This is a genomic window from Thalassospira australica (assembly GCF_044790785.1).
Taxonomy (GTDB): Bacteria; Pseudomonadota; Alphaproteobacteria; order Rhodospirillales; family Thalassospiraceae; genus Thalassospira; species Thalassospira australica_A.
The window spans coordinates 2,056,967-2,427,500 of record NZ_CP085258.1; the positions used below are offsets into that span (position 1 = coordinate 2,056,967).

Genomic DNA, 370,534 nt, shown 5'->3' on the forward strand with positions numbered 1-370,534 from the left:
AATTTGGCGAGAAGAATGAAAACGTGACATTGCGCATGCAGGGCACGCATCAGTTTGAAAAGGGGCAGGAACTGTCGCTCGCGACAAGTGCCAATCTTGTGCATTTGTTCGACAAGGAAAGCGGCAAGCGCCTTTGATCTCAAGGTATCGCTGTATCCCTGGTCCGTCGCAAGACGGTCTGCAGCAGCCCCGGCGCATTCATTGTGCCGGGGTTGTTTTATGACTGCAGGAATGCGTAATCGGGTTAATTTTGTCCTTGTTTCAGCACAGCCAAGCGGGTAGTTCCTTGGCCATACAACGCAGGAGCATCACGTGAACGCCGAACAGAAACAGGCCCTTTATCAGGAAGCCGAAAAAGAACTGATCAGCATTACCGAGGGGGAAACCAATGTCACCGCATTGATGGCGACAGTCAGCTGTATTCTTGCACAAAAGTTCGACTATTATTTCTGGACAGGCTTCTATATCGTTGATCCAGCGAAAGAAAGTGAACTGGTTATCGGGCCTTATCAGGGGACTTTGGGTTGCCTGCGCATTCCGTTTGGCCGTGGTGTTTGCGGCACAGCTGCTGCGACGCTCAAAACCCAGGTCGTTGCAGATGTTCATGCTTTTCCTGGGCATATCGCCTGCGACAGCCGATCGAACTCCGAAATCGTCGTACCGGTTTTGAATGCGCAAGGACAGTTGATTGCGGTGCTCGACGTCGATAGTGTCGAGACCGGTTCGTTCGACGATACTGATCGCATCGCACTTGAAACTTTAATACAGCGCATTTTTGCGCAATGATAACTCACCAGTTTCGTACATACGAAACGGCGGACAACACAAACTTTGGAAGATAACCCATGGCTGGCAGTGTCAATAAAGTCATTCTCGTCGGGAACCTCGGCCGCGATCCTGAAATCCGCTTCACCCAGGCTGGCAAAAAGATTGCCAATTTCAGTATCGCGACGTCGGAACAATGGCGTGACCGCCAGTCGGGCGAGCGCCGCGAGCGCACCGAATGGCATCGCATCGTCGTTTTCAACGAAGGTCTGGCCGAGGTTGTCGAGCGCTTTGTGAAAAAAGGCAGCAAGCTTTACATCGAAGGTGTGCTTCGTACCCGCAAATGGCAGGGGCAGGACGGCAAGGATAACTACACCACCGAGATTGTGCTGGAAGGTTTTAACTCGAACCTGACCATGCTCGATAATCGCGGTGAAGGTGGCAGCGCTGGTTCTGGCGGCTACAGTGGCTCGGACAGTGGTGGAGGATACGGCGGCGGTTCTTCTGATCCGGGTTGGGGTAATAGCGGCTCGTCAGGCGGCGGCTCTGCTCCGGCAGGTGCACCGGACCTTGATGACGAAATTCCGTTCTAAAACAATATATTTGGTTGCAATATCCATCTTTGCCCCCGCACATGCTTTTGTCCGGGGGCATTTTTGTTTATGCGTAAAGGTGAAAGGCAGAGCACCCGGTCCTGCGATGTGAGTTCAGCTTCCTCCCCCTGATCAAGGCCCGGTTCTATTCGATTACCGATTACGATCTTTACGGCAGTCTGGCCGAAAAATACTGGAAGGGTCAGGTTTATCCAAACCTGCATTTGCCTGAACTTGCTACCATGTTCCCCATTTTGTTCGTTTCTGTGGATGGAAAACTTCAGGTGCATGCAAATTATCAGACCATCCTGTACCGGAATATGCAGTTCGATTTTACGCTGGCAGAAAAATTCCTGACCAAGGGAAAATTCCATGATCGGGTCTTGCTCGAGCCATATGTCAATCGACTGGTGTCAGAGTTTGGTGCCCTTGAAACACCGGCATCAAAGGATGACTTGAAAAGGCACTTTGACATGGCACGCCAAAGTGAATTGCGTCTGGATGGCTATCGGTGTCAATTGCTGCTTGATCAGGCACAGGCAATTTGAAATTGTTGCAACTTCAAACATCTGATTTGTTCATTCGAACATCCGCGCAGGATCGAAATCCAGGAATAGAAATTTGGTCGGACCGATCTTTGGCAACCCTGACATGGGTAAGAACTATATTGTGCAGGACTGTGTCTATGCCGTCATTCTGAATGGTGACGGCGAGGTTGCCGTTGCACGCACACCAAAAGGAATTGTGCTGATCGGGGGCGGGGTAGAGCGTGGGGAAAGTGAACGTGATGCACTGCATCGCGAAGCTTACGAAGAATCCGGTTACAGGATCGATATCCGCAACAGGGTTGGCATTGCATCCCAGTATGTGAATAATTTTGCCAAGGGGCGGTTTCGGCTCAAACGTGGTGTATTCTTCCTGTGCGAGTTCACGGAACGTTTGGGGCCACCGCTTGAACCCGATCATGAACTAATTTGGCTGGCCTATGATGATGCCCGTCAACAACTGATCCGGCCATTCCATCGTTGGGCACTTGAAGTCGGCTATGTGTCCGAAAAGGGATCCTCCTAGCCACAGCATTTTTTGTGTTTTTTACCTGAACCACAAGGGCAGGGGGCATTGCTGCCAACATTTGCGAAATTGCCCTTCCCGGTGCGGGGATCCGCTTCGGGAAATTCACCGTCTATATAAAGCCAGCGTCCGTTGCGACGCTCAAACCGGGATATTTCATGCAGGACGTGTTCGCGGCCATTATCACGAAACCGGGCGACAAATTCGACCGTTCCGGTCTGATCGAAAATGCCACCTTTATTGGTTGCGATGATTTCCAGCTCCAACCATTCACAGCAATCCGCACGAACCTGATCGGCATCAAAGCCGGATGATTTTTCGGAGGCCAGAGTCGACAGCAGGTAATCCGCATCTCGATATACGAATGCACAATAGCGTGAACGCATCAATTGCTCCGCCGTCGCGGCCTTTCGGGTTCCAGCCAACAATGGCGCGCAGCAGATGCCAAAGTTTTTGCCACTCCCGCAGGGGCAAAGGGTCAAGGCTTTGGGGTTGGGCATTTATTATCCATAGCTGTCCGTTGGTCATATAATTAATTGTCGATTTATCCGGGTGATCATACGGATACGATGCCGTTTTTATAACAGTCCGTATGCAGGAACACACCAGGCTTGTTTGCTTGAATCTAATGCCCTGCAAGACTGCATAAAACAAAGCGGTTTGCCTTTTTTTTGCCGCATATCGATCCTAGCGTGAGATTGTCAGCATTGATAATGTCCGACTGGGTTTATCGGGTAATTTATGTAAAATGCTGATATTGAAAGTTAAATATAGCTGAAATCCAGTCAGGTTTATCTTGACGAAATTAGTCGGGTTTAGATATATTAACTTTTGCGGGTGGGGGCCCAATGGCACCGCCGGATAATGTTCCGGCCTAATGGCGGACATGTAATTGTCGATTTGCTTCGAGGAAGGAAGAGACACGATGAATATGACTTATCTCTGCGTCTGCTGTCCTCTCCCATAGGGGCTATGGGATGAAATTGCGACCGGACGGAATTTTTCCAAATAAAGTTGCCGGTCGTCCACGTGATTAAGTTCACAACTGACAGTGTTTGCGCGTCATCTGAAATCTGCTTGAATTCGTAGGAAGAAATATCAGGCGTCGATGCGTAAACCTCTCTGGAGGACATGATATGAGCACCATTAAATTACCTGCTGTTCCGCAGGATGACGGCTTCTCTGGCTACCTGAGACAAGTCTGGAAATTCCCGATGCTCAGTGTAGACGAGGAATATATGCTTGCACGCCGCTATCATGAGCATGATGACACCGATGCAGCCCACAAGCTGGTCACAAGTCACTTGCGTCTTGTCGCGAAAATCGCCTTCGGATATCGGGGCTATGGCCTACCGATGGCTGATCTGGTGGCAGAAGGCAATACCGGCCTAATGCGGGCAGTTCAGAAATTCGACCCGGAGCGCGGTTTCCGACTTTCGACATACGCGATGTGGTGGATTAAGGCGGCTGTGACCGAATATATCCTGCACAGCTGGTCGATGGTCAAACTTGGCACCATGGCAGCACAGAAAAAGCTGTTCTTCAGCCTGCGTAAAGCCAAAAAACAGCTTAACATCTATGACAATGGCGAACTGTCACCCGAACAGGCAGATGCTGTTGCCGAAAAACTTGGTGTTACCGGTAAAGAAGCGCTGGAAATGAACCGTCGCCTTGCGGCACGTGATTTCTCGCTGAATACACCGATGCCGAAAGACGAAGGTATGGAGTATCTCGATACTCTGTCGTCTGATGCACCAAGCCCGGAAAGTATCGTTGCAGATGCCGAGGAACGTGTTTTACATAACGACATGCTGAAAAGCGCGATGGGTGAGTTGCCGGAGCGCGAGCGTGAGATTATCGAAGCCCGTTTCCTGAGTGATGATCCGATTACGCTAGAAAAACTTGGCGAACGCTTTGGCGTAAGTCGTGAACGTGTCCGTCAGCTTGAGGCGCGCGCGTTCAAGAAAATTCAGGAATCTGTTCTGACGCAGCATGCTGCGGCGTGATCAGAATTCGACTGATTGATCAAAAGGCGGCATCACCAGATGTCGCCTTTTTTCGTTGAACGATATTCATATGGTTTGAGTGAAATTAACGACGCAAGGTGCGTGACCTGATGATCATATCGCGGGTTTTATCCCAAAGCCTGTAATCGTCAAGCCGGACTAACGATACCCACCTGGCATCGTCGGCATCGCCACCTGCGTGCAGGTCACTTTCCAACGCCTCGGCGACAAAATCGATCAGGGTATAGTGATATTGAACCTGACCGTTGCTGTCAGGTGTTATCAAATCGACCGTGTCGATCAGCATCGGTTCGGATATGGTAATTCCGGATTCTTCAAAAACCTCCCGGCGGACGGCTTCACGCAACGTTTCACCAAGCTCCTGCGCGCCGCCAGGCAAGCTCCAGCTACCTTTGTTCGGGGACTTTCCCCGCCGTATAAGCAAAACATCATCGCCGTTCCAGACAACAGCGCCAACTCCGATTATCGGGCGAGCAAGGTAATCGCGCTTGTCAGTATCAGGCATCATCGTCTTCTATATCATCATCCGGATCGGGAAGGTTACGGGCCATCTGGCCGGTCATTTCGCGCGCCCGAATAGTCGGACGGCCCAGAAACTGGTCTTCGGATTCAGGGCGTAGCGACATCACGAAATCGGCAGCAGGTGCATCGCCCAGCGCAAATTGCCGGGCGGTTTCGTAATCAGGGGCCGTGACCTTGGCAGTACGGATACCGACAGAGGCGTCATCATCGTATATGTATTCAACGATCCAGACCTGCAAAACATCTCCTTTGCGATGTCGGTTTGGCGCCGCCCTGTTTGTTTGGTTGCACCACAAACTTGAATGCTGCTATCAATCTACTAACGAGGGATTTTCCCAATCAAATAATCGCAGCATTGCCATATTTGTACTGACAAATGATGAATGCAAACATGTATTGCAGGCAGAGCCGTGCAATACAACGTATCCTCACAGGTGATCAATGACCGCCAATCGTGACGACCAAAATGATATGGACAGTGACAGTTCGGGTCATACCTTGCCAACTCCGGGGCTCTTTGCCCGTGTGCGTGCCTATTTTCTGACCGGTGTTCTTGTCAGTGCACCGCTTGTCATTACATTCGGCCTGGCATGGTGGTTTATCGAGTTTGTCGACAGCAAGGTAATGCCGCTAATTCCGGGACATTACAATCCGGTCTATTACCTGCCCGAAGGTTATCAGGAATACGGTATCCCGGGATTTGGTTTGTTGGTGATCCTGATTTTCATTACGGTTGTCGGTTGGTTCACCACCAACTTTGCCGGTCGGGCTCTGATCAAGCTTTATGAACGCATTCTTGCCCGTATTCCGGCGGTTCGCAGCATTTATGGTGCGGTAAAGCAGATTCTTGAAACGGTTCTGGCAAATCAGTCGAATGCGTTTCGTCAGGCTGTTTTGCTGGAATATCCACGTCGCGGCATGTGGGCGATCGGTTTCATCACCGGGGAAACCAAGGGTGAGGTGCAGAACCTGACCGAAGATACCGTGATCAATATCTTCTTGCCGACAACACCGAACCCGACATCGGGGTTCCTTCTGTTTGTGCCGCGCAAGGATATTGTCATTCTTGATATGACGGTCGAGGAAGCCATCAAGATGGTGATGTCAGGCGGGATTGTGACACCACCTGATCGTCGTTCAGCCGAAGCCAAAGCCGAGCCACGTGTTGCCGCCAAGACCTATGAAGATATTGATGTCTTGCGTGAAAAGGAAAACGCACCGGTACTGGTTTCCAAACATCCCGGGCCGGGACACAAAAACGCCGATGACAAAAGCCGCGAAGACGCCTAGCGCTGTTTGAGGTCGATCAAAAGAGAAGGGCGCTGCAACCATGCAAGCGCCCTTGTTTTTTAACCTGACCGGAAATAACGGACGGCTTCGTCGCGCTCAAACAGATACAGTAATAATCGCAAGGCTTCGCCGCGCGGCTTTTGAAGGTCCGGATCCAGTTCGACAATCAGTCGCGCGTCGTCGCGGGCAATCGCCAGCAGATCACCGTGCATTTCAAGGCTGGCAAGACGATATGCTTGCAGACCGCTTTGTCGGGTGCCCAGAACTTCGCCGGCACCGCGCAGACGAAGGTCCTCTTCGGCAATCACAAAGCCGTCTTCAGTCTCGCGCATGATTTTAAGTCGCGCCTTGGAAATTTCACCCAATGGCGAACCATATAGCAGCAGACAGGTTGATGCGGCATCTCCACGGCCGATACGCCCACGAAGCTGATGAAGTTGTGCCAAGCCGAACCGTTCGGCGTGTTCGATAACCATGATTGTCGCATCGGGGACGTTGACACCAACTTCGATGACGGTCGTGGCGACAAGAATGGACAGGTCACCATGGGTAAAGCGTTCCATGACGGCGTCCTTGTCTTTAGCTTTCATTTTGCCATGAACAAGCCCTACACGGCTTTCGCCAAACAATTTGACCAGAATGCGGTATCGTTCTTCGGCTGCCTGTAAATCGAGAATTTCGGAATCCTCGACCAAGGGACAAACCCAATAAATCTTGGTTCCGGTGCGCATGGCACGCCCGATACCCGATATGACGTCCTCAACCTTATCTGCAGGTAAAACACGCGTATCAACCGGTTTTCGTCCCGGCGGTTTTTCATCCAGTCGCGAGACTTCCATGTCTCCAAATGCTGTAAGGGTAAGGGTTCTCGGGATCGGCGTTGCCGTCATGACAAGAACATCGACAGCCTGACCTTTGCCAGCCAGCATCAAGCGTTGGTGGACACCGAAACGATGTTGTTCGTCGACAACGGCGAAGGCTAGATCACGGAACTGCACATCTTCCTGAAACAGCGCGTGGGTGCCAACCGCAATCTGAAATTCGCCGTTGGCAAAACCTTCCAGCGCGTTTTTGCGACTTTTTCCCTTATCACGCCCCGTCAGGATCGCGCAGGTCACACCGATCTTTTCAAGAAGTGGTGCGATGGTTTCAAAATGTTGGCGGGCAAGGATTTCTGTCGGTGCCATTAATGCGGCCTGACGACCGGTTTCGATTGCGTTCAACATGGCCATCAAGGCGACCACGGTTTTGCCGGATCCGACATCGCCTTGAAGCAGGCGCAGCATACGGCCGTTGCCCCCCATATCTTCGTAAATGTCTTTTAGGGCGCGTTGCTGTGCACCGGTCATGGCGAAGGGCAACTCGGCCTCAAGCGCCTTGCGCAGATGACCATCACCCTTTGTAGCCCGGCCGCCGAGTTTGCGCATCTTGGCCCGAATGAGGGCAAGTGCAAGCTGGTTTGCCAGCAATTCGTCATAGGCAAGTCGTTTGCGCGCTGGATGATCGGGCGAGAGATCCCCGTCGTTTTCAGGATTGTGAACCTGATGGAGGGCGGATTTCAGGTCCAGCCATTTGTGTCGAGCCTGCAAGGCAGGATCATGCCATTCCGGCAGTTCTGGCACCATTGCAAGTGCAGCTCGGGTTGATTTGGTCAGTGTTTTACCTGTAACACCGGCAGACATCGGGTACACAGGCTCCACGGTTTGAATTTCATCACGCTCTGCCTCGGTACCAATTCGGTCAGGATGGGTGATCTGGTATTCACCGCGATAATGATCAATTTTGCCCGAGACGATACGCTTTTCACCAACCGGCAGAACTTCGTTCAGATATTTGGCTCTGGCATTGAAAAACGCCAAAACCAGAGGGCCACTTTGAGTTTTGCAAATGACCCGATACGGGCGACGCCGGTTTGGCGAGGCATCATGGCGTTCGATCCAGACATCCAGCGTAACAATCGATCCATCAATTGTTTCTGTAAGAGGCGGAGAAAAACGTCGATCAATCAGCCCGGATGGCAGATGCCACAGCAAATCGACCACATGTTCGCCACCGATCAACCGCGCAAGCAAAGGCTTCAGGCGCGGACCAATGCCGGGCAGGCTGTCGATTTCAGCAAAAAGCGGGAACAATATTTCCGGGCGCATGACGGTTTTCGTTGTGTTTTCGGATAAGAACGTTAATAGAACAAATCGGTTTAGGTGCTGGGTATACAACAAAATTATCGTGCGACAACCGACAAGTCACGAGCCAATGCAAATTGGATGGATGACAGCATGGACCAATTGGCGAATTTACCGTACAAACCATGCCACAAAAGACAAACTGTGCCTTTGGTTTTATGCCGATGCACAGTGATCAGAAAAGACAGGAGATCGAACGTGAGTATCGACAGCAAAGAACTTGAAGTACGACGCAAGAAGTTGCTGTTTCGCGGCGGCCATCGCGGTACCAAGGAAAACGATATCCTGATCGGTCGTTTCATGGAGGCGCACCTTGCCACCCTGTCAGAAGAACAGCTCGAACGTTTTGAAATCCTGATGAATGATGTCCCCGATGCCGATTTCTTTAAGTGGGCAACGGGCAAAGAGCAGGCACCGGAGGAATATGATACCGACGTGCTGCACATGATTCAGGAACTGAGCAACGCCAGATAAAACATTGAAGAAATTAAAAGAAATCATTTCAACAAAAGGTCGCAAGCGGCTGTGCGGTGTTCCCGAGGGTGCCGACGCTTTATTGTTGCGCGAATTGCTGGATGCATCGGCAAACAACGCCACAATCCTGCATATCGTGCGCGATGACAAACGCATGGCCCAGCTTGCCGAGGCACTTGCTTTCTTTGCGGGCGAGGTCGAAGTCTTGACCCTGCCTGCATGGGATTGCTTGCCTTATGACCGGGTTTCACCGATTGCCGAAGTTACGGCACGCAGGGTTGAAACATTGACGACACTGGCTGAGGATATCAAACCGGCCAGCGGACAGGGACGTATTGTTCTGGCAACAGCAGCGGCGATCATGCAGCGCGTTCCACGGGTAGATGTTATGCGCGGTGGCAAACTGACCTTTAAATCAGGACAGGAGCATTCGCGCGCCGATCTGACCGGCTATTTTGATCGTATGGGCTATAACCGTGCCGAACAGGTTATGGAGCCCGGTGATTACGCGGTTCGTGGTGATATTGTTGATATATTTGCGCCGGGCATGAAAGAGCCTGTGCGACTTGACTTCTTTGGGGACGAGATCGAGAGCATTCGCCGGTTTGACGTTGAAACCCAGCGTACTGTCGGTCGGATCAACGAAATTGCCCTTCTGCCCGTTGGCGAAGTGTTCCTTGATCAGGAAAGCATTTCCCGGTTCCGTAGCGGATATCGCGAACTTTTTGGCGTCGTATCGCAAACCGATCCACTTTATGAATCGATCAGTAACGGCTTGAAATACGGTGGTATGGAGCATTGGCTACCGTTGTTCCACGACGGTATGGACACTGTATTTGCCTATCTTCCAAGTGTAATGGTCAGCCTTGATCATCAATATGGCGAGGTCATCGAAAACCGCCTTGAGATGATTGACGATTATTATCAGGCGCGTCTGAATATCAAGGGTGGCGGACTTTCGGGTGACAATGTTTACAAACCTGTTCCGCCCGAACGGCTTTATCTGGATCAAGCCGAATTTGACCGGATGCTGAATGATCGCACGGTTCTGGAACTTTCCCCCTATTACGAGGAAGAAAGTGCAGAGCGTGCCGTTTTTGACATGGGTGCACGACCGGGGCGTGATTTTGGCGATGTGCGGGCACGAGCCGATACCAACCTTTATGACGAATTACGTGATTTCATTACCGCCCAGCGCGGGAAAAACCAGCAGGTTGTGATTGCCGCTTATTCCGATGGATCTCGTGACCGCATGGTTTCGGTTCTGCGTGAACATGGTGTTGCCAAGGTCGTAACCGCGGAATGCTGGGAAGACATCACCGATGATCTGACACCGGAACAGCTTGCCGTTGTTATTTTGGATATCGAGCACGGTTTCCGCCGCGAAGGCCTTTGGATTCTTTCCGAGCAAGATATTCTGGGCGACCGCATGAGCCGCCCGGGTGGGCGTCGTCGCAAGGCAGAAAACTTCCTGCGGGAGGCCTCGGAAATTTCCGAAGGCGACCTTGTCGTCCATCTTGATCACGGGATTGGTCGTTATCTTGGTCTGCGAACCGTCACGGCGGGTGGTGCGCCACATGACTGCCTGGAACTGGAATATGATGGCGGGGACAAGCTTTTTGTTCCGGTGGAGAATATCGAAGTTCTGTCGCGCTATGGCTCGGACGAGGGGCTGTCGATCCTTGATAAACTTGGCGGCGTTGCCTGGCAGGCGCGCAAGGCCAAATTGCGCGAACGCATTCGCGATATGGCCGGAAAGCTGATAAAGGTTGCCGCCGAACGCCATCTGCGCAAAGGGGCGGCCCTGACCGCCCCGGAAGGCAGTTATGACGAGTTCTGCGCAAGCTTTCCGTTTGCCGAAACCGAAGATCAGGCGCGTGCCATTCGCGATACGCTTGACGATCTGGCTGCCGGTAAACCGATGGATCGTCTTGTGTGCGGCGATGTCGGGTTTGGCAAAACAGAGGTTGCGCTACGTGCAGCCTTTGCTGCTGTTATGTCGGGCAAACAGGTTGCGATTGTCGCCCCGACCACATTGTTATGCCGTCAGCATTACCTGACCTTCAAGCAGCGGTTTGACGGGCTCCCGGTCCGGGTTGAGCAACTATCGCGTCTGGTAACAGGCAAGAACGCCAAACTGGTCAAAGACAACCTTGAAAGCGGGCATGTCGACATTGTGTGTGGTACGCACGCGCTTTTGGGGAATGGTGTAAAGTTCAAAGACCTTGGGCTTCTGATCATCGATGAAGAGCAGCATTTTGGCGTAAAGCACAAGGAACGCCTGAAAGAGCTCAAAACCGATGTTCATGTGCTGACATTAACGGCAACGCCGATACCGCGGACATTGCAACTTGCGCTAACCGGGGTAAAGGAACTTTCAATTATTGCGACACCGCCGGTCGACCGTCTTGCAGTTCGGACCTATATCACGCCATATGATCCGGTTGTCGTGCGCGAAGCAATCTTGCGCGAACGTCACCGTGGGGGGCAAATCTTCTATGTCTGCCCGCGGGTCAATGAACTTGGGCGGGTTGCCAAGGAACTTGAAACACTGGTGCCTGAAATCAAGTTCGACACTGCTCATGGCCAGATGGGGGCACGTGATCTTGAACAGGTGATGACTGATTTTACAGATCGCAAGTTCGATTTATTGCTGGCGACCAATATTATTGAGTCTGGCATCGACGTTCCGAACGCCAATACCATGATCATCCATCGCGCCGATATGTTTGGTTTGGCACAACTTTATCAGTTGCGCGGGCGTATCGGTCGATCAAAACAGCGCGCTTATGCCTATCTGACCTTGCCGAATGGCAAGAAACTGACAGCAACGGCGCTGAAGCGTCTTGAGGTGATGCAGACGCTTGACAGTCTTGGTGCCGGTTTCAACCTTGCCAGCCATGACCTTGATATACGCGGGGCAGGGAACCTGCTTGGCGAGGAACAATCCGGTCATATCAAGGAAGTCGGGATCGAACTTTATCAGCAGATGATCGAAGAAGCCGTGGCCGAGGCCAAGGGCGAAATCGAGGCAGATGATGCGGCATCCTTCGTTCCGCAGATCAATGTCGGAATGCCGGTGCTGATACCGGATCGTTATGTGCCCGATCTTGGCGTGCGGCTTGGCCTGTATCGTCGTATTTCGGAACTGCGTTCCCGTGAGGAAGTCGATCAGTTTGCCGCCGAGATGATCGACCGGTTTGGCAAGCTGCCAAAAGAGGTCGAAAACCTTTTGGATGTGGTTACGATCAAACAATGGTGCCGTACATCCAATGTTGAAAAACTTGATGCCGGCCCCAAAGGTGCGCTTATCACGCTTCGGAATAATGAATTTCCTAACCCGGCCGGTCTGGTTGGTTTTATCCAGCAACAGGTTGGCGTGGCCCGTTTGCGCCCGGACCACAAGATCGTCTATGCTGCGGGGTGGGATGGTCCGACAGATCGATTGGAAGGTTTAAAGCGCCTGATGCGTCGCTTGGCCGACATTGCTGCAAAAGCATAACGAAAAAGGCAGGTATCCGTTCAGGACCTGCCTTTTTTATTCCCTGACGGGATACATGTCAGACAGGTGTTTCTTCCTGACGTGCCAAACGGATCATGCGTTGCAGAATATCGGGTTCCTGTGCGCCCGAAAGCGCATGTCGGCCATTAAACAGGAAACAAGGCACACCGGTTACCCCCATTTGATGGGCAACACGGTTTTCCTGCGATACGAACTCGCGATCCATGTCACCCCCAAGGTAATCGAGGATTTCGTTTCTGTCCTCGCCATGAGTGACAGCGATCTCAACCAGCACATCAATATCACCAATGTCGCGACCATAAAGGAAGTAAGCCGTAAACAGATCCTCAACCAGATCATTCCCGACAGCGGGGCGTTCGGCGCAGACTTTGTAGATCAGGCGATGGGAATCTGTTGAATCAGGTGTCAGGCGAATGGCATCGAAATTGAAATCGATCCCGACAGCAGCACCAGCAGCCTCGATCGCCTTGTAAACACGGGCTGCACTTTCAGTACCGCCAAATTTGGCAGACAGGTATAATTTCCGGTCGATTCCGCCAGTTGGCATATCGGGGTTCAACAAGAATGGACGCCAAGTAATTGGCATGTGGTCCAGTTTTTCCCGGACAAGCGCCTTTTCCAAGCGTTTTTTGCCGATATAGCACCACGGACACACCGTATCGATGATCGCCTCGATACGGACTGGCATCATCGGTGTTTCGTTATGTGCGGGTTGCCAGTTCATGTTTCATCCATTCAGAAACGATGTGCCCGCCGCAAGCGGTGCGATACCAAGGTGATCGGCAATCGTTTGGCCAATATCGGCGAAACTGTCACGCAAACCAATCGGCCCGGGTTGAATGGCTGGACCGAATGCCATGATCGGCACGAATTCACGCGTGTGATCATTACCGCGCCATGTCGGGTCGCAACCGTGATCCGCGGTAATGATCACAAGGTCGCGCGGTTTTAAAACCGCGCGCAGCTCAGGGATGCGGGCATCAAACTCCTCAAGCGCGTTTGCATAGCCTGACACATCACGACGATGACCGAATTCCATATCGAAATCGACCAGATTGGTGAAAACGATGCTGTTATCAGGTGCCTGATCAATTTCAGTCATCATGGCATCAAAAAGGGCCATATTTCCCGATGCCTTTACCTTTTTTGAAATGCCACGCTGTGCATAGATATCGGCAATTTTACCCACCGAGATAACCGTGCCGCCAGCCTCGCTAAATTTGTCGAGCAGGGTTGGTTTATGTGGCGGAATAGCAATATCGCGGCGGTTTGCCGTGCGCTTGAAATCAGCCGGACTGCTGCCGACAAAGGGCCGGGCAATGACGCGACCAATATTATACGGCTCAACCAGTTTAAAGGCGATCTCGCAAACCTCGTACAACCGATCCAGACCGAAATGTTCTTCGTGGGCGGCAATCTGAAACACGCTGTCGGCCGAGGTATAGCAAATCGGCATGCCGGTTTTGATGTGCTCTTCACCCAGTTCGGCAATGATCGTTGTGCCGGATGCGTGACAGTTACCAAGGATACCCGACAATTTCGCCTGTTTGATCAGGGCATCAGTCAATTCCTTGGGGAAGGTGGGAACTTCAAGCGGGAAATACCCCCAATCAAAATCAACGGGTACGCCCGCGATTTCCCAATGGCCACTTGGTGTATCCTTGCCGCGCGACAATTCCTTGGCATGTCCATAGGCACCGATGATGGCGCCACCATGCTCAAGCCCCGGCGGTACACAACCGGTTGCATCTCTAGCGGCTTCACCAAGACCGAGTGCCGTCATGTTCGGAATATTCAAGGGGCCTTTACGGATATCATTGTCAGCCAGCCCTTTGGCGCAGTTTTCTGCAATATGGCCCAAGGTGTCCGATCCCTGATCACCAAACTTGGCCGCATCCGGCGCTGCGCCGATACCGAAACTGTCTGCAACAATGATGATGGCGCGGGCCATTCCGTCTTCCTTCAGCTGTGTCTGCCATTTGGGTTGATTGGCAGATAGTCATAATTCTCAGTAGTTGCCAGTCGTCTTGGGTGCTGATGACTGATCAATACCACAAGTTTCCAACAAGGCTGTCAGGACGCCGCTGGCGCCAAACCGGAACGTGTCAGGTTCCGCCCAGCCTTCACCCATGATCTCGTCAGCAATGGCAAGAAAGAGTGCTGCGTCATCGGTCGTTTTGACACCGCCTGATGCCTTGAAACCACAGGCAAGGCCATCTTCCTCGCGGGCGTCGCGAATGGCAGTGATCATTGCCACCGCAGCCTCCGGCGTCGCGCCGACCGGAACCTTTCCGGTCGATGTTTTGACGAAATTCGCACCATGTTTGATGGCAAGGCGGGCGGCCTCATAGACCTTTGACAGGTCGTCAAACTCGCCACTTTCAAGGATGACCTTCATCGTCGTCATAGGGCCACAAGCCGTCCGGGTTGCTTCAATAACATCAATGACAGTCTGAATATCCCCGGCCAGAAAAGCCTTGTAAGGTAAAACCAGATCAACTTCGTCCGTACCCTTGGCAACAGCATCAGCGGTTTCATCGCCCACACGCTGGGCATTGGTGCCTCCAGCCGGGAAATTGACCACAGTTGCGGTTTTGACACCGCTTTGTCCCAATGCACGCCACGCAGTTTCGACAAAAGGTGCGTATACACAAACGGCGGCTGTATTCCCTGCCGGGCTTTGTGCGCGATCACACAGTGCTTCGATCTTTTCGACCGTGTCGTCGTCATTCAGGCTGGTCAGATCAAGAACGGAAATGGCCAGACGTGCGGTATCCGCATCGCTTTTTGCCGCAGCTTTGGCCGCGGCAATGACTTCTGAAACAGAATTCGGGTCGAACATGTCGGTATCCTTAAAACGCGCAGGACGCGAAGTATAGAGATCGGCAGGAATTATACCGAACTCTTGCTATCGCGTCCTGTAAAGAAGGTCAACGGGCGGTCAACAGAAGTCCTTCACGCCCTGGTAGAACGTCTGCCCCGGCCACCGAGCACAGCAAACCACCCGGCACCACAAGGCGCCCACCAACGCGGGCATACATGAAGCCATCCGTGCGGCTGGAAAACGGTGTTTTGTCACCTGTTTCGCAATCAAGAACATAGCCCAGTTCCTGACCTGCCTTTACGTGTACTCCGGCATCAACGGAAAATACGATCATACCGCCATGTGTTGCCGTCACACGGTCAACACCTGCAAGCGGTGAGGCCGTGCATTTTGCCGGGGGCAGAGGGCCGGGATCACCTGCGATAACGCCGCGACGTTGCAGGAATGCAAACAGGTTCTTTGCATCCTGACAAGCAAGGTGATCATAAACGTCCTGTTCACCACGCAGTTCTATCGTGGTCGAAAGCGTTGCCATCGGGATCGGAAACTTGTCGCCATAAACGCGACGCAATTCGACCCAAGGGCGGCTGAAAGCTTCGTCGAACGGGTTGGCACCGCTTTCTTCGGCGATCAGGCAGGCTTCGGCACCAATCTGTGCTGACAGATCCGCTGCATCCGGCCAGCTGGAATCGCTGGTGTAAAGGTGCATGGCAGCTTCCCAATCGCAATGCAGATCAAGAACATAATCGGCATCAATAGCCAGTTCAGCCAGTGTCAGACGCAGATCCTGAAGGTCAGTCAGTGGTCCGGCATTGATGCGATGCTCTTTGATCAGGCGGCGCAATTCTGTGCGAATGACCTCTACATTGGTTTCCGCATTCCGCGCAAGTTTTCCATCGACGGCTGTGATCAGTTCCTGGCACAGGTCCGGATAATGCCGGTTAAAGTTCTGCCCCGTGCGCATTTCAAAACGCCCAAGCGGTTTCATATCGACATACTGGGTAAGACCAATTGGATTGGCAAAGGGCACAATAACGATTTCACCCTTGATCTCGCCATTGTCTTCGGCAGCTTGCAAAAGCTTTTCCAGATGATGCAGGGCGATGACACCGGGCAGTTCGTCGGCATGAAGGGCCGCCTGCAGGTAGGCTTTGGGGCCCTTTCCGGGGTTACCGTAACGGCGAACTGTCAGGGCACGGGCAGTACCCATTTGGGGGCGAAGCAGTTCAATGCGTTCCTGTTGCATGATATTCCTGTGGGAGAGGGTGACGGCGTAATAAGTGTCTCGGGCAAACCATGCGCCAGTTACCCGACAGGAGGGGCTCGACGTCCTGAATGGAAGATGGTTGGCGACTGGACCGTTCGGTGGCTTAAAAGAAAATCAAACGTGACCACCAGCTTTTGCGACACCGGTTTTCGCTTCCTTCCGGTGTTCGCTCCGACGCAGATATTTTTCAATCCCCTTGAAACCGAATGTCAGAACATAAACGATGATCAGGTAAATCACGCCTGCCGAGATAAAGGCTTCATAAGGCAAGGCTGTACGCGCAACGATTTTGCGGGCTGCCCCCGTCAGTTCCATCATGGTGACTGTCGACGCCAGTGATGTGGCCTTTAGGGTAAAGATCACATCGTTGGTATATGCAGGCCAGATGATTTGCCACATGCGCGGGAAGATCACCCGTCGATAGGTGGTAAAGGGTGTCATGCCGCAGGCGCGTGCAGCTTCAATCTCGCCATTCGGGACATTCTGGATGCCACCACGCATGATTTCAGCCATATAGGCGGCTGTGTTCAGAACAAAGGTCAGCAAACAATACCAGTATGGGTCGCGCAAATAGGTCCAGGACCAGTGATCCTGAATACCATCAATGCTCGCGATCAGTTGTCCGCAGCCATAATACATCATGAATAGTTGCGCGATCAGCGGTGTACCGCGAAATACATAGATGAAAGCAAAGGGTATGACCTGAACCCAGACTAGTTTCGAAACTCGTGCCACCGCAAGCGGGATCGCAATCAGAGTACCAAAAACAACCGATACCGCCAGCAGCTGCAAGGTTAGAAGGAACCCCTGCCAAAGCCAGGTGTCGTATTTGGTAAGGACGTATATCAGATCTTCAAACATTGATTACGCCCTCGCAATGCCGCGGGAAGCCCGCTTTTCAAGCCGGTTGAAGACGAACAGCGAGACTGTCGTAAAGGCCAGAAACATCGCCATTGCAACCAGATAGAAGGTAAAAGGCGCTTTTTCCGTCCCGGCACCAACCGCAGCCTTGCGCAAGATTTCCTCGACACCAACGACGGAAATCAGGGCTGTATCCTTGATCAGAACCTGAAACAGATTATTCAGGCCGGGTAGGGCGAACCGCCAGAGTTGCGGTAATTTTATACGAAGAAAAATTTGTGTCGGTGTCATGCCACATGCCGTCGCGGCTTCGATCTGACCAATGGGAATCGACTGCATGGCTGCCCGGAAAACTTCGGATGCAAATGCTCCCTGAACCAGAGCAAGGGCGGCAACACCCGACCAAAATGCCGGGATGTCAACACGAACAGCTTCGCCACCAATAAGTTCTGCAAAGTTCTGAACGGCAATTGTGCCGCCAAAATAGATCAACAAAATAACGAGAAGCTCGGGAATACCGCGAATAATAACGGTATAACTTTCCCCGATCACCCTCAGGGTTCTGTAACGTGACAATTTTGCCGACGCACCCAGCAAACCCAGAATAATCATGAATGGCAAAACGGTCAGGCAAAGTTGAACTGTGACCAGTCCCCCTTCAAGCATTTGCCAACCGCGGCCGTATAAATCAAACATGGTATCTCCTGCAAACCTTCATGCCACGTCCGTATCGGGCAATAAGGGAAGGGCGGCACACTGATGCCGCCCTAAACTGCTTTCCGATCAATTCGGGTGCAGGTTGATTTCTTCGAAGTATTTTTTGTTGATTTCCTGATACGAACCATTGGCGAGCATTTCCGCCAGTGCCTTGTTCAGTATCTCTTTCAGGTCCTGATCTTCTTTGCGGATACCGATGCCGGCACCTTCACCAAAGAATTCAACCGGTGCAAAGGTATCGGAAACGAACGTGTAACCTTTGCCTTCGTCAGATTTGACCCATTCGACGAGAACGCCCGAATCTGCGAGTGTTGCATCAATACGACCAGCCGTCAGGTCAAGCAACGCGTTGTCCTGCGTGTCATACATGCGAATTTCCGCATTCGGAAAATTATCTTCAAGGAAGGCAGAGTGCGTGGTCGACCGCTGAACACCAATCACAAGGTCGTCAAGAGCGTCTTCGACAACGGCCTCATCTTTCCATGCCGTAATCGACATGCCTTCCTTGCCAACAAACACAGCCGGTGTGGTGCTGTAATAGTTAGTGAAATCGATCGAACGTTTGCGCTCTTCGGTGATCGACATCTGGGCTATGATTGCATCATATTTTTTTGCCAGCAGCCCAGGAATGATCCCATCCCAATCCTGAGCAACGATCTCGCATTCGATACCAGCGGTTTCGCAAAGTTTTACAGCGAAATCGACATCAAATCCCTGCAGGTTGCCGTCCTTGTCGACATAGTTGAACGGGGGATATGCACCTTCGGTTGCGATGACGACTTTCTCCCAGGCTGCACTTGCTGCCGATGCACTCAGTGCGACACCTACGGCTGCGGCGGTTGCAACCTTGATCCAGTTTTTCATTCATAGTCTCCCTTGTTGTTGAGAACAGGTCGTATCGACACTGTTCTTGTCGGTCGGTTCTTTCTTGGAACCAGCCCTTCCAGATCAGAAATCACGCTGAAGGAATTGCTTCATGCGTTCTGATTTTGGATTTTCGAATACCTCTTTCGGGTTTCCAAACTCTTCGACCAGCCCCTGATGGAGGAACATGACGTGGCTTGATACCCCTTTGGCGAAGCTCATCTCGTGGGTTACGACCAGCATGGTGCGGCCTTCTTCGGCAAGATCGGTCATAACGCGCAGAACTTCCCCTACAAGTTCAGGGTCAAGGGCGGATGTCGGTTCATCAAACAGTAGAACTTCCGGTTCGATTGCCAAGGCACGGGCAATCGCAGCACGTTGCTGCTGCCCGCCGGAAATGTGGCCGGGATAATAGTCACGGCGTTCATACATACCCACTTTGTGAAGCAGCGCATCGGCCCGTTCGATGGCTTCTTTTTTCGGAATGCCAAGAACATGCACCGGTGCTTCGATCACATTTTCCAGAATGGTCAGGTGGCTCCAAAGATTGAAGCTTTGAAAGACCATGGCCAACTTGGTGCGAATGCGTTGGAGCTGTTTTTTGTCGGCCGGTTCCTGACTTCCATCTTTTAGTGCGCGCATTCTTATCAATTCTCCATGCACATGCACGGCACCGGCATTCGGTGTTTCAAGAAGGTTGATGCAACGCAAAAAGGTACTTTTGCCAGAACCGGACGATCCGATGATTGAAATCACGTCTCCGGTATTCGCAGTCAGATCAATACCTTTGAGGACTTCATGCTCCCCAAAGCTTTTGAACATCCCTTCGACCTTTAAGGCGGGTATGTTTGTGCTCATATCGAGATTACAGAGTCCCCTGTTTAAAGTTCTTGTTGTTTTGGACTGTCCGATCCGCATCAGACCGATGCTTCACCCCTTTGGACGATCCGAATCACATTCTTCCCCTGAATAATTGCCTGTCCGGGCACCGTAATTCTACTGATTTTTTGCAGTTATATGAAGAAAACGGTTGTCTCCGCATTATATTTGGACGGGGCTTGGAAAGCTTGGCAAATATACTGCTGCGCTAAGTGTTTTTACGCAATAAAAAATCCTGATACCCCAGAAAGCAACGAATCATTCAGCAATTTGCTGAATGATTCTGCACTTTTCGAGGCTACCCGGAACATCGAGCATTTATGTGGCAGATAAAAACCGAATTAATTGTCGCGAACAGTTTTCAGGAACCCAATCACTTCCTGACGCAGTTTTCCGGCAAGGGCCTGCATTTCATTTGACGATTGTAAAAGAGCCCGTGCCTCGTCACTGACCATGGTCGATGCATCAGAAACAGCCGATACATTGCGGGAAACATCCTGTGTACCGGATGCGGCACGTTGAACGCTGTCGGCTATTTCTTGTGTCGCAGCCCCCTGTTGCTCGACAGCAGCAGCGATCGCGTTGCAGAATTCGTTAATCCGCCCGATTGTTGTGGTAATGTCCCTGATCTCGGTTACAGAGCGGGCAGAAGAAGATTGAATGCCGTCGACTTGGGTTTGGATATCACCGGTAGCCTTGTCTGTCTGATTGGCAAGTGACTTGACTTCTCCTGCGACAACGGCAAATCCTTTGCCCGCATCGCCGGCTCTCGCGGCCTCGATGGTAGCGTTCAGGGCCAGCAGGTTAGTCTGGCCTGCAATATCCTGGATCAGGCCGACCACCTTACCGATCCGTTCTGCTGCATCGGCAAGTTCCGTGACTGTCTGACTGGTGTTGTTAACCCCATCCACAGCCATGCCTGCAACCTGGATTGACTGGGTAACCTGTGCGCCAATCTCGCGAATTGCTGCCGAAAGTTCTTCGGTTGCAGCCGCTACGGTTTGCACGCTTTCAGTCGTTTGTGCAGCAGCCTCGGATACCGCAGCAGCACGTGCATTGGATTCTTCGGCGCTGGCGGTAAGTTGCTTCGCAACATGCTGGGTTTGTTCCGACGCATGGGCAACCGTTTCAACAATTGAAAGAACATTTTGCTCAAAGCTGTCAGCCATCTGATTCAGAGCACGTCTGCGCTCTTTCGCCACTTGCTTTGCCGATTCCTCGTTTTCTCGGGCGAGGCGCTCCATCTCTACCGCGTTGTTCTTGAACACCAGCACTGCTGCTGCCATCGAACCGATTTCATCCTTGAGCTCGCTCCCCGGAACCTCCACCTGACGGTCTCCGCTCGCAAGGCGCGTCATTGCATCTGTCATGCTCAGAACCGGGCCAGAAACCCATTGACGCACCAAAATCCCCATCAAACTCATAATGGCAAGAACCGCGATGATGGCTGTGATGATTGCTGTCTGACGGAAATTACCAAGCGAGGCATAGGCAATATCACGATCAATGGCAAAACCGAGATACCAGTTTACTGCAGGCAGGCCTTCGACCTTGAAAAAGGTGAATATCAGGTCACCGTTGCCATTAAGGATATCATCCATCCCGACGCGAACGGTCGGTGTGCTCTCGGGAAAGGCTTCTGCCATCGGTTGCAGTGTAAAGTTCGCATCTGGATGGATCAGAACGGTACCCTGCTCATTAACCAGAAAACCATAGCCGATGCCGCCAAGATCGACACTGCGTACAAGTTCACCCAAAGTGGTGATGTCAATATCGCCACCAACAACACCAAGAATTTTACCCGCATCGGACACCGGTGCAGTTGCCGTTACGATCAGTTTGCCGGTTGATGCATCGGTATATGGTTCGGTAAGAGTGCTGCCGCCCGTAGCAACCGCATCCGAATACCACGGCCGTTTGCGCGGGTCATAGTCGTCGGGCAATTCATCTGACGGGAACATCAGCATTTCGCCCGATGCGCTGCCGAAATATGAGAACATGAATGTATTGGCAAGGGCAGGGCGACTGACCAGCCCCTTCACGCTGTCGCTATCATTGTTTTGGGCAATATTTTGACCAAGGCTTTCAACCAGTAGCTTGCGACCGTCGAGCCAGTTGGCAATCCCCGCAGTCGCCAGCGATCCGGTTTCGGCCAGTTTTGATTGTAGTGATTCCTGAATTGCAGTTCGTTGCTGGAAATCGAAATACAGGATGAATGCAACGAATGTCGTCACAACAATCAACGCCGCAGCCAGTAGAATACGGCTGCCAATGTTCAGCGACATCAGGTTTTCTCCGGTGATACTATGATCCCTGACTTTATCAGTTTGGTATCATGTAATCCGGTTACAAGTGGCCGTAAGCATCTGATGAAATGGGAAAATACGTGTATTGACCACGGCTCATGCAGCCTGTGATTGAACGCCGTCAAATGATTGCGAGCGCATACAAATATTGCGGATGTCGCGACTATTCAAACACTGATTATAAAAGGGAAAATGGCGGAGAGACAGGGATTCGAACCCTGGGTACCCGTAAAGGCACGCCGGTTTTCAAGACCGGTGCATTCAACCACTCTGCCATCTCTCCGCATTGTGGTGGCGTTTATCGCCGTGCGCGCCCTCAATAAATTGCCATCGAGAAGCTGTCAATATGTCAGTTTCCTCTCGGCCAAAATTCTGCTGCCAACAGATATAAAAGCCCGATGGAGAGTAGACATTTAACAAGTCTTAACGTGTCAGGCGGTATCAGCAATATGTGCAGGCCCTAAGGGGGGCGGCCAAAGTGAATGGTTTCAGCAAACAAGCAGCCCTGAAACTTCAAGTCAAATCGGGACGAGGCGAGCAAAATGAAATTTCGGACCATCGGAACTGTAGCGTCAATTATCGGCATGCTGGTAACCGTTTCACCGGCTGCGGCCCAGACCAACACCGATGACTTGCCTGCGTTCACGACAGACGGCTTCGATACGTGGCTGGTTGATTTCAAAGAAGATGCGGCGTCGCAAGGCATTTCCCAGAAGACACTGGATATTGCTTTTGCCAATACGCAACCAATCCCGAAAGTGATTGAGTATGATCGCAGCCAGCCGGAATTTAAACTGACCTTCGAGCAATACCTCCAGCGCGTAGTGCCACAATCCCGTATTGACGAGGGGCGACGCAAATATGTGGAAAACCGTGCGATTATTGATGCCGCAGCAAAAGAATACGGTGTCCCGGGCCATTACCTGACTGCATTCTGGGGTATTGAAACCGGTTTTGGGCGTCATACCGGCGGATATTCCGTAATTGATTCGCTTGCAACCCTTGCATTTGAAGGGCGTCGCGCGGAATATTTCCGGACCGAGCTGATCAATGCACTTAAAATCATCGATGCTGGCCACATTGCTGCTGACAATATGGAAGGGTCGTGGGCCGGGGCCATGGGGCAGGCGCAATTTATGCCTTCCACCTTCCTGAACTATGCCCGTGACGGGAACAACGACGGAAAGATCGATCTTTGGGGGGCCAAGGAAGACGTATTTGCATCCGCTGCAAACTATCTTTCAACGGTCGGCTGGAAAACTGATGAACGCTGGGGACGCAAAGTCAGTATTCCCGACGATCTGGATAAATCAGTTACCGGACGCGAAATTCGCAAGCCGATTAGTGAGTGGCAGAAACTTGGTGTTCGCATGCCTGACGGTTCCAGCCTTCCGGCAGCCGACATGGATGCTTCAATTGTCATTGTAAATGACGGTGCCGGACCAGCTTATATGGTTTATAACAATTTCCACACCATCATGCATTGGAACCGGTCGACCTATTTCGCAATTGCTGTTGGTACACTTGCCGATGCGATTGCTGGTCGTTAACTGATTTGCCTGATCAAATGCGGATAAATATCTGGACGAGGACAACTGAATGCCGAGAAACGCGCGCAAGGCGCTGATGCAGGGCTGGAACAAAGGGCGTTGGGCTGCTGGTGCACTTGCCATTACCGTTTTATTGGCCGGTTGTGCTGAAACGCAGCTTGCGGTCCATGGGGTCAAACGTATTGGCGGTGCGCAGCAGCAACCTGTACAAATTGGTTCCTATAAAGTGGGGAACCCATACGAGATTGCGGGGCAGTGGTATTACCCGGCGGCCGACTATGAGTACAAGGAAACCGGGATTGCTTCCTGGTATGGTCCCAAATTTCATGGCAAGAAAACCGCGAACGGCGAGATATTTGATCAGTACGAAGTATCCGCTGCGCATCGTACGCTTCCGATGCCAAGTGTGGTGCGCGTAACCAATCTGGAAAATGGTCGTTCCCTGAAGGTTCGGATTAACGATCGCGGACCATTTGCGCATAGCCGTATCATTGATATGTCGCGGCGTGCCGCCCAGTTGCTTGGGTTCGAGCAAAAAGGAACAGCCAAGGTTCTGGTTGAAGTCATCGAAGATGAAAGCCGTCAGATGGCAGCCATCGCCCAGGGCAAGGCCGCACCAGCCGTAACCGTTGCCGAACAGCAAACCGTTTCCGCAGCACCGCGGGATACGGTCGAAACCGTTCGTCTGGATAATGACGGGCCGATCACCGACAGTGGAGAGCCCACAAAATCAACCATCAAAAGGACACCGCCAACTGAAGCTGGCGCCTCAACACAGGCTGTAACGCAGTCCCCCCTTGATGGCACAGTCGAAGAAACTGCGGTTGTTCAGATGGAACCGGTTTCACCTTCTTCTATCTATGTGCAGGCCGGCGCATTTTCGGTTTACGACAATGCACTTAACCTTCGGAACCGGCTATATGACATGGCCCCAAGCAAGATAGAACCGGTTGATGTTAAAGGGACAACCTTTTATCGCGTTCGGCTTGGACCGTTGAACACCGTTCCCGAAGCGGACATTCTGCTCGAACGGGTGATTGCGACCGGCCAGAATGGTGCGAAAGTCGTTGTAGAGTGTGCTGACGGAGCTTTGCAAAACAGCGTTTCCGGTTGCTAAGATTTGTATCCGGTTCTGATAATTCGGAATTTGGAGAAAAGTCGTAGCGATTGCACAATTTTGCCGGATTTGCGACATAGAGACCGATCTTCATCCGCCTGTGCAACGGGCGGCAGGACAGTTAATTTAAAGAACAAGGTTAGGACGTTATGAGTTTGATGCCGCCAATTCCGTTCAAGAGCAAACTGAACCGGTTAGTGGCCGGGGCCGCGATATTCGGCTCTGTCATGACGATATCCCTGACCAGCGCATTAGCGCTCGAAACAACCGCGCGCGAAGCCTATCTGATGGATTTCGATACTGGCGCAGTATTGTTGAGCAAGAATGGCGATGCTTTGACAGAACCGGCTTCCATGACCAAGATGATGACAGTTCATTTGCTGTTTGACCGGATTAAGGATGGCAGCCTTTCCCTTGAGGATACATTCCACGTTAGTGAGAAGGCCTGGCGCAAGGGTGGATCGAAAATGTTTGTCGAGGTAAATTCCGACGTTTCGGTCGATGACCTGCTGCATGGGATTATTGTTCAATCAGGTAACGATGCCGCGATCGTCGTCGCCGAAGGTCTGGCCGGTACAGAAGAAGCCTTTGCCGATGAAATGACTGCAGAGGCACGTGAAATCGGAATGACCAAATCGGTATTCAAAAATGCAACGGGTTGGCCTGCTGAAGGCCACGTGGTTACGGCTCACGATCTGGCAATTCTTGCACGCGACACCATCCGGAAGTTTCCCGAGCTTTATAAACTCTATGCGGTGAAAGAATTCACCTATAACGGCATTCGCCAACCGAACCGTAACCCGCTTCTGGGCACCAGTGCCGGCGTTGATGGCATGAAAACCGGTCATACCGAAACGGCAGGATATGGTTTGACGGCAACCGCCGAGCGCGATGGGCGTCGTCTTATTCTTGTTGTTAATGGTCTTGGCTCTGTAAGGGAACGTCGTACGGAATCCCAGAAACTTCTGGATTGGGGTTTTCGCGAATTTGATAACTATGACCTGTTTGACGCCGATGAAGTCGTAAGCAGCGCGAATGTCTGGCTGGGGTCTGAGGCGAAAGTCGATCTGGTAACCAATCAGGATATCCTTTTGACTCTGCCGCGTACCAATCGCGACGATATGAAGGTCTCTGTAGTTTATGAAGGCCCGATTCCTGCACCCGTTACCGCAGGTCAGCAGGTTGCAACCCTCAAAGTAGAAATCCCCGATAATGAGCCACGTGAATTCCCGCTTTATGCTGCATCCGAAGTCGGGCGCCTTGGCTTTATCGGGCGTATCGGTGCTGCAATCAAATATCTGCTGTGGGGAGCAAACGGTTGAACGCGATGCCTGGTTTATTCATCAGCTTTGAAGGCGGTGAAGGCAGCGGCAAAACAACCCAGATACGCCGACTTAAAGAGTGGTTTGGCCTCCGTGGGCACGATGTTGTCGTCACACGAGAACCCGGTGGGTCACCGGGAGCCGAAGAAATCAGGAATCTGTTGCTGACCGGTGATCCGGGACGCTGGGATGCCGTGACAGAAGCGCTTTTGATGTTTGCATCGCGTCGCGATCACGTCGAACGAACCATTCGTCCGGCACTTGCGGCTGGAAAAGTCGTCTTGTGTGATCGATTCGCGGACTCTTCTGTTGCCTATCAGGGCTTTGGTCATGGTCTGGGGCCGGATTACATCCGCAATCTCTGGCAAATTGCGATTGGTGACTTCAAACCGGACCTGACGCTGATTTTCGATCTTCCTGTTGAAGTGGGTTTGAAACGGGCAGGGGCGCGTTTTGCCAATGTCAGTGCCGCCGAGGATCGTTTTGAGCGTATGGGAACAGATTTTCATCAGCGTCTTCGCGACGGCTTTCTCGAGATCGCCAGACATAATCCTGAACGCTGCAAAATCATTGATGCGGATGGTGAAATCGACGTGATTTTCAAACGCGTGATTGCAGCTGTTTCCGACCGATTATTCGCGCAGGGGGCCTGAGCCATGGCCGTCGACAATCTCGAAGAAGACGGGGCATTCCCGACACCTCGCCGCAACGATCATTTCGTGGGTCACGAAGAAGCAGAAAAGACCATTCTGGATGCATGGAACAGTAAACGCATGCATCATGCATGGCTGCTGTGTGGACCTCGCGGGGTTGGCAAGGCGACACTCGCCTATCGTATGGCACGTTTCGTTCTTTCTGGCGGTAATGAGCAGGGCGGCGGGTTGTTTGGTGATGCACCTGAAGGATTGCATGTTGATCCTGAAAACCCCGTATTTCGTCGAATTGCCGGGGGCGGGCACGGAGACCTCAAGGTCATTGAACGCCAGTATGACGAAAAGAAAAAACGCCTTCAGGGTGAAATTACCGTTGATAGCGTTCGTACGGTTGGCAATTTCATGTCAAAAACCGCTGCCGAAGGCGGCTGGCGGATTGTCATCGTGGATGCTGCCGACGAATTGAACCGGAACGCGGCCAACGCGATCCTAAAGGTTCTTGAAGAACCGCCTGCGAACGCGATGATGATCCTGGTTGCGCATCAACCCGGCAAACTTTTGCCGACAATCCGGTCGCGGTGCCGTCGCCTTAACTTGGGTGTCCTTGAGGACCATCAGGTGGTCGAGCTTCTGGGGCGTTATTGCCCGGAGCTTGATCTTGATGATCGTGATGCATTGTCCGGCCTTGCAGAAGGCAGTATTGGCCGGGCGTTGCAACTGTACGATGTTGGCGGGCTTGAATTTTATACCGAAATGGTCCGTCTGCTTGCGGCATTGCCGGATGCTGACGTGCTGGCACAGCATAAATTTGCCGAACGGTTTTCCCCGGCGGATCGCGACGCCGCCTTTGCTACGGTGACGGATCTTCTGCACTGGTGGCTTGGGCGTCTGATCCGCTTTGCAGCAACAGGGCAGGTGCCACGTGAAGTGATTGAGGGGGAATTGCCCGCAATGCAGCGCATGGCCGCTGCGCAACCGCTTGATCAATGGATTGAGGTGTGGGAAAAGATCAGCGAACTGATGAGTGCCACGCGTGGTTTGCATCTTGATCGCAAACAGGCTTTGCTCAATGCATTCTTCATGCTTGAAGAAACCATGCGAAACTGAAAAAAGCACCAATCAACCGGAATTATGACCATAACGGCCCATTTCGGGCCGTTTTGTTTCACGACTTGCGCGAAGGATTTGCGATCATGACCGGGCACAAACAGCCCTATTACATCACAACACCGATCTATTACGTCAATGACAAGCCACATATAGGTCATGCCTATACTACGCTTGCCTGCGATGTGCTGGCCCGCTTCAAGCGCCTGGACGGTTATGATGTGATGTTCCTGACCGGCACCGATGAACACGGTCAGAAGGTCGATAAATCGGCCACGGCCAAAGGCATCGATCCGCAAACCTTTACCGATCAGGTTTCGCAGAATTTCCGCGATCTTGCCGTGCATATGAATTACTCGAATGACGATTTCATTCGCACGACCGAAGAACGTCATAAGAAAGCCTGTCAGGCACTTTGGGATACACTGTTTAAAAAGGGCGAGATTTATCTTGGCTCTTACGACGGTTGGTATTCTGTTCGCGATGAAGCGTTTTACGGCGAAAAGGAACTGATTGAAAAGGATGGGGAAAAGGTTGCACCAACCGGTGCCCCCGTCGAGTGGGTTTCCGAGCCAAGCTATTTCTTCAAGCTGTCGGCCTGGGGGGATCGTCTGTTGAAATTCTATGACGACAACCCCGATTTCATCGCCCCGCAGTCTCGCCGCAATGAAGTGATCAGCTTTGTAAAGGGTGGCATGCATGATTTGTCGGTATCGCGTACCAGTTTCAAGTGGGGCGTGCCGGTACCGGGCGACGAAGATCATGTCATGTATGTCTGGCTTGATGCGCTGACCAACTATCTGACCGCTATCGGTTATCCCGATGGCGATCCGGCCAAGCTCGAAAAGTTCTGGCCTGCAGATCTGCATATGGTTGGAAAGGATATCCTTCGTTTCCACGCTGTTTATTGGCCAGCATTCCTTTTGGCAGCCGGTATTACACCGCCGAAAAGAGTCTTTGCACATGGCTGGTGGACCAATGAGGGGCAGAAAATCTCGAAATCGCTAGGCAATGTGATTGATCCCTACGATCTGACCGATCAATACGGTCTGGATCAGACCCGTTATTTCCTGCTGCGCGAAGTTCCGTTTGGCAATGATGGTGATTTTTCGCACCGTTCGATGGTCAACCGGATGAACAGCGAACTGGCCAACGACCTTGGCAATATGTGCCAGCGCGTTCTGTCCATGATCCACAAGAACTGCGATGCTGTCGTGCCGTCGGCCGGTAAATTTACCGATGCCGATCAGGTCATTCTAGGCAAGGCGCATGGCATGCTGGATACCATACGTCCGCTATTTGACGCGCAGGCGTTCCACAAGGGGATCGAGGCGATCTGGGAACTGGTTGGGGATGCGAACCGTTATGTCGATGAAATGGCACCTTGGGGCCTGAAAAAGACCGATCCGGCACGTATGGAAACGGTTCTTTATGTTCTGGCAGAGGTCATTCGTCATGTCGGCATTCTCGTACAACCGTTAATGCCTGCGTCCGCTGCAAAAATCCTTGATCAACTGGTTTTGCCCGAAGATCAGCGCGGCTTTGAGAAACTCGGACCGGATCACGCTTTGGTCGCCGGTACCAAACTGCCGAAACCCGAAGGAGTTTTCCCGCGTTATGTCGAGGCCGCAGACGAAGGAGATAAGGCATGAATGTCGCTCTTGTCGACAGCCACTGCCATCTGGATTATCCCCAGTTTTCCGATGATCTATCGGGCACGATTGCGCGTGCCCGAAATGCAGGTGTCGGCATGATGGTCAGTATTGGCGTAAAGCTCTCGACATTTGAAAATGTCCGCGCTGTTGCTGCCAAAGCAGATCATATTTATTGCACAGTCGGTGTTCATCCGCATGAGGCCGGCGAGGAGGGGCTTTCATCGCCTGATCGCCTGATTGAAATGGCGTCTGATCCGAAGATTATCGGCATCGGTGAAAGCGGTTTGGACTATTACTATGATAATGCCCCACGAGAAGCGCAGCGTGAAAGCTTTCGCGCGCATATTGCGGCCTGCCGGGAAACCGGTCTGCCATTGATCGTGCATACGCGCGATGCAGATGACGACACGATGGATATCCTTGAGGACGAATATGAAAAGGGGCCGTTTACCGGTGTAATTCACTGTTTCTCGAGCTCGGCAGCACTGGCACAGCGGGCACTTAAGATCGGTTTCTATATTTCCTGCTCGGGCATTATCACATTCAACTCGGCCAAGGAAATTCAGGCGGCCGTTGCCGACGTGCCGCTTGATCGTTTGCTGGTGGAAACCGATGCACCTTATCTGGCTCCAGTCCCGAAACGCGGTAAACCGAACGAGCCAGGTTATGTTGCCCATACTGCCGCAAAACTGGCGCAAATCAAGGATGTCAGCCCGAATGAAATAGCCCGTGCGACCACGGATAATTTCTTTGCCCTGTTTACCAAGGCGGATCGGAATCATCTTCTGTCGCCGGAGGCAGGGGTATAGTGACGAAAATCACCATTCTGGGCTGCGGATCATCAAACGGTGTCCCATCTGTTGGCTTGGGATGGGGAAAATGCAATCCGGAAAACCCCAGGAATCGGCGCCTGAGAAGCTCGATCCTGATTGAGCAGAATGGTAAGAAGATATTGGTCGATGTGACGCCAGATTTTCGGGAGCAGGCACTGCGTCATGATATCAACCATATTGATGCTGTCCTGTTTACCCATGCGCATGCAGATCATGTGCATGGCATAGACGAACTTCGCTGGATCAATGTTGCGATGCATCGTCCGCTTGATATCTATGCGGCACCTGAAACCATTTCGGACATCGACCATCGCTTTGCCTATGTGTTTGAGCCATTGGCCGACGGCATTGATTTTTACTACAAGCCCGTCCTGGTCCCGCATGTCATATCCGGGCCATTCGATGCAGCAGGGGTCCCGATAACCGTTTTTCGTCAGGATCACGGCTATGGCGAGACGCTGGGCTTCAAGGTGGGCAATTTTGCCTATTCAACGGATGTTGTCGATTTCCCTGAAGAATCCCGTGAACATCTGTACGGGCTGGATGTCTGGGTCGTTGACTGTCTGCGCCACAAACCGCATGCCACACACGCACATCTTGAAAAGGCGTTGGAATGGGTTGCGGAGTTCAAACCCAAACAGACTTACTTTACCCATATGAGCATTCTGTTTGATTATGACGAGGCAATGGCCGATACGCCAGATCACGTCGCGCCAGCTTATGATGGTCTCGTCATAAATCTGGACTAAGGAGCGGATGAGTTAACTGCGCAGGGTGCAGCGTTCTACACATGAAAAAGTTCTATAATATATATTATGACAAATAATTTGATGTTTGATTTTAATGCATTACCCGAAACTCGGGTTGCGGGCACTCCAACCCTTTGGAAACATCAGATCATACCACTGAAATGATGTCTAATTTTTTGATATTTCATCACCTTACATCGGCTTCATAAAGTGCTTGATGATTAATGTGCCGATCTGGGTGGCTCGCCACCACCCTTCTCTACAATCACTTCATGATCCAGCAAGGGGGCCACATCGTAGTCGCTGGCATCCATCATCCCGGAAACACGTTGCAGCGCCGCGATCAGAAAGCTTTGCTCCCACTCGTCCAGTGCCTTGAATTTATCGGAAAACCGGTCATGCAGCGCCATAGGCGCACGATCAAGGATACTTCTGCCGTGATCGGTCAGCTGAACGAATACCTTGCGCTTGTCCGAGTTGCCACGTGCGCGCATCACCAAATTCATGGCCTGAAGCCTATCAACAAGCGCGGTAGCCGATGCTTGGGCAAGATTGACCTTGCCTGCAATTTCACCGACGGTCATCTCCCCAAATTCTTCAAGGGATTGCAGGACAATCAGTTGGGATGTCTTAAGCCCCGTGACCTTGCCAAGCTTTTTGGCGTGGATATCACTGGCCCGCAAGATTCGCCGAATTGAAATAAGTGCTTCATGCAACTTGTCCATGCTGCAATTCCGGAATTTGTTGTTCTGACTTCGTAAAGTAATAGCCTTCTACCTGACTGACTGCAATGTTTTCCGCACTATTTCCATAGATATTCGAAGCATAATTCAATCGAATATCGTTAGATCAAAGATCGATTTTTATTTAATCAATGGATTAAAATTGGAAACGCGGATCGAACTTTAATTGATTTAAATCAAATAGATAAAACATTTCACGATTTCGTCACGTCGGCCATGTTGACCTTTTTATATCGATGTTCTATATATTTGTCGCGACATGAAAGATCGCGTATCGAAATAATGAGGCAGATAGACCGATGAAAATTGCCACCACAAGCGGCAATCGCGGCCACAAAGCCAATCTTACGATCCGAAAACCAAAGGCCGTAGACGGTGCCGCAGTCAATGAGCTGATTGCTGAATGCAAACCGCTGGATGAAAATTCCGTTTATTGCAATCTTCTGCAGTGTTCGCATTTTGCTGATACCTGCGTGATTGCAGAACTTGATGGTCAACCTGCCGGTTTCGTTTCCGGCTACATTGTTCCCGAAAACCCTGAACGCCTGTTCATCTGGCAGGTTGCCGTGTCTCCTAAGGCACGCGGCTTGAAGCTGGCGAAATCCATGATCCTCGAAATTCTGGACCGTCCGATCTGCCATAATGTGACCGAGCTGCAGACGACGATTACGTCGTCAAATGCGCCGTCACAGGGAGTTTTCCGTTCTGTTGCACGCGAACTCGAAACAGAGGTCAAGCGCAAGGTTCTGTTCGAACGCGAAACACACTTCGACGGTGCCGCCGCCAGTGAAATACTCTGGCAGATAGGTCCATTCGAACGTGCCGATGTGGCACGCGTCGCTGCCTGATTGCCTGACCAACATTTTCCTGCATCCTGATACCATTTAACTGGAACAACCGGCCCGTCCGGACGTTTGGCATGGCAGGACCATTTTTTATTTTCCCAATCAAAAGAGGGAATTATGACTGTATTTGATCGTCTTGAGTCGGAAGTCCAGAGCTATGCCCGCTCCTTCCCCGTTACCTTTGAAAAGGCTGACGGTGCTTGGCTGACCGATACTGACGGTAAACGCTATCTCGACTTCCTTGCCGGCGCCGGCAGCTTGAACTATGGCCATAACCATCCAGTACTGCAGGAAAAACTGATTGATTATATCAAGTCGAACGGCATTACCCATGGCCTCGACATGCACACCAAGGCCAAGGCAGCTTTCCTTGAAGCCATGGAAAGCAAAGTCCTCAAACCGCGTAATATGGATTACAAAATCCAGTTCACCGGCCCGACAGGCACAAACGCCGTTGAAGCAGCGCTTAAACTTGCACGCCGCGTTAAAGGCCGTGAAACCGTGATTTCATTCACTAACGGCTTCCACGGTGTGACGCTTGGCGCGCTTGCCATCACGGGTAACGAACATCACCGTGGTGCAGCGGGTGTATCGCTTGATAACGCGGTCGCCGTACCGTTCGACGGTTACATGGGAGACGGTGCCGACACGACCGAGTATCTGGACCGCGTCCTTGGTGACAATTCGAGCGGCATTGCCCTGCCCGCCGCCGTTATTGTCGAAACCGTTCAGGGCGAAGGTGGCCTGAATGCTGCTGATTTCGGTTGGTTGCAGAAACTTGAACAGGTTTGCCGCAAGCATGACATCCTGCTGATCGTTGATGACATTCAGGCAGGTTGCGGTCGTACCGGGACTTTCTTCAGCTTTGAACCGGCCGGTATCAAGCCTGACATGGTGACTCTGTCGAAATCGCTGTCGGCTTATGGCTTGCCACTGGCTGTTGTTCTGATAAAGCCTGAATATGATGTCTGGCATCCGGGTGAACATAACGGGACGTTCCGTGGCAATAACCATGCTTTCGTAACTGCTACTGCTGCACTTGATCATTTCTGGTCGGACGAGAAGTTCGTGACAGAAGTCCATGATAAAGCTGATTTCCTGGGCAAGCGTCTTGAACAGATTGCCGAGCGTTATGGCGACGGAAAAATCTATCGTAAAGGCCGCGGCCTGATGCAGGGCATTTGCTTTGAAAGCGGTGAAGTCGCATCCAAAGTTACGAAGGAATGTTTCGTGCACAATCTGGTTATCGAAACCAGCGGCCCGGAAGACGAAGTCGTCAAATGCCTTGTGCCCTTAATCATTTCCAAGGACGATCTGGCCCACGGCCTTGATATTCTGGAAATGGCTACCGCCAAGGCAATGGGTAAGGAAATTGTCGCGCCAAAGGCTGCTGCTGAATGATTTTATCGGGGCGACATCACGATGTCGCCCTGCCCCACAGTTCAAATTAAATCAAAGAGTTATGCATGATTGTTCGTACACTGAAAGAATGTGAAGCATCCGGTCGCCGTATCGTCGCCGAAAACTGGGAAAGCACCCGTCTGTCGCTTGCCGATGATGGCATGGGATTCTCGTTCCACATCACCACGATCTATGCCGGCACCGAGACCGAGATTTGCTACGCTAACCATTTCGAGACCGTCTATTGCATTTCTGGTAATGGCGAAGTCGAAACCATAGCGGACGGCAAGAAATACAAGATCGTGCCTGGCACCGTTTACATCCTGAATAAGCATGATCGCCATTATCTGCGTGGCGGCACCGAGGATATGGTGGTTGCATGCGCCTTCAATCCGCCGCTTAACGGGCGTGAAACCCACGATGAAAACGGTGTTTATCCGCTAAATGGTGATGCACTCGCCAGCTAGGGCTTTTGCTTTTTTGGGGCGGCCATCACGGTCCGCCCCAAACTTTAAATACACAGACTTTTCAAGGAAACGCCCCCAAAGGAGGCACCATGCTTTCAGCCCAGAAAAAGACTGTCGCAAAAACGGACGCTGGGCATAGCGTTCACAAGATCGGCGGAACATCGATGTCGCAGGTCGCAGCCGTAATGGATAACATCCTGGTCGGCAACCGCAGCGATCACGAACTTTATAACCGCGTTTTTGTGGTTTCGGCCTATGGCGGTTTTACCGACATGTTGCTGGAAAACAAGAAAACCGGTGAAGCTGGCGTTTATCAGCTTTATGCCGGCTCGGAAACCGATTGGGCCTGGGGTGATGCCCTGACCAAGGTCTCTGAAAAGATGTGTGCGATTAACGAAGAAATCTTTGGTGATGCGCCTGAACTCAAGCTAGCCAATGCATTTGTTCAAGAACGTATAGAGGGAACACGCAGCTGCCTGATGGACCTGCACCGGCTGTGCAGTTTCGGGCATTTCAAACTTGAAAAGCACCTGCTGACTGTTCGCGAAATGCTAAGCGCAATCGGCGAATCACACAGCGCACACAACACGATGCTGTTGCTGCGTGCCAAGGGTGTGAATGCGGTTTTTGCCGACCTGTCGGGCTGGCGCGAGCCGGAAGCATCGACACTCGACGGACGTATCGAAAAGGTATTTTCCGATATCGATATTCCAAGCCAGTTGCCGATTGCAACGGGGTACGCCCAGTGCAGCGAAGGCTTGATGAGCATTTATGGCCGAGGTTACAGCGAAGTGACATTTTCGCGTATCGCTTGCCTGACGAAGGCACGTGAAGCGATCATTCACAAGGAATTCCACCTTTCGAGTGCTGATCCGCGCATTGTTGGCAAAGATGCCGTGCGTCCGATCGGTCGCACCAGCTATGACGTGGCCGATCAATTGTCGAACATGGGGATGGAAGCCATTCACCCACGTGCGGCCAAGGGGCTGCGTCAGAATGACATTCCGCTTCGGATAGCCAATACGTTTGAACCCGAACATCCAGGTACGGTCATCGACGATCATTGGGATCCGGATGACAGCCGTGTTGAAATTGTTACCGGTGTACCGACGGCATTCGAAATTGAGGTATTCAATCAGGATATGGTTGGCGTTGCGGGTGGCGAAGAGACCATTCTCAGCGTTTTGAAACGCTTCAAGGTGCCAACCGTAACCAAGAACCTGAACGCCAATACGATCACGCATTATGTCTCGGCCCCGCTTAAGCAGATCCGTCGTTGCGTTGACGAGATTGAAGCCGCGCAACCCGAAGCCAGCGTAAAAACGCGCAAGGTCGCGATTGTGTCTGTGATCGGCGCCAATATCGATCAACCGGGCCTGTTTGCCCGCGCGGTTGGTATTCTGGATGCAGACGGCATCGAACTGGTCGCAAGCCACTATCCCAGCCGCCGTGTTGATCTTCAGTTCGTGGTTGCCGAAGGCGACTTCAACAAGGCAATCAAGGCGCTGCATCGTGGATTGATCGAAGGCAAAAGCGCCAAATCCGACGATAAAGGCGAAGACAAGCAGTCAGAGCTTGCAGCAGCCTGATCATAATCGGCGAAGACTGATATCCAAAACCCGCTTGCATGATGCTGGCGGGTTTTCTTTTGTCTGATTCCACAGCTTGCCACACGAGACGCGCCGCGTTACGACAGAACAAACAAGTCACACGAAAATGCGGGACGATCCAAACATGACTGACCATAACAGCAAGGCGATCAACGAATTACTGGATGTCATGGCCAAACTACGTGATCCGGATAGTGGCTGTCCCTGGGATCTGGAACAAAATTTTGAGACCATTGCCCCCTACACGATCGAGGAGGCTTATGAAGTTGCCGATGCTATCGCCCAAGGCGATATGAAAGAACTGCGCGAGGAACTCGGCGATTTATTGTTGCAGGTTGTTTTTCATTCGCAAATGGCAGCAGAAAAAGGTCATTTCACCTTTGAAGATGTTGCGAACAGCATTGTATCAAAGATGACTGAACGTCATCCGCATGTCTTTGGTGATGGCGATGCCAAAACCACGGAGGGCGTCAACCAGACATGGGAAAAAATCAAGGCTGCGGAGCGGGCTCAAAAGGCAGAAACAAAAGGTAACGAGCGCCACAGTGCCCTTGACGGAGTAGCAAGCGCCCTGCCCGCGTTGATGCGAGCCGAAAAATTGACAAAGCGTGCTGCCCGTGTGGGCTTTGACTGGCCTTCCATGAACGAGGTTTTTGATAAACTGCATGAAGAAATCGGCGAGTTGCAGGCCGAGCTGACTGAAAACCCCGATCAGGATCGGATTGAGGACGAACTTGGTGACATGTTGTTCGTCATGGCCAATCTGTCGCGGAAGCTGGGAGTCGACCCGGAGGTCGCGCTGCGTCGCGCGAACGTGAAATTCACACGACGTTTTCATTTTATCGAAAACGAGCTGGCCCGCGATGGACGAAGTGCAAGCCAATCTGATCTGGAAGAAATGGACATGCTATGGAATGAAGCGAAAAAGGCCGAGCATAATACCGGTTAAATGGCAAAAAACCAGAAACTAGCCGAATAGAGGCAGCAAAAGCTCGTTCATTTCCGCCCAAAGTTCCGGCGAAGATGCACACAGCAACCCGGGCGCATTACCACTAGCGTGATATTCATCTGATCCGGCGGCAGTGATATATCTGGCAACACCGCCTGCTTCACGCACCAGCAAAGTTCCCGGAGCATGGTCCCAGGGCTTTAGATTTCGATAGGCACAGAAGTCGAACAAGCCCTGTGCAATCTCCTGATATTCTGCCCCGCAACAAGAATAGTGGGCAATTCCATCAAAGAAATCGAGATGGCCGTAATATTTTCGAATGCGATCCCGTGCAAACGAGATCAGGAAACCTTTTGCGTCTTTTGCAGCCAGAATGTTTGACCGAACACGAACAGGGGAACCGTTATGATATGTTCCCGCCCCTTTTTCAGCCACAGTTGAGAAACCTTCAAGCGGATCAATAATCCATGCCGCAACCGTTTCGCCACCATGATAAAGCGCAACCATGCATCGAAACGGTTGGCGATGATGAGCAAAATTCTTGGTGCCATCGACAGGGTCGATGATCCAGATCGGCGCATCATCGCCAAACACACGTTCCGGCAACTTTGGATCGGCATGTGCTGCCTCTTCACCAAGAGCAACACTACCGGGCAAGAGGTCGCAAAACCGCTTTGTAAGAACGCGTTCTGCCTCGGTATCGGCAATCGTTACCAAATCCATTGCATGGGTTTTGGTATCGATATCGTCTTTCCCCAACTGGCCAAACCGCGGTGCGATCTCCTCGGCCGATACTTCACGGATAATCTCCGTAACCTTATCCATATCGACGCTGAGCACACTTTGTTCCTTTCCAGTCTGGGGTCGTCCAAGAGACATCTTAGATCAAATGCGGATCAAACCCGGATTTTGCGCACCAATCCTCGAAACGTCCGACGCGGCTGTCATCAATACGGACCTGTATTGATATACCATCATCACCTTCCAGACGCTTGAGCACTTCCCCCTGCTCATACAGGCGTGCCAATGCCTTGCCATCCGAATAGGGAACAAGCAGTTCGAAAACGGGCATGTCCTCTGTGAGACGATCCTCGATCAGTGCGAGCAACGCATCACAGTTCGTGCCCTTCATCGCCGAAATCGCAATCGTATTGGCATTACGTGCCGAATATTCCTGCACTGCGATCAGTTCTTCGCCTCCAAGCTGATCGCATTTGTTCAGCGCCTCGACAAGTTCTTCACCGTCGATTGCCTTCTGAAGACCAAGTGCCTTCAAAACTTCAAGCACGTCCAGCTTCTGTGCTTCGGCCTCATGCGAAGATGCATCACGCACATGCACAATCAAATCGGCTTCCAGCACTTCTTCAAGCGTCGCCCTGAACGCTGCAACCAGATCGTGCGGCAAATCCGAAACGAACCCGACAGTATCAGACAGAATCACTTTTCGACCGCTTGGCAGTTCAAGGCCACGCATGGTCGGGTCCAAGGTCGCAAACAGCATGTCCTCGGCAAACACATCAGAAACGGTCAACTGGTTGAACAATGTTGACTTGCCTGCGTTGGTATAACCAACAAGTGCAACAATCGGATAAGGAACCCGACGACGTGCTTCGCGGTGAAGTTCACGCGTCCGTTTGACTTCTTCAAGTTCGCGACGCAGTTTGGCCAGCTTATCACCGATCAAACGACGGTCGATCTCGATCTGACGTTCACCCGGACCGGCAAGGAAGCCACGACCGCCACGCTGGCGTTCAAGGTGAGTCCATGTCCGAACCAGGCGAGACTTCTGATAGCTTAGCAAAGCCAGCTGAACCTGCAGGCGCCCTTCACGAGTGCGCGCACGATCAGCAAATATTTCGAGAATAAGGCCCGTCCGGTCAATGACCTTGCATTTCCATTCCCGTTCCAGATTACGTTGCTGGATCGGGGATAGCTGGCCATTGATCATGACAATGTCGGCTTCTTCGGCTTTGATCCGATCGCCAAGGCGTTCAACGACACCTGTCCCGAACAGAGTGGCCGGGCGTGTTTTTGCAATGGGCACAACATCTGCGCCCACTACTTCAAAATCCAGTGCGCCGGTCAGGCTGACGGCTTCTTCCAGTCGCGACGATGCGTCGCGCCAGGATCCAGCTTGATCCGCACGTTTCAGTTCCGGATGGAAAACGAGGACCCGGGGGCTGTCATCGTCGCCGTTAGCCCCCGCAGTCAAAGATTCGTTAGCTATTTTCTTCGTCCGTTGCAGGCTGGCTCGGATCAAACAGTTTAATCGGCGTCGTCGGCATTACCGTCGAAATCGCATGTTTGTATACGAGCTGGGTGTGAGCATCGCGCCGCAGCAAAACAGAGAAATTGTCAAACCAGGTAATGATGCCCTGCAATTTGACTCCGTTGACCAGAAACACGGTAACCGGCGTTTTGTTTTTACGGCAATAATTCAGGAATACGTCCTGAACATTTTGTGATTTTTCCGCCATTGGTTAGACCTAGCCTTCTTTTATGAGCGTTTTTATCGTTTCGGGCGGTCAAGGAAAAATGCAGAACCGACGACTTTTCGGTCTGTTACGGCTCCGGCCCCATTTTTATGACCTGATTGAACTATAAGACTTTCGCAAAGCTTTTTACAAGCCTTACGAGCGCATCGCAATCGGGGAAATGCCAATCCGGGCTAAGAGTCGCGGAATTCGTGGCATCGCCATGACCGGTAATTTCATCACCAATCAGTATCGCAGTCGCGCCAACATTGCGCGCGCACTGAATATCGACCACGCTATCCCCTACAAACCACAGATTCTCATATTGCGCCGCAGCAGAGTCGCCCATTGCCAAATGGACCGGATCAGCTGCCGGTTTGTCATTTTCGGCATCGGTGGCACCTACGACACCACCAAAAAAATGCCCCCAATCAAGATGGGTAACTTCCGAACGCAAAAAATCCCCGTTCTTGTTGCTGACCACACCAAGATAGGCACCACTATCGCGAAGTGCGCACAAAAGATCATGAGCACCCGCCAATGGTGTAAGCGTTTCCAGATGAATTGCCTTGAAATGGGCATAGAACCGATCCTTGGCCTCTTCCCAGCGGTCTTCGCCAAACAGGGTCGGGAAACTGTCACGTAACGAACGTGCTACGCGCGTTTTCGTCTCGACCAAGTCCCAACGATCCTTGCCAAAATCATCAAATGTCAGATTGAGCGCGGCCTGAATGGTTTCCCAGCTATCAACCAGCGTATTGTCCCAATCAAAAATGACGGCCTTGGGCGGTAATGGCATTTTGTCTGTCATGATAATATCCGGGTGACGCGATCAAATTAATTTGTATGAGAAATGTTGTAAGGAATTGGTTTTCTAGAAATATTCCAGCCGAACTGCGAACATTTTCTCTACCTTCTTGATCTGTTCGGACCCGGCAAAAACCACGATACGATCATTTGCTTCGATCACGGTATTTGCGCGCGGCATCACGACTTCGCCGTCTCGCAGAATCGCTCCGAAAACCACCCCGGCCGGCATGGCGATATCCTTGATCGCCTTGCCAACAATCGGTGCGGTTTCGAGCGCTTCGGCTTCCAGAACCTCGCCAAATCCTTCCGAAAGACTATGCACTGCACGAATTCGACCTCGGCGCACATGATGCAGTATGGTCGAAACCGTCGTCATACGTGGGCTGATGACAACATCAATGCCAAGTTCGGACACAAGCGACGTATAGGTACTTTTGTTAATCAGGGTCAGTGCCCGCGGACAGCCATAACGTTTCGCCAGAAGCGATGACAGGATATTGGTTTCGTCATCATTGGTAAGTGCAACAACGGCCTCAGCATTGCCGACATTGGCCTCTTCGAGCAATTCCGGATCAAGCACATCCCCGCGCAGAACCACGCTTTTTTTGGGGAGCTTCTGCGCAACGAAACGGGCACGTTCCGGATCAGCCTCAATCAGACGAGTGGTGACACCGGGGAAGTTCTGGTTGATTTCCTCGGCGAGAAACAGGGCGATGTTACCGCCACCGAATATCACAATCCGTCTTGCTTCCGGATCTTCGTGGCCAAAGGCCGACATGGCGCGATCTACCTGATCGCTTGATACAGCCAGATAAACCAGATCCCCCGCCAGCATCTGATCATCGCCCTTGGGATAAACCGGTTTATCATTACGTATCATACCCAGGATCGAAATATTCAGATCCGGGAAAAGCTGATGCAATTGCCGAAGTGGCGTGTTGATCACCGGACAATCTTCGTTGCATCGCAAACCAAGGATTTTAACCTTATCATCTGCAAACGGGATCATATCAAAAGCTCCCGGTGCGCGCAGTCGGCGCGCAACGGCCCGGGCAACTTCCATTTCCGGGGAAATGACAACGTCGATGGGTAGCTTTTCCCGGCCAAACAGGCTGGCCCATTCCGGTTGCAGATAGGTCTGGCTACGAATACGGGCGATTTTTGTCGGCACATTGAAAAGCGAATGCGCAACCTGACAGGCCGTCATATTGACTTCGTCGGCAAAGGTCACAGCGATCAGCATGTCGGCCTCGTCTGCCCCAGCCTGTTGCAATACATCAGGATGCGACCCGAAACCGATGATACCTTTGACCTCCAGCGTATCGGAAATCTTGCGAACAAGCTCTTCCGACTGGTCGATAACCGTCACATCATTGTTTTCGGCAGCAAGATATTTGGCAATATGGAACCCCACCTGCCCGGCGCCGCAAATGATGACCTTCATTGTTTCGTCTCCCGTTCAAAAGTTCCGAATCGTTTGGGGCGGATTAATCCGCACGCTCCCCGTTTACGCCCAGACTTTTGAGTTTACGATGCAAGGCCGAACGCTCCATACCTACAAAACTCGCGGTTTTGGAAATATTCCCGCCAAAACGTTCGACCTGCGTTTGCAGATATTCCTTTTCAAACATCTCGCGGGCTTCACGTAACGGTAAAGCCATGATTTCGCTGGTTTTATCAAAATTCAGAGATACCGGCACATCTTCAAACAACTCGGATGGAAGCATTTTCCCGCTGATAATATCCGTACTGTCATCTGGCGCCATAATCATCAGGCGCTCGATCACATTTCGTAGTTGGCGGACGTTGCCCGGCCAGTCATAGGAATGCAATGCGGCCAATGCTTCGCCCGACAGCTTGCGTTTTGGCAAACCGGTTGCCTCGGCATAGCGGACAAGAAACCATTCAGCCAGATCCGGGATGTCATCCCGACGCTGCTGCAATGACGGAACCTGCAAAGGCACAACATTCAGGCGGTAATATAAATCCTGACGAAAACGCTGTTCGGCAATGCGTTCTTCGAGATCACGCGCAGTCGTGGCAACAACACGGACATCCACGCTAACCGGAACGGAACCACCCACACGTTCAAAGGTCTGCTCCTGCAAGACACGAACAATTTTCCCCTGTGTTTCCAAAGGCATATCAGCCACTTCATCAAGTAGCAGAGTACCGCCATGTGCAAGTTCAAGCACACCCGTCCGGGCTTCGCGATTGGCTGCGGCAACCGCACCAAAAAGGGATTCTTCCATTGTTTCGGGCGAAATATTTGCGCAATTCAGAACAACAAACGGCGCATCGGCACGTGCGGAGTTTTTGTGAATTAACCGTGCAACCACTTCCTTACCCGATCCGGCCGGACCTGAAATCAGGATACGGCTACCGGTACGCGCAACCCGGTCAATCGCCTGACGCAACCCGTTGATGACTGTCGAACTGCCGACAAGTTCAGTATCGCCCCCTGCCCGCATCGTCAGTTCGCGGTTTTCACGGCGCAGGCGCGCATCATCAATGGCCCGTTCGACCACCAGCAAAAGACGGTCCGTGTTGAACGGCTTTTCGATAAAATCATACGCACCGTTTCGCGATGCTTCGAGTGCGGTTTCGATATTTCCGTGCCCGGAAATCATGACAACCGGTACTTCGCTGTGTTCGCGCTTGATCAGCTTCAGCGTTTCGATGCCGTCGTGATCGCTTTCATCCATCCAGATATCAAGGATCACAAGACTCGGCCGACGAGCCGCAACCTCGGACAAAGCTTCCTGGCTCGAGCCTGCCTGTCGGGTTTTGTGTCCTTCGTCTTCCAGAATTCCGGCGATCAAAGCCCGGATATCTTCTTCATCATCGACGATCAGAATATCGTGCGCCATGTCGTGACCAATATGCCCGTATCTAAATATTGCTGATGAAACAACAGGATCAGTTGTTCAGGGAATTGCTGTCTGCAGTTTCTTCTGCAGTTATGTGCTTGCGAGAGGACGGAAATGCGAGCGTAACCGTTGCTCCGCTTTCGACACCGTCGGCGAGTATAAGCTCTCCGCCGTGGTCTTCCATGATTTTCTTGACGATTGCAAGGCCCAGACCAGTCCCTTTTGATCGTGTGGTCACATAAGGTTCCGTCAATCTTTCGCGATTTTCAACCGGCAACCCTTTACCATTATCCGAAACTGTGATGTAGACGCGTTGATTTTCAACAGAACGTGTTACAGAAATTTCAATATGACCCGCCGGAAGGTTAGCTGCATCTCCTTCGCGACCCTCAATTGCTTCTGCGGCGTTTTTAAGTGTATTGGTCAGGCATTGATTAACCTGACGCGCGTCGCACGAAACTTCGATGTCGCGGCCCGTTTTGGCGTCGAAATCATAAGTGATCTTGGTGTAGGCCTGTTTCTGTAGAAATACCGCATTTTTTACAAGATCAACAATCTTTTCAGATTTCATCTTGGGGGTAGGCATTCGGGCAAAGCTTGAAAACTCGTCCACCATGCGACCGATATCCCCGACCTGACGAATGATCGTATCCGTACAGGTTTTAAAGACTTCGGTATCGCTTTGAATTTCCTTAAGGTATCGACGCTTAAGACGTTCCGCAGAAAGCTGTATCGGTGTCAGCGGATTCTTGATTTCATGTGCAATGCGGCGCGCGACATCTGCCCATGCGGCCATACGCTGAGCAGTTTGAAGCTCCGTGACATCGTCAAAAGTCACGACATACCCAAAAATCGATCGGTCTTCCGCACGTTCAACCGTCACACGAGCCAAAAGCATGAGATTCAAGCCATCCCGCCGGATTTCGATCTGCCGAGATTTGCTTCGATCTCCCTCCTTGCTCAAATCCTCGAACAGTTCCGAAAATTCCGGGATAACCTCACAGATCGACCGTCCGATACATCCGTCAAGATCAATCCCCATCAGGTCAGATGCGCTTCGGTTTGGAAGATTAATACGACACTCGGCATCCAGCCCGATCACGCCGGCCGTAACACCGCCCAAAATAGCTTCGGTAAAACGTCGACGTTCATCATTCAGCCGATTGGCTGCAACCAGTTCGGTACGCTGAGTATCGAGCTGCGATGTCATACGGTTAAAAGCACGGCTTAACGCTTCAAGCTCGTCTTCCTGCCCGGCGAGGGGAACACGGAAGGTCAGATCACCGTCACGTACTTTTTCGGCACCAAGAATCAATTGGGAGATTGGCTCGACCAGTCGTGTTGCTACCATAAGCCCCAACGTGACCGCAGCGAGAAGCAGAACAACGGCAATCAGTACGAATATCATCACAAAAGTGATAACAATTCCCGATCGTTCGCCTTCCAGATTTTCATAGGCTGTTACAGCCTTCCGGGCCTTGTCTATACGCTCCAGGACATTGGGGTCGACAAACCGGCCAACCAGAAGATAACCGTCAATAAAACTATCGAGATGCGCCATTGCCCGAATTCGATTGTCGGTATTGCCAAGAAGCAACACGACATCGTTGTTTCGTGCACGATCATAGACTTCCGGTGGAATTGGCGACAAAACCGGATCGTAGGAAAAACTGTAATCGGACTGCGCGAGCACAGCACCGCTTCCGTCAATAATAACTGCCTCCGGCAAACCGCGCGCATCAGCCTGTGCGGTCAAAATCCTGTTGATCCGTTCCCGGTCGGTGGCAAAGTTAACGCCAAGACGCTGCAGGTCATTCGCGGTCGCGAGCACATCGGCGCGGATCAGTTCCTGATGCTCCTTAAGATAAGCCTCGGCAATGACCATGCTTTCTTCAACCGCCGTTCTGATACGGTCGCTAAACCAGCCCTGGATACCGAAATGCAGGAACAAGGCTGAAAAGATTGCAACAATAATTGCCGGCGTTACTGCGACAAGCGAGAACAGCAAGACCATTCTGGTATGCAGTTTGGCACCCGCAGTGCCACGCTTGCGTTCAACCCAGATTTCCACAAGCTTGCGCGCAACCAGTGTTGCAAGAGCCAGAACAAGAATAAGGTCAATGTTCAGTAGCAGGATGATCAGACGTGGATCGGGGCGCAAAGGAGCTGTTCCCGTCATCGCCAGATAAGTGGCGATCACCGATATAAGGCCAGCCACGACCAAGCCAATCGCGAATTTGCGCGATTGGCTAAGCCGAACCAGAAATCTGATAAACCAAGACTGCATCAGACGACTGGTGGTAGGTCGTCCGGCTTCGGTCATTTTGCGCCCCTGACGACTTCCAGTCCGAGGTCACGGATTTTTTTGCGCAAGGTGTTACGGTTAAGGCCTAACACTTCGGCAGCCTTGACCTGATTCCCACGCGTCGCTTCCAGCGTGACGGTCAGAAGCGGACGCTCCATTTCACGCAAAATGCGGTCATAAAGTCCGCTCGCTGGCAAATCCTCGTCATGGGCATCATAGTATTCACGAACGTGACGTTCTATCGATTCCGCAAGCGATTGCGACTCCCCAATCGGGGCGGCTTCGCTAATATTGTTTTCGGAAAACTCGGTTTCGATAACATCAACGCCGATCACGTCATGGGAATAAAGGGCCGTTAAACGGCGCACCATGTTTTCCAGTTCGCGGATGTTGCCAGGCCACCTATGTGCTTTCAAACGTGCCATGGCTTCCGATGACAACGTTTTGCGCGGAAGCCCCTCTTCGCTGGCCTGCATCAGAAAATGATTGACCAGTTCGGGAATATCTTCGAGCCGTTCACGCAGGGACGGTAGACGGATCGGTACAACATTCAAACGATAAAACAAATCTTCGCGGAATGTTCCTTCTCGGATCAGCTTGCGCAGATCACGGTGGGTTGCTGCGACAATACGCACGTTCACACGGATCGGCGTACGCCCACCCACGCGGGTATATTCTCCTTCCTGAAGGACGCGAAGCAACCTAGTTTGCGCTTCAAGTGGCATGTCACCGATTTCGTCCAGAAACAGCGTGCCGCCCTCGGCTTGCTCAAACCGGCCGACCTTGCGTTCATTGGCCCCGGTGAAAGCCCCCTTCTCATGGCCAAAAAGCTCGCTTTCGATCAGTTCTCGCGGAATTGCCGCCATATTTATGGCAACAAACGGCCCATGACGACGGCCACCATATTCATGAAGCGCACGAGCAACCAGTTCCTTGCCGGTACCGCTTTCACCCGTGACCATGACCGTCAGATCGGTATTCATTAGTCGGGCAAGGGCACGATAGATTTCCTGCATCGCGGACGAACGACCGATCAGCGGCAGGCGATCATCTCCTTCATCATCTGGCGACTTGGCATTATCAGTTGCCTGTGGCGCTTCAAGTGCACGATCAACAATGCTGATCAATTCATTCAGATCAAACGGTTTTGGTAGATATTCAAAAGCACCCCGCTGGGCGGCCTTAACCGCAGTCAGCAGAGTATTTTGCGCACTCATGACAATCACACGCAGGTCCGGACGAAGTTTGCGGATACGCGGCACCATATCAAGCCCATTTTCATCGGGCATCATGACATCCGTGATCACCAGATCGCCATCCCCATCGGCGATCCAGTCCCACAAGGTTCTTCCGTGACCGGTACTGCGCACCTCGTGACCCTGACGCGACAGAGCCTGCGTCAGTACGGTACGGATCGCGCGGTCATCATCAGCAACAAGAATTCTGGCCGGGCTCGGGCTCATACGGTTTCTTCCTTGTTCTTCATTATATTGCCCGCACTGACATCTTCGGCCAGCGTGCGGTTATAGATCGGCAGCATGATCTGAAATTCGGCACCGCCCCCCGGTGCGTCTTTCACTTCAATTACACCACCATGGTCATTGATAATCTTCGCTACCAACGCCAACCCCAGTCCGGAACCGGTTGGTTTGGTGGTCACAAACGGATCAAACAGGCTTTCACGCATATCAGGCGAAATACCTGGTCCATTGTCGCGTACCGATACGACCAAAGGCAAATGCACCCGCGCGTCCCCACCGGCAACGGCCAAACGAATGCCATGCTGATACCGCGTCGAGATAACAATATGGCCACCGTCATGGTCGACGGCCTCGCCAGCATTTTTAAGAAGATTCAGAAAGACCTGTATCAATTGATCCCGGTTGCCGAAAACCGGTGGCAATGATGGGTCGTAGATTTCTTCGAATGCCAGATGCTTGCCAAAGCCGTTTTCGGCGAGCCTTCGAACATGTTCAAGTACGGTATGAATGTTGACCGCACCGCGTTCCATCGGTTTATCGGAAAAGATTTCCATCCGATCAACGAGATCAACAATCCGGTCCGCCTCATCACAGATCAGGTGGGTCAGCACGCGGTCGTCTTCGTTCGATGTTTGCTCAAGCAATTGGGCCGCACCGCGAATACCCGATAGAGGGTTTTTGATCTCGTGCGCAAGGATCGCCGCCATAGCACTCACCGAACGTGCCGAGTTCCGGCTTAGCAGCTGATTATCAATCTTTTGGGCGATCGAACGCCGCTCAAACGTCAAGACAGCACAATCAGGTTCATCGGGCATCGAGCCGACAGTCAGATTGACGGTATGCTTACCAATCTTGGGGCTTTCAATCAGCAGGTTGTGATCGGCAACCAGTGTAGCCTCGTCGATGGCTTGACTGATAAGCGAGAAAACCGGGCTGTCGCCGGGAATGAAGTCCTTGAGGTTACTACGGCACAAGACGGAAGCGCTGGTATTGAACAGCTGTTCCGCCGCCTGATTGACAAAGCGGATCTTGCCATCCCTGTCAGAAACGACGACCGCGCTGGCAATTGCGTTAAGCACGCCAGTCGGATCTACCCCGTTCCCTTTGCCAAATCCAAGTCTCATTCAAAATTTCCCCGATAATTTGTCGATCTGATTATTGTTTTTCTCAGGCGGCAGCCTGTTTATCTACGGCTTCGATTAAAGGCTCATAGAACGACCTGATCTGATCCTTGACTTCGAAAGGATCGCTTAGTTCATTGATAACGCGCCGAAATTCTGTCGCATTGCGTAAACTGTTGCAGTACCAGGCCAGATGCTTTCTAGCGATCCGTACACCTTGCAGCCCATGATGATCGATCATCGCATCATAGTGACGCAGAATGGTTTCAAGCTGCACATCAAGAGATGGGGCCGCCAGTTTTTGCCCGGTTTTCAGATAATGCGACACTTGCGCCAGAAACCATGGACGCCCCTGTGCACCGCGTCCGACCATAACCCCGTCAGCACCGGAACGCTTTAGAAGTTCTGCCGCGTCTTCCTCGCAATGAACGTCACCATTGCCAATCACCGGAACAGCTACTGCCTGTTTAACCAGCGCAATCGCATCCCAATCCGCATCGCCCTTGTAAAACTGACAACGCGTGCGCCCGTGAATGGTCAACATTGCGATGCCGAGTTCCTCGGCAATTTTTGCCAATCTTGGCGCGTTAAGATTGTCATCATCCCACCCCAGACGCATCTTGAGCGTCACAGGTACCGAAACAGCGTTGACGGTTGCCTCGATAATATCGGCGGCAAGTTTCTCATCACGCATCAGGGCAGAACCGGCATACCCCTTTGTTACTTTCTTAGCGGGGCAGCCCATATTGATATCGATGATCATGGCACCACGATCTTCATTCATCTTTGCGGCAAGCGCCATTTCATCGGGCTCGGTCCCTGCAAGCTGAACGGAAAGCGGGCTTTCGGCTGCACAATCGCCGTGCATCTTGCGGACTTCCTTCTGATGACGCTGGATACGTGTCATCGCATCAGACGCAATCATTTCGGACACAACAAGATGTCCGCCAAACTGGCGTACCTGTTGACGAAAAGGAAGGTCAGTCACACCTGACATTGGTGCCAAAATTACATTCTCTGGCACATTTACAGAACCAATCTGCAAAGACATGAAGGAAATCCGATTGCCTAAAACTTGGGCAGATTAATGAAACTGGCGCGGTGTTGCAACAACTCTAAGCGAATTGTCAAATATAAGCCGTCTGGCAAGACAAACAGAAGGCAGGATAGACTGCTAATCAGCCGACCAGATATCCCGAAACGAACCGCACTCCCGGAAATGCCAGTGTCAGCAAAAGCCATGCGCCGAGGACAAAACGTACAGCCATACGGCCCCGCAAAGTCGATTTCTCATGAATGAATATCAGGATACAAATCACGGCAAAACCCAGCAATGTCAGAAGCATTTTGTGATCGATATAAAACAGCGACTGATCTTCGACTTGCCGCAAGGCAAAACCGGTAAAAATCCCGATGACCAATACCCATGCCGACCATTTCAGAAACCCGACCAGCATATATTCACTGTCGCGCAATGGCGGTAAACGACGGCTCCAGCGGGTTGGACGCCGGTTTTTAAGTGCGTGTTCCTGCACGACATAAGCCATGGCGGCAATGGCTGCCAATGTCACAAGTGCATAAGTCACAAGGGATGTGCCGATATGTACCCAAAGCCAGCCGGAATAAAGAACCGGTTCTGACACCGATGGTCCGGAAACTGGTTCAAAGACATTGAATGCCGCGGCAACCCCGCCAAACAGCAAAAGATATGCCCCGATATAACCGGCGAGCCGCCAAATCTGTTTGGGGCCCTTGCAAATGACAAGCCCACCAAAAATCAGAATTACGGACAGCTCGGACCAATGCAGGGCTGCTGTAAATCCGCGCGATTGCACCTCTTCGCCGGTTAAACCCAAAACAACTACCGTTCCGGCCGCCGCAATACAGATTGACGCGAACAGCCATATGTCACGTTGAGGATCGCGCCGCATGATTTGCGCGGTCAACGGCAGCAAACATAAAATATGTAGGGTGGCAGCTAGCATGTTCGGATCCGGCCTGAAGGCGTTTACATCACAAGAACGGGTAAATGGCGACTTGGCAAAGTCATCGCAGAAAGATAGCCTGCGGCGCAATTCAGACAAGTCACGGCATCACGTTTATGACCAAAAAAATCGCAGTTGTCATCGTTGCTGCAGGAAGCGGTAGCAGATTTGGCGACACGACACCAAAACAATATCATCTGCTTGGCGGAAAGACATTGTTGCGTCACTGCGTCGAGAGCTTTGCCCGACATGCGCCCACCGAACTGATCAGGATAGTTTACAATCCCGATCATCAGGAATGGTACGATAGCGCTGTCAAAGGATTATCGTTACGCCCCCCAATACCCGGAGGGTCAACAAGGCAACAATCCGTTCTGAACGGATTGCGTGCGCTGGAAAGTAAAAACCCGGACTATATCCTTATTCATGATGCCGCACGACCAGGCGTTTCTGGCGATGTTATTACACGTGTCATTGCCGCTCTGTCGGAGCATCAGGGAGCCATCCCGACCCTGCCCGTTCTGGATACTATCAAGCAAACCGGAAGCGGCGGAAAAATCGAACAGACCATTCCACGTGAACAGCTTCATCGCGCCCAGACGCCGCAGGGCTTTAGATTCAAAACAATCCTTGATGCGCATCGGCTGTTTGAAGGAAGAGAATTTACCGATGATGCTGCCCTTCTCGAACAGCTTGGCCATGACGTGGTCTGTGTAGAGGGCGCGGCAGAAAACGACAAGATTACGCGGCCCGACGATATGGGACGTGCTCGTGACTGGCTTAAAACTGATCCGGCGTTAGAGGAAGACACAAACATGATCCGTGAAGAATTCCGGACAGGCACGGGTTTTGACGTTCACCGTTTTGCCCCGGGTGATCATTGCATTCTGTGCGGCGTAAAAATCCCCCATTCGGCACGCCTTGACGGGCATTCCGATGCTGATGTAGGCCTGCACACCCTGACGGATGCATTGCTAGGCGCGATTGGTGCCGGGGATATCGGACAGCACTTTCCGCCATCAGATATGAAGTGGAAAGATGCGGCATCAGATCAGTTTGTGCATCATGCAGTTGATCTCATCCATGAATGCGGCGGTCGGATCGTCAATGCTGACATCACCCTGATTTGTGAACACCCCAAGATCGGACCTCATACCAGATCCATGCGCGAAAAGGTTGCTGAAATCCTTGGCATCGAGGTTGATCGGGTCAATGTTAAAGCAACAACGACAGAGCGCCTTGGCTTTACCGGACGCGAAGAAGGCATTGCCGCACAAGCCGCAGTCAGTATTGCCTTGCCTGTAAAATAGCAAGTTTCCGAGCTTGGAGCGGCAAAAATGGGCAGGGTTTTTATCCCGCCCACTTTGCTTGATGGATCAAGCGGCTGAAGAACCGCCCTCTTCTTCCGGCAACTGGTGCTTCATCAGGATCGGAACCTGCGCCATACCAAATAACATCGTCAATGGCATTATGCCCCACACCTTGAAGGCAACCCAGGTATCGGTCGAAAAATTACGCCAGACGATTTCATTGACCACGGCAAGAACAATAAAAAAGATGCTCCAACGCCAGGTCAGAATACGCCATCCCTCATCCGTCGCTTTGAAAGCACTTTCCAGAACCAGTTTCAGAAACAGCTTCCCCGCCATCAGACCGCCAAACAGGATAGAGGCAAACAGCATATTGACGATCGTCGGCTTGATTTTGATGAACAAATCATTGTCAAGGTACAGCGTTAACCCGCCAAACACGATGACGAAAACGCCTCCGATCAACGGCATTACCGGAATGGTTCGGGCGATCACGTAAGAGACCGCCAGCGAGACAACCGTTGCCGTCACGAAAACAGCTGTTGCCGTCATCAGATTGGTTGTCGCATTCACCGCGAAGAACAGGATCAGAGGGCCCATTTCAAGGGCAAGTTTTGTAAGCTGGTTCATTGGTCACTTCGTGAAATGTAAATTTCGGCCATCCTAGGGGCCAAGCACCGCCGATGCAATCAATTCGCGGCCGTTGTACCGCCAACCTGAGAACACAGCCAGTCGACATAGGGACCATTACCCCTTCCCAGTGGGATTTCAAGAATGCAGGGAACGTCGTATGGATGATGCTCGGTGATCCAACCGGCAAGCTGGGGCGCCGTATCCGATGTCGTTTTCAGAATAACGATTAACTCGTTTTCCTCTTCGATATCACCGTCCCATTCATAGATCGCCGTCATCTGCGGAAAGATGTTTGCACAAGCAGCCAGTCTCTCACGCACAGCTCCACCACCGATCAAACGCGCGATTTCCATGTCCGGTACTGTCACGTATAGAAATACCATGTCACTGCGATCAAAGGGCTTCGACGTCATCGTGATTGCTCCCCGGTTGATTATCCGTCACACTTGACTGCAATATATAGCTTGATCATCAGATAGTGCCACACAGGAACCTATTCAAATAATCCGGGGCGTTAAGACGGGGAAAAGCAGGTGAAACCGACACAAGTGCAACTCGATTGGTTACGCCGCGGCCTAAGCCAGCCAGGGGGCAAGCTTCCGCTCTTTGATACCAATGGCAAGCAAATCAGTGAGAAAACAGTTAAAAGCTGTATTGATCACGGGTGGGCAGCACCGTGGTTTGACAACCCGATAAAGCCGGACTGGCTGATCTGCAAACTGACAGACGAAGGTCGTCGGGTTGTTACCTCTGCTGCCGACAGGAAGACATGAGGTATAACCTTAGCCTGAACCGTTCAAACTGATCTGATCAGCATATCCAAGGGTATCAAGGTTTAGAACCCTTTGCCAATAGCGGTACTGGATCATGTGTTCATTTATCAGAAATACGACCGTATTCGTCGCCCTTATCTACATTTTGGCGCCTCACAGCGCCAAGGCATCTGATGCAAATCCCTGGGAAATATGGAGTCAGCCCGGTGTGCACGCGATGATGCGCCATGCCATTGCGCCAGGCACCGGCGATCCGGCAAACTTCGTCATTGGTGACTGCGAAACACAAAGAAATCTTGACGATACCGGTCGGAATCAAGCGCGTGCAACAGGCGAACGTATGCGTGAGATGGGCATTTCATTGGATTTCATTCTCAGCAGTCAATGGTGTCGCTGTTTGGAAACTGCCAATTTACTCGGACTTGGCCCCGTGACCGGGGAACCCGCATTGAATTCGTTTTTCCGTGATAGCAGCACCAAGAAAATACAGACAGATCAAATTATTGACCGACTTGGCGCCCTTCCCGAAGACAGCAATGTCCTGTTGATCACCCATCAGGTGAACATTACCGCATTAACCGGTGTTTATCCGAGATCAGGTGAAATAATCCTGATCCGCCTTGATGACAATGATGTCGTGAAAGTGCTTGCCCGACTGATGCCGTAGACACACACTAGAACAACTGAGTTCAAACCGAATTTTGAGGGAGAATAAATTGGTCGGAGCGAGAGGATTCGAACCTCCGACCCCCTGCACCCCATGCAGGTGCGCTACCAGGCTGCGCCACGCTCCGACCGTAAAAATGCGCTGTTTGGCGCGGCTCGATAAATAGCCGCGCAAGCCCAAAGACGCAAATGGTTTTTACGGATTTTTTTCAGCCTGCTGAAGGGCCGACCTGAGGATGCCTTGCAGTTCTTCCAATTCATCCAAAAGGTTTGTCAACACAGTTTTGTCTGCGATGCCCCCGATATTTTTTGCCGCGGCAGTATTCGGCATTTCAGCCGATGATAAATCTGTCGTTTCGGCAAGTGACGCAACTGCAACCTCGGATGGCAATTTGCCTTTGTGCTGATCAAGCAGCTTTTGTACGCCCTTGATCGTGTATCCCTGATCATGGAGCAGCGAACGAATATCAGCCAGCAGCACCAGATCTTCGGGACGATAATAACGACGTCCGCCTGCACGTTTCATCGGTTTGATTTGAGGAAACTTGGATTCCCAAAAACGCAGGACATGCTGTTGCAGGCCCAGTTCTTTTGCTGCTTCGCTAATAGTACGAAACGCAGAGTCAGACTTTGCTGTGCGGCGGTTATCCGCCACAGCCCCCAAGTTATTTTTCATGAGTTCAGTTCTTAAGCGTTAATGCGTGCTTTCAGCACTTGCGACGGCCGGAACACAAGAACCTTGCGCGGCAAGATCGGCACTTCTTCACCCGTCTTGGGATTGCGACCAATACGCTGTCCCTTCTGACGGACAGAAAAACTGCCAAACGAAGAAATCTTGACGACTTCGTCCTTGATCAAAGCAGAAGAAATTTCGTCGAGTACCGTTTCCAGCAACTGGGCGGACTCGTTACGCGACAAACCGACTTCCTGATAAACGGCTTCGGCGAGATCCGCGCGGGTAATCGTAGCTTCCGACATAACAGGCCGCCTCCTTAAAACGGGACTTTATACACAAGGCTATATCTGGTGGCGAAATCAGTCAATATCAACAGGATACATCGCTTTAAGGCAGAATGTTGTGTTTTTTAAGCAAATGCTTTGTTTTTGTCTGATATTGCACAGAAATTTCAGTTACCAGCGAAGCAGCGCAGCCCCCCATGTGAACCCGCCGCCCATCGCCTCCAGAATGACAATATCACCGCGCTTGATCCGGCCATCATGAACGGCTTCGGCCAGCGCCAAAGGAATCGACGCTGCGGACGTATTTGCGTGACGATCAACTGTAATGACGACCTTGTCCTCGGAAATACCGAATTTTCTGGCTGTACTGTCCAGAATACGGCGATTGGCCTGATGCGGCACCAACCAGTCGATGTCAGAGGCTTCCAGTCCGGTCTCAGCAAGAACCTCGCGGATAACACCGGCAAGGTTTGTCACCGCATGACGGAAGACTTCCTTTCCTTCCATCTGAAGATGCCCGACCGTCTGTGTTGATGACGGGCCACCATCAACATAAAGAAGTTCATATTTGCTGCCATCCGAATGCAGCCGACTTGCGAGAATCCCCTGATCCTCGACCGTGCCTTTGCCTTCAACGGCCTGAACAATAACGGCACCCGCTCCGTCCCCGAACAGAACGCATGTACGGCGGTCTTCCCAATCGAGAATGCGCGAAAATGTTTCGGCTCCGATCACGAGGACTGTCTTGGCCTGACCGTTGCGGATATACATATCCGCAGTAGTCAGGGCATAAACGAACCCGGAGCAAACGGCCTGCACATCAAAGGCAAATCCGACAACGCCAAGACGGTGCTGAACCTTGGTTGCCGTCGCGGGAAATGTATTATCGGGTGTCGCCGTTGCAACAATAATCATGTCGATATCTGCTGCGGTTACGCCTGCATGTTCCATCGCACGCGTCGCGGCAGCAAAAGCCAGATCGCTCGTGGTTTCACCTTCGGCAGCGATGTGACGCTGGCGAATACCGGTTCTTGCCACGATCCATTCATCAGACGTATCGACGCGCTTTGACAGCTCATCATTGGTTACGACAGTCGAAGGAAGATAGGAACCGCAACCAATAATGCGAGAACGAACAGTCATGATTTAAGAACCGCCAGTTTTAGTGGGAATGGTTGGGACAGTATCAGTCGGCCTGGCCAGCTGCGATGGCGATGGCTTCTTCATCAATCGGAGCCTTCGAAATAGCTTCTTCAAATGCCGCAAGTTCACTTTTGATGGTGTCGTTCAGCCGGTTGGCAATCAGGTCATGGCAAACGCCGATCGCATTGGAAAAGCCCAGTGCATCCGTACCACCGTGACTTTTGACAGCAATCCCATTCAGGCCAAGCAGCATCGCCCCATTATATCGGCGCGGGTCCATCCGTTCGCGGAATCGTTGCAATGAACGACGAGCAAGCAAATAGCCAACCTTTGCCCAGAATGAGCTTTTGAAAGTCTCGCGCAGAAAATGCACCAGCAGGCGTGCGGTACCTTCTGCGGTTTTCAGCGCGACATTACCGGTAAAACCGTCTGTGACAATCACATCGACCGTCCCTTTGGCAAGGTCATCGCCTTCAACAAACCCTTCGAAACGGATTGGAAGATCAATTTCCCGCAAAATTGCGGCCGCCTTTTTGACAGACTCGTTTCCTTTTAGTTCCTCAATTCCGACATTGAGCAAACCAACAGACGGCTTTTCAATGCCAAAAAGTATACGTGCGAAAACTTCCCCCATCAGTGCAAACTGCACGAGGTTGTTTTCATCACATTCAATATTGGCCCCCAGATCCAGCATGACTGTCTCGCCTCGCTGGGTTGGCATATAGGTCGCGATTGCCGGACGGTCGATGCCGCGAACCGTCTTGAGAACAAATTTTGCCATCGCCATCAGTGCGCCAGTATTCCCGGCGGATACGACCCCTTGAGCATCGCCTTCTTTCACGGCATTGATAGCAAGACGCATGCTGGAATCGCGCCGCTGCCGCAAGGCGACGGACGGCTTGTCATCCATCGTCACCTCCTGCGAGGCATGACGAACTTCACTGACAGCTTCAAGCCCCGGATATTTGGCGAGCAGCGGTTTAATCCGCGCTTCATCCCCAAACATCAAAAATTTAAGATGAGGCAACCGTTTCAGGGCAATTTCCGCACCCGCCACGACCATCTCGGGCGCGTGGTCTCCTCCCATCGCGTCAAGTGATATGCAGACCTGTTCAGGCAATGTATTCTCTTATGGTTGTTCTAAAACATCTGAACCGGAATTTACCAGCAGGCTTGCCAATCGGCGAAACTTGTCTTCGGCATGCCGGAACGCCCGTAATTACCGGAATTCTCAGCCAGATACAAGGTAAAGCCGATATGCAATCCAAAAGCCACTCTCGTCCGGCTTTCGGTCTGTATTTTCGGTCAAAAGCGTGAAATGCCGCTAAAGACCGGCATTTCTGCGACATCTTACATGACGAAACATGCAACCAGAATGGTTATCTAGTTTTTCTTCTCAAGTTGTTCCTTGAGGCCCGCCAGTTTTGCGAACGGATTTGGCCGCTCTTCTTCATCCCCTGCCGTAATCACCTCTGGCAGTTCGGCTCCATCTTTACGCGGATAAGGGTTCATGGCGACTGCAAGAAACTGCGAAACGACTTCACCAACGTCGATTTTTCCATCGACCAGTGGTTCGGGTTGATCAAGAAGTGCCATCAGTTCCTCTTCGGACAGATCATCAAGCTCATCAGGATCGGACGGTAAGTCATCTTCGGACACATGGGGTGAAAACAGAACTTCAACCTCATCATCGACGATCTCCGGAACCGGCTCCAAAGTTGCAACGCAGCGCTGAACGATATCGGCATGCATCGGGCCACGCAGCGTAACCTCGCCATTGCCCGCCGTCGTAATGGTCAGGTTTGCCTGCAAATTGTTGATTGCAATCAGCTCGAACCGTTTTGCAAGTGCAGCGCACTCTTTTTCGGTGGCTGCTATTTCAATCTTATTTTTTTTCCCGACCTGTTCCTCGATATTGACGATACGGGAAAATTCGGGCGTAATTTTATGCGCCATTGAGGGCCTCTTTCTATTCGGTTTTAACAACGGCGATTTCTGGAACTTCCGGAAAATCGACAACACCGCTGTGTAATTCGTGGGTTTGCTGACGATCAAGGCTTGCAAGCGCATCATTGATATAGCCAACCATGGCCATCAATTGCGCGTCACTAACCTCTGTATCGGCATAAAGATTGCGGTTGAGTGCTGCTGCCAGTTCTATTGCGCCCGACTGAACACCTTCTTCATAGGCGACAATGCGACCGTGGTATGATTCCGACATCTTACGTATCCGTTTCAGGATACCTACATCACCAATACCCATCTCGCGCATGTTTTGATCAAGATCAGAAAACATCACATCAAATATCTTCTGGGCGAGATCGCGACTGTCATTATCTTTTTTCAGACGGCGAAACAGAATAAAGGCATGCACCAGAATCAGGTCAAAACGGCCTTCCATTGTATCGGCAACACCAAGCCGTGCGTAGAACGCGGGTTCTCGCGCCTGCCCGACCATCTTGGCATAAAGCGCAAAGGCAGCACTTTGTTTGTGGTCCTTTTTCTTCAACCAGCCGAACAACAGCTACACTCCTTCGTTGACATTCCAGCCATGGCACGCAGAATGCCGTAAATTTCCCGGGGCGATACCGCCCCACCATTGCCCGGCAATATCATGCGCCCAGCGCTGAAACTCAAGGCAATTCCTTACTGATTTCAACTAGCGGATCGCTCTGGTGAGTTCCATGCATAAAAGAACAACACGCATTTCCCTTCTGATGCTGGCCGGACTGGCACTGGCAGTCGTCTCTGCCTGCAGCCCACGCATTGCTACACGTGGCAATGCTCCCGAACCGGAAGCGCTCGAACAAATCGTTGTCGGGGAATCGACAAAGGGCGATGTTACCGACCTCTTGGGATCGCCTTCAAGCGTTGCCGCATTTGATGAAAATGTCTGGCTTTATATTTCGCGCCGGACAGAAACAATTGCCTTCCTCAAACCCAAAATCGTCGAACAGAAGGTCGTTCTGATCAGTTTTGATGCAGCAAACCGGGTTGATATCCTTAGCGAATATGACCTTGAAGACGGCAAGCCCGTTATTCCGACTGACCGTATTACGCCAACCGCTGGCAAGGAAATCACCATCCTTCAACAGCTGTTTGGCAACCTTGGCCGCTTCAGCGAAACGCAATAGTCCTTAATATTTCTACAGCTCAGTATCAGAAATGGTCGAACCCGCCCTTTGCGAGTTCGGCTATTTTTTTATCTGCGCCGATCAAATCGACCTGTTCGACTTGATCGGTAACTTCACCTATGATTGTTACGTCGTCACCCAATGCCTTGATATCGGCGTGATCGGCACAAATCAGAAGTTCGTAGTCGTCGCCGCCGCCAAGGACTGATGCCCACAATGCAGGATCACCCTGTACCGCATTCATAGCTGCCTGTGACAACGGAATTCGTTCCTGATCAAAGATCATGCCAACACCGGATGCTGAACAAATTTTTCGGCAATCCCCAGCCAATCCGTCGGAAATATCCATGGCCGCGTAGCGCCCTGTGCCGACTGCGCACTTTATGCCGGTTTTCAAACGCGGTTGTGGCAACCAGTATCGCGAAGAAAGATAAGCACTATCCTCCTCGGTCAAACCGCCCAAACTGTCCTGTAAGACTTTTAAACCAAGAGCACCATCGCCTAAAGTGCCGGTAACGGCGATCACATCACCGGGCTTTGCCGCATCACGGCGCATGGCTCGGCCTGCAGGCACCGCACCGATTGCCGTTAGACTGAAGAATGTAGGGCCCGGAGTGCCGACGGTGTCTCCCCCCAGAAGCGGAGCATCAAAGGCTTCACAATCCTGGCCCAAACCATCTGCAAAAGTGGCAATCCAGTCTTCGGACAAATCACGGTTATAACCAGACGTCAACAAAACCCCCAAAGGGTGAGCACCCATGGCGGCAAGGTCCGAGAGATTGACACGCATAACTTTACGCGCAATATCGCCCGGATCATCCTGACTTCTGAAATGAACGTTGGATACCAAGGCATCGACCGTGATAACGATCTCGTGGCCCTCGGGCGGAGATAAAAGAGCCGCATCGTCCAAAAGGGACAATGCGGCTTTTGACTTTTGCGCGATAGGCGCAAAATGACGGGCGATCAGATCGAATTCTCCCGATCGCGTTGCCATATTATTTCTGCCCGGCTTCACCTGCGCGAAGCGTTTTGCCGATCCGATCAAGAACAGCATTCACAAGCTTCGGCTCGGTTTCGTCAAAGAACGAATGGGCCGCATCGACATATTCGGTGATCACAACACGCATAGGAACATCCTCGCGCATCATCAGCTCATAGGTCCCTGCCCGCAAAATACTGCGAAGAACGGTTTCCAAACGCTTGGATGTCCAGCCTTTTTCCAAGGCGGAGTCGATCAACCCGTCAAGATCGGCCGTACGCGCGGTAACCCCCTGAACCAGATCGGCAAAAAAGCCGCGATCCGGATCAATCAGGTTGTCATTCGGCTCGTCAAGATCGCGGATACCGTCGCCATCGAGGCGGAAGTCAGAGTATTCGCGCACGACGTCACCCGCCGAAAGCTGTGAAAGTTCGGCCTGATAAAGCGCCTGAATGGCGGCAAAACGCGCGGCACTGCGTCGTTGGGCGGCTGATGCCTTGGGTTTATCGGTCATTACTTGTGATGTATTCCAAAATGGTTTTGAACTTCGATCATACGCAGAACAGCACGGGCAGCCTCGCCCCCCTTGTTCTTCTGATCGGCCTTCGCACGTGCAAGTGCCTGGGCTTCATTTTCAACAGTCAGGATGCCGTTGCCGATCGCCAGACGGTAATCAAGGCAAAGCTGCATCAAAGCACGGTTGGCTTCTTCGCAGATGTGATCGTAATGCGTGGTTTCACCGCGGATAACACATCCAAGAGCAAGATAACCATCATAACGCGGGCCCGTTGCAAGGTCAGCCATTGACTGTACGGCATAGCGGATTGCTATCGGAACTTCGAAGGCACCGGAAACAGAAAGCCGGTCCCAGGTCGCACCACCAGCCTCCAGAGTCGATGCAGCCCCTTTGACCAGATCTTCGACGATATGGGTGTAGTATGGCGCATCAACGATCAGGATGTGCGGACCGTTACTCATGTTTTATTCCTCCGAGACGACAAGCGGACGCTGATCAACCAGATTTAGACCGAACCCGTCAAGTCCTACGATGTGTCTTTTGGTGTTTGACAGCAAAATCATGTCGCGAATGCCCAAATCCAGCAAAATTTGTGCCCCCACACCATAATCGCGTAAATCAGAGTCGCCAGCGGTTTTTGCGATTTCCTGACGAAGTGCCTCGCCATCGCCGCCATGCCGTTCGATCAGTTTCGCAATCGAGGACGAAAGCGTATTGGGTCGCGGTTCGCGAATTAAAACAATCACGCCGCGCCCCTCTTTGCCAATCTGCCTCATGGCGGCCTGCAATTCGCCACCGTGGCTTCCCTGACGGTCGCCAAGTACATCTTCAAGAACATTTAGGGCATGTACACGTGTAAGAACCGGTGCGCCGTCGGAAATATCACCTTTCACAAGCGCGATATGTTCCGCATAGGTAATATTGTTGACATAAAGATTAAGCTCAAACTCGCCACCATGCAGCGAATTGATTCTGGTCGTCGCCTTGCGCTGAACGACTTTTTCGTGCTTCCGACGATAGCGGATCAAATCAGCAATCTGCGCGATTTTCAAATTATGCTTTTTGGCAAATTCGACAAGTTCCGGCAAACGCGCCATTTCACCGCTTTCGCTCATGATCTCGCAGATCACACCGGACGGGTTAAGCCCTGCCAGCCGGGAAATATCAACCGATGCCTCGGTATGCCCGGCACGGACCAGAACACCACCCGGACGCGCACGAAGCGGAAAGATGTGTCCGGGGGTCACGATATCATCCGCAGTTGATTTTGTATCAATCGCCACAGAAATCGTTCTGGCTCTGTCCGGGGCTGAAATCCCGGTCGTGACGCCGGTTGCGGCCTCTATCGAAACCGTAAATGCCGTTTCATGCCGTGTACCGTTTCGCGCACTCATCAAAGGCAGGCCAAGATGATCGCAACGTTCGGATTCCAGCGTCAGACAAATAAGTCCGCGCCCATGGGTTGCCATGAAGTTCACGGCATCAGGGGTCGCCATCTGCGCAGGAATAACCAGATCGCCCTCGTTCTCTCGATCCTCGTCGTCGACAAGGATGAACATCCGGCCGTTACGGGCTTCTTCTATAACGTCTTCAATCGGCGAAAGGTGACGATGTGGCATGACTTTTCAATCCTTCCCCAGCATGCGCGCGACATAACGCGCCAGCATATCTATCTCGAAATTGATCCGATCGCCCGGATGCTTCGATCCCAGCGTCGTATGCGTCTGGGTATGGGGTATCAGATTGATACCAAAAGTGTTTCCGTCAACCTCATTAACCGTCAAAGAAACACCTTCGAGCGTGACCGAGCCCTTTGACGCAATATATTTCGCAAAATCCCCGGGTACTTCGAATGTCAGACGCAGGGAATCCCCTTCCGAAAGGCGCTTCGTGAGAATTGCAACACCGTCGACATGACCTGAAACAATGTGGCCGCCCAACTCGTCACCAACCCGGGTTGCCTGTTCCAGATTGACCTGTGACCCAACATCAAGATCGCCCATCGTCGTTTTACTCAGACTTTCGGCAGATGCTTCGATGGCAAACCAGTCTGCCCCAGTTTCAATCACGGTCATGCAGGCGCCATTGCAGGAAATCGACGCACCCAGAACTATTTTGGAAGTATCGAAGCCTGTCGTGAATTCAAACCGTGTATCGCCGCGCTTTTCAATTTTGCGAACGGTACCGATATCTGTGATGATGCCTGTGAACATTCAATTAATCCGTTATTTTCTCGTAGGTTGTCACGATATCCTCGCCCACCTCGCGAACAGAAACACGCCGGAACCGCGATATAACTGACAGGCGATCAAAACCAAGATCCGCAATCATTGCCTTTCCATCCGCCCCTATAATGGACGGTGCGCTGAAATGGACAATGTGATCAACCAGATTATCCCGTACCAGACTGGCGGCAAGAATACCGCCACTTTCGACCAGCACCCGGGTCACCCCCTGTTTGCCCAAACATTTCATCACGTCATTTAGGTCGAAATGATCATTCTCGCATCTGGCAGAAACTACTTTCACACCGGTTTCTGCAAATTTTTCAGAAACTTCGCGCAACAGTGCGTCTGTTGTCACCACCCAGGTGGGAACATTATTGGCACTTGTTACCATATTCGCGGACAGGGGCACCTCACCTTTGCGATCCAGAATGATACGAACAGGTGATTGTTCAAATCGACCGGCGATACGGCATGTCAGGGTTGGGTTATCCGCCAAGACGGTACTCGCACCGACAAGGATCGCGTCATGATTGGCACGCAGGAGATGACCGTGCTCGCGTGCAAGTCTGCCGGTGATCCATTTGCTTTCTCCGGATTGTGTCGCTGATCGGCCATCCATGGTCGATGCAAGTTTCAGCGTTACCATCGGACGCCCGAATAAAATGCGCGACAGAAAACCGGAATTGATGCGACTTGCTTCGTCGCTATAAAGCCCAACATCGACAATAATGCCTGCATCACGCAACATATCATGGCCGCGTCCCGAGACACGATCATCCGGGTCTTCAAGGGCACTGACAACGCGTTTAACACCGGCTTCGATCAGGCCCACGGCACAAGGTGGCGATACGCCGAAATGACTACAGGGTTCGAGGGTGACATAAGCTGTTGCATTGCGCGCTTTATCGCCAGCCTCATCCAGTGCAACACGTTCCGCGTGGGGGCGTCCACCCGGTTTGGTGAAACCACGCCCCACAATCGTTCCCTGGGGCGAAATCAGGACGCACCCAACAGACGGGTTGGGCCAGACATTTCCCAGACCGCGTTTTGACAGGCTTAGAGCGACCCGCATGAAATGCCGGTCATCATCTGAAAACGCGGGGGTTGTCATTACTCTGCGTCCGCCTCTTCTTCCCCATCATGCATGTTTTCCACGAACTGTTCGAAGTCGCGGGCTTCACGGAAGTTTTTATACACCGAAGCATAACGGACATAAGCAACCTGATCGAGTGCGATCAACGCCCCCATCACCATTTCACCGATTGTGTCGGTTGAAATGTCGCTTTCGCCACTGCTTTCGAGGCGACGCTGAATACCGTTTAGCGCCTTCTCTACGCGTTCATCCTCAATCGGACGTTTGCGGCAAGCCAGAAAGATTGATCGCGCCAGCTTGTCACGATCAAACAATTCGCGTTGCCCGTCCTTTTTCACCACCATCAATTCACGGAGCTGAACACGTTCAAACGTCGTGAAACGCGATCCGCAGGCCGGGCAAAACCGGCGCCGGCGAATGGCGTGATGTTCCTCGGTCGGACGGGAGTCCTTGACCTGGGTGTCGGTATGGCCACAGAACGGGCAACGCATTGTTTCTACTCGCTCCTAAAGCGATCAGGCGTAGATCGGGAAGCGTTTGCACAGGTCCTCGACCTTGGTGCGAACAGCGTTTTCAACCTGGGTATTGCCATCAGGATTGTCGACAAGCGCATCAAGCACGTCACCGATCAATTCACCGATCTGTCTGAATTCCTCAACTCCGAAACCACGCGTAGTGCCTGCTGGCGTGCCCAACCGAACGCCGGAGGTAATGGTCGGTTTTTCGGTATCAAAGGGGATGCCATTCTTGTTGCAGGTGATCCCTGCACGCTCAAGTGCGACTTCCGCGTTGTTGCCTTTAAGCCCCTTGGGACGCAGGTCGACCAGCATCAGGTGCGTATCGGTGCCGCCAGTTACGATATCGAAACCGCGCTTTACCAGAACTTCGGCCAAGGCCTTGGCATTGTCGACAACCTGCTGCGCATATTCCTTGAATTCCGGACGCAATGCTTCGCCAAAAGCAACTGCCTTGGCCGCGATGACATGCATCAACGGGCCGCCCTGCAGGCCCGGGAAAACCGCCGAATTGATCTTTTTGCCGATTTCAACATTGTTCGACAGGATCATGCCGCCGCGCGGACCGCGAAGGGTTTTATGCGTGGTGGTGGTGACAACATCTGCATAAGGAAGCGGGCTTGGGTGGACGCCACCGGCAACCAGACCGGCAAAATGCGCCATATCAACCATAAGCAACGCACCAACCTTGTCGGCAATTGCACGGAAACGCTTGAAATCGATCTGGCGCGGAATGGCCGAGCCGCCAGCAATAATCAGGGCCGGTTTGTGTTCGATAGCCAATGCCTCGACCTGATCGTAGTCAAGGGTCAGATCATCTTCGCGCACACCATACTGAATGGCATTGAACCATTTCCCCGAAAGCGCCGGACGTGCGCCATGGGTCAGGTGCCCACCCGCATCCAGCGACATACCAAGGATGGTATCACCCGGTTTGCAAAGGGCGAGCATAACAGCACCATTTGCCTGTGCGCCGGAATGCGGTTGCACGTTGACAAATTCACATCCAAACAGTTCTTTTGCACGATTAATCGCCAGTTCTTCGGCGACGTCAACAAACTCGCAGCCACCATAATAACGGCGCGACGGGTACCCTTCTGCGTACTTGTTGGTCAGAACTGTTCCCTGTGCCTCGATAACAGCCTTGGAAACAATGTTCTCAGAGGCAATCATTTCGATCTGGTTCTGCTGACGATCCAGTTCATCGGTCACCGATTTGAACAGTGCCGGATCAGCTTCTGACAAGCTGGTAGAGAAAAAGCCTTTAAACGACATTATGGGGCCTCTCGATACAATGTGGCGGGACCGAACGCTGCAAAGTTCGAAACCCGTACCGGGTTATTGCCAGGTGGCGAAAGAAATCAATCAGGAAGTGATGACAGTTTTTCGACGCGCCGTTCGTGGCGGCCGCCTTCAAATTCAGTCGTTACGAACGCATCGACGCAATCAAGTGCCGTCGCATCGCCAAGCAGGCGTGCGCCAAGACACAAAACATTGGCATTGTTATGCTGACGGCAAAGTTCCGCCGACAGGCGATCATGCACCAAAGCGGCACGAATTTCACTGAAACGGTTGGCGGCAATACTCATGCCGATACCTGACCCGCAGACAAGAATGCCGCGCTCGGCCTTGCCATTGATAATCGATTTGGCAACGGCTTGCGCATAATCCGGATAATCGACGGATTCTGATCCATCGGCACCAAGATCCATTACTTCCCAGCCATTCTCGGCAAGCGATTTGATGATTTTGGATTTGAGTTCGACACCACCGTGATCGGCAGCGACGGCTATGATCTTGGCGGTCATGTGCGAGCCCTTGATAAATACGCCAAACAGTAATTTGGAGCGCCTTTTAGCACATAGCATCGGAACTGCCAACGCACAGCAGTCGATGATCTTAAAGTTTTACCGGGACAACTTTAAAGTGTTCATCGTGCCATATTCTTATACTTAAAGAATGATATTCGCGCTCATTACGTTAGAAGTTGATAAAATAAACTCAAATAATAGACCATATACTTTGATATATACCGCTCACGGGCTCCCGCTCCAATCTGACAGAACTTAGTATCAGACCTAAATATCAATTGAACCTGAAAAAACACCTTCTGGTTACAGAATTGATTGATCGAATTTTCTGTAGCATATTATCTTGATTTGAACATATAAATAGAATTGATATATTGAATAACAGTCTTGTTTGACTATATCTGTAAAATAATGCAAAAAGCATTGTCTATTCGTAATGGCGAAGGAAATATTTTAATATGACTGATGCTGAAAACAGCGTTCTGGACCGCGACGAACTGCTACAGATGACCGTTGATATCGTTTCTGCTTATGTCAGTAACAACGCAATTGCATCCGCACAGATTCCGGAATTGATTTCGACAATTTTCAATTCACTTGACGATCTGCGTGAAGTTGAAGCCGTAGTAGAAGAAGAACCGCTGAAACCGGCTGTTCCGATCCGCAAGTCGATTGGCGATGATTACATCATTTGCCTTGAAGACGGCAAGAAACTCAAAATGCTCAAGCGTCATCTTCGGACGACCTATAATTTAACCCCGGAAGAATACCGGGCGAAATGGGGCCTGCCGTCAGATTACCCGATGGTTGCGCCGAACTATGCCAAACAGCGTTCGCAGTTTGCCAAGAAAATCGGTTTGGGTCGCAAGGCAAAGTAACCGCCGCCCCCTTTGATCTTAAAGAAAAAGCGTCTTCGGCAATTTCTGAAGACGCTTTTCTTTTATCCAGTGGAAACAAAAAAGCCCGGCATTCATGCCGGGCTTTCTGCTGATCAGAATGTCTGATTAGTTGGCGTAGTCGTAGCCGCCGTCTTTCCATTCATAGAAGACGTAACCCGGTGCAGCAACATCGCCCTTGGCATCGAAGGAAATCGAACCAAGAACAGTGTCGAATGCATCACCGCTGTGCAGCGCTTCGATAACAGCTTCAGAGTCGGTGGTACCGGCTTTTTCAACAGCCTGTGCCCAAGCCTGGACTGCACCATAGGTGTAAAGGGTGTAACCTTCCGGCTTGTAGCCCTGACCTTCGAAGTATTTTACGAGTTCGGCGTTGCGCGGATCTTTTTCAAGCGCCGGACCGGCGGTGAAAAGCGTGCCCGCTCCGGCATCGCCAGTGATCGACCAATATTCGAGCGAGTTAAGAGCATCCCCCGAAATTGCAACGGTCTCAAGACCCTGGCTGCGCATCTGACGAACGATCAGACCGAGTTCGGTGTGGTAACCGCCGTAATACAGGACGTCAACGCCTTCGGATTTCAGCTTGGTCACCAGAGCCGAGTAATCTTTCTCGCCCGGAGTAATGGCTTCGTACATGACTTCTTCAACGCCAGCAGCGTTCAGGTTTTTCTTGGTCTCATCAGCGAGACCTTTGGAATAAGCCTGTTTGTCATGAACGATGGCGATTTTCTTGTCGCCATAGTTTTCAGCAAGATATTTACCCGCAACTTCGCCCTGCTGGTCATCACGACCGCAAACACGGAAAACGTTATCCATGTCACGTTCGGTCAACTGCGGGTTGGTCGACGCCGGAGAAATCTGAACGATGCCTTCTTCGAAGTAAACTTCAGAAGCCGGGATCGAGGAACCCGAGCAGAAGTGACCGGCAACAAGAGCAACGCCCTTGCTGACGAGCTGGTTTGCAACAGCAACAGCCTGTTTCGGATCACAAGCGTCATCGCCGATTTCGAGAACGACTTGTTCGCCGTTAACACCACCGGCAGCATTGAGGTCTGCAACCGCTTTCTGGGCACCCTGGGTCATCTGCTCGCCAAAGGCGGCATACGGGCCGGTCATCGGACCAACGGTCGCGATAACGATGTCTGCTTTTGCTGCACCCATCGAGAGGACAAGCGCGGAAGCAGTTGCCAGAAGGCCGAGCTTGGTTTTCGACATAAGAGAAGTCTCCCTGTTCCAAAGGTTGGTTCCATCACCATGACAGAACCATCTTTTTCGGACCCTAAACCGGCTCGTTTTTTTGTCGATTACCGGTTTTGGCTCCCTGTACTTTAGCACTCCAGAATTGGTGTGCAATAGTACTAAACACTGCATTGCCAGCAATTTAACAATGCGGTGGTGACGGCGAGCCGTCACCACCAAAAAGTTCAGACGTCCGCCCCTTCACGTGCGCGAAAACCGAACGGCCCCATACGCTCATAAAGCCATGGATACTGTGACAGCATCTTGTTGACCCGGGTGATACGAAACGCCGCAGCCATGATTGCAAACAGGATAACCGTATCGAAGATGTATCCCGTAAGCGACAGCAACTCGCCTTCGAACAAAGCGAAGATCATGAAGCGGTCAGTTGCCCCCAGCAATAACGCATAGGGATAGAGCTGATAGAACGGTCGCCAGGTATTGGCGATCGCCTGTCCCGTCATGAACGCACAGAACCCCATCAGGATAACGGTCATTCCGATTGTGACACCAACGCTGGTACCTGTAATCGATTCCATATCCGTCCTCCTAGTGACCACCCTCGAGATAGGCCGCCCGAACTTCCGGATTAGCCAGAAGTTCTGCACCAGTACCCGAGAGAGTAATATTGCCGTTAACCATCACATAACCGCGATGGGCGAGTTTCAGCGCGTGGAAGGCGTTCTGCTCGACAAGAAAGACCGTTACCTTCTTTTCGCGATTGATCTTCTTGATCGTCTCGAAAATCTGTTTCACGACAAGCGGAGCAATCCCGAGAGAAGGCTCATCAAGCAACAGCAAACGGGGACGCCCCATAAGAGCACGACCAATCGCCAGCATCTGTTGCTCGCCACCGGACATTGTCCCTGCGCGCTGGTTAATGCGTTCCTTCAGGCGCGGGAACAATTCGAACACCATTTCAAGATCTTCGTCAAAGTACTTCGGATCCTGGGTGCTTGCTCCCATCTGCAGGTTTTCAAAAACCGACATTCGCGGAAAGATACGACGCCCTTCGGGCGACTGCTGAATACCAAGACGGCAAATCTCATGCGTTGGCATGCGACTGATATCCTGACCTTCAAACATAATGCGCCCTTTTGACGCCTGCGGTGATCCGCAACATGTCATCAGCAAGGTCGTCTTGCCAGCACCATTGGCACCGATCAATGTGACGATCTCGCCTTCGTTGACTTCCATATCAATGCCCTTGAGGGCTTCGATATTGCCATAGAAGGTGTGAACACCTTCAATCTTCAGCATGGACATATCGATCTGCTCCCTCGCTACGCATTCGGATCAAGATTAAGGTCGGCAGCGACTTCCGGCGGCAGCTCATCGTCTTCTTCCTCACCGAGGTAAGCACGAATGACTGCCGGATCGTTTTTGACTTCGTCAGGATTGCCGTCGGCAATCTTTTTACCGTAATCAAGCACGATCACATGGTCGGAAATCTTCATGACGACGCTCATGTCATGTTCGATCAGCAGAAGACCGATCCCCTGATCATCTCGGATGCTTTGCAACAGAACGTTGAGCTCCGCAGACTCACGAGGGTTAAGGCCGGCTGCCGGCTCGTCGAGACACAGCAAGGAAGGATTGACGCACATTGCACGCGCAATCTCGAGACGACGCTGAGAACCATAAGGCAGGTTACCGGCATTCCAGTCAGCCTGTTCATAAAGACCAACCTTGTTCAGCCAGAATTTGGCGGTTTCAAGCGCCTCTTTCTCGGCACTGGTATAGCGGCCGAGCTTGAACAGACCTGCCAGCGAGAAAGCAGATGCCTCCATAAGCTGGTTATGCTGTGCAACAATCAGGTTTTCCAGAACCGTCATACCTGTAAACAGACGAATGTTCTGGAAAGTACGCGCCACACCATTGTTGCGCGGAATGCGAAAGCCTTCCATACGTTCCAGCAAACGAGGCCCGTCATTGGCATAAAGCGTCAGGCGTCCCTCGGTCGGTACATAGAACCCGGTAAGACAGTTGAAAACAGTAGTCTTCCCTGCCCCGTTCGGGCCGATGATTGCCGTGATCTCGCGCTTTCTTGCCGTAAAGGAAAGATCGTCAATGGCGACCAAGCCACCAAAGCGCATGGTCAGATGTTCGACTTCAAGCTGTATGTTGTCGGTCATTTGACTTCTCCGGCAACTTTTTCTTTCTTGCTCATATTCAGCAGGATGGTCGGCTCACGGAAAGACAGCAATCCGCGCGGACGCCACAACATGATGGCAACCATACCAGCCCCGAAAATCAACATGCGATATTCAGCAAGTTCGCGGAACATTTCAGGGAAACCGATCATCACAATCGCGGCAAGAACCACCCCGATCTGACTGCCCATACCACCAAGAACAACGATGGCAAGGATCACGGCAGATTCAAGGAAGGTGAAGCTTTCCGGACTGATGAAGCCCTGACGTGTCGCAAAGAATGCACCGGCAAAACCGCCAAACATTGCACCGATGGCAAATGCCGACAGTTTGGTGTTTGTCGGATTGATACCCAGCGAACGACATGCAATTTCATCTTCACGCAACGCTTCCCATGCACGACCTATTGGCAGTTTACGAAGGCGTACGGTGACAAAAGCCGTCACCAGTGCGAGCAGAAGGATCAGGTAGTACAGGAAGATCAGGCGATGCATCGATGAATATTCGAGGCCGAACAGCTCGTTGAAACCCAACATACCTTCAGGAACACGACGGCTGAAATCGGCAAAACCGAAGAAGCTTGGACGCTCAATTGAAGAAATCCCGTCCGGCCCCCCGGTCAAATCATACCAGTTGATAAGAACCACACGAATGATTTCACCAAATCCCAGGGTCACAATCGCAAGATAATCCCCGCGCAGTCGCAGCACCGGGAATCCCAGTATAATTCCGAAACTTGCGGCAAAGATACCGGCCAGCGGCAAGCACAACCAGAAGCTCAGATCGAAATGCTGCGACAACAATGCATAGGAATAGGCACCAACCGCGTAAAAGGCGACATAGCCAAGATCAAGCAAACCAGCAAGACCGACCACAATGTTCAGCCCCCAACCCAGCATGATGTAGATCATGACCAGGGTTGCAAGGTCGATAGCGGAACGGTTTTCACCAAACAGGAACGGGAAGATAATGAAGAATACAATCCCCAATGCCCCGATCTTTTTGGTGTTGGTCCGATATGCGAGTTGAATTTTTGACGAAAGCTTGGAACCGCTTTCTTCCTCGTCGGCTTTTGGCTTTTTCATACTGAAATAGGCAATTGCAAAAACGATAGTGATGAAGGCAACAGCCACAATCACACTCGTTACACTGCTAAATGCCATATCCAGGAAGACCGGAGAAGCCCAACGATCATCCATGTCGCGGAAGCGGACAAACATCTCGAAGACCGCCACTGCCGCGACGGTAATCAGCACAGCCTGCCCCACACGCGATATGTGTTCGCGGCGGAAAATCAATGCCAATCGGCCAATGATTGTCGAGATAATGGCGGTAACGACAAGATCCCAACGAACCGCCAGTTCAAGCCCGGTCGGACGGTCAACGGTCTCGACACCAAGGATCATGACCGACATCAACAGTGCAATTACAGCAAAGAACGCGAGTTCCTTGACAATTTCGGCACCGGAAACCCGTGAAGAAGTGATAAGAGAAGACATCAGACTTTCTCCACCTCCGGCTTACCAAGCAGCCCCCATGGACGGAAGATCAGCACAAGAACCAGAATACCGAACGTCGCAACGTCCTTGTATTCGATCGTGAGATAGCCCGACCAGAATGCTTCGATCAAACCGATCAGCAGACCGCCAAGCATCGCCCCCGGAAGTGAACCGATCCCGCCCAAAACGGCAGCGGTGAACGCCTTAACACCGGCAAGGAAGCCGATATAGAAGTCGATCACACCGTAATACAGGGTAACCATCATGCCAGCGACTGCAGCAAGGGCAGCGCCCATGACAAAGGTCGTGGAGATCGTGCGGTCAACGTTGACACCAAGCAGGCCAGCCATCGTGCGATCCTGTTCACAGGCGCGCTGGGCGCGACCCAATGAGGTTTTCGCAATCAGCGTCGAGAACACAGCCATAAGGACAAATGTCAGAAGAATGATGACAATCTGCATATAGCTGAGCTGGACGTTGAAATTCGGGCTTTCCATCAGGGTGATGCCGCCCTCGATCAACGGCTGCATCGGCTTCACGCGGGCACCCTGCGAAATCTGAACAAAGTTCTGCAGGAAAATGGACATGCCGATGGCCGAAATCAGCGCGGCTAGACGGAACGATCCGCGTAGAGGCCTGTATGCAATTCGTTCAACGCCCCACCCGTAGATAGAAGTGAGCACCATTGACACGAACAGCATCAAAAGAAGTGTAAGCGGAAGGATGCCGCTAATCCCTGCTGCCTGACAGATCAGGAAGGTAATCAGGGAATGAAACGCGCCCAGCATATAGATTTCGCCGTGCGCGAAGTTAATCATGCCGATGATGCCGTACACCATCGTGTAGCCGATGGCGATCAAGCCGTAGATGGCTCCCAGCGTCAGACCGTTGATTAATTGTTGTAAGAAATAAGCCCAATCCATTGCACAACCTTAGATTTGGCGCAGACAAACGAGGTCTTCGACCGACTGGCTGAAGGTGCAAAACAAGATACAGTTGTATTGATTGGATGAGACCAAGTCTCCCCATTGCCCCCTAGCAAACCTCCGAAGCCTCCGTCTTTTTGTTATCGGGTTTTCCCCGGTTCTAGCTTTTGGGCACGACCATTCTTATTGTGGTTCATTATCCAAAAGCGCGATTAGAGCACAAACCTTAGACACATGAGGTCGAAGGCTGCAAGCGGCTTTGATAAATTGGTCAAAAACACCAAATCGCATTTCATTCTTAGAATAAAACACCAAGCTACCAAATGCATCGCTCTTTATATTGTATATTTTATCCCTTATTAAGGACATATTCAAGCTTTTGTACCGCGACGCGCTTGAGTTGCTCCGGATTCCTTGAGACCGGACCAGCCACGGTCACCTCGATTCCCGTTTTACCGTCAATTGCCGTACAACGCAGATAGTTCCCAACCTGTCGCAATTCGAAATAGATCTCGCGCGGTGCATTGTTTTTTGTCGTCATTCATCAATCCGGGAATTTCTGTTCGCCGCTTTTCCAGTTAGCGAAGGTAAATCTACCACTAATGCCGGCTATGGTATTCATAAAAAAACAGGCCCGGCAAATACCGGGCCTGCATGATACACTTCAAGATGCCGTAGCGTTATTTGTCGCCATCCAGCATTTTGACAATCGCTGAGAAATCCATCCCGCCATTGCCCCCATTCGAATAAAGCGCGTACAGGCTTTCAGCCAACGCCCCCATCGGGGTTGTCGCCCCGGCCGATGCCGCCGCCTGCTGCGCCAGCTTCAAGTCTTTCAGCATCATGTCGACAGCAAATCCCGGCTGATAGTCGCGGTTTGCAGGAGATGTCGGAACCGGTCCCGGTACGGGGCAATAACTGGTCAGGGACCAGCACTGACCGGACGCCTTCGATGAAATATCAAACAGCTTCTGCGCATCAAGGCCCAAACGCTTTGCAAGCATAAACGCCTCGGATACGGCAATCATGCTGACGCCAAGCACCATGTTGTTGCAAATCTTTGCCGCCTGCCCGGCACCACTGGTGCCTGCATGAATGATATTGCTGCCCATTCCCTCAAGAACCGGTTTCGCGCGATCAAAATCACCATCATCGCCGCCGACCATGAATGTCAGTGTTCCGGCGGTCGCCCCTGCAACCCCACCAGAGATCGGCGCGTCAACGGCACCAAGACCTTTGGCCTTCGCCTGTTCAGCAGCTTTGCGCGCAGCATCAACTTCGATGGTGGAGCTATCAATCAAAAGAGTGCCCGCCTTGGCATTGGCAATCACGCCGTCTGGTCCGTCATAAACCGACAGAACGTGCTTTCCAGCAGGGAGAACCGTGACAACGAACTCGACATCCTTTGCCGCGTCGGCAACTGTCGTGGCCTTGGTTGCGCCTGCTTCAACCGCCTTGCCAACCGCAGCTTCGGACAAATCAAAAACCTTCAGCGCGTGACCGGCCTTGATAAGGTTGGCCGCCATCGGGCCCCCCATATTTCCCAGACCGATGAAACCGATTTTCGCCATTTGGAGTCTCCTCTGATCTCTCGATTATCGAGATTCTGCTTTAATTTCCGGAAGTTACTGAGCCAGTCAGAACTGTAACTTCAACTCTTTATCTTCAGGTAAAAGGTCAAAATATGTCGCAACATCGCGTGGATCTACCTGACCAATATCGGCGTGTTGCCATTTCGGACTGTGATCCTTGTCAACAATCACCGCACGGACCCCCTCAAACAGATCGGGCATACGAACGGTGCGCTGTGACAAACGGAATTCCATTGCAAGATCCTGCGCCAGCGTCATGTTGCGCCCCTGGCGTATCTGCTCGAACGTCACGCAAACAGCAATTGGCGACTTGCTACGCAATATCTTGACCGTTTCTTTGGCAAAATCAGTCGAAGACGCATCAAGTGCGGCAAAAATATCTGCCACCGTATCAGCACCAAACAGTTTGTCGATCTCGGTGCGCAGGGGTTTCAGGGCAGCCTCATCACCTTTTACATGGTGATCATCCAGAACCTTCTTTACCGCAGCAAAAGGATCACTCCCACCCTTTATGGCCGACAGATCCGACTTCAGCGCGGCAATATTTTCGCTATTCACATTATGGGTTGCCAAGTCGGCATAAAGGCAATCGGCGGCCTTGATCCGGGCACCCGTCAAACCAAGATACAGTCCGATCTGGCCTGGGCAACGGGACAGAAAATATCCGCCCCCGACATCGGGGAAAAAGCCGATTCCGGTTTCCGGCATGGCAAATAATGTGCGTTCCGTCACCACCCGGAAATGTCCGTGCACCGAAACCCCGACGCCCCCGCCCATCGTAATGCCGTTCATCAAGGCGACGTAAGGCTTGGGATATGTGGCAATATAATTGTTCAGGCAGTATTCCCGCCGATAGAATGCATCAAGGAGAACATCGTCATTACGTTTTCGCGCATCATAAAGTCCGCGAATGTCGCCACCTGCACAAAAGGCCTTTTCACCCGCCCCTTCGATCACGATCGCAACAACCGTGGCATCGTTTTCCCATTCACGAAGTTTGACTGTGATTGCATCAACCATCGTCAGGTCAAGAGCATTCAATGCCTTGGGCCTGTTTAGCAGGATATGGCCGATTGCCCCGCTTTTAGAGAAAACGACGGATGCCTCATTGCCTGGCGGCGAACTTGTCGCGTTTTCGCTGCTCATAAATCAATCCTTTAACGCGGCACGAGAGATGATCAGGCGCATGATTTCGTTCGTGCCCTCGAGAATCTGGTGAACCCGAAGATCACGCAGAAGTCTCTCTATCGGATATTCGCGGATATAACCATATCCGCCATGAAGCTGTAACGCTTCATTGCAGACCCTGAACCCGATATCCGTACCGAAACGTTTTGCCATTGCGCAGAACTGTGTTGCATCCGGCGCCTTGTTATCCAGTTTCCAGGCCGCTTTGTGCAACATCAACCGTGCCGCTTCGAGCTCTGTCACCATGTCGGCATATTTGAACTGCAATGCCTGAAACTGATCTAGCGTTTTGCCAAACTGTTTGCGGACCTTCATGTGATCGCGCGCATGATCCATTGCGGCACGCGCACCACCGATTGAACAGGCCGAGATATTAAGCCGCCCACCGTCAAGCCCCATCATGGCAAACCGGAAACCCTCGCCCTCTTCTCCCAACCGGTTCTCGACCGGAATTTTGCAGTTGCTGAAAATCACGGCGGATGTCGGCTGGCTGTTCCATCCCATTTTTTCTTCAAGCTTGCCAAATGACAGGCCTTCGGCATCTTTCGGGATGATAAAGGTCGAAATGCCCCTGGGGCTGTCATCGCCAGTTCGAGCCATGACGATATAAACATCACTGCGTGACCCGCCCGAGATGAATGCCTTCTCGCCATTCAGGATATAGTGATCACCTTCCCGAACGGCACGGGTACGAAGTGCCCCTGCATCCGACCCTGCCCCCGGCTCTGTCAGGCAGTAGCTTGCGAAATGTTCCATGGTCACAAGTTTCGGAAGATATTTTTGACGCTGATCTTCGTTGCCGAAACGGTCAATCATCCAGCACGCCATGTTGTGGATCGAGATATAGGCTGCCGTTGACGGGCATGCGCTTGCCAGTTCTTCGAAAATCACCGCGGCATCCAGACGGCCAAGACCCGATCCCCCGACATCTTCGCGTGTGTATATGGCGGCAAAGCCAAGTTCGGCTGCCTTGCGCAAAGTTTCTTCGGGAAAAATGTGTTTTGCATCCCACTCGCCCGCATACGGTGCCATTTCGTTTTGTGCGAAATCGCGGGCTGCCTGTGCAAATGCCTGCTGGTCTTCAGACAGGTTGAATTCCATTGGATCGCTGCCTCTGAATGTTTTGGTATTTTCCCTTTACGTAAACGTGAATTCGGACCTTTGTCAATTCATTCGGTATAACAGTACCGAATTATGTGAATGTATTCTGGTCGGGCTTTCTCATTCCGTCATTTGCGGATTTTTCATCCATCTTCTTGTCGCCATGGCGCGAATATGCGTTACTTCCGCAAAATCAATACAACCTATAATCAGGGGAAACGACATGACAGGATCATCCAAACCCGAAACCATCGTTTTGCATGCAGGATACCGTGCCGACCCGGCTACCGGCTCGGTCGCGGTACCGCTATATCAGACAACCAGTTACCAGTTCCGCGACACTCAACACGCAGCCGACCTTTTTGCCCTCAAAGAGCTTGGCAATATTTACACCCGCCTGATGAACCCGACCAATGATGTACTGGAGCAGCGCATTACAGCCCTTGAGGGCGGTGCTGCTGCGGTTGCCGTCGGCTCCGGTCAGGCAGCCTCAACTTTCGCCGTTCTGAATATCGCACAGGCTGGCGACAATATCGTCAGTTCGACGGATTTGTATGGCGGCACATGGAACCTGTTTGCCAATACGTTCAAACAGATGGGAATCGAAGTACGCTTTGCTGATCCATCCGATCCGGAAAACTTCCGACGCCTGACGGATGACAAAACGCGCGCCTATTACGCCGAAACCCTGCCGAATCCCAAGCTTCATGTTTTCCCCATCCGGGAGGTCGCCAATATTGGCGATGAGCTTGGCATTCCATTGATTATGGACAACACTGCCGCACCGGTGCTGTGCCGTCCCATCGATCATGGCGCAACCATTGTCATGTATTCGACCACCAAATTTATCGCTGGCCACGGTACGTCGGTTGGCGGGATTGTCGTCGATTCCGGCAAGTTTGATTGGGAAAAGCATGCCAAACGCTTCCCGTTGCTGAACGAACCGGACCCCAGCTATCACGGGGCGGTCTGGACGCAGGCCGTCAAACCGATCGGCCCGGTTGCCTATGCAATCAAGCTGCGTTGCACATTGCTGCGCGATGTTGGGGCGGCCGCCTCGCCTTTCAACTCGTTCCAGACCATTCAGGGCATGGAAACGCTGCCGCTGCGCATGGAACGCCATTGCGAAAACAGCGCCAAGGTTGCCGACTTCCTGTCGTCCCATCCCAAGGTTTCCAAGGTGATCTATCCCGGCAAACAGGATGGTGAAAGCCGCCGCCGTGCCGATACTTATCTTAAGGGCGGGTATGGATCACTTATGGGGTTTGAGCTTGCGGGCGGCAAAGCAGCTGGTGAGAAATTCATCAACAGCCTTGGCCTGTTTTATCATGTCGCCAATATCGGCGACACCAGATCGCTTGCCATTCATCCGGCCACGACAACGCACAGCCAGCTTTCCGAACAGGATCGTATTTCGTCTGGCGTAACGGACGGTTATGTCCGCCTGTCGATTGGCATCGAACATATCGATGACATTCTTGCCGATCTAAAACAGGCACTCGATAAAGCCTGAGCGATCATATCGTTGAATATGAAACCGGCCCTGTTTGTACGGGGCCGGTTTTTTTATTGACCATCTTCCCAATCAAAGGTAAACGCGCATTATCGGCAAAACATGCAAAACAGGCAAATCGATGTCGAGTGTCAATTCGCGCCAGCGTGAAATCGAAAAACTCCTTCACAGCCAGGGCACAGTTCATATTCATGACCTGTCTGCACTTTTTCATGCGTCCCTTGATACCATTCGGCGCGACCTGCGCCAGATGGAAGATGCCGGAAGCCTCAGGCGTATTCATGGCGGCGCCACCTTGCCAAGCACAGCCCGCGAAGGATTTCATGACCGGGCACAGGATTTAAAGCCGGAACGATCCGAAATCGCCCGCAAGGTCGCCCATGACCTTGTTCCGGATCATGGTGTGATCTTTTTTGATAGTGGTACAACCATCTATGAAGTCGCCCGGCATTTAAAACCGTCATTTTCCGGCACCGTGATCACGGTCAATCCCCTGATTGCCGTTGAACTGGCCAATCATCCGAATGCGAATATCATCATGATTGGCGGCACGGTTCTGAAACGTGACCTGGCGATCTGCGGACCGACAGCCATTGATGAAATACGCAACTATAATGCCGATCTTGTGCTGCTGGGTACCTGTGCCCTTCATCCCGAACTGGGGTTGACCACCAGCACGACTGAGGAACGCGCCACCAAGGCAGCCATGCTTGCACAGTCTGCTGAGGCCATTGCTGTCACAACCGCTGACAAACTTGAAACCAGTTTGCCGTTCAGGGTCTGTGACCTTGACGCGATTTCCCATCTGGTAACCGGCAGGAAGCTGTCGAGCGGATATCTGAACAATTATACCAACCGCGGGATCAATGTGATCCTTGCCTGACGAAGGCGGAGCCCCGAATGCCTATCTCCAACCAGATTGCCCATAACAGAATCCGTGCCATTTTCTTTCTGCATGGTGCGGCCTTTTCAAGCTGGGTCCCGCATATTCCGCTGGTGCAGGAGCGCCTTGGATTTGGTCACGATGATCTTGGTGCCATATTGCTGGCTGCCGCAGTTGGCGTTCTTGCCGTCATGCCGGTTGCCGGTCGTCTCTCGGATAAATTTGGCAGCGAACGTGTCGCACGCTATTCCGGGGTGGCCTATTTCATTTCCGTTGGCATTCCGGTCTTCATGCCAAGTTTCATGTCGATTGCGATTGCCATGTTCGCACTCGGCTTTTTTGGCGCATTCCTTGATATATCGATGAATGCCAATGGCCTGAATGTTGAGCGGGCCAAAAAACGCAGCGTCATGTCGGGCTTGCACGGGTTCTGGAGCCTTGGCGGTTTTGCCGGTGCCGGAACGACGGCGGCATGGTTTGCCCTGCCCCTGCCGGTTGAATGGCATCTTCCGGTCATGCTGACCCTTTTCCTGATTTTGCATCTGGTCCTTCAACGCCAGTTGATGCCTGATGCCGCAGTTCCCCATCCTGCTCAGACACCGGAAGGCGCATCCGCCAAACAACGCGCGATGTTTCTGACCCTGCTGCCATTTGGTGCCTGCGCCTTCATCGGCCAGTTTGGCGAGGGGGTCATTACCGACTGGGCAACGGTTCTGATGAATACGGAACTCAATTCCGGCCCGACAATGGCGGCCGTCGGTTTTGCCTGCTATTCGGCAACCATGGCGATCACCCGACTGTCGGGCGACTGGCTGGTTACGAAATTTGGCCGCCCGCAAATCCTGCTATCCAGTTCGGCATGCGCATCCTTTGGCCTGTTTGTTCTGGCTCTTGCGCCGCATTATGTCGTTGCCTGGATCGGGTGTGCTATCGCCGGGGTTGGACTGGCTGTCATCCTGCCGCTTCTGATTTCTGCCGCCGCACAGGCAAGTGGCAGAAGCGGCGGTGCGGTCGTATCGACCATTGCAGCAACCGGTTATACGGCCTTGATGGCCGGGCCACCGGTGATCGGTGCTATTGGCGAAGAAGTCGGATTGGTTACCGCTTTTGTGCTGACGGCCAGTTTTCTGGCTTTGATAATACCGGTTTACCTTTTGACCATGCGCAAACGTCTTTACGCTACCAGCAACAGTTGATCCGCCGTCAATTCTGCCCCATAAATTGGTCACCTCGTTTCTGAATTCAGAATGCCGCCCCACTGACAAGAGAACAGATCATGGCCAAAACAGTCACTTATGGCACTTTCCCGCGCACACGCCTTCGCCGGACCCGCATGAGCGACTGGTCGCGTCGCATGGTGGCGGAAACCCGATTGACGGCGCATGATCTGATCCTGCCGGTATTTGTGATTGACGGTAAAAACGAACGGACACCGATCCCGTCAATGCCCGGTGTCGAACGACAAAGCGTTGACGTGCTTGTTGAAACGGCAAAACACGCTGAAAAGCTTGGCATCCCTGCCCTTGCGCTTTTCCCCTATATCGATGCCAGCCTCAAGACCAAGGATGCGCGCGAAGCATATAATCCCGACAATGTGGTTTGCCGTGCGACAAAGGCGATCAAAGACGCCTGCCCCAACCTTGGTGTCATCACCGATGTTGCGCTTGATCCATTCAATGCGGATGGTCAGGACGGAATCGTGATTAACGGTGAAATCCTTAATGACGAAACGACCGAGGCCCTTGTGCGCCAGGCACTGGTCCAGGCGCAGGCAGGATGCGATGTTGTCGCCCCGTCCGACATGATGGATGGCCGTATCGGTGCCATTCGCGACATCCTTGAATCCGAGGGGCTTAAAAAGGTCCAGATCATGGCCTATGCGGCAAAATACGCATCGTCCTTCTATGGTCCGTTCCGGGATGCAATCGGATCGGCCTCTGCCCTGGGCAAGGCGGACAAGAAAACCTACCAGCTTGACCCCGCCAACAGCAGCGAAGCGATGCGCGAAGTCGCCTACGACCTTGAGGAAGGTGCCGACTCTGTCATCGTCAAACCGGGCCTTCCGTATCTTGACGTTCTGTATCGGGTTCGCGAGGAATTCGGGGTTCCTGTTTTCGCCTATCAGGTATCAGGCGAATACGCGATGTTGCGTGCTGCGGCCCAGAATGGCTGGCTTGATTATCTTGGTTGCGCTATTGAAACGCTGTCCTGTTTCAAGCGTGCCGGCGCATCAGGCATCCTGACATACAGTGCAATTGACGTTGCCGAGGCAATTTAACAAGGGAACTTTTTTCGGTTTTTTGGAAAAAGTTCTTGATTTGTTCTTTTGGTTATGGCATAAGAGCAAAATCAACGGGATAAATGGGCCCGAAGACAAAACCCGCAAAGCGTGATTCGCTTTTGCGGGTTTTTTGCGTTTCGGGCAGCAAAAACAGGAATGAGACGATGACGCGACAGCGATCTGACTTGATGAAATGGAAGCGGCGATATCGCCGAAGGGACGTTCATTGCGCATGGAAAAGCCATTACGGCGGTGGTGTGTTTGTGCCGTAAGGCCGTGGAAATCATGCGAAAAACTGTTGTTTATCATGACGGGAGAAATGTGCCCTTTGGGTAAGGGCGTTTGTTCGGGGCAGCGAGTGCCGGGGCGAGGCGAAGTTCGTCCGGTCCGGTTCAGTCCAGCCCGGTCGATGAAGCCTGAAAATGCCGAGAATCAGCGGGCCTGAATTGCGTCTGGACTGGATCGGCACTGGATCGGCTGACGGGATTGGTTGCCAGCGGGTCGATGATGCGTTCGGAGATGCCGAAAGGCTGGTCATCAATGGCAGGATTTGTGCCTGCCCTGCGACAACGCCTTCGTCCTTGGGGCGAGGTGCGCTTGCAGTGTCCATCGAAAGCCCGCGGCGTTTGTTCGGGGCAGCAGGGACTGGGGCGTGTGGTCGGTCTGGTGCAATCCAGTTCTGTCCAGCCTACCCGGTCGGTGGCGTTTGGCGATGCAAAGAGCAGCGGGGTTGGCTTGGCTGGATTGGTTTGTCGGTTGATCAAAATCGTCATTCCGGGCGAAGCGCAGCACAGACCCGGAATCCATACCCTGTTGGAAGAGACTGGATTCCCGCTTTTGCGGGAATGACGATCAGGTCGGGAGTACCTTGTCAGCGGTCCGAGGCCCGTTTGACGGGCCGTTCTTACCGGGGCGTTTTATCCATTATCAGGCACAGCAGGCTTCGCTTTTGGCACCTGATACGTCAATGCCATGACCGATGGCGCGCGCACAAAAATGCGGACGCAGACCCGACTTTTCAAACAGGCTTTCGATGTCGTCCTGACCATCGAGGAATCCCCCCTGATGCACCAGAAGCGTCTGAATGCCGGCTGCCAGTCCGCCCAGTACATCGGTATGGATCGTATCACCAACCATCAGGACCCGGTTCCGGCTGATATCGGGATGACGACGCAGGACTTCATCAAACACGTGACCATAGGGCTTGCCAACGCAATCAGGTATCACGTTGCAACGATCAGCCGCCTTATGGGCAAAATATCCGGACTCAACCGACAGGAATGCCCCCATCGGCGCACAGATATCGGGATTGCCGACCAGAATGGGGCGCGGATTGGCCGCAAGGCTTTCTTCCAGATGATTCTGCTGGATATCGGACCAGTTTTCAGAATCAATAAGAACAAACCCGTCAACCGCATCATAAAGAGCACGATCTGCGCCAAGGGGTTCCACCCTGCCCGGCAGGATATCAAATGGCCAGTGAACCGGTGCCATTGCCCCCCAATGGGACAGATCCCTGTAGGTTTCCATCATCGGGGCCACGAATTGCTGGCTGCTGATCAGGTTTGTCGTATTGAAATCAAACCCGCGACCGCGATGCCGTGCGAGGATCGCCTCGGCCGAACTCGATGCATCATTGGTGACAACGGCAAGTTTTTTGCCTGATTTCTGAAGGGCGGCCACGGTTTCCACCGCGCCGGGTATGGCTTGCGCCCCGCTGTTGAGCACACCGAAAGCATCGAACACGATCAGATCAAATTGATCCGCGATTTCCAGAAGGTTTCCAACATATTGCGTTTTTGCAGGAACAGAGGCCGGATCAACCTGCGGCAAACGCGGTGCATATTGCAGATAAGCGGCGATTGCCTGCTCAAAACTGAGCTGCGGGCGGTTGATACCCATCTGTTCGTGTCTCCTGTCGAATAGAAATCCATTGAAAATCGTGATTGCTGTTGTAACTGGTCCGCTCTCAATTGGAAAGCGATTGGTAATTTAATTAGCTATGCGCTGAAAACATAGCAATAAACAACGAACCAATTCTGTATTATGACGTTATTTGAGCGTTTTCGTTGCAAAAACATGACTTTCTGCGCTTTCCAGTCGCCAGCCATGCAAAAAATGCATTGGATTTCACAATCAACCGGGCGTAGTTTGCATTCACGAGTTAAAAACGATGTATCGACTGGCAAATGCAGAAATATGCAGATGATCATTCGGTACATATCAAGCAGACCGACACGTCAAACCAGTTAACTATTCCTTCATGGAATATCTTCGGTGAGCACATGCCGGTTATCTGAATGACAGCGCCAATTTGAAATTGGCCGGTTTGAAATAGGTGATGAAATGATCGTAACCAAGATTTTTGCTTTCCTGCGCGCCCTTCGCGTTCAGTACCAGACCCAGAATGCGCTCCGTAAACTTGATGCACGTGAGCTGGCAGATATCGGCCTGAACCGTGACATGATTGACGATGTTGCACATCGCGTTGCTTTCGGTCAGTAAGCCAAGACCGTAGCCGTCCAAAGAAAAGCCCCGGCATTGATTGCCGGGGCTTTTCTTGTTTCGGGATAACGCACTGACTAAGGTCAGCAGCACGACAATCCGTTCTAGCTGGCAAATACGGCTTTGTAATCCTCGCGCAGGATATTCTTCTGTACTTTTCCCATCGCATTGCGCGGAAGTTCGGGCACAAAGAAAACACGCTTGGGCACTTTGAAATTGGCAAGCTGCCCCTTGATCGCATTCATCACATCGTCTTCGGATAGTTTATCGCTGCTGCGGACAATAACGGCGACAACCGCTTCGCCGAAATCCGGATGCGCGACACCGATCACGGCACTTTCGACAACACCATCCATCTTGTCGATGACCGTTTCGATTTCCTTGGGGTAAACGTTAAACCCGCCGGAAATCACAAGATCCTTGGCGCGGCCAACGATATGGACATATCCCTTCGCATCGATTTTCGCGATGTCCCCGGTAATGAAAAACCCGTCGTCGCGGAATTCCTCGGCCGTTTTTTCCGGCATTTGCCAGTATCCGGCAAAAACGTTCGGGCCTCGCGCCTCCAGAACGCCGATCTCGTCGGTTCCTAGCACATTCCCCTTATCGTCACAGATCCGGACTTCCACATCCGGCAGGGCCGGCCCGACCGTATGGACGATCCGCTCGCCATTGAGCGGGTTGGATGTTGCCATCCCCATTTCAGTCATGCCGTAACGTTCCAGCAACGCCTTGCCGGTCCGTTCTTCGAAGGCCACAAATGTTTCGGGCAGCAAGGGAGCCGATCCGGAAATGAACAGCCGCATACCCGATGTCACATCGGCATTGAAATCGTCACCGGATAACAGCCGGACATAGAATGTCGGCACGCCCATCATGACGGTACTGCGCGGAAGCAGCGCCATGACCTGATCGCGATCGAATTTCGGCAGGAAGAACATTTTCGATCCCGACAGCATCACGCAATGACATGCAATGAAAAGCCCGTGCGTATGGAAAATCGGCAGCGCGTGCAAAAGAACATCGTCCGGGCCAAAGCCCCACAGCTTTTCCAGGGTCGCCGCATTTGACCATAGATTGGTCTGGGTCATCATGGCGCCCTTTGGCTTGCCCGTCGTCCCGGATGTGTAAAGAATGGCGGCAAGTTCATCGTCAGCACAGGCAACCGGGGTAAATTCGGCAGGAAAATCCGCCGCCTGATTGATCAACGCCCCCCCGCCCGATGTGCCAAGTGTTAAAACCTTTTCAACGCCCTGTGCGTCGGCAATTGCCGTTACTTCATCTTCGCGGTGAGGCTGACAGACAAAAATAACCGGTGCCGCATTCCCCATGAAATAGGCAAGCTCCCCCGCCTGATATGCGGTATTAAGCGGCAGATAGACCAGACCTGCACGGATACAGCCCAGATAAAGGAACAGGGCTTCGGGGGACTTGTCGACCTGAACCGCGACACGATCCCCTTTTTTGGCACCAAGGGCTGTCAACAGCCCCGCAATGCGCGCAGAGGCCGCATCGGCATCGCCGTAACTGTATGTTGTGCCTTCTGCCGTTTCGATCAGGACCTTGGACAGGTCGGATGGAAAGCGGCTTCGTATGCGCATGAAAAGGCTGTTGGTCACGGCGTATCTTCCCTGTTTCAGATCTTGTGCCGGGCATTCATGCCGCCCGGTGTCATACCGGGCAGCATAGTGCACACAAGAATATCCGCAAACAAGTACTGTTTTACCGCTATGGCCGGTTTGGGTCAGCCAACCTGTGGAAATTCACCATCAATAAACGGGAATGTTTCGCCAACCGTCACCAGCAATTCCGGATAAAAACCGTTGAAATGGGTGGCCAGCGCGTTGCTGTAGGCACCGATATGACCAAATTCGATCCAGTCCCCTTCGCGGATGTCGGCGGGCAAGGTCACGGTTGCCGGAAGCACATCCATATTGTCGCAGGTCGGGCCATAGATCGTGAAATCGAGGGTATCATCTTCGTTGAAATCGCCGCCAATTCGCATTGGCCGGACCGGGAAACGCAACTGCCCGGTCACAGCTTCGGAAAGGCTGCCATAAACACCGTCATTGATGAAGAGCTGGTCTTCCTTGCGCAGGTGTACCTGCGTGATCAGCGACACGCCACTCGACACCAGTGCCCGGCCCGGTTCGCACATAAAGGTGGTATCGGGCAGACCAAGCCAGCGGATGCAATCCTTGATTTCCTCCATGAAGACCTCAAGCCCCGGTGCGCGCTGGTTCATATACTGGCCGGGGAACCCGCCGCCAACATCAATATAACGGACTTTAACCCCTGAAAAATCAACAACCTGCCGGATCAGTTCGATGGCAATGCGATACCCGTTGGGCGTTGTGCATTGTGACCCGACATGGAAACAAAGCCCGGCGCTATAGCCATAGCCATCAACCTTTTTCAAAAGTTCCGATGCCGTCATCGGACGTGCGCCGAATTTTGCCGAAAGGTTATAGGCCGCCCCTGCCGGCGGGGTTGCCAGGCGGACATGAATGACCAGATCGGTTTCGCCGTCGGTTTCGGCGCGGACTTTTTCAAGTTCGTCCTCGGTATCGATCACGTAATGCTTTACGCCGAAAACACGGTGCGCACTGCGAATGGCATCCCGGCTTTTGACGGGATGCATGAAATAGACGTTCATGCCCGGAAACTGGCGACGGACAAGTGCAATTTCCTCGGGCGAGGCGGTATCGAAATGGCGAACACCGCCCTCATGCAGGTAGCGCATGATTTCCGGGTGCGGATTGCATTTGACCGCATAAAGGACATTGCCGGGAAACATATCGACAAACCGTTTAGCCGATTCACGCAGGATGTCGGGACGAAGGCAATAAACCGGATAAGAAGGCTTAAGTTCACGAACAACATCAAACGTCGTGTCGAAATGGCGCGGCATGGGTATCCCCTTGTCCTTACGGAATTGTATCTGTGGCGCATTCACAATCAAGAATGCAGCCCGCGTTTATTTAGGGTCAGTACCCTAACCCTATCAACCCTGCCCCTGACTGTCATGCCTAACATGGTGAAAGGACCTTGCCTTTCCGGTATCGGATCGATAAATTGGTAAACCAATACCGAATAACCGTTTATTTTGCGATGCAGCCGGAAAACGGGCGCGCAGCTATATGACAGGGAGCCTGAAATGTCTATCGAACCCGTGCTTGATCCCCACAAACTGGTCAAGGAACTTGATGGCCGTCACCTGATCGACGGGGAACTGGTACCGGCCAGGAATGGCAGAAATTTTGACGTATTGAACCCGGCAACCGGCAAGGTCATCGCGCAGGCTGCCGATGGTGACGCCGATGACGTCGATTTCGCGGTTTCGGTGGCAAAGAAGGCCCAAAGGGATTGGGCGAACCGCCCTGCCCGCGAACGCGGCAAGCTGGTGGCGGAATGCGGACGTGTCCTGACCGGGCATGTCGAGGAACTCGGCCGGATGGTGGCCCTTGAGTCCGGCAAGGCGTTGCGGACGGAAAGCCGGGTCGAGGCATCGGTCCTTGCCGACATGTTCACCTTCTTTGGTGGCCTTGCCTCGGAACTGAAGGGGGAAACCATTCCGTTCAACCCGAACATGATGACCCTGACGACGCGTGAACCGGTTGGCGTTGTCGGTGCGATCATTCCGTGGAACGTGCCGCTGCTCCTGATGGCGATCAAGGTCGCCCCGGCGTTGGTGGCGGGCAATACCGTTGTCGTCAAATCGGCAGAAGACACCCCCTTCACCGTCCTTCGCGTCTGTCAGATCATGCAGCAGATTCTGCCAAAGGGTGTTCTGAATATCCTTTCCGGTTTTGGTCCGGGATGCGGCGGCCCGCTGGTGGCGCACAAGGATGTCAAAAAGGTATCGTTTACCGGATCGGTCGAAACCGGTCGCACGGTTTACCGGGCAGCAGCGGAAAAACTGATCCCGGTCACGCTGGAACTGGGTGGCAAATCGCCGATGATCGTGATGGGTGATGCCGATCTGGACAAGGCCATCGCAGGCGCAATTGGCGGCATGCGCTTTACCCGTCAGGGCCAGAGCTGCACGGCGTCGTCGCGCATTCTGGTGCATGAAAGCCTGCATGACGCGTTTGTCAGCCGTCTTCTCGAAAAGGTCAACACCCTTAAAATGGGTGATCCGCTGGACGAGGAAACCGATATCGGCACCATCATCAATCGCAAACAGCGCGACAAGGTGTGCGGTTATATCGAGATCGGCGAACAGGAAGGTGCCACCAAAAACGAGCTCAGCGCCCTTCCGACCGATCCGGCACTTACGGACGGCATGTTTGTCCGCCCGGTCGTGTTTACCAATGTCAAACCCGATGCCCGGATTGCCCGCGAAGAAATCTTTGGCCCTGTTGCCTGCGTGTTCAGGTTCAAAACCTTTGACGAGGCAATCGAACTGGCCAATGACAGCGACTTTGGCCTTGCCGCAACCGTCTGGACCAAGGACCTTAAAACCGCACTGAACGCAACCAAACGGCTCGAAGCGGGCTTTGTTCAGGTCAACCAGAACCTTGTCGTGCAGCCAAACCTGTCATATGGCGGCGTCAAGCTTTCGGGTCTTGGCAAGGAAGCATCGCTTGAAAGCATGCTTGAACATTTCACGCACAAGAAAACCATCATCATGAATATGGAATAAGCCTGCCTGCGATCCAAAACCGGCCGGGTTGCAAATGTTGCAACCCGGCTTTTTTGTTTGCAAACTTGACCTTGCGCGCCTAATCCGCAAAGCTGCGTCACGATTAACGATCCATAACCCGAAAGAATATGGCTATGTCTGCTTGCTTTGACATCCTCGCATCGCATCCCCGCCCGACGCTTCGTGCCGGTGCGATGGCCATGATTATCGGGATTTCCGACCTGCGAATGTGATCCCTGTCATCCGCGGATGACAGGCTTGGTTAAACATCCGAATTTTGCCCACACATGATAAAATGCCAGCACGCCAAACATAAGGGCGACTGGCCGCAGGAGTATGGAAATGACCGTTTCCTATCACGACATCGTACGCGCATCCGGCTTGCTTGAAGGTATCGTCAGCAAAACGCCATTGGTAAAATCGCAAACACTTTCAAGAATTTGCGAGGCGGAAGTTCATCTGAAACTTGAAAACCTGCAATATACGGCATCCTTCAAGGAACGCGGTGCCTATGTCAAACTTGCCAGCCTGACGCCCGAAGAACGCGTAAAGGGCGTCATCGCCGTATCGGCGGGCAACCATGCACAGGGTGTCGCCTATAACGCCAAACGCCTTGGCATTCCGGCAACGATTGTCATGCCGAAAAACACCCCCTTTACCAAGGTGCATCACACCCGTTCACACGGGGCGGAAGTTGTCCTTAAAGGCAATGTGTTCGCCGAAAGCCTTGAAGCGGCATCGAAAATTCAGGAAGAACGCGGCCTGACCTTTGTTCACCCGTTTGATGATCCGCACATTATTGCCGGCCAGGGAACTGTTGGACTGGAAATCCTTAATGATGGTGTGGATATTGATACCATTATCGTGCCGATTGGCGGCGGCGGCCTTGCGGCCGGTATTGTTACGGCCATCAAGGCCCGACGCCCCGATATCGAGGTGATCGGTGTCGAAACCAAGCTTTATCCTTCCATGTATGAAGGCATCAAAGGCTTGCCGCTTTCCGGTGGTGGCGTGACGATTGCCGAAGGCATTGCGGTCAAGCAACCCGGTGGCCTGACCCTCGAAATCTGCAAGGAAAAGCTTGATGATGTTCTGCTGGTCGAGGAAAGTTCGATCGAGCGCGCCATCCAGATGCTGATCGAGATCGAGAAAACCGTTGTCGAAGGTGCCGGTGCGGCCCCTCTTGCGGCCCTGCTTGACCATCATGACCGCTTCAAGGGCACGAAGGTCTGCATGATCGTCAGTGGCGGCAACATCGATACCCGCCTTCTGGCGCAGGTTCTGATGCGTGGCATGGCGCGTGAAGGTCGCCTTGTCCGCGTGCGTATCGAAATCCCGGATGTGCCGGGCGCACTTGCAACCATCAGTGCGCTGATCGGTGACGCCGAAGCCAACATCATCGAAGTGTATCATCAGCGCCATTTCTATGACGTTCCGGCCAAACAGACCGATGTCGATATGGTGTTGGAAGTGCGTGATACCGCCCACGCAGAACAGGTGATCACGAAATTGAAAGGGGCCGGATTTGGCAGCCGCCTTCTGGGCAACACATCACTTGACTAAAAGCATTGAGGCCAGCGACCGTGTAGCGCGTCGTTGGCCCTTCGTTCATTTCCCAAGGGAGTGATAGCGGCCACCATAATAAAGAAGCGGATTACCGGTATTGCCCATCGCGATATCCTGCACATGACCAACAATGATGCTGTGGTCTCCGCCATCGTGAATTGCATGTCGCTTGCAGGAGAATGTCGCAAGATTACCGATCAGTTTTGGTACACCATGACAGTCATCCTCGAAAACAAGGTCTTCCCAGCGGTCCTGAACCGGGGATGAAAACAGGTCAGACAGGTCGCGCTGATCCCGATTAAGGATATTGATGCAGAAACGGTCACATTCACCTGCAAACAAGGAATGCGTGGCTGCGCGCTGGTCCACCGAAAAAAGAACCAGGGCAGGATCCAGCGACACCGAAGCAAACGAGTTGATTGTGATCCCAGCTTTTGCGCCATTCTTCGCCCGTGCCGTCACAACTGCAACACCGGTTGCAAATTGTCCCAGACAGTCCCGAAAATCGCGCGATGAAAATGACATATTGAAGAATGCTCTTGCTGATAAAACCTATTAGACATGCCCTGCGTACAGGATGAGGGAAAATGGCGGGAAAAACTTGCGCTGTCAAATTCCAGGCAGCAGCGTTTTAAACGCTATCTTAATAAGATTAAAAGTTAATATGGATCATATAGTTGCAGGTATAGTATCCCAAAATCAGCCTATACGGAATGCGCTGGGCCGTTTCAGGGTGAGTCGCTTGTGATAGTTTATGGGGTAACGGGGAATACATAATGTTTCTGATTATTGGTTACGTTGTCGTAATCGGTGCCGTTCTGGGTGGTTATCTTCCGCATGGTGAATTCGGCGTGCTGGTTCAGCCGCTTGAAATTCTGATCATCTTTGGTGCGGCTTTCGGCACGTTTCTGATTGCCAACCCCTTGAGCATCCTGAAACGATCCATTTCTTACACGATCCGCGCCCTCAAGGGCCCCAAGAAAAAAGCGGCATATCTTGAACTGCTGATCTGTCTTTATGCGATTTTCCGGCTTGCGAAATCAAAGGGGGACCTCGCCCTTGAAAGTCATGTCGAGAACCCGGAAAGTTCAAGCCTGTTCGGTAATTTCCCGGGTGTCACACATGACCATCATGCGCTTGAATTCCTGTGCGACTATTTGCGCCTGCTAACACTTGGCACGACCAATGCCTATGAGCTTGAGGCCGTCATTGATCAGGAACTTGAAGCACACCACGAAGAAGAACACATGGTTCCCGATGCAATCCAGACCGTGGGCGATGCCCTTCCGGGTCTTGGCATCGTTGCGGCTGTGCTTGGGGTGATTGTCACCATGGGATCGGTGACCGAACCGCCGGAGGTTTTGGGGGGCCTTATCGGTGCAGCCCTTGTCGGGACATTTCTTGGTATTCTGGCGTCATACGGTTTTGTTGGCCCAACATCGGCCATCATCAAAAAGACACTCGATCAGGACGCAAAATTCTATAGCTGCATGAAAGCCGCCCTGATTGGTCATATGCAGGGATATGCGCCGCAGGTTTCCGTCGAATTTGCCCGTAAAACACTACCTCATGACATACGCCCAAGCTTCAAGGAGCTTGACGATGCCCTGCAAAATGCCCCAACAGCCTGATAGAAAAAGAATTTCAAGCATCACTCAATAACCGGGATCCGCGCATAGAATGCCTGATATCGTCATAAAGAAAATCAAAAAAGGCGGACATGGCGGCCATCACGGCGGTTCATGGAAGGTGGCCTATGCCGATTTCGTGACAGCGATGATGGCGTTCTTCCTGTTGCTTTGGCTGCTTAGCAGCGCGACCGAGGAACAGCTTCAGGGCATATCAAACTATTTCACCCCTGAAACCATTTCACAAAGCGAGTCAGGCTCCGGCGGCATTCTTGGCGGACAAAGTCTGGTTGAAGAAGGTGCATTGCGTTCCGAGATGGGCGCGCCAACGGTGAGCATTGATATTCCACCGGTCAAAACACCCGAAGAAATTGCAGAACAACGTCTTGCAGCCCAAGAAGACGAGGAATTCAAAGAGGCAGAGGAAGAACTGCGCAAGGCACTGGAAAGCACACCGGACCTTCAGGAACTGGCGAAAAATATCAGGATCGAAGAAACCGACGAGGGTCTTCGTATTCAAATTCTCGACGAAGACGGCACCGCCATGTTCCCGAGCGGCAGTGCCGTTATGGCCGAGCATACCAAACTTTTGCTGTCAAAGGTTGCCGAAGCCATCGAAGGCATGCCGCAGGATATCTCGATCGAGGGACATACGGACGCTGTCCCGTTTACAACGATCACCGGCTATAGCAACTGGGAACTGTCATCCGACCGTGCATTGGCAACCCGCCGCGAACTCGAAACGCTTGGTCTTGCGACCGGGCGTTTCGCCAAAGTTGCCGGACTGGCAGATACCGATCCGCTGGTGCCCGAAGCGCCGACCAATGAACGCAATCGCCGCATCAGTATCACATTGCTACGCGGCACCGGTGAGCGCCCCTCCCCTGACGGGGAATCTTCCACGCAAGACGGCACATCCCGGCCTGCATCCGAAACCGATACAGAAAGCACGCCGCCGCCATCCTCGACCAATGGCCCGTCGACGCCACGTCGCCCAAGCTTCTCTGTACCGTCAAACCGCTAGACAGCTCTCTGGCGAATTCGAACAATCATCGGGTTCGCCCTTTAAACCGTCATGATTTATACCTAATCTCATAATATCAGAAGAACCTCCGGAACCGGGGCAAAGACGGGAAATGACAGTCAATCAAAGACGGCTGACACAGCATTACTTCATGACGGCACCGATGCCCTGCCCCTATCTTTCCGGGCGGTTCGAGCGCAAGCTGGTGACCGAGCTAAGAGGGCCCGAAGCCAATAATGTTCATGACCTGCTGTCGCGTGCCGGTTTCCGGCGCAGCCACTCTATTGCTTATTTGCCTGCCTGCTCGGAATGTGATGCCTGTGTTCCCGTACGTGTTCGATCAGCAGATTTTTGCACGACAAAATCTTTTCGCCGCATCATCACCAAAAACAATGACCTGATCCGTACAATCCTGCCTCCGACGGCAACCCAGGAACAATTTCAGCTATTCAGCCAGTATCAGGATGCCCGTCACGGAAACGGGGATATGGCCCGGATGGATGCCCGTGATTATCGGGCGATGATTGAAGACAGTACCGTCGATACGTCGATCTTCGAATACCGTCGCCCGGATGGCAGCCTCATTGCTGTTGCCTTGGTCGATAATCTCTCCGATGGCTTGTCAGCGGTTTACAGTTTTTTTGATCCGTCAGAACAACGGCGCGGGCTTGGAACTTTTATCATCCTCGATCTCATAAAAGAGTCCCAAATCCTTGAATTACAGCATGTTTATTTGGGCTACTGGATCGGGGAATGCCGGAAAATGTCCTATAAAATGCGCTTTCAACCGCTTGAAGGATTTCGCGGTGGAGCTTGGGTCAATATGCCGGATCAAGATGGCAACAGTGATTAGGCCATCCATCACTCACCCCACCACCACTAGACTAAAGCATAAGCACCCCACTCGATCGCCAGTTGCCACCCTCTCCTGACGAATATAAACTCTGCTTCAAAGTCGCGATGACGGCTTTGAATGAACAAAATCATGAGCTTGCATCTTTGGGAGGCTGTAATCTATGAAACGTCGCCAATTTCTTTCCGGCGCTGCGGTAGCCGGTGCGACTGCTGCTGTCGCATCCACCTTTGCCAAACCGGCTATCGCACAGGAAGTCCGTGAATGGCGTATGGTCACAACGTGGCCAAAAAACTTCCCGGGTCTGGGGACCGGGGCTAACCTTCTGGCTGAATACATCAACAAGGCATCAAACGGCCGCATGAAGGTGTCCGTTTTTGGCGCTGGCGAAATCGTTCCCGCGTTCGAGGCCATTGACGCGGTTGGTAACGGTACTGTCGAGATGGGCCATGGCGCCCCCTACTACTGGAAAGGCAAAGTCGATGCCACCCAGTATATCGCGGCCATGCCGTTCGGACTGAACGCTCAGGAACAGAACGCATGGTTCCAGTGGGGTGGCGGTCAGGAGCTTGCCGACAAAGTCTATGCAGAACTGAACTGCAAATTCTTCCCGTCCGGCAATACCGGCACCCAGATGGGCGGCTGGTTCAACAAGGAAATGAATACGATTGACGACTATAAAGGTCTGAAAATGCGTATTCCGGGCCTTGGCGGCGAAGTTGTCAAGGCTGCTGGCGGTAACGTTGTGAACCTTCCGGGTGGTGAAATTCCGCCCGCATTGCAGTCCGGCGCGATTGATGCAACCGAATGGGTTGGTCCTTATAACGACCTGGCATTCGGTCTCTATAAATCAGCCAAGTTCTACTACTATCCGGGCTGGCACGAACCGGCGACCGTACTTGACAACTTCATCAACCTTGATGCCTGGAACAGCCTTCCCGATGACCTCAAGGCGATTGTCGAGCAGGCCAACCGTGCCGTGAACCAGATGGTTCTGTCGGAATTCACCGCACGTAACAACCAGGCTCTGCAAACCCTGCGCGACAAGCACAATGTCGATGTTCGTCCGTTCCCGGACGACATTCTGACAAATCTTGGCGCATTGTCGGGCAAGGTTCTGCGTGACCTCGTTGCGTCTAACCCACTCTCGCAGGAAGTCTTTGAAAGCCTGATCGCGTTCCGTACCCAGTCGATTGGCTGGTCGAAATTCTCGGAATCGGCATTCGCCCAGGCACGTATTCTGCCGTTCAAATACTAGGTTTTCAGCGATTGAAAGCACAAAGGGGTCGGCATTTGCCGACCCCTTTTTTCTTTTCCACTTAAAATCAGAACAAAACACCGGGTAGCCAGGTCGCAAGAAACGGAAATGCACCAACAAGGCAAAGCCCGAGAAGCTGAATCAGGACGAACGGGACAATCCCGCGATAGATGTCCCAGGTCTTGATCGCAGCCGGAGCCACCCCACGCAGATAGAACAGGGCAAAACCGAATGGCGGTGTCAGGAAGCTGGTCTGCAGGTTGATGGCAATCATCACGCCAAGCCAGACCGGATCGATATCCATCTTGAGCAGGATCGGGCCAACGATTGGCACTACCACAAACACGATTTCAATGAAATCGAGGAAGAAGCCCATGACAAACATCAGCAGCATAACAACCAGCATGGCGCTGAAAACACCACCCGGAAGGTTATGCAGCAGTTCTTCGACAAGGTGATCCCCGCCAAGGCCCCGGAAGACCAGCGAGAATACTGACGCGCCCAGCAGGATTACGAACACCATCGCACTAACCTGCACAGTCTGACGAACGACATAGCGAAGAACATCCCATGACAAGCGCTGATACAAGGCAGCAAGCACCATCGCGCCAATACTGCCGAATGCAGCAGACTCGGTCGGTGTCGCAATACCGGTCAGGATCGAACCGAGAACCGCAACAATAAGCAGCGCAGGAGGCAATAAGGCGCGCAGAACCTCTCCCCACAAGCCTTCTGGTCGCTTGTCCGTTACCAACGCCGGGGCCGCCTTCGGATCAATGAAGGCCTGAACGATAATCCAGCAGATGTAAAGCCCGACCAGAAGCATGCCCGGAATAAATGCACCGGCAAACAGATCCATCACGGAAATCGGTTCCGGCGCCCAGTTACCCAGAGCACGCTGCGCTTCCGCATAGGCCCCCTGAAGGATATCGCCGAGTAAAACGAGAACAATAGACGGTGGAATGATCTGGCCCAAGGTCCCGGATGCACAGATTATGCCTGTCGACAGCCTGGGATTATATCCGGCCTTTTGCATCGCCGGCAAACTAAGCAAACCCATCGTCACAACAGTCGCCCCGACAATCCCGGTCGAAGCCGCCAGCAGCATACCGACGATTACAACCGAAATACCAAGGCCAGCACGCATCGTACCGAACAACATTCCCATGGTTGTCAGAAGCTTTTCCGCAATCCGGGCGCGTTCGAGCATAACCCCCATAAAAATGAACAGCGGGATCGCAACATAAAGTTCGTTGGTCATTACGCCGAAATAACGCGACGGCAATGATCCCAGCAAAGGCATATCAAAAACACCGAGTGCATCGCCGAGCAACGCAAAGGCAAGCCCCGTCCCCGCCAGGGAAAATGCGACCGGAAAACCGAGAAGAAGAACGCCGCAGGCTACTGCGAACATTACAAGGCTAAGAATTTCCCCCGACATCAAACGCCCTCGTGCTTTTCTTCTTTGATTTCAAATTCGCGGTGGCCGGCCAGAACCAGAATGCTTCGCGCTGCCAACGACATCCCCTGAATGAACATCAGGGTGCAGAAAATCAAAATGACTGTTTTGTACAGAAATAACCCAGGTAACCCGCCGGTTTCATGCGATCCCTCAAGGCGGAGCCAGCTGGTCATCACATAAGGATAACTGTAAATCACAACCATTGTGATCACCGGTAGCAGCAGGAAGACAGACCCGAACAAATCAACCCATGCCTTGTAGGGTTGCGACGCCGGGCGATAAAAAACATCTACCCTTACATGCCCTTCGTGAAGAAGCGTATAGCCCGCCCCAATCATGAAAATGATACCGTAAAGCCACATGTAGCTTTCCTGCATCGAAACCCAGCCGACGGCAAATCCGTATCGCAACGTCGCCACCAGAAATGTGACGACAACCATCGGAATTACCAACCAGGCAACACCGCGTCCGATCCAGTCATTCAGACCATCGGCAAGGCGGACAAATCTCGAAAGAAACCCCACTCTTTCTGCCTCCTATACATTTTTTGGTATTTTTGTCTGGCAGAAGAATTCTGCCTTTGGACGCCAAGCTTGCAAGCGACCATTGACCGTTGCGACTGTATACAGACAATTCAGGCAGCGTTTCACACCATATTTTTATGCTCACAAATAATTTTATGCTGTTTAAACAGCATAGGATTCATATTTGATGTACATACTTGGTGCTTAAAATTATGCAATCCCTTATAAAATCATACTAATCAAATCGACTGGCTTTTTCTGAAAATAAATACCCTGTCTGTATAATATTTATGGAACAAAATTTTATCCTATTGATAAATTTTAAAACAAAACGTAGCCAAGTGCCCGGACGGAAATCGATATCGACGAAAGGCATCTATAATGACACGTCTGTTGTTTATCGGCGCTGGCAGGATGGGCAGCGCAATAATCAGTCGCCTGATAACTTCGGGTGACATGAAGCTCGATATTTCAATCTGCGACCCATATTTTTCACGCGGAACGAACCCCGCTCTCGACAAGGTTTCCGCAATCTATCCAACACTGGAAGCAGCCGAAATTGACGGACCATTTGATGTTATCGTTCTGGCGATCAAGCCCCAGCTGTTCGGCAAACTGGCCCATTTGCTGAAGTTGGTAACGACACAACATAGCCTTGTCATATCGGTGATGGCGGGGATTGCCGTTGATGCCATCCGGCACACGCACGATTACAGCGTTGTCCGGACGATGCCGAACATTGGTGCCGCACACGGTCACTCCGCAACAGCATGCTTCGCCGGACCATATGTCACAGAAGCCGGAAGAACACTGGCAACCCGGATCATGGAAAAAATCGGGTCAGTATACTGGGTCAAGGATGAAGAGTTGCTTCATGCGGTCACTGCTGTTTCAGGCAGTGGTCCGGCTTATTTCTTTGCGTTCGTGGAAGCGTTGGCCAACGCCGGGAAAGACCTTGGACTATCACCTGAACTCGCAAAAAACCTTGCAATTGATACGCTTCAGAGTGCATCCGCCTCTCTGCAGCAAATGCGCGATCCATCATTGCTCCGCGATGCCGTTACCAGCCCATCAGGTACAACCGCAGCAGCATTGGCGGCCTTTTCTTCGAATAACGATCTTTCAAATCTCGTCAGTCGCGCGACACGAGCTGCCAACGCCAGATCGATCGAACTGAAATAAGCCTGCTTCGCAAAAAGCCTGCCAACTCGGGGGAAACCGTTCACCAATGACGGTTTCCCTTTTTTATTCTTCATTTCATTCTTTCAAAATTCCCAGTGAATTTAACTTTCTGATACTGAAAGGCAGTTTTTTTGACTGAAACAAAGGTAGAATTTCTCGGATTTTCATATATGAAACGTCCATGAATGGATATTCATGCTGACTTCTTACTTTAATTTTGTAGTGGCAATATAATTATCTATTTTAAACACCCCAAACATCATTTTTATCTGACTGAAAAATAGTTATTTGTACTTTATTTCGCATTTGCAGCATGTCGACCTTCTCCGTAGTTTTAGTCCACTGTGTGAAAATCGGAAAAACACAGAATTTTTGGGTACTTACCTAAACAGGGAGACTGCATTTCATGAAAAGACGTCAATTTCTAAGTGGTGCCGCAGTTGCCGGTGCAACGGCGGCCCTTGCATCCGGTTTTGCGAAGCCCGCCATTGCCCAAGGCGCTCGTGAATGGCGCATGGTAACCACGTGGCCGAAAAATTACCCAGGCCTTGGTACCGGTGCTGAATTGCTTGCCGAATACATTACAAAAGCATCCGAAGGTCGCCTTACCGTCAAGGTGTTTGGCGCGGGCGAGATTGTCCCCGCATTTGAGGCCATTGAAGCCGTCGGAACCGGTGCCGTGGAAATGGGCCATGGTGCCCCTTATTACTGGAAGGGCAAACTGCCCGCGACAGAATTTATCGCCTCAATGCCTTTTGGCCTGACCGCTCAGGAACAAAATGCATGGTTTTACTACGCTGGCGGTCAGGAACTTGCCGACAAGGCTTATGCCGAGCTCAACTGCAAATTCTTTGCTTCAGGCAACACCGCAGCGACCATGGGTGGTTGGTATAATAAGGAAATCAATAGCATTGAGGATTTCAACGGTCTGAAGATCCGTATTCCGGGCCTGGGTGGTGAAGTTCTCAAAGCAGCCGGAGCGAACGTTGTAAACCTTCCGGGTGGTGAACTCGCCCCTGCCCTGCAGACCGGCTCTATCGATGCCGTTGACTGGGTGGGGCCATACAATGATCTCGCTTTTGGTCTTTACAAATCGGCCAAATATTACGTCAATCCCGGCTGGTACGAACCGGCAACCGTGCTTGATAACTTCATCAACCTTGATGCGTGGAATGAACTCCCTGATGATTTGAAGGCGATCGTCGAAGCCGCTAACAAGGCCGTAAACGTAATGGTCATGTCGGAATTCACCGCCCGTAACAATGACGCGCTCAAGACACTTGTCGACAAGCACAATGTGGAACTTCGTCGACTGTCTGACGACACCATTCTGGCACTTGGTAAATTGACAGGCGAAGTCCTGTCTGACGTTGCAAGTCGTGATCCGCTTGCCAAAGAGGTATTTGACAGCCTTGTCAAATTCCGCACCCAGTCCGTTGCCTGGTCGAAAATTGCCGAAGGCGGTTTCATGCAGGCACGTGCGATGGATTACCCGTTCCCGGGTTAATCCAGTCTCGTGGTTTGCCCGAACCTTTGCCGAGAATCAGAAAAGGTCGACAATCCCGTCGACCTTTTTTCCGACCATCAGCACCTGCTTCAATAAAAAAGACGCCTAAAACAGGCGTCTTTTTCAATTACATGCGCAATTGGCTACTTGAACAACACGTCCGGTAACCAGGTTGCCAGGGCCGGGAATGCGGCCACAAGACCAAGTCCAAGAAGCTGGATTAGGACAAACGGGACAATCCCGCGATAGATGTCCCAGGTTTTGATCGAAGGCGGCGCAACCCCGCGCAGATAAAACAGCGCAAAGCCGAAGGGTGGTGTCAGGAAGCTGGTCTGCAGATTGATGGCGATCATCACCCCCAGCCAGACCGGATCAATATCCATCTTGAGCAGGATCGGACCGACAATCGGCACAACGACAAACACGATTTCAATGAAATCGAGGAAGAAGCCCATGACAAACATCAGCAGCATGACAACCAGCATGGCGCTGAACACGCCCCCCGGAAGGTTATGCAGCAGTTCTTCGACCAGATGATCGCCCCCCAAACCACGGAAGACCAGCGAGAATACTGACGCGCCCAGCAGGATCACAAAGACCATTGCACTGATCTGAACAGTCTGGCGTGTCACATGGCGCAATACATCCCAGGACAGACGTTTATAAAACGCCGCCAGAATGACCGCACCAACACCGCCAAATGCCGCGGACTCTGTCGGTGTCGCAATACCGGTCAGGATCGAACCGAGAACCGCAACAATCAACAATCCCGGGGGGATAAGCGCACTTAACACTTCGCCCCAAAGGCCTTCCGGACGCTTGTCCGTAACAAGCGGCGGTGCAGATTTCGGATCAATAAAGGCCTGAATGATAATCCAGCAGATATAGAGCCCGACCAGAAGCATGCCAGGAATGAATGCACCGGCAAACAGGTCGATCACCGAAACCGGTTCCGGTGCCCAGTTGCCCAGCGAACGTTGGGCTTCGGCATAGGCTCCCTGAAGGATATCACCAAGCAGAACCAGAACAATAGACGGCGGAATGATCTGCCCCAGCGTACCGGATGCACAGATTACGCCGGTCGAAAGACGCGGATTGTATCCGGCCTTTTGCATCGCCGGAAGGCTGAGAAGACCCATCGTGACAACTGTCGCACCAACAATTCCGGTTGATGCTGCAAGCAGCATCCCGACCAGAACAACCGAAATGCCGAGACCGGCACGCATCGTGCCGAATAGCATCCCCATGGTCATCAACAGTTTTTCCGCTATGCGTGCCTTTTCCAGCATCACGCCCATAAAAACGAAAAGCGGGATCGCGACATAAAGCTCGTTGGTCATCACCCCGAAATAGCGGGACGGCAATGATCCCAGCAATGGCATGTCAAAAACACCCATTGCATCGCCCATCAACGCGAATGCCAGTCCGGTACCAGCCAGCGAGAATGCCACCGGAAAACCGAGAAGAAGAACGCCGCAGGCAACCGCGAACATTACAAGGCTAAGAATTTCCCCCGACATCAGACGCCCTCGTGCTCTTCTTCTTTGATTTCAAATTCTTTATGTCCGGTCAGCACGAGAATGCTGCGCGCGGCAAGCGACAGCCCCTGCAAAGCAATCAACACGCAGAAAACGAGAATAACCGATTTATAAAGGAACAAACCCGGCAGGCCGCCGGTTTCATGCGATCCCTCAAGGCGGAGCCAGCTGGTCATCACATAGGGGTAACTATAGACATAAACCATAATGATCACAGGCAGCAGCAGCAGCAGAGAACCGAAAAGATCGACCCATGCCTTGTAGCGCGCCGAAGCCGGACGGTAGAAGACGTCCACCCGGACATGGCCACCATGAAGCAGCGTATAACCGGCACCGACCATAAATACGATACCATGCAACCACATGTAGCTTTCCTGCATCGAAACCCAGCCGATGGAAAAACCGTATCGCAATGTTGCCACCAGAAATGTGATGATCACCATCGGGACCACCAGCCAGGCAACGCCACGTCCGATCCAGTCATTCAGACCATCAACGAAACGGACGAAACTCCCTAAAAAATTCACGCTAAAACTCCCACGCCCTTTTGAAATTCACAGGGAATTTGCGGGCTCCCTGTTAATCAGGATGCGAAGTTACATATTTACGTCTCAAAACGCTATAAATTTTGCCTGAATGCAGCTCTATACGCGATCCGGGGCAAAACAGCGCGAAGCCCCCCCCCCCCCCAATAAACCAAAGGGGATAACGACATCACTGTCATTATCCCCTTTCGATTCAGGCTATCCCTTTCGGGAAGGAAACCCTATTCGAATTTGTTCGAGCGCGGGAACCCGGTCGGAGGCATCCTGCCTGCTCCGGCACGTTTCCCAACCCATTCGGCAAGTTCGGTAACGGTGCGGGTACGCCCCTCGCTGCCGCCCATCGTCCAGCTCAACCCTTCTTCAAGGTTGAACAGGATCAGGTCGGCCATGCCGCCCTGACGGTATTTCTGCAGGATAACACCGCGTCCGCGGGTCATTTCCGGCACCTCGGCAACAGGATAAATCAGCAGTTTGCGGTTTTCGCCCAGAACAGCGACATGATCCTTGTCGACCGGAAGGCAGATTTTTGCCTCCTCGTCCTTGCCAAGGTTCAAAATCTGTTTGCCGTTCTTGGTCTGTGCAACCACATCGGCCTCGGCTACCTGGAATCCCCGCCCCGCCGAACTTGCGACAAGCAGGTTTCTGCCGGGCTTGTGGATGACCATCGCAACGATGTCATGTTCCTGCGGCAGATCGATGGTCAAGCGGATCGGCTCACCATGACCGCGTCCGCCCGGAAGCTTGTCACAGGACATGGTATAGCAACGCCCTTCGGTGCTCATGATCAGAAGCTTGTCCGTCGTGAACGCCTTCAGCGCAAAACGCCCTTCGTCACCGTCCTTGAATTTCAGGTCGCTCGTATCGGCGGTATGCCCCTTGAGCGCACGGATCCATCCCATTTTCGAACAGATCACCATAATCGGTTCACGCTCAATCAGGGCTTCCAGCGGAACTTCGATTTCTTCCGGCGCATCACCAATTACGGTACGGCGCTTGCCAAGGGCCGTCTTCTTGCCAAACTTCTCGCGCATCTCCTCGACTTCGTCGCGGATTTTTTCCCAACGCAGCGTTTCGCTGGCCAGAAGCGCTTCAAGGCCTTCTTTTTCTTCAGTCAGTTTCGCATGCTCGTTCTTGATTTCCATTTCTTCGAGCTTGCGCAAGGACCGCAGACGCATATTAAGGATCGCATCCGCCTGAACCTCTGTCAGGCTGAAGGTCGTCATCAACGAAACCTTCGGCTCATCCTCGAACCGGATGATGCGAATGACTTCATCAAGATTCAGATAAGCAACAAGATAACCATCAAGGACTTCAAGGCGGTGATTGATCTTGGCCAGTCGGTGGTTCGATCGACGGATCAAAACATCCTGACGATGGGCAAGGAATGCACGCAAAACCTCACGCAAATTCATCACGCGCGGGGTGTTGTCACCATCCAGAACGTTCATGTTCAGGCCAAACCGGATTTCCAGCTCGGTATTCTTGAACAGCATTTCCATCAGATGTTCGGGCTCGACGGCCCGGGTACGCGGTTCGAACACCAGACGGATCAAATCGGTTGATTCATCACGAACATCGGCCAGAAGCGGTAGCTTTTTTTGCACCATAAGATCGGCAATACGCTCGACCAGTTTGGCTTTCTGCACCTGATAGGGAATTTCGGTGACGACGACCTGAAACAGACCGTGGCTAAGCTTTTCAACTTCCCACTTCGCACGCAGGCGGAAAGAACCACGGCCGGTAGCGTATGCTTCAAGGATGTTTTCGCGCGGCTCGACCAGAACCCCACCCGTCGGGAAATCCGGCCCCGGCACACAACGCACCAGTTCGGCAATCGACGTATCGGGATTGTCGATCAGCTTGATCAGACCGGCACATAATTCACCGGCATTGTGCGGCGGAATGTTGGTTGCCATACCGACCGCGATACCGGCCGCACCATTAGCTAGCAGGTTCGGAAATGCTGCCGGCATAACAATCGGTTCATGATCCTCGCCGTCATATGTCGGACGAAAATCGACAGCATCTTCATCAAGGCCATTCATCAGTGCCGCGGCAACTGCGGTCATGCGGGCTTCGGTGTAACGCATTGCCGCAGCGTTATCGCCGTCAATGTTACCAAAGTTCCCCTGCCCGTCGACCAGTGGATATCGAACGGCAAAATCCTGTGCCAGACGCACAAGCGCGTCATAGACCGACTGATCACCATGCGGGTGATATTTACCGATCACGTCACCGACAACACGGGCGCATTTCTTGAAACCCTGCGCCGGATCAAGCTTCAACTGGCGCATTGCATAAAGCAACCGCCGATGCACAGGTTTCAGACCATCACGCACGTCCGGAAGAGATCGAGACATGATCGTCGACATGGCATAGGCGAGATAACGTTCGCTTAATGCGTCGGCAAGGCGGGTTTCCCTGATTTGGCCGGCATTGACCGGATCGGAAGTCTTGGTGCTCATGAACGATTTTTCTTGTTGTTTGGCAGGTTGTAACCGGTTTGGCGACTGGTGCAGCATATCCACACCAGATCACCATTCGGGCAACATACTACGGTGGGTACGGTTCCGGTCAACACATGTCCGCATCAAAGTACGGTATTTATTTTTCGCCCGCGTCTGCAGATCGCCAGATATGGCTTACCAACCGGTCCCGGGCAGCAACAGGCTTCACACCTTTTGCCTCAAAAATGTCGCGATGAATGAAAAATCCGGTCAGTTTGAGCCCTTGGCGAAATTGTTCATTCAATCCCTGTTCGCGGCTACTTTGCGATGCCCGCCCACCGGCCAGAAAAGCCGGCAACGGCAACAAACGATCACGATATGCCGTGCCTGCGGCTTCGCAAACCGCCCGGCCACTTTTGGGGGAAACAAAACACAGATCATCCGTAACGTCGGTTGCCGCACAACGATCAAGGCTTAATCCATATCCAAGCTCGTCCAGCAATCCGACTTCCCAGCGAATATAGGATGCCAGCCATTGCTCGGTTTTAAGGCCGGAAAGAAGGGCAACCGTTCCATGATAAAGTGATGCATGTGCCTCGCGCTCGGGCAAGGTCACCTCAAGCATCGAACAGGCTGAACTCAGCGCCATCAGCGGCCCGGGCGACAACAGAAGGTCGGCCACATGCGCCCCGGTCAGCTCGCAGCGAAACTGTCCCAGATGCTCGGCCAATCGGGCCGACCACCCGACCCGGACTTCGTTTCCTGGCTCCAGAGTACCGCGCATCGATTTGCTGCTGGCACCGCGAACCATGCCGGCATGTCGGCCATAATCGCGCGTCAGAACCGAAAGCCGGACGGAATTTTCGCCAAGTTTGCGTGTGGACAGGACGATCGCATCATCACGCCAATCCATCCCGCTCTCCTAGAAGAACCCGCGCGGCAGGATCAGACGGGTCACAAGAAAGAAAAGCCCGACAAGACTGGATGCAAGGCAGATAAACGCGACAAGAAAGACAACACGCTTCAAACCATTGCTGCTTTCGACTTCGTTGATCGCATCGTCAATCGGATCATTCTGGCGTTGTGTCATCACGAAGGTCCACTTCCGGTAAGGCGCCACAACAATCCGAGTACGAAGGTGGCAACAGCGGCCAACAGGGCAAGCAAATTAACCGGACGCGAGAGAAATGATTTATCGCGCTCGATATGCTCGCCATCATCACGGTAACGGAACGGACGTCGGGCGACACGCGCAACGATCATTGCGGCGACGGCACCAACAACGATCAACACTATTCCCCACAAAGAACCGTTTTCCATATCCGCACCTGTTGGCGGGCCAAGCTGGCATCAAACTAACGTGAAAGACATCACGCGTTGGGGTCAAGTCCCCACATCGCAAATCGATTGGGATCATCGCCCCAATTCTCGCGTACTTTGACAAACAGGAACAGATGAACGCGTCGTTCGAAAATCGCCTCAAGTTCCTTTCGCGCGTCACTGCCAAGTGCCTTGATACGCTTGCCACCCTTGCCAAGGATGATGGCCTTCTGGCCTTCGCGCTCGACAAAAATCGTCTGCTCCAGCTTGACGGAACCATCCTTGCGCTCTTCCCACAATTCGGTTTCGACCGTCGCGGAATAAGGCAGTTCCTGCTGAAGCTGATAGTAAAGTTTTTCGCGCGTTATTTCGGCTGCCAGCAAACGCAATGGCATGTCCGAAACATCATCTTCCGGGAACATCCAGGGGCCATCAGGCATTTTTGCCGCAAGGAAATTCACCAGATCCTGCGTACCAGAACCCTTCTTTGCCGAAATCATGAAGACATCGGTAAAGACTTCCTCGGTGAAAAACTCTTGCGACAGGCGCAGAAGCTTTTCCTTGTCAGCCACCTTGTCAACTTTGTTCATCGCCAGAATAGCTTTGCGATTCTGTGATTTAAGCTGATCAATAATTGCCCGAACCTCGTCGGTGATCCCTGCCCCGGCATCGATCACCAGCACAACCAGATCGGCATCATCCGCACCGTTCCAGGCGGCCTTGACCATCGCGCGATCAAGACGGCGTTTCGGCGCAAAAATGCCCGGCGTATCGATAAACACCAGTTGCGCATCCTCGGTCATGACAATGCCGCGCACCCGCGTGCGTGTCGTCTGCACCTTGGGCGAAACGATTGAGACCTTGGTACCGACAAGCTGATTGAGCAGTGTCGATTTTCCGGCATTTGGCGCCCCGACGAGGGCCACAAAGCCACAACGCTGCTGATAAGGTAATCTGTCTTCGTTCACCGGTGTGGGAACCTCATTCATGGTTCAGTGTATCCAACATCAATTGGGCGGCCAGTTGTTCCGCCTCTCGTTTCGATTTACCCTCGGCCTTGACACTTTCTCCGTCTCCGGTGGTCAGCTCGATGGTAAAGATCGGGGCATGCGCAGGGCCTTGACGCCCGACCATTTCATATTTCGGCAGCGGCTTTCCCCGTCCCTGCAAAAGTTCCTGCAAACGGGTTTTCGCATCCTGTGGCGGTTTGGGCGCTTCATCCAGAAGCGGCATCCAAAGCCGTTCGATAAACTCACGGGCAGGCTCGAGCCCACCATCAAGATAGAGTGCGGCAATCACCGCTTCCATGCAATCAGATAAAATGGCGGGATTGGTGTCGGCACCCGCCGCACGTTCCCCTTTTGCCATCTGGATATGATCGCCAAGACCGATCTGCTGCGCGAGCCTTGCAAGCGTTTCGCGACGGACAAGCGCAACAAAGCGTTTGGCCATCGCGCCCTCGCGTTCACGTCCGAATTGCGTATAAAGCATCTCCGCAATAACCAGCCCCAGCACCCTGTCGCCCAAAAACTCCAGCCGCTCATTGCCACCACTCAACGCATCCTTGCCCTTTGCGGCACTACGATGCGTCAACGCAACCCGAAGCAGATCGGGTTGCGCAAATTCGTGATCAATTTCAGCAATCAACAGCGCAGTTTCGGCCATCAGTTGACCCCTTGGAACAACCGGTCAAACCGAATGCTGCCCAAGTCATAGATCGGCTGGGAACTGTCCTTTGAATAGAACAGGAATTCGGCTCGACCCACGAGGTTCTCGATCGGAACGAACCGGAAGCGTGACGGGAAGGCGCGGCTGTCGGCCGAATTGTCGCGGTTATCGCCCATCATGAAGAAATGACCCTCTGGAACGGTAAAGGGCTCGGTATTGTCGCTTGGCCCCTGATCGCCAAAGATTTCGAGAATGCGGTGCACCTTCCCGTTCGGAAGGGTTTCAATATATTGCGGAACGGCAATCGCCTGCCCGCTGCCATCTGTCAGGATATAATCCTCGATCCGGTCGCGTTCGACCGTTTCGCCGTTAATCAGCAAACGACCATCGGTGACCTGAACCGTATCGCCCGGCAGACCGATAACGCGTTTGATATAATCCTGCGACGGATCAGCCGGTAATTTGAAAACAACCACATCGCCACGTTCCGGCTCGGACGACATAATGCGTCCCGGGATCAGCGGCACACTGAACGGCAGGCTGTGCTTCGAATATCCATAGGAAAATTTCGACACGAACAAATAGTCGCCAACCAGCAAGGTCGGGATCATTGAACCGGATGGAATGTTAAACGGTTCGAAGGCGAAAGTCCGAACCAGAAGCGCGATCACAATGGCCCAGAAAACGGTTTTCAAGGTGTCCAGAATTCCACCCGTTTTCTTCTTTTGCACTAGCTTTTCCATTCAGTATCTAAACCAATCACTTTTTGCCAATCAATCGGCCGAAATTACCACGACCGCATTCGCCAACGGGTATTCGTCTGTCAGCGTTACATAAACTGATGCAACTTTTCCCGCTGGCGTCAATTCTTCAAGTCTTTTCAGTGCACCGTCAATCAGGACCATGTCGGGTTTGCCGCTTGGCTGATGCACAACCCCCATCGTGTTGTGATACACGCCGCGGCGAAATCCGGTGCCCAACGCCTTGGAGCAGGCTTCCTTGGCCGCAAAGGACATCGCCAGCGACGATGCTGTCCGATGCGGTCGGCGTAAGGCACGTGCTATCTCGATCTCGGTAAAAACACGTTTCATGAAACGTTCACCGTGACGTTCCAGCGCTGTTTCAATTCGCCGGATATCACACAGATCGGTGCCAATGCCAATAATCATTATGCGACGCCATTTTTCTGGCGGGCCACACCCATCAACCGGCGCATTTCGGTAATGCTGTTTTCGAGACCGGTAAACACCGCCTCTCCAATCAGAAAATGGCCGATATTAAGCTCGGCAATTTCCGGCATTGCCGCAATCGGCGACACGGTATCGAAACTCAGCCCGTGCCCTGCATGAACTTCAAGTCCGATGCTGGCACCATAACGAACCGCATCGCGAATACGTTCAAGTTCGCGATCGCGTACATCCCCAACCGCATCGCAATAGGCACCCGTATGGATTTCAACGACCGGCGCACCAAGGTGCTTTGCGGCATCAAGCTGCGTTTTTGATGCCTCGATAAACAGCGACACACGAATGTCGGCGGCACCCAGTTCGGACACATATCTGTGCAGATGGTTGTGACCGCCTGCCGCATCCAGTCCGCCCTCGGTTGTGCGTTCCTCACGTTTTTCCGGAACGATGCAGGCGGCATGGGGCTTTGCCGCAATAGCAATACCCAGCATTTCATCGGTTGCTGCCATCTCGAAATTCAGTGGAAGATCAATTTCCGCGCGCAACCGTTTGATATCCTGATCCGAAATATGGCGCCGATCTTCGCGCAGATGGGCGGTAATTCCGTCTGCACCTGCTTTCGCCGCCAATACCGCGGCCCGGACCGGATCAGGATGCACCCCGCCCCGCGCATTGCGGATCGTTGCCACATGATCGATATTTACACCCAGTCTCAGCTTCGCGCTCATTGTCTGTCGTCCTGCTTTTTGGTAGCGTGAGCCGCAGCCGTCCCGATTTTCTTTTTCGCACTTTCAAGCATTGGGCCAAGCCCGTGGCGTTCGGATGTTTTCATCCGGCGCAGAATGCGATTGTGACGATAAATGGTAACGGCCCGACGCACAGGGAAGTAAAACAGCATCCAGACGACAAGTGAAGTGGGAATACAACCAACCATCATCGGCCAGATAATATCGACAATACTGTCCCAAAGCTGTCCGAGCACTGCCTGATCGGCCATATCCCAATTGCCAAAAATCAGGCCGCCACCGATATAATTCAGCCCCATGACCACAAAATCCCAGAGAACCGCCATATTGAAATGGACGGTATCGGTCGCAAGGTCGGTGCCGAGAATCCAGTTACCGCAAGTATAAAGCCACAACCAGATAAACGGAAATGTCCAGGGATTGCCAACGATTGTACCAAGTAAAGACGCAACCAGATTGCTTCGTGTCAATATGCTGAAAAGCGCCGACAGAACAAAGTGAAAGCCGATAAACGGGGTAAAGGATACCGCTGCCCCGATGGCAAACCCGGAAGCAATGCTATAGGGCGTGCCGGGAAGACGGGCGACCCGATGGGCAAAATAGCGCGAAGATCTGCGCCAGCCCCCGCGCGGCCAAAGCACATTTTTTATGCGTTCAAAGGATGTTGGTTTGATGCGGCGCCGGAACATGCAGGATCAATTCATAGGCCAAACGGGAAGGTCGTTAAACAGGTCTGCATATGCGTAAGTGCTTGCTGACGTAATGGCAAGGATTTTGCGCCCAGATACCCCAAAAGGCGAACTCCTTCACAATCCTGTTTCATCCGCGCGCGCGTTCAACGGTATTGACCACCGGCGTTGCACGCAAAGCTGCGATGATATTGGTCAGGTGCTTGACATCAACCACATCGATATCGATCAGCATTTCAAAAAAATCCTGCGTGCGGTTGGTAAAACGAAGATTGGTGATATTACCATGGTTTTTGGCAATCACACTGGTGATCGAACTCAACGCACCTTGCTCATGCCCGACAGTCAGGCCAAGACGACCGATGAAATGTTCCGGTTCGCCGTCATTATCCCAACCGACATCAAGCCAGCGTTCAGGCTGCTCGGTAAAGGTTTCCAGCGTATCGCAATCGATTGTATGGATCGTCACCCCCTTGCCGGTTGTAACGATACCGACAATCCGGTCCCCCGGAAGCGGATGACAGCAACCGGCATAATGCACGGCCATACCGGGGATCAGCCCCTTTAGCGGGATGGCGTGATCATGCTTGCGGTTACGCGCCCGTTCAAGCGGCACAACCTTGCGTGCCGTCTCGACGTCTTTTGATCCGGGGAAGACCGCATGCACGACCTCGCGACCGGTGTGATGCCCTGCCCCGACAGATGCCAGAAGCGTATCAAGAGTCGGCAATTTGAATATCTTGAGGACACCTTCGACGGCCTTGTCGGAATAATCGTAACCTTCCTGCCTGAATGCTTTTTGCAGAATGGCCTTGCCCAGGTCTTTATACTGATCGTCCTGTTGCTGACGGATAAAGCGCCGGATACGCGCACGCGCCTTGCCGGTAACGACAAAGCGTTCCCAAGTGGGATTTGGCGTTTGCGCCTTTGAGGTGACAATCTCTACCTGATCGCCGTTATTAAGCGTCGTGCGCAACGGCACCATTGCACCATTGACCTTCGCCCCGACGCAGGTATCCCCGATATGGGTATGGATCATATAGGCGAAATCAACCGGGGTCGCGCCGGCCGGCAAGGCGATCACATCGCCTTTCGGGCTAAAGCAGAACACCTGATCCTGAAACATTGCCAGTTTGGTATGTTCAAGGAACTCTTCGGGTTCTGAGGCATGTTCAAGGATATCCAGCAGATCGCGCAGCCAGCGATATTGCACGCCTTCCTTGTTCTCATCCCCGCTACCCTGTTTATAAGCCCAGTGTGCGGCAACACCGTTTTCGTTGACCTCGTGCATCTGACGGGTGCGGATTTGCACCTCGATACGATGGTTTTCCGGCCCCAGAACGGTGGTATGGATTGAGCGATATCCGTTCGGTTTCGGTGTCGAGATATAGTCCTTGAACCGGCCCGGCACGACCTTGTAATTGGCATGCATATAGCCCAGCACTTCATAGCATTGCGGCATATCCTCGACCAGAACACGGAACGCCATGATATCGGACAGTTCACCGAATGTGATATTCTTGCGCTGCATCTTCTGCCAAATCGAATATGGACGTTTTTCACGCCCGTAAATGTCGACCGACAGGCCCTGACGACTGATGACGTCCTTTAACTCCGAAACAATCCGGTTGACGACATTGTCGTCTTTCTCGCGCAGGAACTCCAACCGGGCGCGAATAGAGTCACGCGCTTCGGGATTGATATGCTGGAAGGCAAGATCTTCAAGCTCTTCCTTGATGTCGTGCATACCGATACGTTCGGCAAGCGGCGCATAAATTTCGAGCGTTTCTGCCGCAATCCGGACCCGTTTTTCGGGTTTCGGGATATAATGCAGCGTGCGCATGTTATGCAAACGGTCGGCAAGCTTGACCAGCAGAACGCGGATGTCTTCAGACATTGCCAGCAAAAGCTTGCGAAAGTTTTCGGCCTGCTTGGAATCTGCGGATTTAAGCTCGATCTGGGTCAGCTTGGTCACACCATCGACCAGCTTCATGATATTGCTGCCAAACAGCTTGGTAATTTCCTGCGGTGTTGCGTCCGTATCTTCGATGGTGTCGTGCAGCAACGCGGTGATGATCGTGTCGCAATCGAGTTTGTAGTTCGTCAGAATACCCGCGACCTCGATCGGGTGCGAAAAATACGGATCACCGTTGGCGCGCTTTTGCGAACCGTGTTTTTGGGTTGCATAAACATATGCCCGGTTCAGCGATGTTTCGCATGCATCCGGATCATAGGCCTTAACCCGTTCCACAAGTTCGTATTGGCGCATCATTCAGGGGCTTCTCCGCATTCATCCAACGGGGCTAAATCCATACCCCTTCATAAGATAGTACGATTTGGATAAAAAAAAGCCACGGAAGATAATCACCGTGGCTTTTCTTTTGAACTCTGTATCAGAACAAGGTTGATCTGACCTTATTCGTCTTCGCCAGCAGACGGAATAGTCACACCAACTGAAGCATCTTCAATTGCTTCTGCCATCAGTTTCGGACCGAAATCGTCTTCGGATTCTTCGGGTTCGTCCGCTTCAACATGCCGCTGCAGACCGGAAACCATGCCATTGCGCAGATCGTCATAATCAACGGTTTCTTCCGCGATTTCACGCAGCGCAACAACCGGATTCTTGTCGTTGTCACGATCAATGGTCAGTTCGGAACCGGCCGAGATGTTGCGCGCACGCTGAGCTGCCAGCATCACGAGCTCAAAGCGGTTCGGAATCTTTTCAACGCAATCTTCGACGGTAACGCGCGCCATAAATGTCTCCAGAAATACTTTTGGGGTGTCCAGACCGGACTTTATAGCGCCGCATTTACATTGTTGCAACAGCGAAGCGTTCCGGATCGAAAGGTTTTTCGCGGTTTTTACGCATATCAGGATTGCTTGCGGATTTCCTGATCAGCCGGAAGGTCCGATATCAGATCATCAACCGAACGATGCAGTTGCGGGTGTTGCCAATCCGGAGCAATGTCGCGCAGCGGCAATAAAACAAACGCGCGCTGATGCATGCGCGGATGCGGCACCTGAATGCCCCCTTCCTCGATCAGCAGATCATTGCCATAGGCAACAAGATCAAGATCGATGGCGCGCGCCTCGTTTCTTTCACGCCGGACACGGCCAAACTCTGCCTCCACCACATGAAGGCGCGCCAGAAGGTCATGCGCATTCAAAGCTGTCTCAAGCCTTGCAACACCGTTGACATACCAGGGTTGAGCGGAAACCGGAACCGGGGCTGTTTCATAGAAAGGAGAAACCGCTGCCACAGAAATGTCGCCATCCTCAGCCAATCGTTCAAGGGCCGCTTTCAATGTGTCGGCAGGAGCCCCATATTCCCCGGTAGGAAGATTGGCACCAAAGGCGATCAGGATCACCCTGTCATTATGGGCAGTGTTGTCTGTCATGGTCGGCTTGCTCATGAAACTGGCTATCGAACATCATTTGCGGGAAAGATCGCGCATAACTACGGAAGCGATCCCGTTGTGTCCACGATATTCACAATATTTCGCCCTTTCTTTGTGTGCGGTTGCGCTGTAAAAAAGTTGGCGTTTCCCGTATTTCGGAAACCGCATTATTAAAAAGCTATGTTTGAGGAATTTTCAGATGATTTTTTACCCGCAAGAACGCATCGGGCTGTTCATTGACGGCTCGAACCTCTATGCTGCGGCCAGAGCACTTGGTTTTGACATAGATTACAAACGCTTGCTGGATCTTTTTGCACAAAAAGGTCAATTGATCCGGGCTTTCTACTATACCGCCCTGATCGAGGATCAGGAATACTCCCCGATCCGCCCGCTGGTCGACTGGCTTGACTATAATGGCTACACCATGGTCACCAAACCCACCAAGGAATTTACCGATGCCGCAGGTCGCCGCAAGATCAAGGGCAACATGGATATCGAGCTTGCGATTGATGTGATGGAAATGGCCCAACATCTTGACCATGTTGTGATTTTCTCGGGCGATGGCGATTTCCGCCGTCTTGTCGATGCGGTTCAGCGCAAAGGTGTTCGTGTTACCGTCGTATCGACCGTCAAATCGAACCCGCCAATGGTTGCCGATGAACTGCGCCGTCAGGCCGATAACTTTATCGAACTGACCGAGCTTGAAGGCACAATCGCACGCAAGGTTCAGCAACGCCGCGAAGACGGCCACCCGGAATATGACGATCATCCGGAACATCCCGATCTCAATGAAATAGAGTTCGACTGATCGCCCTTTTTGACCAAACGACCGGGCGTGGCATGCATCGCGCCCGGCAAACTGTCAGACACGCCATGACCAGCTATCTGCAACCCGACAGGGACTGCCAACTTTGTCCGCGGCTTGTTGAATTTCGCCGTGCCAACCAGGCAAAATTTCCCGACTTTTATAATGGCCCCGTCCGCCCGTTCGGCCCCCTTGATGCGCGTCTCCTTGTTGTTGGCCTTGCCCCCGGACTAAAGGGTGCCAACGCAACCGGCCGTCCTTTCACCGGTGATTATGCCGGTGACCTGCTTTACGGCACGCTCAAGAAATTCGGCTTTGCCACGGGCGCCTATGCAAAGCGCCCCGACGACGGGCTTGAATTGATTGATTGCCGGATCACCAATGCCGTCAAATGCGTACCGCCTGAAAACAAGCCGACAGGCCCCGAAGCCAATACCTGTCGCCCATTCCTGATCAGCGAATTTGCTGCGATGAAAAACCTTTCGGCCATACTGTGCCTTGGACAGGTGGCCCATCAGGCAATGTTGCGCACCTTTGGCCTAAAACTTTCATCCCTGAAATTCGGACACGGGGCATCCCATCAAATGGAAAACGGGATTACATTGTTTGATAGCTATCACTGTTCGCGTTACAACACCCAGACCTATCGCCTGACGCCGGAGATGTTTGAAAACGTCTTTGCCGATATCCGCGCACATCTGGACCGTTAAATTGCCTGATACAGCACCCCTACCCGGCTTGCTCGACCGACCTGCGCAACGTCTGCCGATTGACGTCCTGCGGGACGTATTTGGCTATGACAGCTTCCGCGGTCAGCAGGCCGAAATCATCGATCACGTCATTGCCGGTAATGATGCACTGGTTCTGATGCCAACCGGCGGCGGAAAATCCCTGTGTTATCAGATTCCCGCCCTGTGCCGCCCCGGCACCGCCGTCGTTGTATCGCCCCTGATCGCGCTGATGAAGGATCAGGTTGACGCGCTAAGCCAGCTTGGCGTCAAGGCCGCCTTTATCAATTCGACCCTTTCCCCCGACGCCGCGCGCGAAATTGAGACCCGCGCGGTCGATGGTGATATCGATCTGCTTTATGTCGCCCCGGAACGGTTTGCAACCGACCGTTTTCTCAACCTGCTTGACCGGATCAGCATATCGCTGTTTGCCATTGACGAAGCACATTGCGTGTCGCAATGGGGCCATGATTTCCGGCCGGAATATCGCCGGCTTGATCTTTTGCCAACGCGCTTTCCCCATGTACCACGCGTTGCCCTGACGGCGACGGCGGATGCGCCGACACGCAAGGATATTGCCGAAAACCTGCATCTGACCGATGCGCAATGCTTCCTGACCGGATTTGACCGCCCGAACATCACCTACCGGATCGAGACAAAGGGCAATTCAAAACAGCGCCTTCTGTCGTTCCTGAACCGTGAGCATCCCGAAGATGCCGGGATTGTCTATTGCCTGTCACGCCGCAAGACCGAGGATGTTGCGCAGTGGTTGACCGATAACGGGCGCCCCGCCTTACCCTATCACGCAGGCCTGACACAGGAAACGCGGCAGCTCCATCAGGACAGGTTCCTGCGTGAAGACGGCCTGATCATTTGCGCAACGGTTGCCTTTGGCATCGGGATCGACAAGCCGAATGTCCGCTTTGTCGCGCATCTGAACCTGCCAAAAAGCATGGAAGCCTATTACCAGGAAACCGGACGTGCCGGGCGCGATGGCCTGCCCGCCAACGCCTGGATGAATTACGATCTGTCCGATATCGTTTCTATCCGCTCCATGCTGGCAACGTCCGATGCACCTGACAGTCAGAAACGCATCGAAAGCCGCAAACTTGATGCCTTGGTGGGCCTTGCCGAAACGACGAAATGTCGCAGGCAGGTCATCCTGTCCTATTTCGGCGAAGAAGATGCCAAGCCGTGCGGCAATTGCGATACCTGCCTTGAACCGGTCGAAACCTGGGATGCGACCCAGGCCTCGCGTAAGGCACTTTCGGCGGTCTATCGTACCGGGCAACGTTTTGGTCCGGCCCACATTATCGAAGTCCTGATGGGCCGCAAAACCGAAAAAATTCGCCAGAACAACCATGACGACCTTTCGGTTTACGGCATCGGCAAGGATATCGCACAGCCGCAATGGCGGTCCGTTTTCCGCCAATTGCTTGCCATGGGGTATCTTCAGGTCGATGTCGAAGGCCACGGCGGGGTTTATCTGACCGAAGAATCCCGTCCCGTCCTGCGGGGTGAGAAGGTCGTTGAAATGCGCAAGGACCCGGGCGAAAGCAAACGCACCATGACCAAACGCCTGCGTGATTTCGATACCGAGTTCGAGAACGAGGAAGATCGTGATCTGTGGGAACGCCTGCGCACTTTGCGCCGCGAGCTTGCCAGCAGCCAGAATGTTCCGCCTTACGTCATTTTCAGTGACAGAACGCTTTGGGAAATGGTCCGCTTCAAACCGCGGACATTGCAGGATATGGCATCAATCAACGGGGTTGGCGTCAAGAAACTCGACCAGTACGGGCTGGTGTTCCTTGATGTGATGGACGGTCGGCGCTAAATCGGTCCTATGATCCGGCCAATGCCTGCCGGATGGCGGAAATCACCTGATCATCTTCCGGTTTGATCCGGGTGGCAAAGCTGGCAACCAGATTGCCGTTCGGATCGACAAGATATTTATGGAAATTCCATTTCGGGGCCTGATCGCTGCCAAGTTCGGCCTCTGCCCATTTAAAGAACGGATGCGCATCGTCTCCGCGAACCGACTGTTTGGTAGTCATCGGGAAATCGACATCAAAATTGACGGTACAGAAATCCTTGATTTCGCTGTCATCGGCGTATTCCTGGCCGCCAAAATCACCCGATGGCACCCCCAGAACAATCAACCCGTCGGCCCGGTAATCCGACCAGAGCGCCTGAAGCCCGGTATATTGCGGGGTGTAACCGCACATCGACGCCGTATTGACGACCAGAACCGCCTTTCCGCGATAATCCGCAAGGTCGATTTCGCCCCCGTCAATCGACGGGAATGAAAAATCATAGGCATTGGTCGCTTTATCGCTGGCCATGGCAGAATTTCCAATCATCAGGCAAATGAAGCCGTACAAACCGGTCTTCAACAAAATCCGCATTCCGTTTTCGAAAGTTCTGGTTTTCCTAGCCATATCGCTCTTCCGTCCATGGATCGGCGTTATTGTGATAGCCACGTACTTCCCAAAATCCGGGTTTGTCGGTTTTGGAAAATGTTATCTGCTTCACCCATTTCGCACTCTTCCAGAAATACAGCTTGGGGATAATCACCCGAACCGGGCCGCCATGTTCCTCGGTCAATGGCGCATCTTCCCAATGATGGGCCAGCAACACGTCATCATCGACAAACTGATCAATCCGAACATTAGTCGTATAACCGTCATGGGCGGTGAAAAGCACGTGACGGGCATCTGATGTCGGCTTTACCAGATCGGCAAGCGATAAGGCTGAAACACCCTGCCAGTGATTGTCGTAGCGCGACCAGCTGGTCACGCAATGAATATCGTTTTTGGCCATAAAGGGCGGCAGATCAAGCAACTGTCCGAAATCAAGCGTGACCGGGTTTTCAACCGCACCATCAATTGTCAGACGAAAGTCATCCGTTCCGACATGCGGCGTAATGCCAAGATCCAGCACCGGCCAGTCCTTGACCTCGCGCTGGCCGGGCGGTAGGCGATTTTCACGGTCATGATCGGCCTGCCCCGTCAGAAGGCGACCGTTTTCTGCCCATTTCTGTTTCGCTTCGATCAGCTTTTCCTTGATCTTGCCACTGAAGCTATCCGTCATTCAACCATCCCTCCTGACCGCATCATACGAAAAATGGCGCAGTCATGTTCACCATGTCTGCGCCATTTATGCATTTTATTGCCACCGGCACGCAATTCACTTGCGCGCGAGGACGGCCACCCTAGCCAAAATCACGCATGATCCGGGCCTTGTCACGTTGCCAGTCGCGTTCCTTGACCGCCTCGCGTTTATCGGCCTTTTTCTTACCCTCTGCAATCGCCAGCTCAAGCTTGGCGATGCCGCGATCATTGAAATAAAGCTTCACCGGAACAAGGGTAAATCCCTTCTTGTTCAGGGCATCACTCATTTTCGTGATTTCGCGTTTATGCAGAAGCAACTTGCGCGGACGGCGTTCTTCGTGGCCGAACGGCATCTTGCTTTGATATTCAGGGATATAGGCATTGATCAGCCAGATCTCGCCGTTCTTTTCCTCGGCATAGGATTCCTGAATGTTCCCCTTGCCGTCACGAAGCGACTTGACCTCGGTCCCGCGCAAGGCGACCCCGGCTTCAAAAGTTTCCGTCAGGAAAAAATCGAAACGGGCCCGCCTGTTCTGCGCGACGACCTTATTATTGCTGTCTTCTTTTTTCGGTGCCATTACAACAACTTGTAGGCCGAATTTAATCCCTTAGGATAAAATTCCGGCAGTGCGCAGCGCGGTTTCAACACGCTGCTTGGATTCTTCGGTAATCTCGACCATCGGCAGACGCATATGGCTGCCACACAGGCCAAGAAGCTCGGCTGCATATTTGACCGGACCCGGGCTGGTTTCGCAGAACATCGCCTTGTGAACCGGCAGAAGCCGATAATTCAACTCCTGAACCTTGGCAATGTTCCCGGCTGCCCATGCGGCATGCAATTCGGCGCAAAGTTTCGGCGCGATGTTGGACGTAACCGAAATGCAGCCATGACCGCCCTGCGCCAAGAACGGAACGATGGTACCATCTTCACCCGACAACTGGCAGAAATCGGCCCCCGCGGCCAAGCGCGTCAATGCTGGGCGTTCCAGATCGCTGGTCGCATCCTTCACCCCGACGATACGTGGCAGTTTCGAAAGCTGCGCCATCGTATCAACCGACATATCCACGACCGAACGGCCCGGAATGTTATAGATCACGATCGGAATGTCGGTCGCGTCATGGATCGCCTTGTAATGCGCATACAGGCCACGCTGACCGGGCTTGTTGTAATACGGCGTCACAACAAGTGCCGCATCCGCGCCCGCATTCTGGGCATGACGGGTCAGCGAAATCGCCTCTGCGGTCGAATTCGAACCCGTTCCGGCAATCACCGGACCACGGCCTTTGGCAACTTCAAGTGCCAGTTCGACAACGCGATGGTGTTCCGCATGGCTCAGGGTTGGGGATTCACCCGTGGTTCCGACCGGCACAACACCGGTCGTGCCCTGTTTAAGCTGCCAATCCACAAACGACTGGAACGCTTTCTCATCGATTGCACCATCCTGTGTGAACGGTGTAATCAAAGCGGTAATCGAACCCTTAAACATCGATATCTCCAAATCTTATCGTGGATTGAAAGCGACGCGAAAATAGCGGCTGTTAAGGCATACGGCAAGCGTCTGAATACATTAAAGCGCACCTTGTTTGATCAAGGTTGCTCTTTGCGCTCACGACCGATTGGCAATTGGCTGTTTCACTGCCATAATAAGAAGGTCTGGAGCGCATTACCTGCCGTAAGGCAAAAGGGGAATTTCAAATGGCGCATGCGTCTTTCCGCGGTGTTTCGATCTGCGCATTGGCACTTGGTGTGTTCACTTTGCTGACGCCGGTCAGCGACAAGGCTTTGGCCGAAAGTCGGGATGAAAACATCCTGACCGAATTTCCGCCATCACCGGCATTTTCATCGGTCAGCCGCGCACGGCTGAATGTGTTTCTTGATGCGTTGGAAGACGGCCGCACAAAAACATTTGAAAAACTTCTTCCGAATTTTGATGACCCGCTGCTGCAAAAAGCCAGCGAATGGATGTGGCTGATCAGCCCGAATTCAGGCCGTAGTTTCCAGGAAATCACCGCCTTCATCGATGCAAACCCCCAATGGCCCAGTCAGGCGCTGCTACGCCAGCGCGCCGAAGAAGCCATGACGGATGCCGTTCCAAACGATGTCGTTCTGGCCTGGTTCAAGCGATCTGCGCCGGTTACGGCAGATGGTGCCACCCGCCAGATAAAGGCGCTCCTCGCGTCTGGCGAGATCGACGCTGCAACCACGTTGATCCGCAACAGCTGGGTACACGAGAATTTTGGTACCGGCCAGGAGAAACGTTTTCTGGATCGTTATGGGAAATATATCGATCAGGAAACCCATCAGCAGCGTCTTGATCGTCTTCTATGGGAAGGCCGGCTTGGTCCGGCAAGCCGTACCGAAAAATATGTCAGCAAGGATTATCTCTTGCTGGCCAAGGCACGCGCAGCTTTGCGGTCTCTGGACCCTGGCGTTGACGGGGCGATCAACCGTGTTCCCCAAAAATACCAGAACGATCCGGGTCTTATTTACGAACGTGTTCGCTGGCGCCGGATCAAAGACCGCGATCAGGAAGCACGCGACCTGCTACTGTCGCAGGCCAATGACCTCGCCTATATTTCGATCCGCCCTCAATACTGGTGGATTGAAAAAGCCATCCTTGCCCGTCGCGCCCTTCAGAAAGGGCATATAACAGATGCCTATCGTCTGGTTGCCAATCATGGACAAAGCGACGCAGGCGATATTGCCGAGGCCGAATGGTTTGCCGGCTGGATCGCCCTTGAATTCCTCGGCGATGCACGTATCGCCCTGACCCATTTCCAGAACCAGTATGGGGTGGTGAAATACCCGATCAGCCAGGCACGCGGAGCCTATTGGGCGGGACGCGCCAATGATGCCATAGGCGACAAGGAAAAGGCGCGCGAGTGGTACAGGCTTGCATCCGATCACGCCCATACCTTCTATGGGCAGCTTGCTATTGATGCATTGGGTGCCAAACCCACCTATTCCGTTAAGCAGCCGGTTCCGACCAAACAGCAACGCGCCGATTTCGAATCACAGGAACTGACACAGGTCACCCGTAAACTTGGCGAAATGGGTCTTGGCAACATTATCCGGCCATTCGTCATGGCACTTGTCTATGCACATGATGAACCCGAATATCTTGCCATGGCGACTGATCTTGCGCGCGAATATGGCCGTGCCGACCTTGCGATTATTGCCGCCAAACGCAGTATCAGAACCGGCAGCGGATATCTTGACGCCGCCTATCCTGTTCATGAGCAGGTCCCGCTTGGCCACAAACCCGATCCGGCACTGGTTCATGCGATCATGCGCCAGGAAAGCCTGTTCAACCCCGAAGCCATCTCTTCCGCCGGGGCCCGTGGCCTGATGCAATTGATGCCGGCAACCGCCGAACGCATGGCCAAGGATCTTAAACTGGATTACGAAACATCACGCCTGACAAGCGATCCGGGATTTAACATCTCGCTCGGGCGGCAATATTTGACACGCCTGCTGGATCGCTGGGATGGCGAGGAAATACTGACCATCGCCAGCTATAATGCCGGACCAAGCCGCGTGCGTCAGTGGATTGCGGAATATGGTGATCCGCGGGACTCTGATGTTGATCCGGTCGACTGGATCGAAATGATCCCCTATAGCGAGACGCGAAACTACGTCCAGCGCGTGTTGGAAGGTACCTATGTCTATCGCCGTCGTTTCGCTCGCGACGAAATCGCAATGGGTCAGCAGGACGAAACACCGGAAAACTCCCGGTGACCTTCTGCCCGATGATATCCACTGCTTTCAAATGACCGGTTTGCGATTTGGCAAAGAAAGAACCATATTTGATCGAATCCTGTCCGACAGATGAGGCCAGAACAAATGTCAGAAAATCCACTTACCTCCTGCCGCGCATTCGTCTTTGATGCCTACGGCACCCTGTTCGATGTTGGCTCGGCGGTCGACCGGTTCAAAGGCTCGATCGGCGATGAAGCCGAACGGCTTTCAACATTATGGCGTCAAAAGCAGCTTGAATACACCTGGCTGCGCAGTCTGATGGGTGATTTTACAGATTTCTGGAGTGTCACGGGCGACGCTCTTGATTATGCCATGGCTGCGATTGGCAAAAAGGATCCTGCCCTGCGTGCGAAACTGATGGAAACCTACCTGTCACTCGACACGTTCCCCGAGGTGGTTGAAACCCTCAAAAGCCTGAAATCCCGGGGGCACAAGCTTGCCATCCTGTCAAACGGCGCCAAGCATATGCTGATTTCAGCGGCAAAATCATCAGGCATTCTAACCCTTTTCGACCAGATCATCTGTGTCGATGACCTTAAAACCTATAAACCGCATCCGCATGTCTATCAGTTGGCAGCAGATCAGCTGGAACTGCCCCCTGCAGAAATATCATTCCAGTCATCAAACGGATGGGACATCGCCGGGGCCGGGCATTTCGGATTCCGCACTGCCTGGATCAACCGGACACAGCAACCGATGGAACGGCTGTCTCACACCGCCGACGTGGTTCTCAAGGGGCTCGACGAATTGCTGCCCCTCGTTGCGGAGCCGGAAAAGGCATAGAACGAAAACCCGGCAGAATTGTCGGCACATAAAAGCAATAAGGAAAACCCGGAAAAGCATGGATCGCTTTTCCGGGTTTTAATGTCTGTGCACCTCATCGGGGATAAAACACCGATAAAGAGAACTTATTTGTTTTCTTTTTTCACGTTCGAAGCAACGATCTGGCCTGCCTGAATGACGGTAAGCCCACCCTCTTCAACAGCCCCCTCGATCCGGCGGCAGTGCCCCTCGATATGGGCACCCGGTTCGATCGACAGGCTTTCATGAAGAATGTCGCCCAGCATACGGGCCGTTTCTGCAAGTGAAACATCACGGGCGCGAACCTGACCGGTGACAGAACCGCAGATACGAACCTTTTCGGCAACAATCTCGCCGCGCACTTCGCCGTGTTGGCCAATTGTCAGATTGCGCGTGCGGATGTCGCCATTCACGAAACCGTCGACCTGAACATCTGATTCAGAAATCAGATCGCCGGTGACCCGAAGGTCGGAATTGATAACCGAAAGGCCGCCTTTTTTCTCGGTGGCCGAATTGTGGGAACTACTCGTTCCCTGCTGTGACTTGCTCGTTTTTGAAAACATAATGTCCCGCCTCAATGAACTTGATGGGGTCTACCTGCTTATCGTGAACCAAAACTTCATAGTGCACGTGGCTTCCGGTACTTCGGCCGGTACTACCCATCAATGCGATTTTGCTCTTTAAATTCACTTCGTCGCCCTTCTTGACGAGGACCTTGTATAGATGTCCAAAACGGGTTCGAAGGCCATCACCATGGTCAATCTCGACCATCTTCCCGTATTTGCCACTCCACCCCGCGAAAACCACATTTCCGGGGGCTGTCGCATAGATCGGTGTCTTCATGGGCCCGGCAAGATCGACGCCGGAATGAAAAGCCCATTTACCATTGATCGGATCCTTGCGCTTTCCATACGAACTGGAAAGGTAATAGGATTCCGCTGGCTCCCCCAACGGGGTTCTTTTGATCCTGTCATGCAGGCTTGCCAAGTGGTCCATTCGGTCACCAACGGCAAGTGCGACATTCACAAACTGCTCGTCCTCGGGATGTTCGGGCTCGAATGCCACGAACGGACCGCCAACCCCGCCGCCAAATGCCTGCGGCTTCATGGGTGGCGTAATAACCTCATCCACTGCAAGGCCGGTCATTTCCAGAACAGATTCGAGTTCCATGATCGTATTGTCTGCGGTTTCCGCGACACGCTGCATCGTCTGTTTCTGAATGGTATGCAAATCCGCGATCCGTTGGCGCGCTTCGCCAAGTTCCGACTGCAGCATTTTCGAACGCTGCATCGCCTGATCGCGTTCACGCATGACCCGCGACATAACGGTTTCGACCGTTTCCAGCTCGTCGCGCAAGGCAAGATTGCGGTTTGTGATACCGTCGATCTGAGTTTGCAGCGCATTCATCTGGTTGTCCATCGACGTCCGCAACGATGATATACGGACCTTTTCCTTCTCGCTGACAGCCAGTTTCGAGGTGTAATCCTGAACCCGTGCCTGAAGCATCAGGTTCTTTTCCGCCATCGACAGAAGGTTACGATGGGTATCTTCCATCTGTGAGGTAATCTCGCCAAAACGCCGCTGACTTTCGGTCACCCGGGCGATCAACTGATTATAGGACAATTCACTGCGAAACAGCTGTTCTTCGCGCATAGCCAACCGCTGGTCGAGATACCAGGAATAACCGGTAACCCCGACCGACCAGGTAATCGCAACGATCCCGATCAATGCCAGTGTCAACTGAGCGTATTTACCGAGGCGCAGCTGGGAAACGGAATCGTTGGAACGGACAAGTATCTGCCGATCCGGAAACCAGTTTTCCACCAAGCGACGGCCGCGTTCGAACGCCGACATATTCAGTGTTTTACCCCTATTTTTCCGCAATTGTGCTGACGGTCAAGGACCGATGCACAACCAGTTTTTTCAGACCCCGCTGAATATCACTTCCTGTTACGCTACCTGTTCGGGCGAAGACAGGCAAGCACGTTAACACACCCTTAACGTCAAAAATTTCATCTCCATTGAACTTCAGTATGTTACTCAATGATCTCATTGCAAAATCAATAGCGTTTAAAAGATGCGTTTATCCCAATTCATGCTGACCTGCGCCGCCACCTGGTTTTATAGCGGACGCACCACCAAGGCCCCCGGCACAATGGGGTCGCTTGCCGCTGTTCCGGTCGGGTGGGCAATTGCCGTTCTGCTGGGGTATTATGCTCTTGCGATTGGTATCCTCGCCGTTTTTCTGATTGGCATTCCAATTGCCCAGAAATACAGCAAGATGATCGGCGTTCACGATCCGGGTGAAATTGTCATCGACGAGGTCGCGGGACAATGGCTTTGCATTCTTGTTGTTCCGCTGGGCAACGGCCTTGCTGATCTTGGCTGGCTCGCGGCAGCGTTTGTCATCTTCCGGATTTTCGATATCCTGAAACCCTGGCCGATCCGCTGGATTGACCGCCGGATCGGCGGCGGTTTCGGCATCATGCTCGATGACATCCTTGCCGGCATCTTTGGCATGGTCATTTTAATCGGCATTCGCTACTTCGCAGGAGTTTGATCCCTCATGCAAATAGAACCCGATATCCTTGGCGCCGCCGCAAAGCTGATTACCCTGTGCAGGGCAAAAGGCGAAATGATCGCGACGGCAGAATCCTGCACCGGCGGCCTGATCGCAGGGGGCCTAACCGCCGTTGATGGTAGCTCGTCGGTCGTGGATTGCGGTTTCGTTACTTATTCGAACGAGGCGAAGCACGGCCTGATCGGCGTCGCAAAGGAACTTCTGGACCAGCATGGCGCTGTATCTGAACCGGTCGCCATTGCAATGGCAAAGGGAGCGCTGGCACATGCCCCCCTGGCAACAATGACTGTCGCGGTTACCGGCATTGCCGGACCGGGCGGCGGATCGGAAGAAAAGCCGGTCGGCCTTGTCCATCTTGCCTGTGCGGGAAACGGGCGGCCTGCCCTGCACCGTCGCCGGGTCTATCCCGGTGACCGGCATGAAGTGCGAAAGGCAACCATTCTGGAAGCCTTTGATATGTTATCCGAAATGGCCGGGATGCCACGTTAGGAGACGGCTCCCCAGTTCATCTGATCGGCTCAAACCAGCTATTACCAGCTATTGATCAATCGTCTGCGTATCCGGCGCGCCATAAACCTGATGGGCACGCGTTTCAAATGCGCCGACCATCAGTTTGACCGCCTCGTTAAACACAACACCGATCATTTTTTGCAGCAAGCCTGAACGGAATTCGAAATCGACAAAGAAATCGAGCCACGTTCCACCATCATCCGCCGGCTCGAAAACCCAGTGATTGTTCAGGTATTTAAACGGTCCCTGCAGATATTCCACATCGACCCGGTCGGGGCGCTGCAAGGTGACCTTGGATGTGTATTTCTCGCGAAACATTTTGAAGCCGATCACCAGATCGGCATGCAAAACATTGCCATCGCGCTTGCGTACACGTGACGCCACACACCACGGAAGAAAGTCCGAATAGGAATCAATATCTGCGACAAGGTCAAACAGCTGTTCCGGCGTATAGGGCAGTTTCCTGCGCTCCGCATGCGTCGGCACCCTGATCTCCTTTGTCGTCGCGTCTATCGGTTTGAAATGCGGCGCACTTACTGTGCCGCTGTCGTTGCCTGCATTCTGGCTTTGGCTTCATCTGCAGCCGCAAGCTTTCTTTCGCGTGCCTTGCGCAGTTCCTCAAAATCACGGTCCGCGTGATAGCTTGACCGCGTCAGCGGCGTTGCCGACACCATCAGGAAGCCCTTGCCGCGCGCCATCGACGCGTAATCCTTGAACTCGTCAGGCGTCACAAAGCGGTTGACCGGTTCGTGCTTAAGCGTCGGCTGCAAATACTGGCCAATTGTCAGAAAATCGACATCGGCAACGCGTAGATCGTCCATGACCTGTGCCAGTTCGTGACGTTCTTCACCAAAACCAACCATCAGGCCGGATTTCGTAAAGATCGTCGGATCAATCTGTTTGACACGATCAAGAATGCGCAGCGACTGGTAATAACGCGCCCCCGGACGGATCGAGGTATAAAGCCTCGGAACGGTTTCAAGGTTATGGTTGAAAACGTCCGGTCGCGCACGGGCGACGATTTCAACCGCACCGGGCTTGTCACGAAAATCGGGTGTCAGAATCTCAATCGTGGTTTCCGGTGATTTATGACGGATCGCTTCGATCACGCGGGCAAAATGAGCGGCCCCGCCATCGGCCAGATCATCCCGGTCGACCGAGGTGATCACGACGTGCTTAAGCGCCATGTCGGCAACCGCCATAGCAAGGTTTTCCGGCTCGAACGGATCAAGAGCACCAGGCATCCCGGTTTTGACGTTACAGAACGAACAGGCACGCGTGCAGGTATCCCCCATGATCATGAAGGATGCATGTTTTTTCTGCCAGCATTCGCCAATGTTCGGGCACGCCGCTTCTTCGCAAACGGTATGCAAATTCAGTCCGCGCGCAAGTTCGCGCGTTTCCTGATACCCCTTCGAGGTTGGCGCCTTGACGCGAATCCATTCCGGCTTGCGTCCGGATGGACGATCCGGGCGTTTCTGCTTTTCCGGGTGACGAAGTGCTTGGGCTTCGTTGCGCGCCGTCGACATAGAGTTACCTCCGAAGGATTGGACGGGCGGCAATGTGCCGCCACGTCACGCATTTGTCAAACCGACAATCGTCCAAAACGGTCATACCGGGCATGTTCGCCCGGTACGACGCAATATTCTAGAAGTGGATCGCACGCCCATAGGCGTCAAGGACCGACTCATGCATCATTTCCGACAGGGTCGGATGCGGGAACACCGTATGCATCAGGTCTTCCTCGGTCGTTTCAAGACCCATGGCAATAACAAAGCCCTGAATAAGCTCGGTCACTTCGGTGCCAACCAGATGTGCGCCAAGCAATTCACCGGTCTTGGCATCAAACACGGTCTTGACCAGGCCTTCGGCCTCGCCCAATGCAACCGCCTTGCCATTGCCGATGAACGGGAATTTGCCGACCTTGACGTCGTAACCCGCTTCCTTGGCCTTGGCTTCGGTCAGGCCGACACTCGCCACCTGCGGATGGCAGTATGTGCAACCCGGAATTTTGCGCGGATCAAGCGGATGAACGCCTTTGACACCGGCAATCTTTTCAACACAGATCACACCTTCATGCTCTGCCTTGTGCGCCAGCATCGGCGGGCCTGCAACGTCACCAATGGCATAGATTCCCGGCTCTGCGGTTGCCGAATAGTCATCCGTACCGATCACGTTGCGATCAACCTTTACCTTGGTGGTTTCAAGACCAAGATTTTCGGTATTGCCGATCACACCAACCGCGGAAATTACGCGATCAACGGTGAGCTCCTGTTTCTTGCCGTCCTTGGTTTCAATCGTGACAACAACATTGTCGGCATTGCGCTTAAGGTTCGCAACCTTGGCTTCGGTCAGGATTTTCATCCCGTCCTTGGTCATCATCTTCTGCGCAAGGGCGGCAACTTCCTTGTCTTCGACCGGCATGATCTGCGACATGATTTCAACCACCGTCACATCCGCACCCATGGTGTGATAGAAGCTGGCAAATTCGATACCAATCGCGCCCGAGCCGACAACCACCAGGCTTTTGGGCATCTTGTCGGGCGTCATCGCCTTTTTATAGTCCCAGACCACCTTGCCATCGGCCTCAAGGCCCGGCAGGGAACGCGCCCGCGCGCCAGTCGCAATGATGTAATTCTTCGCGGTATAGGTCCCGGCATCCTTGCCTTCGACAGTGATTTTTTTCGGACCGTCGAATTTGGCTTCGCCGTTGATCACGGTAACCTTGTTCTTTTTCAGAAGATGTCCGACACCACCGGTAAGCTGCTTGGAAACGTCACGCGACCGCTTGATCACGGCATCAATATCAAAGGACGGTTTTTCGCACGACAGGCCGAATGATTTGGCATGCTGCATGTTGCGATAGACTTCTGCCGAACGCAGCAGTGCCTTGGTCGGGATACAGCCCCAGTTCAGGCAGATACCGCCAAGATGTTCGCGTTCGACAACTGCGGTTTTCAAGCCAAGTTGTGCCGCGCGAATGGCCGTGACATAGCCACCGGGGCCTGCGCCAATCACGATTACGTCGAAATTGTTATCCGCCATCGTAAGATCTCCTTCGCCTGCCCGTTACCGGTCACAGGTCTTGAAATTCAAATGCTTGCGGGGACTATTTAAAGTCCCCGCGCAATTTCCGAACCTCAGAGCAACATGCTCAGCGGATCTTCGATCAGCTTTTTGAATTCAGCCATGAATTCAGCACCGACCGCACCATCGACCACACGATGGTCAACCGACAGCGTGCAGCTCATGACAGTGGCGATTGCCAGTGCACCGTCCTTGACGACTGCGCGCTGTTCACCGGCACCAACGGCCAGAATGCAGCCCTGCGGCGGGTTGATGATGGCAGAGAATTCCTTGATGCCAAACATGCCAAGGTTGGAGACAGAGAAAGTCCCGCCCTGGAATTCTTCCGGTTTCAGCTTGCCTTCGCGTGCCTTGCCAGCCAGTGCCTTCATCTCGGTCGAGATTTCGGCAAGCCCCTTGCCACCCGCATTGCGGATGACCGGGGTGATCAGGCCGCCCTCGATGGCAACAGCCACCGAAATATCCTGCTGCTTGCACTGCAGGATGGCCGCATCGGTCCAGACCGCATTGGCTGCCGGTACGCGTTTAAGCGCAATGGATGCGGCACGAATGACGAAATCATTGACCGATACCTTCACCCCCTCGCCAGCCTTCTCGTTAAGCTGCTTGCGGGTAGCAAGCAGATTGTCGATCTCGCAATCGACCGTCAGGTAGAAATGCGGAACCTGCTGTTTGGACTGGGTCAGACGACGGGCAATAACCTTGCGCATCGAGCTGTTCGGGATTTCTTCGTATTCCGGCAAACCGGTCAGATCCGGGTTCCAGCCAGACGCCGCCGGTGCCTGCGGGGCTGCGGCCGGTTTGTCGGCAGCAGGTGCCGAAACAGCAGCCTTATCCGCCGGCTTGGACGACATCGCAGCCTCAACATCGCGTTTGACAACGCGACCGCGAGGGCCAGAGCCCTCTACCTTGCCAAGATCAACGCCTTCGTTCGCGGCAATACGCCGCGCAAGCGGACTGGCCTTGACCCGATCACCGCCGGAAACCGGTGCGGCAGGTGCCTGACCTTTTGCCGGGGTCGCTTCGGACTTCGACGCTTCCTGTTTCGGTTCTTCTGCTGCCGGAGCGGCATCGCCGCCGCCAACAGACGCCGAAGACGTATCCGCCCCATCAAGGGCGCTGGCATCTTCGCCTTCTTCAAGAAGAAGCGCGATAACCTCGTTCACGGCAACGCCTTCGCTGCCTTCGGAAACAAGGATTTTACCGATTTTGCCTTCGTCGACGGCTTCGACTTCCATCGTGGCTTTGTCAGTTTCGATTTCGGCAATGACGTCACCCGATTCAACGGTGTCGCCTTCCTTGACAAGCCATTTCGCCAAGGTGCCTTCGGTCATGGTCGGCGACAGGGCCGGCATCAATATTTTAACAGGCATGAACGCAATCTCCCGGTAACGGGGCGGCGCGGGTTTGCCGCGCCCTGCCCCTGTCCGTTTTACTTAGCGATAGCAAACGGCCTTGGCCGCATCGACGATGTGTTGCTCCTGCGGAAGTGCAAGCACTTCGAGGTTGGCAGCATATGGCATCGGAACATCTTCACCGGTAACGCGTGCAACCGGCGCATCAAGGTAATCAAACGCATGTTCCATGATGACCGACGCGATCTCGGCACCGATACCGGCAAAGTGCCAGCCTTCTTCACAGGTGACGATACGATTGGTTTTCATGACCGAGCGAACAATGGTGTTCACATCCAGCGGACGAATGGTCCGAAGGTTGATGACCTCGGCCGAAATGCCCTGCTCTGCCAGCTGTTCGGCCGCTTTCAGCGCCTTGCCGACCATGATTGAAAACGCAACGATGGTAACATCCGTCCCTTCGCGCTCGATCTTCGCCTGACCAATCGGAAGAACGAAATCTTCATCATCAGGCACTTCGAAGCTCTGCCCGTACATGATTTCGTTTTCAAGGAAGACAATCGGGTTCGGATCGCGAATAGCGGCCTTAAGCAGGCCTTTGGCATCGGCCGCCGACCACGGTGCGATCACTTTAAGACCCGGGCAATGGGCATACCAGGATGCATAGCACTGCGAGTGCTGAGCCCCCACGCGCGACGCAGCACCGTTCGGGCCACGGAACACGATCGGGCAACCAAGCTGACCACCGGACATATACAGGGTTTTCGCGGCAGAGTTGATGATCTGGTCTATCGCCTGCATGGCGAAGTTAAAGGTCATGAACTCAAGAACCGGCTTAAGCCCCATGAAGGCCGAACCGGTCGCAAGGCCGGTAAAGCCATGTTCGGTGATCGGGGTATCTACAACACGCTTGTCACCGAATTCGTCAAGCAGGCCCTGAGTGACTTTATAAGCCCCCTGATACTGCGCGACTTCCTCGCCCATGACATAGACGTTTTCATCTGCCCGCATTTCTTCGGCCATCGCATCGCGCAGGGCTTCACGAACGGTCTGGGTTTTGAACGACGTATAGGTTTTCTCGTCCTGGGTCGCGTTCATGACGCTCATGGCACGCGGGTCCTGTTCGGCCCGTTCAATCGCACCGCTGGCGGCAACCGGTGCCGCGTTCGATGAACTGGCGGTGGCCTTTTCTTCTTCCTTGGTTTCCTTGGCTTCGGCCGGTGCGCCGTCGGCTTTCGGTGCCGAAGATGCCGAAACATTGTCAAGGGCCGAAGCATCCTCGTCTTCTTCGAGGATATAGGCGATAACAGCATTCACCGCGACGTTTTCGGTTCCTTCGGCAATAACGATCTTGCCGATGGTTCCTTCGTCAACGGCCTCGACTTCCATCGTGGCCTTGTCGGTTTCAATTTCTGCGATCACGTCACCGGACGCGACAGTGTCGCCTTCCTTGACGGTCCATTTGGCAAGAGTGCCTTCTGTCATGGTCGGCGACAGGGCCGGCATCAAAACTTCAATCGGCATTGTTCCCTCTCTCCCGGGAAATATCGGTCAAAAGCGGTTCGCGGATTTCGCGATCACGCGTCGATCAGAATATCTGTGAACAGTTCGGAAACATCCGGTTCCGGGCTGTTTTGCGCAAACTCGGCCGCTTTGGCGACTTCCGCTTTCACATCTTTGTCGATGTCTTTCAAGCCAGCCTCGTCGATGATATTGCCATCGATCAGCAGCTTTTTGACCATATCGATCGGGTCGTGCTCTTTACGCATTTTGTCGAGCTCGTCCTTGGTACGATATTTCGCCGGGTCGGACATGGAATGCCCGCGATAGCGATAGGTCTTGAGTTCAAGGATATAGGGCCCCTTGCCTTCGCGGCAATGTGCAACGGCACGTTCACCGGCTTCCTTGACCGCCAGAACGTCCATACCATCGACCTGTTCACCGGGAATGCCATAGGCAGAACCACGCTGGTAAAGGTCAGGGCTGGCCGAATGGCGCTGTGCCGAGGTTCCCATGGCATACTGGTTGTTCTCGATGCAATAGATCACCGGAAGCTTCCAGAGGGCTGCCATGTTGAATGATTCATATACCTGCCCCTGGTTGACGGCACCGTCACCAAGATAGGTCAGGCAAACACGATCCTGACCGCGATATTTGTAATTGAAGGCAATACCGGTACCCAGCGGAACCTGTCCGCCGACAATGCCGTGTCCGCCATAGAAATTCTTTTCCTTGGAGAACATGTGCATCGAGCCGCCCTTGCCGCGCGAATAACCGCCCTCACGGCCGGTCAGTTCTGCCATGACACCCGCAGGGTCCATGCCACAGGCCAGCATATGGCCGTGGTCGCGGTAACTGGTAATCACACCGTCATCGCCGGTAACAGCAGCCTGCATGCCGACAACGACAGCTTCCTGCCCGATATAAAGATGGCAGAAGCCACCAATAAGACCCATGCCATAAAGCTGACCGGCTTTTTCTTCAAAGCGGCGGATCAGCAGCATTTCACGGTAATATTTGAGGAGATCGTCACTGCTCGCCTGATTGTCGGCGCGCGTCGTGCCGCGTTTGCGTTTCGGTGTGGTCGCCATGTTTCCTCCCGGTGGATGGCTATCGCTTAAGCATCATGTATGAGTGCTTAATTCGGTACTGGACCACCGAAATGACTACCTAAAACCACGTGCCGAGGCAAGCAATCTAACCACCCTTAAAGTGTTGTTTTGCAACGCACAATCACAAATAAACCTGATAATGGTTAATTCGTGATTTTTTGTATATATCCATAATTTCAGCATTTCCAGTGACTTGAGGAACCGGATTCATGCCGGTTCATTCCATCAGGTCACAAATGCTATGCTTTCCTGAAAAGAATATCACAGATCCAACACGTTTATTTCGCAACCGCCAGAAGACACAGCAGGTTGTGTTGCTCTGACCGGAAGCTACCAAAAGGTAACAATCAACCAAAAGGCAGTTGAAACAACGCCGTAACAAACATTGTAAAATTCCGGAGGGAAGCTTTCGGGCGGATTGCGGGCAGAATATCGGCCCGAAACAGGCATAGCGGTCCCTGCCGTCACTTCATCATCCGATAAAAGTTGCGCCGGATTCTAAATGCAATCCAGCCCGGCCAAACTATTGATTGGCCGCAAGCGCATCATCCACCGGATAACCATTGTGATGGAAGATAATCAGATCGTCGGGGTGGGCTGCATTCAGCATCGCACGCGCACGCTCATCGAGCAGATCGGGATCAAGATGATTGGGACGCATCGCAATCACCCGCTGTTCGAGATGTTTTCGCTTATCGGTGATTTCATCACGGACTTTGGCGATTTCGGTGACGCGATCCTGCATTGACCAGTAAGCCAGAAGACCACGGTTCCCTTCCACGCTGTGGAAGATGAAATAAACCATGATGGTAAATGCGATTACCGGGGCAATTGCCTGACCTAGTCGGCGAATAACCGGTGATGTGGACGACATTTACCCCTGCCCCTTGCAGATACGAGACGAACAACAAAAAATACACCATTCCGAAACCGGAATGGAAAAACTGCGTGCGTTATTTCCCTTTGAAGTCAAAGGTATAAATATCGCAACGACCGAAACTCTCGCAAGAATACAGTCATAGCTAATCACAACAGAGTAAAAATAAGCTTAAAACAGCGGTGCTATTAGCCGCCGGTTACGTTCAATTAGCTGATCCTGAACAACAAAAACCGCCCCGCGATTGCGGGACGGCTTTTTTAAACCCAGTCCGGTTGGCAGACCCTATTTCAGGATCGAACGCCCCGGATAATAGGCACCAGTGCCCAGCATCTCTTCGATGCGGATCAGCTGGTTATATTTCGCCAGACGATCAGAACGCGACAGCGAACCTGTTTTGATCTGCCCACAATTGGTTGCAACAGCAAGGTCGGCAATGGTCGAATCTTCGGTTTCGCCCGAACGGTGCGACATGACGGCGGTATAACCGGCACGGTGCGCCATTTCAACGGCTTCCAGCGTCTCGGTCAGCGAACCGATCTGATTGACCTTCACGAGGATCGAGTTGGCAACGCCCTTCTTGATACCATCGGCAAGGCGTTCCGGATTGGTCACGAACAGATCGTCCCCGACCAGCTGAACCTTTTTGCCGATTTCCGACGTCAAGGCTGCCCAGCCGTCCCAGTCATCTTCAGACATGCCGTCTTCGATCGAGAAGATCGGATACTTGCTGACCAGATCGGCCCAGTATTTGACCATACCGTCCGCATCAAGAGTCTTGTTCTCGCCAGCCAGAACGTATTTTCCGCCTTTGTAAAACTCGGTCGATGCCGCATCAAGGGCAAGAACAACGTCTTCTTCCGGGCGATAACCGGCCGCCTCGATCGATTTCATGATGTAGCTGATAGCTTCTTCGCTCGACCCGATATTCGGGGCAAAACCACCCTCATCACCAACAGACGTGCTCAGACCGTCGGCCGAAAGCGCCTTTTTCAGGTTATGGAAGATTTCCGCACCCATGCGGATCGCATCCGATCCGGTTTCGGCCGAAACCGGCATCACCATGAATTCCTGAACATCGATGGCATTGTCGGCATGTTCGCCGCCATTGATGATGTTCATCATCGGCACCGGCAGGGTACGGGCAAAAGCACCACCAACATAACGATAAAGCGGAAGGCCCGCTTCTTCGGCAGCAGCCTTTGCAACCGCCAGCGAAACACCCAGAATGGCGTTCGCACCAAGACGGCTCTTGTTCGGCGTCCCGTCAAGATCGATCATGACGCCATCGACCTCGACCTGGTCTTCGGCATCCATACCGGCCAGTGCTTCAAAAATCTCGCCATTAACGGCAGCAACCGCTTTGGTCACGCCCTTGCCAAGATAACGGTCTTCCTTGTCACGCAGCTCGACGGCTTCATGCGCACCTGTAGACGCACCCGACGGAACGGCTGCACGACCAAAGGCGCCACTTTCCAGGGTTACATCAACTTCGACAGTCGGGTTGCCACGGCTATCGAGGATTTCGCGGCCGCGGATATCGATAATAGCGGTCATGACGGAAACATTCTCCTCACTGAGATTATCTGCACCCCTGCGGGGTACTTTGGTTACAGCATAAAAGAAATGCCGCCATCATCTCTGATGGCGGCACCTGCATATCAATCCTTGAACATATCCAGACGAACCGGATTGGCTTTTGCCACCTTGTCCAGTTCCATCAGAACCGACAGAACTTCGGGAAGCTTGTTCAACGGAATCTGGTTCGGGCCATCGCTGATGGCCGCATCCGGGTTATCGTGGGTTTCGATAAACAGGGCGGCAATGCCGACAGATACAGCCGCACGCGCCAACACCGGCGCAAATTCGCGCTGACCGCCCGACGTTGTCCCCTGCCCACCCGGTTGCTGAACAGAATGGGTCGCATCGAATACGACCGGATAGCCCTGACGGGCCATGGTGGGAAGTCCACGGAAATCGGTTACCAGCGTATTATAGCCAAAGCTGGTCCCGCGATCACAAAGCATGATGTTTTCATTGCCGGTTGACGCAATGTTGTTCGCAACATTCGCCATGTCCCAAGGTGCGAGGAACTGGCCCTTTTTGACATTAACCGCGCGCCCGGTTTTACCCGCCGCCTGCAGAAGATCGGCCTGACGGCACAGGAACGCCGGAATTTGCAGAATATCGGCAACTTCCGCAACCGCTGCACACTGATCTGGCAGGTGAATGTCGGTCACAATCGGAAGACCGGTCTTTTCCTTGACCTCGGCCAGAATGTCGAGACCTTCGACCAGACCAACCCCACGCTTGGATGTGCTGCTGGTGCGGTTCGCCTTGTCAAACGAGCTTTTATAAACAAGCCCGATCCCCATCCCCTCGGAAAGTTCCTTAAGGGCTGCGGACATTTCCAGTGCGTGCTGACGGCTTTCAATTGCACACGGCCCCGCCAGAAGCGCAAAGGGCCTGTCATTGGCGAATTCGATATTACCGACTTTGACAGTTTTGATTTCCGTCATTTCGAAGTCTTTCATTCAGGCTGTTTGATCAAACCAGACGGCTGCGCTCTTTGGCGGCCTTGATATAGGACACAAACAGCGGATGCGGATCAAGCGGACGCGAACGCAGTTCCGGGTGGAACTGAACCCCGATGAACCACGGGTGATTCGGGTATTCGACGATTTCCGGCAGACGTCCATCCGGCGACAGGCCCGAGAATTTAAGCCCTTTTTCCTCAAGCTGCCCCATGAAGTTTACGTTAACTTCATAACGATGGCGATGGCGTTCAAGAACGGTCTCACTGCCGTAGATGTCGCGCGCACGCGAACCGTCCACCAGTTTGCATTCGTAATTGCCAAGGCGCATGGTGCCGCCAAGGTCATCGTCATCCGAACGACGCTCGACAGAACCGCCGTCTTTGGCCCATTCGGTCATCAGCCCCACAAGCGGGGTTTTCGTCGGACCGAATTCCGATGATGATGCATCCTTAAGGCCCGCAAGATTCCGTGCTGCCTCAAGAACCGCCATCTGCATGCCAAAACAGATGCCGAAATACGGCACCTTGTTTTCACGGGCATAGCGCGCAGCGGCAATCTTGCCCTCTGTGCCACGCTCGCCAAATCCGCCCGGCACCAGGATCGCATCCAGTTTGGACAGGATTTCGCTAACATCGCCTTCTTTTTCAAGCGCGTCAGACGCAATCCATTCCAGCTTGACACGGACCTTGTTGGCGATGCCGCCATGGGTCAGTGCTTCGGTCAGCGACTTATAGGCATCGGGCAGCTGAATGTATTTGCCAACGATCCCGATGGTGACCTCACCTTCCGGGTTACGGATGATGTTGCAGATTTCTTCCCACGGCCCCAGATCCGGGTCCTGTGCCTGCAGGCCAAAGTGATGAAGCACTTCGTTATCAAGACCATACTGGTGATAGCTGATCGGCACCTGATAGATATTGTCGACGTCATAGGCCGGAATAACGGCGGCTTCGCGCACATTACAGAAACGCGCGATCTTGCGGCGCTCATTGACCGGAATTTCACGGTCACAACGGCACAGCAGGATATCAGGCTGGATACCAACGCTTTGCAGTTCCTTGACGGAATGCTGGGTCGGTTTGGTTTTAAGCTCGCCCGCCGACGAAATATAGGGCACCAGTGTCAGATGCATGAACAGCGTGCGGCCATCGCCAAGCTCGTTGCCCATCTGGCGGATCGCCTCAAGGAACGGCAGGCTTTCGATATCACCAACCGTACCGCCGATCTCGACCAGGACAAAATCCTCGGTCGCATCGGACTGGACGAATTCCTTGATCGCGTCGGTGATGTGCGGAATGACCTGGACGGTCCCGCCCAGATAATCACCGCGACGTTCGCGCGCAATGACGTTGGAATAGATGCGGCCGGTGGTCACATTGTCCGAACGGCGCGACGAAACACCGGTGAAACGCTCATAGTGACCAAGATCAAGGTCGGTCTCTGCCCCGTCTTCGGTCACATAGCATTCACCATGCTGATACGGGCTCATGGTGCCCGGATCGACGTTGATATACGGATCAAGCTTGCGCAGGCGGACCGTAAATCCGCGCGCCTGAAGCGAGGCCCCCAAAGCAGCAGACGCCAGGCCCTTGCCCAACGAAGAAACAACGCCACCGGTGATAAAGATATAACGGGTCATGTCTTTGCCTCATCTCAAAGCAAAACGCCGCAGTTCGATGCCGCTCAGTGCATCACGAACCGGGGAATACAACAATCAAAAATTGAGGCGGCAATTTTGCCGCCTCTGGTCGTCGGTTTGTTTTTTAGCGGGTCGGAGCCGCCGGTCCGGTGTCCTCGGCGGGCTGTTGTTCAGCTGCCGGGGCCGGTGCCTGGTCCAGTATGGATGTCGGCTGGGTATGGGTGTTGGACAACAATGCCAGCGCAAGGCTCGTAATCATGAAAGCCCCGGCAAGAATCGCGGTCGTACGTGTCAGAAGGTTTGCTGCGCTGCGCGAGCTCATGACGCCGAAATTACTGCCGCCGCCACCGCCGCCGCTTCCGCCGATACCAAGCCCACCGCCCTCGCTGCGCTGTACGAGAATGACGGCAATCATGCCAAGCGCAAGAAGAAGGTGAATTACCAGAATGACAGTTTGCATGGTCTCGAAACTCTTGTCCTAAAACTTCCGATCCGAACATTATTATGGCCGGATCGGGCAAAAATTTGATGCGTATTTAACGTGTTTTATGACAGTTGGCTAGGCGCAACTTTCAATAATTTGCCAAAAATCGTCAACCTTGAGGCTCGCCCCGCCAACCAGCGCACCGTCAACATCGGGCACAGACAGCAATTCCGCCGCGTTGGACGGCTTGACCGAACCACCATACAGAATTCTGAACTTGTCACCATCATCAAATCGTGCCGTCAGCTCTGCACGAATTGCAGCATGGACTTCGGCAACTTCATCAACGCTTGCCGTGCGTCCCGTACCAATCGCCCAGACCGGTTCATAGGCGATGACGGTATTTTCCGGCGTCGCATCATCGGGGACCGATACCGCAATCTGGCCATTGACCACGGCCAGCGTCGCGCCAAGGTCGCGTTCCTGTTCCGTCTCCCCAACACAGACAACAGCAATCAGACCAGCTTCATGTGCCGCCATTGTCTTCTGGCGAATAACGGTTGAACTTTCCCCGTGATCGGCACGGCGTTCGGAATGCCCGACAAGAACATGGGTCGCCCCGATATCGGCCAGCATCGGGGCAGCAATATCGCCGGTATGCGCACCCGAAACCGCTACATGGCAATCCTGCCCGCCCACCCTGACAGCACTGCCGTTGGTAACGCCAGCCACATCCGAAATCAGCGTTGCCGGCGGACAGACCAGAATATCGCATGCCAGATCGCCCTTGGCTTTGGCGCGATCAGACAATCCGCGCGCAAGTGCAAGTCCGTCGGTGCGCAGGCAATTCATTTTCCAGTTTCCGGCGATCAGGGGACGGCGCTGTGACATATGTATATCTACCTCTTGCTGCGACGGGTTGTGGATCGGCATATGGCATGGCCCAAGTGAAAGCCATGCGGGAACCGATCCGACACGTATTGTTACAAACACGACTTAACGCGGGTTTTAGCACGCGACTTTGCCCCGGCCAAGCCCTGGAAAACACTGTCAACCGAACTTCGGACACGGTCAATGCAATCGGCTGTTGCCGCCCTTACCTCTCGCCATTAAGATGCGCGGCAATTGCGGCGGGGTTTCATACCCCCAAAGCTGACAAAAGAAACGCTGCCGATGCAATGCTATCGGCACCAAACCACGAATTGTTAGGCTTATCATATGCTTGCTGGCATTCGCTCTTTTTCGAAATCAATCTTTGCCAAGATCATCCTCGGCGTGATTGCAATCAGCTTCGTCGGATGGGGCCTGAACGCCTCGATGCTCGATCTTGGAACATCGCGACAGGTTGCTGAAATCGGCAGCCAAAACATCAGTCCCTCCGAACTGGATCGCGCCTTCCAGCGCAGCATCCAGAATATGCGCAGCGTTTTCGGTCCCAATTTCGACCGTCAGCAAGCCATTCAGATGGGCCTTTTGAACAACACGGTTCAAAGCCTGGTTTCCCAGAAAATCCTGCGTGAAAACGCACAGGAAATGGGGATTGGCATCAGCAATGAAAAAGTCCGCGACACGATCTTTGCATCACCGGGCTTCCAGAACGAAACCACCGGCCAGTTTGACCGCGAACGTTTCCTTCAGGCGCTGTATTCCAGCGGATATACCGAACCGGAATTCATCGACGGTGTCCGTGGTGACATGATGGGCCAGCAGGTTGTCGGAAGCCTCGCCGGTGCGGTTAACGCACCAGGTGTCATGGCGCAGCAGATTGCCGCCTATCGCAATGAACAGCGCAGCGGCAGCTTCTTTGCGCTGAACGCATCGGAATTCGATAATATCGAAACCCCGGATGATGCGACGCTTCGCAAATATCACGAAGACAACGCACCGCAATTCACCGCCCCTGAAAGCCGTAATGTGACCCTGGTCACGCTGAGCGCGGCCGATCTGGCGGCAAACATGGATGTGACCGAGGACGAAATCGTCGAGGCATACAACCATCGCCTGCCGGAATTCCAGACCCCGGAAAAACGTGTTGTCGAACAGATTCTGTTTGCCCCGAATGACAAGGAAAGCGCACAGGAAGCCTATAAGACCCTTCAGGGTGGTGCCGATTTCATGACGGTTGCAACCGAAGAAGCAGGGATGGACCCGTCGATTGTGAAGCTTGGCGAATTCACCGCCGACAACATCCTGCCCGATCTGCGCGATGCGACCTTCGGCCTTGAGGAAGGCGCGTTTTCCGAACCGGTTGAAACCGCCCTTGGCTGGCACATCATTCGCGTGCCGAGCGTCACACCCGAACGCACAGAAAGCCTTGACCAGGTTCGCGGCCAGGTCGAAGAAGGTGTCAAGCAATTCAAGGCAGAAGACGCGATCTATGACCTTGCTGCCAGACTTGACGACGAACTGGGTGCCGGCACCCCGCTTGAAGAAGCGGCCAATGCTGTTGGCGCAAAAACCTACAAGCTGAACAATGTTATCAGCGGCGAAGGCCTTGATGCTGAAATCACTGACAGCAGCGAAATCAACGCCAAGATTTTTGAACTCGACAAGGGCGAGGAAAGCTTCCTCGAAGAAACCTCGACCGGTGTTCGTTACGTTGCACGTGTTGATGAAGTAACGCCGTCGGCGCTGCGTCCGTTCGAAGAAGTTCGTGAAGACGTCGTTACTGCATGGAAGACCGATGAACGCAATCGTCTGATGCTTGAAAAAGCCGATCAGCTAGCTGCATCGATCAATGACCAGAATGCCGATATCGCAACACTCGCCACCAGCGACAATGCCGAACTGCAAGAAAGCGGTCTGACCAAGCGTACCGGTGAAGGTCTTGGAAGCGATGTCAGCCCGGCGGTTGCCGCCGCCCTCTTCACCCTTGATGAAGGCAAGGCGAAGGCAATTCAGTCCGACGAACATGTTCTGGTTCTGAAACTTGACCAGATCAGGGCCGCCACAATTGCCGAAGGCGATGCCGATCCGGTTGTGACCGAACTGAAACAGGCCCTGAACGAGGACATTCTTGCACAATATCTTGATTATCTGCAGGACGAGATTTCGATCAGCGTCAATAACAGCGTGATCAACGGTCTTTATCCGCAGAACGCGACCAACTGATCCCGATCCGGAATGGGGCGGCCTTTCATCGGGCCGCCCTTTTTCGTTAAGATCCGCCCTGCCTCGTATCGCCCAAATCCAATCGGCCCAACCCACATCGGACAGACCATGGAAATCAAACCGGATTTCAACAGTTTCAAACAGAACTACAATAACGGCATTTCACAGGTTCTCTGGACCTCGCTAACCGCCGATCTGGATACGCCCGTCTCGGCATTTCTCAAGATCGCCGAAGGCATGCCAAACACCTATCTGCTTGAATCTGTCGAAGGCGGTGCCGTTCGCGGACGCTATTCATTCCTTGGCCTGCGCCCCGATCTGATCTGGCGCTGCTTTGGCCAGAAGGCCGAACTGAACCGCCGCGCCCTTGCCGATGCTGATGCGTTCGAAGCCGAACCGGATGCACCGCTTGAAAGCCTCAAAAAGCTGATCGCAGAAAGCCACATCGCCCTGCCCGACAATCTGCCGCCCATGAGTGCCGGTCTTGTCGGCTATATGGGCTATGACACCGTGCGCCTGATGGAAAAGCTGCCCGACAGCAACCCGGATGAACTCGGCGTCCCTGACGGCATCTTTATCCGCCCGACGGTGACAGCAAGCTTCGATACCATCGCCGATACCGTCACCGTCGTAACCCCGGTCCGCCCCGAAAGCGGAATAGACGCCGATGCGGCCTATGATCTGGCCTGTGCGCGCCTCAATGATGTCGTGCAGCAGTTCCAGCGCAACCTGTTCCTTGATCGCCGGTCCAAATCCGCCCCCGATACCCTGCCCGACCCGAAGGTTAGCGTCGACGAGGCCGGTTTCCACAAGATGGTCGATCAGGCCAAGGAATATATCCGTGCAGGCGATATCTTTCAGGTCGTGCTGTCGCAACGCTACACGCTGCCCTATCAATTGCCGCCTTTCGCCTTTTACCGCGCCCTTCGCCGGATCAATCCGTCACCATTCATGTTCTATCTTGATATCGGCGGGTTTCAGGTGGTCGGCGCCAGCCCGGAAATCCTTGTGCGTCTGCGCGACGGCGAAGTCACCATTCGCCCGATTGCCGGCACACGTCGGCGCGGCCACACGCCCGAAGACGATAAAGTAATGGCACAGGACCTGCTCGATGATCCCAAGGAACGCTCCGAACATCTGATGCTGCTTGACCTTGGGCGCAATGATGTCGGCCGTGTGTCCAAGCCCGGTACGGTGCGCGTCACCGACCGCGAACAGATCGAATACTATTCCCATGTCATGCATATCGTCTCGAACGTCGTCGGTCAGATCGACGAAAAGTATGATGCGATGGACGCGCTCAAGGCCGGTTTCCCTGCCGGAACGGTATCGGGCGCGCCAAAGGTCCGCGCCATGGAAATCATTGATGAACTGGAATCGGTCCGGCGCGGCATTTATGCCGGTTGTATCGGCTATATCTCCGCCGACGGATCAATGGATACCTGCATCGCGCTTCGGACCGCCGTCATCAAGGACGAACAGATCCACATTCAGGCAGGCGCCGGGATCGTCGTCGACAGCAAACCGGAACTCGAACATAAGGAATGCCAGAACAAGGCAGGCGCGCTCATGGCCGCCGCCCGCGAAGCCCATCGGTTTTCTTAATAACGCCTCATCCGTTTCCGGTGTTTGCGGTAACGCCAATGTGCAGCACAAAACAGCAGTGCAAACACTCCGGTCGCTGCAATTGCATATGTGGCAATGGTCGATGACGCGTTCCGGTATTGGAAAAGATTAGTTATGTCCGAATAGCTCGGCACAAGAGGAAAATAAGCCACATCAACAGATGCGCCGACAGATGTGCTAAACTTGGCACCAGCTGGTAAACTCACATACCTCTCGTGTGGCACGTCATCAGCATCTGTAAAACGATACCAAATGGTCGAGTTTCCATTGTTCTTTTCATACTTTATGACTGTGCCAGTGGTGTCTGCGCGATCAATGCGTGTCAGCGCATAAGGCAATCCTTCATATCCAATAAAACCTGCGATAAACACGCTCAGCAGCATCAACAGACCAAGAATGACCTGCCGCTGGATATGAAAATCTGTTTCTTCGGATCGAGGGTCTCGCATCAACCTGTCGCACTTGGACTTGTTCGCCGCAGGATATCGGTCACCGGTACCAGAACAAATCCCTTGGCCTGAATGGCCGGAATCCATTTATGCAGGGCTTCCAGCGTCAAGTCACGCGGATGGCCAATCGCAATCGCAAATCCCTGATTGGTCGCAACCTTTTCGGTTCGTGCCAGCATCGCAGCAATCTTGGCCGCATCATCGGCATCATCGATAAACACATCACGCTCAAGGGCTGGCACATCATATTGGCGTGCCATCGAAAATCCGACCGACTTGGCACTGGTTTTGGAATCAAGGAACAGAAGCCCGCGTGATTTCATGACCTCCATCACCACCTGCATGCGTTCCGGGTCGGATGTAAACTTGCTGCCCATATGGTTGTTCACCCCGACATAACCGTCAAACCGGTCAAGCATCCAGGTCATCTCGCCCAATATCTTGTCGCGGTCAAATCCCGTGCGCAAGGCATGCGGACCGGGATCAACCGTCGCCGATGACGGTTCCATCGGCATGTGAAGCATCACTTCATGACCGCGCGCCCGAGCATCCCGCACCTGCCGCTGAAGGTCGCGCGCATAGGGCAAATAGGAAATCGTCACCGGCCCGGGCAGCTCTATCGTGCGCGCCGTGCGCGGCTGATCAAGGCCCGCATCATCAATCACAATCGCAATCACCGGTGCCGTTCCGGTTTCCGGGGTAAGGGCAGCGAATTTCTGCCACGGCGGCGGCCCGTCATTATATTCGCCACCCTCTATATTCCCCGTACTCGGCGGCACTAAAGAATCAGGGGATCGCGTTGCCGGTGTTTTTTCCGGCTCGATCACGGGGGCGGTATTCTCGCCGGGTTTCCGTTCGCCGACCATATATCCGGTCCGGTCGCGATTGCCGTTGCTTTCGCTGAAATCATAATTGCGGCTTTCGGGCACCGGGTCCGGTTGCGGCGTATAATCGGGTTTGGAATTTACCGCCCGTTCGCCCAGATCACGCGATGCCCGGTCAAGCTCAAGCAGACTGCCCGCGGCAATGAATGCCGAAATGGTGCCCGCAACAATCGCACCGCCCAGCATCAAACGACCGATACCGCCCGATTTCTTTTTCGGTGCAGCCTTGCCACGGCCTGTTTTTCGCGGTGCCGCTTTTTTCTTTTTGGCGGGTTGTGCCCGGCGTGCCACGCTCTGGTCTCCAGTCTCGTTTGCTGGGTCGTGATACCCATATGGTGATTATATACCGATTATCCCGGCTTGTGTTTGGAAGCTTTTAAACCCGATCAGGTTAGCACCCTGTTAAAGCCGCAAACAAAGGCCGGAAACAACGGCAGGAAAATGGTTTTTGCAATCGCTTGACGTAGCGGCAATGCCGTTTATTCTCTGCCCGATCTTATATTCACAGCCCGGCGCCACGATGTATCTCCTCATCGATAATTACGACAGCTTCACATTCAATTTGTGGCACTATCTGCGCGAACTCGGCCCCGAGGTCGAAGTGCGCCGCAATGATGAAATCTCGGTTGATGACGCGATGGCTTTAAAGCCCGAAGGCATCGTGATCTCGCCCGGTCCGTGTGACCCGGATCGTGCCGGTATCTGTCTTGATCTGATCAGGGCGTCTGCGGGCAAGGTCAAATTGCTTGGCGTCTGCCTTGGTCATCAGGCCATCGGCCAGGCCTTTGGCGGCAATGTCGTGCGCGCGCCCGAATGCATGCATGGCAAAACCGATGCGATGACCCATGACGGCAAAAGCGTGTTTAACACCCTGCCAAGCCCGTTCGAGGCAACACGTTACCATTCATTGGTTGTTGATCGCGCAACCCTGCCCGATTGTCTTGAAATCACGGCGGAAAACGGGGATGGTCTGATCATGGGGCTGCGTCACAAACAGCATCAAATTCATGGTGTGCAGTTCCACCCCGAAAGCATCGCCTCCGAACACGGCCATGCCCTTTTGAAGAATTTTATAGACTTCCCCGGCGTATGAAACCGCACCGGACCGCTAACCGAGGAAACCCGCATGTCGACTGAATATGACCTGAAGCCGATCCTGGCCAAAGTCGCAAATGGCGAAAAACTGAACGAAGAACAGGCCGAACAGGCATTCGACGTTCTGATGTCCGGTCAGGCAACGCCGTCTCAGATGGGGGCTTTCTTGATGGCGCTGCGCCTGCGCGGCGAAACGGTCGATGAAATCACCGGGGCTGCGCGCGTCATGCGTTCCAAGGCGACCGGCATTATCGCCCCACCCAATGCGGTTGATACATGCGGCACCGGTGGGGATGGCAGCGGCACCTATAATATCTCGACCGGGGCGGCGATTGTGGCGGCGGCGTGCGGGGCCATCGTTGCCAAGCACGGCAACCGCGCGGCTTCGTCAAAATCGGGGTCGGCCGATGTCCTGTTGGCGCTTGGCGTCAATCTCGATGCCGATATGGCGCTTCTTGAAAAGGCGCTAAAGGAAATCAATCTGTGCTTCATGATGGCAACGCGTCATCATTCCGCCGTGCGTCACGTGATGCCGACCCGCGTTGAAATGGGCACGCGCACGATTTTTAACCTGTTGGGTCCGCTGGCCAACCCGGCCAAAACAAAACGGCAGGTCATGGGTGTTTTCGCCCGTGAATGGGTTGAACCGATTGCCAATGTCCTGAACCGTCTTGGTTCCGAACATGCGTGGGTTGTCTATGGTCATAGCGGCCTTGACGAAATTTCGACGACCGGCCCTACCTTTGTCGCCGAAGTCAAAAACGGCGAGGTCACGACCTTTGAAATCAATCCCGAAGATTACGGCCTTGAAATCGTCACCCTTGATGCACTTAAAGGGGGCGACGCCCAAACCAACGCGCAGGCCATTCTTGATCTTCTTGCCGGTCAAAAAAGCGCCTATCGCGATATCGTTCTGCTGAATGCCGCAGCCGCCCTTGTGGTTACCGACATCGCAACCGATCTTGCCGATGGCATCGAAAAGGCACGGGCCGCAATCGATTCCGGCAAAGCCGCCGAAACCTTGCAGGCACTTGTCCGCATTTCCAATCAGGGGACCGCAGCGTGAGCGACGTACTCGAACGTATCTGTAACGACAAACGCGACCATATCGCCGCCTGCAAGGCGCGAAAATCGCTTGCCGACCTCGAAACAGCCGCCAGATCGCAATCCACCCCGCGCGGCTTCATCAAGGCGCTTGAAACATCGGTTGCGGATGGCCGTTATGGCCTGATTGCCGAAATCAAAAAAGCATCCCCGTCCAAGGGCCTGATCCGCCCGGATTTCAATCCGCCCGTTCTGGCGCAGGCCTACAAGGCCGGCGGTGCAAGCTGCCTGTCGGTCCTGACCGACATCCCCTATTTCCAGGGCAATGACAGCTATCTGATCGCGGCGCGTGCCGCGGTTGACCTGCCGGTACTGCGCAAGGATTTCATGCTTGATCCCTATCAGGTGACCGAAGCCCGGGCCCTTGGTGCCGATTGCATCCTTCTGATCATGGCAGCCCTTGAAGACGATCAGGCCGCCGAACTGGAAGACGCCGCAAACAGCCTTGGCATGGATGTCCTGATCGAAGTCCACAACGCCCCGGAACTCGAACGCGCCCTGAAACTGAAATCTAAGCTGCTTGGCGTGAACAACCGCAACCTGAAAACGCTCGAAGTTTCCCTGACCACGACCGAAGAACTCGCTGGCATGGTCGATAACAGCCGGATGTTGGTCGCCGAAAGTGGCCTGTTCACCCACGATGACCTCGCCCGCATGGCAAAGGTCGGCGCACAATGCTTCCTGATCGGTGAAAGCCTGATGCGTCAGGACGACGTCACCGCCGCCACCCGCAATATCCTTGGCCTCGCGGCCTGATATCGGAACAGGACACAGGCATGGCAGACAAACTTTCGCATATCGACGCCGCCGGTAACGCTGTCATGGTCGATATTTCGGCCAAGACCGATACCGCGCGCGTCGCCATCGCAAAGGGCCGTGTCCTGATGTCGGCAGAAACCGCCCGGCTGATTGCCGAACGCGGCCATAAAAAGGGCGACGTTCTTGGTATTGCCCAGCTGGCCGGGATCATGGGGGCCAAGAAAACCCCCGACCTGATCCCGCTTTGCCATCCCCTGCCCCTGACCTCGGTCGAAGTCACGCTGGAACTGGCAACCGATACCGACGCGGTCGATATTGTCGCGACCTGCAAGACCACCGGCAAAACCGGGGTCGAAATGGAAGCCCTGACCGCGGTTTCCGTCACCGCACTCACCGTGTTTGATATGTGCAAGGCCGTCGATAAGGCCATGCGGATCACCGATATCCGCGTCGTCCACAAAGATGGTGGAAAATCGGGTCTGTTCACCGCCGACTGATCCCTGAAAACATCCAAATTTCGTTTCTTGACCGAAAGAATGCCCTTAAACGGTGATTTTTTGGCTTCTGGTGCTTGACGGCGCAACAGAACCAAAGTAGAACATTCATGTATTCGGTTTGTTCTTATTACTGGTTCAGGAAAAATCATGCTGACGCGCAAGCAATACGAATTGCTGGTCTATATCGACAATTACCTTCGCGATCATGGCATCTCGCCCTCTTTTGACGAGATGAAAGAAGCCCTGAGCCTGAAATCCAAATCCGGCATTCATCGCCTGATTACCGGGCTTGAGGAACGCGGCTTTATCCGCCGCCTCGCCCATCGGGCCCGCGCGCTCGAAGTCCTGCGCCTTCCCGATAATAACGATGATGATGCGGCGGAAACGCCCAACAATGTCACCTCTATCGCCGCGGCGCGAAAGACCAGCCACCGGCCGGCAACCGTGCCTTCGGCCTTTTCGGAATCGGGTGAATCCGTTTCCCTGCCGCTGTTTGGCCGGATCGCGGCGGGTACCCCGATCGAAGCCCTTCGCGATCAAAGCACGATGGTGCAGGTCCCGGCAGCGCTTCTGGGAACCGGTGATCATTACGCGCTTGAGGTTTCCGGTGATTCGATGATCGATGCCGGCATTCTCGATGGTGACACCGTCCTGATCCAGCGGTGCGAACAGGCCAATGATGGCTCCATCGTTGTCGCTCTGGTCGACGACGCCGAAGCCACCCTGAAACGCCTGAAACGTGGCCGTGGCGAAGTCCTGCTCGAACCGGCCAATGCGCGTTATGAAACACGCGCGCTCTCGCCTGATCGTGTCCGCATTCAGGGACGTCTGATCGGCCTTCTGCGCCAATACTGATAGAATGCCCGAACAAACCGAAAGAAACGCCGTCAGCCCGTCTGGCGGCGTTTTTATTTGACGACCCTGCCCCCAATAATAATCCACGGCCAAGTGCCGGACGTCTCACGCACCGTCTCGATCACCGGGTCTGCGTCGGGCCGCAACGCAACCGATACACCGCCCCGCCACCACAACAGATCATCATCGATGATCGTGACATCGGACGGGCAGATATCGCGCGGCATATCGCGTTTAAGGCTTACGATGATATCGGCATGACGGCAGGCATAGAACGGATTGACCAGCCCATTGGCAACAACAATCCGTTTTCCCCCAACGGTCGCCCGGCATACCGCCCCATCACATTTCTCGACCACATTCCCGGCGTCATGATCGGCAATGCCATATCGCGCCATCCAGACCGATTGCTGAAAGCCCGATATGCCCGCAGGCAGGATAAGCTTGTCGGCTTCCCGGTCGCGGATCGCCCAGGATTCCTGATCCCCGGAAACAAGGATATCTGCCGGGCGATACAGGATTTGCGCCGCAATCGCGATACAAAGCGGAATAACACCAAGCCAGACCACCCTGTTCTGTCGCCAGATCAGAACCCAGGCAATCGCCACCATCATACCGGCGGCAAATACGGCACTGAACTGTTCAACATGCCAAAGTCCCCATGCCTGATCAGCAGCAAGACCGGCCGTTTCAATCAGCAGGGTCAAACCCGGCTTCATCAGCCATAGGGGCAACGCCCCCGCCCCGAACGGCATCAGGACAAGTGTTGCGACAATCAACGGCATGATCCAGAACGCCATCACCGGAATGGCAATCAGGTTGGACAGAACCCCGACCATCGAAATCCGCCCGAAATGAAATCCGATAATCGGCGCGGTTACCGCGGTGACCAGAATGCCGGTAATCACTAGCCCGGCAAAAAACAGCCAAAGCCGAAACAATCGTGTCCGGTCCCCCGATGCATCAAACCATCGCCGCCCCGGCCCGTCATAAAATGCCACCAGCACCGCTACCGCAGCAAAAGACAATTGAAAGCTTGGCCCCAGCACCGCATCGGGCCGCAATATCAGAACAACAAGTGCCGCAACCGCAACGAGGCGTAGCGATATCGCCCGCCGATCCAGCAACAATGCCACCCAGACAATCATCAGGGTGATAAAGGCACGCTGCGTCGGAACACTCGCCCCGGACAGGCCAAGATAAATCACCCCGGCAATCATCGCCCCGATGGCCGCCCATTTCTTGATCGGAAACCGAAGCGCGACCACCGGAATGGCCGCAAGTCCGAACCGCAGAAAAAAGAACACCGTTCCGCTCAGAAGCCCCATATGCAGACCGGAAATCGCCAGCAGATGCGCAAGCCCGGATTTGCGCAGATCATCTGCCGTCTCCTCACCGACATCTCCGCGTTCGCCAACAATCAGCGCCTTGGCAATTCCGGATTCCGGCCATGCCAGAACGCGGTCGATTTCCCCCATAATCGCAAGGCGCAAATATTCGATCCGTTCCGACAACGGTTGCAGAAAACCCGCATTCGCCGCTCTGGTTACACGGTATTGATGGCCAAAAACAAAACCGGTCGCGCCAATCCCGTCCAGATACAGCCGCCGTGAAAAATCCGGGTCGCCCGGCACCGATGGCGCACGCAACGGAAAAAGGCGCGCCGATGCAACAATCCGGTCACCAACCGCAAGATCATCCCCGCCCGGAAGGCTCAAACGAACCTTCCAGTCAAACCTCCGATGATTCAGCCCATCAATCCGCACCGGCGCAACCGTCATGCGCATCCTGCCGCCGCGCGGCTCCAGCAGCGTGATATCGCCTTCGATTTCGGTCATATAAAGCGTTTTGGCCGGAAGCCCCGACGCGGCCGTTTCAAGATGAAGCGATGCGACCAGTAAGCCTGCGCAAAACCCGGCAAGCAGCAAAAAACCGAAAAAAGCCGAAACCCACCGTCGCGAAATCCACAATCCCGACAGCGAAAGAATCACCGCCAGTCCCGATTGTTCAACACCAAGGCGCGCGGGAAGTGAAAAATACGCCGCACATCCCAACCCGAAGAATATAACCGAACACAGGATCCAGGAATTTCTGCCCTCGGCCAGCAATAATCCAAATTGCGAAATAAATCCCGCAAGAGATTGATTTTTATGATTTCCATTGCGAGTTATTCGACGAATGTACAATAGCCTGCCCGACGCACAGTTTCTATCTATCATCGGCTGTGGTGCAACACCGCCGCATATGTGTTATAGCGTGCACGCCAAAAGTCATTACGACAAGCAACAACATCCAGCCAACGGATAGAGTGAATGACGGTTGTTACCCGTTTTGCCCCGTCTCCGACCGGGTTTCTGCATATCGGCGGCGCACGCACCGCCCTTTATAACTGGCTTTATGCCAAACACACCGGCGGCAAATTCCTGCTGCGCATCGAAGATACTGACCGGGAACGGTCCACCCCCGAAGCCGTCGAAGCGATTTTTGACGGGCTGAACTGGCTTGGCCTGACCGCAGACGAGGAACCGACCTTCCAGTTCGCCCGTCGCGACCGCCACGCCGAAGTCGCCCATGAACTGATCAAGGCCGGCAAAGCCTATTATTGCTATTGCTCGCAGCAGGAACTTCAGGAAATGCGCGAAAAGGCCCGCGCCGAGGGCCGCCCGATGAAATATGACGGCACCTGGCGCGACCGCGACGCATCCGACGCCCCGGTTGGCGTCAAGCCGGTCGTGCGCCTCAAATCACCGCAGGAAGGCGATGCCGTCATTTCCGATCAGGTACAGGGCGATGTCCGCGTTGCCAACGATCAGCTTGACGATTACGTCATTCTGCGGGGCGATGGCACACCGACCTATATGCTTTCGGTCGTCGTTGACGACCACGATATGGGCATCACCCATGTCATCCGTGGCGATGACCATCTGACCAACGCGTTTCGCCAGAAGGCGCTTTATGACGCCATGGGTTGGGATGTCCCGACCTTTGCCCATATTCCGCTGATCCACGGGCCGGACGGTGCAAAGCTGTCCAAACGTCATGGGGCGCTCGGTGTCGATGCCTATCGCGATGAAATGGGCTTCCTTCCCGAAGCCGTGAACAACTATCTGCTGCGTCTTGGCTGGGGTCACGGGGACGAGGAAATCATCTCGCAGGAACAGGCCATCGAATGGTTTGACATCAAAGATGTTGGCAAGGGTGCAGCACGTTTCGACTTCGCCAAACTGACCAACCTCAATGGCGTTTATCTGCGTCAGGCAGACGATACCCGCCTTGCAAACGACATTGCACCGCTGATCGCAAAACAGATTGGTGTCGATGCAATTGACGCAGCGCAAAAAGAAATCTTGATCAAAGGCATGTCAGGGCTTAAAGAAAGAGCCAAGACACTCATCGAGCTCGCCGACTCTTCGGCCTTCTACGTTACGGACGGCGTCATGTCGTTTAACGAGAAAGCTCAGTCCCTGATTGATAGCGCCCCCGAAGGCCTGTTTGCCGAACTGGCAAAGGAACTCGACGCGCTTGAGACCTGGACCGAAGAGAACGTTGACGCAAGCGTTCGCAACATTGCCGAAAAACTCGATCAGAAACTCGGCAAAGTCGCGCAGCCCTTGCGGGCCGTGCTCACCGGTTCCAACTCTTCCCCAGGCATCTTCGAAGTAATGATTGTGCTTGGTAAGTCCCAAACGCTGAAACGCATCCGAAAATTTGATGCGAAATAACAGCGTAAAATAAAAAACTTAAACACTGAATTTGCGCTTTGTGCGCCGCAGCACTATGTTGCACACAACTTGAAAACCGTGTTCGTTCAAACAGGGAAGGAAAAACAGTCATGGCTCAGAATTCCAAGACTTCCCACACCGTGACACTGACCGACAACGCCACTGGCAAGTCGATCGAATTGCCGGTGATCGAGGGTAGCGTTGGTCCGTCTGTAATCGACATTCGGAAACTCTACGCCGATACCGGATATTTCACCTATGACCCGGGCTTCACCTCGACCGGCTCCTGCCAGTCCGAGTTGACCTATATTGACGGCGATGTCGGCATCCTGCGTCACCGCGGCTATGCCATTGACGAACTCGCCGAAAAAACCGATTTCCTCGAAGTTTGCTATTTGCTGATTTACGGCGACCTGCCGAATGCAAAAGACAAGGCGCAATTTGAAAACGACATCACCATGCACACCATGGTGCATGAACAGATGCGCAACTTCTATAACGGTTTCCGCCGCGACGCCCACCCGATGGCCATCATGTGCGGTGTGGTTGGCGCGATGTCTGCTTTCTATCATGACAGCACCGACATCAACGATCCGAACCAGCGCCTGATCTCGGCCTATCGCCTGATCGCGAAAATGCCGACCATCGCGGCAATGGCGTATAAATACTCGATCGGTCAACCGTTCCGTTATCCGAACAACAAGCTCGGCTATGCAGAAAACTTCCTGCAGATGATGTTCGGCAACCCGTGCGAGGATTATGTCGTCAATCCGGTTCTTGCGCGCGCGATGGATCGCATCCTGATCCTTCATGCCGATCACGAACAGAACGCATCGACCTCGACCGTCCGTCTGGCCGGTTCTTCGGGTGCAAATCCGTTTGCATGTATCGCTGCGGGTATCGCGTCCCTTTGGGGCCCGGCACATGGCGGTGCGAACGAAGCCGTTCTGAAAATGCTCAACGAAATCGGCGATGTGAAAAACATCCCGGAATTCGTCAACAAGGCAAAAGACAAGAACGATCCGTTCCGTCTGATGGGCTTTGGTCACCGGGTTTACAAAAACTACGATCCGCGCGCCAAGGTCATGCAGGAAACCTGCCACGAAGTTCTCAAGGAACTCAACGTTTCCGATCCGCTGCTTGACGTTGCGCAGGAACTCGAACGTATCGCACGCGAAGACGAGTACTTCATCGAGAAGAAACTCTATCCGAACGTCGATTTCTATTCGGGCATCATCTTCAAGGCGATGGGCATCCCTGAAAGCATGTTTACCGTGCTGTTCGCGGTCGCACGTACCGTCGGCTGGATTGCCCAGTGGAAAGAAATGATCGAAGATCCGTCGCAGAAAATCGGCCGTCCGCGCCAGCTGTTCACCGGTGTTTCCGAACGTCCGTTCGTTCCGGTCGACAAGCGTTAATCTGCGCCAATACCGATACAGAAAAGGCCCGGATCATTCCGGGCCTTTTTGCTTTTTGATCAACCGGTTATCGCGTTACCACGAACCGGTATTTTCCATGCTGGCCCACGGCTCGGCCGGGGCAAGGTTTTCGCCCTTTTGCAGGAACTCGATGGAAATCCCGTCCGGCGAACGGACAAACGCCATGCGGCCGTCACGCGGCGGGCGGTTGATGGTGACACCGGCATCCATCAGCTTCTGGCAAAGCCCGTAAATATCATCGACCTCATAGGCAAGATGGCCGAAATTGCGCCCGCCGGAATAGCTTTCCGGGTCCCAGTTATAGGTCAGTTCAAGTTCCGGGGCCTTGTTGGCCTTTGCACTGGCTTCATCGGCAGGCGGCGCAAGATAAATCAGGGTGAAACGCCCCTTCTCGCTCTCAATGCGCCGGGTTTCGTTCATGCCAAGCAGGTCGCAGTAAAAACGCATGGATGCATCGATATCCTCGACACGCACCATGGTGTGCAAATAACGCATTGGAAATGCCTCCGTCATTGATTGGTCAATGACGCCAAACTATGCGTTATTGCGCGTGAATGCCAGCCTTGGGCGATGAATTTTTCTCTATGATTTCAAGGATGACGTCCGCGGCCTTCTCGCTTGGCGGCCGATCGCCAAAGCCAAGCATGGTTGTCGCCGCATCGAACCCGTCAAGTTGGACCGCCCGGCCTTTGCCATCGGCCATAAGCGATTTCAGAACCGGCACGATCCGGTCCGGCCTGCAATCCTGTTGCAGGAATTCCGGCACAAGCTTCCTGCCCAGCACCAGATTGACAATGGTCACCGTATCAATCCGCAACAATCGCCGCGCAATCCATGCCGTAATCGGGCTTAACTTATAGCCGATCACATGCGGAACCCCCGTGATCGCCAGCTCAAGCGACACCGTCCCGGATGCCGCAAGGGCCGCATGGGACGCGGCAAACGCATCACGTCTGTCCTGATCCCCGGTAACAACAATCGGGCGCAGCGGCCAGTCGGAAACCGCATCACTCACAACCTGCGCGACCTTGCTCACCGTCGGCACAACGATACGGGCATCGGGAAAATCCCCGGCCAGCCGTTCGCACACATCACGGAAAACCGGCAACAGACGGGTGACTTCCGAATTACGACTGCCCGGAAGCACGGTCAGTATTTTGCAATCCGGTGCAATGCCGTGCTGCTCCCGGAACCGCCCGGCATCGCCGCCATGCCGTTCCTCGACCGCAGAATGCCCGATAAAGCTGGTCGGAAGCCCGACCCGCTCGAAATAGGGCGGCTCGAATGGCAGCAACGCCAGCAAATGATCAAGAAAACCCGCAATCTTCTTTGCCCGCCCCGGCCGCCATGCCCAGACCGACGGTGCCACATAATGCACCAGCGGAATGCCCCTGCCTTTCAGCTTCTTGCCAACGCGAAAACTGAAATCCGGGGCATCGATGGTGATCACCACATCGGGTTGCTGTTCAATCGCATATTCCGCCGTCTGGCGGATGCGTTTCAGTAAATGCGGAATATGCGGCAGGACCTCGGCAAGCCCCATGACCGACATCTCGTCCATCGGAAACAGGCTCTCAAGCCCCTCGCCCGTCATGCGCGGGCCACCAACACCAATAAAACGGGTTTCGGGATGACGCGCCTTGATCGCGGCCATCAACCGACCACCAAGCTGATCACCGGATGCCTCGCCCGCAACCAGCATGATTTTCGGGGTCGGGATATCGGGCTTATTCATCCTGTGCCGGTTCCTGCACTGAAAGACCGACAATGAACAATCCAAGTGCGTCGGCACGCTTAACGGTTTTCTCGCGATCAATGATCATCGTGCCCCCCGCAAGCAATCCGATCCCGCGCAATCCGGCACTATGCGCGTTCTCCACGGTTGAAACCCCAATCGCTGGCAGATCAAGGCGTTTATCCTGCTGCGGCTTTGATGATTTCACCAGAACACCGCCAACACCCTCGCGGCGATAATCGGCAGACCGGCGGATCATCTCGTCCGTGCCCTCGATGGCCTCAAGTGCTAACACAAGCCCCTGCTGCACGACACAGCCCTGCCCGACATCTGCCGCCCCCAAAATCCGCGCAACGCTCAGTCCGTGCTGTGCATCGGCCATCGCCTGCGCGTCCGGTTTCACCTTGCCAAGAATGCCTTCCGGAACGGCAAGGTCGCCCAAAATCTCGTGTGCACCCACCAGATGGAAACCGTCACGTTCAAGTTCACCGGCCACCAGACGCAGCAACCCGTCATCGCCAAGCGACTTCATCCCGACTTTCATCAGCAGTTTCGCCGCCCGCCAATCGGGCCGGATCGATGCAAATGACGGGCGCGCGACCTTGCCCGCAAGGACAACATCACGACATTCTTCGGATTTCAGGCGATCAAGGATTTTGGCCGCCGCCCCGATGCGAAGCGACGTATGGGGATATGCGTCAAGTGCCGGATCATCGGCATGCGCATCAAGCTTCACGATAAAAACAGCCCGCCCGGCAGCCGTCGCAGCAGCAGCCAAACGGGCAGGAAGCGCACCACCCCCGGCAATGATACCAAGCTTTGTTGCGGGGTTATCCTGCGGAGCTGTCATATTTCGGCGTACATACGGAACGCATGCTTTCCGCTTTCAGGAAGCTGATGATTTCCATGACCGGACCGACGTCCTCGAAATCTTTCGAGACTTCCTCGACCCGCTCGGCAAGCGTACCTTCCTGTGCAAACAAAAGACGATACGCCTTGCGAAGCGCATGGATGGTCTCGCGGTCAAATCCGCGGCGCTTCAACCCGACAAGGTTAAGCCCCGAAAGATAGGCACGATTACCGATCACCGAACCATAAGGAATGATATCGCTTTCAACACCGGTCATGCCGCCGATCATCGCGTGTTTGCCAATGCGGACAAACTGATGCACCGCCGAAAGACCGCCGACAATTGCAAAATCGTCGACCATGACATGGCCGGCAAGCGTCCCGTTATTGACCAGAATGCAATGATTGCCGATATGGCAGTCATGACCGACATGCGCGCCCGCCATAAACAGGCAATCATCGCCAATCGTGGTTTCCATCCCGCCACCTTCTGTACCGGGATTAAGGGTTGCCCCTTCGCGGATCTTGTTGCGTTTGCCAATGATCAGACGCGACGGTTCGTTCTTGAATTTCAAATCCTGCGGTGCATGACCAACCGACGCAAAAGGAAAGACCGTACTGTCCTCACCGATTGACGTAATTCCGGCGACCACGACATGGCTGTGCAGCTTGACGCGATCACCCAGAACCGCTTGCGGACCGACAACACAGTACGGACCGATTTCTACATCCTGGCCAATCTGGGCGCCGTCTTCGACAATGGCGGTTGGATGCACTTTTGACATTATCAGTTGCCCCGGATCATCGCGGCGATGGTAGCTTCTGCGACGACCTGATCGTTTACGCGGACTTCACTCTCAAACTTCCAGACCGGGCCACGGCTCTGTTTTTTCTTCACATGAATATGCATGACGTCACCTGGCACAACCGGCTTGCGGAACCGCGCATTGTCGATGCTCATGAAATAAACCAGCTTGCCTTCGGCATCCTCGCCAAGCGTCTGGACAACAAGGATCGCTGCGGTCTGGGCCATGCTTTCAATGATCAGAACACCGGGCATGATCGGCTGCTGCGGGAAATGACCGGTAAATTGCGGCTCATTCATCGTCACATTCTTGATGCCGACAGCAGATTCGTCGATGGTAATGTCAACAACCTTGTCGATCAGCAAGAACGGATAACGATGCGGAATCATTTCCATAATGCGCTGAATATCAACATTCACCATTTCGGTCATAGGTATTGCCCTTACTTCTTTTTCCGTATTAACCGCGATAAAGCGACGGTTTGTTTATGATATTCCATAACCGGCACCGCGGGGCTTCCGCCAACGGTCTCGCCCGCGCCGATATTCCTCATCACACCGGATTGTGCCGCGATCTTCGCGCCATCGCCAATTTCAAGATGACCGGTAATGCCGGCCTGCCCGGCGGCAACCACAAAATTGCCAAGCTTCGTCGATCCCGAAATCCCGACCTGGGAAACGATAACGCACCCCATGCCAAGTTCGACGTTATGGCCGATCTGGACAAGGTTGTCGATACGGCAGCCATTGCCGATCACCGTATCGGGCCCGGCACCCCGGTCGATTGTTGAATTGGCCCCGACTTCGACATCGTTCCCGATGACAACACGGCCAAGCTGCGGCACTTTAAGATGCCCCTGTGGCCCCATGGCAAAACCAAAACCGTCCTGGCCAATGCGCGCGCCCGGATAAATCAGGCACAGATTGCCAATCAGGCAATGGCTGATGGTTGATCCTGCCCCGATCTTGCTTCCCGCGCCAATAATAACGCCGTCGCCGATCACGGCATTGCTGGCGATAATGACACCGTCGCCAATCTCGCAATTTTCGCCGATAACCGCCCCGGCATCGATCTGGACGCCTTTGCCGATTTTGGCTGATGCGGCAACAACAGCATGAGGCGAAACTACCCCGCTGGCCTCTTCAAACGGATAAAAGGCCGTGGCCGCCTTGGCATAGGCACGGTACGGATCGCTGGTTGCAAACAGCACCATATCCTTGGGTGCACGGTCGGCAAATTCCGGTCGCACAAAACACCCGCCTGCGGAACTGACGGCAAACGCATCAAGATATTTGCGATTGTCGAAAAAGCTCAGGATTTTGGCATCTGCATTCTGCAACGGAGAAACATCGTCGAACATGCGCGCAGGATCGGGCGCATTGACAAGTTCCGCACCGGTCAATTCGGCAATTTCCCGAACGCTGAAAGGTCCCTTGCGTTTGAAAAACCGGGAATCCGCCATCAGGACGCTTCCTTGAACTCAACGGTAAGGGTCGGGATTGCCTCGTTCACCCGGTCAAACACTTCCTTGGACGCATCCATGGCATTGGCATGAAGGATCACCTGGCTTTTATGCAGAACCAGCGTCGCATTGCGCTCTTCGGCAACGTCGGCGATCACCTCGATCAGCGTCTTCTGGAACTTCACGCGCGATTCATTAAGCGCCTCGTCAAGGATGCGGTTGCGTCCCTGGGCAAACTTCTGAAAATCGGCAACTTTCTGCTGAAACTCTTTCTGTTTTTGCTGAATGACATCGGCAGACAGAAGGGTTCGCTGCTGGGCGATTTCCTGCTCTTCCTTCCGCAGGGCCTGCTGTCGGCTTTCGATTTCTTCCTGATAGGTCTCCTGGCGCGTTTTGATCTGTTTTGTCATATCCTGCATGGCGGATGCCTCACGCATGATACCCTCAAAATCAACGATCATGACAACGGCCCTGGTTTCCTCGGAGCCGTTATTCTCCTGGGCAGAGGCAACAGTCATGGCACCGAGCGCAAATGTCATCGCAATTGCGGCAATAGCAGTCTGGATTGATTTCATCATTTTCATCAGAATCTGGTTCCGAAATTCAAACGGAACACTTCCTCTTTGTCGTAGTCTTCTTTGAGAAAGGCCTGCGAAAGGTCAACACCAATCGGGCCAAACGGCGATTCCCAGCCTACCCCAATACCTACCGACGCCCTGAGCGATCCCTCGTCGTGTATTTCTCCGGGCCTTGCTCCATCAACCCCCTCCGAAGAACCGAAATCACTGAACACGCGCCCCGTCAGGGCAAATTCGGACGGCAGTCCCAACGGGAAGTCCATTTGTACCGTACCAGTATAGAAGAATTTGCCCCCAACCGCATCGGTCGTCTCAACATCGCGCGGACCGACACCGGCAGATTCAAAACCGCGAAGGTTCGAACCACCGGTAAAGAATCGTTGGGAAATACGGGTATCGTCGCCAATACCAAAGATATACCCCGTCGAACCTTTGGTCGACAGCACCCATTCTTTTTCACGATCAAGCGGATAGTAATACCCGCCATTCACACGCGTGCGAAGATAGGTTTCCGACCCGCCAAGACCGGCGAAATCGTTTGAAAGCTGCATGAAGTAGCCTTCCTTCGGCGAAATCGTGCTGTCACGCTGATCATAGGTCAGCGTCTGACCGATCGTGGATTCGGAAAATTCCGGATCTTCCTCGCGCAGCAGGCGCGATGCATCGTCATCGATATCGGAATATTCGTTCACTTCAAAGCCATAGCGCACGGACTGCGACAGGGTTTCGGAATAACGGAAACCGGAACGCAGACCGATACCGGTTTGCTTCTCGTCGTACGAACTTTCGTCCTGGTTGTCTTCTTCACGGCGATAAAGGTCGAAACCGGCACTCACATCGCGATCAAGGAAGTACGGCTCGGTAAAGGACAGATCGATCTGCTGGCTCGAGGAGCCAAGCGTAAAGCCAAGGCGCAAATCCTGCCCTTTGCCAAGCAGGTTGCGTTCGCGGATACCGGCCTGACCAAACGCCCCGTCATCCGTGCCGTAACCGGCACCGATGGAAAACTCGCCGGTCGATTTTTCTTCGACATCGACCTCAAGAACCGTCTGATCGGGTGCGCTACCCGGAAGCGTTTTCACATCAACCGTTTTAAAGAAGTTCAGGTTTTCAACGCGCTGGCGTGAACGTTTCAGTTTCGAACTGCTAAACGCATCCCCTTCAACAAGGCGGAATTCACGACGTACCACTTCATCAAGGGTACGGACGTTGCCGACCACATCGATGCGTTCGACATAAACCTTCGGACCTTCGGCAATCGTAAAGGTGATATTGATGACGCCGGTTTCGCGGTCCCGCTGGATATTCGGGCGAATATCGATAAAGGCATAACCCTGGTCACCGATGCTGGTGGTCAGGGCATCAATGGCATCGTCGACAAGGTCGGCATTGTACCAGTCACCTTTTTCAATCTCGATCAGCGGCGTCAATGTCGCGGTATCGATCTTGTCGATCTGCGATACGACATTGATATCGCCAAACCGGTAACGCTCGCCTTCGCTTACAGTATAGGTGATGAAGAAGTCGGAACGATCCGGCGTCAGTTCGGCAACCGACGACAGCACCTGAAAATCGGCATACCCCGCCGACAGATAGAATCGCCGCAGCAATTCGCGGTCAAACGTGACGCGATCCGGATCATAGTTATCGTCTGCGGTCAGGATTTTCCACCAGGCGCTCTCGGTTGTCCGGATAACCTCGGACAATTCACCATCATCAAACGCTTTGTTGCCAACGAAGTTGATCTTGCGCACACCGGTCGCTTCGCCCTCGTCAATTTCAAAGACAAGGTCGACACGGTTCTGTTCAAGCTGAATGACTTTGGGCTCGACCGTGGCGGCAAAACGCCCGGAACGACGATACAGATCAAGAATACGCTGAACGTCGGCCTGCACCTTGGTCCGGGTATAAACGACACGCGGGCGCAACTGAAGCTCGGCCCCAAGCGCATCATCTTGCAGTCGGGAATTCCCCTCGAACGCGATCCGGTTGATGATCGGGTTTTCAACAACATTGATTTTCAGAACGCCCTGATCAAATCCGATCGTCACATCGGCAAAAAGACCGGTTGAAAACAGCGACTTCAGCGATTCGTTGATTTTCTGGGGATCATAAAGGTCGCCTTCCTTCACCGACAGATAGGCATTAACCGTCGCACTTTCGATACGGTTGTTGCCATCGACCTCGATGTCGCGAATAACCCCGGTGCCCTGGGCGTAGGCCACCATCGGAATTATGGTTGGCGCGGTTCCACCAAGCAAGACTGCCGCCAAAGCAGCCGCTTTTACATTACGCAGCAAGTTCAACCCCCTGATGCCGTCTATCATCAGCCTGCCAGGCCTTTGAAGAAATTCCAGACGCCCAATTGCGTCAGGTCGTTCCAAGTTGCAAAGATGATTAAGCTGAATACCAAACCCGCACCAAGACGGAAACCATATTCTTGTGCTTTTGCGCCCAAGGGTTTACCGCGAATGGCTTCAATAGCATAAAATACCAGATGTCCACCATCCAGAACCGGAACAGGCATCAGGTTGATCAACCCAAGGCTGATCGAAAGATAGGCCATAAAGAACAGAAGCGGGCCAATGCCGCCCTCGGCAACCTCGCCCGACATCTGGGCAATCCGGATCGGGCCGCCAAGCTCGGAACTGTCGCGATCACCTGAAATCATTTCGCCAATCGCGCTCAGTGTTTGCGCAATCAGACTGTAAGTCGATGTAAATGCCTTGCCCGTCGCATCGATAATTCCGTCACGCTGGGTTTCAAACGCCCCGGCTGTGACACCAAGACGCCCGAACGTCTCGACATTATCGCCTTCGCCGGACGAAACCGCTTCCGGTGTGACCGTGATGTCGATTTGCTGTCCGTCACGCAAAACCGAAAGAGAAACCGGCACCCCTGCATTGGCCCGGATAATGTCGGACAGCTCGCTGAACCATTCGATAGACTGCCCGTTAATGGCATCGACACGGTCCTGGGGCAGAAGCCCGGCCACGGCCGCCGGGCTGCCATCAACCGCCTCGCCCACCACCGGCAGGGCGCGCTGCTGGCCCACAGCGGCAAAAAGAACGATGAAAACAACGATGGCAAACAGGAAATTCGCCAACGGACCGGCAAAAACAATCGCCGCACGGGCCGCCAGCCCCTTGTGATGGAAGGCATGTTTGCGATCTTCATCGTCAAGATCGTCACGCTGGCCAACACTGGCGGGGTTCATGTCGCCAAACATTTTAACGTAGCCGCCCAGCGGCAGAAGGCTGACCTTCCAGCGCGTCCCCTTTTTGTCGTACCAGCCAAAAAGCTCCGGCCCAAAGCCGATCGAAAACGCTTCAACCTTCACGCCATTGCGGATCGCAACCCAGTAATGCCCGTATTCGTGAACAAACACGAGAACCGAAAGAACAAACAAAAAGGCAAGAAGGGTTTCCATAAAAGACGTTCCTGTTTCGGGGCGTAACCCGCAATTTCAGCATTCAGCAGCCGGTTTCGATCAGCTCGAGAGTTTCGCGACGCACCATATCATCAAGATCGAACATCTGATCAAGGTCTCTCAATGGCGATGTGACAATTTTATTCATCATCCGCTCGACCGTATCGGCAATCTGAAGGAATGTGACCTTACCCCCCAGAAACGCACCAACGGCAATTTCATTTGCGGCATTCAGAACCGTCGGCACCGTGCCCCCCGCCTGCAAGGCTTCCCTTGCCAGACGAAGCGCCGGGAACCGCTTCACGTCCGGCGAGGTAAAGTTCAACTGCCCGATCGTGGCAAAATCAAGACGCGCTACATCAACCCGTATTCTTTCCGGCCACGAAAGCGCATAGGCAATCGGTGTGCGCATATCGGGCGATCCCAATTGCGCCAGTACCGACCCGTCGGAATATTCCACCATGCTGTGCACGACCGACTGCGGATGGACCACAACCTCGATACGGTCCTCGGGCACCGGAAACAGGCGGCACGCCTCGATCAGTTCAAGGCCCTTGTTCATCATGGTCGCCGAATCAATCGAAATCTTTGCCCCCATATCCCAGTTGGGGTGGGCCAGCGCCTGCTTTGGCGATACCGATTTCATATCCTCAAGCGACCATTCCCTAAACGGTCCGCCCGATGCCGTCAAAAGAATGCGGTCAACCTTGTCGACGGACTTTTGTTCAAGAACCTGGAAAATCGCACTATGCTCTGAATCGACCGGGATCAGTGTCGCGTTGTATTTCGCGACTTCCGCCATCATCAGATCACCGGCACATACCAGTGTTTCCTTGTTGGCAAGCCCCACCCTGGCACCGCGCCGTATGGCCGCCAGTGTCGCCCTGAGGCCCGCCGCCCCGATGATCGCCGCAATCACGATATCCGACGGGCGCGACGCAGCCTCGACCAGCGCATCGGTGCCCGCGGCAACTTCTATCCCCGTCCCGGAAAGTGCCGATTTCAGGTCCCGATAGCGGCTTTCATCGGCAATAACCGCCATTGCGGCGCCAAGGTCGATGGCGGATTTTGCCAATGCATCGACATTGCAATGGGCTGTCACAGCATCAACTGCGTATTTGTCGGAATGTGCCTTCAGGACGTCTACCGTGCTGCAACCGACCGACCCGGTAGCTCCCAGCACACAGACTGTTTTCTTAACTGTCATCAAACACCAGCTTCGCGGATTTCTGCAATCAGGCACCCTGCCCTAGCGCAACGACAATCCAAGGAAATACACAATAACAAAGGCGACAGGAAAAACCGACAACATCCCGTCCGCACGGTCAAGCAACCCGCCATGCCCCGGAATAAGATTGCTGCTGTCCTTGACTTTAAAGTGGCGTTTCAATGCGGACTCTCCCAGATCGCCGATCTGCGCCACAAGAGCCAGCAACGCACTTGCCAAAATGATCGAAACCGGAATTGTGTTGCTGCTGAAATAGGTAATAAGCCCGCCGATCAGCATGGCACACACCATTCCGCCAACAAGGCCCGCCCAGGTTTTCTTGGGGCTGAAACGCGGTGCCAGCTTGGGCCCGCCAATCGCCTTGCCAAAGGCATAAGCCCCGGTATCGGTCGCCCAGACCAGAAAGAACAGCCACATAATCATCAGCAGGCCATCACCATGCATGATCCGCAGCCACTGCGCCGCAAGGGCCGCAAGTGAAATATAGATAATGCCGAATGCCGCCAGAAGCCGGTTTTTACCGGGCCGCAACGCTGCTGTTGTCGCACTGACAACAACCGCAAGCCCGACCAGCGGGTATTCCCCCGCGGCCAGAACCATCATCGCAACCCCAAGGGCAAACGCGGCAACCACGGAAATCGAAGTGACATGACCGGGAACGCACATGCGCGTCCATTCCCACATCATGCCAATCGAAAACAGGAAAATCAGCAATTCGAAATACGGCGAACCGAACCAGACGGCGGCAACCGCAACCGGCGTCATGACCAGGGCGGAAATGACGCGCGGCTTAAGTCCTGAATTCGTATCTTCCTGGCGTCGGGCTTCAGATGACTGCACCAAAACGCCGCTCCCGTCCGGCAAAGTTTTCTATTGCTTTTTCAAGGTGCTCCCGCCCGAAATCGGGCCAAAGAACCTGATCGAACACAAATTCCGTATACGCAGATTGCCATAGCAGGAAGTTGCTGATGCGCTGCTCGCCACTGGTCCGGATCAAAAGATCAGGATCGGGCATTCCCGCCGTTTCCAGATGGCTGGCAATCATATCCTCGTCAATCGCCTCGGGCCGGATTTCCCCTGCGGCAACCGAGCGGGCAATCTGGCGCATGGCGTCGGTTATTTCGGCCCGCGCCCCGTAACTGAGCGCAATGGTCAGATTAAGGCGCGAATTGCCTTTCGTCCGCTCTTCCGCATTCAAAAGCAGTTCGCAGATATCGTCGTCAAAACGCGCACGATCACCGATAATCCGGATACGGACACCGTTTTTATGCAAGGTCGCCAGTTCACGCTTGATGAACAGGCGCAGCAGCCCCATCAGATCGCTGACCTCGCTTTCCGGGCGTTTCCAGTTCTCGGTCGAAAACCCGTAAAGTGTCAGATATTCGATACCGATCTCGGCCACGGCCTCGACCGTGCGGCGCACGGCTTCAACCCCGGCACGATGTCCCATCGTGCGGGGTTTGCCGCGCAACGTTGCCCAGCGTCCGTTGCCATCCATGATGATGGCAACATGACGCGGCACAGCCTGCAAATCCGAAAGGTTGGGTTGGGATGCCAGCACCGTCATGGTCAGACTTGCATGATTTCCTGTTCTTTATGGGCAAGAACTTCGTCAATCTCGCCAATGACCTTGTCGGTCAACTTCTGGATCTCTTTTTCCTCGTTATGGAGGTCGTCCTTGGAGATCACACTGTCCTTTTCCCATTTCTTGAGCTGATCCATACCGTCGCGGCGCACGTTACGGACCGAAATCTTGGCTTGCTCGGCATATTTGCCGGCAACCTTGGACAGTTCGGCACGACGCTCCTCGTTCAGTGCCGGGATCGGCACGCGGACAAGGGTGCCATCGGCAGCCGGGTTCAGGCCAAGGCCGGAATCGCGGATCGCTTTTTCAACCGATTTGACCATGGATTTGTCCCAGACCTGCACCGAAAGCATCCGGGATTCCGGCACACTGACAGACGCAACCTGGTTAAGCGGGGTCGGCACGCCGTAGGCTTCAACCATGACCGGTTCAAGAAGACTTACACTCGCGCGCCCGGTGCGCAGACCGGTAAACTCCTTGTGCAAAACTTCGACAGCCCCTTCCATACGGCGGGCAAGGTCCTTTTTCAGGCCAGCAACGTCAGACACCTTCAGTCTCCATTCGAAATAATCGTAAACGTACCTTTTGCACAAACCACATCGGCAAAACCGCCCGGATTATGCAAAGAAAATACGATAACCGGAATATCATTTTCGCGTGCCAGAGAAATAGCCGATGCATCCATAACACGCAAATCTTTGGCAAGAACTTCCATATAGGTCAGCGAATCATACCGTTCCGCCGTCGGGTCCGTTTTCGGGTCGGCCGTATAAACGCCGTCAACCTGCGTCCCCTTAAGCAACGCATCGCAATCCATTTCGACCGCACGCAATGCCGCTGCCGTATCGGTGGTAAAGAACGGGTTGCCGGTCCCGGCCGCAAAGATCACCACTCGGCCCTTTTCCATGTGGCGTACCGCACGACGGCGAATATAGGGTTCGCAAACCGATGACATCGGAATAGCCGATTGCACACGGGTCTGAACCCCGTGGCGCTCAAGCGCGCTTTGAACCGCGAGCGCATTCATGATGGTGGCAAGCATGCCCATATAGTCGGCCGTTGCACGTTCCATCCCCTGGGATGCCCCCTTGACCCCGCGGAAGATGTTTCCCCCGCCGATCACCATGCAAATCTCGGCTCCCATGTCATGAACGGCTTTGATTTCGCCTGCGATCCGGTCAACCGTCTCGGGATCAATCCCGTATTGCTGTTTTCCCAGAAGTCCCTCGCCCGAAAGCTTCAAAAGGACGCGACGAAATTTCAGTTGGCCGTTTTCTGCCATGTTCGATTGCCTCTTACTGCCGATATTTCAAACTGTCCCGAAACCCGGTTCAGCAAAATTCAGATATAAAAAGACCGGCGAGTAACAGGGCGGAATATGCGCTGCCGACCTCGCCGGTCTGGATCATACACGAAATGGCACATGACGCACCATTCCGATCAGATGTTTATTTCTTAAGCTGCTCGGCAACTTCGGCAGCAAAGTCTTTTTCTTCGCGCTCGATGCCTTCACCAAGCTCGAAGCGGACAAAGCCCTTAAGGGTGATCGGTTTGCCAGCGTCTTTTGCGGCATTTGCGATCACGTCTTTGACCTTGCTTTCGCCGTCAATCACGAAGGTCTGCTCAACCAGAACAACCTGTTCGTAATATTTACGGATACGGCCATCAATCATCTTTTCGATGATTTCAGCCGGACGGCCCGATTCTTTGGCCTGCTCGGTCAGAACGGCTTTCTCGCGCTCGATCAGTTCCGGATCCAGATCGTCAACCGTGGCCGACGCCGGGTTGGTTGCCGCAATGTGCATTGCGATCTGTTTGCCAAGGCCTTCGAGAACGCTCGCATCGGCTTCGGATTCAAGCGCAACCAGAACGCCGATCTTGCCGAGGTTCGGGGCAATCGCCGAATGGATGTAGGATGCAACCGCACCCTTCTCGACCGAAATACCGGCCGAACGACGCAGGTTCATGTTTTCGCCGATGGTGGCGATCATGTGGGTAACCTGTTCTTCGACGTTACGCGACGTCCCCGGGAACGGGGTTGCTTTCAGCGCATCGATATCACCATTCGCCGAAACGGCCTGATTTGCGATTTCGGATACGAATTTCTGGAAATCTTCGTTGCGCGAAACAAAATCGGTTTCGGAGTTGAGTTCGACAACGGCACCGGAAGTACCGTTAACAGCAACACCCACCAGACCTTCGGCAGCAACACGGCCTGCTTTCTTGGCAGCAGCAGCAAGACCTTTGGTACGAAGCCAGTCAACAGCAGCTTCAAGATTACCATCGGTTTCGGACAGCGCCTTTTTGCAATCCATCATGCCAGCGCCGGTGGTTTCGCGAAGCTCTTTAACCAGAGCAGCGGTAATAGCCATTTTTAAAGCCCCTATTACGCGATCAGTGAACACCTAAAGAAACGGCGGCATGCTAGCCGCCGTTTCATCAGGTACAAAGTGAAACTTATGCGGAAGCTGCTTCCTGAGCGGCCTCTTCAACAGCAGCAGCAGCTTCAGCCGGAACGTCTTCGGATTCACCGAGGTCCGCACCCGAAGCCGTCATTTCCTGCTGGATACCGTCCAGAACCGCGCCAACAAACAGGTCGCAATAAAGCTGGATCGCACGGATCGCATCGTCGTTACCCGGGATCGGGTATGCAACGTTTGCCGGGTCCGAGTTGGAGTCCAGAATTGCAACAACCGGAATGTTCAGGTTCTTGGCTTCGTGAACAGCAAGTGCTTCCTTGTTGGTGTCGACCACGACGATGATGTCGGGAAGACCACCCATGTCCTTGATCCCGCCAAGCGCGCGCTCAAGCTTGTCGCGCGAACGGGTCAGGTTCAGGATTTCTTTTTTGGTCAGACCTTCTGCACCGGCATTCAGGATCTCGTCCTGTTCTTTCAGGCGCTTGATCGAATTGGAAACGGTGTTCCAGTTGGTCAGCATACCGCCAAGCCAGCGATGGTTCACATAGTACTGACCGCAACGCTTTGCAGCTTCTGCGATGACCGGGGATGCCTGACGCTTGGTGCCGACGAACAGAACACGACCGCCACCTGCGGTAACGTCACGAACGGCCTGCATCGCGCGATGCAGCATCGGAACGGTTTCCTGAAGGTTCAGGATGTGAATGTCGTTGCGTGCGCCAAAGATGAACTGCTTCATCTTCGGGTTCCAGCGGCGGGTGTGGTGACCAAAGTGGACGCCAGCTTCCATGAGCTGACGCATGGTAAAGGTTGGCAAAGCCATGATAAATTCCTACCTTTTTCCGGTTAATACCTCCGCGGAAGGGAATTTCACGCCGTCTTGCGTGAAACACCGGATGGACGAATTTCTGCACAGGGCATTATTCGCCACGCTCCCGCGTGCGATGTTCGGGGCGGGTTTTAGCCCCCTCCTGCAAAGAATGCAAGCCTTAAAGTACGCTCAAACCGCGTGAAAGTGAACCCGTCACCCGATCACGATTTGCCCGTAAGCCATCTGCTCAGATTTCCTCGGCCAGTTCGACACCGGGAATGGCCCCGACCGCCCCGATAAGAGACGGCCCGACCTTATAGGTATCTTCAAGCTCGACCTCGGCAATACGGCCATCGGCGCACACCGTCGAAAGACTGACAAGCCCCCGACCTTTTCCCGCCTTTTCAAGCAGTTCTCGGATTTCCGCCACCGGATCGGGCCGGTTAAGGCGAATGCGAATGCCCTCGGCCGCCCCTGAAACGGCATGTTCAAGATCCTCGACGCGCTGCCCCTGAATACGAAGCTGCCCTTCGCGCATTTCTGCCGCCACCACCAACAGGACCGGCCGCCCGGCATTGATCACTTCCTTGTAGGCCGCCCATGCCTCGGCCCAGAACGCGACCTCGAAACTGCCGGTCGGATCGGAAAACATCACAAACGCGAATTTCGATCCGTTTTTCTTCGAAATCATTTCACGCGCATTGATCAGCGTCCCGGCAAGCTTGATTGATCCCTTGTTCTGGGCGCGCATGCGGGCCGGAAGCTCCTTGATCGGCGCAATGCCGATCCGCTGAAGACTTTTGCCAAAGGTATCCAGCGGATGGGCCGAAAGATAAAACCCGATGGCCGAAAATTCCTCGGTCAGTTTTTCCATCGGGACCCAGTCGCGTTCATCGGGCAGCCGGATGGCATCCTTGCCAAAGCCGGTATCCTCGCCAAACATCGAAATCTGGTCATTGTTGCGCGCCTGCATTTCGCGCTGGGAAACCGCCATCACGCGGTCGACATGCTCGAACATCACCTTGCGGTTCGTCGTCAGGCAATCAAGTGCGCCTGCCCGCACAAGGTTTTCAAGCAACCGCTTGTTGACAGCCCGGCTGTCAATGCGTGACGCGAAATCGGTCAGGTCACGGAACGGGCCATTGGCCTCGCGCTCTGCAACAAGGCTTTCCATCGCGGCATCACCCACGTTGCGCACCGCTGCAAGTGCATAACGGATTTTGCGTATCCCATCATGATTTTCGACCGAAAACGCCACTTGCGAATTATTGATGCAGGGTGGCAGAATTTCGATGCCAAGCCGTTCGATTTCCTGTTTGAAAATCGCAAGTTTCTCGGTGTTGTGCATATCAAGCGTCATCAACGCGGCCATGAACTCGACCGGATAATTCGCCTTCAGATACGCCGTCTGATACGCCACCAGCGCATAGGCCGCCGCGTGCGATTTGTTAAAGCCATAGGATGCGAACTTGGCGACCTGATCAAAGATATCGGACGCCTGCCCGCGCGGCACCCCGTTCTTTTCCGCCCCGTCCACAAACAGCGACCGCTGCAATTCCATTTCCTCGGCGATCTTTTTACCCATCGCACGCCGCAACAGGTCCGCACCGCCAAGCGAATAGCCCGACATCGTCTGGGCAAGCTGCATGACCTGTTCCTGATAGATCATGATGCCATAGGTTTCTTCGAGGGTCGGCTGCAACATCGGGTGCATGTAATCCGGTTTTTCCAGACCATGCTTACGCGCAATGTAATGCGGGATATTGTCCATCGGGCCCGGACGATACAGCGCCACCACAGCGATAATATCTTCAATCGTATCGGGTTTCAGGCCGCGCAGAACATCCTGCATGCCCTGGGATTCAAGCTGGAACACACCGACCGTCTCGGCCGCCGAAAGCAATTTGAACGCCACCCGGTCATCAAGGGGAATAGCACTGATATCAAAGTCTTGCGGGACATCTTTGCGAAGCCGCATCAGATTGACGGCCTCGATAATCACCGTCAGGGTTTTCAGACCGAGGAAGTCGAACTTCACCAGACCGGCATTTTCAACATATTTCATGTTGAACTGGGTAACCGGCATATCGGACCGCGGATCACGATAAAGCGGCACAAGTTCATCAAGGTCGCGGTCGCCGATCACCACCCCGGCGGCGTGGGTGGACGAGTTGCGATAAAGCCCCTCGATCTGCATCGCGATGGACAACAACCGGTCAATATCCGGGTCTTCGCGCGCGATCCGGCGCAAATCCGGCTCCATTTCGATGGCTTCCTTAAGCGGGATCGGCTTGGCCGGATCACCCGGAATCATTTTACAGATTTTATCGACATAGCCATACGGGATGCTCAAAACGCGGCCAACGTCGCGCACTGCGGCCTTTGCCTGCAATTTACCGAATGTGATGATCTGCGCCACACGGTCATGGCCGTATTTACGCTGAACATATTCAATCACCTCGCCGCGACGATCCTGACAGAAATCGACGTCAAAGTCGGGCATGGAAACACGTTCCGGGTTCAGGAAGCGTTCAAACAGCAACGAAAAATGCAACGGATCAAGATCGGTAATCAGCAACGCATAGGCCACAAGCGACCCCGCCCCCGAACCACGCCCCGGCCCCACCGGGATTTCATGATCCTTCGCCCACTGGATAAAGTCCGCAACGATCAGGAAGTAGCCCGGAAATCCCATCTGATTGATGATGCCAAGCTCGTATTCAAGCCGCTCCCAATAAGGTTTGGCAATTTCTTCCTTCTGCGCGTCCGTCATGTCCTCGGTAAAGACATATTTCGCAAGGCGGCCCTTAAGGCCCTCCTCGGACATATGGCGCAGCTCATCGACCTCGGTGCGGCCTTCGCCGCAATCAAACGGCGGTAGGATCGGATCGATCTTCTCGACATGCCACGAACACCGCCTGGCAATCGCCAGCGTGTTGTCACAGGCCTCGGGAATGTCGGCGAAAAGATCGCGCATCTCGGCGGCGGTTTTAAACCGGTGTTCGGGCGTTAAACGCCACCGGTCTTCCTGCCCCACAACCGCGCCCTGCCCGATGCAGATGAACACATCGTGGGCTTCATACATTTCCGCCTTGGGGAAAAAGCAGTCATTGGTCGCGACCAGCGGAATATTGTGATCATAGGCAAGCTTGATCAGCCCCGGCTCGACCTTTTCCTCGACCGGCTCGCCGTGGCGCTGCAATTCGATATAAAGCCTGTTGCCAAATATCCCCGAAAGCTTGTTCAGGCACTCGGTCGCCGCCTCATGCTGCTCCTCGGCAATCAATCGTGCCAGCGGCCCGGTCGGCCCACCGGTCAAACAGATGATGTCGGAACTGTATTTTTCGATATGATCATAAAGCGCCTTGGGCTCGCTGCCCGCTTCGCTGGTCATGTGTGCGCGCGAAACGATCTTCAGAAGGTTGAAATACCCCCGGTCATTCTTCGCAATCAGGACCAGATTGTCCGGGTCAGGTTCGCGTGAAATCCTGCCGATTACCGGCTGATCGCCAAACCGTTCCACCCCGATCTGCACGCCAAGGATCGGCTGGATACCCGACCCGCTCATCACCCCTGAAAAATCAAGCGCGCCGAACATGTTGTTGGTATCGGTCATCGCAACCGCGGGCTGGCCATCCGCCTCGCACAGCTTTGCCAGTTCCTTCGTCGTGATGGCACCTTCGGCAAGCGAATAATTGGTGTGAACACGAAGATGGACGAAACCGTTTTCCATCGCAGAAAACCCCGGAACAAGAATGGCAAAAAAGGCAGGAAACCTGCCACCCCGGATTACTCCGGGGCGCGGCATCAAACCAGCTTAAAGAATTTCAGCCGGTTAAGAAAGAGTATCGGGATCAAGTTCGACCAGATGCCCGTCACGCAGGGTCACAACCCGGTCCATCTGGCGCGCCAGTTCCGGGTTATGGGTCGCAATCAGCGACGCCAGACCGGTTTCCCGCACCAGCGTCATCAGCATCCCGAACACGGTTTCGGCGGTATGCGGATCAAGGTTGCCGGTCGGCTCGTCGGCAAACAGCACATCGGGCACATTGGCAAGCGCACGCGCAATCGCGACCCGCTGCTGTTCCCCGCCCGAAAGCCGTGCCGGGCGATGTTCCGCCCGGTTTTCAAGACCGAGGCAACGCAAAAGCTCCAACCCGCGATCCGTCGCATCCGCCCGTTTCAGGCCATTGATCATCTGCGGGATCACGACATTTTCGATGGCCGAAAATTCCGGCAGCAGATGATGATACTGATAAACGAACCCGATATGCTTGCGGCGCATTTCGGTCCGCGCCAGATCGGAAAGGTCCGTGCTGCGTTTCCCGCCAATCGAAACCATGCCGCGATCAGGCTTTTCAAGCAGGCCCGCAATCTGAAGCAGGGTCGATTTCCCCGCCCCTGACGGCCCGACAAGGGCCACAATCTCGCCCTGATGGATTTCAAGATCGACGGATTTCAGGATTTCAAGCTGATCGGGGCCCTGATTGAACACGCGATCAATCTTTTCAAGCCGCAAAACGACTTTCTGCGCGCGTTCCTCTGCGGTTTTCTTGACCAGATCACTCATAACGCAGCGCCTCCACCGGATCGAGGCGCGACGCACGCCATGCCGGATAAACCGTCGCCAGGAACGACAGGGTCAGTGACATCACACAGACCAGAACCACCTCGCCAACATCCATGTCAGCCGGAAGCTGCGACAGGAAATAGATTTCCGCATTGAACAGGTCCGCCCCCGTCAGGCTCTGGATGAACTGGCGGATATTTTCGATATTCAGGCAGAACAGAACGCCAAGGATCAGGCCGCTTAACGTGCCGACAACCCCGATGGATGCCCCGGCCAGGAAAAAGATGCGCATCACCGACGACCGTGTCGCCCCCATCGTGCGCAGGATCGCGATATCGCGTCCCTTGTCTTTCACCAGCATCACCATGCCCGAAATGATATTGAATGCCGCCACCAGAATAATCAGCGTCAGGATCAGGAACATCACATTACGTTCAACCTGTAACGCATTGAAAAATCCGGAATTTGACTGCTGCCAATTGACCAGCCGAAGCTGTTCACCCGACAGGTTCGCCAACAGGTCGTTCATGCTTGCCGACAGCCGCGACGGGTCTTCAAGCATCACTTCAAAATGGCTGATCTTTTCCGGCAGACGGAAATAAATCTGTGCCGCATCAAGCGGCATGAAGATAAAGCCGCTGTCATATTCATACATGCCGATATCAAACAGCCCGACCACCTTGTAGGCCCGCACACGCGGCACGGACCCGAATGCCGTCACATTGCCCTTGGGCGAAATCAGATTGACATTATCCCCAACCCCGACGCCAAGCTTCATCGCAAGGCGCGCGCCCATGATCACCGTATCCTCGCCCTTGAAATCGTCAAGCGACCCGAAAACGATGTTGTCCGCAATCGTCGCGCGCTTGGCGATGTCTTCGGCACGGATCCCGCGCACGATGGCCCCGCTGGCACGGCCCTCATTCGATGCCATCACCTGCCCTTCAACCACCGGGGTCACAAGCGTGACATTGCCGGTTTCGGCGATCTTCTTTTCAATCGCATCATAGTTGGGCAGGCCATCGGGGCTTTGCGCATAAACCGATATATGCCCGTTCAGCCCCAGAATACGTCCAAGCAATTCGGCCCGGAACCCGTTCATGACCGACATGACGATAATCAGGGTCGCAACGCCCAGCATGATGCCAAGCAGCGAAAAGATGGCGATGACGGAAACAAAGCCTTCTTGCCGACGGGGACGCAGGTAGCGGAAGGCCACCAGACGTTCGAACGGACTGAACATGCGCAAATGATCCTCGTGGAAGCGTATGGAAGCGTATCGGAAAGAATTCCGGAAATCAGGACGGGGCAGCCATGGCTGCCCCGTTTGCAATGTCGTAATCAGGCGCCGATCTGGTTCAGTGCGGCTTCAAGCGTGACTTCCGTCCGCTCGCCGGATTTGCGGTTTTTAAGCTCGACCACACCGGCCTTGATGCCTTTCGGGCCAATCACGATCTGCCACGGCAGACCGATCAGGTCCATATCGGCGAATTTGCCGCCCGCGCGCATGTCGCGGTCATCATAAAGCACCTCGATCCCGGCATTATGCAGCTTGGCATAAACGTCTTCGCATGCCGCATCACATTCATCATCCCCCGTGCGCAGGTTGATCAGGCCAACCTTGTAGGGCGCAACCGATTCCGGCCAGATGATGCCGTTTTCGTCATGCGATGCCTCGATCAATGCGCCGACAAGGCGCGAAACGCCGATGCCGTATGATCCCATCTGCACCGGCACTTCCTTGCCGTCCGGGCCAAGGATGGTGGCCCCCATCGGTTCGGAATATTTGGCACCGAAATGGAAGATATGGCCAACTTCGATCCCGCGCGTTGCGATCATGTCGTCACCGGAAATCGGGCTGTTGGCCGGATCATGCTTGTCTTCGGTCGCGGCGTAATCTTCAAGCGTCGTCTGGACCCAGTTTTCAAGCCCGGTGCGATCATTCAGATCAACCCCCTTGCCCGTCAAATCCTTGTCCAGCCACTTCTTGTCGCAGAACACTTCGCTTTCGCCGGTTTCGGCCAGAATGATGAATTCATGGCTAAGGTCGCCGCCAATCGGGCCGGTATCGGCCACCATCGGGATCGCCTTCACGCCAAGGCGCGTAAAGGTCCGGCAATAGGCCAGAAACATCTTGTTATAGGCGTGCCGCGAACTTTCGTAATCAACATCGAACGAATACGCATCCTTCATCAGGAATTCGCGCCCGCGCATCACGCCAAAGCGCGGGCGGATCTCGTCGCGGAATTTCCACTGAATATGATACAGCATCTGCGGAAGCTGCTTATAGGACCGGACATCCTTGCGGAAGATATCGGTAATCACTTCCTCGTTGGTCGGCCCAAACAGCATTTTGCGGTCATGACGGTCCGTGATGCGCAGCATTTCAAGGCCGTAATCCTCGTACCGTCCGCTTTCCTGCCAAAGTTCGGCCGGCTGGATCGTCGGCATCAGCACTTCGTTACAGCCAATCGCGTCCTGCTCTTCGCGCACGATCTGCTCGATCTTCTTAAGCACGCGATAGCCAAGCGGCAGCCAGGAATAAATCCCCGCCGAAAGCTGGCGCACCATACCGGCACGCAGCATCAGTCGATGGGAAGCGATCTGTGCTTCTGCCGGTGTTTCCTTGAGGGTCGGCAGAAAGAACTGGGAAAGACGCATCAATGCCTCGTGATGATCAAAGCTGAAAATATCAGGTATACAAAAGACCTTGCCCGGAAAATGCGACAGCACAGCCCGAAACGCAAGCCGGAACTTGCTTTATATCGGCAAGACGTGATCTAGCCGACAATCGTGGCAGGTTTGCGAAAACACACAGGCTTTTTAAGGTACAACCTTAACGGAACCCTGCCGCCCGGCATGCTGCGGCCAATTCATCCTGCCCGGCTTCGTTGCCAATCGGCGTATCGTTGAAATACACCCGGCCGTTGCGATAGGTGATCTTGCCGATATTGGACTCGCCGCTGATCCCGTCCGGCACCGAAATCCCCGCATATTCAAAGAAATCAATCGTCACCGGAAATTCGATTTCCTTGGGCAATGCATCAAGGATCGGGCTACCGCCATTCAGATCCGCCGGGGCGACCTTGCGGCCATAAACATCGACACCGGGCTTATAGGCCACATCGTCATCGGGCACATGGCTGACCAGTTCCCGGCAGGCCGACCGCGTGACCGTGATGGTCGGCTTCGCCTTCTCGGCACCCGCCGCACCTGCTGCGTCCGGTGCGGCATTTTCCCCTGCCGCCGGCCCCGGCAAGGGGGAGTCGCTTTGCGCCAAAACGCCACCCGAACCGGTCATGATCACGCCAGCAACAAACATCGAAACCATGAAATTCACAGGATAAATCCCGATTTTCATAGAGCGGGTCGTTACAAAATTCTTCATATCGCCGGTCCATCCTATTTATGTGCGGTGCAGCATCGAATCATCTGTGAATATTGGTCAAAACATCTTGCACAAAAGTGAAATATGTGGCTTTTTGATCCTCCGCTAACGGCGCAAGATCGTTGCGGGAGACGTATCGCAGCCGCTCATAAAATTGCGGGAGGCTTTGTTGCCAATAAGCATACAAGAAGCAGGCGCGACGTCGAAATAAAACCTGTGCCAAGTGCCCAGGTCTTAGGAGGAAGCAAAAAAAGATTACGGGAAAACAGCTATAAAAATAGCATCTTGGCAAGATCCTTGTGATCTTGCTTTTTTTTGTCCGCATCCCGGCCCGCCTTCCCTTTCCCGTGATTTTTGTGCATCCCTGCAAACAAAAAACCCGCAGCAAATGTGCGGGGTTTGTTTTACCGGCCCGCACCAAAACTCATTGCGGCGGACGGACTTCGATCATGCCACTCGTGATCACGAAATACGCCACCACCCACAAAATCGCCGAAATCAGGCTGGTCGCCAGAACCTTCTTCCACATATGCGGCTTTTGCGGTGCCCCGCTATCGTGACCCGGCTGGACATTTTCTTCGCGCTTCACGCCGAACGGCAACACCATGAACAGCACCAGCCACCAGATCACGATGTAAACAAGGATCGCGGAAAACCAGTTCATGGCGCACTCTTTTCTTGGTTGCGGGAATAAGGGCCGATAGGGCGGGAAAGAAACCTAAACCTGTTCAAGTTCCACCAGTGTCCCGTTGAAATCCTTGGGATGCAGGAACAGCACCGGCTTGCCATGTGCGCCGATTTTGGGCTCCCCCGTGCCCAGCACACGCGCGCCGTTTTTCAAAAGCTGGTCGCGCGCCGCCAGAATATCCTCAACCTCATAGCAGACATGATGAATGCCGCCCGATGTATTCTTGTCAAGGAACCCCTGAATGGGCGATCCCTCGCCCAGCGGATACAGCAATTCGATCTTGGTGTTGGGCAGTTCGACAAAGACCACAGTCACCCCATGATCCGGCTCGTCCTGCGGTTCGGAAACCTTCGCGCCAAGCACATCACGATAAAGCCGGATACCTTCCTCAAGGTCCGGCACCGCAATCGCCACATGGTTCAGCCGTCCAATCATGTTCTACTCCTGCAATGTGATCTGCCCGATCACCGCCAATCTAGGATGCGCATGACGACAAAGACAACTGCCCTTTTGGTCGTATGCGGCATTCCCGGACGGCCTAGTTCTTCTCGTTCACCCGAACCAGATGCACCTCAATCAATGGCCGCTTGCCCAGCCGCTGGCGCACCGGGCGGCGCAATGCCTGCCGGATCGCAAGGATCACCGCCGCATCGTCCAAAACCTCGTCATCGTCAAGCTGATCGACCCGGTTGCCGATCTCGGCGGCAAAATGATCAAGGCGGACATCATCCCCTTCCTCGTCAAACAGGCTCGGTGCCGTAATCATCGGCTCGCCCACCATCTCGCCAAACTGGTTCAGCACCACGGTCACAAACATCACACCGTTCCAGACGATGCGATTGCGGTTGCGGATGGTATCGGAATCCCGTTTCAGCAACCGCCCGCCATCAAGGCAAAGCACGCCGCTTTCGGCGACACCAATCACATGCGCACTGCCCGGCGACAGGCGAATGACCGTGCCGTCATGCGGGATCACCTGTTCAGGAATCTGGCATTCCGCGCCAAGGGCTGCCTGTTCGCACAAATGGCGGGTTTCGCCATGCACCGGCACAAGGATTTTGGGACGTGTCAACTGATACATCCGCGCCAGGTCCTGCCTGCCCGGATGGCCCGATACATGGATCGGTTCATCGCGCGCCGTAATCACGCGGATACCGCGCCTGATCAAAAGGTTCTGGATATAGCCGATGGACTTTTCATTGCCCGGAATTTCGCGCGCGGAAAACACAACCGTATCACCCGGATCAAGCTGCACGGTCGGATGATCCCCCTTGGCAATGCGTGACATCGCCGCACGCGGCTCGCCCTGCGACCCGGTACAGATCAGCAACACCTGATCCTTGGGGACCTCCATCGCGTCCTCATCACTCAAAAGGTTCGGATACGACGTCAGATAGCCAACCGCACGCGCCGCTTCGGTCACACGGTTCAATGACCGCCCGGCAAGCCCGACACAGCGGTTGTTTTCATGTGCTGCTTCAACAATCGACTGCAACCGCGCAACGTTGGTCGCAAAGCACGCAACCGCGATCCGGCCCTGCGGCGTTTCGGCAAAAAGTTTCGACAGGTTCTTGGCAACATCACCTTCCGATCCGGCTTTGCCTTCGGAAAAGACGTTGGTGGAATCACAAATCAGCGCCATGACCCCTTCATCGCCAAGCGCCTCAAGCTTCTTGACATCCGATGCCTCGCCAATCTGGGGATCTGGGTCGAATTTCCAGTCGCCGGTATGCACGACAAGCCCCTTCGGCGTGCGGATCGCAAGCGCATTGGGCTCCAGGATCGAATGGGTCATCGTGACAAATTCGATGTCAAACGGCCCCTTTTTGAACCGCCCGCCAAGCTCGATCACATGGATCGGCACCTGATCGGCAAAATCGGTTTCCGCCAGTTTCGCCTTAAGAAATTCTGCGGCAAACGGGGTGGCATAGATCGGGCATTTCAACCGCGGCCAAAGATACGGCACCGCGCCAAGGTGATCCTCATGCGCATGCGTCAGGACAAGTCCAAGAAGTTTGTCTTTGCGTTCCTCGATAAAGGACGGATCGGGCATGACAACATCGACACCGGGCAATCCTTCCTCGCCAAAGGAAACGCCCATATCGACCATCAGCCACTGATCGTCATATCCGTACAAATTGAGGTTCATGCCAATTTCGCCAGATCCCCCCAGCGGCACAAACAGCAATTCGTCTTTCGGCAAATACAAATCCACGGATGATCACCCTTGTCTTTCAGCGGTGAGAAACACGATCACGGGGCGCACCCGCGTCACTTCACAGTCAATGTCGGTTAACAGTCTAGTTCGATTTTTCGCTGTTGCGGCGATAAATCATCAAAAGCCCCAGCATCGTCAGATCGCCATGCAGATGTTCGATCTCGTCAACCGCCTTGGTAAACAGCGGTGCTAGCCCGCCGGTCGCGACAACTTTCATGTGATCGATGCCCTGCTGCTTGCGAATGCGCGCTAGAAGCCCCTCGATCATCGCGACATAGCCCCAGTAAACCCCGGACTGCATCGCTTCAACCGTATTCTTGCCAATCACGTTGCGCGGCGCCTCAATCGCGACCATCGGCAACTGGGCGGCGGCCATATGCAGTGCCTTGATCGAAAGATTCACACCCGGCGCAATCACACCGCCAAGGTAATTGCCTTCTTCATCAATCACGTCAAACGTGGTCGCCGTCCCGAAATCCAGAACCACCAGCGGCCCGCCAAAAAGCTGATGGGCCGCAACCGCATTGACCAGCCGGTCCGCACCAACCTCGCTTGGCCGGTCCATGATGATCTTCATATCCAGTTCGACTTCCGGATCGCCCACTACCATCGGCTCGACATTGAAATAACGCCGGCACAGCGTCTTGAGGCTGAATTCGGCCGCCGGAACCACGGTTGCGATGATCGCCCCCGTTATCGCATCCTTGGGCACATCCGACAGGGTAAACAGATGATGCAGCCACACGCCAAGCTCATCCGCGGTGCGTTCCACCGTCGTTGAACAGCGCCACTGTCCCTTGATCGTATCGCCGTCAAACACCGCGAAAACGATGTTGGTATTCCCGGCATCAATCGCCAGCAACATGATGTTTCGTCTCCCCGTTATCGTCCCGAGGCGGGATCTTGTTCATTTATGCCTTAAAGAACACTTCGCCAGCCCCGATACGATGTTCGGTCCCGCCGGTTTCTCTTAAAACAAGCGATCCGTCGTCATCAAGCCCGACAAATGTGCCCTCAAGCGTCCTTTCGGTCAGGCGCGCGATGACCGGCGCGCCAATACCATATGCGCGCATCAGCCACGCCTCGCGGATCGGGGCAAACCCTTGCGTTTCCCACACCGGCAGCCACCTTGCCACCCGCCCGGCATAGGCCGAAAGAAGCTCGCCCACCGATACCGGCGCACCAAGGGCCGAAAGCGACGTTGCCGGGCGTTCGGCATCGTCGGGATAAAACGCCACATTCACCCCGGCCCCGATCACCAGATAATCGGTTTCCGACCCGTTATTCGATGCACTTTCCAGAAGAATACCCGAAATCTTGCGGCCATTGACCATCAGGTCATTGGGCCATTTGCAATCCGGCCTGATCCGGTTGCCACTGACCAGCTCAATCGCCTCGGCCATGGCAACCGCAATCAGGAATGTCAGTTTGGCCGCTTCAAAAAGCGGACAATCGGGACGCAGCAAAAGGGAAGAATAAAGATTGCCAACCGGGGATACCCAGGCACGGCCGCGCCGTCCCCTGCCCGATGTCTGTTGGCGGGCCCAAATAAGGGCGCCACTTGGGGCGCCCTTATCGGCAAGGCGTTTCGCCTCTTCATTGGTGCTGTCGATCACTTCCAGTTCATGAAGGTGATACCCTTCAGGAAGCCGGATCGTCGGCTTGGTCATCCTTACTGCCCGAGCAAGGCCGTCGCGGCAACGCCGGCACTATCCATCAACGGGTTCGGGAAGAACACGAAAGCCAGAAGAATGACCGTCGCAACCGCCATGATCACATTCATCTCGGTGCCGTTCTTGTCGAACGTTTCGACCGGCTCGTCGAAATACATCACCTTGATGATCCGCAGATAGTAATAGGCACTGACGACCGAGGTCACCAGACCGATCACCGCCAGTGTCACAAGACCGGCATCAACCGCTGCCTTGAACACGTAAAACTTGCCAAAGAAGCCCGCAAGCGGCGGAATACCGGCCATCGAGAACATCAGGATTGCGGTAACGGCAGCCATCAGCGGCTTGGTCTTGGCCAGACCGGCCAGATCGGTGATTTCCTCGACCATGCGGTCATTGCGACGCATCGAAAGGATCACGGCAAAGGTGCCAAGGTTCATCACAAGGTAAATACCCAGATAAACCAGAATACCCGCAACACCCTCGGACGTTCCCGCAGCCAGACCGACCAGTGCGAAACCAACATGACCGATGGATGAATAGGCCATCAGACGTTTGATATTGTCCTGACGGAGCGCCGCGAACGAACCCCATGCCATCGACAGGATCGACACCAGAACGATGATCTGCTGCCAGTCTTCGACAACACCGGCAAACGGGCCAACCGCAACACGAACGAACAATGCCAGACCGGCAATTTTCGGCGCGACGGCAAAGAACGCCGTCACCGGGGTCGGTGCCCCTTCATAGACGTCCGGGGTCCACATATGGAACGGAACCGCCGAAACCTTGAAGCACAGACCGGCAAACATGAAGGCCAGACCGACAAGCGTGCCAACCGAAAGCTCGCCCGTCGACATGATATCGCCCAGAACCGCAAAGTTGGTCGAACCGGTAAAGCCATAGACCATCGACATGCCATACAGCAGCATGCCCGATGCAATCGACCCCAGAACAAAGTATTTCAGGCCCGATTCCGTCGCACGGACCGTATCGCGGCGGATCGCTGCAATCACGTAAAGTGCCAGCGACTGAAGCTCAAGGCCAAGATACAGCGACAGCATGTCGGTCGCCGATACCATCGCCATCATGCCAAGTGTCGCCAGCATGATCAGGATCGGGAACTCGAACCGCGACATGTTTTCGCGTTCGGCATAATTCATCGCCATCACGATACCGATCGACGAACCGACCAGGATCATGACCTTGGTGAATTTGGCAAAGGCATCAGCGGTGAACTGGCCATAAAACGCCACCCCGCCATCACCCAGAACCACCAGCACAAGGGCCACGATCTGGGCCGCAACCGCAAGCCAGGATACGGTGCGGAACGCCTTGTCCTTGCCTGCGAACACGCCAAGCATCAGAAGCGTCAGGGCCGAAACGGCCATAAAGATTTCGGGCAATGCCGCCCCGAGGTTGAGCATAGAAACTCCCATGTTCATTCCCCTCAATTCGCCGCCAGCTGCGCAGCCTGAGCTGCGGCAGCCTGCGCCGTTTCGACCTGGTTGACGAGGTTTTCAACCGAAACATGCATGATGTCGAGGAAGGAGACCGGATAGACCCCCATCCACAGAACGATGATCACAAGCGGCGCAAAGATCAGCCATTCACGCGGGCTCATATCAAGGATCGATTTAAGGTTTTCCTTGGTAAGCGCCCCGAACACGATGCGGCGATAGAGATACAGCGCATAGGCCGCGCCGAGGATCAGACCGGTTGCGGCAAAGAATGCCACCCAGGTATTGGCTTCGAACGCGCCCAGCAATGCCAGGATTTCGCCAACGAAACCACCCGTCCCCGGAAGACCGACAGACGCCATCGTAAAGAACATGAAGATAACGGCATAACCCGGCATACGATGGACAAGACCGCCATAGGCATCGATCTCGCGGGTATGCATGCGGTCATAAACCACACCGACACACAGGAACAGCGCGCCCGATACCACACCGTGGCTCAGCATCTGGAAGATCGAACCTTCGATGCCATGCTGGTTAAAGGTGAAGGCACCAATCGTCACGATCCCCATATGGGCCACCGACGAATAGGCAATCAGCTTTTTCATGTCCTGCTGTGCAAGGGCCACCAGCGACGTATAGATGATCGCCACAATCGACAGCGTAAACACCAGCGGCGCAAAGGTTTCAGACGCCAGCGGCATCATCGGCAACGAGAACCGCAGGAACCCGTAACCACCCATTTTCAGAAGAACACCCGCCAGGATCACCGAACCGGCCGTCGGTGCCTCAACGTGGGCATCGGGCAGCCAGGTGTGAACCGGCCACATCGGCACCTTGACGGCAAAGGATGCAAAGAACGCCAGCCACAGCCAAAGCTGCATGTTATAGCTGAACCCGTACGCCATCAGCGTCGGGATGTCGGTCGTACCGGCTTCGAAATACATCGCAAGCAGCGCCACCAGCATCAGAACGGAACCCAGCAGCGTGTATAGGAACAGCTTGAAGGCTGCATAAACACGACGCTGACCGCCCCAGACACCGATGATGATGAACATCGGGATCAGAACGCCTTCGAAGAACAGATAGAACAGCAAACCGTCAAGCGCGCTGAACATACCGACCATCATCGTTTCCAGGATCAGGAACGCGATCATGTATTCCTTCACACGTTTCTGGATTGCTTCCCATGCCGACAGAATGCAGATCGGCGTCAGGAAGGTCGCCAGAAGCACGAACAGCATCGAAATGCCATCCACGCCCATGTGATAGGAAATGTTCAGCCCCGGCATCCAGTCGGCTTTTTCAACGAACTGGAAATCGGCCGTGGTGCTGTCGAAATTCACCCACAGCATCAGCGATGCCGCAAAGGTGAAACCCGACGTCCACAAAGCAACCCATCGGGAGTTGCGGGCGACATTCGCCTCTTCCCCGCGGATCAGCAGCACGAAAAGTGCGCCGATCAGCGGCAAAAAGGTGACGATCGAAAGAATTGGATAATCGCTCATCGCCCGTTAACCCATCTTCCAAATTGTGTAAGACACCAAGGCGGCAATACCGATCAGCATCGCAAACGCATAGTGATAGACGAAACCGCTCTGAAGGGCGCTGACGCGACGTGCAATGTTACGACATGCAGCAGCAACACCGTCCGGACCGACACCGTCGATCAGCGCGCCATCGCCCGATTTCCAGAAGCCATAGCCAAGATAGAAGGCCGGCTTGACGAAAATCTTGTCGTAAAGCTCGTCGAAGTACCATTTGTTCAGGGCGAAGCGATACAGACCGTTGAAGCTGTTGGCCAGCTGACGCGGCAGCGACGGCACCAGCTTGTACATCACAAGTGCGATGACAAAGCCCGAAACCATGGCGACAAACGGTGCCAGTTTGACCCAGCCCGGAACATGGTGTGCATGTTCAAGAGCCTGATGACCTTCGGCCATGAAGAGTGCGCCGTTCCAGAACGCCAGCATTTCCTCATAATCGCCACCACCGAACCAGTCCTTGGCGTACCAGCCGGCAAAAATCGCACCGATGGTCAGGAACAGAAGCGGCAGCGTCATGACGGCCGGGCTTTCATGGACATGCGCCATGGTCCGCTCGTCTGCACGCGGGGTGCCAAAGAAGGTCATGAAAATCAGACGCCAGCTATAGAACGACGTCATCAGTGCCGCGAGGATACCGGCCCAGAAGGCATAGGTCCCGACGGCGGTATGTGCCGCAAACGCGCTTTCGATGACAAGGTCCTTGGAATAGAAGCCCGCAAGCCCCGGGAAACCGGTAATCGCAAGCGTCCCGATCATCATCACCCCAAAGGTCAGCGGAACCATCTTATAGATGCCGCCCATCTTGCGCATGTCCTGCTCATCGGACATCGCATGGATCACCGAACCGGCACCAAGGAACAAAAGCGCCTTGAAGAAACCATGCGTCATCAGGTGGAACACGCCCGCCGAATAGGCCGACACACCGCACGCAAAGAACATATAGCCAAGCTGCGAACAGGTCGAATAGGCGATCACGCGCTTGATGTCGTTCTGAACGCAGCCAATCGTCGCGGCAAAGAACGCGGTCGATGCCCCGACAACGGTAATAATCGCAAGCGTCGTTTCGGCATATTCAAAGATCGGCGACAGACGCGCGACCATGAACACACCGGCCGTCACCATGGTTGCCGCGTGAATAAGGGCGGAAACCGGCGTCGGGCCTTCCATCGCATCAGGAAGCCACGTATGCAGGCCAAGCTGTGCCGACTTGCCCATCGCACCGATGAACAAAAGGAAACAGGTGATCTCAAGTGCCGAGAATTCATGACCAAGGAACAAAAGCGTCGTTCCGGCAACTTCTTCGGCATTGCCAAAGATCACGTCGAACTGGACGCTGTCAAACAGGACATAAACCGCAAAGATACCAAGGGCAAAGCCAAAGTCACCGACACGGTTGACGACAAACGCCTTGATCGCGGCGGCCGATGCCGACGGTTTGGAATACCAGAAACCGATCAGAAGATAGGACGCAAGCCCCACCCCTTCCCAGCCGAAGAAAAGCTGGATCAGGTTGTCGGCAGTCACCAGCATCAGCATGGCAAAGGTAAACAGCGACAGATACGCCATGAAACGCGGCTTGTCGGGATCGTGCGACATGTACCCGATGGAATAGATATGCACCATCGACGACACACCGGTCACAACGATCAGCATGACACAGGTCAGCGTATCGAAACGCAGCGCCCATTCAGCCGTGAAACTGCCCGACGAAATCCAGGTAAAAAGCTGAACCGTGATCGGGTTGCCGCCAATGGCAACATCGGCAAAGGCAAAAATCGAAATAATGAAGGCCGTAACAACGCCACCCGCCGTAATCAGCTGGGAAACGCGGTCCGAAGTCGTAACACCGTGATGATGGCTGCTGTCATGCTCGGCATGGGACGCGGTCGACATCGCACCGACCAGCGTGATGATGCCGGCAATCGTGGCCGCGATCAGGGGCAGGAATACAATCAGAGGATACATATCTGCCTTACCCCTTCATCATGTTGATGTCTTCAACCGCAATCGTGCCGCGGTTACGGAAATAGACCACCAGGATCGCAAGACCGATCGCTGCCTCGGCGGCGGCAACGGTCAGGACGAAGATGGTGAAGACCTGTCCGACGAGGTCGCCGAGGAACGACGAGAACGTGACCAGATTGATATTGACTGCCAGCAGCATCAGCTCGATCGACATCATGATGATGATGACGTTCTTGCGGTTCATGAAGATGCCAAAGATCCCGAGTGTGAAAAGGATCGCCGCGACGGTCAAATAATGTGCAAGACCGATTTCCATCAGATCCCCCTACCGACCGGAACTTTTTTGACTTCAAGCGTGTCAGCGCGATCGCGTTTGACCTGCTCGGAGATTTTCTGACGGCGAACACCTTCGCGGGTACGCAGCGTCAGGACAATTGCGCCGATCATTGCAACAAGCAGCACCAGACCGGCAGCCTGGAAGATGTATGCGTAATCGGTGTAAATCAGTCGGCCAAGCGCCTCGACATTGGTCAGACCGGCGGGCGTCGGATGCGCCAGAACCGCAACCTTGTCATCCGACAAGGCCCAGCCCGCGCCGACAAAGGCCAGTTCCACAAACAGCACCAGCGCGATCAGAACCCCGATCGGCAGATAGTTGAGGAAACCTTCGCGCATCTCGACAAAATTGATGTCGAGCATCATGACGACGAACAGGAACAGAACCGCGACCGCGCCGACATAGACGACGACAAGCAGCATGGCGAGAAACTCGGCACCCAGCAGGACAAAAAGCCCGGCTGCGTTAAAAAATGTCAAAATCAGCAGCAGTACCGAATGCACCGGGTTGCGAACCGTCACAACCGCAGTCGCGGCCAGAACCGCGACAGTAGCAAACAGGTAAAAAGCCAAAGCCTGTACGACCATAAGGTACCCCCTTGGCGAGCCGCCCTGCCCCAACGGCAGAAAGCGGCCCATGAACTCTCTCTTTAACGATCAGACGCGACACTTACCGGTAAGGTGCGTCTGCCTCCAATCGTGCAGCAAGCTCGGCTTCCCAACGCTCGCCATTTTCAAGAAGCTTGTCCTTGTCATAAAGAAGCTCCTCGCGGTTTTCGGTTGCGAACTCGAAGTTCGGACCTTCGACGATGGCATCCACCGGGCAGGCTTCCTCGCAGAAACCGCAATAGATGCATTTCGTCATATCGATATCGTAGCGCGTCGTACGACGCGAACCGTCATCGCGCGGCTCGACCTCAATCGTGATGGCCTGCGCGGGACAGATCGCCTCGCAAAGTTTGCACGCGATGCAACGCTCTTCCCCGTTGGGATAGCGGCGCAGCGCATGTTCGCCACGGAAACGCGGGCTCAGCGGACCCTTCTCATACGGATAGTTCAGCGTCACCTTCGGCTTGAACATGTATTTCAGGGTGAGCGCCATACCGGAAACGAGTTCCACCAGCAGGAAGCTCCGGGCCGTCCGATCAATAAATGACATCGTTTACCTCTCTCTCTCCGATGCGCGGCGATCAGGCCGGGACCTTGTCAAAAGCAACCAGGAACGTGGCGACCAGCATGACCCAGGCAAATGACAGCGGCAGGAAGACTTTCCAACCCAGACGCATAAGCTGGTCATAGCGGTAACGCGGGAATGTCGCACGCACCCAGAGGAAAATGAACAGAACGAAACAGATCTTCAGAATGAACCAGATCGCACCGGGGATGAATTCCAGAACCGGCAGCGGCGCGGTCCAGCCCCCGAGGAACAGAACGGCGCAAAGACCGCTCATCAGGATCATGTTCGCGTATTCACCCAGGAAGAACAGCGCAAAGGTCATCGCCGAATAATCGACGTTATACCCAGACACCAGTTCGGCTTCCGCTTCCGGAAGGTCAAACGGCGCGCGGTTCGTTTCGGCCAGGATCGACACGATGAAGACCACAAACATCGGCAGGTGATAGATGAAGTTCCATTCCCAGAACCCGCCAACCTGGCCGCGCACGATATCGCTCAGGTTCAGCGACCCGGTGGTCAGCAGAACGGAAATGATGATCAGGCCGATTGAAATCTCGTACGACACCATCTGGGCACCGGAACGCAGCGCACCAAGAAACGCGTATTTGGAGTTCGAGGCCCAACCCGCCATCACGATGCCGTAAACACCCAGCGATGAGATCGCGAACAGGTACAGAATGCCGACATTCAGATCGGCCAGAACCATGCCCTCGTCGAACGGGATAACCGCCCAGGCAATGATCGCCAGAATGAAGGTCAGCATCGGGGCGATGATAAACACGCCCTTGTTGGCACTGGTCGGAACAATTGTTTCTTTCAGAAACAGTTTCAGACCATCGGCCAGCGGCTGCAGAAGACCAAACGGCCCCACAACGTTCGGGCCCTTGCGCAACTGCATCGCACCGATGACCTTGCGCTCGGCATAGGTCAGATAGGCGACAGCAACCAGCAGCGGGACAACAATCGCCAAAATCTTGGCGACGATCCAGACCAGCGGTTCAATATATCCGTCCCAAAGAAGTTCCATCGGTCAAACCGTATCTTTTGCGTTTCGTCCCTGAATTGGGACACCCCCTTGCGGGACGGGCGACGATGTCATCGCCGCCCCCCAAACTCAGGCAACCTTCTCGGCAGCCGCATCCTTGACAAAGGCCTCGGTACATTTGGCCATCGTCACCGATGCACGGCTGATCGGGTCGGTCATATAGAAATTGCGAACCGGCGAGGTAAAGCCATCAGACTTCATATCGCCTTTCTTGCCGAAATCGGTCCATTCCGCCTTGGTGACAGCATTCAGCGACGCAAAGGTCGGGCTGAGTTCAACCATGCGCGAACGCACGGCATCAATGTTGTCATACGGCAGGGCCTGACCAAGTGCGCCCGAAAGCGCACGGACAATCGCCCAGTCTTCCTTGGCTTCGCCAACCGGGAAAACAGCGCGCCAGCCCTGCTGGGCGCGGCCTTCGGTATTGACATACGTACCGTTCTTTTCGGTATAGGCCGCACCGGGCAGGATCACGTCGGCTGCCTGCGCACCGGCATCGCCCATCGCGCCCTGATAGACCACAAAGGCCTTCTCAAGCTTCGACATGTCGATTTCATCGGCACCCAGAAGGTAAACAACCTCGACATCGCCCTTTGCCGCGGCATCAAGGATGTCATTGGTCGCAAGCCCGCCCTCGCCCGGGACAAAGCCCAGATCAAGGCCACCAACGCGCGATGCGGCGGTGTGCAGAACGTTGAAACCGTTCCAGTCGCCCGAAACCATGCCGTATTTTTCGGCAATCGCACGGACGGTCGCCAGAACCGCATCGCTGTCCTCACGGTTAAGCGCGCCCATGCCAACAATGATCATCGGCTTTTCGGCAGCTTTCAGAACCTTGGCGAAATCGTTTTTGCCATCCAGAACCGCCGAAAGCGTTTCCGCACCGGCACCAAGATAGTCGTGCTTATAGGTCGGGTCCCAACTTTCGCCGATAATACCAACCTTGAAATCACCGGCCGTCGCACGCCAGCGCTTGCGCAGGCGCGAATTGATGATCGGTGCTTCCGCACGGATATTCGCCCCAACGATCAGGCAGGCATCGGCGTCGTCGATCCCGGCAATCGTGGTGTTAAAGATATAGGACGCACGCGGACCGCCGATTTTCGAACCGTCCTGACGGCAATCAAGGTTCGGCGAGCCAAGCTGACCCATCAGATCCTTTAACGCGGTCATCGATTCACAATCGACCGTGTCACCGGCGATTGCGGCAATCTTCTTGCCGTCAAGCCCGGAAACCTTTGCCTTGATCGCGGCAAATGCCTCTTCCCAGGTGGCGGCTTTCAGCTTGCCATCGACACGGACATACGGACGATCCAGACGCTGGCGTTTCAGGCCGTCAATCGCATAACGGGTTTTGTCCGAAATCCATTCCTCGTTCACATCGTCATTGGTACGCGGCAGAACGCGCATGACTTCGGCACTGCGGGAATCGATACGGATATTCGATCCGACCGCATCCATAACATCGATGCTGTCGGTCTTTTTCAGTTCCCACGGACGTGCGGTAAACGCATAGGGTTTGGACGTCAGCGCGCCAACCGGGCAAAGATCGATCAGGTTCCCCGAAAGTTCGGAATTGATCGATGCTTCGATATACGGTCCGACCTCGGTATCCTCGCCGCGATAAACCGCACCCATGGTGCCGACACCGGCGACTTCCTCGGAAAAACGCACGCAACGGGTGCAGTGAATGCAACGGGTCATGATCGTTTTGACAATCGGACCCAGTTCCTTGTCCTTCACCGCACGCTTTTTCTCGGCATAGCGCGACGCGTCAAAACCATAGGCCATCGCCTGGTCCTGAAGGTCACATTCACCGCCCTGGTCACAGATCGGGCAATCCAGCGGATGGTTGATCAGCAGGAATTCCATCACGCCATTGCGTGCTTTCTTGACCAGATCGGAATCCGTCTTGATCACCATTCCATCTGCCGCAGGCATGGCACAGGACGCGACCGGCTTGGGTGCGCGTTCCATCTCGACCAGACACATACGGCAGTTGCCGGCGATTGACAGGCGTTCGTGATAGCAGAAACGCGGAATCTCCTTCCCGGCCTCTTCACAGGCCTGAAGGACTGTCGCCCCGGCTTCTACTTCAACTTCTATACCGTCAACTGTCAGTTTCGGCATGTCTCAATCCCTCTCAACAGGCCCCTCTCAGGCCGCGATCCGTGCGCGATATTCCTTGATCCGCCGTTCCATTTCGGGACGGAAGTGACGGATCAGACCCTGGATCGGCCATGCGGCTGCATCGCCAAGCGCACAAATGGTGTGGCCTTCGACCTGTTTGGTCACATCCCACAGCAGGTCAATTTCATCAAGCGTGGCCTGCCCCCGGACCATGCGCGCCATGATGCGCGCCATCCAGCCCGTGCCTTCACGGCACGGCGTACACTGACCACAGCTTTCATGCTGGTAGAATTCCGACAGACGCGCGATGGCGTAAACGATGTCGGTGGATTTATCCATCACGATCACCGCTGCCGTACCAAGGCCCGACCCCACTTCACGCAGGGCGTCGAAATCCATCAGCACATTGTCGCAGATGTCTTTGGTCATCAGCGGAACCGACGAACCGCCCGGAATAACCGCCAGAAGATTGTCCCAGCCGCCACGAACACCGCCGCAATGCTTTTCAATCAGCTCGCGCAGCGGAATGCTCATGGCTTCTTCGACCGTGCACGGCTTTTCGACGTGACCGGAAATCGCAAACAGCTTGGTGCCGTGGTTGTTTTCACGGCCAAAGCTGGTGAACCACGAACCGCCACGGCGCAGGATTTCCGGCACCACGGCAATCGATTCGACATTGTTCACCGTCGTCGGGCAGCCATACAGACCGGCATTGGCCGGGAATGGTGGCTTCAGACGCGGCTGGCCTTTCTTGCCTTCAAGGCTTTCAATCAGCGCGGTTTCCTCGCCACAGATATACGCCCCTGCACCAAGGTGCAGATAAAGGTCATAATCCCAGCCCGAACCGCAGGCATTCTTGCCAAGCAACCCGGCTTCATAGGCTTCGTCGATTGCACGCTGAAGGTTGGATGCCTCGTGATAGAATTCCCCACGGATATAGATATATCCGGCATGGGCATTCATCGCGAAGCTCGCCAGAAGGCAGCCTTCAATCAGGGTATGCGGATCATTGCGCATGATCTCGCGGTCTTTGCAGGTGCCAGGCTCCCCCTCGTCGGCATTGACGACAAGATAGCTCGGACGACCATCGGATTCCTTGGGCATGAACGACCATTTCAGGCCGGTCGGGAAGCCAGCGCCCCCGCGACCACGCAGACCGGATGCCTTCATCTCGTTGATGATCCAGTCGCGGCCTTTTTCGATCAGGGCCTTGGTGCCGTCCCAGTTGCCACGTGCCTGTGCCGCCTTAAGACCGAAATCCTGAAAGCCGTACAGGTTGGTAAAGACGCGATCTTTATCCTGCAGCATCTCAGGCCTCCCCTTTGCTTGCATCTTCGGACTGATCGGCCGCAGCACAGCCACAAAATGCCTTCAGAACCTTGGGACCATCAATCGGCTCGCAGCCGCGACGACCGATCTGCGGACCGGCTTTCGGCTTTTCACCCTTTTTCAGGGCATCAAGGATCGACTTGGTGGTGTCGGCAGTCAGGTCTTCGTAATAATCGTCGTTGATCTGCATCATCGGTGCGTTAACGCACGCGCCAAGGCATTCAACCTCGATCAGGGTAAACTGGCCGTCTTCGGTGGTTTCACCGATTCCGATGCCCAGTTCCTTTTTGCAGGTATCGACAATATCGGCCGATCCGCGCAGCCAGCATGGCGTCGTGGTGCAGATCTGGATGAAGTTCTTACCCACCGGGGCAAGGTTATACATCGTATAGAAGGTCGCCACCTCATAGACACGAATGGCCGGCATATCGAGCATGTCGGCAATGTAATCCATTGCGACGGTCGGAACCCAGTTCCCCTCGGTCTGACGCTGTGCCAGATCAAGCAGCGGCATGACCGCGCTCTGCTGGCGGCCTTCCGGATACTTGGCGATAATCTTGTTTGCCCGCTCCATGTTTTCCGGGGAAAACGCAAAGCTGACAGGCTGAAGCTCTCTCGGAGCTGGTCTTCTCAAATGGCTCATCGGTCAATCTCACCGAACACGATATCAAGCGACCCGATATTGGCAACGACATCGGCCAGCATGTGGCCCTTGGACATGAAGTCGATGCCCTGAAGGTGCGGGAACCCGGGTGCGCGAATTTTGCAGCGATACGGACGGTTCGAGCCATCCGAAATGAGATACACGCCAAACTCGCCCTTCGGTGCCTCGACCGCGGCATAGCATTCGCCAGCCGGAACGTGGAAACCTTCGGTAAAGAGTTTGAAGTGATGGATCAGGGCTTCCATCGAGCGTTTCATTTCTGAACGCGACGGCGGCGCCACCTTGTTATTCTCAACGATAACAGGCCCATCTGGCATTTCTTTAATGGCCTGCTTCATGATCTTGAGCGACTGGACCATTTCTTCGAAACGCACCAGGAAGCGATCATAGCAGTCGCCGTTCCTGCCGATGGGAATGTCGAAATCGAAATCTTCGTACGAGTCATAGGGCTGTGATTTACGCAGATCCCACGCCAAGCCCGATGCACGGATGTTCGGCCCGGTAAAGGCCCAGTCCAGCGCCTCTTCGGGCGAAACGATACCGATATCAACCGTACGCTGCTTGAAAATACGGTTGCCGGTCAGGATGCGATCGAAATCCTTGACGAATTTCGGGAACTGATCACACCAGGCATCGATATCGGCCAGCAACCCGGCCGGAAGATCGGCTGCAACACCGCCCGGACGGAAATAGTTGGCATGAAGACGGGCACCACACGCGCGCTCATAGAATTCCATAAGCTTTTCGCGCTCCTCGAAGCCCCAAAGCAGCGGGGTCATCGCACCAACGTCAAGCGCAAAGGCCGTCAGGTTCAGAAGATGGTTCAGGATACGGCCCATTTCCGCATACAGAACGCGGATATACTGGGCGCGTTTCGGCACCTCGACACCCATCAGCTTCTCGATGGCCAGGCAATAGGCATGCTCCTGGTTCATCGGCGCGACATAGTCGAGACGGTCGAAATATGGGGTCGCCTGAATATAGGTTTTATATTCGATCAGCTTTTCCGTACCACGGTGCAGAAGGCCGATATGCGGATCGGCGCGTTCGATAACCTCGCCGTCCATTTCAAGAACCAGACGCAGAACGCCGTGCGCCGCAGGGTGCTGCGGGCCGAAGTTCATGGTCATGTTTTTGATTTTTTGTTCCGACATCAGGCCTTGCCCTCCGCCTTTTCATCGCCGGGAAGAACATGCTGGATGCCTTCCCACGGGCTTTCGAAATCGAAGTTACGGAAATCCTGAACCAGTTTCACCGGTTCGTAGACAACGCGCTTCTGCTCGTCGTCATAGCGAACCTCGACATAACCGGTCAGCGGAAAATCCTTGCGAAGCGGATGACCTTCAAAACCGTAATCCGTCAGGATACGGCGCGGGTCCGGGTGATTATCAAAGAAGATGCCGTACAAATCCCACGTTTCGCGCTCGAACCAGTTGGCGGCGCTGTAAACGGAAACGGCACTTGGCACCGGGGTTTCTTCGTCGGTGCTGACCTTGACGCGCACACGCAGGTTATGCTTGAGCGACAGCAGGTGATAAACGACGTCGAAACGCTCGGCACGTTCGGGATAATCAACCCCGCAGATATCGACAAGCTGCTTGAACAAACAGCCCGCATCATCACGCAGGAATGTCAGAACTTTAAGAATAGCATCGCGTTTGACCACGACGGTCAGTTCGCCATAACGGTTCTGGGTTTCCAGAACCTTGTCGGCAAACTGGGACACCACAAGATCTTTAAGATCTTTCAGCGCGGCGCTGTTATCGCTGAGCACTTCGCTCATGCAAGCCCCCTATAAGGATCAGCGTGTCAGGACACCGGTACGGCGGATTTTCTTTTGCAACTGCATCACGCCGTAAATCAGCGCTTCGGCTGTCGGCGGGCACCCGGGAACATATACGTCCACCGGCACAACACGATCACAACCGCGTACCACCGAATAGGAATAGTGATAATACCCACCACCATTCGCGCACGAGCCCATCGAGATCACCCAGCGCGGTTCGGCCATCTGGTCGTAAACCTTGCGCAATGCGGGGGCCATTTTGTTGGTCAGCGTTCCGGCAACGATCATCACGTCGGACTGACGCGGGCTCGGACGGAACACAAGACCATAACGGTCAAGGTCGTAACGCGACGCCGCGGCATGCATCATTTCCACAGCACAGCAGGCCAGACCGAACGTCATCGGCCACAGCGAACCGGTGCTCGCCCAGCTTGCCAGCTTGTCGAGATTGGCAAGGACAAAGCCCTTGTCATTCATCTCGTCGAACACGCCTTTAAGCAGGGTATCCTGATCCTGACCGGGTGCCAGGGGTGCGCCTGTATTGGTGCTCACTCCCATTCCAGTGCTCCCTTCTTCCATTCATAGACAAATCCGACCGTCAGCACAGCCAGGAAAATCACCATCGAAAAGAAACCGAAGGTGCCAATGTCGCCAAGGGTCACAGCCCAAGGGAACAGGAACGCAACTTCGAGATCGAAAATGATGAATAAGATAGCGACCAGATAGAACCGGACGTCAAACTTGATGCGCGCGTCTTCAAACGGCGCAAACCCGCATTCGTATGCGGACAGTTTTTCAACATCAGGAGCCTGCTTGGCCAGAACCAGCGACGCGATGACGATTACCGCCGAGAGACCGACGGCGATCCCGATAAAAATCAGGATCGGAAGATATTCCGAAAGAAGCTCTTGCATCTCTCTGACCTCTCAAGAACAGGCCTCTTTTGACCCGACCAGGTCCCCACCCGGTCCATACCGGCGCACCATAACGTATGCACCGCACAAGTTCCAGCCCCGTAAGCGGTTTTAACACCGCCTAAGGCCGGAAACTTCCTAATCTTTTTGCCTTTTTCTGTCCTCCGATATCGGGCCTCGTTACGCCATGATCAAGTCCCGTTCCTGCAAAGCAGCATGTGCCCTGCGTGAAAAGGTGATCGCGGAAAGGACGTAACGTCCGAAGACAGACAACAGATGCGTGATCATGGCGGGAGCGACGGGACTTGAACCCGCGGCCTCCGGCGTGACAGGCCGGCGCTCTAACCAACTGAGCTACGCCCCCAAATGACCAGCTATTGGCGCGCCTTTGTTAGACCAGCCCCTATGCCAAGTCAAGCTGATACCAGCGTTTTCAACCTGCTCGACAATTGCGCGCGAGATCATCACCCTGTGAAACACATCACAGCCCCCGGCTTTCTGACAAATATCCTGTTTCCAGATACTTCGATGAACGGTTTCGCGGGTTACCTTTGCATCCTGCGCCTAGCTTTTATAGAATTGTTGATAAATAGAATATATTCTTTGCTGCTAGGGACAGAATCCTGAAAAGCAGGCATGTTCGCGCAAACGCAGAAACGAAGTGACGGAGAAGACCACCAGTGGGGCGCGTAAAGGAAGAATACAGGTCGCTTGCAGGCCCGGAAAAGGCCGCGATTCTGATGTTGGCACTTGGTGAAGAACACGCCACCAAAATGTTCAGCATGATGGATGACGAGGAAATCAAAGAGATTTCCCAGACCATGTCGGGCCTTGGCACCATCAGCTCCAATATCGTTGAACGCCTGTTTGTCGAATTCGCTGATCAGCTTTCCTCGACCGGCTCGCTTGTCGGTTCGTTCGATACGACCGAACGCCTGCTGTCCAAGGTTCTGCCCGAAGACCGTGTCAACGGCATCATGGAAGAGATTCGCGGCCCCGCCGGTCGCACCATGTGGGACAAACTGAACAACGTGAACGAGGCGGTTCTCGCCAACTATCTCAAAAACGAATACCCCCAGACCGTTGGTGTGGTGCTCTCGAAACTGAAATCGTCCCACTCTGCTGCCGTTTTGTCGCTATTGCCGGAAAACTTCTCGATGGAGGTCATCATGCGTATGCTGCGCATGGAGGCCGTGCAGAAAGAGGTTCTCGACAATATCGAGAAAACCCTGCGTACCGAATTCATGTCGAACCTTGCGCGTGGCTCGCGCGGCGACAACCACGAACTGATGGCCGATATTTTCAACAGCCTGGATCGCCAAAGCCAGGATCGCTTCCTCACCGCGCTGGAAGAACGCAACCGCGACTCTGCGGAAAAGATCAAGGCGCTCATGTTCACCTTCGAAGACCTCGCCCGGCTGGACAACAACGGCGTTCAGACGCTGCTGCGCCAGGTCGAAAAAGACAAGCTTGCGCTGGCTCTCAAAGGCTCGACCGACGGGATGCGCGACCTGTTCTTCAAGAACATGTCCGAACGTGCCGGCAAGATGATGCGCGAAGACATGGATGCACTCGGCCCCGTCCGCCTGTCGGATGTCGAGGAATCCCAGATGATGATCGTCCAGCTCGCCAAGGAACTGGCCGCCCAAGGTCAGATCGTCATCTCCGAAGGGGGGGGCGAGGACGAAATGGTCTACTGACCCCAACATCCGTCCGATCATCGAACCCGGAAACGGGACGGCCTTTTGTCGTCCCGTTTTTTTGCGCCCCGTCATCAATGCTCCGAACACCCCACTGCCAACCAGCCACACGGCACAGAGCCCCCCGTCTCCGCCAAGGTCGCCGGGGTCACAACGGCGGCAAAATGGCCAACGGCCCCACTCCAGACGCAGGCCGAAACGCAACAGCGGATTGCCAGCCCTTTTTACGCTTCTCTTTTGCCAACTCGACACACCACGCCCGTAATGACTTTTGCCATTTTCGGGCCTGGCCCCTGTTTCGGATGCCTTGAATGACGGCTGGCATCGCGCCGTGAAATGGTTTTCCTTTTCTCACATGACTGTCCAATATCCCGGCCCATGAAACCTTCATGCCCGCCGGGTTCGTAATGCGGGGTCAACAGGCCCCCTCGCCCATACCCCACGCCCGCGCCTCAACCGGCGCCCGCAGGGCATCACGGCCCTTCATCATCGACATTCGTGATCATGGTCATCCTTCCTTTCGGAACAGCACATGCGCCGCCCGTTCCGTTTGCACTGCAAACATCCTGTGACGGCATCATTTCGGGATTGTCTGGGAAATTATTCAGGAATCCGAAATCAGCAGATTCCGGCCCCTCTCGCCCGCGATGCAGGCGCAATTATCAAGTTGATAAAACCTGTTTACCACGATAAAAAGAACAAATCAAGAACAAAATTGACCGACCATGAAAAAGGCAGGATACAAACCCGATGTAGTTCGCATATGCGAGTATCGGAATTATTCAGAAAAACAGCGCCACTGGCAAATGTAGCCCATTGCATCCCGGCTGATGAAAATTCCCGATTTTTCGGGTCCGTGCACCCTACCCGGCGGCCTATCCGATGATCACATTCGGCACCGGATCGGTGATCGATCTGATTTCCCAGCGCAGCCTGTTCTGCCCGCCGGTTTCGATGAACTCGGCCGCGTTGTGGCTGCGTATGCCCGCCGTGGTGCGTAACTCGATCCTGCCGGTCATCTCATATCCCAACGCGGTCAGACGTTCTTCATACTGGTCAGGAACAAAGCCGCCGCGTATTTCAACGGTATTCGATTCCGCCCTGAAAAACATTTCAAGGATTCGCGAATTGCGCCGCACAAACACAAAGCTTTTGTCGCGCATGATGTTGCCGCGCCGCTCATAGACGATGCGAAAGACGCCTTCCCCCTGATAGGCCAGTTCCGAGACGCCGGAATCGCGCTTCAGATCGGCAAGCACCTTTTCAACCCGTTCCTCTTCCTCATCGGCATCGATTTCTTCGTTCAGAATGGCTTCGGTAATTGTCGGTTGTACCAGAAGCCCGCGATAGCTGAACCGGTAATCGCCATTCTGCTCGACATTGAGGTCAATGGTGAAGTCGTCAGGCAGATAGCACCCTGCCAGCACCACAGGTGCGATAATCGCGATCAGGAAGCCCCTTGAGATCCATCGGCTGCGGTTGACAACCACAGACCCCAATGACGCCACAAGCGCACGGAACGGCATTCTGGAAAGCATCGTCATTGGCGGCGTCATCCTGACTGCGATTGTTGGGACAAGCTTGCCTGTCGGACGGAACCGCGTCAACCGTCGCATTGGGTCATGATGCCCCGCATCAATCCATCATGCAGCGCAACAGTATTCTGATTCGCAAAAGAAAATCGATTTGTCCAGAAACGCAAAAAGCCGGCGCGAGGCCGACTTTTGCAAGAATGGTGGGTGATGAGAGATTCGAACTCCCGACCCTCTCGGTGTAAACGAGATGCTCTAACCAGCTGAGCTAATCACCCGTATTTTGATGCCCCGTTTTTCGGAAGCGGGCGGAACATACCATGCTTTTTTGAAAAAGCAATGCCGGTGACGCGTGTCACCGGCATTTTTTTTCAGAACATCGTCAACCTTAGTTGACGGCGTCCTTAAGACCCTTGCCAGCCTTGAATTTAGGCTGTTTCGATGCCGGAATGTCGATTTCTTCACCGGTGCGCGGGTTGCGACCTTTTGAAGCAGCGCGAGCAGCGACAGCGAAGGTACCGAAACCGACGAGACGAACTTCGTCACCGCCTTTGAGAGATTCGGTAATGGAATCGAAAACAGCGTCAACGGCTTTAGCAGCGTCCGCTTTGGACAGATCGGCTTTAGCAGCTACACTTCCAACGAGATCGTTTTTATTCACTTCCTGGCCCCCTTATTGGACGTTCGGAGTTATGAGGAAATTTGGTTTGCCCCAAACCTGTTGCATGGGCAGTGTAAGCAGGTCGCCAACATCCCGTCAATGCGAGAGACGCAGTTTTCTGCGGTTTCGAACGTTTTTTTGATTTTTTTCGTCTTTACAGCCCTGCCGCTGTGGATCAATGCCGATTCTTGGCCAAAGTTATCCACAGAAAAGGGGGGATGGCGCTGCCATCCCCCCGGTTTTCGAACGTTTTTTTCGCTTATCAGTGAGTGGTAACACCACCGACTTCCGATTCTTCGCCGTCCTTGGATTTGACAGCGACGTCATCCACCTCTTCTTCCCACTCGATGGGAACCAGCGGATTGACCAGCGCATGGCTGAGAACCTCGTCAACATGGGAAACCGGAATGATTTCCATGCCGCGTTTGACGTTATCTGGAATGTCTTCCAGATCCTTTTCATTTTCCTGCGGGATCAGGACGGTTTTGACACCGCCGCGCAATGCCGCAAGAAGCTTTTCTTTCAAACCACCAATCGCAAGCACACGGCCGCGAAGCGTGATTTCGCCCGTCATCGCGACATCCTTGCGCACCGGGTTGCCGGTCAGGACCGAAACAACCGATGTCACCATGCCGACACCGGCCGACGGACCGTCTTTTGGCGTCGCCCCTTCCGGAACGTGAACGTGAATGTCACGTTTCTGGAACAGCGTCGGCTTGATGCCGAACTGGGTGGCGCGCGAACGGACAAACGACGTTGCCGCCTGGATCGATTCTGTCATGACTTCACCGAGTTTACCGGTGGTTTTCATGTTGCCCTTGCCCGGTACGGTGACCGATTCAATCTGCAACAGATCACCGCCGAATTCGGTATAGGCCAGACCGGTGACAACACCGACCTGATCTTCGCCTTCGGTTTCGCCATAGCGGAACTTGCGAATGCCTGCATATTTGCCAAGCGTCCGCGGCGTGACACGAACCGTTTTCAGGTTTTCAAGCATGATGCGCTTGGTCGCCTTACGCGCAAGCTTTGCCAGTTCACGTTCAAGGCTGCGAACACCGGCCTCGCGGGTGTAGTAACGGATCAGATCACGAAGCGCGTCGTCCGAAATGCTCCACTCGCCCTTCTTCAGGCCGCTTTCCTTGACCTGTTTCGGGATCAGGTGGCGCTTGGCGATTTCGACCTTTTCATCCTCGGTGTAACCCGAAATCCGGATGATCTCCATACGGTCCAGCAACGGCTGCTGCATGCGCAGGCTGTTGGCGGTCGTAACGAACATCACGTCCGAAAGGTCGTAATCGACTTCAAGATAGTGGTCGTTGAAGGTCGAATTCTGTTCCGGATCAAGAACTTCAAGCAATGCCGAAGCCGGATCGCCGCGGAAATCCGAACCCATTTTCTCAATCTCGTCGAGAAGGAAAAGCGGGTTGGAATATTTCGCCTTTTTCATGCCCTGGATGATTTTGCCCGGCATGGAACCGATATAGGTCCGGCGATGACCGCGAATTTCAGACTCGTCACGCACCCCGCCAAGCGACATGCGCACAAAAGTACGACCGGTCGCATTGGCCATCGATTTCCCAAGCGAGGTTTTACCAACACCCGGAGGACCGACAAGGCACAGAATCGGGCCTTTGACCTTTTTGATACGCGCCTGAACCGCAAGATATTCAAGGATGCGTTCCTTGACCTGCTCAAGACCGTAATGCTCCTTGTCGAGCACCTTCTTGGCCTTTTTCAGATCAAGCGAAACACGCGAACGCTTGTTCCACGGAATGGACACCATCCAGTCAAGATAGTTACGCACCACGGTGGCCTCGGCGGACATCGGGCTCATATTGCGCAGCTTCTTAAGCTCGGCCTGGGCCTTTTCCTTGGCTTCCTTCGGCATCTTGGCCTTGTTCAGCTTCTCTTCAAGTTCAGAAGCCTCATCCTTGCCGTCTTCGCCCTCGCCCAGTTCCTTCTGAATGGCTTTAAGCTGCTCGTTCAGATAATACTCACGCTGGGTTTTTTCCATCTGGCGCTTGACGCGGTTGCGGATCTTTTTCTCGACCTGCAACACGCCGATTTCCGATTCCATGAAACCGAAAATGCGTTCCAGACGATCCCCGACAAGGCTGGTTTCCAGAAGTTCCTGTTTTTCGGAAATCTTGAGCGACAGATGCGATGCCACCGTATCGGCAAGCTTTGCGGGATCTTCGATCTGATTGACCGATACCAGAACTTCCGGCGGTATCTTTTTGTTGAGCTTGATATACTGCTCAAACTGGGTCACAACGGAACGCGCAAGCGCTTCAAGCTCGCTATCGTCCTCATCCGCTTCCTCGCGAACAGTGGCATAAGCCTGGAAAAATTCGGGATTGTCGACGAAACCGGAAATCTCCGCGCGCTTGCCACCTTCGACAAGCACCTTGACCGTCCCGTCCGGCAGTTTCAGAAGCTGCAAGACGGTTGCAACAGTCCCGATTTCATAGAGATCGTCGACAGACGGATCGTCAAGACCCGCATCTTTTTGGGTAACAAGCAGAATCTGCTTGTCTTCGCGCATTACATCTTCAAGTGCGCGCACTGATTTCTCACGTCCGACAAACAGCGGAACAATCATGTGCGGAAACACTACGATGTCGCGCAACGGCAGTACCGGGTAAATTTCGCCACGCGCCAATTCAACCATTATGTTCTATTCCCTATTCTGAGCCAAAACGTTGCTGGGGTCCTGCCATAGGCCCCGCCAGTAACGCGAACATTCAAAAGATAATCTGAAATCCCCGCACCGCAATAGGATGCCGGTGCGGGATCAGAAATCAGGCACTGTGTTCGACACCTTCACGTCGTTCGGCATGGATCAGCAACGGTTTTGCCTTTCCTTCGACGACATCACGGTTGATCACGATTTCCTCAACGCTTTCAAGGGTCGGCAGATCGAACATGGTATCAAGCAGGATGCCCTCCATGATCGAACGCAGGCCACGCGCACCGGTTTTACGCTCGATCGCCTTTTTGGCAATCGCCACCAGCGCATCGGGCTGGAAGGTCAGCTTCACGTCTTCCATGTCGAACAGACGCTGATACTGCTTGATAAGCGCATTTTTCGGTTCGGTCAGAATTTTGACCAGCGCATCCTCGTCGAGGTCTTCAAGCGTTGCCAGAACCGGCAGACGACCGATGAATTCCGGAATAAGACCGAATTTCAGCAAGTCCTCGGGTTCCACTTCGCGCAGGACATCACCGGTGCGACGATCTTCGGGACTGCGGACATCCGCACCGAAACCGATCGCACTGCCCTTGCCACGCTGTGAAATCACCTTGTCCAGGCCTGCGAACGCGCCGCCGACGATGAACAGGATATTGGTGGTGTCGACCTGCAGGAATTCCTGCTGCGGGTGTTTGCGCCCGCCCTGCGGCGGTACCGATGCAACCGTACCTTCCATGATTTTCAGAAGGGCCTGCTGCACACCCTCGCCCGACACGTCACGCGTGATCGACGGGTTGTCGGACTTGCGCGAGATTTTGTCGACCTCGTCGATATAGACGATGCCGCGTTGCGCACGTTCGACATTGTAGTCGGCTGCCTGAAGCAGCTTGAGGATGATATTTTCGACGTCCTCACCGACATAACCTGCCTCGGTAAGGGTCGTGGCATCTGCCATGGTAAACGGCACATCAAGGATGCGCGCAAGCGTCTGCGCCAGAAGCGTCTTACCACAACCGGTCGGACCAACCAGCATGATGTTCGACTTGGCAAGTTCGATATCCTCGTTCTTGCTGGCATGATGCAGGCGTTTGTAGTGGTTGTGAACCGCGACAGAGAGAACTTTCTTCGCATGGCCCTGACCGATCACATAATCGTCAAGAACCTTGCAAATCTCTTGCGGAGAAGGCACCCCGTCTGCCGATTTGACGAGATGGGTTTTGTGCTCTTCGCGGATAATGTCCATGCAAAGCTCTACGCATTCATCACAGATGAACACGGTTGGACCGGCGATGAGCTTGCGAACCTCGTGCTGGCTCTTTCCACAGAAAGAACAATACAGAGTGTTCTTGGAGTCCCCGCTATTCGATTTGCTCATACAAACCCCAATTACGTTTGACGTTATCTTTTATCGCCATGTTAGCCGGTAAACGATACCGATCTCAACGTTTAATCTGCGCTTATCGGCCATATGGCCTCTTGTTTGATATGGGACCGCACCCACGGATGCGAAACCCCTGTCCATTATCACCTGAACGTTATGGAATTTCGCATGTTCCAAACATTGTCACAGAAGCTACTTATACGTCCTGTCTATGACCAGAGGGTGAACGGACGCAAGCCATAAAAAAAACGCCCCGGCAAAACACCGGGGCGTTTTCATCGGATCGTTATGGAACGATCAATCTTTTTTCGCATCGGATTCCGGTTTCGGACGCGAGGTAACCACCTCGTCAATCAGGCCGAATTCCTTGGCCTGATCCGGGGTCAGGAAGTTATCGCGTTCCATTGCGTCTTCGATTGTCTTGAGATCGCGGCCGGTATGTTCGACGTAAATCTCGTTAAGACGCTGACGCAACGCCAGAATTTCACGGGCATGGATTTCAATATCCGATGCCTGCCCCTGGAACCCGCCGGACGGCTGATGGATCATAACGCGTGCATTCGGCAGGCAGTAACGCTTGCCCTTTGCACCGGCCATCAGCAACAGTGACCCCATCGAAGCCGCCTGCCCCATGCACACCGTCGATACATCGCAACGGATGTACTGCATGGTGTCATAGATCGCCAGACCCGACGTCACCACCCCGCCCGGGGAGTTAATATAAAGCGAAATATCCTTATCCGGATTTTCCGATTCGAGATGCAACAACTGCGCACAGATCAGTGACGACATGCCGTCATGAACCTGGCCGTTGATGAAGACGATCCGCTCCTTGAGAAGACGGGAAAAGATGTCGTAGGCCCGTTCACCACGGCTGGTCTGTTCAACCACCATCGGCACGAGCGAGTTCATCTGTGCTTCAATCATCGACTGCAATCTCCTTGCTGCATCCTAAACCGGTATGTCGGACGGATTACTTCTCTTCCGATTTATCGGCCTTTTTCTTGGCGGCCGGCTTTTTCGCAGCAGCTTTCTTGGCCGGAGCCTCTTTGTCTGCAGCTTTTTTAGCCGGTGCCTTCTTGGCAGCCGATTTCTTCTTCGGAGCTTCGTCTTCCTCTTCCGGCTTAAGAAGGTCTTCGACCGAAACGGTCTTGTCTTCTACCTTGGCGAGTTCGACGATGAAATCCACGACCTTGTCTTCATATACAGGGCCCTGAAGCGCCTGCAAGGCCTGCGGGTTATTTTTATAGAATTCAATAACCTGCTGTTCCTGCCCCGGATATTTCTGGGCTTCGGCAACAAGGACCTTGTTCACGTCTTCCTGGGTAACCTGGATTTCGTTTTTACGGCCGACTTCTGCCAGAAGCAGACCCAGAAGAACGCGGCGTTCTGCGATTTCGCGGAATTCCTCGGTCAGTTCTTCTTCGGACTTGCCTTTGGTCTCGTCATCTTCCTGACCGGCTTCACGCGACTGTTTGATCTGGGCGATGATGCCTCCCAGCTCGTTCTCGACCAGGCTGGTCGGGAGTTCGAAGCTGTGGTTTTCAGCAAGCGCGTCAAGCAACTGGCGTTTCAGTTTCTGACGGGCAACCGATTCGTACTCGCGACCGAAATCCTTGCGGATGGCGTCCTTGAGTGCGTCAAAGCTTTCCTGGCCGAGTTTCTTGGCGAGTTCATCGTCAAGAGCTGCCGGTTTCTTTTCCTTGATTTCCTTGACGGTTACGTCGAACTCGGCATCTTTGCCAGCCAGTTCTGCCGCACCATAGGATTCCGGGAATTTCACCTTGACGACAATTTCGTCACCGGCGTTAACGCCGGTCAGCTGATCTTCGAAACCTTCGATGAACGAACCCGAACCAAGTTCGAGTTCGTAATCTTCGGCTTTACCGCCTTCGAAAGCTTCACCGCCGATTTTGCCAAGGAAATCGATGACGACAACGTCACCGGCTTTCGACTTGCGCTTGCGTGCGAGCGGCTCGGTCGTGCCCTGCGCGCTTGCAATACGGTCAAGCGTTTCGTTAACCTTGGTATCGTCAAGTTCAACGACTTCGCGGGTCAGTTTCAGCTTTTTGAAGTCCATCGGTTCGATGGTCGGAATGATTTCGACAGCGATGTCGAACTCAAGATCCTTGCCTTCGTCAAACGAAGTCACTTCGATTTTCGGCTGAACGGCCGGGCGCAGGTCATTGTCGTTAAGAACCTTGCCGGTGTTTTCGTTTACAGCGGCTTCAAGAACTTCGCCCATGACAGCCTGGCCATAGCGCTGGCGCAGCAGTTTCGCCGGAATCTTGCCCGGACGGAAGCCCGGCAGGCGAACCTGGTCTTTGATCTCGTCGAGTTTGGCGACGACTTTTTCTTCGATCTGAGCGGCGGGCACAACGACTTTGAACTCGCGCGCCAGGCCTTCGTTTTTGGTTTCAGTAACCTGCATAGATAACTCTTTTGCTTGGTTCGAATAATGTCCGTTACGCGACGCAGTCCGGACGTCAGAAAGTCAATATGACTAAACGAATATGCATCCTGATCTTAATTTGTGGTCGGCTTATGGTACGGGCGAAGGGACTCGAACCCCCACGGATTGCTCCACTGGAACCTAAATCCAGCGCGTCTACCAGTTCCGCCACGCCCGCACACAAGCATACCAAACACACCGGAAGTACCAGTATGGGTGCGCCTTAATACAAACTTCGATCATGTCATGCAAGCATCGCCTTTTAGACAGATGCAATCAGGCCAGCATTTAATTTCCAACAGGCCGGTTTTCTGCGTTTCACAAGGTTGTTTGAAGGTTCAAAAAACTAGCGCGCCAGACGTTTTATTGCCCCCGAAGCCGCAACCTGCCCCTGCCCGACATAGCTTTCGTGGTTTTTTTCGATATGGACAAGGTCGTAAAGATAGTTGACCATCATGCCAAAGGACTGCTGCCAACCGGTTTCATTTCCGTTGCCATGCCAGTTAAGCCGTTCAATACGCGCGCCGTTGGTCAGGTGGAAATGACCGACCGGGTCAAAGGCGGTTCCGCTATCGGGTCTGCGCGCATTGACAAGATACCAGCAACACAGCAATTCAAGCGCCTCGCGCGTTTCCGGGCTGACCTCGTCCGGGCGCTCGGCAGATGGTTGCGGTTCGAACAAATCTTCGCAATCGGTTATGGCGGCTTCGATATGGGCAGGCAGCGATCCTGTCACCCGCAGCGCCCCCATACCGGCACCTGCCACGACCGGGAGTCCGGTTACCTCGCCACGGTTGCGGGCATCGATCTGTTTTTGCATCCATGAACGGAATCCCGGAATAGGCGACAGGGTACTGAACTGTTTGAGGTTGGGTAAATCGCGTTGCAGTTCGGCCACCACCCGCTTGATCAGGAAATCGCCAAAGCTGATCCCGGCCAGTCCGGACTGCGCATTCGAAATCGAATAAAAGATTGCGGTATCGGCATGACCGGGATCGGCGGCGTCCTCGCCCCGGTTGATCAGATCATCGACGCTTCCAGCGATGCCGTTGACCAGTGCCACCTCGACAAAAATCAGCGGTTCGTCGGGCATGCCGGGATGGAAAAATGCAAAGCAGCGCCGGTCAGACGCAAGACGGCCTTTAAGGTCATCCCAGCTTTTGATCGCATGCACGGCTTCGTAAGCGATCAGTTTTTCAAGCAAGGCAGCCGGTGAATTCCAGGTGATTCGCGATAGTTCGAGAAAGCCGATATCAAACCAGCCGGTCAGCAACGTTTTCAGATCGCGTTCAAGAATACCCAGCCCCGGTGCTTCCTTTCGCCAGCGCAAAAGATCGCCGCGAAGGTCGACCAGAAATTTAACCCCCTGGGGCAAAGAGTTGAATTCTTTCAATAAAGATCGAAATGGCGGGGTTAACGTTGTACGCAATTCTGCTTCGAGCAATGCCCGTTCGGCAACGTCATCCGCCGCCATCCAGTCCGCCATGACATTGGCGACACGGTCACGGTCGACATCGAACTCGGCCGCAAGAAGATGCAGGAATTCCTTTTTACCGGCCTCATCCAGACGTAAAAAATCATGGCCCAGTGTCGCCGCCCGGGCCCGTGCGGAAACCGCACCACCGCGTCGCGCGAGACAAGCTTCTATCTGGTTGCGCCATCTTTCCTTGCGGTTTTCATTTTCATCAAACCCAAGCCCGCGCGCGACCGTGCTGTCGCGTAATTCGCGCCATGCAGAACGCAGGTTATCAAGCGTTCGATCCAGAAAGGTTTGCGACATCCCGTTCTCCAAAACCTATTGCGCCGGTTCCGCAACGAACCGCCGCGCATTTGCAACAGCCTTGGCGTTTCAATTTATTATTTTGCGTGGTCGGTCCGTTTTAGCCAACGTCCACAGCCATTGATATTGTGATCGCGGCTGCATTCCGCCAGCCATCGACCCAACCCCATCTTAATGACAGGAACACAGGTCAGTTGTGTTCGATCTGCTAAATCATTTGGGCAATGCGTGCCAAAGTTCGCCCAGCAAAACCGGCAGATGTTCCGGGATATCTTCAGCAATCAGACCCGGACCAAGTTCGGCCCCGGCGCGGGCATGGAGCCATACCCCCATGCAGGCGGCATCGAACATTTCCATGCCCTGCGCCATCAGCCCGCCAATGATCCCGGCAAGCACATCGCCCGATCCGGCGGTTGCCAGCCACGGTGCATCAATCGCATTGATTGCCGCCCGTCCATCGGGTGCGGCAATCACCGTATCGACCCCTTTGATCAGCACCGTGGCACCGCTTCTCTTGGCAGCGGCACGCGCTCGACTTAACTTGTCGCCTTCAATATCAGGGAACAGCCGCGCAAATTCACCTTCGTGCGGTGTCAGAACCGTCGGCCCCTGAATGGCGAAAAACAATGTGCTGGGTTGTTCGGCAAAGCTGGTCAGCGCATCGGCATCCAGAACCGTACAACGACAATAATGCAGCAATGGAATGACACGGCTGCGTGTTTCATCACCGACACCAAAACCCGGTCCGATCACCAAGGCATTGTGGCGACAGTCCTTTAAAAGGTCATCAAGGCCAGCAATCGATGCCGTCATGATACCGGGGCTATCCGCGGCGTAAACCGGCAAGGCCGCTGGTTCGGCAACTACGGTCAGCAACCCTGCCCCCGCCCGCCTTGCCGCGCGTGCCACAAGGCGCGCGGCACCGGTCATGGTGGCACCGCCCATCACCAGCAGATGACCGCGATGATATTTGTGCCCGTCGACACCGGGCCAATGAATTCCAGCCCGCCAGCAGGGCGGATCATTGCGCATCAGCGTCGGTCGGATATCGCGAATGGCCTGATCGGGAATACCGATATCGCGAACAACCAGTTGCCCGCATAGTATTCGCCCCGGCAACAGATAATGGCCGGGCTTCGCGCGGCAGAATGTCACGGTCAGATTCGCCCTGATCGCCACACCGCGGACATCGCCGGTATTCCCATCGACACCGGTTGGAACATCAACCGCAACGACCGGTGAACCGCAGGCATCGACAGCATAGACCAGATCGGCAAGTTCGCCTTCGATCGGTCGGGCCAAACCCGCCCCGAACACGCAATCGACCACCAGTTCGGCCCCCACCAGCAATGCCGGGGACAGACGTTCAACCGCCCCATCCCAACGACTGGCATTCAGGGCTGCATCACCGGTCAGCTTTTCAGAATCGCAAAGCAGACCCAGCCGAACCGGCCAGCCCGCGTTGCGCAGCAAACGGGCGATGACAAATCCATCGCCGCCGTTATTGCCTGGCCCGCACAAAACCGTCACAGAACGGGGCGACCACCGCGATATGATTTCCTCAACCACGGCGGCCCCGGCATTTTCCATCAGGACATCACCCGGCGTTCCGGCAGCGATGGTTTTGCGGTCGGCTTCATACATCTGTTCGGTGGTAAGGATTTCGAACATTTTCACCTGTCACATTCGGAACTTTGTCGAGATTGCCGGATCATCCGGAAATCGAGCAGACACCGGTAGCTATTTGTTTTCCCGATCAGTATATTGCAAACGCAATCGCGAGTCAGAGACTAACGCGCACTTAATATCCGAACGAGGCTTTTCCGGCATGCATGTTGTCGTGATGGGCGCTGGCGTCATCGGGACGACGGCGGCCTGGTATCTTTTGGAAAACGGCCATCAGGTTACGGTCATCGACCGACAGCACGCCGCCGGACAGGAAACAAGCTTTGCCAATGGTGGCCAGATTTCCACATGCCACGCCACACCGTGGGCAAACGGACATACCCCTGTCCAAATCCTGAAATGGCTGGGACGTGAAGAAGCGCCGCTTTTGTTCAGGATGCGATGGGACCCGCAACTGTTTTCATGGGGATTACGGTTTTTGCGCAATTGCACGGATAAACGTGCGCGCGCAAACCTTGAAAAGGCACTGCGGATCGCGACTTACAGCCGCGATTGCCTGAAAAATCTGCGCAGCAACCTTAACCTTGAATATGATCATCTGGAACAGGGTATTCTTCACGTCTGCCGGAATGAGGATGAACTGGCAACAGTTGAAAAAGCCACACGCCAGATGCAGGAATTCGGCCTGAACCGCCATATGGTAAGTGCTGCGGAATGCCTTGAAATCGAACCGGCATTGCGTGACAGCAATGCCAAGATCATCGGCGGCAGCTTCACCCCCGATGATGAAAGTGGCGATGCGCGAAAATTTACCGAACTTCTGGCAGAACAATGCCGGGAACGCGGGGCCATCTTTAGGCTCGGCACCACCATAACCGGTCTTAAGCAGGATCAGGGACGGATTACCGCCGTCAGCACCGATAAGGGCGATGTTACGGGCGATTGTTATCTGATGTGTCTGGGTAGTTACAGCCCGCTTTTGTTAAAGCCGATCGGCATTCATTTGCCAGTTTATCCGTGCAAGGGATATTCGATCAGCATCGATACCACCGGATATAACGGCGCGCCACAGGTGGCCCTGATCGATGACAGTGTAAAGATGGTTTATTCCCGGCTTGGAAACCGGCTTCGCGCGGCGGGCACGGCAGAACTGGACGGGTATAATCTGAGAATGTCGGAACGGCGTCAAAAGATGATTGCCGATAAGGCATTCGAATTGTTCCCGAATTCCGGTGATCGTTCAACAATCGAGTTCTGGTCGGGACTTAGACCCGTCACACCCGATTCTGCCCCTGTTATTAGTGATACCAAATATGATAATCTTTACCTCAATACGGGGCACGGGACATTGGGGTGGACCATGAGTTGTGGTTCCGGAAAGGCTATCGCGGACCTGATAGATGGCCGCCAGCCAGATATCTCGCTTCTCGGACTGGGCATCGACCGTTTTTAAACGATTGATTACTGGATAACGATGGGATCAGGGGCCGACATGACCACAGACTCCCCGATTGGTGCGGAAACCGCACCATTGGCCGATCAGGTTGTACTGAATGCTTTGCCCTATGCCGCAGTAATCTGCGACCGGAGCGGCAAGGTTTTGCAGTGTAACGACGCCATGGCGAACCTGATAAATGTTGCCCGCGACCGGATGATCGGGCGCAAGGCAGGTTTCCTGTCGCCCGGCCTTCTGAATGACATTGATGATGTGTTTGCATCGGGCCGGACCTGGCGCGGGGATATCGTGCTGGTCAATGCCAGCAATGACAGTCACGTCTGTGATCTGTCGATTGCACCGCTTGAGTATTTCCGCGACAACGAAACACGTACTGCGGTTCTGATGACGCTCTTGGAAAATGACAGGCAGCAACAGGCCGAACGCACCCTGATGGAACATAACCGCGAGCGGTCGGACGCCAACGCCTCGAAATCCGACTTTATCGCCAATATGGGCCATGAATTGAGAACCCCTCTTAACGCGATTATCGGCAATTCCGAGCTGATCGCCGAAGGCGTTCTGGGCAACCTTTCCGAAAGCTATCGCGATTGTGCCCGCGACGTCCATGAAGCCGGAACCCATTTGCTGGAACTTGTGAACAATGTTCTGGATGTTTCCAAACTGTCAAACGGCTCGATGGCGCTGCAAATGGCAGAGGATGATATTTGTTCCGTGACGCAGGAAGCTGCAAAGCTTGTCCGCGATGACATCAAGAAACGGCATCACAAACTGACTCTGAACTTGCCGGAAAAACCGCTGGTGATGCAGTGCGACCGGTTAAAGCTGAAACAGATTCTGATCAATATCCTGAGCAATGCTGCGAAATTCACCCCGGATGGCGGCGAAATTTCGGTAACATTGACCGCTTTGGACGATGAAATCTGCTTTGCCGTGCAGGACAACGGTGTCGGCATGAGCCCGAACGACATTCCCCGCGCCCTTGCCCGGTTCTCTCAATTGCATCCGTCCGGCGTCAAGGAAAGTGCGGGTACCGGCCTTGGCCTGCCACTGGCGAAGCTTCTGGTTGAATTGCACGGCGGGCGGCTAAGCATTGAAAGCGATCTCGGCAAGGGTACCACCGTGCGGATCACCCTGCCCCGCGTTTGAAAACTCAGCCTGTATGACGAAATGCCCGCCGATATTTCGCCGGGCATTTTGCATTACTGTGTGGCTGACTGGTTGATCTGATCGTGACGCAACCGGATTTCTTCGGGCCAGCGGCTTTTGATATAAGACAGCGAGGCAATGATTTCCTCGTCGGTCAAAACATCCTCGAACCCCGGCATGGCTGATTGATAGCCATCCCCGATCATTTTTGCCGGACCGTATTTGGTCAGCTCGAACAGCACTTCATCGGGATGATGCCATGTATGGCCGGTTTCATCATGGGGCGGTGCAGGCAGCAAACCATCGTCGCTCCGTTCTCGCCAGTTTGCTTCGCCCTTGAAATCGCGGCCATGGCAGGACGCACAATTGGCGTCATAGATTTTCTTGCCCATTGCAACCAGTTGCAGATCACCGGGTTGCAGGTGCACCTGCGTGCTGTCACTGGTCTTTCCGGTTCCATAAACGATCCCGGCAATTACGACGATTGCAGACACAACCCCACCGATGGCGAAAATTGATTTGTTTTTCACCGAACATCTTCCTTCTTTTAAATTGCGCAGGCTATCCCGCCAGATCGTTGATAATGGGACAATGAGGACGGTGATCTCCTTGGCATGCGTCAACCAGATGCGACAATGTCTTTTGCAGACTTTGCAATTCGGCGATCTTGCGTTCGATCTCGATCAGGTGTGTTTTGGCAATCTGCTTCACATCGGCCGATGCCCTATTGCGGTCCTCGTATAAGGACAGCAGAACACGGCAATCCTCGACCGAGAAACCAAGACCACGCGCACGCTGCAGGAATCGTAATTTGTGCAGATCATTATCACTGTAATCACGATATCCATTCTCCTGACGTCCCGGCTTTATCAGACCGATATCCTCGTAATAGCGGATGGTCTTTGCCGGAAGGCCGCTGTCGCGCGATGCATCGGATATGTTCATGATTTTTCTCCGCGTACTTTCCACCGGCGTAGCAACAACGAGTTACTGACCACCGAAACCGAGCTTAGGGCCATCGCGGCACCTGCAATCGCGGGGCTCAGGATACCGAACGCCGCCAAAGGCACGCCGATCACGTTGTAGCCAAAAGCCCAGAACAGGTTTTGTGCAATCTTGCGTCGTGTTGCAATTGATACATCAATTGCACCGGCGACAAGTACCGGATCGGATCGCATCAGGGTGATGCCCGCCGTTTCCATGGCAACATCGGTCCCCCCGCCCATGGCAATACCAACGTCGGCCGCCGCCAAGGCGGGTGCATCATTGATGCCATCACCGACCATTGCCACGTGACGGCCTGCCTTACGCAGTTTTTCGACCTCGCGCGCCTTGTCCTGCGGGCGAACGCGACCGCGTCCTTCTTCAAGGCCAAGCTGGACCGCGACATAAGATGCAACATCCTCGCCATCACCAGACAACATGATGCTATTGATTCCGCGCGCCTTCAGATCGGCAATCGCCTGCTTTGCCGAAGGACGGATGCGGTCTTCAAGTGTGATGAAACCAGCAAACTTGCCATCAATCGCAACCAGAATGACGGTTTGGCCGCGCCCTTCGTAATCGGCAATCTGGCGGCCAAGATCACTACCTGGCAATCCAATACCAAGATCGGCAAGCATTGCCTCATTGCCTATAACGACCTTGTGGTCTTCGACCTTTGCCTGAACACCGGCACCGGTTTTGCTGCCAAAATCAGTGATGTCAGGAATTTTAATTTCCTGTTTGCGTGCGGCATTGACGATTGCACGCGCCAGCGGATGTTCGCTTGCGGCCTGCACGGCGGCGACCATCCGCAGCAGTTCGGCTTCATCTGTGCCCTCTGCAGGTTTGATGTCTCGAACTGTTGGCGTGCCCTCGGTCAAAGTACCGGTTTTATCGAAAACCACGGTATCGACGTTATGGGCCTGTTCCAGTGCGTCAAAATTGCGGATCAGAATACCGCTTTTGGCTGCGGCACCGGTTCCGGCCACCAAAGCCGTCGGCGTCGCCAGGCCCAGCGCACAGGGACAGGCAATGACCAAAACCGAAACCGCGGCAACAATCGATGTTTCAATGCTTGCGCCGAAAAACAGCCACCCGCCGAAGGTAATCAAGGCAATTACGATAACCACCGGCACAAATATCCCGGAAACTTTGTCGACCAGTTTCTGAACCGGTGCCTTTCCGGTTTGAGCCTGTTCAACCAGCCGGATGATCCGTGACAGGGTTGTGTCTTCGCCGATTGCCGTCACTTCGATATCAAGCCGTCCGGTGCCATTGACCGCACCGCCGACAACCGTATCGCCGGATACACGCGCTACCGGGCGCGTTTCGCCGGTGATCAGGCTTTCATCCAGTTCACTTTCACCAGCCGAAACCCTGCCATCTACGGGAACCCGTTCGCCGGGCAGGACCCGAACGATGTCACCTATCACCAGTTCGACAATGTCGACCTCAATCTCGCCTCTAGCAGTATCGAGTTTGCGGGCACGGCGCGGCCGCAATGCCATCAGCTCACGAATGGCGGCCGACGCACCGCGTTTGGCACGCTCCTCCATGATCTTGCCGGCAAGGATCAGAGTAATGATCGCAGCCGATGCTTCGAAATAAAGATGCACCTGCCCGCCATGACCGACCACCAGCATGTTATAGAGGCTAAGAAAATAGGCGGCCGATGTACCAAGTGCGACCAGCACATCCATATTGGCACTGGCGTTGCGCAATGCCATCCATGCACCACGATAAAAGCGCCAACCAATCACGAACTGCACCGGGGTCGCCAGGGCCAGTTCGACCCAAGGGCTTAAATGAAAACCGACACCCAGATACATCCAGATCATCTGGGCCACCAGTGGTGCCGTCAGGATGATTGATGCCCCCAGCCACAGAAGCGATTTATCAAAACCCGCTTTGCCGGTATCTTGCTGCCTGTCGGCTTGGTGGTTGCGTGAAACCGCGTGATAGCCGGCTTTCTCAACGGCGGCGATGACATCGGCATCGTCGACCTGCCCGGGCAAGATACGGATATCGGCCCGTTCCAGTGCGAAATTGACACTGGCTTCGGTAACGCCGGACAATTTGCCCAATGCCTTTTCGACGCGAAGCGCGCAATTGGCGCAGGTCATGCCATCAATATCAAAAGACCGGCTTTCATCCGCCACGGAATAGCCTGCGGAACGAATAGTATCGGCCAGTTTTCCAACAGATGTCTGGTCGCGATCAAAGGTGATATGCGCAGAATTCAGCGCAAGGTTTACCTCGGACGATACACCGGGCAACTTGCCCAGCGCCTTTTCAATGCGCCCGACGCAGGATGCGCAGCTCATGCCATCGATTTGAAGGGTAACTTCATCTCGCACCCCCTTTCCTGCGGGTTTCGGTAAACCGGGTGCACCGTTGCCGACATTATCGGGGATACCGGCTTCTGATTGCCTGTCCATTTTGGTCACCATTCCATGGTCAATAACTTGATATGGGCAACCATAGACTTTCCAGCAACTGGAAGGTCAAGGATAAAACGATCACATGAATATTGCGTGTCGGATCAACGAACAAATGGCTGATAAAAAAGAAAAACCCCGGACAATGCCGGGGTTTTTGCCAAATGATTTTGCGTTCTCAGGCGTGCGGGTTCGGCTCGCCTACGGCACGGAACTGAATATAGTTGGGCAGCCCCATCATATCAATCAGGCGGATCTGCTGTTCCAGCCAATATGCGTGATCCTCTTCGCTGTCATCAAGCAGCGTGGTCAGCATATTGCGCGTCTGATAATCCTCTTCCTTCTCGGCGAGTTTGATCGCCTTTTTCAGAAGATCGATCACATGATATTCATGCTCAAGATCGTTTTTCATCATCTCGGGCACGGTTTTGCCGATCTTGATCGGGGTGCGTGACGCGGTATCGGGCACACCTTCAAGGAACAGAATGCGCTCAATAAGGCGTTTCGCGTGTTCGAGCTCTTCGTCCTTTTCATGATGCATACGGGCATAAAGCGCATGCAAACCCCAATCGAGATACATCTCGGCATGGGTGTTGTACTGGTCAGCGGCGGACAATTCAGCCGTAAGCTGCTTGTTCAGCGCGTCGATAACTTTCTTGTTACCCTTCATGGCGTAAAGCTCCTGAATTGTTAGTCGCCGTCGCCAGAACGGCTTTGAATATAATTCTGCATCCCGACATTCTCGATCTGCCACTGCTCGGTCTCGAGCCAGTCGACATGTTCTTCCTGATCTTCAAGGAATTTGACCAGAAGGTCGCGGGTAACGAAATCTTCGGCCTTTTCGCAAGCGGTAATCGCCTCGCGCAAAAGCGGCAGGCTTGCCAGCTCGAATTTAAGGTCGCAGGAAACGATTTCCTCGACATTCTCGCCGATCATAAGCTTGTTCAGATTTTGAAGATTGGGCAGGCCTTCAAGAAACAGGATACGTTCTATGCTGTCATCGGCACGTTTCATTTCCTTGATCGACAGCTTGTATTCGTATTCGCCCATTTCTTCGACGCCCCAGTCGCGCAACATACGGGCATGCAGGAAATACTGGTTAATCGCGGTCAACTGATTGGTCAGAACGCGATTAAGGAAACCGATGATCTTGGGATCACCTTTCATGGTGGCACTCCTGATGATTGGGCTAAACAAATAGTGGGATCCACCACCCTGTTTTTCAAGTAAAAACGGCGACTTTGATTACCATTATCAATAATTTAGCCCGATTTTTTCATAAATTCTGCTTAAACCCGTACAAGTAAAAATCATTCGCGCAGACACCGCTGCGAATGAAAATCGGTCCACATGTTTGCGGGTATTTTTCCGTTTTTCGATCAATCTTTGCGCCCCATTTGCACGTACGAGTCGCAAACCACACTTTCTCTGTCGGAGTTCACCCAAAAATGTCTGACTTCAGATCAATCCGTTTCGTTCTGGGTGATCAGCTATCTCCGTCACTGACGAGCTTGCGGGATGCTGATCCTGATCACGACGTGATTGTCATGGCCGAACCGGCAAGCGAGGCGACCTATGTCGGCCATCACCGCCAAAAGATCGTATTCATTCTGTCTGCCATGCGGCATTTCGCAGATGGTCTGCGCGCACGCGGTTTCAAGGTTTGCTATTTCGATTACCGGAATAATCCGACGCAAAGCTTTACCGATGCCCTGAAACTGGCCTTGGAAGAATATTTGGTTGATCAGGTAGTGATAACCGCTCCCGGTGAATGGCGCGTCCTTCGTGAAATCCAAACATGGGCCTATAAATTTGGCATCACACTCGATATCCGCGACGATGATCGATTCTTCGCTCCGCTTTCGACATTTTCCGAATTTGCCGAAAACCGCAAGGAGCTCCGCATGGAGTACTTCTATCGGCAACTTCGGCGTTCGACCGGTATCCTGATGGAACCGGATGGCAAGCCGGTTGGTAAACAATGGAACTTTGATCACGACAATCGCAAACGCCTGCCTGATGATCACACATCACCACCCCCGGTAACCTTCAAACCCGATGCGATAACGCAATCGCTGCTGGATCGTGTGGCAACGGACTTCCCGAATGCCAGTGGCAGCGAAGCAAATTTCGGCTGGGCGGTAACACGCAAAGACGCCCTTAAAGTTCTCGATCACTTCATCACACATCGACTGCCACTTTTTGGCGACTATCAGGACGCCATGACCGTCAAAAGCAGCACCGTTTATCATGCGCTTCTAAGCGGCTACATCAATATTGGTCTTTTGCTGCCCGATGAAGTCTGCCGGGCGGCTGAAAAAGCCTACAAGGCTGGTAACGCACCGCTTAACGCAACAGAAGGCTTCATTCGTCAGATTCTTGGCTGGCGTGAATATGTACGCGGGCTTTACTGGTTTATGGGTCCCGATTACGGCACGGATAACCACCTTGATGCCACTCGCCCCCTGCCCGGATTTTTCTGGGATGGCGATGTCGCCATGAATTGTCTGCATCATGCGATTACCGAAACGCTCGACAATGCCTATGCTCATCACATCCAGCGACTGATGGTGATTGGCAACTTTGCGCTTCTCACCGGACTTGATCCGAAGGGAGTCTGTGAATGGTATCTGGCGGTTTACATTGATGCGTTTGAATGGGTCGAACTTCCCAATACATTTGGCATGGCGCTTTATGCCGACGGCGGAAAAATGGCATCAAAGCCCTATGCCGCAAGCGGAAAATACATCAACCGGATGTCTGATTACTGCGTGGGCTGCCGATACAGCCCCCATAAGAACATAGGGCCCGATGCATGCCCCTTTAACGCGCTTTACTGGCATTTTCTGGACCGCAACAGCGATAAACTCGGTAAAAATCCGCGCCTTGGTATGCCTTATCGCAACTGGTCACGCATGAATGACAACAGTAAAACGGCACTGATCAAACAGGCCGAACATTTCCTGACCCGGATGGATGATGGAACAATCCCAGAGCCATCGCATCAGCGAAGCCTGTGGTAGACCCGTTTGCCAGCAAAACATTGGCATCTTCAGAAAACAGAAAAACAAAAAGCCGGACGATTTGCCCGGCTTCTGCTTACACAGCGGCCTATAAACTGGCGCTGTCGAAATTTATTCTGGCTTAGGCGATCGCGTCACGAGCAGCTTTGCGCGCGACATCTTTAATCTGCCAGTGAGAAATTCCGACATCATCCAGGTCACGCTTGTCGAGATTGTAGAGTTCATTCGCAACAGAGCGTGCATAGGCCCAACGGCGAACAGCAACGAGAATACTGGACAAGAACATGTTGAACCTCCTTGGGTTAAGAAAAAGAACGCTAGCCTGCGGAGCTTCCGCTTTTATCCGGCGCATTCAGCACTTCACTTTCTGCAATGCAATATGCCTGTAAGTACTACATCTCTCAACCACCAAAGAATGCATATCATCTATTCCAAAACGTCACAATTGAATGGGTTCAACTCCCAAACTTATGGAGTCAGCAAACGTTAAAATCGAACCAAATCATATATTTCAGGTCCCGACATTCATGCGGCGATGCAATATAATCACATAAGACATATCTGATCATTCGACCTAAAGCGCCTCCTTTGCGCATGGATTGTCTGCCAATTGGTCGCGCACGCCTGTTGCCAATTCAAAGAACTGTTCCCTTACAGCACCAGCATACGGATTGGCATTTTCAATCGCCCAGAAAACACCAGGCGCGTCATAACGGACCATTTCAGTAGCCTGGACCAGTAAATCAAAACTTGCTGTTGTCATGCGTGCTGGCAATGGGCCCATCTGTACCAGAACCTTGGCAATCAAGTGTGTCACGCCCTGCACGACCGCCGCCTCGCGGTCATGTGCCTCCGGGGTGACAACAAATACCTTAAGGCCCAGAACGTGGCGTAGAAATGCACCAACCCGGCGGAATTGACGTCCCCGAACCGGGCATATCGCGATCTTGAGTCCTGAAATGCCAGCCCGTGCGCTTTGCGGTCCAAATAACGGATGAGTTCCAATAATATCGACATGATCGGGAAGCCCTTCGAGCATCATGCGCGCCGGTTCCATTTTAACGGACCCCACATCCAGAATAATGGCTCCCGCACGCACATGCGGTGAAATGGTCGCGATTACCGATCTCATTGCCGTTACCGGGACGGCCAAAATGACGATGTCGCATTGTGCAACCGTCACAACATCCGCCGCCCGCAAATTTAATTCCAAAGCAGACGCAGATACGGCATCTGCATTGATGTCATGTACAAAAAGCGCGAAATGATCCATCAGATGCCGGGCTGTCAAACGCCCAAGGGCACCAAACCCGAAAATCCCGATGGTCGGGTGATCCGGAAATAAAAAAGGCATCGCCTAGTCTCCAAAGAGCTGCGATGCCGGTGCCTGTCCTTATAAAATCAACCGCCGACGACGCAGCGGTTGAACATAGAAAAACGCTCCCGCCTTATGTGGCAGGGCCGTAATAGAAATCAGCAAACAGGCAAATAACGTTTTCCATGGCAGCAATTAATAATACCAAACCGTCCTATGTCAAGGCATCTGGTATAGAGCAGCACAGTAACGCCTCTCACGCTCTCGCAGAGGTTTTCGCGCCTTCTCCGGATACGAGCCCAAACTACATACAACGAATTCAAATTGCACCGGCACGCCTTTTCCAAGCTGTTACAAATACGGACATAGTTCATTCAGTTGTGCGTCATTGGAATAACTGTCTTGCAGCGAAATACGCTAATTTCCCTTGCTGCCATGCAATATAATTAAAAGCTAACACGCTATTTTTGTAACAGTTTGTTTCAGTTCGCATTCTGGAAACGCCTTGTTACAGTTTTGTGAGTGCAAAGGGTCCCCCTTCGCAGCATGTTGTCGCTGCAATTGGTTTAAAGCCAGGGAGGAAACCTAAATGAATCTGCGCAAAACCATTCTCGCCACCGGTGTGGCGTTCTCTGCTCTCGCGACTGCAAGCTTTGCACATGCCGAACCGACTGCCGAAGTCCTGCATTGGTGGACATCGGGCGGTGAAGCCAAAGCCGTCGCGGCTCTTAAAGAAGATTTCGAAGCAAATGGCGGCAAATGGGTTGATAGCCCGGTTGCCGGTGGTGGCGGTGACGCCGCCATGACCGTATTGCGTTCACGCGTTCTTTCGGGCGATGCCCCGGCAGCCGTTCAGCTTAAAGGCCCGGCGATCCAGGATTGGGCCGAACAGGGTGCGCTTGCTGATCTTAATGACGTTGCTGAAGCAGAAGGCTGGGACAAAGTTATCCCGCCAGCAATTCAGACCGTGATGCAGTATGACGGCGATTATGTTGCTGTTCCGGTAAACATTCACCGTGTTGACTGGATCTGGGCAAACCCGGAACTGCTGGCCAAAGTTGGCGCCACCGAAGCGCCGAAAACCTGGGACGAATTCAATGCCCTTGCAGATAAGCTGAAAGCAGCTGGCATCACGCCAGTCGCCCATGGTGGTCAGCCGTGGCAGGACGCAACGGTCTTCGAAACCGTCGTTCTGGGCCTTGGCGGCGCTGAATTCTACCAGCAGGCACTTGTCGATCTGGACGAAGACGCGCTTAAATCCGACACGATGAAAGCCGTGTTCGACCAGATGCGCAAAATCCGCGGTTATGTCGATGCCGACTTCCCGGGCCGCGACTGGAACCTTGCAACCGCAATGGTCATGAATGGCGATGCCGCCATGCAGATCATGGGTGACTGGGCAAAAGGCGAATTCCTTGCTGCCGGTAAAGTCCCGGGCAAAGACTTCATCTGCTCGGCAACTCCGTCTGACCACGGCTATCTGTTCAACGTTGACAGCTTTGCCATGTTCAACGTTTCCGGTGACGACAAGGTCGAAGGCCAGAAACTGCTTGCAGAACTGATCGTTGGCGAGAAATTCCAGGAAACCTTCAACCTGCTCAAAGGCTCGATCCCTGCACGTCTTGGCGTTCCGCTCGATAAATTCGACGATTGTGCGAAGAAGTCCGAGGCTGACCTTCTGGCTGCCCAGGATGCAGACGGCTTCCTTCCGTCGATGGCACACGGCATGGCGCTTCGCGGTCACCTTTCGGGTGCGATCATTGACGTCGTAACCGCTCACTTCAACTCCGACATGTCGTCCGACGAGGCAGTCTCGCGTCTGGTCGAAGCTGTTGAACTGGCCAAAGACTAATCTCATCTGACCTGTACAGTCACTATGGCTGACAACGCGCCGGCCCCGGAAATATCCGGGGCCGGATTCCCGCTACTTTAATTATTTGAGGCAAAGGGTATGGGGGCTTCTTCAAGCACCGAAAGCAACCTGACGGCCAGCATCCAGCGTCATCTGTCCAAGATCGTTGTTGCGCCGTCCTTTGCTGCGTCTCTGTTTTTCGTCTACGGATTCATCTTGTGGACGGGCTATATGGCGTTCTCGAAATCGCGCATGCTTCCGGTCTGGGACTGGGCCGGTCTGCGGCAATACGAACGTCTGTGGCAAATGGAACGCTGGCATGTTGCCATCGAGAACCTGCTGATTTTCGGCGGTCTCTTTATTGTTATCTGCCTGTTTCTTGGCTGCCTGCTTGCGGTTCTTCTGGATCAGCGCATTCGTGCAGAAGGCGTGCTTCGCACAATTTTCCTTTATCCGATGGCCCTGTCCTTCATCGTGACCGGTACCGTCTGGAAATGGCTTCTCAATCCGGGCCTTGGCCTTGAAAGCATGATGCATGATCTTGGCTGGACCAGTTTCAAATTCGACTGGCTGGTCAATTCGGACATGGCGATCTATACCGTCGTGATCGCAGCCGTCTGGCAGGCATCGGGTTTTGTGATGGCAATGTTCCTTGCGGCATTGCGCGGTGTCGATCAGGACATCATTCGCGCAGCCTACATGGATGGTGCCAGCCTGCCCCGTATCTATTTCGGCATTATCATTCCGTCGATCCGTCCGGTTTTCCTAAGTGCCATTGTCGTTCTGGCCCATCTGGCCGTTAAAAGCTTCGACCTTGTCATTGCACTTACCGGCGGCGGACCGGGCTATTCGTCCGATCTTCCGGCAACCTTCATGTACACGATGGCCTTCCAGCGCAACCAGCTGGGTGTTGGTGCCGCAAGTGCCATGATGATGCTGGCGACCGTTATGGCGATCATTGTGCCGTATCTGTATTCCGAACTGCGCGGAGGCAAGAAAAATGGCTGATATTCAGCATTACAGCCATGACGCAGGCTGGAAACATACCATACTGCGCGGGTTGCTATATCTCGTTCTGATCCTGTTCGCCGCCTACTATCTGTTCCCTCTTTTCGTGATGATTTCGACCTCGTTGAAGTCGCTTGATGAGATTCGAGAGGGCTCGCTCATTTCGCTGCCGCGCGTCATCACGTTCGATGCATGGACCTATGCGTGGAACGAGGCCTGTGTCGGCGTTGAATGTTCGGGGATCAAAATTTACTTCTGGAACTCGGTCAAAATGGCGGTTCCGGCGGTTCTGATTTCGACATTCCTTGGTGCGATCAACGGATATGCCCTGACTAAATGGCGTTTTAAAGGGGCGAATATCGTCTTTGCCCTGCTGCTGTTTGGTTGCTTCATTCCGTTCCAGGTCGTGCTGCTGCCGATGTCACAGGTTCTGGGGTCACTTGGCCTTGCCAGCTCGACCACCGGTCTTGTTCTTGTGCATGTCGTGTACGGCCTGTGCTTCACCACCCTGTTCTTCCGCAATTACTACGTTTCGATCCCAGATGAACTGGTGAAGGCAGCCACCATCGACGGCGCAGGTTTCTTCACCATTTTCTGGCGTATCATTCTGCCGATTTCGACACCGATCATCGTGGTGTCGGTCATCTGGCAGTTTACCCAGATCTGGAATGACTTCCTTTTCGGTGCCTCGTTCGCTTCGGGCGATAGCGCACCGATGACTGTCGCACTCAACAATATCGTCAACACCACAACCGGCGTGAAACAGTACAATGTCGATATGGCCACGGCCCTGCTGACCGGCCTGCCGACGCTACTTGTTTATGTTCTGGCCGGAAAATACTTCGTCCGCGGCCTGACCGCCGGTTCGGTGAAGGGATAAGCAAATGGCATCACTCACCCTTGATAAAGTTCGCAAGGCCTTCGGTCCTGTCGAGGTTCTCAAAGAAATCAATATTGCGATTGAAGACGGCGAGTTCCTGGTTCTGGTCGGCCCGTCGGGTTGCGGCAAATCCACCCTTCTGAACCTGATTGCAGGTCTGGAAGGTTCCAGCGACGGGGAAATCCGCATCGGTGATCGCGTGATCAACGATGTCCACCCCAAGGACCGCAACATCGCGATGGTGTTCCAGTCCTACGCGCTTTATCCGAATATGACTGTGCGCAAGAACATCACATTTGGTCTTGAAATCCGTGGCGTTTCGGCAGCAGAACGCGACAAGGCTGTCGCCGATGTCGCCAAACTGCTGCAGATCGAAGCCCTGCTGGATCGCAAGCCTTCCCAGCTTTCGGGTGGTCAGCGTCAGCGCGTTGCGATGGGCCGTGCGCTTGTCCGCGATCCGGACATATTCCTGTTTGACGAACCTTTGTCGAACCTTGATGCCAAGCTGCGCGTCGATATGCGTACCGAAATCAAGAAACTGCATCAGCGTCTGGGTGCCACCATCGTTTACGTGACGCATGATCAGATCGAAGCCATGACCCTTGCCTCGCGCATTGCGGTTATGAAAGACGGCATCCTGCAGCAATTCGATACGCCGCAGAACATCTATGAACGCCCGAACAACATCTTTGTTGCCGGCTTCATCGGTTCGCCGTCGATGAACTTCATCAACGCAACCCTGATCAATGACAACGGCAATCTGGCCATATCGATCAAACGCGATAACGACCCGATCATTCTGCCGCTGAAAGATGCTCCGGAAAGCTATCAGAGCTATGTGGGTAAAGATGTCGTTTTCGGCATCCGTCCGGAAGGTTTGACTCACAAGCGTACCGGTTCTGATGAACCGGGCAGCCAGTATGTCAATTTCGACTGCAAGGTCGAAGTTATTGAACCTACCGGTGCTGACACCATGACCGTTGTCGAAATCGGCGGGAAGGAAATCGTTGCACGTGTACGGCCTGACCGGGCACCACAACCGGGCGAGATCATGACATTCTCGGCCGACATGTCTCAGATCAGTCTGTTTGATCCGGTAACGGAACTTCGGATCTGATCTGATCGGCGGGTGGTTCTGGGGGCCACCCGCCGTTCTTGTACTGATAAGACTCTTAAAAATGGCCCGGAATTCCCGGGCCTTTTTGACTCAGACTTTGTCGACGCGCCGCGGCAATACAATTGTGACTTCCAACCCGCGTCGGGGCAGATTGCGTAATCGTATCGTCCCGTCATGGGCATCGATGACCGTTTTCACAATCGATAGTCCAAGGCCGCTCCCCCCTGTGGTGCGTGCACGTGATCCTTCGACGCGAAAGAACGGCAGGAAAACATCTTCCTGATATTCCTCGGCAATACCGGGTCCCTCGTCCCGGATGGAAACCAGAACCATATCGGCCGTCGCATCCAGACTGACATAGGCGCGATAGCCGTATTTCAAGGCATTCTCGATCAGGTTGGTGAAGGCACGTTTTAGTGTTCCCGGCCGACAGGTCAGACGGATGCTGCGCTTGTCACCAAATGAATGGGCCTCGTCCCCGCCGCCAAAAACCGTATGTACCGAACTGAAACGAAGCGGTTGCGGTCCCTCGAAACTTACCGGACGGCCAAGATCGGCATAATCGTCACAAATAGCTTGGAGAACCGATGTAAAATCGACGGTGCGTTCATCTTCCTTGTGAATCCAATCCCCCAGGAAATCGAGCGCATCATTTAAAAGCCCGTCCATTTCATCAAGATCGCGCAATACGGTTTCGCGCAATTCTTCATTGTCGATAAATTCTGCACGCAGACGCAGGCGCGTGCTGGGCGTACGCAAATCGTGTGAAATTGCGGCCAGCATACGGGTTCTGTCACCCAGCATCCGCGAAATCCGCTCGCGCAATCCATTATAAGCCGCCGCCATTGAACGGGCCTCTGTCGGTCCGCGCTCCTCCACCGGGGGGCCTTCAACTTCGTCGCCCTGGCGAATAATTGCCTCGGTCAGATTTTTAAAGGGGCCTGCCAGCAGATCAGCCAAAGCGGCAAACACAGCCAAAACGGCAACAACCCCAACCAGAAAGATCAGAAACACCATGGATGGCGATGCATAGTCGGACCACAGAACAGGATGGGACAGCAGCATTCGCATGCCGGAAGGCAACGTGACCTCGATACGTGCTTCAAGTCCCTGCCGGGCTATTTCTCGCGAAAGTCCGGCAAAAAACAGACTGGGATTTTCAGCAGTTTCAATCAGGTCGCGCTGTTCTGAACCAAGGCGACCACGACGAAAATGGACCTTTACCGATGTCGGCCAGCCTGTATCGGCCAGACGTGCAGGCATTGCGATATGTTGTGCCGGGCGCGAAAACATCAGGATGGTGCCGATATCATCGGCTGGCAGCACACGAAGGGAAAGCCCGTCACGCGCGGCTATATCAACAATATTCCCCTGTAATTCAGGGCTTTCGGCGATCAGGATCAACTCGCGGATGGTAAAACCAAGCGTGTAGGCCCGGCTGATCCGCTCGCTGCGTTCGATGATGTATTTCGAGGCAATCGAACTGATCCCGGCGATAATGACCCCGCCGACCATCATAATCATAAAGATGCGCCCGCCCAGCGTGCGGGGCTTGAACCGCCGCATATATTCGCAAAACGCACCAGTCTGATCTGCCATGGATCGAATTCCTAGACGGTCCTCGTATCGGCACAAAACTGATAGCCAATGCCGCGCACAGTTTTGATCAGTTTTGGGTTTTTGGCATCTTTTTCAATTTTACGACGCAGGCGACTGATCTGGATATCGATACTGCGGTCAAACGGGATCGAGCTTTGACCGCGCACGATATCGACAAGCTGTTCACGCGACAGCGCACGCTTGTTATGCTTGACCAGTGCCAGCAACAGCGAAAATTCCCCGGTCGACAAATGCACCGCCACATCGTCAAGATCGCGCAATTCACGTGATCCGATATCGAGCGTCCAGTCGGCAAACAGGATTTTCTGGGTTTTGGTTTCTTCGTGATGGACCTGTGTCACGGTACCAGTTTCAAAACGGCGGAACACAGCCCGAATACGGGCCAGCAATTCGCGCGGATTGAACGGCTTGGTCAAATAGTCATCCGCCCCCAGTTCAAGACCAAGAATACGGTCCGTATCCTCGCCCACCGCGGTCAGCATGACAATCGGCACCTTGGAATTGCGGCGCACATCGCGGCAGAGCGCAAAGCCATCCTCGCCGGGCAACATGATATCAAGGATCACCAGATCAATATTCCAGTCACGAAGCGCACGATGCATTTCCGCCCCATCGGAAACGGTGGTAATGCGAAACCCGTGCTGGAGCAGGAATTTTTTCAGGAGCTTCTGGATTTCCTGATCGTCATCGACAACCAGAATATGGGGTTCACGTCGCGTACTCAGTCTCCGCCTCCCTTCGGTCGACAGGCCCGTGACCGGGCTGTGGCGCGGAGTTTAGTGCATATCGTTACAGGATTGAACCATTTTACCAAGCACCGGACATAATTGAAAAAGCCGAGGACAAAATCCCCGGCTTTTCAGGTAAAATCTCTTTATATACAGCAGCTTAAAAACCTATTTAAGGTCATAAACTTTTGTACTGCCCGATACTTCGCTTGCCACAATCAGCATGGCATTGCCGGTGGGGCTATCCTTTGCTTCGACAAACAACATACCTTCCGGGGCAAGTTCGCCTGCGGTGTCTGCTTCCGGATTGCCGGAAAAACGACGATCTGAATGATAGGTGACAAATTGCGGATTAGTCGGATTGGTCAGATCATAGACCATAAATCCGCCCTGACGTTCCAGACCGATAAAGGCATAAGGTGTGCCATTAACGTAGCCCGTTGCCAGACCTTCGGGTTCCGGACCCTTGTCATCCGAACGGTCATCGCGGCTATAGTTTTCGGTGTTTGATGCGTTGAAAACTCTCCCGTAATTGGCCGCCATGAACTGTTCGAACTTGTCGCCACTGTCAAAGACCATGTCGCCATTCGCATTCAGGACCGAGAACGAACGTGCACCATAGCTGTAGATCACATCGAAATCGCCATCGCCGTCCGTATCGCCCTGCGCAGTGGTTGTTTTCAAGCGCCCAAGGTTTTCATCTTTTTGCAGGGTTGCGGCATTCGGGAAGGCGACCGGATCAAGGGTCAGTTTTCCGACGCGGGTTTCTTCGCTGTAACCGTCATAGTCGCGTGAGTCGCCTTCGTTTGCCGTCAGGACCCATGTTTTGCCGCCGATTTCAATCGCATCGATCGTGTCTGGCATATACATGCCCATTACCGGCCATGTGCGAATATTGATTTTACCGTCCTTGTCACTGGCATCGAATGCGTTGACTGAATGGTCCTTGAAACCCAGTCCGGCAATGCGGATCACACTGGCGGTTTCAACATCGATGATTGCCACCGCGTTATTTTCCTGAAGCGAAACATAAGCCGTTTTGCTGTCTTTCGAGACGGCGATATATTCCGGTTCGACATCCTGCGCCACGGTCGACGTCCCCGGGTTTGATGTCCGCATGCCATAAGGCAGGTCCGCATCATTCAGGAAGCCGAAGTTTACCGTACGAACATCGGCATCTGACAGATCGGCAAGATTTCCCGATACCGGGATAATCGAAACACTCCCTTCCGGGTCATTGTCGAATGCGTCGTTCGGCTCGCCTTCGTTCGCGACCAGGACGTGCTTACCATCCGGAGTAAACTTGATCATGTCGGGCAATGCACCGACCGCAACGGCAGCGATGAAATCGCCATCGGTGTTAAGGAACAAAGCCTTACCCGGCGACTGTTTGTCTTCATTTTCGACCGCGACGGCAACGATGTTACCATGAATGGCAACGCTATTTGCTGCCTTGCCCCAGGTCGCAAGCTTGATCGCGCCAAGTTTGGCAAGTTTGTGCGGGTTCGACATATCGAGGATATCGATTGCCTTTTCACCGCCGTTCACGACGAAAATACGTTTGCCCACAACGTCATAAGCCGGGATTTCTGCCGCCCCCTCGTCAAAAAGGCCAGTGCGGTATTCACCCATTGGCACAATCGACAGCGGTTTGGCTGCCGGTGATGCCGTATCGACCGTCATGGCCATATTGTTGGAATGGGTCGCCGCACCGCAAGCACCGAGAAGCACAGACATCGCAACAGTCGCCATTAAAGAATAACGCATAAAATCCCCTGATAACGGTTTGAATGAGGCAAATAACCTGATGATAACGCGTAACGGTTTGATGACGCTGCGATGACATTTTCATAAATATCGGACAGCCTGGAATGCTCCAAACTGCATCTGCCCGCGTAAGAAAATAAACCTCGATAATTTTCAGGCAGGAACAGAAAAGATGGCCGCAATCAATATCGCCATTATCGGTGCAGGAATGGCTGGCTTAAAGGCAGCTGCGACCCTTCACAGGAGCGGCGTCAACATAACGGTCTTTGAAAAGAGCCGCGGTACGGGCGGACGTCTGGCGACACGACGCACCAATGTTGGCAATTTCAATCACGGTGCGCAATATGTCACGGCCCTCCATCCTGACTTTAAAGCGTTCCTGCAACAGGCAGAAAACCGGAAAGCAGCCCAGAACTGGAACCCCAACCTGCACCGCAGAGAATCTCCGCATCTGGATATGCCGTTGCGATCAATAGCAGACGGTAATGCCGCCAAAGATATCTGGTATCAGGGCGCACCCCAGATGAACAAACTGATCACCCCGCTTCTGGAACCGTTTGAAATCCGCAAACAACACCGCATTACCCGTATCGATACCGCCGGACCGCGCAGTTTTGTCCTTCATGACGATATGGATGGTGAATTTGGCCCGTTTGACGGTTTGATCGTGACTGCACCGGCACCACAATCAGCAGAATTGTTGCAACCGCTTGCGCCACGGTTTGATGCAATTGCCGATGTTGAAATGGCCCCGTGCTGGGCTGTAATGATCGCCTTTGCCAAACCGTTACCAACAGCATTTGACGCCATGATTCATCCCGATCCGGCCATAAGCTGGGCAGCGCGCAGTGGCAACCATCATCATCTGATCCATAAACCATCACCGGACCTTTGGGTTTTGCATGCAAGTCCCGAATGGTCCCGCGATAACCTTGAAGAGGATAAAGAACGCATCGCATCCCGGTTGCTTGATAAACTACGCGCGGCAAGTGGTGCCAAGCTTTCCGATGTGATTTCGATAGACGCCCATCGCTGGCGATATGCCAGAACAATCATGCCGCTTGGCAAAAGCCATCTTGGCGGAATGAACGGACGGGTTATTGCCGCAGGTGACTGGTGCCTTGGCGCAAGGGTAGAAACCGCATGGTGCAGCGGAAAATGCGCAGCACACGCCCTGATCGAAACACTGATCGGGTGATCGAATGGCGCGGAATGCCAACGGAAAAAGGCCTGAAAAGGCGAACCTGCCCTACAAGATGTGCGTGACCTGTAACCGGCCCTTCGCGTGGCGACGCAAATGGCGCGATTGTTGGGATGGTGTCAAATATTGCTCTGTCCGCTGCCGGGATCAGCGCACATATAACAAAGATGAAGGGCCGCGCCAGACAAACTAACGTCGCCCTATAGATCCCGTCTTGCTTAGGGCAGCCTAACCGCGAAGTGCGTGCAACTGACTGATAAGGCCGGCCGTCGAAGCATCGCGCGCATCGGTCGCCTCATTCCCCTGCACCATCGGCAGCAATTCCTTGGCAAGCTGTTTGCCAAGTTCGACCCCCCACTGGTCATAGGAATTGACGTTCCAGATGATCCCCTGAACAAAGATTTTATGTTCATACATCGCAACCAGCCGCCCCAGTGTAAAGGGATCAAGCTGTTTATACAGGATCATGGTGCTGGGTTTATTCCCGACAAAGACCTTTTGCGGTGCCAGCACGTCAATTTCTGCTGCGGACAGGTTGCCACCGGCAAGCTCGTCACGGACTTCGGTCTCGGTCTTGCCGCGCATCAATGCTTCGGCCTGTGCAAAGCAGTTGGCAATCAGCTTGTCGTGGTGGCTTGCCAACGGATGCAGCGCGTTGGCCGCAACGATGAAATCAACCGGGATCAGTTCCGTACCCTGATGGATCAGCTGATAAAAGGCATGCTGGCCATTGGTGCCGGGTTCACCCCAGATGATCGGGCCGGTTTCATAATAGATCGGCTTGCCATCGCGGGTGACTGATTTGCCGTTGCTCTCCATATCGGCCTGCTGCAAGTAGGCAGGCAAGCGCGAAAGATGCTGGTCATAAGGCAGTATTGCCTGACTGGAGGTCCCCAGAATATTGCGATACCACACCCCGATCAGGGCCAGTGTCACCGGAATGTTGCGCTCAAGCGGGGCTGAACGGAAATGATTATCCATCGCCTGTGCACCACGGAGCAATTCTTCAAACTTCTCGTAACCAACCGCCAAAATGATCGGCAATCCAATCGCCGACCAAAGGCTGTACCGCCCGCCGACCCAGTCCCAGAAACCAAACGCATTATCGGTATCAATGCCGAATTCAGCGACCTTGTCCAAGGCAGTCGATACCGCGACGAAATGCTTGGCAACTGCACCCTCGTCTTTCAGCAAACCCACCAGCCAGTCGCGCGCAGAATAGGCATTGGTCAGGGTTTCGTCGGTGGTGAAGGTTTTGGATGCAATGATGAAAAGCGTCGTTTCCGCATCAAGATCTTTCAACGTATCAACGATATGCGCGCCATCGACGTTGGAAACGAAATGGCAGCGAATGCCTTCGATATGATACGGACGGAGTGCCTCGTTCACCATGACCGGGCCGAGATCAGAACCGCCAATACCGATATTGACCACGTCGGTGATCGCCTTGCCGGTATGGCCCTTCCAGTCACCGGTATGCACGCGCGCGGCAAAGCGCTTCATGCGTGCCAAGACTTCCTTGACGTCAGGCATGACGTCCTTGCCATCAACCATCACCGGATTACCATCGAGATTGCGAAGTGCCGTATGAAGAACAGCACGATTTTCGGTGACATTGATCCGGTCACCGGCAAACATCCGTTCTCGCCAGCTTTCGACATTGGCGCATTCCGCCAATTCGCGTAATGCGGACATCACATCATCGGTGATCAGGTTTTTCGAATAATCGACAAACAGATCATCCTGCGAGACATGAAAACGCGCAAACCGCGCCGGATCATCGGCAAAGGCCTTGCGCAAATTAAGGTTCTTGGAAACTTCCGCGCCCAGTCGATCCAGCTTTTCCCAGCAGGTCGTCAGATTTTCTGTGGACATTCCACCCTCGACTTCAAACAGATAGCAAACAATATCGACGTCATGTCAAAACACTAACATGCCGATATGACCATTTGTGGGACAGTTTGTGGGACATTTTGATGGCAATCCGGCGGGAACAGGATTGCCATCGCACGGATATTAACCGGGTAATCCGTTCGCAGAAAGAAATTCCGAAACCTGCGCCTCGGTCGGCAGGGCGGCAATCGCGCCTCGTTTGGTTGCGGTAATGGCCCCGACCGCATTGGCAAAGCGACAGGCGGCTTCGACCTTTTCCGCGGATTTCAGCAATTCCGGATCTTTGAGCAATCGTGACAGGAAGCCTGCGGTAAACCCGTCCCCTGCCCCGGTCGCATCAACTGCCGCGACCTTGAACGGTTTGGCCGAACCTTGGAAATCGGGGGTAAAGAACCGGCTGCCTTTCGGGCCCGACGTCACGATCATCAGTTTCCAGTGATCGCACCACAGTTCACGCACGCCAGCTTCAAGATCATCCTTGCCGGTGATAAAGGCGACTTCGTCGTCGGAGATTTTCACAACGTCCGCCTTTGTAATCGCAAGACGCAGCATATCACGGGCAGCATCGGCACTGGGCCAAAGCGGCAGGCGAAGGTTGGGGTCGCATGAAATGATCGCGCCGTTTTCACGTGCAATATCTATGGCCGCAAGCGTCGCCGCACGCGGATCGTCATCAATCATGCAAAGCGTGCCATAGTGAAACAGCGCGCAACCTTTCAGCATATCCTGATCCAGATCGGACGGGGATAACAGCATATCCGCCGATGGACTGCGATAGAATGAAAACTCGCGTTCGCCATCTGCACGCAACGAAACAAAAGCAAGCCCGGTCAGAGCCTCCTTGGTCAGCACAATGCCAGATGTATCGACATTGTCGGCTTTGAGCGTATCGACCAGAAAATGGCCGAATGCATCATCGCCAAGCTTGCCGATAAAGCCCGTTTCAATACCCAACCGCTGTAACCCCACAGCCACATTGCCCGGCGCACCGCCTGCGGCCTTGGCAAAGGCCGGAGCATCGGCAAGGCCGGTACCGGTTACGGTCGGAACAAAATCGATCAGCAACTCCCCAAGGCAAACTGCTTTTGCGCTCATAGCGTTTCTCCGTTTATATCGCCCGGCAACCGGGTTGCGGGTATTATCATTTGCTGTGGGACGCGACGTTTTTAAATCGATTCAATTAATCAGGCAAAGGAAAAGCCACTTCGCGAACAAAGTGGCTTAATCCAGCATATCTATGGCACATTCAGGCCGCTTTTCCCATTGCGACTTCACGCGCACGACCAAGTGACGTCATCCATTCCTCGAAATGATCGTCATGCTCAAGCTGATAACGATAATGCCGATTAAGTGCGGACACCAGCCTGCCGTTCCTGCCCAACAAATCGTCTGCAAATGTGATCATTCGTGAATTCGGCCAGGCAATCGGGCGGATGATGCGGAGGGTTGCAAAAAGCTCATCTTCGTTCGCATCGGGCTGGGTCTGCGCCATCAGGGTCAGCATCGCCGCCGTAGAACGTGACACGCCCATATGGCAATGCACCAGCAAATGGCCGTCCTTACGGGCATCGACCGTGTTTTTGAGCCCCTCGCCAAAGGCAAGAACCTCTTCGACATGGGTGACCGTTGGTGCCATCTGCCCCGGCAGTTCCTCGATAATATCGTGGAAGCGCAGAATGGTACGTTCATGCGGCGCATATGTCGCAAAGGCATCCGGATCCGGACGTTCCGGATCAAGGACGGAAAGCACATGCGAAACCGATCGGGTCTGATGGGTTGGCAATTCATCAATGCCACAAATCGTCAAAAGCGAAATTGAAACCGGTTTCATGTCTTTCCTCCAATACACTGATTAAGCGCAATAACATCACAGCAGCACCGAAAAGCAAAGGGCCGGTATTATTAAAAATACCGGCCCTTTTTGAATTCTTTGTGCTGCGCAATTATGGCTTTCGGTTTACCGCATGGATGTTCAGCATTTCCCACGCAATCGTCGCACCGGCAAGCGATGTGATATCTGAAACGTCATAAGGCGGGGAAACTTCGACCACATCCGACCCGATCAGGTTGATCCCGCCCGCAAGACCGCGCAGGATCGAAACCGCCTGATGGCTGGTCAATCCGCCCAAAACCGGCGTACCGGTGCCCGGGGCATAGCACGGATCAAGCCCGTCGATATCAAAGGTGATATAGGCGTGATTTTCACCGACCACGTCCTTGATTTTGGCAACGACCTGATCAATCGACATCGCCTGCACATCCGGCCCGTAAAGGATGTTGTATCCGTGAGTCGATTCATTGTGCGTACGGATCCCGACCTGAATGGATTTCGACGCGTCAACAATGCCGTTCTTCGCCGCATGCCAGAACATGGTGCCATGATCAATGCGATCACCATCGTCTTCCCATGTGTCGGAATGGGCGTCGAACTGAATAAGCGATATACCCTTGCCGTACTTTTCGGCATGGGCCTTCAGGATTGGATAACTGATGAAATGGTCGCCACCAATCGTCAGCATTTTCACCCCGGAACTAACGATATCGCGTGCGTGATCCTCGATCATCTCGGGGATTTTATGCGGATAACCAGGATCAATCACCATATCGCCGTAATCAATCACGGCCAGTTCGCCAAAGATATCGCGCCCGGACGGGAAATGCGGTGCCCATGCAAGATTTACCGACGCACGGCGGACACCCTGCGGGCCAAGGCGCGTACCGGGGCGGCTTGACGTTGCAAGATCGTAGGGAATACCCGTTACCGCAACATCAATACCGTTCAGATCCCGGCTATATTTGCGACGCATGAATGACAGCGCGCCGGAATACATCGGCTCACTGGTATTCTGATGCACGGATTTTGCAGTAAAAGCGTTGTCGCCGCCTTTGGTATCAATAACCCCGGTACTGCTCATAATTCGTTCCCTTGTCCTTTCCGAACCTCAGGCGTCGCCCAGTGCAATCCAGGTCGACTTGATTTCACAATATTTGTCCATCGCGTGCAGCGAACGGTCGCGACCGGTGCCCGACTGCTTGTAACCGCCAAACGGCATGGTGATGGATCCACCGTCCCAGCAATTGACCCAGACAAGACCGGCACGCAGCTTTTTCGCCGCCAGATGCGCCTTGTTGATATCGCGCGTCCAAACGGCTGCGGCAAGTCCATATGGCGTATCATTCGCCGTCTGAACAGCCTCTTTCCAATCCTTGACCGAAATCACCGACAAAACCGGGCCAAAGATTTCTTCCTTGGCGATTGTCATGTTGTTTTTAACCGCATCAAACACGGTTGGTTCGATATAATATCCACCTGACTCGGTACGTGCGCGCTTGCCACCGGTGCAAAGTTTTGCGCCCTCTGCCGCGCCTTTTTCAATATAGCCGAGAACACGGTTCATCTGATTTTCATCGACAATCGCGCCCATCTGGCTATTGGGGTCCAGCGGGTCACCCGGCTGCATTTTTCTACCGGCGCCAACCACTTTCTCGATGAATTCGTCCTTGATGCTTTCTTCGACAATCAGGCGCGAACCAGCGGTGCAAACCTCGCCCTGATTATAGAAAATGCCGCCTGCTGCGGCTTCTGCCGCCGCGTCCATGTCCGGACAGTCAGCCAGAACGATGTTCGGACTTTTGCCGCCACATTCCAGCCAGACGCGTTTCATGTTCGACTGACCGGAATATTGCAGGAACAGTTTGCCCACCTCGCCCGAGCCGGTAAAGGTCACGCAATCGACATCAGGATGCAGGCCAAGCGCCTTGCCAGCCGTCGGTCCAAAGCCAGGCAGAACGTTCAAAACACCGGCCGGAATGCCCGCCTCGACCGCCAGTTCCGCGACACGTATTGCGGTCAGTGGCGATTGTTCGGCAGGTTTAAGAATGATCGAATTGCCCATCGCCAATGCGGGGCCAAGCTTCCAGACCGCCATCATCAGCGGGAAGTTCCACGGCACGACCGCGGCAACCACGCCCAGCGGTTCACGCGTGATCATGCCGATTGCGCGTGCTTCGCCCGGTGAAATCTCGTCATAAATCTTGTCAATCGCCTCGGCGTACCAGCGGATGCATTTATAAGAGAGCGGAATGTCATCACCGACCGCCAAGCTGATCGGTTTGCCCATATCAAGACTTTCAAGCAGCGCCAGTTCGGCGGCATGCTTTTCCATCAGATCCGCAAACTTCATCATGACAGCCTTGCGCTTGCCCGGGGACGCTTCCGACCAACTGCCTTTTTCAAAGACCGCACGTGCGGACTGCACCGCACGATTGACATCTTCAACATCACATTCGGCAACCTTGGTCAAAACCCTACCGTCGCGCGGGCTGATGCAATCAAATGTTTTGCCTGATGCCGCATCGACATAGACGCCATTGATAAAGGCCTTATTGCGGATTGTCAGGCTGGCGGCCTGGGCACTCAGCTGTTCGAAATTCAACTGGTTTGTCATCGGAAATCCTCCTGACGGATCGCGCGTTCTGTTTGTTCCGCGCTGTATTCAAACATGATGATTGTGCAATCAGTATGACGGTGGTGTCGCGGCACTGACGACTTCGCATTCAATGTCGCCCGCATTGCGAAACCGGTGCGGGATTTCCGCATTGAAGTAATAGGCATCACCTGGCCCAAGAACCTGAACCCGTTCGCCCACCGTGACCTCAAGCTTGCCACGAACGACGACCCCGGCCTCTTCGCCCTTCTGGACGATCAGATTGTCACCGGTATCGCCGCCGGGCGGATAGATTTCATGAAGGACGCGCAAATTGCGGTCCTTACGTGTTGCGCCGACAAGACGCATCGACATGGTGCCATCGGAAAGCTCGACGAGGTCTTCCTTGCGAAAGAAAATCTCCTCGCCGTTTTCGAGATCAATCGTAAAGAAATTGATCAGGCTCATGGGGATGCCTGCCAGAACCTTGGCCAGACTGTCGACCGATGGGCTGACCCGGTTCTGTTCAATCGTCGAGATCGTGCTGTTGGTAACACCGGCGCGCCGCGCCAGTTCCCGCTGGGACAGCCCGTACATCGTTCGCACAGCTTTCAGGCGATCCCCAACCTTTTGAGACATCCGGACTTTTCCCTGTTGATCGCTCTTGTCGGCGATCATTCTGCAAAAATTGCGTTATACCGCATCAAGATACCAGCGATATTCAAGCGGCGTGACCTCGGAGAAGAATTCGTCATACTCCGAACGCCGACAAATATCGAAGACTTCTACAAACCGTTCACCAAGATATTCGCGAACGATCTTTCCTTCGACAAAATGATCAAGCGCCGAAATCATGCTGCGCGGGACAACTCGTCCCCCGTGCTGCTCGTAACCATTGCCAACAATCGGATCACCCGGATCAAGCTTGTTCTTCATGCCGTAATGCATGCCCGCCAAAACACAGGCCAGAACCAGATACGGGTTGGCATCTGCGCCCGACACACGATGCTCGATACGGGCAGCTTCCGGGCCGCCGGCCGGAATACGGAGGGCGACGGTACGGTTATTAAGCCCCCAGTTCGGTGACATCGGCGCATAGGCCTTGTTCTGGAACCGGCGATAGGAATTCGGGTTTGGCGCAAAGATCGCCATGCTTTCAAACATCGATGCCTGAAGCCCTCCAATCGCGTTCAGCAAAAGGTCCGAGACGTCCTCGTCCCCCTTCGGCGACAGGACGTTCTTGCCTTCCTTGTCACGCAGCGACACATGAACATGCAAACCGTTGCCCGCCTGATCGGAGTAGGGTTTGGCCATGAATGTCGCCGTAACACCGTGATCCCAGGAAATGCCTTTGACAACGCGTTTAAGCTGCATGGCGTGATCAGCAGCCTGCATCGGGTCATTCACATGCCCCAGATTGATTTCAAACTGGCCGGGGCCTGCTTCGGCAACGATTGTATCGGCCGGAATGCCCTGGCGGTTCAGTTCGGCAACCGCATCATGCAGAACTTTCTCGAAATCCTCGATCTGCTGCAGGCCATAGACCTGCACCCCATCAGATGCGATCCCGCCACCAAGCGGCGCGGGTGGCAAGGGTGCGGCGGTTTGTTCATTCTGATCGGCCAGATAGAATTCAAGTTCAAGCGCAACGGTCGGATAAAAACCGTCGGCAGCCAAGCGGTCGACAACGCCCTGCAAGACATTGCGCGGATCGGCAAAAAATCTGGTGCCGTCCAGATTATACAGGCTCATCATGACCTGCGCCAAAGGCAGTTCACCATAGGGAACCGCATGCAGGGTTCCCGGGATCGGCTTGGCTATATTGTCCTGATCACCACTGGACCAGAGCAGGCCGGTACCTTCCGGGTTATCGCCGGTGATATCCACCAGACACACGGAACCCGGCATGTTGATGCCTTCGTGAAAGCTTTTAAGGAACTTTTGCTTGCTGATTCGCTTACCGCGAAACACCCCGTTTACATCGGGAATAAGCAATTCAATAAGTTCAATATCTGGGTTTGCTTCAAAGAATCGTTGAGCTTCCGCCCTACTGTCTTCGACGAACGACTTGTTCATCGTCTAATACTCCCGGAAAAAGCCTCTTTATTTTACGTTCTCATGGTGCCCCGCTCGCTGATCGCGGTCAAGCCCTCTCGTGCGATATATCGTGCAAATAATGCACTGCAAAATAATAGCTGCCTATGACCGTGACGGAATATCAAAGCTGTTTAAAACAGGCATCACATATTAAATATGGCTCCAAAACGCCAAAATTGTTTCACGAAATTTCCCCTTGCAAAGGTGTTCAAAAAAACGAACACTAAGCCCAGATGTTCAACATATCGCACAAAACAGGCAATATCGCTGTCAGGAGACGTTATGAATAATTTCGACAAAACCGCCTATTGGCAGGATATCGATCAACAGCATCACATTCATCCATTTACCGATACGGCCGACCTGAACAGCCGTGGCACGCGCGTTATTACGCGCGCCAAAGGCGTCTTCATCGAAGATTCGCACGGTAAACAATATCTGGACGGGATGGCTGGCCTTTGGTGCGTCAATGTCGGTTATGGCCGCAAGGAACTTGCCGAAGCCGCCTATAACCAGATGCTTGAACTGCCCTACTACAACAACTTCTTCCAGTGCGCGAACACGCCTGCGATCGAGCTTTCCAAGGTTCTCGCCGAAATCACGCCTGATGGTCTGAACCACGTCTTTTATGCCAACTCCGGGTCGGAAGCAAACGACACGGTCGTGCGCATGGTACGACAGTACTGGAAGCTTAAAGGCCAGCCGGAACGCACCTATATCGTCAGCCGAAAAAACGCCTATCACGGCTCGACGATTGCCGGGGCATCGCTTGGCGGGATGGCCGGGATGCATTCGCAGGGCGGGCCGCTTTTGCCCGATGTCGCCCATATCGATCAGCCATACTGGTACGGCGAAGGTGGCGATTATACCCCCGAAGAATTCGGCCTGATTGCCGCTCGCAAGCTCGAAGAAAAGATCGAGGAACTTGGCGCAGACCGTGTTGGTGCCTTCATCGGTGAACCGATCCAGGGTGCCGGTGGCGTAATCATTCCACCGTCGACCTATTGGCCGGAAATTCAACGCATCTGCAAGAAGTACGATATCCTTTTGATTGCTGACGAGGTCATTTGCGGCTTTGGCCGCACCGGCAACTGGTTTGGGTCGGACACGTTCGATATCAAGCCGGACCTGATGCCGATGGCAAAGGGCATGTCATCGGGTTACCTTCCGATTTCGGCTGTCATGGTCGGCGAACGGGTTGCTGATGTCCTGATCAATGAATGCGGCGAGTTCACCCATGGCTTTACCTATTCCGGGCACCCGGCAGCAGCAGCCGTGGCATTGGAAAACATCCGCATCATTCGTGATGAAAAACTGGTTGAACGTGTTCGCGATGACATCGGTCCGTATTTTGCCGAAAAGCTCAAAAACCTTGCCGATCATCCGCTGGTCGGTGCGGTCGAGACGGTCGGCCTGATTGCAGGTATTCCGCTGGTGGAAAACAAGGCAACTCGCAAACCGTTCGATAAACCGGGCACGGTCGGCACCCTTTGCCGCGATGCTTGTGTTGAAAATGGTGTGATCATGCGGGCTTGCGGTGATCGCATGGTGGCATCGCCCCCGCTTTGCATTACGCATGGTGAAGTGGATGAACTGGTCAAACGGGCCCGTGCCGCTTTTGATGCGACAGCCAAGAAAATCGGCAAAATGTAAGTTCCGATTTAAATCAAGACATTACACAAACACCCGGCGCGATATATCATCCGCCGGGTGTTTATCATTTCACCCCAGAACATCACTTAGACGCGCCACCTCAAAAGGTCCGCCATGCTTAAACGCCTTTATCAACCTGCAGCCTATCAAACCAATAGCATGCCCCAAAGCTTCTGGGCTGCCAGTGCCGGGCCCCTGCCCGTCTGCGATCATCTACCTGAAGACGGAACGATCACGGCCGATGTCGCCATTGTCGGCGGTGGATATACCGGTCTTTCGGCAGCACTGGAACTGGCTGAAAACGGGATGTCGGTTGCGGTTTTCGATGCCGGACGTTCTGGTTGGGGCGCATCGGGGCGTAATGGCGGATTTTGCTGCATGGGCGGCAGCGGCAAAAGTTACAGCCAGCTTGCCAAACAGTTTGGCGAGGATGAAACCCGCCATTTCGCCCGGCTTCAACGTCGCGCTATCGACCTTGTCGGATCGCGGCTGGACGACTGGAAAATCGATGCAGACCGCCATTCAAACGGAGAAATCATTCTGGCCCACAAACCCAACCGGGTGGCTGATCTGCGCGAAGAGGCGGCGGAAACCGAACATTTCACCGATATCGAAACCGAATTTCTAACGCGCGACCAGCTTCACGAACGCGGTCTTGCGGCCAACGAAACCTATGGTGGCCTCCAGGTCAAAGCGGGATTTGGCCTGCATCCAATGAAATATCTGGCAGGGCTTCATCGGCAATGCGTGGCCAAGGGTGTTCGGATATTCGAACAGGCAACCATCGACGGGGTAAATGATATCGGCAACAGCTATCAACTGACCTGTGGCAAAGCCCGGATTTCAGCCCGAAAGGTCGTGATTGCCACCAACGGATATAGTGCGGAAAATCTGCCTGACTGGATTGGTGGGCGATTGATGCCGGTCTTTTCCGGTATCCTTGTCACGCGTCCGATGACAGATGATGAACTGACAGCCCAAGGCTGGACCAGCGATCTTATGGCATTTGATAGCCGCATTTTGCTGCACTATTTCCGCAAGCTACCCGACAATCGCTTCATGTTTGGTGGTCGTGGCGGCATCACGGCAACCCCGACGGCCTTTGATGCCGCAAAACGGCACCTATTGTCGCATTTTCACCGAATGTTCCCGGCATGGCAGGATGTTGAAATCACTCACCACTGGAACGGGCTTGCCTGTTTGTCACAGTCGTTCCGTCCCTATGTGGGACGGGTTCCGGGGCATCGGGATGTCTGGACGGGGCTTGCATGGCATGGCAATGGCATAGCGCTTGGAAGTCTGGCCGGAAAAATGCTGGGTCAGCAAGTCCTTGGTATCAAGGGCCCGGATGACGTCGGTGCGATCATGGGTATACCGCCCGATCGTTTCCCGCTGGCACGGTTCCGCCGGATCGGTCGCAGTCTTGCCTATCGCTATTACGGATTGCGTGACAGGTTTGCGTAATCGGAAAAACTGACTTATGTCATGTTGCGACAGTTGCCTTTGCGCTATTGCCACGACAGCGCCATTTATCACGAGACCCGCATGTCAGATCAACCGACCCTTGCCGAAATCAAAGAACGCCGCGAAATCGCGACCCGGAAAATCCGCGAGGAAACCGGCATTGATCACGACATGATCAAAAATATCGTTCATGGCTTTTACGCAAAGGTGCGCCATGACGCGATGCTGGGCCCGGTATTCGCGGAAAAAATTACTGATTGGGATCACCATCTGGAACGGATGTGTATGTTCTGGGCATCTGTGGCACTTGCCAGTGGTGCCTATGACGGTCGCCCGATGCAAAAGCATCTGACGCTGAAGATTGATCGGACTCATTTTGATCGCTGGCTGGAACTGTTTGCCGAAACACTTTCAGAATACTGTGAAACGGTCGCCGCGCGCCATTTCATGGAACGCGCCCTTCGGATTGCATCAAATTTCGAGATCGGGATAGCCGCACATAACGGTATAATTCTGGGCAAGGGTGAACGATACGATCCGGTTTCGGCATGGTCGCCGAAATAGGCCAAAAGCCATTGAAATCATGGTTCTGGCGAACTCTTTACCTGTTTTCTTGCCCCCGGCATGTTGACAAGGCTGTCCTGCTCCGAACAAAATATTGTCACGCGGGGCAATCTTTACGCGCACTAAAATCGCAAATCGCAGGGCATATCTGCCGACAGTCCTTGTGAAACTGTAATGTGCCAAACCGATTGCAAAGGACGACGAACGGACGACAGCGGAGAAAGACGGTATGTGGCTTTTGATCGGCATCGGAACAGTCATCATTCTGGCCCTGATTGCCTATACAATTTATGGTCATAAACGTCATATCACACCAAGCAAAGGTCAAAAAATAGACCTTTCACAGCGCCCCAACAGTGCCCTTCTGATCATTGACCTGCAAGAGGACTTTACGCTGGCCACCGGCAAGAATGCCTATGACCCGGCACTGGTCGACAAAACTATTTCCGCGATCAATGAACTCGTTCTGATTGCCAACGAAACCGGTCAGCCGGTTATTTCAGTCCGTCAGATATTCAAGGGCTTGTACATCAATCTTCTGGTGAAGTTCCTGAACAAGGGTCGTGGCGGGCCGAAATCGGCAGGGCTTGATCTTGATGCCCGCCTGAATGGCGATATCGATCACGATATCACCAAGGCACGTGCCGATGCTTTCAGCGAACCGGAACTGGAAAAAGTTCTGGAACGTCAGAAAATCGGCAAACTGCAAATCGTCGGCCTTGACGGGAATTATTGTGTCCAATCCACCATGCAGGCGGCAATTAACCGGGGATATCAGGTTTCATTTTCCGATGCGGCCATTCTGGCGGTCAATCCGACCGTCTGGCAAAAAACCAGGGCCCGTCTTGCCGCCCGCGGAGCAAAGAACGGTGACATAAAAGCCACTGCCGTCGCATCCTAAAGCCTGTCGCGGATAGAATACCAGGTCATGGCAAGAACCAGGAACGGATAGCGCAATGCCTTACCGCCCGGGAAGCTTGGAATTTTAATGTTTGACATCACATCAAACCGTTCCACCGTGCCCGATACGGCATCGGCCATGATCTGCCCGGCCAGTGTCGCCATGGCAACCCCATGCCCGGAATAGCCCGTCGCGGTATAGACCCTATCCTCGACCTTGCGGAAAAATGGCATGCGGTTCATCGTAATCGCGAGCGTTCCACCCCAGCCATAATCGATTTTTACATCCTTAAGCTGCGGATAGACTTCCAACATATGCGGCGCAACAAAGGATTTTATATCCTTGGGGAAGTGATAGCTATATGTCTCCCCGCCGCCAAACAGCATCCGCTTATCAGCCGACAGGCGATAATAATTAATCACGAATTTTGAATCCGCCACCGCAACATCGTCACGGATCAGTTCACACGCCAGATCGTCGCCCAGCGGCTCGGTCGCGATCACGAAATTGTTGATCGGCATCACCCTTCTGGCAACCCGGTCTTCAAGCCCGTCAAGATACCCGTTGCAGCCCAGCACCATCATGTCGGCTGTCACACGGTGCCCGCCAGTCGTTGTGACAACGACCTTTTCAACATTGTCATAGCTGGCGACAGTCGCGTTTTCGTAAATCTTCGCCCCGGCCACACGCGCAGCATCGGCAATGCCAAGCGCAAAGTTCAGCGGATGAAGATGACCCGCCTCCATATCAAGCGACCCGCCATGATAAAATTCCGACCCCAGCATGTCGCGGATCTCATCCCGCCCGACGGCACGGATCGCCTCATAGCCATATTCAGTCCGGAGCTTTTCGATATATTCGTGCGTGCCTGCCACAAATCGTTCTCGGTGATCGGCATGCAGAATGCCCGGTTTCCAGTCACATTTGATGCCGTGCTTGGTAATCAGGCTTTTGACGATGTCCTTGGATTGCTCCGCAATATCCCAAAGCTTTCTGGCGTCTTCGCGACCAACCATCTTTTCAAGGTCGTCCTGCTCGCGGCGCTGCCCCGAACCGACCTGCCCGCCATTTCGCCCTGATGCGCCCCAACCGACCCGATGCGCTTCAAGCAACACCACGCTGTAACCGCGTTCGGCAAGATGCAATGCCGATGACAGTCCGGTAAAACCGCCGCCCACCACAACAACGTCGCAGGTCTGATCACCATCCAGTTGCGGGAACGGTTCGGTTTTATTCGCCGTTGCGGCGTAATAGGACGCAGGGTATGTACCTGCCTTGTCATTTGCGGTCAGAAAGTTCGGGGTAAACACGCGGAGCCTCGAATTTGTTGTCTTGTGATTTGTCTTCCCCCTCATGGTGCCGGAAACGGTTACCGTATCAAGGGAAAACTGGCGGGAATCTGCCTTCTGGAACGCTTTTCACCGATTATGTCAAAACAGGCAACAACCGGGACAAAGGATTGCGTGAAATCATGCGTTCAGCGGCAATTCATCGCGCCTGCGTGACAGCCTCAACCATGCGAAGGGCGGTCTTGGTCGCAGCACATCCACCACGTGCCGTGCAACGTAAATCCGGATGCATCATCGCCCCGATTTTAACCGTCTGATCGACCAGCTCGTCATATCCCAACACAGCATCAAATCCGGCAAGAACCGCCATCGCCGATGAAAATGCGTGCGACACCCCGGCAACATTGCGCGCATGGCACGGGATTTCAACATCCCCGCCCACCGGATCACAGACAAGGCCCAGCGTATTCATCAAACACATGCTTGCTGCGTCAAAACATTGCACCGGTGTTCCGCCAAATGCCTGCGAGACGCCGGCCGCTGCCATCGCCGCCGATGCGCCCGTTTCCACGGAACAACCACCGCATTCTGCGGCAAAGGTTCCGCGTGCGGCAAACACAGCCCCCACCAGCGCCATCACCTGCAACGCATCGGTCGCCCCATCCAGATCAATGCCATGCCTGATCAGGCCATAAAGCGTGCCGGGGACAACCCCCGCGCTGCCGGCCGTCGGTGCAGCACAGACCAGCCCGCGATTGGAATCACGTTCCATCGCCGACAGTGCCCCTGCAATCGCGTCCTGCAACACCGCCCCGCCAAGCCCGCCGGGCAGATTGGCATCGCGAACCTTGCGCGCCCGTAGCGTTAAAAACCGCATCACATTGTCTTCGGACCCGGCATCAAACCCCTCTGCCACAACACGTAGCATCAATTCACACCGTTCTCGGAAAAGTTCGCGGGTTGCATCACGCGACAGGCCAAGACGCCTGGCTTCCAGAACCAGTCCCGCCTCGGCAAGTGATCCGCCCTGTTGCTCGGCCACCGCGATGACCGCATCGCTGGTCGAAAACAGATCGTCAGTCGCACAAACCGGATATTGCGAGGCCGCAGCGAAACGAACGTCTTTGATACCGTCCTGATCACGTAAAGAGGCAATCAGCTTTGTATCGGGCAAGGTCTGCAGGGCAATTTCGCAGCGGTCATGATCCGGATCGACCGATATGCCGAGCAACCTGTTGCCATTCACAACAAGCCCGGCGGCAATATCATCCGACCGCGCACCGACATCAGGGCCCCAGACAAACACGCTTGCGGTTTTGCCGGTCAGAAAGACCAGTTCGCCATTCATCGCATCGATGTAATACATCCCGCCGCCAACCGATGCACCGGCATAAAGATCGATGCGTTCCGCACCATCCCGACCGGTTACAGTCAGTTCAAGATCAACACGGTTGGGATGGCTGTTGTTTTCAAGTTCAATGATTTCAACGCTAAACAGAAATCCTTCGCCACGCATCACACGCGGTAAAATGTCGCGATAATCCGCATCAGTCAGCGCCGCGCCGGCGAAACCGGCGGCAAAATTCTCGTCAGAACTTTGTGCCTGATACACGGGCGCAAACGACCCGCGCGGATCAAACCGGACAATCGCCTTTTTCAAGACCTCGCCATTGCTGCACGATAATTCGCGCGCAACCTTCGCCATCATATAAGGCGCTGCGCAATGAGAACTTGACGGACCGCGCATCACGGGGCCGATCACGGAGTTAAGCAGGCTGATTTCTTGCATGGCGAGGCAATCCGGGAAAATTGCATATGATTTCCGCGATGATCACCCGCCAGATGAACGAAAGCAATGGTCGAAACAAAAATCCCCGATCCTGAAATATCAACGACCGGGGATAATCAAAATCAACGCTGTTTGGTTTGCCATTCGGGATGAACAAAATATGGTGCGTTTGATGGCGGCAACGGATCGCGTCCGCGAATGATATCTGCGGCCTTTTCACCGATCATGATGGTTGGAGCATTCAAATTGCCCGATGCAATGGTCGGCATGATCGAACTGTCTACGACGCGCAGACCTTCAATACCATGCACGCGCGTTTTTTCATCCACCACAGCCATGTCATCACTCCCCATCTTGCACGAACAGGACGGGTGATAGGCGCTTTCAGCATGGTTGGCGACCCATGCGTCGATTTCCGCATCTGTCTGAATATCCTTGCCTGGTGCGATTTCCTCACCGCGCAGATCCTTGAACGCGTCCTGCCCGAAAATCTCGCGTGTCAGGCGCACAGAGGCCCGCATTTCTTCCCAGTCTTCCGGATGACTCATATAGTTCGGATCCACAATCGGGCGCTTTGCCGGATCGTTTGAAGCCAATCGGACTGTCCCGCGTGACTTGGACCGCATCGGACCGACATGAGCCTGGAAACCATCCTTTTCTGCGGCTTTCGACCCGTTATAGTTAATCGCAGCCGGCATGAAATGATATTGCAGATCCGGGTGCTCAACCCCTGCCTTGGATCGAATAAATCCGCCAGCCTCGAAATGGTTGGTCGCGCCCAGCCCGGTTTTAAACAGATACCATTCCAGACCGATCTTGAACTTGTTCCACGGATCAAGCTTGCTGTTTAAACTCACCGGCTGGGTGCATTCCATCTGTACGTAAAGTTCCAGATGATCCTGAAGGTTCTCCCCAACGCCGGGAATATCGGCAACCACATCAATCCCATGCTCGCGCAGATGTTCGGCCGGCCCAACCCCGGACAACATCAAAAGTTTTGGCGAGTTGATCGATCCTGCCGAAATAATCACCTCGCGCTCGACCGTCGCGCGTTTGAGTTCACCACGGTGAGTGAAATCAAGTCCGACGGCGCGTTTTCCATCAAAAACAACGCGCTGCGCCAGTGCCTTGTCATGAACTGTCAAATTCGGACGTTTCATTGCCGGATGCAAATAGGCCCGCGCGGTTGACCAGCGACGTCCCTTATAAACAGTCATATCCATCGTCCCCAGACCCTCCTGGCGATAGCCATTCTGATCGGGGGTAAATCCATAACCCGCTTCCTGTCCGGCCTTTATCCACGCCTTGTGCAACGGGTTTTTGCAAGCCCCCGTGGTGACATGCAGCGGGCCGTTCCCGCCGTGATATTCGTCACCATTGGTGTCTTCGTTGCGTGTATCGGCCTTACGGAAATACGGCAGGCACCGCGCATAATCCCATTCTTTTAACGCCGCATCCTGTTCCGCCCAGCGATTGTAATCAAGCGCGTGACCACGAACATAGGCCATGCCGTTGATCGAACTGGAACCACCGAAAACACGCCCGCGCGGCGTTTCCATCCGGCGATTGTTCAGGTTCGCCTGCGGCGTCGTCCAATATGCCCAGTTATAGGTTTCCGACTGCATCGGATAAGACAATGCCGTTGGCATATGAATACGCCAATCCCACCAATGATCTACCGGTCCTGCTTCTACCACCAGAACCTTGACCTCCGGGTCCTCGGTCAGGCGGCTGGCCAGAACGGCACCGGCAGAACCGGAACCGACAATAACGTAATCGTATTTTTCCGTGGTAGTCGGCGTATTCATGCTTTTTCCTTATCTTCAACAGGTTGCAGGCAGCCATTCACAGTCAGGAACCGTGATCAATAAGGCGCCTCGACGTCACCGGTTTCGACATAGACGGATTTAATCCGGGTATAATGCTCAATCGCGGCGCGGCCATTTTCACGACCCACCCCGGATTTCTTGACCCCGCCAAACGGCATTTCAATCGGCGTGATATTGTAGGTATTGATCCAGCAGGTCCCCGCCTCAAGACGGGCGACAACCCGATGCCCACGCGACAGATCGCGGGTAAACACGCCGGCGGCTAATCCATATTGGGTATCATTGGCGCGTTTAATGACCTCATCCTCATCCTTGAAGGTCAGGACCGACATCACCGGCCCAAAGATTTCCTCGCGCACGATGGTCATGTCATCGGTACAGTTGGTAAAAATGGTCGGGGCAACGAACAGCCCACCTTTAGGCATATTTTCACTAACTGCATGACCGCCCAGAACGCATTTCGCGCCCTCGCCCTTGCCAGCTTCAATATAGGACATGATCTTGTCGAACTGGGCCTTGGTCACGATCGGGCCGACCTGGGTTTCCGGTTTTTCCGGATCACCAAGAACAAGGTTTTTGCTCCGCACAATCAGCTTTTCAATGAACGCCTCGGCAACGCTTTCATGGACGAAAACGCGCGTACCGTTCGAACAAATCTGCCCCGATGAATAAAAATTCGCCATCTGCGCGCCCGATACCGCGTTATCCAGATCGGCATCTTCAAACACGATCATCGGCGATTTGCCGCCAAGCTCCATGGTAACGGCCTTCATGCCGCCCGCTGCAACCGCGGCAACCTTGGCGCCGGTTTCGGCAGAGCCGGTCAATGAGATTTTATCAACATCGGGATGTTCAGTCAGCGCCGCACCACAGGTACGCGCGCCTTGGACGACATTGTAAACACCATCCGGAAGGCCTGCTTGCTGCAATGCCTCGGCCACCGCAATCGCCGAAAGCGGGGTGACTTCGGAGGGTTTGTAAACAACTGCGTTTCCGCACGCCAATGCCGGTGCTGCTTTCCAGCAGGCAATCTGGATCGGATAGTTCCACGCACCAATGGCCCCGCAAACGCCAACCGCCTCGCGCCGGGTATAGGCGAAATTACCACCAAGATCGATATGCTCGCCCGAGAGGCTTCCGGCCACACCGGCAAAATATTCAAGGCATTCGACACCGGAAATCACGTCAACAATCTCGGTTTCCTGAATCGCACGGCCCGTATCACGGGTTTCAACCAAGGCCAGTTCATCATTACGGTCCCGCAGGATTTGAGCAGCCTTGAACAAAACACGCGCCCGTTCAGCCGCAGGCGTGTTTTTCCAGATTTCAAACCCGGCACGTGCAGCCTTCACCGCAGCATCAACATCGGCAGTGGTGCTTTCCTTGCCCTTGGCAAGAACCGTGTTGGTCGCGGGGTTCAGTGTAACCATTTCCGCCCCCGAACCGGCGACCTTCTTGCCGTTGATAAAGTTCTGTATCTGATAAAGGCTCATGTCGAAACTCCTGCAGGCCACACCGGAAACGGGCAGCCCTTTTTAAGTGTATGTCTCTTGACTAGCGCGCGGGCGAACTGGCCAGATGCAGGTGCATGGTATCAAGCACCATTTTGCGTGCTGCCGCGACATTGGCACGCCCCGATGTCAAGCCGGACCGCACCCATATGCCATCGATCATGGCTGCGGTAACTGCGGCAATTTCTTCGGCCCGCTGATCGGTTGTCAGCCGGCGCAACTCGTGGCGCAAATTCGATGCCAGTCGTTTGAAATAGATCGCGTTCAGTCGGCGCAACGGATCGGAAAACGGCACCTGCGACCAGAAAGACAACCACGCACCAATCACCTGCGGCGTGAATTGCGCTTCGTTAAAGTTGGTATCAACAATCGCTTCAAGACGTTCATGGGGTGTTTTTGCCTTGGCAACACGATCTAGAAAATCGCTGCGCAATTCCTGCATCAAAAAACGCATCGTTGCTTCGAGAAGCGCATTCTTGCCGCCGAAATAGTGCGAAATAATTCCCGACGACATCCCCGCCGCCCCGGCAATCCGACTGATCGTGGTATCGGCAAAACCAAAGCGGTGAATGGTCTCGATCGTGGCATCGATCAGTTGCCTGCGGCGTACAGGCTGCATTCCAACCTTGGGCATTACTCATCCAATTCTAAGCGATCCGAAGGACTTAGGCCTGTTTGATGACGCAAATGCGACTTTTTCGCCCTTCGCAATTGACCTCGGGGGAATATGCTGTATTTTAATTGAACAATCAATCAATAAAAAACGCCGTCTTTTGTGGCGCGACGTTAGCAGGGAAAGTGCCTTGGTTGCGCGGCTTTACGGCTGTTTTTATGATTATTCCGGTCTATGTGACCGGGTTCAGGGGACCCGGTCACATGGTTTTGGACGAATGTTCGCGGTGCCAAATACGCATCGCTTCACATGCGTCTGGCCTCCGGAACCGAAAGTCTGATGGCGGCGTTATTGCCACCATCAGTAACCGCTAGGTCCACACAAGGGAGAACCATAAACATGACCACACGTTCCACCATTGGCCGCCTTCTTGGCACCACTGTCATTGCCACCACCCTTCTGGGGGCGGCCGGTGCACAGGCGGCTGATAGCGATGCCTGTAAAACCGTAACATTTTCTGATGTTGGCTGGACCGATATCACCGCGACCACGGCAACCGCATCGGTAATTCTCGAATCACTTGGCTATGACGCCGAAACCGAACTTCTTTCCGTTCCTGTCACCTATACCAGCCTTGCTAACGGGGATGTTGATGTTTTCCTCGGCAACTGGATGCCGACAATGGCAGCAGACATTGCGCCCTATCTGGAAAAGAAAACAGTCGTCAGCACCGGTGCCAACCTTGAAGGTGCCAAATACACCCTCGCTGTTTCGAAAAATGCCTATGACGCAGGCCTCAAGGATTTCGCCGACATCGCCAAATTCAAGGATCAGCTTGATGGTGAAATCTACGGGATCGAGCCGGGCAACGATGGCAACCGCCTGATTCAGGATATGATCGACAACGACCAATTCGGCCTCAAGGGCTTTGAACTTGTTGAATCTTCCGAACAGGGCATGCTGGCCGAAGTCAACCGCAAATCGGCACGTGACCAGTTCATCGTATTCCTTGGCTGGGAGCCCCATCCAATGAATGCCAAATATGACATGGCATATCTTGATGGTGGCGATGACGTATTTGGCCCTAATTTCGGGGGTGCCACGGTTCATACCAACCTGCGTGCCGGTTACACTGACGAATGCCCGAATGCCGGTAAATTCGTCACCAACCTGAAATTCAGCCTCGATATGGAAAACCAGATCATGGATGCCATCCTGAACGAAGGCACCGATCCGGAAGAAGCGGCAACCGCATGGCTTAAAGCCAACCCGGATGCCGCGATGGCCTGGCTTGACGGTGTTACCACCTTTGACGGTGGCGATGCCAAAGCAGCGCTCAAAGATGAACTCGGTCTCTAGGGTCCAGCTTCAAATACATAATGCCGGTACGCTGCCCCCATCACGGGCAGCGTACCGGCACATTTTCTTTGTTCAAATAATGGAAAAATCCAATGGAATGGCTCACGGAAACTAAAATTCCGCTGGGACGGTGGATTGCATCCCTTATGGATGCGCTTAACGAGCATGCCGACTTCGTGTTTTACACCATCTCGGACGTTCTTGAATTCATTATCGAAAACACAGTCGACTTGCTGGTCTGGTTGCCTCCGTTTCTGATTATCGCGCTGTTTGGCGTGCTGGCTGCATGGCTGCACAAATCATGGAAACTGACGGCCTTTACCGTTCTTTCCCTGCTTCTGATCGTCAATCTCGGCTATTGGGAAGCCACCATGGAAACGCTCGCACTTGTGATCTATGCGACGCTGTTTTGTATGGTGATCGGGGTACCGCTTGGCGTGGCATCCGCACATCGCCCCTGGCTTTATCAGGCATTGCGCCCGGTTCTTGACCTGATGCAGACGATTCCGACCTTTGTCTATCTGATCCCGACACTGATCCTGTTTGGTCTTGGCGTGGTTCCGGGCCTGATTTCGACCGTGATCTTTGCCATCGCCGCCCCGATCCGCCTGACGCATCTTGGCATCGCCAGTACGCCAAAGGCGCTGATCGAAGCAGGCAAAAGTTTTGGCTGCACGCCGCGGCAATTGCTTTTCAAGGTCGAACTGCCATCTGCCATGCCATCGATCATGGCGGGCCTTACCCAATGCATCATGCTGTCACTGTCCATGGTGGTGATTGCCGCTCTTGTCGGGGCTGATGGACTTGGCAAACCGGTTGTTCGCGCCCTTAACACGGTCAATATCGCCCAAGGGTTCGAGGCCGGCCTTGCAATTGTGATCCTGGCCATTGTGCTGGACCGCATCTGCCGCCGCGACAAATCAGAAAATACGGGGCAGTAATCATGAGCAATGCTGTTGAATTTGATAATATCGACGTCATTTTCGGGGATAAGCAGGCTGAATCGCTCGCCCTCCTCGACGCCGGTAAAAACCGTGACGAAATAGCCAAGGAAACCGGAAATATCCTTGGTGTTGCCAATGTCAGCTTTGACGTCCCGCAGGGTGAAATCTGCGTTCTGATGGGGCTTTCTGGCTCGGGGAAATCCTCGTTGCTGCGCTGTGTAAACGGGCTTAACCGCGTTTCACGCGGATCGCTTCGGGTACATGACGGAGACTGGATGGTCGATGTCACCAGTTGTGATGCCAATACGCTGCGCGATCTGCGTCGTAAATGCGTTGCCATGGTCTTTCAGCAATTCGGCCTGTTCCCTTGGCGCACCGTCGAAGACAATGTCGGATTTGGTCTTGAGCTTGACGGCATGGGACCGAAGGAACGCCGTGAAATCGTCCGGGAAAAGCTGGCCCTTGTCGGGCTGGATCAGTGGGCCGGAAAATATGCCCACGAACTTTCAGGCGGCATGCAGCAGCGTGTCGGCCTTGCCCGTGCCTTTGCCACCGATGCACCGATCCTTTTGATGGATGAACCGTTTTCGGCCCTTGATCCGCTGATCCGTAACCGCCTGCAGGACGAGCTTCTTGATCTTCAGGAAAAGCTTAATAAAACCATCCTGTTTGTCAGTCATGATCTGGACGAGGCCATGAAACTTGGCAATTCAATTGCCATCATGGAAGGTGGCTATGTCGTACAGCATGGCACGCCCGAAGACATCGCCCTGCGTCCAGCCAATGAATATGTCGCGGACTTTGTCGCCCATATGAACCCGGTCAATATCCTGCGCGGTCGCGCCATCATGCACCGCATTGACCGCGATCAGCGCAACATGACCGGCGAACTTTCCGTCGAAGACGAAGATATCCGCATCACGCTTCAGGACGGCATCATTCGTGCCGCCAATAGCGGCGAACATGGCGAACTAAAGCTGATCCAGTATGACGGCAACCTGCCGGACGATCTGGACGGGACCGACAATTCGGTCATCTTCGTTGCCGATGATACCGTGCTTCTCAAAGACCTGATCGAAATGCGCAGCATCACCCAGAATCCGGTGCTTCTAACCCGCGAGGGACGCATTTCCGGCACATTGGGCCGCAAGGAATTTTTTGAAAGCCTGACGCAAACGGCAACCGTCGCAGACTGATCATCAAAAAAGGCGCCCTGCAAACCGGGCGCCTTTAAATACCATTTCAATTTCGTCTTTTATCCACCGGTCACCGGCGGAAACAGCGCGATTTCGCTGGCACCACGAACATCACGTTCGCCTTGCGCATATTCCTGATCAACCGCAACCCGGATGATCGCCGGATCAGCCAGCGCATCAGCGAAATTCGACCCCCTGCCCGGCATCCATGCCAGAAGGTCGGCAACGGTTTTCACATTTTCCGGCAGTTCAACCTCTTCCTCGGCCATGCCGATACGGTCCTTGACCCAGGAAAAATAAACCAGCTTCATCTTCTATCCCGTTTGCTTGAAATCCGTGTTTGACCGCATGCTTGCGCAAACACCCACAATCCGCAAGCCCCGATCACGCCCTGTTTACGGATAAACAAAATAACCATCCGGCGCATTGCCAAGCCGCCCGGTCAGGTTTTCAATAAAAAACCGTTCCGCCCGGCCAAGCGACATGCGCGGATTGGTCACCAGATAGATATCAATTGCCGGCGGCGCATCATAGGGTGGCAGGCGCCATAACTGCCCGCGTTCCATCGCGTTTTGCACGACATGGATCGGCAACGGACCAATACCAAGCCCGGCATTGATCAGGCGGCGGACTTCTTCAAGATGCGGGCTGGTGGCGATCACCTTGCCTTTCATGCCTTCGCGCGCGCGCAATACCGCAACCGGGGCCAGCGCATCGGAAAGCTGATCGGTGGAAAACGACACGAATGCCTCGCTGCGCAAATCGGCAAGTGTCAGGTTTTCCCGGCCAAACAAATGATGTGTCGGCCCGCAAAAGAACCCGAAATGTTCACGATACAGTTTACGATATTCCAGCCGGGGATGCTGTTCATTCACAAGACAAATGCCGAAACTTGCCTGTTGGGACAGGACCTGACTTGTTACATGGGCGGATGTCGCGACGTTGATTTCATAGGTAACTTCGGGATGTTCGCGATTGAATTCAAACAACGCATCGTCAAGCGGCGGAAACACCACATGACTTGCCAGCCACAAATGCAAATGCCCGCTAAGCTGATTGCCACTGTCCGACATCACATCGGAAAGTCGGCCAATCGCCCCGCAAATCTCGCGGCATTCGTGATAAAGCGCCAATCCCTGTTCGGTGACCTCAAACCGGCCGCGTTCCCGGTCAATCAGGCGCGCGCCGATCTGATCTTCAAGCCGTTTAAGCGCATTGCTGACACTGGGCTGGCGCAAAAGCAGCCGGTTGGCCGCCCCGGTGATCGACCGTTCTTCGACAATCACCGTAAAGGTATGCAACAGGTTCCAGTCGAATTGCCGTTTTAAAAGGTCGCTCATTTCCCCACCCATAGCAATTGGCTATGCAATCCATTCTACTTATCTATTTGCGCTATGTGCAAGTCTGGGGTGAAATGATCAGACATATTCATTCACGGCCAGATAACCGCGCATGGCAAGCAATTGCCAGAGCACAATAACGGGAGGCAAAAATGGCCGCAGATGTAGCCGGGGCACGCAGAACGCCCTGGGTCCTGCTATCGCCGTCACTGGCGACGATATCGCTGCTATTGATCATCCCGATGATGTTCATCGTGGTTTATTCATTCTGGCTGCGCACCGCGACCGGTGCTGATCAGGTCGGATTTTATCTTGATAACTGGATCGAAGTGCTTGGCGACAGGTTTTACCGCGATATTCTGTTTCAGACCTTTGCCATTGCCTTTTACACCACGGTGATCTGCGCGCTGGTCGGCTATATCCCGGCCTATTTCGTTGCCAACACCCCGATGAAATCAAAGACTTTCCTGCTGTTGATGCTGATGCTGCCCTTCTGGATCAGCTACATCATCCGCACCATGTCGTGGATCAACATCCTTGGCACGTCGGGCGCGCTCAACACATTGATGATCTCGCTTGGTATCATCGATGAACCGATCCAGATGCTCTACAATCAGACCACGGTTATTCTGGGTCTTGTGCATTATCTGCTGCCCTTCATGATCCTGAATGTCTATGTCAGCCTGGATGGTATCGACAAGAACCTGACTGAAGCAGCCAAAAGCCTTGGCTGCACCGGCTGGCAGGCCTTCCGCGAAGTCACCCTGCCGCTGTCCTTCCCCGGTCTCGCCGCCGGATCGCTGTTATGTTTTGTTCTGGCCGCGGGGACCTATATCACCCCGATCGTTCTGGGCGGGCCACGCGATGCGATGTTTGCCAATCTCGTGTTCGAGGCCATCGTCACACAGCTTAACTGGCCTCTGGGCTCCGCCCTTTCGCTTGTCCTGCTGGCGCTTCTGGGTGCGCTGGTTGTCATTTACACCCGTTATCTTGGCGTCGATCAGATCGCCAAAAGCTTCAAATAGGGGGAATGTAATGATGTCCGGCTGGTCCCTGATCCGTATCGCCACAATCCTTGTTTATCTGTTTCTGTTCGCGCCGGTCGCGGTCGTCATCCTGTTGGCATTCAACGCCAACCAGTTCGGCAGTTTCCCGATTGAAGGTTTTTCGACACGCTGGTTCGAAGCATTGTGGAACAACGATGCTATTATCCGTGCATTCAAAACATCTCTGTTGCTGGGCGCGCTGACCAGTGCGATTTCAACGACGTTTGGCACGCTCGCGGCCCTTGCCATGGTCAGGTACGATTTTCCGGGGAAGCGTTCAATATCAACGCTTCTGGTTGCTCCAATCCTGATCCCCGAGGTCGTCCTGGCTGTGGCTCTTTTGCTGTTTCTGCAATTCCTCTCCATGCCCAAAAGCTTTGGCCTGCTTCTGATGGGGCATGTCGTATTTACCCTTCCCTTTGTGGTTCTGGTGGTTCAGGCGCGCCTTGTATCGATCCGGCGCGACGTCGAAGAAGCCGCCATGAGCCTTGGCGCAACACCGATCCAGACTTTCTTTGAAATCACCCTGCCGCTGATGATGCCGGCTGTCATGGCCGGGATGCTGTTTTCATTCACCATCTCGTTTGACGACATTACCGGAACCCTGTTCTGGAAACCGGGCGGGGTTGAAACCGTCCCAACCCAGATTTTTGCCATGCTGCGCAATTCCATCAGCCCGGAAATCAATGCACTGGGCGCTGTGATGGTGATCTTCACCATCGCGCTGCCATTGATTGCCACCGCCATTGCACGCATCGCATCAGCACGAAAAATACGCGCACAAAAAGCCGCTGCCTAACAAACAACAGATACCGCGGGAAACCGCCAAAACCAACAACAAGACCATAAAAAAGAAGACCATAAGACCGACAAGAAAACGGATAAAAACCTTTATCAGGAGGCCTTAAATGGACGAGACGAAACGCTATGAACGCCTGCTAACCCGCCTTAAAGACGGTGATATCAACCGTCGCACTTTTCTGACCGTTCTGGGGGCTGCGGGTGTCACCGCCGGAATCACCGGGGGCCCGATGGGCATGCTGACCCGCAACGCCCTTGCCGCAACACCAGAACAGGTCCGCTTTGACGGCTGGGGCGGTGTGGTATCCGAGGCATTTGAAAAATACGCATTTGCCCCCTATACCGAGAAAACCGGGATCAAGGTCGTATCGGGCACCTTTGGCGGTGCGGACGAATATATCGCCCGCGTCAAGGCGGGCCAGCCGGGCGAGTTTAACCTTGCCCACCTGTCGGGTGTGTTTGACTATGCCCGATATCATGGTCTGGAACTGACGTCCGAGCTGAACGAAGCCAATATTCCGAACCTCAAAAACGTCATTCCCGGCCTGATCGAACCGCTGCGCAAAATCACCGGCGGTACCATTTCGGCGGTTCCCTATGATTACGGCACCACCGGCATTGCCTATAACCGCAAATATATCAGCGACGATGAAGCCAAGGCCAAAGGTGCCAAGCTGATGGTCGATGAAGCTTACAAAGGCAAGATCGGCGGCTGGGGCGAATGGAAAACCCGCGTCTGGTACGGTGCCCTGCAATCCGATCAGAATCCGAATGCGATCAAGGATATCGACGCCGTCTGGGACATGATCCGTGCCCATCGCGATCTGGCCCTGAAATACTGGAGCTCAGGGGCCGAACTGATGAGCCTTCTGGCCGAAGAAGAAATCTATGTCACCGAAGGCTGGTCCGGGCGCATCAAGGCATTGCAGGATCAGGGCCACGATATCGGCTATCACGACCCGAAAGGCGGTCTTGGCTGGCAGGAATGCCTGTTCGTTCTGCGCGGAAGCCCGATGGCAGCCTGTGAAGAACTTCTGAACTTCATGCTCGAACCCGAAGTCGCGATTGCGGTTGCCGAAGGCCAAAGTTACCCGCCTGCTCTTGATCCGCAGAAAGTCGAACTCGGCAAAGTCATCCCGACCCTGCCCGCGTTTGATCCATCCGGCACGCTCAAGGAACTCAGCTTCTTTGATCCGGCCTACTGGAACGAAAACGAAGCCGACTGGTCGAAAACCTTCTCGCGGGTTCAGCGCGGCTACTAAGCCGGACTGATCGCATAAACCGGAACCCCGGTCCTTGTTTTTTAAATAATGGCCGGGGCACCACCGCCTTTTTCTGACAGGGTTATTTGTGATGGCTGACATCGAAAATGCGGTCGAACTGCAAAATGTCGTCAAGCGTTACGGCGAATTTACCGCCGTGCAACGCATGGATCTGACCGTGCCCGACAACAGCTTCGTGACCTTTCTGGGTCCATCGGGCTGCGGCAAGACCACGACACTTCGCATGATTGCAGGACTGACCGACATTACCGAAGGCGATTTGCTGATCCGTGGCAAACGGGTCAATGCCCTGCCGATCCACAAACGCAATCTGGGACTGGTGTTTCAGAACTACGCGCTGTTCCCGCACAAATCGATTTACGACAATATCGCCTTTGGCCTGAAATATCGCAAGGTGTCCAAATCCGACATCCGGGAAAAGGTCAATCGTGCCCTTGATCTGGTGCAACTGCCCCATGTTGCGGATCGTTTTCCAAACCAGCTTTCCGGCGGGCAGCAGCAGCGCATTGCCCTTGCGCGCGCCATCGTGATCGAACCCGATGTACTGCTACTTGATGAACCGCTATCTGCCCTTGATGCCAATCTGCGTGAAGAAATGCGGGTCGAACTGAAACGTATTCAGCGCGAACTGGGTATTGCCACCGTTTTCGTCACCCACGATCAATCAGAAGCCCTTGCCATGTCCGATAAATTGGTGGTGATGAATAACGGTGTCGTCGAACAGGAAGGCGCGCCCGAGGACGTCTATAACAATCCCGCATCGGCCTTTGTTGCCGATTTCCTTGGGCATTCCAATATCATTCCTGCTGCCCTTGGCGCACCGGATGCGGCCTTTACCAAGGTTGCCCTGCAAAGCGGCGAAACATTGCTGACCACATCCGAACAAACCGCCAAAACCAATGGTTCAAAAGACGTCCGCGCCGTTATCCGCGCTGAAAAAATCGGCCTGTCGGATCAGAACGGTGCGACGGACGGTGTGATCGCCATCCCCGGCAGGATCAAAACGGTCGACTATCTGGGGCAGCAGGCCCGCTATTTTGTCACGGCCAATGGTCGTGACTGGCAGGTGATCAACCCGATTGATGCCCGCCCCCATCACGAAGGTGCCGATGTGTTCATGCACATTGCCGCCCGAAATTGTGTGTTGTTGCCCGGTCATCACGACTGACCGGATCTGGAGTGCCACCCGAAGTGACGCATGATACCCCCAACAAAACCGGCCACAACCGGGAATCCCGCCTGTTTTATCAAAGCCGTTCGCGTCGGCCGCTGATCGACCATGCCAAGGGCGTCTATATGTGGGATGTCGATGGCAAACGCTATATCGACGCCTCCAGCGGTGCGATGGTCAGCAATATCGGCCATAGCGACCCGCGCGTGATTGCCGCGATGAATGCGCAGCTTGAAAAGGCCAGCTTCGCCTATCGCCTGCATTTTGAAAATGATGCGGCCGAAAATCTGGCATTCCGCCTTGCCGAACGCGCACCCGGCGATCTTGAACGGGTATTTTTTGTCTCCGGCGGGTCCGAATCTGTCGAAAGCTGCATCAAGCTTGCCCGTCAATATGCCCTGGCAAAGGGGCAAGCCCAGCGGACCAAGATCATTTCGCGTTTCCCCAGCTATCATGGATCGACCCTTGGTGCGCTTGCCATCACCGGCTATACGCCGATGCATGCGCCCTTTGCCCCGATGATGGTGGACCAACCCAAAATTCCGGCCCCGACCTGCTATCTGGATCGCGATGATCTGAGTAATCATGAACGCGGCCTGAAATACGCCAACATGCTAGAATCCGAAATACTCAAACAGGGCCCTGAAACCGTTCTTGGTTTCATCATGGAACCGGTTGGCGGGGCTGCGACCGGCGCACTGGTTGCGCCCGACAGTTACTATGCCCGCATTCGCGAGATCTGCGATCAATACGGCATTCTTCTGATCTATGACGAGGTCATGACGGGTGCCGGACGCACTGGCAAATATTTCGCCGCCGAACATTGGGGCATCACGCCGGATATCTTGGCCGTATCAAAGGGACTGGCGGCGGGTTATGCCCCGCTTGGCGCGATGATTGCGCCTGATCGCATTGTCGGCCCGGTTCTTGATCATGGTGGCTTTATCCATGGTTACACCTATGCCGGCAATCCGATGGCCTGTGCAGCGGGCAATGCGGTCCTTGATGTGATTGATGAAGACAACCTTCTGGAAAATGCGACCCAAAGCGGGGCAGCATTAAAGGCCGAACTTGGCAAACTTGCCGATGAATTTCCGATCATCGGCGATGTGCGTGGCCTTGGACTGCTTCTTGCGGTCGAACTGGTCAAAGACCGCGAAACCATGGAACCGATTGATCCCAAACATCTTGCGGCTGCCCGCCTTGTTGATATTGCCTATGACAAGGGCCTGATCATTTACTGGCGTCGCACCCGCGGCGGTTATCGCGGCGATCACGTGATGGTCTGCCCGCCCATGACGATCACACACGATCAGTTTGACGATATCCTCATTCCGTTGCGCGCCGCCCTTGGCGAGCTTCAGGACGAACTCACCCGTGCCGGAGCCTTCGCATGAGCCGGAAAGTCATCATCACCTGCGCCATCACCGGATCGGTTCATACCCCGTCCATGAGCCCGCACCTGCCAATCACCCCCGACCAGATTGCCGATCAGGCGATTGCGGCGGCAAATGCCGGGGCTGCCATCCTGCATCTGCATGCACGCGATCCCGAAACCGGCTTTCCAAGCCCGGAACCGGCTGTTTTTGATCAATTCCTGCCGCGCATCAAATCGGCCACCGATGCGGTAATCAATATTTCGACCGGCGGCGGCATGACCATGACGGTCAAGGACCGTATTCGTGCGGCAAAGCAGGCAGCACCCGAAATGGCGTCATTGAATATGGGGACGATGAATTTCGGCCTGTTCCCCGCCCTTGCCGGACGCAGCGACTGGAAACACGACTGGGAACCAAAATTTCTCGAAGACAGTCGTGATTTTGTTTTCAAAAACACGTTTTCCGATATCGAAACCATTCTGGCAGATCTCGGCGATGCCAATGGCACAAGGTTTGAATTTGAATGTTATGACGTCGGGCATCTTTATACGCTGGCCCATTTTGTTGATCGCGGCCTGATCAAAGGGCCGATTTTCATTCAGTTCGTTCTGGGCGTTCTGGGCGGTATCGGGGCCGATCCCGACAATCTTGCCCATTTGAAACGCACCGCCGACAAACTTTTTGGCGATCAGTACCAGTTTTCGGTTCTGGGTGCCGGGCGACATCAGATGCCGCTTGCCACCATGTCGGCCACCATGGGCGGTCATGTCCGGGTCGGTCTTGAAGATAATCTGTATTTGCGCAAGGGCGAACTCGCCCCGGACAACGCATCGCAAGTTCGCAAAATCCGCGACGTTCTGGACGGGTTATCGCTTGAAATCGCAACACCGGACGAAGCCCGCGCCATGCTGGGTCTGAAAGGTGCCAATCAGGTCGCCTTTTAGGAAACAACAAACTGCCACCAACACCACGACGCAAAGCCAACGAAAGGCGGCGCCCATGATGCATGCCTATTTCTCAGCCGATCAGCTTCGCCATCACGGCCAGACATTCATGGTCGCGGGCGAAGCACGGCCAATCCCCGAAGTCCCCGAACGGGCGGAAATACTGACCACTGCCGTCAAACGGCTTGGCCTTGATTTGCGCACCCCCGATGATTTCGGCATGGGTCCGATTGCCGCCATTCATGCGCCGGAATATCTGAAATTCCTGCAAACCATCCATGCCGAATGGAAGGCTGTTGGTGGGTCTGATCTGGTGGTGCCCGGTATTCATCCGTTTGACCGGCTTGGCCCCTATCCAAGATCACCGGCGGGCAAGGCCGGTTTTCATATGGGCGATACATCCTGCCCGATATCGGCAACCACATGGCAATCGGCCTATGCCAGTGCGCAAACCGCGATTGCCGCCACCCGCCAGGTCCGCGATGGCAATGCCAGATCGGCCTATGCCCTTTGCCGTCCCCCCGGCCACCATGCCAGCCGCGATATCGCCGGTGGTTTCTGTTACCTGAACAACAGCGCGATTGCCGCACAGGAACTGCGTGCCAAATACGACCGCGTTGCGATCCTTGATGTCGATCTGCATCATGGCAACGGCACACAGCATATTTTCTATGCTCGTGATGATGTCATGACGCTGTCGATCCATGCCGACCCGCGTGATTTCTATCCGTTTTTCTGGGGCCATGCCGAAGAACGCGGACAGGATGCCGGGCTTGGTTTCAACCACAATTATCCCCTGCCCCTTGGCAGCGGCGATAACGCATTTCTGGCCGCCCTTGATCGTGCGCTTGTCATGATCGATCATTTCAGTGCCGACGCGGTTGTCATTGCACTGGGCCTGGATGCATCATCGGATGATCCGTTTGGCGGACTTGCCGTGACACCCGGCGGGTTTGCCAAAATCGGTGAAAAAATTGGCGGCATCAATCTGCCAACCGTGCTAGTGCAGGAAGGCGGTTATGTCAGTAACACACTGGCTGAAAACCTTTTTCAGTTTATCAGCGCCTTTCACGCCACCACCGCAGGGAGCCCCGAATGAAAACATCCGATATCCTGATCATTGGCGGCGGTATTGCCGGCATGTCAGCAGCCTATTTTCTGGCCAAACGTGGAAAATCCGTCACGGTTCTTGAACGCGAGGATCAGCCGGGTTATCACAGCACCGGCCGATCCGCCGCACTCTATAGCGAAACCTATGGCCCGAAAATCATCCGCAAGATGTCGACGGCCAGCCGGGACTTTTTCCTGAGCCCGCCCGAAGGTTTCACCGAAAATCCGATCCTGACCCCGCGTGGTGTGATCCTGACCGCTGCACACGGCAATGAAGGCGCAATTGACGAACTTCTGACCGAAGGCCGCGCAAACGGTGCGAATGTTGTCGCCTTGACACCTGATGACATCAAAAAAATGATCCCGATCCTCAATATCGATCTTATCGCATGCGGCGCACTTGAAACCGATGCCATGGATATTGATGTTCATGCGCTGCACTGGGGCTTTATCCGCCATTTCAAAAAGCTTGGTGGTGAACTGGTGGTCAAGGCAGATGTCACTGCAATCGCAAAAACCGCAAGCGGCTGGCAGGTCACGGCAGGCGGCGAAACCTATGAGGCCCAAATCATCGTCAACGCATCGGGTGCATGGGCCGATGAAATCGCAAAACTGGCGGGCGTAACACCGCTGGGCATCACCCCCAAACGTCGCACGGCGGTGATGGTTGATTTGCCATCTGATGTCAATGCGCATGGCTGGCACATGGTCTCGGACGTCGGCGAAGGCCTTTATTTCAAGGAAGATGCTGGCCGCCTGCTAGTATCGCCCTCCGATGCAACACCGACGGTGCCCCACGATGTCCAGCCCGAAGAACTTGATATCGCCATCACGATTGACCGCCTGATGACGGCAACCACGCTTAAGGTCAATCGCCCAGGCGAAGCATGGGCTGGCCTGCGCAGCTTCTTTGCCGATGGCGATCCGGTATCGGCATTCGCCCCGGATGCAGACGGCTTTTACTGGCTCGCCGGTCAGGGTGGCTACGGCATTCAAACCGCACCCGCGATGGGTGAATATGCCGCCAGCCTGATTTGCGGCGATGGCGTGCCGGACAGGATGACGAAACTTGGTGTGACCAAGGATGCCCTTGCCGCCACCCGCCCCGGCCTTGGCCAAACTGCATAAGGATTGAACGGAAATTGTGCCATGATCAGTTTTGACCGCCATGAACTGCGACGTAGCATTGCCAATCGCCGGGATCGTGCGATTGATGATCTGTGCGCACTGGTTCGCCATGAAAGCCTTCTGGGCAACGAAACATCTGCCCAGAACTGGGTCGCGGATCGTTTCGCCGATATGGGGCTTATGGTCGAACGGGCTGCGATCAATATTGACGAATTGCGCGATTTGCCGGGCTTTTCCCCGCCGGTTACGACGGAATATAGCGGGCGGGAAAATATCGTCGGTATTCATCAACCGGCGAAGCAAACCGGACGCAGCCTGATTTTAAACGGGCATATTGATGTCGTGCCGACCGGGCCAGTGGCGCAATGGCGACGTGGACCGTTTGACCCTTATGTCGAACGCGACTGGCTTTATGGCCGCGGGGCTGGCGATATGAAGGCCGGCATCATTGCCTATTGTCACGCCCTTGCCGCCCTTCACGATCTGGGTCTTGAGCCCGCCGCCCCGGTTATCCTGCAATCGGTTGTCGAAGAAGAATGTACCGGTAACGGGGCGCTGGCCTGCCTGCATGCCGGATATCGGGCTGATTGTGCGATCATTCCCGAACCGTTCAATCAGACTCTGATGACTGCCCAGCTTGGCGTGATGTGGTTCCAGCTTCATGTCACCGGAAGTCCGGCGCATGTTCTTGATACCTCGGCCGGAAGCAACGCGATCGAGGCGGCCTTTGGCTTTTTCGAAACCCTGAAAGAAGTCGAAGACATCTGGAACCACCCCACCCATCGTCATGCGGCCTATGGCGCACATGTGCATCCGGTGAATTTCAATCTGGGCAAGATCGAAGGTGGTGAATGGGCATCGACCGTACCGCCGGTTTGTTCGGCCGACATCCGTGTCGGGTTCTATCCCGGTATGGAATTGGCCAAGGTCCGCGAAACCATCGAGGCGGTTGCACAAAGTGCGATGGAAAATCACCCGGCCTGCAAGGGCGCAAAATTCGACATTACCTATCGCGGTTTTCAGGCCGAGGGATGCGTGATGGACGAAACCCATCCGATGATGACCATGATCGGCGACATTCACCACGAGGTCACCGGCAATACGATCAAAAACTATGCTTCCACCGCGACGACGGATGCGCGTTTCTTCCAGATTTACGGCAATATCCCGGCCACCTGTTATGGCCCGAAAGCCGAACGAATTCATGGCATTGACGAACGGGTTTCGATTTCCAGCATGATGGAAGTCACCGAGGTCCTTGCCCTGTTCATTGCCGACTGGTGCGGCGTTACCAAACGTGATAATCACGCCGCATAATCCAACCAAAAACCGATCATATCTTGATATCAGGAGACTTTGATGACCGTTCAGCGTTTTCACACCGGCCCGCGCATGAGCCAGGCCGTTGTTCATGGCAACACCATCTATCTTGCCGGCCAGGTTGGCGAACCGACCAGCGATGTCACCAACCAGACCAAGGAATGCCTTGCCAAGGTTGATGCGCTTCTGGCCGAATGCGGCGCGTCAAAGGAAAACATCCTGTCGACCACTATCTGGCTTGCCGATATGGCCGATTTCGCCAAAATGAACGAAGTCTGGGATGCATGGGTCCCGCAGGGTCACACCCCGGCACGTGCATGCGGCGAAGCCAAACTTGCCACCCCGGATTATCTGGTTGAATTCATCGTGGTTGCCGCAAAACCATAATCCGATCAATTCCGATCCGAATGCAAAACGCCCGGCCAATTGCGCCGGGCGTTTTTGTATGAGGAACATGAATTCTACCGATCCCGTTCGTCCCGTGTCACGATCAGCGACTTGGACTCAAGCGTGCGATGCACCGGACATTTATTGGCAATCGCGATCAGCTTTTCGCGGACTTCCTCGGTAAAATCACCATGCAGGGTAATGATCCGTTCGAACCGGTCGATCTTCCCGCCCTTTTGTTCGAACTCTGGCCCGCATTCCATGCAATCGCTTGCGTGGATTTTATCATGCCGGACTTCGACCCGAATGCCATCGACCGGGATCTGTTTCTGATCGGCATACATCCGCATGGTCATCACCGTGCATGACCCAAGGGCGGCCGCCAGAAAATCATAAGGTGACGGTCCGCTGTCAAACCCGCCAACATCTTCGGGTTCATCGGCAAACATACGATGATGCCCGGCCAGAACCATCGCCTGAAACTTGCCAAGCCCGGTTTCACGCACCACGACGGCACCGTCTGGTACTTCGTCATTTACCGGGTCTTCGTCGGTAATATAACGCTTGGCCCAGGCGCTGATCACCTCGGCGGCATAGGTCGCATCATCGGGATCGCGTAACAAATGATCGGCACTATCAAGCGACACAAAACTTTTCGGATGCTTGGCGGCATCAAAAATCCGTGCGGCATTTTCAATACCAACCGTCTGATCCATCGGCGCATGCAAAACCAGCAACGCCTTGTGCAATCTGCCGACCGATTTTTCGATATTGTGGGCACGCAGATCATCAATGAAATGCTTCTTGATCACAAAGGGCCGCCCGCTTAACGAAACTTCGGCCTGCCCGTCCCGTTCGATATCTTCAAGGTAATCGGCGAAATTATGGGTCACATGCTCGACATCGGCGGGGGCACCGATGGTTGCAACTGCGGTTGCTTCGGGCACGCTATCAGCCACGGCCAAAACCGCCGCCCCGCCCAACGAATGCCCGATCAGCAAACGGGGGGCGGCAAATTCATGCCGAAGGAAATCAGCCGCGCGTTTCAGATCATCCAGATTGGATGTGAAATTGGTCGATGCAAAATCACCGCCCGATCCGCCAAGTCCGGTAAAATCGAACCGCAAAACCCCAATCCCCTGCATGGTCAGCGATTGCGCGATCTTGCGCGCCGCCGTCAGGTCCTTGCTGCACGTAAAGCAATGTGCAAACAGCGCATAGGCCCGAACCGGCCCCGTAGGCAAATCCAACCGTGCCGAAAGCTGCGCCCCCAGTGCGCCTTCAAAACTGAGCTTAATCGGCCTTACAGCCATATCGCACCTCCGCCACCGGTATTTGGTGAATTCGTTGTTTATTTATGCACGTTCTACGCTAGCATGCGGTATTCGCCGCCACAAAACCAAGGGTAATACAGTATGACAATACTGGAAACCAAAAGAACGCTTGTGCGTCACGGCACCTACAACGATGCCCCCTTTATCATGCAACTGCTGAACGAACCGGGCTGGATACGGTTTATCGGGGATCGCAACGTCCATGACCTTGATGCCGCCCGAAAATTTATTGATGATCGGCTTCTCAGCAGCTATCTGAAACACGGTTTCGGGCTGTACATCGTGGACGAAAAAGCAACCGGATGCAGCATCGGGCTTTGCGGATTTGTCAAACGCGACACGCTTGATGCACCCGATATCGGTTATGCCATTACCGAAAGCCATCATGGCAGGGGCTATGCGTTTGAAGTCAGCAATGCCCTGATCGACTATGGCCACGATACGCTGGGCTTTGATCGGATATTTGGCTATACACTGCCGGAAAATACCGTATCGCTGAAACTTCTCGCCAAACTGGGCCTGACCTATGAACGCGATCAGGACGTCAATAATAGTGGTGAAATCTGCAAGCTGTTTGTAAAGGTCGCCTGAACGCAAAAACCCGCATCCAGTGATGCGGGTTTGTTCATTTCGGGGCTTTGAAAATCGTTATTCCTTACGGCGAATGCCGATCCTGCGACCGACCCCGCTTGGCACCGGCAAATCGCGATGTGCCTCACGGATCAGATCAAGCGTCTTTTGAATGTCATCGGGAAATGGAGCCGACCGGCGCGTTTCCATATCGATATGTATCGTGATGATTTCATTGGTCGCCGACAGCCACCCTTCGGTCCCATGACGTAATTCATGATACATGTGAATGCGTTTGTGATCGCAATCAAGGATTTGCGTATGGATCACGAACGGATCATTCAGATGAATTTCCCGGTCATAGGTAATGTGCATTTCAAGCGCAAAGGTCGAAAACCCGCGCCGCTCGGGATATGTCCGCCCCATCCCGACCCCGTCCAGAAACGCCACTGATCCCAGATCAAAACCAACCACGTAATAACCAACATTGACGTGACCGTTAAAATCGATCCAGTTCTGCGGCACCGTCCCGCGATAGCTTTCAAGCATCTCCGGGGCAAAAAGATCGGCACTGATCATTTACCGGCCTTTCCCACCGCATCGACAACCGCGACTGCTGCGACAAAATCTTCCAGCGAATGACCAACCGATTTGAAAACCGTGCATTCTGCATCGGTTTGGCGTCCCTTGACCTCACCGCGCGTCAGGCCGAACAAATCGCCCAGAATATCGGATTTTGAAATCGATCCGGCATTTAGCGGTTGCACCACGTCGCCGCCCTCGGCTGCTGCACCTTCAAAGCTATCAACATAAATCCGGCATTTCTGCATCAGGGCATCATCGGTTTCGCGCATGGTCGGTTTGAACGCGCCGACCAGATCAACATGCGTCCCCTCGCGAAGCCATTCACCACGTACCAGCGGCTCTGTCGAAAGTGTCGCACATGAAATCAGATCGGCTGTTTTGCATGCGGCTTCCAGATCATCTGTACCAACTGCATCAAACCCGAGTGTCGCGGTTTCATCCGCCAAAGCCCGCGCCTTGTCCCCATTGCGGTTCCAGATCGTGACCTTTTTGATCGGACGAACCGATGCGTGCGCTTTAATCAGGTTCGGCGCCATCGCCCCGGAACCGACCATGACCATTTCGCAGGCGTCCTTGCGCGCCAGATAGTCCGCCGCCAATGCCGATGCCGCCGCCGTGCGACGTGTCGTCAATTTGGTGCCGTCAATCACTGCCGATGGTTGACCGGTCACGGCATCAAGCAGGATATAGGTCCCCGAAACCGCCGGCAGGTTACGCGCCGAATTTCCCGGCACAACAGCCGCAACCTTGACCCCGGCTGCGCCATCCTTTTGCCAGGCCGGCATGATCAGAAACGTCGCGTCATCCTCATTGCTGCGTTCCATGTTGAAATGGCTGCGCAACGGCGCTTCGCAGCCATCGGCAAATCCCTGGCGGAGCGCCTCAACCAGATCGCGGGGCGAGACGAATTTATCGATTTCTTCGGCGGAGATGAAACGCATGGGCCTTCCTGCAAATTTATTTTCGATTTCAGCGTGGTAGCGTGGATATCTTATACCACGTCAAAGGACATGCGTCACAGGATCGCACGCTGTTTTTCACTTTGTTTCTGGTGAATAATCCGCCAGCCACACATGGCCAGTTGGCGATTAACGCTGCAAAAAGCGTTTCAGATGCCCAAACAGCGAACCGGTTCCAAGATAAAGTTCTTCAAGCACCGTGAAATGGTTCGCCCCCCATGCCTTATAGACCGGGACCTTCAACCCCTCGCGCCCGCAATAGGCAGCATAGGCATCACTTTGGCGGACAAATTCCGGGCTTTCGTTACTCCCGACCACAACCATCATTTTGACGTCATGCGGAACCGCATCAAGCATCGGTGAATTATCCGCCGCTGTCGCGGCATTAAGCCGCACATCGTCATTGATGCTGGTAAAACGGATCGGCTCCAGATCGAAAACCCCGGAAACCGGAACAACCGCACAGAATGGATTGGCATCGTTAAGGGTATCTTCCCAATGATGAGCCGCAAGGCGTGCAACAATCTGCCCGCCTGCCGAATGACCGGAAATGCTGATCCGGTCGCGGTCGCCATTGAAATCGCTGATATTCTGATAAATGAAGGTCATGCAGCGTACGGCCTGTGTCGTGATATCGGCCACCGTCACATCCGGGCACAGATCGTAATTCGGACAAATGACAGTAAAGCCCGCGGCATTCAAATCGCGGGCAACAAACGCATAATCCTTTTTGTCCTGGCTTCGCCAGTACCCACCATGAAAAAACACATGCAACGGTGCGTCCGGCTCGGCCGCCGGGTAAACATCCATGGTTTCCTTGGGTCCATCACCATAACGGATATCGGTCATGTGGTGGACACTTGCCCGCGTATCGTCGGACAACCGCACAAAGCGTTCAAAACAGGTCATGTATTCCGGCACGGTTTCGCGCGGATTATACTGCCATTCAAGTTCGGCAAGGGTAAAACCACCCCAACTCATCTGAACCTCGTTTGCTCTGCCCGGACCAGAATTATTATTGGTAGATCAGGCCTGTTCGATAATCTTTCTTTATTTTTCCAGTTTTTGCAAATGCTTCACACTGGGACATAATTCCCGCCGACAAACACCTTGTCGTAATTGCACTGCGGGCACGGCAATGCCACAATATCCAAAATCAACTAAAAATCAGCTGGATAGCCAATGAGCAACCGCAAGGTCCAAAGCCCGTTCCCCTCCGGTGATACGGATCGCAACCAGATTTGGGAAATGCTGGTGTCGCGCGACATCGCGGCCTTTGTCGCCGCCGATTGGTCGATGGTCGAAGATGACTTCAAGGCAGACGGCTTTTACGCGATTGATGCCTGCAAATCCGACGATCCTGATGACTGGAAAATGATGTTTCCCGATCTGGCAGCCTATCGTGATGAATGGCTGCGTCAGGCGATTGCCGCACAGGAAATCGACTATGCCGAAGACCTGTTTGACGGGGTTTTTCGTGCTACCGATCTTTCAAAAATCGATATCACCGGCAACCGCGCACTGGTGCGCAAACATTTCAACGGCACCATAAAAAAAGCAGACGGATCAACCGACCGTCTGCTTTGGAAAACCCATTATTACTGCGAAAAACAGTCTGATGGAAAATGGCAGATTACCGGTTTCACCGGCTATCTGCCCAATCACGACCCGGCATAGATACGCTTGCCTTAAAGCACACATCCACGCGCGGCGACATCAACCGTTTCAATGTCGCCATCACGCACCAGATGCACCTGATCCAGCATGTTGCTGACAACACAGACATGGTTCGGGATGATTTCGATCCGCTGGCCGATTTCAAACGGTTTTGTCGCCGGATCGAAATGCAAAATGCCGTGCTCTTCCGAAAGCGCCTTGACCGCAACATCGGGATGCCCCACGACATAGCCGTATCCGTCCAGGCCCAGCAAATCGGATGTCAGAACCTTTGACCCGGCATCAATGATCGCCCGGCCTGGCGTCGGCAAGGATACGATTTCGGTCAAAACCCGAAGCGCGCAATCATCTTCCTTGCAAACCCCACGCGCCATCAGGGACCGGTCATTATAAATATAAGTCCCGATGCGATGTTCGGTCACAGACGGCACTTCATGGGCCAGCCACATATCGGGCGTCCCGCCAGAACTGCGCACCGGACATTCAATACCAATCGCATCCAGTTCCTTCATGGCCGTGGTAAAAAATGTTTCGACCTTGGCCCCGCCGCCGGTCGCCGGATAGGTCATCAACCCGGCAAACCTGATCCCCGGCAATGATGTAATGATTTTGGCAAGTGCCACAGCCTCAGCCGGGTTCTGCACTCCGCAACGTCCGCCACCGGTATCGCATTCGATCAGGATTTCAAGCGGCTTGGCGCTGTCAGCAAAGGCTTTTGACAGTCCTTCGACCACAATCGCATTGTCTGCCACCACGCGCAGGCTTTTGATACGGTCAAACAACGCCCGCAGACGGGCAAGTTTGCGTTCGCCCAGAACGTTATAGGTCAGAAGAATATCATCAAGACCGGCATCGGCCATCACTTCGGCCTCGCCGATTTTCTGGCAGGTGATGCCAATCGCCCCGGCCTTCATCTGCTGGGCGGCGAAGGCCGGAATTTTATGGGTTTTGATATGCGGACGCAGCCCGATCCCGTGTTTGTCGCAATAGGTCTGATAGCTTTCGATATTGCGGTCGACAACATCAAGATTAACAACCGCGCATGGCGTATCAAGTTCGGGATATTGGGGCATTCCGGTCATCGGGACAGCGTCCTTATCAAAGGTGGTGGTGGCAGCAATCAGCTTGCAATCGCGGCAAACGGGTCATCAACAATCGGCCAGATCGGGCGTGTCAGATGACGATATCCATTGGTTTTCGGATCGGACGGATAAGGTCCGTGAACATCGACATAAATGATCTCGCCCGCAATCTTGGCGAACGCATCGTAGAAGTGATTGGTCGATTTGATAAACAGATATTTTTTCGAAGACGGATCAATTCCCATATTCGAAAACAGGCTGGGATCGAAGCTTTGCGACCGGTTGGAATTCAGGATCACCTCCCCCCCACCCGGAAGCTCGATCACCGCGCAATCGCCCAGCGGCACGATGCTGTCGCCGAAATACTGCCATGAATCGCGCCGGATTTTTTTTACGCGTACCTCTGCATCAATCGGTGCCCCGGCATGCGCACCGGTTTTTCCGCCAAAGCGTAACGGCAATGTCGCGCCCTCGCCGGCCGAAATGCAAATCCGAACCGCCATCGGGTCCCAGATGGTGCCAACCGCAAAATCGCCAAGCCCGCGATCCATTACGGCCCGCAGCAAAATCGTGCTGTCACCGGGCACACCGCCGCCTGGATTATCCCAAACATCGGTCAAAACAATCGGTCGTGCGTCGCTTGCCAGTGCCTGATCAAGCGCAACATCGGGGGTTACAAAACTTGGCCGTGTCGTACCACGGAACCCGAAAAGCTCCTGCCCCAGCTTTCGGGCAATCTCGCTTGCCTTCGCCGGATCATTGTTGGTGGTCACAATCACCTTGGCACCAAGATCGGGCACGTCGCCGGCCATAAATCCGTGAATAAACGAGATTGAAAGAACATCATCGGCCCCCTCCATCGCCTTGGCGCGATCAATAAAGGATCGCATCGGTTCGCGTGATGTCGGCAACACCTCGATCATATGGCAATCAAACACCGCCTTGGTCGGCCTGATCTCGCCGCGCAATGTACGCAAAACCAGATCAACCACCGAACGCCCGGCATCAACAAAATCGGTATGGGGGAATTCCTTGAACGCGACAATAATGTCGGCATTGGAAATCCGCAGCTCCGTCAGGTGGCTGTGCGGGTCATAACTGGTGCCGATAATAACATCGGGCCCGACAATGTCGCGAACACGCGAAATCAGATCGCCTTCACAATCCAGATATCCTTGCGCCACCATCGCCCCGTGCAGGCCCAGAATAACCGCATCAACCGGCATGGCCGCACGCAACTGGCCCAGAACCTCGTCACGCAACTGTTCATATGTTTCCCGATTGACCAAGCCCCCCGGCTCCGCCCAGGTGGCGGTTCCCTCAATCAACTCCCAGCCTTCCTTTGCCGCCCGCACGCGCGCCTCGGTAAAGACGGCACTGCACAGCGTCGGGGTCACCGGATGCTGTCCGGGCGGAGCATAGAAGCTTTCCTTGAAATCGGAAAAATCGGTGCGCAACGGCGAGAATGTGTTGGTTTCGGTCGCAATAGAGGCGCAAAAAATCCTCATGACCCCATCCTTTTTGTTCTTTGTAATCATCATATTTTATGTGCAAAAGAAAAAAGCGTGCGGGTGAAGCACCACCCGCACGCGCATGGATTATTCCATGTAGCGGTGGGCGTTGGCTTTATCGACTTCCGTCTGGAACAGTTCGAGAAGTTCAACGCCTTCCGTGCCCAAAGATTCCTGAACGTGTTTGACCACGACCGGCTGGGTTACATCTTTAAGCTTCTGACGCTCTTCCGCGCTCAGTGCCGTGATTTCCATTTTGTCGGTCAAACCGGCAAGACCACGATCAGATGCCTCGATCACGCGCGACACACCGCGGCTGGCAACAACGCAGGACTGCGCAGCATAACGAACAATCTTCTGCTGGTCGGCAGTCAGATCATCCCAGAATGCTTTCGACAGCATAAAGGTGTAAGGCGAAAACAGGTGGTTGGTCAGGGTCAGATACCCCTGCACTTCGTTGAATTTGGCAAAGGTCACGGTCGGAACCGGGTTCATCTGACCATCGATCACGCCCGTCTGAAGACCGGCATAAACTTCGCCCCACGCCATCGGATAGGCTTCTGCGCCCAGTGCCTGCATGATTTTCTGATGCGAGGGCAACGCCATGGTGCGCACACGGATACCCTGGAAATCGTCCAGCGTCGCAATCGGATGCTTGGAATTCGTCACGGCAAAGAACCCGCCGGTATCCGGGAAGCCGAGAACCTTGACATCGCCAAGGGTGTTTTCGATATCCGTCGCCAGTTTCTGGCCAAACGGACCATCAAAAACGTCATAGGTCGATGCGTTGCTGTCAAACGCAAAGGCAAGGTTCAGAACGTCGATACGCGGATAATAGGATGCGATTGCCCCGGTCGAGGTCAGGGTCGCCTGGATCAGACCATCGCGAACCATCTGCACATGTTCAGCGGCCGAACCAAGCTGGTTGGACGGATAAACCTCTACCTTGACCTCGCCATTGGTGTCGGCTTCGACAATGTTGGCGAAAACAGCGGTGCAGGCATGCGCCGGGTTTTCAAACGGGTCTTCCTTGTTGTCATGGGCAAATTTCAGAACCTTGGGTTCCGCATAGGCCAATGACGTGGTGCTGGCCAGCATGGCCGTCGCAAGGGCAAATGCCCCGAAACGCTTCATCTTATTCATTCTACCTCTCCTTGATTAAGGCCTTTTATTTCTGTCCGCGGTCTTGGTTTTGGTGCCCCGATCCGGACCTGACCGGGGCGTTTCATTGCCGCCGGTTACCGGAAGCCCAGCAATCGCGGGATCGCGAGTGCAAGATCGGACCAGAAGGCAAACAGGAACAACACACCCAGTTCCGCCAAAAGGAACGGCCAAAGCTGGGCGGCAATTTTCTCAAGCTTTTCACCTGTGACTGACGACAGCACGAAAAGGCATGCCCCCACGGGGGGTGTCATCAACGAGATGTTAAGTGCAAGGACAAAGATGATCCCGGCATGGATCGGATCCATGCCGATCTGAACCGTCAATGGCACCAGAACCGGGGCCAGAATGATCAGGATTGCATTGATATCCATGACCATCCCGATCATCAGCAAAAGTGCGACGATCATGAAAATGACCATATAGGGATCGGACGACAGCCCCAGGACAAGGCTCGCAACTTCCTGCGGAATGCGATTGAAGCTCAGCCACCAGCCAAGGATCGACGCAAAGGCGATGATAATGAAAATCACCCCCGTCACCCTGGCAGTGCGGATCAGCATCTTGAAGAAATCGGCAAATGTCAGCGCGCGGTAAATAAAGATACCGATAAACAGTGCATAGGCGACGGCGACCGATGCCGCCTCCGTCGGGGTGACAATCCCGCCCAGAATACCGCCCAGAATGATCAAAGGCATGATCAGGGCCGTGATCGATGATTTGAAAATCTTCCAGATTTCCAAAAGGTTCGCCCGGCGTTCGTTTTTCGGCAGGTTCTTGGACCGCGCGGTCACCGCGATCACCGTCATGCAAATCAGGCAAATCATAACCCCCGGCAGGATACCGGCGGCAAACAATCCACCGATGGAAACCCCCATCAGCGACCCGTAAACAACCATCAATCCCGACGGCGGAATGGTCGGACCAATGATCGACCCGGCTGCGGTCACGGCACAGGCATAATCGCGGCGATATCCACGCTCAACCATCGCCGGCACAAGTGTCTTGCCAAAGGCCGCCGCATCGGCAGTCGCCGCTCCGGTCAACCCGGCAAAGAAAACCGACGCCAGCATGTTGGTATGCGCCAACCCGCCGCGGAAATGCCCGACAAGCGCCTGCGCAAAAAGGACAAGACGGCTGGTGATGCCGATATGGTTCATGATCTCGCCCGCCAGAATAAAGAACGGCATGGCAAGAAACGGGAATACGTTCAGACCGTTGAAGACCTTGCTTGGCCCCTGAACAAGGAACATGCCCCCGCCCATGTCATAAAGGCCGATCACCCCGGCAACGCCAAGGGCAAAGCCGATCGGCATGCCCAGAACCATCAGAACGACAAAAGTAATACCGACGATCATTCCGCGCCCTCCGCCAGATCGATGGGAACAAAACGGCCCTGATCGCGAAGCGCGACCAGCAGCAACTGAATGGCAGCAAGCAGGGACGCAACCGGCACCGCGGCATAAGGCAGTGCCAGCGTCATGCCAAAGATCATCGCCTGACGGCGCATACCGCCGACGGCAAAGTCAAAGCCGTAAATCGCCAGATACAGAAACGCGCACAGCGCAACCAGATCGACACAGAACAGAACCGTACGCTGCACGGGCATCGGCATGTTAAGGATAAACATCCCGATGCCGATATGTTCGCGCCGCGCAATCCCCGCCGACACCGCCAAAAGCGCCGCCCAGATCATCAGGTAACGTGCAAGTTCTTCGGGCCACGGTAATTGCCAGTGAAAAATGTAACGATCAATCACGCCAAGCCAGACATCCAGCACAAGGGCCAGCATCAGGACGGCAATCACTCGTTCGACCACCCAGTTCAAAGACCGGCTGATCAATGCGGCTGTGGCTTCAACACGGCGCAGCGCCATCTTACTTAATCTCTCCGCTGATGAATGTTTTATGTAATTTCTCTACATCGTGATGACATTTTTGTAGCTTGTCTACATATTTTTGAGTCATAATTGCAAATATCACCACGAACGATCTATAACGAGTGATATTATAAGTAGTTAAACTACATTTTTACCTATATTATTTGGGCCACCCACCCAAAACCACCGGAGGATAGCAACGGCGGTCAAACAATTCGGCAATGAACGTCCTGCCCGCTTTACGGTTATATCCGGCAGGATGGGTAATCTCGGGATCAAGATCGAAGCTATCGCCTGCAAACCAAAAAGTGTTATTTATCAGTTGGGTGCTGGTAACAGCACCTCATATTTGAAAATGATCGGAACGCTTGCATGCAACCTACCGTCGATATCATCAGCCTCCTGCGTCGAAAGGCCGGGACCTTTCCCGCACGCGAACAGCGGGTTGCCGACTACGTTCAGGATCACCTGCAAGACGTCACAACCATCGCGCTTTCCGATCTTGCGCAAAAGGTCGGCGTCAGCGAACCGACCGTGATCCGGTTTTGCCGGACCCTTGGGTGCGACGGGTTTCGTGATTTCAAAATACGGCTGGCACAGAACCTTGCGGTCAGTATGCAATACCTGGCCCCCGAAGATCTGGCCGACGACACAACAGCCGCCGACGTGCTTTCCAATCACGTGCTGGGTGTGATTGTCGATAATTTGCGCTTGCTGCGCGAACAGCTTTCAAGCACCGAAATCGACAAGGCTGCCGACATTCTGGCCAATGCCCGCCAGATCGCCTTTATGGGCGTTGGCGGCGGCTCCACCACCGTTGCCTTTGATGCCGCCAACCGGTTTTTCCGTCTTGGCATTCCCGCACAGGCCCAAAGTGATGGTTACCTTCAGCGCATGCTGGCCTCAACCTTTGGCGAGGAAGATGTGCTTTTTGCCATCTCCACCAGTGGCCGCCCGACCGAACTGATCCATAGTGCGGCCATTGCCCGCCAATACGGGGCAAAGGTCATCTCCATGACCCACCCGCAAAGTCCGCTTGCCACCGAAAGCGACCTTGTGATTGGCATTGATATGCCGGAAAACCCTGATATTTATAAGCCAACGGCCACCCGGCATGTCTTTCTGGCAACCATCGATATCATTGCCACGGCGGTTGCCCGGCGCACACCGGACCGAACGCTTGAAAAACTTCGCCGGATCAGGTCATCTTTGCTGACTCTCAATCCGCCCACAGGTCGCCAACCTATCGGCGACTAATCACGCCACCATCCCCATCGAGGCCCCAATGACCCGTACTGCCTTTATCGGCGAATGCATGATCGAGCTTGCCGGAACATCCCCCGGCAGCATTTTTGGCGCGGCCAACCTCGGCTTTGCCGGTGATACGCTTAATGGTGCAACCTATATGGTACGCACCAGCCGCCTGCTTGCAACGTCTGATACAGATGTTTCCTACATCACGGCGCTGGGTACCGATCCCTATAGCGACGCGATGATTGCCGCGTGGCAAAAGGACAATATCGACACATCACTGGTCCGCCGGATCGATGGCGCCCTGCCCGGTCTTTATGCCATTCAGACCGATGAAACCGGTGAACGCAGCTTTTCCTACTGGCGCAATGATGCCGCGGCCAAACAGATGCTTCAGGGCGGCCACGATGCCGTGTTGCGCGATGCGCTTCGCGGGTTCGACTGCCTTTATCTTTCGGGGATCACGCTTGCGATCCTCTCGGACACTGACCGTAAAACCCTGATCGACATTGCAGAAAACTTCGCCCAACAGGGCGGCAAGGTCTGCTTTGATACCAATCACCGTCCACGCCTTTGGGCCGATCAGGACATTGCGATTGCAGCCTATCTGGCGATTGCGCCCCATTGCCACACGGTCCTGCCAACATTTGATGACGACAGCGCGCTATTTGGCGATGCCACCCCCGATGCCACCGCCAAACGCTGGCATTCGCTTGGCGCGACCGAGGTTGTTGTAAAATGCGGCGGCGAGCCAACCTTTTATTCGATCAAGGGTGGCAAAACCGGCACCATAACACCGCCCAGGATTACCGATATCGTCGATACGACATCGGCCGGGGATTCCTTTAACGGATCATACCTTGCCGCCCGCAATGCCGGGCTTGATGTGCCCGCCGCGATTGCGGTTGCACAAAAGGTTGCCGGACGCGTGATTTCACGGCGCGGCGCGCTGGTCGATATCAGCGATCTCAAACTCGATCAGTAATCCAGTCGGAACTGAACACCGGCCTTGCTGTCGATTTCGGTGGTTTCACTGGTGACACTGATATTCGGGGTCAGTTCAATTTCGACCTCGACCCCGCTTGACCCCGGCGTGGTTCCGGTTTTGGTGCCGACATAGACCCCGTCCGTCAGGTATTTACCCACCTTGACGTTCGGACCGTCTTCGCCACCGCCGACCTGCAAAACATCCGCGCCGATAAAACGACGCACCGAACCGACGATATCAAGTCCGCCGCCCCCGCCTGAAAGCTCGTTGACCGCACTGGCAAGCTGAACCGCCTCAATCGCGCTCAGGCTTCCCTGCGATTTGCCAAACAGCACCTGCGACAGGATTTCGTCCTCCGGCAGGGACGGATTTGATGTCAAAACCAGTTCCGGGTCGCTTGACGGCCCCTGGAACCCGGCAGTCACTGTCAGATCATCGGTTGTATAAACCCCTGCGATATCCAGCAACGGATCGGGCGGCGTTGCCCCTGAAAACGTGATCTTGGAATCCTTGATCACGAATGTCTTGCCAATGATATCAAGCTGCCCGCGAAGCGCCTGCAATTGCCCGACAATGATCGGCTCCGCCGTTGTGCCGCTGATATCAAGCTTGCCGCCCCATTCGGAATCAAGCCCCCGCCCGCGCACAAACAAACGCCCCGGAATATCGACCGTCACATCCAGATTGCCGACAAAGCCCGGCGCCTGGTTTTTCTTTTCTTCTTCCTCGCGCTCTTGAACGTCTTCGATATTTTCGACATCAAGGGTCGAGACCGACACCGGCAGCGCAAGGGTCAGGTCGACTTCACCACGGCGCAGCGTCACATTGCTTTCGATATCGGCAGTCTGTTCGGTTCCGGTAACGGACGCCGTCACATCCGCCCAGAATTGCAGTTCGTCCTTGCGCGAAAGTGCTGCATTATCGACCTTCAGATCGGCCTTGTAACTGACCAGCGGATCGTCATCGAGTATTACCTCGGCAGAACCATTGATACGTCCATTACCGCCATCTGTTGCCGTAATCTCCGGAACGCGCAGACCGTTCTGATCGAAATCGCCATTGATCGTAATCTGCTTTAACAGCGTGCCATATTCCAGATGCTCGTAAGACCCGTCCGAAAGGGTAATCGTTCCGTTCCAGTCCAGCGCATCAAGCGTTCCCTTGGCAACCACGTCAAGTTTGAGAAGCCCGGCAACCACGTGATCGGGTGCCGGAACGTAGGGCCAGAACTGCGCGATTTCCCCATCCACCTTGACCAGCGCATCAATCGGCGCATCGGGATCAAGCGTGAAATCCTGTTGCAGGATGGAAATACCCAAAGGCACCGCACCTCGCGCCTCGACAATCTGAGCCTCTTCGTTGCCAAGGGTGGCATTGCCGTCGAACTGGCCGTCACGCAACATCAGATCAAGCACCATTTCAAACGGTGCCAAATCCTTTACACCGGCGGTCGTGATATTTTCAATTCCGCCCTTGACGGTCGCAACCGGCAATTGCCCCGATGCTTCGGACATATCGGCGGTGATATTCATCGTACCGTCCAGCCCGCTCAGGCCAAACATCTCGCCCCACGGACCCAGTACCAGTTCGGAAATCTGCGCCCTGGCCTCAAAGTTTTTCTTTGGCGTTAGATCAAGCTTGGCAAACACCTGCCCCGCGCCAACATTCAGCGCCGCATCAAGCTTCTGCTGCCCTTTGCCAGTTTGGCTAAACAGCAATGGCGCACGAAGCGCGATATTCTGACTGCCGATATTCATATCAAGCTGATCGGCCCGAACATTGATGCCATCCGAAAGCCCAAGTTCGACGGTGCTATCAAGTTTAATCGGGATACTGTCGCGAAGCTGGCCATTGGCGTTCGTCGCAATGCCAATGCCCGAAAGATCGCCGGAAATCTCGGTCTGCAACTCATTAATCGCAAGCGGCACAAAACGAATATCACGCCCGCGCAGGGTCAAATCAAAACCGGGCTTTTCAAATGCATCAAGGATCGAACCCGCCAGAACAACATCCTCGATCGCGGGCTGTTCCGCTCCTTCTTCAGCGGCAAGTCGAATGCCTTTCAGATTGGCATTCACATCAATCTGCTGCTGGCCTGATTTCGGTACAAACGCCACATCCGCAGTTAGCGCACCGTTCGTCACCGGCACCCCGAAATCAGACAGCATCACGGTATCGAGTTTGCGAACCGAAAGCCTGCCGCGCATCGGCACAGCATAATCCGGCAACATCAGGCTGCCAGCCAGCTCAAGCCGCTCGCCGCTCAGGGCAATGTTATCCACCCGCAAACCATCCGAAGGCAAAACCACATCTGCCGCCAGATCGTAATTGCGCCCCATCAAGGCAAACCCGGCCTTGTTGATCAGCGACAATACCGCCTGATCGGACCAGCGCATTTCAGTCACAAGATCGAGTTTCTCAAACTTCTGCCCACCGACCGAAACCGATGGTATGCCAAGCCTGATCGTTCCCGCCGGTGCCGCGATATCCCCGTCAAGATTGATCGCAAGCATCGCCGGGGCGATGGAAACACCAATATCGGGCGGCACCACACCAGGCTGAACCGAAAGGTCAGACTTAACTGACAAATGTCTGAATTCATTTGAAATATCGATTTGCGCCGGGCCAGAAACCATCGCGGTGGCAATCTGATCAAGTGTGATCGACAGATCAAATGCATCATTAACCGCAAGCTTGCCATCAATTGTCGGCGTCGCCCCGACAATACGATCAAGATCGGCAATGCCAAACCCTGTTTGGTCTGCCTTGATCGCAATATCGGCTTTGCCGCCCTGCTCCATCGACCATTCGATATCGCTTATCGCAACCTGCCCTGTCCCGCTCAGATCAAGCCCCGAAATCGGCGCAAAGATCGAAAGGTCTGCGACATCGGCAATCAATTCGCCATCGGTCACCGCCATCACGTCATTGATATCGGTCTTGCCATTCACCGAAATACCCGGCGTGGTGATATTGATTTTGCCAAGCACAAACTTGCTGAAATCCGGTGCGATTTCCGCATCAAGGGCAACCTGCTGCGCATTGCCCAGCATCGAGCCAAGATCGGCATCCTGCCATTCATTGCCCGAAACATCGATCCGGCTTTGAACAGAAAACCCGTCCTCATCCCCGCGCAGATCGGCATCAAGTGCCAATGTTCCGATGGTTGATACCGGTGTTGCGACCTGATCCCCGCGCAGCATCACGGTCACATCGGGCAATTCAAGCGGCCCTTCGGCATGCGCGGCCAAATCTAGCCCGCCCCATGTCACCGCATCCTCGATCAGGCCCGATACCGCCGGATCGATATCACCGCGCAAATCGGCCAGAACCGTGCTGTCATCAAAATTGATTTCCGTCGTGGCTGCAATCGTCGCAAATCCGGATTTCGCGATATCGCCGCGCGTGATCGACAGAATACTGGCATCCGCATCAAACTGCCCGCCAATCCCCAAATCGACATCGCCCTGCAACGGTTCCGGAAGCTGCCCGGCAAGGTCGCCCTGCGTTGCCAACAGACCATCAAGATCAAACCCGATCCGGCTTTCGTCAAGCCGCAGCCCCAAATCACCGCCAAGCGTCACAAGGTCACTTGCCGCAAGTTCAATCCGGCCTTTCCAGTCACTGGCCGGGCCATCACCCTTAAGGCTGATTGTGACGTCTGGTGCCTCTTCCGGGGTCAGTCCCGCAAGGGTCATCACCAACCCTGCGCGATCAAGCCTGCCGTCAATTTCGGCTTTCAGCCGCTGTTCATCGCCATCAAAATCAAGATCGGCCTTCAAATGGTCGATACTGTCATCAAGCGGTTGCAGATCAAGTGACAATGCCGCTTCAAGGTTTTCGCGAATTGCCGCACTGGCGCTTAGACCGTATTCAAAGCTTTTGCCGCTGGCCGGATCGGAAATACGCACATTCCCAAGCGCCAGTTTGCCAAGCTCGATGGCCAACGGTGGCGCAAAACTGCCCGATGCGGCCTCTTCTTCCTCTGCCGTTTCATCTGCGCCCGACATATCGGGCAAGACCACATCAATCGCGGCACTTTCGACCCGATTGATCCGAAGCGTCCCCCCAAAAAGTGCAAGCGGGGACCAGTCAAACCCGAACTGGCTGACATCCACCGCCAAGCCGGACGATGGCATCGATAACGACAAGCGATCAAGCGAAAGCCCCGTCCAAAGGCTGCCCTCGATCCGGCCCAGTTCGAGATCGCCCTCTATCGCCTCTGCCACCGTATCGTTCAGCCACGGCGTTAGCGCTCGCAAAACCGGTCCGGTCCCGACGACGCCAACAATCAGGATAACGGTCAGCAAAAGACTGGCGAATGCGACGCCTCCACGCAGCGCCCATTTGGCAACCGTTCCGCGTTTCATTTTTACTGCTGGTCTGGAATTTTCAGGCGACGTCAAAATGCTTGTCCAAGGCTAAGATAAATCTGGAAATCGTCGTCAATATTGTCACGCTTATCAAGCGGCACCGCGACATCAAAACGAAGCGGCCCGACCGCCGTGTAATAGCGGAAACCAAGCCCCGCCGCCCACAGAAGATCAAGGTCTTCGGGGTCGCTTGCCTCAAAGACGTTACCGCCTTCGACAAACGGCACGATGCCAAAGCTTTCCGTAACCCGTGCCCGGAATTCAAGCCCGGCTTCAAGAACCGAACGCCCGCCAAGCGGATCGCCGTTAGTATCAAGCGGCCCGACTTTCTGATATTCGTAACCGCGCACCGAACCGCCACCACCGGAATAAAACCGTTTGTTGGCCGGAAGGTCCGATCTGTCTTCGCCGATAATCATCCCGGCACGCCCCCGCCCCGCGATGACATAATCACCTTCTTCGTCAAAGGCATAATATTGCGACCCGTTCAATGAAACGGATGTAAATTGCGCACTCGGGCCGCTCAAACTGGTATAGGGCGACACGTTGAATTCAAGCCGGTTGCCTTCGGTTGGATCAAGCGGATTATCGGTGCTGTCACGCCGTAAAATCCCGCGCAAACCACCCAGATAGAATTCCTCGTTGGGCGAATCAGCCCCGGTCAGATCGGAATATTCCGCCGTCGGGCCCAACGTGACCGACCAGTAGTCGCCAAACTTGCGCTCGACCCCGACAAAGCTTTCGACCAGTTCACCGTCATAGGCATCCGTGCTGTAATTCTTGGCCGATCCGTTCGCCACAAGTGCCTGACGCCGCTTAAGGAATTGCGGCTTGCGAAACGTTGCCTCAAGCCCCTGGCTCTGACCCGACCCTTCGATACCAAGCCGAAGCCGTTCGCCCGCCCCGAACAGGTTGCGGTTTTCCCAAAACGCGTTTGCCCCCGGCCCATCGGCGGTTGAAAAATCAACCCCGCCGCCAATCGTGCGATGTTTGCGTTCGCGCACTTCGATTTCAACCGGGATTTCACCATTTTCGGCAACCGGCCCGACCGGCTTGACGATCACACTGTCAAACAGGTTCGATTGCGCCAGATCGCGGCGCGTCGTCCGGACCTCCTCGGGGGAATATTTCTGCCCCGATTTCCAGCTGCGATAACCGGCAATGAAATCCTCATCAACACTTTCCGCCCCTTTGACATTAACCTTGCCAAAATTGGCTTGCGCACCGGTGATCAGTTCATAGGTCACCGAAATGGTCTTTTCGGCGGTATTGGCGATCACGGTTCGCTTGCCCGATTCCACCAGCGGAAACCCGCGACCCCGCATGAAATCAACGGCATACTGTTCGGCCAGAATAATCGGATCGGCGACCGCACGCTGCCCAAGATGCAGATTGATACGTTCCAGTTCCTCGTCCGTGGCCTCGCGTTTGGTGGTATGGTCCGGGCGGACAATAACCAGTTTTACTTCCGACAGAAGATAGGGTTGCTTGACATCAACCTGATAAACCAGATCCACCGGATCGGGTTGTTCCGCAACATCTGCTGCGCCTGCCGCGGGTTCACCTGTCGCGCTGACGATATCTTCGCCGTCCCCGCCATTTTCATCATCCGATATGTTCTGATCATCAAGTTCGGCCTTGCGGATATCGAAAGATACCTGCCCGTCGTAAAACCCGTATGATCGCAGAACGGTTTCGAACCTTTCGATATCGTCCTCGGCGCGGCGTTCAAGCCCCGCCAATGAAGGCGTTGGCCGCGATTGAAGACGCAGGGCTGTACTGACTTCGCGCAGCGCATTGATCAGGTTTTCTTCCTGCGGGTCGATACCGGCAATCTCGACCTGATAGGGGATTTTCGCGCTCAATTCATCCTGCGCAACGCTATCGCCGTCCCGCCCGAAACCAAAATCGGAAAGCACGCCGTCACCCGAACAACCCGACAGGACCGTGCCACCCAGCAAAAGAGAGACAACACCGATCCCGCGCAATCGTGATTTGCGGTTGTAGCGTTTATCCCTGTTCACTAACGACGTCCCCAATCTTTTCATTCTGTCCCGGTCGACTTTTATCACGTTCCGGCACGCTCATATGGATGCCTGACATGTTTATCGTTTTAAGGCACTTGCCAAGTGCCTAACATATTTTCATTCTATACGCAGGTCGAGTACACCATGGGTCAAACAGCATGAAAAAATGGCATGGCTGTGATCGGTAATCGCACTTGTCAGAAAAAACTGTTCCGCTTACTCGAAGTTGAAAGCAATCTGTTTGCTGTTGCCACCCAAATGCCGGAGGCCCACCAGTGACTTCAAACCAATCCCTGCCCGTCATTATACGCAATGCCACCCGATCCGATCTGGACGGACTCTGCGCGCTTGAAAGCGGAAGCTTCAAAAGCGACGCCATTTCACGATCCGGCTTTTCACGCTTCCTGCGTCAGGCGTCCGCCCGCCTTCTGGTCGCCGATGCTGGCGAAGGCGGAAAGCCCGATATCGTCGGCTATGGCCTGCTTTTGCTGCGCGCCAATACAACAACGGCACGGATTTATTCGCTGGCGATTTCGGACAACTGGCGCGGCAAGGGTCTGGGAACACAGCTTCTGGCCGGGCTTGAAAACCTTGCGATTGATGCCGGATGTGTCCGTATCCGCCTGGAAGTTCGCGTTGAAAACAGCAATGCCCGCAATCTTTATGATCGCCACGGCTATCAGAAAATCGTCGACCTGCCCGGCTATTACGAAGACGGTGCCGATGGCATTCGCCTGCAGCATGATCTTTATGACATCCCGACTGAACGGTCGCCCGCGGTTGCGACCGGCGCGCCACTGATCCTGGTCGACCGGTTGAAAGATTTGCCGTTTCAGGTGCCCGGCGCCCGCATCATGCGGGTGCGCGATTATCTTGCCCTTGATAACGGGGTGCGCAACCGGCGCGTCATCAATCTGTGCCAGTCTTACGAATATCTGTCGCGCGGTTATTATTGCAGCCTTCTGGCCGCGGCGCGCAGCGAACGCGTAATCCCGGAGGCCGACGTCCTTCTCGATCTGAACTGGAAACGGTTGCAAAAGACCGCACGGGCGGAAATGAGCTCCCAGATTGTCGAGGCATTGGGCAAACCGGGGGATCATCCGACCAAAATCGATGTGTTCTTTGGTCGCACCATCGACAAGCGTTTTCGCGATATTGCGCAGCGCGCATTCGATCAGTTCCGTTGCCCGATCCTGCGTCTGCACTTGAACCCCGCCGACAAGAAAATCCTGCGCGAAATCGAAGCCCCATCCCTGGGGCAACTCGGCCCCGATGATTTACCGGCATTCGAAAGTGCGCTGCGCGCCTATCTGCGTGGCCGTGTCCGCAAACCGGCATCCGGTGGCAACCCGCCAAGTGCGCTGGTTGCGATCCTGCACGATCCCGATGCGGTATTACCGCCCTCCGATAATGACGCGCTGGCCCTTTTCATTCAGGCGGCAAGCGATCTGGGGGCCAAGGCAGAACTGATCACGGCGAAGGATTTCCATCATCTCTCGGAATTTGATGCCCTTCTGATCCGTGAAACCACCGCCCTTGATCATCACACCTATCGCTTTGCCAAGCGGGCCCGCAAGGAAGGCATTCCGGTGATTGACGATCCGGACTCGATCCTGCGCTGCACGAACAAGGTTTACCTTGCCGAATTGCTGCGAACACACCGTATTCCGGCCCCGCGCAGCATGATTTTCGATAAACGCCGCATTGCCGAAATCGGCAAGCTGTTCAGCTTCCCCTCGGTCCTGAAGGTGCCCGATGGCTGCTTCTCGCGCGGGGTGCGCAAGGTCAAATCACCCGAACATCTGGCCGAAGTCGCAACCGAGATGTTCAAAAATTCCGAACTTCTGGTCATTCAGGAATATGTCGAAACCACCTTTGACTGGCGCATCGGGGTTCTGGGGGGCGAACCGCTCTTTGCCAGCCGCTATTTCATGGCACCGGGCCATTGGCAGATCGTCAAACATGAAGATGACGGCAAATCGTTTGAACAAGGCGGTTTTGAAACCGTCGCGGTTGAATACGCCCCGGCCGATATTGTCGCAACCGCCCTTGCCGCAGCCCGCCTGATGGGCGATGGGCTTTATGGTGTCGATATGAAGGAAACACCACATGGCCCGATGGTGATCGAGGTCAATGACAACCCCAGCATCGATGGCGGGGTCGAGGATGTCGTGCTCGGCATGGATTTGTATCGCCGCATCATCGCCCATCTTCTGGGCAAAATCGCCCGCCCGTAAGTTTGCGGACCAAAATGACAAAGGGCCGGGTTATCCGGCCCTTTTTTCGATGAAGACTGCAGCCTGAAGCTTATCACGACCATATCGCACCATCAGGTCAAACTCGTTGCGCAGGATCGGTGTCGATACGCAATCACTGCCACTGAACGGTTCGTGATCCTCGCCAATATCGGGATCGGTGACATAGACAAACCGGTCATCGAACCCCGATACCACCACCCAATGCGGGATTTTATCGCCGTAAATGCGATACTGGCTGATCAGGACAAGCGCAATCTTGCCCTCGCTGGACCGTTCCTCGATCTCGGCAATGCTGAACGGCCCGGTCGTGACCGGAATACCCAGGCTTTTGGCCTGCCTGGCAAAATCATAATGCACAAGTTCGACAACTTCGCGGTTCTGCGGCTTGCGGACGGTATCGACAAACAGCGGGCCATCGCGACTTCTGAGAATTTCGACATCAAAACCACGCCGATGCGCGGCCAGACCAAGACCAAGCGGACCACATCCGCCATGCCCCGACGTCATGAAAACCGTGGTCGCCTCACGCCAAAGCGCGATTTCCTGATAGCGATCCATTTCGACATCGGGATCAAGCGCATTCATCGCCATCATCAATGCTGCCGGGCCGCAGGTAAACGGTAATGTCTGATGATAAAAATGGATCGGCGATGGCCGGCGCAGGGATTGCGGCACCAGAACCCGTTCCATGCGCAACGCATCGGAATGATCGGGATAGTAATCCGGATACAGGGCAAATTCGCGGTACCCCGCCGATTTGAAAAGACCAATCGCCGTTTCGTTTTGCAGATTGACTTCAAGGCGCAGGATCGGCGCACCGAAATCAAGGCTGAGTTCCTCGGCCCGGGTCAAAAGCGCACGACCAATCCCCTGCCCGCGGTGATCATGCGAAACCGCCATGGAATACAGGCGCGCCATCGCGACATTGCGCCGGAAAATCACCAGCGCATAGCCGACAATGACCTGATCTGAAACAGCAACACACAGGCGCGCGGTTTCGCTGCCGATAAAGCGTTTGAACGCGCGGCGCGACAGGCGGTCGATATCAAATGAAGCGGTTTCGATCACACACAGGGCATCTATATCCCCGTCTGTTGCGATCCGAAGGTCAAGTTTGGTCAAAAGGCACCCGAAACAACAAATACTGGCCCATAAACTGTATTTGGGCCGGTTTCACCCATTTCGCCATGAAACAGATGAAACCGGAAGCGCGTTTTTGACAGGTTAGCTGCGCGCAACGATCCGGGGGGCCAAGGGCGACATGTCGTACCCGGCACTGGCTGCCGCCTTGACGATATCTTCAACCGGCAGATTACCGGCACTGGCAAGCGACCAAAGGATCGTGCAGCGCGTACCGCTGCGACAATAGGCAAAGACCGGCTTTTCGGCCTTGCTCAGCACCTCGGCAAATGCATCCGCATCGGCGTCCGATACATTGCCGCTGGCAACTGGCAGAAACACCGCCGAAAGGCCAAGGCTTTTTGCCTTCGCCTCAACCTCGGCGAATGACGGTTGACCGGGATCTTCGTTATCGGGCCGATTGCAGATGATGGTTTTAAAACCGGCACCGGCAATGTCGGCAACGGCATCAAGGGGCATCTGCGGCGAAACAGTCAGGTCGTCATTCAGGCGTTTCATCATTCGGGTCCGTTATCTCTGGTCTCGGGATCGCTGACACGGTGATGCGCATCAGACGGAATATCAGGATAACGGATGCCATTATATCCGGGCGCTGGCAACTCCCCCGCGCGGCAAAAGTCGATTATCGGGCGGATTTCGTGCCAATGCGGCAGGTCCGAATGCCAAAAATCCGATAGAGCGGGCAAAAGCGGAACACGCCTGTCACCAGCATAACAACACCCGCAATCATCGACAGCCAGCCATAGCCGCCAAGAGCACGGAATGGATCGGCGTCCTCCCCCGGCAGAATGAACGGCAGCCCGAGCAATACAAGGCCTGCCAGCAGGCGCAAAACACGGTCGACTTGTCCAACATTGGCCATCGGTATCTCCATTTTTCTGATCGGGTGAACCTGTGGCAACAATCTACTTCAATACATTATTACTTTAAAATGTAATTTTGTTATTTTTTACTGTTAAACTTGATTTACCGCAATGCAGGCTCCGCTATCTTGCAGAAACCGGCCTGTCATGCCACAAGGCGAAAAACAGTTTGAAGGGAAAATGGACATGACGGTTTCACAGATCACCCTGCCGGACTGGCCCCGCTGGAAAGAAACCAACCCGGATGGTTGTTTTTCGGAATGGCTCCGGGCATCGGTTGCCGATGACTGGCAGAAAGTCACCCATCACCCCTTTACCGACGCGTGGGGGAATTCCGCGGTTCCGCTGCCGAACCTGAAAAACTATCTTATTCAGGATCATCGCTTTATCGACCGGTTTGTCGCCCTTTTGGCGGGGGCGGTTTCACGTGCGCCAGATTTGCGCGACCGTATTCCGGGCTGCCAGTTTCTTGCGCTGGTCACCGGTGATGAAAACACCTATTTCGAACGGTCGTTTGAGGCCCTTGGCGTGAGTGCGCAGGAACGCGCCGGGAAACCCGACTGGCCCGTCACCGCCGCCTTCAAGGATTTGATACGCAATGCAATGGAAAGTAACGGCTATGCCAATATGCTGGCCGTTCTTGCCGTTGCCGAAGGCACCTATCTGGGCTGGGCCGACCGGGTGAATAAAGCGATTGCCAAACGCCCCGACGATTTCTGGTTTGCCGAATGGATCGACCTTCATACCGGCGATTCTTTCGAAAGCGTGGTCGCCTATCTGAACACACAGCTTGATCAGGTCGGCCCCATGCTGAACGATCAGGAACGCGCCCTTTGCCTCACCTATTTCCGCAAGGCAACTGTGCTTGAGGTCGGTTTCTTTGACGCCGCATGGGGACCACAGTCGTAAGCACCATTCGCCTGCCGCCTGAAAACCAAAGGCCGCCAATTGATGGCGGCCTTCGAAAATCACCTATTTCTCGCCCAGCGCACGGGTCGCGGTCGCCAGAACCAGGTCGATATAACCTTCCGATTGCCCGACATAATTGGCCGGATCACGAAGCTTCGACCAGTCAATCGCCGCATCGGTCAATTTCGGCAGTTCGTCAAACAGATTGCTTTGATTGGCCGCCGACCTTGCAAGCCCATCCTTGACCAGCTTGTCCGCCGCATCGCGCCCGACATGATCGGCCAGGGCAAAGGTCGCGGCCTCCGCCAGCATCGCCCCGCGTGACAGTGCAAGATTGGCCGCCATCCGATCGGCATTGACCTTAAGGCTCGGGACCATATCCACCGCCTGCGCCAATCCGGCCCCTGTCGCCATGATCATCTGTGGCAAAGTCAGCCATTCCAGCAACCAGCTTGCTCCGGATCGTTCATGTTCATGGATCTGGCTTTGCGCAAATGTGCCAAGCTGCCCGGCATTGAACCGCGCCAGCGTGATCAGCATTTCGGCCTGCACCGGATTGGATTTATGCGGCATGGTCGATGATCCGCCGCCCTTGCCTGGCTGGACTTCTGCGATTTCGGATTGCGCCAGTAAAACAAGGTCCTGCCCCATCTTGCCAAGCGCACCGCTCAGCGCGGTTAACTGTGCGGCAAAATCGACCAGAACGTCGCGCTGGCTGTGCCACGGCATATCGGTTGGCGGCAGTTCAAGTTCATCGGCAAGATTGCGTTCAACCTCGATCGCCTTGTCCCCGATGGATGCCAGCGTCCCTGCCGCTCCGCCAAAACTTAACCGGAACAGGTCGACACATAACGTATCAATGCGCTGATCAATCCGCACCAGTGGTGCCAGCCATCCGGCGGCCTTAAGCCCGAATGTGATCGGCACGGCCTGTTGCGAACGGGTGCGTCCGATCATGACCGTTGCCCGGTGGGTTTCGGCCTGTGCAATCAATGCCTTGATCAGCTTGCGCGTCCGGCGGCGGATAATTGCCACCGCATCGCGAAGGCGCAAAACAAGGCCGGTATCAAACACATCCTGACTTGTCGCGCCAAAATGGACATAACGCGCATCGTCCCCGCCGACCTCGGCCTTAAGCGCCTTGACCAATGCCGGAACCGGCACACCGGCACTTGCCGTTCCCGCCGCCAATGTCGCGGGATCGGGGCGAAATTCGCGGCAGACATCGGCAATACGGTTCGCACTTGCTTCCGGGATCACGCCCGCGCGTGCTTCGGCCGATGCCAATGCCGCCTCAAACAGCACCATTGATGCGATCTGCGCATCATCGGTAAACAGGGCGGTAATTTCCGCATCGGCAAACAGATTGCCAAGCATCGCGGAATCAAAGGGCGAAATCGTCATCTGGTTTGGTCCACCGTTTAAACAGGTGTTATTTCAGGTCGTTAGTGTCGCGCCGCGACTGCCTTCGGTCAACAACACAAAAAGAAGCCCCTGCCCGTTCTTCCAACGGCACAGGGGCGTTCTTGAAAGCAACCGATCAATCAGACCGCTTCAAGCACAACGGCAATGCCCTGCCCGACGCCAATGCACATGGTCGCCAGCGCATATTTACCGCCGGTACGTTTCAACTGCATCGCAGCCGTCCCGGTGATACGCGCCCCTGACATGCCAAGCGGATGACCAAGGGCAATCGCCCCGCCATTCGGGTTCACACGCGCATCGTCATCGGCAATGCCAAGGTCACGCAATGTCGCAAGCCCCTGCGATGCAAAGGCCTCGTTCAGTTCAATCACGTCAAGCTGATCGGTCGTAAGGCCAAGACGCGCCAGAAGCTTCTTGCTGGCCGGTGCCGGGCCAAAGCCCATGATGCGCGGTGCAACACCCGCCGTCGCACCGCCAACCACCTTGGCAATCGGTTTCAGGCCGTATTTCTTGACCGCCGCCTCCGATGCAATGATCAATGCCGCCGCACCATCATTCACACCCGATGCGTTGCCTGCCGTCACCGAACCACCTTCGCGGAACGGGGTTGGCAATTTGCCCAGCTTTTCAACTGTCGTGCCCGGACGCGGATGTTCGTCCTTATCGACGATAATCGGGTCGGCCTTGCGCTGCGGAATGGTGACAGGCGTGATTTCCGCGGCCAGATTGCCGTTTTCCTGTGCGGCCACGGCCTTGTCCTGTGACCGGGCGGCAAAAGCATCCTGATCAGCACGGCTGATCTTGAAATCCTCGGCAACGTTTTCACCAGTTTCGGGCATGGAATCAACGCCATACTGCTTTTTCATCACCGGGTTGATGAAACGCCAGCCAATCGTGGTGTCATGGATTTCCGCATTGCGCGAAAAGGCGGTTTCCGCCTTTGGCATCACAAACGGCGCACGCGACATGCTTTCGACACCGCCCGCAATCATCAGATCGGCTTCACCCGATTTGATCGCGCGTGCGGCCATGATGATCGCATCCATGCCCGACCCGCACAGACGGTTGACCGTCGTGCCGGTCACATTTTCCGGCAATCCGGCCAGAAGCGACGACATGCGCGCCACGTTGCGATTGTCTTCCCCGGCCTGATTGGCACATCCGAAAATCACGTCATCGACATCGCCGAAATCAACATTCGGATTGCGTTCGATCAGTGCCTTTAGCGGAATGGCACCAAGGTCATCGGTGCGTACCGATGAAAGGCTGCCGCCAAAACGACCAATCGGGGTGCGGATAAAATCGCAGATATAAGCATCAGCCATATTCAAAGTCCTTACTGCTGGCCTTCATGGGCCTTGGCGGTGCGGGCATGCAGATCACGCAGGACCTGAAGCTCGTGCGCGTCGGGCACCGGAGTTTCGGCGACTTCATCCGCAAATTCAACAGCCCAGCCGGTGTTTTCGATAATATCTTCGCGCGTCACGCCCGGATGGATCGATGTCACAATGAAATGCTTGCCGACCGGATGCGGCTCCATGATGCAAAGATCGGTAATCAAACGCGACGGGCCTTTGGTATCGACACCATAAGACGCACGGTCATCGCCGCCCTTGCCATGACCAAGCGAAGTCACGAAATCGATCTTTTCAACAAAGCCGCGCTTGCTTTGTTTCATCACCAGAAACACCTCGCCACAGCTCGTCGCGATTTCCGGCGCCCCGCCACCGCCCGGCAGGCGGACCTTGGGATCGTCATAATCGCCGATCACGGTGGTGTTGATGTTGCCGTATTTATCAAGCTGTGCCGCGCCAAGGAAGCCGACGGAAATCTTGCCGCCCTGCAACCAGTAACGGAACATTTCCGGCACCGGCACGGTATTGACAGCCGTTTCGCAAAGCTCGCCATCACCGATGGATAACGGCAATACGTCTGGCTTCGTGCCGATCGTACCGCTTTCATAAATCAGGGTCAGCTCCGGCGCGTGCGTCAAACGCGCAAGGTTGCACGCCGCCGACGGCATGCCGATGCCGACAAAGCACACATCGTCATTCTTGAGTGCGCGAGAGGCAGAAACCGTCATCATTTCGGTAGGGGTATAGTCAACCATGATCTTTCCTCCGCTTACCCTTTGTTCGCTTCGCGCTTGGCGGCGAAATCTTCGGGGCCGCCCTTCATGACATGCTCATCGATCCATGCGCTAAAGCTGTCACGATCATTGGCGATCTTGTCCCACGCCTTGTAAAACGCGTTGTCGCGCTTGTAATAGCCTTGGGCATAAGACGGATGCGCACCGCCCGGCACCTCGACAATCGCGGTCACCGCCCAGTTCGGCAGCATCACGGCGTTGTAGGGAACATCGTCAAAATTATCGACGATCTCCTCGACCGTAATGATCGACTTTTTCGCCGCCAGAACGGCCTCTTTCTGGACGCCGACAATGCCTTCAAACAGGACATCGCCCTTTTTGTTGGCTTTCTGGGCATGGACAACTGCAACATCCGGGCGAATGGCCGGTACTGCTGCCAGGCGTTCACCGGTGAACGGGCATTCGATGAATTTGATATTCTTGTTCACACGCGGCAATTCCGCCCCGCGATATCCCTTGAACACCGCACAGGGCAGACCAGCCGCCCCCGCGTCATAGGCATTCGCCATTGCCGCGTGGCTGTGTTCCTCGATCTCAAGCTTGTGCGGCCAGCCTTCCTGAACCGCATCGCGCAACCGGTGCAGCGACCCGACACCGGGGTTCCCGCCCCACGAAAACACCAGTTTCCTGGCACAACCGGCCCCGATCAACTGATCATAGATCATATCGGGCGTCATCCGGATCAGGGTCAGATCCCTGATCCCCTGACGAATGACCTCGTGCCCGGCGGCATGCGGGATCAGATGCGTGAAACCTTCCATCGAGACGGTATCACCATCCTTGATGCAGGATGCGACAGCCTCTTTAAGCGACATGAAACGTGCAACCACGGTAAAAACTCCTGTGGTAACCAGAACAATAAAACGCGGCATATCTCAGCCGGATGCGTTGGAATGATTTGGATGGCTGTGACCACCGGCTTTCCCCAAAGCAGCGAACACAGCCATCCGGACCGAAGCGACTTACACGTCGAAGAACACGGTTTCCGCGTCCCCCTGCATGTGAATGTCGATCCGGTATTCAACCCCGGTACGGGCTTCGACACGCTTGGCAATCAGCGTGTCACGGCGATCGGCGGGAACCGATTGCAGGATGTCGTCCCTGGCGTTCAATGCCGCCTCGTCATCGAAATAGAAACGGGTAAAGGCATGAACCAGCATGCCGCGCATGAACACGATGACATTGACAAACGGGGCCGTGCCATCGGCAACAACACCCGGTTTGACGGTGTCAAAATAAAATCGGTTCTGCGCATCCGTGCCGGTACCGCAACGGCCAAGCCCCCGGAAACCCGATGACGCAACATCAACCGGATTTTCGGTATAGTCACCCTTGGCATCGGCCTGCCAGATTTCGATCATCGCGTCATTGACGACATCGCCGTTGCCATCAAACACACGACCGGTGATGCGGATATGTTCGCCGTCCGCATCCGGTCCGGCGATGGTTGTGTCTGCAATATCGGTAAAGTCATATCCATATTGCCCGGCGGTCAGGCCATAGGCGAAATACGGACCAACCGTCTGCGAAGGGGTTTCACCATATGCCATGACTTAATTCTCCATCGGGGTGGCATTACGTCCGCGCAGGACGATGTCAAACTGGTAACCAAGGGCAAAGCCTTCCTCGGTTTTCTCGATTGAAAATTTCGAAATCAGGCGTTCGCGTGCCGCCACGTCTTCGGTGCCCAGGAAAATCGGATCAAGCTCCAGCAACGGATCGCCGGGAAAATACATCTGGGTCACAAGGCGCGTGGCAAAGCCCGGCCCGAACAGCGACAGATGAATATGGTTGGGACGCCATGCGTTGAAATGGTTACCCCACGGATAGGCCCCCGGCTTGATCGTATAGAAAACATAATTGCCGTTGGCATCGGTCATGCACCGGCCCGACCCGCGAAAGTTCGGGTCAAGCGGCGCGTCATGCTGATCAACCTTATGCACATAACGCCCGGCCGCGTTGGCCTGCCAGACTTCGACAAGAATGTCGGGCTGCGGGCGGCCATCGGTATCCATGACCTTGCCATGCACCACAATGCGTTCGCCCAGCGGTTCGCCATTGGTGATACCGTTCTTCGTCAGGTCAAAGTCAAGCTTGCGCACCGATGCCGGGGCAAAACGCGGGCCGGTGCCCTCGCTCAATCCTGATTTGATCGCAAGTGGCGCCTGCGTCGGGCCGCGCAAAATCGTGGACTTGTAACCGGGTGCGATAAAGGGGGCATGGGAACCCCAGTCGCGCGGCTTGAATGTGGACATGGCGTTTACTCTCCCTTGGCGGCCGCATCGATCTCGGCATAGGTTTGTTTGGCAATGCGGAATGCCGTATTGGCGGCGGGAACGCCGGCATAGACCGCAACATGCATCAGAACTTCTCGGATATCTTCGCGCGTGGCACCGGTATTCAGCGTCGCACGGATATGCATCGCCAATTCCTCTTCATGGCCAAGCCCGGCCAGAAGCGCGATGGTCACGATGCTGCGTTCGCGCTTGGTGAACGCATCGCTGCTCCAGACACCATTCCAGACATTCTCGGTGATGTAACGCTGAAAACCGGCATCGATTTCCGTGACATTCTCCGAAGCCCGATCCACATGGGCATCGCCCAGAACGGAACGGCGGGTTTTCATACCGACTTCATACCGGTTCTCAGACAAGGTTCTTCTCCTTGATAAATCGGTCGATCAACCGGGAAAGCAATTCAGGAGTTTCAAGGCACGGCAAATGCCCGACCCCGTTTATAAGTTCAAATTCGGCACCGGGGATCATCCCGGCCATGTCGCGTACCACATCGGGCGGTGTCGCCAGATCGTCCGATCCGCAAACACAAAGGACCGGCACCGAAATCCGGGCCGCAGCATCGCGAAGGTCCCCATCGCGAAGCGCGATACAGGTTCCGACATAGCCCTCCACCGTGGTCCGCACCAGCATGTCGCGATACATCGCGGTTTCAACCGGCCGTTCGCGGCGATATGTCGGTGATAACCAGCGCTCGATAATGGCATCGCCAAGAACCTCGATGCCGCCTTCCCGGATCGCATTGATGCGCGTGTTCCAGCCCTCCGCATCGCCAAGTTTCGGCGCGGTATCGCACAGGATCAGGCCGCGAACACGCTTTGGTGCCAGTTCGGTGACTTTCTGCGCAATCAGTCCACCGACCGACAAACCGCAAATAATGACGTCTTTGACGCCGAGATAATCCAGAAGCCCGATCAGATCATTGGCATGCAGGTCGATATTATACTCCGCCCCGCCAATGCCCGATAAACCATGCCCGCGCTTGTCATAGGTGATGACGTTGAACCGGTCGGCAAAGGCCGGGGCAACGTCGTTCCAGATGCGCAGATCGGTACCCAGCGAATTTGAAAACACCAAGGCCGGACCGTTCTTCGGGCCGGTCTGGCAATAATGGATATGTGTCCCGTTGATCGGGGCGACTTGTAAACTCATGTCATTTCCACCCTGATTTGTTACCCATAATCTGGCAGGCGGTTTTGGTTATGTAAAATGAGGATTTGCGTTAATTGCATAACTATACAATTATATAAAACAGGAATATTTGATTTCTGGAATGGTAACCATGCTTGATCAACGCATTAAATTCCGCCATCTGACCTGCTTTCTGGAGGTCGCGCGTCAACGAAGCGTCGTCAAGGCCGCCGACACATTATCCATAACCCAGCCGGCCGTTTCCAAAACCATCCGCGAACTTGAAGAACATCTTGATGCCCGTCTGTTTGACCGATCCAAACGCGGCGTCACACTGACCGATTTCGGCAAGGTGTTCCTGCGTTATGCCGGCGCCAGCGTCACCGCCCTTCGTCAGGGTGTCGACAGCATCAGCCAGGTGCGCATGCAGGGTGGGTTATCAATCAATCTTGGCGTGCTGCCAACCGTTGCGGCCAGCGTGATACCCAACGCCATCCGGCGGTTCAAGGCCCTAAGCCCCGATACAACAGTCAAGGTCGTTGCCGGGCCGAACGTGATGCTGATGGGGCAATTGCGCGTTGGCGAACTTGATCTGGTGGTTGGGCGACTGGCCGAACCCGACCAGATGTCGGGTCTGTCCTTTATACATCTGTATTCCGAACATATTTCGCTGGTCGCGCGCCCCGGTCATCCGTTGCTGGCTGATAAAAACCCGGACATTACGCGCATTCGCGAATTTACTGTTCTGGTGCCGCCCAAACAGGCGATCATTCACCCGACCGTCGACAAGATGCTGATTGCACATGGGATCGGCGCCCTGCCCGACCGGATCGAAACCGTTTCGACATCCTTTGGCCGCGCCTTCACCCGCGAAACTGATGCGATCTGGATCATTTCAAACGGGGCTGTGGCATCCGACATTGCCGAAGGCCACCTTGTCGAATTGCCGATAGATACCAGCGATACCTTTGGCCCCGTGGGATTGACCACCCGCATCGACAACCCGGTTTCACCCCCGGTCGAAATCCTGATCAATGCCGTCCGCGAAGAAGCCGCCCGACATCACACAACCCATTCCCGTCAAGAAACATAATCATCTGGTTATGTAAATGAGCACCAATATCATTATACATAACCATGCGGGGACGATTAGATTGATTACAAATTGGCATGGCAGCTGTGCATAAACGGCAAACATGCGAACAAAAAGAATAACAAAAACAACAATAAAAAAAATTCCGGAAAACTTCGCAGATAAAAAACGCATCATGGCTGAGACGTTTGATGGCGTTTGGCTACGCCAGGGGACGTTAAAAGGAGGAAGAATGAAACACATCACAAAATTGCTGGCAGGTGCCGCCGTCGCGACCATGGTGTCGTTCGGCGCACATGCACAGGAAGTTACCCTGACGATCCAGCACTTCCTGGGTCCGAAAGCACCGGCCCAGGCCCAGATGATGGAACCGTGGGCAAAAAAGATCGAAGAAGAATCAAACGGCCGCATCAAGTTTGAAATTTTCCCGTCCATGTCGCTGGGCGGCAACCCGCCGGAACTGTATCGTCAGGTCCGTGACGGCGTTGCCGATATCGTCTGGACCCTGCCGGGTTACACCCCGGGCGTCTTCCCGCACACCGAAGTTTTCGAACTTCCGGGTGTTCATCTGGGGGACGCACGCGCGACCAACCTCGCGATCTGGGACATGATGGAAGACATGGCACCGGACCTGAAAGACATCCATCCGCTGGCCGTTCACGTTCATGCCGGTCAGGCCATCCACCTGACCCAGAAAGAAGTCCGCACCGTTGCCGATGTCAAAGGCCTCAAACTGCGTACGCCGACCCGTACCGGTTCCTGGGTGATTGAATCCTGGGGCGCAGAACCGGTTGGCATGCCGGTCCCGGCCCTGCCGCAGGCCATGTCGCTTGGCGTTGTTGACGGCGGTCTGGTTCCGTTCGAAGTCGTCCCGCCGCTGAAACTGGCTGAACTGGTTTCCTATTCGGTCGAGGGCGAAGGTGTTAATTCGCGCTTCGGTACATCGGTCTTCCTGTTTGCCATGAACAAGGACCGTTACGACAGCCTGCCCGACGATCTGAAGGAAATCATCGACCGTAACTCCGGTCGCGATTTTGCCGCCCAGATCGGTGACGTTTTCAACAATGTCGAAGAAGTCGGCAAGAAAATGATCAACGATGGCAAAGGTCAGGTTGTTGAACTGACCCCGGAAGAAAAAGCAACCTTCGACGATGCATCCGCATCGGTTGTTGATCGCTGGATCGAAGAAGCAAAATCAAACGGCATCGACGGTGCCGCACTGGTCGAAAAGGCCAAGGCTGCCGTTCTCGCCCATACCAAACAGTAATCTTTTCAAGTTACTGGCAAAACTGACAGGGTTACGTATCATAACATTACGTAACCCTGCTTTCCCGCAAGATTGTATGACACATGAAACACGTGCTGAATAAGGCCGCATCCTGGTTTGCCGTGACAGGCGGTTTTTTGGCCCTGCTGATCGCGGTGGTCACAATCGTGAACGTTACCGCATTCGGTCTGGACAAAATTGCCCGCCTGTTTGGTGCCAATTTCCCGGCAATTATTGGCTATGAAGACTTCGTCAGTATGATTGTCAGTTCGGCCGCCCTGATGTTCTTCCCCTATTGCCAGACCCGTTACGGTCATGTCGCCGTCGATGTCTTTGTCAAAATGTTCCCCCGGTGGTTCGTGCGCGGCGTTGACATCATTTCCGGCGTCCTGATGGCGCTTCTGGCCCTGTTCCTTGGCTATATGATGATCAACGGCCTGATCGAAGTCCGCAGCGACAATACCCTGTCGGCAATTCTGGGCTGGCCGATCTGGCCGTTCTATGTGCCGGGCATCGTTTCGATGTTCCTGTGGGCACTGATTGCCGCAAGCCAGATTTTCGAAAGCGAGGCCCCGGCCAATGTCTGAACGCGAATTAATCGGCCTTGGCGGTCTTGTACTGCTGTTCTTTATTCTCGCACTGCGCGTTCCGGTCGGGCTTGCCATGATCGGTGTCGGGGTCGGCGGCAACTATGTGCTGAGCCTGTTCTTCCCGTTCCTGCGCTTTGACCCCTATTTGCAGCAATTCAAATCCCTGTTTTACGGGATTGTCTCGAACTATGAATTGTCGGTCGTACCGCTTTTCGTCCTGATGGGCTATCTCGCCAGTCAGGCCAATCTGTCACGCGATCTGTTTCAGGGGGTCAATGCCATTCTGGGCCGGTTCCGGGGTGGTGTTGCCATGGCGGCCATCGGCGCATGTGCCGGGTTTGGCGCGGTTTGCGGATCGTCGCTTGCCACCGCCTCCACAATGGGCAAGGTCGCCCTGCCCGAATTGCGCCGCCTGAATTATTCGCCGCGCCTTGCCACCGGCACACTGGCGGCGGGCGGCACGCTTGGCATCCTGATCCCGCCATCGGTCGCACTGGTGATTTACGCCGTCACGGTCGAGGCATCGATCATCCAGATGTTCCAGGCGGCCATCATTCCCGGCCTGATCGCGGTTGCGTTCTTTATCGGGGTGATTGCCATTCAGGTCCGCCTGAACCCGGGCCTCGCCCCGATCCCCGAACCGATGGCACCGGCCGAACGCCGCGAGGCATTGCTGCGCCTGATCCCGGTCATGGTGATTTTCGGATCGATCATTCTCGGCCTTGGGGCCGGTCTGTTCACGCCGACCCCGGCGGCCGGTGTCGGTGTCTTTGCCATTCTGGTTTATGGCGGTTTCATGCGCCTGCGCGGCAAGGGTGGCCTGACATTTTCCGGCCTGAAACAGTCGCTGCGCGATACGGCTGTCACCACCTCGATGATTTTCTTCATCCTGTTGGGTGCCGAAATCCTTAAAGGTTTCTTCAGCCGCGCCAACCTTCCGGCCTATATGGCCGAGGCCGCCGCAACCAGCGGGCTTGATCCGTGGCTGGTCATGGTTCTGATGCTGCTTGCCCTGATCGTTCTGGGCTGCTTCATGGAAAGCCTGTCAATGATCGTGGTCGTGATCCCGTTCTTCTGGCCTGCCCTTGTGGACCTTAATGGCGGCGACTGGGCCACTGCGGCAACCGCAGCATACGGCATGGGGGCCGAAGATCTTAAAATCTGGTTCGGTATTCTCGCGCTGATTGTCGTGGAACTGGGGCTGATAACACCCCCGGTGGGGCTTAATGTGTTCATCATCAACGCCCTTGCCGACGGTGTTCCCATGAGCCAGACCTTCCGCGGCGTCATGCCCTTCTTTGCCGCCGAGATCGTCCGTATCGTGTTGCTGATCTTTGTCCCGGTGCTAACCCTGTTTGTGCCGACATTGCTGGGCGGATAGCAACGCGCATCATAAGCTTCCGAAAAGCCCGCCCGGTGTGGCGGGCTTTTCTTTTGGTCGAACCCGAAACCCGCTAGACTGTCCGAAAGCAAACAGCAACATATGATCATGGTCGCAACCCGCAACAGCATTCCGGTCTATAAACTGTACGGTGAAACCGGCGAAACCGCGCCCGGAACCGCCGAACAGATCGCCGTTTCCGAACCGGAATTCTTCCATCTCGAAAGCATCCCGTCGCGATCCAAACTGCATGACCTGCACATTCAGCCGCACCGTCATGCCAATCTGTTTCAGCTGCTTTACATCACGCACGGCCATGCCGGGATCGAGTTTGACGACCGGCAATTCACCATGCAGGTCGGCCATCTGCTGACCATGCCGCCCGGCACCGTGCACGGCTTTCGCTTCAGCCCCGATATCGATGGCTGGGTCATTTCGCTGACCGACTATCATTTGCAGGAAATTCTGGCCCCTGCCCCCAAACTTCTTGCCCGCCTTGACCGGCCGCTTTGCGTTGATGTATCAGGCGAGGGAAATCAGCCAAGCCCGACCGATTTCCTGATCCGTCAACTGGTCGCGGAATATTACGGACATAATACCGGGCGGTTATATGCACTGCGTAACATATTGGGATTGCTGTTACTCGGCATCGGCCGCGATGCCCCGTCCGGCGATCCCGCGCGGCTTAGCCGCAAGGAACAGAAAACCGCCAAGTTCCGCAAATTCCAGTCGCTGATCGAAACCTTCTACAAACAGCACAAACCGCTGGAATTCTATGCACGCGAAATCGGCATCACCACCACACAGCTAAACCGCATTGCCAAGGATATCTATGGCATGACCGCCATCGAAGTCGTCCATCACCGCCTGATCCTGGAAGCCAAACGCACGCTTATCTATACCGACATCGCGGTTCAGCAGATCGCCGATGAACTGGGCTTTCGCGATGCCGGATATTTTTCGCGCTTCTTTGCCAAAAAGGCCGGGATGTCACCGGTTCAGTTCCGGCAGGATCACCGGTAACTCCGGCAAAATCCAGGCCGGCTCAAAGCCAGCCACCCGTCCCGCTCAGATGCTTGGGCAAATCGCCAAGCGGCACATTGGTCAGATCCTTGACGATTTCCCCGTCAAGCGTCTCGGCCAGAGGTTTGGGCATTTTGGTGCGGACCTCGCCCATCACCTTGGGCGGCGCAATCACGATCAGATTGTCAAACTTGCCCTGCTTGCACTCATCGGCAAGAAATTTGACGACACCATCGACAAATTCCTTCTGGGCATGTTCATGCGGATCGGATGCCGGGGGCATGGCATGGCGCTGCTGATTGCCTGCCGGATTGGCAAAACCGCGTCCCGGTTTGTCGCTGGCGATTTCCTGACTGGACCGATTGTCGGCCTGCATTTCCTCGACCGTTTCCAGATGGCGGCCTTCGGCATCGCGCGTAACCGCAATCACATGCGCCTTTCCACCGTCGGCCACGAGAATCCACTGGTTCTTATGCATTTCAACCTGCCTTTTTGTTGGGACTGTCCCCGAAACGCGACGGGGACAGTTTTGGTTCCATATCAAGGCAGATCAAACAGTCTGAAATCGATTATCGCCAGCCCAGCAACCAACGATCAAGCCTTCCTAAAAGCCACGAAACACACAGCCCCAAAAGCGACAGAACCACCACACCGGCAATAAGCTGATCGGTCTGATACAGGTTACCGGCTGCCAGGATCAACGCCCCGATACCGTATTGCGCCCCGATCATTTCGGCGGCAATTAGAAGGATGATCGCGATCGACGATGAAATGCGGAACCCCGACAGGATCGTCGGCAACGCACCGGGCAAAATGATCTTGCGGATTACCGACCACATCGGCAGATCAAAGCTCTGCCCCATGCGGATCAGGTTGCGCTGCACATTATCAACCCCGCCAAAGGTGTTGATCACGGTCGGGAAAAACACGCCAAAGGCAATGGTGGCAAATTTCGATGGTTCACCGATGCCAAACCAGATGATGAAAAGCGGCAAAAGGGCGATTTTCGGGATCGGGAAAAGGGCCGATACAAACGCCACACCGGGCGACCGCGCCCAGCTAAACATCCCCACCAGAAAACCGACAAAAAGCCCGGCCACCGTCCCCATGATCCAGCCGCCGACAAGCCGCTGCAACGACGCACCAAGATGCAGCCAAAGATCACCCGTGACAATCAACTGCCAAAGGGCCTTGGTCACCGCAACCGGGCTTGGCATCGCAAGCTCGCTGATCACACCCGTACTTGATCCCAATTGCCAAAGCGCAATCACGGCCACGAAAAAGCCCCACGCCGCCACCGGATTGGCCTTCGGGTTAAAGCCCGTCGCACGAAACCGCACATGGCTTGCCGGCGACGCCGTGCTTTGCGGGCCGGGCCGAACTTTGCTGATATCATGCGACATTTTCAAGCTCCTTATCGGCCGCAATCGCCTCATCCCGGATCAGCTCCCAAAGGGCCTGTTCATGCGCGATAAGCTCCGCCATGCCTTGGCACCGCTCTGCAATCGGAATATCGATTGTGTGGATTTCCTTGATCGTGCCGGGGCGACGGCGCAATGCCACCACCCGGTTGGCCAGCCGCACGGCTTCGTTCAAATTATGCGTCACATAAACCGCCGTCATGCCGGTCCGCGCAAACAGGGCGGCAAATTCATCCAGCAGCAAAATCCGCGTCTGCGCATCAAGGGCTGATAACGGCTCGTCCATCAACAAAACCGCCGGGCGCACCGCCAACGCACGCGCAATCCCGACCCGCTGCTTCATCCCGCCCGAAAGCTGTTTCGGGTACGCATCACGGAAATCCGATAAATTGGTCTGCGCCAGAACCTCGGCCACCCGCGCGTCACGATCCGCTTTGGATAATCCGTGATCTTCAAGAACAAGGCTGATATTGCCCGCCACCGTCCGCCACGGCAAAAGCGCGAAATCCTGAAACACATAAGTCAGTGGATTAAGGCACCCTTCCGGCGTTGCCTTATCGCAAATCAGAATCTCGCCATGTGTCGGGGCCAGCAACCCGCCAATGATCGACAATAATGTCGATTTGCCGCAGCCCGACGGCCCGATCAGGGCGACGACCTCGCCCGGTTCGATCCCGAAATCGATATCGCGCAGCGCCTCGACCTGATCATATGAATGGCAAATGCCCTTGATTTGCAGCCGCATGGCACAATCCGTTTATCTGAAATCTATAAATGAAACGACCGGGCCAGAAGACAACGCAACGGACCCGGTCGGGAAAATATCGCCTTACTCGGTCAAGGCCGGGATAAAGCTGGTATCGATGAATTTCGCCGGATCGGCATCAGCCGAAACAAAGCCGCGATCCTGATACCATTTGACCTGCGCCCTGACATCGGCAACGTCAAGTCGGGCTTCCTCGGTGATGAACATCGCGCCATCACGAATTTTCGGATAGGCCTTGTCCGCCGGATCGTTGGCATAAACATATTTATGCACGATCTCCAGAATCTCCTGCGTGGTGTCGCTTTCCACAAGCTTGCCATCCGCATCGGTCGCCAGAAGGGCCGCACGATAATCCGCCACACCCTTCTGATAGGCGCGCACGAACTTCTCGACCATCTCGCGGTTTTCCTCGACATTCTCGGTCGATGTAAACAGGCCCCCCACCTGATAAGGCACGTAATCCTTCACCCAGCCGATAATATGTGCCGCCCCCGCATTGGCCAGCGGCTTTGCAATATGCGGCACGATGATCATGCTATCGACCTGCCCGCTTTTCAACGCACCGATCATGTTGGGTACCGATTGCAACGGTTTCAATTCAACGCTGTCGGGATCAAACCCGGCCTTCTCGGCCACATTGCCAATCATGTAATGAAAGCTTGATCCGACCTGCGACAGGGCAAAGCTATGACCGGGCAATTTATCAACCGATGTCAGACCGGCCTCAAACGCCGCATTGGATGCCAGAATGGCCGATCCGTCATACCCCGGATCTTCATGCAACTGCGCGCCGACAACCTTAAGCGCCCCCTTGGCCGCAAGGTTAAAGAAACCGCCCGTAAACGCCGTCACGCCAAAATCGGCATCGCCCGATGCAATCGCAACCGCAACCGGCTGGGCCGCCTGAAAGATCGAAATCTCGGCATCAAGGCCCTCGTCGGCAAGGTATCCCTTTTCCTTGGCAATAAATAACGGCGCGCTTGAAACAAACGCCAGTGCCGCAATATCGACCTTCTCGTTGGCTTGTGCGGCCTGTGCGCCAAACGCCACAAGGGCGCTCGCCCCCATCGCCAACGCCGCAACCGATCCGCGCGCCAGCCGTGCCGCGCCCGCCATTCCCCTCATCGAAACCATGTTTCCTCCACAGGATCATTTTTTTGAATGCATTATAACCTTCGGAATTTTGTTAGCCGATTTATCGACAAATTGCCAATCTTTGCCGCATTTTTCCGCCAAAAGGGTCGATTTCACTCTTAATGCGCAAGTCACAGCGAACCCTGTTTCCGTCAGGGTCGAATTTGCGCGGGTCTTCCGACATTGCCGTACCACGCTCTCCCATCTTTTTCGCGCCCCTCCACCGTCGTTCCCGCGAAAACGGGAACCCATCGGGCCAAAACCTCCATCACCGAAATCGGAGAAACCCCGCACCGCAAACTGGATGCCCGCCTTCGCGGGCATGACGGGGATGGGTCAAGCCCCCGATACTTGCCTTGCGCAAAACAACTGTCGCCCCGCCTCTCTATCGCCACTGCCACGGTGCCTGCACCGCCTCGCTTCCTTTACCGTCGCCCGCCCCTCTACCGTCGCCCACCCCTCTACCGTCACTCCCGCGAACGCGGGAGTCCATCGTGCCACGCGCTCCCACACCGCCGCCTGTAATCCCGCAAATTGCCATCCCCCGCCAAACCGGCTAAAACCGCCTGACACAACCCCGCACCCAAAGGCCCCGCATGTCATCAAACCCGGATACCCCGACCCCAAAACCAAACGGCAAAACCGCGATGATCATCGGGGCGGGTCCGGCGGGGCTGATGGCGGCCGAACGCCTCGCCGGGTCCGGTCATGCCGTCACGATCTATGAAGGCATGCCAAGTGCCGGGCGCAAATTCCTGATGGCGGGGAAATCGGGGCTCAACATCACCCATGCCGAAGACGTCGAAACGTTTTTGTCGCGCTATGGCACGTCGCGCGAACGGCTCGAACCGCACTTACGCAAATTCGGCCCCAACGAAATCCGCGACTGGTGTGCCGGGCTTGGCATCGAAACCTTTGTCGGCTCCTCTGGCCGCGTCTTCCCGACCGCGATGAAGGCAAGCCCGCTTTTGCGCGCATGGCTGCGTCGTCTGGATGGCTTGGGCTGCAAAATCCACTACCGCCATTACTGGACCGGCTGGGATGAAAACGAAAATGCCGTTTTCAAAACCCCGGACGGCGAAGTGACCGCCACGGCTGATATCACCGTTCTGGCATTGGGCGGCCGAAGCTGGAAACGGCTGGGATCGGATGGCAAATGGATGGAAATCCTTACAAATGCCGGGATCAGATGCAACCCGTTCAAACCGGCCAATTGCGGCTTTGATGTCGCCTGGACCGACCATCTGATCGATAAATGCGCCGGTTCCCCGGTCAAGGCCGTGACGCTGACGGTCGCAACCAAATTCGGCCCGCAAACCGTGCGCGGCGAATTCGTGATTTCCAGAACCGGGATCGAAGGCAGTGCGGTTTATGCCATCTCGGCCGCCCTTCGCGATCAATGGCTTGAAACCGGCGATGCCACCGTCACGCTTGACCTGACGCCCGACCGCGACCAGGCCGACGTCACCACGCGCTTAAACAAACCACGCGGCAAAAACTCGCTTGGCAATCACCTGCGCAAAACACTTGGTCTGGACGCCACCAAAACAACCCTGATTTTCGAAGTCACCCCCCGCGAAACCCTGAACGACCCGACCAAACTCGCAACCGCGATCAAGGCCCTACCGCTTAAAATCACCAAACCCCGCCCGATTGACGAAGCCATCAGCACAGCCGGCGGTGTGGCATGGGAAGAACTCGACGAAACCTTCCAACTCAAAAAACGCCCCGGCACCTATTGCGTGGGCGAAATGATCGATTGGGAAGCGCCGACGGGGGGGTATTTGTTGAGTGGGTGTATCACTTCAATCTACATTCGTTGAATTTCCCGCAGACTCAGCTGTTGCTTCTGCAATTAAATCTTCCCAAGGCCATTTTAAAGTTCCGTATTTTCGATAAAACAATAATGTCTTATCAATCAGCGAGACCTCTTCGGTAGCTTCGTTGAAAGAAAACACTAGCCCCCTACCATCTTCATCTACCTGAAGCCCCTCCATCTTAGTCAAAACCGTTCTCAAATTTTGCTTCTGTATTCTACTTTGCCTAGCAACAGCCTTATCGAAGATAAACTGCAATGGTAATCCTTTAATGAAATCGTCATCAACAGAATCAAGAATTACTGCCATGGCGTGACCATATATCCCAGTAGTGTCCTTCCTTCTTCGAATACCTGACGAAACATCATCCGCAAACTTTTGATATTTCTTAGAAAGTTGCTCTGCAATTTTCATTGCAGCATCATTATATTTATCCAAGCTACCTAATAATTTCTTATCTTCCCCATCATGATTATGAAAAACTTTCTCTTCATCCAAGTACTGCAGAATCAACTGCTGCAGAAGACCTACATTTCTATATGAATCGCGAACAGCTAGGTCCTGTATGTCTCTAGATATTTCAATATTAAGAACATCAGAACCTCTCTCTATCACTTTATAAAGATCATCGCTCGACCAGCTCACAGGTATCTCTTCTATTCTCCCCGCCAAGTCAGGATTTAGGTAAGTAATCATATTTGATTTTGCCCAAACCCCAACGACAACAATGAACACACCATGATCCCATAAGTATTTTAAATCAAAAGAGAATTTCCTTCTAATCTCAATGGAAAGATAATGAAAATCCTCCACGACAATACGCTTTCCGGAAGATTTTATTATTTCAGCAACAAACATTAAATCATTAATATCATGCCCAACTGATATAGAAGTCAAAGACTCAGCATCCGATGTATCAATACCAAGCTTAATTTTTAATTTTGCCAACAAGCTTGCTCCGGCCTCAGCACTCGCCTCGACCCTCCCCTTAAGAACCTTTTCTTTAGTTTCTTCAACTAAAAGTTTAATCCCAAGCTGAGATAGAATATCCGTATAAATATCAACAACAACCGTGTTCAATCGACACTGAACAGTAATAGCATCAGGGAAATTTTGCTGACGTATCCAAGATTTACCAATTTTAGACTCTCCACAAAGAGCCATATGACATGGCCGACTTGATTTATGAACAATTTCTATATCTAAATCCCCACGATCAACATATGAATGCTTCAATATTTTATTTGACACCCCGAATACTTGATCAGTTTTAATCATAACCACTCCTCAATTAAATCCGAAAAATCAGAACCACCTACTTATGCTCAGGCCACAAAAAATAGGGAATTTGAGCAAATCATCTTTGAGAATAATCTTTTGACGCTTACTCATTACCAACATCCTATCGCCTTTGGTCAATATGCCATTACCAGCTCTTCAATGACAATGCACAGACCCAGCCTTGTTATCCATATGGCAACACTGCCCGGGTGGGGAGCTTTTGCGGCAGCCGCCGCCATGTTCAACCACCTGATCAAACGCGACTGAACCTTGCGCTGCATATGTCGGCACCGTCGTGGTCCCCATCGCAAACAGCGCACCGATCCCCAGAACCATCATCATTTTCATCATTCTGTCCTCCCGATTACCCACTTGATGATACACCCCTAATACACGCCCGAACACTACCCCTAAGGACAGCCCCACAAAACAAGTTGACAAAATCAACCAGATTTCATATTGGTTGATAAAGTCAACCATACAACCGTGCCCGCAACCGCGATATCGGGTGGCATTTTGCCCCGTTTGCCCGCTCCTCGCGCTGCCTCTTGCCACCGCACGCTTTGTTTTCGGAATGTTGCCCCACATGAAGATATCCAAAACCATCCACGCCGACGGATTGCCGCAGCCCCAGCGGTCCTTCGCCATCATCGCCGTGTTGCTGACCGTCATGATGGCCGTGCTTGACGGGTCGATCATGAATGTCGCCCTGCCCGCGATTGCGCAGGATCAGAATGTCAGCCCGGCGCACGCCATCTGGGTCATCACCGCCTATCAGCTTGCGGTTGTCGTTGCCCTGCTGCCCCTGTCCGCCCTTGGCGAGGCGATTGGCTTTCGCAAGGTCTATCTGGCCGGGATGGTGATTTTCGGCATTGCATCCGCCCTTTGCGCCTATTCCCCCAATATCGAATTCCTGACATTCGCCCGCGTGTTGCAGGGTCTGGGTGGTGCGGCGCTGATGAGCATCAACGCAGCCCTCATGCGCCACAGCGTCCCGCAGGCAAATCTTGGCCGCGCCATCGGGCTGATTGCCATGGTGGTTTCAATTTCCGCCGCCGCCGGGCCGACCATCGCCTCGGCCATTCTCGCGGTGACGACATGGCACTGGCTGTTTCTGATCAATATCCCGATATCCATCGTGGCAATCGGCCTTGGCACATTCGCCCTGCCCTATACCAAACCGACCCGCACCCGGTTTGACTATATCAGCGCATTCCTGAACGTGCTGGCATTCGGCGGGCTGATCTCCGCGCTTGGCAATGTCGGCACCCAAAGCCACCCGATGCTGATCGCGGGCCTGTTCGTGATTGCGATCACCGCCGGGTTCTTCCTTGTCCGTCGCCAATTTTCGCGTGAACGGCCGATGCTGCCGCTTGATCTGCTGGCCCGTCCGGTCTTTGCCTGCTCCATCGGGTCATCGGTTGCCGGCTTTTGCGCGCAATTCATCGCCTTTGTCGCACTCCCCTTCTATTTCCATGACGTGCTGCGCTATAGCGCAGTCGATACCGGCCTTCTGATGACGCCGTGGCCCGTCGCCACCGCCATCATCGCCCCCATCGCCGGGCGGCTGGCTGATCGATATTCACCGATCCATCTGACCGGGATCGGCATGGGGATTTTTGCCATCGGCCTGTTTGCCGTCACCCTGATCCCGGCCGGAAGCCCCCATACCGCCCTCTTTATCATTGCCTGTCTGATGGTCTGCGGCTTTGGCTTTGGCCTGTTCCAGTCGCCCAATAACCGCCTGATGATGACAAGCGCCCCGCGGGACCGAAGCGGCGGTGCTGGCGGGATGCTCGCCACCGCCCGCCTGACCGGGCAATCGGTCGGGGCTGCCCTGGCCGCGATCCTGATCGGTACGGGCGGCGCGTTTGATCTGACCGCGATCATGGGGGTTGCGGCAGGCTTTGCCCTGATATCGGCCGCCATTTGCGAGGGCCGCAAATATGCGATCCGCACCGGCATCATCGCCCCGCATGGCTACGAAGCCGACGCAAAGCCGTCATAACGAACCAGAAAACACCTTGCGCACCGGCAAGCCAGAAACATATCGATGAGTAAGCCCATGGAAACGCCAATAGAAACGCCAACAACCAACCCTGCAAATGCGCATGTCCCCGGCGAAACCCTTCACCGGCTTGTCCATGCCTTCAAGCGTGCCATGCGCGAAGGATTGCAGGATGCCGATATGCCGCTTCCGATTTCGCAGATGCGCACGCTGAAATGGATCATCAAAAGCCCCGGCGTCACCGCACAGCAAATCGCCGCCCGCACCGGGCAGGACAAGGGCCGCATCACGCGGCTTGTCAAGGAACTCGAAGAAAACGGATTGATCGAACGCCGCCCCCATCCCGAAGACGGGCGAAGCCAGACCCTGCATTTGACGCCAAAGGGCGATGCGCTGATGGAAGAATACCGTGCCGTAGAAGCCAAAATCCGCACGCGCATGGCCACTGGCTTAAGCCAGAAACAGATCACGGATTTCAACGAAATTGCCAGCCTGATGGCCGACAATCTGGAATCCGAAAACAGATAATCCCTACAGGAGTTTGGAATGAACAGACCAGCCCCCCGCGATCTGACCGTGATCCGAAAAGGATATGTCACGCCCAACATGCTGCGCGTGACGCTTGGCGGTGACGGCATCGCATCCTTCCCCGACGATCAGGAAAGCGCCTATGTCAAACTGATCTTCCCCATCGACGGCGATGAAAAGGACCGGGTTCTGCGCCGGACCTATACTGTGCGTCACGACCGCATCACCGATCAGGGCCGCGAAATTGATATCGATTTCGTCATGCATGGCGATGGTTCCGATGATAACGACCACGGCGGCCCGGCCTCGAACTGGGCGGTCAATTGCAAGCCCGGCGATCAGATCACCATCGGCGGCCCCGGCCCGAAAAAGCTGGTGGATATCACCGCCGACTGGTTCCTGATCGTCGGCGATATGACGGCCCTGCCCGCCATTTCGGTCAATCTCGAAACGCTGCCATCCGATGCACGCGGTTACGCCGTGATCGAAATCGCGTCCGAGGCCGACATGCAGGATTTGCAAAAACCCGAAAACGTCACCATCGAATGGGTGATCAACCCGCATCCGGGCGAAAATGCCAATGCCCTGCCCGATGTGGTCAAAAAACTGCCCTGGGCCGATGGCCGCCCGTCGGTCTGGGCCGCCTGTGAATTTACCGCGATGAAAATGCTGCGCGATCATTTCCGCAATGACCGGGGCTTGGGCAAGGATGATCTTTATATCTCAAGCTACTGGAAACTTGGCCTGAACGAAGACAACCACAAGGTCATCAAGGCCGAAGACGCCCAGGCCGCGTGAAAAGCGGGCTATGCGTCGCGGCCTTCCTGATGGCAATGACGCAGAAAATCGATCAATGCACGAACAGCGGGCGGTGTCGCCCGCTGCTTCGGATAATAAAGATACCAGCCCGGAAAGGGCGGTGAAAATTCTTCCAGAACCGGCACAAGCGCCCCGTCATCGATCATCGGCTGCATCCAGCGCGACGACCAATAGGCAAAGGCAATCCCCACACCCTGTGCTGCCGCTTTTAACGCCGTATCACGGTGCGACACGATCAACGGCCCATCGACCGCAACACTGATCCATCGCCCGTCAACGCAAAACTCCCAGTTATAAAGCTTCTTGCGCCCCGGTTTGCGCCAATTGATGCATTTATGCCCGTGCAAATCGGCTGGTGTTTGCGGCACCCCATACCGCGCCAGATAATCGGGCGATGCCACGGCAAGCTGATGGATATCCGGGCCAAGCTTGGCGGCGACCATATCCTTTTGCAACAACTCGCCCAGCGTAATGCCAAGGTCATATCCGGCATCCACGATATCAAGCGGCGCATCCTCGATCACAAGTTCCAGAACCACATCGGGATATTTTTCGTGAAACGCGCCAAGCCACGGCTCGATCTGGGTCGCAAGCGCAAGCCTTGGCAGCAAAAGCCTGACCGTCCCCGCCGGTCGCCCCTGAAACTGCATGATATCTTCCACCGCAAAGGCCATTTCGGCCATCGCCGGGCGAAACCGTTCAAAAAGCCTCTTTCCCGGCTCGGTCAGCGACGTGCTGCGCGTGGTTCGCTGCAAAAGGTTGACACCCAGCCGGTCCTCAAGATTGCCAATCGTCTGGCTTAACGACGATGCCGAAATGCGCAGCCGTGCCGCTGCACGCCTGAAATTGCCTTCTTCGACCACGGCGACAAAGGCTTCAAGTTCGGCATATTCCCGCCCGCGCATAATGCATTCCTTTTTAAACAGTCCATGCAGACTTTAACCCATATACCAAACAATCAGATATCGCTAGCCTTGGTCATCCCCAAAGCCTGCCCCGCATGGCTTACCCAAGTTCCACAAAGGATCACTGCGAATGACCACGACCACAACTCCGAAAAACATCCTGATCACTGGCGTCAGCTCCGGCTTTGGCCGCGCCTTTGCCACAGCCGCAATTGCCGAAGGCCACCATGTCATCGGCACGGTTCGCAAACAGGATGATCTTGCCGCCTTCACCGCTCTTTCCCCGGCACAGACCACCGGCATCATCCTTGATGTCACGGATTTTGACGCCATCCCCGGCGCAGTTGAAAAGATCGAAACCGATATCGGCCCGATTGATGTGCTGATCAACAATGCCGGATATGGTCACGAAGGATTGCTTGAAGAATCCCCGCTTGCCGAACTCGAAGCACAATTCCGGGTCAATGTGTTTGGCGCGGTCGCGATGATCAAGGCCGTCCTGCCCCATATGCGCCAACGCAGACGCGGCCATATCCTCAATGTCACCTCGATGGGCGGCTTCATCACCATGCCCGGCATTTCGTACTATTGCGGCAGCAAATTCGCCCTTGAAGGCATTAACGAGGCCCTTGCCAAGGAAATCGCGGGATTTGGCATCCACGTCACCGCGATTGAGCCGGGATCATTTCGCACCGACTGGGCCGGGCGTTCCATGGTTCGCTCCGAACGCAGCATTTCCGATTATGACGCCCTGTTTGATCCGATCCGCGACGCGCGCCAGAAGAAAAGCGGCAATCAGGCCGGTGATCCCGCCAAGGCCGCAAAGGCGGTGATGGATATCCTCACCGCGCCCAACCCGCCGGTTCACCTTTTGCTGGGACGCGATGCGCTGGGTCTGGTGCGTGAAAAGCTTGATCATCTAGGGCGCGAGATAACCACTTGGGAACATCTCAGTACATCAACGGATTTCGACGCATAATTGCCCGCACGGCATCACGCCGCCAGCGCATTGACCCCATACCATGTCAGGCCCGCAATCCCGGTTGCCGCCACCCCGCTGGCAAAAATCCCGGCGGCAATCGCCATCCCGTCTGACAGCACAAGCCCAAGTCCGACAACGACAAGGCAAAGTGCCGGGATGCTATTCGCACCGGGAACCGGGATCGGGATGGCAATGATAAAGGCAATGACAAGGCAGATCAGCCCGATAACCGGCATGCGCTGCGCCGGGACAAAGAACAGCCAGCGGTCCGACATCCGGTTTTCAAGCCAGATCAGCCGTGGCCGCATATGCCGGTAAAGCCCGTTCAGGCGACGGCGGCCGATCTTGCGGCGGCGCATCCAGTCGGGCAGATAAAGTTTTTTCCGCCCGATCACCAGTTGCAGCGCCAGAAACGCCAGCGGAATGGTCAGGACCGCGTTCGGCCCCGGCACCGGCACACAGGCAATCAGCGCAAACAGGACAATCAACGCCCCCTGGCTTTTTTCACCCATCGCATCAAACAGCGCACCCAGGCTGATATCATCCGCCTCGCCATCTGCGGGCGGCACAGCCTGATCATCATTTAACAAGGCATCAAAGATTGATGAAAGCCTTGCCCCGTCATCGGGAAGGGAACCTTGCGTTCGTGTCATGACATTCCGTGACTGATTACAATCGACCCCAGATATGTCCAACGATTGTGATCAATCCGTGGCGATGTGATGAAACAAACAAAAACGCCCCGGCCATTGCATTGGCACGGGGCGCGTTTTGATTATCGCAGCGCAAGCCTTACGGGGCGGGCGGCAGGTCTTCTTCAAGGATAACGATATTCAGCGAATAGCTGACCTCGCCCTCGTCCTCGTCACGGTGCACAACACCGACAAACTCGTCGCCAACGCGCATTTCAATCGGATGGCCTTTGCGCTTGGGCGCATCAACGGCGATCCGGTTATTGTCAAACGTACGGCGCAGGTAATCGGTAACGCGCGCGATTTCGGTCGGTGTCATGTAACTGGTCCCTTGCTTCTGTCAGGTCGGCTTTGGTCTTCGACCGCGTTCCGCACGGATGGCGCACCCTCTGCGCCCGCACGTCCCCGAACGGGTCTTGCTAAATAAATGACGGGCATTGTCCTTTCACAAACTGTGCCATGAAATCAACCCCGCTTGCGTAAAAAAGGCCCCGAGGGCGGTTTTTTGGGTCGATCCCGTTTTATCCGTCTTTTGAACATAGGAAGTCGATACGTGAATGTCTAACGCATGACAATCCGCTTTGTGCCAGATAATCGGTTGCAATGCATTTCCCCAGGCGCTAATCGACTAATATGGCTGATAACGACACACGCCCGGTTTTATACAGTTTCCGTCGCTGCCCCTATGCGATGCGCGCCCGCATGGCCCTGCTCGCCAGCGGCATCGATGTTGAACTGCGCGAAGTTGTCCTGCGCGACAAACCGCAATCCATGATCGATGCATCCCCCAAGGCCACCGTGCCCGTCCTGATCCTGCCCGATGGCACCGTGATCGACGAAAGCCTTGAAATCATGGTTTGGGCACTGGCCGAAAATGATCCGGAAAAATGGCTGGAACCCGAAAGCGGTACGCTCGAAGACATGCTGGCCCTGATTTCGCAAAATGACGGCCCGTTCAAACATCATCTGGACCGCTACAAATACTTCAACCGCTACGAGGATGCCGATCCGGTCGAACATCGCCGCGATGCCGAAAAAATCCTCAACCGGCTTGATGGCCGTCTGGCGGTTGGCAAATATCTGTTTGGCACCCGTCCGGCCCTTGCCGATTTTGCGATTGCGCCCTTCATCCGCCAGTTCGCCAATACCGACAGGGACGCCTTTGACGCCGCCCCCTTTGTCCATCTGCAACGCTGGCTTGATGATTTCCTGAATTCCCGCTGGTTTGAAACCGCAATGGTCAGATATGACCAGTGGCACGAAGGCGATGAACCGGTGATATTCAAAGCCGCCTGATCCACCCCATCTGCCAATTTCCATCTGATGAAAAAGCCGTCGTATAGTTATGCGCCCTGTTGCACAATCAGGGCGCGCAACAGGGTATGAATTTTACGGGATTATACTTCTGTTACCATTCACGGGCTGGTCATGGGGGGCGGCTTGTGATAGCAAGCGGGAAATCATCCCACAACGCTTCAGGACCGAGATTGATGGCCGATTATGATGTCAAGCCGCTGATAACGGCGGACGAAATTGCCACACAGATCGATGCGCTTGCCGCCCGGATCAATGAAAACTTCAAGGATACCGAAAAACTGATTGTCGTCGGTCTGCTACGCGGATCGTTCGTTTTTATTGCCGATCTGGCCCGCAAGCTGACCGTCCCGGTCGAAGTGGATTTCATGGTCGCGTCTTCCTACGGCGATTCCACCGAAAGCTCGCGCAATGTCCGCATCATCAAGGATCTGGACGGCCAGATCCGTGGCAAGGACGTGCTGCTGGTCGAAGACATCATCGATACCGGCTATACGCTTTCCGAAGTTGTCCGTTTGCTTAAAACCCGCGATCCGAACCGACTTGAAATCTGCACCCTTCTGAACAAGCCGTCACGTCGCGAAGTCGAAATTCCGATCCATTATTGCGGCTTTGACATTCCCGATGAATTTGTCGTCGGCTATGGCATCGACTATGCGCAAGCCAACCGCAACCTGCCCTTTATCGGCACGGTGCATTTTCACGGCGAATGAGTTTTTCGGAAATCCGAAATGAAAAATGGCGGGAACCATATGGTTATCCCGCCATTTTTGTATCTGCCGTCTCGCGGTCCTTTTCCCCGGTTTCCGGGTCACTGAAAGGTCGATCAAACGCGCCAAGGTCGGACAGGTCGGCAAACAGGCGTTCAAAACCGTCCTGCATTTGCGATTTGTCACCCTGTCCGGTTGCGTAACCGGCGTGCGCGGCATGGATCAGCATATCGAACAAAAGCGCATCTTCACTGCGTGCGGTGCCGGTTTTGGCTTTGTCTGCCCGCGCGATCCCGTCGCTTGGATCCCGTTGCAGAACAATCGCCAGCGCCACCAGTCCAAGTGCGACCAGAACCGTCCCCAGACCAAGGGCGGCACCAAGCGCACCAAACTGTGCTGCCAGATAGATAAACACCGCCGCCAGCAGAAAACCGATACCAATCAGGATCGTCACCCCGATAACCGCAAAAACCGCCAGCTTTACCGCGGCGGCCTTTGCGATCCCGGTGATCGCTTCAACAAGCTGATCGATCATTTACGAAGCAGACCGCCGACAAGCATGCCAATGCCGAAAGTTATGGCAACCGAGGTCAGCGGACGTTCGCGCACCTGATCAACGGCAACGCCGCGCGCATGGTCGAACTGGTCATGAACCTGGCCGGAAACCTCGCGAACGCGCTCTGCGGCGGACTGGGCAACGGAATTGGCCCGGTCACTGCCCATCGCCTTAAGCGTCTTGGTGACTTCGGCAAGATCCTTGCGCAAAGCCTCTACATCGGCCTGAAGTTTTGCATTATCCGTATCAGTCTTGGTCACCATCATAAAACTCCTGTGGTTATCCATTAACTTATTCGACACTTGCTTAACGAACCGAACCCCAAGGAAGTTCCACATAAAATTATGATTATTTGGGGGCGCCAGTACAAACCTGCAGGTGCCTCCATCAAAAGCACCGATACATTTTTTCAGGTCATAAACGAAGCTTCAGACAAAAAAACAGAACGGCCCGTTGTGGGAACGGGCCGTTCATCCCTTGCAGAAATCTGGGCGGATTACGAAGCGTGGGGCTCCGAACCATGCCGATCAGTAAGGCAAACCGACATAGTTTTCTGCAAGCGTCGTCAAACCTGCTTTGGATGACAGGATATATTCCAGCTCGGCACGACGAATGCGGCCGTCAAAATCGTGATGGTCATCAAAGGTATGCAGCATCGATGTCATCCACCAGCTAAACCGCTCCGCCTTCCAGACCCGCGCAAGTGCGGTATCGGAATAGGTTTCAAGCAAATCATCCCGGTTCTGCTTGAATTTACCGATCAATGCTTCGGACAGGTAATGCACATCACTCGCCGCAAGGTTAAGCCCCTTGGCCCCCGTCGGCGGCACGATATGGCCTGCATCCCCGGCCAGGAAAAGACGCCCGTGGCGGAGCGGCTCGGCCACAAAGCTTCGAAGCGGTGCGATGCTTTTTTCAAATACCTCGCCCTCATTGACCAGTTCCGCGTCCGCTTCACCAAGCCGGACCCGAAGCTCGTTCCAGAACCGGTCATCGGACCAGTCTTCGATCTTATCACTGCTCGGCACCTGCACATAATGGCGCACAACACTTTCCGACCGCATCGAACAAAGCGCAAAGCCCCGGTCATGGCTGGCATAAATCAGCTCGTCGGCCACCGGCTTTGCCTTCGCCAGAACACCCAGCCAGCCAAACGGATAAACCTTTTCAAATGTCCGAAGTTTCGATTGCGGCATCGTCTGCCGCCCGACCCCGTGGAAGCCGTCGCAGGCCGCAATATAATCGCAGGTCAGTTCGACCGGATTGCCGTCCTTGACATATCGAACACGCGGCTTGTCGGCATCAAAGTCATGCAGGCTGACATCCTCGGCCTCGAACACGATCTCGCCGCCATGATCAAGACGCGCCTGTATCAGATCCTTGGTCACCTCGGTCTGGCCGTAAATCATCACGGTCGAACCACCGGTCAGTTCTTCGATATTCACATGCTGGCGCTTGCCATTCACACTGATATAGATGCCGCCATGAATGATGCCCTCGCGCTTCATGCGGGCATCAACGCCGACGCGCTCCATCAATCCAACCGTCCCCATTTCCAGAACACCGGCCCGGATGCGCCCCTCGACATAGGCGCGATCCTTGCGTTCAAGGATGATGCTGTCAATTCCCTGCACATGCAGCAGATGCGAAAGCAGCAACCCGGCCGGACCGCAGCCGATAATGGCAACAGGGACATGCATGACGTAATCCTCACTCGACTATTCTTGTTGGTTTTCGGAACAGGAACCATTCCAATGAGGAAAGAATACGTCTGATTTCACATGGGAAGAATGGACAAACCGGGAAAAGGATAGGACAAATCGAACATCTATATCCGAAAGATTATATCAACATATCGCAACGGTTTTACAAATCTCAGTTCGGCACAGATTTATTCTCATCAGATTTGATGCAAACACCCCATCTGCGGCACATCGACTGCCCGTTCGGTGTGTCGAGAAACCGGTCGAAGGCATCCCGCAAAGCCGGGCCCATTGGATGGTTTCGGGAAAACAGGATGAACATATCGTCCGATTGTACCGGCTGTGTGGTGGCGTAATTCGCCACGGCCTCCTCGCCCAGAATGCGTTTCATATCCTGCCAGCCGACCTGCTCCTCCTCGAAAAAGATATCGGCCCGGCCGACATCAAGAAACCGCCACGCAGCTTCCGATGTTGAAACAATATCCGCATCAATCCCGTAGCGGCGAAACTCCACCTCGTACCAGTAACTCGCCACACCAACCGGGCGCAGCCCCAGTGGATCAAGATCGGCAATCTGATCGATATCCAGACCGTCGGGGAAACGGGATTTTTTATAGAACCCCTTTTGATAGGCCCGTGCGACCGGATGGTCGGGATAAATAATTTCCGCCGCACGTTCCGGCGTCCGGATCCAGCTAAAGGTGGCGGCATATTCGCCCTTTGCGGTCAATTCATAGGCCCGGCGCCACGGCAAAAAGATATAGCGCACCCGATACCCCATCGCCACGAATGCTTCGGTTACGCGCATTGTATGAATGCCAAAACCCGGTGTGTTTTCCGTGATCATCGGGGGCCATTCGCCAACCGCAAACAGCACTTCCGGCTTTGGTTGTGATCTTTCCGGGCCGGCATTCCCTTCCCGCGCAACCGCCCCGGAAATGCCCCAGACCATCCCCCAAATGATCTGCAACAGCATCACCAGCCACCGCGCGATAACGCCCGTTCGTCTTTTCCCCACGCCCTGCTCCTGCATGGTTGCGGCATTTACTGCCGCCTCACCCCGATAAGTCGATTTTATTGTTTTCCGGCATTTGTTTATGTTGATACGCCGTATCCGTTATTAAACGACAGAAATCACAGTTTTTATAGCGTCGAATTAAAATGCATTTAATTTCATCAACGGAGACCATCGCATAAAATTTAATCTTTCGGCTGTCGCCCTGCCCGGGCCCGTGTGCTAAGGTAAGTTCCGGTCACTGCACCGGCCCCGTCAAAAGCCTTCTGAAACCGACCAAACGGGACGATGACAGAACATAGTCACTACGTAATCTTCACCGATCTTGACGGTACCCTGCTTGATCATGACACCTATTCCTGGGCCCCGGCTGCCCCGGCGATTGCCCGCGTAAAAAAGCTTGGCATTCCGCTGATTGCGATTTCCTCCAAAACGCTGGCCGAACTTTCCCATATCAATGCCACCGATCATCTGTTTGACGGATTGATTGGCGAAAATGGTGGCGTCATCCGCCTTGGCGACCGGATCGAGCAACCCGGCCCCGCCACCGAAACCATTGATGCCGCCCGTGATGCCATCCGGGCTGCCCTTTCGATCCCGGTGCAAAGTTTCCGCACCGTATCCCCCGAAATCATCGCCGCCCAAACCGGTCTTTCGACCGACGATGGGGCGCGTGCGGGGCTTCGGCATTGCTCCGATCCGCTGATCTGGACCCCGACGGAAACCGATATTGCCACCGCCCGCACCATTGCCGAAACATTCGGCCTGAAACTGGTCAAGGGCGGGCGTTTCCATACCCTTTGCGGTGTAACGGACAAAGGGGCCGCCATGGCACACATGGTGGAACTATTGGCCGAAAACGGCGTTCTTCCTTCAACGGGTGTCATGCCGCGCACAATCGCCTTGGGGGATTCCGCCAATGACGCGACCATGCTGGCGGCGGCCGACTTCCCGATCCAGATACCGCAAAAACATGCATCGACAACAACCGCATTGATAAAGGATCAGAAACTGATCATCGCCCCTGAACCGGGTCCTTCGGGCTGGAATATGGCGATCAGTACCCTTCTCGATCAATTGACCAATACCAATAACAAAAGCGAGGTACTTCATGGCTGATTTTCATCAGGGCGGGCCGATCACGACCCTGCACCGCATCATCGACCGCAACCCCGAAGAACTCGCTTATGAAATGACCGCCTTCGCCCGCCAGCGTCGGCAAACCCTGATCCTGCCCTGCCTTTATTCCGAACTTGAAACACCGGCCATGACCACCATCCTCGAAGGATTGAAACAGGCCACCTATATCGATCAGATCGTCGTCGGGCTGGACCGGGCCGATGCCACCCAATACGCCTATGCCCGCGAATTTTTCAAGGACCTGCCGCAACATGTCCGCATCCTCTGGAATGATGGCCCGCGCCTGCGCGGGGTGCATGACCGGCTCGCCGAATATGATCTGGCGCGTTACGAACCGGGCAAGGGCCGCAATGTCTGGTACTGCCTTGGCTATACGCTGGCCTCGGGGCGAAGCTCGGTCATCGGCATTCATGATTGCGACATCGCAACCTACAAGCCCGACCTGCCCGCCCGCCTGATGTATCCGATTGCCAACCCGGCGTTTAACTTCGCCTTTGCCAAGGGCTATTACGCCCGCGTTGCCAATGGCACGCTCAAGGGCCGGGTATGCCGCCTGTTTGTCACCCCGCTGATCCGCGCGCTCAAACAGGTTGTCGGCAAAACCGAATTCCTCAATTACCTGGATTGCTTCCGCTATTCGCTGTCCGGCGAAATGGCAATCCGCACCGACGTTGCCTATGGCCTGCGGGTCGCGTCCGACTGGGGCCTTGAAATTTCAATGCTCTCGGAAATGTATCGCAACCACACGGTCCATCGTCTGGCCCAGGTCGATATCGCCGATATCTATGATCACAAGCACCGCGAATTTGACCCCGCCGAAAAGGATGACGGCCTGTCACGCATGGCAAGCGACATCGCGAAATCCCTGTTCCGCAAACTGGCGACCCAGGGCACCGTTTTCTCGCATGAAACCTTCAGGACTCTCAAGGCAACCTACTATCGCACCGCCCTTGACCTGATCGAACAATACCGCGCGGACGCCCTGTTCAACGGCCTTAAAATCAATCGCGACGAAGAAGAAAAATGTGTCGAGGTACTGGCCGAAGTCATCATGAGTGCCGGGCAGCATTACCTTGATAACCCGCTCGAAAGCCCCTTCATCCCAAGCTGGCAGCGCGTTGAAAGTGCGATGGGTGATATCTTTGAACAGCTTTCGGCTGCAGTCGAAGACGACCTGAACGACGCCGGAATTGGCAAAAACGGATAGTCCAAAAACCAAAAGGGCAGCCCTCGGGCTACCCTTTTCTCTCCCCTTGGTCATGCTAACCTTGTGTTTCGGCCTCAAAGAAACCACGCATATGGGCCATATAATCCGCGTCGCTGTTATGCTGGCGCGCCTTGATGAAACCCCGCGCATCGTCACCGACAAAATACCTAAGCTGGCGGCTGTCATCGGTTACGGCCTGCACGACAATTTCCGCAACATAACGGGCGCTCATCAATTGTCCCCCGGCCATTTTCCCGAACATGGCACGGGTTCTGGCAAGAAACGCGTCATAGTCTTTCAGCCGGTCATCGGAAACAAAGTCCGCCGCAGACCTTTCGTGGAAACGGGTCTGATCAATCCCGCCATGCGGAATGACCAGCTTGGCGATGATATTCTGGGATGCCAGTTCATAGGATAGTGCTTCGGTAAAGCCATCAAGCGCGAATTTGCTCGCACAATATGCCGAAATCATCGGCAATCCGAAAATCCCCGCACCGGAACTGACATTCACGATCACCCCGCCCCCTTTCGCCCGGAAATGCGGCAAGATCGCACGTGTTACATCCATCACACCAAATACGTTCACATCAAACTGGCGCTGTATCCGGTCACGATCAAGGGCCTCGAACAAACCATACTGGCCAAAACCGGCATTGTTGATCAATGCATCAATGCGCCCAAAGCGCGCGATGCCCGCATCCACCGCCGCCGTGATTGATGAAAGATCCTCGACATCCAGCCGCAAGACCATCACCTGATCGGCTCGCTGGAAATCCGGTGCTTTGTCCGGATCACGCATGGTGGCAATCACGTTCCATCCTGCCTCGGCAAACAGGTCGACGGATGCATGCCCCACCCCTGATGACGTCCCGGTAATCAAAACCGTCTTTGGCATCTCTTTCTCCTTTGGCAATTCGATGGGCCAAAGGTAGACAGTCTTTATTATTCTGATAATTGCGATATTATTGCATGAACTAATGCAGGATTTCGCACAATGTACCGCGCAAGCCTTCTGGAACTTCACGGCGTTACCGCCGTCGCCACGCATCGCAACTTCCGGGTCGCGGCACAGGAACTGGGGATTTCCCCCTCTGCCCTCAGTCATGCGATTTCGATGCTCGAAACCCGCATTGGCGTGCGGCTGTTTAACCGCACGACCCGAAGCGTTGCGCTGACCGATGCCGGAACCGCCTTTCTTGATCGTATCACTCCCGCTCTTCACGATATTTCGGCGGCCATGGAAACCGCCAATCTTTATCGTGACAAGCCGATTGGCACGCTGCGCATCAACACATCCGAAGACGCCGCAACCCTGACCCTGATGCCGATCATCAATGATTTTCTCGCCCGCTATCCCGACGTCAAAATAGACATCGTCACCGAAGGGCGGCTGATCGATATCGTCGCCGGCGGCTTCGATGCCGGCATCCGGCTGCTTGAAAACGTCCCCCAGGATATGATCGCTGTCCCTGTCGGCCCGGAACAGCGTTTTGTCGTTGTCGGAACGCCCGACTATTTCAAATCCCATCCAGCACCGAAAACCCCGACCGATCTCGCCAGTCATGCCTGCGCAAGGCTGCGATTGCCCGGCGGCAGCATCTATCGATGGGAATTTGAACGCCGGGGGGAACAGATGCGCATTGACGTCAATGGTCCGCTGACCATCGGCAGCTCAAAACTGATCACCGAGGCCGTCCTTGCCGGAAAAATGCTGGGTTATGTCATTGAACATTCTGTGGCCGAACATCTCAAAACCGGGCGTCTCGTCACCTGCCTCGAAGACTGGACACCACCCTTCCCCGGTCTGCATCTTTATTATCCGGGGCATCGCCACGTCCCTGCGGCCTTGCGCGCCTTTATCGACCTTCTGAAAGAACATCGCCATATGGCTTGATCAATCGCCATCAACACCGGCAAAGGTCAGATATCATACTGGTATTCATAGTCGAACCGGGCGCCAAATATCTGATCGACCGGATGCCCGTCCCGGTTCCGCGTTCGCACCGGCAGAAGGACGCGCAGCCAATGCTGATCGGCACGCACGGCAAGGGTAACATGGTAAAATGTCGGTTCCCCGCACATCATGGTATTGAACAATGCCGCCGTCAGGCAGGACCCGTATTTCATGTCGATCTCGCGCGGGCTGGCGCGCTGAAAGCTCTCGCCGTTCAATGCCACAATCGACGGCGCATCAATCCGCACAACGAAATCTTCCTTTAACGGCATATATTCATAGATGGTGATATCGTCGATCCAGCGGCGCAATCGCTCTGCGGTCAGAATGTCGCGCGACGGCACAATCTGCGTCAGGTCTTCTGCGCGCGCCTCATGCCAGACCCTGATCAGATCGGTAACATGCGGCCCGATATTTTCGGGCAATTCATCAAGTTCGAAATCTGTCGTTTCGGCCATTCTGTCGTGTGACCTTCTGCCTCTCCCAATATTAGTAAAATGGTAAGTTCAGGATGAATAACAAGTGGCAACCCTAAACCGGCATCGCATCGCGATAACGCTGCAACAACCGGCTATCAATGCGATTGCGCCCGTCAATGTTTGAAATCCACACGATCTGATAAGGTGCCAGCGGCAGGATACCATTGAAATCCTCGATCACCTGCTGGGATAGCAGATCGGTCCAGCCCTCCGTCATGATCAGGTTGATCTTCGAAAGGTCAAGATCCTGCACCTGATCGGTCAGGTTGAACACACAGAAAATGCTTTGATCGTTCAGATGGCTTTGCCGCCACACGCCCAGCAATTCCGGCCCAAGGTTCAGGGTATATTGCGTCGCATTGGGGTGGAACGCCGGCTGCCCCATGCGGATCGACATCAATGCGCGCAACTGGTCAAACGCCCGCTTGGCAATGCCTTCTTCCGATAACCGTTCCTCCGCCTCTTCAAGCTGCCATATTTTGCGGTTTAGTCTGCGCGGAATGCCGGTTTCCTCGTATCCCGTCTGATCGTTTTCGGTGGCAAAGATCGTCTGCACGTAAATCGCCGGAACGCCCTCAAGCGACATGGCAATCGCCTGGCTCATCACAAACCGTTCAAGGCCAAAGGTACGATCCCCGCCAAAGTTTTCCGCCAGCATGCTAAACAGCGTGACATTCAGCTCATAGGCCTTCTGCCCGCCGCCCTTAAGCGACCGGTAACTCACCTGCCCGCCCATCTTGCGCGCATGGTCGATCATCGCATCGATATCCGCATCCGGGATCAGGTTTTCGGCCGGGCGCAGGCCAATGCCATCATGGCTGGCGGTGAAATTGAAAAAGGTGCACCCCGCAGGCGCCGGTGGCATCGACATGATGCATTTGCGAATACAGTCACTCCGCCCCGAAAGCAGCGCATGAATGATCACCGGCGGCAGGCTGAAATTATAAATCAGATGTGCCTCGTCCTGATTGCCGAAATAGGACAGGTTTTCAAGCAGCGGCAGATTGGTTTCGGTAATGAAAATCACATCCGGATGCACCGCCGTCGTGGCAAGGCGCAATGCCTTGATGATCTTGTGCGTCTGATCAAGGTTGATCGAACTGGTCCCGGCCACCTTCCAGATAAAGCCGATGGCATCCAGCCGCACGACCCGTACCCCGTGCTTAAGGTACTCCAGAACGATTTTCAGGATTTCAAAAAACACATCCGGATTGCCGTAATCCAGATCGACCTGATCGTAACTGAACGTACACCAGACATGCTTTTCACCGTCCGATGTCGTGACTTTACTAAGCAACGCATGGCTGCGCGGGCGCACCACATCGGAAAGGTCATCATCGGGGCTGGCGGTCTTGATGTAATCGACACCGGGCTTTTCCCCGGCAAGGAACTGCTGAAACCACACATGCGATGCCGAAATATGGTTCGCCACCAGATCGGCCATCACGGTGGCATCTTTGGACAATGCCTTCACATCGTCCCATGTGCCAAGCTCCGGGCGCAACGTACTGAAATCGCTGACCGAAAACCCGTCATCGGACGTAAAGGGATGAAACGGCAGGATATGAATCCCCGAAAGCCAGTCCTTAAGCCACGTGCGATAAAAATCGCCAAGACTTTGCAAACCATGATGCCCGTCACGCGAAATGCTGTCGCCATAGGTAATCAGAAACGCATCACGCTGATCCCATTTGCGCAGATATTCCTCGCACGGCTCCGCCCCGTCCCCCTCAAGCGGCAGGCCCAGCACATCAAACACCCGGCGCACCAGTTCCGCGTGATCATGTTCCGGATACACATCCGCAAGCAGATTGCGCATTGCACTTGCGAACGCAATACGCCCCGAGGTTCCAATAGCGCGATCCATGCTGGCTCCTTTGGGCAGGCAAATCAGGAATTCACCTTAATCAAATAATGATTTTGCCTATGATGCAAGCAACGATTTCAAAGTGCTAACAAAGCAGGCAACCCAACCCGCCATGTCCGTCATCGCACTGCAAAATCAAACTTCCCCGGATGGACCGTCGGGCTTGTAGATCACATTTTCCGCGCCCTCGGCCCCCATGAAGACGACAACGACACGTGCGGGAACATCGCCATCATTGATCCCTTCATGCCAGTAATCCATCGCCTCAAGCACCCCTTCCCCGGCACGATAGGTGGTTTTTCCCCCGTCGCCATAATCGACCGTAATCTGCCCTTCAAGGATATATCCATAGGTCGGCACGCCATGCTTGTGCCAGCCGGTTTTCTGCCCCGGCGCCATCGTCGCCAGCACCGATTTGATCCGTGCCTTGCCCTTGGGATAGCTCACCTGCTCGCCCACAAAGTTCACACCGCTATCAAGCAGCGTTACGCCGTCATGGACATCCTTGGCGGGTTTGGATGCCCCGGAATCCTGACTGGCTATCTTTATGTCTGAATTGTCGCGCTTCGTGATTGCCATAACCGTCCAATGACCTGTTTGTTTTTACAACCTGCCAGCAAATTACACATGAATATCAGGTAATTCATACAGCATATCGGGAACACACTATCTTGCGTGGCGCAAAGCACCCAGGATTTTGGTTCGGCGATCACATCCAAACAGCACGCGTAAAATCCATGGCCGGAACATAAGAACAACCAAACCATAGCTCGCAGAAAATGCGATATGAAAGAATGGGATAAAGTACGCTGGCCCTTTCTCCAGAACCACGGGATGAACAACCCACATAAATGGGATAATAGCTAGAACATAAAATGCCCCATACCCTGGAAAGGGGTGAATGCGTCGCTTTACATGTTTTTCAAATTGCCGAAGATACCGACCTCTAGATGGCAGAAAGCTGAGAAACAATATCGGCAAGATGGCATAAATGACCAACTCTAAAACCGTCAAAGACCATAATCCGCCGTAGATTAGAAAACCGACAATGATCGGCCAAACAAGGAATGCCAGAACCCTGATGAGCTTTCCATTTTTCAGTCGATACAGACGAACAATGATTCTTGCAAATTGATACACAGCTTCCCCCGAAATACTGTACGGCATTTACAATCATAACGAGAACTGCACACAGCAACACAAAAAACGGACGCAAGCATTCTGACGCCCGAAAACATTCCCCTTTGTGTAAAGCTCCTTTCTGCGTGACTATTACTTCCACCAACGCAAAGATGTCACTTTATCACCCCAAAAACCTTTGTCCGCTTATCAAAGCCTAACAGCACCCTCAGAATAAGGGGGCGCCAGAACAACAACGGAGGAGCAATAGCTAATACACCCAAAAATGCAAATGCTGGGAGAATGAATTGGGCATCGTGTTGCGATAAACCAAAATACGCAAATATTAATCCCGGTCCCGCAAAATGCATAACAACCAAATGCAACTTCGGATGAGGACGGCGCCTCCACCCCCAAACAGTTGGCTTGAAAGCAATAGCGCGAAGCCCCTTCCGACGATTTGGAGAAAGCGGCACTAACACCGGAAAGACAGAAGGAATACCGAAATTCAACCAATCTAAATTTGGTAACAACTGATTATAAATCAGAAATCCTGCAATTATTGGCCAGAAAAACAAAGTGATCAACACGCATTTGCTGCGTTTCAACGTAGAGAAACGAACATACTTTCTTAGTGTTGCATACTTCATCTTGCGCCCCAATCCGCCACCAAGGTATGCAACCTAAAGTAATTTATCTGATTTGCCAAAGAATTAGGGTGCCGGTTTCACGACACCCTGTCAAAAAATTCTCCTGCCTGTAACGACTTACGGCGCAATCGTCACCTCAACCAGCGCATGGGTGCGGTTGGTGTCGATATGCGCAATCGCACGGCGCAGGATTTCCGGCAAATCGGCTGCCCGTTCGGCCTTCGCCGTCCAGGCCCGGCTGGCTTCCGCGACCTTGGTGAAATCGGGGCTCGGCTTAAGCCCGGTCAGGGGCATCTGGTTGGTTTTCGCGGCATAGCCATCGGGATACATCCCGGTTACAGACTGTCGCACCGCCCCCCATTCATTATTGTTCAGAACAAGGATCAGGATCGGAAGCTCAAGCGCCTCGGCAATCTGGTGGCACGCCGTCGGATTGGCAAACATGTAAGATCCATCCCCCATGGTGGCGACCACAAGCTTGTTTTTATCGGCCAACTGATAGCCCATCGATGCTGGGAAGGACCAGCCAAGCCCGCCGGAATGCGGTTCCTGATACCAGCTGCTGTGCTCCGAAAGCGAAAGCGGCTCCAGCGGACAGCCAAGCTCCGAAAACACCGTCGCCGACCGCCCGGCAATCGCCTCCGACAGGCACCGCGAAACGAATGCCTTACTCATCGGATCAACCGATCCGGCATCTGCCGCCGCGCGCACCTTCTTGCGCGTGACCGCATTGATCGCCGCGACCTTTTCGCGCCGGTCGGCACAGGTTTCGCGATGATCGCCATGATGGCGATCCAGCGCATCGGCCAGCGCCATGATCACATCGCCGGTTTCCCCGGCAAGCGAAAGGTCGGCGGCAAAATTGCGTCCCGGAAACCGCGAATAAAGCGGGTTCTGCCCGATCTGGATCACCTTGCAGTCGTCGCGCAGCGTATGAATATCGGGCGACCACGGCGCAAGGCAATCAATCACCAGAACCGCATCGGCGTCTTTGAGCCACGGTGCCGGGTCCATCCCCGCCATCATCGGATGATCGGTGCCAAGCGCAAGCTGGATCGCCCAATATTGCACCACCGGAATGCCCCACTGATCCACCAGCTTTGACAGGCGATCAAAGGCCTCGGCCGTCCCCGTGCCACGCTGGGCAATGATCACCGGGTTTTTGGCATTGGCAAGGATACACGCCGCATCCTCAAGGCTTTCCTTGGGCGGCATCACCCGGACCGGCTGCATGCGAAGCGGCGCATCGATCGCATCCCCCGGGCAGGGTTCGCACAAAACCTCGCGCGGCAGGGATACATAAACCGGCCCCTTGGGCACGGACGATGCAATCGCATAGGCGCGGTCAACAACGTCGGGCACCTGTTCGGGGAATTTAAGTTCGTATTCCCATTTCGATGCCTCGCGCACCATGGCGGCCTGATCGCGCATTTCCTGGCCCCAGCCAATCGGCACGGTCCGCGCGCCAAGCCGCCCCTGTTCCATCACCGGCGTTCTGCCCGACATCAGGATCACCGGCACATGCTCGGTCGCGGCATTGATCGCGCCAATCGCGCAATTGGCAAGGCCGACATTGGTATGCGCCATCACCGCCTGCGTTTTTCCGGTCGCAAGGTAATAGCCATGCGCCATGCCCATCGCGGCATTTTCATGCGGCATGACAAGCGCGTGGGGAAGCTCGATATCCTTGGCATTGGCTTCGGCCAGCCCTTCGATGATCGGCGGAAAATCGGTGCCGGAATTGGCAAAGATATAGTCCACCCCGATCGCCTTCATCCGCGCCAGAACGGCCCCGCCTGCGGTCAGCGTGATACCCGCCTTGTCATTTTTCATTTGACGTTCCTGCCATATTTCTATATTTGAAATTTGATTTATAATATAGTTTATTATCGAAATCGGGCATGCGTCAAGGCACCGCGATGCAAAATCACGCGCGTGCAGCACAAAGCCACCAGTCCAAAGGAAACAGGATGCCAAGCCAGCTTAACGGATCGGTGCTCAAGGCCTTCCGCATCCTTGAACTGTTTGCCGAGGGACGGTCTGAGCTGACCGCCAGCGACACGGCGGCCGCCCTTGGCATCAACACCATCACCGCCCACCGGTTCCTGCATACGCTGGAACAGGCCGGTGCGCTGCGCATGGTCGCGCGCGGGGTCTTCCGGCTGGGCTATGTCTTTGCCGATCTGGGGGATCGTGTGCTGCGCGACGGCAGCCTGCCCAATCTGATCCAGCCGGTGCTGGACGATCTGGCCCGCACTGTGGGAGAGGCCTGCATGGCCACCGAATTTGATCGCGACATGGCCGTCTGCATCGCCAAGGCCCTGCCGGATCGGTCACTTTATGTCGATATCCGCATCGGGTCGCGGCTTGATGCCTTTTGCACGGCACATGGCAAATTGTGGCTGGCCTTCATGGGCCCGGATGATCAGGACCGCTATTTCGATAGCATCCGCCTGACCGGCATGACGGATCGCACCATCACCGATCTGGCCGCCCTTAAATCCGAATTGCGCACCATCCGCGAACAGGGCTTTTCAACAAATAACGGCGAACGCGAAAGCGACATTTACGCCCTCGCCGTCCCGATCCTGACCCAGCATGGCCGCATGGTTTCCGCCATTTCGGTATTCGGCGCCTCCCCGACCCTGATCGAACAGAAACGCGATACGCTACTCGCCGCCCTGCGCGATGCTGCCGAAAACGGCACACGCGCCCTTTACGGGCATTTCTGATCCGCTTCAGGCCACCCGTGTTTCGCGCTCCGTCCGGGGGCTTCGGATCGTACCCGGCGATTTGCCGGTCGTGCGTTTGAAGGCCCGGCTGAATGCCGCCTGCGAGCCATAGCCAAGCCGTTCGGCCACCACGTCAATCGCCATGCGATCACGGGTGATCCACTGGCTGGCAAGCCGCATGCGAAGTTCGGTGACATAGCGAAGCGGCGTCACCCCGGTAACCTCAAGGAACCGTTCGGCAAAGACCGACCGCGAACTGCCCATTTCGGCCGCCATCGCCGCAACGCTCCAGTTCCGGCCCGGATCGCGATGGATGGCGGCAATCACCCTTCCCATTCGCGGGTCGCGCAATGCCTCGACCCAGCCTTGCGCATCGCCACAGCCGCATTCGACCCAATCGCGCACAATCGATGCCGACACCACATCGGCAAGCCGCGTCAGGATGCCGGCAAAACCGGCGCGTTCGGTCGAAACCTCGCGCGCCATGGCTTCGAGCACTGGCAAAAGTTCGGGGTTTCGATCAATCAGGGTGCCGACCTGCATCACTTCGGGCATCATCCCGACCAGCGGATGCATCCCGCCCAGGTCAAATTCCATGCAGCCGCTGAAAATAAGCGTATCCCGGCTACGGCACTGCTCCATCTTGCAGGCATGAATGTCATCCACCCGGCGGCAGATCGTCGTGACACTGTAATCGGTCACATCAAGGCACGGGATGGACGGATCGGACAGCAACGCATGAATGCCACCGCGCGGCAAAAGCACCGCGTCACCGGCCTCAAGCGTATGGACCACCCCGCTATCGGTGCGCAGGTAAACCCGCCCGCGCGCGATGAAATGAAACTGCGCGCGCGTCGGGTCCTCGCCAAATCGCACACCAAACGGCGGTGAAATCTGGATGCGGTTGTAATGCAGCCCGTCAAGCCGCATGCCGAGCAAAAGCTCGCTGATCAAATCACTGGAAAGCATCTGCATGTCATCAATTTCGGGATAATTCGTCAAATATCGGACGATTGATCAATAATCAAGGAGAAACTGGCATAGCCCGTCCGCCCCGTCCACTCTATTCTGTTTGCAATGCACAAACACTCTATCCGAGAGGACTTCCGATGACGGACACAATAAATACGCCCCCGGCCGCTGCCGCGCAAGGCGCGCCGGCCTGGTGGGCGGTTATCTCGATGACATTGGGCGTATTCGGGCTGGTCACCGCCGAATTCCTGCCCGTAAGCCTGCTGACCCCGATGGCCGATGATCTTGCCATTACCGAAGGCCTCGCTGGTCAGGCGATGTCAACCACCGCCATTCTCGCCCTGATCACAAGCCTTTTGACCGCAACCGTAACCCGCAGCATCGACCGCCGTTATGTCCTGCTGGGCTTTTCGATCCTTCTGACCGTCTCGAACATCATGGTCGCCACCGCACCGAATTTCACGGTTCTGCTGGCGGGCCGTGTTTTGCTGGGCATTGCGCTGGGTGGGTTCTGGACCATGTCGGCGGCCACCGTCATGCGCCTTGTCCCGGAAAAAAGCATTCCGCGCGCGCTGTCGATCCTGTTTAGCGGTGTTTCGGCCGCGACCATCTTTGCCGCCCCGCTCGGCAGCTATCTTGGCGATGTGATCGGCTGGCGCGATGTGTTCCTGCTGGCTTCCCTGCTCGGCGTTCTCGCCCTTGTCGTGCAGTTCCTCACCCTCCCGAAAATGCCGCCGCGGGGCCGCGCAACACTGCGCACCTTGGTCGAGGTCATCAGCCGCCCGCGCATGAAATTCGGCCTGTTTTCGCTGGTCCTGATCATTACCGGCCATTTCGCCCTGTTTACCTATGTCCGGCCGTTCCTTGAAAACATCACCGGCGTTGCGACGGCGGGCGTTTCGGGCATTCTGCTCGGCTTTGGCGTTGCCAATTTCATCGGCACCTATGTCGGCGGTGCGCTGGTTGCGCGGTCGCTGCGCATGACGATTGCCCTGATGCCGATGATCATCGGCCTTGCCGGGATCGGCATGGTCACCATCCAGGGCGCGATTGTCCCGACCACCGTGCTTGTCGCGATCTGGGGCATGGCCTTTGGCGGGGTTCCGGTCGCATGGTCGACCTGGATCACCCGCACCGTCCCGGACGAGGCCGAAAGCGGCGGCGGCCTTCTGGTTGCCGGCTTCCAGCTTGCGATTGCCACGGGTTCGGGCGTTGGCGGCCTTCTGTTTGACACCAGCGGCGCGCTTGGCGTCTTCACCATCGGCGGCATGTTGCTGGTTGGTGCATCCATCATCGTTACACTGGGCCTGCGGACCGCCCCTGTTCCCGCAACCGAACAGGGATAGCAGGCATCGCCCCACCCCCGCTTGATGCTTCAGGCGCGGGCCCGGCACCCCGGCAGTGTCACCACTGCCGGGGTTTTCTTATGCCCGGATATCGCAGCCCTAATCGTCGCCCCCCCAAATATCCTGATTCTGTTTGAAATATTCAATGAGCATCTCGGCAAGAACCCGCACCCTGCGCGTCGGATGCTGTCCGGGCGGCCGGACGACATATACCGATCCCGGAGGAACCGGATGGCGTTTCATGATCGGCACCAGCGCCCCGGAGACCAGATGTTCCTGGATGATGCCGTTGGGGAGCCACGCGATACCAAGGCCCGCCACCGCCGCGACGGCAAGCGCAGAGGCACTGTCGGCCTTGAAACTGCCCTGCGGCTGGACCGAAACAATTTTATCACCATCCATGAACTGCCATGACTCTGTTCCGCGCATAAGCGCCTGATGACGGACAAGGTCGTCCAGCGTTTCGGGCGCGCCGTATTTTTTGATATAATCCGGGCTTGCAACAAGCTTTCCATGGATCGGTCCGACGCGCTTCGCGATCAGGCTGGAATCCTGAAGATATGCCCCCCGGACCGCGCAATCAAAACCTTCGGCCACGAGATCGACAAAGCGATCACTGTAGGAAGCCTGAATCTTAAGCCGCGGGTGCTGGCGTGCCATTTCCGCAAGCACAGGGCCAAAATGGGACGGGCCAAGCGTAAGCGGCAGGGCGACCCTCAGGCGACCGCGAAGATCGCCCGCCGGAAGAATGGTTTCCCTGGCGATGTCGATCTCGTCGCTGGCCCGGGACGCATGATCCCGAAACGTGATCCCCGCCTCCGTAAGCGCGGCACCACGGGTCGTCCGCGTCAGAAGCTGGACACCAAGCTCCGCCTCTATCCGCGCAAGCCGCCGACTGACAATCGATTTGGAAAGACCAAGACGGCGTGCGGCAGCCGACACCCCGCCTGCGTCGGCAACCTCAACAAATGTCTGAAGGTCCTCAATATTCATTTTGATGTTCCCCTTGTTGCGACACAGTTGCCAACATTATGGCGCTATCATCACCTGAACTGGAACGACAAATTGTGATCAGCACATCCCGGAAGATTGGAACAAGTCATGAAAGCAGCCGTTTACAATCGCTGCGGCACGCCAGAGGTTCTTGAATACAAGGAAGTTCCCGATCCCCAACCGGGTCCATCGGACGTACTGATCAGGGTGGAGGCAATCTCGATCGAAGGCGGCGACCTGCTCAACCGGCGGTCAACACCGCCGCCAGCGCCGGACCATATCGGCGGCTATGCCACTGCGGGAACCGTCATTGCCATTGGCAACGCCGTGACCCGGCGCAAGGTCGGCGACCGCGTAACCGGTTTCCAGAATGACGGGTCGCACGCCGCGTTGCGGGCCCTCCCGGAAAATCAGACCTGGATCATCCCCGATGGCGTTGATGCCGCCAAAGCGGCCGCCCTGCCGATTTCATTTGGCACGGCGCATCATTGCCTGTTCGCACGTGGCGCGTTGCAGGCCGGTCAGACAGTTCTGGTACAGGCCGCGTCAGGAGGCCTCGGGATTGCGACAATCCAGCTTGCAAAACAGGCCGGTGCCACCGTCATTGCCGTTTCGAGCGGTTCCGACAGATTGTTGAAATTGCAATCGCTTGGCGCGGATCATGTCATCGACCATCGCAACGACGATGTCGCTCAAGCCGTATCCGGGCTGACCGGCGGCGCGGGCGTCGATCTTGTTGTCGATCCGGTCGGCACAACGCTTCCCGTCTCCCTGAAGGCGCTCGCCCAGGAAGGACGGCTGGTCTTCGTCGGCAATGCCGGCGGAAGCAACCTCACCCTCGACCTCTGGCCCGCCCTTCAGGCAAACCAGTCATTGCTGGGCGTCTTTATGGGCACGCAGTTCGTCCTGCCGCATGTCAGCATCACGGTTGATCATCTGCTTTCGCACGTCGCCGCGTCGAAGCTCACGGTTTTTATCGACAGGCAGTTCCCCCTCGCCCGCGCTGCCGAAGCACACGATTATGCCGAAAATCATAAACCGTTCGGCCGCGTCATCCTGCAACCCTGATGACCTTCCCGGTACTGGACACCGGAATACGCCCAGGCATCACCTCACCCCGCCCTGATGCCTGAGGCGCGGGCGCAAGCCCGCCCCCCCGGCAGCTTCACCGCTGCCGGGGTTTTCTTTATGCAGCCCCCATCACGCTGTCTTCAACCAATCAAATAAATGCACGCGGAAGTTAATATGCATCAGCTACGTTCCACCTCAGTTGGTTTAAGAATCACTGCGTTATCAACAATCCCCGATAACGCAAAGGAGTCTGACATGTTGTGGAATGGATCGAAGATCATTGGCTACGCCATCTCGGCAAGTGACGGCAAAATCGGCAAGATCAGCGACTTTTTCTTCGATGACACCAACTGGCTCGTCCGGTGGCTGGTTGTCGATACCGGCAATTGGCTCTCCAGTCGCAAGGTTCTTCTGCCGACATCCGCGATGGACCACCTCGATACCGACAAAGAGGAATGCTCCATAAAACTGACAAAGAAGCAGATCGAGGAAAGCCCGACGGTCGATACAGACCAGCCCGTATCGCGGCAGATGGAAACCGACGTTTACGGTTATTACGGATACAGCCCGTATTGGAATAGCGGCTATGGCATGACCGGCGGTGCTGGCATGGCCGGTGGTTACGGCTACATGGGCGGAATGGGCGGCGCGATGCCGGTTTCATCCGCCTCAAAGCAGCGCGAGGAAGAAATGATCCTTGCCCGTAAAAACAGCGGTGATGTGCATCTGCGCAGCGTCGAAGAGGTCACCGGCTATCACATCCATGCCACGGACGGCGAGATCGGTCACGTCGAGGACATGATCATCCAGGATGCCGATTGGGGCATTCATTACCTCGTCATCGATACAAAAAACTGGTGGACCGGCAAGAAGGTGCTGATCTCCCCGCGCTCGGTAAAGGACATCAATTCGGAGGACGAACTGGTGAACATCAGCGTCAATCGCCAGAAGGTAAAAGACCGTGAGGCCTACGACGCCTCTGAAATGATTGATCCTGCCTTTGAGGAAAAATTCCGGGCCCATTACGGCATTACGTCGGTCGCGGCCTGATCGCGCTGCGGCGTGATATTGGCCGATCACTGGCGCGGCAACGGACCGGGCGGTGTTCCCGGTCTGGTTCTGACGATACTCATCGCGTTCCGGCCTGTCCGTGCCGTCCGGGGCCGCGCCGTGTGACCATAAGAACGTCTCTCATTCAGAAGGACTGCCACCATGACAAATATCCGAACCATGCTTGTTGCGCTCGCCCTCACAGGGGCGACCGCCCTTCCTGTCTCGATCACCACGGCCCCGGTCGCACATGCGGCTTCGGTCGAGGAACTCAACACTGAATCAAACCAGTCCCTGCAAAAGCTCTATGGCACCCACCCGGTCGCCCAACAGCTTTCCAAGGATGCCAAGGCGATCCTGGTGTTCCCGCGCATTATCAAGGCGGGTCTGGTCTTTGGCGGGGCCTATGGCGAGGGCGTCCTTCTTGAGGACGGCAAGATCGACAAGTATTACAACTCCGTTTCGGCCTCCTGGGGCCTTCAGGCCGGTGCGCAATCCTTTGGCTATGCCGTGTTTCTGATGACCGACAAGGCGATAGACTATCTCGACAAATCCAACGGCTGGGAAATCGGCGTTGGGCCGACCGTGGTGGTGATGGACGAAGGTGCGGCCAAGAACCTGTCCACATCAACCCTAAAGGATGATGCCTATGCCTTCATTTTCGATCAGGAAGGCCTGATGCTCAGCGTCAGCATCGAAGGCACCAAGATTTCCCGCATCAAGCAATAAACCCGCCCAAAAAACGCAAGGATGAGCAAGGGAATGCGTCATGCAAATTCAGGTCAATACCGACAATAACATAGCGGGCGGAGAAGAACTCTCCGCCCACGTTTCGGCCCGGATCTACAACCATCTGGATCGCTACAGTCGTCACATTACCCGTATTGAAGTCCACCTTTCCGATGCAGATGGCGACAAGTCCGGCCGGTCCGACAAGCATTGCCTCATCGAGGCCCGCCTGGAAGGGCGTCAACCCGAAGTGGTCAGCGAACAGGCCGCAACGCTTGAAGGCGCATATTCTGGCGCGGCCAGGAAAATGCAGCACGCTCTGGCGACAACGCTGGGCAAGCTTGACCATGCCAAGGGTGCCGACACCATCCGCACCGGCGAAATGTAAAATTTTGACGGCCCCCTCAAAGCGCATGATCGGCAAAGAGGAAAGTGAATTTACCCTACTAACGGCCTAACTTTTCCGCCGCCTCAACCGTCTGCGCAATCAGGGTCGCGATTGTCATCGGCCCCACACCACCGGGAACCGGCGTATAGGCGGAACATTTGTCGATCACGGCACTCAGTTCGATATCGCCAATGCCGCCCGGATGATACCCCGCATCCACAACAACCGCCCCGTCCTTGATCCAGTCACCCTTGATGAATTCGGGACGTCCGACCGCACCAACAACGATATCCGCCGTTCTGACGATTTCCGGAAGGTTCTGCGTTTTCGAATGGCAAATCGTCACGGTCGCATTGGCATTCAGCAACATCATCGCAACCGGCTTGCCCAGAATGGGGCTGCGACCAATCACCACCGCATGCTTGCCCTCAACCGGCACCTTGTAATGATTTAACAACCGCATGATCCCAGCGGGCGTGGCCGATCCATAGGCCGCCTCGCCCATCGACATCCGACCAAAACCCAGCACCGTGACACCATCCACATCCTTCGCCAGATCGATGTGATTGAAACACGCGCGTTCATTGATTTGCGAGGGCACCGGATGTTGCAGCAAAATGCCGCAAACCCGCGGGTCTTCATTCAGTTTCGTGATTTCAGATAACAATTCCTCGGTCGTGGTTTCCTCGGGAAGCTCCACCCGACGGGATTCCAGCCCGACCCGCTCACACGCCCTGCCCTTCATCCGGACATATGTCGCCGAAGAAGGATCACCCCCTACCAGTATCGTCGCCAAAACCGGAACCATGCCATCCAATTTCTGCCGAAGCACCTGAACCCGAGTGGCAAGTTCCAGTTCGATCTGCTTCGATAGCGCCTTGCCGTCAAGAATGAGGGGATTGCTAGATTGTTGAGTCATGGTCGTGTGATTGCCTTTTTGTAAATAGGGACAGTCACCTTTTCAGCATTGTTTTCATTTTTTGTTTTTGATCGTGCCTGCAAACTCTTCCATATTGAATCCCAAACTTAACTCACCGGATATTTGCTCAAACGCGATCAAAGTGGCGCGATCTGTGATGATTCGACCGTCGTTTATAGACACATAACTTGGAAACCATAAATAGGCGTCAGCATCGAACTCATATACTACCTCTATTGGCTCAAGACCTTGCCTTAGAAGATGCTCAATCAATTGAGCGGCCTGAACTGCAGCTTGGCTTGATTTGTCATGTGCTGAATAATTAGTGGAAACATCATTTCCACGAAACATTAGCGTTATTTCACAACCATTAAAATTCGATTTTAAGCAAAGTATCGGATCATGGTGCTCTGATAAACTTTTAAGCAATCCCAAAATCCATTTTCTAAAGGCAATGTAGGTATCTTTCCCTGCTTCTGATGCAATAGATGTAACAAAAGGGTTAAAGACCAAAAGGGCATACCACACACCAATGGAGATCAGTTCACTAGTAACTTCCGCCGCATTATGGGATGAATCTGATATTTTTACTGGAAACGGCGCGCTACCAGATATTTTCTCGATCCAAGCAACGTCCACCTCACGAGGATCGGAAATTATGTCAATCCAGATAGTAGTGGGTGGGTCAGGAAGACTTGAAGGAAGGTCAACACTTGACTTGGTATCAAAACCAATTTCCGCAAAACTAACAGTGCTTTTAGCTCCCAACACTCCTAACAGGCCAACAACAACCATCCCGACATCATCTATCTCAAACAACTTTGCTTCAATTAAGCGCCCTATTGGATAGCCAGGGTCGTGCCCCTCATACAAAGGATATGGCGAGGAATTTATGCTTTCAGTTAGTAGATAAGGGTCTAATGCCACTAGCAGATTATCATTTTCATCTTTAGCATTAGTCCAAATAATTGCGGGCTGAAGTTTTTCAAATACACCACCTTCATGCCTACCAATAACAGAAAGCAACCATTTCTGGACACTCTGATCCTTAAGTACCTCCTCATGGAGCATAGAATTACCTCTGATTGTAGGGAAACGTTAACTGCTCAGGCAGGCATTTGATAGTTACCGTACACCCACATCAGAACGTTTTATATCAACCTCCACCTTAGCAGAAACCAACTTCGTCACTAGATCAAGGAACCAGTCAGGGGAATTGGGAGAAAGAATGACCTGACTTATCAGATTGGACAAATCGACAGGAATATGACAACCCAATGCTGAACGATCTTTTTGCCATTCGTCATCGGAATTGAATACAATTGCTCTTAACTCATGTTCGTAAGCGTAATGCCTAGATTTAAGAAAATAAGGCGTAAAGGTATCATGAATATTCCCAAACCCATCTCTCAGGTCTTCGTATTCTACCTTTCCTATTACCATTGCCGAAGTCTCAGGAAGACGAATTGATCTGCAAAATTGATCGATTGTGGAAACCAGACATACTGAAGGTTCGTTCCCTCCATATATTTTCCACATAGCCATGCTTTCTACATCTGCCGTATGCCAGCAAATGATGTCTATCCAGTTGGCCTGTACGCCAAGAAGTTCACGCGTGGTAAACTTCGGCGATATCTCGACAGCCCCAAAGGGCGATGCATACTCCCAAGTTTCGTCAATTAATGGCACGACCTTGGGAAGATTATCCGCCAATGCACGAGCCCAACCGTCAACCACTCCAGTTAAACGGGTGGCTCCCCCGTTGAGTAAAAATTCAAGCACCTCTGGAAAGCGTCCTTCCAAAGGATCTTCTTTCTGCAAATTGGCGACCGAAGAAAAAAAACAGCGATCAAACGCCACTAGGTCCATGAACTTAGTGAAGCTCATATATCTCCGGATTTCCGTTTCAGGTTACAAACTTCCACGGTAACCTATGCCCTCCCGCCGTGAGTCAGCAAGGGGACCAAACCAATTCATTTCCATGTTTTATTTACCTGCTTGACCATGATCCCCTGAATGAGCGCCGTTTTAGCAGAAGACGAATTTCGGTCCAACCGCAACAGACTTACACCTCATTCGCAACCATTCAGTCAGTAATGATACCGCGCCTGAGCAATATAAATTGCATCATCGGTGTGCTTGTAAACCAGACGATCTGCTTGGCTAATTCTCCGCGACCAATATCCCGACCAATTGTGGCGCAAGGGTTCCGGCTTTCCCGTCCCTTCGTAGGGCGTGCGCTTGATCTCTTTGATTAAGCCATTAATCCGCGTGACCATTTTCTTGTCGGTTGCCTGCCAGTAAAGATAATCCTGCCAGGCATCCTCGCTCCAGATCAGCTTCATTCTTCGACAAGCGGTCGCTCAACGCCGTTCCCTGCTTCCAGTTCGGCAATAGACCTGTTGAGGCGATGCGCGTTGGCAGGACTTGACAGAAGGTGCATGGTTTCCTGCATGGCATCGTAATCCGCCTTGCTGATGATCACCACGTCATCACCTGATTTCTGCGTAATATGAAACGGTGTATGATCGGTATTCGCAGCCTTCATCAAATCTGCAAACGCCTGTCTGGCACGGCTGTATGGTAGCACTTGCACGGCAATTCTCCTGTATCTGCCTTCAAGTTATATGTACAACATATTGCACAATTGTACAATTTATAACTTGCCGCCGCCGGATATGTGCCCTCCCCCGAAACAAAACCCCGGCCCAATAACATGAGCCGGGGCACGAAGTGCTCTGGAGGGAGACGGGGCTTTTATCGTGGCCCCTTGGTAAAACCCAGATATCCCTTGGGCGTTAGATCGATCTGATCAATCAGATCGACCTGATCGTCACCTTGCGTTCCGCCTGCGTTTTAAGCCGGTTGCGAAGCGGGCGGCCAAACGGGGCGGCCTCGATCTCGAACTCGTCGCCATCCTGCGTTTTGATGCCATCGGCAAAGCTAAGCGTTGCCGTGCCAAAGAAATGCGCATGCACATCACCGGGGCGGCAGAACAGATCATATTTGAAGTGATGATATTCAAGATTGGCGAGAGAGTGAGACATATTGTCCTCGCCACTCAGGAACGGTTTTTCCCAGATCACCTTGCCATCGCGATAAAGCCGCGACGTGCCCTCAACATGGCTTGGCAGATCGCCCAGAAGCAGTTCCGGCCCCATCGCGCAGGCCCGCAGTTTCGAATGCGCCAGATAAAGGTAATTCTGGCGTTCCATCACATGGTCGGAAAACTCGTTGCCAATCGCAAAGCCGATGCGCACCGGGGTGCCTTCGGGGTCAATCACGTAAATCGCGGCAATTTCGGGTTCCTCGCTGCCATCAAGGGCAAAGGACGGGCTTGGGATATCCGCCCCCGGATTGGCCACGACCGATCCATCCCCCTTGTAAAACCATTCCGGCTGCACGCCCTGCGCGCCCGCTTTCGGCTTGCCGCCCTCGACCCCCATGCGAAACATCTTCATGGAATCTGTTTCGTCGGCTGCCTTGTTATCGGCCTTGTGCATGTTCGCCCGTGCGGAGGCAGAGCCAAGGTGCGTAAGCCCCGTGCCGGTGACAAGGAAATGTGCCGGATCGGCATGGGTGATCGGCGGGAGCAACCGGCCCGCTTTCGCGACCTCGTTATAATCAACGCGGGTGTCGCCCATGCGCGCCTTGGCGGCCGCGATCATCGTCGTGCCTTCGGCTATGGCAATACCGGCAAGCGCCCGCGTGGTCGAACCCCCCTTAAGCGGGATCAGGGTCTTGGCATCCTCGACCACGGCAACATGCTGCGCGCCGGCGGTATCCTTGAATTGAACCAGTCTCATGAAATCTGTCCTGATAATCTGCTTGATAATCTGTGTGTTGTGCGTAATCCGGGCGCGGGCATCATCGCCTTCCGGCCAATCAGACCCAGCCGCCATCAACGATAAAGTTCTGTGCCGTGACCATGCGGCTTTCATCCGAGGTCAGGAACAGCGCCATGCGCGCGATGTCGCTTGGCATCACCTTGTTCTTAAGGCACTGGCGCTCGTCAATCTCGCGCTCGGCGGCTTCATCAACCCAAAGGTCAAGCTGGCGCTGCGTCATGACCCAGCCGGGCACAAGCGTATTGACCCGGATGCCATCCTTGCCAAGGTCACGCGCCATGCCGCGCGTCAAGCCATGCGTCGCGGCCTTTGCCGTGGTATAGCCCGGCATGCCGCCCTGCCCCATCATCCAGCTCACCGACCCGAAATTGACAATCGCCCCGCCACCGGCCTTCTGCATCATCGGGGCGACCGCCTGAATGGCAAAAAACGACGGGCGGATATTGATCGCCTGGCGCTCGTCCCAATATTCCGGGGTCACGTCCTGCCATTTATGGCGGGTATCGTTGGCGGCATTGTTCAAAAGTGCCGTAATCGGGCCATTGGCCTTGGCCGCATCATGGACGGATTGCTGCAACGCCTTGATATCGGTAATGTCGCACTTGATGAAAAGCGGCTTGTTTTTCGCGGTCTGGCCCAGCTTTTCAACAAGCGCATGGCCGGCTTCCTCGGCAATGTCGACAAAGGCGACCTTCGCCCCCTGCTCGACAAAGGCGGTTACAAGCGCCTCGCCAATGCCCGTGGCGCCGCCGGTAATGAAAACCGATTTATCGGCAAGGCTGGTATAGTTCGTTGGCATGCGATCGGACATGATCGTCGGCTCTCCCGTCATCTGGTCTTTGTGTGCCGATCCTTTATCCGGCGACCGGTTCCGTCCGGCACGCCATGATCGGGATCAGGGTTGAACTGGCAGGTTTGCACCCCGCCCAAATCACGGTACGAGGTACTCAAAGCGCATCGCACGGGGTGATCGGGTGAATGCGAAAATCCACAATCGCGCATCTTTCAGGCCGGATTATGATACCCGTTTACAATACCCGTTCCCGCGCGGCATGGTGCTTCCTCCTGACAGTCTTGTTCTTTTATTCTTCATACAATAACATTAATTATCAGGATGTGGCTTGCTGTCAAGCCGCAAACCGGCAAAACAAGGCCTGATACAACACTCAACTGATTGCTTCTTGTTTGGTGATAAGTGGTCTATAAAAATGACACCTCCGATAGGGTGCAATCGCACGCAGTTCAGCACCACCGAAATAAATATATGCGTTGCAGCGCAAGGCATTGTGGGTCGCACGGAAGTTGCCCTCGAAATAAATTCATATTATATGAATAATATCAGAGTGCGGTCACCGATCCCGCCACCGCCTTCCGCAGATACCCAAAAGACCGCACCGGAGGAATTTGAATGCCATCGTCCATGTCACGAACCTATGCCAAACGCAGCCTGCACAGCATCGTCGCCCATGATCTCGGAGCACGGATCGTTTCGGGCAAACTGGCACCGGGCGATGTCCTCCCGACCGAGGCAGCCTTGAGTGAATCGCTCGATGTCTCGCGCACGGCATTGCGCGAGGCGATCAAGATCCTCTCGGCCAAGGGGCTGATCGAAAGCCGTCCGAAAACCGGCACGCGCGTCAAGCCGCGCACAAGCTGGAACCTGCTTGATCCCGATGTCCTGTCCTGGCATTTCCCCGATCCCGATCCGGCGTTTCTGTATGGCCTGTTTGAAACCCGCATGATCATCGAGCCCAACACCGCCGCGATGGCCGCCGAACGCGCGACCGAGGAACAGCTCGCCACCATCGAGGCCGCCTATACCGGCATGGAAAATGCCGAACTCGGGACCGAGGCCGTCTATATCACCGACCTGATTTTCCATCAGGCGATTTTGGATGCGTCGGGTAATGATTTCATGAAATCGTTCGGCATGCTGATTGAAACCGCCCTGATCGGCTCGTTCCGCCTCTCCTCGGGCGGGCCAAAGGCGCATGTCAAATCCCTGCCCGACCATTTCGCGGTCTACCGCGCCATCGCGCACCGCGAACCCGGCGACGCCCGCGAAGCCATGCGCAACCTGCTCAGCCGCACCATGCTGCAACTCCGTCAGCAGCTCGGCATGAAAAGCGAACATGACTGGGACGTGATCGGTCTTTGATCGGGATTCGATATCGCTTTGATCCTGCTTGACGGGTCCGGTGATGTCATCGCACCCAGACCGCGGCAAAAGACAAAAACGGGGCTGTCATCGGGGCGGCCCCTTTTGTATTCCTCATACAAATAAAAAGCCGCTTTTTGCCTCGGGACGGCCAAATCCCCTATTCCTCATACAAATAAAAGCCGATTTTTCGTGCCCGTAATGGCCGCGCACGATCCTCATCACGCCCCTCGCCGATCCATTATTCACCAAAATTGAAAAATCGGATCGATTATGAAAAATAACTTCATAAAAAACCGACCCCAAAACCCGCATTCTGACCGCCGGAATGAACGGCCCGGAAAACAGTTCGGGCCGAAGCAGCCCTGCCGCCCCGGCCCGAATTTTACGCTATGACATGACCAGTTTCAGGTCATCCCGCCCCGGCCCGCATGCCCGAAAATGACCGGGTAATCAGGCGTTGCAGCACGATAAAGCCAAACAGAAGCGCCCCGATCATGATCTTGGTCCACCAGCTGTTAAGCGACCCGTCAAACGCAATCAGCGTCTGGATCACCCCCATGATGATCCCGCCAAAGAACGTGCCAATCACAAAGCCCATGCCCCCGGTCAGAAGCGTTCCGCCAATCACCACCGCCGCAATCGCATCAAGCTCCACCCCGACGGCCGCCAACGGATAGGCCGACGCGGTATAAAACGCGAAAACAACCCCGGCCAACGCACTGAAAAAGCCCGATAAAGTGTAAACCCGGATGATCGTGCCATCCACCGGAATGCCCAGCAATTCCGCCGACTGACGATCCCCGCCAATAGCATAGACATTACGCCCGAACCGCGTGTAATGCGCAATCACCACCCCGGCAATCACCGTGACCATCATCAGCAAGGCCGCCGCACTGATCCAGCCACGCCCGGGCAGCGGGATCTTGAAGCTGCCAAAACCCGATACGAACGGATGACTGATCGGCACGGAATCAAGATTGATCAAAAAACACATCCCGCGCAGGAAAAACATCCCCGCCAGCGTGATGATAAAGGGCTGGATATCGAACTTGGCGATAATCACCCCCATAAACGCGCCGAACGCCGTCCCGACCGCAATCGAAATCACCGCCGCGACCAGCGGATGTATGCCAAACCCGGTGACAAGCTCGGCCATCAGGACGCCCACAAAGGCAATCATCGAACCGACCGAAAGATCAATCCCGCCCGACAGGATGACAAATGTCATCCCGACCGCCGTAATGATCAGAAACGCATTATCGGTCAGAAGCGTACCCAGAACATAGGTATCGGAAAACGCCCGGTGTTCGACAATGCCATAGCCATAAAGCATCGCCAGCACCGCAAGCGTCGCCAGCAGCGGGTAATAACGCTCATTTATTTTCATCGGATTTTCCCCCTGCTTTCGATGCCCCGCCACGCAGTGCCTCCCAGCCCCTGCCAGCCAGTTCGCGTGATTTCGGGGCCTGTACCAGCAACACCACCATCACCACGGCAGCCTTGACAATCAGCGTATATTGCGACGGCAACCCCGATAACAAAATCCCCGTGGTCAGCGACTGAATGATCAGAACCCCGATCACCGTCATGCCGATAAAGAACCGCCCGCCCATCAGCGACGCGCCCCCGATCACCACCGCCAGAATGGCATCAAGTTCAAGCCACAAACCGGCATTATTGGCATCCGCCCCGCGAATATCGGCGGCAATGATGATCCCGGCAACGGCGGCACACAGCCCCGAAATCACATAGGCCAGAATCTTGATCCCGCGCGCGTCAATGCCCGCAAGCCGGCTGGCACGTGCATTGCCGCCAACGGACTCAACAAACAGACCAAGGGCGGTTTTGCGCATCACGCCATAAAGCGCGCCGATCACAGCACAGGCAATGATCACCCGCCACGGAATGCCCAGCAGATAACCGCTGCCGATCCCTTCGAAAAACGCCCCGTGAAAGGTCACGATCTGGCCACCGGTGATCATCTGCGCAATCCCGCGCCCGGCCACCATCAGGATCAGGGTCGCGATGATCGGCTGGATATCCAGATAGGCCACCAGCATCCCGTTCCACAGCCCGCAAAGCAACCCGGCCCCAAGGGCGGCCAGGATGATCACGGCGGGATGCAGATCGGTTTCACGGATCAGCACCGCCATGACGGCGGCCGAAATCGCAATCACCGACCCCACCGAAAGATCGATGCCCCGCGTCCCGATGACCACCGCCATCCCGACCGCGACAAGCGCGGTTGACGCGCTACGATGCACCACATCGACAAGCGATCCGTAAAGATGCCCATCAACGATACGAATATCAAAAAAGTCCGGCGATATGATCCCGATACCCAGAATAATCAGCACAAGGGCCGCCACCGGGCCGAACCATTGCCGGCTCAGCAAAGAAGATGCAGACATGGTGCTGCTTTCCCGTAATTTCTTTTTGTCCTGCAAACGCGTCATCGTGCAATCGCCCCGATGATTTTGTCCTGTGTGATTTCGGCACCGCGCAATTCGGAAACCTTTTCGCGGTCGCGCATCACCGCAACCCGGTCCGCAAAGGCCACGATTTCCTCAAGCTCGCTTGACGCCACCAGCAAGGCCAGCCCTTCGTCACAAAGCTCCTTGATCAGCCGGATGATATCGGCATGCGCACCCACATCAATGCCGCGTGTCGGCTCGTCGAGAATAAGGAAAATCGGCTTGGACACCAGCCAGCGTGCCAGAATGACCTTCTGCTGGTTGCCCCCGCTCAGTTGCCCGACCGGCTTTTCACTGTCCGATGTCGCAATGCCCAGCGCCTTGATCATCTCGTCGGCGGTTTTTTGTTGCTCCGCGCGGGCAATCGGGCGCAACCAGCCGCGCCGCCCCTGAAGCGCCAGTATGATATTTTCCCGCACACTCAGCTGGGCGACGATACCGTCCTGTTTGCGGTCCTCGGGGCAAAGCCCGAAACCCGCCCGGATGGCATGGCGCGGGGACCGTAACATCACCGGCTCCCCGTCAAGGAACACAAGGCCGCTATCGGCCTTTTTCGCCCCGAAAACAAGCTCCGAAAGCTCCGTCCGGCCCGACCCCAAAAGACCGGCAAGACCGACGATCTCGCCCCCCGAAAGATCAAGCGAAACAGGCTCCAAAACCCGCTTTTTACCCAGATTCTTGATCTGGATCTGGCGGCCCTTGCCGGTGAAATTGCTTTCATCCTGATGGCGGTGCGAACTGACTTCGGCCAATTCCCGACCCAGCATGTGATTGATCAGATCAATCTGTGCCAGTTCCTTGGTCACAAACGTGCCAACAAGCCGCCCGTTGCGTAGCACCGTGATCCGGTCCGTAATCGCGTAAACCTGATCCAGAAAATGGGTAACGAAAACAATGCCAAGCCCCTTGGCACGCAGTTCGTTCATGATGCGAAACAGGGTGCGGATTTCCTCGGCATCCAGGCTTGCGGTCGGTTCATCAAGGATCAGAACCTTTGCATCAAGCGCCACGGCGCGCGCAATCGCGATCAATTGCTGGATCGCGACCGAATAGGACCCCAGCGGCCGGTTGACATCGATATCAAGCCCCAGCGTCTCAAGCGCTGCCCTGGCCTCACTTTCGGTTTTCTTCCACGAGATAAACCCGAATTTCAATGTCTGGCGTTCCAGCATCAGGTTTTCGGCAACCGACAATGTCGGCACCAGATTGACTTCCTGATAAACCGTCGAAATGCCCAGCGCCTGTGCGTCGCCAGGATGGTTTGGATGGATTACCTGCCCGTCAAGCAGGACGGTACCGGCATCGCGCGGATGAACCCCGGTAATCACCTTGATCAATGTCGATTTACCGGCACCGTTTTCACCCAGAAGCGCGTGAATTTCACCGGATCGCAGATCGAAATCGACATCCTGCAAGGCTTTGACGCCGGGAAAGAATTTTCCCGCCCCGCGTACTGACAGCACGGATTGCGTCTTCTCAGACATGGATAGGCCCTCTCCCTTTATGTTCGCCGACTTCATGCATGCATCGCGCATGGCATGATACATCATGCCCCGATGCGTCCGAACGCACCCCCACCATCAGACAGGGATGCGTTCGGGCATACGCCGGTTACGCCGATCCAGCCGCACTGTAAGGCGTGCGGCTGGACGCAACGGCCTTACTTGCTGCGCTTTTCGTATTCTTCGGCAGCGGTATCAGGCAGATAAAGCGGACCATTGGCCTTGATCCATTTCGGTACTTCCTTGCCTTCTTTGGCAGCGGCAATCGCGTCAAAGGAAGGTCCGCCAAGGTGCGGGTTCAATTCGATGGTAGCATTGGTGTCGCCGTCTGCCATCGCCTTGAAGATATCGGGAACCGCATCGATCGATACGATCAGGATATCATCCCCCGGATTAAGACCGGCTTCCTTGATCGCCTGCACCGCACCCAGCGCCATGTCATCGTTATGCGCATAAACCGCACAGATGTTCTTGCCGCCATCTTCGGCTTTCAGGAAGCTTTCCATAACTTCCTTGCCGCCCGAACGGGTGAAATCGCCCGACTGGGACCGGATAATGCTGATGCCCGGGAAATTGCCGACAACGGACTCAAAACCTTCCTTGCGGTCATTGGCAGCCGACGAGCCAACAGTGCCCTGAAGCTCGACAACATCGCAAACGCCGTTGGTTTCCGCCGCCAGCCAAGCGGCCGCAAGCGCGCCTTCCACCACGAAGTCGGATGCGACCTTGGTCAGATACATGCTTTCATCGGCCGCAACCCCACGGTCGACCAGAACAACTGGAATACCGGCATCCTTGGCTTCCTGAAGCACCTGATCCCAGCCGGTTTCAACAACCGGTGCCAGCAGAATGCCATCAACGCCCTGGGCGATGAAGGAACGGACGGCCTTGATCTGGTTTTCCTGTTTCTGCTGCGCATCCGAGAATTTCAGATCAATGCCGCGCTTTTCCGCCTCGGCCTTGATTGATTCCGTCTCGGACGTGCGCCAGCCGCTTTCCGACCCGATCTGCGAGAAGCCGATCATCATTTCGGCCTGTGCCGCAAAGGACAGACCAAGTGCAACACCAAGGGCTGCCGTCGAAACCGCAAGCTGCTTGAGACTTTTCATTATTTCCTCCCTAAAGGCTGTTTTATTGCTAAAAGCCATATAGTAATACAATATGATTTGAAGGAACTCAACGGCCTAAATGCGCCTCCCCACTTTCGCGTAGAAAGCGTGGTTGACAGCGGATGAAAAAACCGCAAAGTCTAAATAAAACAGCAATTTGCAGATAAAACGAGGCGACATGTCGAAAAACCCGACAGCAATCCCGATGCCCCCGGCACCGGCAGGAACCCTGCAAATCAGGACCGCAAAAATGCGAATCCTGCTCTCCCCCTACGGGGCGCGCATCCGGGCGCTTTGGCTGAGAAATGACGACGGCACGGAAACCAATATCGCGATTAGCCTGCCCGATGATGATGCCTACGCCACCCATGACAGCTATATCGGCGCGGTATGCGGGCGCTATGCCAACCGCATTGCCAATTCGGCCTATATCACCCCGAATGGTGACCGGGTGACACTGGCGGCGAACGAAGGCCCGACACATCTGCATGGTGGCATCACCGGCTTTGACCGGCACGACTGGTCCGTCACGCGAAACACCGATCGTGAAATCGCCTTCCACCTCCAAAGCCCGGATGGGGACCAAGGCTATCCGGGGAATTTCGCGGCAACCGCGACCTATTCGATTGTCGCTGAAAATCGCCTGCGCCTTGAAATCACGGCAACCTGCGATCAGACCTGCCCGGTCAATATGACCAGCCACGCCTATTGGAACCTGACCGGGCGGTTTGATAAATGTGCGGCCCTGCATATCCTGCAAATCGATGCCGATGCCTATCTTCCGATTGATGATCGCCTGATCCCGCTTTCGGGGCGCAAGGATGTGGCGGGAACCGGTTACGATTTCAGAAACCCCAAGGGAATTGCGCAAAACCTTCTGAATGCCGATCAGGGCTTTGATCACAATTTCTGCCTCAATGGCACACGCGGCACCCTGCGCCCCATCGCCACCCTGTCAGATCCCGACAGCGGTCGAATGATGAAACTGTTCTCGACCGAGGCCGGATTGCAATTCTACCTCGCCCAGCATTTCACCGACGCCATGAAAACCCCGGACGGCAAAAACCTTCACAAATCCGGCGGCATCGCCCTCGAACCCCAAACCTTCCCCGACAGCCCCAACCGCCCGGACTTCCCGAGCCCGTGGCTCAATCCGGGCGAGACATATAAGCACGTGATTGAATGGGAATTCTCGTAACAACGACAGCTCCTGCCTCCGGCTCATGGTCATTCAAATATCATCGAAAATTGTATGACGCAGCGCGATAGCGCGCTGGTGTAAAACAACTTTTGTGATACCTTATAGTCATTCCATTTGAGAAACCCATCTGGAGGCACACCTCGCGGAATGTCCGCAGGGTGATCGTTGCGTGGAAGAAGAGCTTTCGTTCGGCCCCTTCACGTTCTTGCCTGCCCGACGCGCTCTTTTGCGTGATGGCAAAGCCGTGCCTGTTGGCAGCAGGGCCATGGATATCCTGCTCTATCTGGTTTCCAATGCCGGTGAATTGCGCACCAATGCCGATATCGTCAATCATGTCTGGCCCGACACGTTTGTCGAAGAAGCCAATCTGCGGGTACATATATCCGCCCTGCGCAAAGCACTCGGAGACACCAAACAGACACCAGGCTTCATCGCCAATATTCCCGGACGCGGATACACCTTCATCGCAACAGTGCAACACGGCACAAAATCGCCATATACTGACAACAGAAACAGTTCGCATGCCGATAACATCATCACGCCGACATCCGATATCCTCCCGACTCGCTTTCCCGTTGTCATGCCAAGGCCTTTATCGCGGGTTTTTGGTCGTGATCAGCTGATTGAAAGCCTGACAGAACAATTATCCATCTCTCGGCTGCTGACCATTGTCGGCCCGGGCGGGATTGGCAAATCGATTGTCGCCCGCGCGGTCGTGGCGAACGGAATCGCCCCCGAACACACGATCTGGATTGATTTGTCGGCAGTCGAACTTGGCAATCTGGTCCCGACCGTCGTCGCATCGGCAATCGGCATCCAGCCACACAGCAACGATATCATCGGTGAAATCGCAGCCAACCTGCATTCTGGCAAAGCCGTTCTGGTTCTCGATTGCTGCGAACATCTGATCGAAAGTGCCGCAAGCTTTGCCGAGGAACTCCTGGACCGGGCACCGGTTCTTCGCATTCTCGCAACCAGCCGCGAACCGCTGCGGGCTTATGGGGAACGGGTCCACCGCATTCCCGCCCTTGACCTGCCGGAAGTCAAAGATACCGCGGCCGCCCGGCAATCCCCGGCAGTGCAGTTATTCATTGAACGCGCCGACGGGTTCCTTGGCGGCTTTACCCCCGATGACGCCGATCTCGCGCATATCGTTGAAATCTGTGCCCGGCTGGACGGTATTCCGCTGGCGATTGAACTGGCCGCCGGACGGCTTGAAACCATCGGGCTTGAATCCCTTGAAAAATCACTTGCCGACAGTTTTCGCATTCTGACACGCGGCCGGCGCACGGCCCTGCCCCGTCATCAGACCCTGACCGCGACCCTGGACTGGAGCTATATGATCCTGTCCGCCGCGGAACAACGCGCACTTCGGGAATTGTCCGTTTTTCGCGGGCCGTTCACCATTGATAGTGCCAGTGCGATCCTAAGCAATGGCGATGCGCACGATATTCTTCCATCGCTTGTGGCCAAATCGCTGATCGTTGCCGATGCGGCCCCCGACGAAACCCGTTATCGCCTGCTTGATACCACGCGCCTTTATGCCCTGCAAAAGCTCGAGGACGAAGGCGAAAAGACCCCGGTCATGCAAAAATTCATCTGCCATCTTTGCGACATTTACGATGGCAAGAGCTACGAGCTTTCGGCCACCGCACGCGCCAGACAGGAATATCAGGATTTCCAGCAGGTCACGAGTTTAAGGGTCGCCCTGCAATGGGCCTTTGGTGATGATGGCGATCCGGTACTTGGCGCACGATTGACGGTGGTGGCCCTGCCGCTGTTTTTCCGCCTGTCGCTTCTCGATGAATGTCTGAGCCACGTGACGCAGGCGCTGGCATATCTTGATGCCAAACCCGGACGTGACGAACGCAGCCGCATGCAGCTTTATGCCGCACTGGGCTGGCCGCAATTACGTGCCATCAATGCCCCGGAACATGGCATCGCGGCATGGTCCACCGCCCTTGCCATTGCCGAGGATCTCGGCGACCTTGACTATCAGCTTCGGGCGATCTGGGCATTATGGGTCGATGCCATCAACCGCGCGGAACCAAGGCTTGGACTTGAACTGGCCGAAAAATTTCAGAAACTGGCGCAAACGTCACCCGATATCGCAGACAGGGTCATCGGAGAGCGATTGCATGGTGCAACACTGCACTGGTTGGGGCAGCACAAGGATGCGCAAGGCATCCTGACCAAAATGCTTGCCGATTACGAGGCCCTCTCGGCAGGTCAGCATTCGATCCGTTTCCAGTTTGATCAGAGGGTGACGGCCATTGTCATTCTGGCGCGTATTTCATGGGTTCTGGGCGACACGGATGGTGCGCTTGGCAAGATTTCCGAAACCCTTGAATATCTGACAGACATTTCGCACGATATTTCGCTCTGTACCCTTCTGGCCGAAGCAGGCTGCCCGATTGCCATTCTGTCAGGCAAACATGATCTGGCTGCCACCTATATCGCGCAATTGCGCGACCATACCAAGGCGCTATCGCTTGATGTCTGGCACTGTTATGCGGACTGTTTCGATGCGGAACTGCATCTGATTAATGGCCGGCCCAGCGATTGCCTGCACCTGATGCAATCATGTCTTGCGACCCTGCAACATGGTGGCTTCGTACTGTTTCAATCCTATTTCCAATCCGTCATGGCACAGGCACAGGAAGCTCTTGGCGATTATGACGCTGCAATCAAAACAATTGATGCCGCCATTGCCGGTTGCGCGCAATCTGGCGAAAAATGGTGTCTGGCCGAACTTCACCGGGTACGCGGTGCGATCCTGATCCGCCACAACACCCAGAACAGTCTGGAACAGGGACGCACCAGCCTGACACTTGCATTGGAACTCGCCCATCAGGATGGCGCGATCGGCTGGGAGAACCGCATCCGCAGGGACATGGCCGCATTCGCCCTGTGCCAGACCGCATAATGGCCTGAATCCGGGCATCTATCGTCTCCAGATTTACAACGATTTACAACTTGCAACTCGCTGAATGTCTCTGATCCGCGGATCATATCCCGGAGGAGGAGACCATCCATGGACCAGAATTTTCCCGTCCGCTTTTTAATGATAATCGCCGGGGATGAAGATGACGCGATCCGCAATCATCGTCTCGACATCATCCGGATTGCCCCGGCCTATTATCTGTTCCGCGACATGCCGGCCGAAGTCGTTCTGGCATCTCCCGGTGGCGGGTTTCCGGCAATAACCATCACCCCATCCGACCACGTGGAAGCCCATTCCACCGCCGTCAGAACCGCAATGCTGCGATTTCAATCAGACCGCGCTGCCCGCGAAGATATCGCCGATACGTTGCGTCTGGATCAGGTCGCGGTCTGCGATTTTGTCGCGGCCTTCTGCGTCGGGTTTTCAAGTCACATCTGGAACGATGAAAGTCGCGGCCTGTTGCCCGTTTTGCAAGCTTTCCTTGCCGAAAAAAAGCCCGTCGCCCTCATTGACGCCGACGATCTTCAAATCACTGCAAACGACGCCGGACGCGGACTTTTGATCATCGGTAATTCCGATGATTCCCCGTCGCTTGCCGCCTGCGCGATGATCCGGATTGTCAAAGAAAAGCTCGGTCCGCGATTGCCGCCCCTGCCTGACTGACTATCAATGCAAAGCAGCCGAAATTCCGATTTGCATCAATTTACGACGCTTAACTCGTTTTCCCGACCGAACTCCATCACGCTGATTTCATCGAAGGACAAACGCCCACCATCAGAACGGCATCGGCACCGCATCAGAAACGATAGATCAGCAGGAGCAGATATCATGAACGAACAGTCAAACGCATTTTCGATGGAAACATCACGGCGAAATCTTCTTTTGGCGGGCGGGGCGGCAGTCGCGGCCACCGCACTTCCCAAAATGTCCTTTGCCGCAACCGATCCAAACCCGACAAATCAGGAGCACAGAGCATGTCGTTTATCAAAACCAGGGATGGCACTGAAATTTTCTACAAGGACTGGGGCAAGGGCCAGCCGATCCTGTTTTCTCATGGCTGGCCGTTATCGGCCGATGCCTGGGATGCCCAGATGGTGTTTTTTGGCCAGCAGGGATATCGCGTAATCGCCCATGACCGCCGCAGCCACGGTCGTTCCACCCAGACCTGGGATGGCAACAATATGGATCAGTATGCCGACGATCTGGCCGAACTGATCGAATATCTCGACCTGAAGGACCTGATCATGATCGGCCATTCGACCGGCGGCGGCGAAGTGGCGCACTATCTGGGCCGTCATGGTACCAAGCGCGTTGCAAAGGTCGTTCTGGTCGGGGCCGTTCCGCCCCTGATGCTGAAAACCGACAAAAATCCTAACGGTTTGCCGATGGATGTGTTTGATGGCATTCGCAAGGGCACGCTTGAAGACCGGTCACAATTCTTCCGCGATGTGACCATTCCGTTCTATGGCTATAACCGCGAAGGCGCGAAAATTTCCGAAGGTGTCCGCGAAAGTTTCTGGGCGCAGGGCATGATGGGCGGCATCAAGGGCCAGCTTGACTGCATCCGCGAATTTTCCGAAGTCGATTACACCGAAGACCTTCGCAAGATCGATAAACCCACCCTGATCGTGCATGGCGATGATGACCAGATCGTTCCGATCATCGCATCCGCGCTTGAAAGCTCGAAAATCGTCAAGGGATCGGTTCTGAAGATTTACGAAGGTGCTGATCATGGCCTTTCGCAAACCCATACCGAACGTTTCAATCATGACGTTCTCGAGTTCATTCGGGCCTGACATCCGTTTTCGATGATTGTCTGACCCGTCACGCAGAACAGAACCGCCTTCCGGGGCCGGATTGATGCCCCCCGCCAATCCATCCCCGGAAAACGGCCCGATCTGCCTTCGCCCTTATCAACCGTAATTCGCATTAATCGTTTCAAACCTCAGAAAGCAGGAGCCCCATCATGTCAAAGGGAACCGCACTTGTTACCGGTGCCTCGTCGGGCATTGGTGCCGTTTATGCCGACCGGCTTGCCAAGCGCGGCTATAACCTTGTGCTTGTTGCACGCAATGCCGCACGTCTTGACCGGCTTGCCACCGATATTTCCGCGCAATATGGCGTCGCGGTCACAGCCTTTCCGGCGGATTTGACCGATCATGACGATCTTGAGAATGTCGTCGCACGGCTCGCCACCGGCGATGACCTGACACTGGTTGTCAATTCGGCCGGCATTGGCCCGAATGCAAACGTTCTGGCCTCCGCCCCGGACAGCCTGCGCCAACTGGTGTTTCTGAATGTCGATATCTTGCACCGGTTAACACTTGCCGCCGCGCACAATTTTGCTGATCGCGGTCGAGGTGCCATCATCAATATCGCATCGGTCGTGCCGCTGATGCCTGAACGTTTCAATGCATCCTACTGTGCCAGCAAGGCCTTCGTCCTGTCACTGACCCAGTCACTGGCCGCCGAAATCGGCCCGCGCGGGGTGCAGATGCAGGCAGTTCTTCCGGGCTTTACCCGCACCGAACTTTTCGAACGCGCCGGGCTTGATATCAACATGATCCCGCCGGAAATGATGATGGATGCCGGTGATATGGTCGATGCCGCCCTTGCCGGCTTTGATCAGGGTGAATTGATCACCATCCCGTCCCTTGCCGATCCGGCGATGTGGGATGCCATGGAAACGGCCCGCCATGCGATTGCCCCGTTCCTGTCCCTCGCCCAACCAGCACCGCGTTATGCCAACCGCACCAAAACAGGTGAACCGGCATGACCCGCACGGCATTTCCCCCGATGCCGGTCACACGGCGAAATTTCATGATCGGTACCGCTGCGACCTCGGCAATCGCCGGAATATCCCTGTTTTCGCGCAGGGCATTTGCCGCCACCGACTTTTACCGGTTCCGTCATGGTGCCTTTGACATCACGGTACTGAGCGACGGCTTTCTCACTCTGCCGGTCGAAATATTGCTTCCCGATGCCAGCAAGACAGAACGACAGGCCATCCTGCACATGATGGGTGGGGATGCCCAAAGCGCCCCGGTACATACAAACATCCCCCTGATCCGGTATGGCGATGACCTGATCCTGATAGACACCGGATCGGGTGGCAATTTTCAGCCAAGTGCCGGAATGCTGGAACACAACCTTGCGACCATCGGGGTCACGCCAAACGATATCACCAAGGTCGTTTTCACCCACGCCCATCCCGACCATTCCGGTGCAACGGTCACCGCAGACGGCAATGTGCGTTATCCCAACGCGGATTACTTCATATCCGAAGCAGAATGGATGTTCTGGACCGACCGCAATTTCGAAACCCGCATGCCAAAGACACTGCATGGCTTTGCCGCGGGCGCAAAACGCGACCTGTTTGCGATCAAGGATCGCCTGAACCTTGCCCGGCCTGGTGATGAGATCGTCCCAGGCATGCAGGTCATCGACACCAAGGGCCACACACCGGGTCACATCTCGCTCGAACTGGCCGGTGATGACAACCTTCTGATCACCGGGGATGCCTGCACAAACGACATCATCTTTTTTGCCCATCCCGGATGGCATTTCGGCTTTGACACTGACCCGGAACAGGCCCTTGCAAACCGCCAGACACTGCTTGATCGCGCCGCTTCGGAAAAGATCAGGATGCTGGGTTATCACTGGACCTATCCCGGCGTCGGCCACGCCGAACGCCACGGCAACGCCTACCGGTTTGTTAAGGCCTGAATAATACGATTAAAGCCCCGCAACCACCCCATCCGCCCGCGGATCGGTGGCCCCTTCCATAACCCCATTGGCGCGCAGCAAAACGCCGCCCGCATGACCCATCATATCTTCGAAATCACCCACCACCTCAACCGCATGACCGGCTTTTTCAAGCTGCGTGATCAGGGCCGGATCAAACCGGTTTTCGAGTTTCAGCGTCGTGGTTTCCGCCCCCCATGTCCGACCCAGCAGCCAGCGTGGCGCTGTGATGGCCGCCTGCAAATCCTGTCCGAACAGGACATTGCGGGTAAACACCGCCGCCTGCGTTTGCGGCTGTCCCTCGCCCCCCATGGTGCCGTATGTAAGGACATCGCCATTGCTCAGCCGCGCCATCGCCGGATTGAGCGTATGGAACGGTAACCGGCCGGGGCCGAGCTGGTTGGGGCCGTCATGCAGTGTAAAGCTCGCCCCGCGGTTCTGCCACAGCACCCCGGTTTCGGACACCACAACGCCCGATCCGAATTCCCAGAAAATGCTTTGGATGTAACTGACGACCGTGCCGTTTTTATCGGTCGCCCCCATCCAGATCGTATCGCCAGGCTTGGCGATATGCGGCCAGGGCAGCGCGGTTTTCATATCGATTTTTGCCGCCTCGGCATCCAGCATCGCATCGGTCAGAAGCGACATCGGATCAATATCCATCCGGCTCGGATCACCGATATGGGCATCGCGCTTGATAAAGGCGCGTTTGGTTGCCTCGATCACGCCATGGATATGATCAAATCCCTCGCCCGCCGTCACACCCAACCGGTCAAACAGGCCAAGGATCATCAGCGACGCGGCCCCCTGCGTTGGTGGCACCATATTGAAAACGGTCCCGGTCGAAAGCTTCACCGTAAGCGGCGTCATGGTTTTGGCGTAATAGTCCTCGAAATCGGATAACCGAAGCGGGCTTCCCACCGCCTCAAGCCCCTTGGCATTGGCGCGCGCGATATCGCCACGGTAAAAATCATCAAGCCCGACGGCACCAAGCCGCTCCAGCGTTGCGCCAAGAGCCGGCTGCTTCAACACATCGCCGATTTCGGGCACGCCATTCGCGGCATAGGTCGCAACATAACCCGGCGCACCCAGAAGTTCCGGCAGCTTGTCGCGCGTCAGTTCATGCTGCGATTTCGTGATCGGCACACCGGCCCGCGCATGATGTACCGCATCGGCCACAAGGCGCGCCATCGGCAATGTACCGCCCAGTTTTCGTGCGATTTTTGCCGCCTCCATCCAGCCGCCAATCGCCCCGCCCACGGTCAATGCCGCCAGCGGCCCGCGCGCCGGGATTTTGTCATGCCCAAGGTCACGGTAAAATTCCGGGCTCGCCAAACCGGCCGCCCCGCCGCACGCCCGGATCGCCACCGGGTCGCGGCCCGCCTCCGCAATCAGCCAGAACCCGTCACCACCAATCGCATTCATATGCGGATAGACAACCGCAATCGTGGCGGCCGCCGCAATCATCGCCTCGACCGCGTTGCCACCCTCGCACAGCACATCGCGCCCGGCCTGGGCAGCCAGATGATGCGGGGCCGTGACCATCCCGCCAAGGCTTGTTCTGGTTCTGAGCATTATGGGGCCTCCTGATGGCGCAAAAATCTTTGGCATGCCGTGTGTCCGGCATACCCTGTTGTTCTTCGAAATCTATCGCGAGTTTCCGGGATGTATCAGGCGATTTTCACATCGTGGACAAATCGCCTGATATTTCGGATCAGGACCTACCTGTTGCCTACCAGCCGATAAGATCCGGCAACCAGCTTGTCAGCTCCGGGAAGATGAACAGCAGCACAAGGGCCAGTGCCTGAATACCAATAAACGGAATGACCCCGCGATAGATATCCATGGTCGACACCGATTTTGGCGCAACGCCCTTAAGGAAGAACAGCGCCCAGCCAAAGGGTGGCGTCAGGAAGCTGGTTTGCAAATTCATTGCCACAAGGATCGCAAGCCACGCCATGTCGATACCGCTATTCATAAACACCGGTAAAAACATCGGCAGCGCGATATAGGAAATCTCGATCCATTCAAGGAAGAACCCAAGAACAAAGATCACCGCCATCATGAACAGAAGGTTGCCCATATCACCACCGGGCACCCATTCAAACATGGCATGCACCAGCCCCTCGCCGCCAAGCCCGCGGAATGCAAGGCCGAATGGCTGCGCACAGATCAGGATGAAAAACACCATCGCACTGGTGATCAGGGTATCGCGCAACACATCGCGCATCACCCCGAAATTAAGCCGCCCGGTGAAAAGGGCGAGGATCAACGCGCCAAGGGCCCCCATCGATGCGGCTTCTGTCGGGGCGGCAATCCCGCCAACAATCGACCCCAGAACCGCAAAAACAAGTGCCAGTGGCGGCAGCACGACCTTGGCGATCTTGAGCATAAGGTCGCGGGTCGCCAGCGCATCGCGTTCATCCTGCGGGATGGCTGGCACCATGTCGGGTTTGAAAATCCCCAGAAGGACAAGATAAAGTGCGAGCATCCCGGCAAGAATAAGCCCCGGCACCATCGCCGCCGCAAACAGCGTCCCGACGGATTCACCGAGAATATCGGCAAGCAGGATCAGAACAAGGCTGGGCGGGATGATCTGGCCCAACGTGCCCGATGCGCAAATCACACCGCACGCCACCCCCTTGTTATAGCCGCGATTGATCAGCGGCTGTAACGACAGCAAGCCGACCGTCACGACCGTCGCCCCGACCACGCCCGAAGACGCCCCCATCAGAACCCCGACAATCACAATCGCAAGCCCCATGCCGCCGCGAAGGCGGCCCATGGCATGGCCGATCACATCAATCAGCTCTTCGGCCAGTTTCGACTTTTCAAGCATCACCCCCATGAAGATGAAAAGTGGCAGGGCCAAAAGCGTATAGTTGGTCACAACCCCGTAAATGCGCGCGGGCAGCAGGTTGAAAAGCCCGGTGCCAAATCCCAGAATGCCAAAGGCAAAACCGGAAATCGCAAGCGATATCGCCACCGGCACCCCAAGAACGAGGAAGCCGAAAAAGCCGCCGACCATGCCAATGGCCAGCCATTCATTACCAGTCATGTTCGATTATTCCCCAGGCACTTCGGTGGCGGTTTTATGGGTGGCGTATCCGGCATCGTCCGCGGCCCGGGTCGCACCAGTCACCTGCCGGAAATTGATCAGGGCCTGCGCAATCGCCTGCACGAACAGCAACCCGAACCCGACCGGGATAAATGCCTTCAGGACAAAACGATATGGCACCCCCCCTGGATCGGGCGATCCTTCACCCATCATGATCGACTGGTTCACATAGGGAATGGCAAACCAGATGATCGCCGCACCAAGAATAAGCATGAGGATCGCCGAAAACAGATCAATCATCGCGCGGGCCCGGTCACTTAGCCGGTCATAAAGGAAATCGACCCGTACATGGCCGCCGTGCCGCATGCCATATGCCATCCCCAAAAGGGCAATCGGCGATACCAGATGCCATTCAAGTTCCTGCATGGCGACACTGCCGGTATTGAACACATAACGCAGCAACACATTGCCGCCGACCACCAGAACAAGCGCAAGACCGCTTAACGCGGCCGCCCATCCGGCAAAATCGACGATATATCCCAACACACGGTCGGGAAGCGGTTCAGGAAGTGGCTCAGTACGGGTCGAATTCATGTCAGCTCATCCCGTCTTTGGATGAAATGATGCCGTGATAGGGCTTTTCACTCACCGCCGCCCATTCCCGGTGGGTATCGCGGAACGCCATGAATGCGTCATGGACCTTTTTGGTCAGCGGATCCTTGGCGGCTTCGGCTTCCAGCGTGTCGTTGGTGATACCTTTAAGTTTGTTGACCACATCATCGGGCAGGGTCTGGGCAATCACGCCCTCGTTTTCGACCAGATCACGAAGGGCTGCGGCATTGTTGGCCTCGCACCAGGAATGACTGTCAAGGTTGCACGCCTGTGCGGCGTTTTTGACAATCGCCTGAAGATCGGCCGGAAGGCTTTCCCATGCTTTCTGATTGATCAGAAGCTCGGTCACGTTGGACGGCTCATGCCAGCCGGTGGTGTAGTAATATTTCGCCGCCTTCTGAAGGCCCAGACGCCGGTCCTGATACGGGCCGACAAACTCGGCTGCATCAATCACGCCACGTTCAAGGGCCGGAAAAATCTCGCCGCCCGGAAGCAGCTTCACCTCGACCCCGATCTGCTGATAGACCTTGCCGGCAAGGCCCGGAATACGCATCTTCAGACCGTTGAAATCATCAAGGGTTTCAATCGGCTCGCGGAACCAGCCGGTCATCTGAACGCCGGTATTGCCCATCGGAAACGCAATCAGGCCATAGGGCTGATACAGCTCATGCCAAAGCTCAAGCCCGCCCGCATGATACAGCCACGCATTCATGCCCTGGAAATTCAGGCCGAACGGAACGGTGGTAAAATACTGTGCGGCAAAAATCTTGCCCGCCCAGAAATAGGCATTGGCGGCATTCATTTCGACCGTACCGGCCTGAACGGCGTCAAACCCTTCAAGCGCCGGGATCAGCTCTCCGGCAGCAAAATGCTGGATGTTCAGACGCCCGCTCGACATTTCCGTCACACGTTTGCAGAAATCCTCCGGGCTGCCCGGGCCGGTCACGTAAAACGGCGACCCCGGACCATAGGCATTGGTCATTTTCCAGTTGAAGCTCTCCTGGGCACGCGCGATATGCGGCGTGGCAAAAACAGCCGCCCCGACTGCTGCCGTGCCGAATGCCGACTTCGTCAGAAAGTCGCGTCTTTTAAGGTTGGTCATCGGTGTCTCCCTGATAGAGAAAGCGCAATACGCGGATAATATCATCGAACGGATCTTGGCCCGCATTGTGTATACACAGTGCAACCGACGTGCCATCTGTTATATTTCAATAGCTTGACTGATTTCTGACCTTATCAATCCCTCTTTTTCTGTTTATTTTTTAATCATATTGAATTGCTGCATTGCATATATGCATATTAATTAAACATATTGCATGTGATCGCCGGGGCACAAATCCCGCACGCGACAGTTGCGCTTGGATTTTACGGGAAATATCATGTATACATCGGTTGTATAGGGTGCCCTGAAAGAGCCCCGGAACATCAATCAACAACATGATCAAAGGGTCGAAACGGCACATGATCCATCTGCAGCAAGCCCCGCAACCTTCGCCCGAACCGGTCGGCATTGCGCAAAAACTCTGCCAATCCCTCGAAGACGATATTGTTACCGGCGTGCTCGTTCCCGGTGCCCGGCTCGAAGAAACCCAGCTTGCCAGACGCTTTGGCGTGTCACGCACCCCGGTCCGCGAAGCCCTGCAATTACTGACCGCGACCGAACTTGCCGAGAAAATCCCCAATCGCGGGGTTTATGTCTCGCTGGCAACGCCCGAACGCCTGACCGCAATGTTTGAAAGCATGGCCGAACTCGAAGCCACCTGCGGGCGGCTTGCCGCCAAACGCATGACAAGCGGCGAACGCCACGCACTGGAAGAACTGCATCACGAACTGGCCCATGCCATGCGTGCGGGTGACAGCCCGGCTTATGAAAGCCAGAACCGCGAATTTCACAACGCGATCTATGCCGGAACCCATAATGACGTGCTGGTCGAAGTCACCCAGGCCGTGCGTCGACGCGTTGCCCCCTTCCGCCGGGTGCAATTCAACAGCCTGCCCCGCCTTGCCTCCTCGCACGAGGAACATCAGGGCATCGTCGATGCCATCCTGCGTGGCGATCACAAGGCAGCCGAAGAACTGCTTTACGCCCACATCATGTCAGTCCATGACGTCAGTCAGGAATATCTGGCGACACTTCGCGCCGAAAGCGACCATCGCGCGCTTCTGATCGCCAAATAAAACAACCTCATCCGTCGCGCACCCGCCGCCCCAGAACATGATCAAGAGACACAACACCCGCCCCTTTGATCACCAGCATCAGCAACACAAAAACCCACAATATCCGCTGATCGATCAACTGGTCGGGCAGACCGTCAAACAATGCGCCCGCCGGGGCACCGTGGGCTGTGATATCCACCACGGTCTGCACCATCACAAACCCGATCATGCCAATCGCGCCCAAACGCGTAAACAGCCCCAGCACGATCAGAACCGGCAAAACAAATTCCGCCAAAGTTCCGGCAATCACGATGATATGCCACGGGAAAAACGGAATGGCGGCGGTATCATATAAATACTGATCGGCAATCGACGGCACGATCTGCGCAAACGCCCCGGCACTGGGGAAGCTATCGCCCGCCACCTTGGTCATCGCGCTGTTTAAATAATAAGGCAGCAAAATCGCGGCAAACCACACCCGTGCCGAAAGCCCGATGAACCAGCCATCGGTTCGTGCTTCCAGATCACCAAACAGGTTGGCATGCAGGCCGATCATTCTTTTGATTACTGTTTGCATTTTATATCTCCCTCAAACCGGCAAACGCCCCGGCGGCAATCAGTTGGGCAAAGCCCGATGTCACATCAAATTGCGGATCGCGTGCGATTGCCGCGTCATAAGCATCGGCAACCGTCCTCCCGTCCAGAAGACACCGGGCAAATACCGTGCCCGCGTCATCCAGCACGATCTGGCGCACCGTCATGCCTGGCCGCGTGATCAGGACATTTTCCGCCTGCTGCACAATCGGGGCGGCTTGCGTGCTGTCTGCCTGCTGCCGCACCCAGATTGCATGGATCGGAAAGGCTGAGCCCACCAAACGGCACGCGCTACGCGCCACAAACCGGCAGGCCGCCAGATCATCCCCAAAAACCGCAAGTGCCCCGGCATCAAGCACCGCATCATCGGCTTCATGCAGCACCTCAAGCCTTGCGCGCTCCAGCCTGGCAATATCGGAAAGATACGGCACTGACGCCGCCGCATCGAAACCATCGACGAAATCGGCAAACCCGGCGCCATAAAGCGCAAGCGACCCGGTGCGTGTTTTCTCCGCCCGGAAAAAGCCCTGCGCCATCGCCCGGAAGAAATCCTCCCCCACCAGCTTCGCCACCACCGGATGGGCCGCCATCAACGCATCACCAAGCCCGCGATGGACATTGTTGCGATAAATCGCAAACCGTCCCGCCATCGCCGGATCAAGGCCCACGGGCCGCGCCGACGGATCGCCCGCCATCAACGCGCGGGAAAATTCCACCTGAAAGGTCTCAACGTCGCTCATGACGCCACCCGCAAGGGGTCAGCCCCCGAAAACCGCGCAAGATGCCGATCCGCAAGTTCCGCCTCAGCCCGAAGCGTCGCCCAATCAGGCACATCATTATCCCATTCAATCAGGGTCGGCCGCGCGCCAATCCGCGCAATCAGTCGATCAAACAGCGCCCAGACCGGATCGGCCACCGGGCGTGAATGGGTATCGATCAAAACCGTCTCATGGGTATTCGCATCCGCCTCATGCCCTGCCAGATGGATTTCCCCGATCAGATCACCGGGGATCGCATCGACATAATCGCTGGCCTCAAAGCCCAGATTGCAGGCAGAAATGTAAATGTTGTTTACATCAATCAGAACCCCGCAGCCCGAACGTCGCGCGGCCTCTGTGATAAAGTCGATTTCCGGGATCGAGTTTTGCGGCAGCGCCAGATACGAGGTCGGATTTTCAATCAGGATTTTGCGCCCTGCTGCCGTCTGCACCTCGTCAATCGCCTCAACCAACTGATCAAGCGACTGTTGCGTCATCGGTGTCGGCAAAAGGTCGGCCATATAAAGCCCGTCATGGCTTGACCATGCAATATGTTCCGACAGCATGGCGGGCTCAAACCGGTCCACCAGACGCTTGAGATCGGCCAGATGACGGGGATCAAGCCTTTCCCCGCCGCCAAGCGATAATCCAACCCCGTGCATCGAAACCGGATACTCCGCGCGCAATGCCTCAAGCACCGCCAGACGCGGCCCGCCCGCGACCATGTAATTTTCCGGATGGATTTCAAACCAGCCGACCTGTTTCGGTTGCCCGAACACATCATTGGCATGTTCGCCCTTGAAACCGACACCGGCCCGGTTTGGCAATCTGCTGCTTTGGCTGTTGATCATAGCAAGCTCCCGGAAAAAGGATGCCGACCCGCATTGGCGGATCGGCATGATCACATCAGGATTTCGGAAGATCGCGATCAAGCGCCTCAAGGCTGCCCATAACCTCTCGGCCATCCGCCGTCGTAAAGCTCATATCCTCGCATGTCCCGGCCGGAACCAGCTTCCAGGCATTGCCCTGATAATCGACCTTCGACGTGCCCGCACACGTGGTGCCCGGCCCGGCCGCACAGTCATTCTGCCCGGCAAGCGATACGCCAAAACATTTTTCCTTGGCCCCCTGTGCCTGCGCCGGGGTAACCGCCGCAAGCGAAACCGCGGCCGAAAGTGCTGCACCCAATACAAATGCGTTTTTCATGATGTCATCCTTCTTGCGTGAAACCTGATCGCCCGTTTGACGATGTTTCAACCCTAAGAGGCAACCCCGGGATGGTCACTGCACCTTTCGCACACGCCGCATCAAACGGCTGTGAGAGAAAAGGCACATACTCTCACGCTGGCGTGATCAGGGGCGGCACCGCATCACACTTAGAGGCCGGATGACTGCCGTTATATTTTTCGCGCTTTAAGGAAATCGATGAAGGCTCTCAGGGCTGCGGGCATATGCCGTTTGCTCGGATAATAAAGCGACCAGGGATTGATATAGGGCGTCCAGTCATCCAGAAGCTGAACAAGCCTTCCTGCCTCAATATCCGGTCGGGCAAAGTCGATCAATGTCCACGAAAGCCCGACACCGGCACAGGCCGCACGCACCGCATGATGGGCATCATTCACCGTATAGGGCCCATCGGGGGTCAGCGTGTATTCCTCTTCCCCCTTGCGAAAACTCCAGTCAAAGATATTGCCACTGGGAAACCGGAACCGGATGCAATCATGCTCCACCAGTTCCTTCGGGTGGCCGGGTACGCCGCGCCGCGACAGATAATCCGGTGATCCCGCGACGATATAACGAAGCGCCCCGCCAATCGGCACGGCGATCATGTCTGCATCGATATCGCGGCCAAACCGCACCCCGGCATCAAACCCCTCGCCCACCATATCGACCCGGTTGGCATCCGAAATCAGTTCGACCGAAACACCGGGATACGCTGCAAGGAATTCCGGCACCACCGGGGCCAGGACGAATTCCACAGCCGGGGCCGGTGCATTGATGCGCAAACGCCCGGTTACATTGCCATGCTGGGTTTTGGTCGCCTCGACCGCACTTCCAATTGTCTCGAACGCAATCGACAGCTTCCCCAAAAGCTGCTCCCCCGCCTCGGTCAGGGCGATGCTGCGCGTTGTCCGGTTCAAAAGCCTGACGCCAAGCTGTTCCTCAAGGTTACGCAGCGCCTGACTCATCGCCGGTCCCGACACCCCCCGGTCAATCGCCGCCTTGCGAAAACTGCCCGCCTTTGCAATCGCAACAAACGCTTCAAGATCACCGAAATTCAGCTTCTTCATGGCTCTGCATCAAACCCTGTGCATGGAAGGTGCCGAAAGATACTGGTTCACCCTCCTTGATCGATTAGAAACATCAACTTACCAGTTCAATAAGAATTATAGCAATTCTCTTATTGATCCTCATCCCGTAGCCTTCTTTGGCGCAGATCGCCCTTCCCGTAAAGAAAACGCCAAGGACGACGATATATGAAACTCCCGACAATCCTCCTGTCTGCCGGCATCTTCCTTTTCCCGATTGCCGCGCATTCCCAACAACCCGATGGCGAACGGCTGTTTCGGCTGCGCTGTGGCGGCTGTCACGCGCTTGATGCTGGTGAAAACCGCACCGGCCCGTCCCTGAACGATATCACCGGCAAACCCGCAGCCCGCCTTGACGGTGTCCGTTACTCCGACGCGCTGCGCCAGTCCGGTCTGATCTGGGATTCCGAAACGCTCGATGCCTTTCTGGCCAATCCGCGCGACGTCGTCGCGGGTACCAGAATGACCATCCGCGTGCCCGACCCGGCCCAGCGCGCTGCGATCATCGAATTTTTATCCACGCAATAACCAGCACTTCACGCATAAGAGGAGAGACCGATGCCCTCCCTGAACGTCAATGGCAAGAAAATCGACTTCGCCGCGCAACCTGATACTTCGCTTCTTTGGGTCCTGCGTGAACATCTTGGCCTGACCGGCACGAAATTCGGATGCGGGGCGGGCATGTGCGGTGCCTGCACGATCCATATTGATGGCGAGGCAACCTTCGCCTGTCAGATGCTGGCCGAGGATGCCGTTGGCACCGAAATCACCACCATCGAAGGGCTTTCGCCCGACGGGACCCATCCGTTGCAGAAAGCCTGGATCGCCGAACAGACCCCGCAATGCGGTTACTGCCAATCGGGGCAGATCATGCGCGCCGCCGCCCTTCTCAACAGCACGCCAAACCCCTCGCGCGCGGAAATCGTTGATTGGATGGCGGCCAATATCTGCCGCTGCGGGACCTATCCGCGCATCATTCGCGCCATTGAACGCGCATCGAAGGAGGCATGACCATGACCCCCATCTTCAATCCGAACCGCCGCGGCTTCCTGATCGGGTCCGGGTCACTGGGATTTGCCCTTCTGGCTGGCGGCAGCGTCAGCATTTTCGGACGCAACGCCATCGCCGCCCCCCACCATGACGTCAATGCCTGGATCACGATAACTCCGGATGACACCGTCACCCTGCGTTTTGCCTCCACCGAAATGGGTCAGGGTGTGATGACCTCCCTGCCGATGATTCTGGCGGAGGAATTTGACGCCGACTGGTCAAAAGTCACGGTCGAGCAGATCAATCAGGGTCCGCTCGAAATATATAGCAACCCGAAGACAGGCGGCATCCTGTTTACCGCCGGCAGTTCGTCGGTCGAAGGATATTTCACCAAGCTTCGCCTTGCTGGCGCACATGCACGGCGCATCATGCTCCATAGCGTCGCACAGGCATGGAACTGCCCGGTATCGGAACTCGTAACCGATGCCGGAACCGTCATTCACCGTCCCAGCAACCAGACAATATCCTATGGCCAGATCGCGGCCCTGAATGACATCGTCACCGACGTACCCGACATAACCGAGGCCGACCTCAAACCGCGCCGGGACTGGCGCATTATCGGCCAGAATGTCGGTCGCCACGACATTCCGGATAAAACCCGCGGCGAAACGAAATATTCCATCGATGTCCGTTTGCCGAACATGGTCTACGCCACCCAGCTTCTCGCCCCGGTCGAAGGCGAAACACCCGTTGCAATCGATGACACCGCAACCCGCCAGACAAGCGGCGTGCTTGATGTCATTTCACTGGAAAACAGCGTCGTTGTCGTTGCCGACACGCTCGAATCATCCCTTGCCGGGCGTGATCTTCTATCTGTCACATGGTCGGAAACATCCCCCTTCCGCGCTGCCAACAGCGATCAGGAACTCGCCGAACTCAAATCCGCGGCAGAAGATCTGTCACATCCCGCCACGGCTTGGGAACGTCGCGGCGATGCGCCTGCGATGCTTGACCGCAATAGTGCCAACTTCATAACCGCCACCTACACGACCGAACATGTCTATCACGCCCAGATGGAACCCCTGTGTGCGGTCGCCAATGTTGACGCCGATGGCACCGGGGCCGAAGTCTGGCTCGGCACGCAAAGCCAGACTCTGTCCATCATGGCCGCGGCTCAGGCACTTGATACAACGCCCGACAAAATCCGTTTCAACGCCATGCAGATGGGCGGTGCCTTTGGCAGGCGGACCTTTTTTGCCCGCGATCTGCTCAAGGATGCGGTTCTGGTTTCGCGGTCCGTCAAACGACCGGTCAAACTGATCTGGACCCGCGAAGATGATGTCAAAAACGCATGGTTGCGCCCGGCAACCGCGCATCACCTTTCTGCCACACTGGATGCCAACGGCGATGTCACGGCACTGCGGCACCGCGTTGCCAGCCCCTCGATTTTCAAATTTGCCGCCCCACAGCGCTGGGCCACGGCCAATGGTCGCGATCTGCTCGTCAAGGAAGGAACCGAAAGCACCGATTACGCAATCGATGATTTTCTGGCCGAACATGTCCTGATGGATCGACAATCCCGTGTTTCCGCATGGAGGGGTATTGGCTGGGCGATCAATTGCTATGCCCGGGAATGTTTCATTGATGAACTTGCCCTCACAGTCGGCAAAAATCCGGTCGATTTCCGACGCCGGTTGCTGCGCAACAGCCAGCGGGGGCTTGCCGTCCTTGAAGAAGCTGTCCGCATGTCGAATTTTGGCAATGCTCCGGCGGGACGCGCACATGGCCTTTCCTTTGCCGGTTACAAAACAACGCTGGGTGCGGGCGTCGCCGAAGTTTCAAAGGACCCTGATACCGGCTTTGTCCGCGTTCACAAATTCTGGGCTGCGGTTGATCCCGGTATTGCAATCCACCCGAACAACTGTATCGCCCAGATCGAAGGCGGCATCATTTTCGGCCTGTCCGGTCTGATGCGCGAACGCTCAAGCTTCACCAACGGCGAAATCGATCAAAACAATTTCTATGATTATGAACCGATGCGGATCGATGCAGTCCCGGAAATCGAGGTCAGTCTCGTTGAATCGGGTGCCGCGCCGTCAGGGGCCGGTGAAATCGGCGTGCCCATGACCGGTGGTGCCGTCGCCAACGCCTTTCGCACCCTGACCGACACGAAATTGCTGCATATGCCCTTCGCTACCCAATCGGCCCAATCCTGATGCCCCCGATCCTGATGACAAAGGTGCCACGCAAAATGACCACCCGCAGAAACATCATCAAACAGGCCGCTTTAAGCACATCCCTGCTTTTTCTGCCTCCGGGGCTGGGCTTTGGGCCGGGCCTGGCGCGTGCCGATCAGAAAATTCTTGATCGCACGCCCGCCTGTCATGATGCCCCCGAACCCACCCCGTCAACCTTCGAAGGCCCCTATTTTTCGCCCCAAAGCCCCGAACGTACCGACATAACTGAAAACCGGAATGCCGGGACGCCTTTCGTGGTCGGCGGCTATGTCCTGCAACAGGACTGCACGCCTGTTCCCGACGCCCTGATCGAAATCTGGCAGGCCGATGATCAGGGCCGCTATGACAACCGTGGTTATTATCTGCGCGGCCATCAGAAAACCGATCAAAGCGGTCGCTGGACCTTTGCGACAATCATGCCGGGTCTCTATCCCGGGCGCAGCCGACATATCCATTTCAAGGTACAGGGCCCGGATACTGATGTCCTGACAACGCAGATATTCTTTCCCGGCGATGCCCGAAATGATGACGATTATCAGTTTGATGCGCGCTTGCTGGTCACACTTGACAACAGCAAATCCCCGCTGACAGGTCGGTTTGATTTCGTTCTCTAACCGGCGGAAATTCCAATCTTTTCTTCTCCCAAAACGACAAAACCCCTGACCGATAAAGGTCAGGGGTTTCATCAAATCGTTGAACAGGGAATATGTTGATCTGTGTTTAGAAGGCCCGGCGGTGACCTAC

352 protein-coding genes, 5 tRNA genes and 1 rRNA gene (2 of these 358 cut by a window edge) are annotated in these 370,534 nt (G+C 54.4%); 122 read left to right on the plus strand and 236 right to left on the minus strand.

The genetic code is table 11. The features are described 5' to 3' along the window. From LG297_RS09845 to LG297_RS09865, 5 genes are all read left to right on the plus strand, one after another. On the plus strand, nt 1-137 hold the 3' end of the coding sequence (locus LG297_RS09845) for a sn-glycerol-3-phosphate import ATP-binding protein UgpC (protein WP_404426733.1). Its footprint begins 934 nt before the window's first position; the window shows 137 of its 1,071 coding nt (coding positions 935-1,071); its start codon lies beyond the left edge, outside the window; the stop codon is at nt 135-137. Between the two features lie 175 nt (nt 138-312). Continuing rightward, complete coding sequence (locus LG297_RS09850) at nt 313-786, plus strand: GAF domain-containing protein (RefSeq protein ID WP_404426734.1); 474 nt, start codon at nt 313-315, stop codon at nt 784-786. A gap of 59 nt (nt 787-845) precedes the next feature. Beyond that, nucleotides 846-1,358, plus strand: coding sequence for a single-stranded DNA-binding protein (gene ssb, locus LG297_RS09855; RefSeq protein ID WP_404426735.1), 513 nt, complete (start codon nt 846-848; stop codon nt 1,356-1,358). A 284-nt stretch (nt 1,359-1,642) separates the two neighbouring features. Continuing rightward, a complete protein-coding gene (locus LG297_RS09860) occupies nt 1,643-1,906 on the plus strand; it encodes a hypothetical protein (RefSeq protein ID WP_404426736.1) in 264 nt (87 codons plus the stop codon). Between the two features lie 103 nt (nt 1,907-2,009). Continuing rightward, the gene (locus LG297_RS09865; protein ID WP_404426737.1) at nt 2,010-2,429 is read left to right on the plus strand and encodes an NUDIX domain-containing protein; all 420 of its coding nucleotides are present in this window, start codon (nt 2,010-2,012) and stop codon (nt 2,427-2,429) included. On the opposite strand, the gene LG297_RS09870 is transcribed toward LG297_RS09865, so the two are convergent. After that, nucleotides 2,426-2,929, minus strand: a complete 504-nt coding sequence (locus LG297_RS09870) for a YchJ family protein (protein WP_404426738.1) — start codon at nt 2,927-2,929, stop codon at nt 2,426-2,428. The two genes, LG297_RS09865 and LG297_RS09870, sit on opposite strands and share 4 nt — an antisense overlap. A 636-nt stretch (nt 2,930-3,565) precedes the next feature. Here LG297_RS09870 and rpoH point away from each other — a divergent pair. Next, the gene (rpoH, locus tag LG297_RS09875) at nt 3,566-4,435 is read left to right on the plus strand and encodes an RNA polymerase sigma factor RpoH (protein WP_037992565.1); all 870 of its coding nucleotides are present in this window, start codon (nt 3,566-3,568) and stop codon (nt 4,433-4,435) included. Nucleotides 4,436-4,520: 85 nt separating this feature from the next. Here rpoH and LG297_RS09880 read toward each other — a convergent pair whose 3' ends face one another. Together LG297_RS09880 and LG297_RS09885 are read right to left on the minus strand one after the other, a co-directional pair. Beyond that, nucleotides 4,521-4,961, minus strand: a complete 441-nt coding sequence (locus LG297_RS09880; protein WP_404426739.1) for an NUDIX hydrolase — start codon at nt 4,959-4,961, stop codon at nt 4,521-4,523. Then, a complete protein-coding gene (locus LG297_RS09885) occupies nt 4,954-5,217 on the minus strand; it encodes a hypothetical protein (RefSeq protein WP_404426740.1) in 264 nt (87 codons plus the stop codon). Before LG297_RS09885 ends, LG297_RS09880 begins: the two co-directional genes overlap by 8 nt. 202 nt (nt 5,218-5,419) lie before the next feature. On the opposite strand from LG297_RS09885, the gene LG297_RS09890 reads away from it, so the two are divergent. Then, complete coding sequence (locus LG297_RS09890) at nt 5,420-6,268, plus strand: DUF502 domain-containing protein (protein ID WP_404426741.1); 849 nt, start codon at nt 5,420-5,422, stop codon at nt 6,266-6,268. A gap of 59 nt (nt 6,269-6,327) precedes the next feature. Here LG297_RS09890 and recG read toward each other — a convergent pair whose 3' ends face one another. Next, nucleotides 6,328-8,415, minus strand: a complete 2,088-nt coding sequence (gene recG / locus LG297_RS09895; protein ID WP_404426742.1) for an ATP-dependent DNA helicase RecG — start codon at nt 8,413-8,415, stop codon at nt 6,328-6,330. A gap of 234 nt (nt 8,416-8,649) precedes the next feature. Here recG and LG297_RS09900 point away from each other — a divergent pair, with 234 nt between their 5' ends. Continuing rightward, nucleotides 8,650-8,925, plus strand: coding sequence for a succinate dehydrogenase assembly factor 2 (locus LG297_RS09900; RefSeq protein WP_007089584.1), 276 nt, complete (start codon nt 8,650-8,652; stop codon nt 8,923-8,925). A 4-nt stretch (nt 8,926-8,929) separates the two neighbouring features. Next, nucleotides 8,930-12,427, plus strand: coding sequence for a transcription-repair coupling factor (gene mfd / locus LG297_RS09905; RefSeq protein ID WP_404426743.1), 3,498 nt, complete (start codon nt 8,930-8,932; stop codon nt 12,425-12,427). A gap of 58 nt (nt 12,428-12,485) precedes the next feature. On the opposite strand, the gene LG297_RS09910 is transcribed toward mfd, so the two are convergent. The 10 genes from LG297_RS09910 to LG297_RS09955 all read right to left on the minus strand — a co-directional run bounded on the left by LG297_RS09910 (nt 12,486) and on the right by LG297_RS09955 (nt 22,449). Then, nucleotides 12,486-13,172 (minus strand): DsbA family oxidoreductase, encoded by a 687-nt coding sequence (locus tag LG297_RS09910; protein WP_404426744.1) that lies wholly within the window; start codon nt 13,170-13,172, stop codon nt 12,486-12,488. A gap of 3 nt (nt 13,173-13,175) precedes the next feature. Next, on the minus strand, nt 13,176-14,399 hold the full coding sequence (locus LG297_RS09915; protein ID WP_404426745.1) for a phosphopentomutase: 1,224 nt from the start codon (nt 14,397-14,399) through the stop codon (nt 13,176-13,178). A gap of 57 nt (nt 14,400-14,456) precedes the next feature. Next, nucleotides 14,457-15,290: a deoxyribose-phosphate aldolase gene (deoC, locus tag LG297_RS09920; protein ID WP_404426746.1), complete on the minus strand. Its 834-nt coding sequence runs from the start codon at nt 15,288-15,290 to the stop codon at nt 14,457-14,459. Between the two features lie 88 nt (nt 15,291-15,378). Next, nucleotides 15,379-16,518, minus strand: coding sequence for a succinylglutamate desuccinylase/aspartoacylase family protein (locus LG297_RS09925; RefSeq protein ID WP_404426747.1), 1,140 nt, complete (start codon nt 16,516-16,518; stop codon nt 15,379-15,381). A 135-nt stretch (nt 16,519-16,653) separates the two neighbouring features. Beyond that, complete coding sequence (locus LG297_RS09930; RefSeq protein ID WP_404426748.1) at nt 16,654-17,400, minus strand: ABC transporter permease; 747 nt, start codon at nt 17,398-17,400, stop codon at nt 16,654-16,656. Between the two features lie 3 nt (nt 17,401-17,403). Then, on the minus strand, nt 17,404-18,096 hold the full coding sequence (locus tag LG297_RS09935; RefSeq protein WP_404426749.1) for an ABC transporter permease: 693 nt from the start codon (nt 18,094-18,096) through the stop codon (nt 17,404-17,406). A gap of 87 nt (nt 18,097-18,183) precedes the next feature. Continuing rightward, nucleotides 18,184-18,981: a transporter substrate-binding domain-containing protein gene (locus LG297_RS09940; RefSeq protein ID WP_404426750.1), complete on the minus strand. Its 798-nt coding sequence runs from the start codon at nt 18,979-18,981 to the stop codon at nt 18,184-18,186. A gap of 84 nt (nt 18,982-19,065) precedes the next feature. Next, nucleotides 19,066-19,803 (minus strand): ABC transporter ATP-binding protein, encoded by a 738-nt coding sequence (locus LG297_RS09945; protein WP_404426751.1) that lies wholly within the window; start codon nt 19,801-19,803, stop codon nt 19,066-19,068. A 398-nt stretch (nt 19,804-20,201) separates the two neighbouring features. After that, a complete protein-coding gene (locus tag LG297_RS09950) occupies nt 20,202-22,145 on the minus strand; it encodes a methyl-accepting chemotaxis protein (protein ID WP_404426752.1) in 1,944 nt (647 codons plus the stop codon). Between the two features lie 214 nt (nt 22,146-22,359). Next, nucleotides 22,360-22,449 (minus strand) — tRNA-Ser (locus LG297_RS09955). A gap of 259 nt (nt 22,450-22,708) precedes the next feature. Here LG297_RS09955 and LG297_RS09960 point away from each other — a divergent pair. The 8 genes from LG297_RS09960 to LG297_RS09995 all read left to right on the plus strand — a co-directional run bounded on the left by LG297_RS09960 (nt 22,709) and on the right by LG297_RS09995 (nt 31,152). Beyond that, nucleotides 22,709-23,716, plus strand: a complete 1,008-nt coding sequence (locus LG297_RS09960) for a lytic transglycosylase domain-containing protein (RefSeq protein WP_404426753.1) — start codon at nt 22,709-22,711, stop codon at nt 23,714-23,716. 49 nt (nt 23,717-23,765) lie between these two features. Beyond that, a complete protein-coding gene (locus tag LG297_RS09965; protein ID WP_404426754.1) occupies nt 23,766-24,833 on the plus strand; it encodes a septal ring lytic transglycosylase RlpA family protein in 1,068 nt (355 codons plus the stop codon). A gap of 149 nt (nt 24,834-24,982) precedes the next feature. Then, the gene (locus tag LG297_RS09970; RefSeq protein ID WP_404426755.1) at nt 24,983-26,155 is read left to right on the plus strand and encodes a D-alanyl-D-alanine carboxypeptidase family protein; all 1,173 of its coding nucleotides are present in this window, start codon (nt 24,983-24,985) and stop codon (nt 26,153-26,155) included. After that, entirely contained in the window at nt 26,152-26,808 is a 657-nt protein-coding gene (tmk, locus tag LG297_RS09975) for a dTMP kinase (protein WP_404426756.1), read from the plus strand. Before LG297_RS09970 ends, tmk begins: the two co-directional genes overlap by 4 nt. A 3-nt stretch (nt 26,809-26,811) precedes the next feature. After that, nucleotides 26,812-27,915: a DNA polymerase III subunit delta' gene (locus LG297_RS09980; RefSeq protein ID WP_404426757.1), complete on the plus strand. Its 1,104-nt coding sequence runs from the start codon at nt 26,812-26,814 to the stop codon at nt 27,913-27,915. 86 nt (nt 27,916-28,001) lie between these two features. After that, nucleotides 28,002-29,567 (plus strand): methionine--tRNA ligase, encoded by a 1,566-nt coding sequence (gene metG, locus LG297_RS09985; protein WP_404426758.1) that lies wholly within the window; start codon nt 28,002-28,004, stop codon nt 29,565-29,567. After that, the gene (locus LG297_RS09990) at nt 29,564-30,379 is read left to right on the plus strand and encodes a TatD family hydrolase (protein WP_404426759.1); all 816 of its coding nucleotides are present in this window, start codon (nt 29,564-29,566) and stop codon (nt 30,377-30,379) included. The genes metG and LG297_RS09990 overlap by 4 nt, the downstream gene beginning before the upstream one ends. Further along, on the plus strand, nt 30,379-31,152 hold the full coding sequence (locus LG297_RS09995; RefSeq protein ID WP_404426760.1) for an MBL fold metallo-hydrolase: 774 nt from the start codon (nt 30,379-30,381) through the stop codon (nt 31,150-31,152). Before LG297_RS09990 ends, LG297_RS09995 begins: the two co-directional genes overlap by 1 nt. Before the next feature lie 221 nt (nt 31,153-31,373). Here LG297_RS09995 and LG297_RS10000 read toward each other — a convergent pair whose 3' ends face one another. Next, nucleotides 31,374-31,877 carry a MarR family winged helix-turn-helix transcriptional regulator gene (locus LG297_RS10000; protein WP_404426761.1) on the minus strand — a complete coding sequence of 168 codons (504 nt, stop codon included), beginning with the start codon at nt 31,875-31,877 and terminating at the stop codon, nt 31,374-31,376. Between the two features lie 317 nt (nt 31,878-32,194). Here LG297_RS10000 and ectA point away from each other — a divergent pair, with 317 nt between their 5' ends. The 5 genes from ectA to mazG all read left to right on the plus strand — a co-directional run bounded on the left by ectA (nt 32,195) and on the right by mazG (nt 37,167). After that, complete coding sequence (ectA, locus tag LG297_RS10005; RefSeq protein ID WP_062948838.1) at nt 32,195-32,743, plus strand: diaminobutyrate acetyltransferase; 549 nt, start codon at nt 32,195-32,197, stop codon at nt 32,741-32,743. Between the two features lie 114 nt (nt 32,744-32,857). Continuing rightward, entirely contained in the window at nt 32,858-34,141 is a 1,284-nt protein-coding gene (ectB, locus tag LG297_RS10010; RefSeq protein WP_404426762.1) for a diaminobutyrate--2-oxoglutarate transaminase, read from the plus strand. A 65-nt stretch (nt 34,142-34,206) separates the two neighbouring features. Continuing rightward, nucleotides 34,207-34,608: an ectoine synthase gene (locus LG297_RS10015; protein ID WP_404426763.1), complete on the plus strand. Its 402-nt coding sequence runs from the start codon at nt 34,207-34,209 to the stop codon at nt 34,606-34,608. Nucleotides 34,609-34,697: 89 nt separating this feature from the next. Continuing rightward, on the plus strand, nt 34,698-36,197 hold the full coding sequence (locus LG297_RS10020) for an aspartate kinase (RefSeq protein ID WP_404426764.1): 1,500 nt from the start codon (nt 34,698-34,700) through the stop codon (nt 36,195-36,197). A gap of 145 nt (nt 36,198-36,342) precedes the next feature. Further along, the gene (gene mazG, locus LG297_RS10025; protein WP_404426765.1) at nt 36,343-37,167 is read left to right on the plus strand and encodes a nucleoside triphosphate pyrophosphohydrolase; all 825 of its coding nucleotides are present in this window, start codon (nt 36,343-36,345) and stop codon (nt 37,165-37,167) included. Between the two features lie 18 nt (nt 37,168-37,185). Here mazG and LG297_RS10030 read toward each other — a convergent pair whose 3' ends face one another. The 11 genes from LG297_RS10030 to LG297_RS10080 all read right to left on the minus strand — a co-directional run bounded on the left by LG297_RS10030 (nt 37,186) and on the right by LG297_RS10080 (nt 50,213). Further along, nucleotides 37,186-38,007 carry an inositol monophosphatase family protein gene (locus LG297_RS10030; RefSeq protein ID WP_404426766.1) on the minus strand — a complete coding sequence of 274 codons (822 nt, stop codon included), beginning with the start codon at nt 38,005-38,007 and terminating at the stop codon, nt 37,186-37,188. Nucleotides 38,008-38,047: 40 nt separating this feature from the next. Further along, nucleotides 38,048-39,379, minus strand: coding sequence for a GTPase HflX (hflX, locus tag LG297_RS10035; RefSeq protein WP_404426767.1), 1,332 nt, complete (start codon nt 39,377-39,379; stop codon nt 38,048-38,050). A 7-nt stretch (nt 39,380-39,386) separates the two neighbouring features. Beyond that, nucleotides 39,387-39,644 (minus strand): RNA chaperone Hfq, encoded by a 258-nt coding sequence (gene hfq / locus LG297_RS10040; RefSeq protein WP_007089557.1) that lies wholly within the window; start codon nt 39,642-39,644, stop codon nt 39,387-39,389. A 121-nt stretch (nt 39,645-39,765) separates the two neighbouring features. Then, nucleotides 39,766-40,452, minus strand: coding sequence for an HAD family hydrolase (locus LG297_RS10045; protein ID WP_404426768.1), 687 nt, complete (start codon nt 40,450-40,452; stop codon nt 39,766-39,768). A 63-nt stretch (nt 40,453-40,515) separates the two neighbouring features. After that, on the minus strand, nt 40,516-41,895 hold the full coding sequence (trkA, locus tag LG297_RS10050; protein WP_007089555.1) for a Trk system potassium transporter TrkA: 1,380 nt from the start codon (nt 41,893-41,895) through the stop codon (nt 40,516-40,518). 43 nt (nt 41,896-41,938) lie between these two features. Continuing rightward, nucleotides 41,939-43,321 carry a sigma-54-dependent transcriptional regulator gene (locus tag LG297_RS10055; RefSeq protein WP_404426769.1) on the minus strand — a complete coding sequence of 461 codons (1,383 nt, stop codon included), beginning with the start codon at nt 43,319-43,321 and terminating at the stop codon, nt 41,939-41,941. Nucleotides 43,322-43,370: 49 nt separating this feature from the next. Then, nucleotides 43,371-45,644: an ATP-binding protein gene (locus tag LG297_RS10060; RefSeq protein ID WP_404426770.1), complete on the minus strand. Its 2,274-nt coding sequence runs from the start codon at nt 45,642-45,644 to the stop codon at nt 43,371-43,373. Further along, nucleotides 45,641-47,089 (minus strand): nitrogen regulation protein NR(I), encoded by a 1,449-nt coding sequence (gene ntrC / locus LG297_RS10065; RefSeq protein ID WP_404426771.1) that lies wholly within the window; start codon nt 47,087-47,089, stop codon nt 45,641-45,643. The genes LG297_RS10060 and ntrC overlap by 4 nt, the downstream gene beginning before the upstream one ends. Beyond that, a complete protein-coding gene (locus LG297_RS10070) occupies nt 47,086-48,231 on the minus strand; it encodes a nitrogen regulation protein NR(II) (protein ID WP_404426772.1) in 1,146 nt (381 codons plus the stop codon). The genes ntrC and LG297_RS10070 overlap by 4 nt, the downstream gene beginning before the upstream one ends. Nucleotides 48,232-48,274: 43 nt before the next feature. Continuing rightward, on the minus strand, nt 48,275-49,279 hold the full coding sequence (gene dusB, locus LG297_RS10075; RefSeq protein ID WP_404426773.1) for a tRNA dihydrouridine synthase DusB: 1,005 nt from the start codon (nt 49,277-49,279) through the stop codon (nt 48,275-48,277). 127 nt (nt 49,280-49,406) lie between these two features. Next, nucleotides 49,407-50,213: an inner membrane protein YpjD gene (locus LG297_RS10080; RefSeq protein ID WP_404426774.1), complete on the minus strand. Its 807-nt coding sequence runs from the start codon at nt 50,211-50,213 to the stop codon at nt 49,407-49,409. Between the two features lie 116 nt (nt 50,214-50,329). Between LG297_RS10080 and LG297_RS10085 the strand changes: the two genes are divergently transcribed. After that, complete coding sequence (locus tag LG297_RS10085) at nt 50,330-51,523, plus strand: bifunctional 2-C-methyl-D-erythritol 4-phosphate cytidylyltransferase/2-C-methyl-D-erythritol 2,4-cyclodiphosphate synthase (RefSeq protein WP_404426775.1); 1,194 nt, start codon at nt 50,330-50,332, stop codon at nt 51,521-51,523. A 66-nt stretch (nt 51,524-51,589) separates the two neighbouring features. Here the strand turns inward: LG297_RS10085 and LG297_RS10090 are convergent, their stop codons facing one another. Beyond that, nucleotides 51,590-52,153: a septation protein A gene (locus LG297_RS10090; RefSeq protein ID WP_404426776.1), complete on the minus strand. Its 564-nt coding sequence runs from the start codon at nt 52,151-52,153 to the stop codon at nt 51,590-51,592. A 59-nt stretch (nt 52,154-52,212) separates the two neighbouring features. After that, entirely contained in the window at nt 52,213-52,569 is a 357-nt protein-coding gene (cutA, locus tag LG297_RS10095; protein ID WP_404426777.1) for a divalent-cation tolerance protein CutA, read from the minus strand. Nucleotides 52,570-52,689: 120 nt separating this feature from the next. Between cutA and LG297_RS10100 the strand changes: the two genes are divergently transcribed. Then, nucleotides 52,690-52,929 (plus strand): hypothetical protein, encoded by a 240-nt coding sequence (locus LG297_RS10100; protein ID WP_404426778.1) that lies wholly within the window; start codon nt 52,690-52,692, stop codon nt 52,927-52,929. Nucleotides 52,930-53,023: 94 nt separating this feature from the next. Next, complete coding sequence (locus LG297_RS10105; RefSeq protein WP_404426779.1) at nt 53,024-53,596, plus strand: histidine phosphatase family protein; 573 nt, start codon at nt 53,024-53,026, stop codon at nt 53,594-53,596. Nucleotides 53,597-53,646: 50 nt separating this feature from the next. Here the strand turns inward: LG297_RS10105 and LG297_RS10110 are convergent. The 7 genes from LG297_RS10110 to LG297_RS10140 form a co-directional block, all read right to left on the minus strand. Beyond that, nucleotides 53,647-53,723 (minus strand) — tRNA-Pro (locus tag LG297_RS10110). Between the two features lie 68 nt (nt 53,724-53,791). Next, a complete protein-coding gene (locus LG297_RS10115; RefSeq protein ID WP_404426780.1) occupies nt 53,792-54,271 on the minus strand; it encodes a MerR family transcriptional regulator in 480 nt (159 codons plus the stop codon). 11 nt (nt 54,272-54,282) lie between these two features. After that, entirely contained in the window at nt 54,283-54,573 is a 291-nt protein-coding gene (locus LG297_RS10120; RefSeq protein WP_007089542.1) for an integration host factor subunit alpha, read from the minus strand. Nucleotides 54,574-54,726: 153 nt separating this feature from the next. Then, a complete protein-coding gene (locus LG297_RS10125; RefSeq protein WP_404426781.1) occupies nt 54,727-55,698 on the minus strand; it encodes a beta-ketoacyl-ACP synthase III in 972 nt (323 codons plus the stop codon). A 43-nt stretch (nt 55,699-55,741) separates the two neighbouring features. Further along, on the minus strand, nt 55,742-56,818 hold the full coding sequence (plsX, locus tag LG297_RS10130) for a phosphate acyltransferase PlsX (RefSeq protein WP_404426782.1): 1,077 nt from the start codon (nt 56,816-56,818) through the stop codon (nt 55,742-55,744). Between the two features lie 263 nt (nt 56,819-57,081). Continuing rightward, nucleotides 57,082-57,654 (minus strand): YceD family protein, encoded by a 573-nt coding sequence (locus LG297_RS10135; protein ID WP_404426783.1) that lies wholly within the window; start codon nt 57,652-57,654, stop codon nt 57,082-57,084. A 13-nt stretch (nt 57,655-57,667) separates the two neighbouring features. Further along, a complete protein-coding gene (locus LG297_RS10140; protein ID WP_404426784.1) occupies nt 57,668-58,219 on the minus strand; it encodes a ubiquinol-cytochrome C chaperone family protein in 552 nt (183 codons plus the stop codon). A gap of 163 nt (nt 58,220-58,382) precedes the next feature. Here LG297_RS10140 and LG297_RS10145 point away from each other — a divergent pair, with 163 nt between their 5' ends. Beyond that, nucleotides 58,383-58,832: an outer membrane protein assembly factor BamE gene (locus LG297_RS10145; RefSeq protein ID WP_404426785.1), complete on the plus strand. Its 450-nt coding sequence runs from the start codon at nt 58,383-58,385 to the stop codon at nt 58,830-58,832. Between the two features lie 25 nt (nt 58,833-58,857). Here LG297_RS10145 and thiL read toward each other — a convergent pair whose 3' ends face one another. From thiL to rpiB, 9 genes are all read right to left on the minus strand, one after another. Further along, nucleotides 58,858-59,889, minus strand: a complete 1,032-nt coding sequence (gene thiL, locus LG297_RS10150; RefSeq protein ID WP_404426786.1) for a thiamine-phosphate kinase — start codon at nt 59,887-59,889, stop codon at nt 58,858-58,860. Next, a complete protein-coding gene (gene nusB, locus LG297_RS10155; protein WP_404426787.1) occupies nt 59,831-60,328 on the minus strand; it encodes a transcription antitermination factor NusB in 498 nt (165 codons plus the stop codon). Before nusB ends, thiL begins: the two co-directional genes overlap by 59 nt. Beyond that, on the minus strand, nt 60,328-60,792 hold the full coding sequence (gene ribH, locus LG297_RS10160) for a 6,7-dimethyl-8-ribityllumazine synthase (RefSeq protein WP_062948783.1): 465 nt from the start codon (nt 60,790-60,792) through the stop codon (nt 60,328-60,330). The genes nusB and ribH overlap by 1 nt, the downstream gene beginning before the upstream one ends. Nucleotides 60,793-60,795: 3 nt before the next feature. Next, nucleotides 60,796-61,950: a 3,4-dihydroxy-2-butanone-4-phosphate synthase gene (gene ribB / locus LG297_RS10165; RefSeq protein ID WP_404426788.1), complete on the minus strand. Its 1,155-nt coding sequence runs from the start codon at nt 61,948-61,950 to the stop codon at nt 60,796-60,798. 6 nt (nt 61,951-61,956) lie between these two features. Next, nucleotides 61,957-62,544 carry a riboflavin synthase gene (locus tag LG297_RS10170; RefSeq protein ID WP_404426789.1) on the minus strand — a complete coding sequence of 196 codons (588 nt, stop codon included), beginning with the start codon at nt 62,542-62,544 and terminating at the stop codon, nt 61,957-61,959. Between the two features lie 4 nt (nt 62,545-62,548). Next, entirely contained in the window at nt 62,549-63,670 is a 1,122-nt protein-coding gene (gene ribD / locus LG297_RS10175; protein ID WP_404426790.1) for a bifunctional diaminohydroxyphosphoribosylaminopyrimidine deaminase/5-amino-6-(5-phosphoribosylamino)uracil reductase RibD, read from the minus strand. Beyond that, entirely contained in the window at nt 63,670-64,143 is a 474-nt protein-coding gene (nrdR, locus tag LG297_RS10180) for a transcriptional regulator NrdR (protein WP_114121945.1), read from the minus strand. The genes ribD and nrdR overlap by 1 nt, the downstream gene beginning before the upstream one ends. 24 nt (nt 64,144-64,167) lie before the next feature. Next, nucleotides 64,168-65,442, minus strand: coding sequence for a serine hydroxymethyltransferase (glyA, locus tag LG297_RS10185; RefSeq protein WP_404426791.1), 1,275 nt, complete (start codon nt 65,440-65,442; stop codon nt 64,168-64,170). Between the two features lie 86 nt (nt 65,443-65,528). Next, nucleotides 65,529-65,975: a ribose 5-phosphate isomerase B gene (gene rpiB, locus LG297_RS10190; RefSeq protein ID WP_404426792.1), complete on the minus strand. Its 447-nt coding sequence runs from the start codon at nt 65,973-65,975 to the stop codon at nt 65,529-65,531. A 461-nt stretch (nt 65,976-66,436) separates the two neighbouring features. Here rpiB and LG297_RS10195 point away from each other — a divergent pair, with 461 nt between their 5' ends. Then, nucleotides 66,437-66,856 (plus strand): MucR family transcriptional regulator, encoded by a 420-nt coding sequence (locus LG297_RS10195; protein ID WP_404426793.1) that lies wholly within the window; start codon nt 66,437-66,439, stop codon nt 66,854-66,856. A 126-nt stretch (nt 66,857-66,982) separates the two neighbouring features. On the opposite strand, the gene LG297_RS10200 is transcribed toward LG297_RS10195, so the two are convergent. The 10 genes from LG297_RS10200 to LG297_RS10245 form a co-directional block, all read right to left on the minus strand. Next, nucleotides 66,983-68,089, minus strand: coding sequence for a branched-chain amino acid ABC transporter substrate-binding protein (locus tag LG297_RS10200; RefSeq protein ID WP_404426794.1), 1,107 nt, complete (start codon nt 68,087-68,089; stop codon nt 66,983-66,985). Between the two features lie 209 nt (nt 68,090-68,298). Continuing rightward, nucleotides 68,299-68,652 (minus strand): DUF6867 family protein, encoded by a 354-nt coding sequence (locus tag LG297_RS10205; protein ID WP_404426795.1) that lies wholly within the window; start codon nt 68,650-68,652, stop codon nt 68,299-68,301. 10 nt (nt 68,653-68,662) lie between these two features. Next, nucleotides 68,663-69,373: an ABC transporter ATP-binding protein gene (locus tag LG297_RS10210; protein ID WP_404426946.1), complete on the minus strand. Its 711-nt coding sequence runs from the start codon at nt 69,371-69,373 to the stop codon at nt 68,663-68,665. Nucleotides 69,374-69,396: 23 nt separating this feature from the next. Then, nucleotides 69,397-70,248 carry an ABC transporter ATP-binding protein gene (locus tag LG297_RS10215; protein WP_404426796.1) on the minus strand — a complete coding sequence of 284 codons (852 nt, stop codon included), beginning with the start codon at nt 70,246-70,248 and terminating at the stop codon, nt 69,397-69,399. Further along, nucleotides 70,245-71,765 (minus strand): high-affinity branched-chain amino acid ABC transporter permease LivM, encoded by a 1,521-nt coding sequence (gene livM, locus LG297_RS10220; protein ID WP_404426797.1) that lies wholly within the window; start codon nt 71,763-71,765, stop codon nt 70,245-70,247. Before livM ends, LG297_RS10215 begins: the two co-directional genes overlap by 4 nt. Beyond that, a complete protein-coding gene (locus LG297_RS10225) occupies nt 71,765-72,688 on the minus strand; it encodes an ABC transporter permease subunit (protein WP_085643237.1) in 924 nt (307 codons plus the stop codon). Before LG297_RS10225 ends, livM begins: the two co-directional genes overlap by 1 nt. A 352-nt stretch (nt 72,689-73,040) precedes the next feature. Continuing rightward, complete coding sequence (locus LG297_RS10230) at nt 73,041-73,232, minus strand: DUF6898 family protein (protein WP_404426798.1); 192 nt, start codon at nt 73,230-73,232, stop codon at nt 73,041-73,043. Between the two features lie 139 nt (nt 73,233-73,371). Next, a complete protein-coding gene (gene mmsB, locus LG297_RS10235) occupies nt 73,372-74,262 on the minus strand; it encodes a 3-hydroxyisobutyrate dehydrogenase (RefSeq protein WP_404426799.1) in 891 nt (296 codons plus the stop codon). A gap of 66 nt (nt 74,263-74,328) precedes the next feature. Further along, a complete protein-coding gene (locus LG297_RS10240; protein WP_404426800.1) occupies nt 74,329-75,429 on the minus strand; it encodes an enoyl-CoA hydratase/isomerase family protein in 1,101 nt (366 codons plus the stop codon). Nucleotides 75,430-75,432: 3 nt separating this feature from the next. Next, nucleotides 75,433-76,572 carry an isobutyryl-CoA dehydrogenase gene (locus LG297_RS10245; RefSeq protein WP_404426801.1) on the minus strand — a complete coding sequence of 380 codons (1,140 nt, stop codon included), beginning with the start codon at nt 76,570-76,572 and terminating at the stop codon, nt 75,433-75,435. A gap of 223 nt (nt 76,573-76,795) precedes the next feature. Between LG297_RS10245 and LG297_RS10250 the strand changes: the two genes are divergently transcribed. The 4 genes from LG297_RS10250 (at nt 76,796) to hemB (ending at nt 81,246) form a co-directional block, all read left to right on the plus strand. After that, the gene (locus tag LG297_RS10250) at nt 76,796-78,085 is read left to right on the plus strand and encodes an O-acetylhomoserine aminocarboxypropyltransferase/cysteine synthase family protein (RefSeq protein WP_404426802.1); all 1,290 of its coding nucleotides are present in this window, start codon (nt 76,796-76,798) and stop codon (nt 78,083-78,085) included. A 121-nt stretch (nt 78,086-78,206) separates the two neighbouring features. Next, a complete protein-coding gene (locus tag LG297_RS10255; RefSeq protein ID WP_404426803.1) occupies nt 78,207-78,968 on the plus strand; it encodes a DeoR/GlpR family DNA-binding transcription regulator in 762 nt (253 codons plus the stop codon). A 17-nt stretch (nt 78,969-78,985) separates the two neighbouring features. Continuing rightward, a complete protein-coding gene (locus LG297_RS10260) occupies nt 78,986-80,164 on the plus strand; it encodes an MFS transporter (protein WP_404426804.1) in 1,179 nt (392 codons plus the stop codon). Between the two features lie 80 nt (nt 80,165-80,244). After that, entirely contained in the window at nt 80,245-81,246 is a 1,002-nt protein-coding gene (gene hemB / locus LG297_RS10265) for a porphobilinogen synthase (RefSeq protein ID WP_404426805.1), read from the plus strand. 930 nt (nt 81,247-82,176) lie between these two features. Here the strand turns inward: hemB and LG297_RS10270 are convergent. Continuing rightward, complete coding sequence (locus LG297_RS10270) at nt 82,177-83,151, minus strand: HAD-IIA family hydrolase (RefSeq protein ID WP_404426806.1); 975 nt, start codon at nt 83,149-83,151, stop codon at nt 82,177-82,179. 444 nt (nt 83,152-83,595) lie between these two features. Here LG297_RS10270 and LG297_RS10275 point away from each other — a divergent pair, with 444 nt between their 5' ends. After that, the gene (locus LG297_RS10275) at nt 83,596-83,754 is read left to right on the plus strand and encodes a DUF1127 domain-containing protein (RefSeq protein WP_404426807.1); all 159 of its coding nucleotides are present in this window, start codon (nt 83,596-83,598) and stop codon (nt 83,752-83,754) included. A 104-nt stretch (nt 83,755-83,858) separates the two neighbouring features. On the opposite strand, the gene LG297_RS10280 is transcribed toward LG297_RS10275, so the two are convergent. Then, entirely contained in the window at nt 83,859-85,373 is a 1,515-nt protein-coding gene (locus LG297_RS10280) for a malonyl-CoA synthase (RefSeq protein WP_404426808.1), read from the minus strand. A gap of 125 nt (nt 85,374-85,498) precedes the next feature. Continuing rightward, nucleotides 85,499-86,665: a type III PLP-dependent enzyme gene (locus tag LG297_RS10285; RefSeq protein WP_404426809.1), complete on the minus strand. Its 1,167-nt coding sequence runs from the start codon at nt 86,663-86,665 to the stop codon at nt 85,499-85,501. A gap of 246 nt (nt 86,666-86,911) precedes the next feature. Between LG297_RS10285 and LG297_RS10290 the strand changes: the two genes are divergently transcribed. Both LG297_RS10290 and LG297_RS10295 read left to right on the plus strand, forming a co-directional pair. Beyond that, nucleotides 86,912-88,399, plus strand: coding sequence for an aldehyde dehydrogenase family protein (locus LG297_RS10290; RefSeq protein WP_404426810.1), 1,488 nt, complete (start codon nt 86,912-86,914; stop codon nt 88,397-88,399). Nucleotides 88,400-88,741: 342 nt separating this feature from the next. After that, entirely contained in the window at nt 88,742-89,962 is a 1,221-nt protein-coding gene (locus tag LG297_RS10295; RefSeq protein WP_404426811.1) for a threonine ammonia-lyase, read from the plus strand. Between the two features lie 45 nt (nt 89,963-90,007). Here the strand turns inward: LG297_RS10295 and LG297_RS10300 are convergent, their stop codons facing one another. Beyond that, complete coding sequence (locus LG297_RS10300; protein WP_404426812.1) at nt 90,008-90,490, minus strand: flavin reductase family protein; 483 nt, start codon at nt 90,488-90,490, stop codon at nt 90,008-90,010. 251 nt (nt 90,491-90,741) lie between these two features. Here LG297_RS10300 and motA point away from each other — a divergent pair, with 251 nt between their 5' ends. The 4 genes from motA (at nt 90,742) to LG297_RS10320 (ending at nt 94,728) form a co-directional block, all read left to right on the plus strand. After that, nucleotides 90,742-91,596 (plus strand): flagellar motor stator protein MotA, encoded by an 855-nt coding sequence (gene motA, locus LG297_RS10305; protein ID WP_404426813.1) that lies wholly within the window; start codon nt 90,742-90,744, stop codon nt 91,594-91,596. A 49-nt stretch (nt 91,597-91,645) separates the two neighbouring features. Then, nucleotides 91,646-92,617, plus strand: a complete 972-nt coding sequence (locus tag LG297_RS10310) for a flagellar motor protein MotB (RefSeq protein ID WP_404426814.1) — start codon at nt 91,646-91,648, stop codon at nt 92,615-92,617. Between the two features lie 112 nt (nt 92,618-92,729). Beyond that, nucleotides 92,730-93,470 carry an arginyltransferase gene (locus LG297_RS10315; RefSeq protein ID WP_404426815.1) on the plus strand — a complete coding sequence of 247 codons (741 nt, stop codon included), beginning with the start codon at nt 92,730-92,732 and terminating at the stop codon, nt 93,468-93,470. A 163-nt stretch (nt 93,471-93,633) separates the two neighbouring features. Continuing rightward, nucleotides 93,634-94,728, plus strand: coding sequence for a TRAP transporter substrate-binding protein (locus LG297_RS10320; protein WP_404426816.1), 1,095 nt, complete (start codon nt 93,634-93,636; stop codon nt 94,726-94,728). 67 nt (nt 94,729-94,795) lie between these two features. On the opposite strand, the gene LG297_RS10325 is transcribed toward LG297_RS10320, so the two are convergent. Both LG297_RS10325 and LG297_RS10330 read right to left on the minus strand, forming a co-directional pair. Beyond that, entirely contained in the window at nt 94,796-96,169 is a 1,374-nt protein-coding gene (locus LG297_RS10325; RefSeq protein WP_404426817.1) for a TRAP transporter large permease subunit, read from the minus strand. Continuing rightward, a complete protein-coding gene (locus tag LG297_RS10330; RefSeq protein ID WP_404426818.1) occupies nt 96,169-96,714 on the minus strand; it encodes a TRAP transporter small permease subunit in 546 nt (181 codons plus the stop codon). Before LG297_RS10330 ends, LG297_RS10325 begins: the two co-directional genes overlap by 1 nt. A gap of 381 nt (nt 96,715-97,095) precedes the next feature. Between LG297_RS10330 and proC the strand changes: the two genes are divergently transcribed. Then, entirely contained in the window at nt 97,096-97,896 is an 801-nt protein-coding gene (gene proC / locus LG297_RS10335) for a pyrroline-5-carboxylate reductase (protein ID WP_317338517.1), read from the plus strand. Nucleotides 97,897-98,302: 406 nt separating this feature from the next. Next, nucleotides 98,303-99,403, plus strand: coding sequence for a TRAP transporter substrate-binding protein (locus LG297_RS10340; protein ID WP_317338519.1), 1,101 nt, complete (start codon nt 98,303-98,305; stop codon nt 99,401-99,403). 143 nt (nt 99,404-99,546) lie between these two features. On the opposite strand, the gene LG297_RS10345 is transcribed toward LG297_RS10340, so the two are convergent. The 15 genes from LG297_RS10345 to folK form a co-directional block, all read right to left on the minus strand. Then, a complete protein-coding gene (locus LG297_RS10345) occupies nt 99,547-100,923 on the minus strand; it encodes a TRAP transporter large permease subunit (RefSeq protein ID WP_404426819.1) in 1,377 nt (458 codons plus the stop codon). Next, nucleotides 100,923-101,468, minus strand: a complete 546-nt coding sequence (locus LG297_RS10350) for a TRAP transporter small permease subunit (protein ID WP_404426820.1) — start codon at nt 101,466-101,468, stop codon at nt 100,923-100,925. Before LG297_RS10350 ends, LG297_RS10345 begins: the two co-directional genes overlap by 1 nt. Before the next feature lie 239 nt (nt 101,469-101,707). After that, nucleotides 101,708-103,951 (minus strand): DNA topoisomerase IV subunit A, encoded by a 2,244-nt coding sequence (gene parC / locus LG297_RS10355; RefSeq protein ID WP_404426821.1) that lies wholly within the window; start codon nt 103,949-103,951, stop codon nt 101,708-101,710. 139 nt (nt 103,952-104,090) lie between these two features. Further along, a complete protein-coding gene (gene recO / locus LG297_RS10360; protein ID WP_404426822.1) occupies nt 104,091-104,846 on the minus strand; it encodes a DNA repair protein RecO in 756 nt (251 codons plus the stop codon). Nucleotides 104,847-104,855: 9 nt separating this feature from the next. Next, nucleotides 104,856-105,023, minus strand: a complete 168-nt coding sequence (locus tag LG297_RS10365) for a hypothetical protein (protein WP_404426823.1) — start codon at nt 105,021-105,023, stop codon at nt 104,856-104,858. Continuing rightward, a complete protein-coding gene (locus tag LG297_RS10370) occupies nt 105,023-105,253 on the minus strand; it encodes a hypothetical protein (protein ID WP_404426824.1) in 231 nt (76 codons plus the stop codon). Before LG297_RS10370 ends, LG297_RS10365 begins: the two co-directional genes overlap by 1 nt. A gap of 50 nt (nt 105,254-105,303) precedes the next feature. Then, on the minus strand, nt 105,304-106,242 hold the full coding sequence (gene era / locus LG297_RS10375; protein WP_404426825.1) for a GTPase Era: 939 nt from the start codon (nt 106,240-106,242) through the stop codon (nt 105,304-105,306). After that, nucleotides 106,235-106,918, minus strand: a complete 684-nt coding sequence (rnc, locus tag LG297_RS10380) for a ribonuclease III (RefSeq protein WP_404426826.1) — start codon at nt 106,916-106,918, stop codon at nt 106,235-106,237. The genes era and rnc overlap by 8 nt, the downstream gene beginning before the upstream one ends. Continuing rightward, nucleotides 106,918-107,664, minus strand: a complete 747-nt coding sequence (gene lepB / locus LG297_RS10385) for a signal peptidase I (RefSeq protein ID WP_404426827.1) — start codon at nt 107,662-107,664, stop codon at nt 106,918-106,920. The genes rnc and lepB overlap by 1 nt, the downstream gene beginning before the upstream one ends. A gap of 30 nt (nt 107,665-107,694) precedes the next feature. After that, nucleotides 107,695-108,090 carry a holo-ACP synthase gene (acpS, locus tag LG297_RS10390; RefSeq protein ID WP_404426828.1) on the minus strand — a complete coding sequence of 132 codons (396 nt, stop codon included), beginning with the start codon at nt 108,088-108,090 and terminating at the stop codon, nt 107,695-107,697. Next, nucleotides 108,090-108,836 (minus strand): pyridoxine 5'-phosphate synthase, encoded by a 747-nt coding sequence (locus tag LG297_RS10395; RefSeq protein WP_404426829.1) that lies wholly within the window; start codon nt 108,834-108,836, stop codon nt 108,090-108,092. Before LG297_RS10395 ends, acpS begins: the two co-directional genes overlap by 1 nt. Next, nucleotides 108,833-109,495, minus strand: coding sequence for a DUF2062 domain-containing protein (locus tag LG297_RS10400; protein ID WP_404426830.1), 663 nt, complete (start codon nt 109,493-109,495; stop codon nt 108,833-108,835). The genes LG297_RS10395 and LG297_RS10400 overlap by 4 nt, the downstream gene beginning before the upstream one ends. Nucleotides 109,496-109,673: 178 nt before the next feature. Further along, nucleotides 109,674-111,815 carry a RelA/SpoT family protein gene (locus LG297_RS10405; RefSeq protein ID WP_404426831.1) on the minus strand — a complete coding sequence of 714 codons (2,142 nt, stop codon included), beginning with the start codon at nt 111,813-111,815 and terminating at the stop codon, nt 109,674-109,676. A 143-nt stretch (nt 111,816-111,958) separates the two neighbouring features. Further along, the gene (gene rpoZ, locus LG297_RS10410) at nt 111,959-112,297 is read right to left on the minus strand and encodes a DNA-directed RNA polymerase subunit omega (RefSeq protein WP_404426832.1); all 339 of its coding nucleotides are present in this window, start codon (nt 112,295-112,297) and stop codon (nt 111,959-111,961) included. 116 nt (nt 112,298-112,413) lie between these two features. Beyond that, the gene (gene folK / locus LG297_RS10415) at nt 112,414-112,941 is read right to left on the minus strand and encodes a 2-amino-4-hydroxy-6-hydroxymethyldihydropteridine diphosphokinase (protein WP_404426833.1); all 528 of its coding nucleotides are present in this window, start codon (nt 112,939-112,941) and stop codon (nt 112,414-112,416) included. A gap of 199 nt (nt 112,942-113,140) precedes the next feature. Between folK and LG297_RS10420 the strand changes: the two genes are divergently transcribed. The 3 genes from LG297_RS10420 to recQ all read left to right on the plus strand — a co-directional run bounded on the left by LG297_RS10420 (nt 113,141) and on the right by recQ (nt 116,308). Continuing rightward, complete coding sequence (locus LG297_RS10420) at nt 113,141-113,749, plus strand: NYN domain-containing protein (RefSeq protein ID WP_404426834.1); 609 nt, start codon at nt 113,141-113,143, stop codon at nt 113,747-113,749. 65 nt (nt 113,750-113,814) lie between these two features. Beyond that, nucleotides 113,815-114,456 carry a uracil-DNA glycosylase gene (locus LG297_RS10425; protein ID WP_404426835.1) on the plus strand — a complete coding sequence of 214 codons (642 nt, stop codon included), beginning with the start codon at nt 113,815-113,817 and terminating at the stop codon, nt 114,454-114,456. 1 nt (nt 114,457) lies between these two features. Further along, nucleotides 114,458-116,308, plus strand: a complete 1,851-nt coding sequence (gene recQ / locus LG297_RS10430; RefSeq protein WP_404426836.1) for a DNA helicase RecQ — start codon at nt 114,458-114,460, stop codon at nt 116,306-116,308. A gap of 7 nt (nt 116,309-116,315) precedes the next feature. On the opposite strand, the gene LG297_RS10435 is transcribed toward recQ, so the two are convergent. From LG297_RS10435 to dapA, 4 genes are all read right to left on the minus strand, one after another. Beyond that, nucleotides 116,316-116,816, minus strand: a complete 501-nt coding sequence (locus LG297_RS10435) for a glutathione peroxidase (RefSeq protein ID WP_404426837.1) — start codon at nt 116,814-116,816, stop codon at nt 116,316-116,318. An 88-nt stretch (nt 116,817-116,904) separates the two neighbouring features. Next, entirely contained in the window at nt 116,905-117,564 is a 660-nt protein-coding gene (locus LG297_RS10440) for a sulfite oxidase-like oxidoreductase (RefSeq protein WP_404426838.1), read from the minus strand. A 121-nt stretch (nt 117,565-117,685) separates the two neighbouring features. Continuing rightward, on the minus strand, nt 117,686-118,162 hold the full coding sequence (gene smpB, locus LG297_RS10445; RefSeq protein ID WP_007089481.1) for an SsrA-binding protein SmpB: 477 nt from the start codon (nt 118,160-118,162) through the stop codon (nt 117,686-117,688). Between the two features lie 30 nt (nt 118,163-118,192). Beyond that, nucleotides 118,193-119,071 (minus strand): 4-hydroxy-tetrahydrodipicolinate synthase, encoded by an 879-nt coding sequence (dapA, locus tag LG297_RS10450; protein WP_404426839.1) that lies wholly within the window; start codon nt 119,069-119,071, stop codon nt 118,193-118,195. Nucleotides 119,072-119,280: 209 nt separating this feature from the next. Between dapA and LG297_RS10455 the strand changes: the two genes are divergently transcribed. Beyond that, nucleotides 119,281-121,323: a lytic transglycosylase domain-containing protein gene (locus tag LG297_RS10455; protein ID WP_404426840.1), complete on the plus strand. Its 2,043-nt coding sequence runs from the start codon at nt 119,281-119,283 to the stop codon at nt 121,321-121,323. A 105-nt stretch (nt 121,324-121,428) separates the two neighbouring features. Next, on the plus strand, nt 121,429-122,127 hold the full coding sequence (locus tag LG297_RS10460) for a haloacid dehalogenase type II (RefSeq protein ID WP_404426841.1): 699 nt from the start codon (nt 121,429-121,431) through the stop codon (nt 122,125-122,127). Between the two features lie 125 nt (nt 122,128-122,252). Here the strand turns inward: LG297_RS10460 and LG297_RS10465 are convergent, their stop codons facing one another. After that, nucleotides 122,253-122,708, minus strand: a complete 456-nt coding sequence (locus LG297_RS10465; RefSeq protein WP_404426842.1) for a polymer-forming cytoskeletal protein — start codon at nt 122,706-122,708, stop codon at nt 122,253-122,255. Next, nucleotides 122,668-123,999, minus strand: coding sequence for a peptidoglycan DD-metalloendopeptidase family protein (locus LG297_RS10470; protein ID WP_404426843.1), 1,332 nt, complete (start codon nt 123,997-123,999; stop codon nt 122,668-122,670). The genes LG297_RS10465 and LG297_RS10470 overlap by 41 nt, the downstream gene beginning before the upstream one ends. A 223-nt stretch (nt 124,000-124,222) precedes the next feature. Here LG297_RS10470 and LG297_RS10475 point away from each other — a divergent pair, with 223 nt between their 5' ends. Then, nucleotides 124,223-124,705 carry a phosphatidylglycerophosphatase A gene (locus LG297_RS10475; protein ID WP_404426844.1) on the plus strand — a complete coding sequence of 161 codons (483 nt, stop codon included), beginning with the start codon at nt 124,223-124,225 and terminating at the stop codon, nt 124,703-124,705. A gap of 6 nt (nt 124,706-124,711) precedes the next feature. Next, complete coding sequence (locus LG297_RS10480; protein ID WP_404426845.1) at nt 124,712-125,215, plus strand: CinA family protein; 504 nt, start codon at nt 124,712-124,714, stop codon at nt 125,213-125,215. Between the two features lie 48 nt (nt 125,216-125,263). Here the strand turns inward: LG297_RS10480 and LG297_RS10485 are convergent, their stop codons facing one another. The 12 genes from LG297_RS10485 to tpiA all read right to left on the minus strand — a co-directional run bounded on the left by LG297_RS10485 (nt 125,264) and on the right by tpiA (nt 138,658). Continuing rightward, a complete protein-coding gene (locus tag LG297_RS10485; protein ID WP_404426846.1) occupies nt 125,264-125,722 on the minus strand; it encodes a type II toxin-antitoxin system RatA family toxin in 459 nt (152 codons plus the stop codon). Nucleotides 125,723-125,769: 47 nt separating this feature from the next. Beyond that, nucleotides 125,770-126,765 (minus strand): lipoyl synthase, encoded by a 996-nt coding sequence (gene lipA, locus LG297_RS10490; RefSeq protein WP_007089472.1) that lies wholly within the window; start codon nt 126,763-126,765, stop codon nt 125,770-125,772. 118 nt (nt 126,766-126,883) lie between these two features. Continuing rightward, complete coding sequence (gene lpdA / locus LG297_RS10495) at nt 126,884-128,281, minus strand: dihydrolipoyl dehydrogenase (protein ID WP_404426847.1); 1,398 nt, start codon at nt 128,279-128,281, stop codon at nt 126,884-126,886. A 95-nt stretch (nt 128,282-128,376) separates the two neighbouring features. Further along, nucleotides 128,377-129,696: a pyruvate dehydrogenase complex dihydrolipoamide acetyltransferase gene (locus tag LG297_RS10500; protein WP_404426848.1), complete on the minus strand. Its 1,320-nt coding sequence runs from the start codon at nt 129,694-129,696 to the stop codon at nt 128,377-128,379. 63 nt (nt 129,697-129,759) lie between these two features. Then, nucleotides 129,760-131,202: a pyruvate dehydrogenase complex E1 component subunit beta gene (locus tag LG297_RS10505; protein WP_404426849.1), complete on the minus strand. Its 1,443-nt coding sequence runs from the start codon at nt 131,200-131,202 to the stop codon at nt 129,760-129,762. Nucleotides 131,203-131,255: 53 nt separating this feature from the next. Then, nucleotides 131,256-132,269 (minus strand): pyruvate dehydrogenase (acetyl-transferring) E1 component subunit alpha, encoded by a 1,014-nt coding sequence (gene pdhA / locus LG297_RS10510; RefSeq protein WP_404426850.1) that lies wholly within the window; start codon nt 132,267-132,269, stop codon nt 131,256-131,258. Between the two features lie 544 nt (nt 132,270-132,813). After that, nucleotides 132,814-133,164 carry a septum formation initiator family protein gene (locus LG297_RS10515; protein ID WP_404426851.1) on the minus strand — a complete coding sequence of 117 codons (351 nt, stop codon included), beginning with the start codon at nt 133,162-133,164 and terminating at the stop codon, nt 132,814-132,816. Nucleotides 133,165-133,452: 288 nt separating this feature from the next. Further along, nucleotides 133,453-134,724 (minus strand): phosphopyruvate hydratase, encoded by a 1,272-nt coding sequence (gene eno / locus LG297_RS10520; protein ID WP_404426852.1) that lies wholly within the window; start codon nt 134,722-134,724, stop codon nt 133,453-133,455. Between the two features lie 104 nt (nt 134,725-134,828). Next, nucleotides 134,829-135,686, minus strand: a complete 858-nt coding sequence (gene kdsA / locus LG297_RS10525) for a 3-deoxy-8-phosphooctulonate synthase (RefSeq protein ID WP_404426853.1) — start codon at nt 135,684-135,686, stop codon at nt 134,829-134,831. Between the two features lie 28 nt (nt 135,687-135,714). After that, nucleotides 135,715-137,343 carry a CTP synthase gene (locus LG297_RS10530; RefSeq protein ID WP_404426854.1) on the minus strand — a complete coding sequence of 543 codons (1,629 nt, stop codon included), beginning with the start codon at nt 137,341-137,343 and terminating at the stop codon, nt 135,715-135,717. A gap of 124 nt (nt 137,344-137,467) precedes the next feature. Continuing rightward, nucleotides 137,468-137,803: a preprotein translocase subunit SecG gene (gene secG / locus LG297_RS10535; protein ID WP_404426855.1), complete on the minus strand. Its 336-nt coding sequence runs from the start codon at nt 137,801-137,803 to the stop codon at nt 137,468-137,470. 99 nt (nt 137,804-137,902) lie between these two features. Then, nucleotides 137,903-138,658: a triose-phosphate isomerase gene (gene tpiA / locus LG297_RS10540; protein WP_404426856.1), complete on the minus strand. Its 756-nt coding sequence runs from the start codon at nt 138,656-138,658 to the stop codon at nt 137,903-137,905. Nucleotides 138,659-138,985: 327 nt separating this feature from the next. Here tpiA and LG297_RS10545 point away from each other — a divergent pair, with 327 nt between their 5' ends. Both LG297_RS10545 and trpE read left to right on the plus strand, forming a co-directional pair. Next, complete coding sequence (locus tag LG297_RS10545; RefSeq protein WP_404426857.1) at nt 138,986-140,878, plus strand: SurA N-terminal domain-containing protein; 1,893 nt, start codon at nt 138,986-138,988, stop codon at nt 140,876-140,878. A gap of 108 nt (nt 140,879-140,986) precedes the next feature. Further along, nucleotides 140,987-142,483 carry an anthranilate synthase component I gene (gene trpE, locus LG297_RS10550; protein ID WP_404426858.1) on the plus strand — a complete coding sequence of 499 codons (1,497 nt, stop codon included), beginning with the start codon at nt 140,987-140,989 and terminating at the stop codon, nt 142,481-142,483. Here trpE and LG297_RS10555 read toward each other — a convergent pair. Together LG297_RS10555 and LG297_RS10560 are read right to left on the minus strand one after the other, a co-directional pair. Then, the gene (locus LG297_RS10555; RefSeq protein WP_404426859.1) at nt 142,480-142,953 is read right to left on the minus strand and encodes a hypothetical protein; all 474 of its coding nucleotides are present in this window, start codon (nt 142,951-142,953) and stop codon (nt 142,480-142,482) included. The two genes, trpE and LG297_RS10555, sit on opposite strands and share 4 nt — an antisense overlap. After that, on the minus strand, nt 142,953-144,128 hold the full coding sequence (locus tag LG297_RS10560; protein WP_404426860.1) for a divergent polysaccharide deacetylase family protein: 1,176 nt from the start codon (nt 144,126-144,128) through the stop codon (nt 142,953-142,955). Before LG297_RS10560 ends, LG297_RS10555 begins: the two co-directional genes overlap by 1 nt. 229 nt (nt 144,129-144,357) lie before the next feature. On the opposite strand from LG297_RS10560, the gene LG297_RS10565 reads away from it, so the two are divergent. The 5 genes from LG297_RS10565 to lexA all read left to right on the plus strand — a co-directional run bounded on the left by LG297_RS10565 (nt 144,358) and on the right by lexA (nt 148,147). Further along, nucleotides 144,358-144,930, plus strand: coding sequence for an anthranilate synthase component II (locus LG297_RS10565; RefSeq protein WP_404426861.1), 573 nt, complete (start codon nt 144,358-144,360; stop codon nt 144,928-144,930). A gap of 33 nt (nt 144,931-144,963) precedes the next feature. Continuing rightward, the gene (gene trpD, locus LG297_RS10570; protein ID WP_404426862.1) at nt 144,964-145,998 is read left to right on the plus strand and encodes an anthranilate phosphoribosyltransferase; all 1,035 of its coding nucleotides are present in this window, start codon (nt 144,964-144,966) and stop codon (nt 145,996-145,998) included. Continuing rightward, complete coding sequence (gene trpC, locus LG297_RS10575) at nt 145,995-146,792, plus strand: indole-3-glycerol phosphate synthase TrpC (RefSeq protein ID WP_404426863.1); 798 nt, start codon at nt 145,995-145,997, stop codon at nt 146,790-146,792. The genes trpD and trpC overlap by 4 nt, the downstream gene beginning before the upstream one ends. Further along, nucleotides 146,792-147,292: a cyclic pyranopterin monophosphate synthase MoaC gene (gene moaC / locus LG297_RS10580; RefSeq protein ID WP_404426947.1), complete on the plus strand. Its 501-nt coding sequence runs from the start codon at nt 146,792-146,794 to the stop codon at nt 147,290-147,292. The genes trpC and moaC overlap by 1 nt, the downstream gene beginning before the upstream one ends. 147 nt (nt 147,293-147,439) lie before the next feature. Continuing rightward, the gene (lexA, locus tag LG297_RS10585; RefSeq protein ID WP_404426864.1) at nt 147,440-148,147 is read left to right on the plus strand and encodes a transcriptional repressor LexA; all 708 of its coding nucleotides are present in this window, start codon (nt 147,440-147,442) and stop codon (nt 148,145-148,147) included. A 53-nt stretch (nt 148,148-148,200) separates the two neighbouring features. Here the strand turns inward: lexA and LG297_RS10590 are convergent, their stop codons facing one another. Continuing rightward, nucleotides 148,201-150,138, minus strand: a complete 1,938-nt coding sequence (locus LG297_RS10590) for a ComEC/Rec2 family competence protein (RefSeq protein ID WP_404426865.1) — start codon at nt 150,136-150,138, stop codon at nt 148,201-148,203. 321 nt (nt 150,139-150,459) lie between these two features. On the opposite strand from LG297_RS10590, the gene gltX reads away from it, so the two are divergent. Beyond that, nucleotides 150,460-151,869, plus strand: a complete 1,410-nt coding sequence (gene gltX / locus LG297_RS10595) for a glutamate--tRNA ligase (RefSeq protein WP_404426866.1) — start codon at nt 150,460-150,462, stop codon at nt 151,867-151,869. A 110-nt stretch (nt 151,870-151,979) separates the two neighbouring features. Next, nucleotides 151,980-153,287, plus strand: a complete 1,308-nt coding sequence (locus LG297_RS10600; protein ID WP_404426867.1) for a citrate synthase — start codon at nt 151,980-151,982, stop codon at nt 153,285-153,287. 75 nt (nt 153,288-153,362) lie between these two features. On the opposite strand, the gene LG297_RS10605 is transcribed toward LG297_RS10600, so the two are convergent. From LG297_RS10605 to LG297_RS10805, 41 genes are all read right to left on the minus strand, one after another. Then, nucleotides 153,363-153,803 carry a VOC family protein gene (locus tag LG297_RS10605; RefSeq protein ID WP_404426868.1) on the minus strand — a complete coding sequence of 147 codons (441 nt, stop codon included), beginning with the start codon at nt 153,801-153,803 and terminating at the stop codon, nt 153,363-153,365. 46 nt (nt 153,804-153,849) lie between these two features. Then, complete coding sequence (gene lpxB / locus LG297_RS10610) at nt 153,850-155,043, minus strand: lipid-A-disaccharide synthase (protein WP_404426869.1); 1,194 nt, start codon at nt 155,041-155,043, stop codon at nt 153,850-153,852. Then, nucleotides 155,036-155,893: an LpxI family protein gene (locus LG297_RS10615; RefSeq protein WP_404426870.1), complete on the minus strand. Its 858-nt coding sequence runs from the start codon at nt 155,891-155,893 to the stop codon at nt 155,036-155,038. Before LG297_RS10615 ends, lpxB begins: the two co-directional genes overlap by 8 nt. Then, a complete protein-coding gene (gene lpxA, locus LG297_RS10620) occupies nt 155,874-156,677 on the minus strand; it encodes an acyl-ACP--UDP-N-acetylglucosamine O-acyltransferase (RefSeq protein ID WP_404426871.1) in 804 nt (267 codons plus the stop codon). Before lpxA ends, LG297_RS10615 begins: the two co-directional genes overlap by 20 nt. A gap of 2 nt (nt 156,678-156,679) precedes the next feature. Next, nucleotides 156,680-157,129 carry a 3-hydroxyacyl-ACP dehydratase FabZ gene (gene fabZ, locus LG297_RS10625; protein ID WP_404426872.1) on the minus strand — a complete coding sequence of 150 codons (450 nt, stop codon included), beginning with the start codon at nt 157,127-157,129 and terminating at the stop codon, nt 156,680-156,682. 11 nt (nt 157,130-157,140) lie between these two features. After that, entirely contained in the window at nt 157,141-158,160 is a 1,020-nt protein-coding gene (gene lpxD, locus LG297_RS10630; protein ID WP_404426873.1) for a UDP-3-O-(3-hydroxymyristoyl)glucosamine N-acyltransferase, read from the minus strand. Beyond that, complete coding sequence (locus LG297_RS10635) at nt 158,160-158,744, minus strand: OmpH family outer membrane protein (RefSeq protein ID WP_404426874.1); 585 nt, start codon at nt 158,742-158,744, stop codon at nt 158,160-158,162. Before LG297_RS10635 ends, lpxD begins: the two co-directional genes overlap by 1 nt. Further along, entirely contained in the window at nt 158,744-161,038 is a 2,295-nt protein-coding gene (gene bamA / locus LG297_RS10640; RefSeq protein WP_404426875.1) for an outer membrane protein assembly factor BamA, read from the minus strand. The genes LG297_RS10635 and bamA overlap by 1 nt, the downstream gene beginning before the upstream one ends. Nucleotides 161,039-161,064: 26 nt before the next feature. Further along, entirely contained in the window at nt 161,065-162,168 is a 1,104-nt protein-coding gene (gene rseP / locus LG297_RS10645) for an RIP metalloprotease RseP (RefSeq protein WP_404426876.1), read from the minus strand. 43 nt (nt 162,169-162,211) lie between these two features. Continuing rightward, nucleotides 162,212-163,375 (minus strand): 1-deoxy-D-xylulose-5-phosphate reductoisomerase, encoded by a 1,164-nt coding sequence (locus LG297_RS10650; protein ID WP_404426877.1) that lies wholly within the window; start codon nt 163,373-163,375, stop codon nt 162,212-162,214. A gap of 42 nt (nt 163,376-163,417) precedes the next feature. After that, complete coding sequence (locus LG297_RS10655) at nt 163,418-164,236, minus strand: phosphatidate cytidylyltransferase (protein WP_404426878.1); 819 nt, start codon at nt 164,234-164,236, stop codon at nt 163,418-163,420. After that, complete coding sequence (locus LG297_RS10660; protein ID WP_404426879.1) at nt 164,223-164,963, minus strand: isoprenyl transferase; 741 nt, start codon at nt 164,961-164,963, stop codon at nt 164,223-164,225. The genes LG297_RS10655 and LG297_RS10660 overlap by 14 nt, the downstream gene beginning before the upstream one ends. Before the next feature lie 2 nt (nt 164,964-164,965). Then, a complete protein-coding gene (frr, locus tag LG297_RS10665) occupies nt 164,966-165,487 on the minus strand; it encodes a ribosome recycling factor (protein ID WP_404426948.1) in 522 nt (173 codons plus the stop codon). Between the two features lie 44 nt (nt 165,488-165,531). Beyond that, nucleotides 165,532-166,263: a UMP kinase gene (gene pyrH / locus LG297_RS10670; RefSeq protein ID WP_404426880.1), complete on the minus strand. Its 732-nt coding sequence runs from the start codon at nt 166,261-166,263 to the stop codon at nt 165,532-165,534. A 166-nt stretch (nt 166,264-166,429) separates the two neighbouring features. Continuing rightward, entirely contained in the window at nt 166,430-167,353 is a 924-nt protein-coding gene (tsf, locus tag LG297_RS10675) for a translation elongation factor Ts (protein ID WP_404426881.1), read from the minus strand. An 85-nt stretch (nt 167,354-167,438) separates the two neighbouring features. Then, the gene (gene rpsB / locus LG297_RS10680) at nt 167,439-168,224 is read right to left on the minus strand and encodes a 30S ribosomal protein S2 (RefSeq protein WP_404426882.1); all 786 of its coding nucleotides are present in this window, start codon (nt 168,222-168,224) and stop codon (nt 167,439-167,441) included. Nucleotides 168,225-168,459: 235 nt separating this feature from the next. Continuing rightward, nucleotides 168,460-171,945 (minus strand): DNA polymerase III subunit alpha, encoded by a 3,486-nt coding sequence (dnaE, locus tag LG297_RS10685; RefSeq protein WP_404426883.1) that lies wholly within the window; start codon nt 171,943-171,945, stop codon nt 168,460-168,462. 102 nt (nt 171,946-172,047) lie between these two features. Beyond that, nucleotides 172,048-172,782 carry an ABC transporter ATP-binding protein gene (locus LG297_RS10690; RefSeq protein ID WP_404426884.1) on the minus strand — a complete coding sequence of 245 codons (735 nt, stop codon included), beginning with the start codon at nt 172,780-172,782 and terminating at the stop codon, nt 172,048-172,050. Next, entirely contained in the window at nt 172,775-174,025 is a 1,251-nt protein-coding gene (locus tag LG297_RS10695; RefSeq protein ID WP_404426885.1) for a lipoprotein-releasing ABC transporter permease subunit, read from the minus strand. Before LG297_RS10695 ends, LG297_RS10690 begins: the two co-directional genes overlap by 8 nt. A 98-nt stretch (nt 174,026-174,123) precedes the next feature. Next, complete coding sequence (proS, locus tag LG297_RS10700) at nt 174,124-175,443, minus strand: proline--tRNA ligase (protein ID WP_404426886.1); 1,320 nt, start codon at nt 175,441-175,443, stop codon at nt 174,124-174,126. A gap of 175 nt (nt 175,444-175,618) precedes the next feature. Further along, nucleotides 175,619-176,170, minus strand: a complete 552-nt coding sequence (locus tag LG297_RS10705) for a hypothetical protein (protein ID WP_404426887.1) — start codon at nt 176,168-176,170, stop codon at nt 175,619-175,621. A gap of 424 nt (nt 176,171-176,594) precedes the next feature. Next, a complete protein-coding gene (locus LG297_RS10710; protein ID WP_404426888.1) occupies nt 176,595-176,834 on the minus strand; it encodes a DUF1467 family protein in 240 nt (79 codons plus the stop codon). Nucleotides 176,835-176,888: 54 nt separating this feature from the next. After that, complete coding sequence (gene mce, locus LG297_RS10715) at nt 176,889-177,293, minus strand: methylmalonyl-CoA epimerase (protein ID WP_404426889.1); 405 nt, start codon at nt 177,291-177,293, stop codon at nt 176,889-176,891. Nucleotides 177,294-177,396: 103 nt separating this feature from the next. Continuing rightward, entirely contained in the window at nt 177,397-179,073 is a 1,677-nt protein-coding gene (locus tag LG297_RS10720; protein WP_404426890.1) for a ribonuclease J, read from the minus strand. Nucleotides 179,074-179,158: 85 nt separating this feature from the next. Then, complete coding sequence (locus LG297_RS10725; RefSeq protein WP_404426891.1) at nt 179,159-179,941, minus strand: type III pantothenate kinase; 783 nt, start codon at nt 179,939-179,941, stop codon at nt 179,159-179,161. A gap of 46 nt (nt 179,942-179,987) precedes the next feature. After that, nucleotides 179,988-180,746: a biotin--[acetyl-CoA-carboxylase] ligase gene (locus LG297_RS10730; protein WP_404426892.1), complete on the minus strand. Its 759-nt coding sequence runs from the start codon at nt 180,744-180,746 to the stop codon at nt 179,988-179,990. Nucleotides 180,747-180,748: 2 nt separating this feature from the next. Continuing rightward, nucleotides 180,749-182,188 carry an NADH-quinone oxidoreductase subunit NuoN gene (gene nuoN / locus LG297_RS10735; RefSeq protein WP_404426893.1) on the minus strand — a complete coding sequence of 480 codons (1,440 nt, stop codon included), beginning with the start codon at nt 182,186-182,188 and terminating at the stop codon, nt 180,749-180,751. Between the two features lie 11 nt (nt 182,189-182,199). Beyond that, complete coding sequence (locus LG297_RS10740) at nt 182,200-183,717, minus strand: NADH-quinone oxidoreductase subunit M (RefSeq protein WP_404426894.1); 1,518 nt, start codon at nt 183,715-183,717, stop codon at nt 182,200-182,202. Between the two features lie 6 nt (nt 183,718-183,723). After that, nucleotides 183,724-185,721 carry an NADH-quinone oxidoreductase subunit L gene (gene nuoL / locus LG297_RS10745; RefSeq protein ID WP_404426895.1) on the minus strand — a complete coding sequence of 666 codons (1,998 nt, stop codon included), beginning with the start codon at nt 185,719-185,721 and terminating at the stop codon, nt 183,724-183,726. A 7-nt stretch (nt 185,722-185,728) separates the two neighbouring features. Then, a complete protein-coding gene (gene nuoK, locus LG297_RS10750) occupies nt 185,729-186,037 on the minus strand; it encodes an NADH-quinone oxidoreductase subunit NuoK (protein ID WP_085617489.1) in 309 nt (102 codons plus the stop codon). After that, nucleotides 186,037-186,645: an NADH-quinone oxidoreductase subunit J gene (locus LG297_RS10755; RefSeq protein ID WP_404426949.1), complete on the minus strand. Its 609-nt coding sequence runs from the start codon at nt 186,643-186,645 to the stop codon at nt 186,037-186,039. Before LG297_RS10755 ends, nuoK begins: the two co-directional genes overlap by 1 nt. A gap of 82 nt (nt 186,646-186,727) precedes the next feature. Continuing rightward, on the minus strand, nt 186,728-187,216 hold the full coding sequence (gene nuoI / locus LG297_RS10760; protein ID WP_114120998.1) for an NADH-quinone oxidoreductase subunit NuoI: 489 nt from the start codon (nt 187,214-187,216) through the stop codon (nt 186,728-186,730). 31 nt (nt 187,217-187,247) lie between these two features. Next, complete coding sequence (gene nuoH / locus LG297_RS10765) at nt 187,248-188,261, minus strand: NADH-quinone oxidoreductase subunit NuoH (RefSeq protein WP_404426896.1); 1,014 nt, start codon at nt 188,259-188,261, stop codon at nt 187,248-187,250. Between the two features lie 87 nt (nt 188,262-188,348). Then, nucleotides 188,349-190,409: an NADH-quinone oxidoreductase subunit NuoG gene (gene nuoG, locus LG297_RS10770; protein WP_404426897.1), complete on the minus strand. Its 2,061-nt coding sequence runs from the start codon at nt 190,407-190,409 to the stop codon at nt 188,349-188,351. Nucleotides 190,410-190,436: 27 nt separating this feature from the next. After that, on the minus strand, nt 190,437-191,717 hold the full coding sequence (nuoF, locus tag LG297_RS10775) for an NADH-quinone oxidoreductase subunit NuoF (protein WP_404426898.1): 1,281 nt from the start codon (nt 191,715-191,717) through the stop codon (nt 190,437-190,439). A gap of 1 nt (nt 191,718) precedes the next feature. Next, a complete protein-coding gene (gene nuoE / locus LG297_RS10780; RefSeq protein WP_404426899.1) occupies nt 191,719-192,381 on the minus strand; it encodes an NADH-quinone oxidoreductase subunit NuoE in 663 nt (220 codons plus the stop codon). Further along, nucleotides 192,378-193,556, minus strand: a complete 1,179-nt coding sequence (locus tag LG297_RS10785) for an NADH-quinone oxidoreductase subunit D (RefSeq protein ID WP_404426900.1) — start codon at nt 193,554-193,556, stop codon at nt 192,378-192,380. Before LG297_RS10785 ends, nuoE begins: the two co-directional genes overlap by 4 nt. Next, nucleotides 193,556-194,185, minus strand: coding sequence for an NADH-quinone oxidoreductase subunit C (locus LG297_RS10790; protein ID WP_404426901.1), 630 nt, complete (start codon nt 194,183-194,185; stop codon nt 193,556-193,558). Before LG297_RS10790 ends, LG297_RS10785 begins: the two co-directional genes overlap by 1 nt. An 18-nt stretch (nt 194,186-194,203) precedes the next feature. Next, nucleotides 194,204-194,746, minus strand: coding sequence for an NADH-quinone oxidoreductase subunit B family protein (locus LG297_RS10795; RefSeq protein ID WP_007089407.1), 543 nt, complete (start codon nt 194,744-194,746; stop codon nt 194,204-194,206). Further along, the gene (locus tag LG297_RS10800) at nt 194,737-195,102 is read right to left on the minus strand and encodes an NADH-quinone oxidoreductase subunit A (protein ID WP_007089406.1); all 366 of its coding nucleotides are present in this window, start codon (nt 195,100-195,102) and stop codon (nt 194,737-194,739) included. Before LG297_RS10800 ends, LG297_RS10795 begins: the two co-directional genes overlap by 10 nt. Before the next feature lie 287 nt (nt 195,103-195,389). Then, nucleotides 195,390-195,466: transfer RNA gene (locus LG297_RS10805), tRNA-Asp, on the minus strand. Between the two features lie 316 nt (nt 195,467-195,782). Here LG297_RS10805 and fliG point away from each other — a divergent pair. Further along, a complete protein-coding gene (fliG, locus tag LG297_RS10810) occupies nt 195,783-196,802 on the plus strand; it encodes a flagellar motor switch protein FliG (protein ID WP_404426902.1) in 1,020 nt (339 codons plus the stop codon). Between the two features lie 875 nt (nt 196,803-197,677). On the opposite strand, the gene LG297_RS10815 is transcribed toward fliG, so the two are convergent. From LG297_RS10815 to LG297_RS10860, 10 genes are all read right to left on the minus strand, one after another. Beyond that, nucleotides 197,678-198,346: a hypothetical protein gene (locus LG297_RS10815; RefSeq protein ID WP_404426903.1), complete on the minus strand. Its 669-nt coding sequence runs from the start codon at nt 198,344-198,346 to the stop codon at nt 197,678-197,680. A 189-nt stretch (nt 198,347-198,535) separates the two neighbouring features. Then, nucleotides 198,536-198,612, minus strand: a tRNA-Val gene (locus tag LG297_RS10820). 110 nt (nt 198,613-198,722) lie between these two features. After that, complete coding sequence (locus tag LG297_RS10825; RefSeq protein ID WP_007089403.1) at nt 198,723-198,995, minus strand: HU family DNA-binding protein; 273 nt, start codon at nt 198,993-198,995, stop codon at nt 198,723-198,725. Nucleotides 198,996-199,257: 262 nt separating this feature from the next. Then, nucleotides 199,258-201,669, minus strand: coding sequence for an endopeptidase La (gene lon, locus LG297_RS10830; RefSeq protein WP_404426904.1), 2,412 nt, complete (start codon nt 201,667-201,669; stop codon nt 199,258-199,260). Between the two features lie 130 nt (nt 201,670-201,799). Continuing rightward, nucleotides 201,800-203,065 (minus strand): ATP-dependent Clp protease ATP-binding subunit ClpX, encoded by a 1,266-nt coding sequence (gene clpX, locus LG297_RS10835; protein ID WP_404426905.1) that lies wholly within the window; start codon nt 203,063-203,065, stop codon nt 201,800-201,802. A gap of 303 nt (nt 203,066-203,368) precedes the next feature. Next, complete coding sequence (gene clpP, locus LG297_RS10840) at nt 203,369-203,998, minus strand: ATP-dependent Clp endopeptidase proteolytic subunit ClpP (protein WP_007089400.1); 630 nt, start codon at nt 203,996-203,998, stop codon at nt 203,369-203,371. 46 nt (nt 203,999-204,044) lie between these two features. Beyond that, nucleotides 204,045-205,502, minus strand: coding sequence for a trigger factor (gene tig, locus LG297_RS10845; RefSeq protein ID WP_404426906.1), 1,458 nt, complete (start codon nt 205,500-205,502; stop codon nt 204,045-204,047). Nucleotides 205,503-205,616: 114 nt separating this feature from the next. Beyond that, a tRNA-Leu gene (locus LG297_RS10850) sits at nt 205,617-205,701 on the minus strand. A 168-nt stretch (nt 205,702-205,869) separates the two neighbouring features. Beyond that, nucleotides 205,870-207,303 (minus strand): malonyl-CoA decarboxylase, encoded by a 1,434-nt coding sequence (locus LG297_RS10855; RefSeq protein WP_404426907.1) that lies wholly within the window; start codon nt 207,301-207,303, stop codon nt 205,870-205,872. A 213-nt stretch (nt 207,304-207,516) separates the two neighbouring features. Continuing rightward, entirely contained in the window at nt 207,517-208,974 is a 1,458-nt protein-coding gene (locus tag LG297_RS10860; RefSeq protein WP_404426908.1) for an NAD(P)H-hydrate dehydratase, read from the minus strand. A 157-nt stretch (nt 208,975-209,131) separates the two neighbouring features. On the opposite strand from LG297_RS10860, the gene LG297_RS10865 reads away from it, so the two are divergent. After that, complete coding sequence (locus tag LG297_RS10865) at nt 209,132-210,382, plus strand: D-amino acid dehydrogenase (protein ID WP_404426909.1); 1,251 nt, start codon at nt 209,132-209,134, stop codon at nt 210,380-210,382. 39 nt (nt 210,383-210,421) lie between these two features. Next, entirely contained in the window at nt 210,422-211,534 is a 1,113-nt protein-coding gene (locus LG297_RS10870; protein ID WP_404426910.1) for an ATP-binding protein, read from the plus strand. 53 nt (nt 211,535-211,587) lie between these two features. Here LG297_RS10870 and LG297_RS10875 read toward each other — a convergent pair whose 3' ends face one another. The 5 genes from LG297_RS10875 to bfr (LG297_RS10895) all read right to left on the minus strand — a co-directional run bounded on the left by LG297_RS10875 (nt 211,588) and on the right by bfr (LG297_RS10895) (nt 216,123). Next, nucleotides 211,588-212,064, minus strand: a complete 477-nt coding sequence (locus tag LG297_RS10875; RefSeq protein ID WP_404426911.1) for a c-type cytochrome — start codon at nt 212,062-212,064, stop codon at nt 211,588-211,590. A gap of 31 nt (nt 212,065-212,095) precedes the next feature. Beyond that, nucleotides 212,096-212,479 (minus strand): Cu(I)-responsive transcriptional regulator, encoded by a 384-nt coding sequence (cueR, locus tag LG297_RS10880; RefSeq protein ID WP_404426912.1) that lies wholly within the window; start codon nt 212,477-212,479, stop codon nt 212,096-212,098. Next, a complete protein-coding gene (locus LG297_RS10885) occupies nt 212,476-214,956 on the minus strand; it encodes a heavy metal translocating P-type ATPase (RefSeq protein ID WP_404426913.1) in 2,481 nt (826 codons plus the stop codon). The genes cueR and LG297_RS10885 overlap by 4 nt, the downstream gene beginning before the upstream one ends. 178 nt (nt 214,957-215,134) lie before the next feature. Beyond that, nucleotides 215,135-215,626 carry a bacterioferritin gene (gene bfr / locus LG297_RS10890; RefSeq protein WP_404426914.1) on the minus strand — a complete coding sequence of 164 codons (492 nt, stop codon included), beginning with the start codon at nt 215,624-215,626 and terminating at the stop codon, nt 215,135-215,137. 20 nt (nt 215,627-215,646) lie between these two features. Continuing rightward, the gene (gene bfr, locus LG297_RS10895; protein ID WP_404426915.1) at nt 215,647-216,123 is read right to left on the minus strand and encodes a bacterioferritin; all 477 of its coding nucleotides are present in this window, start codon (nt 216,121-216,123) and stop codon (nt 215,647-215,649) included. A 281-nt stretch (nt 216,124-216,404) separates the two neighbouring features. Here bfr (LG297_RS10895) and LG297_RS10900 point away from each other — a divergent pair, with 281 nt between their 5' ends. Next, nucleotides 216,405-217,979 (plus strand): cryptochrome/photolyase family protein, encoded by a 1,575-nt coding sequence (locus tag LG297_RS10900; RefSeq protein ID WP_404426916.1) that lies wholly within the window; start codon nt 216,405-216,407, stop codon nt 217,977-217,979. A gap of 121 nt (nt 217,980-218,100) precedes the next feature. On the opposite strand, the gene LG297_RS10905 is transcribed toward LG297_RS10900, so the two are convergent. Further along, nucleotides 218,101-218,265: a DUF1127 domain-containing protein gene (locus LG297_RS10905; protein WP_007089389.1), complete on the minus strand. Its 165-nt coding sequence runs from the start codon at nt 218,263-218,265 to the stop codon at nt 218,101-218,103. Between the two features lie 288 nt (nt 218,266-218,553). Then, the gene (locus LG297_RS10910) at nt 218,554-219,333 is read right to left on the minus strand and encodes a prephenate dehydrogenase/arogenate dehydrogenase family protein (RefSeq protein ID WP_404420148.1); all 780 of its coding nucleotides are present in this window, start codon (nt 219,331-219,333) and stop codon (nt 218,554-218,556) included. Nucleotides 219,334-219,883: 550 nt separating this feature from the next. On the opposite strand from LG297_RS10910, the gene LG297_RS10915 reads away from it, so the two are divergent. The 4 genes from LG297_RS10915 to LG297_RS10930 all read left to right on the plus strand — a co-directional run bounded on the left by LG297_RS10915 (nt 219,884) and on the right by LG297_RS10930 (nt 224,151). After that, nucleotides 219,884-221,146, plus strand: a complete 1,263-nt coding sequence (locus LG297_RS10915) for an ABC transporter substrate-binding protein (protein WP_404420149.1) — start codon at nt 219,884-219,886, stop codon at nt 221,144-221,146. A gap of 99 nt (nt 221,147-221,245) precedes the next feature. Next, nucleotides 221,246-222,154 (plus strand): carbohydrate ABC transporter permease, encoded by a 909-nt coding sequence (locus tag LG297_RS10920; RefSeq protein WP_007089386.1) that lies wholly within the window; start codon nt 221,246-221,248, stop codon nt 222,152-222,154. Beyond that, nucleotides 222,147-223,034 carry a carbohydrate ABC transporter permease gene (locus LG297_RS10925; RefSeq protein WP_404420150.1) on the plus strand — a complete coding sequence of 296 codons (888 nt, stop codon included), beginning with the start codon at nt 222,147-222,149 and terminating at the stop codon, nt 223,032-223,034. The genes LG297_RS10920 and LG297_RS10925 overlap by 8 nt, the downstream gene beginning before the upstream one ends. A 4-nt stretch (nt 223,035-223,038) precedes the next feature. After that, a complete protein-coding gene (locus LG297_RS10930) occupies nt 223,039-224,151 on the plus strand; it encodes an ABC transporter ATP-binding protein (protein WP_404420151.1) in 1,113 nt (370 codons plus the stop codon). 90 nt (nt 224,152-224,241) lie between these two features. On the opposite strand, the gene LG297_RS10935 is transcribed toward LG297_RS10930, so the two are convergent. From LG297_RS10935 to LG297_RS10945, 3 genes are all read right to left on the minus strand, one after another. Next, the gene (locus LG297_RS10935; RefSeq protein ID WP_404420152.1) at nt 224,242-225,750 is read right to left on the minus strand and encodes an ATP-binding protein; all 1,509 of its coding nucleotides are present in this window, start codon (nt 225,748-225,750) and stop codon (nt 224,242-224,244) included. Nucleotides 225,751-225,761: 11 nt separating this feature from the next. Next, nucleotides 225,762-226,433 carry a response regulator gene (locus LG297_RS10940; protein ID WP_404426950.1) on the minus strand — a complete coding sequence of 224 codons (672 nt, stop codon included), beginning with the start codon at nt 226,431-226,433 and terminating at the stop codon, nt 225,762-225,764. A 234-nt stretch (nt 226,434-226,667) separates the two neighbouring features. Further along, nucleotides 226,668-228,266 carry a choice-of-anchor I family protein gene (locus tag LG297_RS10945; RefSeq protein ID WP_404420153.1) on the minus strand — a complete coding sequence of 533 codons (1,599 nt, stop codon included), beginning with the start codon at nt 228,264-228,266 and terminating at the stop codon, nt 226,668-226,670. A 172-nt stretch (nt 228,267-228,438) separates the two neighbouring features. Here LG297_RS10945 and LG297_RS10950 point away from each other — a divergent pair, with 172 nt between their 5' ends. Next, the gene (locus LG297_RS10950) at nt 228,439-229,464 is read left to right on the plus strand and encodes an NAD(P)/FAD-dependent oxidoreductase (protein WP_404420154.1); all 1,026 of its coding nucleotides are present in this window, start codon (nt 228,439-228,441) and stop codon (nt 229,462-229,464) included. A gap of 4 nt (nt 229,465-229,468) precedes the next feature. After that, nucleotides 229,469-229,660 (plus strand): DUF2256 domain-containing protein, encoded by a 192-nt coding sequence (locus LG297_RS10955; RefSeq protein ID WP_404420155.1) that lies wholly within the window; start codon nt 229,469-229,471, stop codon nt 229,658-229,660. A 35-nt stretch (nt 229,661-229,695) separates the two neighbouring features. Here the strand turns inward: LG297_RS10955 and pgi are convergent, their stop codons facing one another. From pgi to LG297_RS10990, 7 genes are all read right to left on the minus strand, one after another. Further along, nucleotides 229,696-231,342: a glucose-6-phosphate isomerase gene (gene pgi, locus LG297_RS10960; protein WP_404420156.1), complete on the minus strand. Its 1,647-nt coding sequence runs from the start codon at nt 231,340-231,342 to the stop codon at nt 229,696-229,698. A gap of 141 nt (nt 231,343-231,483) precedes the next feature. Next, entirely contained in the window at nt 231,484-232,455 is a 972-nt protein-coding gene (locus tag LG297_RS10965; RefSeq protein ID WP_404420157.1) for a PfkB family carbohydrate kinase, read from the minus strand. Between the two features lie 151 nt (nt 232,456-232,606). Continuing rightward, nucleotides 232,607-233,191, minus strand: a complete 585-nt coding sequence (locus tag LG297_RS10970; protein ID WP_404420158.1) for a tyrosine phosphatase family protein — start codon at nt 233,189-233,191, stop codon at nt 232,607-232,609. Nucleotides 233,192-233,303: 112 nt separating this feature from the next. Next, a complete protein-coding gene (gene speB / locus LG297_RS10975; protein ID WP_404420159.1) occupies nt 233,304-234,275 on the minus strand; it encodes an agmatinase in 972 nt (323 codons plus the stop codon). Between the two features lie 27 nt (nt 234,276-234,302). Further along, entirely contained in the window at nt 234,303-235,808 is a 1,506-nt protein-coding gene (locus LG297_RS10980; protein ID WP_404420160.1) for an aldehyde dehydrogenase, read from the minus strand. Between the two features lie 69 nt (nt 235,809-235,877). Then, nucleotides 235,878-236,426, minus strand: coding sequence for a cupin domain-containing protein (locus tag LG297_RS10985; protein ID WP_007089374.1), 549 nt, complete (start codon nt 236,424-236,426; stop codon nt 235,878-235,880). Nucleotides 236,427-236,480: 54 nt separating this feature from the next. Further along, entirely contained in the window at nt 236,481-237,863 is a 1,383-nt protein-coding gene (locus LG297_RS10990) for a glutamine synthetase family protein (RefSeq protein ID WP_404420161.1), read from the minus strand. A 303-nt stretch (nt 237,864-238,166) separates the two neighbouring features. On the opposite strand from LG297_RS10990, the gene LG297_RS10995 reads away from it, so the two are divergent. From LG297_RS10995 to LG297_RS11010, 4 genes are all read left to right on the plus strand, one after another. Next, entirely contained in the window at nt 238,167-239,537 is a 1,371-nt protein-coding gene (locus tag LG297_RS10995; RefSeq protein WP_404420162.1) for an aspartate aminotransferase family protein, read from the plus strand. Between the two features lie 114 nt (nt 239,538-239,651). After that, nucleotides 239,652-241,001 (plus strand): NAD(P)/FAD-dependent oxidoreductase, encoded by a 1,350-nt coding sequence (locus LG297_RS11000; RefSeq protein WP_404420163.1) that lies wholly within the window; start codon nt 239,652-239,654, stop codon nt 240,999-241,001. A gap of 81 nt (nt 241,002-241,082) precedes the next feature. After that, nucleotides 241,083-241,565 carry a group III truncated hemoglobin gene (locus tag LG297_RS11005; RefSeq protein WP_404420164.1) on the plus strand — a complete coding sequence of 161 codons (483 nt, stop codon included), beginning with the start codon at nt 241,083-241,085 and terminating at the stop codon, nt 241,563-241,565. A gap of 229 nt (nt 241,566-241,794) precedes the next feature. After that, entirely contained in the window at nt 241,795-242,466 is a 672-nt protein-coding gene (locus LG297_RS11010; protein WP_404420165.1) for a cysteine hydrolase family protein, read from the plus strand. Here LG297_RS11010 and LG297_RS11015 read toward each other — a convergent pair. The 5 genes from LG297_RS11015 to betI form a co-directional block, all read right to left on the minus strand. Further along, nucleotides 242,463-243,776: an NAD(P)/FAD-dependent oxidoreductase gene (locus LG297_RS11015; RefSeq protein WP_404420166.1), complete on the minus strand. Its 1,314-nt coding sequence runs from the start codon at nt 243,774-243,776 to the stop codon at nt 242,463-242,465. The two genes, LG297_RS11010 and LG297_RS11015, sit on opposite strands and share 4 nt — an antisense overlap. Nucleotides 243,777-243,954: 178 nt before the next feature. After that, nucleotides 243,955-245,544, minus strand: a complete 1,590-nt coding sequence (locus LG297_RS11020) for an L-serine ammonia-lyase, iron-sulfur-dependent, subunit alpha (RefSeq protein ID WP_404420167.1) — start codon at nt 245,542-245,544, stop codon at nt 243,955-243,957. Between the two features lie 122 nt (nt 245,545-245,666). After that, nucleotides 245,667-247,352, minus strand: a complete 1,686-nt coding sequence (betA, locus tag LG297_RS11025; protein WP_404420168.1) for a choline dehydrogenase — start codon at nt 247,350-247,352, stop codon at nt 245,667-245,669. Nucleotides 247,353-247,408: 56 nt separating this feature from the next. Then, the gene (gene betB / locus LG297_RS11030; RefSeq protein WP_404420169.1) at nt 247,409-248,866 is read right to left on the minus strand and encodes a betaine-aldehyde dehydrogenase; all 1,458 of its coding nucleotides are present in this window, start codon (nt 248,864-248,866) and stop codon (nt 247,409-247,411) included. A 61-nt stretch (nt 248,867-248,927) separates the two neighbouring features. Next, nucleotides 248,928-249,518, minus strand: coding sequence for a choline-responsive transcriptional repressor BetI (gene betI / locus LG297_RS11035; protein WP_404420170.1), 591 nt, complete (start codon nt 249,516-249,518; stop codon nt 248,928-248,930). A 378-nt stretch (nt 249,519-249,896) separates the two neighbouring features. Here betI and LG297_RS11040 point away from each other — a divergent pair, with 378 nt between their 5' ends. The 3 genes from LG297_RS11040 (at nt 249,897) to choV (ending at nt 252,996) form a co-directional block, all read left to right on the plus strand. Next, nucleotides 249,897-250,856, plus strand: a complete 960-nt coding sequence (locus LG297_RS11040; protein WP_404420171.1) for a choline ABC transporter substrate-binding protein — start codon at nt 249,897-249,899, stop codon at nt 250,854-250,856. A 92-nt stretch (nt 250,857-250,948) separates the two neighbouring features. Next, nucleotides 250,949-251,797, plus strand: a complete 849-nt coding sequence (choW, locus tag LG297_RS11045) for a choline ABC transporter permease subunit (RefSeq protein ID WP_114121030.1) — start codon at nt 250,949-250,951, stop codon at nt 251,795-251,797. A gap of 2 nt (nt 251,798-251,799) precedes the next feature. Continuing rightward, the gene (gene choV, locus LG297_RS11050; protein WP_404420172.1) at nt 251,800-252,996 is read left to right on the plus strand and encodes a choline ABC transporter ATP-binding protein; all 1,197 of its coding nucleotides are present in this window, start codon (nt 251,800-251,802) and stop codon (nt 252,994-252,996) included. A gap of 59 nt (nt 252,997-253,055) precedes the next feature. Here choV and moaD read toward each other — a convergent pair whose 3' ends face one another. Both moaD and LG297_RS11060 read right to left on the minus strand, forming a co-directional pair. Beyond that, the gene (gene moaD / locus LG297_RS11055) at nt 253,056-253,307 is read right to left on the minus strand and encodes a molybdopterin converting factor subunit 1 (protein WP_071239905.1); all 252 of its coding nucleotides are present in this window, start codon (nt 253,305-253,307) and stop codon (nt 253,056-253,058) included. 84 nt (nt 253,308-253,391) lie between these two features. After that, nucleotides 253,392-254,336, minus strand: a complete 945-nt coding sequence (locus tag LG297_RS11060; protein WP_240478847.1) for a LysR family transcriptional regulator — start codon at nt 254,334-254,336, stop codon at nt 253,392-253,394. A gap of 152 nt (nt 254,337-254,488) precedes the next feature. Here LG297_RS11060 and LG297_RS11065 point away from each other — a divergent pair, with 152 nt between their 5' ends. The 10 genes from LG297_RS11065 (at nt 254,489) to LG297_RS11110 (ending at nt 264,905) form a co-directional block, all read left to right on the plus strand. Then, a complete protein-coding gene (locus LG297_RS11065) occupies nt 254,489-255,361 on the plus strand; it encodes an ABC transporter permease (protein WP_114121038.1) in 873 nt (290 codons plus the stop codon). A 10-nt stretch (nt 255,362-255,371) separates the two neighbouring features. Then, entirely contained in the window at nt 255,372-256,181 is an 810-nt protein-coding gene (locus LG297_RS11070) for an ABC transporter permease (protein WP_037991397.1), read from the plus strand. Nucleotides 256,182-256,290: 109 nt separating this feature from the next. Further along, nucleotides 256,291-257,445, plus strand: coding sequence for a PotD/PotF family extracellular solute-binding protein (locus LG297_RS11075; RefSeq protein ID WP_404420175.1), 1,155 nt, complete (start codon nt 256,291-256,293; stop codon nt 257,443-257,445). Nucleotides 257,446-257,536: 91 nt separating this feature from the next. Then, nucleotides 257,537-258,634, plus strand: a complete 1,098-nt coding sequence (locus tag LG297_RS11080) for an ABC transporter ATP-binding protein (RefSeq protein WP_071239902.1) — start codon at nt 257,537-257,539, stop codon at nt 258,632-258,634. A gap of 23 nt (nt 258,635-258,657) precedes the next feature. Continuing rightward, nucleotides 258,658-260,034 carry an aspartate aminotransferase family protein gene (locus LG297_RS11085; protein WP_404420177.1) on the plus strand — a complete coding sequence of 459 codons (1,377 nt, stop codon included), beginning with the start codon at nt 258,658-258,660 and terminating at the stop codon, nt 260,032-260,034. Beyond that, nucleotides 260,031-260,960 carry a 3-keto-5-aminohexanoate cleavage protein gene (locus LG297_RS11090; RefSeq protein ID WP_404420179.1) on the plus strand — a complete coding sequence of 310 codons (930 nt, stop codon included), beginning with the start codon at nt 260,031-260,033 and terminating at the stop codon, nt 260,958-260,960. The genes LG297_RS11085 and LG297_RS11090 overlap by 4 nt, the downstream gene beginning before the upstream one ends. Before the next feature lie 55 nt (nt 260,961-261,015). Further along, a complete protein-coding gene (locus LG297_RS11095) occupies nt 261,016-262,059 on the plus strand; it encodes a histone deacetylase family protein (protein ID WP_404420181.1) in 1,044 nt (347 codons plus the stop codon). Beyond that, nucleotides 262,056-263,198, plus strand: coding sequence for an NAD(P)/FAD-dependent oxidoreductase (locus tag LG297_RS11100; RefSeq protein ID WP_404420183.1), 1,143 nt, complete (start codon nt 262,056-262,058; stop codon nt 263,196-263,198). The genes LG297_RS11095 and LG297_RS11100 overlap by 4 nt, the downstream gene beginning before the upstream one ends. Before the next feature lie 21 nt (nt 263,199-263,219). Beyond that, nucleotides 263,220-264,515, plus strand: a complete 1,296-nt coding sequence (locus LG297_RS11105) for a M20 family metallopeptidase (RefSeq protein ID WP_404420185.1) — start codon at nt 263,220-263,222, stop codon at nt 264,513-264,515. A 42-nt stretch (nt 264,516-264,557) separates the two neighbouring features. Then, entirely contained in the window at nt 264,558-264,905 is a 348-nt protein-coding gene (locus LG297_RS11110; RefSeq protein ID WP_404420187.1) for a RidA family protein, read from the plus strand. 74 nt (nt 264,906-264,979) lie between these two features. Here the strand turns inward: LG297_RS11110 and LG297_RS11115 are convergent, their stop codons facing one another. Continuing rightward, the gene (locus LG297_RS11115; RefSeq protein ID WP_404420189.1) at nt 264,980-266,218 is read right to left on the minus strand and encodes an alpha/beta fold hydrolase; all 1,239 of its coding nucleotides are present in this window, start codon (nt 266,216-266,218) and stop codon (nt 264,980-264,982) included. A 102-nt stretch (nt 266,219-266,320) separates the two neighbouring features. Here LG297_RS11115 and LG297_RS11120 point away from each other — a divergent pair, with 102 nt between their 5' ends. Continuing rightward, complete coding sequence (locus LG297_RS11120; protein WP_404420191.1) at nt 266,321-266,830, plus strand: GNAT family N-acetyltransferase; 510 nt, start codon at nt 266,321-266,323, stop codon at nt 266,828-266,830. A gap of 57 nt (nt 266,831-266,887) precedes the next feature. On the opposite strand, the gene LG297_RS11125 is transcribed toward LG297_RS11120, so the two are convergent. From LG297_RS11125 to LG297_RS11135, 3 genes are all read right to left on the minus strand, one after another. Further along, on the minus strand, nt 266,888-267,388 hold the full coding sequence (locus LG297_RS11125) for a thioesterase family protein (protein WP_404420193.1): 501 nt from the start codon (nt 267,386-267,388) through the stop codon (nt 266,888-266,890). Beyond that, entirely contained in the window at nt 267,385-268,335 is a 951-nt protein-coding gene (locus tag LG297_RS11130) for an ornithine cyclodeaminase family protein (protein WP_404420194.1), read from the minus strand. The genes LG297_RS11125 and LG297_RS11130 overlap by 4 nt, the downstream gene beginning before the upstream one ends. A 147-nt stretch (nt 268,336-268,482) precedes the next feature. Further along, complete coding sequence (locus LG297_RS11135; protein ID WP_404420195.1) at nt 268,483-269,334, minus strand: alpha/beta hydrolase; 852 nt, start codon at nt 269,332-269,334, stop codon at nt 268,483-268,485. Nucleotides 269,335-269,535: 201 nt separating this feature from the next. On the opposite strand from LG297_RS11135, the gene LG297_RS11140 reads away from it, so the two are divergent. Continuing rightward, nucleotides 269,536-270,030, plus strand: a complete 495-nt coding sequence (locus LG297_RS11140) for a hypothetical protein (RefSeq protein WP_404420197.1) — start codon at nt 269,536-269,538, stop codon at nt 270,028-270,030. Between the two features lie 11 nt (nt 270,031-270,041). On the opposite strand, the gene LG297_RS11145 is transcribed toward LG297_RS11140, so the two are convergent. From LG297_RS11145 to LG297_RS11165, 5 genes are all read right to left on the minus strand, one after another. Next, nucleotides 270,042-271,112, minus strand: coding sequence for a D-TA family PLP-dependent enzyme (locus LG297_RS11145; protein WP_404420199.1), 1,071 nt, complete (start codon nt 271,110-271,112; stop codon nt 270,042-270,044). 38 nt (nt 271,113-271,150) lie between these two features. After that, nucleotides 271,151-272,620: a M81 family metallopeptidase gene (locus LG297_RS11150; RefSeq protein ID WP_404420201.1), complete on the minus strand. Its 1,470-nt coding sequence runs from the start codon at nt 272,618-272,620 to the stop codon at nt 271,151-271,153. Between the two features lie 90 nt (nt 272,621-272,710). Continuing rightward, on the minus strand, nt 272,711-273,766 hold the full coding sequence (locus LG297_RS11155; RefSeq protein ID WP_404420203.1) for a DctP family TRAP transporter solute-binding subunit: 1,056 nt from the start codon (nt 273,764-273,766) through the stop codon (nt 272,711-272,713). A gap of 95 nt (nt 273,767-273,861) precedes the next feature. Continuing rightward, nucleotides 273,862-275,142, minus strand: coding sequence for a TRAP transporter large permease (locus tag LG297_RS11160; RefSeq protein WP_404420205.1), 1,281 nt, complete (start codon nt 275,140-275,142; stop codon nt 273,862-273,864). Then, a complete protein-coding gene (locus tag LG297_RS11165; protein WP_341364130.1) occupies nt 275,139-275,660 on the minus strand; it encodes a TRAP transporter small permease in 522 nt (173 codons plus the stop codon). Before LG297_RS11165 ends, LG297_RS11160 begins: the two co-directional genes overlap by 4 nt. A 375-nt stretch (nt 275,661-276,035) precedes the next feature. Here LG297_RS11165 and LG297_RS11170 point away from each other — a divergent pair, with 375 nt between their 5' ends. Beyond that, nucleotides 276,036-276,920, plus strand: a complete 885-nt coding sequence (locus LG297_RS11170; RefSeq protein ID WP_404420208.1) for a MurR/RpiR family transcriptional regulator — start codon at nt 276,036-276,038, stop codon at nt 276,918-276,920. Nucleotides 276,921-276,948: 28 nt separating this feature from the next. Then, complete coding sequence (locus LG297_RS11175) at nt 276,949-277,899, plus strand: sugar kinase (protein ID WP_404420210.1); 951 nt, start codon at nt 276,949-276,951, stop codon at nt 277,897-277,899. Here LG297_RS11175 and LG297_RS11180 read toward each other — a convergent pair. Further along, on the minus strand, nt 277,893-282,272 hold the full coding sequence (locus LG297_RS11180; RefSeq protein ID WP_404420212.1) for a translocation/assembly module TamB domain-containing protein: 4,380 nt from the start codon (nt 282,270-282,272) through the stop codon (nt 277,893-277,895). The two genes, LG297_RS11175 and LG297_RS11180, sit on opposite strands and share 7 nt — an antisense overlap. A 32-nt stretch (nt 282,273-282,304) precedes the next feature. Then, nucleotides 282,305-284,299 carry an autotransporter assembly complex family protein gene (locus LG297_RS11185; RefSeq protein ID WP_404420214.1) on the minus strand — a complete coding sequence of 665 codons (1,995 nt, stop codon included), beginning with the start codon at nt 284,297-284,299 and terminating at the stop codon, nt 282,305-282,307. Nucleotides 284,300-284,577: 278 nt separating this feature from the next. On the opposite strand from LG297_RS11185, the gene LG297_RS11190 reads away from it, so the two are divergent. Next, on the plus strand, nt 284,578-286,539 hold the full coding sequence (locus LG297_RS11190) for a GNAT family N-acetyltransferase (protein ID WP_404420216.1): 1,962 nt from the start codon (nt 284,578-284,580) through the stop codon (nt 286,537-286,539). Nucleotides 286,540-286,569: 30 nt separating this feature from the next. On the opposite strand, the gene LG297_RS11195 is transcribed toward LG297_RS11190, so the two are convergent. The 3 genes from LG297_RS11195 to LG297_RS11205 all read right to left on the minus strand — a co-directional run bounded on the left by LG297_RS11195 (nt 286,570) and on the right by LG297_RS11205 (nt 288,562). Beyond that, entirely contained in the window at nt 286,570-287,682 is a 1,113-nt protein-coding gene (locus tag LG297_RS11195; protein WP_404420218.1) for a GNAT family N-acetyltransferase/peptidase C39 family protein, read from the minus strand. Between the two features lie 102 nt (nt 287,683-287,784). Next, nucleotides 287,785-288,201, minus strand: a complete 417-nt coding sequence (locus tag LG297_RS11200) for a TIGR01244 family sulfur transferase (protein WP_404420220.1) — start codon at nt 288,199-288,201, stop codon at nt 287,785-287,787. Nucleotides 288,202-288,322: 121 nt separating this feature from the next. Beyond that, a complete protein-coding gene (locus tag LG297_RS11205; protein WP_404420222.1) occupies nt 288,323-288,562 on the minus strand; it encodes a DUF2892 domain-containing protein in 240 nt (79 codons plus the stop codon). Between the two features lie 187 nt (nt 288,563-288,749). Between LG297_RS11205 and LG297_RS11210 the strand changes: the two genes are divergently transcribed. After that, nucleotides 288,750-289,472 (plus strand): TenA family protein, encoded by a 723-nt coding sequence (locus LG297_RS11210; RefSeq protein ID WP_404420224.1) that lies wholly within the window; start codon nt 288,750-288,752, stop codon nt 289,470-289,472. 63 nt (nt 289,473-289,535) lie between these two features. Here the strand turns inward: LG297_RS11210 and LG297_RS11215 are convergent, their stop codons facing one another. From LG297_RS11215 to pcaD, 8 genes are all read right to left on the minus strand, one after another. After that, complete coding sequence (locus LG297_RS11215) at nt 289,536-290,876, minus strand: 3-carboxy-cis,cis-muconate cycloisomerase (protein ID WP_404420226.1); 1,341 nt, start codon at nt 290,874-290,876, stop codon at nt 289,536-289,538. A 140-nt stretch (nt 290,877-291,016) separates the two neighbouring features. Continuing rightward, nucleotides 291,017-292,222 (minus strand): 3-oxoadipyl-CoA thiolase, encoded by a 1,206-nt coding sequence (pcaF, locus tag LG297_RS11220; RefSeq protein ID WP_404420228.1) that lies wholly within the window; start codon nt 292,220-292,222, stop codon nt 291,017-291,019. Nucleotides 292,223-292,233: 11 nt separating this feature from the next. After that, nucleotides 292,234-293,007: a CoA-transferase subunit beta gene (locus tag LG297_RS11225; protein WP_062953078.1), complete on the minus strand. Its 774-nt coding sequence runs from the start codon at nt 293,005-293,007 to the stop codon at nt 292,234-292,236. 14 nt (nt 293,008-293,021) lie between these two features. Next, a complete protein-coding gene (locus tag LG297_RS11230; RefSeq protein WP_404420230.1) occupies nt 293,022-293,918 on the minus strand; it encodes a CoA transferase subunit A in 897 nt (298 codons plus the stop codon). Nucleotides 293,919-294,008: 90 nt separating this feature from the next. Beyond that, on the minus strand, nt 294,009-294,596 hold the full coding sequence (gene pcaG, locus LG297_RS11235) for a protocatechuate 3,4-dioxygenase subunit alpha (RefSeq protein WP_404420232.1): 588 nt from the start codon (nt 294,594-294,596) through the stop codon (nt 294,009-294,011). A gap of 3 nt (nt 294,597-294,599) precedes the next feature. Next, the gene (gene pcaH, locus LG297_RS11240) at nt 294,600-295,301 is read right to left on the minus strand and encodes a protocatechuate 3,4-dioxygenase subunit beta (protein WP_404420234.1); all 702 of its coding nucleotides are present in this window, start codon (nt 295,299-295,301) and stop codon (nt 294,600-294,602) included. Nucleotides 295,302-295,306: 5 nt separating this feature from the next. Beyond that, complete coding sequence (gene pcaC / locus LG297_RS11245; RefSeq protein ID WP_404420236.1) at nt 295,307-295,699, minus strand: 4-carboxymuconolactone decarboxylase; 393 nt, start codon at nt 295,697-295,699, stop codon at nt 295,307-295,309. Beyond that, on the minus strand, nt 295,692-296,492 hold the full coding sequence (pcaD, locus tag LG297_RS11250; RefSeq protein WP_404420238.1) for a 3-oxoadipate enol-lactonase: 801 nt from the start codon (nt 296,490-296,492) through the stop codon (nt 295,692-295,694). Before pcaD ends, pcaC begins: the two co-directional genes overlap by 8 nt. Before the next feature lie 130 nt (nt 296,493-296,622). Here pcaD and pcaQ point away from each other — a divergent pair, with 130 nt between their 5' ends. The 5 genes from pcaQ to LG297_RS11275 all read left to right on the plus strand — a co-directional run bounded on the left by pcaQ (nt 296,623) and on the right by LG297_RS11275 (nt 301,825). Continuing rightward, nucleotides 296,623-297,564 (plus strand): pca operon transcription factor PcaQ, encoded by a 942-nt coding sequence (gene pcaQ / locus LG297_RS11255; protein WP_404420240.1) that lies wholly within the window; start codon nt 296,623-296,625, stop codon nt 297,562-297,564. Nucleotides 297,565-297,796: 232 nt separating this feature from the next. Continuing rightward, nucleotides 297,797-298,831 carry a TRAP transporter substrate-binding protein gene (locus LG297_RS11260; protein ID WP_404420242.1) on the plus strand — a complete coding sequence of 345 codons (1,035 nt, stop codon included), beginning with the start codon at nt 297,797-297,799 and terminating at the stop codon, nt 298,829-298,831. A gap of 83 nt (nt 298,832-298,914) precedes the next feature. After that, nucleotides 298,915-299,418 carry a TRAP transporter small permease gene (locus LG297_RS11265; RefSeq protein WP_404420244.1) on the plus strand — a complete coding sequence of 168 codons (504 nt, stop codon included), beginning with the start codon at nt 298,915-298,917 and terminating at the stop codon, nt 299,416-299,418. Further along, on the plus strand, nt 299,411-300,802 hold the full coding sequence (locus tag LG297_RS11270) for a TRAP transporter large permease (RefSeq protein WP_404420246.1): 1,392 nt from the start codon (nt 299,411-299,413) through the stop codon (nt 300,800-300,802). The genes LG297_RS11265 and LG297_RS11270 overlap by 8 nt, the downstream gene beginning before the upstream one ends. A 102-nt stretch (nt 300,803-300,904) precedes the next feature. After that, entirely contained in the window at nt 300,905-301,825 is a 921-nt protein-coding gene (locus LG297_RS11275; protein WP_404420248.1) for a helix-turn-helix domain-containing protein, read from the plus strand. 22 nt (nt 301,826-301,847) lie between these two features. Here the strand turns inward: LG297_RS11275 and LG297_RS11280 are convergent, their stop codons facing one another. The 4 genes from LG297_RS11280 to LG297_RS11295 form a co-directional block, all read right to left on the minus strand. After that, complete coding sequence (locus tag LG297_RS11280) at nt 301,848-302,303, minus strand: host attachment protein (RefSeq protein WP_404420250.1); 456 nt, start codon at nt 302,301-302,303, stop codon at nt 301,848-301,850. Nucleotides 302,304-302,394: 91 nt separating this feature from the next. Next, nucleotides 302,395-303,228, minus strand: coding sequence for an ABC transporter permease (locus LG297_RS11285; RefSeq protein ID WP_404420252.1), 834 nt, complete (start codon nt 303,226-303,228; stop codon nt 302,395-302,397). Further along, nucleotides 303,218-303,991, minus strand: coding sequence for an ABC transporter ATP-binding protein (locus LG297_RS11290; protein WP_404420254.1), 774 nt, complete (start codon nt 303,989-303,991; stop codon nt 303,218-303,220). Before LG297_RS11290 ends, LG297_RS11285 begins: the two co-directional genes overlap by 11 nt. Before the next feature lie 84 nt (nt 303,992-304,075). Then, a complete protein-coding gene (locus tag LG297_RS11295; protein ID WP_404420256.1) occupies nt 304,076-305,146 on the minus strand; it encodes an ABC transporter substrate-binding protein in 1,071 nt (356 codons plus the stop codon). 596 nt (nt 305,147-305,742) lie between these two features. Between LG297_RS11295 and LG297_RS11300 the strand changes: the two genes are divergently transcribed. Next, a complete protein-coding gene (locus LG297_RS11300; protein WP_404420258.1) occupies nt 305,743-306,969 on the plus strand; it encodes a TIGR03862 family flavoprotein in 1,227 nt (408 codons plus the stop codon). On the opposite strand, the gene LG297_RS11305 is transcribed toward LG297_RS11300, so the two are convergent. Both LG297_RS11305 and LG297_RS11310 read right to left on the minus strand, forming a co-directional pair. Continuing rightward, nucleotides 306,952-308,241 carry a hypothetical protein gene (locus LG297_RS11305; RefSeq protein WP_404420260.1) on the minus strand — a complete coding sequence of 430 codons (1,290 nt, stop codon included), beginning with the start codon at nt 308,239-308,241 and terminating at the stop codon, nt 306,952-306,954. The two genes, LG297_RS11300 and LG297_RS11305, sit on opposite strands and share 18 nt — an antisense overlap. A gap of 159 nt (nt 308,242-308,400) precedes the next feature. Then, a complete protein-coding gene (locus LG297_RS11310) occupies nt 308,401-308,832 on the minus strand; it encodes a hypothetical protein (RefSeq protein ID WP_404420262.1) in 432 nt (143 codons plus the stop codon). Between LG297_RS11310 and LG297_RS11315 the strand changes: the two genes are divergently transcribed. The 3 genes from LG297_RS11315 to LG297_RS11325 are packed head-to-tail and all read left to right on the plus strand — an operon-like array spanning nt 308,831 to nt 311,578. Next, nucleotides 308,831-310,252 (plus strand): MFS transporter, encoded by a 1,422-nt coding sequence (locus LG297_RS11315; protein ID WP_404420264.1) that lies wholly within the window; start codon nt 308,831-308,833, stop codon nt 310,250-310,252. The genes LG297_RS11310 and LG297_RS11315 overlap by 2 nt on opposite strands. Before the next feature lie 45 nt (nt 310,253-310,297). Next, the gene (locus LG297_RS11320; protein ID WP_404420266.1) at nt 310,298-310,780 is read left to right on the plus strand and encodes a MarR family winged helix-turn-helix transcriptional regulator; all 483 of its coding nucleotides are present in this window, start codon (nt 310,298-310,300) and stop codon (nt 310,778-310,780) included. Nucleotides 310,781-310,798: 18 nt separating this feature from the next. Further along, nucleotides 310,799-311,578, plus strand: a complete 780-nt coding sequence (locus tag LG297_RS11325; RefSeq protein WP_404420268.1) for a siderophore-interacting protein — start codon at nt 310,799-310,801, stop codon at nt 311,576-311,578. An 8-nt stretch (nt 311,579-311,586) separates the two neighbouring features. Here the strand turns inward: LG297_RS11325 and LG297_RS11330 are convergent, their stop codons facing one another. Next, nucleotides 311,587-312,504 carry a LysR family transcriptional regulator gene (locus LG297_RS11330; protein WP_404420270.1) on the minus strand — a complete coding sequence of 306 codons (918 nt, stop codon included), beginning with the start codon at nt 312,502-312,504 and terminating at the stop codon, nt 311,587-311,589. A 130-nt stretch (nt 312,505-312,634) separates the two neighbouring features. On the opposite strand from LG297_RS11330, the gene LG297_RS11335 reads away from it, so the two are divergent. Continuing rightward, entirely contained in the window at nt 312,635-313,483 is an 849-nt protein-coding gene (locus tag LG297_RS11335) for an oxidoreductase (RefSeq protein WP_404420272.1), read from the plus strand. 14 nt (nt 313,484-313,497) lie between these two features. Here the strand turns inward: LG297_RS11335 and LG297_RS11340 are convergent, their stop codons facing one another. Together LG297_RS11340 and LG297_RS11345 are read right to left on the minus strand one after the other, a co-directional pair. Then, complete coding sequence (locus LG297_RS11340; protein WP_404420274.1) at nt 313,498-314,139, minus strand: exopolysaccharide biosynthesis protein; 642 nt, start codon at nt 314,137-314,139, stop codon at nt 313,498-313,500. A gap of 139 nt (nt 314,140-314,278) precedes the next feature. Continuing rightward, entirely contained in the window at nt 314,279-314,497 is a 219-nt protein-coding gene (locus LG297_RS11345; protein WP_404420276.1) for a DUF3126 family protein, read from the minus strand. Nucleotides 314,498-314,811: 314 nt separating this feature from the next. On the opposite strand from LG297_RS11345, the gene LG297_RS11350 reads away from it, so the two are divergent. Continuing rightward, on the plus strand, nt 314,812-315,474 hold the full coding sequence (locus LG297_RS11350; RefSeq protein ID WP_404420278.1) for a glutathione S-transferase: 663 nt from the start codon (nt 314,812-314,814) through the stop codon (nt 315,472-315,474). Nucleotides 315,475-315,668: 194 nt separating this feature from the next. Beyond that, nucleotides 315,669-316,205, plus strand: coding sequence for a hypoxanthine phosphoribosyltransferase (gene hpt, locus LG297_RS11355; protein WP_062953053.1), 537 nt, complete (start codon nt 315,669-315,671; stop codon nt 316,203-316,205). 43 nt (nt 316,206-316,248) lie between these two features. On the opposite strand, the gene LG297_RS11360 is transcribed toward hpt, so the two are convergent. From LG297_RS11360 to LG297_RS11375, 4 genes are all read right to left on the minus strand, one after another. Continuing rightward, on the minus strand, nt 316,249-316,737 hold the full coding sequence (locus tag LG297_RS11360) for a hypothetical protein (RefSeq protein ID WP_404420280.1): 489 nt from the start codon (nt 316,735-316,737) through the stop codon (nt 316,249-316,251). After that, a complete protein-coding gene (locus LG297_RS11365; RefSeq protein ID WP_404420282.1) occupies nt 316,734-317,021 on the minus strand; it encodes a YqjD family protein in 288 nt (95 codons plus the stop codon). Before LG297_RS11365 ends, LG297_RS11360 begins: the two co-directional genes overlap by 4 nt. Before the next feature lie 264 nt (nt 317,022-317,285). After that, nucleotides 317,286-318,458, minus strand: coding sequence for a 4-hydroxybenzoate 3-monooxygenase (gene pobA, locus LG297_RS11370; RefSeq protein WP_404420284.1), 1,173 nt, complete (start codon nt 318,456-318,458; stop codon nt 317,286-317,288). 175 nt (nt 318,459-318,633) lie between these two features. Beyond that, nucleotides 318,634-319,479: a substrate-binding periplasmic protein gene (locus LG297_RS11375; RefSeq protein WP_404420286.1), complete on the minus strand. Its 846-nt coding sequence runs from the start codon at nt 319,477-319,479 to the stop codon at nt 318,634-318,636. Between the two features lie 285 nt (nt 319,480-319,764). On the opposite strand from LG297_RS11375, the gene LG297_RS11380 reads away from it, so the two are divergent. After that, entirely contained in the window at nt 319,765-320,595 is an 831-nt protein-coding gene (locus LG297_RS11380) for an HAD-IIB family hydrolase (RefSeq protein ID WP_404420288.1), read from the plus strand. Continuing rightward, entirely contained in the window at nt 320,588-321,823 is a 1,236-nt protein-coding gene (locus LG297_RS11385; RefSeq protein ID WP_404420290.1) for a glycosyl transferase, read from the plus strand. The genes LG297_RS11380 and LG297_RS11385 overlap by 8 nt, the downstream gene beginning before the upstream one ends. A gap of 55 nt (nt 321,824-321,878) precedes the next feature. On the opposite strand, the gene LG297_RS11390 is transcribed toward LG297_RS11385, so the two are convergent. Further along, nucleotides 321,879-322,718, minus strand: coding sequence for an SDR family oxidoreductase (locus LG297_RS11390; protein ID WP_404420292.1), 840 nt, complete (start codon nt 322,716-322,718; stop codon nt 321,879-321,881). 99 nt (nt 322,719-322,817) lie between these two features. On the opposite strand from LG297_RS11390, the gene LG297_RS11395 reads away from it, so the two are divergent. After that, nucleotides 322,818-323,717 carry a LysR family transcriptional regulator gene (locus LG297_RS11395; protein WP_404420294.1) on the plus strand — a complete coding sequence of 300 codons (900 nt, stop codon included), beginning with the start codon at nt 322,818-322,820 and terminating at the stop codon, nt 323,715-323,717. A gap of 26 nt (nt 323,718-323,743) precedes the next feature. Here the strand turns inward: LG297_RS11395 and LG297_RS11400 are convergent, their stop codons facing one another. From LG297_RS11400 to LG297_RS11425, 6 genes are all read right to left on the minus strand, one after another. Then, entirely contained in the window at nt 323,744-324,235 is a 492-nt protein-coding gene (locus tag LG297_RS11400; protein ID WP_404420296.1) for a hypothetical protein, read from the minus strand. 73 nt (nt 324,236-324,308) lie between these two features. Next, on the minus strand, nt 324,309-326,123 hold the full coding sequence (locus LG297_RS11405) for an alpha-amylase family glycosyl hydrolase (RefSeq protein WP_404420298.1): 1,815 nt from the start codon (nt 326,121-326,123) through the stop codon (nt 324,309-324,311). 135 nt (nt 326,124-326,258) lie between these two features. Next, a complete protein-coding gene (locus LG297_RS11410) occupies nt 326,259-326,702 on the minus strand; it encodes a cupin domain-containing protein (RefSeq protein ID WP_404420300.1) in 444 nt (147 codons plus the stop codon). Nucleotides 326,703-326,789: 87 nt separating this feature from the next. Next, nucleotides 326,790-327,290, minus strand: coding sequence for a hypothetical protein (locus tag LG297_RS11415; RefSeq protein ID WP_317338802.1), 501 nt, complete (start codon nt 327,288-327,290; stop codon nt 326,790-326,792). A gap of 128 nt (nt 327,291-327,418) precedes the next feature. Continuing rightward, the gene (locus LG297_RS11420; RefSeq protein WP_317338803.1) at nt 327,419-327,892 is read right to left on the minus strand and encodes a hypothetical protein; all 474 of its coding nucleotides are present in this window, start codon (nt 327,890-327,892) and stop codon (nt 327,419-327,421) included. A 117-nt stretch (nt 327,893-328,009) separates the two neighbouring features. Then, on the minus strand, nt 328,010-329,725 hold the full coding sequence (locus tag LG297_RS11425; protein WP_404420303.1) for a thiamine pyrophosphate-requiring protein: 1,716 nt from the start codon (nt 329,723-329,725) through the stop codon (nt 328,010-328,012). 68 nt (nt 329,726-329,793) lie between these two features. Between LG297_RS11425 and LG297_RS11430 the strand changes: the two genes are divergently transcribed. Then, nucleotides 329,794-330,624, plus strand: a complete 831-nt coding sequence (locus LG297_RS11430) for an IclR family transcriptional regulator (protein ID WP_404420305.1) — start codon at nt 329,794-329,796, stop codon at nt 330,622-330,624. Between the two features lie 6 nt (nt 330,625-330,630). On the opposite strand, the gene LG297_RS11435 is transcribed toward LG297_RS11430, so the two are convergent. Beyond that, nucleotides 330,631-331,593, minus strand: a complete 963-nt coding sequence (locus tag LG297_RS11435; protein ID WP_404420307.1) for an AraC family transcriptional regulator — start codon at nt 331,591-331,593, stop codon at nt 330,631-330,633. Nucleotides 331,594-331,733: 140 nt separating this feature from the next. Between LG297_RS11435 and LG297_RS11440 the strand changes: the two genes are divergently transcribed. After that, nucleotides 331,734-332,942, plus strand: a complete 1,209-nt coding sequence (locus tag LG297_RS11440; RefSeq protein WP_404420309.1) for an MFS transporter — start codon at nt 331,734-331,736, stop codon at nt 332,940-332,942. A gap of 99 nt (nt 332,943-333,041) precedes the next feature. On the opposite strand, the gene LG297_RS11445 is transcribed toward LG297_RS11440, so the two are convergent. Beyond that, entirely contained in the window at nt 333,042-333,935 is an 894-nt protein-coding gene (locus LG297_RS11445; RefSeq protein ID WP_404420311.1) for a LysR family transcriptional regulator, read from the minus strand. 108 nt (nt 333,936-334,043) lie between these two features. Here LG297_RS11445 and LG297_RS11450 point away from each other — a divergent pair, with 108 nt between their 5' ends. The 4 genes from LG297_RS11450 to LG297_RS11465 all read left to right on the plus strand — a co-directional run bounded on the left by LG297_RS11450 (nt 334,044) and on the right by LG297_RS11465 (nt 337,173). Beyond that, nucleotides 334,044-335,003 carry a zinc-binding alcohol dehydrogenase family protein gene (locus LG297_RS11450; protein ID WP_404420313.1) on the plus strand — a complete coding sequence of 320 codons (960 nt, stop codon included), beginning with the start codon at nt 334,044-334,046 and terminating at the stop codon, nt 335,001-335,003. Nucleotides 335,004-335,261: 258 nt separating this feature from the next. Continuing rightward, on the plus strand, nt 335,262-336,056 hold the full coding sequence (locus tag LG297_RS11455; protein WP_404420315.1) for a PRC-barrel domain-containing protein: 795 nt from the start codon (nt 335,262-335,264) through the stop codon (nt 336,054-336,056). 162 nt (nt 336,057-336,218) lie between these two features. Next, nucleotides 336,219-336,785: a YSC84-related protein gene (locus LG297_RS11460; protein ID WP_404420317.1), complete on the plus strand. Its 567-nt coding sequence runs from the start codon at nt 336,219-336,221 to the stop codon at nt 336,783-336,785. Between the two features lie 40 nt (nt 336,786-336,825). Next, a complete protein-coding gene (locus tag LG297_RS11465; RefSeq protein WP_404420319.1) occupies nt 336,826-337,173 on the plus strand; it encodes an HPF/RaiA family ribosome-associated protein in 348 nt (115 codons plus the stop codon). 58 nt (nt 337,174-337,231) lie between these two features. Here the strand turns inward: LG297_RS11465 and folD are convergent, their stop codons facing one another. From folD to LG297_RS11500, 7 genes are all read right to left on the minus strand, one after another. Then, nucleotides 337,232-338,092, minus strand: a complete 861-nt coding sequence (folD, locus tag LG297_RS11470) for a bifunctional methylenetetrahydrofolate dehydrogenase/methenyltetrahydrofolate cyclohydrolase FolD (RefSeq protein ID WP_404420321.1) — start codon at nt 338,090-338,092, stop codon at nt 337,232-337,234. Between the two features lie 54 nt (nt 338,093-338,146). Further along, complete coding sequence (locus tag LG297_RS11475; RefSeq protein WP_404420323.1) at nt 338,147-339,163, minus strand: hypothetical protein; 1,017 nt, start codon at nt 339,161-339,163, stop codon at nt 338,147-338,149. A gap of 54 nt (nt 339,164-339,217) precedes the next feature. Beyond that, complete coding sequence (locus tag LG297_RS11480) at nt 339,218-339,979, minus strand: hypothetical protein (RefSeq protein ID WP_404420325.1); 762 nt, start codon at nt 339,977-339,979, stop codon at nt 339,218-339,220. Between the two features lie 203 nt (nt 339,980-340,182). Next, entirely contained in the window at nt 340,183-340,437 is a 255-nt protein-coding gene (locus LG297_RS11485; protein WP_062961369.1) for a Txe/YoeB family addiction module toxin, read from the minus strand. Beyond that, a complete protein-coding gene (locus LG297_RS11490) occupies nt 340,434-340,688 on the minus strand; it encodes a type II toxin-antitoxin system Phd/YefM family antitoxin (RefSeq protein WP_082832882.1) in 255 nt (84 codons plus the stop codon). Before LG297_RS11490 ends, LG297_RS11485 begins: the two co-directional genes overlap by 4 nt. A gap of 220 nt (nt 340,689-340,908) precedes the next feature. Beyond that, nucleotides 340,909-341,898: an AraD1 family protein gene (gene araD1, locus LG297_RS11495; RefSeq protein ID WP_404420328.1), complete on the minus strand. Its 990-nt coding sequence runs from the start codon at nt 341,896-341,898 to the stop codon at nt 340,909-340,911. 79 nt (nt 341,899-341,977) lie between these two features. After that, entirely contained in the window at nt 341,978-342,751 is a 774-nt protein-coding gene (locus LG297_RS11500) for an SDR family NAD(P)-dependent oxidoreductase (RefSeq protein WP_404420330.1), read from the minus strand. A 597-nt stretch (nt 342,752-343,348) separates the two neighbouring features. On the opposite strand from LG297_RS11500, the gene LG297_RS11505 reads away from it, so the two are divergent. After that, entirely contained in the window at nt 343,349-344,098 is a 750-nt protein-coding gene (locus LG297_RS11505; protein ID WP_404420332.1) for a FadR/GntR family transcriptional regulator, read from the plus strand. A gap of 412 nt (nt 344,099-344,510) precedes the next feature. Here the strand turns inward: LG297_RS11505 and yjfF are convergent, their stop codons facing one another. The 4 genes from yjfF to LG297_RS11525 form a co-directional block, all read right to left on the minus strand. Next, nucleotides 344,511-345,488: a galactofuranose ABC transporter, permease protein YjfF gene (gene yjfF / locus LG297_RS11510; protein ID WP_404420334.1), complete on the minus strand. Its 978-nt coding sequence runs from the start codon at nt 345,486-345,488 to the stop codon at nt 344,511-344,513. After that, entirely contained in the window at nt 345,475-346,512 is a 1,038-nt protein-coding gene (locus tag LG297_RS11515; protein ID WP_404420336.1) for an ABC transporter permease, read from the minus strand. The genes yjfF and LG297_RS11515 overlap by 14 nt, the downstream gene beginning before the upstream one ends. A gap of 41 nt (nt 346,513-346,553) precedes the next feature. After that, entirely contained in the window at nt 346,554-348,059 is a 1,506-nt protein-coding gene (locus LG297_RS11520; protein WP_404420338.1) for a sugar ABC transporter ATP-binding protein, read from the minus strand. 176 nt (nt 348,060-348,235) lie between these two features. Beyond that, the gene (locus LG297_RS11525; RefSeq protein WP_404420340.1) at nt 348,236-349,186 is read right to left on the minus strand and encodes an ABC transporter substrate-binding protein; all 951 of its coding nucleotides are present in this window, start codon (nt 349,184-349,186) and stop codon (nt 348,236-348,238) included. 205 nt (nt 349,187-349,391) lie between these two features. Here LG297_RS11525 and LG297_RS11530 point away from each other — a divergent pair, with 205 nt between their 5' ends. From LG297_RS11530 to LG297_RS11555, 6 genes are all read left to right on the plus strand, one after another. Then, the gene (locus LG297_RS11530; protein ID WP_404426951.1) at nt 349,392-350,384 is read left to right on the plus strand and encodes an aldose epimerase family protein; all 993 of its coding nucleotides are present in this window, start codon (nt 349,392-349,394) and stop codon (nt 350,382-350,384) included. A 172-nt stretch (nt 350,385-350,556) separates the two neighbouring features. Then, nucleotides 350,557-353,313, plus strand: a complete 2,757-nt coding sequence (locus LG297_RS11535; protein ID WP_404420342.1) for a winged helix-turn-helix domain-containing protein — start codon at nt 350,557-350,559, stop codon at nt 353,311-353,313. A 108-nt stretch (nt 353,314-353,421) separates the two neighbouring features. Beyond that, nucleotides 353,422-353,994, plus strand: coding sequence for a hypothetical protein (locus LG297_RS11540; protein ID WP_404420344.1), 573 nt, complete (start codon nt 353,422-353,424; stop codon nt 353,992-353,994). A gap of 311 nt (nt 353,995-354,305) precedes the next feature. Next, nucleotides 354,306-355,127 (plus strand): alpha/beta fold hydrolase, encoded by an 822-nt coding sequence (locus LG297_RS11545; protein ID WP_404420346.1) that lies wholly within the window; start codon nt 354,306-354,308, stop codon nt 355,125-355,127. Between the two features lie 170 nt (nt 355,128-355,297). Then, the gene (locus tag LG297_RS11550) at nt 355,298-356,107 is read left to right on the plus strand and encodes an SDR family NAD(P)-dependent oxidoreductase (RefSeq protein WP_404420348.1); all 810 of its coding nucleotides are present in this window, start codon (nt 355,298-355,300) and stop codon (nt 356,105-356,107) included. Then, nucleotides 356,104-357,057, plus strand: a complete 954-nt coding sequence (locus LG297_RS11555; protein ID WP_404420350.1) for an MBL fold metallo-hydrolase — start codon at nt 356,104-356,106, stop codon at nt 357,055-357,057. The genes LG297_RS11550 and LG297_RS11555 overlap by 4 nt, the downstream gene beginning before the upstream one ends. Nucleotides 357,058-357,066: 9 nt before the next feature. On the opposite strand, the gene LG297_RS11560 is transcribed toward LG297_RS11555, so the two are convergent. The 4 genes from LG297_RS11560 to LG297_RS11575 all read right to left on the minus strand — a co-directional run bounded on the left by LG297_RS11560 (nt 357,067) and on the right by LG297_RS11575 (nt 361,847). After that, the gene (locus tag LG297_RS11560) at nt 357,067-358,650 is read right to left on the minus strand and encodes a gamma-glutamyltransferase family protein (protein ID WP_404420352.1); all 1,584 of its coding nucleotides are present in this window, start codon (nt 358,648-358,650) and stop codon (nt 357,067-357,069) included. 157 nt (nt 358,651-358,807) lie between these two features. Continuing rightward, nucleotides 358,808-360,133 (minus strand): TRAP transporter large permease subunit, encoded by a 1,326-nt coding sequence (locus LG297_RS11565; RefSeq protein ID WP_404420354.1) that lies wholly within the window; start codon nt 360,131-360,133, stop codon nt 358,808-358,810. A gap of 6 nt (nt 360,134-360,139) precedes the next feature. After that, complete coding sequence (locus LG297_RS11570; RefSeq protein WP_404420356.1) at nt 360,140-360,727, minus strand: TRAP transporter small permease subunit; 588 nt, start codon at nt 360,725-360,727, stop codon at nt 360,140-360,142. 1 nt (nt 360,728) lies between these two features. Beyond that, nucleotides 360,729-361,847: a TRAP transporter substrate-binding protein gene (locus LG297_RS11575; protein ID WP_404420358.1), complete on the minus strand. Its 1,119-nt coding sequence runs from the start codon at nt 361,845-361,847 to the stop codon at nt 360,729-360,731. A 359-nt stretch (nt 361,848-362,206) separates the two neighbouring features. On the opposite strand from LG297_RS11575, the gene LG297_RS11580 reads away from it, so the two are divergent. Next, nucleotides 362,207-362,923, plus strand: coding sequence for a GntR family transcriptional regulator (locus LG297_RS11580; RefSeq protein ID WP_404420360.1), 717 nt, complete (start codon nt 362,207-362,209; stop codon nt 362,921-362,923). Between the two features lie 7 nt (nt 362,924-362,930). Here the strand turns inward: LG297_RS11580 and LG297_RS11585 are convergent, their stop codons facing one another. The 5 genes from LG297_RS11585 to LG297_RS11605 all read right to left on the minus strand — a co-directional run bounded on the left by LG297_RS11585 (nt 362,931) and on the right by LG297_RS11605 (nt 366,545). Then, nucleotides 362,931-363,479 carry a DoxX family protein gene (locus LG297_RS11585; protein ID WP_404420362.1) on the minus strand — a complete coding sequence of 183 codons (549 nt, stop codon included), beginning with the start codon at nt 363,477-363,479 and terminating at the stop codon, nt 362,931-362,933. A 1-nt stretch (nt 363,480) separates the two neighbouring features. Beyond that, nucleotides 363,481-364,236 carry a putative DNA-binding domain-containing protein gene (locus tag LG297_RS11590; RefSeq protein ID WP_404420364.1) on the minus strand — a complete coding sequence of 252 codons (756 nt, stop codon included), beginning with the start codon at nt 364,234-364,236 and terminating at the stop codon, nt 363,481-363,483. Continuing rightward, nucleotides 364,233-365,105: a DUF692 family multinuclear iron-containing protein gene (locus LG297_RS11595; RefSeq protein WP_404420366.1), complete on the minus strand. Its 873-nt coding sequence runs from the start codon at nt 365,103-365,105 to the stop codon at nt 364,233-364,235. Before LG297_RS11595 ends, LG297_RS11590 begins: the two co-directional genes overlap by 4 nt. A 55-nt stretch (nt 365,106-365,160) precedes the next feature. Further along, entirely contained in the window at nt 365,161-365,460 is a 300-nt protein-coding gene (locus LG297_RS11600) for a DUF2282 domain-containing protein (protein WP_404420368.1), read from the minus strand. Between the two features lie 191 nt (nt 365,461-365,651). Continuing rightward, nucleotides 365,652-366,545 (minus strand): LysR family transcriptional regulator, encoded by an 894-nt coding sequence (locus tag LG297_RS11605; RefSeq protein WP_404420370.1) that lies wholly within the window; start codon nt 366,543-366,545, stop codon nt 365,652-365,654. A gap of 186 nt (nt 366,546-366,731) precedes the next feature. Between LG297_RS11605 and LG297_RS11610 the strand changes: the two genes are divergently transcribed. From LG297_RS11610 to LG297_RS11625, 4 genes are read left to right on the plus strand one after another with little or no spacing between them, the layout of a single operon-like run. Further along, a complete protein-coding gene (locus LG297_RS11610; protein WP_404420372.1) occupies nt 366,732-367,091 on the plus strand; it encodes a c-type cytochrome in 360 nt (119 codons plus the stop codon). A gap of 30 nt (nt 367,092-367,121) precedes the next feature. Then, nucleotides 367,122-367,574, plus strand: a complete 453-nt coding sequence (locus LG297_RS11615) for a (2Fe-2S)-binding protein (protein ID WP_404420374.1) — start codon at nt 367,122-367,124, stop codon at nt 367,572-367,574. 2 nt (nt 367,575-367,576) lie between these two features. Further along, entirely contained in the window at nt 367,577-369,769 is a 2,193-nt protein-coding gene (locus LG297_RS11620) for a molybdopterin cofactor-binding domain-containing protein (protein ID WP_404420376.1), read from the plus strand. Between the two features lie 35 nt (nt 369,770-369,804). After that, the gene (locus LG297_RS11625; RefSeq protein ID WP_404420378.1) at nt 369,805-370,404 is read left to right on the plus strand and encodes an intradiol ring-cleavage dioxygenase; all 600 of its coding nucleotides are present in this window, start codon (nt 369,805-369,807) and stop codon (nt 370,402-370,404) included. 113 nt (nt 370,405-370,517) lie between these two features. Here LG297_RS11625 and rrf read toward each other — a convergent pair. Continuing rightward, a 5S ribosomal RNA gene (gene rrf, locus LG297_RS11630) occupies nt 370,518-370,534 on the minus strand (it continues 98 nt past the right edge of the window).

Coding starts and splice junctions, on each gene's coding strand:
- rpiB (WP_404426792.1), bottom strand. CDS start 65,975: ATGACCGCCAAGATCATAGCCGTCGCTGCCGATCACGGTGGTGTCGAA.
- LG297_RS10860 (WP_404426908.1), bottom strand. CDS start 208,974: ATGTTCGAAATCCTTACCACCGAACAGATGTATGAAGCCGACCGCAAA.
- LG297_RS11230 (WP_404420230.1), bottom strand. CDS start 293,918: ATGCCGCGTTTTATTGTTCTGGTTACCACAGGAGTTTTTACCGTGGTT.
- LG297_RS10080 (WP_404426774.1), bottom strand. CDS start 50,213: ATGCTAGCTGCCACCCTACATATTTTATGTTTGCTGCCGTTGACCGCG.
- LG297_RS09935 (WP_404426749.1), bottom strand. CDS start 18,096: ATGTTTGATTTATACGGCCGCGGTTGGCAAATGCTTGAAGGGGGACTG.
- LG297_RS11260 (WP_404420242.1), top strand. CDS start 297,797: ATGAAACACATCACAAAATTGCTGGCAGGTGCCGCCGTCGCGACCATG.
- LG297_RS11575 (WP_404420358.1), bottom strand. CDS start 361,847: ATGACCAACCTTAAAAGACGCGACTTTCTGACGAAGTCGGCATTCGGC.
- LG297_RS11305 (WP_404420260.1), bottom strand. CDS start 308,241: ATGATTAAAACTGATCAAGTATTCGGGGTGTCAAATAAAATATTGAAG.
- LG297_RS10705 (WP_404426887.1), bottom strand. CDS start 176,170: ATGAAGAATTTTGTAACGACCCGCTCTATGAAAATCGGGATTTATCCT.
- LG297_RS10870 (WP_404426910.1), top strand. CDS start 210,422: ATGACCACAGACTCCCCGATTGGTGCGGAAACCGCACCATTGGCCGAT.
- bfr (WP_404426915.1), bottom strand. CDS start 216,123: ATGAAAGGTGATCCCAAGATCATCGGTTTCCTTAATCGCGTTCTGACC.
- LG297_RS10225 (WP_085643237.1), bottom strand. CDS start 72,688: ATGGATTGGGCTTATTTCTTACAACAATTAATCAACGGTCTGACGCTG.
- LG297_RS10205 (WP_404426795.1), bottom strand. CDS start 68,652: ATGGAATCGATTACAGGTACCAGCGTTGGTGTCACAATCGGAATGACC.
- nuoH (WP_404426896.1), bottom strand. CDS start 188,261: ATGGAACTTCTTTGGGACGGATATATTGAACCGCTGGTCTGGATCGTC.
- LG297_RS11365 (WP_404420282.1), bottom strand. CDS start 317,021: ATGGTGACCAAGACTGATACGGATAATGCAAAACTTCAGGCCGATGTA.
- LG297_RS11360 (WP_404420280.1), bottom strand. CDS start 316,737: ATGATCGATCAGCTTGTTGAAGCGATCACCGGGATCGCAAAGGCCGCC.
- cutA (WP_404426777.1), bottom strand. CDS start 52,569: ATGACGTCGAAGCCCTTTGATCGCAGTGACATGGTATTTCTATACGTG.
- LG297_RS10920 (WP_007089386.1), top strand. CDS start 221,246: ATGGGGGCTTCTTCAAGCACCGAAAGCAACCTGACGGCCAGCATCCAG.
- rpoZ (WP_404426832.1), bottom strand. CDS start 112,297: ATGGCGCGCGTTACCGTCGAAGATTGCGTTGAAAAGATTCCGAACCGC.
- gltX (WP_404426866.1), top strand. CDS start 150,460: ATGACGGTTGTTACCCGTTTTGCCCCGTCTCCGACCGGGTTTCTGCAT.
- LG297_RS10460 (WP_404426841.1), top strand. CDS start 121,429: ATGTCAGAAAATCCACTTACCTCCTGCCGCGCATTCGTCTTTGATGCC.
- LG297_RS10995 (WP_404420162.1), top strand. CDS start 238,167: ATGAATAATTTCGACAAAACCGCCTATTGGCAGGATATCGATCAACAG.
- LG297_RS10045 (WP_404426768.1), bottom strand. CDS start 40,452: ATGACAGACAAAATGCCATTACCGCCCAAGGCCGTCATTTTTGATTGG.
- rseP (WP_404426876.1), bottom strand. CDS start 162,168: ATGGAAACCCTTCTTGCCTTTTTGTTTGTTCTTTCGGTTCTCGTGTTT.
- LG297_RS10170 (WP_404426789.1), bottom strand. CDS start 62,544: ATGTTCACAGGCATCATCACAGATATCGGTACCGTTCGCAAAATTGAA.
- LG297_RS09980 (WP_404426757.1), top strand. CDS start 26,812: ATGGCCGTCGACAATCTCGAAGAAGACGGGGCATTCCCGACACCTCGC.
- LG297_RS10370 (WP_404426824.1), bottom strand. CDS start 105,253: ATGGAAAACGGTTCTTTGTGGGGAATAGTGTTGATCGTTGTTGGTGCC.
- LG297_RS10615 (WP_404426870.1), bottom strand. CDS start 155,893: ATGACAGCTCCGCAGGATAACCCCGCAACAAAGCTTGGTATCATTGCC.
- clpP (WP_007089400.1), bottom strand. CDS start 203,998: ATGATTGAAGCACAGATGAACTCGCTCGTGCCGATGGTGGTTGAACAG.
- LG297_RS10055 (WP_404426769.1), bottom strand. CDS start 43,321: ATGGCGCACGATATTCTGATCGTCGATGATGAAGAAGATATCCGGGCT.
- rnc (WP_404426826.1), bottom strand. CDS start 106,918: ATGGCCGAAACTGCGCTGTTGATTGCTGAAATTGATCACGAATTTGCG.
- LG297_RS11385 (WP_404420290.1), top strand. CDS start 320,588: ATGGCTGATTTTCATCAGGGCGGGCCGATCACGACCCTGCACCGCATC.
- dusB (WP_404426773.1), bottom strand. CDS start 49,279: ATGTCTTTGCAGATTGGTTCTGTAAATGTGCCAGAGAATGTAATTTTG.
- LG297_RS10105 (WP_404426779.1), top strand. CDS start 53,024: ATGTGTTCATTTATCAGAAATACGACCGTATTCGTCGCCCTTATCTAC.
- LG297_RS11540 (WP_404420344.1), top strand. CDS start 353,422: ATGGACCAGAATTTTCCCGTCCGCTTTTTAATGATAATCGCCGGGGAT.
- glyA (WP_404426791.1), bottom strand. CDS start 65,442: ATGTCGTTTAAAGGCTTTTTCTCTACCAGCTTGTCAGAAGCTGATCCG.
- LG297_RS11555 (WP_404420350.1), top strand. CDS start 356,104: ATGACCCGCACGGCATTTCCCCCGATGCCGGTCACACGGCGAAATTTC.
- LG297_RS11410 (WP_404420300.1), bottom strand. CDS start 326,702: ATGGCAATCACGAAGCGCGACAATTCAGACATAAAGATAGCCAGTCAG.
- LG297_RS11480 (WP_404420325.1), bottom strand. CDS start 339,979: ATGAGCTTCACTAAGTTCATGGACCTAGTGGCGTTTGATCGCTGTTTT.
- LG297_RS11040 (WP_404420171.1), top strand. CDS start 249,897: ATGACCACACGTTCCACCATTGGCCGCCTTCTTGGCACCACTGTCATT.
- LG297_RS10815 (WP_404426903.1), bottom strand. CDS start 198,346: ATGACGATGCTTTCCAGAATGCCGTTCCGTGCGCTTGTGGCGTCATTG.
- LG297_RS11090 (WP_404420179.1), top strand. CDS start 260,031: ATGAGCCGGAAAGTCATCATCACCTGCGCCATCACCGGATCGGTTCAT.
- LG297_RS11295 (WP_404420256.1), bottom strand. CDS start 305,146: ATGGTTTCGATGAGGGGAATGGCGGGCGCGGCACGGCTGGCGCGCGGA.
- clpX (WP_404426905.1), bottom strand. CDS start 203,065: ATGAGCAAATCGAATAGCGGGGACTCCAAGAACACTCTGTATTGTTCT.
- LG297_RS11340 (WP_404420274.1), bottom strand. CDS start 314,139: ATGACACGAACGCAAGGTTCCCTTCCCGATGACGGGGCAAGGCTTTCA.
- LG297_RS11125 (WP_404420193.1), bottom strand. CDS start 267,388: ATGATCAGTGCCGATCTTTTTGCCCCGGAGATGCTTGAAAGCTATCGC.
- LG297_RS11325 (WP_404420268.1), top strand. CDS start 310,799: ATGAACAGACCAGCCCCCCGCGATCTGACCGTGATCCGAAAAGGATAT.
- moaD (WP_071239905.1), bottom strand. CDS start 253,307: ATGAAGCTGGTTTATTTTTCCTGGGTCAAGGACCGTATCGGCATGGCC.
- LG297_RS10405 (WP_404426831.1), bottom strand. CDS start 111,815: ATGATGCGCCAATACGAACTTGTGGAACGGGTTAAGGCCTATGATCCG.
- LG297_RS11580 (WP_404420360.1), top strand. CDS start 362,207: ATGATCCATCTGCAGCAAGCCCCGCAACCTTCGCCCGAACCGGTCGGC.
- betB (WP_404420169.1), bottom strand. CDS start 248,866: ATGAGCCTTTATCAGATACAGAACTTTATCAACGGCAAGAAGGTCGCC.
- LG297_RS10740 (WP_404426894.1), bottom strand. CDS start 183,717: ATGAGCGATTATCCAATTCTTTCGATCGTCACCTTTTTGCCGCTGATC.
- LG297_RS10990 (WP_404420161.1), bottom strand. CDS start 237,863: ATGAACAAGTCGTTCGTCGAAGACAGTAGGGCGGAAGCTCAACGATTC.
- LG297_RS10855 (WP_404426907.1), bottom strand. CDS start 207,303: ATGTCGCAAACCTTTCTGGATCGAACGCTTGATAACCTGCGTTCTGCA.
- LG297_RS11000 (WP_404420163.1), top strand. CDS start 239,652: ATGCTTAAACGCCTTTATCAACCTGCAGCCTATCAAACCAATAGCATG.
- LG297_RS11560 (WP_404420352.1), bottom strand. CDS start 358,650: ATGCTCAGAACCAGAACAAGCCTTGGCGGGATGGTCACGGCCCCGCAT.
- LG297_RS11290 (WP_404420254.1), bottom strand. CDS start 303,991: ATGCGGCTGCAAATCAAGGGCATTTGCCATTCATATGATCAGGTCGAG.
- LG297_RS10915 (WP_404420149.1), top strand. CDS start 219,884: ATGAATCTGCGCAAAACCATTCTCGCCACCGGTGTGGCGTTCTCTGCT.
- acpS (WP_404426828.1), bottom strand. CDS start 108,090: ATGATTATTGGCATTGGCACCGATCTGTGTGATATCCGGCGAATTGAA.
- LG297_RS11120 (WP_404420191.1), top strand. CDS start 266,321: ATGACAATACTGGAAACCAAAAGAACGCTTGTGCGTCACGGCACCTAC.
- LG297_RS10290 (WP_404426810.1), top strand. CDS start 86,912: ATGTCTATCGAACCCGTGCTTGATCCCCACAAACTGGTCAAGGAACTT.
- LG297_RS10325 (WP_404426817.1), bottom strand. CDS start 96,169: ATGTCGGGGGAAATTCTTAGCCTTGTAATGTTCGCAGTAGCCTGCGGC.
- LG297_RS11100 (WP_404420183.1), top strand. CDS start 262,056: ATGAAAACATCCGATATCCTGATCATTGGCGGCGGTATTGCCGGCATG.
- LG297_RS10120 (WP_007089542.1), bottom strand. CDS start 54,573: ATGTCGGAAGCTACGATTACCCGCGCGGATCTCGCCGAAGCCGTTTAT.
- LG297_RS11200 (WP_404420220.1), bottom strand. CDS start 288,201: ATGATGAAACGCCTGAATGACGACCTGACTGTTTCGCCGCAGATGCCC.
- LG297_RS11405 (WP_404420298.1), bottom strand. CDS start 326,123: ATGGATCGCGCTATTGGAACCTCGGGGCGTATTGCGTTCGCAAGTGCA.
- LG297_RS10500 (WP_404426848.1), bottom strand. CDS start 129,696: ATGCCTGTTAAAATATTGATGCCGGCCCTGTCGCCGACCATGACCGAA.
- LG297_RS11280 (WP_404420250.1), bottom strand. CDS start 302,303: ATGCATAAGAACCAGTGGATTCTCGTGGCCGACGGTGGAAAGGCGCAT.
- fabZ (WP_404426872.1), bottom strand. CDS start 157,129: ATGACCGAAATGGTGAATGTTGATATTCAGCGCATTATGGAAATGATT.
- LG297_RS11380 (WP_404420288.1), top strand. CDS start 319,765: ATGACAGAACATAGTCACTACGTAATCTTCACCGATCTTGACGGTACC.
- LG297_RS11550 (WP_404420348.1), top strand. CDS start 355,298: ATGTCAAAGGGAACCGCACTTGTTACCGGTGCCTCGTCGGGCATTGGT.
- ribB (WP_404426788.1), bottom strand. CDS start 61,950: ATGCCACATCGTCACCTTTCGCCGATTGAAGACGTTATAGAAGAAGCC.
- LG297_RS10085 (WP_404426775.1), top strand. CDS start 50,330: ATGACCAAAAAAATCGCAGTTGTCATCGTTGCTGCAGGAAGCGGTAGC.
- LG297_RS10145 (WP_404426785.1), top strand. CDS start 58,383: ATGCATAAAAGAACAACACGCATTTCCCTTCTGATGCTGGCCGGACTG.
- LG297_RS11310 (WP_404420262.1), bottom strand. CDS start 308,832: ATGTGGGGCAACATTCCGAAAACAAAGCGTGCGGTGGCAAGAGGCAGC.
- LG297_RS11285 (WP_404420252.1), bottom strand. CDS start 303,228: ATGTCGCATGATATCAGCAAAGTTCGGCCCGGCCCGCAAAGCACGGCG.
- LG297_RS11155 (WP_404420203.1), bottom strand. CDS start 273,766: ATGAATAAGATGAAGCGTTTCGGGGCATTTGCCCTTGCGACGGCCATG.
- LG297_RS11585 (WP_404420362.1), bottom strand. CDS start 363,479: ATGCAAACAGTAATCAAAAGAATGATCGGCCTGCATGCCAACCTGTTT.
- LG297_RS09930 (WP_404426748.1), bottom strand. CDS start 17,400: ATGTTTGAAGATCTGATATACGTCCTTACCAAATACGACACCTGGCTT.
- rpsB (WP_404426882.1), bottom strand. CDS start 168,224: ATGGCTTTGCCAACCTTTACCATGCGTCAGCTCATGGAAGCTGGCGTC.
- LG297_RS11545 (WP_404420346.1), top strand. CDS start 354,306: ATGTCGTTTATCAAAACCAGGGATGGCACTGAAATTTTCTACAAGGAC.
- LG297_RS09880 (WP_404426739.1), bottom strand. CDS start 4,961: ATGCCTGATACTGACAAGCGCGATTACCTTGCTCGCCCGATAATCGGA.
- pgi (WP_404420156.1), bottom strand. CDS start 231,342: ATGTCCACAGAAAATCTGACGACCTGCTGGGAAAAGCTGGATCGACTG.
- LG297_RS09965 (WP_404426754.1), top strand. CDS start 23,766: ATGCCGAGAAACGCGCGCAAGGCGCTGATGCAGGGCTGGAACAAAGGG.
- ribD (WP_404426790.1), bottom strand. CDS start 63,670: ATGACAACCCCCGCGTTTTCAGATGATGACCGGCATTTCATGCGGGTC.
- LG297_RS10470 (WP_404426843.1), bottom strand. CDS start 123,999: ATGTCGGCGTTCGAACGCGGCCGTCGCTTGGTGGAAAACTGGTTTCCG.
- LG297_RS10340 (WP_317338519.1), top strand. CDS start 98,303: ATGAAAAGACGTCAATTTCTAAGTGGTGCCGCAGTTGCCGGTGCAACG.
- LG297_RS10245 (WP_404426801.1), bottom strand. CDS start 76,572: ATGGAATTCAACCTGTCTGAAGACCAGCAGGCATTTGCACAGGCAGCC.
- LG297_RS11315 (WP_404420264.1), top strand. CDS start 308,831: ATGAAGATATCCAAAACCATCCACGCCGACGGATTGCCGCAGCCCCAG.
- deoC (WP_404426746.1), bottom strand. CDS start 15,290: ATGTTCGACCCGAATTCTGTTTCAGAAGTCATTGCCGCGGCCAAAGCT.
- frr (WP_404426948.1), bottom strand. CDS start 165,487: ATGGAAGGGGCTGTCGAAGTTTTGCACAAGGAGTTTACCGGTCTGCGC.
- LG297_RS10115 (WP_404426780.1), bottom strand. CDS start 54,271: ATGAAAAATAACTTGGGGGCTGTGGCGGATAACCGCCGCACAGCAAAG.
- dapA (WP_404426839.1), bottom strand. CDS start 119,071: ATGTTTAAGGGTTCGATTACCGCTTTGATTACACCGTTCACACAGGAT.
- LG297_RS11205 (WP_404420222.1), bottom strand. CDS start 288,562: ATGGCCAATGTTGGACAAGTCGACCGTGTTTTGCGCCTGCTGGCAGGC.
- LG297_RS10455 (WP_404426840.1), top strand. CDS start 119,281: ATGGCGCATGCGTCTTTCCGCGGTGTTTCGATCTGCGCATTGGCACTT.
- LG297_RS10295 (WP_404426811.1), top strand. CDS start 88,742: ATGACCGTTTCCTATCACGACATCGTACGCGCATCCGGCTTGCTTGAA.
- LG297_RS11525 (WP_404420340.1), bottom strand. CDS start 349,186: ATGAAAAGTCTCAAGCAGCTTGCGGTTTCGACGGCAGCCCTTGGTGTT.
- LG297_RS11215 (WP_404420226.1), bottom strand. CDS start 290,876: ATGACGATTTCGCCCTTTGATTCCGCGATGCTTGGCAATCTGTTTGCC.
- trpD (WP_404426862.1), top strand. CDS start 144,964: ATGTCGACTGAATATGACCTGAAGCCGATCCTGGCCAAAGTCGCAAAT.
- smpB (WP_007089481.1), bottom strand. CDS start 118,162: ATGGCACCGAAAAAAGAAGACAGCAATAATAAGGTCGTCGCGCAGAAC.
- LG297_RS11485 (WP_062961369.1), bottom strand. CDS start 340,437: ATGAAGCTGATCTGGAGCGAGGATGCCTGGCAGGATTATCTTTACTGG.
- LG297_RS10365 (WP_404426823.1), bottom strand. CDS start 105,023: ATGACACAACGCCAGAATGATCCGATTGACGATGCGATCAACGAAGTC.
- LG297_RS11515 (WP_404420336.1), bottom strand. CDS start 346,512: ATGTCTGCATCTTCTTTGCTGAGCCGGCAATGGTTCGGCCCGGTGGCG.
- LG297_RS11500 (WP_404420330.1), bottom strand. CDS start 342,751: ATGTCCGATCGCATGCCAACGAACTATACCAGCCTTGCCGATAAATCG.
- mmsB (WP_404426799.1), bottom strand. CDS start 74,262: ATGGCGAAAATCGGTTTCATCGGTCTGGGAAATATGGGGGGCCCGATG.
- LG297_RS10790 (WP_404426901.1), bottom strand. CDS start 194,185: ATGAGCGAAGTGCTCAGCGATAACAGCGCCGCGCTGAAAGATCTTAAA.
- LG297_RS11095 (WP_404420181.1), top strand. CDS start 261,016: ATGATGCATGCCTATTTCTCAGCCGATCAGCTTCGCCATCACGGCCAG.
- choV (WP_404420172.1), top strand. CDS start 251,800: ATGAGCAATGCTGTTGAATTTGATAATATCGACGTCATTTTCGGGGAT.
- LG297_RS11160 (WP_404420205.1), bottom strand. CDS start 275,142: ATGATCGTCGGTATTACTTTTGTCGTTCTGATGGTTCTGGGCATGCCG.
- LG297_RS10710 (WP_404426888.1), bottom strand. CDS start 176,834: ATGAACTGGTTTTCCGCGATCCTTGTTTACATCGTGATCTGGTGGCTG.
- LG297_RS11450 (WP_404420313.1), top strand. CDS start 334,044: ATGAAAGCAGCCGTTTACAATCGCTGCGGCACGCCAGAGGTTCTTGAA.
- LG297_RS10730 (WP_404426892.1), bottom strand. CDS start 180,746: ATGACCAAGCCGACGATCCGGCTTCCTGAAGGGTATCACCTTCATGAA.
- LG297_RS10345 (WP_404426819.1), bottom strand. CDS start 100,923: ATGTCGGGGGAAATTCTTAGCCTTGTAATGTTCGCGGTTGCCTGCGGC.
- LG297_RS10515 (WP_404426851.1), bottom strand. CDS start 133,164: ATGTCGTCCACATCACCGGTTATTCGCCGACTAGGTCAGGCAATTGCC.
- LG297_RS09960 (WP_404426753.1), top strand. CDS start 22,709: ATGAAATTTCGGACCATCGGAACTGTAGCGTCAATTATCGGCATGCTG.
- LG297_RS11165 (WP_341364130.1), bottom strand. CDS start 275,660: ATGGCGCTGCGCCGTGTTGAAGCCACAGCCGCATTGATCAGCCGGTCT.
- era (WP_404426825.1), bottom strand. CDS start 106,242: ATGAATGAGGTTCCCACACCGGTGAACGAAGACAGATTACCTTATCAG.
- LG297_RS10985 (WP_007089374.1), bottom strand. CDS start 236,426: ATGTCTCAAAAGGTTGGGGATCGCCTGAAAGCTGTGCGAACGATGTAC.
- LG297_RS10000 (WP_404426761.1), bottom strand. CDS start 31,877: ATGGACAAGTTGCATGAAGCACTTATTTCAATTCGGCGAATCTTGCGG.
- LG297_RS10635 (WP_404426874.1), bottom strand. CDS start 158,744: ATGAAAATGATGAAATCAATCCAGACTGCTATTGCCGCAATTGCGATG.
- nuoI (WP_114120998.1), bottom strand. CDS start 187,216: ATGTCATTTATTGATCGGACGGCCCGGAGCTTCCTGCTGGTGGAACTC.
- LG297_RS11170 (WP_404420208.1), top strand. CDS start 276,036: ATGCAACCTACCGTCGATATCATCAGCCTCCTGCGTCGAAAGGCCGGG.
- LG297_RS10070 (WP_404426772.1), bottom strand. CDS start 48,231: ATGAGACTTGGATTTGGCAAAGGGAACGGGGTAGATCCGACTGGCGTG.
- folD (WP_404420321.1), bottom strand. CDS start 338,092: ATGACTCAACAATCTAGCAATCCCCTCATTCTTGACGGCAAGGCGCTA.
- LG297_RS10950 (WP_404420154.1), top strand. CDS start 228,439: ATGGCCGCAATCAATATCGCCATTATCGGTGCAGGAATGGCTGGCTTA.
- LG297_RS10275 (WP_404426807.1), top strand. CDS start 83,596: ATGATCGTAACCAAGATTTTTGCTTTCCTGCGCGCCCTTCGCGTTCAG.
- LG297_RS11505 (WP_404420332.1), top strand. CDS start 343,349: ATGCCATCGTCCATGTCACGAACCTATGCCAAACGCAGCCTGCACAGC.
- LG297_RS09945 (WP_404426751.1), bottom strand. CDS start 19,803: ATGTTCAAAAGCTTTGGGGAGCATGAAGTCCTCAAAGGTATTGATCTG.
- LG297_RS10020 (WP_404426764.1), top strand. CDS start 34,698: ATGCTTTCAGCCCAGAAAAAGACTGTCGCAAAAACGGACGCTGGGCAT.
- LG297_RS11625 (WP_404420378.1), top strand. CDS start 369,805: ATGACCACCCGCAGAAACATCATCAAACAGGCCGCTTTAAGCACATCC.
- LG297_RS10930 (WP_404420151.1), top strand. CDS start 223,039: ATGGCATCACTCACCCTTGATAAAGTTCGCAAGGCCTTCGGTCCTGTC.
- LG297_RS10060 (WP_404426770.1), bottom strand. CDS start 45,644: ATGACCGAAGCCGGACGACCTACCACCAGTCGTCTGATGCAGTCTTGG.
- LG297_RS11565 (WP_404420354.1), bottom strand. CDS start 360,133: ATGACTGGTAATGAATGGCTGGCCATTGGCATGGTCGGCGGCTTTTTC.
- folK (WP_404426833.1), bottom strand. CDS start 112,941: ATGACAGACAACACTGCCCATAATGACAGGGTGATCCTGATCGCCTTT.
- LG297_RS10910 (WP_404420148.1), bottom strand. CDS start 219,333: ATGCCTTTTTTATTTCCGGATCACCCGACCATCGGGATTTTCGGGTTT.
- LG297_RS10900 (WP_404426916.1), top strand. CDS start 216,405: ATGTCTGACTTCAGATCAATCCGTTTCGTTCTGGGTGATCAGCTATCT.
- nuoG (WP_404426897.1), bottom strand. CDS start 190,409: ATGCCGAAACTGACAGTTGACGGTATAGAAGTTGAAGTAGAAGCCGGG.
- metG (WP_404426758.1), top strand. CDS start 28,002: ATGACCGGGCACAAACAGCCCTATTACATCACAACACCGATCTATTAC.
- mce (WP_404426889.1), bottom strand. CDS start 177,293: ATGATTGGACGGCTGAACCATGTGGCGATTGCGGTGCCGGACCTTGAG.
- LG297_RS10545 (WP_404426857.1), top strand. CDS start 138,986: ATGCTTGCTGGCATTCGCTCTTTTTCGAAATCAATCTTTGCCAAGATC.
- bfr (WP_404426914.1), bottom strand. CDS start 215,626: ATGAAGGGTAACAAGAAAGTTATCGACGCGCTGAACAAGCAGCTTACG.
- LG297_RS09910 (WP_404426744.1), bottom strand. CDS start 13,172: ATGAACTGGCAACCCGCACATAACGAAACACCGATGATGCCAGTCCGT.
- LG297_RS10215 (WP_404426796.1), bottom strand. CDS start 70,248: ATGACCGACAACATACAGCTTGAAGTCGAACATCTGACCATGCGCTTT.
- livM (WP_404426797.1), bottom strand. CDS start 71,765: ATGTCTTCTCTTATCACTTCTTCACGGGTTTCCGGTGCCGAAATTGTC.
- proC (WP_317338517.1), top strand. CDS start 97,096: ATGACACGTCTGTTGTTTATCGGCGCTGGCAGGATGGGCAGCGCAATA.
- betA (WP_404420168.1), bottom strand. CDS start 247,352: ATGAATACGCCGACTACCACGGAAAAATACGATTACGTTATTGTCGGT.
- parC (WP_404426821.1), bottom strand. CDS start 103,951: ATGAGCACCAAGACTTCCGATCCGGTCAATGCCGGCCAAATCAGGGAA.
- LG297_RS11350 (WP_404420278.1), top strand. CDS start 314,812: ATGGCTGATAACGACACACGCCCGGTTTTATACAGTTTCCGTCGCTGC.
- LG297_RS10725 (WP_404426891.1), bottom strand. CDS start 179,941: ATGTTGCTGGCGATTGATGCCGGGAATACCAACATCGTTTTCGCGGTG.
- dnaE (WP_404426883.1), bottom strand. CDS start 171,945: ATGGAAAACGGTTTCGTCCATCTTCGTGTTCACACCAATTATTCGCTT.
- LG297_RS11520 (WP_404420338.1), bottom strand. CDS start 348,059: ATGTCTGAGAAGACGCAATCCGTGCTGTCAGTACGCGGGGCGGGAAAA.
- LG297_RS10200 (WP_404426794.1), bottom strand. CDS start 68,089: ATGTCGAAAACCAAGCTCGGCCTTCTGGCAACTGCTTCCGCGCTTGTC.
- LG297_RS11145 (WP_404420199.1), bottom strand. CDS start 271,112: ATGACCGGAATGCCCCAATATCCCGAACTTGATACGCCATGCGCGGTT.
- mazG (WP_404426765.1), top strand. CDS start 36,343: ATGACTGACCATAACAGCAAGGCGATCAACGAATTACTGGATGTCATG.
- lpxA (WP_404426871.1), bottom strand. CDS start 156,677: ATGTCAAAAGTGCATCCAACCGCCATTGTCGAAGACGGCGCCCAGATT.
- hfq (WP_007089557.1), bottom strand. CDS start 39,644: ATGGCGGAAAAATCACAAAATGTTCAGGACGTATTCCTGAATTATTGC.
- LG297_RS10435 (WP_404426837.1), bottom strand. CDS start 116,816: ATGGCCAGCGATAAAGCGACCAATGCCTATGATTTTTCATTCCCGTCG.
- LG297_RS11105 (WP_404420185.1), top strand. CDS start 263,220: ATGATCAGTTTTGACCGCCATGAACTGCGACGTAGCATTGCCAATCGC.
- kdsA (WP_404426853.1), bottom strand. CDS start 135,686: ATGACGGAAATCAAAACTGTCAAAGTCGGTAATATCGAATTCGCCAAT.
- LG297_RS09870 (WP_404426738.1), bottom strand. CDS start 2,929: ATGCCCAACCCCAAAGCCTTGACCCTTTGCCCCTGCGGGAGTGGCAAA.
- betI (WP_404420170.1), bottom strand. CDS start 249,518: ATGCCCAAGGTTGGAATGCAGCCTGTACGCCGCAGGCAACTGATCGAT.
- LG297_RS11400 (WP_404420296.1), bottom strand. CDS start 324,235: ATGGCCGAAACGACAGATTTCGAACTTGATGAATTGCCCGAAAATATC.
- ssb (WP_404426735.1), top strand. CDS start 846: ATGGCTGGCAGTGTCAATAAAGTCATTCTCGTCGGGAACCTCGGCCGC.
- LG297_RS10980 (WP_404420160.1), bottom strand. CDS start 235,808: ATGACAAACCAGTTGAATTTCGAACAGCTGAGTGCCCAGGCCGCCAGC.
- LG297_RS10650 (WP_404426877.1), bottom strand. CDS start 163,375: ATGACAGTTAAGAAAACAGTCTGTGTGCTGGGAGCTACCGGGTCGGTC.
- LG297_RS10695 (WP_404426885.1), bottom strand. CDS start 174,025: ATGTTCAGTCCGTTCGAACGTCTGGTGGCCTTCCGCTACCTGCGTCCC.
- LG297_RS11065 (WP_114121038.1), top strand. CDS start 254,489: ATGGCCGCAGATGTAGCCGGGGCACGCAGAACGCCCTGGGTCCTGCTA.
- LG297_RS11140 (WP_404420197.1), top strand. CDS start 269,536: ATGAGCAACCGCAAGGTCCAAAGCCCGTTCCCCTCCGGTGATACGGAT.
- LG297_RS10250 (WP_404426802.1), top strand. CDS start 76,796: ATGACAGGATCATCCAAACCCGAAACCATCGTTTTGCATGCAGGATAC.
- LG297_RS10285 (WP_404426809.1), bottom strand. CDS start 86,665: ATGCCGCGCCATTTCGACACGACGTTTGATGTTGTTCGTGAACTTAAG.
- LG297_RS11060 (WP_240478847.1), bottom strand. CDS start 254,336: ATGAGCGACCTTTTAAAACGGCAATTCGACTGGAACCTGTTGCATACC.
- LG297_RS11265 (WP_404420244.1), top strand. CDS start 298,915: ATGAAACACGTGCTGAATAAGGCCGCATCCTGGTTTGCCGTGACAGGC.
- LG297_RS11415 (WP_317338802.1), bottom strand. CDS start 327,290: ATGCCGTACAGTATTTCGGGGGAAGCTGTGTATCAATTTGCAAGAATC.
- LG297_RS10425 (WP_404426835.1), top strand. CDS start 113,815: ATGACCAGCTATCTGCAACCCGACAGGGACTGCCAACTTTGTCCGCGG.
- LG297_RS09970 (WP_404426755.1), top strand. CDS start 24,983: ATGAGTTTGATGCCGCCAATTCCGTTCAAGAGCAAACTGAACCGGTTA.
- trpE (WP_404426858.1), top strand. CDS start 140,987: ATGGAAATCAAACCGGATTTCAACAGTTTCAAACAGAACTACAATAAC.
- LG297_RS11005 (WP_404420164.1), top strand. CDS start 241,083: ATGTCAGATCAACCGACCCTTGCCGAAATCAAAGAACGCCGCGAAATC.
- LG297_RS11320 (WP_404420266.1), top strand. CDS start 310,298: ATGAGTAAGCCCATGGAAACGCCAATAGAAACGCCAACAACCAACCCT.
- LG297_RS10690 (WP_404426884.1), bottom strand. CDS start 172,782: ATGAGTGATCTGGTCAAGAAAACCGCAGAGGAACGCGCGCAGAAAGTC.
- LG297_RS11445 (WP_404420311.1), bottom strand. CDS start 333,935: ATGAATATTGAGGACCTTCAGACATTTGTTGAGGTTGCCGACGCAGGC.
- LG297_RS10785 (WP_404426900.1), bottom strand. CDS start 193,556: ATGTCGGAACAAAAAATCAAAAACATGACCATGAACTTCGGCCCGCAG.
- LG297_RS11010 (WP_404420165.1), top strand. CDS start 241,795: ATGTGGCTTTTGATCGGCATCGGAACAGTCATCATTCTGGCCCTGATT.
- LG297_RS10465 (WP_404426842.1), bottom strand. CDS start 122,708: ATGTTTTCAAAAACGAGCAAGTCACAGCAGGGAACGAGTAGTTCCCAC.
- LG297_RS11300 (WP_404420258.1), top strand. CDS start 305,743: ATGTCATCAAACCCGGATACCCCGACCCCAAAACCAAACGGCAAAACC.
- LG297_RS11530 (WP_404426951.1), top strand. CDS start 349,392: ATGCCCCCGGCACCGGCAGGAACCCTGCAAATCAGGACCGCAAAAATG.
- LG297_RS10605 (WP_404426868.1), bottom strand. CDS start 153,803: ATGCGTTATTTGCACACCATGGTGCGTGTCGAGGATATCGATGCATCC.
- LG297_RS11460 (WP_404420317.1), top strand. CDS start 336,219: ATGACAAATATCCGAACCATGCTTGTTGCGCTCGCCCTCACAGGGGCG.
- LG297_RS11615 (WP_404420374.1), top strand. CDS start 367,122: ATGCCCTCCCTGAACGTCAATGGCAAGAAAATCGACTTCGCCGCGCAA.
- LG297_RS11115 (WP_404420189.1), bottom strand. CDS start 266,218: ATGGCTGTAAGGCCGATTAAGCTCAGTTTTGAAGGCGCACTGGGGGCG.
- LG297_RS11435 (WP_404420307.1), bottom strand. CDS start 331,593: ATGCTTTCCAGTGATTTGATCAGCGAGCTTTTGCTCGGCATGCGGCTT.
- lpdA (WP_404426847.1), bottom strand. CDS start 128,281: ATGGCGGATAACAATTTCGACGTAATCGTGATTGGCGCAGGCCCCGGT.
- LG297_RS11620 (WP_404420376.1), top strand. CDS start 367,577: ATGACCCCCATCTTCAATCCGAACCGCCGCGGCTTCCTGATCGGGTCC.
- LG297_RS10015 (WP_404426763.1), top strand. CDS start 34,207: ATGATTGTTCGTACACTGAAAGAATGTGAAGCATCCGGTCGCCGTATC.
- LG297_RS11335 (WP_404420272.1), top strand. CDS start 312,635: ATGACCACGACCACAACTCCGAAAAACATCCTGATCACTGGCGTCAGC.
- LG297_RS09915 (WP_404426745.1), bottom strand. CDS start 14,399: ATGGCCCGCGCCATCATCATTGTTGCAGACAGTTTCGGTATCGGCGCA.
- pobA (WP_404420284.1), bottom strand. CDS start 318,458: ATGCATGTCCCTGTTGCCATTATCGGCTGCGGTCCGGCCGGGTTGCTG.
- LG297_RS09890 (WP_404426741.1), top strand. CDS start 5,420: ATGACCGCCAATCGTGACGACCAAAATGATATGGACAGTGACAGTTCG.
- LG297_RS11110 (WP_404420187.1), top strand. CDS start 264,558: ATGACCGTTCAGCGTTTTCACACCGGCCCGCGCATGAGCCAGGCCGTT.
- LG297_RS11390 (WP_404420292.1), bottom strand. CDS start 322,718: ATGCCAAAGACGGTTTTGATTACCGGGACGTCATCAGGGGTGGGGCAT.
- LG297_RS10210 (WP_404426946.1), bottom strand. CDS start 69,373: ATGCTGAAGATTGAAGGTGTTCACACCTTCTATGGCAATATCGAAGCC.
- nuoF (WP_404426898.1), bottom strand. CDS start 191,717: ATGCTGCAGGATAAAGATCGCGTCTTTACCAACCTGTACGGCTTTCAG.
- LG297_RS10255 (WP_404426803.1), top strand. CDS start 78,207: ATGTCGAGTGTCAATTCGCGCCAGCGTGAAATCGAAAAACTCCTTCAC.
- ntrC (WP_404426771.1), bottom strand. CDS start 47,089: ATGAGCCCGAGCCCGGCCAGAATTCTTGTTGCTGATGATGACCGCGCG.
- LG297_RS11590 (WP_404420364.1), bottom strand. CDS start 364,236: ATGAGCGACGTTGAGACCTTTCAGGTGGAATTTTCCCGCGCGTTGATG.
- LG297_RS11395 (WP_404420294.1), top strand. CDS start 322,818: ATGTACCGCGCAAGCCTTCTGGAACTTCACGGCGTTACCGCCGTCGCC.
- LG297_RS10240 (WP_404426800.1), bottom strand. CDS start 75,429: ATGAGCAGCGAAAACGCGACAAGTTCGCCGCCAGGCAATGAGGCATCC.
- LG297_RS10865 (WP_404426909.1), top strand. CDS start 209,132: ATGCATGTTGTCGTGATGGGCGCTGGCGTCATCGGGACGACGGCGGCC.
- LG297_RS10600 (WP_404426867.1), top strand. CDS start 151,980: ATGGCTCAGAATTCCAAGACTTCCCACACCGTGACACTGACCGACAAC.
- nrdR (WP_114121945.1), bottom strand. CDS start 64,143: ATGCGTTGCCCGTTCTGTGGCCATACCGACACCCAGGTCAAGGACTCC.
- araD1 (WP_404420328.1), bottom strand. CDS start 341,898: ATGAGACTGGTTCAATTCAAGGATACCGCCGGCGCGCAGCATGTTGCC.
- pcaF (WP_404420228.1), bottom strand. CDS start 292,222: ATGGCTGATGCTTATATCTGCGATTTTATCCGCACCCCGATTGGTCGT.
- LG297_RS10125 (WP_404426781.1), bottom strand. CDS start 55,698: ATGACTGTTCGTTCTCGCATTATTGGTTGCGGTTCCTATCTTCCTTCG.
- LG297_RS10505 (WP_404426849.1), bottom strand. CDS start 131,202: ATGCCGATTGAAGTTTTGATGCCGGCCCTGTCGCCGACCATGACAGAA.
- LG297_RS11330 (WP_404420270.1), bottom strand. CDS start 312,504: ATGCGCGGGCGGGAATATGCCGAACTTGAAGCCTTTGTCGCCGTGGTC.
- LG297_RS10440 (WP_404426838.1), bottom strand. CDS start 117,564: ATGACGGATAGCTTCAGTGGCAAGATCAAGGAAAAGCTGATCGAAGCG.
- LG297_RS11210 (WP_404420224.1), top strand. CDS start 288,750: ATGACGGTTTCACAGATCACCCTGCCGGACTGGCCCCGCTGGAAAGAA.
- LG297_RS11225 (WP_062953078.1), bottom strand. CDS start 293,007: ATGGTTGACTATACCCCTACCGAAATGATGACGGTTTCTGCCTCTCGC.
- ribH (WP_062948783.1), bottom strand. CDS start 60,792: ATGAGTAACGGTCCGCACATCCTGATCGTTGATGCGCCATACTACACC.
- LG297_RS11440 (WP_404420309.1), top strand. CDS start 331,734: ATGACGGACACAATAAATACGCCCCCGGCCGCTGCCGCGCAAGGCGCG.
- LG297_RS10310 (WP_404426814.1), top strand. CDS start 91,646: ATGCCTGATATCGTCATAAAGAAAATCAAAAAAGGCGGACATGGCGGC.
- proS (WP_404426886.1), bottom strand. CDS start 175,443: ATGCGTCTTTCCCAGTTCTTTCTGCCGACCCTCAAGGAAACACCGGCA.
- pcaD (WP_404420238.1), bottom strand. CDS start 296,492: ATGAGTTTACAAGTCGCCCCGATCAACGGGACACATATCCATTATTGC.
- LG297_RS11150 (WP_404420201.1), bottom strand. CDS start 272,620: ATGAGGATTTTTTGCGCCTCTATTGCGACCGAAACCAACACATTCTCG.
- pcaG (WP_404420232.1), bottom strand. CDS start 294,596: ATGGCATATGGTGAAACCCCTTCGCAGACGGTTGGTCCGTATTTCGCC.
- LG297_RS11345 (WP_404420276.1), bottom strand. CDS start 314,497: ATGACACCGACCGAAATCGCGCGCGTTACCGATTACCTGCGCCGTACG.
- LG297_RS09990 (WP_404426759.1), top strand. CDS start 29,564: ATGAATGTCGCTCTTGTCGACAGCCACTGCCATCTGGATTATCCCCAG.
- cueR (WP_404426912.1), bottom strand. CDS start 212,479: ATGAACATATCCGATGCATCGCGCGACAGCGGCCTTCCGGCAAAGACC.
- LG297_RS11475 (WP_404420323.1), bottom strand. CDS start 339,163: ATGCTCCATGAGGAGGTACTTAAGGATCAGAGTGTCCAGAAATGGTTG.
- LG297_RS10905 (WP_007089389.1), bottom strand. CDS start 218,265: ATGTTCTTGTCCAGTATTCTCGTTGCTGTTCGCCGTTGGGCCTATGCA.
- hemB (WP_404426805.1), top strand. CDS start 80,245: ATGGCCAAAACAGTCACTTATGGCACTTTCCCGCGCACACGCCTTCGC.
- tig (WP_404426906.1), bottom strand. CDS start 205,502: ATGCAGGTTACTGAAACCAAAAACGAAGGCCTGGCGCGCGAGTTCAAA.
- LG297_RS11080 (WP_071239902.1), top strand. CDS start 257,537: ATGGCTGACATCGAAAATGCGGTCGAACTGCAAAATGTCGTCAAGCGT.
- LG297_RS10800 (WP_007089406.1), bottom strand. CDS start 195,102: ATGCAAGAGCTTCTTTCGGAATATCTTCCGATCCTGATTTTTATCGGG.
- ectA (WP_062948838.1), top strand. CDS start 32,195: ATGAAAATTGCCACCACAAGCGGCAATCGCGGCCACAAAGCCAATCTT.
- motA (WP_404426813.1), top strand. CDS start 90,742: ATGTTTCTGATTATTGGTTACGTTGTCGTAATCGGTGCCGTTCTGGGT.
- eno (WP_404426852.1), bottom strand. CDS start 134,724: ATGACCGCTATTATCGATATCCGCGGCCGCGAAATCCTCGATAGCCGT.
- LG297_RS10315 (WP_404426815.1), top strand. CDS start 92,730: ATGACAGTCAATCAAAGACGGCTGACACAGCATTACTTCATGACGGCA.
- LG297_RS10420 (WP_404426834.1), top strand. CDS start 113,141: ATGATTTTTTACCCGCAAGAACGCATCGGGCTGTTCATTGACGGCTCG.
- LG297_RS10660 (WP_404426879.1), bottom strand. CDS start 164,963: ATGACGGTGCTGGCATCCCAACCCAACCTTTCGGATTTGCAGGCTGTG.
- pyrH (WP_404426880.1), bottom strand. CDS start 166,263: ATGGCAGAAAACGGCCAACTGAAATTTCGTCGCGTCCTTTTGAAGCTT.
- tpiA (WP_404426856.1), bottom strand. CDS start 138,658: ATGTCACAGCGCCGTCCCCTGATCGCCGGAAACTGGAAAATGAATTGC.
- LG297_RS11420 (WP_317338803.1), bottom strand. CDS start 327,892: ATGAAGTATGCAACACTAAGAAAGTATGTTCGTTTCTCTACGTTGAAA.
- LG297_RS10230 (WP_404426798.1), bottom strand. CDS start 73,232: ATGACGACAAAAAACAATGCACCGCGCGAGATCTATTTCGAATTGCGA.
- LG297_RS11130 (WP_404420194.1), bottom strand. CDS start 268,335: ATGCGTTTCATCTCCGCCGAAGAAATCGATAAATTCGTCTCGCCCCGC.
- LG297_RS11595 (WP_404420366.1), bottom strand. CDS start 365,105: ATGATCAACAGCCAAAGCAGCAGATTGCCAAACCGGGCCGGTGTCGGT.
- LG297_RS11570 (WP_404420356.1), bottom strand. CDS start 360,727: ATGAATTCGACCCGTACTGAGCCACTTCCTGAACCGCTTCCCGACCGT.
- rpoH (WP_037992565.1), top strand. CDS start 3,566: ATGAGCACCATTAAATTACCTGCTGTTCCGCAGGATGACGGCTTCTCT.
- recO (WP_404426822.1), bottom strand. CDS start 104,846: ATGGATTGGCGTGATGATGCGATCGTCCTGTCCACACGCAAACTTGGC.
- LG297_RS09940 (WP_404426750.1), bottom strand. CDS start 18,981: ATGAAAAACTGGATCAAGGTTGCAACCGCCGCAGCCGTAGGTGTCGCA.
- LG297_RS10135 (WP_404426783.1), bottom strand. CDS start 57,654: ATGGCGCATAAAATTACGCCCGAATTTTCCCGTATCGTCAATATCGAG.
- nuoK (WP_085617489.1), bottom strand. CDS start 186,037: ATGGAAATCGGTCTTGCACATTATTTGACCGTCGCGGCGATCCTTTTC.
- LG297_RS10320 (WP_404426816.1), top strand. CDS start 93,634: ATGAAACGTCGCCAATTTCTTTCCGGCGCTGCGGTAGCCGGTGCGACT.
- trkA (WP_007089555.1), bottom strand. CDS start 41,895: ATGAAGGTCATCATTTGCGGCGCCGGGCAGGTGGGGTTCCATATTGCC.
- LG297_RS11605 (WP_404420370.1), bottom strand. CDS start 366,545: ATGAAGAAGCTGAATTTCGGTGATCTTGAAGCGTTTGTTGCGATTGCA.
- LG297_RS10395 (WP_404426829.1), bottom strand. CDS start 108,836: ATGAGCGCGAAGCTGAGACTGGGTGTAAATATCGATCATGTGGCAACG.
- lpxB (WP_404426869.1), bottom strand. CDS start 155,043: ATGAATAAGCCCGATATCCCGACCCCGAAAATCATGCTGGTTGCGGGC.
- pcaH (WP_404420234.1), bottom strand. CDS start 295,301: ATGTCCACATTCAAGCCGCGCGACTGGGGTTCCCATGCCCCCTTTATC.
- LG297_RS09950 (WP_404426752.1), bottom strand. CDS start 22,145: ATGTCGCTGAACATTGGCAGCCGTATTCTACTGGCTGCGGCGTTGATT.
- lipA (WP_007089472.1), bottom strand. CDS start 126,765: ATGTCGACGGCGCGCAACGAAGCCCAAGCACTTCGTCACCCGGAAAAG.
- LG297_RS10475 (WP_404426844.1), top strand. CDS start 124,223: ATGCGTTTATCCCAATTCATGCTGACCTGCGCCGCCACCTGGTTTTAT.
- speB (WP_404420159.1), bottom strand. CDS start 234,275: ATGAGCAGTACCGGGGTTATTGATACCAAAGGCGGCGACAACGCTTTT.
- LG297_RS11275 (WP_404420248.1), top strand. CDS start 300,905: ATGATCATGGTCGCAACCCGCAACAGCATTCCGGTCTATAAACTGTAC.
- LG297_RS10565 (WP_404426861.1), top strand. CDS start 144,358: ATGTATCTCCTCATCGATAATTACGACAGCTTCACATTCAATTTGTGG.
- LG297_RS11075 (WP_404420175.1), top strand. CDS start 256,291: ATGGACGAGACGAAACGCTATGAACGCCTGCTAACCCGCCTTAAAGAC.
- nuoL (WP_404426895.1), bottom strand. CDS start 185,721: ATGTATCCTCTGATTGTATTCCTGCCCCTGATCGCGGCCACGATTGCC.
- LG297_RS11135 (WP_404420195.1), bottom strand. CDS start 269,334: ATGAGTTGGGGTGGTTTTACCCTTGCCGAACTTGAATGGCAGTATAAT.
- LG297_RS10885 (WP_404426913.1), bottom strand. CDS start 214,956: ATGGACAGGCAATCAGAAGCCGGTATCCCCGATAATGTCGGCAACGGT.
- LG297_RS11610 (WP_404420372.1), top strand. CDS start 366,732: ATGAAACTCCCGACAATCCTCCTGTCTGCCGGCATCTTCCTTTTCCCG.
- LG297_RS11020 (WP_404420167.1), bottom strand. CDS start 245,544: ATGCAAGAAATCAGCCTGCTTAACTCCGTGATCGGCCCCGTGATGCGC.
- nuoN (WP_404426893.1), bottom strand. CDS start 182,188: ATGGGAGTTTCTATGCTCAACCTCGGGGCGGCATTGCCCGAAATCTTT.
- choW (WP_114121030.1), top strand. CDS start 250,949: ATGGAATGGCTCACGGAAACTAAAATTCCGCTGGGACGGTGGATTGCA.
- LG297_RS11430 (WP_404420305.1), top strand. CDS start 329,794: ATGCGTCAAGGCACCGCGATGCAAAATCACGCGCGTGCAGCACAAAGC.
- LG297_RS10945 (WP_404420153.1), bottom strand. CDS start 228,266: ATGCGTTATTCTTTAATGGCGACTGTTGCGATGTCTGTGCTTCTCGGT.
- LG297_RS10965 (WP_404420157.1), bottom strand. CDS start 232,455: ATGAGCGCAAAAGCAGTTTGCCTTGGGGAGTTGCTGATCGATTTTGTT.
- lexA (WP_404426864.1), top strand. CDS start 147,440: ATGCTGACGCGCAAGCAATACGAATTGCTGGTCTATATCGACAATTAC.
- LG297_RS11600 (WP_404420368.1), bottom strand. CDS start 365,460: ATGAAAAACGCATTTGTATTGGGTGCAGCACTTTCGGCCGCGGTTTCG.
- recG (WP_404426742.1), bottom strand. CDS start 8,415: ATGCGCCCGGAAATATTGTTCCCGCTTTTTGCTGAAATCGACAGCCTG.
- nusB (WP_404426787.1), bottom strand. CDS start 60,328: ATGACCGATAAACCCAAGGCATCAGCCGCCCAACGACGCAGTGCCGCG.
- secG (WP_404426855.1), bottom strand. CDS start 137,803: ATGCAAACTGTCATTCTGGTAATTCACCTTCTTCTTGCGCTTGGCATG.
- lepB (WP_404426827.1), bottom strand. CDS start 107,664: ATGGAAAAGCTAGTGCAAAAGAAGAAAACGGGTGGAATTCTGGACACC.
- LG297_RS10300 (WP_404426812.1), bottom strand. CDS start 90,490: ATGTCATTTTCATCGCGCGATTTTCGGGACTGTCTGGGACAATTTGCA.
- lon (WP_404426904.1), bottom strand. CDS start 201,669: ATGGTTGAATTGGCGCGTGGCGAAATTTACCCGGTACTGCCGTTGCGC.
- ectB (WP_404426762.1), top strand. CDS start 32,858: ATGACTGTATTTGATCGTCTTGAGTCGGAAGTCCAGAGCTATGCCCGC.
- LG297_RS10955 (WP_404420155.1), top strand. CDS start 229,469: ATGGCGCGGAATGCCAACGGAAAAAGGCCTGAAAAGGCGAACCTGCCC.
- LG297_RS10270 (WP_404426806.1), bottom strand. CDS start 83,151: ATGGGTATCAACCGCCCGCAGCTCAGTTTTGAGCAGGCAATCGCCGCT.
- nuoE (WP_404426899.1), bottom strand. CDS start 192,381: ATGAGCCATTTGAGAAGACCAGCTCCGAGAGAGCTTCAGCCTGTCAGC.
- LG297_RS11465 (WP_404420319.1), top strand. CDS start 336,826: ATGCAAATTCAGGTCAATACCGACAATAACATAGCGGGCGGAGAAGAA.
- hpt (WP_062953053.1), top strand. CDS start 315,669: ATGGCCGATTATGATGTCAAGCCGCTGATAACGGCGGACGAAATTGCC.
- LG297_RS10195 (WP_404426793.1), top strand. CDS start 66,437: ATGACTGATGCTGAAAACAGCGTTCTGGACCGCGACGAACTGCTACAG.
- LG297_RS10755 (WP_404426949.1), bottom strand. CDS start 186,645: ATGGTCGTACAGGCTTTGGCTTTTTACCTGTTTGCTACTGTCGCGGTT.
- LG297_RS11175 (WP_404420210.1), top strand. CDS start 276,949: ATGACCCGTACTGCCTTTATCGGCGAATGCATGATCGAGCTTGCCGGA.
- lpxD (WP_404426873.1), bottom strand. CDS start 158,160: ATGGCGGATTCCCGGTTTTTCAAACGCAAGGGACCTTTCAGCGTTCGG.
- pcaQ (WP_404420240.1), top strand. CDS start 296,623: ATGCTTGATCAACGCATTAAATTCCGCCATCTGACCTGCTTTCTGGAG.
- thiL (WP_404426786.1), bottom strand. CDS start 59,889: ATGCTGTTCTTGATCGGATCGGCAAAACGCTTCGCGCAGGTGAAGCCG.
- LG297_RS10555 (WP_404426859.1), bottom strand. CDS start 142,953: ATGCGAGACCCTCGATCCGAAGAAACAGATTTTCATATCCAGCGGCAG.
- LG297_RS11270 (WP_404420246.1), top strand. CDS start 299,411: ATGTCTGAACGCGAATTAATCGGCCTTGGCGGTCTTGTACTGCTGTTC.
- LG297_RS11455 (WP_404420315.1), top strand. CDS start 335,262: ATGTTGTGGAATGGATCGAAGATCATTGGCTACGCCATCTCGGCAAGT.
- LG297_RS11425 (WP_404420303.1), bottom strand. CDS start 329,725: ATGAAAAATGACAAGGCGGGTATCACGCTGACCGCAGGCGGGGCCGTT.
- LG297_RS11070 (WP_037991397.1), top strand. CDS start 255,372: ATGATGTCCGGCTGGTCCCTGATCCGTATCGCCACAATCCTTGTTTAT.
- pdhA (WP_404426850.1), bottom strand. CDS start 132,269: ATGGCGACCACACCGAAACGCAAACGCGGCACGACGCGCGCCGACAAT.
- LG297_RS10480 (WP_404426845.1), top strand. CDS start 124,712: ATGCAAATAGAACCCGATATCCTTGGCGCCGCCGCAAAGCTGATTACC.
- yjfF (WP_404420334.1), bottom strand. CDS start 345,488: ATGAAAATAAATGAGCGTTATTACCCGCTGCTGGCGACGCTTGCGGTG.
- LG297_RS10530 (WP_404426854.1), bottom strand. CDS start 137,343: ATGACCCGTTATATCTTTATCACCGGTGGCGTTGTTTCTTCGTTGGGC.
- LG297_RS09865 (WP_404426737.1), top strand. CDS start 2,010: ATGGGTAAGAACTATATTGTGCAGGACTGTGTCTATGCCGTCATTCTG.
- tsf (WP_404426881.1), bottom strand. CDS start 167,353: ATGGCTATTACCGCTGCTCTGGTTAAAGAGCTTCGCGAAACCACCGGC.
- LG297_RS10795 (WP_007089407.1), bottom strand. CDS start 194,746: ATGGGAGTGAGCACCAATACAGGCGCACCCCTGGCACCCGGTCAGGAT.
- LG297_RS10970 (WP_404420158.1), bottom strand. CDS start 233,191: ATGAAACCGGTTTCAATTTCGCTTTTGACGATTTGTGGCATTGATGAA.
- LG297_RS10090 (WP_404426776.1), bottom strand. CDS start 52,153: ATGAACCAGCTTACAAAACTTGCCCTTGAAATGGGCCCTCTGATCCTG.
- LG297_RS10935 (WP_404420152.1), bottom strand. CDS start 225,750: ATGGCAGATCAGACTGGTGCGTTTTGCGAATATATGCGGCGGTTCAAG.
- LG297_RS10925 (WP_404420150.1), top strand. CDS start 222,147: ATGGCTGATATTCAGCATTACAGCCATGACGCAGGCTGGAAACATACC.
- LG297_RS09925 (WP_404426747.1), bottom strand. CDS start 16,518: ATGCAACAGGAACGCATTGAACTGCTTCGCCCCCAAATGGGTACTGCC.
- LG297_RS10260 (WP_404426804.1), top strand. CDS start 78,986: ATGCCTATCTCCAACCAGATTGCCCATAACAGAATCCGTGCCATTTTC.
- LG297_RS11180 (WP_404420212.1), bottom strand. CDS start 282,272: ATGAAACGCGGAACGGTTGCCAAATGGGCGCTGCGTGGAGGCGTCGCA.